The sequence below is a fragment of the Nostoc sp. LEGE 12454 genome (genome assembly GCF_056620565.1).
Genome location: NZ_JBWQXL010000002.1, coordinates 1 through 436,582, shown reverse-complemented (window position 1 = coordinate 436,582; position 436,582 = coordinate 1). Strand labels below are relative to the sequence as shown.

At 41.8% G+C, this 436,582-nt stretch carries 393 protein-coding genes, 3 tRNA genes and 3 pseudogenes; 200 read left to right on the top strand and 199 right to left on the bottom strand.

Annotated elements, in window-relative coordinates; all coding sequences use genetic code 11:
* The first annotated feature begins 259 nt into the window (after positions 1 to 259).
* The gene (locus tag AC1F2U_RS04150) at positions 260 to 1,291 is read left to right on the top strand and encodes a hypothetical protein (RefSeq protein ID WP_292776584.1); all 1,032 of its coding nucleotides are present in this window, start codon (positions 260 to 262) and stop codon (positions 1,289 to 1,291) included.
* 55 nt (positions 1,292 to 1,346) lie between these two features.
* Here the strand turns inward: AC1F2U_RS04150 and AC1F2U_RS04145 are convergent, their stop codons facing one another.
* From AC1F2U_RS04145 to AC1F2U_RS04130, 4 genes and pseudogenes are all read right to left on the bottom strand, one after another.
* Complete coding sequence (locus tag AC1F2U_RS04145) at positions 1,347 to 3,704, bottom strand: filamentous hemagglutinin N-terminal domain-containing protein (protein ID WP_480259953.1); 2,358 nt, start codon at positions 3,702 to 3,704, stop codon at positions 1,347 to 1,349.
* A 292-nt stretch (positions 3,705 to 3,996) separates the two neighbouring features.
* Positions 3,997 to 4,311 carry a hypothetical protein gene (locus AC1F2U_RS04140; RefSeq protein WP_480259952.1) on the bottom strand — a complete coding sequence of 105 codons (315 nt, stop codon included), beginning with the start codon at positions 4,309 to 4,311 and terminating at the stop codon, positions 3,997 to 3,999.
* 369 nt (positions 4,312 to 4,680) lie between these two features.
* Positions 4,681 to 4,900: pseudogene (locus tag AC1F2U_RS04135) on the bottom strand (IS982 family transposase); the annotation flags it as partial.
* 448 nt (positions 4,901 to 5,348) lie between these two features.
* Positions 5,349 to 5,507: a hypothetical protein gene (locus tag AC1F2U_RS04130; protein ID WP_480259951.1), complete on the bottom strand. Its 159-nt coding sequence runs from the start codon at positions 5,505 to 5,507 to the stop codon at positions 5,349 to 5,351.
* Positions 5,508 to 5,658: 151 nt separating this feature from the next.
* Here AC1F2U_RS04130 and AC1F2U_RS04125 point away from each other — a divergent pair, with 151 nt between their 5' ends.
* The 4 genes from AC1F2U_RS04125 (at position 5,659) to AC1F2U_RS04110 (ending at position 8,473) form a co-directional block, all read left to right on the top strand.
* Positions 5,659 to 5,796: a hypothetical protein gene (locus tag AC1F2U_RS04125; protein WP_194041036.1), complete on the top strand. Its 138-nt coding sequence runs from the start codon at positions 5,659 to 5,661 to the stop codon at positions 5,794 to 5,796.
* 176 nt (positions 5,797 to 5,972) lie between these two features.
* Positions 5,973 to 6,419, top strand: a complete 447-nt coding sequence (locus tag AC1F2U_RS04120) for a tellurite resistance TerB family protein (protein WP_334836345.1) — start codon at positions 5,973 to 5,975, stop codon at positions 6,417 to 6,419.
* Positions 6,420 to 6,566: 147 nt separating this feature from the next.
* Positions 6,567 to 7,922 (top strand): UDP-N-acetylmuramoyl-tripeptide--D-alanyl-D-alanine ligase, encoded by a 1,356-nt coding sequence (locus AC1F2U_RS04115; protein WP_480259950.1) that lies wholly within the window; start codon positions 6,567 to 6,569, stop codon positions 7,920 to 7,922.
* Positions 7,919 to 8,473 (top strand): GNAT family N-acetyltransferase, encoded by a 555-nt coding sequence (locus tag AC1F2U_RS04110; RefSeq protein WP_480259949.1) that lies wholly within the window; start codon positions 7,919 to 7,921, stop codon positions 8,471 to 8,473. Before AC1F2U_RS04115 ends, AC1F2U_RS04110 begins: the two co-directional genes overlap by 4 nt.
* A gap of 3 nt (positions 8,474 to 8,476) precedes the next feature.
* Here AC1F2U_RS04110 and AC1F2U_RS04105 read toward each other — a convergent pair whose 3' ends face one another.
* Entirely contained in the window at positions 8,477 to 8,806 is a 330-nt protein-coding gene (locus tag AC1F2U_RS04105; protein ID WP_480259948.1) for a hypothetical protein, read from the bottom strand.
* A 201-nt stretch (positions 8,807 to 9,007) separates the two neighbouring features.
* The gene (locus AC1F2U_RS04100; protein WP_480259947.1) at positions 9,008 to 9,409 is read right to left on the bottom strand and encodes a fasciclin domain-containing protein; all 402 of its coding nucleotides are present in this window, start codon (positions 9,407 to 9,409) and stop codon (positions 9,008 to 9,010) included.
* A gap of 352 nt (positions 9,410 to 9,761) precedes the next feature.
* Here AC1F2U_RS04100 and AC1F2U_RS04095 point away from each other — a divergent pair, with 352 nt between their 5' ends.
* On the top strand, positions 9,762 to 10,697 hold the full coding sequence (locus tag AC1F2U_RS04095; protein ID WP_480259969.1) for a putative 2-dehydropantoate 2-reductase: 936 nt from the start codon (positions 9,762 to 9,764) through the stop codon (positions 10,695 to 10,697).
* 60 nt (positions 10,698 to 10,757) lie between these two features.
* Here AC1F2U_RS04095 and AC1F2U_RS04090 read toward each other — a convergent pair whose 3' ends face one another.
* Both AC1F2U_RS04090 and AC1F2U_RS04085 read right to left on the bottom strand, forming a co-directional pair.
* Positions 10,758 to 10,985 carry a hypothetical protein gene (locus tag AC1F2U_RS04090; protein WP_292820417.1) on the bottom strand — a complete coding sequence of 76 codons (228 nt, stop codon included), beginning with the start codon at positions 10,983 to 10,985 and terminating at the stop codon, positions 10,758 to 10,760.
* A 102-nt stretch (positions 10,986 to 11,087) separates the two neighbouring features.
* On the bottom strand, positions 11,088 to 11,360 hold the full coding sequence (locus AC1F2U_RS04085) for a hypothetical protein (protein ID WP_480259946.1): 273 nt from the start codon (positions 11,358 to 11,360) through the stop codon (positions 11,088 to 11,090).
* 369 nt (positions 11,361 to 11,729) lie between these two features.
* On the opposite strand from AC1F2U_RS04085, the gene AC1F2U_RS04080 reads away from it, so the two are divergent.
* Entirely contained in the window at positions 11,730 to 14,087 is a 2,358-nt protein-coding gene (locus AC1F2U_RS04080; protein WP_480259945.1) for a helix-turn-helix domain-containing protein, read from the top strand.
* A 15-nt stretch (positions 14,088 to 14,102) separates the two neighbouring features.
* On the opposite strand, the gene AC1F2U_RS04075 is transcribed toward AC1F2U_RS04080, so the two are convergent.
* Positions 14,103 to 14,576, bottom strand: a complete 474-nt coding sequence (locus AC1F2U_RS04075) for a GAF domain-containing protein (protein WP_480259944.1) — start codon at positions 14,574 to 14,576, stop codon at positions 14,103 to 14,105.
* A gap of 181 nt (positions 14,577 to 14,757) precedes the next feature.
* On the opposite strand from AC1F2U_RS04075, the gene AC1F2U_RS04070 reads away from it, so the two are divergent.
* Both AC1F2U_RS04070 and AC1F2U_RS04065 read left to right on the top strand, forming a co-directional pair.
* Positions 14,758 to 15,300, top strand: a complete 543-nt coding sequence (locus AC1F2U_RS04070; protein ID WP_480259943.1) for a Uma2 family endonuclease — start codon at positions 14,758 to 14,760, stop codon at positions 15,298 to 15,300.
* Between the two features lie 202 nt (positions 15,301 to 15,502).
* Positions 15,503 to 16,249 carry a DUF561 domain-containing protein gene (locus AC1F2U_RS04065; protein ID WP_480259942.1) on the top strand — a complete coding sequence of 249 codons (747 nt, stop codon included), beginning with the start codon at positions 15,503 to 15,505 and terminating at the stop codon, positions 16,247 to 16,249.
* Positions 16,250 to 16,399: 150 nt separating this feature from the next.
* On the opposite strand, the gene AC1F2U_RS04060 is transcribed toward AC1F2U_RS04065, so the two are convergent.
* Complete coding sequence (locus AC1F2U_RS04060) at positions 16,400 to 17,548, bottom strand: DegT/DnrJ/EryC1/StrS family aminotransferase (protein ID WP_480259941.1); 1,149 nt, start codon at positions 17,546 to 17,548, stop codon at positions 16,400 to 16,402.
* A 327-nt stretch (positions 17,549 to 17,875) separates the two neighbouring features.
* On the opposite strand from AC1F2U_RS04060, the gene AC1F2U_RS04055 reads away from it, so the two are divergent.
* Together AC1F2U_RS04055 and AC1F2U_RS04050 are read left to right on the top strand one after the other, a co-directional pair.
* Positions 17,876 to 18,652 carry an ABC transporter permease gene (locus AC1F2U_RS04055; protein ID WP_480259940.1) on the top strand — a complete coding sequence of 259 codons (777 nt, stop codon included), beginning with the start codon at positions 17,876 to 17,878 and terminating at the stop codon, positions 18,650 to 18,652.
* A gap of 521 nt (positions 18,653 to 19,173) precedes the next feature.
* Positions 19,174 to 19,392 carry a hypothetical protein gene (locus AC1F2U_RS04050; RefSeq protein WP_094350008.1) on the top strand — a complete coding sequence of 73 codons (219 nt, stop codon included), beginning with the start codon at positions 19,174 to 19,176 and terminating at the stop codon, positions 19,390 to 19,392.
* Positions 19,393 to 19,945: 553 nt separating this feature from the next.
* Here the strand turns inward: AC1F2U_RS04050 and ftsH3 are convergent.
* The 4 genes from ftsH3 to AC1F2U_RS04030 form a co-directional block, all read right to left on the bottom strand.
* Positions 19,946 to 21,787 (bottom strand): ATP-dependent zinc metalloprotease FtsH3, encoded by a 1,842-nt coding sequence (gene ftsH3 / locus AC1F2U_RS04045; protein WP_292741628.1) that lies wholly within the window; start codon positions 21,785 to 21,787, stop codon positions 19,946 to 19,948.
* Between the two features lie 113 nt (positions 21,788 to 21,900).
* On the bottom strand, positions 21,901 to 22,695 hold the full coding sequence (locus AC1F2U_RS04040; protein ID WP_480259939.1) for an aminotransferase class IV: 795 nt from the start codon (positions 22,693 to 22,695) through the stop codon (positions 21,901 to 21,903).
* A gap of 17 nt (positions 22,696 to 22,712) precedes the next feature.
* On the bottom strand, positions 22,713 to 23,132 hold the full coding sequence (locus tag AC1F2U_RS04035; protein ID WP_480259938.1) for a GNAT family N-acetyltransferase: 420 nt from the start codon (positions 23,130 to 23,132) through the stop codon (positions 22,713 to 22,715).
* 97 nt (positions 23,133 to 23,229) lie between these two features.
* Positions 23,230 to 24,015, bottom strand: a complete 786-nt coding sequence (locus tag AC1F2U_RS04030) for a hypothetical protein (protein ID WP_480259937.1) — start codon at positions 24,013 to 24,015, stop codon at positions 23,230 to 23,232.
* Between the two features lie 528 nt (positions 24,016 to 24,543).
* Here AC1F2U_RS04030 and AC1F2U_RS04025 point away from each other — a divergent pair.
* The 3 genes from AC1F2U_RS04025 to AC1F2U_RS04015 all read left to right on the top strand — a co-directional run bounded on the left by AC1F2U_RS04025 (position 24,544) and on the right by AC1F2U_RS04015 (position 26,960).
* Positions 24,544 to 25,053, top strand: coding sequence for a hypothetical protein (locus AC1F2U_RS04025; RefSeq protein ID WP_480259936.1), 510 nt, complete (start codon positions 24,544 to 24,546; stop codon positions 25,051 to 25,053).
* A 108-nt stretch (positions 25,054 to 25,161) separates the two neighbouring features.
* The gene (locus AC1F2U_RS04020; RefSeq protein WP_480259935.1) at positions 25,162 to 25,992 is read left to right on the top strand and encodes a hypothetical protein; all 831 of its coding nucleotides are present in this window, start codon (positions 25,162 to 25,164) and stop codon (positions 25,990 to 25,992) included.
* Complete coding sequence (locus AC1F2U_RS04015; protein WP_480259934.1) at positions 25,926 to 26,960, top strand: hypothetical protein; 1,035 nt, start codon at positions 25,926 to 25,928, stop codon at positions 26,958 to 26,960. The genes AC1F2U_RS04020 and AC1F2U_RS04015 overlap by 67 nt, the downstream gene beginning before the upstream one ends.
* A 263-nt stretch (positions 26,961 to 27,223) precedes the next feature.
* Here AC1F2U_RS04015 and AC1F2U_RS04010 read toward each other — a convergent pair whose 3' ends face one another.
* The gene (locus AC1F2U_RS04010; RefSeq protein ID WP_480259933.1) at positions 27,224 to 28,462 is read right to left on the bottom strand and encodes an acetate kinase; all 1,239 of its coding nucleotides are present in this window, start codon (positions 28,460 to 28,462) and stop codon (positions 27,224 to 27,226) included.
* Positions 28,463 to 28,515: 53 nt separating this feature from the next.
* On the opposite strand from AC1F2U_RS04010, the gene AC1F2U_RS04005 reads away from it, so the two are divergent.
* The gene (locus tag AC1F2U_RS04005; RefSeq protein ID WP_480259932.1) at positions 28,516 to 28,803 is read left to right on the top strand and encodes a hypothetical protein; all 288 of its coding nucleotides are present in this window, start codon (positions 28,516 to 28,518) and stop codon (positions 28,801 to 28,803) included.
* A gap of 100 nt (positions 28,804 to 28,903) precedes the next feature.
* Here AC1F2U_RS04005 and AC1F2U_RS04000 read toward each other — a convergent pair whose 3' ends face one another.
* Both AC1F2U_RS04000 and AC1F2U_RS03995 read right to left on the bottom strand, forming a co-directional pair.
* Positions 28,904 to 29,404, bottom strand: a complete 501-nt coding sequence (locus AC1F2U_RS04000) for a hypothetical protein (RefSeq protein WP_480259931.1) — start codon at positions 29,402 to 29,404, stop codon at positions 28,904 to 28,906.
* Between the two features lie 137 nt (positions 29,405 to 29,541).
* The gene (locus tag AC1F2U_RS03995) at positions 29,542 to 30,642 is read right to left on the bottom strand and encodes a sensor histidine kinase (RefSeq protein ID WP_480259930.1); all 1,101 of its coding nucleotides are present in this window, start codon (positions 30,640 to 30,642) and stop codon (positions 29,542 to 29,544) included.
* A gap of 318 nt (positions 30,643 to 30,960) precedes the next feature.
* Between AC1F2U_RS03995 and AC1F2U_RS03990 the strand changes: the two genes are divergently transcribed.
* Positions 30,961 to 31,839 (top strand): M48 family metallopeptidase, encoded by an 879-nt coding sequence (locus tag AC1F2U_RS03990; protein ID WP_335196140.1) that lies wholly within the window; start codon positions 30,961 to 30,963, stop codon positions 31,837 to 31,839.
* 138 nt (positions 31,840 to 31,977) lie between these two features.
* On the opposite strand, the gene cimA is transcribed toward AC1F2U_RS03990, so the two are convergent.
* Positions 31,978 to 33,711 (bottom strand): citramalate synthase, encoded by a 1,734-nt coding sequence (gene cimA, locus AC1F2U_RS03985; RefSeq protein WP_480259929.1) that lies wholly within the window; start codon positions 33,709 to 33,711, stop codon positions 31,978 to 31,980.
* 75 nt (positions 33,712 to 33,786) lie between these two features.
* On the opposite strand from cimA, the gene AC1F2U_RS03980 reads away from it, so the two are divergent.
* The 6 genes from AC1F2U_RS03980 to AC1F2U_RS03955 all read left to right on the top strand — a co-directional run bounded on the left by AC1F2U_RS03980 (position 33,787) and on the right by AC1F2U_RS03955 (position 40,673).
* Positions 33,787 to 34,125, top strand: a complete 339-nt coding sequence (locus AC1F2U_RS03980; RefSeq protein WP_480259928.1) for a 2Fe-2S iron-sulfur cluster-binding protein — start codon at positions 33,787 to 33,789, stop codon at positions 34,123 to 34,125.
* Between the two features lie 17 nt (positions 34,126 to 34,142).
* Positions 34,143 to 34,532, top strand: a complete 390-nt coding sequence (locus AC1F2U_RS03975) for a hypothetical protein (protein ID WP_480259927.1) — start codon at positions 34,143 to 34,145, stop codon at positions 34,530 to 34,532.
* 118 nt (positions 34,533 to 34,650) lie between these two features.
* Positions 34,651 to 36,669: a glycine oxidase ThiO gene (gene thiO / locus AC1F2U_RS03970; protein ID WP_480259926.1), complete on the top strand. Its 2,019-nt coding sequence runs from the start codon at positions 34,651 to 34,653 to the stop codon at positions 36,667 to 36,669.
* Between the two features lie 180 nt (positions 36,670 to 36,849).
* Entirely contained in the window at positions 36,850 to 37,029 is a 180-nt protein-coding gene (gene psb34 / locus AC1F2U_RS03965; protein ID WP_480259925.1) for a photosystem II assembly protein Psb34, read from the top strand.
* A 266-nt stretch (positions 37,030 to 37,295) separates the two neighbouring features.
* Entirely contained in the window at positions 37,296 to 39,509 is a 2,214-nt protein-coding gene (locus AC1F2U_RS03960) for a tetratricopeptide repeat protein (RefSeq protein ID WP_480259924.1), read from the top strand.
* A gap of 444 nt (positions 39,510 to 39,953) precedes the next feature.
* Positions 39,954 to 40,673 carry a choice-of-anchor K domain-containing protein gene (locus AC1F2U_RS03955; protein WP_480259923.1) on the top strand — a complete coding sequence of 240 codons (720 nt, stop codon included), beginning with the start codon at positions 39,954 to 39,956 and terminating at the stop codon, positions 40,671 to 40,673.
* Positions 40,674 to 40,912: 239 nt separating this feature from the next.
* Here the strand turns inward: AC1F2U_RS03955 and AC1F2U_RS03950 are convergent, their stop codons facing one another.
* From AC1F2U_RS03950 to AC1F2U_RS03940, 3 genes are all read right to left on the bottom strand, one after another.
* Positions 40,913 to 42,037 carry a site-2 protease family protein gene (locus tag AC1F2U_RS03950; protein ID WP_480259922.1) on the bottom strand — a complete coding sequence of 375 codons (1,125 nt, stop codon included), beginning with the start codon at positions 42,035 to 42,037 and terminating at the stop codon, positions 40,913 to 40,915.
* 459 nt (positions 42,038 to 42,496) lie between these two features.
* Positions 42,497 to 43,330, bottom strand: a complete 834-nt coding sequence (locus AC1F2U_RS03945) for a sulfurtransferase (RefSeq protein ID WP_480259921.1) — start codon at positions 43,328 to 43,330, stop codon at positions 42,497 to 42,499.
* A 56-nt stretch (positions 43,331 to 43,386) separates the two neighbouring features.
* Positions 43,387 to 43,806: a DUF6220 domain-containing protein gene (locus AC1F2U_RS03940; protein WP_480259920.1), complete on the bottom strand. Its 420-nt coding sequence runs from the start codon at positions 43,804 to 43,806 to the stop codon at positions 43,387 to 43,389.
* Positions 43,807 to 43,917: 111 nt separating this feature from the next.
* Here AC1F2U_RS03940 and AC1F2U_RS03935 point away from each other — a divergent pair, with 111 nt between their 5' ends.
* A complete protein-coding gene (locus AC1F2U_RS03935; protein WP_480259919.1) occupies positions 43,918 to 44,580 on the top strand; it encodes a LuxR C-terminal-related transcriptional regulator in 663 nt (220 codons plus the stop codon).
* Between the two features lie 499 nt (positions 44,581 to 45,079).
* Here the strand turns inward: AC1F2U_RS03935 and AC1F2U_RS03930 are convergent, their stop codons facing one another.
* Entirely contained in the window at positions 45,080 to 46,792 is a 1,713-nt protein-coding gene (locus AC1F2U_RS03930) for a putative bifunctional diguanylate cyclase/phosphodiesterase (RefSeq protein ID WP_480259918.1), read from the bottom strand.
* A gap of 1,141 nt (positions 46,793 to 47,933) precedes the next feature.
* Between AC1F2U_RS03930 and AC1F2U_RS03925 the strand changes: the two genes are divergently transcribed.
* Positions 47,934 to 48,686, top strand: a complete 753-nt coding sequence (locus AC1F2U_RS03925; RefSeq protein ID WP_480259968.1) for an SDR family oxidoreductase — start codon at positions 47,934 to 47,936, stop codon at positions 48,684 to 48,686.
* Positions 48,687 to 48,783: 97 nt separating this feature from the next.
* Here the strand turns inward: AC1F2U_RS03925 and AC1F2U_RS03920 are convergent, their stop codons facing one another.
* A complete protein-coding gene (locus AC1F2U_RS03920; protein WP_480259917.1) occupies positions 48,784 to 49,473 on the bottom strand; it encodes a 5'-methylthioadenosine/S-adenosylhomocysteine nucleosidase family protein in 690 nt (229 codons plus the stop codon).
* A 194-nt stretch (positions 49,474 to 49,667) separates the two neighbouring features.
* Between AC1F2U_RS03920 and AC1F2U_RS03915 the strand changes: the two genes are divergently transcribed.
* The 11 genes from AC1F2U_RS03915 (at position 49,668) to AC1F2U_RS03865 (ending at position 61,774) form a co-directional block, all read left to right on the top strand.
* Positions 49,668 to 52,403, top strand: coding sequence for an efflux RND transporter permease subunit (locus tag AC1F2U_RS03915; protein WP_480259916.1), 2,736 nt, complete (start codon positions 49,668 to 49,670; stop codon positions 52,401 to 52,403).
* Positions 52,403 to 53,386 carry a hopanoid-associated sugar epimerase gene (gene hpnA / locus AC1F2U_RS03910; RefSeq protein WP_480259915.1) on the top strand — a complete coding sequence of 328 codons (984 nt, stop codon included), beginning with the start codon at positions 52,403 to 52,405 and terminating at the stop codon, positions 53,384 to 53,386. The genes AC1F2U_RS03915 and hpnA overlap by 1 nt, the downstream gene beginning before the upstream one ends.
* 113 nt (positions 53,387 to 53,499) lie before the next feature.
* The gene (gene hpnH, locus AC1F2U_RS03905; RefSeq protein ID WP_480259967.1) at positions 53,500 to 54,519 is read left to right on the top strand and encodes an adenosyl-hopene transferase HpnH; all 1,020 of its coding nucleotides are present in this window, start codon (positions 53,500 to 53,502) and stop codon (positions 54,517 to 54,519) included.
* A 329-nt stretch (positions 54,520 to 54,848) separates the two neighbouring features.
* Positions 54,849 to 55,673: an alpha/beta fold hydrolase gene (locus tag AC1F2U_RS03900; RefSeq protein ID WP_480259914.1), complete on the top strand. Its 825-nt coding sequence runs from the start codon at positions 54,849 to 54,851 to the stop codon at positions 55,671 to 55,673.
* Positions 55,674 to 56,082: 409 nt separating this feature from the next.
* Positions 56,083 to 56,604, top strand: a complete 522-nt coding sequence (locus tag AC1F2U_RS03895) for a phycocyanin subunit beta (protein WP_322673570.1) — start codon at positions 56,083 to 56,085, stop codon at positions 56,602 to 56,604.
* 96 nt (positions 56,605 to 56,700) lie between these two features.
* Entirely contained in the window at positions 56,701 to 57,192 is a 492-nt protein-coding gene (gene cpcA / locus AC1F2U_RS03890; protein WP_480259913.1) for a phycocyanin subunit alpha, read from the top strand.
* Positions 57,193 to 57,846: 654 nt separating this feature from the next.
* A complete protein-coding gene (locus AC1F2U_RS03885; RefSeq protein WP_480259912.1) occupies positions 57,847 to 58,659 on the top strand; it encodes a phycobilisome rod-core linker polypeptide in 813 nt (270 codons plus the stop codon).
* 171 nt (positions 58,660 to 58,830) lie between these two features.
* Positions 58,831 to 59,700: a phycobilisome rod-core linker polypeptide gene (locus AC1F2U_RS03880; RefSeq protein WP_480259911.1), complete on the top strand. Its 870-nt coding sequence runs from the start codon at positions 58,831 to 58,833 to the stop codon at positions 59,698 to 59,700.
* Positions 59,701 to 59,775: 75 nt separating this feature from the next.
* Positions 59,776 to 60,027, top strand: a complete 252-nt coding sequence (locus AC1F2U_RS03875) for a phycobilisome linker polypeptide (protein WP_480259910.1) — start codon at positions 59,776 to 59,778, stop codon at positions 60,025 to 60,027.
* A 2-nt stretch (positions 60,028 to 60,029) separates the two neighbouring features.
* Positions 60,030 to 60,875, top strand: coding sequence for a HEAT repeat domain-containing protein (locus AC1F2U_RS03870; protein ID WP_480259909.1), 846 nt, complete (start codon positions 60,030 to 60,032; stop codon positions 60,873 to 60,875).
* Positions 60,876 to 61,045: 170 nt separating this feature from the next.
* The gene (locus tag AC1F2U_RS03865) at positions 61,046 to 61,774 is read left to right on the top strand and encodes a HEAT repeat domain-containing protein (protein WP_480259908.1); all 729 of its coding nucleotides are present in this window, start codon (positions 61,046 to 61,048) and stop codon (positions 61,772 to 61,774) included.
* A 145-nt stretch (positions 61,775 to 61,919) separates the two neighbouring features.
* Here the strand turns inward: AC1F2U_RS03865 and AC1F2U_RS03860 are convergent, their stop codons facing one another.
* Entirely contained in the window at positions 61,920 to 62,570 is a 651-nt protein-coding gene (locus AC1F2U_RS03860) for an HD domain-containing protein (protein WP_480259907.1), read from the bottom strand.
* A gap of 200 nt (positions 62,571 to 62,770) precedes the next feature.
* On the opposite strand from AC1F2U_RS03860, the gene AC1F2U_RS03855 reads away from it, so the two are divergent.
* The 4 genes from AC1F2U_RS03855 to AC1F2U_RS03840 all read left to right on the top strand — a co-directional run bounded on the left by AC1F2U_RS03855 (position 62,771) and on the right by AC1F2U_RS03840 (position 68,378).
* On the top strand, positions 62,771 to 62,944 hold the full coding sequence (locus tag AC1F2U_RS03855) for a hypothetical protein (RefSeq protein WP_480259906.1): 174 nt from the start codon (positions 62,771 to 62,773) through the stop codon (positions 62,942 to 62,944).
* A gap of 51 nt (positions 62,945 to 62,995) precedes the next feature.
* Complete coding sequence (locus AC1F2U_RS03850) at positions 62,996 to 64,363, top strand: protein kinase domain-containing protein (protein WP_480259905.1); 1,368 nt, start codon at positions 62,996 to 62,998, stop codon at positions 64,361 to 64,363.
* 250 nt (positions 64,364 to 64,613) lie between these two features.
* Positions 64,614 to 67,586, top strand: coding sequence for an L-glutamate gamma-semialdehyde dehydrogenase (pruA, locus tag AC1F2U_RS03845; RefSeq protein ID WP_480259904.1), 2,973 nt, complete (start codon positions 64,614 to 64,616; stop codon positions 67,584 to 67,586).
* Between the two features lie 345 nt (positions 67,587 to 67,931).
* Positions 67,932 to 68,378 (top strand): GNAT family N-acetyltransferase, encoded by a 447-nt coding sequence (locus AC1F2U_RS03840; RefSeq protein ID WP_480259903.1) that lies wholly within the window; start codon positions 67,932 to 67,934, stop codon positions 68,376 to 68,378.
* Between the two features lie 55 nt (positions 68,379 to 68,433).
* Here the strand turns inward: AC1F2U_RS03840 and AC1F2U_RS03835 are convergent, their stop codons facing one another.
* Positions 68,434 to 70,656 (bottom strand): hybrid sensor histidine kinase/response regulator, encoded by a 2,223-nt coding sequence (locus tag AC1F2U_RS03835; RefSeq protein WP_480259902.1) that lies wholly within the window; start codon positions 70,654 to 70,656, stop codon positions 68,434 to 68,436.
* A gap of 446 nt (positions 70,657 to 71,102) precedes the next feature.
* On the opposite strand from AC1F2U_RS03835, the gene AC1F2U_RS03830 reads away from it, so the two are divergent.
* On the top strand, positions 71,103 to 72,029 hold the full coding sequence (locus AC1F2U_RS03830) for a cobalamin-binding protein (RefSeq protein WP_480259901.1): 927 nt from the start codon (positions 71,103 to 71,105) through the stop codon (positions 72,027 to 72,029).
* A 158-nt stretch (positions 72,030 to 72,187) separates the two neighbouring features.
* Here AC1F2U_RS03830 and AC1F2U_RS03825 read toward each other — a convergent pair whose 3' ends face one another.
* From AC1F2U_RS03825 to AC1F2U_RS03815, 3 genes are all read right to left on the bottom strand, one after another.
* On the bottom strand, positions 72,188 to 72,490 hold the full coding sequence (locus tag AC1F2U_RS03825; protein ID WP_099100177.1) for a TMEM165/GDT1 family protein: 303 nt from the start codon (positions 72,488 to 72,490) through the stop codon (positions 72,188 to 72,190).
* A gap of 38 nt (positions 72,491 to 72,528) precedes the next feature.
* Complete coding sequence (locus tag AC1F2U_RS03820) at positions 72,529 to 72,960, bottom strand: TMEM165/GDT1 family protein (protein WP_480259900.1); 432 nt, start codon at positions 72,958 to 72,960, stop codon at positions 72,529 to 72,531.
* Between the two features lie 99 nt (positions 72,961 to 73,059).
* The gene (locus AC1F2U_RS03815) at positions 73,060 to 73,410 is read right to left on the bottom strand and encodes a YkgJ family cysteine cluster protein (RefSeq protein ID WP_480259899.1); all 351 of its coding nucleotides are present in this window, start codon (positions 73,408 to 73,410) and stop codon (positions 73,060 to 73,062) included.
* A gap of 242 nt (positions 73,411 to 73,652) precedes the next feature.
* Here AC1F2U_RS03815 and psb30 point away from each other — a divergent pair, with 242 nt between their 5' ends.
* On the top strand, positions 73,653 to 73,796 hold the full coding sequence (gene psb30 / locus AC1F2U_RS03810; RefSeq protein WP_069068686.1) for a photosystem II reaction center protein Ycf12/Psb30: 144 nt from the start codon (positions 73,653 to 73,655) through the stop codon (positions 73,794 to 73,796).
* Positions 73,797 to 73,874: 78 nt separating this feature from the next.
* On the opposite strand, the gene AC1F2U_RS03805 is transcribed toward psb30, so the two are convergent.
* The 11 genes from AC1F2U_RS03805 to AC1F2U_RS03755 form a co-directional block, all read right to left on the bottom strand.
* Positions 73,875 to 76,043 carry a single-stranded-DNA-specific exonuclease RecJ gene (locus AC1F2U_RS03805; RefSeq protein WP_480259898.1) on the bottom strand — a complete coding sequence of 723 codons (2,169 nt, stop codon included), beginning with the start codon at positions 76,041 to 76,043 and terminating at the stop codon, positions 73,875 to 73,877.
* Between the two features lie 82 nt (positions 76,044 to 76,125).
* Entirely contained in the window at positions 76,126 to 76,551 is a 426-nt protein-coding gene (locus AC1F2U_RS03800) for a hypothetical protein (protein WP_480259897.1), read from the bottom strand.
* Between the two features lie 93 nt (positions 76,552 to 76,644).
* Positions 76,645 to 77,472 carry a phosphate ABC transporter ATP-binding protein PstB gene (gene pstB / locus AC1F2U_RS03795; protein WP_480259896.1) on the bottom strand — a complete coding sequence of 276 codons (828 nt, stop codon included), beginning with the start codon at positions 77,470 to 77,472 and terminating at the stop codon, positions 76,645 to 76,647.
* Between the two features lie 51 nt (positions 77,473 to 77,523).
* Entirely contained in the window at positions 77,524 to 78,423 is a 900-nt protein-coding gene (gene pstA / locus AC1F2U_RS03790) for a phosphate ABC transporter permease PstA (protein WP_480259895.1), read from the bottom strand.
* Positions 78,424 to 78,432: 9 nt separating this feature from the next.
* Positions 78,433 to 79,374 (bottom strand): phosphate ABC transporter permease subunit PstC, encoded by a 942-nt coding sequence (gene pstC / locus AC1F2U_RS03785; RefSeq protein ID WP_480259894.1) that lies wholly within the window; start codon positions 79,372 to 79,374, stop codon positions 78,433 to 78,435.
* Positions 79,375 to 79,423: 49 nt separating this feature from the next.
* Positions 79,424 to 80,425, bottom strand: a complete 1,002-nt coding sequence (locus AC1F2U_RS03780; protein ID WP_480259893.1) for a PstS family phosphate ABC transporter substrate-binding protein — start codon at positions 80,423 to 80,425, stop codon at positions 79,424 to 79,426.
* Between the two features lie 75 nt (positions 80,426 to 80,500).
* Positions 80,501 to 81,658 carry a sulfate ABC transporter substrate-binding protein gene (locus AC1F2U_RS03775; RefSeq protein WP_480259892.1) on the bottom strand — a complete coding sequence of 386 codons (1,158 nt, stop codon included), beginning with the start codon at positions 81,656 to 81,658 and terminating at the stop codon, positions 80,501 to 80,503.
* A gap of 502 nt (positions 81,659 to 82,160) precedes the next feature.
* A complete protein-coding gene (locus tag AC1F2U_RS03770) occupies positions 82,161 to 82,790 on the bottom strand; it encodes a restriction endonuclease subunit R (RefSeq protein ID WP_480259891.1) in 630 nt (209 codons plus the stop codon).
* Positions 82,791 to 82,941: 151 nt separating this feature from the next.
* On the bottom strand, positions 82,942 to 84,195 hold the full coding sequence (gene sbcD / locus AC1F2U_RS03765; protein ID WP_480259890.1) for an exonuclease subunit SbcD: 1,254 nt from the start codon (positions 84,193 to 84,195) through the stop codon (positions 82,942 to 82,944).
* A 68-nt stretch (positions 84,196 to 84,263) separates the two neighbouring features.
* The gene (cysH, locus tag AC1F2U_RS03760) at positions 84,264 to 84,989 is read right to left on the bottom strand and encodes a phosphoadenosine phosphosulfate reductase (protein ID WP_480259889.1); all 726 of its coding nucleotides are present in this window, start codon (positions 84,987 to 84,989) and stop codon (positions 84,264 to 84,266) included.
* Positions 84,990 to 85,604: 615 nt separating this feature from the next.
* Positions 85,605 to 87,194, bottom strand: a complete 1,590-nt coding sequence (locus AC1F2U_RS03755; RefSeq protein ID WP_480259888.1) for a DHA2 family efflux MFS transporter permease subunit — start codon at positions 87,192 to 87,194, stop codon at positions 85,605 to 85,607.
* 278 nt (positions 87,195 to 87,472) lie between these two features.
* Here AC1F2U_RS03755 and AC1F2U_RS03750 point away from each other — a divergent pair, with 278 nt between their 5' ends.
* A complete protein-coding gene (locus AC1F2U_RS03750) occupies positions 87,473 to 88,069 on the top strand; it encodes a TetR/AcrR family transcriptional regulator (protein ID WP_334872330.1) in 597 nt (198 codons plus the stop codon).
* Between the two features lie 200 nt (positions 88,070 to 88,269).
* On the opposite strand, the gene patD is transcribed toward AC1F2U_RS03750, so the two are convergent.
* Positions 88,270 to 88,623: a heterocyst frequency control protein PatD gene (gene patD / locus AC1F2U_RS03745; protein ID WP_480259887.1), complete on the bottom strand. Its 354-nt coding sequence runs from the start codon at positions 88,621 to 88,623 to the stop codon at positions 88,270 to 88,272.
* Positions 88,624 to 88,923: 300 nt separating this feature from the next.
* Here patD and AC1F2U_RS03740 point away from each other — a divergent pair, with 300 nt between their 5' ends.
* The gene (locus AC1F2U_RS03740; RefSeq protein WP_480259886.1) at positions 88,924 to 91,194 is read left to right on the top strand and encodes a RelA/SpoT family protein; all 2,271 of its coding nucleotides are present in this window, start codon (positions 88,924 to 88,926) and stop codon (positions 91,192 to 91,194) included.
* Between the two features lie 79 nt (positions 91,195 to 91,273).
* On the opposite strand, the gene AC1F2U_RS03735 is transcribed toward AC1F2U_RS03740, so the two are convergent.
* Positions 91,274 to 92,476, bottom strand: a complete 1,203-nt coding sequence (locus AC1F2U_RS03735) for a sensor histidine kinase (protein WP_480259966.1) — start codon at positions 92,474 to 92,476, stop codon at positions 91,274 to 91,276.
* A 396-nt stretch (positions 92,477 to 92,872) separates the two neighbouring features.
* Here AC1F2U_RS03735 and AC1F2U_RS03730 point away from each other — a divergent pair, with 396 nt between their 5' ends.
* From AC1F2U_RS03730 to AC1F2U_RS03720, 3 genes are all read left to right on the top strand, one after another.
* Entirely contained in the window at positions 92,873 to 93,589 is a 717-nt protein-coding gene (locus AC1F2U_RS03730) for a class I SAM-dependent methyltransferase (protein WP_480259885.1), read from the top strand.
* Between the two features lie 413 nt (positions 93,590 to 94,002).
* Positions 94,003 to 95,082, top strand: coding sequence for a M4 family metallopeptidase (locus AC1F2U_RS03725; protein WP_480259884.1), 1,080 nt, complete (start codon positions 94,003 to 94,005; stop codon positions 95,080 to 95,082).
* A 175-nt stretch (positions 95,083 to 95,257) separates the two neighbouring features.
* Positions 95,258 to 95,557: a protealysin inhibitor emfourin gene (locus AC1F2U_RS03720; protein ID WP_480259883.1), complete on the top strand. Its 300-nt coding sequence runs from the start codon at positions 95,258 to 95,260 to the stop codon at positions 95,555 to 95,557.
* A gap of 258 nt (positions 95,558 to 95,815) precedes the next feature.
* Here AC1F2U_RS03720 and AC1F2U_RS03715 read toward each other — a convergent pair whose 3' ends face one another.
* From AC1F2U_RS03715 to AC1F2U_RS03685, 7 genes are all read right to left on the bottom strand, one after another.
* Positions 95,816 to 96,292: a hypothetical protein gene (locus AC1F2U_RS03715; protein ID WP_335001763.1), complete on the bottom strand. Its 477-nt coding sequence runs from the start codon at positions 96,290 to 96,292 to the stop codon at positions 95,816 to 95,818.
* Between the two features lie 127 nt (positions 96,293 to 96,419).
* Positions 96,420 to 98,816: a response regulator gene (locus AC1F2U_RS03710; RefSeq protein ID WP_480259882.1), complete on the bottom strand. Its 2,397-nt coding sequence runs from the start codon at positions 98,814 to 98,816 to the stop codon at positions 96,420 to 96,422.
* The gene (locus AC1F2U_RS03705; RefSeq protein ID WP_480259881.1) at positions 98,806 to 98,940 is read right to left on the bottom strand and encodes a hypothetical protein; all 135 of its coding nucleotides are present in this window, start codon (positions 98,938 to 98,940) and stop codon (positions 98,806 to 98,808) included. Before AC1F2U_RS03705 ends, AC1F2U_RS03710 begins: the two co-directional genes overlap by 11 nt.
* Before the next feature lie 398 nt (positions 98,941 to 99,338).
* Positions 99,339 to 99,920 (bottom strand): hormogonium polysaccharide biosynthesis acetyltransferase HpsU, encoded by a 582-nt coding sequence (gene hpsU / locus AC1F2U_RS03700; RefSeq protein WP_480259880.1) that lies wholly within the window; start codon positions 99,918 to 99,920, stop codon positions 99,339 to 99,341.
* A 2-nt stretch (positions 99,921 to 99,922) separates the two neighbouring features.
* Positions 99,923 to 100,879 carry a glycosyltransferase family 2 protein gene (locus AC1F2U_RS03695; RefSeq protein ID WP_480259879.1) on the bottom strand — a complete coding sequence of 319 codons (957 nt, stop codon included), beginning with the start codon at positions 100,877 to 100,879 and terminating at the stop codon, positions 99,923 to 99,925.
* Positions 100,880 to 100,903: 24 nt separating this feature from the next.
* Positions 100,904 to 101,836 (bottom strand): glycosyltransferase family 2 protein, encoded by a 933-nt coding sequence (locus tag AC1F2U_RS03690; RefSeq protein WP_480259878.1) that lies wholly within the window; start codon positions 101,834 to 101,836, stop codon positions 100,904 to 100,906.
* Between the two features lie 227 nt (positions 101,837 to 102,063).
* Positions 102,064 to 102,891, bottom strand: a complete 828-nt coding sequence (locus AC1F2U_RS03685; RefSeq protein ID WP_480259877.1) for a hypothetical protein — start codon at positions 102,889 to 102,891, stop codon at positions 102,064 to 102,066.
* A gap of 389 nt (positions 102,892 to 103,280) precedes the next feature.
* On the opposite strand from AC1F2U_RS03685, the gene cobU reads away from it, so the two are divergent.
* The 5 genes from cobU to AC1F2U_RS03660 all read left to right on the top strand — a co-directional run bounded on the left by cobU (position 103,281) and on the right by AC1F2U_RS03660 (position 109,742).
* Positions 103,281 to 103,856: a bifunctional adenosylcobinamide kinase/adenosylcobinamide-phosphate guanylyltransferase gene (cobU, locus tag AC1F2U_RS03680; RefSeq protein WP_480259876.1), complete on the top strand. Its 576-nt coding sequence runs from the start codon at positions 103,281 to 103,283 to the stop codon at positions 103,854 to 103,856.
* A 52-nt stretch (positions 103,857 to 103,908) separates the two neighbouring features.
* A complete protein-coding gene (locus AC1F2U_RS03675; RefSeq protein WP_480259875.1) occupies positions 103,909 to 104,328 on the top strand; it encodes a hypothetical protein in 420 nt (139 codons plus the stop codon).
* 262 nt (positions 104,329 to 104,590) lie between these two features.
* Positions 104,591 to 105,550 (top strand): ribonuclease Z, encoded by a 960-nt coding sequence (locus AC1F2U_RS03670; RefSeq protein WP_322695231.1) that lies wholly within the window; start codon positions 104,591 to 104,593, stop codon positions 105,548 to 105,550.
* A 637-nt stretch (positions 105,551 to 106,187) separates the two neighbouring features.
* Complete coding sequence (locus tag AC1F2U_RS03665) at positions 106,188 to 108,380, top strand: GumC family protein (protein ID WP_480259874.1); 2,193 nt, start codon at positions 106,188 to 106,190, stop codon at positions 108,378 to 108,380.
* 216 nt (positions 108,381 to 108,596) lie between these two features.
* On the top strand, positions 108,597 to 109,742 hold the full coding sequence (locus tag AC1F2U_RS03660) for a SpoIID/LytB domain-containing protein (protein ID WP_480259873.1): 1,146 nt from the start codon (positions 108,597 to 108,599) through the stop codon (positions 109,740 to 109,742).
* Between the two features lie 212 nt (positions 109,743 to 109,954).
* On the opposite strand, the gene AC1F2U_RS03655 is transcribed toward AC1F2U_RS03660, so the two are convergent.
* The gene (locus AC1F2U_RS03655) at positions 109,955 to 111,253 is read right to left on the bottom strand and encodes a hypothetical protein (RefSeq protein WP_480259872.1); all 1,299 of its coding nucleotides are present in this window, start codon (positions 111,251 to 111,253) and stop codon (positions 109,955 to 109,957) included.
* 216 nt (positions 111,254 to 111,469) lie between these two features.
* On the opposite strand from AC1F2U_RS03655, the gene AC1F2U_RS03650 reads away from it, so the two are divergent.
* A complete protein-coding gene (locus AC1F2U_RS03650; RefSeq protein ID WP_480259871.1) occupies positions 111,470 to 111,949 on the top strand; it encodes a hypothetical protein in 480 nt (159 codons plus the stop codon).
* 89 nt (positions 111,950 to 112,038) lie between these two features.
* Here AC1F2U_RS03650 and AC1F2U_RS03645 read toward each other — a convergent pair.
* The 6 genes from AC1F2U_RS03645 to AC1F2U_RS03620 all read right to left on the bottom strand — a co-directional run bounded on the left by AC1F2U_RS03645 (position 112,039) and on the right by AC1F2U_RS03620 (position 115,919).
* Positions 112,039 to 112,110, bottom strand: a tRNA-Gln gene (locus AC1F2U_RS03645).
* 251 nt (positions 112,111 to 112,361) lie between these two features.
* Positions 112,362 to 113,159 (bottom strand): WecB/TagA/CpsF family glycosyltransferase, encoded by a 798-nt coding sequence (locus AC1F2U_RS03640; RefSeq protein WP_480259870.1) that lies wholly within the window; start codon positions 113,157 to 113,159, stop codon positions 112,362 to 112,364.
* 489 nt (positions 113,160 to 113,648) lie between these two features.
* Positions 113,649 to 113,894: a hypothetical protein gene (locus tag AC1F2U_RS03635; protein WP_480259869.1), complete on the bottom strand. Its 246-nt coding sequence runs from the start codon at positions 113,892 to 113,894 to the stop codon at positions 113,649 to 113,651.
* Positions 113,895 to 113,927: 33 nt separating this feature from the next.
* Positions 113,928 to 114,011, bottom strand: a tRNA-Leu gene (locus tag AC1F2U_RS03630).
* A 90-nt stretch (positions 114,012 to 114,101) separates the two neighbouring features.
* On the bottom strand, positions 114,102 to 115,241 hold the full coding sequence (locus tag AC1F2U_RS03625; RefSeq protein ID WP_480259868.1) for an alpha-hydroxy acid oxidase: 1,140 nt from the start codon (positions 115,239 to 115,241) through the stop codon (positions 114,102 to 114,104).
* A gap of 444 nt (positions 115,242 to 115,685) precedes the next feature.
* The gene (locus AC1F2U_RS03620) at positions 115,686 to 115,919 is read right to left on the bottom strand and encodes a hypothetical protein (protein WP_094349603.1); all 234 of its coding nucleotides are present in this window, start codon (positions 115,917 to 115,919) and stop codon (positions 115,686 to 115,688) included.
* 160 nt (positions 115,920 to 116,079) lie between these two features.
* Between AC1F2U_RS03620 and AC1F2U_RS03615 the strand changes: the two genes are divergently transcribed.
* Positions 116,080 to 118,278, top strand: a complete 2,199-nt coding sequence (locus tag AC1F2U_RS03615) for an NAD(P)/FAD-dependent oxidoreductase (RefSeq protein WP_480259867.1) — start codon at positions 116,080 to 116,082, stop codon at positions 118,276 to 118,278.
* A gap of 54 nt (positions 118,279 to 118,332) precedes the next feature.
* Here AC1F2U_RS03615 and AC1F2U_RS03610 read toward each other — a convergent pair whose 3' ends face one another.
* Positions 118,333 to 119,859, bottom strand: coding sequence for a hypothetical protein (locus tag AC1F2U_RS03610; RefSeq protein ID WP_480259866.1), 1,527 nt, complete (start codon positions 119,857 to 119,859; stop codon positions 118,333 to 118,335).
* Between the two features lie 1,015 nt (positions 119,860 to 120,874).
* Here AC1F2U_RS03610 and AC1F2U_RS03605 point away from each other — a divergent pair.
* The 3 genes from AC1F2U_RS03605 to AC1F2U_RS03595 all read left to right on the top strand — a co-directional run bounded on the left by AC1F2U_RS03605 (position 120,875) and on the right by AC1F2U_RS03595 (position 124,582).
* Entirely contained in the window at positions 120,875 to 122,329 is a 1,455-nt protein-coding gene (locus AC1F2U_RS03605; RefSeq protein WP_480259865.1) for an aminotransferase class V-fold PLP-dependent enzyme, read from the top strand.
* A gap of 139 nt (positions 122,330 to 122,468) precedes the next feature.
* Positions 122,469 to 123,755, top strand: a complete 1,287-nt coding sequence (locus tag AC1F2U_RS03600; RefSeq protein ID WP_480259864.1) for a sulfite oxidase — start codon at positions 122,469 to 122,471, stop codon at positions 123,753 to 123,755.
* Between the two features lie 35 nt (positions 123,756 to 123,790).
* Complete coding sequence (locus AC1F2U_RS03595; protein WP_480259863.1) at positions 123,791 to 124,582, top strand: sulfite exporter TauE/SafE family protein; 792 nt, start codon at positions 123,791 to 123,793, stop codon at positions 124,580 to 124,582.
* Positions 124,583 to 125,179: 597 nt separating this feature from the next.
* On the opposite strand, the gene AC1F2U_RS03590 is transcribed toward AC1F2U_RS03595, so the two are convergent.
* The 12 genes from AC1F2U_RS03590 to AC1F2U_RS03535 all read right to left on the bottom strand — a co-directional run bounded on the left by AC1F2U_RS03590 (position 125,180) and on the right by AC1F2U_RS03535 (position 138,636).
* Entirely contained in the window at positions 125,180 to 125,893 is a 714-nt protein-coding gene (locus tag AC1F2U_RS03590) for a hypothetical protein (RefSeq protein WP_480259862.1), read from the bottom strand.
* A 306-nt stretch (positions 125,894 to 126,199) separates the two neighbouring features.
* Positions 126,200 to 127,816: a formylglycine-generating enzyme family protein gene (locus AC1F2U_RS03585; RefSeq protein WP_480259861.1), complete on the bottom strand. Its 1,617-nt coding sequence runs from the start codon at positions 127,814 to 127,816 to the stop codon at positions 126,200 to 126,202.
* Between the two features lie 16 nt (positions 127,817 to 127,832).
* Positions 127,833 to 129,227 carry a hypothetical protein gene (locus AC1F2U_RS03580; RefSeq protein ID WP_480259860.1) on the bottom strand — a complete coding sequence of 465 codons (1,395 nt, stop codon included), beginning with the start codon at positions 129,225 to 129,227 and terminating at the stop codon, positions 127,833 to 127,835.
* Positions 129,220 to 130,158, bottom strand: a complete 939-nt coding sequence (locus AC1F2U_RS03575; protein ID WP_480259859.1) for an AAA family ATPase — start codon at positions 130,156 to 130,158, stop codon at positions 129,220 to 129,222. Before AC1F2U_RS03575 ends, AC1F2U_RS03580 begins: the two co-directional genes overlap by 8 nt.
* Positions 130,143 to 131,507, bottom strand: coding sequence for a trypsin-like peptidase domain-containing protein (locus AC1F2U_RS03570; protein WP_480259858.1), 1,365 nt, complete (start codon positions 131,505 to 131,507; stop codon positions 130,143 to 130,145). The genes AC1F2U_RS03575 and AC1F2U_RS03570 overlap by 16 nt, the downstream gene beginning before the upstream one ends.
* On the bottom strand, positions 131,504 to 131,824 hold the full coding sequence (locus AC1F2U_RS03565; RefSeq protein ID WP_480259857.1) for a CU044_2847 family protein: 321 nt from the start codon (positions 131,822 to 131,824) through the stop codon (positions 131,504 to 131,506). The genes AC1F2U_RS03570 and AC1F2U_RS03565 overlap by 4 nt, the downstream gene beginning before the upstream one ends.
* Before the next feature lie 689 nt (positions 131,825 to 132,513).
* Positions 132,514 to 134,010 carry a hypothetical protein gene (locus tag AC1F2U_RS03560; RefSeq protein ID WP_480259856.1) on the bottom strand — a complete coding sequence of 499 codons (1,497 nt, stop codon included), beginning with the start codon at positions 134,008 to 134,010 and terminating at the stop codon, positions 132,514 to 132,516.
* 52 nt (positions 134,011 to 134,062) lie between these two features.
* The gene (locus AC1F2U_RS03555) at positions 134,063 to 134,836 is read right to left on the bottom strand and encodes a TIGR03943 family putative permease subunit (protein WP_334935913.1); all 774 of its coding nucleotides are present in this window, start codon (positions 134,834 to 134,836) and stop codon (positions 134,063 to 134,065) included.
* 105 nt (positions 134,837 to 134,941) lie between these two features.
* Positions 134,942 to 135,994, bottom strand: a complete 1,053-nt coding sequence (locus AC1F2U_RS03550) for a permease (protein WP_480259855.1) — start codon at positions 135,992 to 135,994, stop codon at positions 134,942 to 134,944.
* A gap of 662 nt (positions 135,995 to 136,656) precedes the next feature.
* Complete coding sequence (locus AC1F2U_RS03545) at positions 136,657 to 137,727, bottom strand: WD40 repeat domain-containing protein (RefSeq protein ID WP_480259854.1); 1,071 nt, start codon at positions 137,725 to 137,727, stop codon at positions 136,657 to 136,659.
* A gap of 78 nt (positions 137,728 to 137,805) precedes the next feature.
* Complete coding sequence (locus AC1F2U_RS03540) at positions 137,806 to 138,099, bottom strand: hypothetical protein (RefSeq protein ID WP_480259853.1); 294 nt, start codon at positions 138,097 to 138,099, stop codon at positions 137,806 to 137,808.
* A 366-nt stretch (positions 138,100 to 138,465) separates the two neighbouring features.
* Positions 138,466 to 138,636: a hypothetical protein gene (locus AC1F2U_RS03535; protein WP_099099534.1), complete on the bottom strand. Its 171-nt coding sequence runs from the start codon at positions 138,634 to 138,636 to the stop codon at positions 138,466 to 138,468.
* Positions 138,637 to 139,115: 479 nt separating this feature from the next.
* On the opposite strand from AC1F2U_RS03535, the gene ald reads away from it, so the two are divergent.
* Positions 139,116 to 140,207 carry an alanine dehydrogenase gene (gene ald, locus AC1F2U_RS03530; protein WP_480259852.1) on the top strand — a complete coding sequence of 364 codons (1,092 nt, stop codon included), beginning with the start codon at positions 139,116 to 139,118 and terminating at the stop codon, positions 140,205 to 140,207.
* A gap of 101 nt (positions 140,208 to 140,308) precedes the next feature.
* On the opposite strand, the gene dusB is transcribed toward ald, so the two are convergent.
* The 3 genes from dusB to AC1F2U_RS03515 form a co-directional block, all read right to left on the bottom strand.
* Positions 140,309 to 141,364, bottom strand: a complete 1,056-nt coding sequence (gene dusB, locus AC1F2U_RS03525; RefSeq protein WP_414516625.1) for a tRNA dihydrouridine synthase DusB — start codon at positions 141,362 to 141,364, stop codon at positions 140,309 to 140,311.
* Positions 141,365 to 141,586: 222 nt separating this feature from the next.
* Entirely contained in the window at positions 141,587 to 142,420 is an 834-nt protein-coding gene (locus AC1F2U_RS03520) for an Rpn family recombination-promoting nuclease/putative transposase (protein ID WP_480259851.1), read from the bottom strand.
* A 121-nt stretch (positions 142,421 to 142,541) separates the two neighbouring features.
* Entirely contained in the window at positions 142,542 to 143,399 is an 858-nt protein-coding gene (locus AC1F2U_RS03515) for an acyl-CoA desaturase (RefSeq protein WP_480259850.1), read from the bottom strand.
* A gap of 173 nt (positions 143,400 to 143,572) precedes the next feature.
* Here AC1F2U_RS03515 and AC1F2U_RS03510 point away from each other — a divergent pair, with 173 nt between their 5' ends.
* Entirely contained in the window at positions 143,573 to 144,802 is a 1,230-nt protein-coding gene (locus AC1F2U_RS03510; RefSeq protein WP_480259847.1) for a TetR family transcriptional regulator, read from the top strand.
* Positions 144,803 to 144,978: 176 nt separating this feature from the next.
* Here AC1F2U_RS03510 and AC1F2U_RS03505 read toward each other — a convergent pair whose 3' ends face one another.
* The 4 genes from AC1F2U_RS03505 to AC1F2U_RS03490 form a co-directional block, all read right to left on the bottom strand.
* Positions 144,979 to 145,401, bottom strand: a complete 423-nt coding sequence (locus AC1F2U_RS03505; RefSeq protein WP_480259846.1) for a hypothetical protein — start codon at positions 145,399 to 145,401, stop codon at positions 144,979 to 144,981.
* 154 nt (positions 145,402 to 145,555) lie between these two features.
* The gene (locus AC1F2U_RS03500) at positions 145,556 to 145,864 is read right to left on the bottom strand and encodes a hypothetical protein (RefSeq protein WP_480259845.1); all 309 of its coding nucleotides are present in this window, start codon (positions 145,862 to 145,864) and stop codon (positions 145,556 to 145,558) included.
* A gap of 218 nt (positions 145,865 to 146,082) precedes the next feature.
* Positions 146,083 to 146,814: an SDR family NAD(P)-dependent oxidoreductase gene (locus AC1F2U_RS03495; protein WP_480259844.1), complete on the bottom strand. Its 732-nt coding sequence runs from the start codon at positions 146,812 to 146,814 to the stop codon at positions 146,083 to 146,085.
* A 492-nt stretch (positions 146,815 to 147,306) separates the two neighbouring features.
* Entirely contained in the window at positions 147,307 to 149,193 is a 1,887-nt protein-coding gene (locus AC1F2U_RS03490; protein WP_480259843.1) for a DUF1565 domain-containing protein, read from the bottom strand.
* A 502-nt stretch (positions 149,194 to 149,695) separates the two neighbouring features.
* Here AC1F2U_RS03490 and AC1F2U_RS03485 point away from each other — a divergent pair.
* Both AC1F2U_RS03485 and thiS read left to right on the top strand, forming a co-directional pair.
* Positions 149,696 to 150,811, top strand: a complete 1,116-nt coding sequence (locus tag AC1F2U_RS03485; RefSeq protein WP_480259842.1) for a thiamine phosphate synthase — start codon at positions 149,696 to 149,698, stop codon at positions 150,809 to 150,811.
* A gap of 164 nt (positions 150,812 to 150,975) precedes the next feature.
* Positions 150,976 to 151,188 (top strand): sulfur carrier protein ThiS, encoded by a 213-nt coding sequence (thiS, locus tag AC1F2U_RS03480; RefSeq protein WP_094349580.1) that lies wholly within the window; start codon positions 150,976 to 150,978, stop codon positions 151,186 to 151,188.
* Here thiS and blaOXA read toward each other — a convergent pair.
* Positions 151,185 to 152,036 (bottom strand): class D beta-lactamase, encoded by an 852-nt coding sequence (gene blaOXA, locus AC1F2U_RS03475; protein WP_480259965.1) that lies wholly within the window; start codon positions 152,034 to 152,036, stop codon positions 151,185 to 151,187. The genes thiS and blaOXA overlap by 4 nt on opposite strands.
* A gap of 218 nt (positions 152,037 to 152,254) precedes the next feature.
* The gene (locus tag AC1F2U_RS03470) at positions 152,255 to 153,487 is read right to left on the bottom strand and encodes a glycosyltransferase family 4 protein (protein ID WP_480259841.1); all 1,233 of its coding nucleotides are present in this window, start codon (positions 153,485 to 153,487) and stop codon (positions 152,255 to 152,257) included.
* Positions 153,488 to 154,391: 904 nt separating this feature from the next.
* Here AC1F2U_RS03470 and AC1F2U_RS03465 point away from each other — a divergent pair.
* On the top strand, positions 154,392 to 155,387 hold the full coding sequence (locus tag AC1F2U_RS03465; protein WP_322683578.1) for a DUF1517 domain-containing protein: 996 nt from the start codon (positions 154,392 to 154,394) through the stop codon (positions 155,385 to 155,387).
* Positions 155,388 to 155,693: 306 nt separating this feature from the next.
* Positions 155,694 to 156,074 carry a calcium-binding protein gene (locus tag AC1F2U_RS03460; protein WP_480259840.1) on the top strand — a complete coding sequence of 127 codons (381 nt, stop codon included), beginning with the start codon at positions 155,694 to 155,696 and terminating at the stop codon, positions 156,072 to 156,074.
* A 3-nt stretch (positions 156,075 to 156,077) separates the two neighbouring features.
* Here the strand turns inward: AC1F2U_RS03460 and AC1F2U_RS03455 are convergent, their stop codons facing one another.
* From AC1F2U_RS03455 to folB, 3 genes are all read right to left on the bottom strand, one after another.
* The gene (locus tag AC1F2U_RS03455) at positions 156,078 to 156,638 is read right to left on the bottom strand and encodes a sugar O-acetyltransferase (RefSeq protein WP_480259839.1); all 561 of its coding nucleotides are present in this window, start codon (positions 156,636 to 156,638) and stop codon (positions 156,078 to 156,080) included.
* Positions 156,639 to 156,707: 69 nt separating this feature from the next.
* Positions 156,708 to 157,991 (bottom strand): ATP-binding response regulator, encoded by a 1,284-nt coding sequence (locus AC1F2U_RS03450; protein ID WP_480259838.1) that lies wholly within the window; start codon positions 157,989 to 157,991, stop codon positions 156,708 to 156,710.
* Positions 157,992 to 158,978: 987 nt separating this feature from the next.
* Positions 158,979 to 159,347: a dihydroneopterin aldolase gene (gene folB / locus AC1F2U_RS03445; protein WP_480259837.1), complete on the bottom strand. Its 369-nt coding sequence runs from the start codon at positions 159,345 to 159,347 to the stop codon at positions 158,979 to 158,981.
* Between the two features lie 167 nt (positions 159,348 to 159,514).
* Here folB and menD point away from each other — a divergent pair, with 167 nt between their 5' ends.
* From menD to AC1F2U_RS03430, 3 genes are all read left to right on the top strand, one after another.
* Entirely contained in the window at positions 159,515 to 161,275 is a 1,761-nt protein-coding gene (gene menD / locus AC1F2U_RS03440; protein ID WP_480259836.1) for a 2-succinyl-5-enolpyruvyl-6-hydroxy-3-cyclohexene-1-carboxylic-acid synthase, read from the top strand.
* A gap of 166 nt (positions 161,276 to 161,441) precedes the next feature.
* Positions 161,442 to 161,669 (top strand): helix-turn-helix domain-containing protein, encoded by a 228-nt coding sequence (locus tag AC1F2U_RS03435; RefSeq protein ID WP_480259835.1) that lies wholly within the window; start codon positions 161,442 to 161,444, stop codon positions 161,667 to 161,669.
* Positions 161,670 to 161,682: 13 nt separating this feature from the next.
* The gene (locus AC1F2U_RS03430; RefSeq protein WP_480259834.1) at positions 161,683 to 162,996 is read left to right on the top strand and encodes a site-specific DNA-methyltransferase; all 1,314 of its coding nucleotides are present in this window, start codon (positions 161,683 to 161,685) and stop codon (positions 162,994 to 162,996) included.
* Here AC1F2U_RS03430 and AC1F2U_RS03425 read toward each other — a convergent pair.
* The 3 genes and pseudogenes from AC1F2U_RS03425 to AC1F2U_RS03415 all read right to left on the bottom strand — a co-directional run bounded on the left by AC1F2U_RS03425 (position 162,971) and on the right by AC1F2U_RS03415 (position 165,318).
* Positions 162,971 to 163,831: a hypothetical protein gene (locus tag AC1F2U_RS03425; protein ID WP_480259833.1), complete on the bottom strand. Its 861-nt coding sequence runs from the start codon at positions 163,829 to 163,831 to the stop codon at positions 162,971 to 162,973. The genes AC1F2U_RS03430 and AC1F2U_RS03425 overlap by 26 nt on opposite strands.
* Before the next feature lie 276 nt (positions 163,832 to 164,107).
* Positions 164,108 to 164,404: pseudogene (locus AC1F2U_RS03420) on the bottom strand (DUF4351 domain-containing protein); the annotation flags it as partial.
* Positions 164,405 to 164,445: 41 nt separating this feature from the next.
* Positions 164,446 to 165,318 carry an Rpn family recombination-promoting nuclease/putative transposase gene (locus AC1F2U_RS03415; protein WP_480259832.1) on the bottom strand — a complete coding sequence of 291 codons (873 nt, stop codon included), beginning with the start codon at positions 165,316 to 165,318 and terminating at the stop codon, positions 164,446 to 164,448.
* A 185-nt stretch (positions 165,319 to 165,503) separates the two neighbouring features.
* Between AC1F2U_RS03415 and menB the strand changes: the two genes are divergently transcribed.
* The gene (menB, locus tag AC1F2U_RS03410; RefSeq protein ID WP_480259964.1) at positions 165,504 to 166,337 is read left to right on the top strand and encodes a 1,4-dihydroxy-2-naphthoyl-CoA synthase; all 834 of its coding nucleotides are present in this window, start codon (positions 165,504 to 165,506) and stop codon (positions 166,335 to 166,337) included.
* 127 nt (positions 166,338 to 166,464) lie between these two features.
* Here the strand turns inward: menB and AC1F2U_RS03405 are convergent, their stop codons facing one another.
* Together AC1F2U_RS03405 and AC1F2U_RS03400 are read right to left on the bottom strand one after the other, a co-directional pair.
* A complete protein-coding gene (locus AC1F2U_RS03405) occupies positions 166,465 to 166,779 on the bottom strand; it encodes a hypothetical protein (protein WP_480259831.1) in 315 nt (104 codons plus the stop codon).
* Between the two features lie 428 nt (positions 166,780 to 167,207).
* The gene (locus AC1F2U_RS03400; protein WP_480259830.1) at positions 167,208 to 167,762 is read right to left on the bottom strand and encodes a DciA family protein; all 555 of its coding nucleotides are present in this window, start codon (positions 167,760 to 167,762) and stop codon (positions 167,208 to 167,210) included.
* A gap of 259 nt (positions 167,763 to 168,021) precedes the next feature.
* Between AC1F2U_RS03400 and AC1F2U_RS03395 the strand changes: the two genes are divergently transcribed.
* The 7 genes from AC1F2U_RS03395 (at position 168,022) to AC1F2U_RS03365 (ending at position 175,938) form a co-directional block, all read left to right on the top strand.
* Positions 168,022 to 169,383 carry a hypothetical protein gene (locus tag AC1F2U_RS03395; protein WP_480259829.1) on the top strand — a complete coding sequence of 454 codons (1,362 nt, stop codon included), beginning with the start codon at positions 168,022 to 168,024 and terminating at the stop codon, positions 169,381 to 169,383.
* 324 nt (positions 169,384 to 169,707) lie between these two features.
* Positions 169,708 to 170,457, top strand: a complete 750-nt coding sequence (locus AC1F2U_RS03390) for a PspA/IM30 family protein (RefSeq protein WP_480259828.1) — start codon at positions 169,708 to 169,710, stop codon at positions 170,455 to 170,457.
* A gap of 162 nt (positions 170,458 to 170,619) precedes the next feature.
* On the top strand, positions 170,620 to 171,396 hold the full coding sequence (locus AC1F2U_RS03385) for a PspA/IM30 family protein (RefSeq protein WP_480259827.1): 777 nt from the start codon (positions 170,620 to 170,622) through the stop codon (positions 171,394 to 171,396).
* A gap of 175 nt (positions 171,397 to 171,571) precedes the next feature.
* Entirely contained in the window at positions 171,572 to 171,901 is a 330-nt protein-coding gene (locus tag AC1F2U_RS03380) for a thioredoxin family protein (RefSeq protein ID WP_480259963.1), read from the top strand.
* A 141-nt stretch (positions 171,902 to 172,042) separates the two neighbouring features.
* Positions 172,043 to 173,254 carry an LL-diaminopimelate aminotransferase gene (locus tag AC1F2U_RS03375; protein WP_480259826.1) on the top strand — a complete coding sequence of 404 codons (1,212 nt, stop codon included), beginning with the start codon at positions 172,043 to 172,045 and terminating at the stop codon, positions 173,252 to 173,254.
* Positions 173,255 to 173,659: 405 nt separating this feature from the next.
* Positions 173,660 to 174,955 carry an NF038130 family PEP-CTERM protein gene (locus AC1F2U_RS03370; RefSeq protein WP_480259825.1) on the top strand — a complete coding sequence of 432 codons (1,296 nt, stop codon included), beginning with the start codon at positions 173,660 to 173,662 and terminating at the stop codon, positions 174,953 to 174,955.
* 560 nt (positions 174,956 to 175,515) lie between these two features.
* Positions 175,516 to 175,938 (top strand): response regulator, encoded by a 423-nt coding sequence (locus AC1F2U_RS03365; RefSeq protein ID WP_480259824.1) that lies wholly within the window; start codon positions 175,516 to 175,518, stop codon positions 175,936 to 175,938.
* Positions 175,939 to 175,958: 20 nt separating this feature from the next.
* On the opposite strand, the gene AC1F2U_RS03360 is transcribed toward AC1F2U_RS03365, so the two are convergent.
* A complete protein-coding gene (locus AC1F2U_RS03360) occupies positions 175,959 to 176,138 on the bottom strand; it encodes a hypothetical protein (RefSeq protein WP_480259823.1) in 180 nt (59 codons plus the stop codon).
* Between the two features lie 667 nt (positions 176,139 to 176,805).
* Here AC1F2U_RS03360 and uvrC point away from each other — a divergent pair.
* Positions 176,806 to 178,683, top strand: coding sequence for an excinuclease ABC subunit UvrC (gene uvrC, locus AC1F2U_RS03355; RefSeq protein ID WP_480259822.1), 1,878 nt, complete (start codon positions 176,806 to 176,808; stop codon positions 178,681 to 178,683).
* A gap of 836 nt (positions 178,684 to 179,519) precedes the next feature.
* The gene (locus tag AC1F2U_RS03350) at positions 179,520 to 179,699 is read left to right on the top strand and encodes a replication restart DNA helicase PriA (RefSeq protein WP_104907454.1); all 180 of its coding nucleotides are present in this window, start codon (positions 179,520 to 179,522) and stop codon (positions 179,697 to 179,699) included.
* Positions 179,700 to 180,196: 497 nt separating this feature from the next.
* On the opposite strand, the gene AC1F2U_RS03345 is transcribed toward AC1F2U_RS03350, so the two are convergent.
* From AC1F2U_RS03345 to lgt, 5 genes are all read right to left on the bottom strand, one after another.
* Positions 180,197 to 180,670, bottom strand: coding sequence for a hypothetical protein (locus tag AC1F2U_RS03345; RefSeq protein WP_480259821.1), 474 nt, complete (start codon positions 180,668 to 180,670; stop codon positions 180,197 to 180,199).
* A gap of 142 nt (positions 180,671 to 180,812) precedes the next feature.
* Positions 180,813 to 181,904 carry a dual-specificity RNA methyltransferase RlmN gene (gene rlmN / locus AC1F2U_RS03340; protein ID WP_480259820.1) on the bottom strand — a complete coding sequence of 364 codons (1,092 nt, stop codon included), beginning with the start codon at positions 181,902 to 181,904 and terminating at the stop codon, positions 180,813 to 180,815.
* A gap of 80 nt (positions 181,905 to 181,984) precedes the next feature.
* Positions 181,985 to 182,338, bottom strand: coding sequence for a phenylpyruvate tautomerase MIF-related protein (locus AC1F2U_RS03335; RefSeq protein ID WP_480259819.1), 354 nt, complete (start codon positions 182,336 to 182,338; stop codon positions 181,985 to 181,987).
* 117 nt (positions 182,339 to 182,455) lie between these two features.
* Positions 182,456 to 183,280 carry a precorrin-4 C(11)-methyltransferase gene (gene cobM / locus AC1F2U_RS03330; protein ID WP_480259818.1) on the bottom strand — a complete coding sequence of 275 codons (825 nt, stop codon included), beginning with the start codon at positions 183,278 to 183,280 and terminating at the stop codon, positions 182,456 to 182,458.
* 182 nt (positions 183,281 to 183,462) lie between these two features.
* Positions 183,463 to 184,338: a prolipoprotein diacylglyceryl transferase gene (gene lgt / locus AC1F2U_RS03325; RefSeq protein WP_480259817.1), complete on the bottom strand. Its 876-nt coding sequence runs from the start codon at positions 184,336 to 184,338 to the stop codon at positions 183,463 to 183,465.
* Between the two features lie 295 nt (positions 184,339 to 184,633).
* Here lgt and coaD point away from each other — a divergent pair, with 295 nt between their 5' ends.
* The 3 genes from coaD (at position 184,634) to AC1F2U_RS03310 (ending at position 186,235) form a co-directional block, all read left to right on the top strand.
* Positions 184,634 to 185,185, top strand: coding sequence for a pantetheine-phosphate adenylyltransferase (gene coaD, locus AC1F2U_RS03320; RefSeq protein WP_335201560.1), 552 nt, complete (start codon positions 184,634 to 184,636; stop codon positions 185,183 to 185,185).
* Positions 185,095 to 185,763, top strand: coding sequence for a DivIVA domain-containing protein (locus AC1F2U_RS03315; protein ID WP_480259816.1), 669 nt, complete (start codon positions 185,095 to 185,097; stop codon positions 185,761 to 185,763). Before coaD ends, AC1F2U_RS03315 begins: the two co-directional genes overlap by 91 nt.
* A gap of 163 nt (positions 185,764 to 185,926) precedes the next feature.
* Positions 185,927 to 186,235, top strand: coding sequence for a Ycf66 family protein (locus AC1F2U_RS03310; RefSeq protein ID WP_480259814.1), 309 nt, complete (start codon positions 185,927 to 185,929; stop codon positions 186,233 to 186,235).
* A gap of 70 nt (positions 186,236 to 186,305) precedes the next feature.
* Here the strand turns inward: AC1F2U_RS03310 and AC1F2U_RS03305 are convergent, their stop codons facing one another.
* The 3 genes from AC1F2U_RS03305 to cysS form a co-directional block, all read right to left on the bottom strand.
* Positions 186,306 to 187,652, bottom strand: coding sequence for a TldD/PmbA family protein (locus AC1F2U_RS03305; protein WP_480259813.1), 1,347 nt, complete (start codon positions 187,650 to 187,652; stop codon positions 186,306 to 186,308).
* 110 nt (positions 187,653 to 187,762) lie between these two features.
* Complete coding sequence (locus AC1F2U_RS03300; protein ID WP_480259812.1) at positions 187,763 to 189,202, bottom strand: TldD/PmbA family protein; 1,440 nt, start codon at positions 189,200 to 189,202, stop codon at positions 187,763 to 187,765.
* 83 nt (positions 189,203 to 189,285) lie between these two features.
* The gene (gene cysS / locus AC1F2U_RS03295) at positions 189,286 to 190,731 is read right to left on the bottom strand and encodes a cysteine--tRNA ligase (protein WP_480259811.1); all 1,446 of its coding nucleotides are present in this window, start codon (positions 190,729 to 190,731) and stop codon (positions 189,286 to 189,288) included.
* A gap of 137 nt (positions 190,732 to 190,868) precedes the next feature.
* Between cysS and AC1F2U_RS03290 the strand changes: the two genes are divergently transcribed.
* Positions 190,869 to 191,975, top strand: a complete 1,107-nt coding sequence (locus AC1F2U_RS03290; protein ID WP_480259810.1) for a CobW family GTP-binding protein — start codon at positions 190,869 to 190,871, stop codon at positions 191,973 to 191,975.
* A 43-nt stretch (positions 191,976 to 192,018) separates the two neighbouring features.
* On the opposite strand, the gene AC1F2U_RS03285 is transcribed toward AC1F2U_RS03290, so the two are convergent.
* Positions 192,019 to 192,171 carry a hypothetical protein gene (locus AC1F2U_RS03285; protein ID WP_334872200.1) on the bottom strand — a complete coding sequence of 51 codons (153 nt, stop codon included), beginning with the start codon at positions 192,169 to 192,171 and terminating at the stop codon, positions 192,019 to 192,021.
* Positions 192,143 to 192,925: an Rpn family recombination-promoting nuclease/putative transposase gene (locus tag AC1F2U_RS03280; protein WP_480259809.1), complete on the bottom strand. Its 783-nt coding sequence runs from the start codon at positions 192,923 to 192,925 to the stop codon at positions 192,143 to 192,145. Before AC1F2U_RS03280 ends, AC1F2U_RS03285 begins: the two co-directional genes overlap by 29 nt.
* Before the next feature lie 90 nt (positions 192,926 to 193,015).
* On the opposite strand from AC1F2U_RS03280, the gene dtd reads away from it, so the two are divergent.
* The 4 genes from dtd to AC1F2U_RS03260 all read left to right on the top strand — a co-directional run bounded on the left by dtd (position 193,016) and on the right by AC1F2U_RS03260 (position 196,377).
* On the top strand, positions 193,016 to 193,468 hold the full coding sequence (dtd, locus tag AC1F2U_RS03275) for a D-aminoacyl-tRNA deacylase (protein WP_480259808.1): 453 nt from the start codon (positions 193,016 to 193,018) through the stop codon (positions 193,466 to 193,468).
* 103 nt (positions 193,469 to 193,571) lie between these two features.
* Positions 193,572 to 193,913: a photosystem II reaction center protein Psb28 gene (gene psb28, locus AC1F2U_RS03270; protein ID WP_480259807.1), complete on the top strand. Its 342-nt coding sequence runs from the start codon at positions 193,572 to 193,574 to the stop codon at positions 193,911 to 193,913.
* A gap of 91 nt (positions 193,914 to 194,004) precedes the next feature.
* On the top strand, positions 194,005 to 194,514 hold the full coding sequence (locus tag AC1F2U_RS03265; RefSeq protein WP_480259806.1) for a MogA/MoaB family molybdenum cofactor biosynthesis protein: 510 nt from the start codon (positions 194,005 to 194,007) through the stop codon (positions 194,512 to 194,514).
* A gap of 180 nt (positions 194,515 to 194,694) precedes the next feature.
* Complete coding sequence (locus tag AC1F2U_RS03260) at positions 194,695 to 196,377, top strand: diguanylate cyclase domain-containing protein (RefSeq protein ID WP_480259805.1); 1,683 nt, start codon at positions 194,695 to 194,697, stop codon at positions 196,375 to 196,377.
* A gap of 163 nt (positions 196,378 to 196,540) precedes the next feature.
* On the opposite strand, the gene mraY is transcribed toward AC1F2U_RS03260, so the two are convergent.
* Both mraY and AC1F2U_RS03250 read right to left on the bottom strand, forming a co-directional pair.
* On the bottom strand, positions 196,541 to 197,644 hold the full coding sequence (gene mraY / locus AC1F2U_RS03255) for a phospho-N-acetylmuramoyl-pentapeptide-transferase (RefSeq protein ID WP_480259804.1): 1,104 nt from the start codon (positions 197,642 to 197,644) through the stop codon (positions 196,541 to 196,543).
* A 79-nt stretch (positions 197,645 to 197,723) separates the two neighbouring features.
* Complete coding sequence (locus tag AC1F2U_RS03250) at positions 197,724 to 197,966, bottom strand: DUF3134 domain-containing protein (protein ID WP_094349539.1); 243 nt, start codon at positions 197,964 to 197,966, stop codon at positions 197,724 to 197,726.
* Positions 197,967 to 198,210: 244 nt separating this feature from the next.
* On the opposite strand from AC1F2U_RS03250, the gene AC1F2U_RS03245 reads away from it, so the two are divergent.
* The 5 genes and pseudogenes from AC1F2U_RS03245 to mdh all read left to right on the top strand — a co-directional run bounded on the left by AC1F2U_RS03245 (position 198,211) and on the right by mdh (position 201,851).
* Positions 198,211 to 198,795 (top strand): PAP/fibrillin family protein, encoded by a 585-nt coding sequence (locus AC1F2U_RS03245; protein ID WP_480259803.1) that lies wholly within the window; start codon positions 198,211 to 198,213, stop codon positions 198,793 to 198,795.
* A 319-nt stretch (positions 198,796 to 199,114) separates the two neighbouring features.
* Positions 199,115 to 199,330, top strand: coding sequence for a photosystem I reaction center subunit IV (locus AC1F2U_RS03240; protein ID WP_094349537.1), 216 nt, complete (start codon positions 199,115 to 199,117; stop codon positions 199,328 to 199,330).
* A 252-nt stretch (positions 199,331 to 199,582) separates the two neighbouring features.
* Positions 199,583 to 200,443: a DNA-formamidopyrimidine glycosylase gene (locus AC1F2U_RS03235; RefSeq protein WP_480259802.1), complete on the top strand. Its 861-nt coding sequence runs from the start codon at positions 199,583 to 199,585 to the stop codon at positions 200,441 to 200,443.
* 86 nt (positions 200,444 to 200,529) lie between these two features.
* Positions 200,530 to 200,745 (top strand): NAD(P)H-quinone oxidoreductase subunit O, encoded by a 216-nt coding sequence (gene ndhO / locus AC1F2U_RS03230; protein WP_194042991.1) that lies wholly within the window; start codon positions 200,530 to 200,532, stop codon positions 200,743 to 200,745.
* An 86-nt stretch (positions 200,746 to 200,831) separates the two neighbouring features.
* Positions 200,832 to 201,851 (top strand): annotated as a pseudogene (gene mdh / locus AC1F2U_RS03225) (malate dehydrogenase).
* Between the two features lie 113 nt (positions 201,852 to 201,964).
* Here the strand turns inward: mdh and AC1F2U_RS03220 are convergent.
* Entirely contained in the window at positions 201,965 to 202,297 is a 333-nt protein-coding gene (locus AC1F2U_RS03220) for a translation initiation factor (protein WP_334842732.1), read from the bottom strand.
* 95 nt (positions 202,298 to 202,392) lie between these two features.
* The gene (locus AC1F2U_RS03215; protein WP_480259801.1) at positions 202,393 to 202,875 is read right to left on the bottom strand and encodes a hypothetical protein; all 483 of its coding nucleotides are present in this window, start codon (positions 202,873 to 202,875) and stop codon (positions 202,393 to 202,395) included.
* A gap of 338 nt (positions 202,876 to 203,213) precedes the next feature.
* Between AC1F2U_RS03215 and AC1F2U_RS03210 the strand changes: the two genes are divergently transcribed.
* Genes AC1F2U_RS03210 through AC1F2U_RS03200 form a run of 3 tightly spaced genes read left to right on the top strand, consistent with a single transcriptional unit; the run spans position 203,214 to position 207,366 of the window.
* On the top strand, positions 203,214 to 203,858 hold the full coding sequence (locus AC1F2U_RS03210; protein WP_480259800.1) for a hypothetical protein: 645 nt from the start codon (positions 203,214 to 203,216) through the stop codon (positions 203,856 to 203,858).
* A 56-nt stretch (positions 203,859 to 203,914) separates the two neighbouring features.
* Entirely contained in the window at positions 203,915 to 205,909 is a 1,995-nt protein-coding gene (locus tag AC1F2U_RS03205; RefSeq protein ID WP_480259799.1) for a P-loop NTPase fold protein, read from the top strand.
* 2 nt (positions 205,910 to 205,911) lie between these two features.
* Positions 205,912 to 207,366 (top strand): DUF1802 family protein, encoded by a 1,455-nt coding sequence (locus AC1F2U_RS03200; RefSeq protein ID WP_480259798.1) that lies wholly within the window; start codon positions 205,912 to 205,914, stop codon positions 207,364 to 207,366.
* A gap of 179 nt (positions 207,367 to 207,545) precedes the next feature.
* Here the strand turns inward: AC1F2U_RS03200 and AC1F2U_RS03195 are convergent, their stop codons facing one another.
* Positions 207,546 to 207,848: a type II toxin-antitoxin system RelE/ParE family toxin gene (locus AC1F2U_RS03195; protein ID WP_480259797.1), complete on the bottom strand. Its 303-nt coding sequence runs from the start codon at positions 207,846 to 207,848 to the stop codon at positions 207,546 to 207,548.
* Positions 207,845 to 208,111, bottom strand: coding sequence for a ribbon-helix-helix domain-containing protein (locus AC1F2U_RS03190; RefSeq protein ID WP_480259796.1), 267 nt, complete (start codon positions 208,109 to 208,111; stop codon positions 207,845 to 207,847). Before AC1F2U_RS03190 ends, AC1F2U_RS03195 begins: the two co-directional genes overlap by 4 nt.
* Positions 208,112 to 208,843: 732 nt before the next feature.
* Between AC1F2U_RS03190 and AC1F2U_RS03185 the strand changes: the two genes are divergently transcribed.
* Positions 208,844 to 209,503: a Nif11-like leader peptide family natural product precursor gene (locus tag AC1F2U_RS03185; RefSeq protein WP_480259795.1), complete on the top strand. Its 660-nt coding sequence runs from the start codon at positions 208,844 to 208,846 to the stop codon at positions 209,501 to 209,503.
* Positions 209,504 to 209,825: 322 nt separating this feature from the next.
* On the opposite strand, the gene AC1F2U_RS03180 is transcribed toward AC1F2U_RS03185, so the two are convergent.
* From AC1F2U_RS03180 to AC1F2U_RS03170, 3 genes are all read right to left on the bottom strand, one after another.
* Positions 209,826 to 211,412 (bottom strand): glucose-6-phosphate isomerase, encoded by a 1,587-nt coding sequence (locus AC1F2U_RS03180; protein WP_480259794.1) that lies wholly within the window; start codon positions 211,410 to 211,412, stop codon positions 209,826 to 209,828.
* A gap of 112 nt (positions 211,413 to 211,524) precedes the next feature.
* A complete protein-coding gene (locus AC1F2U_RS03175) occupies positions 211,525 to 211,782 on the bottom strand; it encodes a cytotoxic translational repressor of toxin-antitoxin stability system (protein WP_251959737.1) in 258 nt (85 codons plus the stop codon).
* 61 nt (positions 211,783 to 211,843) lie between these two features.
* Positions 211,844 to 212,041 carry a hypothetical protein gene (locus AC1F2U_RS03170; protein WP_104907481.1) on the bottom strand — a complete coding sequence of 66 codons (198 nt, stop codon included), beginning with the start codon at positions 212,039 to 212,041 and terminating at the stop codon, positions 211,844 to 211,846.
* Positions 212,042 to 212,221: 180 nt separating this feature from the next.
* On the opposite strand from AC1F2U_RS03170, the gene AC1F2U_RS03165 reads away from it, so the two are divergent.
* From AC1F2U_RS03165 to AC1F2U_RS03150, 4 genes are all read left to right on the top strand, one after another.
* A complete protein-coding gene (locus AC1F2U_RS03165) occupies positions 212,222 to 213,355 on the top strand; it encodes a branched-chain amino acid ABC transporter permease (RefSeq protein ID WP_480259793.1) in 1,134 nt (377 codons plus the stop codon).
* The gene (locus AC1F2U_RS03160) at positions 213,345 to 214,127 is read left to right on the top strand and encodes an ABC transporter ATP-binding protein (RefSeq protein WP_414519190.1); all 783 of its coding nucleotides are present in this window, start codon (positions 213,345 to 213,347) and stop codon (positions 214,125 to 214,127) included. The genes AC1F2U_RS03165 and AC1F2U_RS03160 overlap by 11 nt, the downstream gene beginning before the upstream one ends.
* Before the next feature lie 132 nt (positions 214,128 to 214,259).
* Complete coding sequence (locus AC1F2U_RS03155; RefSeq protein WP_480259792.1) at positions 214,260 to 214,823, top strand: YfbM family protein; 564 nt, start codon at positions 214,260 to 214,262, stop codon at positions 214,821 to 214,823.
* A 62-nt stretch (positions 214,824 to 214,885) separates the two neighbouring features.
* Positions 214,886 to 215,464 (top strand): Uma2 family endonuclease, encoded by a 579-nt coding sequence (locus tag AC1F2U_RS03150; RefSeq protein WP_480259791.1) that lies wholly within the window; start codon positions 214,886 to 214,888, stop codon positions 215,462 to 215,464.
* Positions 215,465 to 215,544: 80 nt separating this feature from the next.
* On the opposite strand, the gene AC1F2U_RS03145 is transcribed toward AC1F2U_RS03150, so the two are convergent.
* The 4 genes from AC1F2U_RS03145 to glpX all read right to left on the bottom strand — a co-directional run bounded on the left by AC1F2U_RS03145 (position 215,545) and on the right by glpX (position 219,406).
* Positions 215,545 to 216,135, bottom strand: a complete 591-nt coding sequence (locus tag AC1F2U_RS03145; RefSeq protein ID WP_480259790.1) for a Uma2 family endonuclease — start codon at positions 216,133 to 216,135, stop codon at positions 215,545 to 215,547.
* 46 nt (positions 216,136 to 216,181) lie between these two features.
* Positions 216,182 to 216,742 carry a DUF2087 domain-containing protein gene (locus AC1F2U_RS03140; RefSeq protein ID WP_480259789.1) on the bottom strand — a complete coding sequence of 187 codons (561 nt, stop codon included), beginning with the start codon at positions 216,740 to 216,742 and terminating at the stop codon, positions 216,182 to 216,184.
* A gap of 99 nt (positions 216,743 to 216,841) precedes the next feature.
* Positions 216,842 to 218,128 carry a glutamyl-tRNA reductase gene (locus AC1F2U_RS03135; RefSeq protein ID WP_480259788.1) on the bottom strand — a complete coding sequence of 429 codons (1,287 nt, stop codon included), beginning with the start codon at positions 218,126 to 218,128 and terminating at the stop codon, positions 216,842 to 216,844.
* 240 nt (positions 218,129 to 218,368) lie between these two features.
* Complete coding sequence (glpX, locus tag AC1F2U_RS03130) at positions 218,369 to 219,406, bottom strand: class II fructose-bisphosphatase (protein ID WP_480259787.1); 1,038 nt, start codon at positions 219,404 to 219,406, stop codon at positions 218,369 to 218,371.
* A 356-nt stretch (positions 219,407 to 219,762) separates the two neighbouring features.
* On the opposite strand from glpX, the gene AC1F2U_RS03125 reads away from it, so the two are divergent.
* From AC1F2U_RS03125 to grxD, 7 genes are all read left to right on the top strand, one after another.
* Entirely contained in the window at positions 219,763 to 220,335 is a 573-nt protein-coding gene (locus AC1F2U_RS03125) for a DUF981 family protein (RefSeq protein ID WP_480259786.1), read from the top strand.
* A gap of 48 nt (positions 220,336 to 220,383) precedes the next feature.
* Positions 220,384 to 220,698: a glutaredoxin 3 gene (grxC, locus tag AC1F2U_RS03120; protein ID WP_069070140.1), complete on the top strand. Its 315-nt coding sequence runs from the start codon at positions 220,384 to 220,386 to the stop codon at positions 220,696 to 220,698.
* A 207-nt stretch (positions 220,699 to 220,905) separates the two neighbouring features.
* Positions 220,906 to 221,391, top strand: a complete 486-nt coding sequence (tadA, locus tag AC1F2U_RS03115) for a tRNA adenosine(34) deaminase TadA (protein ID WP_480259785.1) — start codon at positions 220,906 to 220,908, stop codon at positions 221,389 to 221,391.
* Positions 221,392 to 221,503: 112 nt separating this feature from the next.
* The gene (locus tag AC1F2U_RS03110; RefSeq protein ID WP_480259784.1) at positions 221,504 to 222,259 is read left to right on the top strand and encodes a lysophospholipid acyltransferase family protein; all 756 of its coding nucleotides are present in this window, start codon (positions 221,504 to 221,506) and stop codon (positions 222,257 to 222,259) included.
* 818 nt (positions 222,260 to 223,077) lie between these two features.
* A complete protein-coding gene (locus tag AC1F2U_RS03105; RefSeq protein ID WP_480259783.1) occupies positions 223,078 to 223,686 on the top strand; it encodes a hypothetical protein in 609 nt (202 codons plus the stop codon).
* Between the two features lie 226 nt (positions 223,687 to 223,912).
* Positions 223,913 to 224,170, top strand: coding sequence for a BolA family protein (locus AC1F2U_RS03100; RefSeq protein ID WP_094349510.1), 258 nt, complete (start codon positions 223,913 to 223,915; stop codon positions 224,168 to 224,170).
* Between the two features lie 87 nt (positions 224,171 to 224,257).
* Complete coding sequence (gene grxD / locus AC1F2U_RS03095; protein ID WP_094349509.1) at positions 224,258 to 224,581, top strand: Grx4 family monothiol glutaredoxin; 324 nt, start codon at positions 224,258 to 224,260, stop codon at positions 224,579 to 224,581.
* A 345-nt stretch (positions 224,582 to 224,926) separates the two neighbouring features.
* On the opposite strand, the gene AC1F2U_RS03090 is transcribed toward grxD, so the two are convergent.
* The gene (locus tag AC1F2U_RS03090) at positions 224,927 to 225,175 is read right to left on the bottom strand and encodes a DUF6761 family protein (protein ID WP_099102685.1); all 249 of its coding nucleotides are present in this window, start codon (positions 225,173 to 225,175) and stop codon (positions 224,927 to 224,929) included.
* Positions 225,176 to 225,775: 600 nt separating this feature from the next.
* Between AC1F2U_RS03090 and AC1F2U_RS03085 the strand changes: the two genes are divergently transcribed.
* The gene (locus AC1F2U_RS03085; protein WP_094349507.1) at positions 225,776 to 226,549 is read left to right on the top strand and encodes a response regulator transcription factor; all 774 of its coding nucleotides are present in this window, start codon (positions 225,776 to 225,778) and stop codon (positions 226,547 to 226,549) included.
* A gap of 40 nt (positions 226,550 to 226,589) precedes the next feature.
* On the opposite strand, the gene AC1F2U_RS03080 is transcribed toward AC1F2U_RS03085, so the two are convergent.
* The 4 genes from AC1F2U_RS03080 to AC1F2U_RS03065 all read right to left on the bottom strand — a co-directional run bounded on the left by AC1F2U_RS03080 (position 226,590) and on the right by AC1F2U_RS03065 (position 229,027).
* The gene (locus tag AC1F2U_RS03080; protein ID WP_480259782.1) at positions 226,590 to 227,363 is read right to left on the bottom strand and encodes an ABC transporter ATP-binding protein; all 774 of its coding nucleotides are present in this window, start codon (positions 227,361 to 227,363) and stop codon (positions 226,590 to 226,592) included.
* 27 nt (positions 227,364 to 227,390) lie between these two features.
* Positions 227,391 to 227,957: a hypothetical protein gene (locus AC1F2U_RS03075; RefSeq protein ID WP_480259781.1), complete on the bottom strand. Its 567-nt coding sequence runs from the start codon at positions 227,955 to 227,957 to the stop codon at positions 227,391 to 227,393.
* 68 nt (positions 227,958 to 228,025) lie between these two features.
* Complete coding sequence (locus tag AC1F2U_RS03070) at positions 228,026 to 228,487, bottom strand: DUF4079 domain-containing protein (protein WP_334899333.1); 462 nt, start codon at positions 228,485 to 228,487, stop codon at positions 228,026 to 228,028.
* A 144-nt stretch (positions 228,488 to 228,631) separates the two neighbouring features.
* Entirely contained in the window at positions 228,632 to 229,027 is a 396-nt protein-coding gene (locus AC1F2U_RS03065; RefSeq protein WP_322663524.1) for a DUF1830 domain-containing protein, read from the bottom strand.
* Between the two features lie 589 nt (positions 229,028 to 229,616).
* Here AC1F2U_RS03065 and AC1F2U_RS03060 point away from each other — a divergent pair.
* From AC1F2U_RS03060 to AC1F2U_RS03040, 5 genes are all read left to right on the top strand, one after another.
* Entirely contained in the window at positions 229,617 to 231,209 is a 1,593-nt protein-coding gene (locus AC1F2U_RS03060) for a photosystem II high light acclimation radical SAM protein (protein WP_480259780.1), read from the top strand.
* Between the two features lie 87 nt (positions 231,210 to 231,296).
* Entirely contained in the window at positions 231,297 to 232,694 is a 1,398-nt protein-coding gene (locus tag AC1F2U_RS03055) for a DICT sensory domain-containing protein (RefSeq protein WP_480259779.1), read from the top strand.
* Positions 232,691 to 233,329, top strand: a complete 639-nt coding sequence (locus AC1F2U_RS03050; RefSeq protein WP_480259778.1) for a pentapeptide repeat-containing protein — start codon at positions 232,691 to 232,693, stop codon at positions 233,327 to 233,329. Before AC1F2U_RS03055 ends, AC1F2U_RS03050 begins: the two co-directional genes overlap by 4 nt.
* Positions 233,330 to 233,399: 70 nt before the next feature.
* Positions 233,400 to 233,633 carry a hypothetical protein gene (locus tag AC1F2U_RS03045; RefSeq protein ID WP_334899341.1) on the top strand — a complete coding sequence of 78 codons (234 nt, stop codon included), beginning with the start codon at positions 233,400 to 233,402 and terminating at the stop codon, positions 233,631 to 233,633.
* Complete coding sequence (locus tag AC1F2U_RS03040; RefSeq protein WP_334899343.1) at positions 233,633 to 234,034, top strand: type II toxin-antitoxin system VapC family toxin; 402 nt, start codon at positions 233,633 to 233,635, stop codon at positions 234,032 to 234,034. The genes AC1F2U_RS03045 and AC1F2U_RS03040 overlap by 1 nt, the downstream gene beginning before the upstream one ends.
* Before the next feature lie 34 nt (positions 234,035 to 234,068).
* On the opposite strand, the gene AC1F2U_RS03035 is transcribed toward AC1F2U_RS03040, so the two are convergent.
* The 3 genes from AC1F2U_RS03035 to clpS all read right to left on the bottom strand — a co-directional run bounded on the left by AC1F2U_RS03035 (position 234,069) and on the right by clpS (position 235,831).
* Positions 234,069 to 234,608 (bottom strand): hypothetical protein, encoded by a 540-nt coding sequence (locus tag AC1F2U_RS03035; protein WP_480259777.1) that lies wholly within the window; start codon positions 234,606 to 234,608, stop codon positions 234,069 to 234,071.
* Positions 234,605 to 235,438, bottom strand: coding sequence for a CPBP family intramembrane glutamic endopeptidase (locus tag AC1F2U_RS03030; RefSeq protein WP_480259776.1), 834 nt, complete (start codon positions 235,436 to 235,438; stop codon positions 234,605 to 234,607). The genes AC1F2U_RS03035 and AC1F2U_RS03030 overlap by 4 nt, the downstream gene beginning before the upstream one ends.
* Positions 235,439 to 235,549: 111 nt before the next feature.
* Positions 235,550 to 235,831: an ATP-dependent Clp protease adapter ClpS gene (clpS, locus tag AC1F2U_RS03025; RefSeq protein ID WP_334779447.1), complete on the bottom strand. Its 282-nt coding sequence runs from the start codon at positions 235,829 to 235,831 to the stop codon at positions 235,550 to 235,552.
* Between the two features lie 924 nt (positions 235,832 to 236,755).
* Here clpS and AC1F2U_RS03020 point away from each other — a divergent pair.
* From AC1F2U_RS03020 to AC1F2U_RS03010, 3 genes are read left to right on the top strand one after another with little or no spacing between them, the layout of a single operon-like run.
* A complete protein-coding gene (locus AC1F2U_RS03020; protein WP_480259775.1) occupies positions 236,756 to 237,388 on the top strand; it encodes a reverse transcriptase N-terminal domain-containing protein in 633 nt (210 codons plus the stop codon).
* A 43-nt stretch (positions 237,389 to 237,431) separates the two neighbouring features.
* Complete coding sequence (locus AC1F2U_RS03015) at positions 237,432 to 237,833, top strand: HNH endonuclease (RefSeq protein ID WP_480259774.1); 402 nt, start codon at positions 237,432 to 237,434, stop codon at positions 237,831 to 237,833.
* Between the two features lie 52 nt (positions 237,834 to 237,885).
* Positions 237,886 to 238,275 (top strand): hypothetical protein, encoded by a 390-nt coding sequence (locus AC1F2U_RS03010; RefSeq protein ID WP_480259962.1) that lies wholly within the window; start codon positions 237,886 to 237,888, stop codon positions 238,273 to 238,275.
* A gap of 195 nt (positions 238,276 to 238,470) precedes the next feature.
* Here the strand turns inward: AC1F2U_RS03010 and AC1F2U_RS03005 are convergent, their stop codons facing one another.
* Positions 238,471 to 238,692, bottom strand: a complete 222-nt coding sequence (locus tag AC1F2U_RS03005; RefSeq protein ID WP_480259773.1) for a hypothetical protein — start codon at positions 238,690 to 238,692, stop codon at positions 238,471 to 238,473.
* A gap of 236 nt (positions 238,693 to 238,928) precedes the next feature.
* Complete coding sequence (locus AC1F2U_RS03000) at positions 238,929 to 239,129, bottom strand: hypothetical protein (RefSeq protein WP_094349495.1); 201 nt, start codon at positions 239,127 to 239,129, stop codon at positions 238,929 to 238,931.
* Between the two features lie 471 nt (positions 239,130 to 239,600).
* On the opposite strand from AC1F2U_RS03000, the gene AC1F2U_RS02995 reads away from it, so the two are divergent.
* From AC1F2U_RS02995 to AC1F2U_RS02980, 4 genes are all read left to right on the top strand, one after another.
* Complete coding sequence (locus tag AC1F2U_RS02995; protein WP_480259772.1) at positions 239,601 to 239,930, top strand: STAS domain-containing protein; 330 nt, start codon at positions 239,601 to 239,603, stop codon at positions 239,928 to 239,930.
* Positions 239,931 to 240,078: 148 nt separating this feature from the next.
* Positions 240,079 to 242,784: a TIGR03960 family B12-binding radical SAM protein gene (locus AC1F2U_RS02990; protein WP_480259771.1), complete on the top strand. Its 2,706-nt coding sequence runs from the start codon at positions 240,079 to 240,081 to the stop codon at positions 242,782 to 242,784.
* Between the two features lie 937 nt (positions 242,785 to 243,721).
* A complete protein-coding gene (gene rne / locus AC1F2U_RS02985; RefSeq protein ID WP_480259770.1) occupies positions 243,722 to 245,863 on the top strand; it encodes a ribonuclease E in 2,142 nt (713 codons plus the stop codon).
* An 8-nt stretch (positions 245,864 to 245,871) separates the two neighbouring features.
* On the top strand, positions 245,872 to 246,528 hold the full coding sequence (locus tag AC1F2U_RS02980; protein WP_480259769.1) for a ribonuclease HII: 657 nt from the start codon (positions 245,872 to 245,874) through the stop codon (positions 246,526 to 246,528).
* Between the two features lie 134 nt (positions 246,529 to 246,662).
* Here the strand turns inward: AC1F2U_RS02980 and AC1F2U_RS02975 are convergent, their stop codons facing one another.
* Positions 246,663 to 247,250, bottom strand: coding sequence for a DUF1997 domain-containing protein (locus AC1F2U_RS02975; RefSeq protein ID WP_480259768.1), 588 nt, complete (start codon positions 247,248 to 247,250; stop codon positions 246,663 to 246,665).
* A 465-nt stretch (positions 247,251 to 247,715) separates the two neighbouring features.
* On the opposite strand from AC1F2U_RS02975, the gene pheA reads away from it, so the two are divergent.
* Entirely contained in the window at positions 247,716 to 248,591 is an 876-nt protein-coding gene (pheA, locus tag AC1F2U_RS02970) for a prephenate dehydratase (RefSeq protein WP_480259767.1), read from the top strand.
* Between the two features lie 271 nt (positions 248,592 to 248,862).
* On the opposite strand, the gene AC1F2U_RS02965 is transcribed toward pheA, so the two are convergent.
* From AC1F2U_RS02965 to AC1F2U_RS02925, 9 genes are all read right to left on the bottom strand, one after another.
* Positions 248,863 to 249,510 carry an LON peptidase substrate-binding domain-containing protein gene (locus AC1F2U_RS02965; RefSeq protein WP_094349488.1) on the bottom strand — a complete coding sequence of 216 codons (648 nt, stop codon included), beginning with the start codon at positions 249,508 to 249,510 and terminating at the stop codon, positions 248,863 to 248,865.
* Between the two features lie 212 nt (positions 249,511 to 249,722).
* On the bottom strand, positions 249,723 to 250,040 hold the full coding sequence (gene rpsJ / locus AC1F2U_RS02960) for a 30S ribosomal protein S10 (RefSeq protein WP_008232935.1): 318 nt from the start codon (positions 250,038 to 250,040) through the stop codon (positions 249,723 to 249,725).
* Between the two features lie 184 nt (positions 250,041 to 250,224).
* The gene (tuf, locus tag AC1F2U_RS02955; protein WP_118168986.1) at positions 250,225 to 251,454 is read right to left on the bottom strand and encodes an elongation factor Tu; all 1,230 of its coding nucleotides are present in this window, start codon (positions 251,452 to 251,454) and stop codon (positions 250,225 to 250,227) included.
* A gap of 23 nt (positions 251,455 to 251,477) precedes the next feature.
* Positions 251,478 to 253,556, bottom strand: a complete 2,079-nt coding sequence (gene fusA / locus AC1F2U_RS02950; RefSeq protein ID WP_480259766.1) for an elongation factor G — start codon at positions 253,554 to 253,556, stop codon at positions 251,478 to 251,480.
* 137 nt (positions 253,557 to 253,693) lie between these two features.
* Complete coding sequence (rpsG, locus tag AC1F2U_RS02945; protein ID WP_069070112.1) at positions 253,694 to 254,164, bottom strand: 30S ribosomal protein S7; 471 nt, start codon at positions 254,162 to 254,164, stop codon at positions 253,694 to 253,696.
* A 580-nt stretch (positions 254,165 to 254,744) separates the two neighbouring features.
* Positions 254,745 to 255,128 (bottom strand): 30S ribosomal protein S12, encoded by a 384-nt coding sequence (rpsL, locus tag AC1F2U_RS02940; protein ID WP_012410236.1) that lies wholly within the window; start codon positions 255,126 to 255,128, stop codon positions 254,745 to 254,747.
* A gap of 133 nt (positions 255,129 to 255,261) precedes the next feature.
* Entirely contained in the window at positions 255,262 to 255,585 is a 324-nt protein-coding gene (locus AC1F2U_RS02935; RefSeq protein WP_292776392.1) for a HesB/IscA family protein, read from the bottom strand.
* A gap of 250 nt (positions 255,586 to 255,835) precedes the next feature.
* Positions 255,836 to 256,255, bottom strand: a complete 420-nt coding sequence (locus AC1F2U_RS02930; protein WP_322684887.1) for a cupin domain-containing protein — start codon at positions 256,253 to 256,255, stop codon at positions 255,836 to 255,838.
* Positions 256,256 to 256,509: 254 nt separating this feature from the next.
* Entirely contained in the window at positions 256,510 to 258,579 is a 2,070-nt protein-coding gene (locus tag AC1F2U_RS02925; protein WP_480259765.1) for a phosphodiester glycosidase family protein, read from the bottom strand.
* Positions 258,580 to 259,590: 1,011 nt separating this feature from the next.
* On the opposite strand from AC1F2U_RS02925, the gene AC1F2U_RS02920 reads away from it, so the two are divergent.
* A complete protein-coding gene (locus AC1F2U_RS02920) occupies positions 259,591 to 264,300 on the top strand; it encodes a glutamate synthase-related protein (protein ID WP_480259764.1) in 4,710 nt (1,569 codons plus the stop codon).
* Positions 264,301 to 264,665: 365 nt separating this feature from the next.
* Positions 264,666 to 265,400 carry a methyltransferase domain-containing protein gene (locus AC1F2U_RS02915; protein ID WP_480259763.1) on the top strand — a complete coding sequence of 245 codons (735 nt, stop codon included), beginning with the start codon at positions 264,666 to 264,668 and terminating at the stop codon, positions 265,398 to 265,400.
* A gap of 175 nt (positions 265,401 to 265,575) precedes the next feature.
* Here the strand turns inward: AC1F2U_RS02915 and AC1F2U_RS02910 are convergent, their stop codons facing one another.
* A complete protein-coding gene (locus AC1F2U_RS02910; RefSeq protein WP_480259762.1) occupies positions 265,576 to 266,484 on the bottom strand; it encodes a polysaccharide deacetylase family protein in 909 nt (302 codons plus the stop codon).
* Positions 266,485 to 268,095: 1,611 nt separating this feature from the next.
* Here AC1F2U_RS02910 and lepB point away from each other — a divergent pair.
* Positions 268,096 to 268,668: a signal peptidase I gene (gene lepB / locus AC1F2U_RS02905; protein ID WP_480259761.1), complete on the top strand. Its 573-nt coding sequence runs from the start codon at positions 268,096 to 268,098 to the stop codon at positions 268,666 to 268,668.
* A 79-nt stretch (positions 268,669 to 268,747) separates the two neighbouring features.
* On the opposite strand, the gene AC1F2U_RS02900 is transcribed toward lepB, so the two are convergent.
* Both AC1F2U_RS02900 and AC1F2U_RS02895 read right to left on the bottom strand, forming a co-directional pair.
* A complete protein-coding gene (locus AC1F2U_RS02900) occupies positions 268,748 to 269,281 on the bottom strand; it encodes a ComEA family DNA-binding protein (RefSeq protein ID WP_480259760.1) in 534 nt (177 codons plus the stop codon).
* 14 nt (positions 269,282 to 269,295) lie between these two features.
* Entirely contained in the window at positions 269,296 to 269,670 is a 375-nt protein-coding gene (locus AC1F2U_RS02895; RefSeq protein WP_480259759.1) for an NINE protein, read from the bottom strand.
* Positions 269,671 to 269,897: 227 nt separating this feature from the next.
* Here AC1F2U_RS02895 and AC1F2U_RS02890 point away from each other — a divergent pair, with 227 nt between their 5' ends.
* Positions 269,898 to 270,830 carry a J domain-containing protein gene (locus tag AC1F2U_RS02890; protein WP_480259758.1) on the top strand — a complete coding sequence of 311 codons (933 nt, stop codon included), beginning with the start codon at positions 269,898 to 269,900 and terminating at the stop codon, positions 270,828 to 270,830.
* Positions 270,831 to 270,956: 126 nt separating this feature from the next.
* Positions 270,957 to 271,280: a DUF1825 family protein gene (locus AC1F2U_RS02885; protein ID WP_094349476.1), complete on the top strand. Its 324-nt coding sequence runs from the start codon at positions 270,957 to 270,959 to the stop codon at positions 271,278 to 271,280.
* A 109-nt stretch (positions 271,281 to 271,389) separates the two neighbouring features.
* Here AC1F2U_RS02885 and AC1F2U_RS02880 read toward each other — a convergent pair whose 3' ends face one another.
* Entirely contained in the window at positions 271,390 to 273,315 is a 1,926-nt protein-coding gene (locus AC1F2U_RS02880; RefSeq protein WP_480259757.1) for a transglycosylase domain-containing protein, read from the bottom strand.
* 173 nt (positions 273,316 to 273,488) lie between these two features.
* Between AC1F2U_RS02880 and tyrS the strand changes: the two genes are divergently transcribed.
* The 5 genes from tyrS to gmk all read left to right on the top strand — a co-directional run bounded on the left by tyrS (position 273,489) and on the right by gmk (position 277,761).
* Positions 273,489 to 274,679: a tyrosine--tRNA ligase gene (gene tyrS / locus AC1F2U_RS02875; protein WP_480259961.1), complete on the top strand. Its 1,191-nt coding sequence runs from the start codon at positions 273,489 to 273,491 to the stop codon at positions 274,677 to 274,679.
* Between the two features lie 14 nt (positions 274,680 to 274,693).
* Positions 274,694 to 275,425, top strand: coding sequence for an orotidine-5'-phosphate decarboxylase (gene pyrF / locus AC1F2U_RS02870; RefSeq protein ID WP_480259756.1), 732 nt, complete (start codon positions 274,694 to 274,696; stop codon positions 275,423 to 275,425).
* A complete protein-coding gene (locus AC1F2U_RS02865) occupies positions 275,422 to 276,102 on the top strand; it encodes a hypothetical protein (RefSeq protein ID WP_480259755.1) in 681 nt (226 codons plus the stop codon). The genes pyrF and AC1F2U_RS02865 overlap by 4 nt, the downstream gene beginning before the upstream one ends.
* 626 nt (positions 276,103 to 276,728) lie before the next feature.
* A complete protein-coding gene (remA, locus tag AC1F2U_RS02860; RefSeq protein ID WP_041233849.1) occupies positions 276,729 to 276,995 on the top strand; it encodes an extracellular matrix/biofilm regulator RemA in 267 nt (88 codons plus the stop codon).
* Between the two features lie 166 nt (positions 276,996 to 277,161).
* On the top strand, positions 277,162 to 277,761 hold the full coding sequence (gene gmk, locus AC1F2U_RS02855) for a guanylate kinase (protein ID WP_480259960.1): 600 nt from the start codon (positions 277,162 to 277,164) through the stop codon (positions 277,759 to 277,761).
* A gap of 66 nt (positions 277,762 to 277,827) precedes the next feature.
* On the opposite strand, the gene AC1F2U_RS02850 is transcribed toward gmk, so the two are convergent.
* The 3 genes from AC1F2U_RS02850 to AC1F2U_RS02840 all read right to left on the bottom strand — a co-directional run bounded on the left by AC1F2U_RS02850 (position 277,828) and on the right by AC1F2U_RS02840 (position 279,309).
* The gene (locus tag AC1F2U_RS02850) at positions 277,828 to 278,349 is read right to left on the bottom strand and encodes a photosystem I reaction center protein subunit XI (protein WP_334842804.1); all 522 of its coding nucleotides are present in this window, start codon (positions 278,347 to 278,349) and stop codon (positions 277,828 to 277,830) included.
* A gap of 276 nt (positions 278,350 to 278,625) precedes the next feature.
* A complete protein-coding gene (psaJ, locus tag AC1F2U_RS02845; protein ID WP_334842806.1) occupies positions 278,626 to 278,775 on the bottom strand; it encodes a photosystem I reaction center subunit IX in 150 nt (49 codons plus the stop codon).
* A gap of 39 nt (positions 278,776 to 278,814) precedes the next feature.
* Complete coding sequence (locus tag AC1F2U_RS02840) at positions 278,815 to 279,309, bottom strand: Photosystem I reaction center subunit III (protein ID WP_480259754.1); 495 nt, start codon at positions 279,307 to 279,309, stop codon at positions 278,815 to 278,817.
* 287 nt (positions 279,310 to 279,596) lie between these two features.
* Here AC1F2U_RS02840 and tsaD point away from each other — a divergent pair, with 287 nt between their 5' ends.
* Complete coding sequence (tsaD, locus tag AC1F2U_RS02835) at positions 279,597 to 280,646, top strand: tRNA (adenosine(37)-N6)-threonylcarbamoyltransferase complex transferase subunit TsaD (protein ID WP_480259753.1); 1,050 nt, start codon at positions 279,597 to 279,599, stop codon at positions 280,644 to 280,646.
* Between the two features lie 101 nt (positions 280,647 to 280,747).
* Here the strand turns inward: tsaD and AC1F2U_RS02830 are convergent, their stop codons facing one another.
* Positions 280,748 to 281,665, bottom strand: a complete 918-nt coding sequence (locus AC1F2U_RS02830) for an alpha/beta fold hydrolase (protein WP_480259752.1) — start codon at positions 281,663 to 281,665, stop codon at positions 280,748 to 280,750.
* Between the two features lie 108 nt (positions 281,666 to 281,773).
* Positions 281,774 to 282,493, bottom strand: a complete 720-nt coding sequence (locus AC1F2U_RS02825; protein ID WP_012410214.1) for a hypothetical protein — start codon at positions 282,491 to 282,493, stop codon at positions 281,774 to 281,776.
* Between the two features lie 471 nt (positions 282,494 to 282,964).
* On the opposite strand from AC1F2U_RS02825, the gene AC1F2U_RS02820 reads away from it, so the two are divergent.
* From AC1F2U_RS02820 to AC1F2U_RS02795, 6 genes are all read left to right on the top strand, one after another.
* Positions 282,965 to 283,516, top strand: a complete 552-nt coding sequence (locus AC1F2U_RS02820) for a GNAT family N-acetyltransferase (RefSeq protein WP_322671979.1) — start codon at positions 282,965 to 282,967, stop codon at positions 283,514 to 283,516.
* A gap of 309 nt (positions 283,517 to 283,825) precedes the next feature.
* A tRNA-Pro gene (locus AC1F2U_RS02815) sits at positions 283,826 to 283,899 on the top strand.
* Positions 283,900 to 284,495: 596 nt separating this feature from the next.
* Positions 284,496 to 285,323, top strand: coding sequence for a Tic22 family protein (locus AC1F2U_RS02810; RefSeq protein WP_480259751.1), 828 nt, complete (start codon positions 284,496 to 284,498; stop codon positions 285,321 to 285,323).
* Between the two features lie 25 nt (positions 285,324 to 285,348).
* The gene (prmC, locus tag AC1F2U_RS02805; RefSeq protein WP_480259750.1) at positions 285,349 to 286,239 is read left to right on the top strand and encodes a peptide chain release factor N(5)-glutamine methyltransferase; all 891 of its coding nucleotides are present in this window, start codon (positions 285,349 to 285,351) and stop codon (positions 286,237 to 286,239) included.
* A gap of 56 nt (positions 286,240 to 286,295) precedes the next feature.
* Positions 286,296 to 286,880, top strand: coding sequence for an L-threonylcarbamoyladenylate synthase (locus AC1F2U_RS02800; RefSeq protein ID WP_480259749.1), 585 nt, complete (start codon positions 286,296 to 286,298; stop codon positions 286,878 to 286,880).
* A 121-nt stretch (positions 286,881 to 287,001) separates the two neighbouring features.
* Positions 287,002 to 287,943, top strand: a complete 942-nt coding sequence (locus AC1F2U_RS02795; protein ID WP_480259748.1) for a sensor histidine kinase — start codon at positions 287,002 to 287,004, stop codon at positions 287,941 to 287,943.
* On the opposite strand, the gene AC1F2U_RS02790 is transcribed toward AC1F2U_RS02795, so the two are convergent.
* The 5 genes from AC1F2U_RS02790 to AC1F2U_RS02770 all read right to left on the bottom strand — a co-directional run bounded on the left by AC1F2U_RS02790 (position 287,906) and on the right by AC1F2U_RS02770 (position 292,569).
* The gene (locus AC1F2U_RS02790; protein ID WP_480259747.1) at positions 287,906 to 288,376 is read right to left on the bottom strand and encodes a GNAT family N-acetyltransferase; all 471 of its coding nucleotides are present in this window, start codon (positions 288,374 to 288,376) and stop codon (positions 287,906 to 287,908) included. The genes AC1F2U_RS02795 and AC1F2U_RS02790 overlap by 38 nt on opposite strands.
* A gap of 180 nt (positions 288,377 to 288,556) precedes the next feature.
* On the bottom strand, positions 288,557 to 288,970 hold the full coding sequence (locus AC1F2U_RS02785) for a hypothetical protein (RefSeq protein WP_480259746.1): 414 nt from the start codon (positions 288,968 to 288,970) through the stop codon (positions 288,557 to 288,559).
* Between the two features lie 72 nt (positions 288,971 to 289,042).
* Complete coding sequence (secF, locus tag AC1F2U_RS02780) at positions 289,043 to 290,032, bottom strand: protein translocase subunit SecF (protein WP_480259745.1); 990 nt, start codon at positions 290,030 to 290,032, stop codon at positions 289,043 to 289,045.
* Complete coding sequence (gene secD / locus AC1F2U_RS02775; RefSeq protein ID WP_480259959.1) at positions 290,029 to 291,441, bottom strand: protein translocase subunit SecD; 1,413 nt, start codon at positions 291,439 to 291,441, stop codon at positions 290,029 to 290,031. The genes secF and secD overlap by 4 nt, the downstream gene beginning before the upstream one ends.
* Before the next feature lie 144 nt (positions 291,442 to 291,585).
* Positions 291,586 to 292,569: an alpha-ketoacid dehydrogenase subunit beta gene (locus AC1F2U_RS02770; RefSeq protein ID WP_099100369.1), complete on the bottom strand. Its 984-nt coding sequence runs from the start codon at positions 292,567 to 292,569 to the stop codon at positions 291,586 to 291,588.
* 310 nt (positions 292,570 to 292,879) lie between these two features.
* Between AC1F2U_RS02770 and AC1F2U_RS02765 the strand changes: the two genes are divergently transcribed.
* The 3 genes from AC1F2U_RS02765 (at position 292,880) to AC1F2U_RS02755 (ending at position 293,841) form a co-directional block, all read left to right on the top strand.
* Complete coding sequence (locus tag AC1F2U_RS02765; protein WP_480259958.1) at positions 292,880 to 293,077, top strand: DUF6888 family protein; 198 nt, start codon at positions 292,880 to 292,882, stop codon at positions 293,075 to 293,077.
* Between the two features lie 135 nt (positions 293,078 to 293,212).
* Positions 293,213 to 293,422, top strand: coding sequence for a hypothetical protein (locus AC1F2U_RS02760; protein ID WP_480259744.1), 210 nt, complete (start codon positions 293,213 to 293,215; stop codon positions 293,420 to 293,422).
* Between the two features lie 197 nt (positions 293,423 to 293,619).
* Positions 293,620 to 293,841, top strand: coding sequence for a putative toxin-antitoxin system toxin component, PIN family (locus tag AC1F2U_RS02755; RefSeq protein ID WP_480259957.1), 222 nt, complete (start codon positions 293,620 to 293,622; stop codon positions 293,839 to 293,841).
* On the opposite strand, the gene AC1F2U_RS02750 is transcribed toward AC1F2U_RS02755, so the two are convergent.
* The 3 genes from AC1F2U_RS02750 to AC1F2U_RS02740 form a co-directional block, all read right to left on the bottom strand.
* Positions 293,780 to 293,974 (bottom strand): hypothetical protein, encoded by a 195-nt coding sequence (locus AC1F2U_RS02750; RefSeq protein ID WP_480259743.1) that lies wholly within the window; start codon positions 293,972 to 293,974, stop codon positions 293,780 to 293,782. The two genes, AC1F2U_RS02755 and AC1F2U_RS02750, sit on opposite strands and share 62 nt — an antisense overlap.
* A gap of 168 nt (positions 293,975 to 294,142) precedes the next feature.
* Positions 294,143 to 295,123, bottom strand: a complete 981-nt coding sequence (gene hemB, locus AC1F2U_RS02745; RefSeq protein WP_335158304.1) for a porphobilinogen synthase — start codon at positions 295,121 to 295,123, stop codon at positions 294,143 to 294,145.
* Positions 295,124 to 295,513: 390 nt separating this feature from the next.
* Positions 295,514 to 295,873: a DUF4870 domain-containing protein gene (locus AC1F2U_RS02740; protein ID WP_480259742.1), complete on the bottom strand. Its 360-nt coding sequence runs from the start codon at positions 295,871 to 295,873 to the stop codon at positions 295,514 to 295,516.
* Between the two features lie 124 nt (positions 295,874 to 295,997).
* Here AC1F2U_RS02740 and prfC point away from each other — a divergent pair, with 124 nt between their 5' ends.
* The 8 genes from prfC (at position 295,998) to AC1F2U_RS02700 (ending at position 305,812) form a co-directional block, all read left to right on the top strand.
* The gene (gene prfC / locus AC1F2U_RS02735) at positions 295,998 to 297,626 is read left to right on the top strand and encodes a peptide chain release factor 3 (RefSeq protein WP_480259741.1); all 1,629 of its coding nucleotides are present in this window, start codon (positions 295,998 to 296,000) and stop codon (positions 297,624 to 297,626) included.
* A gap of 186 nt (positions 297,627 to 297,812) precedes the next feature.
* Complete coding sequence (locus AC1F2U_RS02730) at positions 297,813 to 300,083, top strand: M48 family metalloprotease (RefSeq protein WP_480259740.1); 2,271 nt, start codon at positions 297,813 to 297,815, stop codon at positions 300,081 to 300,083.
* A gap of 624 nt (positions 300,084 to 300,707) precedes the next feature.
* The gene (locus tag AC1F2U_RS02725) at positions 300,708 to 301,214 is read left to right on the top strand and encodes an RNA recognition motif domain-containing protein (protein ID WP_292810698.1); all 507 of its coding nucleotides are present in this window, start codon (positions 300,708 to 300,710) and stop codon (positions 301,212 to 301,214) included.
* 460 nt (positions 301,215 to 301,674) lie between these two features.
* The gene (locus AC1F2U_RS02720) at positions 301,675 to 302,115 is read left to right on the top strand and encodes a SufE family protein (protein ID WP_480259739.1); all 441 of its coding nucleotides are present in this window, start codon (positions 301,675 to 301,677) and stop codon (positions 302,113 to 302,115) included.
* Between the two features lie 95 nt (positions 302,116 to 302,210).
* Positions 302,211 to 303,119, top strand: a complete 909-nt coding sequence (locus AC1F2U_RS02715) for an alpha/beta fold hydrolase (RefSeq protein WP_480259738.1) — start codon at positions 302,211 to 302,213, stop codon at positions 303,117 to 303,119.
* A 229-nt stretch (positions 303,120 to 303,348) separates the two neighbouring features.
* Entirely contained in the window at positions 303,349 to 304,320 is a 972-nt protein-coding gene (locus AC1F2U_RS02710; protein WP_322637243.1) for a CobW family GTP-binding protein, read from the top strand.
* Between the two features lie 79 nt (positions 304,321 to 304,399).
* Complete coding sequence (locus tag AC1F2U_RS02705; RefSeq protein WP_480259737.1) at positions 304,400 to 305,461, top strand: WD40 repeat domain-containing protein; 1,062 nt, start codon at positions 304,400 to 304,402, stop codon at positions 305,459 to 305,461.
* A 78-nt stretch (positions 305,462 to 305,539) separates the two neighbouring features.
* The gene (locus AC1F2U_RS02700) at positions 305,540 to 305,812 is read left to right on the top strand and encodes a hypothetical protein (RefSeq protein ID WP_480259736.1); all 273 of its coding nucleotides are present in this window, start codon (positions 305,540 to 305,542) and stop codon (positions 305,810 to 305,812) included.
* 101 nt (positions 305,813 to 305,913) lie between these two features.
* Here AC1F2U_RS02700 and AC1F2U_RS02695 read toward each other — a convergent pair whose 3' ends face one another.
* Positions 305,914 to 306,138: a hypothetical protein gene (locus tag AC1F2U_RS02695; RefSeq protein WP_094349445.1), complete on the bottom strand. Its 225-nt coding sequence runs from the start codon at positions 306,136 to 306,138 to the stop codon at positions 305,914 to 305,916.
* A 3-nt stretch (positions 306,139 to 306,141) separates the two neighbouring features.
* Between AC1F2U_RS02695 and AC1F2U_RS02690 the strand changes: the two genes are divergently transcribed.
* Positions 306,142 to 307,746, top strand: coding sequence for an NAD(P)H-quinone oxidoreductase subunit N (locus AC1F2U_RS02690; protein ID WP_480259735.1), 1,605 nt, complete (start codon positions 306,142 to 306,144; stop codon positions 307,744 to 307,746).
* An 85-nt stretch (positions 307,747 to 307,831) separates the two neighbouring features.
* On the opposite strand, the gene AC1F2U_RS02685 is transcribed toward AC1F2U_RS02690, so the two are convergent.
* The 6 genes from AC1F2U_RS02685 to AC1F2U_RS02660 form a co-directional block, all read right to left on the bottom strand.
* Complete coding sequence (locus AC1F2U_RS02685; RefSeq protein ID WP_480259734.1) at positions 307,832 to 309,223, bottom strand: ATP-binding protein; 1,392 nt, start codon at positions 309,221 to 309,223, stop codon at positions 307,832 to 307,834.
* 86 nt (positions 309,224 to 309,309) lie between these two features.
* On the bottom strand, positions 309,310 to 309,852 hold the full coding sequence (locus tag AC1F2U_RS02680) for a methanogen output domain 1-containing protein (protein WP_480259733.1): 543 nt from the start codon (positions 309,850 to 309,852) through the stop codon (positions 309,310 to 309,312).
* 533 nt (positions 309,853 to 310,385) lie between these two features.
* On the bottom strand, positions 310,386 to 311,429 hold the full coding sequence (locus AC1F2U_RS02675; RefSeq protein WP_480259732.1) for a sensor histidine kinase: 1,044 nt from the start codon (positions 311,427 to 311,429) through the stop codon (positions 310,386 to 310,388).
* A 6-nt stretch (positions 311,430 to 311,435) separates the two neighbouring features.
* Entirely contained in the window at positions 311,436 to 312,587 is a 1,152-nt protein-coding gene (locus AC1F2U_RS02670) for an FIST signal transduction protein (RefSeq protein ID WP_480259731.1), read from the bottom strand.
* 42 nt (positions 312,588 to 312,629) lie between these two features.
* Positions 312,630 to 313,949 carry a hybrid sensor histidine kinase/response regulator gene (locus tag AC1F2U_RS02665; RefSeq protein WP_480259730.1) on the bottom strand — a complete coding sequence of 440 codons (1,320 nt, stop codon included), beginning with the start codon at positions 313,947 to 313,949 and terminating at the stop codon, positions 312,630 to 312,632.
* A gap of 983 nt (positions 313,950 to 314,932) precedes the next feature.
* Positions 314,933 to 315,583, bottom strand: a complete 651-nt coding sequence (locus tag AC1F2U_RS02660; RefSeq protein WP_480259729.1) for a response regulator — start codon at positions 315,581 to 315,583, stop codon at positions 314,933 to 314,935.
* Positions 315,584 to 315,817: 234 nt separating this feature from the next.
* On the opposite strand from AC1F2U_RS02660, the gene lipA reads away from it, so the two are divergent.
* Positions 315,818 to 316,792, top strand: a complete 975-nt coding sequence (gene lipA / locus AC1F2U_RS02655) for a lipoyl synthase (protein ID WP_480259728.1) — start codon at positions 315,818 to 315,820, stop codon at positions 316,790 to 316,792.
* Between the two features lie 155 nt (positions 316,793 to 316,947).
* Entirely contained in the window at positions 316,948 to 317,085 is a 138-nt protein-coding gene (gene psaX / locus AC1F2U_RS02650; protein ID WP_094349435.1) for a photosystem I protein PsaX, read from the top strand.
* Between the two features lie 21 nt (positions 317,086 to 317,106).
* Here psaX and AC1F2U_RS02645 read toward each other — a convergent pair whose 3' ends face one another.
* Positions 317,107 to 317,973 carry a branched-chain amino acid ABC transporter permease gene (locus AC1F2U_RS02645; protein WP_334899445.1) on the bottom strand — a complete coding sequence of 289 codons (867 nt, stop codon included), beginning with the start codon at positions 317,971 to 317,973 and terminating at the stop codon, positions 317,107 to 317,109.
* A 208-nt stretch (positions 317,974 to 318,181) separates the two neighbouring features.
* Here AC1F2U_RS02645 and hrmK point away from each other — a divergent pair, with 208 nt between their 5' ends.
* Both hrmK and larE read left to right on the top strand, forming a co-directional pair.
* Positions 318,182 to 320,032, top strand: a complete 1,851-nt coding sequence (hrmK, locus tag AC1F2U_RS02640) for a hybrid histidine kinase/response regulator HrmK (protein WP_480259727.1) — start codon at positions 318,182 to 318,184, stop codon at positions 320,030 to 320,032.
* A 126-nt stretch (positions 320,033 to 320,158) separates the two neighbouring features.
* The gene (gene larE, locus AC1F2U_RS02635; RefSeq protein WP_480259956.1) at positions 320,159 to 320,986 is read left to right on the top strand and encodes an ATP-dependent sacrificial sulfur transferase LarE; all 828 of its coding nucleotides are present in this window, start codon (positions 320,159 to 320,161) and stop codon (positions 320,984 to 320,986) included.
* Positions 320,987 to 321,012: 26 nt separating this feature from the next.
* Here larE and AC1F2U_RS02630 read toward each other — a convergent pair whose 3' ends face one another.
* Complete coding sequence (locus AC1F2U_RS02630) at positions 321,013 to 321,369, bottom strand: DUF4864 domain-containing protein (protein WP_480259955.1); 357 nt, start codon at positions 321,367 to 321,369, stop codon at positions 321,013 to 321,015.
* A 66-nt stretch (positions 321,370 to 321,435) separates the two neighbouring features.
* Entirely contained in the window at positions 321,436 to 322,491 is a 1,056-nt protein-coding gene (locus AC1F2U_RS02625; RefSeq protein ID WP_480259726.1) for an SGNH/GDSL hydrolase family protein, read from the bottom strand.
* 957 nt (positions 322,492 to 323,448) lie between these two features.
* Here AC1F2U_RS02625 and AC1F2U_RS02620 point away from each other — a divergent pair.
* Complete coding sequence (locus AC1F2U_RS02620; RefSeq protein ID WP_480259725.1) at positions 323,449 to 323,643, top strand: hypothetical protein; 195 nt, start codon at positions 323,449 to 323,451, stop codon at positions 323,641 to 323,643.
* Positions 323,644 to 323,740: 97 nt separating this feature from the next.
* On the opposite strand, the gene AC1F2U_RS02615 is transcribed toward AC1F2U_RS02620, so the two are convergent.
* The 4 genes from AC1F2U_RS02615 to psaA all read right to left on the bottom strand — a co-directional run bounded on the left by AC1F2U_RS02615 (position 323,741) and on the right by psaA (position 330,247).
* On the bottom strand, positions 323,741 to 324,646 hold the full coding sequence (locus AC1F2U_RS02615; RefSeq protein WP_480259724.1) for a DNA-methyltransferase: 906 nt from the start codon (positions 324,644 to 324,646) through the stop codon (positions 323,741 to 323,743).
* 615 nt (positions 324,647 to 325,261) lie between these two features.
* Positions 325,262 to 325,468 carry a hypothetical protein gene (locus tag AC1F2U_RS02610; RefSeq protein ID WP_480259723.1) on the bottom strand — a complete coding sequence of 69 codons (207 nt, stop codon included), beginning with the start codon at positions 325,466 to 325,468 and terminating at the stop codon, positions 325,262 to 325,264.
* 168 nt (positions 325,469 to 325,636) lie between these two features.
* Entirely contained in the window at positions 325,637 to 327,868 is a 2,232-nt protein-coding gene (psaB, locus tag AC1F2U_RS02605) for a photosystem I core protein PsaB (protein ID WP_480259722.1), read from the bottom strand.
* Between the two features lie 120 nt (positions 327,869 to 327,988).
* Positions 327,989 to 330,247, bottom strand: a complete 2,259-nt coding sequence (gene psaA, locus AC1F2U_RS02600) for a photosystem I core protein PsaA (RefSeq protein WP_480259721.1) — start codon at positions 330,245 to 330,247, stop codon at positions 327,989 to 327,991.
* Between the two features lie 588 nt (positions 330,248 to 330,835).
* Here psaA and AC1F2U_RS02595 point away from each other — a divergent pair.
* Together AC1F2U_RS02595 and AC1F2U_RS02590 are read left to right on the top strand one after the other, a co-directional pair.
* A complete protein-coding gene (locus AC1F2U_RS02595; protein WP_480259720.1) occupies positions 330,836 to 332,440 on the top strand; it encodes a hypothetical protein in 1,605 nt (534 codons plus the stop codon).
* A gap of 97 nt (positions 332,441 to 332,537) precedes the next feature.
* A complete protein-coding gene (locus AC1F2U_RS02590) occupies positions 332,538 to 332,723 on the top strand; it encodes an ATP-binding protein (RefSeq protein WP_480259719.1) in 186 nt (61 codons plus the stop codon).
* Here AC1F2U_RS02590 and glsA read toward each other — a convergent pair.
* From glsA to AC1F2U_RS02575, 3 genes are all read right to left on the bottom strand, one after another.
* Complete coding sequence (gene glsA / locus AC1F2U_RS02585; RefSeq protein WP_480259718.1) at positions 332,688 to 333,602, bottom strand: glutaminase A; 915 nt, start codon at positions 333,600 to 333,602, stop codon at positions 332,688 to 332,690. The two genes, AC1F2U_RS02590 and glsA, sit on opposite strands and share 36 nt — an antisense overlap.
* Before the next feature lie 47 nt (positions 333,603 to 333,649).
* Positions 333,650 to 333,850 carry a hypothetical protein gene (locus AC1F2U_RS02580; protein ID WP_480259717.1) on the bottom strand — a complete coding sequence of 67 codons (201 nt, stop codon included), beginning with the start codon at positions 333,848 to 333,850 and terminating at the stop codon, positions 333,650 to 333,652.
* A 257-nt stretch (positions 333,851 to 334,107) separates the two neighbouring features.
* Positions 334,108 to 336,474: an NACHT domain-containing protein gene (locus AC1F2U_RS02575; RefSeq protein ID WP_480259716.1), complete on the bottom strand. Its 2,367-nt coding sequence runs from the start codon at positions 336,472 to 336,474 to the stop codon at positions 334,108 to 334,110.
* A gap of 203 nt (positions 336,475 to 336,677) precedes the next feature.
* Between AC1F2U_RS02575 and AC1F2U_RS02570 the strand changes: the two genes are divergently transcribed.
* The 6 genes from AC1F2U_RS02570 (at position 336,678) to AC1F2U_RS02545 (ending at position 345,143) form a co-directional block, all read left to right on the top strand.
* Positions 336,678 to 340,097 carry a WD40 domain-containing protein gene (locus AC1F2U_RS02570; protein ID WP_480259715.1) on the top strand — a complete coding sequence of 1,140 codons (3,420 nt, stop codon included), beginning with the start codon at positions 336,678 to 336,680 and terminating at the stop codon, positions 340,095 to 340,097.
* Positions 340,094 to 341,194 (top strand): toll/interleukin-1 receptor domain-containing protein, encoded by a 1,101-nt coding sequence (locus AC1F2U_RS02565; RefSeq protein ID WP_480259714.1) that lies wholly within the window; start codon positions 340,094 to 340,096, stop codon positions 341,192 to 341,194. Before AC1F2U_RS02570 ends, AC1F2U_RS02565 begins: the two co-directional genes overlap by 4 nt.
* Before the next feature lie 71 nt (positions 341,195 to 341,265).
* Positions 341,266 to 342,780: a thioredoxin-like domain-containing protein gene (locus tag AC1F2U_RS02560; RefSeq protein WP_480259713.1), complete on the top strand. Its 1,515-nt coding sequence runs from the start codon at positions 341,266 to 341,268 to the stop codon at positions 342,778 to 342,780.
* Between the two features lie 441 nt (positions 342,781 to 343,221).
* The gene (locus tag AC1F2U_RS02555; RefSeq protein ID WP_480259712.1) at positions 343,222 to 343,602 is read left to right on the top strand and encodes a KGK domain-containing protein; all 381 of its coding nucleotides are present in this window, start codon (positions 343,222 to 343,224) and stop codon (positions 343,600 to 343,602) included.
* 19 nt (positions 343,603 to 343,621) lie between these two features.
* Positions 343,622 to 343,972 carry a DUF952 domain-containing protein gene (locus AC1F2U_RS02550; protein WP_480259711.1) on the top strand — a complete coding sequence of 117 codons (351 nt, stop codon included), beginning with the start codon at positions 343,622 to 343,624 and terminating at the stop codon, positions 343,970 to 343,972.
* A gap of 253 nt (positions 343,973 to 344,225) precedes the next feature.
* Positions 344,226 to 345,143 carry an RluA family pseudouridine synthase gene (locus AC1F2U_RS02545; RefSeq protein WP_480259954.1) on the top strand — a complete coding sequence of 306 codons (918 nt, stop codon included), beginning with the start codon at positions 344,226 to 344,228 and terminating at the stop codon, positions 345,141 to 345,143.
* Between the two features lie 200 nt (positions 345,144 to 345,343).
* On the opposite strand, the gene AC1F2U_RS02540 is transcribed toward AC1F2U_RS02545, so the two are convergent.
* The 3 genes from AC1F2U_RS02540 to AC1F2U_RS02530 all read right to left on the bottom strand — a co-directional run bounded on the left by AC1F2U_RS02540 (position 345,344) and on the right by AC1F2U_RS02530 (position 347,695).
* Entirely contained in the window at positions 345,344 to 346,111 is a 768-nt protein-coding gene (locus AC1F2U_RS02540) for a phycobilisome rod-core linker polypeptide (protein WP_480259710.1), read from the bottom strand.
* A gap of 432 nt (positions 346,112 to 346,543) precedes the next feature.
* Entirely contained in the window at positions 346,544 to 347,086 is a 543-nt protein-coding gene (locus tag AC1F2U_RS02535) for a hypothetical protein (RefSeq protein WP_480259709.1), read from the bottom strand.
* Positions 347,087 to 347,695 carry a phycobiliprotein lyase gene (locus AC1F2U_RS02530; protein WP_480259708.1) on the bottom strand — a complete coding sequence of 203 codons (609 nt, stop codon included), beginning with the start codon at positions 347,693 to 347,695 and terminating at the stop codon, positions 347,087 to 347,089. It abuts the gene before it with no gap.
* Between the two features lie 302 nt (positions 347,696 to 347,997).
* On the opposite strand from AC1F2U_RS02530, the gene AC1F2U_RS02525 reads away from it, so the two are divergent.
* The 4 genes from AC1F2U_RS02525 (at position 347,998) to AC1F2U_RS02510 (ending at position 350,402) form a co-directional block, all read left to right on the top strand.
* Positions 347,998 to 348,168: an NblA/ycf18 family protein gene (locus AC1F2U_RS02525; RefSeq protein WP_242060871.1), complete on the top strand. Its 171-nt coding sequence runs from the start codon at positions 347,998 to 348,000 to the stop codon at positions 348,166 to 348,168.
* A 278-nt stretch (positions 348,169 to 348,446) separates the two neighbouring features.
* Complete coding sequence (locus AC1F2U_RS02520) at positions 348,447 to 349,004, top strand: bleomycin hydrolase (protein ID WP_480259707.1); 558 nt, start codon at positions 348,447 to 348,449, stop codon at positions 349,002 to 349,004.
* Between the two features lie 78 nt (positions 349,005 to 349,082).
* Positions 349,083 to 349,577 carry a globin family protein gene (locus AC1F2U_RS02515; RefSeq protein ID WP_194041190.1) on the top strand — a complete coding sequence of 165 codons (495 nt, stop codon included), beginning with the start codon at positions 349,083 to 349,085 and terminating at the stop codon, positions 349,575 to 349,577.
* A 219-nt stretch (positions 349,578 to 349,796) separates the two neighbouring features.
* A complete protein-coding gene (locus tag AC1F2U_RS02510; protein ID WP_480259706.1) occupies positions 349,797 to 350,402 on the top strand; it encodes a HEAT repeat domain-containing protein in 606 nt (201 codons plus the stop codon).
* A gap of 50 nt (positions 350,403 to 350,452) precedes the next feature.
* Here the strand turns inward: AC1F2U_RS02510 and AC1F2U_RS02505 are convergent, their stop codons facing one another.
* From AC1F2U_RS02505 to AC1F2U_RS02490, 4 genes are all read right to left on the bottom strand, one after another.
* Complete coding sequence (locus tag AC1F2U_RS02505) at positions 350,453 to 350,851, bottom strand: helix-turn-helix domain-containing protein (protein ID WP_480259705.1); 399 nt, start codon at positions 350,849 to 350,851, stop codon at positions 350,453 to 350,455.
* Entirely contained in the window at positions 350,835 to 351,134 is a 300-nt protein-coding gene (locus AC1F2U_RS02500; protein ID WP_480259704.1) for a type II toxin-antitoxin system HigB family toxin, read from the bottom strand. Before AC1F2U_RS02500 ends, AC1F2U_RS02505 begins: the two co-directional genes overlap by 17 nt.
* Positions 351,135 to 351,239: 105 nt before the next feature.
* A complete protein-coding gene (locus tag AC1F2U_RS02495) occupies positions 351,240 to 352,148 on the bottom strand; it encodes a HEAT repeat domain-containing protein (RefSeq protein ID WP_480259703.1) in 909 nt (302 codons plus the stop codon).
* A gap of 32 nt (positions 352,149 to 352,180) precedes the next feature.
* Entirely contained in the window at positions 352,181 to 352,420 is a 240-nt protein-coding gene (locus tag AC1F2U_RS02490) for a hypothetical protein (RefSeq protein WP_480259702.1), read from the bottom strand.
* A 391-nt stretch (positions 352,421 to 352,811) separates the two neighbouring features.
* On the opposite strand from AC1F2U_RS02490, the gene AC1F2U_RS02485 reads away from it, so the two are divergent.
* Entirely contained in the window at positions 352,812 to 352,994 is a 183-nt protein-coding gene (locus AC1F2U_RS02485; RefSeq protein ID WP_480259701.1) for a hypothetical protein, read from the top strand.
* 195 nt (positions 352,995 to 353,189) lie between these two features.
* Positions 353,190 to 354,458 carry a HEAT repeat domain-containing protein gene (locus AC1F2U_RS02480; RefSeq protein WP_480259700.1) on the top strand — a complete coding sequence of 423 codons (1,269 nt, stop codon included), beginning with the start codon at positions 353,190 to 353,192 and terminating at the stop codon, positions 354,456 to 354,458.
* A 35-nt stretch (positions 354,459 to 354,493) separates the two neighbouring features.
* Here the strand turns inward: AC1F2U_RS02480 and AC1F2U_RS02475 are convergent, their stop codons facing one another.
* From AC1F2U_RS02475 to hemC, 3 genes are all read right to left on the bottom strand, one after another.
* A complete protein-coding gene (locus tag AC1F2U_RS02475) occupies positions 354,494 to 355,054 on the bottom strand; it encodes a sugar O-acetyltransferase (RefSeq protein ID WP_480259699.1) in 561 nt (186 codons plus the stop codon).
* A gap of 208 nt (positions 355,055 to 355,262) precedes the next feature.
* Positions 355,263 to 356,702, bottom strand: a complete 1,440-nt coding sequence (gene glgA / locus AC1F2U_RS02470; protein WP_480259698.1) for a glycogen synthase GlgA — start codon at positions 356,700 to 356,702, stop codon at positions 355,263 to 355,265.
* Between the two features lie 137 nt (positions 356,703 to 356,839).
* Positions 356,840 to 357,811 carry a hydroxymethylbilane synthase gene (hemC, locus tag AC1F2U_RS02465; RefSeq protein ID WP_480259697.1) on the bottom strand — a complete coding sequence of 324 codons (972 nt, stop codon included), beginning with the start codon at positions 357,809 to 357,811 and terminating at the stop codon, positions 356,840 to 356,842.
* 888 nt (positions 357,812 to 358,699) lie between these two features.
* Between hemC and AC1F2U_RS02460 the strand changes: the two genes are divergently transcribed.
* From AC1F2U_RS02460 to AC1F2U_RS02420, 9 genes are all read left to right on the top strand, one after another.
* Positions 358,700 to 360,163, top strand: a complete 1,464-nt coding sequence (locus AC1F2U_RS02460) for an efflux RND transporter periplasmic adaptor subunit (RefSeq protein ID WP_480259696.1) — start codon at positions 358,700 to 358,702, stop codon at positions 360,161 to 360,163.
* A 112-nt stretch (positions 360,164 to 360,275) separates the two neighbouring features.
* Complete coding sequence (locus AC1F2U_RS02455; protein WP_480259695.1) at positions 360,276 to 361,451, top strand: ABC transporter permease; 1,176 nt, start codon at positions 360,276 to 360,278, stop codon at positions 361,449 to 361,451.
* Positions 361,452 to 361,517: 66 nt separating this feature from the next.
* The gene (locus AC1F2U_RS02450) at positions 361,518 to 363,449 is read left to right on the top strand and encodes a TolC family protein (RefSeq protein WP_480259694.1); all 1,932 of its coding nucleotides are present in this window, start codon (positions 361,518 to 361,520) and stop codon (positions 363,447 to 363,449) included.
* A gap of 81 nt (positions 363,450 to 363,530) precedes the next feature.
* On the top strand, positions 363,531 to 363,758 hold the full coding sequence (locus tag AC1F2U_RS02445) for a hypothetical protein (RefSeq protein ID WP_480259693.1): 228 nt from the start codon (positions 363,531 to 363,533) through the stop codon (positions 363,756 to 363,758).
* A 693-nt stretch (positions 363,759 to 364,451) separates the two neighbouring features.
* A complete protein-coding gene (locus AC1F2U_RS02440) occupies positions 364,452 to 364,973 on the top strand; it encodes a hypothetical protein (RefSeq protein WP_480259692.1) in 522 nt (173 codons plus the stop codon).
* Between the two features lie 760 nt (positions 364,974 to 365,733).
* Positions 365,734 to 366,231, top strand: coding sequence for a hypothetical protein (locus AC1F2U_RS02435; protein WP_480259691.1), 498 nt, complete (start codon positions 365,734 to 365,736; stop codon positions 366,229 to 366,231).
* Positions 366,232 to 366,991: 760 nt separating this feature from the next.
* A complete protein-coding gene (locus tag AC1F2U_RS02430; RefSeq protein WP_480259690.1) occupies positions 366,992 to 367,327 on the top strand; it encodes a hypothetical protein in 336 nt (111 codons plus the stop codon).
* A 324-nt stretch (positions 367,328 to 367,651) separates the two neighbouring features.
* A complete protein-coding gene (locus AC1F2U_RS02425; RefSeq protein WP_480259689.1) occupies positions 367,652 to 368,623 on the top strand; it encodes a YegS/Rv2252/BmrU family lipid kinase in 972 nt (323 codons plus the stop codon).
* Positions 368,624 to 368,760: 137 nt separating this feature from the next.
* The gene (locus tag AC1F2U_RS02420; protein ID WP_480259688.1) at positions 368,761 to 370,311 is read left to right on the top strand and encodes a metallophosphoesterase family protein; all 1,551 of its coding nucleotides are present in this window, start codon (positions 368,761 to 368,763) and stop codon (positions 370,309 to 370,311) included.
* A gap of 392 nt (positions 370,312 to 370,703) precedes the next feature.
* Here the strand turns inward: AC1F2U_RS02420 and AC1F2U_RS02415 are convergent, their stop codons facing one another.
* From AC1F2U_RS02415 to AC1F2U_RS02400, 4 genes are all read right to left on the bottom strand, one after another.
* Positions 370,704 to 371,111 carry a hypothetical protein gene (locus AC1F2U_RS02415; RefSeq protein WP_480259687.1) on the bottom strand — a complete coding sequence of 136 codons (408 nt, stop codon included), beginning with the start codon at positions 371,109 to 371,111 and terminating at the stop codon, positions 370,704 to 370,706.
* Positions 371,112 to 371,457: 346 nt separating this feature from the next.
* Positions 371,458 to 371,892: a CAAD domain-containing protein gene (locus AC1F2U_RS02410; protein ID WP_480259686.1), complete on the bottom strand. Its 435-nt coding sequence runs from the start codon at positions 371,890 to 371,892 to the stop codon at positions 371,458 to 371,460.
* 175 nt (positions 371,893 to 372,067) lie between these two features.
* Positions 372,068 to 372,529 carry a BON domain-containing protein gene (locus AC1F2U_RS02405; RefSeq protein ID WP_480259685.1) on the bottom strand — a complete coding sequence of 154 codons (462 nt, stop codon included), beginning with the start codon at positions 372,527 to 372,529 and terminating at the stop codon, positions 372,068 to 372,070.
* A gap of 142 nt (positions 372,530 to 372,671) precedes the next feature.
* Positions 372,672 to 373,952, bottom strand: a complete 1,281-nt coding sequence (locus AC1F2U_RS02400; RefSeq protein ID WP_480259684.1) for a histidine kinase — start codon at positions 373,950 to 373,952, stop codon at positions 372,672 to 372,674.
* A gap of 546 nt (positions 373,953 to 374,498) precedes the next feature.
* Between AC1F2U_RS02400 and AC1F2U_RS02395 the strand changes: the two genes are divergently transcribed.
* From AC1F2U_RS02395 to AC1F2U_RS02365, 7 genes are all read left to right on the top strand, one after another.
* The gene (locus tag AC1F2U_RS02395) at positions 374,499 to 377,621 is read left to right on the top strand and encodes an MFS transporter (RefSeq protein ID WP_480259683.1); all 3,123 of its coding nucleotides are present in this window, start codon (positions 374,499 to 374,501) and stop codon (positions 377,619 to 377,621) included.
* Positions 377,622 to 377,963: 342 nt separating this feature from the next.
* A complete protein-coding gene (locus AC1F2U_RS02390; protein ID WP_480259682.1) occupies positions 377,964 to 378,278 on the top strand; it encodes a hypothetical protein in 315 nt (104 codons plus the stop codon).
* Between the two features lie 876 nt (positions 378,279 to 379,154).
* A complete protein-coding gene (locus tag AC1F2U_RS02385) occupies positions 379,155 to 379,853 on the top strand; it encodes a calcium-binding protein (RefSeq protein ID WP_480259681.1) in 699 nt (232 codons plus the stop codon).
* 1,208 nt (positions 379,854 to 381,061) lie between these two features.
* Positions 381,062 to 381,730, top strand: coding sequence for a calcium-binding protein (locus AC1F2U_RS02380; protein WP_480259680.1), 669 nt, complete (start codon positions 381,062 to 381,064; stop codon positions 381,728 to 381,730).
* A gap of 622 nt (positions 381,731 to 382,352) precedes the next feature.
* Positions 382,353 to 384,038 (top strand): dihydroxy-acid dehydratase, encoded by a 1,686-nt coding sequence (gene ilvD, locus AC1F2U_RS02375; RefSeq protein ID WP_335194537.1) that lies wholly within the window; start codon positions 382,353 to 382,355, stop codon positions 384,036 to 384,038.
* A 417-nt stretch (positions 384,039 to 384,455) separates the two neighbouring features.
* On the top strand, positions 384,456 to 384,833 hold the full coding sequence (locus tag AC1F2U_RS02370; protein ID WP_480259679.1) for a hypothetical protein: 378 nt from the start codon (positions 384,456 to 384,458) through the stop codon (positions 384,831 to 384,833).
* A 30-nt stretch (positions 384,834 to 384,863) separates the two neighbouring features.
* On the top strand, positions 384,864 to 386,960 hold the full coding sequence (locus AC1F2U_RS02365; protein ID WP_480259678.1) for a caspase, EACC1-associated type: 2,097 nt from the start codon (positions 384,864 to 384,866) through the stop codon (positions 386,958 to 386,960).
* Positions 386,961 to 387,263: 303 nt separating this feature from the next.
* On the opposite strand, the gene AC1F2U_RS02360 is transcribed toward AC1F2U_RS02365, so the two are convergent.
* The 4 genes from AC1F2U_RS02360 to AC1F2U_RS02345 all read right to left on the bottom strand — a co-directional run bounded on the left by AC1F2U_RS02360 (position 387,264) and on the right by AC1F2U_RS02345 (position 396,789).
* Positions 387,264 to 388,028, bottom strand: coding sequence for a Uma2 family endonuclease (locus AC1F2U_RS02360; RefSeq protein WP_480259677.1), 765 nt, complete (start codon positions 388,026 to 388,028; stop codon positions 387,264 to 387,266).
* 36 nt (positions 388,029 to 388,064) lie between these two features.
* Positions 388,065 to 388,703, bottom strand: coding sequence for a Uma2 family endonuclease (locus tag AC1F2U_RS02355; RefSeq protein WP_480259676.1), 639 nt, complete (start codon positions 388,701 to 388,703; stop codon positions 388,065 to 388,067).
* Between the two features lie 155 nt (positions 388,704 to 388,858).
* Positions 388,859 to 390,754 carry a sensor histidine kinase gene (locus AC1F2U_RS02350; protein WP_480259675.1) on the bottom strand — a complete coding sequence of 632 codons (1,896 nt, stop codon included), beginning with the start codon at positions 390,752 to 390,754 and terminating at the stop codon, positions 388,859 to 388,861.
* An 83-nt stretch (positions 390,755 to 390,837) separates the two neighbouring features.
* Positions 390,838 to 396,789: a trifunctional serine/threonine-protein kinase/ATP-binding protein/sensor histidine kinase gene (locus AC1F2U_RS02345; RefSeq protein ID WP_480259674.1), complete on the bottom strand. Its 5,952-nt coding sequence runs from the start codon at positions 396,787 to 396,789 to the stop codon at positions 390,838 to 390,840.
* A 191-nt stretch (positions 396,790 to 396,980) separates the two neighbouring features.
* Between AC1F2U_RS02345 and AC1F2U_RS02340 the strand changes: the two genes are divergently transcribed.
* From AC1F2U_RS02340 to AC1F2U_RS02330, 3 genes are all read left to right on the top strand, one after another.
* The gene (locus AC1F2U_RS02340; RefSeq protein ID WP_480259673.1) at positions 396,981 to 397,706 is read left to right on the top strand and encodes a pyridoxine 5'-phosphate synthase; all 726 of its coding nucleotides are present in this window, start codon (positions 396,981 to 396,983) and stop codon (positions 397,704 to 397,706) included.
* Positions 397,707 to 397,839: 133 nt separating this feature from the next.
* Positions 397,840 to 398,559, top strand: coding sequence for a SnoaL-like polyketide cyclase (locus AC1F2U_RS02335; protein ID WP_480259672.1), 720 nt, complete (start codon positions 397,840 to 397,842; stop codon positions 398,557 to 398,559).
* A 62-nt stretch (positions 398,560 to 398,621) separates the two neighbouring features.
* Positions 398,622 to 398,951: an MgPME-cyclase complex family protein gene (locus AC1F2U_RS02330; RefSeq protein ID WP_480259671.1), complete on the top strand. Its 330-nt coding sequence runs from the start codon at positions 398,622 to 398,624 to the stop codon at positions 398,949 to 398,951.
* On the opposite strand, the gene AC1F2U_RS02325 is transcribed toward AC1F2U_RS02330, so the two are convergent.
* A complete protein-coding gene (locus AC1F2U_RS02325) occupies positions 398,948 to 399,148 on the bottom strand; it encodes a hypothetical protein (RefSeq protein WP_480259670.1) in 201 nt (66 codons plus the stop codon). The two genes, AC1F2U_RS02330 and AC1F2U_RS02325, sit on opposite strands and share 4 nt — an antisense overlap.
* 90 nt (positions 399,149 to 399,238) lie before the next feature.
* On the opposite strand from AC1F2U_RS02325, the gene AC1F2U_RS02320 reads away from it, so the two are divergent.
* Positions 399,239 to 399,904, top strand: coding sequence for a hypothetical protein (locus tag AC1F2U_RS02320; protein ID WP_480259669.1), 666 nt, complete (start codon positions 399,239 to 399,241; stop codon positions 399,902 to 399,904).
* A gap of 277 nt (positions 399,905 to 400,181) precedes the next feature.
* On the opposite strand, the gene AC1F2U_RS02315 is transcribed toward AC1F2U_RS02320, so the two are convergent.
* From AC1F2U_RS02315 to folD, 3 genes are all read right to left on the bottom strand, one after another.
* Complete coding sequence (locus tag AC1F2U_RS02315; protein WP_094350479.1) at positions 400,182 to 400,637, bottom strand: divergent PAP2 family protein; 456 nt, start codon at positions 400,635 to 400,637, stop codon at positions 400,182 to 400,184.
* A gap of 297 nt (positions 400,638 to 400,934) precedes the next feature.
* Positions 400,935 to 401,867: a geranylgeranyl diphosphate synthase CrtE gene (gene crtE / locus AC1F2U_RS02310; RefSeq protein WP_480259668.1), complete on the bottom strand. Its 933-nt coding sequence runs from the start codon at positions 401,865 to 401,867 to the stop codon at positions 400,935 to 400,937.
* 149 nt (positions 401,868 to 402,016) lie between these two features.
* Positions 402,017 to 402,913 (bottom strand): bifunctional methylenetetrahydrofolate dehydrogenase/methenyltetrahydrofolate cyclohydrolase FolD, encoded by an 897-nt coding sequence (folD, locus tag AC1F2U_RS02305; protein WP_480259667.1) that lies wholly within the window; start codon positions 402,911 to 402,913, stop codon positions 402,017 to 402,019.
* Between the two features lie 338 nt (positions 402,914 to 403,251).
* Here folD and AC1F2U_RS02300 point away from each other — a divergent pair, with 338 nt between their 5' ends.
* From AC1F2U_RS02300 to AC1F2U_RS02280, 5 genes are all read left to right on the top strand, one after another.
* Entirely contained in the window at positions 403,252 to 403,668 is a 417-nt protein-coding gene (locus AC1F2U_RS02300) for a hypothetical protein (protein WP_480259666.1), read from the top strand.
* Between the two features lie 21 nt (positions 403,669 to 403,689).
* Complete coding sequence (locus AC1F2U_RS02295; RefSeq protein WP_480259665.1) at positions 403,690 to 404,124, top strand: NUDIX hydrolase; 435 nt, start codon at positions 403,690 to 403,692, stop codon at positions 404,122 to 404,124.
* 124 nt (positions 404,125 to 404,248) lie between these two features.
* Positions 404,249 to 405,352 carry an AI-2E family transporter gene (locus AC1F2U_RS02290; protein ID WP_480259664.1) on the top strand — a complete coding sequence of 368 codons (1,104 nt, stop codon included), beginning with the start codon at positions 404,249 to 404,251 and terminating at the stop codon, positions 405,350 to 405,352.
* 162 nt (positions 405,353 to 405,514) lie between these two features.
* Positions 405,515 to 406,312, top strand: a complete 798-nt coding sequence (locus tag AC1F2U_RS02285) for a hypothetical protein (RefSeq protein ID WP_480259663.1) — start codon at positions 405,515 to 405,517, stop codon at positions 406,310 to 406,312.
* A gap of 100 nt (positions 406,313 to 406,412) precedes the next feature.
* Positions 406,413 to 406,607 (top strand): hypothetical protein, encoded by a 195-nt coding sequence (locus tag AC1F2U_RS02280; protein WP_480259662.1) that lies wholly within the window; start codon positions 406,413 to 406,415, stop codon positions 406,605 to 406,607.
* Positions 406,608 to 406,874: 267 nt separating this feature from the next.
* On the opposite strand, the gene AC1F2U_RS02275 is transcribed toward AC1F2U_RS02280, so the two are convergent.
* The 7 genes from AC1F2U_RS02275 to AC1F2U_RS02245 form a co-directional block, all read right to left on the bottom strand.
* Positions 406,875 to 408,005, bottom strand: coding sequence for a sensor domain-containing diguanylate cyclase (locus AC1F2U_RS02275; RefSeq protein WP_480259661.1), 1,131 nt, complete (start codon positions 408,003 to 408,005; stop codon positions 406,875 to 406,877).
* Positions 408,006 to 408,485: 480 nt separating this feature from the next.
* Entirely contained in the window at positions 408,486 to 409,220 is a 735-nt protein-coding gene (locus AC1F2U_RS02270) for an HAD family hydrolase (protein ID WP_480259660.1), read from the bottom strand.
* 131 nt (positions 409,221 to 409,351) lie between these two features.
* Positions 409,352 to 410,476 carry a 30S ribosomal protein S1 gene (locus tag AC1F2U_RS02265; protein WP_480259659.1) on the bottom strand — a complete coding sequence of 375 codons (1,125 nt, stop codon included), beginning with the start codon at positions 410,474 to 410,476 and terminating at the stop codon, positions 409,352 to 409,354.
* A 294-nt stretch (positions 410,477 to 410,770) separates the two neighbouring features.
* Entirely contained in the window at positions 410,771 to 410,878 is a 108-nt protein-coding gene (locus AC1F2U_RS02260; RefSeq protein ID WP_084227385.1) for a photosystem II reaction center protein T, read from the bottom strand.
* 110 nt (positions 410,879 to 410,988) lie between these two features.
* Positions 410,989 to 412,518: a photosystem II chlorophyll-binding protein CP47 gene (psbB, locus tag AC1F2U_RS02255; protein ID WP_480259658.1), complete on the bottom strand. Its 1,530-nt coding sequence runs from the start codon at positions 412,516 to 412,518 to the stop codon at positions 410,989 to 410,991.
* 145 nt (positions 412,519 to 412,663) lie between these two features.
* A complete protein-coding gene (locus AC1F2U_RS02250) occupies positions 412,664 to 413,008 on the bottom strand; it encodes a hypothetical protein (RefSeq protein WP_480259657.1) in 345 nt (114 codons plus the stop codon).
* Complete coding sequence (locus AC1F2U_RS02245; protein WP_289795423.1) at positions 412,972 to 413,298, bottom strand: hypothetical protein; 327 nt, start codon at positions 413,296 to 413,298, stop codon at positions 412,972 to 412,974. The genes AC1F2U_RS02250 and AC1F2U_RS02245 overlap by 37 nt, the downstream gene beginning before the upstream one ends.
* Before the next feature lie 533 nt (positions 413,299 to 413,831).
* On the opposite strand from AC1F2U_RS02245, the gene AC1F2U_RS02240 reads away from it, so the two are divergent.
* Both AC1F2U_RS02240 and AC1F2U_RS02235 read left to right on the top strand, forming a co-directional pair.
* Entirely contained in the window at positions 413,832 to 415,484 is a 1,653-nt protein-coding gene (locus tag AC1F2U_RS02240; RefSeq protein ID WP_480259656.1) for an ABC transporter substrate-binding protein, read from the top strand.
* A 149-nt stretch (positions 415,485 to 415,633) separates the two neighbouring features.
* Positions 415,634 to 416,659 carry an ABC transporter permease gene (locus AC1F2U_RS02235; RefSeq protein ID WP_480259655.1) on the top strand — a complete coding sequence of 342 codons (1,026 nt, stop codon included), beginning with the start codon at positions 415,634 to 415,636 and terminating at the stop codon, positions 416,657 to 416,659.
* A gap of 173 nt (positions 416,660 to 416,832) precedes the next feature.
* Here AC1F2U_RS02235 and AC1F2U_RS02230 read toward each other — a convergent pair whose 3' ends face one another.
* The gene (locus AC1F2U_RS02230; protein WP_480259654.1) at positions 416,833 to 417,375 is read right to left on the bottom strand and encodes a hypothetical protein; all 543 of its coding nucleotides are present in this window, start codon (positions 417,373 to 417,375) and stop codon (positions 416,833 to 416,835) included.
* A 228-nt stretch (positions 417,376 to 417,603) separates the two neighbouring features.
* On the opposite strand from AC1F2U_RS02230, the gene AC1F2U_RS02225 reads away from it, so the two are divergent.
* The gene (locus tag AC1F2U_RS02225; protein WP_480259653.1) at positions 417,604 to 418,686 is read left to right on the top strand and encodes an ATP-binding protein; all 1,083 of its coding nucleotides are present in this window, start codon (positions 417,604 to 417,606) and stop codon (positions 418,684 to 418,686) included.
* Positions 418,683 to 421,379 (top strand): AAA family ATPase, encoded by a 2,697-nt coding sequence (locus tag AC1F2U_RS02220; RefSeq protein ID WP_480259652.1) that lies wholly within the window; start codon positions 418,683 to 418,685, stop codon positions 421,377 to 421,379. The genes AC1F2U_RS02225 and AC1F2U_RS02220 overlap by 4 nt, the downstream gene beginning before the upstream one ends.
* A gap of 160 nt (positions 421,380 to 421,539) precedes the next feature.
* Here AC1F2U_RS02220 and AC1F2U_RS02215 read toward each other — a convergent pair whose 3' ends face one another.
* Positions 421,540 to 422,655 carry an ABC transporter permease gene (locus AC1F2U_RS02215; RefSeq protein ID WP_480259651.1) on the bottom strand — a complete coding sequence of 372 codons (1,116 nt, stop codon included), beginning with the start codon at positions 422,653 to 422,655 and terminating at the stop codon, positions 421,540 to 421,542.
* Between the two features lie 118 nt (positions 422,656 to 422,773).
* Positions 422,774 to 423,655: an Npun_R2479 family HD domain-containing metalloprotein gene (locus AC1F2U_RS02210; protein WP_480259650.1), complete on the bottom strand. Its 882-nt coding sequence runs from the start codon at positions 423,653 to 423,655 to the stop codon at positions 422,774 to 422,776.
* Between the two features lie 569 nt (positions 423,656 to 424,224).
* Between AC1F2U_RS02210 and AC1F2U_RS02205 the strand changes: the two genes are divergently transcribed.
* From AC1F2U_RS02205 to AC1F2U_RS02180, 6 genes are all read left to right on the top strand, one after another.
* Complete coding sequence (locus AC1F2U_RS02205; RefSeq protein WP_480259649.1) at positions 424,225 to 425,682, top strand: efflux RND transporter periplasmic adaptor subunit; 1,458 nt, start codon at positions 424,225 to 424,227, stop codon at positions 425,680 to 425,682.
* Between the two features lie 149 nt (positions 425,683 to 425,831).
* The gene (locus tag AC1F2U_RS02200; protein WP_480259648.1) at positions 425,832 to 429,023 is read left to right on the top strand and encodes an efflux RND transporter permease subunit; all 3,192 of its coding nucleotides are present in this window, start codon (positions 425,832 to 425,834) and stop codon (positions 429,021 to 429,023) included.
* 105 nt (positions 429,024 to 429,128) lie between these two features.
* Positions 429,129 to 429,605, top strand: coding sequence for a hypothetical protein (locus AC1F2U_RS02195; RefSeq protein WP_335182493.1), 477 nt, complete (start codon positions 429,129 to 429,131; stop codon positions 429,603 to 429,605).
* A gap of 263 nt (positions 429,606 to 429,868) precedes the next feature.
* Positions 429,869 to 430,255, top strand: coding sequence for an endonuclease domain-containing protein (locus tag AC1F2U_RS02190; protein ID WP_480259647.1), 387 nt, complete (start codon positions 429,869 to 429,871; stop codon positions 430,253 to 430,255).
* A 181-nt stretch (positions 430,256 to 430,436) separates the two neighbouring features.
* Positions 430,437 to 430,727 (top strand): hypothetical protein, encoded by a 291-nt coding sequence (locus AC1F2U_RS02185; protein WP_480259646.1) that lies wholly within the window; start codon positions 430,437 to 430,439, stop codon positions 430,725 to 430,727.
* Between the two features lie 81 nt (positions 430,728 to 430,808).
* The gene (locus AC1F2U_RS02180; RefSeq protein WP_480259645.1) at positions 430,809 to 434,105 is read left to right on the top strand and encodes a HEAT repeat domain-containing protein; all 3,297 of its coding nucleotides are present in this window, start codon (positions 430,809 to 430,811) and stop codon (positions 434,103 to 434,105) included.
* Between the two features lie 130 nt (positions 434,106 to 434,235).
* On the opposite strand, the gene AC1F2U_RS02175 is transcribed toward AC1F2U_RS02180, so the two are convergent.
* From AC1F2U_RS02175 to AC1F2U_RS02160, 4 genes are all read right to left on the bottom strand, one after another.
* Positions 434,236 to 434,676 (bottom strand): hypothetical protein, encoded by a 441-nt coding sequence (locus AC1F2U_RS02175; RefSeq protein WP_480259644.1) that lies wholly within the window; start codon positions 434,674 to 434,676, stop codon positions 434,236 to 434,238.
* A gap of 29 nt (positions 434,677 to 434,705) precedes the next feature.
* Positions 434,706 to 435,041 (bottom strand): hypothetical protein, encoded by a 336-nt coding sequence (locus AC1F2U_RS02170; protein ID WP_480259643.1) that lies wholly within the window; start codon positions 435,039 to 435,041, stop codon positions 434,706 to 434,708.
* 35 nt (positions 435,042 to 435,076) lie between these two features.
* Complete coding sequence (locus AC1F2U_RS02165) at positions 435,077 to 435,682, bottom strand: hypothetical protein (protein WP_480259642.1); 606 nt, start codon at positions 435,680 to 435,682, stop codon at positions 435,077 to 435,079.
* A 122-nt stretch (positions 435,683 to 435,804) separates the two neighbouring features.
* A partial coding sequence (locus AC1F2U_RS02160; protein WP_480259641.1) for a hypothetical protein occupies positions 435,805 to 436,582 on the bottom strand: 778 nt, incomplete at its 5' end.

Here is a 436,582-nt window from a genome sequence, read left to right as displayed (position 1 = left end):
ATATGATAACTATTTTTTATATAATTAGTATTACATAATACTTGCTTCTCTGTACTCATTTCTTGATGATATCTCCTGTATCACTAGTGGTTCGACCTTTTAGGAAAACTTTTTGGTTTACTGATTAAAGACTTTACAAAGATGGTTTACCTCTTCCTACTATATTTGTTGTAACTCAAAATACCTTACTCCCCCTTAAGTGAGAGTCCACAGATTGTGGCATAATAAGCCGATCGCATCCACTAGTTAGTCATCAATCGTGCAAGATACCGACTCCATCAACGACCTTGCTGCTGCTTTACTACAGCCAGCCGATATCAGCTTTGAACTGCCCGATCCAGAAGATGAACAAATTCTAGAGTCAGATTTTCAACAGCAGCTAGAAATAGCTTGGCAGGTATGCGATCGCTTTGATTTGCAAACTGAAATCTGGCGGGGGCGAATTTTACGGGCGATCCGCGACAGAGAAAAAGTGGGTGGTGACGGACGCGGTACTGGCTTTCTCCGATGGCTAAAAGAGCGGGAAATCAGTAAAAGTCAAGCATACTCCTGGATTCAACTGGCAAATAGTGCCGATACTCTGATTGAAGACGGTAAACTTGACCCCGGATCTGTGAACAACTTCAGTAAACGGGCATTTGTCGAAACCTCCAAAGCAGTCCCAGAAGTGCAACAGATGGTGAGTGAAGCTGCCCAAAAAGGCGATCGCATCACTAGGCGAGAAGTGCGCCAACTTAGCGATGAATGGACAGCCATGTCCTCGGATTTATTACCCGAAGCAGTCAAAGAAAAAGCAGCAGATAACACCCTTCCCCCACGCTACATCGCCCCACTGGTGAAGGAAATGGAAAAACTGCCAGAATCACATCAAAAGTTTATCCAAAAGGAAATAGCTGCCAATCCTGATGTGGATACCCTGAAACAGGTAACTACTGAAGCGCGTAACTTGGCGAAATATCTGAAAGGGGCGGCTCAAGTTCAGGCGCTAACGCAGGAAAATGTTGACATTGAAACAGCTTTAGAAGAAGCGCAAAGAGTCGGCTGTTTGAGCATTGCTGCTGATTTGGTAAATCAAGCATCGCAAATTGAACAAACGATCGCTAAATTGTACATGACTTGGAAACGGATCGGTAATTTAGCAGATCGATTATATGTAGATACTGGCGCAAGTACACCCAACTTGCGATCGCTCCTCACCTGCTTAGAACCTCTGGGTGGTGAAATCATGGAATTGCAACTTAGTGGTGCGACTGAACACACTGTTCGTTTGCAAATTCAGGAGACGAGTTAGGAAGTAGGCATTGCGCTTGACTGCAAAGTTACGAAATATCGCCATATCTCAAATTTTAATGAGCAGCGCAAGATGTAGCGGTGAGCGAGGAATTATGGGGCGTTTCCGTGGGTACTTGAGCAACCAGAACTACGTTCCCATTGGCATCTATAATCCAGCCTTGGGCTTCTACAATTTGAGTAGGTTCATTGACAGAATTAACTTTCTGTGATTTTTCTTCTGTGTTTCGCTGCGCCTGAACAACGCCTCTTTTCAGAATACCGCCAGCACCATTCTGATTCTCTGGAGGAAGCGCAATCCAATCTGCCAGAACTGCATCATCAGCTATCAATGGCTCTGTGGGATCGGCTACTAGTCCTCCACGTCCAGTGGTAATAAATGAATTTCGTGCTATTTTTCCACCAGAACTACAACTAGCAGCGATTTGCTGGGAAGCATCAACCAGATTTACGGGTAATTCCACTAATCCTTTACTGGGGTCAGCATCCGGTGAGTTGATTTGTACTGTACCGTTTAATGAAGGGTTTTGCTGAGAAAACGCCGTGATGTCATTTGTTAAAAGATTATTTGGGTCTTTTTCTACTGGATCAAGCCTCTCTACCTCTGCACGGGTGCGGGGCACAAAACCAAAGATGTTCTTAGCGGTGATTGTGATTTTACCACCTGAGCCAAAGTTGGCGTTAGCGGTGATATCGTTATTTCCAAAAGGAGTGGCGACGAGGAAGCCATTTGGTGCTTTGATGGTGATATTACCCCCTGTTTTATCACCCCCTGCATTAGTGGATATTTGACTGTTGCGGTGCATCAGTAATATGTCTTGCACCTGGAGTGTAATATCACCACCCTGACCTGACTCACTATTAGATGTGAGTTTTCCTTCGTCGAGTCGGATGGAGCGAGCGGTTATATTGAGTTCACCTGTTGAACCTAACTTACTTGCATCCCCCAAGTAAGTTACATTATTTTTTGGAATTTCACTGCTCAGATTGATTGCAGCCCCATCTCGAATAATCAATTTTCCTGTATCAAGTGTCACTTTACCCGCATTTCCTGAACCTTGAGTTCTAGCCCATAAACTGCTGGGAAGCTTTGTTGGTGACATTCCAACTAGCTCGACTTCAGAGGCTTTGATAGTTAAATCACCTGCGTTTCCTGTTGCTGGTTGAAGTTGGTTATATTGGGGAGGTAAACGTACTCCAGTAGATGCTGCTGAGACCTGTGCTCCAGCTTGAATATTCAACTTTTTAGTATTAATCGTTATGTCACCCGCATCTCCGGTAGCAACAGTTTCGCTAAATAAACCACTGGACACAAAATTATTTGGTATGGAATAGCCACCAATCAGTTCTACGGACTCGAGGGCGTTCACAATCAAATTTCCCCCCACGCCCTCGCCGCTTGTAGAAGTGGCTACTTGTGCGCCATCTTGAACAATTAATTTATCAGTATTAATAGTTATATCTTTACCACCTCCGTTACCTGTAGTCTGACTTATCATGCGTATACGATAACCTATTAGTTCTACGGACTTTGCTCGTACCTGGATACTACCCCCACTATTGCCGCTAGCATCTACCTGAGATGGAATTCTAGAACCGTCAGTTCGGGGGATAAGTCGGATATTTTGGAAATTCTGGACATCTTCATATCCCAAACTCCAGCCTTGGTCTATTGGTTTCAGACTTACCAGACTATTGTTAGCGACACTTCCTAGCTCAATTCGTCCCGATGCCGCTGTTAAATTTCCGCCATCCAGCGTTATTTCACCACCTATCAATGCTAAGGTTTTGCCTGGCTGGACTTGTAGACCAACAGGTCGCTTAAAGATATTAGTTGTTTTGCCATCTGGATTTATGGCTTGGGATTGATTGCTGATGGGAGCCGCAGTTGCTCCAAATTGTAAACCAGTGGGAACACTTACTGTCAACAGTGGTAAGGTTTGGGTAGTATCTGTAGCACTAAACTTTGTCCCATCAGTAAAGTTCAGACTACTCGCCGTACTCGCCACAAATGAACCGCCGATTTGTAAAGAAGCATTGGGACCAAAAATAATTCCGTTGGGATTAATTAAAAAGAGGTTAGCTGTGCCGTTAACTTTAAGGATGCCATCAATATTAGAGAAAGACTTACCCGTTACCCGACTAATAATGTTCTGAACATTGCCAAAATATTGAAAGTCAGCCGTACTATCCTTAATTACAGAGAACTCCTTAAAACTATGGAACAGATTGTGTCCATCTTGGGATAGAGTTCCACCTTCAATAATTGTGATGTTGCCTTGTGGTACAATGCGAGAATTCTCAGGTAGAGTTCCATCCGGGGTAATTTGGGCAGTAGCAGAGTTGGCAAAAAAAGTTATTAAACTTACTATTACAACTCCTAGCCCTTGACACCAGTCCCAAAAATTACTCATACTCAGATGTTAATCCCTTTAAAAAACTACCAGATACTTAAGATTATTTGCAAACAACATTTTGATAGAGACACAAGATTTTTGTGCCTCTACTAATTCGTAGTCAAGGGGACAAAGAAAGCAATAACTAACTGAAAATATTCCGATCAATTTAACTGCTCATAACACATATCAGAGATAATGAAATTATAATTTTCTACAATCAATTACGAAAAAAATGTAATTTCTGCAATCGTAGGATTATTTGGGTTTTTCATAAATTGATACAACACCAGTTAAGTTGATAATACTATTACGGTGAACTACAGAAACCTTCTGGGGGACACCAATCTAATTCCACTATCTTATTAGGCCTCTGGAACAGACTTTTTTCTGTAGAGTCTTGAGATTTATGCTTCTCAGAACTATTACTGTTTTCTTGAATTTTATTTAGGTCAATAATGCACTGAAACTTTAGTATTTTTTCTTCTGAAATACCATACTTTTCTAATATTTCCCCAAAATTAGCTTTCTTCAAGTTTTTAATAAATTCTTGCTGGATTTCCTTTTGTAAGTTTTGCAGTGATTCAGAATCAATGGCTGCTTGCTGTGAAGTTTGAGGTTCCATAATTTTTACTTTCCTTGCAGACTGGTAAATGTGTAAAATTCTTTTGCGCTGTACTAAATTAAGGCGTATTTGATTAATACAGTTTGGCAACGAAGGAATTAAGAATATAGAATCTAGAGTGCCATGAAAGCATTAGGTTTCTAACGCTCTTGCGAACTTCGATAATTATGACTTCAGGTTGGCTAGTAATAATTACGCATTGTGTTACAAAACTTCATATATTTCTGCCGGATTTCTTTAAAGGATTGATGAATTTGGCTACTGACCATTGATTGCTCAAGAGGATTGAGTAATTGATACCTCCTCAAGTCTCATACTCTGCTTACGGTTTGGATAAGCCCAGAAGCTTTATTAACGTGAGTTCGACGGTTAGAAAACGGCAGGAGGTAGTGCAGGTAAATCATTTGGGTAAATATCAATCGACGGTTTTTTGGGTAAATTAAGTGTAAGCAGCCAAACCAGCCATCAGATTGACCAAAAAGTTAAACACACTACGATGCCCTTGAGTGTTATATTTGACACATATTTTCAGATGGTGATTGACTGACTCAATTACGACCCGTTTGCGTAAAAGAATTTTATCAATCATGAAAGTACAGAATATTTGTACGATATCGAGGCGAGATACAATAGTAGACTAAGCCCTGACCCTTATTTTTCTGAGATATTTTTAGTCTCGGCGTTTTTTTGTGCCTTTTTTGCTCATTCTCGATTAATCTTAGCGTAGGCGTAGCCCGCACTTCGGCTCCTTTCGACTTCGCTACCTCGGCTCCGCTCGGCACAAGTCAAGGCAAGTCGCTCAGTGACCACCGCAGGCATCGCCTCCGGCGGGCGCTTCGCGCCATCGCGACACCTGCCCAGTTTCTCATGTTTCATATCTAGCAAGCTTTTTGCCGTTTTCTATCCGTCGAACTCACGTTAATAGGCTAAATTCTCTGCAAAGATTTGGGAACACTGAATACTGACGCGGTTATAGCTGACATACAGTTATGAAAATTTCTCACAAACTGGTTGCAAGCTTTGTTGGTGTTTCCTTATTAAGGATTGTAGTTGGTGCGGTTGCGATCGCCAACGATGGTTGTGCGATACCTGAAACAGTGCGATCGCGCATTTTTCATCCTTTTTTTACCACGAAACCCATCGGCAAAGATACTGGTATGGGCCCCATGCCCCATTCCCTTTTTTATAAACTTCATAGAATCTTCAGAAAGAAAAATTTTCAGCGGGGTTCTGAAAGAGCTAAAGTTTTGTTAAGATGCAATTGCTAGCAGTTTCTCAGCGAAATTCACCTATCGGGGTGTGGAGAAATAAAAAGCACAAGCAGCACAAATTTAAAAAGGTGAAGCAATGACCACCTATATTTTTTTCGATGAAGCCCTACGAATGCTGACCAACGCCTATTTGCTCTCAGTAGTACTGCTAATGGCAGCTTCTGGTATAGGTTTGGCGGTAATTGAGACAATAGAAAAGACAGGAGAACGCTAAGTTTACAGATGGCAATGTAGTTCCTGCCAAAAACCTTTGGATACAAGTGTTCGCCGTGAATAAATCCTGGGAACACTAAAGGATGAAAGTCTTATAGCGTTATAGTCCTACCTGTAAATCTACCAAACATACAGGTACGGTAACGCTATTGGGACTCTAACCAAGGAGCTACTACAATGGGTCTATTCGACGCTGTGTTGGGTACAGATAGCCAAACCCAAGCAGCACTCAATCCAGCGGAAGCTTTTGCTGTTATTATATTGACGGCAACTGCATCAGACGGTTATCTTTCTGTTGAGCAAGCAAATTCTATCATTTCTGTGCTGTCTCGGATGAAACTTTTCAAAAGTTATCCCAATGAAATGATGAACAGGCTGTTTGACAAAATTTTGGGCATTCTCCAAGGCGATGGCTTTAATGCTTTGTTTAATGCAGCCAAAGATTCTCTATCTCAAGAGTTGCGGGAAGCAGCCTTTGCAGTAGCCACCGATTTAGTCCTAGCTGAAGGTATTATACCTGAAGAAGAAAAAAACTTCTTAAATGATTTATATCAAGCTTTAGGGGTTTCGAGTGAGATAGCAATACAAATTGTGGAAGTAATCTTGATTAAAAATCGTGCATAGGGCGATCGAACATAACTTGTTATGCCCATTGTCCTTACTTGATTAAACTGTATAAGTAGCTTATAAATAAAGCGTGGCACGGAAGTTAAGCTTCTTTGCCACTATTTTTTGCTTTTATGATTTTGAACTTTAAATTATCAATTGCTTATGCGTTGTTCTGCCACCCTAACCCAACTGGTTGAAGTTATTTTGGCCCATTCTGTAAACTTATCTGAAACTGCTTTAACACAAGTAACTAGCGGTATCCAAACAGATAGCCGTACCTTGAAGCCGGGTGAAGTATTTGTCGCTTTCCGAGGCGATAAGTTTGATGGACATGAATTTGTGCCAACTGCGATCGCAAAGGGGGCAATAGCTGCAATCGTAGATTTTGAATACGAAAATCCGGGATTCCCTGTACTACAAGTAAAAGACACTCTCCAGGCATATCAAAAAATTGGTCGATGGTGGCGCGATCGCTTTAATATTCCTGTAATTGGTGTCACCGGTTCGGTGGGTAAAACTACAACCAAAGAATTGATCGCCGCAGTTTTAGGAACAAACGGACGAGTTCACAAAACTTATGGAAATTACAACAACGAAATCGGTGTTCCGAAAACTCTTTTAGAACTTGGTGCTGAAAATGACTACGCTGTGATTGAAATGGCGATGCGCGGTAGGGGACAAATTGCCGAACTGACGCAAATAGCGCGGCCAACAATTGGAGTAATTACCAATGTGGGGACGGCGCATATTGAGTTACTGGGTTCCGAAGAAGCGATCGCTGAGGCAAAATGTGAGTTGTTAGTCGAAATGCCTACTGATAGTGTGGCAATTCTCAACCACGACAATCCTTTATTAATGGCCACAGCAGCGAAAGTTTGGCAGGGAGAAGTTTTGACTTACGGCTTTTCTGGTGGAGATATTCAAGGGCAGTTAATTGATAACGAGACTGTGGAAGTCGCAGGAATCCAACTACCTCTACCTTTAGCTGGTCGTCATAATGCCACTAATTTCTTGGCAGCTTTAGCGGTGGCAAAGGTTTTAGGGATCGATTGGGCAACCCTCAAATCAGGTGTGGAGGTGGATATGCCCACAGGACGATCGCAGCGATTTACCTTACCCAATGATGTGGTAATCTTAGATGAAACTTATAATGCTGCACCAGAAGCTATGATTGCAGCCTTGCAATTATTGGCAGATACACCTGGAAAGCGGAAAATTGCCGTATTGGGTGCAATGAAAGAATTGGGAGAGCGATCGCAGCAGTTGCACCAACGGGTGGGAGAAACAGTACGTAAGTTGAATTTAGACGGCTTGTTGGTTTTGGTAGATGGAGAAGATGCCGAAGCGATCGCTCTTAGTGCTGAGGGTATTGCATCGGAGTGTTTTGCAACTCATGCCGAATTGGTGGCTAGGTTGAAGACATTTGTGCAAGCAGGCGATCGTTTATTGTTCAAAGCCGCCCATTCTGTAGGACTAGATCGGGTAGTTAATCAACTACGTGCAGAATTTCCCAAATGATACCACTAGAAACCAAACGTCTTAGACTGCGAGACTTTGTAGAATCAGATTGGCAAAAGGTTCATCAATATGCTGCTGATGCTGAAGTTGTGCGTTACTTGACTTTTGGCCCGAATAGCGAAGAAGATACCAAAAACTTTTTGCAAAGAGAGATTTCATTACAAGCGGAAGAACCCCGTCAGCATTTTGCTTTGGCAGTAACTTTAAAACCCCGAAACCAATTAATTGGTATCTGTCGCATATCTATTCAGGACGCTGACAACAAAATAGGCTCTATTGGATACTCTTTCACTAAGGAATTTTGGGGACAAGGATATGCAACTGAAGCTGTAAAAGCAGTTGTATCATTTGGTTTTCAGAAGTTAGGCTTACATCGCATCTTTGCCACTTGTCACCCAGAAAACATTGCCTCAGCAAGAGTTATGCAAAAAATCGGAATGCAGCAGGAAGGGTATTTGCGAGAACACCATTGGATTAAGGGAGAATGGCGAGACTCTTGGCTATATGCCATCCTTGAGCATGAATGGAGAGGTCTAAAATATCACCTATAAACTTCAGTTGGAAAGACTAGGACTGTTACTGTAGCGTCTTTGAAAAAGAATTGCTGCAAAATTAGTCACTAAGCAGGTGATTGCTAGCCACAGCAAGATATAAGTAGGAGCCATTACCACGCCAATCTGGAACCAAGTATATACATGCAGTATCATTACAGAAGCGAAAAAGCTAGCGATTCCAGCAGATTGCCACACTTGATGCGATGGGCGGCGTAACGCCACCAGACTCATCGTTAAAATTGTGACAAGCAAGTTCGCGGGTACAAGAAATGCACAAATACTTATGCAGTTGCCACGAGAGAACTCAGCTAAGGTATTAAAATCGAGCATTAATTTTGTTGGGATAGATGTTGGCTTTTTAAGAATTTAATTTATTTTAAAATAAAGAAATATATATTAAGCTATGAGTGAGTAATCACATTGCAAATATAACATAATTTAAACTATTGAGTTGCCTTTTGATACTACCAATAGTTAGTTAATTATAAAGATTTTAAATAAGTAGGGTGGATATTTTCCACCCTAGCTGAATTAACCTGGTAAAATTACCGTATCGATAACGTGTACCACACCATTATCAGCTTCGATATCTGCTGCTAAGACTGTGGCATTTTTAACTTCAAAACCATCAGAAGAATGAATTTTAATGGGTGAACCTTCCACAGAATTAACCGTACCGAGTTGTGCTAAATCAGCCTGTAGCAGCTTTCCTGAAACGACATGATACTTTAAAATCCGCGTTAGCTGGGGAATATTTTGTAACAGAGTTTGGATAGTCCCCGCTGGTAACTTGGCAAAAGCATCGTCATTTGGTGCAAAGACAGTGAACGGGCCAGGACTTTTTAATGTTTCTACTAAACCAGCAGCTTGTACAGCCGCCACCAGTGTTTTAAACGACTCAGACGTAACTGCAATATCAACAATATCAGCCATATATCTTACCTAAATCTCTGCAAAAGATTTTAAAGGATAATAAACCTATTTTAAGTTTTATTAAACAAATTAAAGGAGGCAGAAGGCAGGAGGCAGGAGGCAGAAGGTTTTTTCACTTATAGGATTCAAACCCCTCCTGAGAAAGAGCCACCAAATTGAAAATTTGGTGGGGGTCTTAAACCCAAGACCCGTTTGGTCACGGCAGGATCAGTTTTCCTCCTGTCTCCTGCCCTCTGCCTCCTGCCTTCTTTGATAAATTTAAAATCAGGTGTTGAATAAACTACACCTAGAGGCGTACCCTCGTCAGACATCACCTTATGATGTTTCTAGGAAAATTCCGTTATATAAAGAAATGTCCGATCGCACGTATGCCATTCTGGGAACTGGAGCATTAGGTGGATTCTATGGCGCCAGGCTGCAAAAAGCTGGGTTGGATGTCCACTTTTTGCTCAAGAGTGATTACGAACAGGTAAACAAATATGGTTTAGTGGTAGAGTCCAAAGACGGCGACTTTACCCTTGGTGAAGTCAATGCCTACAACGACGTAGAAAAAATGCCACAATGCGACGTGGTGGTGGTGGCACTGAAGACGACGCAAAACCATTTATTACCAAAGATGTTGCCACCTGTAGTTAAAGATAATGGGGTGGTGTTGGTATTACAGAATGGACTTGGTATAGAAGAGGAAGTCGCTGAAATTGTTGGTAATGTAACTGTTATCGGTGGATTGTGCTTTTTATGTTCTAACAAAGTGGGGCCAGGGCATATACACCATCTAGACTATGGGCAAATTAACTTCAGTGAATATACCCCTAATTATCAGCCTAGTGGGATAACTGAGAGGATGCAGCAAATTGCTGATGACTTTGAAAGCGCTGGTATCTCAATTGAATTAGCCGAAGATTTACTACTAGCACGCTGGAAAAAGTTGGTGTGGAATATCCCATACAATGGGCTTTCTGTGATTCTCAACGCTAGAACTGATGAATTAATGGCGTATGAGTACACCCGCAAGTTAGTCGAACAATTGATGTATGAAGTAGCGGCGGGGGCAAAAAGTTATGGGCGGATTATTAGCGATCGCTTCATTCAAACAATGCTCGATTATACTGTCAAAATGACGCCTTACCGCCCCAGCATGAAAATTGACTACGACGAACATCGTCCTTTGGAGATAGAAGCAATTTTCGGCAACCCATTACGAAAAGCCCAAGCAGTAGGTGTGGATTTAGTGCAGATTAGCTGCTTATACCATCAGTTAAAGTTTTTAGATGCTAGGGAAAAGTGAGGGAGATGGGGGAGAAAAGAGAGGCAGTGCCTAACTCTTAACTCCTAACTCCTCCAATTTTTAACGCAGGGATTCAAAAATGACTGCTATTGTCATCAAACACAACAGGATAATTCCCAGTGGAAGCAAAAACTGTTGTAAAAGGTACAGCAGTATGGGTATGATTTGTAAAATACCCAAACCACTGGATAAAACGTAAGCGATCGCAATGCCGAATAGCACCAACAAAAAATATTTTAAGGATTTCGAGGCAAAGCGAAATAAAAGCGTATCCTGATTTGCGTCCATAGTTTTACTCACGAAAGTAGCTAATTTTTCGAGCAATGATATTCTTTTTGATTCCCCCTTCCTCCTTAAAAAATCGGCTGTGGGGAATCAAAAGTATTAGTTTTATGATTGGATAATTGCCTTGTTCGTTGAATTATTTAAAGACTGTTGCTGCTTTTGTAGATTGTCTTGCTTTTCATAATTAACTAATAGTTGAAATGAAATAAACAAGCCCAACAACAGGAGCAAAAATGAGCCAAACCCAGAGGAATACTTATTTATTTCTCGTTCAACACCACATTTGAGGCAGACATATCTATTGGGATTACGTGTATCTTGGGCAAAAGGGCACTGATTTTGATTGCAATCATGATGACAATCTTTGTCTAACATCATTGAACCTCCTGTAAAGTAAAGACTTACATACTTAGTTGTAAATACGCTCCACAGAATCTAGTTAGTTAATACCCACTGCCTGTTTAGTAGACACCACTTTCATGAGTAATTAATATGGCACAGTAACAGCTGTGATTTACTAAGCTTGCAGTAGTAGCGCTCTCTAAATCTCTCCTCAACCACCTTTTATTGGCGCTTAACTTAACTTTGCCTGTATTACTTACAAGAGTAATACAACCCCAAAGGCTTTGCAGTCGGATAAAGTAAATTCCCTACCGAGTAGGAAAAAGTATTTTGTAGTATGCCGAGTAGGAAGAAGTAGTAAAAATATCGTTATAATGAATTACAAATGATACATCAAGTTAGCAAATGGGTGTAGAAGAGGCCTTAGAGTTTGTAGATAACTTGGTTTTTCTCAAGACGGGAGAACACTTAGATAAAACTCAAAGGATTATCTTGCGTCATTTGTGGGAGGATGAAAGGCGGACTTACCAAGATATTGCCAACAGCCTTCGTTATACAGAAGCGCATTTAAAATCAGTTGGCGCAGAACTTTGGCATTTACTATCAAAAGTGCTGGGAGTGAAAGTCTCCAAATCTACCTTCCAAGACGTGGTTCAGCGATTTAGAACAACTCAACAGTTACCAAAAATCAGCCAGATTCCCAATTTAGAGGGCAATAGCACTAAACCCCAAGATTTAGATTCTAACTTTGTAGGGCGCGATCGCCAAATAGCCGAACTCCACACCCTTGTCAGTCGGGGAGCAAAAGTTATCCTCATCCAGGGTGAAGGTGGTGTTGGTAAAACAACCTTAGCACGCAAATATTTTAAAACTCAAAAGTTTAATTTTATCCTGGAACTGTGGATGGCCACAGAAATCCAAAACCTCACGCCAGTGGAAAGTGTAGTTGAGGAATGGCTGCGGCGATACTTTAACGAAGAACCAGGATGTGACTTTGGTATCAGCTTAGAACGACTACGGCGCAAACTCCGAGAGCAAACTTCTAAAATTGGGGTGTTTATCGATAATCTAGAAACTGCTCTCGATAAAAATGGCAAGTTTCTAGAATATCGTCGCCCTTATGTTGAGCTATTGAGAGTATTAGCAGATTCGGATGTGCATTCAGTTACTTTAGTAACAAGTCGTGAGCGTTTGCGCGAGTCTAGTGTAGAGGTTAATCTCTATCCACTCGAAGGTTTAGATGATGAAGCATGGCGACAGTTTTTTAGCCGTCGCCACATCAATTGTGATTCTACTATTCTCAGTGAAATGTGCAGTGCTTATGGAGGTAATGCCAAAGCAATGCAAATTCTCCGAGGAGCAATATTGACAGATTTTTATGGTGACATACACGCCTATTGGCAGGAAAACTGTACATATTTATTAATAGAAAGAGAGTTAAAAGATTTAGTCGCCAGTCAATTTACTCGTCTCCAAGAAAATGATTTAGAAGCCTATCGTCTCTTGTGTCGCTTAGGATGCTATCGTTATCAAGATATTACTTCAGTACCTATTGAAGGAGTTTTATGTTTGCTTTGGGATGTACTAGAACCAAAACGTAGAAGTGTAATTAAGGCTCTGCAAGATTTGTCTTTGATAGAAGCTAAAAAAGGCCAATATTGGCTGCACCCAGTAATTCGTGATGAAGCGGTTATTAGGTTAAGGTTAGTCAGTGAGGAATGGGAATTAGTAAACCGAAAAGCCGCAGAATTTTGGACGCAAAAGGTTGAAGTAATCAAAAATATTACAGATGCTTTGACCGCTTTAGAAGCTTATTATCACTATGTAGAAATTAGTGATTTTGAGCAAGCCGGCGATGTAATTTTACAAGGAAGAGGTAATAAGTGGGGTACAGGACTGCCTTTGGGTTCTTGCTTTTACCAACTGGGGCTGCTCCAGAAAAATTTTTCTGTAATTAAAAGGATAATAGATGATGTAAAATCCCAAAAAAGACTAATTAAACTTTATATTATCCTTGGGTATACATATCGAATTATCGGTTGCATTAGAGAAGCTATAGAGTGCTATGAGAAATCAGGAGAAATATTAGAAGAGTTAGATGAAAAGCTAACGAAAATCTCTATTTTGTTCAATACAGGACTTTGCAAGCTGGAATTATGGGAAATAGAAGCTGCCGAAGATTGTTTTAATGCTGTTTGTAGCCTTGCTGAACAAAATAGAAATCTTGATGATTACATGGCATACTCTCAATGCTGTTTAGCTTTGATAAAATCATCCTCTGGTAGTAAACAAGATGCTTTTCATCTTGCTGAACAAGCTTTTTCGGCTATGTCATCATCAACTAGAGTAACTTTATGGGGAATCGGGCATAGTTTAGTAAGTCTCTGCTTAACTTATAAGAATTTAGGTAATATAAAAAAATCCTGTGAGTTTTGCCAACGAGCTATATTTCATGCTGAAGAAAACAATTTTACCCAAATTAAAGCTAAAGCTATAAGTTCTCTAGCTGAACTTTTTCGAGAACAAGGAGAATTTAACAGAGCAATTTTTCATCATTCAGAAGCAATAGAAATTCTTGATAAAATCGGTGCAAAATCAGACTTAGCAGAGGCTTATTATCAGTTGGCATTGACTCATAAAAAAATGAGTGAAATTGCTAAGAGTAGGGAAAGTTTTGTGCAAGCGATCGCACTTTTTAACGAAATGCAAGCACCCAGGCAAGTTGAGAAAGTACAAATAGCAATGGAGTATTTTGAAAAATAATAATAGTGTTTGATTTTAACTGACGATTTTCCGGCTAATAGCCTCTCCAATCTTCATCAGTGTCTCTTCCTCTTCGGCAGTAAATTCGTAGGAAACTGGCTTGGCAATACCCAAAGTACCATGCAATCGACCATTCAGCATCAGCGGCACTGCGATGGAACCTTCTACCTTCGTTTCTTTTGCTGAGGGTCTAGCCACTCCTGATTGGTCGGTTTGCAGATTGCAAATCTGTACGGGTCGCTTGCGTTTAGCAGCGACACCAGCCATCCCTTTGCCAATGGGAATTATCGTCATTTTAAGCAAAAGCAATTCTGGAATGCCCTTGTAAGCCTTGAGGTGCAATAACTGGCTGTCTCGATCTACTAGGGTATGGATGCTACCTGTAGAGCAGTCAAAAGCGGTCAGGATTTCGGTAAGCAGTTGGTTCCAGTCGATGGTAGACCCTTCATTAGTCAAAATAGCAAAAATGGTTTTGGTATCTGAAGTCATAGTCGCAAGAAATAAAGTTTGATCGTAAAGGCAGAAAGTAATTAGAAAAATTCACTTAGCAAAACCAATCTCCCTTTTTCACATAGCGTCAAAAGTCAGGGGAATTTATGGGGCGATCGCACCTGGAGAGGTCTGTTGTCTCCATAATATAAATACAAGGCGTGCGATCATTAGAGGTTTTATGTCCTTAACGCTTGAAGACTTGGAACAAATGCAGCAACAGCATCCCGACTTCCGCATGGAACTAGTCAAGGGTAATATTATTGTTATGAGTCCATCAGGATACGAATCAGATGAAGTCGCAGCCGCGATGATTGCCCAGTTACATAACTGGGTTAGACCGCGCAAACTTGGACGAACAGCAGCCTCTAGCGCCGGTTTCAGGTTGCCTAATTCCGATTTGCGCGCACCGGACGCTTCATTTGTTTTAGCCGAACGCTTGCGTCGTAGCCCGAAGTCTTTTGCTCAATTAGCTCCCGATTTGACTGTAGAGGTGAAGTCCCCTAGCGATAATTTAGAGGATTTGAGAGCCAAAATTCAAGAATTTCTGAGTTTGGGAACTAAGGTAGGAATTTTGCTCAATCCAGATGAGCGGATTGTTGAAGTTTACAACTTTGGACAAGAGGCAATAATACTTCGTGATGGCGATATTTTAACAGTTCCCGATCTGCTCCCAGGATGGGAAGTACCAATTGCAGATTTATGGCCTCCAGAGTTTGACTAGGATAGCGATAAAAGACCCTACAGACTTAGATGGATGGGATTAGAAGTTTATGCGATCGCTTTCAGTACAGATGGCAAAACTTTGATCGGTGGCGATAAGGATAAAATTATCAATATTTGGCAACTACCATAGTGATTTAGTCTCTCATCAACATGAGGGACGGTAGAATATACCTAATTTTCGTAGCTTCAAAAGCCAAACTATGACGATGCATTCCACACTCCAAAGTGCATTTACTAACCGCCGCGTTCTCAAAGCGATCAGCGGTTTAAATAACTTCGATGCCGCTAGCGTCGCTGCTACTGTCAAAGCTGCTGAATTTGGCGGTGCTACTTTTGTCGATATTGCCGCCGATCCCGCTTTAGTCCAACTAGCTAGAAGTTTGACTAATTTACCAATTTGTGTTTCAGCAGTAGAGCCAGATAAATTTGTGCAAGCAGTGGCAGCTGGTGCTGATTTAATTGAAATCGGGAATTTCGATTCCTTCTATGCTCAAGGACGCCGCTTTGAGGCTCCAGAAGTGCTAGCGCTGACTCAGCAAACTCGCGCTCTCCTCCCGGAAATCACCCTATCTGTCACCGTTCCCCACATCCTGGAACTAGATCGACAAGTACAGCTAGCAGAAGAACTGGTAAAAGCTGGAGCCGATATTATCCAAACCGAAGGCGGTACTAGCAGTAACCCAGTTCACCCCGGAACTCTAGGATTAATTGAAAAAGCTGCTCCCACCTTGGCAGCAGCTTTTGAGATTTCCCGTGTAGTTTCAGTGCCAGTATTATGTGCTTCCGGCATTTCTAACGTTACCGCACCATTAGCGATCGCGGCTGGTGCTGCTGGTGTTGGTGTTGGTTCCGCCATCAATCAACTCAATAGCGAAGTCGCCATGATTGCCGCAGTACGCGGCTTAGTAGAAGCCTTAGCGACTGCAAGAGTGCTGACTCAGAAGTAAAAAGTAGGGAGTGGGCATGGGGCATTAAGAAGAGGAAAAGGAGAATTGGGGACAAGAGAAAAGACTTGTTGCAAGTTCTAAGTTTTGTCCCCTTGTCTCCCCTGCCCCTCTGCCCCTTTGCCCCTCTGCTCCCCTGCTCCTCCGCTCTCCTCACCCCAAACAATCCTTCAACGCATAAATCACCTGGTCTTGCTGCTGTTGTGTCAGTTCTGGGAACATAGGCAAGGATATAACCTCATGGCAAGCTTGCTCTGCTATTGGTAAGTCCCCAGTTTCATAGCCCAGACTTTGATAAACTGGCTGCAAATGTAAAGGGTGGGGATAGTAAATCATTGAACTCACGCCCTGTTCTTGCAATTGACTACGCACCCAATCTCGATATTTGGCACTAGAACCATTGCGCCCTTCGCCGGATATGCGAATAGTGTATTGATTCCATACCCCAATACCCCCAGGTAATTCTTGGGGCGGGACAATCCCCGGAACTTGGCTAAGGTACTGATAGTAATAGTTGGCAATATCTCGGCGGCGATCGTTCCAAATATCTAAATAACGTAGCTTAATCTGCAAAATAGCTGCTTGGAGAGCATCCAAGCGGCTATTTACACCTATTTCCTCGTGTAAATATCGAATCTTACTACCATGATCTCTTAGTATTCGCAGTTTAGTAGCGATCGCTGGATCGTTAGTCGTTATTGCTCCACCATCGCCGCAACCACCAAGATTTTTGGTAGGGTAGAAACTAAAGCAACCAATATGTCCAATACTTCCTACTTTTTCATCAGCCCAAATCGCGCCTGTAGACTGAGCGCAATCCTCAATTATTGACAAATTGTGAGACTGAGCGATCGCCATTAATGATGTCATATCCACAGGTTGTCCAAAGAGGTGAACCGGGATAATCGCTTTAGTTTTAGATGTAATCGCCGCCGCGACTTGCTCCACATCTAAATTAAATGTAGTCGCGTCAATATCAACGAAAACAGGCTTTGCACCGACGGCGCTAATCACTTCAGATGTCGCAATAAAGGTAAAAGGCGTTGTAATCACTTCATCGCCTGCACCAATGTCCAAGACTCGTAACGCTAAGTAGAGCGCATCAGTACCAGAATTACAAGCCACACATTCAGTAACGGTATTATAAGCGGCAAATTGTTGTTCAAAGCCTTCGACTAAGGGGCCGCCAATATAGCGGCCAGAAGCTAAAACCTCTAAGACGGCTGCACTTACTTCTGCTTCAATGGTGGTGTATTGCTGCTTGATATCAAAGACAGGGATGGGATTTACACTTTGGATCATGAGTTCTCATTTTATCGGGAGATACAAAGGATGCACTTCGACAGTCAATTTTTGCTGATTGAATTGTTAATCAAAGAGGAGCTACGAAAAGACTATCGCCCAAGATACGCATCTATTAGGGTTTTTACTTAAATTGTGGTGCGGGAAACCACTGCACATTTAATTTACAGATAGTAGGCATACTAAATGTTTGCCATGTTAAGGTCGTACCATTTGGAATTTTGAATTGATGAAAGTGATATATATCAACCAAGATCCAACACATCGGATCAAAGTTCCTTTTGTGTGGACTGCTTGGAGAAGAAAACATTAGGAGATAGAAAACCCATGCAGGATCTGATCGAGCTGGATTTCGTGGATTTAGCTATTGGTGTGGGATTGATGGCGATTGCCATTGGTTTATCTGCCTGGGAAAAATTAGGATTAGAGCTGAACTTAGCCCTTGCTACTGGGAGAACCATCTTACAACTTCTTGTATTGGGATACATTTTAGATTTCATCTTGGCTTTAGACAATGCTTGGGCAGTTTTGGCGCTATTAGCAATAATGCTGACAATTACGGCGATTGTCGCACGAAATCGCATCAGCCAAAAAATTCCTCATCTGTTGCCTTTGGTGTGGGGTGCAATTTTAATTAGTACCGCCGTGACAGTGTTTTACATCAGCTTCTTAATCGTTCAACCAGAGAGATGGTACGAACCACAGTACATAATTCCCCTAGCAGGAATAGTCTTAGGTAATGCTACCAATGCAGCTGCGATCGCAGGCGATCGCCTTGTCAGCACCATTAATTCCAGCCATCTCGAAATAGAAACCCATTTAAGCTTAGGTGCAACTCCAGAGCAAGCAGTTAGCCAGTATCGCAAAGACGCGATCAAAGCCGGATTGATTCCTACTCTCAATCAAATGATACTCATAGGTATGGTCGCAATACCAGGAATTACCACCGGACAGTTATTAGCTGGTGTCAAACCTCTGGATGCTGTATCCTACGAAATTTTGATTATGTTTATGGTTGCTTTTGCTAACTTGTTGACAACAGTTTTAGTCACAAAGGGGTTGTGTCGTCAATTTTTTAATTCCGCCGCGCAGTTGGTGAGATGAAGAGTACTGAGTGCTGAGTGCTGAGTGCTGAGTTGAAAGACATGAGTACTTCTTAATTTACTCAGAACTCAGTGCTGAGTAGGGTGAAGGAATTAATCTACTCCAAAATAAGTATTTCATTTCCTTGTAGGGGCGCATAGCTAGCTGTGCGCCCCTACGAAGTCTCTACACAATTGACATATAAAGTATTTTGGCAGCGCATCTATCCTATGAAGTATTTTATGCAAAGCATAAATAAATATTTATATGGTTATTTAAAAATCATGTGATTTCAGTATTCAAACCTGACGCTGTAAAGCTGAGAACTCAACGTATTGCCGTCTATCGGAGGTAACACAACCAAAAGAGGAATGTCATCATTATGAGATGTACCTTGAGGTAGGGATGTCAAGTAGGTGAAATATTTATTAATATTGTTAATAGATAGTAAATGTAAATTCAGCGTCAGGAATCCGAAAAAATTCCTAATGGCAGGTATTGAGCATCAATCACCAGATTGTTCAGCAACGGAACAGAAGATTATGAAAGATCAAAAACGATCGGACTCTAAAGAATTCGTCGGAAATCTCAAGAATGGGATTTGGCTATTTGGCCTGTCATCCTGGGTATTTGGCATTACCGATCGCAGTATTGCTTCATTTGCAGATGGCTATCTATCTGCTTTGGATTTGACGCAACTATTTACGGCGGCTACATTCTTTGTGGCATGGCTATTTTTGAAACCAACATCCAGAGTTTAAGTTAACCAACTGATTAGTATCCAGTCACTTTTGGCGCTAGTACGATCGAGATTTAGAAAGTTATCCATTTGATGCCATAAGGGGTGCGCGACAGAATGTATAAATTATTTTGCATTGATCGCAATCAAGGTAATTCGTAAAATCTCCGAGTTACCCTGATTTCGAGTTCTTACGGGAGAGAATCAGCATATATACCAAGTTCGCGCAACCTGTGTGCCAGCGGGCAAATTCTGTCGGCGTTAGTAATTTGATTTTGGTGTATCTAAAAAAATTTTTCTAATTTTCCGGAACTGATTATGCTCGCGTGGTAGTCATTATCATCAGATTAGCGATTTATACTGAAACTCTATAACGAACCTCCGGGGAATATAACCCCATTACGGATTAAAAGCCCGGTCTTCATGGCTGGGCTTTTGCCAAGAAATAAAAGAATTGGGGTAACTCTGGAAAATCCCAGAATTACCCCAATTTTTAAAAGTTACGAATTGTTCTTAACTCCTAACTCTTGTAGAGACGCGATTAATCGTGTCTCTACTCCTAACTCCTCATTAAATTAGGCAAACGCTGCGGTTGTCACATCGTTATTCGATAGAATTTCTTGCAACTCTTCAGCGTCTACTGTTTCTTTATCAACCAGCATTTGCGCTATCTCATCTAGAATGTGGCGGTTACGCACCAATACTTCTTTAGCGCGTGTGTAGGCTACATCTACAAGTTTGCGGACTTCTTCATCAATGGCAGCAGCGGTTTCTTCAGAGAAATCACGCTCTGACATGATATCGCGTCCGAGGAACATGTTACCTTGTTGACGACCAAGGGCAACAGGGCCTAAGCGATCGCTCATCCCAAATCGAGTAATCATTTGACGAGCAACACGGGCTACTTGTTGTAAGTCATTAGAAGCACCAGTGGTAACTTCTTCTTCACCAAAGATTAATTCTTCAGCAATCCGACCACCCAAAGCTACAGCCATCTGATTTTCCAGATAAGCGCGGCTGTATAAACCAGTGTCCATCCGGTCTTCGCTGGGGGTAAACCAAGTTAAACCACCTGCGCGGCCGCGAGGGATGATGCTAATTTTTTGTACCGGGTCATAGTCGGGCATCAAAGCACCAACTAAAGCGTGACCAGCTTCGTGATAAGCCACCAAGGTTTTGCGCTTTTCGCTCATTACCCGGTCTTTCTTCTCTGGTCCAGCTAATACGCGATCGATCGCGTCGTTGATTTCATCCATCGAAATTTCAGTCAAATTCCGGCGTGCTGCCAGAATAGCGGCTTCATTCAACAGGTTGGATAAATCTGCGCCAGTAAATCCAGGGGTACGACGGGCGATTTTATCCAAATCCACATCTTTCGCCAAGGTTTTGCCACGGGCGTGTACCTTGAGGATTTCGCTGCGTCCGGCATAGTCGGGACGGTCTACCACAACTTGACGGTCAAAGCGACCAGGACGTAACAGGGCTGCATCTAGGACATCGGGACGGTTGGTAGCAGCAATAATGATGATGCCAGTGTTACCTTCAAAACCATCCATTTCTGTGAGCAACTGGTTGAGGGTTTGTTCCCGCTCATCGTTACCACCACCTAAACCTGCACCCCGTTGACGACCTACGGCGTCAATTTCATCGATGAAGACGATACAAGGAGCATTGGTCTTAGCTTGTTCAAATAAATCGCGGACGCGGGATGCACCCACACCGACGAACATTTCTACAAATTCCGAACCGGAGATTGAGAAGAAGGGTACACCTGCTTCACCAGCTACGGCACGAGCTAGGAGGGTTTTACCTGTACCAGGAGGGCCAACTAACAGCACACCTTTAGGAATTTTTGCACCAACGGCGGTAAAGCGATCGGCGTTTTTCAGAAAGTCTACGACTTCGTTTAATTCCAACTTGGCTTGGTCAATACCAGCAACATCGCCAAATGTCACCTGAGTTTGTGGTTCCATTTGCACTCTGGCTTTGGATTTGCCAAAGTTCATCGCTTGGCTGCCTGGGCCACTTTGAGCGCGACGTAGCAAGAAGAATAAGCCAACCAAAAGCAATACAGGGAAAAATAAGCTGCTCAGTGCCTTAAACCAAAATCCTTCGTCGGTTTGGGGCAAAACAGAAATATCAACGCCTTTAGAAGTCAGAGTATTGATTAAGTCTGGATCGTTGACTAAGGTAACAATCCGTTTCGCTGGGTCATATTTGGGTGTAACCAATGCTGTAGAGCGGTCTGCACTCAAACTGACTTTTTCTACTCTGCCTTGCTGAACTTCTTGAATAAAGCGACTGTATCGCCATGTCTCTCTGCTTTGGGGTTGTTTGTCAAAAAATGCTGTTCCCAGCGCAATTACGACAATAAACAGCAGCGCGTACAGCCCTGCATTTCTCCATCTTTTATTCACTAAGGTCTATCCTCCGGTATTTTTCGCGCAATCGCCTAGCTTCTCTGCTCGGAAAGGTGATTATTAAGATTTATGTTAACTTATCTTAAGATATAACAAATTTGGCGTGGCTGTCATGCTAAAAAAAGCTCCCTTATTAGCTGAAAACTTTGATGGTAGGGATTACATTGTAGCGACCCTGAAGGCAGATGAACTGTATGAATGGGAATAACTTCTACCACACTATTAGTGTAGGCGATCGCTTCAAATGTCTGGACTAACTCGGCACTCCAAGTTTCTTCTCGTGCTGGCTGCTGGTGGTTTTGCAACCAGTTTAAAAGTTGCGATCGCCCAATTCCCGGCAAAATTCCGGCCTTTATTGGCGGCGTGTACCAACTGCGATCGCACCATCCCCAAAGGTTGCCTGTACTGGTTTCTAGCCAATTTCCTTGAGCATCGACTAATATTGCTTCTTGAGCATCTGAGCTAGTTTTTGCCAACCAAGCACTCAAATAATTTCCAGTTTTATGAGAAGGGAGAGAGCGATAAAATTCAGGACTCGCAACTGCACACGAAACACCAGTTTTTTGTTTTTCTATCAAATTTTGTGGTAAAAATCTACCAGTTATCCATTCCCGTCCATCGGGAAAGAGGGTAATTCTGAGAACGGGAAAGTGTGCGAGGAGAATTTGGGCACCTTGACGTAGACGGTTCCAGTCTGGTTGCTGCCAGCCAAAAGTTTGGATTGAGAAAAGTAAGCGATCGCAATGTGCTTGCCAATTAGTTAAATTACTATCTAGGGAGTTCTCATAAACCCGCAATGTTGTAAAAACAGTTGCTCCATAAAGTAAACCCGGATCGTTAATGTTTAATTCTAGGGTTTGAGAGTGAATTAATTTGCCGTCATACCAAAAAATATTATTTGTCACAACCAAATTGCTTATCGTTACAATTCCATTGAAAAGTGATGACTTGTAATGTTCATACGCTGCATGAGATAAAACCTGTGGGCTGCAAATCGCTGAACACCAGAATCCAGACTCAGATGTTTACAATCATGATTTCTGGCATATTCAATTAGCCACTGAAATAACTGTTGGCCATAGCTATGTGACCGTTTCAACTCATCAACAACTAAATCATCAATGTATAAAAACTTTCCCAACGCTAAACAATTAGAAATGCGAAATCCAGCGATCGCTACAGCTTGCTTTTCTACTTCTAAGAATGCAAGTTGATATCCTTCCTTCATTTGATATCGAACTTGTTCTACAAACTTAGCCTGCTCCAGGTGAGGGCGCAACTGAGAAATAACAGTAAAACACCCTAATATTTGAAAGTCAGATTCTGCCAACTGTATTGACATCAGTATTACCTTACTCAATCATCCATGATAAATTTTTAATTTATTGTATAAATAGAATTTTCCACTGCATTTTTACCAACTTATTATGAATAATAATTTAATCTTTAGGTGGAAATATAATTTTATTAGTTCCTTCAGGAGTTGTAACTATTTTTCCTCCTAAAGCTTCGATTTCCTTAATTGCACGTTTTTGAGTTCTTTCATCAGCATGATTATTTAAAACCATTGACCATGTAGAAATTTGAGCATATTTACTATTAGGGTTTCGACTCAGAAATTCAGCAGTTTTTTGGGAAGTATTAGCTATAAGTTGACTCTCTGAATCTGAAAATTTACTCGCCCAGTTTGCCGCTGTTGCAAAAGATTGTTGGGCAGCTTGAGCGTTGCCTAAAAATAATAACTCATCAACTCCTTTAAAACGCCATATATAATAAGACTTTTCGGGAACTGAGGGAGATAGTGATTTTAAGCCTTTCTCTGATAGTGCGATCGCACGTTCTGGCATACCAGCATACAATGAAGTACTAATCGAAAGACTGCGATACGCTGCTAAAAATCGCGGATCGCGTTCTAGAATAACTTCAAAATATTCTGGACTTAAACTATAACCTGTTTTATCCCGAATTTCATCATCTCCAAAGTATTGGAGAAAATTGAGATACACCAAATCTGCGATGAAGTTATCATAACCAAAGCTAGGTGTTTTTTCCAGAAAATTCAGGCGGATATTTTCAGATTTTATTTCTTTTTTTAAAGTTTCTAAAGAGGCAGATTGTTTTCTATTTATTAGTTTTTGCAATTGGGGGAATTGAATCAAGCCAACTCCTAAAATACACATAGAAATTACAAAAGGTGTAGCAAAAGATTGACGAGATAACAACATATTTTCCTTGGCTTTACGATCGCAGTCATATCATTGTATACATAGTGGTATAAGAAAAGTCAGGTCTACTTATGCGTCTAAGCTTTGCTAAGTAAGATAAAAAAGTTGACTTCAATAAACCACTTTTATTATTTAGTGCTTTTTGATACTTTAATTTTATCTTTACTCTGAAATATATTTAGGTGTTCTATGTATAAAAGCAATATCTAATTTATACTGATTGGAACGAAACGTCCAAAAGCTAATTAAATAATTATTTCAGAATCACGCTACTTAGGACAATGGGGAAACCCTACGGTAGTGCTGGATTCACTGGAACGCAGTTCTTCCAAAATCTAAAATGGTATTATTCTTTTTCTAAGATAAATTTGGCTCTAGAAAATCATAACTTTTTTAGTAAAAATTTCTTAAAATATTAAGTTGTTTTGACTTTAATTACTTTTTTTTAGTAAAAGCCTTAAAACTTTTGACATAACCTATAGTTGTATCTTGTTTATATTTAAATCTGTCTGTAACCTCTAAAACATCATGTTGAATAATACTCTTAATGAAAACACAGAAACTAATGGTCAAGCCATAGAAATTTTGGAAAGCAATAGTCAATATATCAAACCAAGTAGTGAATTTAAAATAAAAGTTAAGAAGCTGAATAGTAAAGGAGAAGGATTCAATATTGATGAAATTATTGATGCTATTCAAACAGCAATAGTTGAAGTTATCGAGCTAGAAATTACCACTTGGGTTCCAGAATCATCTACTCACTTAGAAGAACTACAAGGGCAACAACTTGCTCAAACAGGTAATCGAATTCACACTATAATCAATCTAATTGATGGTGATATAACTAATGAAGTTGGTAGTCAATTTGTTGGCAGCGGCCCATATACGGAACTTCGCGAATTTCATCTAACTCAAATCAAAGAAAGTCGTGAAATTATGCAAAAAAATATAGAAAGCTTGCAGAAATTATATGGATTTTTTATAGAAATCATGAAATCTCGTAAAACTTCACAACAATCGCTATCTCGTCCACAGTAATTATTGATATTAATTAATAAGTTCGTAAGCCTAAAATACCTACAGATATAGGAAGTTATCCAAACCTGTAGGTTAATTTGCTTTAAATAAATCAAGGGAATTATGATTATGCCTAACAAAATTCAAGAACAAGCCAAAGATTTGCTAGAGAAAGTAGTCTCATCTGTACATGAATTAGTTGATGATATTACAGCTTTAGAAATAAATACAATGGTTGTAGAGCAAATTACTGGCGCAAAGTTTAATGCTTGGCAAGCGTATGAAGAGATTTATTCAATAAATGACAAAGACTACTTTGATGTCAAAGGAATTCCGAATCCAGACGATTTACCAGAACCAGAAAAAACTCAAGCTCAAGAATTACGCAAGCGTTATACAAGTCTCTTTTCGCAACTTGAAAGAGAATATTTTTATATTCTCCTGGAAAAAAGTAATGAAAGTAGTGAGCCAGACTCCAGAATAATCCAATATCAAGACCGTCTTAAATATCAGGTGGAACATAAAGCGAATATTCTTCCAACTGACGAGGTATACATAAAGTTAGCTCGACCAATATTGCCTGCTCCCACTCCTGTTGCAGATCGAGAAGAAAATAATCTAAAAAGTTTGCAGCAAAGGTGGAAAGAGATTGAAGAACTTTTAAATAATGATAAATTTATTCGTACTTTGCGGAAAATGTCTGAACTAAAAGCGGCACTTAATAGTGGCAATATTACCACCGTAGATATTGATATTATTTATGCTCAAACTGTTATGCAGTTAGATGGAGATATTATCAGTCGTTACCATAAAAAGCTATTTCAATTACCTGAAGGAGATAGAGATTTAATCCTAAAAATACATAATGAAGGGGTAGTTGCTGGAGAGAAACAGTGGCGTGGAACACTAGATTTTCTGATTGGTATTGTACAAAATATCGCCAAATTATCCCGACAATGAACGCTGAGAAAACACACACAGATAATGAACCTGATGTTCAACTCTCTTTCTTTGTACAAATACCTCAAGGTACTCCTATTGAACTTGAAATTAAGGTTGAACCAGGACAGTATACTTTTTATCTAAATAAGACTGTTTTAAAACAAATTGAGGAAGCACGAGAAATAGGCTGCTCTTTATACATTCCACCAAAATTACTAGCTTATCTTTGGTACTACAATTGTTTTAGCGATAATATTTGCTTTAGTATTAACACTACGCTATACACTAAATTAGTAGTTACTAAAAAAAACTTTAAAATATTTGACAATACTTTTATTGTAAATTTTATCAAATTATTCTGGAGTAAATCATTACAAAAAAAATCGAGATTACAGTATGGACTTACTTTTAATTCTTATTATAGAGAAGATACATCAACTTTATATTTTTGGAAAGAACAAGATATTATTTTACAAAGCAATATCTTATTTTATGGCGACATAATTCACAAAATTAGGAGTGATTTTATCCAAAATCCTCAGTGTTTAAATATTGTTTATGTGCATTATTGGCTTATTGAACAAATACTAAGCTGTCTTCGGAGTAAATTAAATCTGCTAGTTTGGGAGATAGCTTCTCTCTTTCCTGCTGGTTTTCTAGTTTACAATCTCCATCCAGCGAATTGGATGCTAGTAATATTTGCTTGGTTAGGGTTAACTATATTATTTGCTATTACTCGCTATATAGTTGTTAATCAACTTCAAAGTCGTACTTCCATAAACTCTAAATTTATAAATAGGTTGATATGGACGCTGATTTGTTTCATCCCTAGTGTTGTCGCTAGTACTAGCTTTAGTAACCTTACTGCCTTATTCTTACCGCTTTTTTCACTTATCACCCCAAAACTTGTAGAGTACATTTTAAGCTTTACATGGGGGCGAGTTGTTAAATTGGTTATGCGTCCCTTATTAAGAAATTTAAATTAAATAAAATCCATTTAACTCTCTTTTTTTCACTATCGCTAGAGTAAAATCTAAAATCCTTACTCAGAATTGAGCTTTGAATATTCTCTCCCGAAAGTGATTAATCAAAATTTAGGAGTCAAAATTCTGAATGGGCTACGCCCCGGTGCGCTAAAAGAATTAGAATAATCTCTGTCTAGCTTTAAGACCTAAATACTGTACTTGACTAACTTGAAATCTGCTGCAATTTAGCCAACTTCTAAAAGGGGTTGGCTTTTTGATAATTTTTACTTTGTCAATATTTGCCAACAATGTTGAGCGATCGCCCAATCTTCTTGAGTATGTATGACTAATACTCTCACTGTTGAGTCAGGTGTGGCAATATCTTTATCGACTGGCTGCTGTTGATTTTTCTCAAGGTCTATTTTCAGTCCGATAAATCCAAAGGCTTCACAGGCGGCTTGGCGAATTTCCGCAGAGTGTTCGCCTACACCTGCTGTGAATACTAAAACATCTAATCCGCCCAAACTAGCAAGCATTGCGCCGATACCAGAACGCAAGCGATGTACGTAGATATCCCACGCCAGTTGAGCGCGGGAATTACCTTGAGCGTAGGCGTAGCCCGTCGTAGACATCGCTTCTCTTACTTCACGCATATCACTAGATACACCCGAAATTCCCTTTAACCCAGAAGCTTTATTTAATAACTCATCCAACTTTTCTACAGAGTAATTGCAGTGCCGCAACAAATAAATCAGAATCCCCGGATCGACTGAACCAGAACGACTACCCATCATCAATCCTTCTACGGGTGTGAATCCCATAGTGGTATCAATACTGCGACCATTTTTAATCGCCGCTAAAGAGCAACCATTACCCAGGTGGCAAATAATTAACCGCTCAGACGCAACATCTTGACCGAGAATTTGGACAGCACGTTGAGAACAGTATTGGTGACTGATGCCATGAAACCCATAGCGGCGAATACCTTGCTCTACCCACTGATATGGGCCGGGATAGATTGCTGCTGCATCGGGTAAAGTGGCGTGAAATCCGGTATCAAACACTGCTACTTGAGTGACATCTTTTAGGATGTTTTCAATTGCTTCTATGCCTTCCACAGCAGCTGGATTATGTTCGGGAGCAAGATTAGACAGACCAGCGATCGCCTTTTTGACATCCTGCGTAATTAACACACTATCTCGATAATCCTCTCCACCATGTACTATCCGATGCCCCACCACATCGATTTCTGACAAGCGATCGATTACCTTGGTTGCACCATGACTAAGTGTATTGAGCATATAGGTGAGATGTGCCTGTGGAGAATTACCAGAGATTGATTCTTGCAGCGTTGCACCCGTAGCAGTTTTCACCTCAATTTCTGCCACACCCCGATCTTGAGTCCAGTTGATTTTCCCTTCCCAAAGGGGTTGGGGTGCTTGACTGGGCAGAGTTTCATCTGCAATTTTATACAGGCAACTCTTTTGGCTGCTCGACCCGGCATTCAGTACCAATATCTTCATAGTGACAACAGAAAAAGACGATTTCCTTTGATCGTGCCACTAATTTTAGCTTCATGCTTAGTACAGTTTTGCGTAAAAGCGTAGGGTTTTTAATGCAAGCTGACGCATTAACAAGGCCGCCCATTGCATTAACAATACAAGCTGACGTATTAACAAGGCCGCCCATTGCATTAACAATACAAGCTGACGCATTAACAAGGCCGCCCATTGCATTAACAATGCAAGCTGACGTATTAACAAGGCCGCCCATTGCATTAACAATGCAAGCTGACGCATTAACAAGGCCGCCCATTGCATTAACAATGCACGGTATTGCTTTTCATAAATTTGCTATAAATTAATGAATGAAATTCTGTACTTAGTTTTCTCACGGTAAAACAAGGCTTTGAAGCTTCTAAATTTCAGAGACTTGGAACTAGGAAGCGAGGAGAAGTGGCTTGCTCAGTCATCATTTCGTAGGTTGATTGGGCGGATGTCGCGGATCTTAAGGGTTCTTTTGCCTGCATTATCGTCGTCATCAATTGTTACCAAGGATTTCACGACCGTATGGTTTGCATTTCCACCAGTCACGGTGACAACAAATGCTGAGTAACTGTTAGTGTTTGTGCCACAACCACTTCGGTCATGGAAGGTTTGATTCCATTCACCAATATGGACACCCTCGCCTCGTGGTTCATCACCACTTTGTTTAATTTCATTGAGGAGAGCTACTTTCAGAAGAGAAAGCTTTGATTTTTTATTAGCAAGCATAAGTTTAAGAAACTTATCGCGATTTACATTGTCAAGATTGTTGCCGTTGCTGCATTTATCTTCGTAGTTGGCCTCAGCTGAATTCGGACTGGTCATCACCAGTGCTGGGATCTTGCGAGACTGAGCGGCGTACCCACTTGTTGTCGCTAGTGCGAGAACACATAAAGTTAAAGTAAAAAAATCAAAGCGCATTCAATTCTCCGAGCGTGACATTAGTGTGTCCAATCAAGATTAACTGCAACGGACACTAAAGGAGAGGGCTTGCTCAGTAGGCGTATGCAGCAAAGGGGTGAAATGAGCGCCAACAGTATCTGATGATACTTGTACTTCTAATAGGGAAGTTTAGGCAACTTAACGATAAAGCTTGTCCCCTTGCCCTGGGCACTTTCAACTTCAATCGTCCCCTGATGTGCCTCAATAATACTCTTTGCTAAAAATAATCCTAATCCCCATCCTGTTTGATCCCCAGCAGAGATGGTTCGACGAAATTGTTGAAATAAGATTGATTGAGCGTCTGAAGAGATCGGATTACCCTCATTGTGGATAGTGAGGCTGATCTGCGTTTCAATTTGCTCAAGCGTGAGTGTAATTGGCGTATCAGGAGCACCATACTTCACGGCGTTAATAGCTAAGTTTTCAATTACCCGTTGTATCTCTTTACGGCTGCAATTGCTCCTGATAGCAGTATCACAAACTACAACAAACCGCTCTCCATAAGCAAAGTTCAAATCTTCTACTACGTCCTGAACAAGGCTGTCTAAACTGCATTCTTCAAATTCAAACTTTAAGCTCTGCCCTGCCCGCAGCTGACTAGCATCGAGCAGATTTTGAATCATCGAATTCAAACGCTCGACTGCTTTTAGCATTTTCGCTGCGATATTCGCATGGGTGTCTCCTTGTTCAAGTCGACGTAGAGTCAGGTGAATACCCATTTTTATAACATTGAGTGGGCCTCTGAGATCGTGAGTCAGTGTCACCATAAATAACTCTTGAATATCTCGCAACGTCTGGGAAAATTGAGTCGCTGCATCATTAACAGCTTGCTCGATGGAATCGATAATAATATCTCGTTCCCTTACCTCTAAAGCCGCTTCTTCTTCTAAAATTTCAAATATGACCTGACGGAGAATGTGGTACTCAAAAATGAGTTGAGTCATTGAGTAGTCGGCAAAACCTGCCCGCTCATGTCCATGCTTTTTCCCAATCCGAGTGCTTTCTAGCTTATCGGTTTTTATTCTGGCTGGTGTCCTTTCAATCTTCGTTGACAATTCATCCACCAATTGGTTTAGATACTCAGGTAGGGAATTTTGTAGCAGAAGAGAGTCCTGATGCATTGATGCACCGACTTCATCACGCGCCCGCTCCTCCCACCTCTGCATAATTCTTTCAACATTTTGGTTAAGACGGTTAGACACTTGATTATTAGACATAGATTGCAAAAGCATCAAAACTAGCAAACAGTCAGCTTTAAACTGCTTGATATTGCACGCAACTGTGTTGTGATGTCAAGTGGTTCTTAGAAAAGTCAGCCTATGCTGCTGTTGCTGGGGATCATGACCATTGGCGATTACCTACAGTAAACTGCGCCAACGCGAACTTCGGGATGTAGCCCATCGCAAAGTAAGTCTACACCAAACCATTCGTAGCATAAAGGAAACCCCCAACTGAAATCGTTATACTAACTGTGGGAGGCTGTTTATCTATCCAGCCAGATTCCATAGTTGTATTTTTTTATAGCTTGTTGCACTATGTCCTTCTTCAAAACCCCGCTAATTGGTTTAAAAGCTGACTCATTTCGTCATCCATTAGACCTGGAAGCTACCAGAGCGCTCAAGCAGATACCAGGCATAGATATGTTGGTGCGAAATTGGCTTGGGCCAATGGCAGAGCAGGTTTTCTATGTGGAAAATATTGCCTCTAGCATTTTGGTGGGTGAAAAGCAACTACCCGATTTATACAAGCTGTTGTTAGATGCCTGTAAAATCCTGGATATAGATCCTCCCCAGTTGTACGTCCGGCAACATCCGGCTCCCAATGCCTATACTTTTGCTGTACGGGGTAAGCAGCCTTTTGTTGTGCTACATACTTCCCTGATTGATATTCTTACACCAGAGGAAATACAGGCAGTAATCGCCCATGAGTTGGGGCATCTCAAGTGTGACCATAGCGTTTACTTGACTCCTGTAAATTTACTAATATTAGCTGCGGCGATTGTGCCCAATGTCGGTACAATCGTTGCTCAAGCCATACAGGCGCAACTTTTGGAATGGGTACGTTGTGCTGAGTTTACCTGCGATCGCGCCGCATTACTAGCAACTCAAGACCCGAAAGTGGTCATGTCCGTGTTGATGAAGTTGGCTGGTGGTTCTCCTACCTTAGCGCCCCAACTGAATCTCGATGCCTTTGTTGCCCAAGCCCGCGCTTACGATGATATCAGCAAGACAGAACTGGGTGAAATGGTCAAAGCTGCCCGTACAGCCCAATTAACCCATCCAGTGCCAGTACTGCGGGCGCGAGAAATTGACCGTTGGGCAAGCAGCACTGAATATCAAACTCTGTTGCACAGTCACGGTCTGAAGTCTACTAATAATGAAGTTGCACCCAAAGGTGGATGGCGCAATTGGTAGAGCTACTTTTCACAACCGCTTTTTTCGCCATATAAGCGCAAAATTTTGAATAAATCGTGAGAAGCGATCGCTAAAGTGCGATCGCTTCCCCTTTTTATCCAAAAACGCAAACTTTTCCTACACTACATATCCCTTTTGTCAACTAGAAGCTTTCACCGCTGCTTCTGCTTGGGAATGTAACAACAAACCGTATTCCAAACCTTCTACCACTGCTTGATAGGAAGCCGCCAAAATATTGGTGGAAACCCCTACCGTTGTCCAGCGCTGACGACCATTGCCTGATTCTACCAACACACGGGTTTTTGCCGCAGTGCCCGTATGTCCGTTGAGAATTCGCACTTTATAATCTGTCAAATCAAAGGTTGCAATCTGAGGATAAAAGTTCACCAAAGCCTTGCGTAAAGCTGCATCCAAAGCTGCAACGGGCCCGTTACCTTCCGCCGCCTCCAAAATATTTTTCCCGTCAACAGCGACTTTGACTGTAGCTAAGGCATTGCTAGTTTCTTTCCCCTCAATCAAGTCACAGTGGACTTGAAAACCTTTGACTTCAAAAAACTTCTGGCGATCTCCTAAAGCTTCGTGCATCAACAGTACAAAACTGGCCTCTGCTGCTTCAAATTGAAATCCTTCACTCTCCAAATCTTTGAGGCGCTGGAGAATTTCCCTAGCCTCTGCTTTTTGTTGATCCAATTCAATCCCAAAACTGCGGGCTTTGGCTAAAACATTGCTCAGTCCAGACTGTTCCGAAATCACAATGCGGCGACGATTCCCGACTTGTTCCGGCTGAATGTGTTCGTAAGTCAGAGGATTACGTTCCACCGCTGATACATGAATACCGCCCTTGTGGGCAAAAGCCGAACGTCCCACAAAGGGAGCGTGTTCATCTGGCGCCAGGTTGACAACCTCACTCACAAAACGACTAGCTTCTGTAAGTTGTGTGAGCTGGTCTTCTGTGATACAACTGTAACCCGCCTTCAGTTGTAAATTGGGAATTAACGAACAGAGGTTAGCATTACCGCAACGTTCACCATAACCATTAATTGTGCCCTGTACCATCTTTGCCCCTGCCATCACGGCGGCTATTGCGTTAGCAACCGCCATTTCCGAATCGTTATGAGTATGAATTCCAATTTGCGGGATTGTCCTTTGTCCTACCCTGCGGGAAGCCGCTGGCGCGTCTATGTCCTTGGTCATTGGTTCTTGACAAATGACGCCAGTTGCTTCAACGGAGGGAACCTCCGCAACGCACTGGCTCACTAATGACAAATGACTAATGACATCTTGAACAATTTGGCTAATTTCATGAGGTAAAGTGCCACCATTGGTATCACAGAGGACTAGCCATTCAGCACCAGAGGCGATCGCAGCCTCTAATGTCTGTAAAGCATAATCTCGATTGTGCTTATAGCCATCAAACCAATGTTCGGCATCGTAGATAATGCGACGACCTTGAGAACGGAGGTACTCAATTGTGTCGCGAATCATCGCCAAATTTTCTTCTAATGTCGTCTTGAGTCCGGTTGTTACGTGTAAATCCCAAGACTTGCCAAAAATCGTTACCCAGCGAGTTCCCGCAGCCAAAATATCCTGTAGCATCGGTTCGGTGGCGGCAGTGGAATTGGGGCGTCGAGTTGAGCAAAAAGCAACAATTTCAGCTTGTTTGAGCGGATCTTCTTGAAGTTGCCAGAAAAATTGTACATCCTTGGGATTGGCACCAGGCCAACCACCTTCAATAAAGGGAATACCCAGTTGATCGAGTCTACGGGCAATGCGTAACTTATCTTCTATCGATACAGATAGCCCCTCGCGCTGAGTGCCATCCCGTAATGTAGTGTCATAGAGCCAAAGTTGAGGTGAGGAATTTGTGGTCATAAAACTGGGACCGACGAGACAACTTTCGAGGCAATGTGTCAATATACAACAAAAAGCCAGTTTGGCAATTTAAAAATGCCTAAAGTAATAGCTGAAGGTAAAACAATTGATTGCGAGCATGGAAGCAATCTGCGCAAGATTTTGCTGCAAAATGGTATTGACCTCTACAATGACGGTGCTAAGGTAATAAACTGTCGGGGCATTGGCAGTTGCGGTACCTGCGCGGTTAAGGTAGAGGGCAAAGTCTCAGCAGCGAACTGGCGCGATCGAGCGCGGCGTTCGCTTCCTCCCGATTCTCCTACAACAGACTTACGTTTAGCCTGTCAAACTCAGGTTTTAGGCGATGTGAAAGTGACAAAGTTTGATGGATTTTGGGGACAAGGTTCTCGAATAGTGTGGACACCAAAAGGTTAAAAAGGAGTTAAGACAAGATGGGTAGATGGACACCTTTAATTTTAATGGCTGGCGGTTTAGCCATTCTGCTTGGTACATTACTGGGCATCAACTTTCCGATGGGCGTACAAACTGCTAATGCTCCCAGTGACAAGAAATCAGAAGTCCTGCCAGCTAATATCAATGTTAATGGCAGTGGTGGCAGCAATAATGAAGAAACTGCAACAGAAGGAAATCAAACAACTCAAACAAACGAAAACAGGCGTGGTATTGTAGCCCCAAGACCTGACAACAGGAGTAACGTTGCCCAGAATTCTGGCGATGACTCAACTGACAGTACAACAGACGGTAATACAAATTCTTCAGAAACAAGCACACCATCTAGCGATACAAATCAAAGTAACGAACCAATTCGCGCCTTGTGGTAACGATCAGATCCGTCTTCAGACCCGTCTTTAGTTACAAGTTATAAGTTATAAGTTATGAGTTATGAGTTATTAGTTATGTACTAATGATAAATGACAGATGACTAATGACTAATGACTAATGATTAGTGAGACTGTGATTATTGGTGGCGGCGTTATTGGTTTAGCGATCGCCATTGAACTAAAATTGCGCGGGACAAACGTCACCGTGCTTTGTCGTGACTTCCAGGCTGCTGCTACCCACGCCGCCGCCGGGATGTTGGCACCAGATGCGGAAAACATCGCTAATGAGGCAATGCGTTCCTTGTGTTGGCGATCGCGTGCCTTATATCCCGACTGGACGCGCAAATTAGAAGAACTAACCGGCTTAAATACTGGCTACCGTGCCTGTGGTATCCTTGCACCCGTCTTTGAAGAGGCAGGGGGGCAGGGGGGCAGGGGAGCAGGGGAGCAGGGGAGCAGAGGGGAAAGTCTTTCCTCCTCATCTCCCTCATCCCCGGCTTATTGGTTAAACAAAGAGGCAATTCATCAATATCAGCCAGGATTGGGAGCAGAGGTAGTTGGCGGCTGGTGGTATCCTGAAGATGCACAAGTTGATAATAAAGCTCTAGCTCACGTATTGCGGACGGCGGCTGAGTCTGTTGGTGTTGAACTCAGAGACGGCATTACAGTAGAAGGATTTTTACAGCAGCAGGGACAAGTGGTTGGGGTGCAAACCAATGCTGGAATAATTCGTGCCGCGCACTATGTTTTAGCTTCAGGTGCTTGGTCGAATGAATTGTTACCGCTACCCGTGCTACCTAGAAAAGGACAAATGCTGAGTGTGCGGATACCAGAAGTTTCGCCGGAATTGCCCTTGAAGCGGGTTTTGTTTGGGCAGGATATTTATATCGTACCAAGACGCGATCGCCTGGTTATTGGCGCAACCAGTGAAGACGTTGGCTTTATGCCCAACAATACTCCAGAAGGTATTCAAAAATTACTACAAGCTGCCATCCGCCTGTATCCCCAATTAAAGCATTATCCCATCCAGGAATTTTGGTGGGGATTTCGCCCAACCACCCCTGACGAATTACCCATTTTGGGCATTAGCCACTGTCAAAATTTAACCTTAGCTACGGGTCATTACCGCAACGGAATTTTACTTGCGCCCGTAACCGCCGCTTTGATTGCCGATTTAATCTTAGAACAAAAGTCTGACCCCCTACTTGCTGATTTTCACTATTCGCGCTTCCAGTCCAAGTCATCTACCTCCACCCTAATGCTGACTCACTCTGCCAATTTCTCTAACGGACATCACTCTGCTATATCCCCACTCCCCACAGACGCGATTAATCGCGTCTCTACCGATTCCCCACTAATTATCGCTGGCAAAACCTTCCAATCCCGCTTGATGACGGGAACTGGTAAGTATCGCAGTATTGAGGAAATGCAGCAAAGCGTCGCCGCCAGCGATTGCCAGATTGTCACCGTAGCAGTACGACGGGTACAAACCAAGGCTCCGGGACATGAAGGTTTAGCTGAAGCCTTGGATTGGACGAAAATCTGGATGTTACCCAATACCGCAGGTTGTCAAACTGCTGAAGAGGCGATTCGAGTGGCGCGTTTAGGGCGAGAAATGGCGAAATTGTTGGGGCAGGAAGATAATAACTTTATAAAGTTAGAAGTAATACCCGACCTTAAGTATTTACTCCCAGATCCGATTGAGACGCTGCAAGCAGCAGAACAACTAGTTAAAGAAGGCTTTGCAGTATTGCCCTATATCAATGCTGACCCGATGTTAGCCAAGCGTTTAGAAGAAGTAGGCTGTGCTACAGTCATGCCTTTGGCATCACCAATTGGTTCTGGACAAGGACTAAAAACAACTGCCAATATCCAAATAATCATCGAAAATGCAGGTGTGCCAGTGGTGGTAGATGCTGGTATTGGTTCACCCTCAGAAGCCGCCCAGGCAATGGAATTGGGAGCAGATGCTTTGTTGATTAATAGTGCGATCGCTCTTTCTCCAAACCCAGCAGCAATGGCTCGTGCGATGAATTTAGCAGCAGTCGCCGGTCGTCTAGCATACATTGCTGGCAGAATGCCTATTAAAGATTACGCCAGTCCTAGTTCACCTCTAACTGGGACGATTACTAGTTAGAGAATGGGGACTGGGGAGCAGGGGAGCAGGGGAGCAGGGGAGCAGGGGAGAAGTAGCAGTAAGTCTTTCCCCTCTGCCTCTTGTCCCCAATCCAAAATGTAACGATTTATCTAGCAGTTTAAGACCAGATTTAGCATTTATGTAACATTAAATTAACGATAAAGATAAAGGAATTCATTCATGCCCTATACCAATGAAGAAGGCGGTCTTCTGAATAATTTTGCCCGGGAACCAAAGGTTTATCAAGCAGAACCTCCCACGGAAGGGCAAAAGCGAACTTATATCATACTAGGAATTGCCGGTACAGCTTTGGTTGCCGGCTTGATTCTAGTCGCCTTCTTTGTTTCTAAGAGCAGCTGATCGTAAAACATTTTAAGAAAACTTCATCTTTTGTATAGTTTTTCAGGTTCCAATTTTAAGAGGGGCCTGCTTTTTTATTTTTTGTTAAAATTGAACTAGGAATGAAAGTATATAATTATACTTTATTGTTCCTACTATAATTGAAGGCTCAATATATCCCGAGCAGCACAACATCTACTTATTAAAAATCATTTTTATTATGACTTTAGCCCACTTGAATGCACCCAGAAAGGTGATATGTACTACGTTTTGGCTTTTTAGCCGCTATGAGCGTGAATGATACTGCACCCAACAATAATTCTACTTGGAATCGGCAAGTATACCACCGCCTGAAACTTGCCTTAAGTCTTGGCTTACGACGACAAATTCTTTTAGCAGTATGTGATGATTTATACTTGCGAAATCAGGTAGCAACTCGTTTGCATTCTACATTGGCTTATCCTGTTGGACAGGTGCTATATCAATCATCAAATGCTCAGGAAAATAGCACTCCAGCTTATCCGCGATTAGTCACGTTGCGTTTGAATTTAAACGATCCAAACCCCATAATCCAGATTAATCAATGGTTGACTAATTACCCACCGCCAGTTGTTGGGGCATCAAAAGATACTCCTGGAAGACCTTTTCCAGTACCAGCATTTCAGATTGTCGGCGTGGAGCATCTCACTAAGCAACCAGTTGCAACACAGCGTTTATTTTTGCACTATCTGCGCTTAAGCGAACAATATTTCTCTACACAAGAATCCAGCCGATTCCTGGAATCTAACTTGCTGTTGTGGATACCACGTCCTTGGTTATCGGCTATCAAGCAATCAGCACCACAGTTTTGGCGTTGTCGTACTGGTGTATTTGTGTTTGCTGGAGAACCCACGCCAGCAACTCAGAATTTGGCCTATCCAGAACGTTTTTCACGTTCAGGAAGCTTGGATTTAGGGAATATTGAGCAGTCGATTCTAGATGAATCAGCTAACCAAGCAGAACTCAGAACCGCAGCCACTGAGTTCAAGTTTGAGAATAATTCTGATTTCCCAGTAGAGATACAAGGGAATCGCGGACAAAAAACTGAGGAAGTTTCACCATCAACACCAGATTTATTGAAGGCTACGCCACAACAACAGGAATCTACGAATCGGTCTGGTAGTGGAAGTAATAATCAATCGCTGTCATCTTTATCTTATATTAGCAGTGAGTTAACGGAGCTAGTAATAGCAACAATTAATACAAACCCTGCTCAAAATACAGAGGATTCCTTACAACCACAGCAGATTTTATTAGAGATTGAAGAATTACACGAAAAGCAAGCTTCAGAAGAGATACTGGCAGAGGCTTATCATCGCTTGGGTACTTTATACCGTCTTCGCATTGAGCAAGGAGACGCAACTTTAGAAAACCTGATGGTGGCAATTATTGCCTATCAGGAGGCAATTAGCTATGACGAAAGCTCACCCCAACTCCCAGATATCTTGAATGATTTGGGTACACTCTACTGGATGCTATACCGTACACCACCCAATTCTGAAGAGGGACAAACTTATATAGAGCAGGCAATAGAATTTTATCAGTTGGCGTTAAAGATAATTTCACCCCAGACACATTCGGAAACTTACGCTCGCGTACAAAATAATTTGGGGACAGCCTATGGTGATTTAGCTCGTTTCTCTCACCCATCGGAAAATTGGCAGCAAGCAATTTTCGCTTACAGTGAAGCACTCAGTTATCGTACAGCCGATATGGATTCATTAAAATATGCGGCTTGCCAAAATAATTTGGGTACTGCTTACTGGCATTTAGGGCAATACAACCAACCGATTGTGCATTTAAAGAAAGCGATCGCAGCTTACAATGAAGCGCTTGCACACTACAACCCGGAAGAGGAACCGCTGAAGTATGGCATGATTCAAAACAATATCGGTACTGCGTTTTGGAATCTGGCACAATACGAACAACCTGCCCAAAATCTCCAGTTAGCCATAAATGTTTATAGCGAAGCTCTCAAGTATCGCACTCCAGCTAATGTTCCCAGTGCCTGCGCCGCTACACAAAATAATCTGGGTACTGCCTACTGGCATCTAGCAAACCTATCTGAGACTACTAAAGAGGCACGGCAAAAGTATCTGCAACTATGTATCAGCGCTTACGAAGAAGCTATAGCTTTGGCTCACTCACTTAGCGGTACTTCTTTAAGTTTTGATTTGCTTGCCTCTCACAATAACCTGGGACTAGCACATTATCAGCTAGTAATAGATAAGTCTTTTAATGGCGACAAAGCGACACGCTCTCAACACTTAGAAGTAGCATTAGATAACCATTTGCAAGCCTTAAACGGATTAAGTAAACAACCAGAGGCTTATCAAACAACCTTTGCTTATGTAGTGAAAACTATTCGTACTTTTCATAATGAGTTAGGGATACAGGGACAAAATCTGGCTTTATCTAAAGTTCCTAGCCAGTTGTTGCCAGAGATTTTGTCAAAATTATGAATCCCATTGCTCTCCATAGCGCGAGGAATGTCAAAAAACTGTAACTTCATATCAGCTTGACAATTTATTGGGAAGTCAAGTAAGGTAGCGATGTTTACGACGGGCTACGCCTACGTAATTACTAGACTTATTGTATAAATCAAAAAAAGAACCCTACTCCGCCTTTGACTTACATCAAAGTCTGCACTTCTGCTGGATTTAGCGTGTTAGGGAAGTTTATGCAAGAGGTTTACCGTTTAACTAATTACAAACTAGTGAAATATATTTTAACAATTCATAATTTTAACTTAATAAATATAAATTATTCATTAAATTATTTTGAAATACACATAAATTTTTTATAAAAAAAACAATAAGACATTGGCATATTTTGCGTAAATTTACTAAGGTACACTGAAGACCTATTTGAAAGAAGCCCCAGAATGATAATTAAAACCTAGAATTATGAAACTCAATTTTGTTTTGGCTACTGCTATATCTAGTTTTTTTGTGAGTTCGACCACAGGATTTAGTTTCTCTGGTCAAGCACAAGCTCTAACTTTTTCTGGCATCTCTAGTGCGACTTGGGGAAATCCTACTCCAGGAATCAGCGATACTAATCCCATATATACAGGTGTGGGAAGTAACACATTTACTTGGGGTCAAGCTAATTTGCCGCCAGGACTTCCAAATAAACTAACCTCTAATGGAACTTCATTTTCTGCGGACATTAACTCTGTATTCAAAATAGCTGATTTAACTTACTTTAATGGAAAGATAGGCACCGATACAGGCGTTGGATTTGTACCTTTAAATCTCAATGTATCTTTCAGCCCTCCTGTGGGAACCAGCCAAGTTTTTGATTTCAACTTGCGTTTAGTAAATACACTTAACGACCCAAAAGATCCTGAGAAGAGTGCAGACTTAGTATTTTTAGACACAAATTTGAGTAATCGCAGTTTCATCTTTGGAAGTAATAAATATATTCTTGAGTTAATCGGTTTTAATCTAGACGGTCGCCAGATAAGTATTAAGGCTCTTGAAGAAGCTACAACTACAACAGCTATTTATGCCAAAATCAAAACTATACCCGAACCTGCAACAGTGCTGGGTATATCTTTGCTAGGGATATACCTGATATCTCGTAAAAATTCTTGGAAAAGAAATACAGGGAATAGGAAATAGAAAATAAATATATACTGAGTTTTGTTCAAAAATTAAATAGGAGTGCTACATAACAATCCGATTTGATTTTTGAACTTATTTACAGGGATAGATAAGAGGCAACGGTCAAGAAGGCTCTTTCAATTGTACGGAGTTTTTTCACACAATCAAAAATTTGGGTGATAAAAATGTAGAGACACGATTTGTCGCGTCTCTACAAGGGTTTACCGTATTTTTGATAGACGCGATGAATTGCGTCTTTATGCAGGGTTAGGTTGGGTTCGGTTTTGAAGTAGCTGGATAATTGCAGCTTTTTCTAAGATTCCAACTAGGACGCCATTCTCACGAATTACGGGAAGCACAGATAGCTTTTGTTGTTCGAGTAACTGCATGACTTCCAGCAGAGGCTGATCTGATTGGACTGTGGTAGATTCGGTAATTGGTCGCATGACTTCTTTAACTTGAGTTTCTGACCACAGTGCTGTAGGGATGGTTCTTAAATTATCAACTGCGATCGCACCTACTAATTGTCCATCATCATCAGTCACTAAGAACCGATGCCAGTTTTGCCCACTTATAACTCGCTCATCGGCAAACTCTCTCAGGGTAAGATTACTAGATACAATCGGGCTATCATGAGTTACAGCATCTTCAGCAGTCAAACCTGTGAGTTTTTCTTGCACTCTGGCAAATTGAGCCGAATTACCAGCATTTTGCAACAAGAAGAAGCCAACTAACAAATTCCAGAAGTTACCGGCGCTGCCAAATAATAGTAGGGGAAGTACACCTGAAAGAATTGCTACCCAACCAAAGATTTGCCCAACTCGACTAGCAAAGGTCACACCTTTATAAGGATTGCCTGTAATTTTCCAAACTATGGCTTTGAGTATATTTCCACCATCTAAGGGCAAGCCAGGAATCAGGTTAAATAGGGCTAATGCTAAGTTAACAGAAGCTAGAACACCAAGAATTGCAGCTAACGGCCCTGATGCAGCAGTAGTAACACCAATCGCTGTAACGATACCGCATAGTAGTAAGCTTACCATTGGCCCAGCGATCGCAACCCAGAATGCCTCACCTGGGGTTTTCGACTCTTTTTCTAAGCTCGCCAAACCGCCAAATATAAACAGCGTGATGGATTTGACATCAATTCCCTGACGAATAGCAACAAAACTGTGGCCTAATTCATGGGCGACGACAGAGGCAAATAACATCAGCGCTGTCATCAATCCTAGTAGCAAAGCTAATCCCGCAGACAATTGGGGAAATTGCGCCGCCAGTCCACTGCTATAGCTCCAAGTGACTAAACCCAGAACTAAAAACCATGACGGATGGATATAGAAGGGAATTCCGAAGAGATTACCAACGCGAATTGTGCCATTCATGTCGTTCACCTTTGATTTCAGCTTCGAGAGGTTTGCTTTCGTCCTTCTCGATGTCTCTAGTGTAACGAAAGGTTAAGAGATTTTAATCTTGATGGCGGTAGTGGTGTCCGTCTGTAAAAGTGCGGTTATTGGGAATATTGGAAACATCTCAATTCAGGAGGCATAAGAAACCCACGCTTACAGCTATTTTCAGGTAAATAGACCACGCGGTAGGGGCGCAAGGCCTTGCGCCGAATGGCACGCTTGTAAAGCTGAAAGCTCGTCTGGGCTATCTTGTTGGGGGTAGGGTGTTGGGTGTAGGGAAAAATCAAGAAAATTTTATATGAGTGGGGATAGAAATAAATTTTCTCCTCACTACACCCAACACCCGACACCCCACACCCAAAAGCCTGATATATAAGGGGTTTGCCGTTATCAAGCGTGCCATTCGCCTTGCGCCCCTGTGATCCTGTCTGCTCACTACCTCTCGATGGCGACATCAGGCAAGCGACTCCACTCATTCCAAGAGCCATCATAATTCCGAACATTCGGATAGCCCAATAAATACTTCAAGACAAACCAGGTATATCCAGAACGCCCACCGATGGCACAGTAGGGAAACACTTCCTTATCAGCCGTAATGCCCTTAGTGTCATAAAGATTTTTCAATTCATTGAATGATTTAAAAGTTCCATCCTCATTGAGAGTTAAGATATGCTCCAGATGCACTGCACCTGGAATATGTCCAGTGAGTTGATCTTCTTGTGGTGGCCGATCGAAAAACCATTCACCAGAGTATTCTTGCAGTGTTCGGACATCCAACAACACGCGATTGTTTCGGCCTATCGATGCCTGAACTTCATTATGTAATACTCGCAGATGAGCATCAATACCTCTGGCACGGTAATCAGTAGAAGCAAATGTAGATAATTCAGTTGCTAGTGGATGACCTTCTGATTTCCATTTTTGGTAGCCGCCATTGAGAACTCGTACATTCTCATGTCCAAAGACTTTCAACAACCAGAAAATCCAAGCTCCTGTTCCCGGATAACTGCCATAAGCAATCACTGTGGTGTCATTGGTAATGCCTGAACGTGCCATCAGCTTTTCAAAAGCGATCGCATCCAAATTCATCTTCAAATCGGGCAAGAGTAAGTCTGTAAAGATGTTCCAGAAGACAGCACCAGGTATGTGAGCATTTTTGTACGGCTCTGGACTCACATCCACTTCAATAATGCGGATGTTTGGATCGTTAAGATGATTTGCAAGCCAATGGGTATCAACGAGAACAGATGGATCGGCGTATTGAGACACTTGTATTTCTCCTGTAATAGCGCGAAAAGAATTGAAAGTTGTGTTTTCTCAACGATTTAGTCTTGGTTGTGGTTGGGAAATACGATGTGCGATGTCCGATGCACTAGGGTTGTGGAAACAGAGAATAAGGAAAAGCCGATAAGTGGATGGAACACTGCTAGAGGAAAAGAAGTGTGTAAATGAATTGTGATAAATTGCAGTCCCAGCAGCACTGGCATACCTGCTGTAAGGTTTCGGACTCTTCGAGGAAAGGGAATCAAAAACACCCATATCAACAAAATTAGTGAGAGTCCGCCATATCCTCGCACGAGCCAAATATGTAGGTTCCACCAATCAGAGTTGTAAAAGTAAGCCAATCCAACACTGAATATTTGAATTATTAAACAGAGATTGAAAAGCACTGCTGCGATCAAAAAACTTATTTGAATCCAGCGCCCGGATATCTGTGTGTCATCAATGCCAGAATTTACAGTCATGTAAAGTAATCCAAAAAACCAAACAAAGGATTTGACTTGGTGTGACTAAAGCTAAGATAGGTCTGGTTGCGATACTGCGCCTAGACCTCGAACGAGTACACTTTGCAAATCATGGTTGCCTTACAAGCTCTATTTCATGGAATTGCTCAAGCTCAAGATGAACAGACTTTGCGATCGCACATATCCGCAGAAATGAGTGAGTATTTTTCAGCTACACGATGCGGGCTGTTTTTCTTTGCCCAAATTTCTTTAGTTGACAGCAAAATTCAAAAAGCACTGCAAACTGCATTATCACCTCAACACAATCCAGTTGCACGCTACTTGCTAGAACGCCATGCCCCTGTTCATGAAGCTTTGGTAGTAGAACCTAAAACATGGAAGTTGATTTGTCCTCGTGCCGATCACTGGCACGTTATGGCAGGGCCAATTGTCAGCAATGGTGAGTTAGTGGGTGTGGTAGGTTTGACACGTCAGCAAGGAATGCCTGCATTTGATTCACAAAATCTTACAGATTTGAGTGCGGTTTGTCTGCACATTTCTACTTGGGTGGCAATGGCGCAATTGCAACAACCACTATTACAGACAAAGCGTTTGACGCCTCGTGAAATGCAAATTGCTTCCTTGGTGGCTCAAGGACAAACCAATGCAGAAATTAGTGCTGAACTTTGGATTACTGAAAACTCTGTCAAGCAAGCTTTAAAAAGGATGTTTCGCAAGCTTGAAGTTTCATCTCGCGCTCACATGGTTGCAAAGCTTTCCACAGTTTCAAAATAAATAACCTTTGATTGGCCTCATTAATCCAGGATTTCTCTTTTGATGTCACCGGAGAAAGGCAGGAGGCAGTGTTTCGACTCCTTTCGACTTCTCTACAAGACGCTACGCGAACGCTCAAGGCAAGCCGCTCAACAACCAGGCAGGTGGTCTGGTCACTAAGCGTAGTCGTTGGCGCAGCCTCTGTCTGCGACACGCTGCGCGAACATAGAGAAGTGAGGCAGGAGGTTTTAGAAAAGATTTTTCTCTTGAGGCAAAATGGTCTGAGAGCAACTAAATTTATTTATGAAAAACAAAAAAATATGTATTTTATTAAGTAGGCGCAAGAAATACAGCGTCCTTGTTAAATCTATGTTCGGCTGAGGCTCACGGCGTAAGTCTAAATTTATTTATGGGGATTCCTTCAGCATTACTGCCTCCTTAACCTGCCCCCTGATAACCATTTCTAGCAAAATTCAAATGAAACGTTATCAGGGGTGTATTTTCTGGCTTAGGCATCCACTTATGCTGAAATTTTCTCCATCTGCTGAGAAATTTTTTGCAACATCGGGGTAATTAGATCGGCGGGCACAGGACAACTGAAGTAATAACCCTGACCTTCATCACATCCCAGCATTTTCAGGTAGTCAAGCTGTTCTTGGGTTTCCACACCCTCTGCCGTGATGTTCAACCGCAGGCTTTTTGCCAAGGCAATAATCGCATTTGTGACGGCAGCACTATCAGGATTGGACGTGACATCTTGTACAAATGAGCGATCGATCTTGAGCATATTCACAGGAAAGCGCTTCAAGTAGTTAAGGGAGGAATAACCAGTACCGAAGTCATCTAGAGCCAAGCATATACCCAGTTCTCGTAATTGTTTTAAGCTTTTAACCGATCGCTCTATATCAGCCATCAAGAAGCTTTCTGTCACTTCCAATTCCAGGTAAGATACTTGAAGTCCAGTTTCCTCAAGAATTTGACTGACGATCTCAACCAGATTCGGTAGTTCAAACTGTCGGGCTGACAGATTTACAGACATCCGAATTGGGTTAAATCCTGCAAGCTGCCAAGCACGGTTTTGGGCACAAGCAGTTCGCAAAACCCATTCACCAATTGGTAGGATCAAACCATTGGCTTCAGCAATGGGAATAAACTTTACTGGAGAAACCAAACCTAATGTAGGATGCTGCCAGCGAACCAACGCTTCCATAGCTGTAATTTGTCCGCTGTGTAAATCAATCAGAGGTTGATAATAAAGCAGCATTTCATTGCGCTCAAGCGCTCCACGTAATTCATTTTCTAAAGTTATTCGCTCCTGTAACTGAGCATTAATCTCCGGCGAATAGAATTGGTATTTGCTACGCCCTTGCTGCTTCGCCTGGTATAGTGCGATATGAGCCTCTTGCAAAAGTTGATCTACGCTATTACACTCATTTATTCCATTAATTGTGATACCGATGCTGGCGGTGATATGAATCAAATTACCCTCTATAGAAAAGGGCTTGCTCAGGGTACTTAACAGCATCTGAGATAGCTTAATCACACTTTCAAAAGAAATAATGTCTATGCGGGCAATAGCAAATTCATCTCCACTCAAATGGGCAAGAATATCTGTTTGTGTCATACAGAGTGATAACCTCTGACCAACTGCTCTTAACAACAAATTTGTTGTTTCATGCTTCAAACCATGACTCATAGCAGTGAAATCATCAATAGCTAGTAAAAAGACCGCTAGAAAGCGCTGGTTATTTTCAGATTGAGATAGAGTCTGATGGAGGCGATCGCGGAATAAATCGCGATTGGGCAATCCAGTTAGATCGTCATAATTACTGATGTAGTGAATTAACTCATCTAATTTGTGAAGAGTTTGTGAGGTATCTGCCATCAATGTACCGACTTCATCAGTAAATTCTGTGGGCAATTCAGGTAAAGTTTTGGTGTTTAAATAATTTTGCAATGCCGCAGATGTCAAAATAACCGGTTTGAGGAGGTGGTGTATTGCGTAGAGAGTAGCGGCTGTACCCGCTAAGGTAGCCAACAGAGCAATAAGCATAACTCGAATCGCCATCTCCAAGGAATAGGAGTTTGAGATAACGAAACTCAAGAGTAAGCTTAGAAGTGGTATGTGAGTACCCAAAAATGCCACCAACATGATTTTAGCGGTGTAACTTTTTTTGAGTAATGGAAAACTAGCTAAGAACGAGTAGAGATTGAGCTTGTGATTGAGCTTCATAAATTCTGTTCAATAGTTGGTAAATTAGTTCCGAGCTATTCTGACAAAAAAGTATTTTGAATTCACATTCCGGTAGAATTAGCTCTGATGGAACCCAACCCTGACAAGGTTATATATTATGCTTCCCAATCTAGACTCCTACTTAATATGGATTACGATAAAGTTTCTGTAAAACTTATTTTACAAACAATTTAATAATCATAATTTCATTGATTGTTATACTGTCAGTAGTTATATAAATTTAATATGAAGCTGTAGACAAAAGGTTTACAATACAATTTTTTAAAAGATCCGCTAAATTTTATTTAAATTAACTTTATTGAGCTAATCATAAACATCATCTTTTCATTGCTTCTGGCATATAAAAATAAGAACTAATTGATTTTTTTGTTTTATGGATAGTATTTTGCATTCGATTCGCCAATGCAATTAGTGTTATAAATACAATCGAAAGATGCGAACTAGAAAGACCCTGAACCAAGGTTTTAGTAAATTAAAGAAGCAGAATAAGGTTTCCTTATTAGCAAAGGGAAGTATCTAGGCATAAATATATTTAAAGTTTGTAGTAAGGACTTTAGTCCTGATAAATCTTTGCTCTGAGCGATAAATCGCTCACTACAAACTAGGAGTTTATTTTATATTTAATTATGTCTAACTACTTAGCATAGAGACTCAGACGGGAATGGCATTAATAAAAGCCCAAAGGCTTGTGTAGTCTTGTTCCCAGCCTCCAGGTAGGGAATATATTTAAAAGAGGCTTTGCCTCTTGTCAAGCTACTGGAGGCGGAGCCTCCTAGAACGGGTTCGCCTCAGTTAGCTCCATAAGGGATGCTCCCAGATAGTCCTTGCGCCAAAACATGTGCAAAGCTTGCTCTAAGGCTTCGTCAATATCGAAAGCGCGAGGAAGTCCTTGCGACTTAATTAGATTTTTCCGCTTTCATACCTATAAGTATAAAACTTCCTTGACACCAAGACTTAATCAAGAGATACTTTTTGTATCGATTGGTAAATAAATATTGATTGGTAACTATTATGCCCAGTAAAGTACCTGATGCAAGCCATTTTATCGATGGTGGCTTTACAGCTTGAACAATATGTAATTAGACTCGCAATCACTAAACCTTATTCAAGAAAACATCTTATGTCACAAAAGCTCTTAGAAAAAGTCGCGCTCATTACAGGTGGTACCAGCGGCATCGGTCTTGCTACAGCCAAGCGATTCGTCGCCGAAGGTGCGTATGTCTTCATCACAGGTCGTCGTCAGCATGAACTTGATGCCGCCGTCAAAGAGATCGGTAAAAACGTCACTGGCGTTCAGAGCGATGTCTCTCTTCTTGCAGACCTCGATCGCCTTTACACCACGATTGAGCAAGAGAAAGGTCGCCTTGATATCATTTTCGCCAATGCTGGAGGTGGGGAACTTGCGCCGCTCGGATCGATCACTGAGGAACACTTTGACAAAACGTTCAACACCAACGTCAAAGGTCTGCTTTTCACCGTGCAGAAGGCATTGCCTTTATTGTCCGAGGGAGCTTCAATTGTCCTCAATGCTTCGATTACTTCTATCAAGGGCACCCCAGCGTTCAGCGTTTACAGCGCCACCAAAGCCGCCGTGCGCTCGTTTGCACGCAACTGGACACTCGACCTCAAAGAGCGCAAAATTCGTGTCAATGCCATCAGCCCTGGTGTCGTGCCTACTCCTGGCTACAATCTTCTGGGACTAACTGAGGAGCAGGTGCAGGAATTTATAGCAAGTCAGGCTGACAATATCCCCCTTGGGCGGGTGGGTACACCAGACGAGATTGCTAAAGCTGTTGTCTTCCTTGCATCCGATGACAGCAGCTTTGTCAACGGCATCGAACTCTTCGTCGATGGGGGCATGGCGCAGATTTGAAGCGTCCCCAAAGCGGTCAGCAACGTAAAATACAGGCTGTTTCTAGTTCGCTGAATGCTCAACTCAAATAACTGTGTGCCATCAATTCTGCAACGAATTATTCCAGCCTATTGCCAGAAAAGAGCCGATTTGTAACTTGTTCTAATACCTTTAATGCTGTTAATGAACCTCGAATCAACCGAGTAGCGGCAAAAGGTTGTCGAAGCATGGCGATCGCTAACGGAAAAGGGTTTAGAGAGCCATCAGAGTTAATTGCTGGTGTGAGATCGGGGATATTATGCTGACAATCGTCGCTAACTACTCGCAGCATTGCCACAGACACCCCAGCCGCATTGAAAAATTCTAAAGCGGTAAATCCTTCCATATCAACAACATCAGCCGCCAAAGTCTTACCCAAATGGCGTTTTTCGGCAGCCGACCAAATCACGCGATCGCTTGTCAGTGACTTGACCAAAGATACTTTTTCTGATACAGAAGAGTGCAATTGTGCTGTAAAAGTGCGATCGCATTCTTGCTGCTTCCCCTGATAAATACAATTTTGATACAGCACAAGATCGCCAACTGTATAGCGATCGCTCAAGCTGCCACATATACCCATAATTAGCACTCTGGATTTTGGAGTCAGCAATTGTGCTTGTTGCAGGTATTTGAGTAAAGGCTTCATCCCAACAGGTATGGCTACTATTGTTGGGATGGAGGCAGTAATGCCGCTTAATCCGCGACACACAGCTTTATATTCTGCTCCTTGAGGTACCAGAATTGTGTTGATGGGCAAAAAATTAGGCACTAGTCTCGATAGTTTTAAGTTTTAACGGTTAATTAATGTTTAGAGTAGATAGGCGTGGCGCGCATTAAAGATTGGGTCATATCTAAGTGACAATAAGTAATATTGTCGTTTAGTAGTAACCAAAATTAGCAAACCGAAGATGATTGCTGTAGCATGACTAAATAATTGTGTCATCCACACGATAATTTTCCAAGATGGTAAAGCTTCATAACTCCAAATCCGCACGAGAACTCTTCAATATTTCCAAATTGGCGATTCAATTTTCGTGGCTGACGGTGAGTTTTTGGATTGCCGTAACGGTAGCTGGTGTTCTAGCTTTCAGTTCCCTTAAGTATGCCTTGTTTCCAGATATTACCTTTCCAGTGGTGGTTGTAAATGCTACAGCTCCCCTGACAACAGCCCTGGATACAGAAGCGAAGCTCACCAAACCCCTAGAAGAACGCCTCCGATCCCTAGAAGGACTGGAGAATATCCGCTCATCAACCTATCCTAGTCAAACAGCTGTAGCCCTTTCTTTTGCCGTTGGGACGAATTTAGAAACATCAACCAAAAAGGTTGAAACTGCCCTGAAGCAGCTAACTTTGCCTCAAGGAGCGACTTCTAAAATTATTCCCCTGAATCTAAACGAGTCAGCCGCCATTAGTTATGCCATAGAGAGTCCTACACGAAATCTCAAAGATTTGACGAAGTTGGCGCAAGATGAGATTGTCAGTGCGATCGCTAAATTACCAGGAGTTCTCAAAGTCTCACTACTAGGCGCTGCTACGGCAACTCCTCCGGTAAATCCCGCGAATACGAGTGCAACGATCCCCCAAGGTGGGGCAACATTAGTCCGGTTTAACGGTCAAGATGCACTCGCATTTCAGGTAATCAAACGCGGTAGTGCTAATACTTTGGAAGTCGTGAGTCATGTTGAGAAAGAAGTTCAAAGGCTACGCTCAACCCTCAAGGATGTCAAACTCACCTTAGCTGCCACTCAAGCAGAATACATCCGCCAAGCCACCCAGTCAACAATTGATGCTTTGCTGGAAGCAGTCTTGTTGTCAATAGTGGTAATTTTTCCTTTTTTATGGAATTGGCGGGCAACTCTCATTTCTGCCTTGGCGATTCCTACATCTTTGCTGGCGACATTTATCGTCATGGCGATTTTCGGCTTCAACCTGGAAACGATCACCCTGCTGGCTTTAGCTTTGGTGATTGGTAGCATTGTTGATGATGCGATCGTGGATGTGGAAAACATCATGCGACACGTTGACGATGGGGAAACTCCTCGCCAAGCAGCGCTTTTAGCTACAAATGAGATTGGGTTGACAGTTACCGCTGCCACTTTAACAGCAGTAGCAGTTTTTCTACCTATAGGTTTGATGGGTGGGGTAATCGGTCAATTTTTCAAGCCTTTCGGCATCACTGTATCCGCGGCGATGCTCGCTTCTATGCTAGTTGCTCGGACTTTATCTCCAGTTCTGGCTATCTACTGGCTCAAACCTAAATCCTCACTTTCCCCGCGTCGAGAAGCAAAAATCTGGGTAGCGTTTACCCAATCTTACAGAAATTTGCTGAGTTGGTCTTTGAATCATCGGAAGATAGTTATCGGGTTAGCTGCACTCAGTTTCATCGCAGGTATAGCACTGATTCCACTAATTCCCAAAGGGTTTATTCCTAAACTCGATCGCGGCGAATTTAATATTGCTTATACGGCTCCTTTGCCGAGTATTCCTAGTGGAGCAGAGGGGCAGAGGGGCAGGGGAGCAGGGGAGCAGGGGAGAAATCCTAGTCTCCAGTCTCAAATTCCCAATCCCTTGAACGATTCTCTAGAGGTTGCGAAGAAATTAGAAAATGTAGTCAGAAAATCACCGGCAGTTGAAACGGTATTTACTACTGTTGGTTCTCGTGAAGGTGAGCCGAATAAAGGGATACTATATGTAAAGTTAAAGGGCGATCGCACAATCACAACAGGCGAACTACAGGATCAGTTGCGCTCCTCCTTACCTGTTCTTTCTGGGGTAACTACTAGTATTGAAGATATTCAATTTGTCGATTCTGGCGGTCAAAAACCCCTGCAAATAGCATTACAAGGTGATAATCTCCAAGCTTTGAGCAAAGCAGTCAAAGCCATTAAAGAAAGGATTCAAAGGCTACCGGGATTCGCTGATGTCACAGTTACAGGTGAAACGAATCCACAGGGCACAGTTTTTCAGATCGAGCGTTTGAATAATCAGCGGGTGGCCTACATCAGTGCTAATCTTGGCAAGGATCTGTCTTTGGGTGATGCCACTGACAAAGTGGTAGCTGAAGCAAACGCGGTGTTACCCTCTAATGTTTCTTTAAATTTAGGAGGAGACTCTGCTAATCAAAATAAGGTTTTTAGCAGTTTCGGCAGTACTTTAGCTCTATCTGCTTTGTGTATTGTTGTGGTACTAATTTTACTATTCAAAAGCTGGGTAGACCCTTTAGTTATTGGTGTCTCTTTGCCTTTAGCATTAGTGGGGGCGATGTTGGCGCTACTAATTACCAAGAGCGACTTTGGTATGATCTCATTGATCGGTTTCGTCTTTTTGCTGGGGCTGGCAAATAAAAATGCGATTTTGCTTGTAGATTACATCAATCAGTTACGCAACACTGGCTTAGACCGTACAGAGGCGATTCTCAACACCGGACTAGTGCGCCTCAGACCAATTATGATGACCACGGCCTCCACTATTTTAGGGATGCTGCCGATCGCTTTAGGTTTGGGTGCTGGTTCCGAATTGCGATCGCCGATGGCTGTAGCGATCGCAGGTGGACTAGTAACTTCAACTATCCTCAGTTTGATCGTTGTGCCGGTAGTTTACACCATTTTGGATGATTGGTTTCCCCGGTTTAAGAAGAGGGGGAGCAGCACTTCGGCTTCGCTCAGTGACCGGGGAGCAGGGGAGCAGGGAGGAAGTTGATGCAAGTTTTTATCACGGGCGGTACGGGTTTTATTGGCGCTCATTTGGTACGGTTGCTCCTACAAGAAGGATATGCCGTCAAAGCACTGGTACGCTCAACCAGCAATTTGGAGAATCTACGCGGTTTAGAGGTTGAAATTGTCAAAGGCGATTTGAACGATCCAAATCTCTGGCAACAGATGGAAGGTTGTCAATACCTATTTCATGTAGCAGCTCATTATTCCCTCTGGCAAACAGACCGTGAATTACTCCACCGTCACAATGTTCTGGGTACGCGCAATGTATTGGCAGCAGCTCGCAAGGCTAACATTGAACGCACTGTCTACACAAGTTCAGTGGCAGCGATTGGGGTAGGATCGTTAGGGGAAGTTGTGGATGAAACACATCAGAGTCCCTTAGAAAAGTTGGTGGGTGATTACAAAAAGTCTAAGTTTCTGGCTGAACAAGAAGCTATGCAAGCCGTTGCTACAGGTCAGGAGGTAGTTATTGTCAATCCCAGCAGTCCGATTGGCTCGTTGGATATCAAACCTACGCCGACGGGTGATATAATTTTACGGTTTTTGCGACGGCAAATGCCCTTTTACTTGGATACTGGTCTAAATTTTATCGATGTGCGGGATGTGGCATGGGGGCATTTACTGGCTTTGCAGCGGGGTAAATCTGGCGATCGCTATATCTTAGGTCATCAAAACCTCAGTCTCAAGCAACTACTCGAACAACTCGCCGATATCACAGGTCTGAGCGCACCTCAACAAACAGTACCCGCTTGGTTGCCCCTAAGTGTTGCCTGGGTTGATGAAAAGATTCTCGCACCATTAGGAAAATCGCCCTCAGTACCATTAGATGGCGTTCGGATGGCGAAACAACCTATGTATTACAATGCTTCAAAGGCTGTACGAGAATTGGATCTACCCCAATCTTCGCTGAACGCCGCACTCAAAGATGCTGTGGATTGGTTTGTTGCTCAGGGATATGTCAAATGAAAAATATAGCGATTTACGTGTGGATGCAATAGACAGTGGGGGCGCAAGGCCTTGCGCCCCTACGTATATTTTCCTGTGGTGTATTTATCTTTAAAAGAGGAGCGATCGCAACAATGGCAGTTAATCTACAACAAGCTATGGATATTGGGAAGTATCTTGTTACTCAGCGTTTGAAAGGACGCAAACGCTTCCCCTTAGTGTTGATGTTGGAACCTCTTTTTCGGTGTAATCTCGCTTGTACTGGTTGTGGTAAAATCCAACATCCAAAGGAAATATTAAAGCAAAATCTCACCCCAGAACAGTGTTTCGCCGCTGTGGAAGAGTGTGGCGCACCAGTTGTCTCAATTCCTGGTGGAGAACCTCTGCTGCACCCCCAGATTGATGAGATTGTCCAGGGATTAATTGAGCGCAAGAAATATATTTACTTGTGTACCAATGGTTTGTTATTAGAAAAGAGCCTGGATAAGTTTCAACCTTCTCCGTACCTCACTTTCAGCGTGCATTTAGATGGAATGCGGGAGTTGCACGATCAATGCGTAGATCGTAAAGGTGTTTTTGATATTGCTGTCAAAGCCATTCGCGCCGCTAAAGCTCAAGGCTTTCGTGTTACAACTAACACCACTATCTTTGAAGGTACTGAACCTAAAGATATGCAAGAGTTCTTTAACTTTCTGGAAACGCTAAATACTGACGGGATGATGATTTCTCCCGGCTACAGTTACGAGTGGGCACCCGATCAAGATCATTTTCTCCACCGCGAACAAACCCGCGCCCTCTTCCGAGAAATTCTGGCTCCTTACAAAAGTGGTGAAAAAAACTGGAACTTCAATCACAATCCCTTGTTCCTAGATTTTCTCACTGGTGATAAGGACTACGAATGCACGCCTTGGGGTAGCCCTAGTTATAGCGTTCTCGGTTGGCAAAAACCTTGCTATCTGCTGAACGAAGGTTATTACTCTACCTTTAAGGAATTACTCGCCCAGACTGACTGGAGTCAATACGGCCAGAAGAGTGGTAATCCTAAGTGTGCCGATTGTATGGTTCATTGTGGCTACGAACCTACCGCCGCAATGGATGCAATGCAGCCGCAAAATATGGCGCGTGCCCTTGGCAGTGTGTTTGGTAGGAATTAAGAAGTAATGAAGAGTGCTGAGTGCTGAGTTAAAAGACTGCTTACCCTTCGGCAAGCTTAGGGCATCGCAAGGGGTGAGGCTTTTACTAAGTACACAATTACTGAGTAATTCTTAATTTACTCAGTAATCAGCAATCAGAATTCAGCGTTGAGTAGGGTTAATACTACATATTAAAGGGTGCTATACTTGCGCACCCTTTAAGGATTCTGATTGCACTGGAATGTGTATAACAACATACGATATACGATATTTCAAGGAAAATGCTTATTTAGAGATATTGCGATCGCTCGTTGAGCCAAATTCGCCGAAATTTGTCAGGAAAAATACTTATGCCGTTTGTATCTGTTCGTGACCTGCAAATGTATTATGAGATTCATGGCACTGGTCAACGTCTGCTTAGTATCAGTGGTACTGGAGTAGATTTGCAGCGATCGCCGACTATTTTTGACTCACCGCTAGCCCCACACTTTGAAATCTTAGCTTACGATCAGCGCGGTCTGGGTCAAACCTCAAAACCTGATATTCCTTACACCATAGCAGATTACGCCGCCGATGCAGACTCTTTGTTAAATGCAGTCGGGTGGGAGAACGCTCATGTCATCGGAATTTCCTTTGGGGGTATGGTAGCCCAAGAGTTGGCACTGCGCTATCCACACCGCGTTAAACGTCTTGTTTTGGCCTGTACTAGTAGTGGCGGTGCTGGTGGGTCGTCATATCCACTACATGAACTCGCGAACCTTGCTGCTGAAGAACTAGCTCATCGGCAAATCACAATTGCTGATACCCGTTGGCAAGAGGAAGCTTGGCTCTCTAGCCGAACTACACAATTTCAGGAATTAGTGAAGCTGACACTAGCAGTTTCTCAAGCGAATATAGACGAACCAAGTCGTGAAGTTGGGCGTCGTCGCCAGCTTGAGGCTCGTGCTGCTCATGATACATATAATCGACTTTCTCAACTGCAAATTCCTGTCTATATCTGCGGCGGCGATCGCGATGGTATATCTCCTCCTGCCAATCTTGAGGCAATGCAAAAACAGATACCAGGTTCGTATTTAGAGTTCTTTAAGGGCGGTCATAGCTTTCTTTACCAAGATTCCCAAGCATTCAAGCGTGTTATTGCCTTTCTCCAAAATAAATTAAGTAATTTTACATAAGACATCTAAGACCTAACTACAAAGTGACAGTAACTACAACACCTATTGCCCTCCCACAATAGCAGCGCTCGGCTCATAAACTAAACAGAGACAAAAATATGAAGTTATGTAACTATTTTTCACAAACATAATAATAATTTGTAATAAATTATGATACGGCAGCATTGTATAAAGAGAACTTGGAAGTAAAAAACAACATCTTAATCAGGTTTTCCAGTCGTTCATAGAAGTTTGAAGTTTTTTAACAAAAGTTTTAATCTGAAAGCCTGGAGATCGTAAACTTATTTCTTGGATGTCTGTTTTAAACCTTTCGTACATTCGTCAGGCAGTGCTGACATCAAAAATCAACTGAACCATTCAGTTTTGAGTCCAGTTATTCTTAACCAAGCAAATTAGGAGATTTAACGCAATGGTTTTAGATGCATTTGCAAAAGTAGTTTCCCAAGCTGATACACGCGGCGAATATCTCTCCGATGCACAATTGGATGCTTTGAGCGAACTAGTCAAAGATGGTAACAAGCGTACAGATGCTGTTAACCGTATTACCAGCAATGCGTCAGCTCTTGTTGCTGCTGCGGCTCGTGATTTGTGGGCAGAACAACCCCAATTGATCACTCCCGGTGGTAATGCTTACACCAGCCGTCGTGCAGCTGCTTGTATCAGAGACTTGGACATCATTCTTCGCTATATCACCTACGCTATCTTTGCTGGCGATTCTAGCGTGCTAGACGATCGTGCCCTCAATGGATTGCGGGAAACCTACTTGGCATTGGGAACTCCAGGAGCTTCAGTTGCTGTTGGTATTCAAAAGCTGAAACAAGCTTCTTTGGCAATTGTCAACGATACAAACAATATCACCAGAGGCGATTGCAGTGCTTTGTCATCTGAAATAGCTAGCTATTTCGATCGTGCTGCTGCTGCTGTGGCTTAAGCCAAGTAAGCATTGCTGATGTTGACTAAATAATTGTCCTGTCTATAGGACAAAACAAAATTTCAACCATAACGTTTGTAAAAGGGAAATACCAAAATGACAAAAACACCTCTAACTGAAGCAATTGCATCGGCTGATTCTCAAGGACGCTACCTCAGCAGCACCGAAATTCAAGTTGCTTTTGGTCGCTTCCGCCAAGCACCAGCTAGCTTACAAGCAGCAAAAGCATTGAGCGCCAATGCTCAACGGTTGAGCGAAGGTGCAGCTCAAGCGGTGTATAACAAGTACCCTTACACCACTCAACAACAAGGCCCTAACTTCGCGGCTGATGCACGCGGCAAAGGCAAGTGTGTACGTGATATCGGCTACTACTTGCGGATTATCACATACGCTTTAGTTGTTGGTGGCACAGGTCCCTTGGATGATTTCTTGATTTCTGGCTTGGCTGAAATCAACCGGACTTTTGATCTGTCTCCTAGCTGGTACATTGAAGCTCTCAAGTACATCAAAGCTAACCACGGTCTCAGCGGCGATCCAGGTGTTGAAGCAAATTCATACATCGACTACGTTATCAATACTCTAAGCTAGAGTGTTTCTTTAGCCCGGAGAGGAAATCAGCTCTTATGACAAGTAAGTTTTATGAGTTGTTTACCTCTCCGGGCAGTTTTTTAAGAAAAGCTAGCTGAAAACCCTGGAGAAAGAGGAACGTAGTTCTGTATTTTTTGCTTTAGAACAGGGATGAAAGCTGCCGACGTAGCACGGTACTTGCTACAAGTTTGGGAAAGTTCGCAATCTAGTGCCTCTTTTAAGCTACCGTCAATTGGCACAATATTTTTGTCAGTACAAGATTTAAACACCTACCCTCGGACTGGGGAAAGTATACGCCCGAAATAACGTAAGGAGATATCACTACGCCCTTGTGGCAGATGTGGTGAGGCAGCGAGCGCAATCTTCTACCTTCTCTTAGGAGACGCTACGTATTCGCGGAGTGTCCCCACAGAGAAGCAAGCTACGCGCAGTGTCTGGCAGAGTAACGTCTAGAGGTTTCTCCCCGATGACAGACTGCCAAACCGATAAGGTGAGCCTGGGAACCTGTTGTAAACAGGATATTAAGGCAGCTATGTCTTAAAAATCATCTTACTTAAAGTAAGGTGAGTGTCAATTTCAAAAAGACTGTTAAAAAACTAGAAAAAATTTTCTAAAAAGTTTTCAGTTTTGCAGTTAAAACTGAGGAGGTAAAAAATGGCAGCTTCGGGACAAGCAGCAAGATTAGGGATTGGAGCGTTTGAAAATTCAGCACCAGTAGAACTACGCCCTGATAGAACAGAAGCCGATGTGGCAGTGGTTATCCGGGCGGCTTACCGTCAGGTTTTGGGTAATGCATATCTACTAGAAGGAGACCGTCTAGAGAGTGCAGAATCACTGTTGCAGCAAGGTGCAATCACCGTTAGGGGATTTGTGCTAGCCATTGCTCAATCAGAACTCTATCGGGATAAGTTTTTCTACTCCAACTCCCAAACTCGGTTTATAGAGTTGAATTATAAGCATTTATTGGGGCGTGCCCCAGAAGATGAGTCAGAGATTTCGTACCATGTTGAGCTTTACAATTCACAAGGTTACGAAGCTGAGATTAATTCCTACATTGACTCATTAGAATATCAAGAGAGTTTTGGCGAAAATATTGTGCCCTACTACAGAGGCTTTAAAAGTCAAGTAGGACAGAAAAATGTTGGCTATAGCCGACTGTTCCAACTGTATCGGGGTTATGCCAATAGCGATCGCGCTCAAGGACAAAAACAAGGACGGCTAACTTGGGAAGTGGCTAAGAATCTAGCTTCACCCATTTATCCAGTCTCTGCCGGAGCCTTAGCAGGTCTTTCTAGAGGCGATCGCGGCGAAACATACCGGATCAGAGTGCTACAAGCAGCTTCCCCAAACTCAGCTGTAGTAAGGCGCGGTACTGCGGAATTGATCGTACCTTACGAGCAACTTTCTAGTAAATTGCAGCAGTTGAATCGCAAGGGCAGTAAGGTTATTAGCATTACAGCCGTATAAATAGGGAATCGGGAATTAAGTGAGGAGTTAGGAGTGAGGAGTGAGGAGTGAGGAGTGAGGAGTTAGAAGTTATGAGTTTTAAATTCCTAACTATACCCCTACCTTAACTTCTAACTCTTAACTCCTAACTCCTAATTTTTCCAACTACTAATTACAAAAGGAAAATTACCAATGGCTATTACAACAGCAGCTTCCCGTCTGGGAACAGAACCTTTTAGCGATCAGTCTCCTGTGGAATTGCGTCCGAATGCAACCAAAGAAGACATCGAAAGAGTAATTGCTGCCGTCTATCGTCAAGTTTTGGGCAACAACTACATATTGGCATCAGACCGCCTGATAAGTGCTGAATCTATCCTCCGCGATGGCAAAATTACAGTACAAGAGTTTGTGCGTCAGCTAGCTAAATCGGAACTGTACAAAACCAAGTTTTTCTACGACAACTTCCAAACTCGCGTCATCGAACTGAACTACAAACATTTGTTGGGTCGTGCCCCTTATGATGAGTCTGATGTCGTCTATCACTTGGACTTGTATCAAACCAAGGGATATGAAGCCGATATCGATTCTTATATTGATTCGCCAGAGTATCAATCTAACTTTGGTGAAAATATAGTGCCTTACTATCGCGGCTTTGAAACCCAAACAGGACAAAAAACTGTGGGATTTACCCGGATATTTCAACTTTATCGCGGCTATGCCAGTAGCGATACCTCCCAACTCAAAGGCAAAGACACCCGTCTTGCTAGCGAACTAGGCCGGAACAGTGCATCCGTCGTTGTTCCTCCCTCCGGTGCTTCCTCCGGTTTTTCATACGTTGCTTCTGAAAAAGGCGTTACCCCCAACAGCACTTTTGGTGGTGCGGGAACCTTTGGTAAAGAAGGCAGACTTTACCGGATTGAAGTAGCAGGTGTTTTTGGAGCTGGGTATCCCAGCACACGCCGCGTCAATCAAGCGGTGGTTATACCTTATGAAGAACTATCTAGTTACTTCCAGAGAGTGGTAAAACAAGGTGGTAAAATAGCAAGTGTGAAACCCCTTTAGTGTCAATAGTCATTAGTCAATAGTCATTATTAAGGGCAAACGACTAATGACGATCTAGAATTGGGAATTAATTTTATGGTTGGAGCAATTAGTAGTACGAGTAGTCGCTACTTTCGCTATGAAGTAGTGGGTTTGCGCCAAAGCGAAGAAACTGAAAAAACCAACTATCCGATTCGTTCTAGTGCTACTGTGTTTTTCACAGTACCTGAGAACCGGATGAATCAGGAAATGCAGCGGATTACTCGCTTGGGTGGCAAAATAGTCAGCATTCAGCCATTGAACGCTGAACCTAAAACAAATAGCGAACAAAGCGATCCTCCTTCTTGATAATGAATTCTAGTCCGCAGAAATTTGAAGATTTATCACCGACAGGTAACTCTGGCGATGATGAATCTTTAACAGTAGAGCAAGCGATCGCTAATCTTGAGAGTGCAGATTTAGGTCTGCGCTTTTATGCTGCCTGGTGGTTGGGTAGGTTTCGGATCTGTGAAGCAGCTGCGGTTACAGGATTAATTAAAGCGTTAGAGGATGAAGCCGACAGAACACCAGAAGGCGGATATCCTCTGCGACGTAACGCAGCTAGGGCTTTAGGAAAACTAGGCGATCGCCAGGCAGTCTCACCTTTAATTGCGTGTTTAAACTGCTCAGATTTTTATGTCCGGGAAGCAGCGGCACAATCCTTAGAAATGCTGGGCGATCCGGTTTGTATTCCCGCCCTGATTGAGTTATTACAAGTAGGTTTGCAGGGAGAGCAGCTAATCTCAAAGCAGCCTGATTTATCTCAACCCTACGAAGCCATTTTAGAAGCCTTGGGAACATTGGGGGCGACTGAGTGCATCCCTTTGGTAAAACCATTTTTAGAGCATCCAATCGAATTGGTGCAATATGCTGCCGCACGAGCGATGTATCAATTAACCCAAGAACCAGTTTATGGAGAACGGTTAGTCAAAGCTTTGGCAGGAGATAAATTGCAATTGCGTCGAGCAGTGTTAGCAGACTTGGGAGCGATTGGCTATCTACCCGCAGCAGATGCGATCGCTGAAACTCTTGCCGAAAATAGTCTAAAGCTAATTTCTCTTAAAGGATTACTAGAACATCAAGTTAACCACACAGCAACAAGCACTTTGTCGGATGGTGCGATTAAAGTGATAAATTTGATGGACTCGCTTTTGTAGTTATAATTTCCCAGGCATTAGTTGTTATTAATACGCTTAAATTAACTGTTCATCACACATAAACCCGTAACCTAACTGCCAAATAAGGGCTAGGGGGTTTATGCCTGATGTCAACTACGGAGGACTTAAGCTACAATTGGCAGATCCCTAATGACTGATGGCAAATTATTATGAATAACAGTGACCTTGCCCAAATATTAATTCGTGCTGTGGAAGAAGCAGACTCCTCGGATCGCTTATTAGACGCAGTTCAGGAGTTAGCGGCAGCTGGTATTGAGGAATCTGTTCCCACACTGATTGCAGCTTTGGGCTACAACAATCCAGGGGCAGCAGTGGCGGCAGTAGATGGACTAATTGCGATCGGCGAAGTCGCAGTACCATCACTATTGGAACTAATTGATGACTACAACTACAGTGCGAGAGCCTGGGCTATTCGCGCCTTAGCGGGAATTGGTGATGTCCGGGCGCTGGATACCTTGTTAGAGGCAGCAAAAAACGATTTTTCCTTAAGCGTGCGGCGGGCAGCTGCTAGGGGATTAGGCACTTTGCGCTGGCAGCAACTACCTGCTGAGAAAGGGGAATCTGTTCAGACTCAGGTATTAGAGGCATTATTACTAATTTCTCAAGATCCAGAGTGGATAGTGCGCTACGCAGCAGTGACGAGTTTAGAAACACTAGCGATCGCTATAGCAGTCACTTTACCAGAGCAAGCAGCGCGGATTACAAATCAACTTCAGCAAATACTTGATACTGATGCCGATGTGGGAGTTCGCACCCGTGTAAAATTTGCACAGCAAAAAATTCAACAGCAACAACATCAAGAAATGTTTGCACCAAAAAGAAAGCTAGAAAATACTGAAGTGTCTGAAATACCTCATCGTGGTGGTGGCAGACGGTAAATCACCAGACACCATACCGCGCTTGCGGTATGGTGTTAGGTCTCCCAATTCATCGGAGATAGCCTTCAGAACTCCTTGTTTTATTGGTCTTACATTCGCTTCTCCGATGGGGAGTCCTGGTTCCCAAGACCTTGTTTTGGTAAAACTAACCAGGCGATAAAGATTGAATTTCTGCCTGGATATTGCCACGAGCAGATGGTTCGGCAAACTCTGACATTAAAGGCGTAAAATAAATACGCGATCGCTGTAAAAATCGTTCTAAAACCTGTTGACGACCTGTAATATACTCTGCCTCTTCCACCCAGCTATATTCCTGACGAATAGCATGGGCGTATTCTTCATAATCAACTTGGTTAGTAGCCAAAATCGCTAAATCTGCATCAACTAGGACTTGGCTATCATAGTCATTTACCGCAGCTTGGTGGTTTTTAGTGTTCAGAATCAGACGGGTGACAGTAGTTATGATACTTTCTGGAATACCCAAATTACTCAGCAACTCAAAAGCATAGTCTGCACTTCGTTCTTCGTTATCTTTGGCTTCAGCGTCATACACTACATCGTGAAACCAGGCAGCTAGTTGAACAGCAGCTAGGTTATTGGTGTAGCCTTGCAAAATCTCAATTGTGCTGAGAACGCGATCGATGTGTTTCAGTGTATGGTAATAGCGGCCAGGGGTAGAGTAAGCTTCAACCAAGAGATTAAAGGCTTTCTCAGCCGCTACCTGGTCAACGCCAAAGGGTTGGAGTGTGTGTTGCCAGTTATAAAATAAAATATCCATAACATTTTCTGTAGCCATAGAGGCAGTATACCCATTCTGAGTATTGGAAAAAATAAGTACATGCTGTTAAAACAGCAGTAGAAGACTTCAAGTACGAACCTCACCTTCTAACTCCGCTACGAGAAAGAGAAAAAATTTTCCTACCCTTACTTGCAGGGAAGGGTTAGGAGTGAGTTTACACGAATATATTTACAACTTATAAATCAAGTTATAAATCAATGAAACTTTGGACGGTTCATTATACAAAGTTTGGCGCTAGTATCCCCAGAGTTTCCGCAATTGGCGTCAGGATAGATAAAGAAAAATCAGAGGAAGGCATGACTGTAGTGTTGCCAAAGCAATTTAATCCTCTATCAGAAAGTTTGCGGGAGATCGGTGGTTCACCACTGTGATATCTGATACAGGTAAGTTATGATCTTGGACATTAATTTTTTATTGTTCAGATGCCAGCTAAAATCATCCTTACCGTTATTCAAGGACAATTATTAGGACAGCAATATATTTTTGATTGCCGCAGTAGCTGCATAATCGGTAGAAGTCCAGATTGCAATCCCCAGTTACCAGATGATGAAAATCATCGGGGCATCTCTCGCTATCACTGTCTACTAGATATTAATCCTCCTGATATTCGGGTGCGGGACTTTGGTAGTAAAAATGGCACTTACATTAACGGTAAAAATATTGGACAACGCCAACGAAATCAAACGGCTGAAGAAGCTGTAAAATTACAGTTTCCAGAGTATGACTTACGAACAGGCGACGAAATCAATTTAGGTCACACTGTCTTTAAAGTTAGTATAGAAATACATCCAGATCAAGTAAATCTACCAACCTTCATCCCTGACGATGTTACTGTCAAAAATAACCCAGTACAACAGGCTTATTTCTTAGACATCATCAAATACTTTCTGAATTTGGCTGAGAGTGGCGATCGCAACCTCAAAGCAATTAGCGGTTATAATCTTGTCAAACTTCTCAGCACTAGTGAATTCGGAGAAGTTTATTTAGCACAGCATAATCAGTCTGGCAAGTTCATAGCCTTAAAGGTAATGTTACCAGCAGTGGCGGCGAATGACTTCGCTGTGCAGATGTTTCTCCGGGAGACGGAAAACACTAAGGCTTTGCAACATCCTCATGTAGTGCAACTGATGGATTGTGGCTTCTCGGAAATTATCTTCTTTTTTACAATGGAATATTGTGAGAGCGGTACTGTATGGGATTTTATGCAACAACTGGGTGGGCGATTGTCTATTGATATTGCTGTACCGATTATTCTGCAAATTTTAGACGCTTTAGAATATGCCCACAATGTTGAACTTCCTTATGTCAAACTGGCTGATGGTAAGTTTGGCAAAGGTAAAGGTATAGTTCACCGCGACCTCAAACCGAGTAACATCTTCTTGACTAAAATTGACGGAAAACTGGTGGCAAAAATCGGTGATTACGGCTTATCTAAAGCCTTTGACTTGGCTGGTTTAAGCGGTCAAACTTTGACTGGTACTCAAGCAGGTACTCCCGTTTTTATGCCGCGACAGCAGGTACTTAACTTTAAATATGCCCAGCCAGAGGTAGATATTTGGGCAGTTGCGGCTTGTCTCTACAATATGCTAACAGGTTGTTTCCCCCGCAACTTCACAGGCGATCCTTTTCTAGCAGTTTTACAGAATAATCCCATACCAATTCGCCAACGAGATGCAACAATTATCCAACCCCTAGCGCAGGTGATTGATTTGGCGTTGGTTGATAAGCCAGAAATCCACTTTAAAAGTGCAGCTGAATTTAAGCGGGCCTTGTTAAGTGCGTTGTCATAGTAGAGTTTACAGCATTTTATTATCTATTTAATCTACATCTGTCGTAGGGGCGCAAGACCCAACGATGGAATATTTTTTTATTGCTAGCCCCTAGAACGCACGAGGTAAGTAAATCATTCAAAATCAATCAAATCCTTGCTGTATAGTAATTACGAATTCCGCATAATGGTGACAGCTAAATGAAAGCGTCAAAATAGAAGACACAGGCTTTGTACAAAAAGCCTTGCCTTGATTAACGGAGTTATTATCAGTGGTATTACAAGTACAAACAAGCACCTACGAAGCTAAAACCCAAGAAATTGCTAAACAACTTCTAGCCGCAACGCAGGAAAATCGTTCGTTTTTTTCTTCCCTGCGGGATCAAATGCGTTGGGATGATAAATTACTCGCTTGGGCAATGAGTAATCCTGGATTGCGGGTGCAACTATTTCGCTTTATAGATACGTTACCTGCTTTGCACAGTAAATCAGAAATTGCCTCACATTTACAAGAATATTTAGGCGATGAATCTGTAGAATTACCGACAGCTTTGAAGGGAATGCTAAACTTTGCTAATCCCGACTCGATGCCTGGACAAGTTGCTGCTACAACCGTTGGGACAGCCGTTGAGACTCTTGCCCATAAATATATTTCTGGAGAAAATATTAAACAAGTCATCAAAACAGTTGAACGACTGCGAAAAGAAAAAATGGCTTTCACCATCGACTTGCTTGGTGAAGCCGTAATTACCGAAGCGGAAGCGCAGTCTTATCTAGAACGCTATCTAGAATTAATGCAACAATTGGTGGAAGCATCGAAGAATTGGTCAGCTATTCCGGCGATTGATGAGGCTGATGGCGAACCCATCCCAAAAGTTCAGGTTTCTGTGAAATTAACGGCGTTTTATTCCCAATTTGACCCATTAGATGCTAAAGGTAGTGAGGAGCGAGTTAGCGATCGCATTCGGATTCTCTTACGTCGTGCTAAAGAATTAGGGGCAGCTGTGCATTTTGATATGGAACAGTATGCCTATAAGGACATAACTCTCAGCATTCTGAAAAAACTGTTAATAGAAGAGGAGTTTCGGCAACGCACAGATATTGGCATGACAATTCAAGCATATCTGCGTGATAGCGAACAAGATACCAAAGACGTAATTTCCTGGTTGAAAGAACGTGGTTATCCTCTGACAATCCGCTTGGTGAAAGGCGCATATTGGGATCAAGAAACGATTAAAGCAGCGCAAAAGCATTGGCCACAGCCAGTTTACAACGACAAAGCCGCAACAGATGCTAACTTTGAAACCATCACTCAATTGTTGTTAGAAAATCATCAATATGTCTATTCTGCCATTGGTAGCCATAACGTGCGATCGCACTCTCGCGCCATTGCCATAGCTGAAAGTTTAAATGTCCCGCGCCGTCGCTTTGAGTTGCAAGTCCTCTACGGTATGGGTGATAAAGTTGCCAAGGCTTTGGTTGATAAAGGTTATCGGGTGAGAGTTTACTGTCCCTACGGTGAATTATTGCCTGGGATGGCGTATTTAATTCGTCGATTGTTGGAAAATACCGCTAATAGTTCTTTTTTACGGCAAAATCTCGAAAATCGACCAATTGAAGAGTTATTAGCGCCGCCAATTGTCAAAGAAGAAAAAAACTCTTTAACTCCTAACTCTCATTTCCTCGGTGCTGCTGATACCGATTACGCTGAAGAAGAGGTGAGAAAGAAGGCGGCGCAAGCTTTCCAAAGCGTTCGTCAACAACTTGGTAAAACATATTTACCGCTGATTAATGGAGAATATGTTAATCCACCGGAATTTGTTGATTCTCTTAATCCTTCTAAGTTCAGTGAGGTAATTGGTAAAATTGGGTTGATTAGCGTTGAACAAGCAGAACAGGCAATGCAAGCTGCTAAAGCTGCCTTTCCTGGGTGGAAGAAAACGCCAGCAAAACAACGCGCTGATATTTTGCGGAAAGCGGGTGATTTGATGGAACTCCGCCGCGCTGAACTTTCAGTTTGGATAGTTTTGGAAGTTGGGAAACCAGTTAAGGAAGCTGATGGAGAGGTTTCGGAAGCGATAGACTTTTGTCGATACTACGCTGATGAGATAGAACGGTTAGATGAAGGTGTGAATTACGACATACCTGGCGAAACTAATCATTATATTTACCAACCACGGGGAATTGCTGTAGTGATTTCTCCTTGGAATTTTCCGCTAGCGATCGCTTGTGGAATGACAGTTGCAGCTTTAGTTTCGGGCAATTGTACTCTCCTCAAACCTGCGGAAACATCTTCTGTAATTGCAGCAAAACTCACAGAAATCCTGGTAGATGCTGGTTTTCCTAAAGGTGTATTTCAATACGTACCTGGTAAGGGTTCGCAAGTTGGCGCTTATTTGGTAAATCATCCAGATACTCATGTGATTGCTTTTACTGGTTCTCAAGAAGTCGGATGTCGAATTTACGCAGAAGCAGCAACGCTGAAACCCGGACAAAAACACATGAAACGGGTGATTGCTGAAATGGGCGGCAAGAATGCCATTATTGTCGATGAAAGTGCTGATTTAGACCAAGCTGTGGTGGGGGTAGTGCAGTCGGCATTTGGTTACAGCGGCCAAAAATGTTCTGCTGCTTCCAGGGTGATTGTCCTGGAACCGATTTATGATGCCTTTGTGCAGCGGTTGGTGGAAGCGACAAAATCCTTGAATATTGGGGAAGCAGAGTTACCGAGTACGCAAGTTGGGCCGGTAATTGATGCTAATGCCCGCGATCGCATCCGCGAGTATATTGAGAAGGGTAAGGCAGAAGCAGAAGTGGCGTTGGAATTACCAGCACCCGAACAAGGCTACTTTATTGGCCCAGTCATCTTTAGTGAAGTATCGCCCAATGCGGTAATTTCCCAGGAAGAAATTTTTGGCCCTGTGCTGGCGGTAATTCGGGTGAAAGATTTCCAGGAAGCCTTAGCAGTCGCCAACGGTACAAATTACGCCTTAACTGGCGGACTTTATTCTAGAACGCCTTCGCACATTCAGCAGGCACAGACAGAGTTTGAAGTTGGGAATTTGTACATCAACCGCAATATTACCGGAGCGATCGTTGGACGGCAACCTTTTGGTGGATTCAAACTTTCTGGAGTAGGTTCTAAAGCAGGCGGCCCTGATTACTTACTGCAATTTTTAGAACCACGCGCAGTGACAGAAAATATTCAACGTCAAGGTTTTGCACCAATTGAAGGAGCAGATTAAACTAACGTGAATTCCACGGTTCATATAGTGTCGGTCAATTAGCACAATCAAACCACCTCTCCCTGATTTTACTGCGTAAAACCCTCCCTCTCCGAGTCCTACGGTGTACACACATCTTGATAATCAAGCCCCAATCCTGGATTTATCCCCCTTAATCCCCCCGATGTATTGGGGGAATCCGGTTCTCCCCCTTACCAAGGGGGAGTTAGAGGGGGTCAGAAGGGCTTGTGTGTACACCGTAGCTCCGACTACGAGAGGGACAGGCTTGCACTTTCGTTCAAAGCATGGAGAGGTGCATCAAACTCACATTAAATTACAATAGGTATTAACATCAAACAGAGTTTAATGAGTAATTTAGTTATAAAAGTTGCTGAATTACCTAAAGATTTTCCGGCAATTCAAGCAATTAGAAAATCAGTTTTTCAAGAAGAACAAGGGGTAGATCCCGCTTTAGAATTTGATGGCAAAGATGAAATATCCGATCATCTAATTGCTTATTTAAATCTGGAAGTTGTAGGTACTGCTAGAATCAGATATTTAGATAATAAAACTGCCAAAATAGAAAGATTAGCTGTTTTATCGACAGTTAGAGGGCAAGGTATTGGTAAGAAAATTATGGAAAATGCCCTACAGGTGATAGCTAACCAACATATTCCAGAAGTCGTAATTCATGCTCAAGAATATGTGAAAAATCTATACAAAAAACTGGATTTTGTAGAAGAAGGAGAAATATTTGAAGAAGCTAGTATTCCCCATGTGAAAATGAGAAAAATATTTTCACAGTTAAAGTAAAATTATCTAGTATTTTTTCACTAATTGTTCAGACAAAAATGTATTTTATGAGCAATTAACTAAAATATTTCATTAAAATTGACTCTAGCTGGACTATGCCAATTGGCTTGATAAGGTAGTCATCAACACTACCTGGTAGCATGGCAATTTCCTCGTCTAAAGGTTCGCTAAAGGTCATCATCACAATTGGTAAATGTTCCCGATAAGGCTCTTTTCTAAGGATATTCAGCAAATTCCAGATATGGACATCTTTTACTAATTGCAAATCAAAAAAAACTAAATCTGGTTGGAAGCTTTGTACCTGTTTCAAAAAGTCGTTACTATTATCTATCCACTTGACTTGGTAGCCAATTGTGTGGAGATAATCTTGCAATACTGTTGCTGTGTTTTCCTCTTCTTCTACAAGCAAAATAGTTTTATTTGTGGAGATCCCTGAAGAAGAGGAGGACAAGGTAAAGTTTGCTTCCTCTTCAGTCTCATCGATCTCATTTGTCTCATCTTCCCCATTTTCCGGATGCTCTGGATTTGGTAGAAACAGAGTGAACTGACTGCCCTTTCCTAAAGTTGATGTTACGGTAACATCTCCACCATGTAAACGCGCTAATTTCCGCGTCAACGCTAAACCCAAACCAGTGCCTTCATACTGCCGATTTAAGCGACTGTCAAGCTGTTTAAACGGTTCAAATAGAAGTTGAAACTGGCTTGAGTCTATACCAATGCCAGTATCTGAAACTGTAAACGTTATCCCTTGTGGCACTTTTTTGACTACCAGCGATACTTCACCTGCTGGGGTGAATTTAATAGCATTAGTGAGCAAGTTGAGTAGCATTTGCTTGATGCGCCGCTCATCAGCAATCCAAATATCCTTTTCTAGCTCAATTTCACAGGTGAGTTGCAATCCCTTTTCTGAGGCGCGATCGCGCACTGTCCAGATGGCATAATTACATATATCTGCCACTGACAAAGATGATAGTAACAGATCCTCTTTACCCGCTTCTACCTTAGATAAGTCAAGGATATCGTTAATCACTGCCAGCAGGTGTTCACCACTACTATAGATACAACTTACATATTCGTTCTGCTTTTCATTCAGAGAGCCAACTATTTCTTGTTGCAGTAACTGTGACAAACCCATAATCGCATTGAGAGGTGTCCGCAACTCATGGCTCATGGTTGCTAAAAATTCAGTTTTTGCCCGACTGGCAGCTTCTGCTGCTTCTTGAGAGGCACGTAGTTTCAACTCTGTTTGCTTACGTTCAGTAATATCCTCAATCATCGCTAGAAAAAATTCAGGTTTACCATTGCTGCCTGGTATAACAGAAACAGAGATATGAGTCCAAAGTAAGTTACCATTTTGATGCTGGCAGCATCTTTCTATCTCAATACGATGTCTTTCGACAAGCTGTTTCTGATGTTTAAAGGGTTGTAAACCTTCTTCCCTCGAAGTTCTCTTTAAGTCTGTGCGAATTCCTGACATCAGTTGTTTGTAAAGTTTTAAATCCTCCCTTTCTATGGAAATGTAATCTGTAAAGCACTTGCCGTATAACTCTTCTTGGCTGTATCCTAAAATCTCGCATAGTGCCAGATTAGTATCGACTATCTGCCCTTTCATATCTATCAGGCCAATGCCGATAGAGGAACGCTCAAAAATCGCTCGAAATTGTGCCTCACTCTGTCGCAGTGCTTCCTGTACGACGTTTCGCTCGCTCGCTTCCATAGCCAGCGTCACAAAATCTGCAATTGAACCAGCAAAGCTCTCTTCCTCTAAAGTCCATTGGCGACCTTCGCCTATGTGTTCGTGGCACACTACGCCTACCAAATGACCCTCTAGCCAAATTGGTGCGTCTAGTATAGATGTGATGCCCAAAGCTGAAAAATAAGACTCGGATAATTCTTGGGTTCTGGGATCGTTTCTGGCATCATCCGCGGCAATAGTACGCTCCCCTTCTAAAGCTTGGAAATAAACAGGAAAATTTGTTTTTAGAAGCGAGTTACCAAAGGTATGCTTCTTAGTCCTGACATCATACAAATCAATGCATTCAATTTTTGAACGTTCTTCATTATATAACCATACCCCAACTCGCTCTACTAACAGCGTCTGAGCAGCAGTTTCTGTAATTTCCCTCAACACCGCATTGAGATTACCTTGCTGAAATGTCTTGCTTCTTGCCAGTTGCACCAGCATCTGGCTTTGTTTTCGCCGACTATTTTCTCTGATTCGTAAAGCCTCTTGGGCCTGGTTGTGCTCTGTTATATCTCTAGCTGACACCACCTGCATTAGTTGCCCTCAAGAAGAAATAATTTGGACTTGCAGTTCTACGGAAAAAGTAGAACTGTCTTTGTATAACTACAATTACTTGCTATGGTTTTTCATAACCGGAAAGTATAATTTTTCTAACTAAATTTTATATTCTGACTAATTAGTTATAAGCTAGATTTTGCTGATTACTTCTATTACTTCATACCATTAATTTTTGCCAGGGGATAATTAGCATTTCTAGTAATTTCACTATTAAGTGATTTTACTATCAACTAGTACAAGTAGTATAGTATTTTTAATTTGAAACTGGGGAGTGCTAAAGACTTTTCCCAATACCCAATCCCTAGTACAATTTTTTGCTTAGTACTGACTAGCAAAATACCCTTGATTCTCCTAGAGAAAGATACTTAATGGCTCAAATTCTGCCAAACTTAAGGTAACGGCAGCTTTTGCGGAGTGGAGCGATGACAGATAATGATGTAAGAATTGTTTCCCTGATTCCCGGTGGAACAGAGATTTTAGCGACACTAGGGTTGGTTAATGCTATTGTGGGGCGATCGCACGAATGCGATTACCCTCCAGAAATCCTCGATCGCCCCATTTGTACCCAAGCACGTTTAAATAGTGATGCCTCCAGTAGCCAAATTCACGACGAAGTGAACAATTTGTTGCAATCTGCTCTGAGTATTTATGAAATCAAAACAGATGTTTTAGAGCAATTGCAGCCTACCCATATTCTTACTCAAGACCAGTGCGATGTTTGTGCTGTTAGCTTACACGATGTTGAAAAGGCAGTTGCGGAACTCATTGACAGTAAACCTCAGATTATTTCTTTACAACCCGATATTCTTCAGGATGTTTGGGCTGACATTGAACGAGTCAGCAACACCTTTAGCGTAGACTCGGTAAAAGTCTTAGAAAATTTAGAAGCTCGCGTCAAAATTTGTCAGCAAAAAATCCAAGGACTTTCTTTAGATGAACTGCCTACTGTCGCTTGTATCGAGTGGACCGATCCTTTGATGATCGCCGCTAATTGGATTCCTGAATTAGTTAACTTAGCAGGAGGACAGTCTTTATTTTGCGCTACAGGTCAGCCTTCTCCGATCTTGCCTTGGGAAACACTATTAACAACTAATCCCGATGTAATTGTTTTTATGCTTTGTGGCTTTGATTTAAACCGCACTCGCAAAGAAGCCAATTTATTAACTCAACGTCCAGAGTGGGAAAAACTACACGCTACCGAAGCTGGTAGAGTCTACATTACTGATGGCAATTCTTACTTCAATCGTCCAGGGCCGCGATTGGTAGATTCTCTAGAAATTTTGGCAGAAATTTTGCATCCAGAAATTTTTCAATACGGCTACAAAGGAACTGCTTGGGAACTGTTGTAAATAAAAATTCAGAACTCAGGAGCGGAGCCGGAGACGCTCCGCCTCCGGTCAGAATTCAGTATGAATTCGAGTCAGGCTGAGTGAGATTGGTTTAAAACCTTGATGCGTTCCAATCGCCCACAAAGACTAATTCTGATTTCTGGATTCTGAATTCTTCTTTAAGGTGTTTGTTCAGAATCTGCCGATGGTTCATTGTTAAATAACAGTAGGCGTGCAGCAAGAATGGCAAATCCTACAGCCGCGATCGCTTTTAAAACCCGTGTAGGTAATAATTCGGCTACTGCACCCCCTGCTAACGATCCCAACAGGCTTGTCAACAGCAATGCGCCTGCTGCACCGAAAAATACTGCACGTGGAGAATTAGAACGTCCTGAAAGTGCGATCGCCGCTAGCTGACTTTTGTCACCCAATTCTGATAAAAAAACCGTAATAAAGCTCAGTCCTAATAAATGCCAATCCATATTATTTACAGGGAGTAGGGAAGACTAATGACCAATGACTAATTACCAATAAATACATCCCAAAATAGCATTAGGGAAATTACCAACAGCATCACGCCGGCTGATTTTTCTACAGTTTTCGGGCTGAGTCGATTGGCTAGCCAACTACCTAAAAGTACACCTAATAAGCTGGTGGTTATTAGCGCCGCCGCAGATCCGATAAATACCACCCACGGCGAATGAGATTGTGCGCTCATTAAGAGAGTGGATAGCTGAGTCTTATCTCCAATTTCTGCTAGAAAAATGGTTACAAAAGTCGTACCAAAAACTACTAGCGCTGATTGCTGCTTTTGAGGACTATCGGCAATTACAGGCTGAACTGACGGAGCGATCGCAGGAGTTAAGTTAAAATCATTGCTGTCTTCCAGTTCTAGCTCGATCTCAGTGTGAGATATGCCAGACATCTCCAAAGGTGCAGAATCAAGTTTCACAAGCAGTAGTTTTGGTTGCTAGGGTGTTTTCATATTTCTATCATTTTCTCAGATTTTTGTCATAAATTGCAATCTCACACAAAAAAGGAGGGTTGGATGTCAAAGGCCAACAGCTTGGTCGAAGCGTAGTATTTCTAAACTGCGATCGCCATAAACTCCTTCTATTTGCTGGCGACAGCAGTCAATAGCAAAATCGTTGACTTCTTCTGGTTCAACCCCATACATATCTTGAAACACTTCTGATTCCACACGGCAGAAGCGCGGACGATTGGCGTAGATGCGACATTCTCGCGTGGTATGGTCGAAATTAACGCACCATCCCCCTTCGCCTACCATGCTGAGGTAGAGTTCTAGTTCTGGTGGAGAGAGGTACTCTTCCAAGTCTGGACGCTCTGCTGGATCGAGATTACAGCAGGCTCCACATTGCTTTACACATTGCCAAGTTGACATTTTGAATTAGGGATTAGGGATTGTAGAAGGGAATAGGGTACAGAGAATAGGGTACAGATTATTCCCTGTCACCTGTCACCTCTGGCCTAATCCCAATGCCCCTATTTTACGTTTTTATATCTTTTCTTATAATTTTGTTAAGTAAATTAAATCTAACAGTCCATAGCCATATATGATCGATTTCGGGTTTTCTAATTTAAGTTATTGAATTTTTTAAGACTATTGGGAGGAGAAAAGGAAAAATGTTTGACGCTGTGTCTGACTTGTTTAACGCTTTTACCAGTATCAATTGGGAAGTTATTTTCCAATTGTTGTCCGTGGCGCTCATCGTGATTGCTGGCCCAGCAGTAATCTTTGTACTGGCATTTCGCAACGGCAACCTATAAGAGTGCTGAGTGCTGACTAAGGAGTTAACAGTTAAGAGTTAAGAGTGAAAAGTTAATTAAGAATTCATAACTCATAACTCATAACTCAGCACTCAGTACTGATAAAGCTTGAAGGGCAGCTTGGATAATATTGTCATACTGTGGTTGAGAAATATCAACTTCTTTAGCGTTTTGACGATTAGTGCCCAGCAAACCAATTATATGTCCTGGCTGGATGGCTAAGACTTTGCCTTCAGAATTTCTAATTCTTAATTCTGCTTTAATACCATTTTTATAGAAACCACAAGTATATTTTCGCTGGTTGTACTCAAATGTGGTGCTTGATTGGATAGGTGGCGAAGCAAAAAATTGTTGAACCTGAATTGGCAGTCTGACTCCGATTAACTCTAGCTCGATGCTAGTGTTACCGTTAAAGTAATTTTCTCGCAGTTTGTAAGCGACATCCACTCGCGGTGGTAAGCGGAAATAGTCGCCCCAACGCCAAGCGATCGCTTTAATTTTATACTCGTGATTATCAATAGTTTGGGCAACTGTCAGTTTGATGTGACCCTTACCAACAATTTTTTGCTCAACCACTTGGACATTAGGTGTCCAGAAAACTGGATCGGGGTTGTCCATACCGCAGGGATGTAGAGCATTAAGCTGTTGATAAAGCTGTTGATTGAGATGATTGAGGTTGACTTCGGCATCAATTTTCAGCAGAGGCTTGAGATGTTCGGGTTCGAGACACTGGTTAGCAAACTCAATCAAACGCGATCGCAACGCCTGTAAATTTTCTGCTGGTAGAGAGAATCCTCCGGCTGCTTTGTGTCCGCCAAATTTCCCTAGTAAATCGTGACAATATTCCAAAGCTTCAAACACATGAAACTCTGGAATTGAGCGTGCAGAACCGCGTATATGTCCCTCATCTTCATAAGTACCGATAAACACGGGAACGCCGTAGCGTTCCACCAAACGGGAGGCGACTATGCCAATAACGCCATGATGCCAATTGGGTTGAACAACAATTAATACACGGTCTTTTTGTAGAGACGTAACAAATTCTGTCTCCACATAAGCGATCGCTTCTTGTTCAATTTGCTGACACATCTCCTGGCGAGAGGCGTTGACTTGTTCGCATTGCATTGCTCTTTCCAGCGCCACTCCCATATCGTCTGTAGTCAGCAATTCAATCACAGTTTGGGGATTACCAATCCGACCAATAGCATTAATTCGCGGCCCCAAGCGAAAACCTATATCTTCAGGCTTTAGCGATTTTGGATTTTGAATTTTGGATTTTGGACTTGTACTGAGCGTTCGCGTAGCGTCTCGTAGAGAAGTCGAAGTATTAGAAATTTTCTCCTCTGCTCCCCTGCTCCCCTGCTCCCCTGCTCCCTCATCTCCCCTCGCCTGCACGCCGCCTACCTGAATCAACGCCTGCACCCCAGCTAAATTTGATTTGGGTAAATGCTGTAAACCACGTTTCACCCAACGGCGATTTACGCCAGTTAAGGGGGCTAAATCTGCGATCGTTCCCAGTGTAAATAGTGCTAGCATCGGCTGGATCAAGCCCTTAGCCTGACCTAGCTGTTGTGCTAGAGAAACTGCCAAAATGTAAGCAACACCAACACCAGCAACACCCCGATAAGGTGAGGATTCTGCTATCAGTTTGGGGTTGAGGATAGCATTAGCTGGCGGTAATTTTTGGGGGATATCATGATGATCGGTGATAATCACTGCAAGACCAAGTTCTCTAGCTCTAGCAACTGGTTCAAATGCAGAGATGCCATTATCTACAGTGAGAATTAATCCCACACCTTCGCCGTGGAATTCTTCAACTATGCGTTTATTGATACCGTAACCTTCGTGCATCCGGCTGGGGATAGCATAATCTACCTGTGCGCCTAAAGTGCGGAGACTACGCAAAAGTAGAGCAGTGCTGGTCATCCCATCAGCATCGTAATCACCACAAATAGCAATTTTTGTTTGAGATGCGATCGCATTTTCCAACAACTCTAAACTAATCGCCAAATCTGGGAAATCTTCCAAAGGCGAAGGCAAAACTAAGGACTCTGGATTTAAAAATGCTTGTACCTGTTCTGGTGTTTCCATACCCCGATTAATCAACAGCTGGCTGACAATCGGTGAAAGATTTGTCAAAACCGCCAGCTTTTGGGCAAATTCTGGTTTTTGTGGATAAATTTGCCAGCGCTGATCGGGTAAGCGTCGGTGAGACTTTGAGAGTTCAGATACAGCTCGGTCTAGCACAATAAAAGTTAGGAGTTTTTAGTTATGAGTATTGAATTGAAAGTTGTTTCTTAACTCATAACTAATAACATTAATTTGCTATCTAAAACACGTTTATCTTACCATCATCCATAATATACAACGAGCGATCGCCCGGAGAGCGCCAAGTCGGACGGAGTTCGAGCCGCAATGTGCCAAAGTTAGGTTTTGAGACGATTGCTTGTAGTGACAAACCTTTTTCACTCCAAAATATCAGAGATGTATTTGGCTCTGTACCCTCTATTTCTTCTAAATTTAATTTCTGTCCTGGACTCAAAGATATTGCATCAGTCCCAGAGGGTTTTTGGATTTTGATTAAGTTAGGTGTGCTATTTACGACTTCAACCCTGATGTGTTGCCCAGGTATAAACTGAATTGGATGCGACCCACACTTAGAGGCACAAGTTCTAGCTAAAGTAGCACTGGGATTATTGATTGATGTAACTAGAACGGTAGCTGCAACTAAAGCAAATGACAGAGGCTTAAACATAATACACAGTATAAGTACTAAACTGAAATATTACTTCAATTTAGTACTATTAAGCCTCAGCATATTTTCCAGATTTAGAACTGTGATGTATTTTTAACCGAAGCGTCCACTGATATAGTCTTCAGCTTCTTTAGTTTGAGGAGAACTGAACATTTGGGCTGTCGGATTAAACTCAACTAATTTTCCGCGACGTTTACCATGCTCATCAATTTCTGTATTGAAGAAAGCCGTGAAATCTGCGACTCTAGAAGCTTGCTGCATATTATGTGTCACCATAATGATGGTGTATTGCTCCTTGAGTTCTAAGCAGAGTTCTTCTACTTGGCGGCTAGAAATTGGGTCGAGAGCAGAACATGGTTCATCCATTAATAATACATCTGGCTTCATGGCGATCGCACGTGCAATACAAAGCCGTTGCTGTTGTCCGCCAGATAATGCAGTTCCCTTCTCTTTGAGTTTGTCTTTGACTTCATCCCAAATAGCAGCGCGTCTGAGGGAATCTTCCACTAATTCGTCGATGTTACCTTTGTAACCGTTAGCACGCGGGCCAAAGGAAATATTTTCGTATATTGACTTGGGGAAAGGATTTGGTCTTTGAAAAACCATTCCGACTTGACGGCGTAATTTTACAGAATTGATCTTAGGATCGTAAATGTTGCGATCGCGATAATTCAGCCTACCCTCAACCTTAGCACCAGGGATTAAATCATTCATCCGATTGAAGCAACGCAGCAAGGTACTTTTACCACATCCTGAAGGGCCAATAAAAGCAATAATTTGTTTTTCAGGAATCTTCAGATAGACATCTAAAAGTGCCAGAAATCCTCCATAGTAGACCTTCACACCTTCAACATTGAATACATGATTATCTTGGTCGATTGTGGCACTATCTGATTTACTTCTACTATTGCTATAAGTCATTTTGCGTATTTCCTAATATCTGTGAAAGTATCCAATTAGATATTTAATTATCTAACGTATTGAGAAGCGTTGCCGGATATAAATTGCTACACCATTTAAAACTAAAATCAAGAGTAACAACGCAATAATTGTCGCTGCGGCTGCATCAGCAAAACCCGGTTCAGGACGAGTGATGTAACTGTAAATTTGAATGGGTAATGCCATAAATCTCTGGAACAAACCAGGGTTAAAGGTAAGAAAACCCACAGCACCGACAACAATTAGAGATGCTGCATCACCGATTGCACGGGATACAGAAATAATCACCCCTGTCAAAATACCGGGAATAGCATAAGGTAAAACGTGACTTCTGATAGTTCGCCATTTGGTGACACCTAAGCCATAGGATGCATTTCTCAAGGAATCTGGGACGGCGCGAATTGCTTCTCTAGCTGTCACAATAATCACTGGTAAAGACAACAAAGATAAAGTCAATGCACCGGAAATCAAAGCGGGGCCAAACCCAAGCAGATAATTGAAAACTCCTAAACCCAGCAATCCATAAACAATAGAAGGTACACCCGCCAGATTACTGATATTAATCTCAATAATCGCTGTCCACCAAGCTTTCGGTGCATACTCTTCTAGATATAAAGCTGCTCCTACACCAATAGGAACAGTAACCAAAATTACAATAGTTCCCAAAAGAACGCTGCTGATAATTGCAGGACGGATACCACCTTGGTCAGGAAAACGAGAAGGAGTTTCTGTAAGAAAACCAGGTGTTAAAAATCTGCCTAATCCATCTTTAAAAATATCAAAAAGTAGCAATGCTAGGATAAATAAACCAATCAGTAATCCTAATAAAAAAATTACTTCAAATACTTTTCCTAATGTTTCCCTACTTTCAACATTATCGGTAAACTCTGGTGTAGAATCTAGAGAATTATCTTGTTGATAACTTGTAGCCATACTTATTAATTAATCGTATTTTTCTTTAAAGCGATTTGCAATCCAGTAACTAACAATATTCAAAGCTAGGGTGATTATAAACAGAACAGCACCTACAGCATATAATGTCTTGAAATTGAGACTACCACGCGGACTATCTCCACCAGAAATTTGTGCCATGTAAGCTGTCATTGTTTCTATTGATTCCGCAAAATTAACAGTCAGCTTTGGCTGTAGTCCGGCGGCGATGAGGACAGTCATTGTTTCACCCACAGCGCGAGAAATACCCAGTATAATCGAGGCGATGATTCCAGAAAGTGCGGCTGGTAAAACTACTTTAAAAATGGTTTCTAGTTTAGTAATACCTATAGCATAAGATCCCTCTCTCAAAGAGCCTGGAACTGCTCGAATAGCATCTAAGCTAATAGAACCAACAGTAGGAGTAATCATTACCCCCATCATTAACCCTGCACTCAAGGCATTGAATATTTCCAGAGGGATAATATGCCGTAGCAATGGTGTGACGAATAACAGCGCAAAGTAACCATATACTACTGTAGGTATTCCCGCTAAAAGTTCCACTGCTGGACGTAAAACTGCTGCTACTTGGGGTTGAGCATACTCACTTAAATAAATAGCAGAAGATAACCCCAAAGGAATAGCAACTGCCATTGCAATAGCTGTCGTTAAAAAAGTGCCATTAATTAATGGCCAAACGCCAAAATGTCTATCTGCAAATAGAGGCGTCCATTTAGTATCAAGAAAGAATTCAGCAAAGGAAACTTCTTGGAAAAAACCGAATGTCTCCTGAAAGATAATTACAACAATACCAAAGGTAGTCAAAACCGAAACTAAAGCACAAGCAAATAAAATTACTGCAACAATCTTTTCAGAAATATCTTCAGATGGATTTTTATCCAGTGACTGTCTGGATAGTAGATAAGGATCGTCTTGAGAATTGAGATTTTGCATAAATAGCTAATTTTTAACTACATTCAGGCTACAATAACTAGAACTTTTTTTAGATAAAATTTGTGATTGGTTCACCTGGTTTTGCTTTTTTAAATTTTGTCCCCGTTTCACCAGTAGCAAATTTTTGTTTGACTTTGACATAAGCTTCATCAGGTAGTGCCACATAACCAACACTATCTACCCACTTCCAAGAATTTTCTAGATAAAAATCTACAAATTCTTTCACAGCTGGCTTGGTATCTAAGGATTTTTTACTGACATAGATGAACAGAGGACGAGACAAAGGTGTGTAGATATTTTTGATCACATTATCTACAGGAACTGGCTTTTCGCACTTTCCGGTAAGACTTTCTACAGCAACTAAATTGAGTTTTTCTTGGTTTTGAATGTAGTAAGATATCCCAACATAACCCAAGGCTGATACATCACCTGATACACCTTGTACTAAGAGGTTTTGATTGTGGCTAGGAGTGTAATCTGTACGGCCATTTTTGGCTTTGCCAGTAACAGCTTGAGTCATATAATCAAAAGTTCCAGTATCAGAAGCTGGAGCATACAGCTTCAGTTTCTCGTTAGGGAATTTGGGATTAACTTGATTCCAAGTCAATATTTTACCGTCTGATTTTGCGCCCCAAATTTTGCCAAGTTCCTTAATAGTTAGACATTTGGCAAAGTTGTTTTTACGGTTAGCAATTACGGCTATACCATCTAAAGCTATAGGTAACTCGACAAATTCAATATTCTTACTTTTACATTTTTTGATTTCTTCATCTCTTATAGTACGAGAAGCACCAGCTATATCAATATCGCCATTACAAAATTTACTGAAACCACCACCAGTACCACTTGAGGCAACACTAACTTTAGCTTCAGGTTTGCTTCTGCCGTATTCTTCCGCAACTGCTAATGAAACAGGAAAACCTACAGCAGCACCATCAATACTTACTTGACTTTTCAATTCCTGTCCACTGTTACAAGCAGTGATACTGCTGGCAACAAGCATTAAAGATGTTAGGAAAAAGCTATTCTGAAATCTGCTACGAAAGCTCATAAATTATCGATTGAGTGAGATAAAGTGACTTGGTTATCTGCAAATTGTAGAGAACGCTGCATTAAAAAACAGAGATTATGCTTTGCTTGCAGCTTGAATTTTGTCAAAAATTGCCCCATCTCCAAAAAACTTCTTCTGGATAATATCCCAACCGCCTAAATCTAAAGATGTGAATAAAGTTTTAATTGGCGGATGTTGTGATGCTACTTCTTGGCTAACGGTGGGGTTAACAGGACGATATTGTAATTTTGCGAATTCCTGTTGAGCTTCTGTGGAGTAAAGAAAATCAACAAATGCTTGTGCAACTTCTCTTGTACTGTGTTTATCGACGTTTTTATCAACTACCGCTACCGGATTATCAATGGAAATATTGACTTGGGGTACAACATAAGGCAACTTTGTCCCATTTTTACCCGCCAAAATTACCTCATTTTCGTAGTTGATTAAGACATCTCCCTCACCTTTTTGAAAGAATAAATCGCTAGCCTCACGGGCATCTTTCGTTAGAGTCGGGGTATTCTTATAAACTTTGGTGACATAATCTAGCGCTGTTGCTTCATCACCACCTGTTAGAGTTACCGAACCCCAGAAAGCCAAGAATTCCCAGATAGCAATACCAGAAGTTTTTGGGTTAGCTGCAATCACTTTCACGCCATCTTTAGCCAAATCTGCCCAAGTCTGAATGCCTTTCGGGTTGCCTTCGCGAGTAACGATCGCAGCAACCGATCTACTAACGATACCACTTCTCGGAGCTTTGGTTTCCCAACCTGATTTGATCAAACCTGCCTGTTGAATTTTGTTGACATCCAGAGGAAGTGCCAAATGTACTATGTCTGCTTCTTGCGAACCGTTAATGACAGCAGCCGCTTGAGCGCCAGAACCGCCATAACTTTGCTCAAAGGTGACGTTTTGGTTATGTTCTTGCTTCCACTTTTCGATAAACTTGGGAATTATCTGGTCATGAGCGGCTTTGGTGACAGAGAAAGATACGAGTTTTAACTTAACATCATTTTTGCTAGCTGAACTGCTTCCCGAACAGGAGGCAACTGCTATACTTAAAAAAATACTTATTAAAAACAAACTCACAAAGCTTTGGATACTGCGTCCATTTAACCAACTTCTAATTGTGTGTTGATACGATAGTTGCATAGTCCGCAAGGCTCTCATGGCATAAGCCTGTATCCCCTCACTCAGGAATGTACTTAATTGTGTTGGTTGTTGCGACTTGCTCATCAGAATCACCCCTAAATCTACGGTATTTCTACATGGATACCGTGATTATGAAAATTATAGGGTATATAGAATAATATTTATCATCTGGATTAAATTTTTTTGACTAAGTAAGAATTTCTCAGCAAAAGTAGCAAATAAATCTGATTTACCAAGGCATTTCAGAAGACGGTTTTTTTTGCTGGAAAGCGAAACAATCTGATTGCATACATAATATTTGCTAAAAAATATGTGATTAGTAATACAAAACAATAGTGAAAACTCAATTTTATTTTGACACTTGGGAATTGACTCATATCTCAACTGCGACTCGTTGTATACCAACAAAGTCTAGTGAATCCTGCTTTTCTTCCTCAAATTCTAAACAAAGTTCAATCGCTTCTCTAAATACGCTCCATTAGCTCATCTAAAGTTTGGGCTTGCGTATGACAACATCGATAGTATATTATCTGATTATTGAAAGAGCGATCGCGCATCCTGTGAGAATATATAATCGCGATAAGGTTTAAGCACCCACCAACTGATTCAGGCGTTTCAATATACGTAGCACGTCGGACAATTCATTTCCAGGGTTACGCATCAAAAAACCCTTTGATAAAGCATAACGTGGTGGATTTCCTTTCACTAATTTGACGAAAATGAACTCGCTTCCCGTGGCAATCATACCAAAACTAGGTTTATCGTTATCGCCATTTCCTAACAGATAAGCAAGAATTTGTGCGAGTCCTTGTTCGACTGAAAACGAAGCTCTTTTAGACTCAATAATCATCACCCAAAATTGCTCTTTTAAAACTAAGGTATCTATTCTACCTTTGATAATTACATCTTCATCTGGCACAGCAATATCTATAGATTCTTCTGATTTTACATAAAACGGAGCTAGATAAAAATCCCCAATAAAAAGCAATGGGTCTACAACTGCCATTCTGACTACATCTTCTAGTAAAGGTGGGTAATTAAGAAGATTAAAATAACCCGTTTTTACCTTATCTAAAAGTTGTTTATCTAAATCATTTATTTCTGGTAAATTTTCTTGCCATTCAAGAAAGAATGAGCTATCCAAAACTAACTCAATACCAAAGTTATCAATTAAATAGCGTAAGTCGATGACATTTGCTTGGATTGTTTGCGTCATATATTTTGGAGAATGGAAAATAGGGCTTACACAAAATACCTCTAAAACTCTGATTTCTCCGTGCCCTTCGCGCCTCTGCGGTAGCCTGCGGCAAGCCGAAGCGTCTACGTTATTCCATAATAATTAATTTTTAATTACAAATTATTTTAACCTACTCATTAGTTGCTGCTTCCAGCCAAACTTCCACATCATCTGCTAACAACTTCTGGGCTGCATCCATCATTGAGGTTGCGATGTCTTTGAGGTCTTCGCGATTGTTCAAGTAAGTTTTTAACGCTTCCATTGGGTCGATGCTGCTACTTGCACTCAATTCAGGAATCCGGGGACGAGCTAATTGACTGACTAATTCTGCTTGAATGGTGTAGGTATGAGCGGGACTTAAAGCAGTATGTAGAGAGGAACTGTCAATTAAATCCATTTGCTCGGAGCGGAGTTTGTAAATTAGCCGCACTACAGCATCTTGAATATCATACTTGGCGATCGCTTTCATTAACACCGCTTGCGGATCGTCTGCTTTTGAGACATCCACTTCAATGGTGCGGAAAGTCCGAACTGTTAAGGGACAAAATTCCCACTCAGCGCTTCCCCGCTCCAGTTCCAGCATCACATAGCCTTTGTCTTCTTTTTCTTCACTAAAATCTACCCGTTCAATACTCCCTGGATAAATCACCGGCGGGTTGTTAGATTTATTCAGATTTTGGTGGCGGTGAACGTGTCCCAACGCTACATAATCAAAACAAGGTCGCGTCAGCAAAGATAGGGGTAGAGTAAAGCCTTTACCTACTGCCAAAAATCTTTCTGCACCCAAGCTAGCATTGTCAGCCATCAAGTGAGCCAAAAGGATAGTAGGTACATCGGGGTCAAGACGGCGAACTTCCCCTTCTAAAACAACTCGCAGGCGTTCTGTTAATAGTTGGTTGACTTCCGCCAAAGACAAACCTTCAGTTTCTTGGCGAGTCATCAAAGTCGAACGAGTCAGCCAGGGGAGGGTGATTACTTGCACTTTGCCATTACGGGTTTCGATGCAGTGAGTAGTTACTGTGTCACCAACAACAAACCCTGGCACTCCCAAAGTGCGGTAAATATTTAAACTCGCCCCTCCCTGTCCTTGGGAATGTTGGTCGTGGTTGCCAACCAACAGCACTGTCGGAATATTGGCATCCATGAGACGGCGAAACTGGCTGGCAAAAGCTTGTTGTACATAAGGCGGTGGTGTAGCATCTGGGAAAGCATCGCCACCAAATATCACCATATCGACGGCATCTGTTAGCGCTCGGTCAATACATATAGACAAGGTATTGACAAAATCCTCCAACCGTGTATTCAATCCCGTCGCAGGATTAATTCGTCCGTGGGAGAAGCCACTTCCCATGTGGATGTCAGAGAGATGGAGGATTTTAATCATATTTGTCCTTTGTTCTTAGTCATTTGCCCTTTGTCTAATACTAATGACAAATAACAAATGACCAATGACTAAATATGAATTCCGCATTCTGTTTTATCACTTCCTCGCCAGCGTCCGGCGCGTTCATCTTCGCCTTCACCTACTTTAGTGGTGATGGGTTGGTCGCCGATGCTGGGATAACCTTGGTCGTGGAGGGGGTTGTAGATGACTCCATGTTCAGCTACGTAAACCCAGCTGTCTTGGCGTGTCCAAGTAGCAATGGGATTTACTTTCAGCCGACCTTTACCGTCGAATTCAAATATGGGCATATTCGCACGGGTTACTGCTTGGTCTCGGCGGCGTCCGGTAATCCAAGCGACACTGTTTAGATCGTCTAAACCCCGTAACAGTGGTTCAATTTTTGTAATGTGGTGGAATTGGGCAATATCCGTGTCCCAAAGTTTGTCGCCGTATTTGGCTTCAAAGGCTTCGCGGGTGTCTACATCTGGAGTTTTGAAAGTTTGCAAATCCAGATTATAGATTTGTTTAGCTTTGGCAACTAATTCTAGGCTTTGAGGGAAGTGGTGCAAAGTATCGAGAAAGATTACAGGAACGGGATGCTTCAGTTCGCTGTAAAGAATATGGGTAATTATCATGTCATCCACGTTAAAGGCGCTTGTTTGCACCAGTCCCGTTGGGATATTTTCTATAGACCATGCCAATATGTCTTTGGGTGTGGCACTTTCAAATTGCTCATTTAATTTTTCTAAGTCAAAAGCGATCGCTTGGTTTCTAGATGCCGTGGAGACTGTCATGATAATCTTCTATTCAAATATTTCTACCTTGATTAAGATCGATCTTACTCCATCAAGACACGTATTCCGCTCGGAGATAAGGTAATTATTTTGTGTGGAAATTACTACATTTTGAGAATGGAGAATGAAGAGCGAGAACAAGATAAATAACCATCTTCAGTATTTAGTAATAATTAATACACTATTTAAAATGAAAAATTTATTAAGAAACGTTACGGTAATTTAAGTTTTACAGTATTTTTATAGATATTTATACTGATTTTGATATGGTTAAGGAACTATTAATAAAAGGGATTTTACTTAAATGAACAACGCAAAATTCAGCAATCCATTAGGCCAGTCTATAATTATGGGCGCTTTAATGATGTTAACCAGCGTTGGGGTTATTACAATCATGAACTTTTTCTAAGATCGAGATTTATCATTTTAGTAATAAGACTTCACATAGTCCCACTCAGTTTTGAGTGGGACTTTTACTTTTTTCATTCGGATCAATCAATGTGTATTAATTTTCTGCTATCACTTTCGGTAGAGAATAATCCAGAAGCCGTGTTATTACGTAGTTTTGCAGTCAGAGAATTTAGAATAGGGATGCGATCGCTATTTACCTTACTCCTAGTGACCGACTGGCGCTTTCACTCCTGCACCGCCTTTACCCAGAAATAGCAACAGAGGTAATGAGCAAAGAAACCCTATCCCGACCACTCGAAAGCAATCTGCGTAAGACAAAACCGCAGCTTGAGTATCTACTGTTTGACTTAATAAAGCTAGTGCTTGTTGTTGCGCTGTTGTCGCATCCATGCCTTGACCTTGGAGTGCCCCATTGAGGAAATCGAGGCGCTGACTGGTTTCTGGGTCATAAGGACTAAGTTTTGCTAATAGGATCGCTCGATGAAAAGCTTCTCGTCGGTCAAGCAAAGTGGTGAGTAGAGCAATGCCAATGCTACCACCCAATTGTCGAGTCAGGTTGTAGAAACCAGAGCCGGCAGAAATATCCTGTTTGGGTAGCGGGCCTAAAACTGCCAAACTCAAAGGCAGAAACATCAACACAGTAAAAGCCCCGCGCCATACCAATGGCCAAAATAAATCATCTATGCCAGTTTGTGGGGTAATTGCTGCGAGTTGAAACATGACTCCAGACGATCCGACAGCGCCCATTGCAATTAAAAATCGGGCATCAATTTTACTAGACAGTTTGCCTAATAAAACCATAACGATCGCAGACGCTAAAGCACCAGGCGCTAACAATAGTCCTGTCTGCGTCGCCGTAAAGTGCAGCACACTCTGAGCAAATATCGGCACAGCAAAGAGTGTGCCATAAAGCCCCATACCCACCACTGCTGAGAGAACGCTTCCCGCAGCTAAAGAACGGTGGCGCAAAACTCTTAAATCCACAGCAGGGTGATCTGTTTTCACTTCTTGCCAAATAAACAACCCCAAGCCGATAATACTGGCGATCGCTAACGTGGTAATAAAACTGGAGGAAAACCAGTCCTCTTTCTCTCCTTCCTCTAACAAAGTTTGCATACAGCCAATAGCGATAACTAAAAATCCAATCCCGAACCAATCGACGGCTTGGCTTTGTGTCTCACTCTTATCTTTGTCTTTGGGCAAAAATACCACTGACATCGCCACTGCAACGATCCCGAAAGGAATATTAACAAAGAAAATCCACCGCCAGCCCAAACCATCTACCAAAAATCCTCCTAAAGTTGGGCCGATGGCTGGGCCAGCAATTACACCTACCCCAAAAACTGCCTGTGCTAAACCCTGTTCAGCAGGTGGAAAAGTCTCGAACAAAATCGCCTGGGCTTTAGCTAGCAACCCCCCACCACACAAACCTTGAAGAATTCGAGAAAAAACTAGCATCGGTAAATTAAATGCCAAACCGCATAAAACCGAGGACAGGGTAAAGCCAATCAACGAGAAGATAAAGTAGGTTTTGCGTCCAAAGTAATCTCCCAGCCATGCAGATAAGGGAATTAAGACGACATTTGCGATCGCATATCCAGTTACCACCCAGCCGACTTCACTAACAGTTGCACCCAAACTAGCCTGTATATCTGTCAGGGCAACGTTAACAATACTAGTATCAATTACTTCTAAAATTGCACCCAGAGAAGCTGTAAAAGCGATCGCCCACTTCAATGGGCCGTGGACATAACCAAATTCGTCAAAACTAGAACTTTTAATGTTGGTAGCCATTATTTAGCACAAATAATATTTGGGAGATGTCAAGGAATGCCAAAGCTAAAATTAAGTATTGTATATATACGCTACGGTAGCGTATCATATAAAAACGGTCAAGAGAGTTTTTCCTGAAAAGCGGCAGAAATACCTATGCTAAAGATGGATGGTCATTGCTGCTGTTTTAGTGCATGAGAATTGGGTTATGAGGCTTATTTCCTTTCCCAGAAGCTATGTTCTATGCCCAAAAGTAGAAGCAAATGGCCAAGAAGATATTGCTTGGGGATGATATTTTTATGAGTAAGCAAATCAACAGCACCTCTGGACGCCCACGCAGCATCCACGCCGATCAAGCGATTTTGCAAGCAACTTTGGATCTGCTTGCAGAGGTAGGATATGAAAGCATGAGTATAGAAGCGATCGCTTCTCGTGCCGGAGTTGGTAAAACAACCATCTATCGGCGTTACACTTCCAAAGAAGAACTAGTTGCAGACGCGATAGAAAGTCTCAGAGATGATTTAGCGATCCCCGATACCGACAGCTTTTGGGGAGACATGGATATCCTGATTAAGAATGCCGCCAAAAAAATAGATAGTCCCCTTGGTCGTCAGACACTTGCGCTGATTGTTAGTACAGCGTCTAGCAATCCTCAATTTGCCGAGGTTTATTGGACAAAATATACGAAACTCAGACGTGAAGCCTTTTCTAAAATACTTGAACGTGCCAAGTCTAGAGGCGAAATTCACAAAGACGCAGACGTAGACTTAATTATCGACCTTGTAAGCGGTTCACTATATTATGCACTGATCTTCAAACCCACAACCGAGCCAGTAGAAGCATACATGCGCCGCACTATGAATCTTTTGATAAAGGGAGTAGGGAGTAGGGAGTAGGGAACAGGGGGCAGGGAGCAGGGGGCAGGGGGCAGGGAGCAGGGAGCAGGGGGCAAGGGAGAAGAGTTTTCCCCTCCGCCCCCCGCACCCCGCCCCTCTGCCTCTTTTCAATCCCCAATCCCAACTTGTTAGCAAAATAACTTTCCATCATAGGTCAGAAATGAGATGATGGAGGGATTAGAGAAAAAGGTGAACAATTGTTATTTTTCTCCTTCCGCTTCTGGTTGCAGAATGGCATGACAGTATTGAATGAGGGTTGTCAAGCGATCGCTAATCGTTTGAAGTCTCGTTTGTGCAGTCGATGCTTGCCGCGCTCCTTGGAAAAACATCACATCTATTGCCAACAAGCGCAATTGCTTGCTCATCTCCGTTTGATAAGACTGCACTCGCCAGTTTTCATCAGCCAAAGGCACAATCTGTTGCCCGAAAAATTGCTGCAACGTGGCTACACGCTGCCGCAATTCTGGCGCAACGATTTGGGTAGTTGTGGCATCGGAGCGTAATTGCTCTAATAAAGTTACGAATGCCAGATATTTCTCACGGTTTAAAGACATCCAGTGCTAGTTAAGATAGTATTAATGTCAAGTAATTTTTCTTCTACAATAAACTTTCTTAAAGACTTATCAGCACTAGAAGCCTCAAATCTTGATTTGGGGCTTTGTTTGCCATCAATGGATTTTCTTTCTTTAACGATTCTTGAAATTCAAACTGGATGACTACCACTGGCAATTGGAGAATCGTCCTTACACTGCTTTTTCCAACCCGTCTTTAGGCAACAGCATCTTTATCAGGGCGATGCTGCTAGTTTTATTTATCATTCACTTATCTACCGATCCTCTCTAAACCCAAATTGTATGAGCAGTATAGCGATAAATTCATCAGTTGACCTTGCCATTCCCGAATGGTTAAAAAAATGTTTGAAGGAGTCATCGACAACTAGCGGCGCAGGGGAAGATGACCGAAGACATAATGATGCCGTCTTAATTGGTCGGGCATTTGAATTTGCTTACCAACTGCATGAAGGTCAATACCGCAAATCTGGAGAACCATACATTGCTCATCCCATTGCTGTGGCTGAATTGTTGCGTGACTTGGGAGGCAGTGCTGCTATGATAGCAGCTGGATTTCTCCATGATGTCGTTGAAGATACAGAAGTTACAAGTCAAGAAATAGAAGAACGCTTTGGCGCAGAAGTGCGGCAATTGGTCGAAGGTGTCACCAAGCTTTCTAAAATTAATTTCACCAGTAAAACCGAAAGCCAAGCCGAAAACTTCCGGCGGATGTTTTTGGCAATGGCGCAAGATATTCGGGTAATTGTGGTGAAATTGGCAGATCGTTTGCATAATATGCGAACTTTACAATATATGTCAGAGGCCAGCCGCCGCCGCAGTGCCCAGGAAACGCGAGATATATTCGCACCCTTAGCCAATCGCTTGGGGATTTGGCGAATTAAATGGGAACTGGAAGATTTGGCTTTTAAGTATTTGGAACCAGAAGCTTACCGCCAAATGCAAGAGCATGTTTCTGAAAAACGGACGGCGCGAGAAGAGAAATTGGCTAGAGCTACGAACATGTTGCAAGAGCGTTTGCAGCAAGCCGGAATCCACTTTCAGGAGATCAGCGGTCGCCCCAAGCACCTTTATAGCATTTACCAAAAAATGCACCGCCAGCAAAAGGAATTTCATGAAATTTACGATTTGGCAGCGCTGCGAATAATTGTTCAAACCAATGAAGAATGTTATCGGGCGTTGGCGGTGGTTCATGATGCTTTTCGCCCAATTCCTGGCAGATTTAAAGACTATATTGGACTGCCAAAGCCTAACCGTTACCAGTCATTGCATACTGGGGTGATTGGATTAACTGGCCGTCCTTTAGAGGTGCAAATTCGGACAATCGAAATGCATCATATCGCCGAGTATGGGATTGCCGCCCATTGGAAGTATAAAGAAACAGGTGGTTCTAGCATTAGCCATTTGACAGGCACAGATGACAAGTTTACTTGGCTGCGGCAACTGCTGGAATGGCAAACCGATCTTAAGGATGCCCAAGAATATCTTGATAGCGTCAAAGATAATCTATTTGAAGATGATGTCTATGTCTTCACCCCTAAGGGAGATGTTGTTCCTTTAAGTCCTGGTGCTACCACTGTAGATTTTGCTTATCGCATTCATACAGAAGTCGGAAACCACTGTTCAGGGGCACGGGTAAATGGGCGAATGGTGCCATTGTCAACGCGGCTGCACAATGGCGATATTGTAGAAGTTCTCACCCAAAAGAACTGCCATCCGAGTTTAGATTGGTTGAACTTTGCCAGAACTTCGGCGGCGAAATATCGGATAAAACAATGGTACAAGCGATCGCGCCGGGAAGAAAATGTCGCCCGTGGACGGGAATTATTAGAAAAGGAACTTGGTAAAACTGGTTTTGATAGTCTGCTGAAGTCGGATGCGATGCAGATTGTCGCCGAAAAGTGTAACTACCACAGCGTGGAAGATTTGCTCGCTGGTTTGGGTTACGGAGAAATTACGTTGAACCTAGTATTAAATCGCTGGCGAGAAGTAGCGAAGGGACAACAACCAGTTTCCACTGTGCCGCTATTTGTCCCCAAAGAACCAGCGACATCAAAAGCTTTGCGAGATGCACCTCCAACTACCTCACGCTCCACTGATTCGCCAATTTTTGGGGTGGAAGGTTTGGTATATTATTTAGCTGGGTGTTGTACCCCGATTCCTGGCGAACCGATTATTGGTGTGGTGACGCGAGGTAGGGGGATTTCGATTCATCGCCAAGGATGCCATAATCTGGAGACTGTAGAGTATGAGCGCTTAGTACCAGTTAGGTGGAACCCAGCCGCCGAAAATAGTGGTCGTCCGCATACGTACCCAGTAGATGTTCAAATTGAAGCTCTGGATCGTGTAGGGGTGCTAAAGGATATTTTGTCACGCTTGAGTGACCAAGGGATCAACGTCCGTCATGCCCAGGTAAAAACCTCTACTGGTCAACCGGCATTGATCGACTTAGGAATAGATATACGCGATCGCTCTCAACTAGAGCAAGTCTTCATCCAAATTAAAAAAATGAGCGACATTTTGAATATTCGCCGCGTTGGTCAAATTGACGAGTAGACGCGCCAGTTTGGTGCGTTAACAGAGTGTAACGCACCAGTTTAAGTTGCGATTTCACTTTCAAATTTCGCTGAAATAGTCAGCCGTGGTTATAGGTGAGCGCTTCTAATGGCAAAATTACAGTAAATGTAGATCCTTTTCCTAGCTGTGAATCTACTTTAATTTCACCATCCATTAACTGAACCAATCGAGAGACTATTGCTAAACCTAATCCTGTACCATCAGAAGTTTGCACTTGGGGAGCAGTTACTTCCCGAAAATAAGGATTGAAGATTTGTGCTTGAGCATCTAAAGAAATACCAATACCAGTATCAGTAACAGAAATAGCCCACTGCTGTTGAGATACCGTCCAGCACTGCAAATGAATTGAACCAGATTCTGTGTAGCGAATTGCGTTACTCAGCAGATTTGTCAAAATTTGCTGAAGCCGAAGCGGATCTGTGATAACCTGGCTTGGGGCGCGTTCGAATTCAACAACCAAGGATAATTCTTTAGCACGCGCTAATGGTTCAATCATCTCTAAAACAAAGTTGATTAAACTACGCACATCGGTTAAAGTAGGCTGCAATTTCATCTGTCCGGCATCATAGCGCGAAATTTCTAGAGTATCGTTAATTAACCGGACAAGAAGTCTACTATTCTTGAGAACTCGCTCGATACTTTCAAGATTTGCATAAGTATCTTTGATATCTGATTGTTTACGCTGCTGGCGCAGAAATAAGTCTGCGTAACCGATGATTGAAGTCAGGGGCGTTTTCAGTTCATGAGCCAAATGAGAGATACTATCTTTATTAGCGCGAACCAAACGAGTTAGTTCTTGGTTAGTCAACCGCAATTGACTTTGGACTTGTTTAAACTCTTGTAATCGTCCTTGAGTATAACTGTTAAAACAACGCGCGATCGCTTCATCAATTACTGTATCAATCAGGCGAACAGCCCTTAGCACATCTTGTGCAGATCCTTGTAATAAATCTTCTTCTAAAAAGGAAAAAATCACAAACCGGAGTAAACGATACTCTCGCGCAATTTCGGCTGGTTCAAATCCCTGTTGGGCGCGGAGTGTGCCGTGTTCTAAACTTGCATCTACTACTGTCTGCAAATCGCTTGTTTCCGATTCAGAAAGTACTGTTGCTAATGCTTTCAAAACGCGGGGTAAGCTATCCCGTACAGCATTGAAAGTAAGTTCATTAGTCGCTTCAATTTGTTGATCCTGGTAAACCGCTTCTACCCATTGCTCAAGAATGGCATCACTTTTCGCAATTAGAGTCTGACTAAAATCCATCTTCTGCTTAACCAAACACAGCGAAGCCTGTTCCACTATAGCTAGATTAGTACGTTTAATGTCAAGTTCGCACCTGAGACAAGATAGAGGTTAGTGAAAAGACAGGTTCTTACTGAACTAATTACTTCAGCTTATTTCACCATAAATGAAATGTAAGAGCGATCGCTAAGAAGACTGTCGCAAAGAAATGAGCAATGCGGAAATGATTACAACGGCAATAATCGCGGCAATATTTTTTGATGGCCAGCAATATCGTACGTTGTTTTTGAAAAAATATATTTTAGCCCATATAGCCCATATATTTTAATAATAAAAGTTCCTCCTTTCGATGTAGCATATACCCCAGTAATAATGGATGATTAATATTGATTAATTTGTCTATTTTTTCCAAATCCTATGCAACAGGTATTTCCCGGAGAAGTATTCGCCAACACTGCGGATTTTGACACTGGTATTCGCCAACTATTACCGCGATACGATGAGATGTTGGAGGTAATTACCCGTTGTTTAACTTCTACAAGTCGGCGTATTTTAGAATTAGGTTGTGGTACAGGCGAACTTAGTCTCAAGATACTCAACCGCTTTCCAGATTCCCAAATAATTGCCCTAGATTACTCACCTAGAATGTTGCAATTTGCTCAAGATAAAATCACAGCAGATGGATATCAACAACGCTGGACTGGTATACAAGCAGATTTTGGCGACTGGGCAGATAATCCAGAGAACTTGGATATTGGTAGCGAATTTGATGCTTGTGTCTCATCTTTGGCAATTCACCATCTCCAAGATGAGATGAAGTTGAAATTATTTGAGCGAATTGCTGCTAGCCTCACTCAAGATGGCTGTTTTTGGAATGCAGACCCTACTTTACCAGAATCACCAGCCTTAGCAGAAGTTTACAAAGCGGCACGAGAGGAATGGGCAGTTGAACAGGGAATTAATTTGACAGAGATTCGCGCTAAACGTGCTACCAGCACTACTCAAGGTTACTCTAGTCAAGACCAGCTAGCTAGCTTAGAGACTCATTTCCAAATGTTGAGCAAAGCTGGATTTAAGACAGTTGCAGTACCTTGGAAATATTATGGTTTGGCGGTGTTTGGTGGCTATTTGTGAAAATTCTCGGTTTTGGATGCCTAGATTTGAGATTAGCCTGTCTCCAATAGGCATTTATCGCATTAACAGCTTGATAGTAACAAAACAGCAATAAATAATATTATTTCTCTTGATCGGAACTAATATATAAACGCATTAGGTCTGTAAAGGAGGTCTTGCTAACTCACACAAGAGTTTTAGCTGAAACTTGGGGTAATTAAGCTGGCTTGGTGTTTTTATACAATATTTCCACAACAGAGGTACCCGTGAGGATACTATCAATCCTCTACAGACCTATCCGAAAATACAGAGTAGAAAATTTACTTCAGAAAAAACCAGGGACACGCGATTTGGATTCGTTTTTCTGCTCCTTTCTCCAGTGGAGTTAAAGCCACTGTTTGCCATCACTTAGTTTCAAAAGGAGAATATCTTGGATGGCTCGAAATAAAAAGAAATCAGCCGGGTTTAAGTATGAGCATCCACTTATCTCTAGATGCCCTATTTGTTGTATTATCCCGCCCCACATGCTGGAAAATGTCGTGGTGAATGGCAATCCTCAGCAGCGGAGTTGGGCTTTTCATACATTAAATGTTTCAGCACAGCTTCGCGGACGCAGAGATGTTATAGGTACTATCTCCTTTGCACCTTCCCCGGGTGAAAAGCGTCGCACCATCTACGATGCAAAATATGGACAGCAGCTCCCTGGCACATTGGTGCGTGCTGAAGGCGATCCACCAAGCAGTGATGCAGCAGTAAATGAAGCCTACGATGCTGCTGGTGCTACTTATGACTTATTTCATGAAATATTCGATCGCAATTCCATTGATGACAAAGGACTGCGTTTAGACTCCACCGTGCATTATGGCGTTAAATATGACAACGCCTTTTGGAACGGCGACCAAATGGTTTATGGTGATGGCGACGGAGAAATGTTTCAGCGCTTTACGAAATCAATTGATGTGATTGGGCATGAGTTAGCTCATGGAATAACTCAGTATGAAGCAGGTTTGCAGTATTATGGCGAACCAGGGGCACTAAATGAATCGTTTTCTGATGTCTTTGGTTCCTTGGTGAAACAAAAGTCCAAAAATCAGACTGCACAAGAGGCAGACTGGCTGATTGGTGAAGGTCTTTTAGTCCCGACTGTCAAAGGTGTTGCCCTCCGCTCAATGAAAGCACCAGGAACAGCTTATGATGACCCAGTACTGGGTAAAGATCCCCAACCAGGTCATGTAAAAGATAAATATACTGGTGATGAAGATAATGCTGGAGTACATATAAACTCAGGAATCCCTAACCATGCCTTTTATCTAGCGGCTGTTGAGATTGGTGGCTATGCCTGGGAAAAAGCTGGCAAAATCTGGTATATAGCTTTACGCGATCGCTTGCGTGCCAAAGCAGATTTTAAAAAAGCTGCCAACGTCACCATTCAAGTTGCTGGCGAACTCTACGGTAATGACAGTAATGAGCAAAAAGCTGTGCGAAATGCTTGGCAAAAGGTAGGAGTTATTTAAAGTTACGAGTTAATAGTGAGGAGTTAAGAATAAATAGTCAATACCTTCCACTTCTTCACTCAGTACTCAGGACTGATTAATCTGTTGTTTGTTGTTGTTAAACTGGGAGTTGAGAACCGATCATCTCCCAGTCTTAGTATGTATTTCAACTAAATAACACAACGGAGAGCAAAAAATGCGGGTATCATTTGAACGCACGGGCGGCTTTGCTGGAATTAGCAAGAAGACAACCGTTGATACAGACACTCTCCCGCCACATGAAGCTGCCAAACTTCCCCAACTTGTGGAAATTGCTGATTTGTTTAGGCTACCAGAACTAATTACTTCGCCAAATCCTCAGAGCGATCGCTTTCAATATAAATTAACAGTAGAAGATAACGGCAAGCAGCATACAGTGACTGTCAGTGAGTCAGCATTGCCAGGAACCTTAAGACCCCTAATTGAATGGCTACAGACGATAGCACAGAAAAGGTAGAAAGTAAAAATAATTACTTATAAGTCTCTGAAGCTAAGTAAGTCGGTGAGAATAAATCAAACTAGATTAAGTAATGTAAAAAATATTGAAATTAATTTGTAGTGAGGACTTTAGTCCTCTTATGAGGGCTAGAGCCGCTCACTACAAACCTTAAATTATTTACACCGCTCTACTTATAGAATATCTCCTGAATAGTCAAAATTGTGGCAAAGTGATAGTAACGTAATTCGTAATAATGAATTATTTAATTCATTTTTATTAGTTACTCTCAGGGTTGAGTTCGTTGATTTCTCTGCACTTAGCCTCTGCGGCTTGATATGCTGCCAGATAGTCTTGACCACCCAACATTACATCACCGTAATATTCATAAGGTGGATCGCCATAAATTGGCAATGGATCGTCTTCTGGATAATCTTCTTTTGATTCTTCAATGATAGCTTTCAGTTTTTTAACAGTCAGACTATGTGCTGCAAAATACCAGATTTCTTGGGGATTTTTGTTTAGGTGAGGTAACGTGGGATCGATAATCCGAACATCAGAGGCGTCGTCTAGCTCAATCCAACTGTGTTCAATCGGTCTATATGGCTTCCCAGCAAAAGCTAAAAATCCCTGAATATACCTTGCTCCCTCAGTAGATAATGCTGCTTTATAAGCATTATCAAACGGAGTGCTAGCTCTGCTGTTTATCTGTTCAGCAATTTTGATTGACAGCGTTTCATCCAATAGTTTGTTCATCAATAGCAAGGATTAGAGCAGCCATAAAAACATATTACCACTGCGACTTACCATTTTGCTTAAGCAGTGGGCATTGGTTATTCACTAATGACACTAATGACAAATGACTAATGACTAATGACAAACTCTACTTTGTGCTAATCACCATCTGTAAATTTATTAACAAGTCGCTTGAGGTGTAGGGCTTGGACAAAAGGGTTTTGACACTATTACCAAGGTTTTTGATCATTTCATGATTGGAGGCTAATCCACTAACACCAATAATTTTGATATCTGGATTAATTTTTTTCAATACATTGATAGTTGTTGGCCCATCCATAGATGGCATCATCATATCAACTAACACCACACTAATTTCTGGTTGATGTTTTGTATATAGTGCGATCGCATCAATACCATCACTAGCCACTAAAACTTTATAGGCATTTTGTTCTAACCAGGTTTGAGTAACCTCTCGAATTGAATCTTCATCATCAACAACGAGAATTAATTCTCCATGCCCTGCTGGTAATTCCTGATATCTCGCTAATTTACTATCTGCTTCGATTGTCTGCGTTACGGGTAAGCAAACTTGAAACTCTGTACCTTTGCCCACTTCACTAACTACATTTACAAAACCGCTGTGGCTTTTGATAATGCCAAGGACTGTTGAAAGACCAAGCCCTGTGCCTTTACCCACTTCTTTTGTTGTGAAAAATGGCTCAAAAATTCTATCTATTATTTCTCTTTTAATTCCTATACCTGTATCGCCCACGGTAATCATCACATAAGAACCCGCCTTAGCATCAATATTCATCCGGGCATAGTGGCTATCAACCCAGAAATTCTTCGCAGAAATCTTTAAGATACCGCCATGAGGCATAGCATCACGAGCATTAATGCAGAGGTTCATCAGCACTTGGTGTATCTGAGTTGCATCACCAAAGACATCCCAGAGGTTTTGCCCAGGAACATCAATGTGGATTTCAATAGCTCTGGAAAATGTTTGCTTAACAATATTTTCGATTTCTAAAATTGAATTCCGTACCTGTAAGGTTTTAAAGTTACCTACAGATCCGCGTGAAAACCATAGCACTTGTTTAACTAAATCTGCTGCACGTTTAATATTTGTTTCCATAATTGTCAGCCATTTCTGACTTTTTTCATCCGGCAGCTTTGCCTCTAAAAGTTGTACTGTCATCATCATCGGTGTCAGTGCATTGTTGAGGTCATGGGCGATGCCACTTGCTAGAGTGCCAAGACTCTCCATCCGCTGGGCCCGGAGAAACTGGGCTTCAAGTTGCTTTTTCTCTGTGATGTCGGAGTTGACAATCAAAATGGATTTGGCTTGCCCCTCATGATCATTTACCAGTGTCCAGCGACTAGCAACGATGATTTCTTTGCCTTGTTTTGTGACTTGATATAACTCACCTTGCCACGCACCACTCTCAGCTAAAGTTTTCTGGATGTTTTTCAATTGGCAAAAACTTTGCTTTTGATAAAAAAGCTGATTGGCATTCTTGCCCACTACTTCTTCTGCCATCCAACCGTAGAGATATTCAGCCCCTTTATTCCAAAATTGAATTTGATTAATCAAATTTTGAACGATAATCGCGTCTGTGGTGATGTTAAGCAAAGCAGCTTGCTCGCGGATTTTCTGTTCTGCATCTTTGCGATCGCGTAGCGCAGCTTGCTGTTCGGTAATATCAATTACAAAGCCCGCCATCCGAGCAACTTTACCTGTAGAGTCTAAAAAGATATACCCATTGTTCTCAACTGTGATATAAGTGCCATCTTTACGAGATACGCGAAATTCAAGATGGAATCGCTCTTTTGTGGATAAAACGCGGTTAATCTCTTTGTTAAAGAAGCTGCGATCGTCAGGATGAACCAATTCTAGCCAGCGGTTCAAACCTCCGAACATCTCAGGCATAGAGTAACCTAATATTCGCTCTACATTGCCATCATATTTAATCTCATTGGTATGCAAGTGCCAGTCATAGAGAATCTGACCACTTGCTTGAATTAATGCTTGATAGCGATTGTTCCACTCATCTAATGCATCTGAATGACATCGTAGTTTTTCCTCTACCCGCAGGCGTTCTAAGATTTCGATCTCTAAACGCTTATTTTGCTCTGTGAGTTTTTTTGTAAGGTTTCGTAAACGTAAATGGGTATTTACCCTAGCTAAAACCTCTTGATATTCTAGAGGTTTGGTAATGTAATCTACTGCGCCAAGATTCAAACCTTTGACTTTATCTACCTTGTCACTCATGGCAGTTATAAATATTACGGGAATATCTTGAGTGGCTGGATTTGTTTTCAAAAGTCTACAAGTCTCAAAACCGTCGATTCCTGGCATTAATATATCTAGTAAAATCAGGTCAGGCAAAGCATAAGCTGCCATTTCAACGGCACTTTTACCATCTTCAGCTACTAAAACTTGAAAACTGTAATACTCTAAAAAATCGAATAATACTTGTAAATTAACAGGAGTATCATCGACTATTAAAATGACAGGCTTTTCATTTTTATTAAAATTCATGCTTGCCTCTTATTAAATTTTTTTTTAAATTATCGAATTTGTTTGCCTTTAAAATAAAATCTTTGGCAAGTTGATGAACATCTGTGGCAGATGGCACTTTATCGCCTACTTGTTGGAATGGCAAAAAAATTTTGCTATTTAGACTATTTCTTGACTGATTCGGTATATCATATTTTCTGCCAATTTTTTTAGATATGTACAAATTATGGACTTGAAATTAAAAAGATTTAATTAAAAGTAAACTATTTCCACAGAACGCCTATATCTCAATACGGTTGGATTAAGAGAAATTGTCAATTGGGTTAAGAAAAGCGCAACTCAACAAAGCCCCGGAAATGTTGGTTGAGACTGTGGGAAGCCCCTTCTCTACGAGAGGCTTCTCTTTCAGAGACGCTAACGGGTCTACGTTTTTCAGAGGCGATCGCACTTTTATTCTCTTCCCAAAAACAAATAAATATATATATGGAAAAGTTAAGGGCGCACAGCTAGCTGCACGCCCTTACTATGTTTATCTATAAAAATCTATGGGGTTGTGGAGGGATCGAGTTTTAGCCGAGCCGTTTTGGGGTGACAAGGGCTTCCCCAACAAACCTGCCCAGAAGGCATATTAGTAAAAACACTACTTCGAGCGCCAATTACAGCATTAGCCCCAATTTGCACTCCTGGCCCAATAAAACAATCTGCCGCTACCCATGCACCATTTTCAATGGTGATACTTGCTGTTTTCAACCCAAAGGCAGGATCTTGGAGATCGTGAGTACCAGTACATAGATAACTTTTTTGGGAAACTACGCAATGTTCGCCAATCTCGATCCGATCGAGGCTATATAAAACTACGTTATCTCCAATCCAACTGTAGTTACCAATGGTGACTTTCCAAGGGTAGGTGAATCGGGCTGTGGGTCGAATTAATACACCTTTGCCAATACGAGCGCCAAATAATCGTAGCAAAGCACAACGCAGAATATTTAACGGTTGAGGAGTTAGAGGAAAGGCGATCGCTTGTACAAACCACCATAATAAAACATACCAACTTGGACGCCCTCGGTCAAACCAAGATTGGTCATATTTGCGTAAATCTACGAAAGGTTGATCATTAGTCATTGTCAGGAATCAATGGTCAATAGCTTTGCTTCTGCTTCTCTGCTCCCCTTCTCCTCTGCTCCCTCCTTCGCCGTAGTTGCAGTATTTAAGTGACCACCACAGTTGCGTAATTCATAAAGTTTAACGCCAATTTGATATTCATATTGACTCAGTAAACGTGCATAGATATATCCTGCTTTGCCATCTAAAAAACCGCGTTGAATTATATAAAATAAAACAAACCGCAAAATGGGTTTAAATGGTAGGTGTACCCACACTTTTTTCAAAAATCTTTTGCGTTGTACGGCATCACCAAATAAATTAGCACCGATAGTACCGCTATCATCTTTACCTGTAAGAATATTAAAATAAACCCTGGCTTCCCAGTTAGAATAGCGGTTGTGCCGTTCTAACCAGTGGTAAAGGTCGCGGAAGTCTTCGTGGAGCATATCATTTTTGAGATACCCAACTTTCCCTTGCAAAATCACGTGTTCGTGAACTTCGTTATCACCAGTATTAGGAATATCTTCTGTATTTAGATTTTCGTAGCGACCTTTTTTATGTTGAAATAAACGTAGGTTCCAATCAGGATATTTCCCGCCATAACGAATCCATTTTCCTAAGAAAAATACGCGGCGGTTGAGATAATAACCTGTATATTCATCATTTTGAATTGCTTGCTCAATTTCTTCCCAAAGCTCAGGGGTGATCCGCTCATCACAATCTACAATTAGCACCCATTCATTACGAAAAGGCAAATTATCTAAAGACCAATTTTTCTTTTTAGGCCAGCGTCCATTGAAGTTGAATTGTACTACATTTACACCGTAACTTTTAGCAATCTCAATGCTGTTGTCAGTACTTTGAGAATCTACTACAAATATTTCATCTGCTCTGCTGAGGCTAGTAAGGCAAGCAGGCAAGTTAGCTTGTTCATTTTTTGCCGGAATTAGTACTGAAACTGGTATTTTAGATGACATATTGAGTAAAAATTATGTTACTGGTTATTTCTTATTTGATGTAGATAAAAGACCCTGAATAGCAGCATTTAAGTAACCAATCTGACCGTAAGCATACACCAGTTTGTCAAACCGTTCTGCTGGATCGGAGAAATACTGTAAAGCCTTATACAAGCCTCGCACAAACCGTTCGCTACCTCGCTGTAATTGAGCGATCCCAGCTTTACCAGCGAGTTGTTCTCGATAACATTCACTGATACCCTGCCACCAGCCCCGGTTTAAAAACCAGGAGCGTTGGAGGCGCTCTGGGGCTACATTGTGAGCGACGAGTGCTTCGGGAAGATAAGCAACTTGCCAACCACGCTGTAGAGCAAACTCGGTCATTTGCAGTTCTTCGTTAGATAATAAATTTTTACCCACTCGACCGAGATGGGGATCGAAACCGCCAATTTCTTCTAAGAAACTGCGGCGGATTGAGTAATTTAAGCCTCTGGGTGTTAAGCCAGGTTGCTCAATGTAGATGTTACTGTCACCTAAGTCGTATGCACCCAGATTTGCAGCTAGTCCCGGAGATAGCCACCGTGGTTGTTGAATTCCTGGGGGCCACAGGAGAGTGACTTTGCCACCTGCGATCGCTAGTTTAGGATTATTGTAATAGGCAGAATATAAAACTTCTAGCCAGCCCTTACTGGCAACGGCATCGTCATCTAGATAAGCAAGAATATCACCACTGGCTACCTTTGCACCCGTGTTGCGGGCGACAGATAAACCAATGGTGGGTTCAAAAACATACTTCAGGCGCGGATTGTGAGTTCTTTGTTCTACAACCTCACGAGTGCGATCGCTAGATCCATTATCAACTATCACAATTTCAAAATCAGCAGCAAAATCCTGCTCTAAAAGACTATCAATTGCAGCCCCTAAATAGGTATCTCGATTGTGAGTACAGATAATGGCAGAGATTTGGATGTCTGGCATAGATTGAATTTTGGATTTAAGATTTGGGACTTCGGCTCCTTTCGACTTCTCTACGAGACGCTACGCGTTAGCGGAGCTTTCGCTTTAGCGATACGCTCAAGGCAAGTCGCTCAGTCGAACGATTTTAGATAAAAATCTAAATCCAACGCTATAACTGCTGAGAGTTAATCTAAACCAAAAGTTACCGACCTACCAACCGAGTTTCTTCGGAAATAATCTTTAAAACTTTACGTTTGTTGAATATGACTGTGTAAAACTACAAGAGTTTGCGCCAGTTGACTAAGGCGGGTTTCCAAAGATTGCTTGCGCCCTAACAGTTGACGTAACTTTTGGTAACGAGCGATCGCCATACTAACATTGGGAACCTGATCCGGTGGACATGGACGCGACCAAACTTTACCAGTATCGTCTACACCACAGAGGCGATAGCCAGTAATAGATGATTGATAAGATACTTTTCCACCAGTGGCACAAATTTCTTCTACGTAGTTCATCAGACGGTCAACTTCTGCATGGCGCAGTGTCGCAGTTCCTCCTGGTTCTGGTTCGGTGGGATTGGATTCTAACCAGCCATTGACAATTGGCCCTTCTAAGTAAATATCCTGAATTTGTTTCAAAATATTTTGCAATTCTGTTTGCCAACCAGCGACAGTTTCCTGAATTTCTTGCAATAGATTCATCGCTAATGCTGGATTCGCACCGTGGCGATGGCTGCTAAAGGTCGGAGTTTTCAACTTGGGTAGGCTGGGTGTTCTGTTACCATTCTCTTCTGCTTGAAAGGTCTGCACAGATTCATGGTGAGGAAAGAAATTTTGGTCAGAAGGATAATCAACCTCAGTATTTACATTTAAGTCAACTGTTTGTCCTTGTGACTTTACTTCCCTATCCTCAGAGGATGGAATTTGTGTACTTTCTGTAGGTTCGTTAGCTCCGACGCTGATTCTAAAAGAGAAAGGCCGTTTTGTTGTCGAATCAGTTGTTTCGGCAGTAGAGTCAGTACCGCGATTCCCTAAATCGTGTAGAGTTGCTTCAATGCGTTTTAAGCCTGCGTTCATAAAGACATCCTAAAGTTTGCTGTCCCCAGTAGTATTGAATAATTAAGAATGGGGTAGTTGGGATTTTTGACTTTTGCCAGTTGTAGCATCTAATGATGTTGGTGCTAATTTTATCCCTTAAAAGTTATTTGAAACAAAAAATCTCACCAATGAAGTAAAAAAATGTGGTGATAAATTGTAACCGTGGGTATGTAGAGGAGGCAGGAGATTGGAATTTATCTGTTGCTCTCAACCCCATCTAATTCCAGACCACGAAATTGTAGATTTTGCTGGAGGACTTAAACCACAAGCTTACTTGCGATAATAACCATAGGAGGTGACGGCAATATTCCTTCTGCCTCCTGCCCTCTGCCTCCTGCCCTCTTGTTAAAATACTCAGTAAAAAAACTTTGGGTAAAATCATCTTAGTAACAGGGCCAGCACGATCTGGTAAAAGTGAATGGGCAGAAACTTTAGCTATGCAGTCAGAAAAAGCAGTTGTTTATATAGCAACAGCCACCGATAACCCAGATGACCAAGAGTGGCACCAACGCATTTTAGAACACCAACAACGTCGTCCTCAAGACTGGGTAACTTTATCTGTACCTGTGGAACTGTCTGCTACCCTCGCTGATGCCAAACCCTATACTTGCCTCTTAGTTGATTCTTTAGGGACTTGGGTTGCCAATCTCCTAGAACAGGATGAATCTAGCTGGGAAAATACCCTTGCAGAGTTTTTAGAGACGGTGGAATTGGTTGCTGCTGATATGCTGTTTGTAGCAGAAGAAGTGGGTTGGGGTGTGATACCAGCTTATCCCCTTGGAAGGGCGTTCCGCGATCGCCTCGGTTCTTTAGTACGCCAGCTAAGTACACTTAGCGAAACTGTTTATTTAGTGACTGGCGGTCATGTCCTCAATCTCAGCGTCCTTGGTTCGCCATTGCCAAATAAAGCTGATGCTGGAACATTCAGGAGTCAAGATTCTTAACTGTTGATTTAAATTAATCCAAAATCTAAAATCTAAAATCTAGAATTGTAATATGGCAACCAAACAAGAAGTTAGAAAATACCTTGCCTACTGGTTTCAGTTGGGTAAGAAAGTGATTACGGGCAACGGTGAGGCAAGCTTTTTGCCCCAATCGGTGCTAAATGGCGATCGCTATAGTCAAGAATTTGAAGAATGCTGGCAAAAAATTATTTCACCGGAATCGGGTGATTGTTACCTTGAGGGTACATACGAAACTATTGCTGAATTGTTGACGCCAGCATGGAATATGCTACCTTGCAGCCGATGCAGTATGCCAGTAGCCGCGCGAAACGTCGGGATGCCAGCGTTGTTATGTCCCTGCAATGATTTACCTAACTGGCCGAATACTGAATTGCCAGCACCGCGAGAACCAATTAAAACTCAAGACCAACTCCAAATAATTCGCGATCGGCTCGTAAAGAATATTACATAAAAAAACAACCAATTTGGAAATCTGACAACTTTTTTCTAATTTTCTAATTATTTGATTATTTTAATCTCTCCTGTAGTGCCCCTTGAGTCTCACTACAGAATTTTTGTATGCCTGTACTAGCTAGGGGAAAAATAACTATTGGTTATTAACTATGCCCAATGCCCCATGCCCAATCTCCAAAATCCTAAATATTTTACTCATTAACCATGCCACTATAGAAAATAGAGCTGCAAATTGAGCAATAGGAAGACTAAAGAACACTGTGCAGATAACATTCTTAGGGACGAGTTCCGGTGTACCCACGCGATCGCGCAATGTTTCCAGTGTCGCTCTGAGATTACCCCAAAGGGCAGAACTGTGGTTATTCGACTGTGGCGAAGGTACTCAGCATCAAATTATGCGGAGTGAACTGAAAATCAGTCAACTCTCCCGAATTTTTATCACCCACATGCACGGCGACCACATCTTTGGCTTGATGGGACTTCTTGCTACTTGCGGGTTGGCTGGCAATGTGGAACGAATTGATATCTATGGCCCACCTGGATTAAATGATTACATTCAATCCGCCTCACGTTATTCCTACACGCATTTTTCTTACCCAATCAAAGTTCACGCCATCCGTCCAGGGATAATTTATGAAGACGATGACTTCACCGTTAGCTGCGGTAATTTGCATCATCGGATTACAGCTTTTGGCTACCGCGTAGCCGAAAAAGACCGAGCCGGACGCTTTGATGTGGAAAAAGCCAAGGCGTTGCAAATTCCTCCTGGTCGGGTTTACGGTCAACTCAAGCGGGGTGAAACAGTTACCCTTACGGATGGACGGGTGATTGATGGCACTCAATTGTGCGGACCTACAGAAATTGGTCGAAAGATTGCCTATTGTACAGACACAATTTATTGTGATGGTGCAGTGGAATTAGCTCATGATGTCGATGTATTAATTCACGAAGCAACCTTTGCCCATCAAGATGCAGATATGGCCTTTCAGCGGTTGCATTCCACAACCACAATGGCAGCGCAAACAGCTTTAGCTGCTGGGGCACATCGACTGATTATGAGTCATTTCAGTCCCCGCTATGCTCCCGGAAATACTTTAGAGTTGAAGGATCTCCTCAAAGAAGCTCGTGCTATTTTTCCCCGTACTGATATGGCTTACGATTTTATGATTCATGAAGTACCCAGACGGCGGGAAGTAGAGTTAACCAAGGTAGGTGTCTAAATTTTGGACTTTCCTGCGTAACGCTACGCGTAGCTTCCCAGGAGGGGTACGGCTACGCTCAGTCTAACGATTTTAGATTTTAGATTTCCTATTGAACGCTTCTAATCTAAAATCTAAAATTAACCAGGTTCTATCTTAGATTTTAATAGTCTCAATCATAAGATCAAGCAAATAAACAGTAGCTTCGTTTTCCGAGTAAGTCAATTATTTAACCAACAATTTACGGTTAACTAGATGTATCAAGAATATACAAATAGTATGGTTTAAATATTTTTATCAATGTGTTTTTTCTATTACAAGTTATCAAAATAACTTTAATATATCTACTAATATTGTGAGTTGGATAGTTTTATACTCAAATACTTAGGAAAAATCATTAATTTTTCGTCAAGATTTTTATTCCTTAAATAAAATATTTATTAAAAATTTATCCTTCTAACACTGATTCAGAATTTATATGTATGAATTGATAAACATGAAAGCGCCAGTTGGCATAATGTTGTGCCAAATTAGCTTGTCATTGTTGGAAGAATAATTAAGTATGCGATCGCAGCTATTAGGTGTAAAAAAAATCATTTCATATTTTTCATAAATCTTCCAAATAAATATAGTGTTTCGATATTAGAGGAGTTTAATAGTGGCTAAGACTAGTCTGAATCAAGAGCAACAGGTTACTACTTCAACACAAGGCGCAGTTGACATCAGACAACTATCTACTATTTTGCTTCGCCGACGCTTTCTGATCTTTGGGGTTTCCTGTGTAGTTATGTCAGTTGCTAGCCTTTTGGCTATCAATGCCAAACCTACTTACCAGAGCAATATGCAGATATTGGTGAATTCCAATTTATCTGAAGGGTCACAGTCAAAGACTCAGGTTACTAATTCAAATTCTCAAATTATTGATTCCACTACTCAGATGAAACTCATGCTGAGTTCTAAGTTGCTTCAGAAAACTGTAGATTTACTCCATTCTGATTATCCCGATCTTACCTTACAAGATATTAATGGTCAAAAAGACCATAACAAAAAAGCACCTTTAGAAGTAACTCCAGAAGCGGGAGGCATAGGAGCAAATAAAGTTTTTAATCAAGCATTTAAAGTTTCTTTTCATGATGACGATCCAGTAAAAGCACAAAGAGTACTTCAAGCGCTACAGAAAGTCTATCAAAACTACAACAAACAGCAGCAAAAAGAACGTCTGAATCAGGGATTAGCTTTTGTAAATACTCGCCTACCTGAAATCAAAAAAGAGGTAAGTAAAGCTGAGAAAAACTTAGAACAGTTTCGCAAAAAACATAAATTACTCGATCCCGAAGTCCAAAGTAAAATTCTGCTAGAATCTCTAGCCGATATTCAACAACAACTACAAACCACTCGTGCCAACCTTCAAGATGTAAACGCTCGCTACGATAATCTAGAGCAACTAATAGCGTCTTCGTCCCAGCAGAATACACTACTTTCTTCTCGTTTAAATCAGTCAAGCCGCTATCAAGCATTATTAAGTGAAATTCAAAAGACTGAACTAGCATTGGCTAAGGAGCGGCTCCGCTATACAGATGATTACCCATCGGTACAAAAATTAAAACAGCAACGTCAAAGTCAACTTTCCCTCTTACGAGAAGAGGTGAAAACTATTAGTAATAGCAGCAAGGAAAAACCCTTATTCAAAGGACAAATGCTAGGGGTCGATCCAGCGCTTTTAGATGAGTTTGTTTTGGTACAGACAAGTGTTTTAGGACTAACTGCGAATGAAAAAAATCTAGTCGAATCAGAACAGCAACTACGGTCTGAACTAAACAAATACCCAAGCTTAATAGCAGAGTATAATCGTCTGCTGCCAAAGGTAAAAACTAGTCGCAAAAACCTTGAACAACTAATTCAGGCGCAACAGTCATTAGGACTGAAAATTGCTCAGGAAGGATATAACTGGCAAGTTTTGGCAGAACCTTCTCCCGCTATTTATATGGGTAACAACAGATTATTACTTTTGGTTGGAGGAGCAGTAATTGGGCCGATTTTAGGTATTTTAGCAGCTCTGATTTTGGAAAAGTTTAATGACGCTATTTATTCTGCCGGAGATTTAAAGAAACTGACTAACCTACGTGTATTAGGATCGGTACCAAAACTACCGTCACATGGTGTCAAAAAACGGCGGCTTGGCCTGCCTTGGAATGTTCGAGGAAGCTCAGATTCTTCTGTAATAGAAGCCAGTAATAAATTGCCCGTCCATGAAACTTTGGACATGATCTACCAAAATATTCAAATATTAAAATATCCCTTACCATTCAAGTCTCTGATGTTTACTTCAGCACTACCAGGGGAAGGAAAGACAACGTTAGTATTAGGGCTTGTAGCTAGTGCTGCCCGGATGCATAGACGGGTATTAGTAATTGATGCTAACCTACATAATCCTAGCCTGCACAAAATCTTGGAACTCTCCAATGATTGGGGACTCTCTCTGTTATTAGTTGATGAGACAACTACTCATTTTCAAGATTACATCCAGCCGATTCACCCCTCCATTGATATTTTGACTGCTGGGCCAGAACCAGAAGACACAGTGAAGTTGCTCAGTTCTCAACGGATGAAAGAACTAATAGAGCTATTTGAGCAAAGTTATGACCTAGTACTAATAGATGCTCCATCTATTTTAGGCACGGTTGATGCCAGGATTGTGGCATCTTTTTGCAGTGCTATTGTAATGGTAGAGCGTATGGGGAAAGTGACTCGAACTGAACTGACTCAAGCAACAGAAATATTGAGTAAGTTGAATTTAATTGGAATTATCGCTAATGAAGCGAACAATTCTCAAAAGGTATTGGCATCGTAAATCGAAGAATAAAACTTTCTCTTCCACAGCAGTCAGATTTGGACGATTCACTTTCCCCGCTTTCTGATTTCTACCTTTTTCTACCTTATAGTTAAAGCAAAATGCATAATTAGTAGGAGGTGGCAACCTCCCGCGTTGGAGAACTGTCTCATCTTAAAGTAGTAGACGCCATAATCCAGAGCGTCAATTAGATACTAGTGTGATTAGATGATCGGTATGAAATTCCAACTTTACTTAGGCTCTTTATTTTCTCAGATTAAAGTACGTTATTGGTGGGTTAGTATCTTTTTGTGGATAGCTTTGGTTGCCCCAGCCCAAGCGTCTGTAATTTTACGCGTGGCAATTGAGAGGGGCGTTAATCAGGTAAAAGTGGGTAGTTCCACCACTGGCATCGTTAAGGATAGTACTGGCCGGACTCTTGGACAGTTGCCAGCAATGAGTGCATATTATGCCCAAGCAGTTCCTGGCGGAGTTGCTTTAGATAAGTGGCAGTCTGGTTTATTTTGGATTGAGCCAACTGGTAAAGGATTTGTTTATATTGGCGATCGCTGGTATCGAGGCAGAACTCTGGTTGTCCCCACAGAAAAAGGCTTAACCGCTGTTAACTGGGTTGACGATCAAGAATATCTCTACAGCGTTCTTGGTGGGGAAATGGATGCTAGCTGGCCCCAAGAAGCTTTAAAAGCCCAAGCGATCGCAGCCCGCACTTATGCCCTCTACGAACGAGAAAAACAACGGAATAATCCCGTTTACGATTTAGGCAATACCCCTGATCGCTGGCAAATTTACAAAGGTGTCATCAGTGAATCTCCTGCTACTTACGCCGCAGTAGATTCTACTCTAGGGCAGGTACTAACTTACAAAAACCGGATTATTCTCTCAGTCTTCCATGCTTGTTCTGGAGGACACACTGAAAACGTAGAAGATGTTTGGGGAAATACTCTCCCTTACCTACGTGCTGTTCAAGACTACGATCAAAATATCCGCGAGTGTAATTGGGTGAAAACCTTCTCACCCAGTGAAATTAGCGCTAAATTTCCAGAGGTGGGCAGTGTGACGGCGATGATTCCAGAGACATACTCACCTTTCCGCAGTGTTAAAGTTTTAAAAATTGTCGGCAATAGGGGCACGAAGGTACTACAGGGTGAGGAAGTGCGAACAGCCCTCAAGTTAAAAAGTACCAAATTTAGCGTCACCAAGGGGGCCGATGGGAGTTTTGTACTGCAAGGGCTTGGCTACGGTCATGCTTTAGGTATGAGTCAGTGGGGGGCGTACAATCTGGCTCGCCAAGGAGTGAACCACCTGCAAATTTTGGGACATTATTATCAAGGTGTAGCTCTAACACCAATTCAGGCGAAGTAATCAGGGATTGGGCACAAAAGGCAGAGGGGCAGAGGGGCAGAGGGGCAGAGGGGCAGAGGGGAAAGACCTCTTATCTGCTGCCGTGAATCAGAGCGGAACATGGGGCTGAGTCCATCCACTTTTTAATAAGTGGTTCTTCGTACCCTACGGGAAGCTAGCGCAACAGTGAGGTTAATCCATTTTCTGTTTTATCCCCTCTGCTCCCCTGCTCCCTATTCCCCACTCCCACGTTCTAAGCGCCGTTGCCATTCAGCATCAATTTTTGCAGAACGTTCAACTTCTTGGTCGAGTAAATCAGTTTCGCTAGAATACACTAAATCTTCATTGCCAATGACTTTTTCTGTTGCAAATTGTTGAGCATAGTTGATTTTTTGTTGCAAAAGTGCATCAGGACTTGCCAATAATCTTGCTCTGGAAAGGCGATCGCAACCGCGATCGCCTATTTTGCGATTACGCCACTGAATCCAGAAATAACGCAATAACGGTATGCCTAAAAAACCTGCTCCGTAAGCCAATAGCAGCCAATAAATTCCTTGTACAAAAGCTACTAGTCCACCTAACTGGACAGCAACAGTTCCATCTCTCAATAAACTTCCCAGTACTAAAGCACCAACAAAATTTAGTATTCCTAACCCAGCACTCAGCATAATTTGCCCGGAACTTGCCGCGCTAAAACGCCAAGGAAATTCCTCTAAACGATCTGATATTGCATGACGGCGCTTTTTAACTGCACTCACCTGCAATTCTGGGAAGTAATAAACAATTTGACCTTCTGGACTTACCCCTGGTTGCCCATTAAACCGCGTCAGAACGGGCAGCATATAATCTTCGTACTCTCTTGTGTATCCCTCGCCAATGTCATCCAAATATGGGGCAATTTGTTCTGCTACAACTGCACCACGGTTACTCCGAATCACCGTAGCAATTTCTTGCCAGCGACGTTCTTCTAAGTTGGCATTAGGATTACCATCGCCAAATAAAAACGAAAACACAGCTTCAAAGAAATTCAGATTGCTTTCTTCCCGGCTTTCACGTCGCCGTTCTTGGTAGTGGGTGTCATAATTTGGGCTAAGATACCAAAATAAATTTGGAAAATAGAAGAAGCCTCCACCGCCGGAATTACTGCCCCGATTGTCGCCGTCACGGTCTGAATTGATAGAGGTAATGATAATGAAGATGGTAACAGTTATCAGAGCGATGGAAACAGTTAAGAAAATTCCAAAAGAAATGCGAATCAGGTAAAACAGAACACTCCAGACTTTTTTCCACCATTCCTGCAATCGTAGCCGGAAGTATTTATTACGCAAAATTGCTCGAAAATTTTGTGGAAAAAGGAAAACTATATCACCTGAATCCGCTACCTGTAAATGTCCGCCAGCATCAGATGCCAGGGCTAACAAGCTTTGATTAGCTTCAGCGACGTTCAATCCTGCCTGAGTTGCCACATCACCAACGGTGACACGGTAGCCCAGTTGTTCCACAGCTTGCATGATGGTGGGACTGGGAGCCATTGCTCTCCCCTCCTATTGAAAATTATTCCTTTTCTTAAGTATAAAGTTTTATTTTGAGCGACTTAGCTGGGGTAGAGGTAACAATTCAAAATTCAAAGTGTTGACGTTCGGTCTTAAACTCTTTAATTGACTAGACAATCAACAAACGATCGGACACGCAAAATGATATAATTACTTGCCTCAGCTTGGTTAAATCAGCAAATTTTCTGCTCAAATATGGTTCAATACACTCTCGCTCAAAGCCCAGAAATTATCCTTACTGTTTCTGGAAAAGATTCAGCCAAAGCCCGTGATAAAGCAATGGATCAGCTAATGGAACTGATGGATGCAGGTAAGCTACCCACGGAACTGGAAGAAGGATTTGGCCCTCAACAATTAATTGAGGTAAAAGAGTCAACTATTGATACTGCTAATGGTGAAGATACGATTACACAAGCTGTCCAGATTCTGAGTAACCTGGCCACGCTCAAACTGAAAGTTCAAGAGTCACGAGCTGAAGCGTTGGAAATTCGCAAAGCTGTTGATGTTCTGTTTACCGATGAGTCGGTGACAGAAGAGGAAATTACTCGACTCAAGGAAGGTTTTAAAGTTCTCAAAAATTTTGCCCAAGCTAATGTGCGTTACCAGGAGGCGCGAGCTAAAGCAGAACTGGCTCGGAAGACTCTAGATCAAGCTCTCAAATCTCCCGATAAATAGCATTTACAGAATTAGATGCATTGAGACACATCTTAAAAATGCAATTAAATACTCTAAAAGACAGGCTGTTATGCCTGTCTTCAGATTAACTGGGGCGCTAGGATTCGAACCCAGGGATGGCGAGACCAAAACCCGCTGCCTTACCACTTGGCGACGCCCCAACAATTTCACTATGGTTAATATAACATTTATTCCTGGGTTAATGTCAAGTACTTTAATAGTTGATTTTAGATAATCAATTTTTACAGCAGGATAGTGATTGGTGGGAATTCTTGCACTTGACTTCTTTCATCACTTTCAGGTGAACCCTTGAATCTTCGTGCTTCAGGCAGAAGATTTTTTCCTTAGCATCTAAAGTCTAGTTCTCTTGATATGAACCGCTTTGAGTCTGTCTTAACCTATTTCTTTTTCTTTAATCCCCAGTCTCGTGAAGAAAGACCCCTGCAATCCGACTTGATGATAGTAGTTGCTTAGTAGCCAACCATATAAAGAGTGGAATAGTCCTAGCATAGCGGCCGCATAGTCGGCGTGGTTCTTGAATCCATCGATACAGCCATTCAAGTCCTAAGTCTCGAACTATGCGGGGTGCGCGCTTATGAATTCCGGCATAAACTGGGAAAACTCCACCCAGTCCAATCATTACAGCTTGTATTTTGCCCTTATGTTGAGCTATCCAATTTTCTTGTTTGGGACATCCCAAAGACACTAAAACAGCGCTAGCACCACTAGAGTTAATCTTTTGAACCAAGGCTTCGTCTTCAATTTCAGTTAGGGGACGAAAGGGTAGAGGTTCCATTGCTGCAATCTTTATCTGCGGAAATTCCTTCTCTAACCTGTCTTGCATCCTAGACAGAATTTCTGTTTGGGAACCTACAAAGAAAATACTCAGATTTTGTGTTTGAGTTAGCTGACACAATGCGAGAAAAATATCCATCCCTGCCACACGGTCTTGGTAAAGCGCTCCCATTTTTCGCATCATCCACACCAGAGGCATACCATCAGGAGTAACTATATCTGCATTTCGCAATACGGTGGCAAACTCTGGATTCCAATGAGCTTCAATGAGCATGTGTACATTGGCTACATATACAGTTTTACTCTCACGCCTACTCGTCCACTTCACTATTGTTTGTATCTGCTCGTCAAACCGTAAAGCAGTAATAGGAAAATCAAGAACTTTTTTAGTAGGTAGAAGCACTCTCGCCACCATCAATAACTCCTGTATCCAAGAAAACAATTCATAGATTACCTAGACCAATCCCAATGATCTAATATTTGGATTGGATGACTCCTGACTTTTTGTAGGCTTGTGTAATTGTTGGAAGTTAACACGTGGAGGTGCAATTGCCTTTTTAGTATACTTTTGGCTTAATCGGTAATACTAGAATTATTTACTGTTGTGTCCTAGCTTACTGTTTTATGTTAAGGATTTTAGACACTGCTTGACAAAATTCATACTTCCTTCATAATTAATTTTTGGTTAGTTCATCCAAGCATTATAATTGCGATAAATTCCTAGAGAAAAGCTAGATATCAAGTAGTATATACTACTTGATTGCTTAAGTATAAATGTAAAATGCTAACCACCTAATCTGCGGGTTTTATACGTCACTATGCGCTTAATAAGTTGAATTAATTTAGTATATTTTAATGAATAATAATTTTTTATTATAATTTCCAAATTTATTACAGATTTAATCTAGTGTCTGTATTGAAAAATCTCTAAATTTTCTTTTTTCTGAAATAAAAGCCCAAAAAATAAGGGAAAGATAAATTTATCTTTCCCTGGTCTATCGTTTTTGTTAAAGTCTTGCTTGTTACTTTCTTTAAGTCTTTGGCGTAACATTTGCCTTTGTTTTTTCAGTTGACGCTTCCTAGCAGAACCGCCTCTACCTTTATCATTTCTGCCTTCTTTACGGGGAGATTCCCATCTTTTCAGGCGCATAAGTTTTTAACCTCTTTATCACTTGCTTGGTAGTGGGCAGGAGGAGAATCGAACTCCTATGACCGTAAGGCCGCCACATTTTGAGTGTGGTGCGTCTACCAATTCCGCCACCCGCCCTTGTATCTAACCTTAACTAGTATACTCTAATTAAGAGATTTTGTAACAAGTCTGAAAATTATTTCTGAAAGTTTTGCTGGAATTACATTTCTAACAGTTCTCCGACTTAAAGCGTGGCAGGGTCAATAAACTAGGGTCAATATCCTGCATTTTGGCACAGCCGCTAAGTGCCATTGCCACATTTAACTCATCTTGTAACAGTGAGATGACATGAGATACGCCGATTTGCCCTGCTATCGCTAATCCCCACAATATAGGTCGTCCGATTAGTACTGCTTTTGCTCCTAATGCCAGAGCTTTGAGAATATCTGTGCCTCTACGAATGCCGCCATCTAATACCACTTCTACCTTACCATCTACTGCGGCTACTATTTCAGCGAGGGCATCTAAAGAAGCGATCGCACCATCAAGTTGTCTGCCACCATGATTAGAAACAACAATTGCTTTGGCTCCATATTCTACAGCCCGCACAGCATCATCTGGGCGTAAAACTCCTTTGATGACTAAAGGTAATGGAGATAAAGACTGCAACCATTCCAAATCGTCCCAAGTGACTGCTGGGTTTAGCTGTTGGGCAAAGTAGGTAAATAATCCAGATTCGCCTTTTTCATGAGAAATGTCTAGTCCTGAGATACTAGCAAGATTAGCCAGATGTAAGTCTTGGGGTAAGGCAAATTCATTACGTCTATCTCTCTCGCGCTGTCCGAGAACGGGTGCATCCACAGTGAGACAAAGTGCTTTGTAGCCTGCTTTATAGGCTTTTTCTACCAAAGCACGAGTTAATCCCCGATCTTTATGGATGTAAAGCTGGAACCATCGCAGAGAATCTGGAAACTGATTACATGCAGTCGCTACTTCTTCAATGCTCTTTGTTGCCATTGTACTTAACACCATACCCACACCAGCTGATGCAGCAGCTAGGGCAGTGGCAACTTCTCCGTCTGGATGGGCTAGACATTGAAAAGCCATCGGTGCAATTAACAAAGGTAGTTGCAGGGGTTGTCCTAAAATGGAGGTACTCAGATTGCGATCGCTCACATCGACTAATATCCGAGGTCGCAGCTTGACTCGCTCAAAGGCAGCACGATTATCTCGCAATGTGATTTCGTCCCAAGCACCACTGCTATAGTAATCAAGAGTCGTTTGAGACAGATATTCTTTTGCTAGCTTTTCGTACTCAAAAAGATTGATGGGTTGAAAGCGATCGTCGGTGGATAAGTCGGTAGACATAATTAAATCTAAAATAAAACTTTTGTTCGTAGTGAGCGATTTATCGCTCTGCATAAGATTTTAAATGGCTAGAGCCGCTGACTACGATTATTCCTTGTCAAGGCTTTCAAATGTATTTATTTTTACTTACTTAGTTAGCGATCGCTCAACAAAATTATCTGCTGGGGCGTTGTTCAAACAGCATGAAGATTGCTCCCAAAAAAAGACCTCTGGCGCAAAGCAGAGGTCTTTCCGTTTCAGAACGTTGTAAAATGCATAAGCAACGTAAAACGCTGATATGGTTAATTTAGTGGCTTCTATGCCATGAACACAAAAATAGCAACCCAATTGCCAATCCCATACTGACCATTATTATTACTCCTATACCGAAAATGCAATCGCCAACATTAAGGTACAGACCTAGAAATCTAATGCTGCGACCAAAACTTCATCTTATGCAAGGTTTTAGGAGAACTTTTCCCAGGATTGGGCAACTAATTGGCTTAACCAGCGACGTTGTTGCTGATCCAGCAGTGGATCGTCTGCTAACAACTGAGCGGTTAATTCTTCCAAAGATTGACCCTGAGCGCGGACAATTTTAATGACTCCAGCGATCGCACTGGCAACTAGTTCTTCATCAATCGGCTGTTGTCGTAGGGCAATAATTTCTTGGGGACTATCTGGAATGGGATAATTCATGGCGTGGGTTTACAGAAATACAAAATGAACAATAAATTTGACAAACTCTTAAAATTTCTTCACTGAATCTTTACGAAACTAATAGGGCGGAGTTTACCCTACTTTTTGCCTTAAGAAAATCTGTCTTAGTGAGTAGATTGATGGGAGATGTCAGGAAAACATGAAAGAAATCCTTTATTTAGAAGTTCCAACTCCAGAAATAGAAACTGTGCGTAGTTGGTTACAAACAGATTTTGAACCTGGAAATGGAGAAAAAGTGCTTACTTCGGAAGGCTTCCGCCTTCAAATACCCAGTGCTACTACACCTGCTGGAGTGAGTCTTTCCGAAAACTTGCCTACAGAACTTTCCGTATTTGTCTGGTCGGTGCAACGAACTACCTATCTGAAAGTGTTTCGCTGGGCAGAACAACCTTTTCCCAGTGAAGGACAAATTCTGCAACGCTTGACCAAGGAAATCAGAAGCCGTTTTCCGCATCATTACCCAGAACCGCCAGCAATTGATTTATCCCAGCAATCAATATTTGCCGCACTAGGTTCTACTTACCCCCTTACCGTCAAGTATTTTCAGAAAATGCCCAACGGTGAATATGACCTAACTCGGGCCTATTGGTGGGAAAAACGATGGCGCGAAGGGGTGCGGAATCCGCAGCAGCCGCATCAAGTGGTGTTTTCGCCGGGGAGCAGGGGAGCAGGGAAGCAGGGGAGCAGGGGAGCAGGGGAGCAGGGGAGCAAGGGGGAAGTTGCAGGAAGTCTTTCTCCTCTGCCCCTCTGCCCCTCTGCCCCTCTGCCTCTTATGTCCCATGTTCAGTACGACATCATCTACATTGGCGGTGCATTAGGTGCAATCCATGCAGCATTGATGGCAAAACTCGGATATAAAGTCTTGCTGGTGGAACGAATGCCCTTTGGGCGGATGAACCGAGAATGGAATATTTCGCGCGACGAGATTCAAAGCTTGGTTAACTTGGGTTTAGTCACCCCCGCTGAGTTAGAAACCATCATTGCCAGGGAATACAAAGACGGATTCAATAAGTTTTTTGATGCTAATAATCCAGCCAAACTGCGATCGCCCGTCCTCCACACACCCACAGTCCTAAATTTAGGCTTGGATTCCGAAAAATGGCTCCAAATGTGTGGGCAAAAATTGCAAGCGGCAGGCGGTGAAATTTGGGATGAAACAGAATTTATCCGTGCAGATATTGATATATCACAGGTAGTTTTGCAAGTCAAGCACTTGCCCAGTCAAATTGAGAAGCAAGTAAGTGGACGACTGCTAATAGATGCAATGGGAACTGCGTCACCCATTGCTTGGCAATTAAACGGTGGTCGTGCCTTTGATAGTGTCTGTCCGACGGTGGGAGCGGCAATTGAGAGCGGATTTGAGCCGGGAGTATGGGATTCCCAATATGGGGACGTTCTTTACAGTCATGGGGATATTTCACGGGGAAGGCAGTTGATTTGGGAATTGTTTCCCGCAGCAAATGAGGAACTGACGATTTATCTATTTCATTACCACGAAGTCAATGCTGAAAATCCCGGTTCCTTGCTGGAGATGTACGAGGACTTTTTCACAATTTTGCCAGAGTATCGCAGGTGCGATATGGACAAATTAGTGTGGAAGAAGCCGACATTTGGGTATATACCAGGGCATTTTAGTGTGGGAAGTCGCGATCGCACAGTTGCCTTCGATCGATTGATTGCGATCGGCGATGCTGCATCACTCCAATCTCCCCTCGTTTTCACCGGTTTTGGTTCCCTAGTTCGCAACCTAGAGCGCTTAACAACGCTGTTGGATACTGCCCTCAAACATGACTTGTTGAGTTTCCGCCACTTGAACCAAATTCGCGCCTACCAAAGCAACGTTTCCGTGACTTGGCTATTTTCCAAAGGGATGATGGTTCCCACAGGTAAATTTTTACCACCCCAGCGGATTAACTCCATGCTCAATACCTTTTTTGGGCTGTTAGCAGACGAACCGCCAGAGGTGGCAGATAACTTTATCAAAGATCGGTGTGATTGGTTAACCTTTAACCGTTTAGCACTGAAAGCAGCTAGGAAAAATCCTGCCTTGCTTTTATGGATTTGGGAACTTGCTGGGCCTAGAGATTTAGGGCGATGGCTTGGTAGTTATTTCAACTTTGGTCGTCATGCCCTGATTAGTGCTTTACTAAGTCCGTGGTTCCCGCGCTTTTTAAACCGGGTAGGTTCTTGGCTAGAACCCCGGAATCCAGGCTTGTGGCTGTGGCTATTGGCGATTAATTATGCGATCGCCACAGGCAAACCGCGATCGCGCAGCCAGGTAGCAAAATCCAACCCAGAAGCCATAATTCCGAAGTCAGAAGCAAGAATTCTGAATTAGGAATTGGGCATGGGGCATTAATCACTTGTACAGACGCGATTAATCGCGTCTCTCCTAACTCTTGGGGCGAAAATTCGGCAGTTCTACAGATGCCAATGACTTACGCCCCTTGGGTGGACGCTGGGGATAAACTACTGGTGAAGGTGAATTGTCATCATTAGTGTTATCACCTAATGACTCTGAGGACAAATCACTTGCTGACAATTGTGAAACTTCTGACCAGTAGTCTTCAGTTTCTCCAACAGGCGTTTCGGTGTGAGATGGATTAGAGGAAAGCAGTAAATTATTGGCTGGTGAAAGCACAGAATCCGTCGTCCAAGAAGTAGAGGTAGTTGCAGGAGGATTAATTTCTGCCTCCAAATCTTCCTCCTGTGGATTTTCTAGTTCCTCATCGTCTTCTAAAATTGTTGCTAAAGTCTCCCAAATAGGAACATCACTAACATCCGTTTTCGCAGCAGGTGGTGGTGATGTAGATGCAGGCTGGGAGGTGAAAAACATTTGGATTAGACTATCTAATTGCCGATCTAAATTTGATGAACCCGAAGGTGAAACCGCTTCAGTTGTATCTGGAGAATCATCAACTTTTGAAGATGGCGCGGGTTGTGTTGGTGTTGGCGTGTCTTTCTTAACTGTCCAGTTCCAAGGAGATGATGGCGGTGTCGCAGAGGCTTCATTTCTTTGGAATGGGATTGGTGCTGAAGGTTCACCCCAAGAATTATCTAGATCGTTACTTAATGATTCTTCTTCTACTGACCAAGGTTGAATTGGCTGGGCGTTAGGAAACAAAGACCGAGCTTTTCTAGAAAATCTTCCTTGGCTACTAGTTATGTCTTTAGGATGTTTTGCAGCATCCTCTAAGGAGTCATAGCTAGGAACCGAGGTATCTAGACATTTTTCCAAAGCTGCTTTGAATTGCAGCGTCTGGCGTTGTTGTCGCATCAGTCTAGTACGTAACTCCCGACAAACATTTTCTGATTGCAATAACTGCTGAGATTGTTCGTTGTTATTAGTGTGTAGCAACGTACATTCTCGCTCTAACTGGGCAAGGCGTTGTTGGCTAATTTGTAGCTGTGCTTTATAAGTATCAGTGAAAATTTCCTGACGTTGAACAGTTTGTACAGCAGTTTCTAATTGTTGAAATAAAGATTTTATCTGTTCTTGAGCCGCAGCTAGTTCCTGAGTGTGTTGGTTGAGCATCGACTCACTAACGCTAGAACGCGTTTTCTGCCACTGCAAAACCTTTTCTGACTCAGCTAGGTTGTCTTTTAGCTGCTCCACTTGTTCATACAATTTATTGTTAGCCGCACCTAATTCTTCGTTCAATGCCAGCAGTTTCTGAAATTCCGAGTCAATAAGTGCTTGTTTGCCGCTTTCAGGCTCTGCAACCCAGTCTTGCTGGGTGGTATCTTGTAAAAATTGTGTATCTTCAGCTGGCATGAGGAGTGGCAGTTTTTTAACTGTCATATTGTCATTAGGCACAACTGAGTAAAAGGGACAATTCGCCTGCTCTGATTGTGGCGAATTAGCAGAATTTAGGGATTCCATCACAGCCCCCTTGTTTGAGGTGTCAGCTTCATTCATCACTCTTGACTCACCTGCTTAAAAATATTCAGCAGTGCTGGCATTAGCATTGCTTATCAACTGTGTCTAATCAGGGTTTGCTCTAGAAGCTAAGTTTAACTCTCTCCAAGCACCAGCAATTAATCATCAATTGGTGTTCCCCATTTTGTATCTAGACTGATGCCGTTATAACACTATGATGCTCTGCCCCGTCAAGAAGAGGTGGAAGGGGAACTCTGGCCGCCTTTGAAGATAGGCAAAAGAGAGGAGAAACCCGATACATTAAAAATTAAACTGTATTGGCTGGCTGATGAAGTTTTTTACATGAAAAAACTGCCCTAAATTATACTATATTTTTTATAATCGCATCTGTCTTAAGAAATAAATTTTGATTGTCTCCTGAAATACATTTTGTAATGCCTGATTGAGTACTTAGATATAGATGTCCGTACAAGTATCTACTCTTCAATGATAATTCTCTCATCCGAAGCGATCGCTATTTCATGTCAGCAAACAACTAAGAGCTTTCGCTATAACTGCAATCTTAAGAGATCCCGCTAAATACGAGTAAATACTTATAAAGTCTTAATAAAGACGTAACAATTCGTTTAAGTAAAATATAAAACTTTTTTAAAGAGTAATCTCAACTTAGTGAGGGCTTTTTTCTCGATAAATACATTGCCAGTAAAGAATTGCAAGTTTTATTAGTTATAAGCTTTTCGATCGACTTATCTTCAATACGTCAAGTTTCTTTAATAACTGGAACAAAATCTTTTAAAGTATACTTTACTACTTAATAACATTATTTACACTGTATACTAATTTACGATAAAAATATTTAACTTAAGTATTAATACGAATACTATTTTTAATTATTTTATTAAAGAATAATTGTAATAACCGCGGTTTCTACTAGAAATAAAGTAATTATAAAGACCATAATTACTAAAAATTAATCTGGTTGTAGCGCGAAATAAAGTGTTGCGGCAGTTAGGCTTTTTCAAAAAAATCAAAATTTAAAATTGGGGTGCTAAAGATGACTGATATACTTGCAATGGGCGCAAATATCAAGCAAGAAACTGCTAAGTTACCGCTGTTTGTAGAAAATTGTGACAGCTTTTGGGACAAAGAAATCAGACCGTTATTTACAGATGAGTCTCTATCTTTCAAGGTGAAAACTCTTAACGGAAACTATGTCAAGTACGTTAACTTGGATAATGGAGCTACAACCACACCCTTTGCAACCCTCAAGCAGTACGTGGACGAAATGCTTGACACCTATGGCAGCGTACATCGAGGTTCTGGGCAAAAATCCATCATCACTACACGAGAATATGACGCCAGCCGAAACATCATTCGGGATTTTGTTGGGTCATCTTCAGACAACTATGTAATTTTTGCGAAGAATACAACAGAAGCAATTAATGGAGCCGCCACACTTTGGGCAAAAAAACCTGGGAAAATCTTAGTTTCTGATATTGAGCATTCATCTAACCTGCTGCCTTGGGTTACTAGAGACGAAGTTGTGCAGTACAGAACCCAGCCGGATGGAAGTGTAAATGTCGCAGAAATTGAAGATATTTTCAAAGCACACCAAAATCTCCCCGAAGCCGAGCAAATTAAGTTAGTAACTATTACAGGTGCTTCGACAATTACAGGTTACAGACCCCCAATTTACGAAATTGCAGCTTTAGCACATCGGTATGGGGCGAAAATATTTGCTGACGTGTGTCAGTTAATTCAGCACGAACGAGTCGATATGCGTGCAGATGACGATCCATGTCATTTAGATTTTGTGGCTTTCTCTGGACACAAGATGTATGCCCCTTATGGAACTGGGGTTTTGCTGGGGCCAAAGGAATTTTTTGATAGCTCCTACCCTTATCAAATTGGCGGTGGAAACCTACCTTATATCACCAGAAACCTAGAGATCAAGCGTTTTTATACAGAACGGGCCCATGACCCCGGAACACCAAACGCAATGGGTGCGATCGCTATTGCCAAGGCGATTGAAATTATCGAAGCAGTGGGGCGCGATCGCATTGCTCAGTATGAACACTCTCTAGTTGAATTTACATATACACGGCTTGGGCTGATTTCTGGAGTCAAATTACATATTCCTGGAGATAATTTAGCCCATGTTATTCCCTTTGATATTGATGGATTTGACGGACGCTTAGTAGCAGAGATTCTGGCACAAGAATATGGCATTGGCGTTCGGGCTGGGGCTTTCTGCACTTATGAATATATTCGCAAACTTAAGAATGTTTCAGACGAGCAAGACTGTGAGATTGCTGGGGAAGTAGATAGAGGAATTACACGTAATATTCCTAGTATTATCCGAGCCAGCTTTGCTGTATATAATACATTAGAAGATTGCGATCGCTTTATAAATGCGATCGCTCAAATAGCTAAAAACGGATTGGCTCACTATTTGCCCAACTATACACAAGACCAGATAACTGGTGTTTGGACAGCGATAAACAGCTAGTTTTTTCAGGGCATTGGAAGAAGCAGAGGGGCAGCACTCGGCTACGCTCAGTGACCGAGGCGCAGAGGGGAAAGACTTACTTCAACTTCCTTGATTCTCTGTTTCTTAATTACGAATTACAAATTAAAAGGGGGTAAGCTTGAGCGATGAAAACCTCTTTGACCAGGAGGATTATTTACAAGCACGGGTTGAACAGTGCATCTGGCAAAAAAGTACAGATGCAGGTATTTCGCGCCAGCGCTTTCTGAAAATACTTGCCACTATGGTTGGCGCTACAGCCATCGGGGGATTAGCTAAACCTGCGCTTGCTCACAGTCAGGCAGCTATTAAAACTAAAGGCAGCAAAATACTTAAGCCATTGCCACCAGGGTATATCTCTCATAGCAAGGGCACATTAGAGATGAACTGGGAAGCGATGTATGGACGTGGTTATTTAGTACCAAATGATTGGTTCTATGTTCACAACCGTAGCGCACCACCTCCCTTTGACCCATCTACATGGCGTTTGCAAATTCATGGAACTGGCGTTTCAGCACCTTGTGAGTTTACCTACGATGAAATCATCGCCATGCCATCCATCTCAATCACTTGTGCCATTGAGTGTGCTGCTAACGGTCGGCGCTTCTTTGAAGAAGCTTACAACACACCACTCCCTGGAACGCGGTGGAGACTTGGGGCTATTGGTGTGGCTGAGTGGACTGGTGTACCACTTGGTATGTTATTAGAGCGAGCTGGATTGAAATCCACAGCACAAGATGTACTCGTTGAGGGTGCAGATGTGGATTCGCTGGACTCAAAGGAGACAAATAAATCTAAGTTCAGCAGTGTAGTTCCAATTAGCAAAGCATTAGCAGATAACTCGCTTGTCGTCTACGCCATGAACGGAGAACCATTACCTCCAGATCATGGTCAGCCATGCCGTGTGTTATTCCCTGGTTGGGGAGGAAACGCCAACGTTAAATGGATTGAGCGAATTGAGGTTTCTGAAACACCGATATATACCCAGTGGGTGACGGAGCAGATGGTGCTGGTTGGTGCAGACTACCCAGCGATCGCACCGTATAAAGGTAAGCTGATTACCTATCAAAATGTTAAGAGCGCTTTTGAGTTGGCTTGGCCAGCTACTCTTTCTGCTAAAACCCACTTACTACGTGGACGTTCTTGGTCTGGGAAAGGAAAAATTGTCCGTGTGGAAGTCAGCCTAGATGGTGGTAAAACTTGGCAATTTGCACGACTGAGAGAACCAAATTTTCCATTTGCGTGGGTACGCTGGGACATTGAATGGAACCCACTTCCTGGGGAATATTTTCTCCAGGCTCGTGCTACTGACAATTTAGGTAATACACAACCGAGTAAAGTTCCGTGGAATGACTCTGGATTGCTCTATGGAGGTGTTGTTAGCCATCCGCTGACAGTACAAGGTTAATCACACCAAGTCAGTCTCTAGAAAAAGAATTATTTATGATTGATTTTAGTTGGTTGATTTTAGTGAGTGGGGGTTTAATATCTGGAGTCATCGCTGGACTTTTAGGAATAGGTGGCGGTATTATCACAATTCCTCTTTTAGTCACACTAGGTTATACTCCCGTTCAAGCGATCGCTACTAGTAGCCTTGCTATTGTAATTACTTCAATTTCTGGAAGTTTGCAAAATTGGTTGATGGGCTACTTTGACTTTAAACGAGTAATTTATTTAGGAATTCCAGCTTTTTTAACTACTGGAATAGGAGTCTATTTCGCCAATAAAATTCCATCTTATATAATACTATTTACATTTGGCATCATACTACTTACTAACATCTATCTGATTGAGCTTCGCAAGCAACTGTCATTCCAGGAAAAAGGGGATACAGTCCCAGTATTTAACCCATTAGTTTCTAAAATTGGCACTGGGGGAGCAGCAGGAATTTTAGCAGGTTTATTCGGCTTAGGTGGCGGTACGATTATGGTGCCACTGCAAATGCTGCTACTAGGAGAGGAAATTAAAGTAGCAATTCAGACTAGTTTGGGTGTGATTGTCATCACTGCTTTAGCTGCCTGTACAGGACATACATTAGAGGGAAATATTCTGTTTGCTCAAGGTATGGTTTTGGGATGTGGAGGTCTTTTAGGCGTTCAAATGAGTACTCGCACATTGCCAAAACTACCAGATTATACTGTGAGCTTAGTACTTCGCATCTTCTTAGGAATACTATCAATTTATATTTTTTGGGAAGCTTGGATAAATTATCAACAAATAATTACTAATTCATAATTCGTAATATCTGGTTTGTTTGATTACTTAATTAAAGCCAGAGACTCCACTCCGCCAAAGGCTAAATTTTGTGCATTATGCATCCAGAAATAGGTAGAGTCGTCTTGAAGTTAATTAGCGATCGCTATCTGCTGCGTAAGGATGGAACTGAACTCCATTAGGTTCAACTCGAGTTTTGCTGTCGCTACCTTAACCGATCTTCTAAAGTCAGTAGACCGAAAACTTCTGTGCTCGCTAAAAAATAGTAGTGTATAATACAGTTTTTTGAGGAATGTAAAAAAGCTTATTGTTTTGGATAAAGCATAAGTTAAACTTACTAAATAGAACCCAAAAACCAACCAAAATCAACCAAACGGTAAACAAATTTCGCAGGCTACCCCATAGTTGCGGTCTACTGCTTGGCGTAAAAACTCTCTTCACTAGCAATTTTTTTTAGACAACAATTAGGTGTGTGGGTATCCATCATAGAGCGAACGCAAAACTTTTCGGTCTACTGAATGTTCCTACTTCACCCCTCTCTTCCGAAACCGTGCGTCCGTAGTTGCACCTATCAAAAACGCTTTATGAGTATAGAATTAAATCAATAATACCCAATAATCATTTTCGATAATCTAAGTTTAAGAAAAATATAGTACTATTAACTATGAAAAAATTGTTAATTAAACTAAATAAAAAGTTTTTTATTATTGTAGATAATAAAACAGTTGTAGGATTTATCACAATGATAATTTCACACAAAAAAACCACTAAAATAGCTAGTATAAAAGTATGAATAAACCAAATAATCCAGAAAAAAAATACCTTCCACCATCTACCTTGAACAATAGATTTACTATAGGACAATGCAGAATTACCACTATAACTTCTGAGAGCAACAACTTCCAGGACAAAGAATTGATTAACAAGAAAAATAAAACCTGGAATCAAAAATATGAAAAATAGTAAAATAGCTAGCCCCCCCAATATAGTACTTGTACCTAGGAAAGCTCCCCATCTAGAGAATGATTTTTTTAAGGCTGATAATGTTTTTATCCACAAGGAATCATAACGATCTGGTCCGTTGATTATATATTGTTCAACTATAACTGCTGTAGCTATCCATGCAGGATAGTGGAAAATCAAAAAAAATAAAGTTAATATTCCAAGTTCTTCACTACCAATAGGAACTAGATTTGCTTCTATAATATCAAAAGGGAGATCGACAATTAAAGTAATTAGTACTATAGAAAGAAAGTTATCTTTAAAAGTCTTATAACCCCTAAAGATAAGTTCAGAGATTCCAAACTCTTTGTTTCTGAATTCAGCAATCATCAGCGCCTCTAATGCCTATATCTGTTTACAATTATTTTTATTTTTACTGTATTTTTTATGCAGTAAAGAGTTCGGTGCTTTTATTCGTGTGGTAAAGATTGTTATCACACGAATAAAAGGCTAATTACACCTAGTCTTGTCAGTGGATAAAAAAACTATCAAGTAAGGGTTTCAGCCTTAACCCAGTTTCCTGTTTCATTGCTATTTACGAGCGACTTAATAAGATTCAAGTTTACACCGTAGCATTTCGGATTTTTTCATAAATTTTTCAAAAGTAAAATATTTATATGAAATTTTGTTAAATATCTAAATAAAATTTAAAAAAGCTCTCCCTAAGGAAAAAGCCACTCTAAAGCCTATTTCGTTTTCCCTAGTTTCAGGCTTGTCTCTACCACGACTTGCAGAACGGCAATCAAATGCAACGTCACGCCAAGAACCGCTCCTTACAACTCGTTCTTGATTCAAATTAGTTTCATCTTTCAAAATACTACTGTAGTTTTTTCGCCAACGATCAGCACACCATTCACCAACATTACCGTGCATATCGTATAAACCAAAGGCATTTGCTACATTAAAGAATCCTACCTCAGTAGTTTCTGTTCTAAATTTGCCCTGAGGCCCAAAAGCATACCTTTCTTCTCCGTTGTAGCAAGCTAATTTAGGGGTAATGGTTTCGCCAAAATGGAAGGGCGTAGTGGTTCCTGCTCGACAAGCATATTCCCATTCTGCTTCAGTCGTAAGACGATAATACTTTCCAGTTTTTTGCTGTAGCCGTTCGCAGAACTCAACTGCGTCGTACCAACTGATATTTTCGACAGGGCGATGGGGACCTTTGAAAATCGCTGGGTCTGGATTGAGGTCGATTTTAACTTTGGGTAGTCCTGCAACTACTCGCCACTGTGTCTGAGTTACAGGGTATTTACTCATAAAAAAGGGAGCAATTGTTACTGAGTGTTGAGGATGTTCGCTTTCGTTTCCTTCCCCATCCGGTGAACCCATCCTGAATGTGCCACCTGGGATAGATACCATCTCCAATACCACTCCCTCGCCCCAATCTTCACCAAAGCACTCAGCTTGGCTGGAACTACGAATGACTGTCCACTCCGAGTCAAACATCCATTGCTTAGGCTTGCGTCTCACCTGAGCAACATTGAACTGAAAAACTTCTAGAAGTAAAGCAGGGCTTCTCCGCCTTTGTATCTGAATCGGAATTGGCAAACTTACGCCTGCAACTTCTATTTGTTGTTTCTGTCCTGGCAGTTCATCGAAAATTAATGCAGCTGCTTCCAGTTCTCCACGTACAAAATGATACATTCCTCTGACATAAACTAATAGTGACTTGAAATTTGCTTCTTGGAGTGGTTCGCTAAAAGTTTCTATCAAAGAAGTCATGCGTGACCATTCTGCTGTATCTTCCAGTTGTAATCCAGCAAGAATTAATGCTAGTTCCCGAGCGGCTTCCCCTGTTTGGGTGTATACCAAAGCAGCCCAGCGCTGGGCTTGAGCCAAGTCACGAATGTCAATATCAGAACTATCCAATTGTGACTGTACATCAAATAGTAAAAATTCAGATAGTTCGTTTATCCGCTTAACTCCAAAACGAGGATTATCTTTTAACTGCTTGAGTAGTACATCGCGTACCGTCTTTTCCATCTCGTAAAGTTCATGCCCAACTTCTTCACAGAGATTAGAAAAAAGTAAATCAGCTATTGCTATCCAGGGAATATTTAGTACATTACCGTTAATATCACGCTGAAAATTTGCCCATAGACTATACAGTAAATCCGGTGTTAAAGCTAAGGGAAAGGCAGCATGATAAGCCAAGTATAGATGAGCATCTCCATAACGTTCCCGAAAAAAATTAATGCGCTGAATGCCTCCTTTTCTTTTTATTCTGGCTAGAGATATATTTGACTGATTCATTTTACCTACTAGCCTCCTACTGATTGGAATAGTGTCCGCGTAGCGCACCAATCGCACTATCTAAACCTTGGCGATTGATTTCAAACATGGGAACAAGGTGGGCAATTTCTTGGGCAGTGGTATTTACCCAGCGTGATTTCGGCATGGGATTAAGCCATGCAATATAACGCATTTGCCTCCTGAGACGCTCTAGGAAAATCTTAGTTAGTCGATGACGTTCATCGCTAAAGCCTCCACGGACAGCACCTGCATCGCTAAAAATCAAGGCAACTGCCTGTGATTGATTAAGTTGAGCCAAAACAGTATCTATCTGTTCATCTGACAAACGAGCCTCATCCTGATAAAAATACTCAGTTGGACAGTTATGAAAGTAGTAAATACCAGCCCTGCCCAAACGACCTCCTTGCAATGCAGTTTCCACTAAGCGACGGGAGATTGTGTGAAAAGGCATCATAGAACCATCTTGGTCAATTAATAACAGTAGTTGAGTGCGATTAATGCGACGGGGGACAAGAACTGGGTTAAGCAATATCCCCTGTCGTCCAATCTGGTTGACAGTGGCTATCAAATCCAACTCCACTGCTGGTCCCTCTCTCACTAAACAACGTAAGTAGCGCCAACTCTGCTTCATTTGCCGACGACTTACAGGAAAATACGCAGCAACTGAGTTAAAAGTATCTTCTGTGATAACAGACTGCGTTCCTGCCCTTGCAACCTGCACTTCATCATCGATCTGTTTAATTAGCTCTGATGAAAGGAAATTGCTAGGAATATTAGGCTGGGATTCAGGAGTAATAGGTCTATAACGAATATTGTGTGTAACACGTCGTCTACCCATCCATAAATCTATTCCAACTACGGTTAATACGAATAACGCATATACAAACAAGAAAATAATTACAAAAATTAAATATATTATGATGCTACTCCCTGTTAGCTGAGTCTGGGCTTGCTGTTGTTTTTCCGACTTTAAAGGATTATTTGGCAATAGCTGGGTATCAGGTGAAGAAGAGGGTTGAGAAAAAGTTATGGCGACAAAAATTCCGGCTCCTCCAAAAATAAATGTTCCTCCCAGAATCATTCCTCCTATAGTCAAGTAGGGTCTGAGTCGGGGCTGATAACTTTTAGAGGATGGCTCTATAATTTTTATGGTTCCTGAAGCGATTTCTGGAGTGAAAGTTTCAGACACAATCTCTTCAGGAATTAATCTATCAAAATAATAATTAAATATTCTTTTCTCTTCTGGAGACTTAATCCATAAAGCACAGCAAAGTTGAGCTAAAGAATCTCGGTCTGTAATCCCGAAACCTGCTTGTAAAGCTTGTAAAACTACCTGATACTCCCCTACTCCCAGTGGCAACCCAGTTTCTCGTAAACTGGTAAACAATTCCAGTAAAGGCAGTTTATCCACGACTTCTAACCCGTTTTAAATAACGAACATGGTCATCCCAATTTTTCAGTAATACACCCAGGTCTGGTAATTTGCCCTCCAGTTTGCCTAATACTTCATCCTCAGGATAGCGACGTAATGCATGAAACCAATCTAGTAACTCACTTGTAGTTACATTTTTGCTTCCTCTCCCTATTTCTGCTTGCATCTGTTGACGCAATTCTATAAATCGACTAACCGCAGCTTCAACAATTGGTTTAGAGGAATCTGGAAAACGATTGATTACAATTTTTATCAGTTGTTCAGTTTTGGGAAATTCAACATAATGAAATATACAACGACGCAAGAAAGCATCAGGCAATTCCTTCTCATCGTTGCTGGTAATAAAAACGATTGGTGTTGCTTTGGCTCGAATTTTCTGGCCAATTTCTTCCACAATAAATCGCCGTTCATCTAGCTCTAACAGTAAATCATTGGGAAAGTCAATGTCAGCTTTATCAACTTCATCAATTAACACCACCGTGCGCTGGTTATTTTGAAAAGCCCTTCCCAAGGGTCCCCAACGCACATAAGTTTCAGGGGCACTGATACGTAAAATATCTTCTTGTTTATTAATCTGACTTGCTGCTAGTTGAGCATCTCGTAAACGACCAACAGCATCATAGGTATATAAACCATCTTGCGCCCGACTGGTAGATTTTACATACCAGGCTTCAAACGGCAACTTTAATTCATAAGCTACTGCCCTAGCTAATTTAGTTTTACCGCATCCTGGTTCCCCTTTGAGTAATAAAGGTCTTTCTAAATAAATAGCTAAATTAACAACATCAATTAATTCGTCATTCGGTAAGTAAGGATAAAGAAGTTGTCCTGAATCAGAATCAATTTCTGCTTGTGGAGGCTGAATTTTTCCAGTGTATTTAGGTATTTTATTATTTAGTACCTCAACCATTTTTCCGACTCCTCATACCAATTACAGCCGCATCTAGTACAAATTTCTTCTAAGGTAAGTTCTGGGATACCTCCACGACTGTTATCTAAAATTTCCTGAACTGTGCTGTCAACTTCACTCGCAAGTTCATCTGGTAGTTCATCACTCTCATTCTCAATCCAGTTGAGTAAATCATCTTGAGAAAATTCGTTAATTTTTGGTGTTTTTACTGGTGTGTAGTTGGGCTTATTAGCATCTTTTTCAGCAATAAAAAAATCCTCTAAGCTACCCACACTACCTTCATAATCAACTAAAAACATTAATAACTTTGATTTGTTTGACATCAACTGAGAATTTTGCACTTCTGTTGCTAAATGCAACCAAAAATCTTGAATTAAATCTTGCAAACTTTCTCTGGGCATCCACTCTACATTATGGAAAATCAAAATCATATTCTGAGTTTGGCAACACTTATAAACTCCTTGAGCAATTTCTGCTAACGAGGAATTTTTAGGCAACTGAATATAACTACAGAATTCACGCCAAAGAGCTGTGGCATCAATTTGTCGAACTCTACGGGTCAACCCAACTTTCACAACTCTGCTTGTTGTTATATAGGAAAGATGTTTGACTAGCAACAAATTTAACAACCAGCGTTGACCATAATCTGGCGACCCATGAATCAATAAAGCCGCAATAGAATGTTCCTTCACTAATTGGCGAAATAACCTTACTTGTCTGGTATAACCCAACTTTAATAACGAACGATATAACTGTTCACGGTCTATAAACTTCCAAATTTTCTCCAGAGCTTCAATAGAGATCGCCAATCCACGTTTACCTTCCCCTTGGCGATGGCTGACTATCCCTAAAACACAACCACTGGATTCATCAACTACAGGAGAACCACTGTACCCAGGTTGTAACGAGTAGTCACCATCAATACGCAAATCCCAAGCTTGAATCCTTTCTCCAATATATATTGACTGTAATCCTACTGGTTCACCAAGATTACCTTGCAATGACCTGATTAAATGAGCCTTATCATACAATTGAAAACCAGCAGTTATAAAAGGACTTTCTCTCTTACCAGATACTTGTAAATTAATTTCTGACTTACCCCCTAGCCCATCCACTTGTAATACAGCTAAGTCGAGTCCATCATCTTCACCAGAAGCAATTACTGTAGCTGGCTTACTATCAGCTTTGACTTTCTCTGTTCCGCCGACATCTCTTACAACATGGGCACAAGTCAATACGTAAGCTGTTCCACTCACTTGGCGAATGATAAAGCCAGTTCCAAAACGGCTATTATTCGATTCACTACTGGTAATTAAAACAATAGAATTTTGTAAATCTTCTGGGTTCATTCCAATTTATTTTTTGGCTTAAATTTTAGTTTGATTTTTAAGTTTGCACCCGCTTTTGATTTAGTTATATAAAGATTTCCTTCGCCTTCAAAGCTTAAACCAAGTTCAACCTCAGCTTCATCAATACTGATTTCTTCATTCAGTTCTTGGCAAGCAGCAGCAATGGGACGGCAGGTTTTGACTAAAAGAGGTTTAACCCTATCAAAAGTAGCACTTACTTTATCTGCAAAACCTCCAGATATTTGTTGGACTTGTTCCCCTAGTACTTCTACCTCTACTAAAGTGCCATCTTCTAATTCAATCAGTTTAGTTGCCATCAATATTTTCTCTCTTACACTTCCCAAGTTCAAAACCAAATCTAGAGTATTGTTAATAGCTGCACATAATCTACGAAACGCTCATCTAATTCTTTTGGAATCCTGATGCAGAATTGAGGTGAAACATACTTTAGTCATCTCCAAATAGCTTTTGTATAAAAATTACTTTTGTATAACAGTGTATTATTTTGTCAGACCAAATATTTTTATATATAAATTTTTTAATAAATACCGTAATCAATTTATCTTTTTAGCAACTTTGCTCACATATCATAATCTAAGTGTTCGCCTTCTGGGGGCCGATTGCTAAAAAAGGTAGTTTACGATACAGTTTTTGGGGTAAAAAGACAAAAGCTGATTGCTTGACTCAATGATAAGATTATTTTTACTATCAGTTAGAACTGGGGTAGTTGCAGCCATAGCTCAACCAAATATTTCTCTAGTTCAATTTTCTCGCAACTCTTTGAAAAAATTCTCTGTAATCACACCATAATCATATTCTGCTGCTAGATTTGCTCTTACGCTTGGCTGATTTATTAACTTTACTTATGTCACAATATCAACTCAGCCATTCAACACTGGCATTTAAAATCACTAATTTTCAACAAAAGTACACTTGGACAGGTAATCATCACAGAGCGATCACAAAACTTTTCGGTATATTGAAAGTCGAATTACGAATTATTCTCTCAAGGTAGCCATCGGGGATGAAATCCAGCTAAGGGGAGTTGTTCTGGCCTAATTTCAACAGTCGCAGCATCAGCGATGGGCAATAAAGGCATTAACCACAGGCTACTGGTAGCGATCGTATCTCCATCATCAGTTTTCAAAGTGTTTGTGGGTAATGATGCTGGGGGATTTGTCTGCGGTACTACTTGGTCAAATAACAAGCCCAAACCGTCGGCAGATAAACTCATTTGCACATTCCGTTGAGCGGGAGGCAGTACTAATAGTGGTTTCTGTTGCCCAGTTTTCAAATCAATTGCCACCACATAGGGCTGTTCTATGTATTGTTCCTTCGATACTAGCTGTGTTAGCAAGCAGTAGAGGGTGGGTGAAGCAATGTCAAATTGGCAACTGAGAATTGAACCTGTTGTTTTTAATAGCTGTTTCTGCACACCTTGGTTTGTCACTAAAAACAAATCTCGCGTGTAATCTGTATTAAACTTTACCATTGCGGCTTGAGAGCCATCTTTGGAGAAAGCTTGTACCAAACCAAACTGCGGCAGAAAATCCAAAGGTTTACTGGCATCACCTTGCAGTGGTAAAATCGCTGCTCCCTGTCCTTGGGCAACTGCTACGGCTTTACTATCTGGTGTCACCATAAAGTCTCCCCCCGGCTGGCTTTTTAGACGTTTCGGGGTGGGTTTTTCTGCGGAACCATCACTGATTGCTGGCATAAACCATAGTCCAAAGTCACCAGGATTAGTTTTATTTCCCCGTTGGATGACAATAGTTTGCCCATCAGGTGATAGGTCAAATTTCAGGTTTTGATAATCTTTACTATCTAAAGTCAGGTCAACTTTGCCTTCCGGTTCTGCTTTTTGTCCAGATTTCGCAGAAACACCTGTTGTTACTGTATACAGTTGGGCTGAAAGTAAGTCTTGATTGTTTGCGGCGCGAGCAGAAAATAAAATTTTCTCCCCATCAGGAAATGACTCAAAGTCGATTACTATCAGGTCTTTGGGGGTAAGTACCCTTTTTTGCTCTTGGGTTAAGTTGTAAAGAACTAATCGTCCCTGTTCTTCTTTGTCGGTTCCGATATAAAGGATGACGCGATCGCGTGTACGGAAGCTACCTGTAAAGGCCTGTATCAGCCGATTTTTGCCCTCTTGCTCCGCAAACTTATCTTTAGCTCCTTGTAACTGCACTTTATAATTTGTGCCATAAGGTGCTGGTGTCACCAGTGTATAAACCATCCGCCGCCCCGCCCAACTGAATTTACCTGCTAGGGGCGGCTCGATTTTCAAGTTATCCTCGACGCTTTTTGTTTCCATTGGGCGGCTGAAGGTGAGGGTGAAGGAATTATCTTCTGCCCCAATTTGTTGATTTTGCCAAGTAAATTCCCGGACACGAGCAGTTACCACATCACCTTGCAAGATGATTAACCCAATCAGCACACTCAGCAGTAACATTAGTGCGATCGCTATACGATCCAGTGGTTGGAATGCTTTAGATTTAGTCATTGGTTATTTGTCATTTGTCATTTGTCATTTGTCATTTGTCATCAACAAATAACTAATAACTATAAGGATTCTGGGGTTGAGGAATCTTTTTCAGAGAGTTAGCGGCAATGGTAAGTTGGCGTTTACCTGCTAAATTTTCTGTCACCATTTGTCCTTCTACTTCCAGCCATGTATCAGCAGAGTAAAGCTCTTGATTATTTTGTAGCTTGACGGGCAATCCCACAGGGTAAGCATCTGCTGCACAGCAACTTAAGACAAATCGTGCTAAAAACAAATATTCTTTTCCTATATCGGGCGGGTGAATTACAAATCCCTGTACCTTGACTTTTTGTCCTGTATATGTATCTGGTTCTGGATAGACATTGACAGTACGTACCCAGTCTACAAGCGATCGCTCCTCTGGACGAACAGTAGCGCGAAAGGCTTGGGGTTTGACACGTGTGCTTCCCAATAAATCAGTCGTCACCCCCCTTTGGAGTGCTTTGTCACTAGCAAAAACTTGCGGTGTAATGATAAAACCTAAAATCGCTGTAGTCAACAACAAACCACTGCCCCAACCAGGGGGAAATAAACTAATATGCTGGGTGTTTGGCGTAACATCACGGCGACGCCTTTGCCAAAGTTCCTGCATCTTGAACAAACCAATAATGATGAAGCTGATACCAGTCACAATCACTAACCAAAAGTAATTTGGGTGAATCAGCAGGTTCAGCTTATTAGTTAGCCAATATCTCAACATCAAAATGCCCCAAGCAGTAATTGCTAGAGCATCTAGCCAAGGGAGTAACAGATTTGGGATTTTAGATTTGGGATTTTTGTTAGTCATTAGTCATTAGTCATTGGTCATTAGTCATTGGTCATTAGTCATTGGTCATTTGTAAAGGACAACTGACAAGGGACAAAGGACAACTGACAAATGACAAATATTTTCTTAAAAGACGTGCAAGTTCAGGAAAAGAGTGAAGACAAATGTCAATTGTGCTGCTAAAGCAAATAAGTAAAAAATAGTCTTGGGTTTAAAAATAGATAACATCAAACCAACACTTTTGATGTCAATCATTGGCCCAAACACCAGAAATGCTAATAATGAACCGCTGCTAAAGGTTGAGGCAAAAGATAGGGCGAAGAAAGAATCGACTGTAGAACAAATTGATACTATTACAGCTAATATCAGCATGACCACAATTGAGGTAATGGGCCCAGCACCCAAACTGAGAATTAATTCACGGGGAGCTAGGACTTGAATAGCAGCAGCGATCGCACTTCCTAAAATCATCACTCCGCCCAATTCCCGCAATTCTTGGATGCTATTATCCACAACTAGGCGCAGTTTAGCTGCCAGGGGTTTATCAGCAGTAGAGACTGAGGTAGGCAATACTAAATTAGGATCTATCCGTAGAGGTATACCTGCTTTTCCTCCTAAGATATAAGTCCCAGTTTGCAACAGATTCGGTACTGTTTCTTCCTGTTGTCCTTGGTAAGGCTTACCACGGCGTTTGGTTTGGGGCTGCGCGGCTGGATTAAACTTCATATAACGAGCGATCGCAGGTTGGACTATGGGATTTAAGTCCTTTTGAAAACTGAAAACATACCCGATAATTGTGGCAATTGTTAGGGAAAATACGACTCGTAAGACCACTATTTCTGGCTGATCTCGAAATGCTGTCCAAGTGGCCCAAATTACAACTGGGTTAATTGTTGGTGCTGCTAGCAAAAAACCAATTGCGACTGGTGTGGGTACTCCTTGAATCAGGAATCGCCGCGCTACCGGTACATTCCCGCACTCACACACCGGAAACAAAAAGCCGATCGTGCTGCCAACTAAAGCACCCAACAGCGGATTTTTGGGCATTTTTTCTACTAGTTTGCGCTCATCAACAAAAAACAGCAGCAAACTGGAGAATAAAACCCCAAGAAGCAAAAAAGGCATCGCCTCGACTAGCAGACTTAAAAATAGCGTAAAACCATTGTTCAGTTGATTCATGAGCGTCGCAGTCAAAAGCGGTTTTTAGTTTTAGGGTTCTGCCTAGTCATTCTATCGAAATGGGGATCAAAAGCAGTTCGGGAAAATTAAACATCATTTAAGTAGCAAGTTATCCTATCTTCAAAATAGCGGTTAAGCACTACAAACCTTGGCTTCACACGAGTTCGTGACTTTTAACTGAGTGCATTTACTGACGATGACCATTTCTAAGATTGTCTAAGTTCAGAAATTGTTCCGATCTAGAGGGCAAGTAACTGCACAGATAATTTGAAATTACCTATGTTTATACTTACAGTAATTTGCTGGATAAGATATTAGTTCGGGTGTATTTTCATCAAGTATTCACAGTTCTTCAAGATTTTGGGTCGCTATTGGTTGCTACCATCATTGATTTTGACTAGTTATAGCAAAATTCGATCTGAGCTTTGGTTGATTTTTTACTACAAAAACTCTAAAAAGGCAAGACCAAAGTTTAGCAGATACGGGAAATGATTGGGGGAATTTTTCGGCGTTAGCGATAGCCTGACTTTCTACACGAGGTGATAATTTGAGCTATGGCGATTCACAAAGCCTTGAAAGGAGCGTCAAAATGATATCCCCCATTTCTTAAAAGAAATCGGGGATATAGTTTACTATTTCACGATTATTTTGTCCGATCGCTGTTACTTTCGTTTTGTGGGAATCCCCCAAATCTTGATTAGTCGATCGAATCCACCACTGGCAAGAATTTTACCATTGGGACTAAAAGCGATCGCACTTACCCAGTCTGTATGTCCATTCAGTGTATTTATTAACTCCCCTGTAGTTAAATCCCACAATTTAATTCCATCTCTACCGGCACTAGCAAGGGTTTGTCCATCGGGATTAAGAGCGATCGCATTTACCCAGTTATTATGTCCTGTAAGGGTGCGGACTAATTCTCCAGTATTAATATTCCACAGTTTTATGGTGCGATCGTGGCTAGCACTAACTAATGTTTGTCCATCTGGTGTAAAGATCACATCGCTAACAGCACTAGAATGAGCTGCCAATTCACTGATTAATTTACCAGTACTCAAATTCCACAGCTTGATTACACCCTTATTATCACCACTAGCTAAGGTCTGTCCATCAGGACTAATAGCGAGAGTATAAATTAAATTATCAAAGCGTACTATAATTCCTAGAGGGCGCTGCTGTAGCAAGTCCCACATCCGAATCCCATCTAAAGCTCCACTGACAAGAACTTTACTGTCAGGAGACACGGCTAAAGATAAGACGTTACTGGTATGTCCGACAAAAGAGCGGGTAAATTTTAAATTTTTTAGGCTCCAGAGGTTAATTGTATCGTCATCACTACAGCTAGCGAGGGTTTGCCCATCTGGTGAAATCACTAAAGATTCTACGGCAGCTTTGTGTGCTTTGTTAATAGTCGCCAACTTTTTGCCGTTTGCTGAATTCCACAGGCGAATTACACCCTCATTTTCTGCACCTCCACTTACAAGTATTCTGCTATCTGGACTGAAAGCGAGGGATTTAATGGTTCCGTTATGTCCTTTGAGTGTGTAAATTAGTTGAGCATTAGCAAAGTTAGTTTTAGCTGGGAAGTTTGGCGTTACTTCTTCAATGGCAGCATGAGCTTGATGAATATAAAACCCTCCCCAGGTAATCACTGGAAGGGCAACAGCTGCCATAAATGCCAGGATAATATATGGCCGCAGAAAATTACCGCCACCTCTTCCCTCACTACTCACTCTTTTTCCTCACTTTTATAGATACAGTTAAACCCAATAAATTTTGCAGAGTTATTTTAAGTCATAACTCTGCATATCTTAAAGAGGTGGTTTTTTCTTAGAAACGCTTAACATTGGTAAAGGCGCACTAGAAGAACGAGAGGGCAAATAATGTTGCACTACAGCCTCCTCTGGTAAAGGACGACGCTGCTGGAAACGCCACAACTTAAAGCCTAGCGCTATCCCTGCCGTTCCCAAACCAAAAGCAAACAACGACCAGCTATCATTCAATCCGCCAATCAGGGCATCCATAACGCCCATCGTCATCAGTACACTGATTAGTGGCTCTTTTCGGTAGGTTGACTTCAAAAAACGAGGTAATACAGCATTCATCACAGCTTGGTTGGTTCCAGTTCACCTTTTGTGTATATTTACCAAGAATACCTCACCCATAATTTGCCTTTCTCATTTAAGGCAGACACTAAGTTATGATTTATTTAGTAGGGGGAGGAAATTTACTCATTAATCGCTTTGCACATATTAGTTGCAAGTCTATGATATTTCAATCGCTAATAGGTATTTCGCATTCCTCTTTTGCTTACATTCTAGGGCAGTTATTTATGAATTAAGTATAATTAATCTATCTAGGGCGAAGACTCCGCTATTAATTATTGAAGTCAAAACCAACTGGTTGTTCCAGCTGGTTGCAACTCTTTTAATTACTAGCTTACAACTTCAAGATTGTGCTTGTTGATGGCACTACTTCAGACCCAGCCATGATAGCACCCCTTGATTGGTGACGTATTCAATCACCAGCATCAAACCAAAGCCAATCATTGCAGCTCGACCATTCAAGCGTTCGGCATATTCGTTAAAGCCAAACTTAGGCTCTTCTAGTTTAGGTGTAATTGTTGGTTGTGTTTGTGTCATTTTTTAAGAAACCTTTTTTTGGCAAACGGGACTTGATATCAGACTTCTACTAGAAGTCGCGGAAAGTGGGGATAATCGCTACTTACTTTTCATGGTATCTGGAAAACCCCCCTCTAAATCTCTCTCCTTTTAAGAGAGAGACTTTGAATTTTTCAGATGACGTTGAAAAGTCAGGTTAACTTATAAGCTGATTGCAGTGCTGGAATGCCAAGATGACTTGAGAAATTCAGCAAAAGCTGCCTAGTAGGGAGCTATACAATCGCTCTTTTAATAAATTGTTACTATTCTTTATATATTGTATAAATACTGGGGCAATAGTCAAGGGTAAGAGTTTGGGCTACTCAGATTGAATTAAGAAAGTTAGAACAGAGATTAGGTATATCTATCCAGCTATCTCTAATACGGAACTAGCAAGACGGAAGTAGCAAGCTTGAGATTGGAAGGGTACAGTTAAACAAAAAAATTATCAGAGGCGATATATGGAAATCGGCGTTCCCAAGGAAAATAAGGATCAAGAATTTCGGGTAGGGTTAAGTCCTTCTAGCGTGCGGGTGCTGCGAGAAAATGGTCATAGCATCTTCGTCGAGACACAAGCAGGTAATGGTGCTGGATTCTCCGATGACGACTACAAAACTGCTGGAGCCGAAATTGTCCCCACATCAGAAAAAGCTTGGAATCGGGAATTGGTTGTTAAAGTTAAAGAGCCGCTGACATCTGAGTATAAATTTTTGCAGAAAGAGCAGATATTATTTACTTATTTACATTTAGCAGCCGATCGCAAGTTGACAGAGAATTTAATTGATTGTGGCACAACTGCGATCGCTTACGAAACTGTAGAACAACCTGGTGCTAACAGATTACCTTTGCTCACCCCCATGAGCGTGATTGCCGGTCGGCTAGCAGTACAATTTGGGGCCAGATTCTTAGAACGTCAACAAGGTGGTAGAGGTGTACTTTTGGGCGGTGTCCCTGGAGTTAAACCAGGTAAAGTAGTAATTTTAGGTGGCGGTGTTGTCGGCACAGAAGCAGCTAAAATTGCTGTGGGCATGGGTGCGATCGTGCAGATTTTAGATGTGAGTGTCGAGCGTTTATCTTACTTAGAAACACTCTTTGGCTCTAGAGTTGAATTGCTTTACAGCAACTCTGCTCATATTGAAGCCGCAGTCATTGAAGCCGATTTGCTCATCGGTGCAGTTTTAGTGTTAGGACGTAGAGCGCCAATACTAGTATCCCGCGAATTGGTCAAACAAATGCGTCCTGGTTCGGTAATAGTTGATGTAGCCGTTGACCAAGGCGGTTGTATAGAAACCTTACACCCAACATCTCACACAAATCCGGTATACCTTGAAGAAGGTGTGGTGCATTATGGCGTTCCCAATATGCCAGGAGCAGTACCTTGGACAGCAACTCAGGCACTTAATAATAGTACATTACCTTATGTTGTCCAGTTGGCGAATTTAGGAATTTTGGCACTGGAGATTAACCCAGCATTAGCTAAGGGTGTGAATGTGCAAAATCACCGCTTAGTGCATCCTGCTGTGCAAGAGGTGTTCCCTGATTTGGTAAATTAAAGTGTGCAAAGATTAGGCGATCGCTTATTTTAATAGAGGTAGCGATCGCCTCACTTTTAGCAACCAACAATATCACTTCAAGCTAGGTTAAAATCAAATTTTTAAAGCATTACCAAACTACCTTCTGCTTCTTCCTCTAGTTCATAACCATTAGCCAATTTTTCAATTGCTTGGTCAATCATTGCCAAACCCTGATCTACTCTTTCAACTAAACTTAACTGTCCTCGCAGTTCGGCAGCACCAACGAAACCTTTAGCATACCAAGTCATGTGCTTACGGGCTTGACGTACACCGCGATCGCCTTTATATTCCCACAAGGCTTGTAAATGATCTCTTGCACATTCCAAACGCTGAATTGGGGTTGGTGATGGTAATATCTCCCCTGTTTTTAGAAAATGATCGATTTCTCCCACTAAAAACGGATAACCCAAAGTCCCACGGGAACACATTACACCATCAGCGCCAGTTTGTTCTAAACATTTCACCGCCGCTTCAACGGAAAAAATATCTCCATTCCCAATCACTGGGATAGAAAGCACTTCTTTTACACGGGTAATCCATTCCCAACGGGCATTGCCATTGTACCCTTGGGCGCGGGTGCGTCCATGTACCGTAATCATTTGTGCCCCTGCATCTTCCATCCGCTTGGCAAAGTCGAGAATAGTAATTTCGTTATCATTCCAGCCAATACGGGTTTTTACTGTCACAGGTACATCAACAGCTTTTACCACTTCCCGAACAATTGCTTCTGCTACTTCTGGTTGCCGCAATAATGAAGAACCGCCACCATTTTTAGTGATTTTATTTACCGGACAACCCATATTAATATCAACAGTATCAGCACCTTCGGCAACTGCTTTTATTGCTGCTTCTGCTAGGAAATCTGGACGACAATCAAATAGTTGAATGCTAATTGGGCGTTCATTTGGATCTACCTCCATGATTTTGGGTAACTGCTTGACATAATGCAACCCCGTAGCATTCACCATTTCGGTATACATCATCGAATCTGGGGCATAGCGACGCACGAGACGGCGAAACACCATATCTGTCACTCCAGATAGAGGCGACTGGAGAACCCGACTTTTTACCTCAAAGGAGCCAATCTTTAAAGGTTGGGAGAGTCTAGCTTGGAGAATAGGAGAGAGCGAAATCATAGAAAAAATTAAAAATTATGGGAATGGGAAATAGTAAGAATATGTAGATAAATACGCAATAAAGGATACAGCGACTTTAAAATTAGTGAGGTAGACAAACTAAGTCTCAAAGCCAAGTAGAAAGCCTGTTTTACTTCTGTTAGCACAGCGGAGCGTAGCCCATTCTGACTCTCGACTCCCGACTCCTGAATTCTGAATTCTGAATTCTGCTGTAATTGTAGGTTACGTATTCTGACTTGGAGGCTGTTTTTGCATTTCTTGCTGAATCTCTTCTAGACTCAAATCTAGCTCTTTCGCCATTTCTTCAAAACTCAATCCCAATCTCAACAACAAAGGTATCATTCTCAACTTTTCTTCACGCGCTCCTTCTTGTTTGCCTTCTTGCTTACCTTCCTGCTTGCCTTCTTGCTTGCCTTCTTGATAAACTCGTGTTTGTTTCAAATCACTTAACCCAAACATACCTTCAATCTCCTCTCGATTCATCATCGGAAACTTATAAACTAATATTGTCTCTATCAATTCTAGTAACTGCCGCCGTTGTGGTTCGATGTTGATTTCTTGCTGGGTTCTCTCTATTAACTGCCTAGCAGCTATAATTGCTGTCTCCTCTTCATCGACGACTAATTTCATCGTAGCAATTCCAACTGGTAATGATGCAGTTTCACCTAATTCATTAAGATAAATCCGACTGATACGCTGGCTAGCGAAAAATTCACTGTAATTCTTGATATCTGCTGTATCTAAACTGCGATTGGGATAGATAACTACTCCTCGCCAAGAATTTTTCGGTTTATTTTGGCGTAAGTATAAAGAAATTTCTGAAAATAAGCGTGAATAAATTTCTGTGTCGGTTTTAAACTGGACTTCAACAAAATAAATCGGATTTTCTTCTCCTTGGGTTGGGAGAAAAACACCATCTATACGGAATGCTGTTTGCTTGATTTCAATTGAGGAGAATTGATAAGTCTCTGCGATTTGGGGTGGATTACCAATTAATTCAAAAAAGACGCCAGGAAGTTCTTGAAAAAGGCGATAAAAAATGCTGTCAGTTTTCACACTTGATGTATTGCGGTGATTTAATCCGTTAGATTTTACCGTGAAATACTACTGATAAAAATTAGTAAGCCGACTGCAAGAAGCAATCGGCATAACAAATTCACGATAATTTAGTTGCAATTTAGCCGTGAGTTGCACCTTGAGGAGGACGCGAGACAACTTTTTTTGCTAAACCCAAAGTCTGCAACACTAAGATGCTCCACCAAGTAACATCAATTTCCCACCAAGACAACCCAGACTTCGCCATGTGGGGATAAGTATGATGGTTGTTGTGCCATCCTTCTCCATAAGTGACAAGGGATACCCACCAAAGATTACGAGCGCCATCATTGGCATCAAAGGTGCGATAACCCCACAGGTGTGATGCTGAGTTCACAAACCAGGTTGAATGCCAAAGCAAGACACATCTGAGAAACACTCCGTAGAATACAAAAGACCATCCTCCTAGAGCATAAAGCAGCAGCCCGAAGGGTATTTGCAACAGTAAGAAGTAGCGATCTAGCCAACGATAAAAGGGTTGTCTGGCTAAGTCAGGGGCATATTTTTTATAGGTGTCATAGTCAAAAAATTCTGGACGTGGGTAGAAAATCCACAATATATGGCTCCACCAAAATCCTCTTTGGGCAGAATAGGGGTCTAAATTGATATCTTCTGTGTGGGCATGATGCTGGCGGTGTCCACCTACCCAAAAAATTGGCCCCCCTTGCAAAGCCAGCGCTCCGATCAGGGCGATCGCATACTCTAACCACTTGGGAACTTGGAAACTCTTATGGCTCAGTAGTCGGTGATATCCCAAGCAAATACCAATGCTCCCGAATAACCAGTGGAGAAACACTAGCAAACCTAATGCTGGCCAGGAGAAAAACCAAGGAGCCAGAAGTGCTAAGGCATGAAATACACCAAAAAATACCACATTTATCCACCTGAGTTGAGGTGAATTGCCTCTCTCAGGAGCGATCGCCCCAAAATTTGCGGTCATAAAAATTCCTGTTGATGGATGATGCAGTGATTTACTTTTTATTGGGCATAATCCCACTAAGGATTTATCCACCCTGTCACTAGTTAGTTACAGTAGAGTAAAGCAAGTATCACTTACATTTGTTATGCTAGCAGAACTCTGATACCCCCTGCAAGTGCCACTTGCATTTTTCTATGTCATCTCAACTCATTTCCACTCGTCAACGCCTGATTCAAGCTGCACTTGAGTTGTTTTCTGCTCAGGGAGTTAGCGTTACCACAACCCGTCAAATTGCTGAAAAAGCCGAAGTCAACGAAGTGACTCTATTTCGGAATTTTGGCAATAAGCATGGACTGCTTTTGGCTGTGCTGGAAGAGTCCGCAGCTTTTAAGGATTTAGGTGAGTCGCTGGTGCGACGGGCAACACCTCCCGGCAATGTTTACCAAGCTCTTAAAGATTATGCAAGTGACACTTTACATACATTAGAACGAGTGCCAGAGTTCGTTCGGTCTGTGGTAGGTGAAGCCGACCAATTCCCGGCAGAAAATCGCCGCGCACTAGGCAGGGGAGTCACAGAGGCAAACCGTTATGTAGCTCAGTATTTAGCTACTGTAATCCAGCAAGGACACCTAAATACCTACTTACCGGCAGAGAAATTAGCCAGTTTGCTAAATGGGATGATTTTGGGATATGCCGTAATTGAGTTCACCAGCGAATTTCACGAACTTTGGGAGGATCGGGACGACTTTCTGGAAAATTTGGTGGAGTTGTTTTTACATGGAGCCATGTCATCTTCAACAGAATCAGCGATCAACTCCTTACAAGGAGGGTTCACTACCACAGAAGTAGCTGATTTACCAGCTAGTTTAGTTCACGAAATTCTGCAACAAGCCAGGAAGTTTGGAGTCCGAGATTATGCCTTGGCTTACGTATTATTTGGGGCTGGGTTATCCGCTACAGAAATAACTAGCTTGGAGCGATCGCACCAAATCTACGACACTCAAGGGCACTTCCTGCAAATAACGATTCCCGGATTTGCCCGTCAAGTGCCTGTAAATCAGTGGATTTTGGGTAAACGCTACGGTTCTTTTACTAATAATCCCTTAATCAAATGGCTGAAAAGTCGTAAAGATGCTCAAACAGCCATGTTTTTGAATGATATAGGTACACCCATCTCAGAATCAGAACTTGAGACACGTTGGCAAGTATGGAGTGAAGGGCTATTAACTCCCCAAGGACAAACGCCAGCGATCGCCCAAGCACAACAAACCTGGCGCGTAGAAATGTTGATGCGAGGGATTACCTTGGAAAACCTGAGTATTTTCACAGCTTGCGATCGCACCCAATTACAACCTTATGTCCGTCGAGCCAAAGAAAAAGCCGCCCTAGAGCAAGCTACCCGTTTGGATCATAAACCAGGATAAAGAGTATCAGGTGGCGTTCTCCGATGCAGAGCCAGCGATCGAATAATTCGTAATTCGTAATACTTCGGCTACGCCCTTCTCTACGAGAGGCTGCGCCAACGACTACGCTCAGGGCAAGCTCAGTACAAGTTCGTAATTCGTAATTAAGAATTCATTAGCATGATGCAGTTAAACGATTAAGGTAAAACAACAGAGGTTTCTTTACCATTGTTGTTTGCACCATTCAAGGTTGTAGCTGTACTCTCAGATGGGGATTGGGTGTTGCTCGAACGGCGTGATAATTTCTTGCGTGGCTTGCCTCCCGCCTGGATATATTGCAAACTATCTTTGCCATAATGGGTTGCCACACTCATTAACATCTTTTCAGAGTAGCCGCGCAATTCTTCTTCAATTAGAGAGAGACGACCTGCCATTTCATCTACGGTAGAGAGTAAAGTGTTATATGTAGATAGCTGGGTTTGCAAGGTTTGGATGCGGCTGTCGTAGTCTGTCAAATTTAATCCGTTGCCAAATTCTAGCGTTGGGCTAATCGATCGCATTCCTGCAATTCGACGGAGAGCGTTTTCGAGAGTCAGTGAACTGCGTTTTAATCGTGCCATAAAATGCGCTCCTAAAGGAGGTTATAGGATTACTGCATGTACTCTAGCCAATGCAACAATAAACTTCTCTGAGAGATAATTCGGAAAAATTAAAGCAAATTCAAATCAACCTAATTATTTTTAGTTGATTGTACTGAGGTATTTATTAAACTTGTCAAAAAAGTAACATCAAATCAGCAACAGATACCTCAAAGTCGTTTTGAGGTACTTCAAAGTCGTTTTGAGGTACTTCAAAGTCGTTTTGAGGTACCTCAAAGTCGTTTTGAGGTACTTCAAAGTCGTTTTGAGGTACTCCAAAGTCGTGTTGAGGTACTCCAAAGTCGTTTTGAGGTACTTCAAAGTCGTTTTGAGGTACTTCAAAGTCGTTTTGAGGTACTTCAAAGTCATGTTGAGGTATTAAGATGATCAGTTTTCTTGCCTTAACCCGATTTACGGCGAAGGCGATCGCGCACAAAAGTATCATAAATATAATTCAACTATTTAATCCAGTCAGAACTCAAATCCCAACTTATGATCCTAAGTTGGGAAAATACTCAAGGTTAGTGACGCTGCTCACAACCACGAGAAAATAATACTTTTCGCCCCCCATTACACGTAATGGCTCTAATGTGTAATGCATTTGAACGACAAAATCTACAAGGGGTGTTGATGTGCTAACCTATACAACACCTCTATGTCATGTCATGTTGCTGACCAGCCACCATCGACCTCAATGACTTGACCTGACACATACTGGCATGTGGCTAAAAAGTAGGCAGCGTCGGCTACCTCGGCTGGGAGACCTTTCCTGCGAAGCGGAATTGCGTTGACTGTTGATTCCGCAAACTCGTGCAACTGCTCGCGGCTCATGTTCGCCTCGATGTCCGTATCATCGATTAAACCGGGAGAGATGGCATTGACGCGAATCCCTTTGGTTCCCAGTTCCACTGCTAGACTTCGAGTCATCGCATTGATAGCCCCGTCAATGGCTGTCCCTGCACTAAAGAAGGGTAGCCCCACAATGTCGGCAACGCCAGAGCAGAAAATAATTACTCCCCCAGAGGTCATTTTGGGAATCGCATAATGCGCCGCCGCGAGCTGACCAAAAAAGCGTGTGGCGAATAGGTGGCGCACTTGCACTGGTGGAATAGCTTCGACTGGACCAAAAAGTGCGCCACCGGCACATGTCACAAGCAGATCAACGTGTTCGTACTGCTCAAATAACCGTTTGACCTGTTCATCATCTGACACATCGGTAGGAATCGCAACAGCGCCGCGCCCAATGCGCTTGATCGCATCATTTAGACGCTGTGCTTTTCGACCGACCAGGACAACATTCGCCCCAGAGTCAGCGAATCGCTCGGCAATAGCATAGCCGATCCCTGAACCTCCACCAGTGACGATGGCTACTTTTCCGGCGAGTGTTTGATTCATCTCACAGTCCTTAGCCCTTTGAACCAGCCTCTACGAGTCCAACTAAAATTGGACATTGCACTCCTCTAGCGTAGCAACTTTAGCTATTCGTAGACAAAACGCATTGCACGTTAGGGCTATAAGGTGGAACACATCCCTAGAACGGTTTACATTTCGTCGGTTCGCGCAGCGAGCTTATCGAAAATAACCCGCCATCATAGATTAATGGGGGTAAGGGGCAAGTCTAATAGGGCAATCACTTTCTCAGTAATTGGTAAAACGGAAAAAACTGAGCCTGCTGTATCCAGACGCAAGTTGCCAAATCAGCGCAGATATAAGGGTGTGCGATCGCTCCTTTGATAAAACCGCAATTGCCTGCTCCACATTAGAAAAGCGATCGCTCTCTCAAGTCGATTAATTTCATTTTGACCGGCAATCGCCCATTACAATCAAGAAAAGGGGGGAAGCAAGCTACGCGTAGCGTCTCGCAGAGAAGGGATGCCCAATACCCAATTAATTTAACGGCTCCATAATGACTCTTAAACCTTTACTAGAGAGTGTTTTGAGCATTTCTTTAGCGTTATACTCACTACTAAATACTCCTGCTTGCATAACTCTTTGACCTTGCCAAACTGTGGGAAACGCACCAGGAGCAAGGAATTTTACTAAATCTCGATCCCGATCGGTTGCAAGTTGCACTACTACGCGATAACGTACACCAAATTGTGTTGCAGAGTTACCACCATAGGAAATACTTGCAGAACTTGTTTGCAGATTGCGAGTATTAACAATCGGAATATTGCGATCGGGAAGTGGTAAAAGTTCTGAAGCACCTGGGGCAGCAGTTTCTAACATTGGTAATGGCTGCTGTGTTTGATTCCTCATACTTGAAACTGGTGGCTGTGCAACTGAATTGGATGGGGATTTAGGGGCAGTAAACTCAATGGTATTAGGATCGATCCGCACGTAATTTAACTGTGGTGTATCAGGTGGCTGTGCGTTAATTGGTATTTGTCTACCTGACAAGCTGCTAGGAGTAGGAAATCCGGCGACGCCAGAAGTGGGTGGTTGTTGATTGGAGATAGGCGGGGAAAGCGGTACATTATTGGTTGGCATTAATGGCAGCAGTTGACTGTTTAATTGCCCAGAAACAGGATTATTTGCTGAAATGCTGTTGCTGGTTTGCCCATTGGTAGTTTCAGAGATTTCGGGAGCTGAGAAGGTAATTTCTCCACTTGGTGGTATTTGTTGTAATACGTTGTTGGGAACTGGTTGAGAATTTTGGGTTGCTAGTGCTGTTGTACCGTTAATATCTACCTTGCCAGTGATGCGATCGCTCACAAGGTTGTTACCAGCAGCAGAAATCACCTGTTTAGCAGCGCTGGCGTTAATGTCGTGGCGGCCATTATTTTGAAATGTATTACCCCCAGGTTCGGATGCACTACCCAAATCTGGCATTGCTTGAGCGATCGCAACTAAACCATCTTCTTTATTATCTTGAATAGAATTATTCCGCAAAATCGGACGGGCATTTGCTTGTACGATAATTCCCGATCTATTGTTCTGAATTTGATTACCTATAAGTATAGGAGCGGCATTTTGGGCAATATTAATCCCAAAACCCGTTTGGTGAAAGACATTTTCCTTTACTTGCGGATTAGAGTTACCAGCAATTGTGATGCCATTGGCTCCATTGCGATCGAAGTAATTCTTACTAATGGTAGGTGCGGCATTACCACTAACAGAAATCCCATCTTGGGTACTGCCACTAAATGTATTTTCTGCGACTACCGGATTGCTAGATTCAATCCATAAACCGTAACCACGACGATTAGGGTTCGTCACCGTTACCCCAGTCAGCAAAACTTGGTTTGCTCCAACAATTGTGACATTTTGACCGCCAAAGCTCCGGCTCAGGTAATCACCGCCTCCCTGAATGATAATGTCTTTACCTTGATTGCTGGGGTTGCCTTGAATTGAAATACCCGGTTTCAGTATTAAAGGAAATTCCTCTCCTGTCTCGGCGCTATAAGTGCCAGGGGAAAGCATAATTACAGTATTAGCGTTAGCTAATCGCAAGCCTTGGGTAATTGTTTTTACAGGAGCGGATTCGCTGCCATTGCCTGCCTTGTCATCTCCAACACCAGGATTGACAAATAGCACATTAGCCTGAGAAGGTGTTTTCTGATTTAGAGGCGCTGAATTTGGTGTCGATGGAATTTGAGCGCTTGCACTATCCAGGCTGATACCCAGAAACACTATACTTGCCGCCCCCATCCCTACAGTAAAAGATAATACTGAAAAACTAAAAAATAAAAGCTTTGCTGATTTCAGAAACTTCAGCTTTGCAAACAGAACATCTACTCTACGGTACTCAGCAAACACACGAGGGAGAATCATATTTAACACGACTCCTTATAAGTAATCATAAATTCTTATACTCTCTAGAGAGTATTATGTCGATAATATTACTCATATATTGACCGATTGGCGATATTTAATACATAGTAATAAATGATATTAGACATCTCCAGAAATTAATTGTGCGTTGCCCAAAATAATTTGTAGGCACAATTCATGAATTGTGTCTATGTCATTTATCTAATAGATATAAAAGTGAAATTAAATATGCGTTATCCAGAACCCTTGTAGAGACGTAGCACTGCTATGCCTCTACATTCTTTTTCAATTGTGAATTTTCTGGTGTATTCCCTTTTGCCAGTCTTTTGTAAGCTCGTTGTCTATCGTAAAACACTTGACTAAGCTCAGTGCGAAACTGTAGCCTCAAACTACCCTTATCACTGTCTATAGGAACATGGGATAATTTACCCTAACCCTCACTACTACGTTGTTTTGCGTAGATTCCGCAAAAATTAGTAAAAAAAAGCAAATTAATTAACTTATGGTTACTAGGACTTATGATAATTCACACTTCGATGAAAGCACTAATGGGGTTGTTGTGATGGTCGAGCCATACAGCCAAAAAGAGCAAACACAGCAAGTTGTCTACCGCATTTTAGATGCCAATTTAGACCGCGCTCGTGAGGGCTTGCGAATCATTGAGGAATGGTGTCGGTTTGGGTTAAATAATGCCCAGTTGGCTCTTGAATGCAAGCGGTTGCGACAAGAGGTAGCCAAGTGGCATACCTCAGAATTGCGGGCGGCGCGAGATACACCAGGCGATCCTGGAACTGAATTAACCCATCCTCAAGAAGAACAACGAGCTAGTATAAAATCGGTCTTGCAAGCTAACTTTTGCCGGATAGAAGAAGCATTACGGGTGTTGGAAGAATACAGCAAGCTAACCCTGCCAAATATGGCTAAAGCTTGTAAACAGATGCGCTATCAGGTTTATACCCTAGAAAGTAGTTTAATGGGTCATCAGCGCCATCAATTGTTGTGGCGATCGCATTTGTATCTGGTTACTTCCCCACATGAAAATTTGTTGAATAACGTAGAAGCTGCACTCAAAGGTGGATTAACACTTTTACAATACCGCGACAAAACCACCGATGATTCTTTGCGTTTGGAACAAGCCAGAAAACTTCGGCAGTTATGCCACATCTATGGTGCTTTGTTTATCGTTAACGATCGCGTGGATGTAGCTTTAGCTGTCGATGCAGATGGAGTGCATCTGGGACAACAAGATATGCCTATTGCTGTTGCTCGGCAATTACTCGGTTCCCAGCGTTTGATTGGTCTTTCTACCACAAATAAAGAAGAAATGCAAGGAGCAATTGCTGAAGGTGTTGATTACATTGGTGTGGGGCCAGTTTATGAAACTCCAACGAAAGTAGGTAAAGCTGCCACAGGTTTAGAATATGTCGGTTATGCAGCGAAAAATTGCTCAATTCCCTGGTTTGCTATTGGGGGAATAGATGCGAATAATATCAATGATGTCATTGATGCCGGAGCCAAACGTGTAGCAGTGGTGCGATCGCTCATGCAAGCCGAACAGCCTACCCTAGTAACGCAATATTTGCTCTCCCAACTAAATCGCATTAAACCAGAACTTTAAAGAGTCATTTGTCATTTGTCATTTGCCCAAAGTGAGTAACCAATACCCAATTTTCAATACTTCGACTTCTCTACGAGACGCTACGCGTTAGCGGAGCTTTCGCTTTAGCGATACGCTCAGTACAAGTGCTCAATTCCCGATGCCCAATGCCCCAGATACATATTATGTCTAATGAGATTACGATTCAGGTAAATGGGGAAACCCATAGCTGCTCATTTCAAACTTCTTTACCCGACTTACTCCAACAGTTGGGTTTTAATCCCCGATTAGTGGCTGTGGAGTATAACGGTGAAATTTTACACCGCCAGTTTTGGCCGCAAACAAAAGTGCAGCCAGGCGATCGCTTAGAGGTGGTAACTATTGTTGGTGGTGGTTAGTTGATTTGAGCCAGCAAGCCCAAATCTTTGAGGCTACGTCGTGTAATCTCAATGCGGGCGGGTGCATCTTCCGATTTTTGCATATCAAGGGTTGTCGCGAAAAAGTAGACGTTTTTATTTTGCTCTAAATAACCCACAAACCAACCAACATTTGGTTTAGTACTCGTTAACCATCCTGTCTTTCCTCGGAGTGTGTAGTCTGGAGTTTGTTCGCGTACCATAATGTCTTTGACAAGATTTATTGTCCGTTGCGAGAAAGGCAAATCGCCTTGATATAACCGTTGCAAAAACTTAATTTGCTCTTTGGGTGTAATTTGCAATAACTGCGGTTGTAGCCAAAAACGATCGATGTCTGCGACAGCGCCAATCTGACGGTTTCCGTAGCCTACTTTATTAATAAATTGCTGCATCCGTTCATGTCCAGCCCTACGTGCCAATACTTGATAGAACCAAACAGTTGAATCCTTAAAGGCTTGACGCAAATTTGTATCATGATTCCAGGCATCAATGTCTCGGTGAATTCCATCCCAAGTGAGAACCGCCACATCATCAGGAACTACACCTGTTTCTAATGCCACCAGGGCGTTAAAAATTTTGAAGGTTGAAGCTGGAGCGATCGCAGTTGCATTACGTTGAGGATTGTGTTCATAGATGCGGTTATTTTTTGAGTCGTAAATCAAGATAGAGCCTTCACGCCCAAATTCTTGAAAGTGTCGCCCGAAATTTGGCGCTTTAGCGGGACGTTCAGATGAGGTTGAAGCAGGTTGAGCCACAACATACATTGCCCCAAAGGTAATCACACTAAATACAGCAACACATCCAATGACTGTAAACACGAAAGATTGCATTCGCTGCTTTGTGTAACGCCGAAGGAATTGCTCTATGTTAAACCAGATATTTTTCATTGCACATTTAATCGCATCACAAGCGAGATTTTACAATGAAATCTTGCTCTTTTATGAAGCAATTTGTTAAAGGTTATGCAGAAATATGACTTATAGTAAAGTGCCCTTTTTGGTGTTTGTTGAATTTGATGATTTAATCCGGTTTAGTTAATAAAATCATTTCACAAAATTGCATTTTTCCCATCTGATTTATAAAGCGATCGATGGAGAGTTCTACGCTTGGCTAATTCTTTACCGTTACGACCGAGTTGCTCGCGTAGTTGTTGGTCTTTGCACAACCTATTGAAAGCTTGAAAAACTTCATAACCAGAATTGGGATTAACCAGTATCCCATTTTCTTCATGCTGAACTGTATCTAGAACACCGCCTAAACGAGGGGCAATTATCGGCTTACCGAAGTAACTTGCTTCTAAATAAGCCATACCAAAACCTTCCATATTATTAGGTTTAGTATCCGATAAAGTCAGCATGGCAAATATATCGCAAGCTGCATAATAACCTGCTAATTCCCGCTCTGGCACATATCCAGCAAAGTGTACGCGCTTATCTACTCGCAAACGATGCGCCAGAGATTTTAGTTCCGACTCACTTGGCCCTTGCCCGCAGAGTATATAGTGGACATCAACCCCAAAGGTTAGCAGTATTGGGATATTATCAATTACTCGGTCGAAACCTTTATGTTTTACTAGCCTGCCGATGGAGAGAATAACTATTGCTGAATCTGGAATGTTGTATGCCTGACGCACGCGAACGCGTAAATCATCCAGGCTACTGGGACTGGCTACATTATTACCAAATTTTTCCGGTCTGATTACGGGGTTAATAACGTGGGTAGGAGTATCTAATCGGAAAGCAGTTCTCAGGTAGTCTCTTGTATAAGAACTGTTACAAACAATGCCTTCGGCGCGTTTTAGTGTTAATTTAAATAGCGATCGCAGCACGGGATTGTGTAAAGTGCAAAGAAGATCGTTGCCGTGCAGATAGATAAAAAAGCGAATAGGTAACAAATAGCTCAATAGCAACAGTGAAGGAAAATCATAGCCGTGGCCCCACTCTATATAACGATAGTGATAGCGAAAATAGAGTTTAATTGCTAGGACAAATGAGCAGACGATATTCACCAAAGGCTTTAGGATATTTCCCACATAGCCACTACGCCAATATTTAGGATAATACCAGCGATACACAGGAAACTGTTGACTCTTATCAAATACTCGATCTCCTGAGCAACTAGCTGCCAGCACAATTATTCGTTCTGGATCTTGGAGACAACGATTGTAGATATATTCCCCAATTACAGCTTCTTTCGGCAGAAATATCCGGGATATGACTAGGATATCTGGGTATGCAGCTTTATCTCTGATTTCGGCTGTTAGTTGAGAAATATGTTCCATAATAAAGTTGATGACTATATTTCAAATAGTTTTTAATATCTACAATTAGAATTACTTTCAAAGCCATCATTATTATTTTATTTCTTTTAAAACGAATTTGGTAGACAAATTTAAAGCCTATTTTAAAAGATTAGCCAGAAAGATTGTTTTTTTATTGTGTTGATTTTATTTTTGTTGCAAAATTATCATTATTTGAGAGTTTCTGTGCATAACAAAAAATAAAAGCTAACACTTGTAATTAAAATGCTCAGTGAACAACTGCTGCGAAAATTCCGAAATTTAGCTCCGTTCAACAGAATATCCTAAACACTTAAACTAATGTGCCAAAATGCCAAAATTTTTATAACTACCTAGTTGCAACATTATGTCTAATGTGAATAACTTATAAGGATTACAGACACTTAATAGCTTCCTCTGTACGCGTAAGTTCTAAGCCAACAGATGTATTAATGAGTGCTGTTGGTAGTAGCGAGGCGTTTTGCCCGTGCTAAATATTGAATCATAAGTTCAGAAGTAGTACTACTTATTCAGTGAAGGATTAAAAAAATTAGTCACAATAATCACTAAAAATTAAAATCATCTGTATAATTCAAAACTGTAGTCTGAAACTAGTCCAAGGCATAGTAAACCATTGCCCGTAGGCGTAGCCCATCGTAGACATCGCAATTTCTGTGAGGAGAAACATGTCTTCAGGTACGGTTCCCCAGTCGAGAAATCCCCCCTGCGATCGCTACCTACCCAGGATAAGACGCGGTAAATTGAATATGTAGCCTCTAAAAATGAATGCTACGTGAATGCTACAAACTTGCTTGTTACGGGCTAGCGTTAGCGACATCCTGGAACATTGCTCCCAACATGGGGAGAAATCATAAATAATAATTTCCGTTTCTCAAGCAATAGTCTTATGCGTAAAAAACTACAACAAACCATCAAACCGCTGTTAAAAACGTTCTTAGCCCTAAGCCTGGTCTTAGCTTTGGCTCTTGGTCACGCTGACGGTGCATTAGCAGCCCGCAGTGGGGGTCGTATCGGTGGTGGCTCCTTTAGAGCACCTTCCAGCCGGACCTATACACCGCGCACCTATGCACCTCCTGGCGGAGGCGGATACTATCCTGGGGGTGGTTATGGTGGTGGCTTTGGTGGTGGCTTTGGCTTTCCCTTCCTACTTCCTTTCTGGGGTATTGGCGGAGGATTTGGTGGTCTGTTTAGCATCTTAATTTTCTTTGCGATCGCTAATTTCTTATTGCAAACTTTCCGCCGCGTCTCTAGCGGTGAAACACCAGAAGCAGATTACAGCAGTAACTCTCCTGTTTCTGTAACTCGTTTGCAAGTAGGTTTGTTAGCTCAAGCCCGTGAATTGCAAAATGAACTCAACCACATTGCTGAAACTGCTGATACTAACACCCCCGAAGGCAGAGCAGAAATTCTCCAAGAAGCCAGTCTAGCTTTACTCCGCCATCCAGAATACTTTGTATATGCAGGTGGTGGGACTCAACAAGCCAGTTTAAATTCAGCCGAAAGTCAGTTTAATCGGCTGTCACTGGCAGAACGCAGCAAGTTTAGCGAAGAAACTCTTTCTAACGTCAACAACCAGCTAAGAGCAGCCCTTGCCAAAGATGCTTTACCTCCGGCTGGCGAACTAGACAACCCCACCCGCTTATTTACCGAAGGCCCTGGCGAATACATTGTTGTCACCTTGCTGGCGGCGACACTAGGTAAGTTTGACATCCCCACAGCTATTAATAGTGCTGATGATTTGCGTCAAGCTTTACGGCAAATTGGTAGTATTCCTAGCGACAAGCTTCTAGCAATTGAAGTTCTTTGGACTCCTCAAGCTGAAAATGATACCCTCACATCTGATGATGTGTTAGCAAATTATCCCGATTTGAGACTTGTTTAATTTCTGAAAAATTTTGCATCTTAGTGCAACGAATAAGTTTCCCTTAAGAACAATAACTAGAAAGCCGCTTGTCATTGACAAGCGGTTTTTTGTAGAGTTTAGTTTATATCATTTCCAGATAATTAGTTATGATTCCGACAGCCATTTCACCCCACCCGGCCCTAAGAGTTTGCAAAGAGGGGATTCAGGGGTGGGGGTCTAGGAGGTTAATAAGTAATTAAGCGGACATGATAGATATATTTAAGTATGATTTTAGAAACATTTTGGTAGTATTATCAAAATGAATTATACGCAAAGTGTTATCTTATGCCTAGTGTTGAAGCCGACGAAAACCGAGAGCATCGCATTAAAACGGAGATCGTTGTAGATGCCGAAGACAAAGAAGACCGCGCTATGGGTTGGTACTACTACCTCGAAGAGGTTCTGAATTTTCCCTTTTTGGCTACATGGACTAAGAAGGGACGCAAATCAGGTGCTGTCGAGGAGAAACAAGTGGAAGTACTGGGAATGGCTCCAGATGATGAGTGCTTAAAAGATATGTTTGTCGAAGTGGCTTATATTAATGGTAAGGATGAAGATGTATATTCTGCAAAATTATCTGAAATAGCAGCCATTGATGCTGACAGTGAAACTCAAGAAGCGATCGCAGACTGGCTCTATTGGATTGCTAGAGGTTATAAATTTTAAACTCTAGGATAAATACCGAATGACGCGGCAAGGATTGCCAGCAGCGACAACATTCTCCGGTATATCTTTGACAACTACACTACCAGCACCAATCGTTGTGTTATCACCAATAGTTACACCTGGACAAATAATTGCATTGCCACCAATCCAGACATTATTACCAATGTTAATTGGGGCGGCTAATTCTCTACCAGAAAGACGAATTTCTGGATCTATAGGATGATAGGCGGTATAAATTTGCACATAAGGAGCGCACAAAACATTTTCACCAATGTGAACTGTATTACAGTCTAAAATTACACAGCCATAGTTCATATACAATTTGTCGCCAGCAAAAATATTACTGCCATAGTCACAGTGAAAGGGTGGCACAATTGCTGCTTTTTGACCGATTTTTCCAAATAATTCTTGCAGAATTTGCTGCCGTTGCTCTTGCTGTTCTTCGGTTGTAGAATTGTACCTCCGCAACAGACGACTGGCTCGCTTATTTTCCGCAGCCAATTCTGGATCTTCGGCCAGATATAATTCGCCTGCAAGCATTTTCTGTTTTTCGGTTTTTTCCATGACAGAATTATAGGGCTTCTCGGTTGTATACCATAACCTTAGTAGCGCCTAGAGTATCATATTTTATCCTTAACTAAATATGGCATAAGTAGCTTTTCCCTGGCGTTTAGCTTGGTACATCGCAATATCAGCATCCCGCAGCAAAGTTGCAGGCTCCTCATAATTACTAAAATTCCAAGTGATACCAATGCTAGCTGTAGCAGATAATTGATATCCATTCAGGTTAACTGGCAATCTTAAGGAGTCTTGAATACGTTTGGCAACATTGGTAGCGTCGGTAATGTCTTTAATATCCTCCAAAAGAACAGTAAACTCATCACCACCAAATCGTGCTACAGTATCGCCACTACGTAAGCATGACTCTAAACGTCTAGCGATCGCTACTAAAAAATCATCCCCTATTCCATGCCCGAAGCGATCGTTAATCTCTTTGAAGCCATCTAAATCTAAAAATAAAACTGCAAAATAATAGTCGCTTCTGCGTTTGCTACGTTCTATAGTTTGTCTGAGCCGATCTAAAAATAAAACACGATTCGGTAATTCTGTTAGCCCATCATAAAACGCATTGCGGATCAGTTGTGCCTCTGTCTGCTTGCGTTTAGTGATGTCTTGAAAAACTAAAACCGCGCCAGTAATATTGCCATCTCGATCGCGGATAGGTGCAACATTATCCCCAATAGCTATTTCTTTACCATCTTTGGTAATTAATGTACAGTTTTCTGGTAAATTGAAAATTTCACCTGCTTCGATTACATAAGTGGCTAAATTTTCAATTTTTTCTCCTACATCTTTATTAACTAAGTTAACGACTTCTATTAAATCTTTCCCCAACGCTTCACTTTGCTTCCAACCAGTGATTAGTTCTGCTATGGGATTCATCATTTCAATACAACCATTTGCATAGGTAACAATAACTGCACAACCCATACTATTAATAATTGTCATCAACCTCTGTTTTTCTTCGTATAATATTTTTTTGCTCTGATGTTTGTACAGTGTCATTTCAATCACAAAATGTAAATCACTTTCAAGAAATGGTTTGGCTATGTAACTAAAAGGCTCACTTAGCTGATTTTTATGTAATGTTTTATATTCCGAACACTCTGTTAGATATATTACTGGCACATGGAAGTGATTCTGGATAATATCCGCTACGTGGAGACCATCTATTTCTCCAGCTAGACAGATATCAATTAATACTAAATGTGGATGAGTTTCTGCTACCTTTTTTATTACCTCTTTACCAGATTCAGTTATTTCTGATACTAGATAACCGAATTTTTGTAAACTTTTTCTAATATTTGAGGCTAGATTTTTTTCATCCTCAACAACTAGGATTTTGCGGGCGAACATGTTACGATAACCTGTTTGCTAAGGTTCAGATTCTTGTTGTCAGTGTCAACTCAAGTCAAAAGTGCTTATCTTATCATAAACAATCTTTAACTGCCTTGTATTTCTTACTTGATATCAATACTGACTAATGAGTAAATAGCATCATGTTATTAATCTCCGGAAATTTATATGCTTATCAAAGCTAATTTTGATTAATTTACGTAGCTAATATGATGCTACTAACATCAAATTAAAATTAGAATGCAATTATCAAGCACTCAAAAACTGATTTTAAACTGTATACAATAATTTTTTTTGGGAAAGTATAAATACTAAGTATAATCTCTATATACAAATTTATCAAGAAAAAATTTTCATAAAATCACAGTATATTACTTTAATATAATTACAAAAAATCTAGAGTATCTTGTATGTAATATATTAATCTACATTCACTTAATTATTAATAATAATTAATTTTAACCCGTAATTAAAAAGTTTAATGCTGCTTTATCTAAAAATAGCTTTTATATTCGATGAGTTATAAATTACGGTCTAAAGTTATCTGAAATATTTAATGAACAGTAAACTATTATTACTTAGAAATATTCATATAACAACCATAATTAAAAAAAATCAGTATTATTGTAATAGCATGGTAAGCCTAAATATGTGCAAGATAAAATTAGTTATATTTCTCAAATATCAATACTTGAGATATTTTTAATGCACTATTTTAGCCTTGCCACGCCACTACGCGTATTTTAAAAATAAAATACTAGTCCTATAGTTTTTGGTTAATACTTAATCACAATTCCTCTCCTCTGAAAATATGTAAGTTAAATGTTCATCAGCCGCTCGCGGTATTTTTTAGTTTTTTGGTAATCTAATCAGTAGGTGCTGGTGCCAATGGCAAAAAAGATTCTGATTGTGAGACACTTCCAAGCTCCACGTAAACCCCCAGTTTTTTGCTAGCTGATAGATATTGAAAAAAACACATTTTGTGAATTAAAGGTTGGGCTTACTTTTAGTCAGTTCAATGCTAATTTTGCCACCGAAGTCTGGAATAGGTGCAGCAGGTTTGCTGAGAGTGACTTGGACTTTTGTTACACGATCGCACTCTTGGAGGATAGAATCTGCGATCGTTGTTACCAATTTCTCCACCAAAACAAATTTAGACGTTTTGATCAGATGTTGTGTCAAGCTAATGACGCTGCGATAATCTAAAGTGTCTTCGATCGCGTCAGTCTTGGCCGCTGTGGAGATATCCAACCATAACCTCACATCCACCTCAAACCATTGTCCTAGCACCTGTTCTTCTGGTAGATACCCAGTGTAGCCATAGCCGCGAATTCCCGTTAAATGAATGCAGTCCATAAAAGTTTGAGAGCAAATTGTGCATTTTGTAGAAAGTTCAGCAAGTTTGCTTGGAGATTTTCTTTCCTCCAAACTCGCGCTGCGGTGATGGAACTCAACACCGCATTGATGGATTTTAAATTGAATTTCCCTAGACAAAATCTAAAATTTAAGATTGTTTTATAGCTATGTTTGATTTAATGCCGATCGCTTATACGAATGTTAATCAACTTTGGGCTTATATTTTAACAGAGACGCTAAAGCGGTTGGGATTGACTTGTGCCATCATTTGTCCGGGATCGCGCTCTACACCCTTAGCGATCGCCTTTGCTCAACAAGCACCTGAGATTGAAGCGATTTCCATTCTCGATGAACGTTCCGCCGCCTTTTTTGCTTTGGGACAAGCTAAAGCAACCGGTCGCCCTGTGGTACTAGTTTGCACCTCTGGTACAGCAGGAGCAAATTTTTATTCAGCAGTCATTGAAGCCTCATATAGTCGCGTACCACTATTGATACTAACTACCGATAGACCGCCAGAATTGCGAGATTGTCACTCTGGGCAAACTATAGATCAGTTGAGATTATATGGAAACTACCCAAATTGGCAAACAGAGTTAGCTTTACCCTCCGCCGATCTGGGAATGCTAGCTTACCTGCGACAAACGGTAATTCATAGCTGGGAAAGAGCGCAAACTCCTACAAAGGGGCCAGTACATTTGAATATTCCCTTTCGCGATCCCTTAGCGCCTCTGCCTGATGGAACCGACTTGAGTTATTTGCGATCGCAGTTTAAACCAGAAGACTTTTTCGCAGGAATAATAAGCGATACCCCATTCCCCATTCCCCATTCCCCATTCCCCATTCCCCAAGAATGGAAAGAATGCGATCGCGGTATCATCATCGCAGGTGTTGCCCAACCGTCGCAACCAGAAGAGTATTGTAGAGCGATCGCGCACCTTTCCCAAACTCTCAAATGGCCTGTGCTAGCTGAGGGACTCTCCCCAGTCAGAAATTATGCCGAACTCAACCCGTATTTTATTTCCACATACGACCTGATTTTGCGAAATCAGCAACTAGCAAAGCAGCTAGCACCCGAAATGGTGATTCAGGTGGGAGAAATGCCTACGAGTAAAGAACTGCGTACCTGGATAGATGCAACCCAACCGCGACGCTGGGTAATTGATCCCAGTGAGCAAAACCTCGACCCTTTGCACGGGAGAACGACGCATTTACGGATATCTGTAGAAGATATAAAAGTAGAGGAGAGAAATTTATCTTTATCCTCAGACTATGGAAAGCAATGGTGTGATGCGGAAACTAAAGTCAGGTTAGTTGTTGACCAAACGATGGGGAAAATAGATGAAATCATTGAGAGTAAAGCAGCTTGGTTAATTTCTCAGATTTTACCTCCAGAAACGCCACTGTTTATTGCCAATAGTATGCCTGTGCGGGATGTGGAATATTTCTGGAAACCGAATAATTTAGGAGTGCGATCGCACTTTAACCGGGGTGCAAATGGCATCGATGGCACATTATCCACAGCTTTAGGAATTGCCCACCGCCAGCAAAGTAGTGTGATGTTAACGGGAGATTTAGCGCTATTGCATGATACCAATGGTTTTTTAATCCGCAATAAGTTTGTCGGATATCTGACGATTGTGTTAATAAATAACAATGGCGGTGGAATTTTTGAAATGTTGCCCATTGCCAAGTTTGACCCACCATTTGAAGAGTTTTTTGGTACTCCCCAGGATATTGATTTTGCTCAGTTGTGCGCTACTTATAATGTGCAGCATGAATTGATTACTTCTTGGCAGCAGTTGCAGCAAAGATTGAACCCACTTCCAAATACAGAAATTCGGGTTTTGGAGTTGCAGACAAATCGTAAAGTAGATGCCAAGTGGCGACAGGATAATTTACGGAAATTTGCCGCAGATATTGTAATTTAACTCTGCCGTTAGATATTACTAAATAGTGAGATGCAAGATATTAATTTTGCCAAATGTTTTGGTGTCAAAATTAAAAGTGATTTATATAAGCGTTTCAAGTGCTGGTGAACCTTGCAAAATATTAGAATTAGTAGTATAATAACGACTCTAGCGAATTTAGCGACAAATGCGACAAGATGCGGAACATAACAATAATAAGAGTGAAGAAGATATTTCGTTTTTAACAACTATCGAAGTAGCTCAACTTCTTCGTGTTCACCAAAGAACTGTACAAAGATGGATATCATCAAATAATCTTAAAGCTACAAAAGTGGGGCCAAGAATTTGGCGGATCAGACAAAAAGACTTAGATGAGTTTTTACAAATAAATAATAGTAGAAAACGAGCAGAATAAAATATTAACTCCAATGGCAACAGGAATACCTAGTCGAAATAGTCGTAAAAGTCAAAAACAAAATGTAATTCCTTTTCGCCTGGAATATGAAGGGAAAATTCCTATAGAGGATATATTAAAAACTCCTGTAGCCAAGTTACATCGCATAATCAGTATAGATCAACATCCAAGAAACAGACTCATCTATGGAGAGAATTTAAGAGTTCTTAGTTCATTCTTGAATGATGATGCTATCGCGGGTAAAGTTAGTTTAATTTATATTGACCCCCCCTATGCAACAGGGAGTAGTTTTGAGTCTCGTCAAAGAGACCATGCTTATCACGACCTAATGGAAGGTGCAGAATATTTAGAGTTTTTACGTCAACGACTGGTTTTACTAAGAGAACTTTTATCAGATGAAGGTTCTATTTATATACATTTAGATGACAAGATGGCTTGTGCTGTCAAAATTATAATGGATGAAATTTTTGGTTCTAAAAACTTTCGCAATTTGATTACAAGAAAAAAATGTAACCCAAAAAACTATACACGTAAACAGTACGGAAACACCGCTGACTACATTCTATTTTACACAAAAACAGATAATTATATATGGAATCAGCCTTTTAACCCTTGGACTGAAACTACTGCAAAGAAAGAGTATCAATATGTTGAAAAAGAGACTGGAAGAGTTTATAAGAAAGTTCCTGTTCATGCCCCAGGTGTAAGAAAAGGTGCAACAGGTCAACCCTGGAGAGGAATATTACCTCCTCCAGGTAAACACTGGCAATATACTCCAGAAACTTTAGACGAAATGGATGCACGCGGAGAGATTTATTGGTCACCAACAGGGAACCCAAGAAGAAAAGTTTATTTAGATAATAGCCAGGGTATTTCAGTCCAAGATATTTGGCTTGACTTCAAGGATGCTCACAATCAAAATATTAAAATTACTGGCTATCCAACAGAAAAAAATCCAGATATGATCAAACGAATAATTCTAGCTTCATCTAATGAAGGAGATATTGTGTTAGATGCATTTGCTGGAAGTGGTACTACTGCTGCTGTAGCTGAAGAGTTAGGTAGAAAATGGATAGCTATTGATAATTCCCAACTTGCTATAGCTACAATAGTTCAGCGTTTAGTTAAAGGGACAGAAGCAATGGGTGACTTCATTAACGTAAATAGTTCCGCTAAACATGAACAAAAGTGCTTAATAGGTATAAATAGAATTTTACGAAGTGGTCTAGATTTATATATTGAAGAAACACCAGAATTAGAGTTTATCTCTGATACTGTAATACATGATTGGGATAGCAAACTCAACTTTCAAGCCAATCTTGTGTAAATCTCTCATCAAGCATTTTCAGAGTGCATACCATTATTTTACCACTACCATAACTTTCTAAACGAGCGTAATCATTCCACATAGATCCTAGTAGTAATCCTGGGCCATCATTCAAAAAAAATACTTTTAAAGCCACTTTATATGTATCAGCATATCTGATAATATCAGTTGCTTTATCTCGATTTCCACCAGTCCGATCATCTTCTTGAGAACCTCCTCTATCAGAGTCATAACGAGCAAATCCAACTACTAAGGGGGTTCCATCTAATCGAGATATAAAAATATCTGCTGGAGTTTGAGCTTCCCAATTATCCAAAACCTTATCAAGCATTACATCTTTTCCAGCACGAACTGGTCCCCGAATTATATAGTTTTTACCAAATACTCTGTCAAACCATAAGAAAAACGCTTCTGTCAAGTCATAGCCTTTTTGCCCCCGTTTACTCTGTTCTAAAAGAAGAGCCATCAGAGTTTCATCGGGTACAGGACGACTTTGCAAGTTTCTTCTAACCTCTTCTAAGCTACGAAATCTATCACCAAAGTCGTTAATTATATTGGGAATATCACGTTTTTTCTTGGTCATTTCTACTGTCGTATCTGGTGATACATACCTCCGAAATACTCTCAGAAGTTGAATACGTAAAGGATCGGGCTCTTTTGTAATAATTTCGAGTAAATTTGCAGAGCTTGTTGCTTCGTATACCAATTCTATGAAACGCTCCAAAACTTTCTCGTAGAGCATTTTAGCTTCATCTAAAGAATCAGGGTAGAATGGTGAGTCAAATATGGTAATCCACTTAGATGCAGTTACTTTGTAGCTACTGAATGAAATCAAAGGACAATCTCCAATGCCATAATCGATACAATCTTTTAACTATAAAGTACATAACTCTATAAAAAACACCAAAGCTAACGCTTCCAACTGTTCCTCAGCAATTTCACCAAATAGTCGTTTTAACAGTCGCAGTAGGAGCGATCGCACTGATTCTTCCACCGCTTCTGATATACCCCCGTGTCTGCAAATGCTTCTTCACTTCGGGAAAATTTATTTGTAGCCATCATTATTTTACGGAGTGCGATCGCTCTTCTCCTCTGCGTCTGTGGGTGAAACTTACCCCCTTACTTCACCTTGTAACCACCCTTCCAAATCAGCAAGAGTAGAGAAATCCAACAAAGCATCACCTAAAGCTTCCAACTGTTCCACCGATAACCCTTGCATCTGGGACAGAAGCGCATCAGAAATATTACCCACGCGCCGATTTAATAGCCGTAAAACGATCGTTCTTTCTCCTTCTTCCTTCGCTTCCCGAATAGCCCGTGGTTCTTCCAAATTCAGTCCCAACATCGTTGCAATCTCGTCTCGACTTAGGGTAGAAAACTTGTAGACAATAATCGTCGTTACCAACAATTTTAGCGATCGCTCTCCTGCTATGCATCTTTAAGTGAAACTTACCCCCTTACTTCACCTTGTAACCATCGTTCCAAATCAGCAAGAGTAGAGAAATCCAACAAAGCATCACCTAAAGCTTCCAACTGTTCCAACGATAACCCTTGAATCTGAGACAGAAGCGTATCAGAAATATTACCCACACGCCGATTTAATAGTCGTAAAATGATCGTTCTTTCTCCTTCAACCTTTCCTTCGACTTTTCCTTCCTCTCGTCCTTCAACCTTTCCTTCTTCCTTCGCTTCCAGAATAGCCCGTGGTTCTTCCAAATTCAGTCCCAACATCGTTGCAATCTCCTCTCGACTAAGCTTAGAAAACTTGTAAACAATAATCGTCGTAATTAAATCAATTATCGCTTGCTCCGATTGTTGCTGTGCTTGCTCCAACAAAAACCGCGCCCCTTCCACTGCTTCCGTTTCAGAAGTAACATTTGTCAGCAACATCAAACCCAATCCCAAAGGTTGCTGTCGCAAATCCCCCAACTCATCCAGATAAACCTCCTTGATTTGACCACTTTCCAACAAAGCGCGGTGAATCGTTGAGTTAGAAGGTTCCAGACTGCGAGAAGCAAAAATCAGCACTCCAAACCAATCATCGTAACGAATCGAGTTGCGGTAGAGAAACAAAAACAATTCGCTGAAGAAGCGGTGATATAAGTCTTCATCCTTCTGAAACTGGACTTCAGCAAAAAATACGGTTTGGGAAACTGCATTAGCCGGAGGTAAAAATACTCCATCAATCCGAAACGCGGTTTCTTTCACTTCAACTGATTCAAACTGGTAGTTTTCCGCCTCTGCGGGAGGTTCATCTACTAATTCAAACAGCAAACCGGGAAATTGCTTAAATAATTTGTAGAAGATGGTGTCACGTCGCATTTTTATTCCTCAACACCCAGACAATTACCAGATTGTAAAGGCTTGAGACAACAATTTTAGCGTAGGCATAGCCCACACTTCTCTACGAGACGCTGCGCGAACGACTTAGCTCAGTGACCGCCGCAGGTATCGCATGTCCCTACGTCCGCGATAAAATTCTTGAAGCAACAGCGCACCCCATACCAATGCAAATTAACTGGCAAACTGCCAAAACCTACGAAGACATCCTGTATCAAAAAACCGATGGCATTGCGAAAATCACCATCAACCGTCCCCATAAACGCAATGCTTTCCGTCCTGAAACAGTCTTTGAACTGTACGACGCTTTCTGTAATGCTCGTGAAGATACTACTATTGGTGTTGTCCTATTTACTGGTTATGGCCCACACACTGATGGCAAATATGCCTTCTGTTCTGGTGGCGATCAAAGTGTGCGGGGACATGCAGGTTATGTGGATGATACTGGCATCCCTCGCTTGAATGTCCTGGACTTACAACGCCTGATTCGTTCGATGCCGAAAGTGGTGATTGCTTTAGTGGCTGGATATGCGATCGGTGGTGGACACGTTTTACACTTAATTTGCGACCTTACCATCGCTGCCGATAACGCCATTTTCGGACAGACTGGCCCGAAAGTCGGCAGTTTCGACGGTGGCTTTGGAGCCAGCTATCTCGCCCGCGTTGTGGGGCAAAAAAAAGCTAGAGAAATTTGGTTTCTCTGCCGCCAATATGGTGCACAACAAGCGCTAGAAATGGGTTTAATTAATTGTGTCGTCCCAGTGGAACAATTAGAAGCCGAAGGTATTCAATGGGCGCAAGAGATTTTACAAAAAAGTCCGATCGCAATTCGATGTCTCAAAGCTGCCTTTAACGCTGATTGTGACGGACAAGCTGGTTTACAAGAACTCGCTGGCAACGCCACCCTACTTTATTACATGACAGAAGAAGGATCTGAGGGCAAACAAGCCTTTCTCGAAAAGCGACCACCAGATTTTCGCTCTTTTCCTTGGTTGCCTTAGAATAGCAAAAATCGCATCTTATTAAAGGGTGCGATTTTTGTAAATATAAACTTTTACAGCACTAAAAATCTTAAAAACAAATCTTATTTTAAGCAGACTACAAACTCAGTCCAGTAATAATGGATGACTAAATGACCACTACTTTAGTTTTTACCTGTTCAGATATGGAGGCAGCTATTTCCTCTAGAGGGGCAAGAGCAGCATTGTCTAAATCTGAGGCTAAAGATTGACAAGATGTTAAAACTGGAGCTGCATCTGGTAAACCCCAAGCATCTTCTAAGGTTTCCCAAGAAGGTGCAAAAGGTGGAAGCGCCAAAGAACAAGCTTTCCAAGTTGCTTGAACTGGTGCGCCCAACTGCTGGCACGTTCCACCACGGCGACCTTCTGGCTGGTAATGACGGCAATATCTACAGGCAGATGCTAAAACTTTAATGGGTTTCATTCGGATTCATCTTTAGTGTTGTTTCTGGCTGAATTTCATCTTTATATTCTGCTTCTATATATAAAGACGGAGAAAAGCCAAAAAGTCATTATTTTCTATAGGTTTCAGCGATCCCAAGTAAAAAATAAACTTCAGGATATTTTTATAATCTTGTTATATATTTAAATAATTCCTATAGCAGTTACATATAGGTATCGTCTAAAACTTATTAGGGATCAAGACTAAAACTAAAGCTTTTGATTTATTCAGCCTTTTAAATTCCTCCTTAAGGATGGCTTAAGGCATAGAATTTCACATAAAATAGTCTGCTTGGCATACCACGTTTGGCAGATTTTAGCGGCAAATTATACTTTTTCTCAAGAATTAGAACGATTTGATGTAATGGCAGCAAGTTATTTCAGGATAAACTCTGCTCAACGAATAATCGCTCAATTATTTTGCTTTGAAAACTGTTTAGCAGCACAGACAGAACAGACTTCCCAGCGCTGGAGTTCACCGGGAGGGGTGGGAGATTGGCACTGGGGACAAAGGGGTAAACCATGCGATCGCGATCGCACAATCTTCGTCCAATGTCCAAAAGCCGCATTTACATCCTTGGTAGGTGTAGCATCAGGGCGGTTAATCTCATCACCAAGGTAACTGGGGTGCTCATGAGGCGAAACCATTTGTTGCTGTTTTCTCTCCACCGAGGGATTCTGCCAGCCAGCAGTAGAGAAGCGAATATCAACCAAAGGCGTTGGCAGCTTTTTATTCAAGTTTAAAAGTAGAGATGTGCGACCAAAAGTCAGGTTTTGCGCCCAAGCAGCACTAGAAGTTGCTACCGACAAAACATCACGCTGAATCGATAATGGTCGAGTATTTGCGGCAACTACTGGGCCAACAACTTCTGCCCAACACTTGAGCAGACGTTGAAATGGTTGCTCCTGCCATTTCGACTGCTTTTCCAGAATCCTTAAAACATCATTAATTGATTTCAACGACATTATTCAAAGTGGGGAGTGGAAAGTGGGAAGGGCAGGGGAGCAGGGGAAAAGTAGCAGTAAGTCTTTCCCCTCTGCTCCTCGGTCACTGAGCGTAGCCGTTGGCGCAGCCTCTTGTAGAGAAGTGCTGCCCCTCGGTACTTCTGCCTCTTGTGCCCCATACTTAATGCCCACTCTATCTATTTAAATAATTTCCGCTACTATTATCACAAAATATATCTAAAAGTTGATTCCAGTAATCTACGTTTGAGGCACAAAGGCAATGACTCAAAACCCCCTGAACGACTCCAGTACTCATCAATCGTCAAAAACACCTGGGTTGAAACCAGTACTAGCAGCAGCACTAGCAAGTTTAGAGGTGCCGCTAGATCAAGAGTTAGCTCGATACCGACGCACGCGAACTGGTTTGGTGTCATCTAAGCAGTCCCGTGTTGCAAGTTACATCAGCGGGCAACCCCAACCGTTAACTACCATTTCGACAATATTGGGCGCAACTCAGTCCTCAGCAACGGAAATTAAAACCAACGTATCGCCTGCATCTGTACCCGTGAATCCTGAGATGAATCCAGCGCCAGCTACGGCAAAAATTGATGTCTCACCCGCATCTGTAGCTGTGAATCCTGAGATGAACCCAGCACCAACTACGGCAAAAATTGAGGAACTGAATAATCTTAATGTGCCCTCAACCTCCAATGCAGCTAAAACACAAACTCAACTCCCACCACCCCCACCCAACTTTAGTAGCAGCATTGTGCCAGCGATCGTTAAAAATACTAAAAGCGAAAATCACTTGCAGACAGATGATAGCCCCAAGCACCCAGATGACTATTTAGAATCTAGTGAAGCACTGCTGCGAAGTCTGACAGAAGAACAACCAGAAACCAAGAAACCAAGCAATTCTAGCGACAGTCTGCTATCACCTTTGGGTATTGGCTCCATGTTGCTGCTATTGGTGGCTAGTCTTATCTTGGGTTATGCAGTCTTTAATCCCAAAAGCTTGCCACAATGGAATTTAGGCAATTTATTTAACGGCAACTCCTCTCCCACACCAGAAAATACTGAGGAAGTTGGGAGTAATGTCCAACCTCAAATTCAGCCACCAAGCACATCTATACCCAAATATCCCAATCTAGCTACTGAAGAGTTTCCTGAAGTCAGAGATCCCAATGATGTAGTAGGCTTAAAACCCAAAGTCCAACCAACCCCCGCAGTAGTGCCTAATCCAGTTGTTCCCCAAAACCCCGCAAATCCTCAAGGGGCATTTTATAACCCCAATACAGCCCAACCGACTAACCCGATCGCTTTAGCACCAGTACCGAAACTACAATCCTTGCCTCCCCTAAATTTACCTCCCACTTCACCGACAAAAACCTCGCCCAAGCCAATCGCAACCTCACCAAAGCCAGATGCAGAAATCAAGCCAGCAACAGATGGGTTTTATCATGTAGTAATAGATAATAAAGGCGCAGCTTTTGCCTCAGCACGGCAGGTAATTCCTGATGCTTATTTATCGCCTAACAAAGAATTGATTTATCTGGGTGCTTTTAAAACTAAAGAGCAAGTAAAACAACAGATGAAACTGTTAGAAGCGAAGGGAATCAAGGCACGAGTTCAGCAGCCATGAATTGCAAAAATCTACGATACCATGAGATAACAGTCCTGAGTCGATAAGTGCTGAGTGCCCATTTGTGTTAGCGGATAGCTAGGGTTTAGCCCGTGCTGAGTGGTAGAGACAGAATATTGTTTGTTTACGACCCCACAACAAAAAATATTATACTCAAAACTTTTATTAGGCACTCAGCATTCCATAACTACCTTATGACAAAAAATATTACTATACTCAGGACTTTAACTAGGCACTCAGCACTCTATAACTAAATTCATTACTCAGCACGGTCTAAACGCCCTGCTAACAGCACTCAGAACTGGATTTCGTTGGAGAGCCGATATGGAATTAATCAAGCGTATCCTGCGGGTGATTCGCGCTAATCTCAATAGTTTGATCGGTGGTGCAGAAGATCCAGAAAAGATTTTGGAGCAAGCTGTCCTGGAAATGCAGGAAAATCTGGTGCAGTTGCGGCAGGGTGTAGCACAAGCGATCGCTACCCAGAAACGCACTGAACGACAAGCAGCGGCTGCTCAGTCTCAAACGGAAGAATGGTATCGCCGCGCCCAATTGGCCCTGCAACAAGGTAATGAACCTCTAGCACGTGAAGCTTTGACTAAGCGCCAAGCCTATAAAGAAACTACTACAGCCCTTTTTTCCCAGATAGAGCAACAAAACGAGATAGTTGCTAGGCTAAAAAAGGATATGCGATCGCTAGAGTTAAAAATTTCCGAGGCGAAAACTAAAAAAGATATGTATATTGCCCGCGCCCGTTCTGCGGAAGCGTCTTATCGCCTTCAAGAAATGCTCGGCGGAGTTTCTGCTACTAGCAGTCTGAGTGCCTTTGAGCGCATGGAAGAAAAAGTTTCACAGATAGAAGCTCAATCAGAAGCCATAGCTCAACTTAGTAGCGACGACTTGGAAACACAATTTACTTCTTTGGAATCGAATGATGTAGATACCGAATTGGCAGCGATGAAGGTACAGGTTTTCAAGCAGTCAGAAAACGCACAGGACAAAATCCTAACTGAGGAGAGCCAAAAGACAGAGCAGCCTCCCCAACAGCAGTTACCCAAAACTCAGGATTCTTGAAGTTCGACTAATTACCCCAGTTTGGCGATATCTTAACAATTAAGAGTTGTTAGGAGGTACTGATTCAAACTGGAAAGATTACATTGAAATAGGTAACTATAAAAAAGTAAAAAAGCTAACTGTCCAACAAAAAGCGTAAATCACACAAGGAAAAACAAAGTTATGGGATTATTCGATCGTATTAAGCGAGTAGTTAGTTCTAACCTCAACGACCTGGTTAACAAAGCCGAAGACCCCGAAAAAATGCTAGAGCAAGCCATCCTGGAAATGCAGGAAGACTTGGTGCAGCTGCGTCAGGGAGTAGCCCAAGCGATCGCCGCCCAAAAACGCAGTGAAAAACAGTATAATGATGCCCAAAATGAAATCAATAAGTGGCAACGCAATGCCCAACTAGCGCTACAAAAAGGTGATGAAAACCTAGCACGACAAGCTCTAGAGCGGAAAAAAACTTATACTGACACCAGCACAGCCCTCAAAGCTAGTTTAGATACCCAAAGCACCCAAGTTGAAACCCTCAAACGCAACTTAATCCAGCTGGAAAGCAAAATTTCTGAGGCTAAGACTAAGAAAGAAATGCTCAGAGCTAGAATCACCACTGCCAAAGCCCAAGAACAACTCCAAAACATGGTGAGTGGGATGAATACCAGCAGTGCAATGTCTGCCTTCGAGCGGATGGAAGAAAAAGTCTTGATGCAAGAAGCGCGCGCCCAGTCAGCAGGAGAGTTAGCAGGTGCTGATTTAGAAAGCCAATTTGCTCGATTGGAAGGTAGTAGCGATGTTGATGATGAATTGGCAGCTTTGAAAGCCCAGATGCTACCACCCGCCGCTCCCCAAAATCAAGCCAAACTGCCACCGCAACAAGAAGCCACTGCTCCTAAATCTAATGAGGTGGTTGATGCCGAGTTAGATTCCTTACGCAAGCAATTGGATCAACTGTAAAATTGACAGAAAACTTATTTAAGCTAGTCCCACACCTGTTGGCTGTGGGATTTTACGTCATTAGTCAATAGTTAACAATCCTAATCACTATAAATTATTAACTATGGACTATTGACGACTTTGGGATAAAGTATTGTGTGTGCCAACTTTAGATCGCCACCTGATGGAGACTGCAATGAGTAAGGCTGTAATCACCATAACCGATGCTGAGTTTGAAACCGAAGTGTTAAAAGCCGAGCAGCCTGTATTAGTTTATTTTTGGGCTTCTTGGTGTGGGCCTTGTCAATTGATGTCGCCCGCGATTAACTCAGCTGCCAGCGAATATAGCGATCGCCTCAAAGTCGTTAAAATGGAAATTGACCCCAATCCACTGACTGTTAAGCAGTACCAAGTGGAAGGTGTACCCGCCCTCAGACTATTTCAAGGACAGGAAGTTTTGATATCCACCGAGGGAGTCATTGGCAAAGAGAAATTATTTGCTCTTCTAGATACCCACTTAAATTAGTCATTGGTCATTGGTCATTGGTCATTAGTCATTGGTCATTGGTCATGGGTCACTTGTACTGAGCATTACCCTTGGTGCAGCCTCTGGTAGAGAACATATTGGTCATTTGACAAAGGACAAAGGACAAAGGACAAAGGACAAATGACTAACATACAGTTTGCAAAACGTTTACAACCCCTAAAATCTAATGTATTTGCTGATATGGACAGAACCAAAGCAGTCGCTTTGTCCGCTGGCCGAGAGGTAATTGATTTGTCCTTGGGGTCTTCCGATTTACCAGCCGAGTCCCACGTTCTTGAGGCGATTGCCCAATCTCTTGGCGATCGCAGTACCCACGGTTATCTGTTGTTTAACGGTACCCTTGGATTTCGCGAAGCCGCAGCCAACTGGTACGAACAAAAATTTGGTATCAAAGTCGATCCTCAAACTGAGGTATTACCTTTAATTGGTTCTCAAGAAGGCACAGCCCATTTACCCCTAGCAATACTTAATCCAGGAGATTTTGCCCTGTTGCTCGATCCAGGTTATCCATCCCATGCGGGGGGAGTCTACCTAGCCAGCGGTCAAATCTACCCGATGCCACTACTGGCAGAAAATGGTTTTTTACCAGTTTTTGCTGATATTCCTGCCCCAGTTTTGGCGCAGTCGCGGATGATGGTATTAAGTTATCCTCATAATCCCACTGCTGCGATCGCACCTTTATCTTTCTTCCAAGAAGCTGTCGCCTTCTGTCAACAACACAATCTCGTGCTGGTTCACGATTTTCCCTACGTGGATTTGGTATTTCAGGAAAGTAGGGAGTGGGCAGATTCTTCTCCTAATTCAAAATCCTTAGTCCCTTCAATTCTGCAAGCCGATCCAGAAAAAAGCGTCTCGATTGAATTTTTCACCCTTTCCAAGTCCTACAACATGGGTGGCTTCCGCATTGGCTATGCCATCGGTAATGCCCAGTTAATTAACGCCTTACGCCAGGTAAAAGCCGCCGTTGATTTTAACCAGTATCGGGGAATTTTGAATGGTGCGATCGCTGCCCTAACTGGACCTCAAGCTGGTGTAAAATCTGCTGTCAACACCTTTCAGGGGCGGCGTGATGCTTTTATCAGTGCCTTACATCGCATTGGCTGGAATGTTCCTACTCCCCAAGCCACAATGTACATCTGGGCAAAATTGCCCTCACCTTGGAGTGAAAATTCCGTAGAATTTTGTACCCAGCTAGTCAAACAAACTGGTGTAGCAGTTTCTCCAGGTGCTGGCTTTGGCAAATCTGGAGAAGGCTATGTCCGTTTTGCTTTGGTGCATGAGCCTCCTTTGTTAGAAATTGCCGTAGAAAGAATGGCTGAGTTTCTTCATTAAATTTCTTCTCAAGCTGAATCCCAAGGATTTTTGATGGCAAAATCTATCAATAGAAGATGCAGTAGGGACACACATTTATTTGTGCGCCCCTACTAATCACCGTATTGTACTGAAACCAAAAATATTAAGTTGTACTTTTTAATCTTATAATCTTTGCGATAAATACGCAATTATACGTATATAACTATCAAAACATTCTTCATTTTTTTATTGATAATCAGCGGTAACTTTACCCAATCAGGTCTCCTCGTTTCTTAAACTGGGTTTGTACGCTCAGATACCAAAGACGGCTAACAATGCAGGTAAGCATCTGTATAGCCAAAAAACCTGTGGTCAAGAAAGCCCAAGCCTAAAAACGACAGTAGTTTAAAACTTAACTTCCAAACTGACAGAGACTTGAAAACAATGAAAATGACTTTTCAGACACTTATAATTGGTGCCTCAATGGCTATTGGTGTGAGCGCTCTTGCCACTGCCCCAGCACACGCTACATCTTTTAGCTTCGATAATAATGGAGAAATTAACACTTACACTGGTGGCTCAAATGGTACCTTCATTAAAGGGAATGCCCAAGGTGGTACTAAAGCTGCGATCAAAGCTTTGACAGATAACGACTCCAGTTCTAACGTTGAGCTTTGGTATAGTAGCGAAACCCCAGGTTCTAATGTTGGCTTCACCGCCACAAAAGGAAACTACAGTGCCACCGTTAGTAGTGTCACTGCTGATGACTGGAATAGTTTTGGTTCGCAATGGCTAGGCGATTTATTGAGTAGCTACACACCATTTCAATCAGTTTGGAACGGGTTTTCAGCCGACAGCAAATCACTAATAACTAGTTATTTTCCTTCCTTGGGAATGGGAGATCCTAACATTGGTGGTTTCCAATTCGGTCAAAATGGTGGTGTGGAACTAAAGTTAGTTGGTCACTTGGATGTAAAGACTAAACTTGCTACAACTATTTCTACTAAGGTTGATGAAAAGTGGAATGCAATTAAATCACAGTTCCCTCAACAAACAACTGCACCAACCCTTTCACAACTTGAAAGTTCAATTCCACAACTACAAACACAACTCAACGCAATTCCAGGACAAATTACCACACTACAAACACAACTCAACGCAATTCCAGGACAAATTACCACACTACAAACACAACTCAACGCAATTCCAGGACAGATTACCACGCTGCAAACACAACTCAACGCAACTCCTAACATTCCAGCCAATCAAGTAAAAAGGCAACAACTCACAAGTCAAATTTCTCAACTGAATACTCTCAAAAATCAGACACTGCCAGGTCAAATTTCTCAACTGAATACTCTTAAAAATCAGCTTCCAGGCCAAATCTCTCAACTGAATACTCTTAAAAATCAGCTTCCAGGTCAAATCTCTCAACTCACATCATTTAAAGATGTACTGACCCTGCAAGCTGCATTAAATGGATATCAAGGTGAAATTGCGGCTAGTGAAATTGCTAAGGTAGTTACTGGTGGTCAAACTTACTATGCCTATAGCTTTAACCCCACTGCATCCGGTATTACTGCTTCTGATGATGGTGTATCCTACAGTGCAATTTATACTTGGTCAACACCTAAGTATGTCTCTCCATCCTCTGTACCAGAACCCTCAGTAGTATTTGGTATTTTAGGTGTTGCTGGTATCTTTGTTACACAACGTAAGTTAAAAAAAGTATCTGGTTGAAACTCCGGTTTCCATTCCAAAAAATAAGTAAGGGAGCGAACAGCTCCCTTTTTTGATGTGATGAATAATTCCTTGCTGCTATAATAAATTTAATGTTCTAGGTTATACTATTTCTAAAAATACTTGCAACAAATGAATCGGTTGCAAAATTCTACATCTGTATGTCCCTAGCAAGTTAATTTGTTTATAATATGGATTTTGCACAATAGTATTGCTTACCCTCACGGCTTCAGGAAGGGCTATTACCATAATATTAGTACCAGTATTACTTAAGTAGTTTTACTCATAAAATTTAGGTAACTAAATTTGTAAAAACAGAAGTTAAATTAATACTCTAGCTTATAAAAAATTAGTAAAAAAAAGATTAATTTTTGATTTAACTACATTTAATAATACTATCATTTTAGTATTGTAGTGCAGCTAAATTTAATTGATTCATATTTTTGATTTAGATTACATAAGTACAATTTCTATTTGTTTCACTCTTTAAATGCACTACTGTTTTAGTTTATGGTAAGAATTACTAGCTTTTAATTAAGATAATCAGATAATAGGTAGCAATGACAGTAAAATTACTCAATATAAATCAGCCATTGCAGTCACACAAAGTTAAACGAATTTTACTAGTTGAAGACCATTACCTCAATCGGATGTTACTTAGTGATTATCTAAGTTACTGTGGTTATGAAGTCCAAAGTTTATCAGAAGGTTCTGCTTTTTTCTCAACCATAGAGAAATTCAAGCCTGATTTAATGTTATTGGACTTGAAATTGCCAGATGTTGACGGTTATTCACTCTTAAAAGAAGTCCAGCAAAAACCTGATTTGTCAAAAATACCTATCATTGTGGTTTCAGCCTTTGCTTTTAAAGCAGATCGAGAACTAGCTCTGAGTTTGGGCGCACGTAACTATTTTGTCAAACCTTTAAAACTCAAGGATCTCATCCTTGCAATTGAAGAACAGTTTACTTGTCGCAACAGATAATTTTTTTGTTATGTGTGTCTTTATTCTGCTTTTTGGTCAGCAATAAATTCTTCAACACACTCACTAAGAGTCTGTACAGAACTGCCAATTGTTGAAATTTTCTGTTGTACTTGCGCTAATAATAAAACTGCTGTTTGCAGTTCATTGAGAGTTTCAGCCATAGCTTCACGATACTGAACTTCAAAATCTTGTAAATTCATAATTTAGTTTTTGCCTGAAATCATCATAATAAATATATTTTCAATCATAATGGCAAATTTAACTGACTAAATCCGTTAATCCGCTTAATATTATAAATTCAATAAAGAAACATAAATAGTATGATTAAATAAAACTTTAATGTAATATTTATACAAGCAATATACAAGTGCTTATTTATTAATAAAAAAGTCTAATTCAATACAAAAATATTATCATCTAATCTAAAATATAAATTTTCAAATAATAAATTATAAATTTAAAAATATTAATTATAAATTCAAAAAGCAAAGTTTTTATTATCACAGTAGCAGTCAATGACTAAGGTCCCAGCTAAACAAACTCTCGTCGGCTCCAAAGTTCTAATGCTTGCAGTAACTTTTCTGGCGAACCTCTAGCTTGGAAGCCAAAGAAGTGACTACAGCAGACTTTTCTTTGTGCGGACTAAAAGCCTACTTGGATTGATGTTGTTAGGGGATAGCTAGGGCTTGCCCCATGCTGCTGCTGAGTTAGGAGTATTATTCTCCCCCAGTCTCCAGCCTCTGTTTTATCTGTTCTAGTATATGCCACTGATGACTGCTACTTTATATTTACTTGATAAATAATTTATTAAATCGGCACGAAAAAATAATTTTTCTTAAAATAGAGAAAGATTACCTAATTTTGGTTGTGACAATATCTACTCAAATATTACCGCTGGTTAAAGAGCCAGAACGACTAGAAAACCGTCTAGCCGAAATTCCACCGGAACCGGGGGTTTATTTCATGCGGGACGGGAGCGATCGCATTATCTATATAGGTAAATCGCGTAAGTTGCGATCGCGTGTTCGTTCCTATTTCCGGGATGGCTACAACAAGAGCGAACGTATCGCCACGATGGTCAAGTTGGTGACAGAAATTGAATTCATCGTTACTGATACAGAAGCCGAAGCTTTAGCGCTAGAAGCGAATTTGATCAAGCAGCACCAGCCATACTTTAACGTGCTGCTCAAAGATGATAAAAAATATCCCTATCTCTGCATTACTTGGTCAGAAGATTATCCGCGAATTTTTATTACCCGTAAACGTCAATTCGGTAAAGAAAAGGATAAATTTTACGGGCCTTATACTGATGCTGGTTTATTACGAGAAATTGTCCGCATCTGCAAGCGCATCTTCCCACAGCGACAACGACCTCAACCACTTTTTAAAGACCGTCCTTGCTTGAATTTTGATTTAGGGCGTTGTCCTGGTGTATGTCAACAAATGGTTTCACCAGAAGAATATCGCAAAATTGTCCAAAAAATAGCGATGGTTTTTCAAGGTCGAACTCAGGAACTGATTGATATTTTGACTCAACAGATGAATGCAGCAGCTGAGAACTTGAATTTTGAGTCAGCGGCGCGGATTCGCGATCAAATTTCTGGGTTAAAGTCGCTGACAGCCGACCAAAAAGTTTCCTTACCAGATGATACTGTTTCACGGGATGCGATCGCACTGGCAGCCGACGAACAGCACGCTTGCATTCAACTATTTCAGATTCGCGCTGGGCAATTGGTAGGACGTTTAGCCTTTGTGGCGGATACTCACGCCGAACCAGGAGCTATTTTACAACGAGCTTTAGAGGAACATTATCAAACTGCTGAGTCCGTGGAAATACCCATAGAAATTTTGGTACAGCATGATTTACCAGATGCGGAGATATTGGCGGATGTCTTAACTCAACGTAAAGGCAAAAAAGTGACGATTTTGACTCCTTTGCGGCAAACTAAGGCAGAATTAATTGAGATGGTAGAGCGAAATGCTCAGTATGAATTGCAAAGAATGCAGAAATTTGGTGATCGCAATCACCAAGCAATGCAAGATTTAGCTGCCATCCTCGATTTACCAGATGTACCCCACCGCATCGAAGGTTATGACATTTCCCATATTCAAGGGTCAAATGCTGTAGCTTCGCAAGTTGTGTTTATCGACGGATTACCCGCAAAACAGCACTATCGCCACTACAAAATTAAAAATCCCACGGTGACAGCAGGACACTCAGATGATTTTGCTAGTCTTGCTGAAGTCATCCAGCGGCGGTTCCGTAAATATGGGGAAGATCAGCAATTAGCGCGTTTGGGTAATCCTGACTGGCCTGATTTAATCATGATTGATGGTGGTAAAGGTCAGTTATCATCAGTTGTCGCCGTTTTGCAAGAGATGAATTTATTAGAAGACTTGCGAGTTGTAAGTTTAGCAAAGCAGCGAGAAGAGATTTTTTTACCAGGAGAATCTAAACCCTTGACAACTGATGCAGAACAACCGGGGGTACAGTTGTTGCGGCGGCTACGGGATGAAGCGCATCGGTTTGCAGTGAGTTTCCATCGTCAGCAACGCAGTGATAAATTGAAGCGATCGCGTTTAGATGAAATTCCTGGTTTAGGACATCATCGCCAAAAGCAGCTACTAGGGCATTTTCGCTCAGTTGATTATATTCGGCAAGCGACAACCACACAACTTGCTGAAGTGGCAGGAATTGGGCCGCGTTTGGCTCAAGAAATTTACGATTATTTTCATCCTGCTTGAAGTGACAACTCCCATTTTTACCTTGAACTGGGGATTGGGGACTAGTACCGCAAGGCGGAATTAAAAATTAAAAATGAATACAGCGTAAGCGTTTCATTGATTTGGAATGGATGGTTTATTTACGCTGTGTTGTACTAGGGACTGAGTAATGGGAAGGTAGTGAGCCTTTATAACGGTTCTCGTTTACGTGAGGTACACCTGTAAACGAGAATTACTTTAGTGCGTACTAAACGGATATATTCCCATAAGTACTCTCCAAGATGTCAAAACAGACCAGTTATCAAAAGGATGCTAGATTTTGCTCTACTAAGATTCGGGTTTAATTACTGGCATTGGAGAAAACTTTAAGCGGTTCCCGAAGTTTCGACCAAAGGAAGCCGCTCCTCATAAAGTTTGGTAGTTTTATTTAAATTATCTCATTAGAATTTGATCTCATAAATCTTGTCAGCAAATATTAACTAAATCTTAAGATAGATATTTTGTTACTAAATATACAGTAATTTATGTGGTTTAATTTTTGAATACAAGAACGGCTTTTTTTATATTCGTCTGAAACGACTATAAACAAGGCTCTCTCAAGGCATTAGTCATAGGGATCAGTAAATATCTAAGCGGTATTTAATTTAAAAAGAATTTATGTATCTAAAGTAGGAGGGTAAAATCACTGAAATTCTAGAATAATAGATAAAGATATGGGAAAGTTATCAAACCTGAAGTTTTGTTTAAAATAATCAGCCAATATTACAGCAGTTTGTTAAGTTAGATCGAACCAGATTTTTTCCTGGTTTAACTAGTAGCCTTATCAAATAAAAAATAATTACAACCAGGGGTTTAAAATGCAGACAGTACAAAAGATTTACTGCCCAAATTGTGGTAGTCATGCAGAGCGTTATTATATTTATGATAGTCAATTAACTCGGACACAATGCCCAAGTTGTGACTATTTGATGATTAGTTGCACTCGCACTGGCAAAGTGATTGAAGCTTATGCTCCTGGCATTCATGCACATCGGTAGCTAATAATAAAAAATTAAAAATTGGAGAAGATTTTCTCTAATTTTTAATAAAAAAATTATTTATTAAAACAGAATTCAGTGGGAATTGGAGTCTGACTGGCGCGCAGCAGTAGTGAGTTTGCGTACCTCTATGGGGAAGCAAGCTACGCGCATCATCTTGTAAAGAACTTCTGAAGAAATATGTTTAATAGACTTCTTGCATAAATCAAAAGCCCTCACCCTAAATCCCTCTCCCAAAGGAGAGGGACTTTGAAATGGACTTTAAAATTGGCTCCCCTTCTCCCACACTTGGGAGAAGGGGTTGGGGGATGAGGGCTAGTTTTACATTTGTGCAAGAGGTCTAATAAATACGCTAAGTCGTCCTTTGCACGTCTCTGAAAAAGAAGATTTAGCGGTTTACTTACCTTAGTGGCGAGTCAGTAGCAAGATGCCGCAGGGTATTCCCGACTTTCTTATTCTGGATTCTAAACTTTTCTTCAACAGAAATTTTGAACACTTCACAGGTTTTCTTTCTGTTGTCTAAGTTCTTGCTGTCGTCTCTGTTCTTGTAATCTAAATTGTTGCTGTTGTCTAATTTGTTGATCTTGTCTGAGTTGTTGATCTTGTATTCTCAACTGTTGCTGTCGTGTAAAATCTTGCTGTTGTAGTATTGTTTGTTGCTGTTGTAGTCTAAATTGTTGCTGGCGTATCAGTTCTTCCCGTTGTCGTGTAAATTCTTGCTGTTGTATTTTCTGTTGTTGTTGTAGTTGTTGGGGTTGTTGAAAGTTTAGCCGTAGCCATGTATCCTGCAATTGCTCTTGTGTTTGCTGAGTTCGCTCCTCTTGTTGTTGTCTCATTCTTTCTTGAAAAGACTCAGGTTGCTGAGGAATCGGTTGAATTAGTTGTCCATAAGCAGGAGAACTCATCGGCAAAGCTTTTGCAAGAACAATCGCTAGTGGCCAAAGTTTAAGCGTTAATGATCGATTCAACATACAGTTATTTGTTATCGGTTGGGTTGAGCGATCGCTTAACCTTAATATAACAATTTCTACCGCTACCCTATTGCACCAATTGGGACTAACGTCAAGATATCTGTAAGATTGAAAGTAATTAAATTTACTGACTGTAACAGATTTAATTCTTACTCGCTCTTAGTTGCCCACAAGCAGCATCAGCTTCTAAACCACGGGAATAACGGACGCTAACAGCAGTATTTTGCTGCTTGAGAACGTTGACAAATGCTTGAATGCGATCGCGGTTGGGGCGTTTGTAGTCTACTTCTTGGATGGGATTGTAGGGAATCAAATTCACATGACTTTGAAATCCTCGCATACATTTTGAAAGTTCCAGTGCGTGTTCTGGTAAATCGTTAACACCAGCCAGGAGAACATATTCAAAAGTAACCCGGCGGCCAGTGATTTCTACATATTCCCGACATTCAGCCAGTAAATCTTCGAGAGGATAGGCGCGGGCGCTGGGGATGAGTTTTTCGCGTAGTGCTTGGTTGGGTGCGTGGAGACTCACAGCCAGAGTGATTTGCAAATTATTTTGCGCGAACTGACGGATGCGATCGCGAATACCCACTGTAGAAACTGTAAGCGATCGCTGCCCAATACCGACATCTTGATTGAGGGATTTCAGGGCTGCTAAGACATTCTCAGTATTCAACAACGGTTCACCCAGTCCCATAAACACCACATTGCTAACCCGTTGTTGAAAATCCTCTTGCACAGTCAACACCTGATCGACAATTTCATGCCGTGCTAGGTTGCGTTTGTAGCCTCCCTTACCAGTAGCGCAGAAATCACACGCCATTGGGCAACCCACCTGAGTAGAGACGCAAACTGTCAAACGGGCTTTTGGGCCTTCTCCCCTTTCTGCGAAGGTGGGGATGCCTACAGTTTCAATAATCTGCCCGTCTGTTAATCGTAAAAGATATTTCACCGTACCATCGGGAGCCTCAGAGCGGTAATGTAAAATTGAACGCCCTACGGGAACTTCTGCTACTTCTTGCCGCCATTGCTTGGAAAAGACAGAAATATCAGCTAGCGATCGCACCCCTTTGTCATAGATCCATTCATGCAGCTGCTTTCCTCTGTAAGCAGGTTGTCCTTGTTGCTGCACCCAAGTAGTTAACTCTGCCAGAGAAGCACCTAGAAGGGGAGGGATTAATTCTGATTTTTCTGAGTTGAAGTCAACCTGAGATACAAGAGGCGTAGCAGACATAAAAAAGATCGTGAGTTGATGTTGGATCTCTATCCTACAGCTGCTAGATCGAGTTAGTCTTGACTAAAGATGACGAGAAACTAGCCAAAAGTTGTGCCGTTCCAGCCCCACATTGCACCCTTAGCGTCTGCAAACTCAATGTAAATACGATTTTTCGGCACGCCTAGAGTTTGGTTAATCTGCTGGCAAAAGTCTTGACTCATTGCTGCGGTTTGCTCTGGCTTCATCGTGCCAACGCTTTTAATTTCAATGTAGCAAACTGGGTCTGTATTCCCTGCAAAAGTCATGGGGATTCCTGGTTCAAAAGCAGTCATTACATAGGATTCTGGTTTTCCTAAATGTTTCGCTAACTTGGCTGATAGGTTTAAAAGCATTGACTCAACTTCAGCTTTTTGAAAAGCAGATGCAGAAGTTTGCACTTTAATTAAAGGCATAGTACCGAATTGGAATTTTGGATTTTCTTGACATTGTTAAGTTTATCGAAATGTAGAGGTACAGAGTACAAAGATTAGGGAGGTGGAGAGTAGTGAGATGAGGAGAATAACCAATATTTAGTTATGAGATGAGCGAAATAGGTGATTATGTTCGGGATGATATAAACGCGATCGCCCTTTTGTTGTTGAGAGTGCTGGACTGATTATATAAAGTGTAGTGCGAATTAGTTTTTCTTGATGAGTGCAGTCTGCCATTTGATTTAGAGGGACAACCCTGATTTTTTCATCAGGCCATCCGATGCGAAAGCAAATCGCAATCAGGGTTTCGGGTGGATAGTGTTCGAGTAGTTTAGCTTGGGCATTTTCGACGTGACGCGCACTTAGATATAAGCAGAGGCTAGCCTGATGTGCTGCAAGAGTGGCTAATTCTTCGGCGACGGGGACTTCTGTACGTCCGCTGATGCGTGTCAAAATGATAGTTTGAACTAAACCAGGGACAGTCAGTTCTAGTTTTAGTTTGGCAGCTGCGGCTTGAAAAGCGCTGATACCAGGTATGACTTCAAAAGAAATATTTGCCTCTGCAAGGAGGTGCATTTGCTCGTGGATGGCGCTGTAGAGACTAGGATCGCCAGAATGGAGACGGACTACAGATTTGTGTTGCGATCGCACTCTATCGATCGTAATCGCCACAATCTCTTCTAAAGTCTGATTCGCAGTTCTAATTATCTCGGCATCTTTTCGGCAAAGTTCTAAAATTTGTTCGGGTACTAAAGAATCAGCAAATAAAATTACATCAGCAACAGCCAGTAGTTTCTGCGCCTTCACCGTTAATAAATCAGGATCTCCAGGGCCAGCTCCGACAATATACACAGATGGTTCTACAGTATATAGTGTTTTTTTATAGCTTAAGCTTTCTGTATATTCACTCTTAGAAGAACACACGGCAATCCCTCAAAAAAATTTTTTGGCATTTTCTTCAGTATCTTTCCGGATTTACCCTCTTTCCCTAGTAGAGAGTAATGGTAGATGCACCCTGGTTAAGCCCTAGAGAATACTCTGGGGCATTTTTTATTTTTTAGTGATTGGGAATTGAGCATAAGGCATAGTTATTCTCCTTGTTCTTCTCATCTCCCACTCTCCCCATTTCCCTTAAGAGAAGGAACTACATCGGGTAAAGGGCGTTTGAGTAAGTAAAGCCAAGCTAATCCAACTAATCCCAATAGAATTCCTAGACTACTAACTACTTGTGCCATCCGTAATGGCCCCAGCATCAAGCTATCAGTACGAAAGCCTTCAATCCACAAGCGTCCTAAGCTGTAGGCTGGCCAGTAAATTAGAAATAGTGTGCCTACCTTCAGGCGTGGCTTACCGGATAAAGACCGGAAAAACAACGTTATTAGTAGCGTAAACACCATTAAATCCCATAGAGATTCGTAGAGGAAGGTGGGGTGAAAGTAATCGAAATTAACATAGTCTAAAGGACGATGGTCTTGTGGAATATAGAGTTTCCAGGGTAAATCAGTGGGATCGCCAAAAGCTTCAGAATTAAAGAAATTGCCCCAACGTCCGATCGCTTGCCCTAAAATCAGCGAAGGTGCTACTAAATCTGCCAATTGCCAGAAAGAAACCTGCTTGATTTTGGCAAAGATTAACGCAGCCACAACGCCACCAAGAATCGCTCCATGAATGGCAATACCTCCTTCCCAGATCGCAAAGATTTTTCCTGGAGTTGGGGCATATTTTGACCACTCAAAAAAAACGTAATATAGGCGTGCGCCAGGAATTGCCCCAATCAACAACCAAAAGAACAAATCACCTAGCAACTCAGGATTAACGTTACGGCGCTTTGCCAAATTCTGGGAAAGGATAACGCCAATTAACACTGCTGTGGCAATCAACAAGCCGTACCAACGAATACTTAGTGGCCCTATTTTCACCAGAATCGGTCCTGGAGAAGTAAATTGAAACGCCAAGGGCAAAGTGGGAAAATCCAGTGCCATGAAAAATTACCTAGAATAGTTCGTTAACTACCCGCGCACTTTGCTAAGTACGGAGTTTCTTGTGTCTTGAATACTGTAACTACATTTGAATCTTCCACAACATTGTGGGGACGTAGGTAAAAATCCAGTATTCATATTTAGGAGTCTAGTTCCTAACGCCTAGTTGAGCATAACTTGTGCCACTAAAACAATTGAGTTTACCATCCTTACCGAGAGCGCAAGATGGTAGATTTGAGTAAGTTACACAAAACGGTTTCGATATAATCACCTAAATAACTTTGATATATTTAAAATTGTGATCGCTATTTATCCTGGTAGCTTCGACCCCATCACTTTGGGACACCTCGATCTTATCCAGCGCGGTAGTCGACTGTTTGAGCGGGTGATTGTCGCTGTACTACGGAATCCTAACAAGATGCCACTTTTTAGTGTGGAGCAACGGCTAGATCAGATCCGTCTTTCTACAGAACATCTACCTAATGTAAAAGTAGACAGCTTTGATGGTCTTACCGTAAATTATGCTCAAATGCAACAAGCACAAGTTTTGATCCGGGGTCTACGAGCTGTGTCAGATTTTGAAGTGGAACTGCAAATGGCTCACACCAATAAAACTCTTTCTACCCAAATAGAAACAGTTTTTCTCGCAACCTCAAATGAGTATAGTTTTTTAAGTAGTAGTGTGGTAAAAGAGATTGCAAGGTTTGGTGGCTCTATCGATCATCTCGTTCCCCCACACATTGCCCTAGATATATACCAATGCTACAATCAGAAATCTCCAATGTTGAACCCAATCTCAACGGAAGCAATCCCCCCTCTCAAGAATATCTCGGTGGAGAGGGAAGCATAGATATTCAGCAGGAACTCAACCGCCTAGAGGAAATGGTTCTCTCTAGTCTCAGGATTCCGCTAACGGGACGCACACTCATAGATGAAGAAAAGCTGCTAGATCAGCTTGATTACATCCGGCTGGCTTTACCATCACTTTTTCAAGAAGCAGCAACAGTTCTCGAACAAAAGGACGAAATTCTGCTGGAAGCGGAAGAGTATGGGCAGCAGGTAGTTGAGGCTGCACAAGCAAAAAGAGCGCAAATTTTAGCTGAAAGCGATATTATTCACCAGGCGGAACAGGAAGCTGAACGACTGCGGCGACAAGTGCAACAAGAGTGTGAGGGGATAATGCAAGAAACCCTCGCCGAGATTGACCGCAAGCGGTATGCTTGTCAGCAAGAGTTAGAGCTGATGCGACAAAATGCGATCGCTCATGCTCAAGAAATTGAAGATGGTGCTGATGCTTATGCCGATGGCATTTTGGGAAATATCGAGCAGGATCTCAAAGATATGTTGCGAATTATCACCAACGGACGGCAACAATTGCAAATTGATAACCTCACCCAGCGTAATTCACCTCCTGGCAAAAAAAGATAGAGGTTCTAACGAAAGATGAGGAAAAATTATCGGTTGGGTTTCGCTATTGCTTAACCCAACAATTTTCATAAAGGAATAATTTTAGGGAATCTACCTACTAATAAATTTTAAATTTTAGCTTGTAATTAAGCAGGATTTTTTATAAATGCTTACTTTCGCTCAAGTGAATTTTGGATTAAATCTAGCTGGTTTAATTGGAATTATTTATTTGCTTTGGGCAATTATTTACTTGATTTTAACAGTAGCCTGGCTATCCCAACGTGGAACCAGGCTTAGAGGTTGGGCTTTAGCACTTTACATTATCCAACTTATATTTACGCCAATTATAATGTTGTTAAGTGGAGCAATCTTGTATTATCAAGGTTGGCGTTTAGATCCAGTTCTTCAATTTGAGCAATTTTTATTGTTGCTATTAATTCTTTACCTGAGCATCAAAGATATTGTAATTAATGCAGTTTACAGAGATAGGTAATTTTATAATTTTTTTGTAGAGACGTGAACTGTCCGTCTCTAGCAAAAATAAATATTTTTACATAAGAAAACTACAAAGTGTATGTAAAATCTTCTACCAGCATACCGGGAACTAAACTACCTCCAAGTTGACGACTTTCATAAGTCCCTACTTCGGGAATGAATTCTTGAAAAGTAGTCAAATCTATTAGATTTTCTCCCCAGAAGCGATAGAGACTTTCATCAAAACGTAAGTTTTCAATGGGTGCGATAATTTCTCCGTTTTCTACCCAAAAACAAGCATAACGAGTCATACCTGTGATTCTACCAGTGTGGCGATCGCTCCAATTCAAGTAATGTAAATTTGATACATATAATCCTGTATCTAAACTCGGAAGAATCTGCTCAAATCCTAAATTTCCCGGATTCACTTCTGGCGCTCGTAAAGTTTCTGAACCATTAGCGCCGTTGGCAATTTTTTGATATTCTTTAGCAGTGCGAGAATTCACTAAAGTATTTACCAAACGTCCTTTTTCTATTACAGGTAACTCCGGTGCTGCCATTTCTCCCAATTCATTAAATCGCGGCACTAATCCCCGCTGAAAGTTTTCTTTCAAACTAAATCTTAGAGAAAGTTGTTTTTCTTGACGCGATAAAGCAGCTAAAGCACTGTTCCCTTGTTGGATATCAGCTTCGCTTACTGCTCCCCAAGAAAGCATCAATAATAAATCTGCAACGGCAGCAGGTGCAAAATAAGTTTTGTACTGTCCCCGTGGCAGTTCTTTAGTTGGGTGAGCAAGCAATTCTAGTTGTTTTTTAGCTTCGCTAATTTTGGCTATATATTTAGATTCATTCCAATCACTCCCGGCAAACGTGCCTTTAACTGCTTGTCCAGATGGAGAAAATAGAGAATAATCTAAGGTAAAAGAATCAGTAGAAAACCAGTGCTTTTGACCGCTAGAATCACCATAAGCTTTAATTATTACTCCACCTGCATATATTCCTGTAAAATCCAATTCAGCAACTAGTTCTAGCACAGTTGGAACTACTGCTTCCGCCGCCAATAAATTTCCCGAATGTACTTCCCGGCTGGTATTATTTCCTGATGGCAAAACTAGATATGGATCGATGGGTAGTAGAATAAGTTCGTCACGTAGTTCTTGCAAAGCGGTATATGCTAACTGCCAGTCTACCTCCCAATTTCCAGTAAAGGGAAACTGCCGAACACTGTTGCGCTGCTCTTTCATCAAAGTCAGTTCTATCCAACCATCAGCAACACAACCAGTTTGTCGCACTTTCGCATGATTAAAACGAGTAAATTGACTTATTTCACTGCTAAGTCTCACAGTGAATTGTTCATTTTCTGCTTTTTTAATCAGCAAACTTTCAATCAGTCGATTAAAACTGACTTCTAATGCAGATAATTCCTCAAGTTTCATAGATATTAAATATCAATAGGGAATAGGGAGACGGAAAAAGCTAGGAGTTAGGAGTTAGGAGTTGAAGAAATTGTTAACTCATAACTTCTAACTCTTGTATTTGCATTTTTTCAAGTTCCTCCACCAAAAACTTCGACATTAGCAAATACACAGACAGGTGAACCATGTCCTACCGAAATAGCCTGATTTGGTTCTCCTTTGCCACAATAAGGAGTACCATACATTTGCCAGTTTGTGGCATCTCCGACTTTAATTAAACTATGCCAAAAATCTGGTGTTGTGGCGCGATAGTTAGGATTACGAAGGGTTTTGGTGAGTTTGCCATTTTCAATTAATTTAGCGTACTCGCAACCAAATTGAAATTTGTAGCGGCGATCGTCAATTGACCAAGAACGGTTAGATTCCATGTAAACGCCGTGTTCTATCCCGCCAATAATGTCTTCAAAAGTGCCGTTTAAAGGCTCTAAATTCAAGTTTGCCATGCGATCGATCGCTGGTCGATTCCATGAGCAAGCACGGGCACAGGCAACTCCTGCTACACCTGCTCTGGCTTGACTCTCCAGACTGCCTAAACCCCGTTGGAGTACACCTTCTTTAACTAAATACTCCTTTGTTGCTACAGCACCCGTATCATCAAAGCCATAACTAGCAAATTCACCAGGCACGGTAGGATCAAAGGTAATGTTCATCAACGGCGAACCATATACTAGGTTGCCAAAATCACTTTTATTAACAAAGCTGCCCCCAGCATAGTTACGCTCATCTCCCAAAATTCGGTCAATTTCTAGGGGATGCCCGACACTTTCATGGATTTGCAGCATCATTTGGTCTGGCGCTAAAACTAAATTGGTACGAGTGCTTGGGCATTCTTCTGCTGTCAAGAGTTCTACTGCTTGTTCGCCAATTTGCCGCACCCGATGCCATAAGTTTTCTTGTTTTAATAGTTCGAGTCCGCCTTGGTAACAGTTTGCTTGCGAACCGTTGTTGCTGCACTGTTGTACAACCGCTCCATCTTGGGCAGTAGCTCCGTAATTCGTGCCTATAGATAGTATTTTTTGATAGACTTCTGAGCCATTGCTGCTAATAAACCAAGATTCTCGCTCAGTTGTGCTAGCACTGGCTATGGTTTGCACAATCTTGTCGTCAACTTTGAGCGTTTGGCAAATACGAACCAGTAAATCGTTGATTTCTCCTGGACTCAAAGCATCCAATGGCTCAATAAATGGAGATTTATATTCACCAACGACTTTAGGGCGCTCACTTTCACGGAAGGGATGTATCCACCATTCACTGGCTGCTAGTGCCTGTTTATAGGCTGTTTGGGCAGCGTTTTGCAGGGAAGACGGTTCTAGAGAGTTAGTAGCTGCATAACCCAGACAGCCATTAACCAAAACTTCCAGCATGGCTCCAACAGTGAAGGATTTGCCGTTTAGTTGGGGTAAGGCGTCACGGACAAAACGGGTAGTAGAAGTTTCCTTTACGGCTCTAATACCAATCCAATCAGCAGGAATATCGAAACTAGCGATCGCTTTTTTGAGTTCAGACCACATAATTTTGGGGAATAAAGAATGGGGAATGGGGAATGGGGAATGGGGAATGGGGAATTTTCCCCCTACTACCCACTCCCTACTCCTTAATTCCGATGCCAGCGTGTACCATCACGGCTATCAATTAGCGTAATACTTTGTGCTTGGAGTTCGTCACGAATGCGATCGCTTTCAGCAAAATTCTTGGCTTTACGTGCTTCTTGCCTTTGCTGAATTTTCGCTTCAATTTCCGCATCGCTTAAACCATTACTGGTTTGAGTTTCGGCTTCCATCTCGGCTTCTAAACCCAAGACTCCAGCTAATGTGACGAGAGTTTGCCATTGACGCTGTAACTCATCTGATGATGTTTCTGTTTTCCCTTCATGCACAATAATATTTCCCTCACGGCGCAGTTCTTTGGCTAATTCAAACAGCACTGTTAATCCACCAGGAAAATTAAAGTCGTTATTTACGGTTTCTTGAAAGCGTTCAACAGTTTCAGGAAGTAGTGAGGCAGTCCCCAATCCCCATCCTAGTTTTTTACCGTATTGGTAGCCGAAGAGTAAACCTTCTTTAATGGTGTGCCAGCCGTTGGTTGCTGCGGCGATCGCTTCGTCGGTAAAATCTATGGGTGTACGATATTGAGCGGTCAGTACGAACAACCGCACTGCCATCGGGTCAACTCCTCGATCCAGCAATTCTCGAATAGTGATAAAGTTGCCCAAAGATTTGGACATTTTTTCACCATCTACTTTCACCATGCCGTTATGCAGCCAATAACGCGCTAGAGGTTTTCCTGTCACAGCCTCAGATTGGGCAATTTCGTTTTCGTGGTGGGGAAAAATTAAGTCAGCACCACCAGCATGAATATCGATGGTATCACCCAAGCGATCGCGCACCATTGCCGAGCATTCAATGTGCCAACCTGGACGACCTGCGCCCCAAGGTGATTCCCAAGCTGGTTCTCCTGGTTTTGCTGCCTTCCATAAAGCAAAATCAAAGGGGTCTTTCTTTTTCTGATATTCTGGATCTTCTACATTGACGCGATCGCTTTTCCCGGCTTGCATATCTTCTAACTTGCGTCCCGAAAGCTTGCCATACTCAGCAAACTGCCGGACTGCATAATACACATCGCCGTCAGCAGGGTAGGCAAAACCTTTATTTTCCAACTCATGAATTAACCGCTGAATGCCATTCATCGTGTGGGTAGCGCGGGGATATTCATCAGCTTCTTTGATTCCTAACCGCGCCATATCCTCAAAATATGCTTTGATAAAGCGATCGGCTACAGCTTCCATTGATGAATGTTCAAGACAGGCTCGATTGAGAATCTTGTCATCAATATCGGTAAAATTTTGGATATATCGGACTTCATAACCGATAAACTGGAGGTATCGGCGGATTACATCCCAAACGATGCAAGCTCTAGCATGACCCAAATGGCAGTAGTCGTACACCGTCACGCCGCAGTAATACATCTTAACCTTGCCTGTTTCGACTGTTTCAAACGGTTCTTGACGACGGGTGAGGGTATTGTAAAGGGTTAGGGTCATAACAGAGTAATGCTGAAATAGGGAGATACGTAATAATAGGGTAAAGCAGCTGGGATGACAGTCCAGCATCCCTATGCTAGTGTTTTCTGGACTATCTGCGCTACATTACTATTTTTTGACTATTTGATAACAGCGCTATGCAATCAGCAGTTACACCCGAATCTTCGGCAATGGATACGCCCAAACAAGGAATGCCAGTAACAATTATTACGGGTTTCCTCGGTAGTGGCAAGACGACTTTACTCAATCATATCCTCAACAACCAACAGGGTTTAAAAACCGCTGTTCTCGTAAATGAATTTGGCGAAATTGGCATCGACAACGAGCTAATTGTTTCCACTGGTGAGAACATGGTGGAACTAAATAATGGTTGTATTTGCTGCACTATTAATAATGATTTAGTAGATGCAGTTTACAAAGTTTTAGAACGCCAAGAAAATCTAGATTATCTAGTAGTGGAAACAACTGGATTAGCAGATCCGCTACCAGTAGCTCTAACATTTCTGGGCACAGAATTGCGGGATTTAACCCGCTTGGATTCGATTATTACTGTGGTAGACGCGGCAAATTACAGCCTAGATTTATTTAACTCGGAAGCAGCATACAGCCAAATTGCTTATGGTGATGTAATTGTGCTGAACAAGGCAGATTTGGTTGATGAAGCCACTTTGAACGAGTTAGAAGGAAAAATTAACGAAGTCAAGGAAGGAGCAAGAATTATCCGCGCGACGCGATCGCAAGTTCCACTTCCTTTAATTCTGAGTGTTGGTCTGTTTGAGTCGGATAAATATTTTGACACAGTGGTGGATGAACACGACCATCACGATCATCATGACCATGAACATGACCATTCAACATGCGGTCACGATCATCACGACCATGACCATGACCATCACGATCATCACCATCATTCTGACCATTTAGAAAATGATGGTTTTACTTCTATATCTTTCCAGAGTGACAAGCCTTTTTCTATTAGGAAATTTCAATATTTCTTAGATAACCAGCTACCCTCAAATATCTTCCGAGCCAAGGGGATTATGTGGTTTGATGAAAGTCCCAAGCGTCATATTTTCCACCTTTGTGGTAAACGCTTCACCTTGGATGATGATGAATGGAAAGGTCAATTGAAAAACCAACTAGTGCTGATTGGTCAAAATTTGGATCGTGAGGCTTTAATTAGTCAACTTGAAAAATGCATTTGTCTACCTTCAAGCTCTCGCGGTAAAGGGTTTGGCAAATAAAAGTTAGGAGTTAGAGACGCGATTAATCGCGTCTGTACAAGAGTTAAAAGTTTAATACTCGTTCCCAGGTTCCACCTGGGAATGCGTTCCTAATCGCTCCGCCATCAATTTTGAGCAATGAAAATGAGAGAATAGCGTAGGCGTAGCCCGTCGTAGAAATCGCTTCTTCACTCCCCTGCATTACCAACTTCTTCATTTACCAACTGCTGTACCTGCTCTACAGATAACCCCGTAACTTTCGCAACGATTTCCACTGAGATTCCCTCTTGAAGCAAATTCGTCGCTATACGCCGTACTCCTTCAGCACGACCTTCAGCAATACCTTCAGCTAGGATAGCTTGATAAGTTACTGACTCCTGCATAAGTTCCCTCGGCAGCAATTGTTGAATTATCTCTTTCTCTAATACTAGCCCAGCCAGAATGAACGCTGAGGCTGCAATATTGTTTTGGATACGTTGATCGGTAATTTCTGAAATTTCCTGAGCAACTTGTTGTAACGTAGCAGTGCGGTTATTTGTCTGACTTAACACTGCAAATGGTAATAATCCTGGATGCTCCAAAAATACACTTGTTGGTTGCTCCCAAAGACGAATTACCTCGAACCTATGAGAAGTTTCTTCCAAAGCGAATGTGGTTTGTTGCACAAGTTCTGAATTTGTCTGTTGAAGATAAATCACTACTTGACGCATTCGCTTATTTTTAAAGCGGCGATACACGCGCAACCGATAATCAATCATGCGAAAGGGAATATCAGCTTTCGGTTGGGTTTGGAACTCCAAATGCAGCACAACTTCATCGGATTGGAGCAATATCAGCGCATCGGCGCGGATTGGTTCCAGAGAAAGTTCAGAAGGGCTTAATTCAGTGAGGGTAATAGATTCTCCTAACAGCCAAGTGGCAAAGTCACTAGAGAAAGTTTCGGCAAGGAACTTACAAACGTTATCGAACATTAAGAAATTTTATCAGGTGGTAGACACTCGTTGTTTTTAGTTTTTATATCTTGCTCTAAAATCAAAACGTTGATAAATTTTCTGATTAAAATGCGCGTTGTTATCCAGCGAGTCAAATCATCTCAAGTTACAGTTAATGGTGAAATTATCGGTAAAGTTGGGCGGGGGCTAAATTTGCTTGTAGGTATAGCCAATACCGATACTGATGCTGAAATCGACTGGATGGTTCGTAAATGCTTAGAATTGCGGCTCTTTCCTGACGAAGGAGGAGACGAACGATGGCAAAAATCTATACAAGAAATTGGTGGGGAGTTATTAGTAGTCAGTCAGTTTACCCTTTACGGTGACTGTCGCAAAGGTCGCCGTCCTTCTTTTGACCGTTCAGCGCCTCCCCAATCGGCAGAAGATTTGTATAATCGTTTTGTTAGCAAGTTAAGAGTTAGCGGGTTGCAGGTGGAAACAGGTAAATTTGGTGCAATGATGCAAGTTACAATTGAAAACGACGGTCCCGTAACTTTGTTACTTGAAAAAGAAGCGATTTAAGTATATACACTAGAAAGCGAATAACAGTAGGCTCTAGACCGTGGTGTTCTAATTGATGAGAGAATATTAAATTAACCATCACCAAAGTTTAAATTCATTCATCATGGCGAAAATCCAGTTTTCTAGAGGTCTTGACGAAGAGGTAACTCCAGATGTGCGCTTGACGCGATCGCGTACTGGGGACAGTGGTACAGCGACCTTTATTTTTACGAATCCGAAAATTTTAGATCAAGGTACTACCGAAGATATTACCGGAATGTACTTGATTGACGAAGAAGGCGAAATAATTACCCGTGAAGTTAAGGCTAAATTTGTTAACGGGAAACCGGAAGAATTAGAAGCACTTTACGTCATGAAATCTGCCCAAGAATGGGATCGTTTTATGCGCTTCATGGAGCGCTATGCTGAAGAAAACGATCTGGGATTGAGCAAAAACGAGGCATAGGGCATAGGGCATCGGTAATTGTCATGTTCTAATGAATGCGCCATTTACCATGCCCAATTATCCATTATTAAAAGTTCATGAGTGACATATAATGCCACAACCCCACCCAGACTCGCCTAGAGTTTTAGTAACTTGTGCTGTGGTTACTGTCAGCGATACACGCACTTTGGAAACAGACAAAAGTGGCCAGCTAATTCAGCAGTTACTCCTTGGTGCTAACCATGCTGTAGGAGCCTACACGATTATCAAAGATGAACCAACACAAATTCAAGGGCAGATAGAAAATCTGGGCAAAAGCTCAAATTTGGATGCTGTAATTTTTAATGGTGGTACAGGTATTGCACCAAGAGATACTACCTATGATGCTATTGAGAAGTTACTAGAGAAAACTTTGCCGGGATTTGGTGAGTTATTTCGTTTTTTAAGTTATCAAGAAATTGGTTCGCGGGCGATCGCTTCTCGCGCTGTTGCTGGTGTTTATCAAGACAAATTAATCTTCTCGCTTCCTGGTTCTAGTAATGCTGTGCGACTAGCAATGGAAAAACTCATTTTACCCGAACTCCTTCACTTGGTAAGTCAGGTTTGTAAGCGGGTGAAATAAGCAGTAATTCAGACGGACGACGCACGAATCTCATCCTTTGTACACATGGATCTTGAAGCTACCCAGAGATAATTATAGTTAAACAAATAAGATGTTGATATCAGGTTAGTGATGGAGTCTATTTACTGGAATTGCATAATTGCTCACGGCATTACTGCATTTTCATACTTTGGCATCCCTATGATAATAGGGGTTTGCTTTGCCAAAACTAAGGCAACTATCCCTTCTAAGTTTTGGCTAGCCTTTTTATTATCAGGTGGATTCGTACTATTTTGCGGATTTCATCACCTTTTAGCTGTGTTTGAACCTCATCAAGCAGTGTCATTGTTGCACTTAGCCGTACTTGATCTAATGGCGTTTATTTCCTTGTCCGCGTTATTTTACTTGATACCAACCGCTTATCAAATTGTAGAGGCGATCGCCAAATATCAAGAAGATACCCGCGAACTTCAATGCAGGCAGCAGATACAACGGCTATTCCTAGATCAGGGCCCGTTTGGAGCCTATATCAAAGATGAGCAATCTAGAGTGCTTTACTACAACCAGGAGCTACAGTCTAGATTTTCGTTAGATCCACAAGAATGGATCGGGAAAAGAAATAGTGAATTCTTCCCAGATCCAGAAGAGGGGCGGCAGATAATGGAAAACGATCAAATCGTTTTGAAGACTCTACGCCCCTTGAAGCTGATTGAAGAGGTAAAGATGCCTGGTAACGATCAGCCGTGCTACTGGCTATCGTTTAAGTTTCCATTTAGCGATTACGCAACAGGCGCTTGGCGCATCGGTGGCATCAGTATCGATATTACAGAATCCATAGAAACACAGCGATCGCTCACTGACCTAAATCGGCAGCTAGAAGAAAAAACACTGAAATTAGAGGTAAAAAAACGGGAACTTATATATCTTACGGATATGGCGGATATGCTTTATTCCTGCGAGTCTGAAGATGAGGTGTATCAAGTGGTTGCTTTAACCTGTTCCAAGCTATTTCCTAATATGAGTGGTTGTATCAATATAATTGCTGATTCTAAAAATTATGTTCAGATGAATAGTAATTGGGGATGCAAAATAAGCAGTAAAGAAGTATTTTCACTATCTGATTGTTGGGCATTGCGGAGAGGGAAATTAAACCTTTCATCGTCTTGTCATCCAGGATTGATATGTAACCACTTAATACCGCCTGTTAGCGGTGTACATTTATGTGTTCCATTGTTTGGAAAAAGCGAAGTAATTGGCATTTTACACATCTATGCCCTTGAAGAAATCAGCTCAGAATCTCAGCAAATTGCTGAGATTCTTGCTAGATATTTAGCCTTTGCATTAAATAATCTATCGATAAAACAACGTCTAACCTATGAGAACTTGCGGGATGGGATGACCCAACTATTCAATCAAAACTATATGCAAACTATAACGGGACAAAGGCTAGCGGAGGCTGAACGGTCGGGACAACCTCTTAGTGTTATTTTCCTTGATATCGATGACTTCAAATCTTACAACTCGCATTATGGACATTTGACTGCCAACATTGTTATCCAGGAATTAGCAAAACTGCTGTTAAAATCTATTCGCTCCTTTGACATTGCTTGCAGATGGGGTGGTGAAGAATTTGTAATTGTGATGCCTAATATGACGCTGGAAGCGCTCAGGAAGCGAGTAGAACAACTAAGGGTAGATGTTGAACAAATGCAATTGAAGGACGGCGATCGGCTCCTCGAAAGCATCACCGCTTCTTTTGGAATAGCTGTATCAGAACCAGGGATTACGGTTAAGGATTTTCTGAATCGGGCAAATCAAGCGATGCTTGAGGCAAAGCGAACAGGAAAGAATCGGGTTATGGAGTATGTAAATACTTGTAATTAATAATTCATAACACCACAAACGGTAGAATGGGCAGCCCTTCAGTTGGCATCAAGCGTCAGACTTTCCAGCATAGAAATCAGAAACTCATAAATTTACCCTATAAAAAAACAACCCCCTGAAGATGTGGGAGTTGTTTTTTATATTCAAGCAGTTTTTAAAACATTCAGAATGGAGCGATCGCTAAACAAATAGTAGCCAAAATCGCAGCGATTATATAAAACACTCCAACCACTTGCAATTCTGACCAGCCAGTAAGTTCTAAATGATGGTGTAAAGGTGCCATTTTGAAGAGACGTTTGCCTTTGCCATCGGGGCCTTTTGTGGCTTTGTAATAACTTACCTGTGCCATTACCGAAAGGGTTTCTACAAAGAAGATACCACTGAGAATAAACAGACCTACTAAAGTGTTTGTCAATAGTGCTACAGCAGCTAAAGCACCTCCCAGTGCTAAAGAACCGGTATCTCCCATGAAAACGCGGGCTGGGTTACGATTATGGGCTAAGAAACCTAAGCACCCACCACTTAAAGCAGCACAGAAAACCATCAATCCTGGTGCTGTTGGTGCGACTAGAGCACCTAATGCCAAAAGTGCGATCGCTACTGTTCCTGCTGCCAAGCCATCAATACCATCTGTTAAATTAGTCGCATTACTTTCTGCAACTAGTACAAAACCTGCTAAAGGCCAAAATAGAAATCCTAAGGGTAGTGTGAAGCTCACCCAAGGCAAAGCAATATTTGTAATATTAGAAGGTTGATTAAACATCAGCCACAGACAAAACATAGCCGCAAAACTCACCTGCAAAGCCAGTTTTGTTTGTGGAGATATACCTTTATTTGATTTACGGCGCAGAATTTGCCAATCGTCGAGCCAGCCAATCAATCCATAGCTGATTGTCAAAGCCGAAACTGCAAGCACCTCTTTAGAAAAGTTAGACAATATACAGGCAAGCAACACAGATACAGGTATAAAAAATATACCGCCCATTGTGGGAGTGCCTGCCTTTTTGAGATGAGCTTGGGGCCCATCTTCGCGAATTATTTGTCCAGTTTTAAGTGCTTGAAGTAAAGGTATTACCCAATAGCCCACCACACCTGAACCCAACGCACACAACAGTAATGGCAGAGTTAGCGACATACTTTGCCACGGTAGCCGATTGGCCATCGAATCCAAGAAAAAAGCTGTTGTACCTAACCCTACGGCTAATAAAGAGGCTAGAGCGATTCCAGAAATGTTTAATCCTTGCTCAGGAGATAATTTAGCGTCCACAGAAGTTTCCCTTCACTCCACACTTATAAAATTGAATAGCAGTAACTAGGGATACTACCAAGTCCCTAGCCTGAAAAGGCTAATTCTCAGCGATTCCTATATCATCATCGTCATCATCATCGAGGTCGTAGCCAATTCCATCATCTACACCCATTAGGGAGTCTATTCCTTCTTCGTCAGCTTGAAAATCCGGTTCGTGAACGTCACGCGCGATAATGCGACCGTTGTTTTGTAACCAGTCCAACAATGAGGACTCCGGCTTTAGGGGGATGACATCGGCTCTTTGGTTACGAGCTGCTTCACGTAATGGAGAGTTCAACATATCGAGTCAGGACAAGAAAAGGTTTACGTAAGTTGACATTTAGAGTCTATCACTTGACACGGATTAATTTAGTTATCTTTTCAACCCTTTAATTGAGAAATCCGCATTCAGATAGAAATTTTTTTATTTAATAAGCATAAGGCTTAGGTCAAGCGATTCTTAGTAATTTTTATGGCTCTACATATATGTCATTAATATCTTGTTTATGCTGATGGAAAGTGAGTGATTTTTGAGGTTACAGGCGATGATGAGAAAAGCGGCTCTTATGGATGCGATCGCTGGTACAAATCGCGGTCTACTGGCGACCGAAGAACAGAAACAAGCTATCTTAGCAGCGATCGCCAATTTAGAAGACTTTAATCCTACACCCCGTCCGGTGGAAGCTAGTAATTTGCTAGATGGCAATTGGCGATTACTATACACCACTAGCAAGGCTCTTTTAAACTTAGATCGTTTACCTTTATGTAAACTGGGTCAAATATATCAGTATATCCGGGTAGATACTACCAGTGTTTACAACATCGCTGAGATTTATGGCTTACCTTATTTAGAAGGATTAGTCAGCGTTGCTGCTAAATTTGAGCCAGTTTCAGGTCGGCGCGTCCAAGTGAAATTTGAGCGTTCTATTATCGGCTTACAACGTTTAATAGAATACAATTCTCCGGTAACTTTTATCCAACAAATTGAAGAAGGTAGAAAATTTCCCGGAATTGATGTTGCCATAAACAGTGACAAACAGCAAGGCTGGTTAGATATCACTTATATAGATAACGACCTACGGATCGGCAGAGGTAATGAGGGAAGTGTGTTTGTCTTAACTAAAACATAAGCTTTGCACGAATAACCTTTTGCGAACGAAGGTACGCTATAACGTCTACCTTGTCAAGTAGGGTCTAATACCTTTTGCAATTTTGGATGTGGTATCTAACTGGTGAGATGAGGGAGCAGGGGAGCAGGGGAGAAGTTGCAGGAAAGGAAGTCTTTCTCCTCTGCCCCTCTGCCTCTTGTACCCCATGCCCAATGCCCCATGCCCACTCCCAAATTCAGACAAATAACTTAACAAAGACTCTTGCTGCGACCTTGAGGTTGTAGAGTGAAATCAATTAGCCCTCTAGATTGGCGATTGATAACTAAAAGGGAAAATAATCATGGTTCAACGTGGTTCTAAAGTACGTATTCTCCGTCCTGAATCCTACTGGTTTCAGGATCTAGGAACTGTGGCTTCTATCGACCAAAGCGGCATCAAATACCCTGTAATTGTCCGCTTTGAAAAGGTCAATTACTCTGGTATCAATACCAACAACTTTGCCCAGGATGAATTAGTCGAGGTTGAAGCACCAAAGGCTAAAGCTCCGAAAAAATAGCTGCAAAGCTACAAGGGGGTTGTTTGATGCGATGATGAAGGGTAGTCTTAAAGTCTGAAGTATGAAGTCTGAAAATTTCAGTTCATTCATTCTTTGTCCTAGCCTACCCTAATCTACGAGAGCCGCCCTGCGGGTATTTACGGTTTCTTTTGGGTAGTAATACGAGCCATCTACGGCTATGTAAGTTACTACCCCATCTTTTCTTCCTCCATCCCTCAAATAAATCATAATTGCCTGCTTAACTCAGCTTGAATGCCCGAACTGCCTGAAGTTGAAACAGTCCGAAGGGGTCTAAATCAATTGACCCTCAACCAAGAAATTACGGGAGGAGATGTGTTGCTCGATCGCACCATCGCCTACCCGTTTTCTGTTGGTGAGTTTGTTAATGGAATTGAAAATAATGCGATCGCTACTTGGCATCGTCGCGGTAAATATCTCCTCGCCGAACTCTCCTCGTCTTCCGGCTGGTTAGGGGTTCATCTGCGAATGACCGGTCAACTATTATGGCTGAAGAGAGACGAACCATTACACAAGCACACGCGGGTTAGATTATTCTTTGGGGATCGACAGGAATTGCGTTTTGTTGACCAGCGAACCTTCGGTAAAATATGGTGGGTTCCGCCTGGTGTTGCTGTAGAAAGTATTATCACTGGTTTAGCAAAACTGGCAGCAGATCCATTTTCACCCGAATTCACTGTTGAATATCTAGCAAGCAAACTCCAAAACCGCCGTCGTCCGATTAAGACTGCGCTACTGGATCAATCGGTGGTGGCGGGATTAGGTAACATTTATGCTGATGAAGCATTGTTTAAGAGTGGAATTTTACCTGAAACCTTGTGTATAGATTTGCAGCTAAAGCAAATTGAACTTTTGCGAACAGCCATAATTCAAGTGTTAGAAACCAGCATTGAGGCTGGTGGTACGACATTTAGTAATTTCTTAAATGTTAAAGGTACTAACGGCAACTATGGTGGTGTAGCCTGGGTTTATAACCGCGCTGGAGAACCCTGTCGAGTTTGTGGTACAGCAATTCAACGGATCAGGTTAGCTGGGCGATCTAGTCATTTTTGCTCCGAGTGTCAAACGTTACGGGGAGTTAGGAGACGCGATTAATCGCGTCTTTACAAAAGTTAGGAGTTCTAACTCGGAACTCTTTTAAAATGCAGGTGAAAGACGTTAAAAATTTGAGAGAGGAACTCATGGCAGTCAAAAAAGGAGATATGGTTCGCGCTGTGCGCGAGAAACTAGAAAACAGTCTGGAGGCTAAAGCTAGTGATGCTCGCTTTCCTTCTTATTTGTTTGAAACCAAGGGCGAAATTGTAGACATCAAAGGTGATTACGCCCTGATTAAGTTTGGGAAAGTACCAACACCTAATATTTGGTTACGTGTGGATCAACTTGAAGAGTTTAAATAAGTAAAAAGAATTCAGGAGTCAGAATTCAGAATTCAGCATTTATTCTGACTCCTGAATTTTTGCTGAGAAAAATCGTATCTTAATTTATGTCTTCTTCCCCTAACTCCTCAATTGTCTGTAATTTACCCCGTGTCACCATCGTGGGTGCGGGTAGGGTTGGCAGTACTTTAGCTCAACGTGTTGCAGAGAAAAACCTGGCAGATGTCGTTTTACTAGATATTATTGCGGGAATGCCTCAAGGTTTGGCGCTGGATTTGATGGAAGCTAGGGGAATTGAAATACATAATCGCCAGATTATCGGCACAAATAATTATGCTGATACATCTGGTTCCCAAATCGTGGTAATTACTGCCGGATTTCCCCGTAAACCAGGGATGAGTCGAGATGATTTGCTGAAAATTAATGCCAAGATTGTGGTGGAAGCGGCAAAAAATGCGTAGGCGTAGCCCGTCGTAGACATCGCTCATTCTCCCAATGCTATTTTTATTGTTGTCACCAACCCGTTGGATGTGATGACTTATTTAGCTTGGCAAGCAACTGGTTTACCACGCGATCGCATTATGGGTATGGCTGGTGTATTAGATTCCGCCCGTTTTGAAACCTTCATTGCCCTAGAATTGGGCGTTTTGCCCGCCGATGTCAAAGCGATGGTTTTGGGCAGTCACGGCGATTTAATGGTTCCCTTGTCTCGTTATGCTACCGTTAACGGCATTCCCATCACTGAATTGCTGGATGCTGCCACAATTGAACGTTTGGTAGAAAGAACTCGCAACGGTGGGGCAGAAATTGTGGAATTGATGCATACGGGAGGTGCTTTTTTTGCTCCGGCGTCGGCTACTAGTGTGATGGTAGAATCGATTTTATTAAATCAGTCGCGGTTGTTGCCTGTGGCCACGTATCTGCAAGGTGAATACGGTTTAGAAGATGTTGTAATTGGTGTTCCGTGTCGGTTGGGATGCGGTGGAATTGAGAGTATTTTGGAATTGACGCTGACTGATGAAGAAAGAGAGGGTTTGCATACTTCGGCTCGATCTGTGCGTCAAAATATTGAGCGATCGCAGGAAATAATTCGTAATACTTCGGCTACGCTCAATACAAGTTCGTAATTTGTATAAATAGCAGCCAAAATAAAAAGCAGTAGGTTCAAATCCCACTGCCTTATTTGTTATTCCAAAATTCATCACCTTATGAAAACCAGTATCACCAGATTGGTTTTGCGTTAACGGCGGGAATCCTGATCTGCGGGGTCGCCGTAGGGATCTTCGCTGGCTGGACGGACATCACCAAACTCCCCTGTGTCTGCGGGGTCGCCGTAAGGGTCTTCGCTAGCTGGGCGAACATTGCCGTAAGACGAGATATCTGCGGGGTCGCCGTAGGGGTCTTCACTAGCTGGGCGAACATCGCCGTAAGATGCCGGATCTGCGGGATCGCCGTATGGATCTTCGCTGGCTGGACGTACATTGCGATCGCGCAATTTGGCATCTTCTTCAGCTTGATCGCTGTTCGACCCCAAAAGCAAATCTTTCGCCTTTCGGAAAAATTCATCTACCATAATCTGTCTCCTGATTTAAGTTCGTGTTTCCGACGTGCGCGATCGGCGTTATCCTCCGGGAAACCCGCTTTCTTCTTTACACACGCTTCGCTGATCTAGAGTGCCGGAGCTGCGGATGAAGTTATACCAGTGAGATCGCGACCTGTGGCACTCCGGTTATAGCCTTGGAATTCCCGATACTTTTGTGCTTCAGATTCCGGTACTCGAATTCCTTCTGATGGTGGCGTTACCCAGTGAGCGCGATGTTCAGCATCACGGTAATATACACGCCCATTCTTGGAAAGATAGTATTTACCTTGCGCTCCTTCTTGGGGAGCATTTTTATGTTGGTTGTAGAGGTAATAAAGTCCAGCAGCACCCGCCAAAATAGCAACTTTCTGCCCTGTAGACAAGCCCTTCTTCGCTTCGGTTTGGCGATCGCTCACTGTTCTACCGACGGTATCATCAACAGGTGGTGGCACATTAGCTTTTTGGGAACCGCCTCCGCAGCTACTTAGCAAGGGAACCATTAACAATGCCGAAAGCAGCACTGCAAATAGACGCGAAACTATTTTACGTTCTTTATATATTGTGTTCATTGGATTTCGTTCTCACCTGTATTTGCTAAAAGCCTTGCTGTTGCAAAAACAAAGTTGGAATTCCTGTTATTTCCCTGGGAATTGAAAAAACATATACCACTTAATTTACAACTGCACAGCTAGAGCGTTTCTCTGTCATGATCGTCGATTTTCTCAAGCATTCCATCCCGCCTTTGAGAGAAATCGTATTCATCCCAAGGAAATATATTTTTGATTTTTGATGAGTTTATTTAGCTGAAACGTCGAAATTTTCAGCAATTTCTCGGTTATTTTTTCTGCATAAATAACTTAGAAAGATACAGTTACTATGATGCTTTTTGCCAAAAAGTACACTCAATATGACATCAAAAAATACTAGCACTCGTCTTCTTTTGGCTTTATGGGATTTGGGAGGAACGCAGCAGGAAATTAAGAAGGGTCAACTCACTAAGCGAATTGTAGCCAAAAGCCAGAAGGTAGCAGATTATCAGGGCATATTCGAGGAATTACAGAAGCAGGGTGCGATCGCAATTTCCAAAAAGGGATATTCTCTGACATCTGGCAAGGGTTTAGAGGTATTGGGTGAGGGTTTGAGAAGTGGCGATTTTAAGTTTGAAGGCACGATTGTCGGAACTTGGGCGGCGAATGCGCTGGTGAAGTGGATTAGTCAGATTGATGTTGCGGTAACTGGTGCAGATGTACCAGTTAATGGGAAGGGTGCGATCGCTTCTTATGACGAGTTTAAATCTGTGGCGTTGGAAGTCTACGACAAGTTGAACTATGAGTACAACTTTAATAATCTGGTGCCGATTTATCGCATTAGAAGAGGAATTGGCGATCGGGTTAGTCGTCAAGATTTCAATGAGTGGCTACTGGAAATACAAGAAAAAGATATTTTTCAACTAATTGCTGGAGAGATACCAGACTTGACTGCTGATAAACGCGAAGATTCAATCACCATACCAGGAGCAGGATTACGCTCTTACGCCAAGCGCTTGAGTTAATCACATTGTCACTAACATCTTTGTAGTTCCTCACACCATAATCAAACGGAATCAATATGACAAATATCCCTATTTCTCCAATAGAAGCCGTCAATGCCGCCATTCAAAGTCATAATCCATTTACCAACGCGGGCATTGTCCAAGAACAACATATTTGGGGAAAGAAGTTCCCTGATGTGCCTACGCTAAATGCCCATGCTTCTAATGCAGTTTTTCAGGCAATTGAACTGGTAAGAACAAGCCAATCTAGTCAAGATAAGGTGACATCAATAGCCATAACTGCACAACAGGGAGTTGGCAAAACTCACTTACTCAGTCGCATTCGCCATCGACTAGAACATGAAGGAGGTGCTTTATTTGTCTATGCAGGTGTCAATAACTATACAGATTTAAATCTAGTTAAGTACCAATTTCAGCAAACTTTGGCGGATAGTCTAAGCAAAACGGGTAGTCAAGGTGTCATGCAGTGGCAGGAAGTAGCAGCAGCAATGGCAAATGAAGGTTTTAAAGCCATCAATGCCAATGCTCCGAACCTTTCTCCACAGGAATTGCTCCAAAGATTTGACAAAGTATATGTAAGTTGGTTGGCTAAAAACAAAAATTTGATGGATAGGCTGATCAAAGAAGTTCTTAAAGTGAAACCAAATGCAGATCCCTATATTGTCCGGGCTATTCTGTGGACGCTTTCAGAAACTCAAGCATCTTTTGCTAGAGAATGGCTGTCTGGTGATGAACTAGCCCAATCTAATGCAGACGCTCTGGGATTACCAAATCCTAGTAAAACCAGTCAAGATAGAGAAGCTGAAGCTCTGAAAACTATTCAGCAAATCTTAAATTTAGTAAGTTACTATAACCCAGTTGTAATTTGTTTTGATGAAATAGATGTTAAAAACACTTTTAGTGAAGATGGGTTGCCTACAGAACTAGTAATTGCTGATTTAGTGAAGCGTCTGCATGATACTCTCGAACACTCTGAACTAAGTCGAGGGGTTGTTATTATCACAGTTATGTTGCCTGTTACATGGACGCAGAAGATAAATGAGATACAAGATGGCACACCTGATAGAATTTCAAAATATACGGGACGCAAACCAATAGATTTAAGATACATTGATAGTGAGTCTCTGGTGGAATTAGTCACACTTTGGTTGAAGGATTTTTACACAATTAGCAATTTATTACCACCTAATAAAGTCTACCCATTTGAAGAAAGTAACCTGAGAGAATATGGCAAAGGAAGACCAACCGTAAGAGAGGCTTTGAAATGGTGTGCAGAAAACTTTAAGGTGAAAGGCGATATTTTACCACAAGACCCATTTGAACGATTCGAGATTGCTTTAAAAAGAGAGAAAGAGGTAGAAATTGCAGATTATCTTGATGAGAAGAACAATTCTCTCATTGTTGATGCTTTGCGTTTTGCTTTTCAGACCCTTAAGGGTCAAATACTAGATGGTGAAACTTCCACAGGTGAGAAATTAGAAAAAGTCACAATCGAAGATGTTGTTGAAATCGAGCCTAAATCAAAGAATCAAGGTTGGATAAATTTCAAAATTATTGGCAAAGAGAAAGATAAGATTTTTAAAATTGGTGTTTCTGTTCTCCAGTACTCACATGGAAGAGCTGTTGGAGCCGGAATGTGGCGGTTGATTGAATATAAAACCTTCGATATAACGCGAGGGTGTTTAGTTCGTTCTAAAAATAAAGAAAAAATGATTTTCAAAAACTGGGATTCTTATGTGTATCTTAAGAAGCTTGTAGAAGAATTAGGTGGAGAACATGTAGATTTAAAACTTGATGAAGTTAAACCACTAATTGACCTATATTCTATTTATCAGCAACGCGATCATTATCAACTTAATGAAGAGCAATTACTGGAGTTTTCCCAGCCAATAACTCGTAATAATCCTTTGCTACTAGAAATTTTGAGTAATCCTTCTGGTCAGATTGATGGAGATACTATTGAAGGAGAAGAACTATTAAATGACTTCCTTAATCCTTCTATTATAGAAGAAACAGACGACTCAGATGATCTGACTGAGTTGTATACTTAAGCATGAGTGAATTAGTTGTGCTTCAAACAGCTCTGTTTTTACCTGCTCTAGAAGTTGAAGCGTTAATACAAGGGCGAATTATTGTAGCGATGCCTCGTAAATTTATACATCCGGGGCAAAAATTTGCTCTTTATCCAGCTAATGTTTCAATTAACTTATTACCCAATGAGCAGCATTATCGCTCAAACTTTTTGCCTGTTGTCCAAAATTTTATTGCAAACTTAAGTACTGAAACAACTTTGATTAAAGCTTGGGCTAAGTGTGAACTTTGCCGCAGGCTGAATTCTCCTGAATCATTAGAGGCTCTATTACAGTTAACAATCTGGACAACAGAGACATTACAACAAACTCTCTTACAAAAACCTTACATTTTTCTAGCTTTCTTGCGTGTCTATTTGTTACCGGAACCACAAGAGATTGCTGCACAGTTCCAAAGTCATCATTTTTTGCCTTTGCCAAATCCCCTGACTGTTACTGTTACCGAAACCCACCCAGTAATAAACGATCACACCTTCGCCCAACGCAAACACCAATTAGAAAAACTAGAACCCCCACTGCATCCTGAATTGGAAGAATTGCAGAGTGCGATCGCACCGCTAACCATTAGCCAACCAGCAGCTAAACAATTAGATGACGATATCAAAGTATTCTTAGGTTGGAGTAGTGACAAGCTAACAAATCTATTAGATTTAGACTTACCTTGGATTCAGAAAATTGCTGAAGTTGGAAACTCTAGCGATGGACATACATTTGAAAAATTAGTTCGTAAAGGATTACTAAAATTAGGCTTTACAGGTTCAAGCCTGAATCCAGACGCAACGGGTGGCGCAGGAGGCATGGATTTTTACACTGAACAACCTTATCCAATAGTAGGAGAGTGCAAAGCAACTAAAACTGAGAAAGTTCCTGATGGTACACCTGCACAGTTATTAAAAATAGGTATGAACCATCTTGGTAAATTTCAGTATGACAATTCTATTAAATTAATTGTAGCCGCCGGAGAACTAAATTTTTACGCATCAAGAACAGCTACCGAAAATCAAATGAATGTTATTAGCCCAGAAACTCTACAAAAACTAGTTGAACTGCAAGCACACTACAAAAATTCTATCAATTTATTAGAACTAAAAGAGTGTTTGCAACAAGCGCCTTTTGGTTTAGCTGAAGATAAAATTAATACTTATATTGATAAAGTTGAACAATCTATAAAGTTGCGATCGCACATTATCCAGCTTGTCAAAAATTATCTACAAAGCTCAGGTGCAGAATCTACTGGTGTTGAAGCTCTACATGGTGCATATTTTGGCTCACATCCGCCACAGCCAATAACAACAGCAGAAATGCACGAAATTCTGATAGAACTTTCCTCACCATTAACAGGCTATTTGGGGCGAATTAAAGGTATTAATTGGAATAGCGATCGCTTTTACTTTCTCCGCGATTTACTTATTAACTAAAGATAGTACAATCTATCTCTTTTCTTCTCTCTGCGTTCTCTGCATCTCAGCGGTTCGTTTAAAAATAACTGAAGTGCGTAGGCGTAGCCAGCCATAGTTATCGCTTTTATTTTCTGAGTGATTGATTAACGAATCTAAAATAAGTTAGGAGATAATTAGCAGTAAACTTAAATATCAACTTACTCATCTGATTCTGTAAATAAAGATGCCAAATTTTGATAACCACTCACTACACGGACAATTTCAATTCCACTATTTATAAGTCGATAAAGAATAATATAATTATCCAAAGGAACGCCGCGCAAATCAGATTTAATATTTCCGTAGCTACGTCCCATATTGGGAAAATTAGCTAAATATTTACACTTTTTGTCAAAGTTATTAATAAAATTCTCTCCAGCATCAATATTTATCCTGACAAAATAATCAATAATTTTTGATAAATCCTGACTGGCTTTTGGAGAGATAATATGTTGCTTCATCCTTTTAATTCTCTTGCTTTACGCAGTTTCTCTCGCAATTGTTCAACTACAACTCCTCCATCAATACCTTCTCCTCTATCCAGTTGCTCGATAGCAACCTCAACTTTTTCGCGTGTTTCTTCAACCCATTGCTGATAACCTTTTTCCCACTCTAATAGCAACTTCAATGCTTTACTAATAACTTCTTCAGGATTCGCATATCTACCTGTAGCAATTTGCGCTTGGATAATTTGCTCTAGTTCAGGTTTAATTTGGATATTCATTATTGATATTCCAGTTGATTGACAGCTTTAAGCTGATTTTAACAAAATTTAAAGTCCGATAATTTGAATAGCGATCGCTTTTACTTTCTCCGCAACTTACCTATTAATTAAAGATAATACAATATATCTCTTTTCTTCTCTCTGGGTTCTTTGCCTTTCAGTGGTTCGTTTAAAAATAACTGAAGTGCGATCGCATTTATCTTAAAGTTAAGATACAAGCCTAATAATTCACTAACCCCATTTCTTAATGCTGCTTTAATTTTAGTTTAAAGGAAGATCCAGGCGTCCATTTAAATTTTCTATGTAATTTTACTATATAAATAGCTATAAAAAATACCTTGTGTTGCATCTCGCCTTCTCTATAAGACGCTATACTTAGCTTTCTTCTCCGTAGAAATATGCGGTTCGTTTCAAAATAACTAAAGTACAGATTGCTTTACAATTAATTACTTCATGAATAATTAATACTATCTATTGACTTAATTTTATTTTATGAGAAGCAATACAAATCTTAGTTGCAGCCTACCACAAGGCATCGCAATCTTTCATCTTTTTCTCAGTAAATTTTATTTATAGTGACAAACTTTACAAAAATTTTATACTTAGCCACTGTGTAATTTCCTTTACATAAGATAAAGATTTAGTACTGTCGAAGAAACACATTATACTTACTACACTGGTGTTCATTAATCATAAACCTCTACCAAGTTTACAACTTAGGCAAGATGACCCATGTATTATCAAATTTGGAATTTCTTTCTTAAAGAAGATAAATACATTTATTGGAAAGAAAAAATAAAAGTTAACAAAAACTTTGACAAAGTGACATGGCAAAAGATTATTGATTTCTTGTCACTAGTAGAGCAAACTTTCCAGTTGAAAAGTCAACTAGCAGAAACCGATAGCCTTGAGCCGTTTCTCAAGTTAGCAACCGAAAACGGTTACAATTTGACAGCAGAAGAACTTGCCTGGTTTCTAATTACGAGAAGACAGATTTGGGATCTTTTTGATTTTGCACAAAAAACGCCATCTCTCAAAGAAGAATTGCTAATAGCTAAAGATCCGCAGCAGTTTGTTGATATCGCTGCCGAAAACGGCTATTACTTTTCTGTAGATGAGTTAGCTTGGCTGTTAATTGAAATCAAATCATCTTCAGATTTAGTATCTATTAACAACAGTGTTGGAGAGATTCTCACGGTCTCAAGCTACGGCAGAATTGAAACAGGATATTGGATTTGGCTAGCAGAACATTGGGGAATCGTGCCACCATTTTGTCATCGGGATAAACCCAGTACTTTCTTATGTCAAAATCTTAACAATCCTTTTTTACCCGATCGCTGTTTTTTACCCAAGAGTTACTTTAATCAACGCTTGATGGCAATTCATAATTAAAATAATTCGTAATTAGGCAAAGAAGAGAAGAAAGCAATACTTAACCAAACGGTATTGAGTGATAAAACTTAATTACGAATTACGAACTTGTACTGAGCTTGTCCTGAGTTTCGACTGCGCGGAAATCGAGCGAAGTCGAGATTCAACTACCGCGTAGTCGTTGGCGCAGCCTCTCATAGAGAAGGGCGTAGCCGAAGTATTACAAATCATACGGTGAAGCATCCTAGACAGAAGATATATCTTCTATTTAGGATGCTTCACAATAAAAAATTGTTGTTGAGACAACAATTATGGACAAAATCTGAGATTTAGATTAGAGCTATCAGCTAGCAGAAACGGTCAAACTACCGGGTTTCTGAAGATCGCCTTGTAAAACTACACCCCGCTGATTGGCATGGATGTGACGCAAAATCTTGTAAATTGCCTCAACTTGGTCTGATGCGCCTGCCTTCTCGGCGAGTTCGTCAAGAGAAAGGGGAGTTTTTTCTTTTTGTAGTACTGCTACCACTCGTGTTTGTAAATCGAGAATGGAGGCGGCAGCTTTTTTGCCAGCTTCTACACCTGGTTGATGGTAGGCGTTGACGTTGACCAAACTAGCATATAAACCAACAGCACGTTCATACAAAGCAATTAATGCCCCTACAGTTCGGGGATTAACTTGGGGAATCGTGACTGTAATCGAATCGCGGTGATTTTCATAAAGCGCTTGTCGGGTTCCTTGGAGAAAACCGGAAAGATAATCGCCTGATGTAACTCCAGGATCTATTTCAGTAGATGGCCCTTGACGATCTTCCAACACTTCAATAAAGGTAGCAAAGAAATTCGCTACACCCTCGCGTAACTGCTGGACATAAGCGTGTTGATCTGTTGAGCCTTTGTTGCCGTAAACGGCGATACCTTGATGGACTACATTGCCGTCTAAGTCTTTTTCCTTACCCAAGGATTCCATCACCAGCTGTTGCAAATAGCGACTGAATAAAAATAAGCTGTCCTTGTAAGGTAGGACAACCATATCTTTTTCGCCCTTTCCATTGCCTGCAAAGTACCAAGACAAAGCAAGCAAGGCTGCTGGGTTATTTTTTACATCTGGGACGCGGGTAGCGTCATCCATCTCTTTTGCGCCATCTAGGATAGCGTGGACATCAATGCCCTGTAATGCCGCTGGTACTAGCCCCACAGCAGACATTTCTGAGGTGCGTCCTCCTACCCAGTCATACATGGGAAATCTCGCTAGCCAGCCTTCATCTTTGGCTAGTTTATCGAGGTTGCTATCAACGCTGGTAATTGCTACCGCATATTGGGCAAACTCCAAATTGTGTCCGGCGTATGCTTTTTTAACTTCAATCATGCCGTTGCGAGGTTCCGGCGTTCCCCCAGATTTGGAGATCACCAATACCAAAGTGCTGGCGAGGCTATTCCGTAGATGATTGAGAACGCGATCGATACCTGCGGGATCGTTGTTATCGATAAAGTGAAGTTTCAGCGGCGGGAAATCAGGAGCGAGAGCTTCCGCAACGAATTGGGGGCCGAGAGCGGAACCACCAATGCCAATGGAGATAATATCCGTGAAGCGGCTTGCTCTAGGAGGATGAATAGCACCTGTTTGGACTTTTTCCGCAAAGGCTTCGATTTGTTCTAAGGTTTGAACTATTTCTTGCGTAAGTTCTGGAGCTGGTGCTAAATCAGGATTTCGCAGCCAGTAGTGTCCAACCATGCGGTTCTCGTCGGGATTTGCGATCGCACCCTTCTCTAGTTGAGCCATATCCGCAAACGCCTTGTCAAACTTCGGCTGCAACGATTCCACGAAGGCATCATCGAACCGTATCCGACTCACGTCTAAGTACAGTCCCAATCCCTCGTGGAAATATAACCAGTTTTGGTATCGTTGCCAAAGTGCCCTAGCATCCATAGGGAAATCTCAAATAAAGTGTTTTTCAAAAACCAGTTTAGTGTAAGGTTATAGCGATCCCTGCCTAGCCTTATACAGTTTACAGTTTTAAGTGTTCCCTTGACTCTTGACTTTAAACATCTGGCATAGGGATGACACGCAGAAATTTCACAATTTCACCCCTAATTTCTATACCAATCAGATAATTATCTAGGGTGAAGCGGTGAAAAATGCCTTCACTATCAAGCTGTCGCAGTTCTTTTAGATCGCTCAACTGCCACTTTTGGGCTAACTCAATAAAAACAAAATCATGCACCCGCTCGTAGGCGGCAGGTTCTAAATTCTTCAGGTCTAGCAAAAAAGACCTGGCATAGCGCATTTCCAGACTCACTGGGCGTTACCTTCACCAAAACTTGAGGGGCCACTGGCACTAGCTCAAAAGCGCTGCTGAATCAGAAAAACATCAACAGTCTAACCGCTTCTTCATGGGTTAAGATATCCCACGGTTGCTGCGATCGCTTGACTTTTTGTATCGCTTTGAGCATATAAAAGTCATAATGTAAAGCTTCAAGAACATTCCAAATGTCTTGCAAATCGTCATCGCCTAATTGCTCAATTAAGTGATGCATTCTAAGTCGCAGCAAATTCATACGTTAATTATTCCCTACCACCAAACTACCAACAATAAATAGTATTCCCATAAAATTAGCTACGCTCAAGCTACGCTAAAATTTATTCGCCCGGCGAGGGGGCAAGGGAGCAGGGGAGCAGGGGAGGATAATTAATGACAAATGACAAATGACCAATGACAAATGACCAAATAATTTAATATGGTTGACTATCTCATTTTCTTAGCAATTTCTACGGCACTTTTTGCTCTATTCGCACTAGGGCTGAATTTACAGTGGGGCTTTACGGGATTAATTAACTTTGGTCATATTGCTTTCATGACTCTGGGAGCGTATACAACGGTATTGTTAAGCTTAAAGGGCGTACCCCTACTTGTATCGGCACTGGCTGGGGCAATTGTCGCAGCCTTATTGGGTTTGATAATCGGTTTTGTAACTCTCCGCTTACGGGAAGATTATCTAGGAATTGTCACGATTGGTACGGGCGAATTAATTCGTTTGGTGGTAAATAATCAAGAATTACCTACGGGTGACACCTGGACTTCTGGGGCGTTTGGTGTGCAAAGTTATCCCATACCCCTATCCACAGAGCCTAATTTGTTTGTCAGATTTGTGATGATTGGGTTGTTAACGCTGCTAGCTGCCGTAACTTTTTTTACGTTGTGGCGATGGATTCGTACCACCCAAATATCTCGGACTACTGATTTAGGCAAAAGGATGACTAGCAAGCAAGAATTTGCATCGCGCTTGGCTGTGGGAATTTTGTTAGCAGTTTTGGCGGCAGCGATTTATATTTCTGGGGTAATCGGACTGTATAACTACAATCCAAAAGCGGGTTTAATGCTGGTGTTGCTGCTGGTTTTAGCATTTGTATACTGGCGCTTAGAAATTTTGGTGCGATCGCCTTGGGGTAGAATTCTCAAAGCCATCCGCGAAGATGAAGAAATTCCCAAGGCGCTGGGAAAAAATGTCTTTTGGTATAAATTACAATCTCTCATGTTAGGGGGTGCGATCGCAGGTATCGCTGGTGCTTTCTTCGCTTGGCAACTCAGCGCCATTTACCCCGATAATTTTCAACCGCAGATCACCTTTGACACTTGGATTATGGTGATTTTAGGCGGTTCTGGGAATAATGTTGGCACAATCGTAGGTGCGGTAATTTTCTTTGCTTACGATGCGTTAACGCGAGAAGTCTTACCCAGAATCGTTTCCCTTGATGAAGCACGTTTGGGTGCATTTCGCATCATGGTAATCGGACTAATTTTGATGGTACTGATGATTTGGCGTCCTCAAGGTATCTTAGGGAAAAAAGAGGAACTCACCCTTGGTAAATAACTATTCATCCCCACTTCCCCTTTTGGCAGCCACTGGACTTTCTAAAAGCTTTGGTGGTGTCAAAGCAGTTAATGAGGCGAAAATCGAAGTTGCTAAAGGCAGCATTACGGGCTTGATTGGCCCCAATGGTGCTGGTAAAACTACTTTATTTAACTTACTCTCAAACTTCATCCGCCCTGATAAAGGACGAGTGATTTTTGACGGCGAACCGATTCACAATTTACAACCATATCAAATCGCCCAGCAAGGAGTAATCCGCACCTTTCAGGTTGCACGGACTCTCTCGCGGTTGTCGGTGTTAGAAAATATGCTGCTGGCGGCGCAAAAACAAACAGGTGAAAATTTTTGGCAGGTGCAGTTGCAACCGCACATTGTCGCTAAAGAAGAAAAGCAACTGCAAGAGCGAGCAATGTACTTATTAGAATCAGTGGGCTTGGCAAAAAAAGCACACGATTACGCTGGTTGCTTATCTGGTGGACAACGCAAGCTGCTAGAAATGGGACGGGCGCTGATGACTAACCCTAAGTTAATTTTGTTGGATGAACCAGCTGCTGGGGTGAATCCAAAACTGATTGATGATATTTGCGATCGCATTATCACTTGGAACCGTCAAGACGGCATGACCTTTTTGATTATCGAACACAATATGGATGTAGTGATGTCCTTGTGCGATCGCGTTTGGGTACTTGCCGAAGGGCAGAATTTAGCCGACGGTACACCCGCAGAAATTCAAACTAATCCCAAAGTTTTAGAAGCTTATTTAGGAAAGTAGAGTGTGATTGACTTTCTGTTTATGCAATGTAGTTAGTGATTTGACTTTGAATAAATAAAAGTACATGAATACTGTTACTTGTTCAAAGTCAAAGGTAACACTATTAATAGTGTTTAGATTAGAGAAAATATTATGGGTATTACAGCTAGCTATAAACGCATTACGCCACAAAAGTTTTCAGAAGTTCAGAACGATCCTGAAGCAGCAGCATCTTTCTTTAAGCTTAATTTAGATGATTTAGTTTTTAATTTTAGTAATCCACAGGCAATGATTGCCCAACGACAAAAGCAACGAAGCGATGAACGTAACTTCAGTATTGAAAAAGATTGGCACGCACTACATTTTCTTCTCACTGGAGAGTCAAATTTGGACAATACTCAAGCATCACCGCCTCTTTGTAATGTAGTCATGGGAGGTACACCGACACAGTTTGATGCGGGTTACGGATTTGTACGCTATCTCACACTTGAAGAGGTTCGAGATGTTGCCGATGCTCTAAGTCAAATTTCTGTTGAAGAATTGAAGAGTCGATTTAATTCTACCGTGTTTAATGCAGCAGAAATATACCCAAATCCTAGCCCTGGAGGATGGGACGAAGAGGAGATAGAACCGTTGTTTGAACTATATCCAAAATTGGTAGAGTTTTTTCAGAATACTGCAAAAGAAGGTGATATTGTTTTGCTGTCATCTGATTAATTTTTTCGGAAATTTGGCTCTTGTTAAAATCGAGTTGTATATCTCAGTGGAAAAAGCTTTTTATGTCAATAATGACAGTCAGAGATTTAGAGCAAGTCCAAACTGCTTTTACCGAAGCAGGTTTAGATTACCAGCTGGAACTCGAAAATGGAAAAATTTCAATTATGGGGCCGTCAGATATTGTATCCAGCGAAATCAGTAGTCGTCTCATTGCCTTTCTCTTTGCTTGGATAAATCCTCGTCGCTGGGGAAGAGTGTTTGATTCCGCAGGCGGTTTCATTATGCCAGATACAAACCTTAAAGCACCTAATGTTTCCTTTGTTCGCGCTTCCCGACTTCTCCAAAGTCCTCGTTACTTTGGAGAACTTGTCCCTGACTTGGTGGTAGAAATTAAATCTCAGAGCGATAAAATTAAACTTATAGCAGCCAAAATTCTGAAATTTATAGAATTAGGAGCGGTTGTCGGAATTTTGATCGATCCTGATGAAGAGACAGTTACAATTTATCGCTCTACAGGCGAACCGACAGTTTTGGAAAATGGCGATATTTTAACTATACCAGAACTTTTTCCCGGTTGGAAATTGCCGATTACTGAATTGTGGCCTCCTATCTTTACCGAGGAAGAAACACAAATCTTGTGAAGAACTTTAGTCGCTACTGAACTGAATTATCACTATTATCAATTAGATTGGCGAATCCACAAACATCATTACGAATTATTTTAATCTTCGTTATTTTCTGCAAAATTGACTTGCTCATAAAGGTCGCGCAATTCAATTTGAAAATCAACTGTTTGCAGTGATAAAATTGCAGATTCATGTTCAAGTTCAGTAAATAACCATTGACTTTCCGCAGTTTTTACATATTGCATCACATGATACTGATATTGGTCAATTAAAATATATTCCTTGAATTCTGGAATAGAGCGATAATAAAGAAACTTATCGCCTTGGTCATAATTTTTAGTCGATTTAGATAAAACTTCAGCAATTAACATCGGGTTCATAATCGTTGTTGTGCTGGTTCCTGTATAAATAGGTTGTCCCTCAATCACCATCACATCGGGATAAGTATGCTGCCGATAACGGGGTATCCATAAACGTACATCACCAATATAAACATCATAATTCTTGCCTCTCAAACCAAACTTCAAATAAGCATAAAAGTTGCCTGCAATTTTATTATGATTTGTAGTGCCACCCGTCATCGGTACAATTTCTCCATCACGGTATTCGCTTTTGTATTCTGCCTTTTCTTCAATTTCTAAATACTCTTCAGGTGTGTAATATAATTTTTGTGTTTCTAATTGCATAAATATATGACCTATAATTGTGCGGTTGCTTATTCATCTTTCACATCTATGTTGTACGCCAATAAACCCCATTTTCTCGCTGCATTAACTGGCAAGCAATGAACTCCCGTCGCAGGGTGGCGCAGTCGGGATGGTAGCGTTTAAGAATGTCATTTACCATGCGTTCAGGGTAGTTGACTCCTATATCAAACTGGTTTGCTAACCACTTGAGAATTACTAGACGCTTTTTGCGACTAGCGGGGATTTCCTTAAGGCATTCGCCCTCGAAATAGTTTTTCAACACTTTGCTTTCCCAAGCTTCAGTATCCACATCCTTAACCAAGGATGCTATTTTCTCAGGTGTAAAAATTTCCTTACTAATGCTTTGCAAAGCCTCGCTATCCAATTGATATAGACGGCTATTACCTTCAGGGCGCATTGTCACCAAATTTAGCTCTTTAAGTTTCGCTAAATGATGAGATACTGTCGGTTCCTTGAGTTGCAGTAGTGCCGCTAATTCTTCAACGCTGCACTCCTGATTCGCCAAAATACCTACAATCTTCAATCGGCTATCATCCGCTAATGCCTTGAAAAAGCGGAGTAAGATGTTAAATTGCTCTGGTTGCATAACTAACTTCTAATTAGACATCTATCTAATTAGAAGTATATCTAATTGAAAGCTCAGATCCCCAACTTCTCACAGAAGCCGGGGATTTTGTTGTTAAATTTAACTAAATTGTTCCTCTGCATCCAGGTTGAAAAGCATTTGCAGAGTTTGCATACAGCGCCTTCTGGCTTCAACATCTTGCTGCGATCGCAACTGTACCATCGGGTCATGTAAAATTTTATTGACAATTCCCCGCGTTAATGCTTCAATCACCTCTTGATGTTTTTCAGCGAATTCCGAACCCAATCTCGACAAAGCTTTTTCTAACTCTTGTTCGCGGATGGTTTCGACTTTATTTCGCAGACAGCTAATAGTTGTAACAGTTTCCAGACTGCGCCACCAAATATCAAAAGCTTCTACTTCTTCCTCTAAAAGTCGCTCGGCTTCCTGTGCAATCTTCCGACGGCTTTCGTAGTTTTGCGCTACTACTGCCTTCAAATCATCCACATTAAACGCTTGCACATTTTCTAATTCATTTACATCCGCATGAACATTACGCGGCACAGAAATATCAAATAACATTAAAGAGCGCTGAACTTCTAAAACCATTTCTAATTTGGCACGGTCAAGTATTGGCTCTGTTGCCGAAGTACTTGTAAACACCAAATCGCTATCGGCAATTACGCTCATCATTTCCGATAGTGGATGAATTTTGATCGGTTGTTGAGGGAACAGCTTTGCTAATTCGTGGGCGCGATCGCGAGAGCGATTTACAATACTAATTTCTACAGCACCTTTAGAAACTAGGTGTTGCACCAGCAGGCGCGACATTTTGCCAGCACCCAAAATTACCACTCGGCAAGCTGCCAAATTTGCCACTTTTATCTGTGCTAATTCCACAGCTGCCGAACTGATAGAGACAGCCCCAGTACCAATACTAGTTTCAGTGCGAACCCGCTTACCAGCTGTCAGCGCTTGTTTAAATAATCGATTCAAAATGGTTTTTATACCACTATATTGCTGTCCCAGTTTGTGAGTAGTCTTCACCTGAGCCAGAATTTGACCTTCTCCGAGTACCAGACTATCTAAACCACCTGCTACCCGCATAACGTGCATCACCGCATCATCATGCAGCAACATAAACAAGTGTTGTCGCAGAGAAAGCACGGGTAATTTACTGTATTCTGCAAGAAACTGCGTTACTTCCCGAATACCTTGGTCTGCTTCACTGGTGACAATGTAAATTTCCAGACGGTTACAAGTACTAAGAATTGCAACTTCGTCAATATGGGGATAGCTGGCCAGTTGAGCGATCGCACTTTCAATTTGTGGTTCTGGAATGCTCAGTTTTTCCCGGACTTCTACTGGGGCTGTTTTATGGCTTAACCCCACCACTGCTATATTCATTTGCTAAATCGTAGTTACTAGTTGGTAGTTGATAATAGGGCATTGAGTGAGAATAGGGAATGGGGAATTTTTGTTTATTGGTTGGTAGTTGTCCCCAGCAATAAACAACTATTAATCACTAACTACTAACTACTAACTACTGTAAGGGTAAAGCATTTTGGTGAATATTTTTCCATTTTATAGAAAGATTTATTTCCAAATGCTTCGCCTCTACTTTTACCATTCCCCATTCCCTAAAAATTAGTTCAGTTGGAGAGTCTTGGGTTCACCAAACATGTGAATTGTATCAACAAATCGAGCAGTTTTCGACTGGTTAGAAATTACCAAGCTTTGAGTTCTGGCTCCGCCGTTGAAGAAACGTACACCATTCATCAGATTACCACTGGTAATGCCGCTAGCAGCGAACAGAACAGTTTTACCAGATGCCAATTCATGAGCATCATAGACCTTATCGGGGTCATTGATATTCATAGACTTTAAGCGATCGATGTTGGCTTCTCTGCTTTCTCCAATCAGACCTGTTTTGACTACAGCGGGATCGTAAATCAGTTGACCTTGGAAGTGTCCACCCAAAGCACGCATTGCTGCTGCTGAAATTACGCCTTCAGGAGCCGCACCAATACCCATCAGCGCGTGGATATTAGTTCCAGCAAAACCGCAGCTGATAGCTGCACCCACATCACCGTCTGAAATTAGGGCGACTCTCGCTCCAGCCTCACGGATTTCTTTAATTAAATCGTTGTGGCGTTCGCGCTTCATGACCACGACCACAAGTTCTTCAATAGAGCGCTCTAGACACTCAGAGAGAATCTTGAGGTTTTCTGTTGCTGACTTGTTGATGTCTACCTTGCCCTTAGCTGCGGGGGGTGCTGCTAACTTCTTCATGTAAAAGTCAGGAGCAGCAAATAATCCACCTTTTTCAGAAATTGCCAAGACAGCCATCGAACCAGGTTGCCCATAAGCTACCAAGTTCGTACCTTCACAGGGGTCAACAGCGATATCAATTTCGATTAATTCATCAGGGTTACAGAGAGCTTCGGCATTTGGTTGAGTACAGATACCAACTTCTTCCCCGATGTATAACATAGGCGCGTCGTCGCGTTCGCCTTCCCCGATCACAATGCGACCCCGCATATAGATTTTATTCATCCGCTCCCGCATAGCTTCCACAGCTACTTGGTCAGCGATGTTTTTTTCGCCTTTACCCATCCACTTTGCGGATGCGATCGCGGCTTGCTCTACTACTTCAATAATCTCTAACCCAAGTGTATTTTCCACAGAGTCTGCCCTCTCAACTGCTTGAATTTCCGCCGCTTTATCTGGCTATTTCAGTCTTCAAGTCTACCAAAGGGCGGATACACGTGGAAGAAAGTTAAGTTTTGCTGCTAACTGGTTACAAAAGTGCCAGTTAACACATCCTTATTTTTTACTCCTAACTACTCCAGTATAAAGTGTATTTAAAAGTCACTAAGTTAAGAACTGGCATAAATGGGTAGCAATGTATATCTAGAACATTGCTGTTCTTCAGTGTTTATCTTTAGGTATAAAATAATAAAGAAAAAAATATAGTAAGTTAACTAAAAACTAAAAAACAAGGCGCAGAGTAAATAGCTTGTCAAATTCAGAGGTTAATCGTGTTTATCGACTACATCACACTCATGTTAATCAACATGGTAGCTGGACTATTTCTACTGGCTGACTATGTGTATCGTGGTATAGATAGTTCTAATCAAAGACAGTGGATTCCAGGCTTTGGGATTACAGGTGCGATCGCACTCACAACTGGTTTACACATGAGCTTCACCTGGCCAGTAATGGGTAGCTTTAACATTGCCTTCGGTGAGACAAGTGTCTTATTTGGAATCTTGTTTATTGCAGCTGCGATCGCCCTGGCTCAAGGTTGGGATTTGTTGACAATAGCAATTTACGGTTTCTTTGCTGGTGTAGTTGCGATCGTAGTCGGTATCCGCATCATCAACTTGAATTTGACAAAGCAACCGCTTTTATCGGGAATCGGATTTATTTTAACTGGCTTAGGTGGTATTTTTGCAGCGCCAACTCTCTATTGGAAAACCAATCGAACTTGGCGGCTAATTGGCGTAGCAGTGCTGATAGTAGCTGCTCTAATTTGGGCATTGACTGGATATTTGGCTTACTGGAATCATTTGGAGGGTTTCCAAAAGTGGGTTCCAGCACCGATGCGGTAAGCAATGTTCTAGGCTAGAGACATAGTTAAAACCTTGTTTAAGATCAATATGCTGGACTTTCTTAATCCCTTATTAAATCGCCATCCAGAGCGAGTCAAAGCCAACGTCGAGCTTTATACATGGCAAACTTGTCCTTACTGCATTCGTGCCAAAATGCTGCTGTGGTGGAAAGGTGTAAATTTTACTGAATATAAAATCGACGGCGACGAAGCAGCCAGAGCTAAAATGGCAGAACGCGCCAACGGTCGCCGCACCGTACCACAAATTTTTATCAATAACCAGCACATTGGCGGCTGCGATGACCTCTATCAGTTAGACACACAAAGTCAACTCGATCCCCTTTTAGCCCAAGCCGCTATTTAGCATTGAAGGAGGCAGGAGGCAGGAGGCAGAGGGCAGGAGGTTTTACCTCAGTTTGGAATTCAGACCCCCTGCTGTTGAAAGAGCCACCAAATTTTAATTTGGTGTTCTTGTTTTAAACTCTTACTCTATAAAAGGTTACGACACAGAGAAGGAAGCAGTATTCCTTTTGCCTCCTGCCTCCTGCCCTCTGCCTTTATTGATAAGAATATGCTAACTAAGTATACAGAATATCTTATACATCAACAATGGATGAGTTATGCCTTAGAATTAGCAAAAACAGCAGGTGATGCAGGTGAAATCCCTGTAGGTGCTGTTATCATTAATTCAACAGGCAAATTGCTAGCACAAGGAGAAAACAGAAAAGAGCGCGACAAAGACCCTACTGCTCATGCGGAAATTCTCGCTATCAAGACAGCCGCAACAACTTTACAAAATTGGCATCTCAATGAATGCACTCTGTATGTAACTCTCGAACCTTGCCCGATGTGTGCAGGTGCGATCGTCCAATCACGACTAGGAACACTGGTATATGGAGTAGACGATACCAAAACTGGCGCAATTCGTACAGTTATTAACATCCCCGATAGTACTGCTTCTAATCACCGTCTCCAAGTAATCGGAGGCATTCTAGAGTCAGCTTGTCGTCAGCAATTACAGACTTGGTTTGCTGCTAGGCGGCGTAAGGTAAACTAACGGACAGAGGTAAAACTGTCCATCTAGTACGACACAAGTCACGCAAGAGAATCTACGGTGTAACTAATCAGTCCTTTCGTTAAATTTTACCCGTCAATCAGCTGCATCCGTCATGATGGAATTTTACTCTTCATCCGATACCTGCCAGCACACCTCAGCAAATCATCAGGTGGCTGGTACTACCTCAAGGGTTTCTCCTTGGTTAAGTCCTCTGGCATATTTATTAGGGCGTCACTGCCTATTACCATTATTCTTTGGACAAATTAGAATAACCGGACAAAAAAATATCCCCACAACTGGGCCTGTCATCCTTGCGCCTACCCATCGGGCGCGTTGGGATGCCTTGCTTGTACCCTACGCTACCGCTTGTCTGAGAGAACAAGACTTGCGATTTATGGTTACTATTGACGAATGCCAAGGTTTGCAAGGCTGGTTTGTCCAACGTTTGGGGGGGTTTCCTGTAAATTCTAAGCATCCGTCAATCCGCACGCTGCGACATGGGGTAGAACTACTTCAAGAGCAAAAAACCCTAGTAATTTTTCCAGAAGGTAACATTTTTCGTGATGGACAAGTTCATCAGTTGAAGCCGGGAATTGCTCGTCTTGCTTTGAGTGCTGAATCTAGTCATTCCGGGTTGGGAGTGAAAATTATACCCATAGGAATTAACTACAGCCAACCTTATCCCAATTGGGGTACAGATGTGAGTATTGACATTGGTTCCCCAATTAAAGTCGCGGATTACATGAATGGCTGTATAAAACAAGATGCAAAAAGCATCACAACTGATTTAGCAAAGGCACTGCAACAATTGAGCCATCAAGAAACAAAAGTTACTAATCACGCATTTGCAGAAATTACTAATTCTTGATGTAGTTAAACATCAAGATTACCTCTTAATCATTGACCGCGCATAATTCGGAAACTACACTTTTCAATATTTGACACTAATTGCTAACTGCTATATTCATCCTGAGTAAGTCAAAATAGATTAGTAGTATTTTGCAACCTTTGAGGATGTATATGTATAGATTACGCTCTATTAATAATATATTCAGCCAAATTGGCATTTTTTTGAGCCAATAGCTAAATTAATTGTCTGCAAACTACTGAATTGCTTGATGATAAATATTTTCACATTTAGTCAGACAGTTAAATAAAAGTTGGGAAGCGCCGACTGAAGACATCGCTATTTTGAAATAGTTTAGTGCGATGCCTACGCAAATACTTCAAGCAGTGCTTTGGGAAAATTCTTCTGCCAAATATCCCAGTTAACCTGAGAGGTTGTTTGAAAAGTGGTTGGCTGTGATTTTAGGCACTAACTGATCCCCCTTAGCCCCCCTTTTTAAGGGGGAACCGGAATCAAAGTCCCCCAATTTATCGGGGTATTTAGGCGGATCTAGAACGTTTTGTTACCGAGAAGAAAACTTTTCAAACATCCTCTGAGATAATTATTGGGTAACAAAGCTAGTAGTTAAGCAGATAGTGACGCACTCTACCGTAGGTATCACTCATCACAGCGATATAAGTTAGTTGATATACAGGGGTAATGGGAACTCTATTAAACTGATTTTTAGTCTAAATCAGAGATACTTAGGATGTAACTTTGCTTTGTCCAAGACCAAAACAGAGTTAAGATACCCGAAGTTTCCATAACTCTTTTGTATAGTTGTCGCACTAATTGATCCCATGAACACTGCTGTCGCTGTTACCTTGATGCACCGTACTGTTTTATCAGTTATAGCAGTCCTCAGCCTGCTATCACCTGTGAATGCTCAGGTATCACAGTCACCAGGCACTACCAGCCAACCACAACCCATTGACCCCAACAATCCTAATAACCTTCGCCCTATAACCGAAAGTAACAGCCTTTTGAGCATTGCAGGTGGCGATCGCTTAGTAAAAGATGCAGAACAAGCTGTTTCTGCTCAAAACTACACCTTAGCTGCCAAGAAACTCCAAGAAGCACGTCAAGTTTATAATCAGCTATCTAATTTTTATCAAGAGTTAAATTCTAGCTTTTCGGGAATTGACAACAGAGTTTCTGATTCTCAGCGTCAAAAAGCTCTATTAACAGCCCAAAAGCGGGATGAAGCCACCTTCCAGCTAGCATTGGTACATCGGGCACAAAATCAGCCAGAATTAGCTGTACCGTTGTTAGTTCAAATAATTAAAAGTCAAAACCCGACGCGGGATTTAGGCAAGAAAGCCTATAAACAGTTATTTGAGTTGGGTTTTGTTGATTCTCCCTATCCCAGAGAAGGTGGTAATTCATCCTCTTCATCCCCAAAAAAATAAATTAAATTTTTGTTGCCTCTTTTTGCAACCCATATTTCCCTAACCAGTCGCTTGGGAACGCCCCGGTGCTAGGATAGAGCTATCCGCCGTAACCAAAACCTGAGCGTTCTCAAGCAATACACCTTAGAGGCGCGTGTATCTACAGCCTTGCCAAAGCCTGAAGTTGGCACAGGCATTTGCTCTATATCTGTTAATAATAGAAAAGTAAGTTTTTTCAGGAATTGCGATGATTAGTCCGCAACAGGTTGAGGAAATGATCAAGGCGGGACTGCCAGACGCACAGGTTCAGGTGCAAGACTTGACTGGGGGCGGCGACCACTATCAGGTGACAGTAGTTTCATCGCACTTTGCAGGTAAAGGACTAGTGCAACAGCACCAGTTAGTTTATGGTGCTTTGGGTCAAGCTATGTCAACTGAAGCGATTCATGCCTTGGCGGTGAAAACATACACTCCCGAAGCTTGGCAAGCAACAGCAGCTTCGTAAATAAGAGTCAGAAGTTAGGAGTTATGAATTTTGACTCCTCACTTCTCACTCCTCACTGTTGAATCCAACATAGGAAACATAAATACCATGACACCAGAACTCAAAGACAAAATTGATAGCTTGCTACAAGAAAACAAGATTTTAGTTTTCATGAAGGGAAACAAGTTAATGCCCCAATGTGGTTTCTCCAACAACGTTGTGCAGATCCTCAATACCTTGGGAGTTCCCTTTGAGACGGTTGACGTTCTATCAGACCCTGAAATTCGTCAAGGTATTAAAGAATACTCTAGCTGGCCGACAATTCCCCAAGTATATATCAATGGTGAATTCCTTGGCGGTTCTGATATCTTGATTGAACTGTACCAAAAAGGTGAATTGCAAGAAAAGGTAGAAGTAGCATTAGCTTCGTAATCTCTCTTTACCAAAACTAAAGAGTAGGTTGCTGAATTTGCACTTCGCAATCAAGACAACATACCGTTTTTTATATCCTTGAAAGGAGAGATACTATTTATTTCCCCTTTCAAGGGTTTTTTAATCGGTTTCTGACAAAAATACTCTTTGTTGGACTTGATTTTATTGCTAGACAACAATCCCCTCAGTCTAATTGGCAAAACCAATATAGGGCTGAGGGGATGCGTTTAATCAATACAATATCTCCAAAATTCACACCACGACAACCCGTTGACCAATACAGATAATATGCTATAATCATCTGCGGTAATTAACGGTTACTATCAATGACCAGGCAAATGGTAATTAGTAGTAATCTGGCTGTGGCTGTGGTTGCGGCACTGCAAAGTTTGAACCATCGTACAAGAAGCGGCTGGCTTCCTCTTCTAGGCGATGAATCAGAAAAGGTTCAATGACGTTGCTATGTCGCAGTGCGGCTAGATATCCATCCAAATACATCCGCATATCATCCGTGCGATAACCGCGATTCCATAGCTCGATGAAGGCATCGGTGAGTCTTTGGTAATAGCGGATGGTTTGTGTGTCTTGGAGCATAACTGCTGTATTAATCTCTTTGGAATGAGAATTGTAAATGATTCACGCTAAAAAGTGAACTGTAATTTCACTTTCGCATAAACTCAAAGTCAACACATCTACTTTGGGTATTACCCTTATAGCAGCTACAAGCTACTTTAATCCTATTCCAGAAAACATCGATTCTAGTTAGCTGCTGAATTATTTTTTTGATTTTCACAATCACAGCCCAATTGTATTGATGTTATATTCCTGGATGGGATCACTAAATTTTTGCGAAAAAATTCACTTTTACCATAAGTACCATAAGCTTGAATCAGGTTGAAAAGCTGTTATTGTTGTTAGCTGGTTGGGTTATAGATATTTGCCACATTACACCCATCTAAAAGCAAAATATTAAGTTAAAAGAACTTTTCATAAAGTCTAACAACACTTTAGAGAAATTTAATAAAAATTTAATAATATTTCTAATCGCCTATTGGCAAGGCATAAATTAAAGATATTGCCACTTATTTTATTAGGAAATGTAAAGTTAATCGCAGTTGAAGTAACAAAGGCTACAAAACCTTAGAGATGGGCTTGTTACTTTGAAAGTCATCGACGCTAAGGGGTCTTGCCACCGTGGGTTCGGTTTGTATAGAAATCATTGAGGGGAATCCCCATTTGAGGTCGTTGTTGGGTTGGCACTTGCAACAACTGGAATACCGCGTGCATCAAGCTGCCAGTATTTATCAAGCAAGGGAAGTATTTTTAAGCCATCAACCAACACTGGTAGTTTTAGATGCAGACCTGCCTGATGGTGATGGCATTGAGTTTTGTCGTTGGTTGCATCGTCAGCAACAGCCTCTAATCTTAATGCTATCTGCCCGTAATAGTGAAGCTGATATAGTCGCAGGTTTAAAGGCAGGTGCAGATGATTACTTGAGCAAACCTTTTGGGATGCAAGAGTTTTTGGCACGCGTAGAGGCACTGATTCGTCGGAAGCGTACACCTACTGCACCAGCTTATTTGGATTATGGCACTTTGCAAATCGATTTAGTTCAGCGTCGTGTCCGCTTCCAAGGGGAGTTTATTGACTTAACACCCCAGGAGTTTAGTTTACTGTACGTTTTAGCACAAGCTGGAGGAGTACCTCTAAGTAGATCGGAATTGCTGCGTCGTGCTTGGCCTGACGCTATCGATAACCCTCGTACCATTGATACTCACGTTTTATCGCTGCGGAAAAAGGTTGAACTCGATCCCCGGCAACCCAATTTGATTCAAACTATCCGCAATGTTGGATACCGTTTTAACATGGAAATTTTGAATACCAATATTTCACAGTCACAGACAACAAAGCTAGCTAGAGAGAGATTTAATAATCAACGTTCAACACTTACTAGTAGTCAAGTATAAGAGTAAAAAAACGATTCCCTATTCCTGTCTCATCCAAAATTTAAAATCCAAAATCGTCTTGAGTTGCTGCTTGAATCAAGCTTTTTCGCAATTCAACCCAGTCTATCTCTGAGACTTTTTGATTTGCGAATAAATGACCTTGTTGCAGGTGTAATAATCGAGTGCAAAACATCTGGGCTATTTCCAGTTGGTGATTTACCATCAAAATCGTGGTTTGATGAGTTTGGCTCAACTGGATTAAGACTTGCATTACATGAGAAGCTGTACCAGAATCAAGGGCAGAGGTTGGCTCATCTAATAGTAATATTTTAGGCTGGATAACTAAGGCACGAGCGATCGCTACTAGTTGTCGTTGTCCCGCAGAAAGTTGCACCTCTGTTCGCCCTAACCATTCACTGGGAATGTGCAGTTGGTCTGTCCAATGATTGACTCGTTGCTGAATTGTCTGTTTGGACAAACCACGCAAAACTAAAGGATAAGCCAAGGCTTGTCCAACTGTCATCCCCAACAGTTTTGACTCTTGCAATACAAGTACAAGCATCTGCCGTAGCTGGATGACGGGAATTTGGCGATATTCTTGATTTTCTAGATAGAGTTTACCACTCGTGGGTTCAATTAGGCGGTTGATGAGGTGTAATAACGAAGTTTTCCCAGCACCTACTGGCCCTACAATGGCAATGCGATCGCCCTGAAATACTTCCAAGTCAATATCTCGCAATATGGGATACCCTTGCTGATTGCCGGGAAGTTGGGTTTTCAGCTTTGTAAACAGATTAACTTGCTCTAGCCTGAGTATGGCTTTTGCTGTATTCAACGGGACTGGGGATTGCAGAGAAATAACCTAAGTTAATTGTGTAGTAGTTAAGGCTGTAGCGATCGCCCAGCCATCGACTAATAGTAGCAGCAGTGTGAATACTAGTAAAATCAGGTACATCCAGGGCTGTGCTAAAGGGCGAACATCTGTGGTGTCAATGCTCGTCTTTGCTTGGACAATTTGCACGAAACGGGCAAATCCAGCTACACGCATCGGTAGTAAATAAGCTTTCCCATCCTGGCTGAGGAAGTAATAAACTAGCCCTCCTTGACCAGTGGTGCGGGGTTTTAACTCTTTGACTTGTGACCAAGGTAAAGACCAGCCTTTACGAAAAAAGCGAGGTACCCAAACGGGGTAAGTAACCTGAATTCCCTCGTCATCTACCATTACTTGTTCAGTTAATACCGCGTACAAGGCAATAAAACCGATGCCAATCCCTATCCACAATAATTCTGGAGGTACGGGTGCAGCTGTTACCTGCGATAAAAAGGGTAATGGGACTGTGAGTGCTATGTATAGACTCAGCAACGTTATCCGAATCAAAGGAGACAGACGAAAAACAGAAGTTGAGATATTGGCTGAGTTTGCTGTCACGGCTCAATTACAATGCTTTTCTTCATTGTAGGGTAGGTCTATGTTCCTGGTGGTTGGTGTGTGGTAGTTCACGGTAAATACTTCTGCACTACAATCCAACCAGTAAGGGATACCCAGGCAAATCCTATAAACAAAATAATATTTACGCCGATGTGTAAGGGTCTAGCCCAAGGTCGTCTGGCACTAATTTGTGTAGCACTGAAAGCAGATAGTAAAACTAGTGCTACCACTATCAATCCAGCGATTAGGTGTGACGAGTGACCTAAAGAACCAAAGTGCCCTAAAGTGCCAACAATACCGATCGCTAGCAGTAATAAGACTAAACTTACCATGCTGATGCCCATTGTATAGTGGAGCGATCGCACCCCTTTATTACCGCCCATAAATGGCGTAATAAAAGGAAATTGTTGCGAAGTTCTCGCCCGAAACATCCAAACGCCGGTGATTGCTAACATTAGATATGCCAGCAGGGACAACCCCATCGACCAGGCGGCTATTTTCCACAACCAAAGAAATGAAGGCAGATTCATAAGATTGATTGTAAATGAGAGTGGGGGCAGGGGAGCAGGAGAGCAGGGAAGGATAATTAATGACCAATGACAAATGACCAATAAATAATAAACAAAAAGGGCTGCTGAATTAGCAACCCTTAAATTTAGATAAAATTGTTTTTTTTAATCAACCGATGCTAAACCAAGAATTTGCAAGGGTTTTGTAGTATCTCCGATTTTTGTATTAATTTGCTGCACCATTAATTTGGTATTAAAAGGGTCTTTTTCATCTGATGAGTCTGTATCAAACTCATTAGTACTGGGTTCTTCGAGCATCAGGCGATCGCACGGAATCTTATCGGATAAAATTGCACTAGCCATCATCCCTGTATGAATCTCCACTTGACCTTTTAGCGGAGCTTCAAAAACTAAACGTTGTCCAGGGAAAACAACCCTTTCAAAATACCAGTTGGGAATATTGGAGATGCGAGCTACCTGTATTTTGCTCGTGGCATTAATGTAGCAGCAGAGAATTTTTCCCGATTGCTCAGGTGGTAGAGGATCTAATATTTGAGCCATAACTGCTGAGGAGCTTTACGCCACAATTTTACATTACACTAGCCAAGCCTAGCACTCACTGATCCCCAGTTGTTGTAACTGCGAATACCAACTGAGTCTTTGTAGATTATTTATGTCTAAAGATATATTTTCAGTTGTGAAAATTTTGTAATTATTCACACCTTTTTCGGAATTATACACTATAAATAAAAGTTTTTGATATTTATTACTGGTATAAAAGCTTCAATTCTCTTAAAGCAGATTGTTAGGGAATTGACATAACAACGATCCCCTTACTTTTAGCATAGCGAGGAAGTGAGTTTTGCTGCTTCATCTATCCCAGGATTAATCGGCTGGGATCATCGCTTAATGAATAAACTCGATGTTATGGTAAAGCTATATGAAAAAATGTCTTCATAAAGCTATCTATAGATTCTATGTATGTTTTATGCATAGAAATTTTAACGTTTTCCGCAGTTGCTAACGGCAGCTTCGGAACTACCAATAATCGGCTGAAATGTCAAGCGCGATTGTGATAAATAAAACCAAATAAAACAAGCACACACTTAAAGACTGGATGTTTCTCTCGCTTTCTCCACAGATTGGCAAGATGGAAGTTAAAACACAGATGATGGAAAATCGAATTCTTTACGTTCGCCTTCCTTGTAACCCCATCTTTCCTATTGGGGTTGTCTACCTGAGCGATCATGTCCACAAGCAGTTTCCTAATATTGAACAGCGCATCTTTGATTTGGGAACAGTGCCACCTTTAGATTACAGTTCAGCCCTGGATCGCTGTATTGATGAATTTAAACCGACACTACTAGTATTTTCTTGGCGGGATATTCAAATTTATGCCCCAGTTGGCGGACGTGGTGGTAATCCACTGCAAAATGCCTTTGAATTTTACTACGCGAAGAATCCTTTATTGAAACTACGTGGCGGATTGGGCGGTTTGCGAATCTTCACCGCTTACTATCTAGAGTTATGGCAAAATCAGGGTTTAATCAAACGTGGTTTGAAACGTGCCCAAAAATATAATTCTGATGCTCGTGTAGTTGTCGGTGGTGGTGCAGTCAGCGTATTTTACGAGCAATTAGGTAAAAGCTTACCCCAAGGGACAATTATTTCTGTGGGTGAAGGCGAAACCTTGCTGGAAAAACTTTTAAGTGGCAAAGATTTTCGAGATGAACGCTGTTATGTTGCTGGAGAAACTCAACCACGTCAACGGCTAATTCACGAACAACCCACCCCAATAGAAAAAACAGCTTGTAACTACGACTATATCGAAAGCATCTGGCCGGAATTTAACTTTTACCTGCAAGAGCAAGACTTTTATATAGGTGTACAAACTAAACGTGGTTGTCCTCACAACTGTTGTTATTGCGTCTATACCGTCGTCGAAGGCAAACAAGTACGCATCAACCCAGCAGATGAAGTCGTTGCGGAGATGCGCCAATTATACGATCGCGGCATTCGCAACTTCTGGTTTACTGATGCCCAATTCATCCCTGCGAAAAAATTTATCGCCGATGCTGTAGAATTATTGCAAAAAATCGTCGATTCTGGTATGACAGATATTCACTGGGCAGCATATATCAGAGCCGACAATTTGACACCCGAATTGTGTGAGTTGATGGCGAAAACCGGGATGAACTACTTTGAAATCGGGATTACCAGTGGTTCTCAAGAACTTGTACGGAAAATGCGGATGGGGTATAACTTGCGAACCGTGTTGCAAAACTGCCGTGACTTAAAAGCCGCTGGTTTCAACGACTTAGTTTCCGTCAATTACTCCTTTAACGTCATTGACGAACGTCCCGAAACCATCCGCCAAACCATCGCTTACCACCGCGAACTAGAACGGATTTTTGGTGCAGATAAAGTCGAACCTGCTATCTTCTTTATTGGACTACAACCCCATACCCATTTAGAAGAATACGCTTTCAAAGAAGGCATCCTCAAACCAGGGTACGATCCAATGAGCTTGATGCCGTGGACAGCCAAAAAACTTCTCTGGAATCCTGAACCCCTTGGTTCATTCTTCGGCGAAGTCTGCTTGCAAGCTTGGCAACAAAACCCCAACGACTTCGGGCGCGAAGTCATGAAAATCTTAGAAGAAAAGCTGGGTTGTGCTGACTTAGAAGCAGCACTGACAGCACCATTAGAGACGAAAGAAAAACAGTTAGCAGGTGTATCCTAGAAAACACTAAAATGTGAAGAAATTCAGAATTCTGAATTTCTCCCTTTATCTTCCTCAGTGCCTCTGCGGTTATTTTTACCAAATCCCATGTTAGAAGGTTCAATCCTACAACAGCTGGAAGCAGCTCATCGCCATACCACCAGGCCAATTCGATTCGGTGTTTACTACAAAAATACCTTAGTTGCCCTGTGCCACGCTTTAGAAGACCATATCTTAACCGATGACGGTACGCCCTTAGTCATCGCAGCCTTCCAACAAGGTAAATGGTATCTACAAGAAGCCGGGCGATATGCAGACATCGCCCAATGTAGTTGCCAAATTGCCATTATGGCTGCCGCTGAATCTGGCTTTGCTGAACATCCTACCAGCCAGCTACCCAATGTAGACTTAGTAGGATTAGATGCAGGCGATCCAGTCGCACAGGAGTGGCACTTAATTATTTTATCGCCTAAATACACAGCAATGGTAATTTGTCAAGAATTATCAGACGCTGATTATGGCAGTGCTGGAGTACCGACATCAGATTTAGAGCGCAAATTTTATGGCTTGTGGACATTTGAGCCAGAGTTAGTGCGAGAAACAGCAGAAATAGCGATCGCTCACATCAAAAAATACAACCCAGAACTGGCAGAAAAACTCACAGGCGATAAACAACAAATTGTACCGTCAATGGACAGATCCCAAAATTTAGGTGCAGTTGTCTCCCGTGTAGTAGATTATCTCCAGACTGGACAAGATAATTTATCCATCCCCACAGCCCTTCAGAAACAAACCCTAGATCGCAACTTGGTTTCTAACGAAATCCAAGCCTTTTTGCGAATGGCGCAACTGATGGATATGGCAGATGTCAACAATCCAATGGCCGCTGCGGAAATAGTAGTTCTTGCTGAAGCGATCGCCCAGCTTTTGGATCTTCCCGCATGGCAGATTAAGAGGTTGCGGCTAGCGGCTTTGTTACATCGCATAGATCCATTACAGAAAGCAGAAAGCGTTCTCACAGACAGTATCTCCACACGCTACCAAGAAGATGCTCCCAGTTGTCCCTTAACTTGTCCCCTAGTACCAGGGGCGCAAGTATTGCGAACCATGCCACGACTGCGAGCAGTTGCCCAAATTATCACTCACCAAAGTGAGTGGTGGAATGGCACAGGGGAACCAGCAGGTTTAGCTGGAGATGAAATTCCCCTAGAGTCGAGAATTTTGGCATTATTAGCAGATTTTCAGTGGCGACTCAATCAGCGAAAATCGTCAAATCAAAGCCGGGAACAGATATTTACTCAAGCTTTAGATGAGTGCAGACAGCAACAATCTACGCGCTTTGACCCTAAACTTGTAGATACCCTAGCTTTATTAGTTATGGGTTTACAACAGGGACTCGACTTACCCATGATGACACCCAAATTCAGCGCCGGCATCTGGATACTTGATTCCCAATGGGATAGCCACAGCAAGATCAGTGAAGAGATTGGTAGTTACTTTACATGAATATTGAAGCCATTAGATTAGGAAAACTCAAACAACTTCCAGGGGCAAATTTAGAAGACGAGGAACTCTCCCGACTGGATTTAAGCCGGATTAATCTTGCTGGCGCTACCCTTGTCGGCACTAATTTTGCTGGTTCTAAGCTCGAAGGCGGACATTTGGAGGGGGCAAATTTGATGGGAGCCAACCTCCAAGAAACTGACTTACGGGCGAATTTGATGGGAGCAAACCTGATGCAAGCAGATTTAACAGGCGCTGACTTGCGGGGTAGCAATTTGCGTGGTGCTAACTTGATGGGAGCAAGACTCAGTGATGTGTCATTGGTGGGTGCTTTCTTGAGCGGTGCCAATTTGATGAATGTGAATTTGCAAGGCGTTGATTTGCGCGGTGCTGACTTGCGCGGTGCAAACCTGACTGGGGCAAATCTCAAAGGTGCAGATTTGAGTCGCGCCGATTTGCAAGGTGCTTTATTGAGTGAAGCAAACCTTGAAGAAGCTGACTTGCGGGGAGCAAATTTGGCAGGGGCGAATTTGACGGGAGCGAATTTGCTTTGTGCAGAGTTAGAAGGTGCAAATTTGAGCGGCATTAATTTGAATAAAGCTTGTGTGGTGGGTACTGTGGTTGAGACTCTTGCGTAAAGATTGCACCAAAAAGCCGAGTATCTTTGGCTATTGTTAAAATTTTGGCAGATGAAACAGGTGAAAATTTGTGAGCCTACAAGAAGTTATCAAACTAGCAAAGCAGCTTTCAACTGTGGACAAAGTACGTTTGATCCAGCAAATTGCTCCTGATATAGAACGCGAGTTAACAGATAAACTCTCTAACTTTCCCCGCCAATCCTTGTGGGGACTATGTGCTGATTTAGGAAACGCACCTTCCACAGAGGAAATTGATGTAGCCCGTAGTGAAGAATGGGCTAACTTTCCACGGGAGGATATTTGATGCTGCGTGCTGTAGCTGACACTCATGCAGTCATTTGGTATATTTTTGGCGATTCACGATTATCAACAACTGCCCAAAATACTATAGCCCAAATAGCATCTTCTGGAGATCAAGTTGCTTTCTCCTCCATTACCCTAGCCGAAATTGTCTACTTGAGTGAGAAAGGGCGTATTTCTCCACTAACACTTGAACGCCTGCTTGCATCTGTTGACACAAGTGATGCTGTACTGCTTGAAGTTCCTTTTAATAGGCACATAGCTGAAACTTTGCGCTTAGTGAATCGCTCACAAGTACCAGATTTACCCGATCGCATTATTGCTGCTACAGCCTTATATCTGGGAGTACCAGTGATTAGTCGAGATAGCAAAATTCAACTATCTAGTGTTAATACCATTTGGTGACATTCGTATTTGGAATTTATGAGCAGTAAAATCGTTAATATACTTTCGTTGTCTTATTGGGGCATTTTACTACACCGTTTATGTATTCTGGTCGAGAGGGTGGGGCAAAACTTTCAACGCTTTTACAAACAATACTTAGCGTTTTAAGTTGTTTATCTCCAGTAATGGGAACAGCAAAGACTGCTCCAACATAGGACTTAAGCTCAAAGCCCCACTTTCCATTACAATAGTCTTGAACGGCATAGCTATAAACAGCATCAATAGTTGTCTTAGAGAGAACGTCAGCATTTATCTCAGTATAGTAACCATAACAAATTTGTGTTCCGAAAATTGGTGGAAAGTAACCAGAATTAGTTCCTCGTTCATCAGGAGGTTTAAAAAAGGTTTTGTGTTTGGAGAAGTAGCTCTGTTGCTCCTGAATCTTATATACAAGATGCTTTTCTGCTTCTTTCTCAAGTCTTGATATTTTTTCATTCATTGCCTTATTTTCGTCTTGATTATTACACCCAGCAAAAAGGGAGCTTAGTGGAATAATGAGTAATAAAGCTGATAGTATTAGTATTTTTATTTTCATATATGACGCGATCGCTCAGTTCGCCCTCGTATCCCCAAAGCTAGTACACTCATTAACAACACTCCCATCACTCCTTGCAGGGGATTATTATTCACACCAGTTACCCAATCAGGAACTTGACCGGAATATTTCACTAATTTACCTACATTAATAATGTAGTAACCCCAAACTAAACCACCATGTAGACCAATTGGAAAACCCAAGCGTCCCCTCCGCCAACGCTTTCCCCATACTTGCGTTAATCCCAGCAGTACTAAAGCTGGAAATTGCGGCAGTGTATGAATAATTGCCTCCAGGGGTTTAATAAAGTGCAATGTAGCAAAGGCAGTTGCATCTGTCCACAGTGCCACACGCAGACTGTAATCTCGTTGTAATTCATCTAGCAACCAGCCTCGGAATAACAATTCCTCAGCAAATCCGATGCCCAAAGCAACAAGTAAACCCTCTAAAACAACTTTCAACAAAAAAACTTTCGGTTGTTGCCACACCAACCAACCCAATAAACTTTCTATTCCAAAAAGTATCAGAATATTAATTATCCCTAGAGCCAAGCCACGCAGTAAATCTACACCGTTTTGCCGCGTGAATTCTAAGCCATAATGCCGCAGAATTTGGGGCTGCTGGTAGACATATTTACCCCATAGTCTCAGGAGAAAAATAAATACTGCATATAATGATACCAATGTCAATATACTTTCTAAATTTGAATCATGTACTAGTAAGTATATTGGTGTAGCCAATGGCAACCATAGCAACAATAAAGTCAAAATAAAAGCACCCAGCCTAATAGGGGCAGGGCGTTCAGCTAAACTGACAAGATTTTCTTTCATATCAATGTTAAGTCACCAGCCAATACTCTATACTTCGACTAATGACCAATATTTCTCTATGAGAGGCTGCGCCAACGACTACGCTCAGTACAAGTGACCAATGACCAATGACTATTCATCAGGTTCAATCGTGCTACTTAAACCGTGACTTATCAATGTTTCGCAATAAAACTCAGCGTGTTCCAGGGCGCAAGTAATGACTAAAGCTAGCCCGTTAGTATGGGCTTCCATCATGATGCTCACAGCTTGGGGTTGGGTAAGGCTTGGTACAGTGGTTATTAGTGACTGTACAACATGCTCCATAGAATTGTAGTCGTCGTTATGGAGCAAAACGCGATACCGAGGCGCGAGCTTGCGGGTTGTGGAAGGCTTTTCAATAGTTTCAACTGACACGGCTCTTTGCTCTTTTCTCGTTACTTCACTACAACAAAGTCTCTGTTTTGCGATCGCTCAACAGTTGTTTACCTATTCTATAGTATTTCTGCTCAGATACTATGCGAGGAAAACCCTTTGCTGGCAGGGATTGGTTGTATTAGTTTTGCGTAGCCACTTGATAAGGCACACGTCTAAGACATGGCTGCCGTAAGAGTGCTACCCTAATCTTACAGAAGCTTTTCTTAAACGTAGCGCATTTTCACTTTTAAGATTAAAGAAGTTGCAAGCAAAACAATCCTTGCCCCTGCCCAAGATGGACATGAGCCTAGATGTGTGAATCGTTGGTTAGAAACCAAAAGCCCTTAATAGGAGTTTTGGGGGATTAGCCGCAAGGTACAGTACCTTGACAACTGAATGACCATGTAGGTGAGAGTTATTATCCTAGAACCCTCAAATCCTACCCCGTAGGTGCAACGGTGAAAGCATCACCCCCAGGTTTGAGACTAGCCATCAAAGCCTGAAGCGGGGTGAAAAGGTGTTACTACTGATAGCCTAAGTCGGTAAGCATCAAGCAAAGTACCCATGAGTAAAGCCTCAGCTTGAAGATGCGATTGAATCGTCGTTATCATGAACCAGCGAAATAAGGCTTAATGCGCTGGAGCCAAAAAGGCACAGGATAAGGAGTTGGTAAGTATTTAGTTGACCAACAAGCACTTCCAATAAACCCGGCGAAAAGCATCACTCTAAAGGTACATAGTATGGTCATTCGGAACGAGATAACCTCTCGTATGCTCTCAGGTTTTTCCGAATCCCTGAGTAGGTGCTAACCGTATGCAACGAGTAGGAGAGATTAAATCAGAAGCAAATGTCTGGGGTAATGCCCAGGATATGCTGACAGATTTACGGTGATTTGGATGATATTGTCTCAAGTAGTGAGTACAAATGTCTAATACACAGTCTCAACAACTGATGGTGGAATGGCACAAAATTAACTGGCGCAAGCTAGAGCGTAATGTGTATAAGCTCCAAAAGAGAATTTATCAAGCCTCTGCCCGTGGTGATGTAAAAGCATATCGCAGACTCCAAAAGACGCTGATGAAGTCCTGGTCAGCAAGAGCTTTAGCGGTTCGTAGAGTCACCCAGGATAACCAAGGAAAAAAGACGGCAGGTGTAGATGGCGTTAAATCGCTGACTCCGAATCTTCGTCTAGAACTGACTGGAAACTTAAAACTGGGGGCAAAGGTCAGCCCAACTAGGCGCGTATGGATTCCTAAGCCTGGAACGGAAGAAAAGCGACCTTTGGGTATACCTACAATGAAAGACCGAGCCTTGCAAGCACTTGTCAAACTGGCACTAGAGCCAGAATGGGAAGCGCGATTTGAGCCTAACTCATACGGGTTTAGACCTGGACGCTCATGCCAAGACGCAGTAGAGGCAATATTTAACAGCATCAATAAAAAGGCAAAATTTGTGCTAGATGTACCAAAAGCTAAGAGCTTGGGCAAAACGCCGCCACCCCAAAAAGAGTGGGAAATGGGTGTCAAAAAGATATTGGCATTCCATAGGTGGTTATAACTGGGTATTCGCAACCCCGAAGTCAGGATCAACCCTACTTCGGATGTTTGACCATGCCGCCACTCCAATAGTGCGTCATGTCAAAGTTAAAGGCGAATCGTCACCATACGACGGAAACCTGGTTTACTGGAGTTCAAGAATGGGTAAACATCCAGAAATGCCTTCTAGAGTGACAACACTCCTGAAAAAGCAAAAAGGGAAATGCGCCCACTGCGGTTTATTTTTCCGTGAAAACGATGTGTGGGAAGTTGACCATAAAATCCCTAAATCGAAAGGTGGTAAGGATTCATACGATAACTTACAACTTCTACACAGACATTGCCACGACACAAAAACTGCCAATGATGGTAGTTATGGCACAAAATCCGGCTGCAATAGTGCCGAGCCTAAGCCCACCAGAAAAATCGAAAGAGTTAAGGATAAATGGGTAATGAGGTATGCATGACAAGCACCAAATCATTGAGGAGCCGGATGAGGCGAAAGTCTCACGTCCGGTTTTGAAGACCAACGGGGTTGGTGACAACCTCGTTGAGTTTAATTTTCTTCAACCGGGACAAATTGTGTCTCTAGAGTATGGCGACAGGAATCTGTATGCAGAAGTCATTCAATTTGTAGTTTCCCGCCAGTTGTGCTGGGTGCGTCCTTTATTAATGGTTACTTTCATAGAAGAATCACCTCTAATTACCGATTTGCGAGATGCATCTGACTTACTTTGGCCTGCCAATTTATTTCGCCCAGCATTAGACACAGAAGTAATTACCTTCTTGAGCCAACTTTTAGCCAAAGAACCAAAAACTGAACCTGATTCAGTCGCAAAGCAGCAACTCAATCAGTTTATTCACCAACTTTGGCAAGCATATCAAGAAGGGTTGGGCATTGGGGATTAGGCATTGGGAATAGGCAATATAGAGACTTCTTGAATAATTCTTCCTCCTTGTCCCTTTTGTCTTCCCAGTCCCCAGCGATGCACTGCTGGTTATTGGCGCAGCCTCTCCAAGAGTTATGTCCTAATTCCCAGTCTCTTCCTCAACTGTAGCGAATACCAGCCTTTTTCATGCGTTGAAGACTGTAAAATTCGATTGCTACATCCTTCGCACCAGAAATTTTTTCGTCCCTTCGTAAGGTGGATAATTGTGGTTAGCAGCGTCGTCAATCGCCTCATGCATCACCTGAAGGATATGACTAGAATTCAGTTTATCTGGCTCGCCAGTAGCCATATTGGTGATATCAACTCCCTTAGCAACGAGTTCATTCCGCTTGTGGACAAATTCAGCAAACAGATTGGGAGGAATTTTTTTAGGCATTTAGCGAACTGTATGAAGATTGACTACGAATGCACAATGTAGATGTTCATTAGCACAGTTTACGCCACCTTAAGTATTTAAATAATCAATCTCATAGAAAAAGACTAGCTATCATATCGCCCTTGTATCTCCCTGCTAAATTTAATTACGAATTACGTTAGGGAGTCCTCGTATCCTTGAGAAGCAAGCTACACACAACTTCTGTCTGCCACAGGTTGCGCGAACGTAGAGAGCGTCTAAAATCCCAGGCTAGGAACCAACTGGATTCGTCCAGCATCCATCTCTGCCATTAATAATTCTAAGGCTTCGTAATCGACATCAGAAATATAACCCAGTTCCGTCAGTTCTGAGTTGATTTCATTCTCTATCTCAGGAGTTAGTTTTTTAATGTCAAGAGCTTTTTCTACCAATTTACGAATAGCGTACTGAGTTCTCATAAGTAATAACCCAACTGTAATATGACACTAATCATCTCAGATCGGTCTCAGTATAAAGAGCGATCCAAATACTAACTTAGTAGTGATATATATCACAATTTAATTAGTTAGATAGATAATTAACTATGACTTTGCCGTATGCGGTCAGCAACGCTAAAGTTGTAGATTTAACCTAACGTTAAGACTTGGCTAAATTAGCTTTAGTTATAGACTAAGCAAGGTTTCTCAGCATAGTTACTGATAATTTGTCTGCTTTATGGCTGTCTATAGTTGATTGTTTTTGAAGTCACATAAAAAAAAAGTATATATAAACACATTTTAACCTGGAATTATAACAATCTTTAAACAGACATACTAAAGCAATAAAGATTCAGCAAAGAGAGCTAAGACGTATGGTCGATGCAACAGAATAGAGTTTATGTTCAAATAATCCTTAGCTTGACGCTTCAAAATTCTTAATAGGATGTAACTATGCAGGCAGTGCTTAACTATCCCAAGATTGCAGTTATTCGCCCCCAAGGGTGTTTAAATGCTGCAAACGCCTTGGAATTTGAACGAGATATGACTACAGCGTTGGCGCAAAATGGTATTTCCATCTTGGTAGTAGACCTTGCAGCAGTAGAATCGTTAGATAGCGCGGGGTTGATGGCATTGTTATCTACACACAAGCTGGCTCTTACTTTAGGAAGAAGTTGCCAACTTCGTGCTGTCGCTCCACAAATTAGAATTATTTTTGAACTGACGCAACTTGATAGGGTATTTGAAATATTAGACGCTGAAGCCGAATTGGCCCAAACATAACTTTATGTAAAAGCACAAAGGTTCAGGCAATAAGCGGACTTTATGTAAAGGAGTTGTAAGTTGCAACGATAAAATCTGTTAGAAGACCTAATTCAATGCTAATGTTGGGGTTGGGTAGCTGTAATTAAGGTAGCTAGAAGATAGCACAGTGGTTGTTGCAGTTGAAAAATTAATAACGTCGGATATTTTAAAACCAGCACGTTACTTAGGTAACGAGCTGTTAGCAGTACACAAACCTTGGGATACGGCAGCAATACGTTGGGTTTTAACCTACCCAGAAGTATATGAAGTCGGTGCATCTAATTTAGGGCACATCATCCTTTATAACATCTTGAATGCCCAACCGCGTCAATTGTGCGATCGCGCCTACCTCCCAGGAAAAGACCTAGCAGCCAAACTACGCGAAACTAATACGCCATTGTTTGCGGTAGAGTCAAAGCGATCGCTGACAGAATTCGACATTTTAGGCTTTAGCCTCAGTTACGAACTGGGTGCAACTAATATCCTCGAAATGTTGGATTTGGCTGAAATTCCCTTGACGTGGCGAGAGAGGCAGGGGAGCAGAGGAGCAGAGGAGCAGGGAGGCAGGGAATCTACCGATACCCAGTCATCCTTTCCGTTGATTTTCGCTGGTGGGCAAACAGCGACATCAAATCCTGAGCCTTATGCTGACTTCTTCGACTTTATCGCTCTTGGGGATGGAGAAGAACTGCTGCCAGAAATTGGTTTGGTGTTGGAAGAAGGCAAACAAGCAGGATTGAGTCGGGAACATTTGTTACTGGATTTGGCACAGATACCAGGCGTATATGTGCCTCAGTTTTACGACATGGCAGAGGATGGCTCAGTTCACCCTCGTTGCCCAGACGTGCCAAAACGAATTCTGCGACGGGTTGCAACTCCCATACCAGCATATTCCATTGGGTTAGTTCCTTATGTAGAAACGGTGCACGATCGCTTGACCATTGAGATTCGGCGTGGCTGCACTCGTGGCTGTCGCTTCTGTCAACCAGGAATGCTGACTCGACCAGCACGGGATGTAGAACCCGATCGGGTTGTAGAAGCAATTGAACAGGGTATGCGGGCAACTGGTTACAATGAGTTTTCCCTCCTATCTCTGAGTTGTTCTGATTATTTGTCCCTACCAGCAGTGGGGATGGAAATCAAAAATCGCTTAAAAAATGAAAATATTTCTCTGACTCTACCAAGCCAACGGGTAGACAGATTTGATGAGAATATTGCCAACATCCTGGGAGGTACGCGCCAAGGTGGACTGACTTTTGCTCCAGAAGCTGGTACTCAGCGGATGCGAGACATCGTGAATAAGGGGTTGACGAATGAAGAATTGTTGCGGGGAGTAAAAACCGCTTGGGAGCAAGGCTGGGATAAAATCAAGTTGTATTTTATGATTGGCTTGCCAGGTGAAACGGATGCTGACGTTGTGGGCATTGCTGAAATAGTAAGCTGGCTACAGCGAGAATGTCGAGGCAAGGGCAGAAAACCTCTAAACTTTAACCTGACGATTTCTAACTTTACGCCCAAGCCCCATACACCATTCCAGTGGCACTCAGTTTCTACCGCTGAATTTAAGCGCAAACAAAACCTGTTGCGGCAAGAATTCCGCCGAATAAAGGCAGTGAAGGTAAATTTTACCGATGTCCGCATTTCGGCAATGGAAGATTTTGTGGGACGAGGCGATCGCAATTTGAGCAAAGTAGTCCGCCGTGCCTGGGAATTGGGTGCAGGTATGGATTCCTGGTATGAAAATTTAGATCGAGCTTTTAGCGCTTGGGGATCTGCGATCGCCCAGGCCGATTTAGATTGGAAATACCGCCAAGTAGAAAATGGCGAATGGAATTTGTTTCACGTAGAGACGCAGAAGGGCAGAGGAGCAGAAGAGCAGAGGAGCAGAGAAGCAGAGGAGAATACCTCACTCAGCACTCAGCACTCCCTCGATATTCCCCTACCTTGGGATCATATTGATACCGGGATTGACAAAAAGTGGCTCCAAGAAGACTTGCAACGCGCTCTAGAAGCTGCAATTGTACCCGATTGCTCTTTTGAAGGTTGTTCTCATTGTGGCGTCTGTGGTACTGACTTTGGGCATAATATCGTGATTGAATCACCTGCTATCCCAAAATTTGCTGGCGAATTTGTCCCCAACACAACTAAGGCGCAAAGACTGCGAGTTTGGTTTGGCAAACAAGGTAATATGGCTTTGATGAGCCATCTAGATTTAATCCGTCTATTTGACCGAGTTGTGCGGCGATCTGGCTTACCAATTGCTTTTACTGGTGGGTTTCATCCAATGCCACGGATTTCTCTAGCAACTGCTTTAGCTCTAGGAGCTACTAGCAGCGGTGAAATTGCAGATTTTGAGTTAACTGTGCCAGTGGAAGTTGATACTTTCCGAGAAAATTTGGCTCGTGAAATGCCCACAGACATACCTATATATAATGTGGAGCAGATAGATTTAAAAGCTAGTGCCGCTACCCAACTGCTAGAGACCGCAGAGTATTTAATTACTGTAGCAGCACTTGCAGAAACAACACCCATACAATGGCAAAACTGGATTGATACAATCAAAGCAAAAGAGGAACTTTGGTACGAGCAAATAACTAAATCAGGCAAGAGCCAGTTAATAAATCTGCGCGATCGCTTATTTGAACTGGAATTACTAGAAACCCACAATAACGTTGCAGAATCTATGTCATCTGTAATCCGATATCTAGGTAGCTATCGCCAAGATGGTTTGGTGTTGCGTCCCGAACAAATCCTGTTTATGCTAGAGACAGTGGCTGGTGTAGAATTTCAACTCCTGCACATCCACCGCAATCGGCTAACTTTAGGGGTATAATCCCTGTAGGACAACTTGCTAGTAGTTGTCCTAAGATGGCAGCTCACAGGAATTGATTTTTAGCAAGGTTGCGTTAGAATAGGGTGAAGAGAAATTTTCTGGCGCTGCATTGAATTAGCTGGTTCACTACCCTGGTATTCAGGGGGCGAAAGCAAAGATATTAGAGTGCAACTTCTAGGATTTTATCCTAGACAAACAAAAAGCAGATTAAAGAATGCACACTCTCTATATAGCTACCTTGTGAATCAGTAACTAACAGCAGGCTCGGTTAGCTTCTCTAAATTCATGCTTTTTAAACAACTGCTGAATGTCTAATCCACGTAGTGCCCAAGAGCTAGTGCATTACTTTTTTAGAGTTAAAGCAACTGCTGTCGGTTATGCCTACTTGTAGACGTTCGCGAGACCCGCAAAGCGTTGCTTGTCTTAGTTTAAAGCGATCTCAAGGCAGGGTAGCAACTGTGGCTGCTGAGTATAACCCTAAGATAAATCCGGGGAATGGAAAATAGAAATAGTTTCTTTTTCTTAACGAATTCAGTAGGTTACTCTCAAATAAAGCATCCTGAGTTAAAATGCTCACTCAGGATTTAGAACTTTCAACTCAGAACTCTCTTGATTGAGAGTATTGCATCACAAATCAACCACGGACGGTTGATTTAATTGCTTAAACGATATGCAGCAGTTCTGGAATAATCAGCCGTGGAAACGCTCTTAAGAGCGCCAATAGCTATTTAACTTAGAAGCTCAGATTTGCGATTTTTATTATCAGTAGCGCCTTTTGAGGGTTGCGAGGGCAGCGAAAGTATAATATCAAACCGAAAAACACTGGTAATTAAAACTAACGCGGAGACGCAGGTAGTTTTGAATTATTAAGTAATTAACCGGACTTGATACAACAAACCTCAAACCTGTAAGTGCTGCCAATTTTTGAGGAAATTGAATGCCGAAACAAATTATCATCGCGGAGCAGCACCAAATTGCTGCGGTTTTTTCTGAAGATCAAATACAGGAACTCGTTGTTGCTACGGGTCATCATCAAATAGGTGATATCTACTTAGGAGTAGTAGAAAACGTATTACCTGGGATAGATGCAGCTTTCGTCAATATTGGCGATCCAGAGCGCAACGGTTTTATTCATGTTACCGACTTGGGACCATTGAAGCTCAAGCGCACCGCAGCGGCAATTACAGAACTACTTGCACCACAACAGAAAGTTTTGGTGCAAGTAATGAAAGAGCCAACAGGGACGAAAGGGCCCAGGCTCACGGGTAATATCACCTTACCTGGACGCTACGTAGTACTGATGCCTTATGGTCGAGGCGTAAATTTATCCCGACGGATTAAAAGTGAAAGTGAGCGCAACCGCTTACGAGCGCTGGCGATTTTGGTCAAACCGGCGGGAATGGGTTTGCTTGTGCGTACAGAAGCAGAAGGCAAACCCGAAGAAGCAATTATGGAAGACTTGGAGTTACTGCAAAAGCAATGGGAGGCCATTCAGCAGGAAGCCCATTCCACCCGTGCTCCAGCACTGCTCAACCGAGACGATGACTTTATCCAGCGCGTATTGCGGGATATGTACGGCGCGGATGTCAATCGGATTGTCGTGGATTCCAGTACTGGTTTGAAGCGCGTCAAACAGTACTTGCAGAATTGGAGTGGCGGTCAAACACCGCAGGGATTGTTGATTGACCATCATCGCGATCGCTCCCCAATTTTAGAGTACTTCCGCATCACTGCTGCGATTAGAGAAGCCCTGAAGCCAAGGGTAGACCTACCTTCTGGCGGTTACATTATCATCGAGCCGACGGAGGCATTAACCGTAATCGATGTTAACTCAGGTTCGTTTACGCGATCGGCAACAGCTAGAGAAACAGTTTTGTGGACAAACTGCGAAGCAGCAACAGAAATCGCTCGTCAGTTGCGTCTGCGAAATATCGCTGGGGTGATCGTCGTTGATTTTATCGATATGGAATCGCGACGCGATCAACTGCAAGTTCTCGAACACTTTAATAAAGCACTCAAAGCAGACAAAGCTCGTCCCCAAATTGCCCAACTTACCGAACTAGGTTTAGTAGAATTGACCCGCAAACGTCAGGGTCAAAATATTTATGAATTGTTTGGTGAAACTTGTCCCACCTGTGGCGGTTTAGGACATACTGTGCGTCTGCCTGGAGAAATCGAAAACCGATTGCCAATACCGGCAGAGACACCAGAGCGCGAACGTTTTGTATCCTTGCCTCACCGAGAACCGCGTCAGCCATCTGCCCGCATCCCAGAACCACGAGAGACATACGATGGATTTGGGGAAGCATTTGACGGCGACTCGGAATTGAGCAACCTAAATCTGATCAATCATCCTAGTTATCAAGAACTGAATGATAAGCGCCGTACCCGCACTCGCCGCAGTCGAATTGGTGTCAATGGGTTAAACGGGAAAGATGAAGCTCGGATTGTTCCCAGTCCCTTGACTTTTGTTAACGAGCCAGATTTAGACCTGGATGTAGAACCAGAACTAGGAGTTGCACCAGAAATTCCCTCACCCACCCTTGGTAAACCAGGCTGGAGTGAAAGAGTAGAGCGCACTAAAATTATCAAGGCAGAACCAGTTAAGCCAGTGGTAGAACCACCGGAGATTAGAACTGTAGAAATGAGCCTCCAAGAACAGGATATATTTGCCTTGATGGGAATATCTCCCTTGGTGAAGTTAGAGCAAGAGGTTAAAAATACCAAGTCTGTGATTATTAATGTGATTCAGCCTGGTCAACAGCCAACGACCCCAATTGAATCAACCTCAGAATCAACTATTGTCCAAAAAGCAACACCTGAAATAATCACTATTGCCCAAAAGGCAACACCTGAAATAACTGCAAGCAAAATACCGACACCAAAAGTTATTGAGCCAGAACAAAAATCTTTGATCGAAGAGACAACTGAACCACCATCGGAGTTAACTGCGAATCCTTCGGGACGCTTGTCTGCGAAAGCTGCCGCGAACGAAATTGCAGATGAAAATGAAGCTAATAGCAGCGCTACTGCCAGCCGTCGCCGCCGTCGTCGTTCCTCAGCGATCGAGGATAATTAATTTAATTTATGGTAGAAAAATCGCCAACGCCTTTGGAACAATCCACTTGGCTGGAGTTTTCTACCTTGTCAGAGATTCCAGGGTTGGTTGCAGGTGTGGATGAAGTAGGGCGAGGCGCTCTATTTGGCCCTGTGGTGGCAGCAGCAGTGATACTACCAGATCGCGCTTTGCCAATACTGATAGGAGCTAAAATTAAAGACAGTAAAAAGTTGTCTAGTTCTCGGAGAACTCAGCTAGCGCAGCAAATTTGTAAGCTAGCTATAGACTGGAAAATTGGGTTTGCTTCTACTGCCGAAATTGACAAAATAAATATTTTGCAAGCGACGTTGTTAGCAATGAAGCGGGCTGTACTGAAGTTAAAGGTACAGCCTGCACTCTGCTTGATTGACGGCAATCAGTCAATCAAAGATTTGCTATTGCCGCAACAAACAATAGTTAAAGGGGACGAGCGATCGCTCGCTATTGCCTCTGCTAGTATTGTCGCTAAGGTTTGGCGTGACGATCTGGTAATGCGTCTAGCATTAAAGTACCCTATGTACAACCTGGAAAATAACAAGGGTTATGGTAGCCAGCTGCATTTGCTGGCTTTGCAACAATACGGGCCCTCGCCCCTACATCGTCAGTCTTTTCGTCCTTGCCAAATCAAAGGTCTGAGTGTTGAGTGATTGAAGAAGAATACAGAATTCAGAATGAATTAGTCTGGGATACCCTGCGGGAAGCAAGCTACAGGCTTTCCACTAATTACAGAATTAAATTCTGAATTCTGGCTCTTTACTCCTGAATTCTGTTTGTTAAAAAATTACTCGGCATTCAGGATTGGTAATTCGGTACTATCACCGTCAAGTCCTCTATCTTTGGTTTGTGATATCACCCAGCAGCGATAATCCGTCAAAAGTTGATTCAATAACCGTTGCTTGACCGACAACAGTACGCTTTTGAGCAAACCATTGCCAGTAGCTTCTAAAATCGGCTTAGGAGTGAAGGAAAATGGCGGTGGGAAATCCACCAGCACTTCTAAATCAGCCTTTCCTTGCAAGCGAGTGCCAGTGCTAAACTCTTTGGGAGACAAATAGCCTTTTAAATTGAGAGCAAAGCGCTGGTTAATATACTCGAAACCTAAAATTTCACAGTTTAGCGATCGCAAATAAATTATTCCATTTGATTCTGCCCAGACTCTCATGTCTACAGTAGGTTGAATACTCAATGACATAAAAGTCAACGGACGCATTTTCAAGCGAAATACTTCCTCAGAAAGCTGCTGAATCCGGCTATTGTCAACCAAAGCCTTAACCAGGCGTTGAGGCTGACGCAAGTAGTGCTGAATGGGAATAGGCTGCTCTGGAACAGCGATTTCAACCGATTGGGAGGCAGTAAACCGGGTAGCCATGAGCTAATAAAAATATCTGTTTCTTAATTTTAATATTTTTTAACAACTTAGTTCTGATTATTAAAAAAGTACAAAATTTATTGACTATAAAAACGATTGTTGCTTATCACCTATACATCATTAGCAAAAAGTTGGTACGTTCATTCTATCTTTAGTTCAAGAAATAGAGATTAGAATTTAACTCTTGACACAAAATCAATAATATGCTCATTTATTTAGGTATAAACCAATATCATTGCTCTTAAATCTTCAGAGGGATTTAGCAAAAAAACTGCTAGAAAATCTATCTGCTAGAAGACTGACTTTAATAACTTGTTTTCTTGGATACATATTTCCTTCTATCCCTTTAGTGCGTAAATTTTAGAGATAAGAGTGTTTAGTAAGAGCAGGTGTTGGATATATTTGCCAAACCAAAATATCATAATCTTTGTTTAGGCATTAAACTCGCAACTCAAGGCTAAAAGTATGACTTTATCGATCGCACATTTAGGGCCTCCCGGTACTTATGCAGAACAAGCAACTATTTTTTATGTCAACTGGTTGAGCAAAAGTAGGGGAATTGAAGCTAGATTATGCCCCTATCCCAGCATTTCACAATCACTGCACGCCGTTGCGAATGGTCAAGCGCAGTTGGCTGTTGTGCCAGTGGAAAATTCTATTGAAGGGAGTGTTACTACAACACTGGATACACTTTGGCAGTTGGACAGTTTGCGAATTCAGTTGGCTTTGGTATTACCCATTGCCCACATGTTAATTTCTTGTGCGCCTAATTTAGATAGTATTAAAACTGTTTACTCTCACCCCCAAGCTTTGGCACAATGTCAGGGATGGTTAGAGCAGTTTTTGCCGACTGTACAGATTATTCCCAGCAATTCCACAACCGAAGCACTACAGCGATTGGAGCAAGAGACAACAACGGCAGCGATCGCTTCTAGTAGAGCCGCTCAACTCTACAAATTGCCGATACTTGCCAGTAACATCAACGACTATCCAGAAAACTTTACTCGTTTTTGGGTAGTAAGTCAGGGTGAAGTGGACGCTGGATACCAGGCAACAAAAGCTCCTACTAGTCATGCATCACTGGCTTTTAGTATGCCTGCCAACACACCCGGAGCATTGGTCAAACCTTTGCAAATATTTGCTCAACTAGGAATTAACCTCAGCCGGATTGAATCTCGTCCGACGAAGCGATCGCTAGGCGAATACTTGTTTTTCATGGATTTAGAAGCAGATGTCAAGGAAGCACAAATGCAATCTGCTTTAGCAGAATTAACTACCCACACAGAGATTTTAAAAATTCTTGGCGCTTACAATATTTTACCGATCGCCGCCGTTACTTAAAAAGTTAGAAGTTATTTGTTAAGAGTTACAGCAGTTTTCTTTTGCATGAGGTACAAAGTCACTGGTTTTGAGGCAGGAGGCAGAAGGCAGTTCTTGCTGGAGGGAGAAGAATAATTTGATTTGTGAATCCTTGCTTCTGTACCTCATTTAGTTGCAAAGTGCTGTATCATTTAGGATTTACCAGTTATCAGCTACGAAATATAAATTATAAGTTATCGAGCTTTTATTTTTGTTTTTTCTTCCTAACTCCTCACTCTTAATTCCTAACTCCTCACTTTTCACTAAATGTATCTTTGAGAACAGCGCGAGCTGCCAGGTGATTCCGAGTAGAAGTTAAAATTTCTGCTTCCCGCTCTAGACGAGTTACAGTATCTTGCATTTCTAACAATAATTGCTGCTCTGCGGCGACACCATAAAGATTACTGGCTACCCAATAAGATAACTCTGTTGGTAGATCGGGCAAATCTTCTGGGAGTTCGATATTTTGTTCGGTTAATTTTGCTGATAGACGCACAACATCTCGCAGTAGTTGTTCTACTTCAGTTGATAAAGGTCGCAAATCTTTAGTCGGTGGTTGGTCTTCAATCCATTCAACTAAGCCAACGCGATATGGCTTTTCACGAACATACTCTAATACACGAAATCTTTGCTGCCCTAAAGTCATCATCTTGATCCGATCGTCTGGCAGCCGTTGGTGATGAATGATTTCGGCACAGCAACCAGTGTTTGCAATTGTGCCTTTGACTGGATCGAACATCAAAACACCGAACCTGCGATCGCTTTCCAAAATCGTATTCATCATGATTCGGTAGCGAAATTCAAATATGTGCAGGGGTAATGGCCTGGTAGGAAACAGAACTACTTCGGGTAACGGGAACAGAGGTAGTTCGCGAACTGCAATTTTAGAAGATGATGTCATTGTTACTTTGGTATAAACTTAATCTTTAAAATTTCTTTTTCTCTGCTTTTCCCGCACTTTATCTACATTCTATCATTTGTTTCCTAGCTAAATAAAAGCCCTGAGATATATTTCTTCAGGGCTGTGTAAATATTCATACTAATGTAATTTGTCTTTTGTCCTTTGTCCTTTGTCATTAGTAAAGGACAAATGACCAATGACTAATGACTAAATTAAAGTTTGACTTCAATATCTACACCCGATGGTAGATCCAATTTCATCAGGGCATCAATAGTCTTAGAAGAGGGCTGGTAAATGTCAATAATCCGGCGATGAGTACGGGTTTCAAAGTGCTCCCGTGAATCTTTATCTACGTGAGGCGATCGCAGCACACAATAGATCCGGCGTTTTGTTGGTAAAGGAATTGGGCCTATAGCTGTAGCGTTGGTGCGGTTAGCCGTGTCTACAATCTTCTCGCAAGATGTATCTAATAAACGCCTGTCAAAGGCTTGTAAGCGAATTCTAATCTTCTGCTGCTGTAGAGTTGCCATCTTTAATTTTCCAGGTTCTGCGTAATTGGGGGAGTATTTACAGGTTAACGGTTACAAGTTATCGGTTACAGAAAACTATTACCTGTCCCCTGTAACCTATTGCCTTATTTATAGGGGGAAGAGAAAGGAGCAGAGAGGCAAAATAAATACCATCTCTGCTCCTTTGTTTATGAGCAAAAAGGTGCTACTTGATAATTTTAGAAACGACACCAGCACCGATGGTGCGACCACCTTCGCGGATAGCGAAGCGCATTCCTTGTTCAATTGCGATCGCGTTGATCAATTCTACTGTCATCTTGATGCGATCGCCAGGCATCACCATTTCTACTTCTTTGCCTTCATCGGAAGTGTAGGCTTTGATGGTACCAGTTACATCAGTTGTCCGCACGTAGAACTGGGGACGGTAGCCAGCGAAAAATGGAGTCTTACGACCACCTTCTTTTTCTGTTAAGACATAAACCTCACCTTCAAATTCATTGTGAGGTTTAATCGAACCAGGTTTGGCGATAACCATACCCCGTTCAATATCAGCCTTCTGGATACCCCGGAGTAGTACGCCAGCGTTATCCCCAGCCATACCTTGGTCGAGACTCTTCTTGAACATCTCAATACCAGTTACGGTTGTAGCGCGAGTATCTCTGATACCCACTAGTTCAACGTTATCGCCAACTTTGACTACACCCCGCTCAATCCGACCGGTGGCAACAGTACCACGACCTGTAATTGAGAACACGTCTTCTACAGCCATCAGGAAGGGTTTATCAACATCCCGCTCAGGAGTGGGGATGTAAGAATCTACAGCATCCATCAGTTCATAGATTTTGTCTACCCAGGGATTTTCACCGCGTTTGGTCTTGGGATTCTTGGTCATTGCTTCCAGAGCTTGCAGACCAGAGCCTTTGATAATGGGGATATCATCGCCAGGGAAATCATAGCTGCTTAACAGTTCTCTCAGTTCTAGTTCTACTAGTTCCAAGAGTTCTGGGTCATCCATCAAATCTTCTTTGTTCAAGAAGACAACCAGACTGGGAACGCCTACCTGTTTTGCCAACAGGATGTGTTCGCGGGTTTGGGGCATAGGGCCATCGGTAGCAGCAACTACGAGGATACCTCCGTCCATTTGGGCAGCACCGGTGATCATGTTCTTCACATAGTCAGCGTGTCCTGGACAGTCTACGTGAGCATAGTGCCGACTTTCGGTTTCATACTCTACGTGAGCAGTATTGATGGTAATACCCCGTGCCTTTTCTTCTGGGGCATTATCAATTTGGTCGTAGCCCTTAGCTACAGCTTGACCAAGAGCTGCCAATGTCAGGGTGATGGCTGCTGTCAAGGTAGTTTTACCGTGGTCAACGTGGCCAACTGTACCGATATTAATGTGGGGTTTATTCCTTTCAAACTTTGCGCGTGCCATGAATGCTCATTTCCTTATTTTAACTAAGCGTTCCCTTTGCTTTTTGCAATGATAGTTTCAGCTACGCTGCGAGGCACCTCTTCGTAGTGGCTGAACTCCATCGTGAAGATACCCCGACCTTGTGTCTTTGACCGGATATCAGTGGCGTAGCCAAACATGGTCGCCAGTGGAACTTTGGATGCGACCTTAGCAAGTCCCTGTTCGGTGCTTTGACTTTCAATTTGCCCTCGGCGAGCAATGAGGTCGCCAATGACGTTCCCGATATAGTCTTCAGGAACTTCAACCTCAACTTTCATCATAGGCTCTAAAAGGACAGGTGAAGCTTTCAGCACAGCCTCTTTCATCGCCATTGAACCAGCGATTTTGAAAGCCATTTCCGAAGAGTCTACATCGTGGTATGACCCATCAATTAGCGTCGCTTTAACGTCAATCAACGGATATCCAGCTAGAACACCGGATTCGCAGCTTTCTTTCATTCCTTGTTCTGCGGGGCCAACGTACTCTTTAGGTACTGAACCGCCGGCAATTTTGGAAACGAATTCAAAGCCAGTACCGGGGTCTCCAGGCTCCAAATTGATCACAACGTGACCGTATTGACCTTTACCACCACTTTGGCGGATGAATTTGCCCTCAACTTTGTTTACAGCTTTCCGAATTGTTTCTCGGTAAGCTACTTGTGGCGCACCTACATTCGCTTCCACTTTGAATTCTCGTAACATCCGGTCTACTAGAATTTCTAGGTGTAGCTCTCCCATCCCCGCGATCACGGTTTGGTTTGTTTCCGGATCGACGCGGACACGGAAGGTGGGGTCTTCTTCTGAGAGAGATTGCAGAGCTTTGGACAGTTTGTCCATGTCGTTTTTGGTTTTGGGTTCAACCGCCACCGAGATCACAGGCTCAGGAATAAATAGGGATTCCAGAATTACTGGCGATCCATCATCACAGAGCGTGTCACCTGTCAAGGTGTCTTTCAATCCCAAAGCTGCTCCCAAATCACCCGCTCGCAGTTCATCGACATCTTGGCGATCGTCTGCCTTCATCAGAACTAAGCGGGAAATCCGTTCTTTTTTATTCTTACTAGCGTTGAGAACGTAGCTGCCCTTTTTCAGGACACCAGAATAAACGCGAACAAATGTCAGGCGACCGTAAGGGTCAGCCATAATTTTGAATGCCAGAGCTGCTAGGGGTTCGTTGTCATCAGCTCGCCGCTCAACAGTATCGCCATTGGGCAGTAAGCCTTGAATTGGCGGTACTTCACTTGGCGCTGGCAGGTAATCGACAACGGCATCCAGCATTAACTGTACGCCTTTGTTTTTGAATGCCGAACCGCAAAGTACTGGTACAATTGTCCCCGCAATTGTGCCTTTACGCAGGGCAGTCCGAACTTCCTGTTCTGTAAGTTCTTCGCCCTCGAAGTACTTAGTCATCAGAGCATCATCTGTTTCTGCCGCGGCTTCTATTAGCTTGGTGCGGTGTTCTTCTACCTGCGCTTGCAATTCTTCCGGGATATCGGTTTCCTGGATATCGGTTCCTTGGTCATTGGCGTAAATATACGCACGTTGCCGTACTAGGTCAACGATACCTCGGAAGTCATTTTCACTACCGATTGGTAGTTGAATGGCGATCGCATTCGCCCGTAGGCGATCGCGGATTTGCTCGTGAACTTTATAAAAGTTCGCTCCGGTGCGATCCATTTTGTTGATAAAGGCAATCCGAGGAACTTTGTAGCGTTCTGCTTGCCGCCACACTGTCTCAGACTGCGGTTGCACGCCGCCCACAGAACAAAATACTGCGATTACACCATCCAACACGCGCATGGAACGCTCAACTTCAATTGTGAAGTCTACGTGACCCGGAGTATCGATAATGTTAATTTGATGATCTTTCCAACTGGTACTGATAGCAGCGGCAGTAATGGTAATTCCCCGTTCCCGCTCCTGCTCCATCCAGTCTGTGACGGCAGTTCCTTCATGAACTTCGCCAATTTTATGAATTATCCCAGAGTAAAATAATATTCTCTCTGTTGTTGTTGTTTTGCCCGCATCTATATGCGCCGCAATACCAATGTTGCGTACTTTCTCTAGCGGGATCGTGCGTGCCACAGCTACCTCCTATAGTTTTTGCCTCATGATATCTTGTATATTACTCTTTGTTAAGATTCTATACTTTTACGGAAAACCGTCTTTTTTTGTAAATCTACGATATACCGCTTTGGCAAGGCGATATATCGCTTTTTTACTTAGTAACGATAATGTGCGAATGCTTTGTTAGCTTCCGCCATTCGGTGTGTTTCTTCGCGTTTGCGAATGGCATTGCCAGTTTCGTTGGCAGCATCCATTAACTCATTTGCCAATTTGCTGGCCATTGTCCGGCCTGGTCTTGACCGGGAATATTGCACTAACCAACGCAGTGCTAAAGTAGTGCCCCGTTCTGTACGCACTTCCATTGGTACTTGGTAGGTTGCTCCACCAACTCGCCGAGCTTTTACTTCTACTAAAGGCGTGGCATTTCGCACTGCTCTTTCAAAGGTTTCTAAGGCACCAGCACCAGTGCGTTCTTCAATAGTTTTTAATGCATCATAAACTATGCGTGCGGCAAGTGATTTTTTACCATGACGCATGATCCGTCTGATAATCATGCTCACAAGGCGACTGTTATATACGGAGTCAGACGGAACTGGGCGCCTTTGAATAACACCACGACGAGACATACTTCACCTTTAATTCGGAATTGGCAACGAAATTATATGCTATCAGACACCGGAAACTAAAAGCGGTAGAACCCAACCCTCAGACTTCCTCTATTTTTTTCGACCGTTGCAGCAAGTCTGACTTATTTACTGCCAATTTTGGATTTTGGATTTTGGATTTTGGATTAAAAGTTTTTGGTATATATTCCGATCCCAAGGATCTGAAAAAATCAAAAGTCTGTAAGCCTAATTCCTTTCTGGGTTCGGCCAATCCAAAAGACGCTCGATAACTCGCTAACGCTACGCTATCGCAAATCTAAAATCAAGAATTGTTTAACTTACTACCTGCAACGAAATACTCAAGGCGACAAGATTATAAACTTTAATGTTCAGATAAGAAATTCGCTGTGGGTTACAGCATTTTCCTCCTCAGAACTTCTACACTTGCTCGCTTAGTGTAGATGTAGCTTGCTTGATTTTTTGAAACAGACTTTAGCAGTCTTCATCACTACTGTTAGAACAAAGACGGCGCTCCTTCTTTTGCCCTTCAGCGTTTTTAGATAGACGATTAATCGTGTTGGATGCGATTAATCGCCTAATCCTATTTTTTCGCTTCTTTAGGACGCTTGGTTCCATACTTGGAACGGCCTTGCTTGCGGTCTTTGACTCCGGCTGTATCTAGGGTGCCGCGGATAATGTGGTATCTCACGCCTGGTAGATCCTTAACCCGACCGCCACGAATCATCACAACTGAGTGTTCTTGTAAGTTGTGACCAATGCCTGGAATGTAAGCTGTGACTTCAAATCCAGAGGTAAGTCTGACTCTTGCTACTTTACGTAGGGCTGAGTTAGGCTTTTTTGGTGTGGTCGTGTATACTCTGGTACAAACTCCCCGACGTTGGGGGCATTGTTTCAGAGCAGGGGACTTGGTTTTCTGACGCGCTTGTTCGCGCTCATTTCGTATTAGCTGCTGTATTGTTGGCATGAGTTACAGCGCGTAAAGCTGCTTATGGTCTAAGTTTTAACAAATCCTGATTATATCTTTTTTTACGGCTTTATGTCAATTGTTATTTTTCCTTAGCGATCAAACATCTGTTTTTTGACTAATTGTTCAATCACTAAGGACTCAATGAGAAGGAATTACCACAGCCACAGGTAGCGATCGCTTGGGGATTGTGGAAGCGAAAACCACCACCCATTAAGTCTTCTGAATAATCAACTCTCAAACCGTTAAGGTAATTTAAGCTTGCGGCATCTATGACCACTTGAATCTCATCCAAGTCGAAAACCTGGTCGTCTACTTTTATTGCTTCATCGAAGGACATATCATAAAAGAACCCGGAACAACCACCTGGTTTTACTGCCAATCGAAACAAGACATTTGGCTGCTTGGACTTTATTCGCCCAATCTCACTTACGGCTGCTTGACTCAGATGAATCATGGAACTCGTTTTTTGCAATTGAATACCCCATCTTCCATTTTACAGATAGGTTGACCGTTGCTTGTACAAAATTCCAAATCACCAAAGGCATGAGCGCGATCGCTATTACTACATTTATAACACTAACATGATTCAGTCCCCACCTTGACTAGGTAGGGACTTCTGGGGTGTACTAGTTCGTTTACAAAAACGGTTTACACAAAAATGTATTCAGCTTTGGGGTTAGAGCTTTAATAGCGTTCTTTTGGTTTTAATCTTTGGTACGGGCATAGTCATCTTGGTAGCGGATAATATCATCTTCTCCCAAGTATTCGCCATTTTGGACTTCAATCAATACCAAGGGGATCACGCCAGGATTCTCTAAACGATGAGATGTACATTGGGGTACATAAGTTGACTCATTATTGCTTAGTAGTACTTCTCTCTCACCACAAACTACTCTAGCTGTACCAGAGACGACAATCCAATGTTCGCTGCGGTGATGGTGCATTTGTAGACTGAGGCGATGTCCGGGCTTAACTTCGATGCGCTTAATTTTGTATCCGCGTCCTTCTTCTAAAACTGTAAAAGCACCCCAAGGACGTAATTCTGTTGCAGCAACGCCCCTGGAAGTTATGTTTGGAGGGAGGTGTAGAGTTTCAGTCTGTGTAGTTTCTTGATATCGAGCCATAGTTACCTCATTTGAAGACATAACAAACCGTTGGTACTCTTAATTATTGATAAAAAAATCTGGCGCTATCTTGCAACCTTGGAAATCAGCAATTTTCTCGCACTTTGATAAACATAGCAAAATCAAACCTTATGGTGTAAACCATTACTACTAAAATTCTGATGTCTACACCAAGTCTTCATCAAGCAAAATGACAGCTTGTTCTAAGCTTTAAAAAGTGACTGGGATTGGGGATTGAGTTTTTCCCTGTTGCTTCATTTTCGTGGTTGCAAGAAAATACCAATTCCGTTGTGAACACGAGCAGCGGTACTGGGCGATCGATCGAGTAGTTGTCCTCCTAAATAAAGGCTGGTAGAACTACCACCGTCCAAATTTAGGGCATCTACACAGCCCATCTGTTGCATCAATTGAGCATGTTCTGCCAAATTAGGCCCATAACCACCGACACGATTATGTGTGGCAGTAATCATTAATGTGCCTGTTGCCGTTTTGCAAATACCACTACGAATAGCCTTTTCGGCAATAAAGGCATTGCTGAATTTTTCACCTTTGGCATCAAGGACAATTTGACGATTTTGGACTAATAGCGGTCCCGCTCCAATAATGTAGGGATAACGACTAAAATCAGCCGGGGTAGTGGCGCTGGAAATACTTACTGCGCTTCCAATAGGTAGCTGAGAGGCAGCACTAGTAGCGTTAGCGCGTAAAGTTAGCAGGTAGCCATCCTGGGGAATGGGAATCGGCGTCTCCCCAACTTTGCCGCCTGGTAGCTGATTAGTAATTTGGTCTTTTTCTACTACTAAGATAATTTCGTTATCTGTCAGGGGCGTGTAAGTCAATCCCCAAGCTGAGGTGTAACGAGCAATACCACTCTGGACGTAGCCACTGTTGAAAAACAGAATTGGTAGGCGCTGGTCAGTTGCTGTGATTAAAGTTTCTTCTAAGGTAAGACGACCGAAGTAAAATTGGCCTGAATCATTCCAAGCGATCGCACCTCGGTTAAGAATCGGGCCTGATAACCACTTATTATCCCGACGAATTGCACCCAAGGGCAATCTGTTATTGCGGTTAAAATAACCACCGTTAATTCCAGCCACTGCTAAGTAACGTTGTGCTGTTTGAATTAAGGGAGCAGTACCCGCAAGTCCATCAGGACTAGCCCACATAGGTTTCAATGTTAGCCCAAATTTGCGGGGATTAACTTCTAACCAGACGACTGGGAAACGTTCTGTGCCTAAGTTTACATAATGCTGTCGCCAGCGCAATCCTGGGGCCCAAGTAATATCCCGGTCTTCTAGGGGAGCGGGTCGAATATCGATAATCAGGCGATTGGGGTTAGCTACAGTACTAACTTGAGGTGATAAACCAAAGGGAACGCTCAGACTAATAATGGTTTGGTTTTTCACCACCTCTACTTGTTGAATCAGTGGTTCAGGGGTTGGGGCTGGTGCTGCTGGTATTGGTTGTGTTGGTGTAACTGGTAATAATTGTTTGAGCAAGTTTGGCAGCAATGTTGGTGGTGCTGGTGGTGCTGGTGGTGGCTGGGGGGTATAGCGTTCTATCAAAAGGGGATCGGCTATTCCATCCAGGGTAATTGTCCACTCTCGATTTGGCGGTACAGTGGATTTGGGAGTTGGCGTATCTGGATCGGAGGAAGGAATTTGTGGTTTGGCGATCGCTGACCCTTGTACAACTTGCCAGGGAGTGGGACGATCTAAATTGACAAGAATCCGAACCTGTTGCAAAGGGGCACTCGCTTCTGCTGGTTCCTGACTCTGAACAATATTTGTGATTTGTGTTTTTGGGGTAGAAATCAGCAAAGTGTTGCCATTAGCTTGAATTTGCCATCCAGATGTTTGAGCAAAATTAGTGATATCCAGATAGCGATATGCCCCTACTAGCCTGGTAGATAATACTAATGGCTGTGTTAAAGACGAAAACCACTGTATTGGTTGCTTCGCTGAATTACTACTGTTTAAGAAATTTACTCCAATTAATTGCCTAAATGCCCCATCACTGATATTGGTTGTCACCTGGCCAGATTTTCCAGGCCGCTGTAACCAAGTTCCTGGTACAGTACGACCATTGAGGGAAATTTGATTACCAGAGGATGCCACACCTGGTAAAGGAGGTGCGGGTGACTGTGATATTAACCTGGGTGTTGATTTGGTGGTTTTTGGGGACTCCTGGGCGTTGGTAGCATAGGTGGTAGTTAAGCACAGTGCTGTCAAAAGTATTGATGACACAGTAGCCCGAAAAAACTTGCGATCGCCCTTGGCCTTGGCTACGCCATCGCTAATCTCTGATTGGCAACAATTCGGCATTTTTACCATAATTTACTAGGTACTTTGGAAAACTATTACCCAAGGTTTAAACTAACCAATTATTTGGAAATATAAAGGAAACATGACTTTATTTTTGAATAAATATGGTAATCTATATATTGGCTAGTTATCTCTTTTAGACACAGATTAATTTATTTAGACGCTAAAGCCACTGCAATCAAGTTTTTAACTCCCATTAATTCTAACCACACTATATACGGTAGTTTTGGTTATCAAAATTGGATTAAGATATTTAATCCTAGCTGAAGGTTGCTACTGTTATTACTTCAGTAATATCTAGTTAATAGTAATACATGCGGCAAGTGGTAAGCGGCAAAATTCTAGACAACAACAAAAATATTTGGGAATTGTCAAATGGGTATATATTGTAATACGCTGATTTTATTGCTGGATCGGGATAACCAAATAATTACTAATTCGTAATTCGTAATTAAAAAGGTACACCAGATCGGACTCAATTTTTAATTCAATGGTTAACAAGACAATGGAGGGTAGAACCCCTCACTGATTGCAACCACGAATTAAGGTAGCGTAGCGTAAAGCTTTTAGCATAGCTTCTCTAAGAAACGCAACGCGACTGCTTAGAGTTAGTTCTTGATTGTCACGAGCAATTACGAATTATCTGGGCTTTGGCTTTAAAAAATAGTGCAGCGTTCAGTTTTAGTTTTGTTTCAGGTGAGCCGAAATAGGCTCCATGAGTAGCTAGCGTGCATCTGGAAAAATAAATTGAAAAAATACTTAGCTTCAAAATATAAAAAAGAAACTGTCAGGGCAAAAATAATGTCTTGGCGGAGGTAACTTGTCTAACACCGCATAAACACATAAAAAACACGCAATTATTTTAACACGGGGGAACTGATAAAGTAAAACCGAAGTTAAAATTTTTTTTCCCTAAATTTCGGTGCTTATATATTTTTCCATCGCTGAATTTAGAAATTTTTCCCACAATGTAGTGGCAAAATTGGTAACTCAATACTTCAGGAACAGGGTATGAATAATAAACCGATGAATCAAGACCAGAAAATCACAGCGAATATCAACTCAAGAGATACCTATCAGGGGCAAAAGTGGTTAGTAGAGGAACGAGATGCCTGTGGTGTAGGTTTTATTGCTCATCGCCAAAATCATACCAGCCACGAAATTGTCGAAAAAGCCTTAGCTGCTTTAGCTTGCTTAGAACACCGGGGAGGTTGTAGCGCCGATCGCGACTCTGGTGATGGTGCTGGAGTATTGACAGCAATCCCTTGGGACTTGTTCCAACAAGACTTTGCCCAAAAGGGGAAGGAATTTTCATCTAGCGATCGCATAGCTGTAGGGATGATATTTCTACCACAAGATCGGGAAGCAGCACAAAAAGCTAGGGCGGCAGTTGAGCAAGTGGCTGCTGAAGAAAAATTCACTGTACTTGGTTGGCGAGTTGTGCCCGTGCAATCTGATTTGCTGGGGGTACAAGCAAGAGAAAATCAGCCCCAGATTGAACAAGTTTTGTTAGCTTCCGTTGACAAAAGCGGTGATGAATTAGAACGGCAGTTATACATTACCCGCCGCCGAATTAGTAAAGCTGCAACTGACATCTCAGAAGAATTTTATATCTGTTCGTTGTCAAGTCGCACAATTGTCTACAAAGGCATGGTGCGTTCCGCTGTCTTGGGCAGCTTTTATGACGATTTAAAAAATCCAGCTTATAAAAGCGCCTTTGCTGTTTATCACCGCCGCTTTAGTACCAATACCATGCCCAAGTGGCCGCTAGCGCAACCGATGAGGCTTTTGGGTCACAACGGCGAAATCAATACCTTATTGGGTAACATCAACTGGATGATGGCACGAGAAGCTAGCCTGAATCATCCAGTATGGGGCGATCGCATCCAGGAACTCAAGCCATTAGTTCATATTGATAACAGCGACTCAGCCACTCTAGACAACGTAGTGGAATTACTGGTGTGCTCTGGACGCAGCCCCTTGGAAGCCTTAATGATTATGGTTCCAGAAGCTTACCAAAATCAGCCTTCTTTACGTGAATATCCAGAAATCGTTGATTTCTACGAATATTACAGTGGTTTGCAAGAAGCTTGGGACGGGCCAGCACTTTTAGTATTTAGCGATGGCAAAAAAGTTGGTGCAACTCTAGATCGTAATGGTTTAAGACCAGCTCGTTACGCGATCACCAAAGATGATTACATTGTTGTAGCTTCCGAAGCTGGTGTGGTGGACTTCCCAGAAGCCGATATTGTCGAGAAAGGTAGACTCGGTCCAGGGCAAATGATCGCCGTGGATTTAGAAAATCATGAAGTGCTGAAGAATTGGGATATTAAGGGGCGCATCGCCAAGCAGCACCCTTATGGAGAATGGCTGCAACAGCACCGTCAAGAATTAAAGTCATTGGTCATTAGTCATCCGTCATTAGCAAATGGCAATGGCAAAGGACAATTGACAAATGACCAAGAACAATTGACTATTAACAAGCAAAACTTACTTCAGCGTCAAACTGCCTTTGGCTACACCACAGAAGATGTAGAAATGGTGATTCACCCAATGGCGATCGCAGGTTCAGAACCAACTTTCTGCATGGGTGATGATATTCCCTTAGCCGTACTGTCACAAAAGCCCCACCTGCTTTATGACTATTTTAAACAGCGCTTTGCTCAGGTGACGAACCCAGCGATCGATCCCCTGCGAGAAAAGCTAGTGATGTCTCTAAAAGTTGAACTAGGCGAACGGGGTAACTTATTAGAACCCAAGGCAGAATATGCTCGGAGATTGAAACTCGAATCGCCAGTGTTAACTGATGGTGAATTAGAGGCGATTAAGCTGTCAGGATTTGCCACTGCTGAGTTGTCAACTCTATTTGCGATCGCTAATGGTCCAGAAGGATTGAAAGCTGCTGTGCAATCTTTACAAGCACAAGCAGCTGAATCAGTTCGGGCAGGTGCAAAGATTTTAATATTAAGCGATGCCTACGGCGGGCTACGCCAACGGGCTAATGACAGTATCAACACAGAATATACCTACATTCCTCCCCTATTAGCAGTGGGTGCAGTGCATCACCATCTGATTCGTGAAGGGTTGCGAATGAAAACATCCCTGATTGTAAATACTGCTCAATGTTGGAGTACCCATCACTTTGCTTGTCTGATTGGCTATGGTGCTGGCGCAGTTTGCCCATACATGGCTTTAGATACGGTGCGTGATTGGTGGTCCGATCCCAAAACTCAAAAGTTAATGGGTGTGCAAAAAATTCCTACCCTCACCCTAGAACAAGCTTTAGGAAACTATCGCAAAGCAGTAGAGTCAGGTTTACTCAAAATTCTCTCCAAAATGGGAATTTCTCTGCTCTCCAGTTATCAAGCAGCCCAAATCTTTGAAGCTATTGGCATCGGTGGAGATTTAATCGACCTGGGATTCCGTGGGACGACTTCCCGCATCGGTGGTTTGAGTGTTACCGAGCTTGCTGATGAAGTGCTTTCCTTCCACGTCAAAGCTTTCCCAGAACTAACGACCAAGAAGTTAGAAAACCTGGGCTTTGTGCAGTACCGTCCTGGCGGCGAGTACCACATGAATAGCCCCGAAATGGTTAAGGCGTTGCATAAGGCTCTAGATGACAAAAACTACGATCACTACGAAGTTTACAAAAAGCACCTCCAAGGCAGACCAGTAACAGCCTTGCGGGATTTACTAGATTTCCAAGGCGATCGCCCGTTGGTTCCTCTAGAAGAAGTGGAATCGGTATATGAAATAGTCAAGCGCTTCTGCACAGGCGGCATGTCTTTAGGCGCTTTGTCAAGAGAAGCGCATGAAACTTTAGCGATCGCCATGAATCGCATTGGTGGTAAATCAAATTCTGGAGAAGGCGGCGAAGACCCAGTGCGCTACACAGTTCTAGATGATGTAGACGAGTCTGGTTACTCGCCAACCCTACCTCATTTAAAAGGATTGCGAAATGGCGATCGAGCTTATAGTGCCATTAAGCAAGTTGCATCGGGACGCTTTGGTGTCACACCAGAGTACCTAGTTAACGCCAAACAAATTGAAATCAAAATAGCCCAAGGTGCCAAGCCTGGGGAAGGTGGACAACTACCAGGACCCAAGGTGAGCCAATACATTGCGATGTTAAGGCGCTCCAAACCAGGTGTGACGCTGATATCGCCACCACCGCACCACGATATTTATTCGATTGAAGACCTAGCACAACTGATTTTTGATCTGCATCAAATTAATCCGAAAGCACAGGTGTCGGTGAAGCTAGTTGCAGAAGTTGGCATTGGCACGATCGCGGCTGGTGTAGCTAAGGCAAACGCTGATATTATCCAGATTTCTGGACATGATGGTGGTACAGGTGCATCGCCACTAAGTTCCATTAAACACGCTGGTTCCCCTTGGGAATTAGGTTTAAGTGAAGTGCATCGCGTCTTGATGGAAAATGACCTGCGCGATCGCGTGATTTTACGCGTAGATGGCGGACTCAAGAGTGGTTGGGATGTGGTAATGGGTGCATTAATGGGTGGTGAAGAATTTGGTTTCGGCTCCATCGCCATGATTGCTGAAGGCTGTATTATGGCGAGAGTTTGCCACATGAATACCTGTCCTGTGGGTGTTGCTACTCAAAAAGAAGAACTCCGCAAGCGGTTTACGGGAATGCCGGAACAAGTTGTCAACTTCTTCTACTTCATTGCTGAAGAAGTGCGTAGTTTGTTAGCCAGACTTGGCTACCGTTCTTTGTCAGAAATCATTGGACGTGCAGATTTATTAAAACTGCGCCCAGAGGTAAATCTCACTAAAACGCGATCGCTTAATCTCGACTGTTTACTTCAGCTACCAAATAGCAGAGACAATCGTAGCTGGTTGGTGCATGAAGAAGTCCACAGCAACGGTGTGGTTTTGGATGACAAGTTCCTTGGCGATCCTGAGATTCAGGCTGCTATTAGGGATCAGTCTACTGTCACCAAGACTTACCCAATTATCAATACTGACAGAACAGTGGGCACAAGATTAGCGGGTGCGATCGCTTCTCAATACGGTGACAGTGGCTTTGAAGGACAAATTAATCTCAACTTTACAGGTAGTGTTGGGCAAAGCTTTGGTGCTTTCAACCTCCCAGGCATAATTCTCAGCCTAGAAGGAGAAGCAAATGACTATGTAGGTAAAGGGATGCATGGTGGTGAAATCATCATCAAACCTCCAACTGATGCTACCTATAACGCATCACAAAACGTGATAGTTGGCAATACCTGCCTTTATGGTGCTACTGGTGGCATATTATTTGCCAACGGTCTAGCAGGAGAACGCTTTGCTGTGAGAAACTCCAAAGGCATCGCAGTGATTGAAGGTGCTGGGGATCACTGCTGTGAATACATGACAGGTGGTGTGATTGTCGTCCTTGGCAAAGTAGGACGTAACGTAGCTGCTGGAATGACTGGTGGACTCGCATACTTCTTGGATGAAGACGACTCATTTCGTGAGTTAGTCAATCCAGAAATTGTCAAAATTCAGCGGGTGATTACCGAAGTAGGTGCAAAGCAACTGCAAGAATTAATCCAAAATCATGCAGAACGCACTGGTTCACCAAAGGCGAAGAAAATTCTGCAAAACTGGCAAGAATTTTTGCCGAAATTCTGGCAGTTGGTTCCGCCTTCTGAAGCTGATAGTCCAGAAGCTAATCCTGAAAAAAAAACAACTGAGTTCAGTTTAGTAACCAGTCATTAGTAACTATAACCGTTCTCATACTCTGCGTTAAGGCATTCTCCCGGCAAAGAAGTTGCACAAACAGGTACTCTGGGGAAACCCCTTTAGATACCTAAAGCAGTCGCTTGAATTTCCCTCTTAAAAAGAGCGTAGGAGAAAATATATTCCCCCTAAAAAAGGGGGAATATTCACTAATTGATTCACAGATGAACTTTAGACTAAGGCTACAAAAGTGACTGAGCAATTAAATCCTGTCAAAGTTTAAGTAATAAATTCGAGATCGGCACTGTCCTAAAATCTACCTAATTGAGTATAGAAGGCATTACCTAAATGCTGGTACACTGCACCATAAATGTTTACCAACAAATTAGGATTTGTCTATAAAAATGCTTATAGAAGATCAAGCTCCCGATCGCAAAACGTCTGAAGAAGAACGTTTTCAAGATGATTATTATTCATACTTTGAATCTCCTGAAAATGCTACCCGATACACACCATCAGTTTGGTATCTCGATTGGGCTTTTAAGCAACGTTCCTTCTCTTTGTTAGATTTGGGATGTGGCAATGGGGCTTTGAACAAATATCTACCTGAGCGATGTGACTACCTTGGGATAGATCACAGTGAAGGTGCGATACAATACTGTTCAAAACTATACCCCGACAAAAAGTTTACTGCTAAAGATTTATCGGTAGCACTGCCAGAATTAGCTTCAGAAAATCAAAAGTTTGATGCCGTTGTACTAGCTGGTTTGCTATTTCATAATGTTGACAAGGAAACACTAGAACAAAACAACGATCTAGAACTCGTTCAATTCTGTTTGGATAAACTAATAAGCAACAAAGGTTATTTGGTGCTTATTATACCTTTTGCTTATGGGGATCATCCATCTCATAATCTGTATATTCGCGCAGAATGGCTACAAAAGTTGGTAGAAAAATTGTTGAAAGATGTAAAAGCAAAAATTGTTTACGAGAATATTTCTCTACAAATTGGCTTGGACAAAAAAGTTCAACAGCAGAAGACGACTCCTGACTGGTTTGTTCCCGATAGCACTACTGACTATTCCAATAAGTACGCTGGAACATATATGGCAACTTGGACAGTTATAGCCTCTCCATAGCTGGGTTAAACCGCCATCTAAATAACCAAAATTATTCATCAACTTTTATAGTTGATTTTTTTATTTTTGCACTAGTAACTAGTCTAAACTCCAGTCCCAAATGCATCTTAACCACAAAATATAATTTTAGTTTTTAGCCAATTACTATTGAGCAATTGCCCATAATTAATAATTATTACTTTTTCTTAGCAAGCAACTTTTGGTCTGTATCTTCCATTTCTAAAAGTTCTGGAATAGTCACAAAGCGATAGCCTTGCTTTTTAAAGTTGCTAATAATTTCTGGTAAAGCTTGCACAGTTCTAGAACGATTACCACCACCATCATGCATTAGCACAATCCCACCAGGTTTAGAATCTTTAATCACGTTATCGATCAATTTTGGTACAGTTGGTAACTTGTAGTCTGTAGAGTCTGCTGACCACATCACCACACTATACTTTTGACCTTTAGCATAAGCTGCTAATCCATTGTGCAGGTTGCCACCAGGCGGTCGGAAAAGATTTGTTTTAGCACCTGTAACTTGATAAATTAGGTCTGTTGTGCGATCGATTTCAAAAGCAGCTGCTTGTTGATTAAAGAAGTGATACCAGTGATGCCAAGTATGATTGCCAATGACGTGACCTTGAGCGACAATCTGTTTTCCTAATTCTGGATAATTTTTTAGGTTCTGCCCGACTACAAAAAACGTCCCTTTGATATTATTTGATTTCAGAATATCTAGCACTTGCCCTGTGGTCTGAGGCCAAGGCCCATCATCAAAGGTGAGAGCAATTACTTTCTCTTCCTTAATGAGTTTTGCCTCTTTAACTATTGCCCCTTGAAAACGCGATGGTACAGCGTAGGATAGTCCTTTCGTTTGTGCTTCTTGTTGCCAACTTGTAAGCATCGCCGCCTTTAATTTCTCAATCCGCTGCTGAGTTCCTACGTTTGCAGATACATCCTTGATATTTATACTTGGTCTACTCTGAGCATCCGAAGCATTTGGCCTTAGAAGCATCATAAAAGCAAGACTAAAAACACCACCTAAAGCAAGTAGCGCAATTAATATTCCTTCTGGCCACAGAAACGACTTATTGTTTTCCACCTCAAAGCTCCTTCAAAGATCGAACCATCACCACGGTTATGACGGTACGTTATAGCACATTTTTATTAGATATTTAGATACCAGTTACTTTCTGGTAATCATGAAAATTGGAATTGGTACTAACGAAAATTCAGAATTGATTGAGAGCGACTATATTGCTTTAACTAAAATCTATATGCTCTAGATTTGGACAGCGTTGAATATACAATACTTGGTACTGTTTAATTTCAACCCAGTTATAAAAGGTAAACTCTGCGCTTCCACATTCTTACCGCTAGCTCTAAGAAGGAGAGGAACACAATCAAATAATTAACCACACCCCAAAATCCTTTTAAATAGGAGTTATGAATGAGTTGCTGTTTTTCAGTTAACCGCTAAGCCAGAGCATTATCCTTTCAAGTTTTATAGCTTTTCAAATAAGATGAACTCAGTTGTCATACCTACAATTTGCACTTTTAGCAAACTGAAGTTTTTTAGCCAGACTTTCTCACTGTAAAACTGTATAGTTTACAACTTAAGTGAATTGTTTGATTAACATACAAAATTACTTAAAAGGGTGCGGTCTCTTTAGAATAAAAGTCTGGTAAACTATTAGTTCTATCTTGATAAGATATATTTTACTGCCTGTTGCCATTGTTTCCTTTTTAAGAAAAAGTTAAATTTTCAACTGGCAGAATGTTACCTTGTACTTTCTATGAAATAAACCAGACGAAAATTGATTCAATATAGTTTCTCATTGGCAAGGGGCATTTATTGTTTCAATCTAGTCACCTTTGACTCATTCAGGAAAAATAATTCTATCAGCAGCTTACTTCTGTTTCGGATGCTGATACTTTAGCTCAAATTGCTAGTAGCTTTCTGTCTGTGAATGTTTTTTTCGATAATTAAGTATGTTTATATCTTAATTAATAGTACAGTTTAATATGCACTGTCACCGTGTAATTACGGAAATTAATTTCGTACATGTAGGCAAGTGATTAAAATCACAGTAGAATAGCATTTATCCATTGAAGCAATAAAACTTATATTTTTTCTTTCAAAGTAGTATTTTTTACTAAAAACGCTGTTTTTAACCAGATTTATGCATTTAAAAATACATTTAACTTTTGGCTAAATTTATGTAATATCACTTAAGAATACAGACCAAAATATATTTTCTTGCAACTCAACCTCCAACAAGACTGCCCTCTGCCTTTTTTCAGTAAAGTGAGGTTGATACTGTCAAACATGAGGTAGACTATTTTGCAACTCTACGACCAATTTTCTGTTTAAAGAAAAAACCTACTGATTGTATCGCTCTAGCAGTCTGTAACTAGCTGCTTTTGCAGGAAGAAACAAAACTTACAATTGTCTCATAACTTGCCTTATAATTACAGCAATTAGAATTTTTTATTTTTAATTATCTATTTAGCAGTCCTAATTATTAGCTTATATTACTTTAGACAAGTCATAGTTTATTTACAGTACTTTTGCTTATCTTTAGGAACTGGTTAAGTGTATTATTTAATGTCTGTATAGCTTGACCCCAAACCCTGTTTTCCTATTAATATAACTTTTGAGTCAAAATAATCAAGATATTTGTCTCACTTCTGAAACTGGCTAGAAACTTTTATGATTCCTCACGAAAGTGATGCAAAAAAAGAGCATGCGTCGTTAAAAGTATGGCGTAGTTGGCAAGAAAATCTGATTTTAATTGCGATCGCACTGTGTTTGGCATTCTTAATCAGGACTTTTATCGCCGAACCGCGCTATATACCTTCTGACTCGATGTTACCCACCTTACATACTGGCGATCGCTTGGTAGTTGAAAAAATCTCCTACCATTTTCACCCTCCTATAACTGGCGATATTATTGTTTTTCAGCCACCCGCAGAACTACAACGTCGAGGATATCCCAAAGACCAAGCGTTTATCAAGCGAGTTATTGGCCAGCCTGGTGAGGTAATTAGTGTTACTTCTGGCAAAGTTTACCTCAACGGTCAACCCTTGGCAGAAGACTACATCGCGGAACCTCCAAATCAGCCATATCAACCAGTGAAAGTCCCAGAAGACGAATTTTTTGTTATGGGAGATAATCGCAACGATAGTAATGACTCTCGTTATTGGGGCTTTTTACCCAGAAAAAATGTCATCGGTCGGGCAACATTTCGCTTTTGGCCTCTCGATCGCATTGGGTTCATTTAATCAGTTTTAGATTTTGGATTTTTCTTTCAATCCAAAATTGCCAGAGTTAGGAGTTATTTTAAGACTTCTAACTTTTAACTTAAAACCTCAAATAATACATTATCTGGGCGATCGCATTACCAGTTAACTCTAACCGCCGTTGGAAATCAGCCAGGTTACGGTAAGGCCCGGCTGATTGCCGATTTTGCACCACTGCTTCCGCCAAAGACAAATCTATAAATGGAATTTGTGCTAATTTTTCAACGGTTGCTGTGTTCGGGTTGAGTAAATGGGTAGGATTTTCTAAAGATTCGTGGTCATAGTAAATAAAATTCAGCAGAGGCTTTAATGGCTCTAAGCGCGGCACTGGTATACCCAAAGCCGCAGCTATATCTTCAATACAGTAAAATTTCACACCCGAATGTGAAAGTTCCACAAGCGATCGCGCTTGGTGAATTGACAAACCTGGTAGGCGTAACCAATCATCTACAGTGGCTTGGTTAGCATCAATGCGGATACCTAATTGGGCCGCTATTTGAATTTCTTCCCCAGATTGTAGGCGATAGTAGGGATCGTTGAGGAGCTTGGCGCGAAGTTTTTGCAGCCTAGAATTTAAAGGTAGCCAGTTATTCATGATTGTCGCTTACCTCAAGAAATCTGGTCTAGCAATTGGCGGCGCTTTTGTTCAAATTCATACTCTGAAATCAGTCCATCTTGGCGCAAAGCATCTAATTCCCGCATTGCATCAGCGATCGCTCCTACCTGATTAATCGCCTTTTGTGAAGTCCTCGCTACTGACTTGCCGAGATTAAAATTGCGATCGAAAGCTTCTTCGTCTTGGGCTAAATACCAAACTCCCTCAATCGCACTAGCTACCTTGGGGATAGGTGTCCAGGAAAGTAACACATACAAAACACCCCACAGCGGCTGTCCCAGGTAGAATTTATGTAATCCTGAAATTGTCAGCGTGCCAGAAAAAGCTAAAACAGCGGCAACACTTCGGCTTTTGCGCTTAGTCAACATATTTCTAATAAATATACGAATACCATAGTTCCTACAATAAGACAGCCAAAAGGCACACAGATAATTCAAAACTTACTCATTTTAGTCAACTACTTTGTTTTGCCCTGCCGACTTTTGGGTGGTAAGCCCCACAATTTAATATTTGAAGAAATTTGAGTAAGTTTCACATGACTGTGCATTGAGCTTTGATGCTAATTTTAAGTTTTTAACGGCTCTAGACTACTACAATGTCACAGACCTTCCTACCGCCAGAATGGTTTAAACAGCTTTGCGATCCTTACGCTGTGCTAGGAATTTCTGTGAGTGCTGACGATCGCCAGATTTTTAAACGCTATCACACTTTAGCGAAACTGCTACATCCCGATCGCTATGCTAAAAGCTGCAATCCAGACGAAGAATTAGCAACGGCAATACTTAGCCATTTAATCAATCCAGCTTACGAACAACTCAAAAATCGACACAAGCGTTTAATTGCTATAGCTATGCTGCGATCGGACGCAAGAGTATTACAGCAGCAAGCTTTGTGTGGGAAAAGTGCCATAGCTAAGGAAATTATAGAAATGTCTGCACCCCAAGCAGAATTGTTTTATGAAGAAGCGATCGCTTCCTATGCAGAAGCCCAATACAAATCACTCCATCAGTTTTATCAAGTTACGCAACAAATTAGTATACTGAATTTAGTTTATTTACAGTTGCATAAACCTGACCTATTTCTCCCGCAAAAAGTTGTTCCCATCATCCCTGAAGTAGAAGTCAAGCCAGTTGAATTGACATTTAATGAAGAAACTAATGTCAAACCAGTTTTAACAAACTATGCCCAACGTCACTACCAGCGAGCGATTGAGTACGTCAGGCTAGCTAATTGGGCCCTAGCCGTGCAAGAACTGCGCGATGCCATCAAGTTAGAGCCAAATAACAGCGACTATTATGCCTTATTAGGTTTAGTACATCTCAAACAGAAATTTCTCGGGATGGGCAGGGTTTACATCCGTCAAGCATTAAAACTTAACCCGCAAGATTCACTAGCTCAGAAATACGCTACCAGACTGAAAATTGAACCGGGCGAAAATACTAATCCTAAATCAATAGCTAAAGCTCTGAGTATCGCGGCTTTATTAAGTCGATTTAACAAGGGGAAACCTTCTCAAGTCAAGTGTTGAAATTTCGGTAACAAACCGTACCAAAACCGAAGCTTCGTGACTAGATTACTCCCCTAGACTAAAATAATAAATAGAAGTAAAACTATTAAGCTACTGAGTCTGGGCGCTCAGTTTAATATAAGCAATATGGGATTCTTCGATTCTGAAATAGTTCAGCAAGAAGCAAAACAGCTGTTTGAGGATTATCAAGCGCTGATCAAGCTTGGCAACAGCTACGGCAAATTTGACCGCGATGGCAAAAAGCTGTTTATTGAGCAAATGGAAACCATGATGGATCGGTACCGCATCTTTATGAAGCGCTTCGAGCTATCAGAAGATTTCATGGCACAAATGACAGTAGAACAACTGAAAACGCAATTAGGTCAGTTCGGTGTCACCCCGCAACAAATGTTTGACCAAATGCACCTGACTTTAGAACGGATGAAAGCCGAGCTAGAAAAACAGCCCTAGTCTAATTTTAGATTTTGTGGAAAGTCAGATCGCCAGAAGTCGGCGCTCCAACTTTCCAATACAGATTTTGGATTCATTGGCAATCCAAAATTCAAAATCTAAAATTAAATTATTGTGACTTGGGACGAGAAAACTGGGAAGGTGACTTGAAGTTTTCTACGGGTACGTTCTTAAGTGCCTTCTCCATAAAATCTTTCCAAATGGGAGCAACCATACCACCGCCTGTAGCACGGCTAGCTAATTGTCTATTGTCATCCCTCCCTACCCAAACCGCAGTGGTTAGCTGTGGCACAGTGCCAACATACCAGATATCCTTTTCTGAGGAAGTTGTACCCGTCTTCCCAGCGCTTTGACGAGCTATGGCAGCACCTTTACCTGTACCACTAGTAACTACCGTTCGCATCACATCGATAATAGCTGCCGATGCCCAAGGGTCTAAAACTAGCTGGGGTTTAGGGGTGTTATCTAGTAACACATTACCACTACTATCGGTGACACGGGCAATTACAGTGGGTGGAGACTGCCAGCCATAATTAGCAAAGGTAGCATAAGCACTAGCCATTTCCAGAGGAGTAACACCAATTGCACCCAGAGGCAGGGAGGTAACAGGTTCCATCGGACTCATAATACCTAAGGTACGGCAAGTTTCTATGACTCTATTCATCCCCACAGCCTTACCAATCTTGATCACAGGAATGTTACGTGACTGGGCTAAAGCTGTGCGGATTGGCATAGCTCCGCTAAAACCCCCATCATAATTTCTGGGGAAGTACCAACCGTCACCATCTCGATAGCTGACTGGGGCATCTACCACCGTTGAGTCTGGGCCATACTTCCCAGTAGCGAAAGCAGTATAATATACAAACGGTTTAAAAGAAGAACCTGGCTGGCGTTGAGCTTGAGTTGCACGATTGAATTCACTGATCTTAGGATCTACACCACCCACCAGTGCTTTGATAAAATGCGTGCGCGGATCAATTGCTACCAAGGCGATTTGATTCTTAGATAATCCTTGCCCAAGCAGTGACTTATGCCACTTACCGACAGTTTCCTCAGCCATGATTTGGAAGTTGGCGTCAACTGTAGTTTGTACCCGCATCCCACCTTTGAGTAGTGTCTCACGCCCAAACTTTTTAGCCAACTCCTGCGCTACGGTATTAGTTACATAGGGTAGGGCACTACCTTGAAAGGATTTGATTCTCCCAAGTTTGATTTCCTGCTTGAGGGCATTGTCGTATTCTGACTGGTTGATCCAGTTCAATTCCAGCATCCGTCCCAGCACTTCTTTTTGTTTCTGTTTTGCCAACTTCATGCTCACAAACGGGCTGAATTCTTCTGGTGCTTGGATCAAACCCGCCATCATTGCTGACTCACCCAAGCTTAAATATTCTGATGATTTATTAAAGTAACTGCGGGCTGCCGTTTGTACACCATAATTGTTATGACCCCAATAAACCTGATTGAGGTACATTTCTAATATTTGGTCTTTAGTGAGAATTTGTTCTAACCGGATTGCTAGCACAGCCTCTGCTAACTTACGGGTAAAGGCCCGCTTTTGAGACAAAAACAGGTTTTTTACCAACTGCATAGTAACAGTGGAGCCACCCTCTTTGACTCCACCTGCTACAGCGTTCACTACTATAGCCCGGCCAACACCAGTAGGGTTAATACCGTGGTGATCGTAGAAGTGACTATCTTCACTTGCTAATACCGCCCGTTTTAAGTTCGGAGAAATTCTATCCAAGGGTACGACTTCGCGGTTGGCTTCCCCGTGAATACTCGTTAAAAGTTTGCCTTTAACGTCATAAATGTAAGTTGTTTCTGAGGGAAAGAAGTTACGTAGCTGTCTCACATCTGGCAAATTACGGAAACTGATGGCTAAACCAACCAGTCCTCCGGCTACAATGGAACTTGCCAGCATGGTGATTGAGAGTAAAGTACCGCCAGTTACCTGACCGACTCCTTTCAAAAACTCAAAACCTGATGAAGCCCGACGCTGTGGCTGTTTATCTTCAAAAGTCCTAGACGACGACACGGCTATTTCACTTCCTCACTTGTAAATTTAACTGTAATTGATTGGGTGAAGCAAGGCGGTTAGTTTTTTGCAATTATAGTAGTTTGGCAGATGAGAAAGTGGATAAATTGCCAGTGAATATAACCAACTTAACTTCTAGTGTGCAAAACATAGCTAATAATCAGTCTCTTAGTATGACGCAAGATTTTGCTTGGTTGCGTCGTGGTGTAGTAGAAGTATTCCCACAATCAGATGATGTTAACAGCGAAAGTTTAGAAAGGCTCTTACTAACTACAGACCAACCTTTAAGAGTAAAATTAGGGATTGACCCTACTGGTACTGATATTCATCTAGGTCATAGCATACCAGTACGAAAACTGCGAGGTTTTCAAGATGCAGGTCATACAGCAGTTTTAATTATTGGCGATTTTACAGCGCGTATTGGCGATCCAACTGGTAAATCTGAAGTGCGTCGTCAGCTTACAGAAGCAGATGTAGCTAAAAATGCTCAGACTTATCTCGATCAAGTACGTCCTATCTTGGATTTTGACACACCAGGAAGGTTAGAGGTGCGTTATAACTCCGAATGGCTCTCTGGGCTTAACTTAGAGAAAATTTTGGAGTTACTCTCCACGATGACGGTGGGGCAGATGTTAGCGAAGGAAGGATTTGCCGATCGCTATAAAAAAGAGAATCCAATTTTTATCCATGAGTTCCTGTACCCGTTAATGCAAGGTTTTGATTCGGTTGCAGTTGAGGCAGATGTGGAATTAGGCGGCACCGATCAGAAATTTAATATTGCTGTAGGCAGAGATTTACAGCGCCATTTTGGTCAAAAGCCCCAATTTGGAATGCTGCTGCCAATTTTGATTGGCACGGATGGCGTGCAAAAAATGTCTAAGTCTTTAGGTAATTATATCGGATTATCAGAACACCCAGGACAAAAGTATCAAAAGTTGCAAGGAGTTCCCGATAATCTCCTAAAACAGTATTTTGAACTGTTGACGGATTTACCTTTGGATAAACTGCCAGAAAATCCTCGCGATCGCCAAACACTTTTAGCATGGGAAGTTGTCAAACAGTACCACGGCGAACAAGCAGCCCAAGAGGCAAAAGAAGCAGCCCAAAGCGGCGGCAAAGAAGGTGCAGTTCCAGAATTCTCTCTAGCTGGCGTGCAGCAGTTCCCTACTAAGTTAGCGTATATTCTCAATGTCACTGGCTTGTGCAAAAGTACAGGGGAAGGAAAGCGGAAAATTCAAGAGGGGGGAGTGCGCCTAGATGGCGATCGCATCACTGATGCTGATACCACTTTCGATGCTCCTGGTGAATTACAAGGTAAAGTTTTACAAGTCGGGAAAAATAAGTTTGTGCGCTTAGTACCTTAAATGGGGAGTGGGGAATGGGGAATAGGGAACAGGTAGAACAACGAGTTATTGTGGCTTTGGATGTCCCGGATGAACAAAGTGCGATCGCTCTTATAGATCGGCTACCGCAAGTTAGTTTCTGGAAAGTCGGTTTAGAGTTGTTTACCAGCACTGGCCCGAAAATTCTGGAAGTGTTAAAGTCTCGGCAAAAGCGCATTTTCTTGGATTTAAAGTTTGATGATATCCCCAATACCGTTGCTGGTGCTTGCCGGAGTGCAGCTAGATACGGAGTGGATTTACTGACAATTCATGCTACTGCTGGTAGAGATGCCCTGAAAGCCGCAACTGAGGCGGCACAGGAAGGGGCTGCAAAAGCAGGTGTAGAACCACCAAAGTTAATTGCGATTACCCTGCTAACGAGCATCTCTGCTCGGCAGTTGGCATTTGATTTAAAAATCCCCCTAGAATTGCCAGAATATGCTCTAGAAATGGCCCTACTCGCTCAAGAATCTGGTTTGGATGGGGTAGTTTGTTCGCCTCAAGAGGTGGCACAGCTACGACAAACTTGTGGAAATGACTTTTTGCTAGTTTGTCCGGGGGTTAGACCAACTTGGGCTGATATTGGCGATCAAAAGCGATCGCTCACTCCAGCCCAAGCAATTATTGCCGGTGCAGATTATCTAGTGATTGGGCGTCCCATCACCGCTGCTACTGAGCCTGAGTTAGCTTGGAAGAGGATTTCTGAGGAGTTAACCACGGTGGCATGAAGTTAAGAGTCAGTGAGACACTCAGAGTACAGGGTGTAGGGGAGAACAATCTTGCCTCTTCGCTCAGTCAGAAAAATTATAGTTTCCTGTTTGCTTGTGGCTTCTGGGTTGTAGTATCAAATAGCTTTGTTTACCCAGCCTTCTCGATAAACCCCACCCCTAAACCCTCGGCGCTAGCAGAAACGGAAAATGTCAACAGTGGCGCGAAGTCTTTGTGTTCTGAACAAAATTTAGAAACATTAACTATACAGCTACTGCAAAAATTACCTAGTTATACCAATCGCGCTAGTCAACGCGCCCGCCGCCTCAGTAGAAGCAGTCAGATTTACAGTTATATGTTAGTGGCAGGAAAACCTGAGTTTACTCCTCTGCCCCTTAACCTTGAAGAATATAGTGCAGATGCGTCTAAAAGTGCTGCATCAGGAGTTGAGCAAGTTTTCTTTACTACCTTGGAGCGGCAGTACATAGATAAGAAAGTTGTAGAATTGCAAGAATTTCACTGGCTGTTATTGACTAAAACTAAAAGTGGTTGGCAACTAGTGATGATGTTTTCTCAAGTTGGTTCCTATTCAGAACAGCAGCCACTATCTCCACCACGCGATAGTAGTAATGGTACTGTTGCCCAAGGAGTTAAAGCTTGGTTGCGCGATTGTGAAGCTGGAAGTTTACGTCACTAAAACCTAATTCCCAATCTTCGTAAATTAGAAGAATATTAAGTAATGTCTAAAAATACTGACTCAAATTTTCTATAAACAGGACTATCACTTCTGGTTAGAAACTATATTGAAATAATTACAAGAACGAGATTTAGAACATCTTGATTAGGATAGTTTGATTGAGAAGATTCAAAGATTGGATAATGAACAATAACACAAGTTTGAAAGTTATTTACTTCTTTTGAAATGCTCTGGCGCGGTATAGCCCCTTGTTAAGGGTAAGCTAACTTTTTACAGCACGGCGTAAATAAACTACCCATTTCAAATCAGTAAAATGCTTACGCCGTATTCATTTTGAATTTTGTTCGCGAGTCCGCAAGCCTCATTGTGAATTTTGAATTCGCCTCTTGTGGTACTAGTTATTTTCATAGAAGATACATCACCTAACTAGCTCGTATCAGTATGATTTTGCCTGTATCTTTAGGAATATTTTTAGGAAAAATAGCTAATAATAGCTAAAAGAAGCAGACATTATTTAAAAACGCAGATTGGCTTGAATTTAAGCGTTGTAACTCCCGTTTTTTGGCGATAACATGGAAAGAAGTTTATTTCAAGCTTTATCAAACCGCGTTTAGCGTCAGTTTTTTATGGACATTCAGTTAATCAACATTGGCTTTGGTAACATAGTGTCTGCTAACCGAGTCGTTGCCATTGTCAGTCCAGAGTCTGCCCCGATTAAGCGGATTATTACCGATGCACGAGACAGAGGTCAACTGATTGATGCAACTTACGGTCGTCGGACTAGGGCTGTAATTATCACCGATTCCAGCCACGTAATTCTGTCAGCGATTCAGCCAGAAACGGTAGCGAATCGCTTTGTGATTTCTCGCGAGCATCAAACTGTAGATAATTGACTAGCAGTGGGTTTTTCCTACTCCTCTTTGCACCGTATCGGTAGTACCATGTGAATTAGACAAATTTTCTGTCACTCTTGCTACAAATTCTTTAGTCACCAGTGGACTAGACCAGGAACACCAGACTAATGAATAATATGTATTGATTGATTCACAGGTTGAAGGGATGATGCCAGTTTTACCCATCCAGAGTAGTGCGACTACCGAAGAATGCTTACATTTAGGCAGGCTAATTGTTTTAACTGGCCCCAGTGGGGTCGGTAAAGGCACTTTAATGCGATCGCTCCTAAAGCGTCATCCAGAACTCTATTATTCCGTATCCGTGACAACTCGTTCTCCCCGTCCAGGGGAAATCGATGGCAAAAGTTATTACTTCATCAGTCGCAGTAAGTTTGAGCAATTAGTTACTGAAGGTGAATTTTTAGAATGGGCAGAATTTGCTGGTAACTATTACGGCACACCCCGTGAAGCAGTACTTAACCAAATTCATGCTGGTAAGTTGGTGGTGCTGGAAATTGAACTAAAAGGGGCAAGACAAATTCGTGCTTCCTTCCCCAGTGCCCTCAGCATTTTTATTTTACCGCCTTCCTTTGATGAATTAGAGAAACGAATACGCTCTCGTGCCCAAGATTCTGAAGAGGCGATCGCCCGTCGTCTGCTCCGTGCCCAAGAAGAAATTCAAGCCGCAGATGAATTTGACATTAGAATCGTTAATGACGATTTTGAAACTGCTTTAAATGATATTGAAGCTGTTTTGTTTAAATAAATTAGGAGTTAAGAATTAGAAGTTATGAATTTAAACTCCTAACTCCTAACTCCTAACTCCTAGTAATTAACCAAATAGACCTTGAATTAGTGCTAAATTACTAGTCAAAAAGTAAGCAACTACTGCACCACCAATACCACCAATCAAGAAAGAACTGCCGAAGTTGTTCCAGCTTTCTTTAGAGTTAAAAGCATCTGTTGGAGGCTTGGGTACGGTAACACTAGGAAGTGCTTTGGGTGGATTGCTATTTGCATACAGCGATAGAGCGCCTGTGAGAACTACAACCAAGCCAATGGCTGACAGTAACCCAGCTAAGTTAGCATTATCTGTGTCCCGCAGTGGCCCTAATTTGGCAAAGGGTCCAAATAGCCAGTAACCATGAGCCATACCAACTTCTAAACCGCGTCTAGCAGGAGCCAGACCTGGGCGATAAGCAGGTAAATTATTAATAAACCCCTTGACCAAGGGAGAAGAATTAACCGGGGTTTCTAGGTTGCCTATCTGTGGATCGCCAAATGCGGGAAAAACAACTTCCCGATTTCTAGGATCACTGGGAAGATTCTTTGATGCATCTACTGCTTGTGCCATATTTTATGTTCGCCTCTAAATTAAAATGGTGGCATTTTTATATTAATAATAATTGTCGCTAAAGATGTCTTTTTGCTAGGAAGTTTAGAAAAGTTAATTTAGCTTATTTTAAAACCGTGAAACTCGCGATCTGTAAACAGTATCACGAGTTTCAAAAAACTATTTTTGCCGACTATTTTAGTGATAATTCTGCTTAACTAAGCTGAATACATCAACTACACAATATTAAGCAAAAAACAAGACATTGATTCAACAGTCCTAAATCCTATTTGACACTTATGGTAGTGGGTGGAAAAGTAGATCGGGGAAAAAGCGGTTGAATTCAATCAAGATACCTGCTGTGATGGTCAGCCAAATGGTAGCTGCTACAGGCGCTGTGGTAATGAATTTAATCAAATAAGCTGATTGATCGCCTTTGTCTGCCATGAATTTAGTCTCCAAAACGAATGAATTAGTTAAGCTGATTTAGCGTGGAGAAATAGGGATTTCTGTATCCTTGGCTGCTAATTTTCCAGACAGAAGTTCTTGGACTGCTGCTACTGGCCAAGTAAAACCTGACGCTATTATGGGTAGTGCCAAACCAAGATCGATTTGGATTTCTTTTAGTTCAGTGTTCGGGTCTTTTTTGACCGCTTGCAGATAGGCACGACCTACCCAGCCAATCCAACCAGCAATATATAGAAACAAAATGCTAGGGATCAAAAAGTCACCAGCATGATTTAGACTACCATCAACAATCAAGTGGGGGTATCCTTCAGGGCCGCACAGCTCCTGAGAATAACGCTCAAACCGCTTTCTCCCAGATTCGGGATCGGCAGTGGTATTACGGGCATTAGCAGCTAGCTGTTGAAAAGCGGGATTGTCTTTGCACGGTGTCAAATTCGCCCCTAAAGCTTGTGCTGGGGGGGCAAAGTTGAACCAAAGACTAATCGCTAACATCAAAGCAAACAATCGTCGCATAGAGTTGTTTCCTTTTATTACAAAACAAGAAGTTCTTTGTACAAAACGAAGCGGCTTGTACAGTTGTTTATTTGCATAACTAGGAAGTCATCATACTCTTGGGTGGGAACCGAGTAAAGTTTAAGTAAATAAAAGTTAAAGCTTCTCAACCAAAATAGAGTGCTGAATGCCCAAAAAGAAGCGCTAAGTATAAGAATTGTTGTTGTAGGGTAGTAAAGAAGCAAGATTTTCTCTCTCTCTCTATTACTCAGGACTCCAGACTCAGCACCCAGCACTGATTACTCTCAATGACAACCGTTTTAGCAATAGAAACCAGTTGTGATGAAACAGCCGTCGCAATTGTTAACAATCGTAAAGTTTGCAGCAGTATTGTATCCTCGCAAATTCCAGTCCATCAGCAGTACGGCGGCGTAGTACCAGAAGTAGCCTCTCGCCAGCACCTGGAAACGATAAATGTTGCGATCGCACAAGCCCTAGAGCAAGCTCAACTAGACTGGGGAAAAATTGACGCAATTGCCGCCACTTGTGCCCCTGGACTTGTAGGAGCGCTATTGGTGGGATTAACTGCTGCCAAAACCCTAGCAATGGTACACAACAAGCCATTTTTGGGAGTTCATCACCTCGAAGGTCACATTTACGCAACTTACTTGAGCGAATCAACTTTAAATCCCCCTTTTCTTAGCTTACTGGTTTCAGGCGGACATACAAGCTTGATTTATGTCAAAGATTGTGGTAATTACGAAACATTAGGACAAACCCGTGATGATGCTGCGGGTGAAGCTTTTGATAAAGTGGCGCGATTGTTAAAGTTGGGTTATCCGGGCGGACCAGTGATTGACAAGTTGGCACAGCAGGGCAATCCTCAAGCCTTTGCTTTACCGGAAGGAAGAGTTTCTTTACCTGGTGGGGGGTTTCATCGTTATGATGCGAGTTTTAGTGGGTTAAAAACGGCTGTATTACGTTTAGTGCAGCAGTTAGAGAAAGATAGTGGACAAGTACCAGTGGCAGATGTAGCAGCTAGCTTTCAGGATACAGTAGCGCGATCGCTAACCAAAAGAGCGATCGCCTGTGCCCTTGACTATGGTCTAGACACAATTGCCATTGGTGGCGGTGTAGCAGCTAATAGCGGCTTGAGAAAAAATCTCCAAGCCGCCGCCGTTAAACATAACCTACGCGTCCTATTCCCACCTCTAAAATTCTGTACCGATAACGCCGCCATGATTGGCTGTGCCGCCGCTGACCATCTATTCCGTGGTCATACATCGCCCCTCACGCTAGGCGTTGAGTCTAGGTTAGGGCTTACCCAGGTGATGAAGTTGTATCAACCTATTGAGTAGTCATTCGTCATTTGTCATTTGTAACGACCAATGCCCAATGCCCAATACTTCTCTACGAGAGGCTACGCCAACGACTTCGCTCAGTACAAGTGCCCAATGCTCTATACCCTATAACTATTGACTATTGCCCGGATGTGATCTGCCACTGCATCCGGCTGTTCCAACATAGCCAGGTGTCCGCAATTAGGAATTTCCAGAACATTGTCACCACAATACTGAAAAAGCCTGTGAAAGCTGGCTAAATGGCGCACATACTTGGGTTCCATAACCTTGTCTTCTGCGCCAGCCAAAAAATAAACTGGCTGCTTCAGTTGAGATACTAGCTCAGGTAAACGATTGATTTCTTCTTCAGTTGTGGAGTCTAACAAAGTTCCCAAAGCCGCTTCTGGGTCAGCCACAACGAAATCTATTACCCGTTGACGTGCCCAATGGCGCTCTAAAGGACGAACTACACTAGCTCTGGTAAACAGCAAATCAATCAAAGGCACTTGGGACAGCCAGCGCGGACGAACTTGCAAAAATTTCTGACCCGCCGAGCGAAATTGCTCAAAGGCTTCTTTGAGGTAAATACCACCGCCAGCGTTGATACAGATAACTCCCTTAACACACTCAGGCATTTGATCTGCTCCCCAAAGAGCGATCGTTCCGCCTAATGAGTGACCAATTAGCCAAGCACTTCTAATATTCAACTGTTTCAGGAGAGCTGCTAAATCTTGAGTATACGCAGCAGGAGTATAAAGAGAATCGAAAGATGAGTCAACCGTACTACTGGAGATGGGCGTCAGACTCAAAGACGTTTGTGCTCGACTAAAATCGGTTTTTACCTGGGATTGGGATTCACCAAAACCCCGCAAATCATAGGACAGGCACTGCAAATCATTTGATAGGCGGGAAATCACAGGTTGCCAATATCCACGGCTATTGAGCCAACCGTGGATAAATACTAAAGCATGGGGGCAGGAAGTGGGAGCCGTTAGCTCGTATGCGTGTGGAACGCCCAAGATTTCGATAGTTGCCATACTTGTATCGTACCCTTAAGGACGGGTGCGACTAAATACTAAAGTGGAAAGAGTTAGAAGTTAGAAGTGAGAAATTTTTAACTCATAACTCATAACTTCTCACTTTTTTCATTTACCCAGCAACCTCTGTCGCACTCCTTCAGCAATTTTGTGACCCAGATATTCAGGAATCAGGCTTTCATTTGGCCCCAACAAGTAGAGAATTAGCCGTGTACGTCCGCGCCAAACCAGTAAATTGGCATTGACTACCAAAAGGTCTTCCTGCCAGATAGCGTACATCACTTTATAAAATAATCCTGGTTGATTATCAGCTTCAATCACTAGGGCAGGGAGATGAAAGACCGGATCGACATAGAATTCAGTTTGTACCTGCTCTAAGCCAGTGTCAAGATTAAATTCTACTGCCAACATCTCTTCTACCTCAAACCGACCTCCTAAAGCCTCGCGAATGGCGCGACAGACATTTTCTGCGGTTTTCTCGGTCAAGGCTTTACTACCACGAGATACCAACAGTTTGATAAAAACTAACATTGGCGGACGGATTTGACCGTATAGACTTAGACCGTGGATAGTCAACCCATAAGCTGCTAATACACCAAAAATATCGCTGAGGAGAAAAGACTGGTTGCGGTAAGCAAAATGCAGGGCACTTTTGCTACCTTCCGGTTTTAGCTCAATAACAGCACGTCTAGTTTTATAGAGACGGTAGGCTAGCCGCAAATTTTGCAGTTGAATTTCACTACTGACGAATTGCTCATAAAACTGGGGAAACGCTCGATTAAAGCGCTTTAGGAGTTCCAGTGTCGAAGATTTTAAACCAGAAGCCATTGTTAAGGGTAAAACTCGCTTGCTTTCGTCATCTGGGGGCTGGGTGTTGGGGGTTAGGTATTAAGGACTGTGAGGATTGAGGACTGGGAGGACAAGAAGGAGACAACAGAAGAGTGTTCTCGATACCCAATGCCCAATCCCGTGTATACAATTCACTCCTAAGCTAACGTGCATTTAAGCTCTATAGGAGCAATTGCCAGGATTAGGTTTTTCCATTATGAATTTTAAATTTTGAATTGTTTATATCGTTACCCTTTTGGTGAATTTCTCCTAGCCTTTACAACAAAATGCTAAAGTTGAAAATGATTGGTGTGAAACACGCTCTAACTGGCTGTTACCATTGCAAATCCCGAAAACAACCGAAAAACTTTGAGTGTAATAGGGTAATAAATGGGGGTAGCGATGTTAAAAGTGAATCAACACTCCTAAGAGTGGAAACCAATTCAGTTATACTACCCGAACCGCGTTGGCATGGGTTTTTGGAAAACTTGGTTTAGTACTCCTGAATCTGTAGGGACAACTAGGACAAATCTCTTTGAAGAGCATACAGCAGAAACTGCGGGCAACTCTAGCCCCAGTAGTATTAGCGAAGCTGCTTCAAAGGAGGCTCGGATCGTCTTCAGCACGGAACGAGATATTGACCTATATGAGCTAGAAGAACTCTGTGATGCAGTTGGTTGGTCGCGTCGTCCTCTAAGAAAAGTAAAAAAAGCTATTGAGCATAGTTTTCTCGTTGCCTCAATGTGGCAAGTGAGAGGAAACCAAAAGCGGCTCATTGGTTTTGCTCGTGCTACCTCAGATCACGCCTTTAATGCCACTATCTGGGATGTAGTGGTTCACCCAGACTTTCAAAGTCAAGGACTGGGCAAGGCGCTGATGAAATACGTTCTCAAAAAACTTAGGAGTGAAGAAATTAGTAATGTCACTCTCTTCGCTGACCCCCATGTTGTAGATTTCTACCGAACTATGGGGTTTATGGCCGATCCAGAAGGCATCAAAGGCATGTTCTGGTATCCTCATTAATGCTCAATCCAAATAAAACCCGATTCGTACAATAAAATCAGGTATAGTAGTACAAATCTATTATTTAAATTTGGTTTGACAAGGTTTAGCCGACGAACGCACAAGTAATATCTCTTGTAAAACTAAGTCGGCAGACAAACCTTTAACCTTTATCAGTCCAAATATCTAATCTAGCTAGTATTTGCAGAAGATATAAATATATTAGGCATCAGCAGGGTTATGTGATATGATTGCCTTAACGCTTTTGTGAAAGCGCGATCGCTTTGATGGGGAGCTAAAAACCAAACCCAAAAAAGCGGATGAGTATAACGGGATGTAGCGCAGCTTGGTAGCGCGCCTGCTTTGGGAGCAGGATGCCGCAGGTTCAAATCCTGTCATCCCGATTTAACTAATTAATATAGTTAACAGTTAGAGCAGTTAGGTAGATTTTATTTAATAACATCTGCAATTTAATTAGATATTTTTATGCAGAAGACGAATTAAGTTGTTCTGCTGTTGCGGCTTAACAGGTAAATTTTGCGATTAAGTAGTAAGGTAATTTTTAACACTGAGCTTTGTATAGATTTGAGAAGCTATTAAAGCAATCGCAGATGGAACGATTGATTAACTAATAGCGTCAACTATTTTTAGAAAAAGCCGATAAAATGGCATTCATCATCTCCAAGGTTGGAGAGATGGAGAGACTTTTTGCTGTTTGAGAAGACATATAATAAGCATCTACGGCATTTCGCGGTCAATAGCGAAGCGAAACCTAGAAAAACACAACGTTAGCACAGCCAATTTGTGAAAACGATACTATAGCAACTCTAAATAGTTAGGGAACATTGAATTTTGACCGTTGACGCTTAACACTCAACCTCAACGGGCATAATGAATTTTTCACAACTAAAATGAATTGCTATATAACTAAAGCTAGTTGGTGCTGTGCAAATCCAACCATTTGTTTAATTTAATTGGACTATTGATGCGAGGAGCAGTCATGAAATCATTTATTCGCTTAGGCGCAACATTGGGTATAGCTGGCAGTGTATTTTTAACAGGGCTTTCAGGAATAGCCAATATACCAGGAATGGGCAATCTAGAGGCGATCGCTCTGCCACAAGATCAGGTTGTGAAAAAGCTCCAAGAAGTACCAGTATTCACGCTCACCAATCCTAAAGGCGAATTCGTAGTTCTTTCGAGAAACAACGCAAACAACGCATCCAAGCCAGTGTCACAAGTGGGATTTTTTATTAGCAAGCAAGATGCTCAAAAATTCCTTGACAATCGACTCAAAAAAGAAAATCCCCAGTTAGCAGGCACTCTACAGGTTAGACCTTTGTCCTTGGCAGACTACTATAAAATAGTCCAAGAAAGCAAAAAGAAATCAGATTCTGTGATTTATACCTTAGTTCCGACGCAACAGCAAGTAGCCTCGGCAACAAGTATGCTCAATCAAAATGGTAAAAAGGTAGAGCAATTCAATGGTATTCCCCTATTTGTACCAAAATTTAAGAAAGATAATAGCTATCTGACTATTCCCCTTGCTAAAGGTAATGAGCGATACATCCCTTTCTTTTTTGAGAAAGAACAAGCAGTGGCTCTGTTAGAGGAATTCAAAAAAGCCGTACCAAAAGAAGGAGCCAATACTGAAATTCAGGTAGTGGATTTGTACGGTGTTATGGAAGCTCTCAATAGCAGCAGCGATCCTAGTATCAATAAAATTGTTCTCTATCCATCACGGGAGTCGATCAACTTTATTCGCTCCCTTGCGCCAAATCAATCACCCGCTGCCAAGCCAGCTGCTGCCCCCGCTCCGAAAAAATAACGGATATGCGCTCCAAGGTTGAGGTATGGGGGAGAAACATCTGATAGTCTCTGGTTTACAACTTTGGCAGTGGCGGAATGCAGCTCTCAAAGCAGCGATCGCCACTGATGTCCCACCAATGGAAGTAGATTGGTTGCTCCTGGAAGTTGCTGGATTAGACCGCTTGGCACTGCGTTTGGAGTCTTTTAAAAACTGGCCGCAAATTCAACTGCAATTGCCGCTAGAAGAGTTAGAACAGTTGTGGCAGAGGCGATTAAATGACCGCTTACCAGTGCAGTACATTGCCGGAGTTACACCTTGGCGTCAGTTTAAAATTGCGGTGTCGAGTGCGGTTTTGATTCCTAGACCAGAGACAGAGTGTTTAATCGATTTAGCTGAAGCATCTGCTAGTAATACTTCAGGACACTGGGCGGATTTAGGGACTGGGAGTGGTGCGATCGCCATCGGACTAGCAGATGTCTTGCCAAAAGCAACAATTTATGCAGTTGATTACAGTTTAGAAGCTCTGGCGATCGCTCGAACCAACGCTGATAATTTGGGTCTTGCTGACCGGATTCAATTTTATCAAGGTTCCTGGTGGGAGCCACTGACATTCTTAAAAGGTCAGTTCAGCGGTATGGTATCAAATCCCCCTTACATACCCACCAGTACCTTACCTACTTTGCAACCAGAAGTTTTTAACCACGAACCACATCTGGCTTTGGATGGTGGCGCTGATGGCTTAGATTGCATTCGTTATTTGATCGAAATCTCCCCCAGTTATTTGCAATCGGGTGGCGTGTGGCTAATTGAGATGATGGCTGGACAAGCGGATGCCGTGCGAGAACTTTTACAAAATCAAGGTAGCTATTGTAAGATTCAAATTCACGCTGATTTAGCTGGAATTGAACGTTTTGCCCTGGCCTACAAAAGTTAGGAGTGATGAGTGATGAAATTCCTCACTCCTAACTTGTAACTCCTAATTTTGTAAACATGACCCAAGTTTCTCTAACAAATCTAATAGCTGGCGCACGTGCTGGTCTTTTGGTGAGCTTTCCGACGGATACTGTTCCGGCACTTGCAGCAATACCAGAAAAAGCAGCATTAATTTTTGCAGCGAAGCAACGCAGTCAAGACAAACCTTTGATTTTGATGGCATCTAGTGCTGAAGATTTGTGGTCGTATGTCAAAGGTAGTGAGAATGAATATAAAGTTTGGCAAGAATTAGCAGATAAATATTGGCCAGGAGGGCTGACATTAGTTTTGCCAGCGAGTGAACGCTTACCAAAAGTTATGAATCCCATCGATCCAACGACAATTGGTATTCGAGTACCAAACAGTGCGATCGCTCAAACTATTTTGGCGCAAACAGGCCCTCTTGCCACCACTAGTGCCAATTTTTCTGGTCAGCCGCCTTTGCAAACAATGACAGAAATTGAGACTCAGTTTCCCCAGGTTCTGACTTTAGCAACGACAGAATACCAGAGTGAAATACCAGGGATGGGTATACCTTCCACCGTTGCTAAATGGACAGGGATAAATTGGCAGATTTTGCGACAAGGTGCGATCGAGTTATAGATTTCGAGTGATAACCAAGTATAGGTAGCTATAATGTTGTTTTCATGGTGTTAACAACAGAGAAATCTGAAACTTTAGTTTGCGCTGTTGTACTTAATTAACAAGTTAATAATTGCCAGATATGAATTGGAGCAACTGGATATATCTAGGAGTAGGAATAGCACTAGGTATGGTTTTCCGTCAGTTATTTGGGCGATGGCTACGCCCAAAGCAGGCATCGCCTAATGTTTTATCTAGCTCATCCCCAGTAGCGCCATCAGTTGAACAGGATATGCCACCAATATCGCAACAGCTACAGCAAACACAGCTAGCATACCTGATGGCAAGGGAAATGAGCCAGTTTAAAGCTGGTTTTCTGGCGCGGACTACCCATGAATTGCGATCGCCTTTTAATGGTTTGATTGGCTTACATCAATTAATTTTGTCAGATTTGTGTGAAAATCCAGCTGAAGAGCGAGAATTTATTGCTCAAGCTCACGAGCGAACGCTGAAGCTGTTGAAGCTAATGGATGAAATTCTCAACGTTGCTAGAACTGAACACGGCACCAATAAATTAGATATTCAGCCCAGACCCTTAGCCCAAATTTTAGATGAGGTTCATGACTTAACTTATATGCTGGCGGCAAATCGCAATTTTCCCTTACAAATATTACCCGCCGACTCAGAAATTTATGTTTTGACAGATTACCTCTGGCTCCGCCAAGTATTGATAAGTTTAATAGACACTGCCATTACTCAGATGGAGGAAGGCAGCATTTGTATTTCCACTAGCACTCTACCTACAAATAATTTTGTAAACATTTGGCTGGATTTACCAACCCATGCTATGCCTTGGAGCGAGCCGATTGATTTGCTCAAATTTGAAGATCGGTTGACCCAGATTGACCAAAAGAAGGCTGCTCTCTCCCCAGGAATGAGACTATTAATCAATCAAACTTTGGTGGAAGTTATGGGAGGAAAGTTAGAAATCTTGCCCTCGACTACTGTGAAGGAACCACTTCAACAGCTTACCAGACTACAAATCTCTATCCCCCTAGTGATTCCTGAAACTGAACTTCTGTAGCAGAAACAAAAGCACGATTAGCTTGATTGTGTAACACCATCGTAGTGGTGCTGTTGGTTTGAAAACCAATCTTTTCGTAGAAACCCTGTTGGTAAGTAGTCATCAGGTAAACTCGCTCAACTGACTTCATACGAGGATGTCTCAAAACGGTTTCTACTAAATTGCTTCCCAACCCACTATGTTGATACTCTGGATGAATCACAACATCCCAAATTGTGGCGCGATAGATGCCATCAGATGTTGCTCTTGCAAAGCCAATGAGCCGATCGCTATTCCAGACGGAAATCACTGGCTCACTATTGGCAATAGCTATACCTAAGTCTTCAATACTGCGTCCCTTTGCCCAGAAAGCGGAAACGTTTAACAGTTCTTGGAGTTGATAAAGGTCAATTTTAGACTTGCGATCGCTAAATTTAATCTGAAGATCGTTCATGTATGGCATTCACTTTTAGCAGTATCTTTGAGCAGACATTTGATGAAATTAAATATGCATTATTCAGAAGTCTTGTAGAGACTTAGCACTACTAAGTCTCTACATTCTTTTTCAGCAGATGTCTAGTTTGGTTAAGTCATATTTTGCTATAAATTGCTGTACGTGTAGAGAAAAAAAAATTTAATGACAAACCCACTTCCATAGAGGATGAGTTGCTCCCTGTTGACGTATCCGATAAACTTGTTTTTCTAAACGTTGTTTTTCCTGCGGTGGCAGTCCGAGTAGAATATTCCGACTTTGCCAAACTAAAACAGCAGCAGTCATCCCCAGACAAAAAGCGAGACCGAAGGTAGACAGTGGATGGTAGAACAATCCAAATCTCACTGCCACCCAGGTAAAATATTGTTGCCACAGAGCAATTTCTCCACGTAGACCCCACAAGGAGACAGGCGCAACAGTCAGCCATAGACAGCCCACAAATAGCCACCTGCCATATACTGTTAGCTGATGTAGCCTTTCTACTTGTTGAGCAAACGATGGGTCAGATTTCTCAAAATCTGGGACACTATTTAATCGTTCTTCCGGTTGATCCATAGGGGAATAAAATTGCAAGGCGTGGGTGAGCAATTCAAAATGCTTTTACCCAATTGTGAAATATACACAAGTTTAACTATCCTGGGAACTAGGAGATGTATCAATCGAATCAGCGTTGTCTAACACCTGGGATTCTCCTTTACGCTCTCGCCACCAAGTTAGAAGAGTACTGGCGATGAAAATACTCGAATAAGCTCCCATTGTGAAGCCAATAATCAAAGCAAGGGAAAAGTATTTCAGTGTTTCCCCGCCAAATAGGAAGATTGCAGATAATGTCAGTAATACGGTTAAGGTAGTGTTGATCGATCTTGTCAATGTTTGGTTAACCGCATCATCTACAATTTCGGCAATCGGCTGTTCGGGATGGATTTTAAGGGTTTCCCGAATGCGATCGTAAATTACCACTGTATCGTTGACTGAAAAACCTGTGATGGTAAGTAAGGCGACGATAAAAAGGCTATCTACTTCGATACCCGCCACCAAACCCAAAATTGAAAAAGACCCTACTGTAATCAAGATATCGTGGAGTAGGGCAACGATCGCAAACACAGCATAATCTAACTGGAAACGGAAAGTCATGTAGATAGTAATACCGATGAAGGAAACTATCAGAGCTAACATCCCGGATGTAAACAGTTCTTTTCCCAAGGTGGGGCCAACGGAGTCAATCTGGTTCTTTTGCGGGTCAAAAACGCCGATTTCTTCGCTCAAAGCGTTTTGTAATTTGGTACGCTGATCGACACCCAAATCTTTTGACCGAATTAGTACGCCATTTTCTGCACCATTTTCCGAGACAAGTTGGATACTGCTATCACCTAGTCCCTGCGCTTTTGCTACTTCCCGGACAGCGTTGATATCAATTGGTTTGTCGCAGTTACCGGGTTTGGTGCAATCTCGAACAAACTGCAACCGCGTACCACCGATAAAATCTAAACCGGGGCGTAAGGGTGCGCGAATATTAGGTTGTTGCCAAGAAATCACCATTGAGATGATACCAGCGATGATGATAGCGGCAGAAATACTCCACCAAAGCGATCGCGATTTATTAATACTTAGTTTCATTGAGTCACCTCTGCCTTATTTGATGCTGGCAGGTTTGGACAGAAAAGTTCTGTCTTGCGCAAGGAGTGAATTGAAATTGCCAAAAATAGCAATGTCCGACTACAGGTAATTGCAGTAAACATACTCACAGCTACCCCCAAAGCTAAGGTAAGAGCAAAGCCTTTGACTAAACCAGACCCCAGCCAAAACAGGGCAGCGCAAGCAATCCATGTAGTGACGTTGCTATCTAAAATACTAGAAAATGCCCGATAAAAACCAGATTCTACAGAACGATACAGAGATTTACCCGCCCGCAATTCTTCTCGCGTCCGTTCAAAAATTAGCACATTGGCATCAACTGCCATCCCAATACTGAGAATAAAACCAGCAATTCCTGGCAAAGTTAGGGTAACGCCCAACAAAGCAAAGGTTGCCCAAGTTAAGAGGGAGTAAATTACTAGTGATATATCCGCAATCAATCCTGGTAGTCGATAGTAAACCACCATGAATATTAATACTAAAGTCAAACCACCGACTCCAGCATAGATACTACTTTGAATGCTATCTTTACCCAAGGTTGCTCCGACTGTCCGCCTTTCTGCGATTTCTACTGGTACGGGTAATGCGCCACCGCGTAACTGCACGCCTAAGTCATTGGCTTGCTGGGCGGTAAAACGTCCTGTAATCACGGCAGAACCACCTGTAATACCAGTAGCGGCAAATTCTATACCCACGGTGGGAGCGCTGATCAGTTCATTATCCAGAAAAACACCAATGCTACGCCCAGTACCGGCGAGATTTTTCGTTAAATTGGCAAACAGTTCGCCACCCTTTTGGTCGAAGCGAATAGCAACATTCCAGTTGTTACCTTGAGTGGGTTCACCGTATGCATCCTTGAGGTATTTGCCAATTAGTGGTGGATTAGTGCTTTCAAACAATTCTGCGATCGCTTGATTATTTTTCTGTAAATCTTCTTGATTTTTGACAATTGCCGCTTTGTCGGTACTCTTTCTTAATTCTTCTTGCTTAAATTTCAATTCGGCTCTAGATGCTTGAAAAGCAAGTAGTTGAGTTTCTGTATTTGCCTTTTGGGTACGAAATTCTAACTGTGCTGTACCCCCTAGCACCCGTTCAGCTTGTTCTGGATCGTTAACTCCTGGTAGTTGCACCAATATTTTATCTGTGCCGACTGTTTGGATTACTGGCTCAGAAACACCCAAACCATTAATCCGGCCTTCGACAACTTTCTTCACACCTTCCAATTCGCGTTCGGTGATTTTGGGAATATCCGCTGATGGTTTCACCTGAATTGTGAGTTGTGAACCTCCGCGCAAGTCCAGCCCTAGAGGTATCGGAATTGTGGCAATCACCGTAATAGCGGCGATTATCAGGACTAAAATCAAAATTAATAGCGATCGCTGTCTTTGCATACCATAACTCGCAACTGACAAACGCTATAATAGCGTTCTTTTGAGGAGTTATGAGTTGGGAGTTTGGGGATGGGGCATTGGGCATTGTTATTCTTTTCTTGCCCCTCTGCCCCTCTGCCCCTCTGCCTCGTCAGTCTTTAGTGCCTAAACTCGCAGTGCTACCATTTTTTCCACAGCTTCTACGATTTGCTCTGGTTGGATGATTGTTAGTCGTTCCAGATTGCCGTTGTAAGGTGTGGGAATATCTTGGGAAGAAAGCCGCAGTACTGGCGCATCCAATTCATCGAATAAGCGATCGTTTATTGAGGCGATGACTTCTGCTCCAATACCCGCAGTTCGCATCGATTCTTCCACAACAATGACTTTATGGGTTTTACGTATTGATGCACCAATGGTATCAAAATCTAATGGTTTGAGGGATATTAAATCGATAACTTCTGGATCGTATCCTTGTTTTTCAAGAGTTTTTACGGCTTGCAGCACATGATGGCGCATTCGAGAATAGGTAATAATTGTGACATCTTTTCCCTCACGCACAATTTCTGCTTTATCTAGTGGTAGTAAATATTCTTCTTCTGGTAAATCTTCTTTCAAGTTGTAAAGTAAAACGTGTTCAAAGAACAACACTGGATTATCATCGCGGATAGCGGATTTCAGCAGTCCTTTGGCGTTTCTTGGTGTGGAACAGGCAACAATCTTTAACCCTGGCACAGCTTGGAAGTAGGTTTCTAGTCGCTGGGAATGTTCTGCGCCTAGCTGCCGTCCTACACCTCCAGGGCCGCGAATTACCATTGGAATTTTAAAGTTACCACCAGAAGTATAGCGGAGCATCCCAGCGTTGTTGGATATTTGGTTGAAGGCGAGCAGTAAAAAGCCCATGTTCATGCCTTCAATGATCGGACGTAACCCAGTCATTGCGGCTCCCACAGCCATCCCAGTAAAGCTATTTTCAGCAATGGGGGTATCTAGAATGCGGAGTTCGCCATATTTTTGGTACAGGTCTTTGGTAACTTTATAGGAACCGCCGTAATGTCCAACATCTTCACCGAGAACGAATACGCTGGAGTCACGCGCCATTTCTTCATCAATGGCTTCCCGTAAGGCGTTGAAGAATAGTGTTTCTGCCATTTAGACCTTTTAGTACGATTATGGTTTTAGAATTTTATCGTGCTGCTGTCACAAATACAGTGAGCGATCGCACTAGTTAGAGTTTAGGTTTTTTAAATAAACGGCCCCTAGCATAGAGCGAGTGATTGCCATAACTATATCAAAGCTATTTAACTTCGATTTTAGATGTTTTATGAGCGATCGCCTGACACTCTGGCAAATGCGGCTGATTTATCTATGTAATAAAACGTAGGTTTCTGTGTAAAATATACTCAAAAATTCCCGATTGAAAGATACTAACTTACTCCAGTCACACCAGAGTAAGTAAAAAATTTGTTGTAGTAATAATTTAAATATACCTACTGTAGAACAATTGAAAACGTTATTTATCTTAAGTTTTTGGGCTAATAAAATGTATTTACCTGTGTTTTTGGTGCAAATCCATGAACGAATAAAAAATCTTATAATTCTCGCTGGTGAAGAAAATGAAATTATAATTTACCTAGACGGCAAGTGGAGATATGTATGAGTAAACCAGATTTTATGACAATGCCCCGGAACCAAATAAAAGGATAAAATCGAATCAGACTCAAATATTAAAATTCTGAAGATAGCTATTGTTGCCAAAGTCACGGCTGATGGAAAGCTAGAAATTCCTCCAGAAGTGTTAGCACAGCTTCAGCCGTCTACTGAGTATGAAGTATCGGTTACAGAAGATGAAATTGTGTTGAAAAAAATTAGTAACCCGAATGTAGATTTAGATGAATTTCTGCAAGGCTTAGAAAATTTAGAACCCGATCCTAATCAACCAACGCTGGAAGAAATTAGTGAAATTGTCAAGGATGTCAGACAAGAGTTATGGTCTAATCCATGAGAGTTATCCTTGATGTAAATGTTTGGATTTCAGCTTTGTTGTAGGGAGGTATTCCTGGTAAAACCTTGCGTTTAGCAAGAAATCAACAAATTAATATATTTGCTTCTGAATTTTTATTATTGGAACTAGAAACAACTTTTAAACGTGATAAATTCCAACTACGAATACAACAAAGAAATTAGACAGTTGAGGATTTTATTTCTGTAGTCAAGGGTTTATCAAATGATTGTCCGACTATCTCTGTAGATGCTCCTCAATTACGCGGTCCAAAAGATAATTTAGTTTTGGCTGCGGCTGTTGCGGCAAATGCTGAAGCAATTGTTACTGGTGATTTAGATTTATTGGTGTTGATAGAATTTAACGGAATTCCAATTTTAACTCCGCAAGATTTTTTAAGTCGTTATTTCTCAAATTCATAATTAGAAGTTCATCAAGCCAGTAAATTGCCTCCTTAATTAAGCGTCCGATCAACTCACTGTTGTCCGTTTGCTCATGAGCCAAGATATTGGCTAACTGCCGTTCTGTTTCTTCGTCGAGTCTGACACTGAGCATAGTTTTATCATACTTGCAATACACGTATGACAAAACTATGCAGATTAGTTAAATTTTGTTTGAATTTCGCACTAGCTCAAGCCATAAACAAAGAATCTCACGCCTAAACACTAAAACACAACTCTGCGTGAGATTTTCTCAATTCTTATCATCATTCAATCGCACACCTTACTTTAACCATCTTGCCGCATCTTTGGCATGATAAGTCAAAATCAAATCTGCACCAGCGCGTTTAAACCCAGTTAAAGTTTCCATAACCACCCGCTCTTCATCAATCCAACCATTCAGAGCCGCAGCTTTCACCATCGCATACTCACCAGAAACATTGTAAGCTGCAACTGGCAAGTTACTTGCTTCCTTGACGCGCCAAATAATATCCATGTATGCCAAAGCTGGCTTAACCATGAGCATATCAGCACCTTCAGCGATATCTAATTCAATCTCTTTAATCGCTTCGCGGGCGTTACCTGGGTCCATTTGGTAAGTTCTTCTGTCCCCAAATTGTGGTGTCGAGTCTGCTGCATCTCGAAATGGGCCATAATAACCCGAAGCATACTTAGCAGCATAAGATAAAATCGGCGTATCTTGAAATCCTGCTTCATCCAAACCCTGACGAATCGCTTGCACAAACCCATCCATCATTCCTGAAGGCGCGATGATATCAGCACCGGCTTTTGCTTGAGAAACCGCTGTTTTCTTCAACAATTCCAGAGTTGGATCGTTTAAAACTCGTCCTGTTAAATCACCAGTTTGTAAATAACCACAATGACCGTGGCTAGTATACTCACACAAACAAGTATCAGCAATTACAACTAAATCTGGCACTGCTGCTTTTACCGCCGTCGCCGCTTTCTGGACGATACCGCAATCATGCCAAGCGCCAGTGGCATCCACATCTTTATCAGCTGGAATACCAAATAGAATAATAGAAGGAATCCCTAAGTCGTAAACTTCTTTTGCTTCTTCAACAATTTTATCTACCGAAAGTTGGTAGACTCCGGGCATCGATTTCACCTCATTAGCGATTCCCTCACCCGGTACAGCAAATAGTGGGTAGATTAAATCGTTTGTTGTTAAAACAGTTTCACGAACCATCCGGCGCAGTTGAGGATGAGTACGCAGACGACGGGGGCGATGTGTAGGAAACATAAAATTTTATGAAGAAAAACAACGCAAATGGACACAAAACAAAGCGTCACAAAAGCAGGCTAAAATTTTCCTGCCGTCAGACAGACTACAAACAGTGCTTAACTGTCCTTTGCCCTACTCTTAATCAAGTTGTGGGGCAATTTTGTATTCTACAGCTTGGTTGCACCTATACGACGGACTGGAAAAAAAACAACATTATGAAGCAATTCAAAATGATAAGACTGTCTGTTGGCAAAATCTTGGCGAATTGAGGGTTGAAATTTAAACGCAAAGGGGCGCGGAGGTAAACGCAGAGGCACGCAGAGAATTCGCTACAAATTAATAGAAATATTGTAATTGATAACAAATAATTTACAATGCCCAATGCCCCATGCCCAATAATAATTTGTGTTAAAAAACTCGGAAAATATAGGGATAACGGAAGGGTGTATCAGGATTGCTGAAAACTCCGATGAGCGCCCAAATTGTTAATCCCCAGTGTAATAGATATCCCAGACCGGCTAGTGGCCCCAACAATAATAGTGGTAGCACCAACCAACCGAATAGAAAAAACAGCGCTCCCAGAATTGCACCATAAAACCAGACATTAAAGTGGAAATTGATCGATTCTTTGGCGTTTTCTTTAACAACAGGATCGTTAGATATGAGCAGTATGGCGATAGGTATGCCTACAGATACCAATGTTGTGCTGAAAAAAATCGCTCCATGAGACAAGGCAGATAGAAGCTTTCGCTTGTCTGTGTCGTACATTGCTTTCTCCTATTTAGTCAGATTGTTGGTTATACTACGACCCTATCATGAGCATCGTTGTCTTAAGATTAAAAGACTTACCAGAGCCAAAAAAAATTAAGCTAGCTAACAAACAAATACATTTATGTCTACTGAACTTCAGTCTGAACTTATTCAAGCAGTTGAACTTCGCCGCAACTTTGCGATTATATCTCACCCCGATGCTGGTAAAACTACACTAACTGAAAAGCTACTTCTGTACGGGGGTGCAATTCACGAAGCTGGTGCCGTTAAGGCACGACGGGCACAGCGAAAGGCCACTTCTGACTGGATGGCGATGGAGCAACAACGGGGTATTTCCATTACCTCCACAGTGTTGCAATTTGAATACCGGAATTGTCAAATCAATTTATTAGACACTCCCGGACACCAAGATTTCAGTGAAGATACTTATCGTACCCTTGCCGCCGCAGATAATGCCGTGATGTTGATTGATGCGGCAAAAGGTTTGGAACCCCAAACGCGCAAATTGTTTGAAGTGTGTAAGTTGCGGGGTATCCCAATTTTTACATTTATCAACAAGCTCGATCGCCCCGGAAGGGAACCTCTGGAACTGTTGGATGAAATTGAGCAAGAATTGGGATTGCAAACCTATGCGGTAAACTGGCCGATTGGGATGGGCGATCGCTTTAAAGGTGTTTTTGACCGACACAAACAACAAATTCACCTGTTTGAACGCAGCGCCCACGGCAGCCGAGAAGCCCGTGATACGATAGTCGAATTAGGCGATCCGAAAATAGAAGAACAGCTAGAACAAAGCCTGTACCACCAACTAAAAAACGATCTGGAACTGTTAGATGGAGTTGGGCCAGAGCTAGATTTAGAGTTGATACACGAAGGCAAAATGACGCCTGTGTTCTTTGGTAGCGCCATGACTAACTTCGGGGTCGAGTTATTCCTCAAATATTTCCTCGACTATGCCCTCAAACCCGGTTCTCATGTCAGCAGTGTGGGCGAAGTTCCCCCTACATACCCGGAATTTTCGGGGTTTGTCTTCAAACTGCAAGCGAATATGGACCCGAAGCACCGCGATCGCGTCGCATTTATCCGGGTTTGCACTGGTAAGTTTGAAAAAGATATGATGGTGAATCACGCTCGCATTGGTAAACTCATCCGTCTATCTCGCCCGCAAAAACTTTTTGCTCAAGAGCGAGAATCAATTGATGTGGCTTATCCTGGCGATGTGATCGGTTTGAATAATCCCGGTGTTTTTGCGATCGGGGATACAATTTACACGGGACAAAAGCTCGAATATGAGGGGATTCCGTATTTCTCGCCGGAACTGTTTGCATCTCTGAGGAATCCCAACCCCTCGAAGTCTAAACAATTCCAAAAAGGCGTTGCGGAATTGCGAGAAGAAGGTGCTGTGCAAATTATGTATTCAATTGATGAAGCCAAGCGCGATCCAATTTTGGCGGCGGTGGGTCAGTTGCAATTCGAGGTAGTACAGTTTCGCTTACAAAATGAGTATGGTGTAGAAACCATATTAGATTTATTGCCCTACAGTGTCGCCCGTTGGGTTGAGGGTGGTTGGGAAGCATTAGAAAAAGTGGGACGAATATTCAATACCACTACAGTTAAAGACAGTATGGGACGACCAGTGTTGCTATTCCGTAATGAATGGAATTGTCAACAGTTATTGGGCGACCATCCAGAGTTAAAATTAAGCGCGATCGCTCCAGTATTTTCTAGTCAACAACCAGTGGAGGAATGAAGAAGAATTCAGAATCCAAAATTCAGATGAAGACTCAACTGAATTCTGACGACTGACTCCTGAATTCAATCTTTATCGTTCACTTGACAAACAAAACTTGAGCGCGGTTGATTTCCACGGCATCCGAGGTTCGCGCTTTTGCACAAACGTGGATCATTTAGAAGAGATTGGAGTGCCAGAATTTGTATGCCTTCACATGCCAAACCGTCTTTGGAGGCTGGTTTAGTTGCCCTCAAGCAGGGAAATTACCAAACAGCGATCGCCCAACTAGAACCTATTGCTAGCAGCCATAATGGGACTGCTAGCTTACAAGCTCAGGTTGGTTTAGTGATGGCTTATGCTCGCACTGGCGAAGTTCCCAAAGCGATCGCTATTTCCCAGAATCTCATTGAGAGTAACAATCCGCAAGTTCAAGAGTGGGCAACACGCGCTCTCGAACACCTGACAAAACGTAAAAAACCTGAGCAAGAATCAAAAAAAGTCGAAACTGGATTTGTTCCCTTTGAGAATTCAACGCCAGATTCAACCCCCATTACTCCCCCGGAAACTCCTACATCAGAGGAAAAACCAAACGATCGAGTCATAGAAACCAAAAGTGACGACATCCCGCCGATGGTGCCATTAGCTAGACTCAAAGCTACATTAGCGACACCGCCACCACCGCCAGCACCGGCTACACCCCTAAGCGGCTTCATGGGTTCCGTTACCCGCACTCAAGCTAAATTATTCGGTGTTATTTATTGGCGACAAGCACAACGAGCCAAAGCATGGCAACCACTACGTAAACCAAAATTAATTCCCTTACGGCTACTATCGGCAGGAACATTCATCGCCCTGTTTTGGGTAATACGAGAAATCCTCAAGTTATCACTGGGATTAATCAACCAGACTTTAGTCAAACTACCTTATCTGGAACCGATACAGCTTTTATACCAAGATCCTACTCAACTGTTGCTGATTGCATTGGTGATTTTAATCGGGGTATCACCTTGGTTGCTGGATCTGCTACTGGCGAATTTGTATGGTCAGCGAGAATTTCCGAAAGATGTATTGAATACTCATAGCCGCGAAGCCGTTCGAGTGCTACAACGTTGTTCCCAACAGCGGCACTGGCCGTTACCCAAACTGCGGATTTTACCAACGGCTGCACCAATTATTCTGACTTATGGTAGTTTACCACGTAATGCCAGAATTGTTGTGAGTCAAGGGCTATTAGAGCAGTTGGCAGATGATGAAATCGCCATTCTTTACGCTACGCAGCTCGGGCATATTGCTCACTGGGATTTTGCTGTAATGTCTTTGTTGCTGCTGGTGACACTACCAACTCATAAGCTATATCAGCAAATGTCGGAGTTGGGAGACAAAATATCAGCGAAAATTTGGCGCTGGCCGGTGACAATTCTGGCGAGTCTAATTTATGGAGTTTGGTGTTTACTGACTGGAACTGCATTGTGGTTGTCGCGGTTGCGGCTTTATTATAGCGATCGCGTCGCCGCTGAAATTACTGGTAATCCCAATGCTCTGATTCGCGCTTTACTCAAAATTGCCATTGGCATTGCCACTGATATCCAAAAACAAGAACACACCAGTTGGCAACTAGAAAGCTTAAATCTTTTAACACCAGTCAGCTACCAACAGAGTTTATCTTTGGGCACTATTGCCAGTAATCTATCTTTTGAATCCTTTTTGAAGTGGGATACCGCCAATCCCTATCGCCGATGGTTTACGATTAATAATAGCCATCCTTTAATGGGCGATCGCATCGAACGCCTCTGTCAAATAGCTCGTCACTGGCATCTAGACACCGAACTACATTGTGCTAGCGTTCCATCAAAGGTTAAGCGTCAGTCTTTTCTATTACAAGTCGCTCCCTGGTTGGGAATTCCTCTAGGGGTTCTGTTTGCAGCTTTAGTTTGGCTAACCTGGCAACTAGCATTCACACTCAAGTTTTTAAATCTAAAGTGGATATATGAAGATTGGTCTTTCATTACAGGCTGCCTTCTGATTGGCTTTAGCATCGGTACTGTGATGCGGATTAATTCTTTCTTCCCCGATATTAAACCTGCCACCGTACAAACTGACGACAGCTTACCCAACCTGTTAGCTGACCCTTCTGCCTTACCTATTGATAGCGTCAGCGTGCGTCTTGTGGGTAAATTATTAGGTCGTCAAGGTACTAGTAACACCCTAGCGCAAGATTTAATCTTGCAATCCAGCGCAGGTTTGGTGAAATTACACCACATTTCTTGGCTAGGACAGTCAGTCAATCACCAGGATCTAATCGGGCGGCAAATTATCGTCACAGGTTGGTTCCGGCGAGGGGCAACACCTTGGATCGATATCCAAACCCTAGAAACTCAAAGTGGTAAGACCATTCATAGTCCTCATCCCATTTGGTCTACTTTTTTAGCTGTTGCAGCACAGGCTTGGGGCGCATACGTCTTTCTCACTGGTTAATCATTGGGCATTGACAAGGGACAAAGGACAAATCGGAATGTAAAGAAAAGTTGCAGGTTTTTTTAACAAATGTTACATTTATTTACACAAACAAGAGCAACCGACATAACTCAGCATCACTGCTTAGTTGTGGATTTAGGTGCTTTTTCCCCGCTCTATACCTTTTTATCCTCCCAACACAGCAGCAAATTAACCAGCCAGTGGCTGGTTTTTGTTTCAAAATATGCTCACTTGCATAAAAAAATGTGTTTTATGTTACGATGCAGTAATAGTAATGCTGAAAATGTAGGCGCTAAACTAGCTACGTAGAAAATACCGTGGTAATGTAAGGAATGGTATTTGATTCTGCGAAAAAGGGCATAGAAGAAAGCGTGTACTTTAGCAGGCAATAGGCTATTAAATTTACAATTCTTAGAATTAAGGTGTTATTAGCTCACCATAGTGTGGGCCTTTGGATTAAACAAGCTTGATCCCGACGAAAAACTGTATTGTTGTATAGGTTGACAGTTTCGAGCAAAAAAATTGGTTTATGGCAGTCTTGGTCAATAGCATCTATTTAAAAGCCAAAGCTAAGTGATTGTTTTCTTGCCTTGCCATGTTCATTCAACTCTGGAGGTATAGTTCATGTCCGTTCGCCTATATATAGGTAATTTGCCTAAAGATGAAATAGATCGTCAAGATCTGCAAGCCGTTTTTGCAGCAGAAGGTGATGCTGTAACTACTAAATTAATTAAAGACCGTAAAACTGGCAAATGTCGTGGTTTCGGTTTTCTTACAGTCAACAATGACGAACAAGCTGACGAAATTATTGAAAAGTATAATGGTCAGATGTTCAAAGATACTCCCATTAAGCTAGAGAAGGCATTACCTCGGACAAAGGGTGAAGAGGGCGACGAGCAAGCTCCTAAACCAGTTACTCTTGCTAGTAATAGTACCCCGACTCCTAGCCCCACTAGAGAAGGTAGCCGTCGTGAGAAAAGCTCTAAAAAGCCCCGTCGTGGCGGCGGTGGCGGAGGTTCTCGCGAAAGCAGCACTACAACCACCGATTCAGACGCTATTCGTCCAGATCCTCGTTGGGCTTCGGAATTAGAAAAGCTGAAGCAGATGCTAGCTGCACAAACTACAAATTAATCCTCAAGGGAGAGAAATTAAAAATTAAAAATCAGAATTTTTTTTGATTTTTAATTTTTATAATTGTTGATAATTATCTAGCTGCTTAGTTTAATGAACTTGCAGCTAATTTTGTAAGTACGTAGGCGCAGTCCGCTGTAGGCATCGAATTGTCGAATCGTGGAGAATTGAGGGTTGAAATTTAAACGCAGAGGAACGCAAAGGTAAGCGCAGAGGCACGCAGAGAATATGCTACAAAGTAATATTTTTTTACTTAGAATAAAATTAAGTTTAAGTTTTTGTGATTAGACACATTAAAAAACCTGGACGATGGGGATACGATGCCTGCGGCGGGCTGCGCCTACGCAGTAATTATCTGGCTTTGATAAATTAGAGTCAGTAATGGCAAGAAAACCGGAGGCGCGATCGCTCTAAAGATAATCTACACTCAAGGAGATACCGATCGTTTTCAGCTTCTGTTATGTCCTCAACTCTAGATTCTTTGCCACCTGCGCTCGCTAAAATTGTCCAGCGCTTTCAACGCGCTTCCGAACCGAAGCGACGCTACGAACAGCTAATCTGGTACGCTCAGAAGCTCAATGAGTTCCCAGAAGCTGATAAATTACCTGAAAATAAAGTTCCTGGTTGCGTGTCTCAAGTTTATATCACCGCAGCCTTAGATGACGGTAAAGTTGTATTTCAGGGCGATTCCGATTCTCAGTTAACCAAAGGATTAGTCGGGCTTCTGGTTGAAGGATTGCATGGGCTAACGCCAACTGAGATTGTCCAACTTACTCCAGATTTTATTCAAGAAACAGGTTTAAATGTTAGTCTTACACCTTCCCGTGCTAATGGGTTTTACAACATTTTTAAAACCATGCAAAAAAAAGCATTGGAATGTAAGTTAGATTTGCCTAACTAAACTTGGTCATTTGTCATTAGTCATTGGTCATTAGCAAAAGACAAAGGACAAATGACAACTAGACAAATAAGGTACAACTACCAAAATTTAGTCTCATGTCAACCAATGTATTATCTACCTCTGCTGCTATTGGCTTTGGTGGAGTAGTTCAAGAATATCTCTGGAATTTTGAAAATCAGCAATTGCGCGTTGTTTATGAAATCCTCGGTAAAGGTTCACCGCTATTGCTGCTACCATCTTTCAGCAGTGTTTCGACGCGTTTGGAAATGGGCGAACTTGCTAAGTTACTAGCTCCCAATTTTCAAGTTGTAGCAATAGACTGGCCAGGTTTTGGTGAATCTTCTCGCCCTAGTTTGAATTACCGACCAGAAATATATCAGCAATTTCTGGAAGATTTTGTCAAAGCTGTTTTTAATACTACCGTTACTGTAGTAGCGGCTGGTCATGCTGCTAGTTACGTTTTACAATTAGCTGTCAAAAAACCTGATACTTTCTCACGAATTTTATTGTTAGCTCCTACTTGGCGTGGGCCTTTGCCAACAATGGGGGCAAGTCAGCAAATAGCTGGCATGGTGAGAGAATTGGTGCGATCGCCTATACTTGGTCAAGCTCTCTACAAACTCAACACTACTCAATCTTTCTTAAGTTTTATGTACCGCCGTCATGTCTTTACTGATGCGGCTAAAATTACACCCAGTTTCATTGAAAAGAAGTGGCACACGACTCAACAACCAGGAGCGCGATTTGCATCTGCTGCCTTTGTAACTGGTAATCTCGATGCTGTACGCGAACAATCTGATTTTCTGGGACTTGTGCAGTCTTTAACTGTACCGCTCATGGTAGTAATTGGGGAATCCAGCCCCCCCAAATCACGAGTAGAAATGAACGCTTTGGTAGCCTTACCAGGAGTGAAAAGCGTTGTTGTTCCTGGTTCTCTGGGACTGCATGAAGAATACCCAGCTGTTGTTTTAGAAGCAGTTCAAGATTTTTTATTATCTAAATAATAATTAACTATAAATGAACGTAGGGGCGCACATCTGTACGCCCCTACATTCATTCCAATGAAAATCGCCATACTATATTTACAGATGCATAAAAATAAAATGTTCTGTGATTAAATTATGTGATTATTTTGCTGAAACCAAAGAAATAGCAATTTAGCACAAAAATAGAAAAAGATTTATCATGGGCGATAATGATTATCCATAAGGTGAGATAAAGGGAATTTAGAGTATGGTGGCTGACGTAATTAACAATTCAGTTCCCGTTACTGTTCTGACAGGCTATTTGGGAGCAGGTAAAACGACTCTACTCAATCACATCCTCACCTACGAACACGGCAAAAAAGTTGCTGTGATTGTCAATGAATTTGGGGAAGTGGGTATTGATAATCAATTGATTATCGATGCAGATGAAGAAATATTTGAAATGAATAATGGCTGTATCTGTTGTACAGTACGCGGCGATTTAATTCGCATCATTGGCAACTTGATGAAGCGACGCGATAAATTTGACCATTTAGTAATTGAAACAACTGGATTAGCCGATCCTGCACCAGTGATTCAAACATTTTTTGTTGATGAAGATTTGCAAAGTCAACTGTCTTTAGATGCGGTGGTGACAGTCGTAGATGCCAAACACATCTCGCAGCACTGGGATGCAGACGAAGCACAAGAACAGATTGCCTTTGCCGATGTAATTTTACTTAATAAAACAGATTTGGTAGCCCCAGAAGAGTTAAATGAATTAGAAAAACGGATTCGGGCGATGAATGCGATCGCAAAAATCTACCGTACCCAAAATTCTGAACTCGGAATGGATGCTTTATTAGGTGTAAAAGCCTTTGATTTAGATCGTGCATTAGAAATCGATCCAGATTTCTTAGGCGAAGATGCCCACGTACACGATGAAACTGTCTTTTCTGTGGCTTTAGTAGAAGCAGGTGCAGTCGATGGAGAAAAATTAAACGCTTGGCTTTCGGAGTTACTGCGTACCCAAGGGCCAGATATTTTTCGGATGAAAGGCATTTTAAATATTGCTGGAGAAGATAATCGATTTGTATTCCAAGGGGTACACATGATATTTGATGGCAAACCCGATCGCCCCTGGAAACCAAGCGAAACCCCCAAAAACGAACTAGTCTTTATTGGCCGCAACCTTGATGCAGCCCAACTCAAGCAAGATTTTCTTGCTTGTCTAGCGTAAATAGAAAGTTAGGAGTTATGAGTGATAAGTTATAAATTCCTAACTTCTAACTTCTAACTCCTAACTTCTCCACATAACTATGAACACCACAACCAGCAAATCTAAGGAATTTGAACAACACTATTCGGGGACACTTTCAGATTATGTAACTGCGATCGCTTGGTCGCCACAAGGTCAAAGTTTAGCAGCAACTTCCGCCGCTGGGGAAGTAGTTTTGTGGAATGATGGCGAACTCACAACCTTACAAACTGGTAACGGTAAATCAGTAGACTGTCTAGCTTTTTCACCAGATGGGAAATTTTTAGCTGTTGGTGGACAAGATGGACAGGTAAAAATTTGGCGCAACACTGAATTAATCGCCACATTAGAAAATGCTCCCGCATGGGTTGACAAGCTAGCTTGGAATTACACCAGTAACCAACTGGCTTTTAGTTTGGGGCGTTATGTCCAAGTCTGGGATGCAGATACTCGTGAAATTGTCGTGACACTGAATTTCGACAACTCTTCAGTATTGGGTATAGATTGGCGCATTGATGGGCAGTATTTGGCTATCGGTGGTTACAAGGGAATGAAGATTTGGCATAGTCAAAACTGGGATGAAGAACCGTACAGCTTAGATATGACTACTGTCAGTTTAGCTATGGCTTGGTCGCCCGATGGCAAATTCCTGGCTTCTGGCAACATGGATCGTAGTGTCACCGTTTTAGAATGGAACAACCCCGATCCTTGGGTGATGCGCGGCTTCCCCGGTAAAATTCGCCAATTGGCATGGTCAGAAGCTATGACTAAAGTAGGTGCGCCAATACTGGCATCTTCTAGCGTTGAAGGTATTGTGGTTTGGGAAAAGCTAGAGGATGATTCATTAGGTTGGGAAGCACGAGTATTAACTAATCATGTGGGTACGATCAATGCGATCGCCTTTGCACCCAAAAGCTTCCTTCTCGCTTCTGCTGCTGCTGATGGCTGGTTATGTTTGTGGAACCAAGCCAAGGAAGTATCCCAAATTATCACAGGTGTCTCAGCAGGATTTTCCACTCTAGCTTGGCATCCCCAAGGTAAGTTACTGGCCGCAGGTGGTGAGCAGGGCGAATTACTTGTATGGTCAAAGGTTTTGCGGGGTCAAGGATTTGGGCGCAGTTAAGCAATACTTGGTAATTAAAATTGAAGCTCGGCAATTTATTAGCTATGCTGTATCAGCAAAGCTATCTTTGTGTGAATTATGAAAATTGTCAAACTGATTTTACTTGCCTGTCCCGCATTTCTGGTATCCATGCTGCTGGTAATCAATCCAGCAAACGCATCTAGCCTAAAATCTACATACGCTACCCAAATTATGATGGTAGTATCTACACAACAAATTTCCGATCTGGCAACACCAAACTTGATTCAAACATCTAACCCGATAATCGATCGAGTTGGTTGCAATTGTGCCAACTGTGTTCAGTCTAAATTTCAGTCGTTACAAGGCAAGCTGCCATCAGTCGGTTTTTAATAAAGTTAGGAGTTATGAATATTGTTGGGGCACAGCATTGCTGTGCCCTTATTAATTTTATCAGCTTTTTGTACGTAAATATTGCGCTGGTTGCAGCATAATTATTGATGATATTCGCTAAAAGTCACGCCTGAAAAACGAAGTAGGAAAGTTGTTAAGTGAATCCCTGGATACTGAGAAAGCTGCTGGTAAAGTAGTAAGGTTGGTGCAATCGCCATCTGCATCCAAGCTGTTAAGCTCTTGTTAAAAGAGCTAGTCCGGGGATTAGAAAACTTGCTAGAGTGAACAGAGTTAGCCTTAATGTCTAATCGCCAAAACCTATACATCTCATGGATTTTGCTAATATTGCATCCCAGCTAAATGCTGGAACGATTTTACCAGAGGGGATTGTTATTCTCACCCTCTTGGGGGTTTTGATTGTTGATTTGATTTTGGGGCGTACATCCGCGCGCTGGATTGGATATCTAGCGATCGCAGGTTTATTTGCTTCGATTATCGCCCTATATTTTCAATGGGACTCTCCTAATCCCATCGGTTTTACCGGTAGCTTTAACAGTGATGACCTGAGTATCGTCTTTCGCGGTATTATTGCCTTGTCTGCGATTGTGACTATACTAATGTCAATTCGCTACGTTGAGCAGAGCGGCACCGCTTTAGCAGAATTTCTCGCTATTTTGCTGAGTGCTACTTTAGGAGGGATGTTTTTATCCGGGGCTAGTGAGTTGGTGATGATTTTCATCTCCCTAGAAACCCTGAGTATTTCCTCTTACCTGTTGACAGGTTATACCAAGCGTGACCCCCGCTCCAACGAAGCGGCGCTGAAATACTTGTTAATTGGAGCTTCCAGTACAGCAATATTTTTGTACGGTGTATCCCTGCTGTATGGACTATCTGGAGGACAAACCGAACTCAGTGCGATCGCAAATGGCATTGCCACAGCAAAAGTGGGACAATCTTTAGGTTTAGTGATTGCCCTGGTTTTTGCGATCGCGGGTATTGGCTTCAAAATCTCCGCTGCACCCTTCCACCAGTGGACACCAGACGTTTATGAAGGCGCTCCCACCCCAGTCATCGCCTTTTTATCTGTCGGTTCCAAAGCAGCTGGGTTTGCCTTAGCTATCCGCTTGCTGACAACAGCCTTCCCCCTTGTTGCTGACGAGTGGAGGTTTGTCTTCACAGCTCTGGCCGTTCTCAGCATGATCTTGGGTAACGTAGTCGCCCTAGCCCAAACCAGCATGAAACGGATGCTAGCTTATTCATCCATTGCCCAAGCTGGGTTTGTGATGATTGGCTTGATTGCTGGTACTCAGGCAGGCTATGCCAGTATGATATTCTACTTACTGGTTTACCTGTTCATGAACCTGTGCGGCTTTACCTGCATCATCCTATTCTCACTGCGGACAGGAACCGACCAGATTGCCGAATACTCTGGCTTATATCAGAAAGACCCACTCTTGACACTAGCGTTGAGTATCTCGCTGCTTTCCTTGGGTGGTATTCCACCATTAGCTGGGTTTTTCGGCAAGATTTACTTATTCTGGGCTGGTTGGCAAGCAGGACTTTATTGGTTAGTTTTGTTGGGTTTAGTTACCACCGTCGTCTCCATCTACTATTACATTCGCGTAGTTAAGATGATGGTAGTCAAAGAACCCCATGAAATGTCCGACGCGGTGAAGAATTATCCACAAGTGCGTTGGGATTTACCTGGGTTAAGACCTTTGCAGGTTGGGTTGGTGGTAACATTTATTGCCACTTCTATAGCAGGGATTTTGTCAAATCCACTGTTTACATTGGCTAACAATTCCATTTCCCATACCCCATTTTTGCAAGCAACAATCAACACTAATGTAAAAGCAGAAAATCCACTGCTTTTACCAAAGTTAGATTCGGTTAGTCAGTCTGAATCCTCTGTTGATTCTACTGCCAAGATATAACTGAGTCTTAACCAGATTTTATACTCAAAAACACGCCTGTTTGCTAATGAGCAGACAGGCGTTGTTATATCTTTTAACTGAAATTTTATGAGGCTGATTGAATAGGTATTTTAATTAGAAATTCTGCACCTTTTCCTGGAACAGAAAAACAGTTAAGTTGCCCGTTATGTTTTTCAACTATAATTTGATAGCTTATATATAGCCCTAGTCCAGTACCTTTACCCACAGTTTTAGTGGTAAAAAATGGATCGAATAGCTTTGAGCGAACTTGTTCATTTATCCCCAAACCATTATCAGCAATACTAACCTCTATCCATTTTTCATCGATTAGCTCAGTTTTAATTTGAATTTGGGGATTATTATTTATTAGTTTTTGACTTTCAGTTTTTTGTGTATTTACTTCTGAATCCTGACTGTTGAGCGCTGATGCTTCAAGTGCATCGATTGCATTAGCAAGAATATTCATAAACACTTGATTGAGTTGACCAGGATAGCAAGTTACATTCGGTAGCTGACTATATTTTTTGATGACTTTGATTTCTGGGTACTCATGCCTAGCTTGCAGGCGATGCTCCAAAATCATCAAAGTGCTATCAATTCCTTCATGGATATTGACTTGCTTAAGTTCTGCTTCATCCAGCCTGGAAAAATTACGTAGTGATTTAACAATTTCCTGAATTCGTTCTGCTCCCACTTGCATTGACTGGAAGAGTTTGGTTATATCTTGAATCAAAAAATCTAAGTCTATTTCTTCTACTTGCTGTTGGATTTCTGGAGGAGTATTTGGAAAAGCTTGTTGGTAAACTTCGACTAATTTCAGTAAATCTTGAGTGTATTTATGAGCGTGGTGAAGGTTCCCATAAATAAAACTCACGGGGTTATTAATTTCATGAGCAATACCAGCGACCATCTGGCCTAAACTAGACATTTTCTCAGCTTGGATAAGCTGAGTTTGGGTAAGTTGTAGTTCATTTAGTGTGTTTTGTAAAGCAGTTGTACGTTCCTCGACCCGAATTTCTAGCTCTTGATTCGCTTTCTTGAGCGCTTCCTCTGCTTGTTTTCGTCTCTGAACTTCTTTGCCTAACTCATCGATTTTTTCGTTCAAGAGAACGAAATTACTGCTAGTCAAAGTTCTATTTTCCAAGCGTAAGAGAATTAAAGCTGAAGATTCAGGAGACCAAGGTTGAATAACGGCTCCTTGGCTACGACATATTAACGTTTGTCCATCATTCTTTCGTAAAGTCAAAGAGCCAATTACCATTGCCCTGCTACTTGAACAAGCTTGCAGATACTTTACAATATCGTTGGCTGGCTCAGTTACAATTTCATAAAGCATTTTTCCCCGCAATTCTTGACGGCGTAACCCCAACATATCTGCTAATGGTTGATTGGTAGCTAACAGCTGACCCTCTCCATTCACCAAAAGTAAAGGTTCTGGTAAAACTCTGGCAAATTCAAGAAATTGTTCAGGAGTCATGGGGCTTCAACTTTCACGGTTTGACTCTACTTTACATATCTGCACTCAGCTTAATCCTGGAGTTATTTTGTTTGATGGTGAAGGATTTACACAGATTCTAGTCCCCTAAAGTATTCTCGACCTTCTGCATCTTCTGCCTCTTCTGTAACTTTTAAGTAAACAATAACTTTACATCCAGAATAACCTTGTGCTATCGTCTCTTGCAATTCTACTTTTGCATATCCTAGATTATTAGCTGCGATCGTTCCAAAAACGTTTGAAGTCATCATGCACATGGCAGGGCGATTAAGTACTTTGTCGCCAAATGGGCAAACACGGTTGCCAAAAACAATTTTTTCATCATTCTGCTCAATGACATAAAAATCGCCCTGGATTCGTTTTTTTAAATCAATCAAGACATCAGCTACCTGCCTACGAGAAAGGTTAGAGATTTCCAGGGCAGATTTATAATCTTGGTTAATCTGCCTTCCCATCCTTTCACCAACAACGCTAATAAATCCCGAAGCTTCTTCTAAACCCACTACATCCTGTAAAGTACCAGATAATTCTCTGATTAGTGTACGTAAAAATATGTCGCGTTCTAAAGAAAGATTAAGCGTAGTTATTGACTGCTTGGGTACATCGATCATAAATTTTGAGAATACAATCTTGTAAGTACAGTTATAGAGTTCCCCAAAATTTCTCTAAAGTAACTACTTAAGTTTTTTATTCTGAGAATTTAATGTTTGCTTTTGGTTCTAATGAAAAAAATGTCCATAACAAATTCTGAGCCGGATTATTCAGTTTATGGTTTTGCATAGTCTCTTCTATGTTACGTCCTCATTATCCTTTCTAACCCTCCTTAAAAACTAGGGAATTAGATCGAGTCTGAAAAAGGTTAGCCAGCAAAACATTCAGTATTTTCACCATGAGAAGTAAACTTGGGCTGAGAAAATCTTTTGGGGCAAAATTTTTTTAACACTAAATATATTTTGTTATCAATCCACATAGGAATATACTTATTCGGAATCAGTATACAAGTTTTCTATTTTCTATAACTAAACTTTGTCTTTTAAAAACGTAATTAATTACAAACTAGAAAGTAAAAAATTACATTAATGTAATTTAATAACATATTGAAAAGTTGTTTTTAATAGTTAAAGTAATCTCTGCTTTTACTATTTTAACAAATAGGTATAGTGATGATAAACTCAGATCCTTTTTCTAAAACAGAATTTACTTCTAGAGTTCCTTTATGTTTTTGGACAATTATTTGATAAGCAATTGATAATCCTAATCCTGTTCCTTTTCCTACAGGTTTGGTTGTGAATAAATGATCGAATATTTTTTGCTGAACATCAGCCGATATCCCCACCCCATTATCTTGAATCCGAATTGAGACATGATTCTTATCTTCAGTGAGGGCAGTATGAATTGTAATTTGATTGGGATTTAGCTTAATATCATTAAAACTCAGTCCAGCATTAGACTCATCTAAAGCATCAATGGCATTTGCCAAAAGATTCATAAATACCTGATTCAATTGTCCTGGAAAGCATTCTACTAAGGGGAATTCTTCGTAATATTGAACTACTTGAATAGCAGGACGAATCTTATTAGCTTGTAACCGATGCTTGAGAATGAGGAGAGTACTGTTAATACCTTCATGAATATTAAACAGAGTTTTTTTTTCTGTGTCTGCTCTAGAGAAAGTTCGCAGGCTGTCACTAATATTGGAAATACGATCTGTACCTTCTCTCATTGAGGAAATGAGTTTAGGTAGATCCTCGCGTACATATTCTAGGTCAATCATTTTGATTGTTTCTTGAATTTGCTGAGATGCTTTGGGATAGGTCTGTTGATAGAGGTCAATTAGATGTAATAAATTTTCAATATACTCTTTCGCTGGAGCCAGATTACCTACAATAAATCCAACTGGGTTATTAATCTCATGAGCTACATCTGCTACCATACTTCCCAAAGTAGACATCTTATTCTCCATTATTTGAAGATTAAAAAGCATCATTTCTAGCTCATAGCTTCTTTCTTCTAATTTATTTTGATATTCCTTTAATTCATCAATTACTCTCCTGAGCAAAGATTCTTTTTTTCGATTTGTTTCTTCAAGTTTTCTCCGATCTGATTCAGAACGCTCTAATTTCTTTTGGATAATTCGATTGGCTTTTTTTAATTCTTTAATTTCTTGTTGATAATCTAATATTTCCATTAATCTTTACTGATTTCCCAAAATTAAAGTTACAAAAGTTTCATTGTGGAATTGCGTCTGGCTAATTCCATCTATAGGAGCGATTTCTCCATAAGAATAAAATCCACAGGCAGGTAAATAGTCAGTCAGACAAAGTTTTGTATTTTGATACTCTTCTTGTGCCCTAGTACCAAGTATTTGTCGACGAGCTACACATGAAAAAAATAAAACAGCACTTGGTTCTGTACCAGGATAATTATCTAAGGCATTCATAAATGATGCCTTGGAAGCTGCCAAAATATCTTCATAACCTGCTTCGGAAATTTGAATAATTGCTCGATTGGGAATATCTCCAAAAAAGGTTATACTACTAGATTCTTGATTGTAAGCAATAGGTGCTCTTATATAAAAACTGTTTTCATTATCATCAAATACTGCTAGTGGATATTCCATTGAAGGTGGAAGCAAACCTAAATAATGATGATAAAAATCTAAAGCTGGTTTACCATCTATTTCATAGACTATATTTTTATCTACCTTAGTCACTTTGCTTGTTTGACCAATGGGATGCCAACCACTTGCAACAGCGTGAGAAAACAATATTGTGCCGGAAAAAAGTAGAATTGGTACAGAATCACTTAATACTTCTGTTTGAAAAAATTGATATGTACTTTGATATCTTGATTGATCGCCTGCCAAACCACCGAATATTGGCACATATTGACCAAGAGCTAGCTTTAAGCCATTTAATATAGAGACACCACTAGTTGTGAGGCTCTCTGGATGAGTTAAGCATAGCTTTGGAGCTGCGGTACTTTTTGCTTTGGCTTGCTCTACAGCTTGTTTAGTTGCAGTAATTGGATCGTCTGAAACTTTACGTCCAACTCCTGCATGAATTTCAACTTCGTCTGAGCAAAACAACATCAAAGTGATTGAATCTTGCTGAAACTCTAAGACTGAAGAAATTTCTCCATCTGTTGTTCCCCCAATCAACTCAATTCCCGGAAAAAACCGATCGATTTGTTGCAAAATAAGAACATGATCGAAGTCAATTGCAGCAAATATAATCCCAGCTTTTGGTATATCTCCTGCAAGAGAACTGGCACATTGCTGAAGAACTTCTTCGACTGCTGCAAGAGAATCTGGATCGTTACTGTGACCTACTACTGCCTTGAACATAAATTTATTTGTTATGTTGATAAATGTAACTTACTATAATTATTAAATGGGAAGTTTAATGATAAATTCTGAACCTTGCCCTATGGATGAATTTACCTCTAGAGTTCCTCCATGTTTTTCGACAACAATCTGACGAGCAATTGATAACCCTAATCCTGTACCTTGACCCACAGGCTTGGTGGTGAATAAATAGTCAAAGATTTTTTTTTGGACATCAACCGGCATTCCCACACCATTATCTTTAATCCTAATCAAAATATAATTTTTATCTTCAGCGAGAGTAGTTTGAATCAAAATTTGATTAGGATTTGCTTCAATTTCCATATAGGTAAGTCCTACATTAGACTCCTCTAAAGCATCAATAGCATTAGCTAATAAATTCATAAATACTTGATTGAGTTGTCCGATAAAACATTCTAATTCTGGCAATATATCGTAATCTCTAATTACTTGAATATCGGGTCGAGCTTCGGATGCTTTTAAACGGTGTTTGAGAATCATAATTGTACTGTCTATGCCATCATGAATGTTGCAAGACACTTTGCGATCGCTATCTGCTCGAGAAAAGGTTCTCAAGCTAGTACTAATGTTGCGAATGCGCTGAACTCCCTCTTTCATTGAGGTAATTAAATTAGGTAGATCGGTAAGTATATACTTCAAATCTATGGCTGCAATTTCCTCTTGAATTTCTGGAACTGGATTAGGATAGTGCTGCTGATAGAGGTCAATAATGTTAATCATGTCTTGGAAATATACTGAAGCGTGTCCAAGATTGCCATGAATGAAACCAACTGGATTATTAATTTCATGAGCAACTCCTGCTACTAATTGACCAAGAGCAGACATTTTTTCTGTCTGTACAAGCTGAAGTTGAGACTCTTGTAAGTCTTTTAATGCCCTAGATAATGCTGATGTCCTTTCTAAAACTCGTTTTTCTAAAGTTTTTGTGAGATTTCGTAATTGAAGATGGGTTTTAATTCTAGCTAATAACTCTTCTTGATTAAAGGGTTTTGTGATGTAATCAACTGCTCCTATGTTTAGACCCTTTACCTTACTATGACTATCAGAATTTGCTGTCATAAAAATTACAGGGATATCACAAGTAGCTGAATTTGCTTTCAGTCTTTTACAAGTTTCAAATCCATCTATTCCTGGCATCATCACATCTAATAAAATTAAGTCAGGAAGTTGAGACTCAACCTGCTTCAGTGCTTTTTCTCCATCATTTTCTGTGATAACTTTAAAACCGACATTAGTTAATGTATCAAAGACAATTTCTAAATTAGTAGTAGTATCATCTACCACTAAGATTAAACTATCTTCTGGGGCATAAAGCATTTTCATATCTGGTATTTCATTCATATATTTAAATTAATTTTATTCATTGTTAGTTATTCCCTATTTGCCCTGCGATCGCAGCTAATTCCCCTCTATTTTCTTGGTAGACAGGCTGCAAATTTATCTTCTGACAACCCTATAGTTCCCAAAAACTCTGATAACAGCAACATTTTCATACTAAATTGCCTATAGCATTGCGTTGGGGCGATCGCTAATGGACATCAATCACCAAAGTTGAAAATCCTTTTTTATAAAGCGATCGCTTTGAAATTAGTTATTTTCACTCTTGTTTTATGAGAAAATTAGCGCTAACTAACAACAATATTCTTGATACCTTAAGTTCAATACAGTTCAGTTTGTGCTGGTAGCGGTAAGCAAAGCCATGCCGCAGGCTTATCGCCTGCGTTCCTCTTCGGTTTTGGTATTAACGTAGACGCGGCTTGCCGAAGGCATCACCTGTTCAATGGCAAAAGCTGGAATCGCTATCTCGATTGCTTTCAGTACGTCACTACTTTATATATCTGGAGACACCAATGAGAAATCTTTGAGATGCACCACACGCTCATTTTCATTCTTGAGCCAATGCTTAATTTACATGACTTTCAGCCTTAGCTGAATCGTATTGGACTATGCTCATAATTATTGTTTCTATGGCTTATTATTCCTGCGCAAAGACTATCCTCATCATGAAATAGGATTTTTTTGATTAATTTGTATTATAAAATATGACTGTTAATATATTTTTTTAATAAATATCTGAATCTTAAACTGTAGTGTTTTATCATCAAGTGAAGTACATATCAAAATCTCAACACAACCCTTCTTTGAACTTACTAAGAGGGAAGATAAAGTACAGCTTTACCGGGCTTAGGTCAAGCTGTACCTCACTAAATAATGATGATTTATCAACATAAGTGTTTTTGAACTAACTATTTTTATCCGCTTTTAATCGGACACCAGTATAGATGGTGTATTTTTGGCTGCGATAATAATAACGAGCACAAATACTACTTGATTTTTTGTTTAATAAAGGTCACAACCTGAGTAAGCTGTTTCTTCAAACCATCAATTTCTGCTTGCATTTTGACAATTTTCTCATTCAATGCATTAATTTCTGCCTCGGAGACTCCTCCAGTACTGGGGGTTGTGATGCTGGGGGCTGTGACGCTAGAGTTTGCAACGCTAGGAGCTACTACCGTACCATTGGCGACACCAGAGGTTGCTACTGTGCCATTTTTTACAGCAACCGCTGCTCCTACTGTAACTAGTTCTGGGCGTGGCTGTTTTGCCTTGGCCATAGCTAGCTTAATCGCACCAATTAGTTGTTTCTGATCGAAAGGTTTGCCCAGAAATTCAAAATATTCAAATGGTTCTGTGATTTTCTCAGTCACCTCTTCCTTGCGACCAGACATGATCACTAAAGGAATTTTCCTTAACTCTGGATCGGCTTGAACTTTCTGGAAAACCTCCCAGCCACTCATTTTAGGCAACAGGAAATCCAGCATAATCAGGCTGAGTTTTTCCTGAAGGATGAAATTTAGTCCTTCCACACCGTCTTTTGCTTCCAGTACCTCAAAATTGCCCGGAGGCAACATTTCTCGTACTTTTACCCTGACAACTGTAGTGTCATCGATAACTAAAATCTTGTTGCTTGCCACGACTGTTTGCTCTAACAGAAACTATAAGTGTAAATAGCGGCTTTGCCGATTGTCCTTGAGAATCCTCCCACTATATACATAATTTCTAGCAATTGGGGGATAGTATATTTCGGTATAAATGACATTGTTAGAGGTGTTTTGCAAAACTTTTGCTTGCGCTCTTTTAAATTTGTGTCATTGTGATATTTAATCAACAGACCACTACATCTATATCCGCATCTTGCTTGGATGTTTATGATTTCGTCACAACAAGCCGAACTAAAGTCTGAAATTAAGGCAATGCCTAGCTGGTTACGTCGCCCGATTGGTAAAGCCAGTGAAATCTCTACCGTACAACGCATTATTAAGCAGCGCCAAATTCACACGATTTGTGAAGAAGGGCGCTGCCCTAACCGCGGAGAGTGCTATGCCCAAAAAACTGCAACTTTTTTGCTAATGGGGCCTACATGCACGCGCTCTTGTGCTTTCTGTCAAGTAGATAAAGGTCATGCACCAATGCCTCTTGATTTAGAGGAACCTGAAAAGGTTGCCCAAGCGGTGCAGCTTTTGGGGTTGCGTTATGTGGTGCTGACTTCTGTAGCCCGTGATGACTTGCCCGATCGAGGTGCAGGCCATTTTGTAAAGACGATGGCAACTATCCGCCAATTGAATCCAGAGGTTCAAATAGAAGTGCTGACCCCAGATTTTTGGGGTGGTGCTGGTGTTGGAGAGTCAGGTCAACGCCAGCGGATAGCGATGATTGTCAAAGCCCAACCAGCTTGTTTCAATCACAATATTGAGACAGTGCAACGCTTAACTGGGCCAGTGCGCCGGGGAGCCAAGTACGATCGCTCGCTCTCGGTACTAGCTATGGTCAAAGAAATCGATTCGACAATTCCCACCAAATCAGGTTTGATGCTGGGACACGGAGAAACACTTGATGAAGTCGTTGAAGCAATGGCTGATTTAAGGGCTGTGGAATGCGATCGCTTGACTATCGGGCAGTATATGCGTCCTTCTCTAGAACATTTGCCAGTCCAAAAATATTGGACTCCAGAGGAATTCGATCGGCTTGGCAGATTAGCATGGGAAATGGGATTCAACCATGTTCGTTCTGGGCCTCTGGTTCGCAGTTCCTATCATGCTGGAGAGGAGGGAGCAGGGCAGGCAGGGGAGCAGGGGAGCAGGGGAGCAGGGGAGGCAGAGGAGGCAGGGGAGAAGTTGCAGTAAGTTTTTCCCCTCTGTCCCTCTGCCTCTTGTGCCCCTCCGCCTCTTGTGCCCAATGCCCAATTCTTAACTTCACACAAATATTCTTGAAGAATTTGAGTATTTGGTACACCAGTTTGGTATTTCTTAAAAAGTCCTGACATTAGGAGAATCGCATTATGACTGCTAAAAGCAAAGATTTACCAGTTGCCGACAGTGGAGCTAAACCTCCCTATGCCTTTCGCACAGGCTGGGCACTGTTCTTGTTAGCTATCAATTTTTTGGTAGCAGCCTACTATTTCCACATTATTGAGTAGTTAGAAGTGGATAGGTGCTGCTCAAATCGTTCCTTTGAATAAACCTTTGGGACGAATGAGCAGCACCAAAATCATGATTAACAGTGCGACACCTTGTTTATACTGTGACCCCAGCCAAGGAGTACTGACTTCCTGGACGATGCCAATGATAAAAGCTGCTGCGATCGCGCCGTAGGGGTTGCCAATCCCCCCAAGTATTACTGAGGCAAACAATGGTAAGATTAAAAACCAACCCATATTCGGGCGCACGGCTGTAATCAACCCATACATACTGCCACCCAGTGACGTAAGAGTGCCAGCAATTACCCAAGTCCAGAAAATTACTCGATCGACATTAATACCTGAAACCCTGGCTAAGTCCAGATCGTCCGCAACTGCTCGCATCGCCTTACCAATTTTGGTATTTTGCAGCAGGTAATGCAGTGCCAAAATTGCTAGCACCGCCAATCCCAATACCAATAATTGATTTTGCGGTATCTTTAAACCCAAAATATCTAAAGCCGGAGTAACAGGTAAATTATAATTTTGGTTCCTACCACCCCAGATAAAAATAATCCCATTGCGAAGAAATAAGGCAAGTCCAATAGAAATAATAATTAGCGTAGTCGAAGTAGCACGGATAGAGCGCATCTTTGACCACAGTAACTTTTCCGATAACAGCATTGCTGCTACCGTTCCCGCCGCCGCCAAAATCATCGACAGCCAAATATTGACTCCAATGGTGTTTATCAGCCAAGTTAAATAGGCTCCTAAAGTGAGAAAGTCACCATGAGCAAAGTTCGATAGCCGTAAAATTCCATAAGTAAGAGTCAGTCCGACTGCGGCTAGAGCAATAATGCTCCCCACCGCAATCCCATTCACGATTAGTTGGGCGAATTGTGCATCCATAAGTTTTCAGCTGCGTTGAAAAAATTTTAGGTTAGTGGTTCATACAATAATTTTTTTTTGGACTAGCTGCTAAACTCGACATCATAAGTTATGGTTTATAACAACATAAGTTATCGTTTATAAATAAAAAAGAATTGTCCGCTAATATACATAAAATCCTGTTGGGATTTTTATGCGTAGCTAAACTTGTTCAGCGGTCTAGTTGACCATGCAGCAGTATTCAAGCTTACCAGACCAGAAATCACTGATAGATGCAACGCCAAAACTTTTGACAACAATTGAGCAACTTCGCGCGCAGCTGTGGCTGGAGAGCAGCTTAAACCAGTTGCAAAGTCGCCTTAATGATTGCTTGCTTTCTGCTTGTAATACTGTCCCACAGTCAGAAGCAGCACAAGCGGAAATTTTCCAAACCGTGGTTAACGAGATTAACAGTGCTATTCACAGCAGTAATCTGGCACTTACAGAATGTGCCGTAGGCATCGCTATGTGTCAACCACAAGAAGCTGTTGCCACAGTTTGCTATGTTTCTCGTTCTTCATCGCCAAATTCATCACCTTTATTTTTAGAAGTGCCGACAGCAGAAAAAAAGCTGCTGTTGAGATTGCAAGAAGTTATAAAAATTGAAGATTTACAACAGCTTGAGAATCAGCAACTACCGAGCGCTTGGCGGTTGGCGGATGATTCTGGCATTATCGGCTGGCTAATTCTTGCCACAGCGCCCCTAAGTTCTCATCATGAGTCGTTCATAGAATCGCAAGCTCAACTCAGATCGCAATTGATAACAAGGTCTGCCAAATGCTGTGCTACAGCCTTGCTACAACTTAGAAACATCCTGTCTTGGCCGCAACGGTGTCAACAGTTAAGTAACTCTAATCAAGAATTGGAGCGCACTAATCAACTAAAAAATCAGTTTCTGGCAAACACCAGCCACGAAATTCGCACACCGCTTAGTTCCATTATTGGGTTTACCCATCTGCTTTTAGCTCCAGGGTACGAACCAACTAAAGAACGGCAGCAAGAGTATTTAAATATCATTCAGTCTAGCGGTAAACACTTACTAGCTCTGATTAATGATATTTTGGATCTCTCTAAAATTGAAGCAAATCAGCTAGAAGTACAGTGGGAAACAGTAGATGTGCCAATACTGTGTAGCAATGTTTTGGCATTGGTGAAAGAGAAAGCTGCTAATAAAGGTTTGAAACTGTGTCTAGAACTTGAACCCGATATTACAACCTTAGTAGCTGACCCCTTACGACTCAAGCAAATGTTGTTGAATTTACTCTTCAACGCCCTAAAGTTTACCAGTAAAGGAAGTGTTGGCTTACAGATTGCTTCCAAAGGTGCATTTGTGCATTTTACAGTTTGGGATACTGGCACTGGCATTTCCCAAGAAGACCAAGCTCAACTGTTTCAACCCTATTTCCAAATTGCTAAGGTTGTAGCTGATGGTGTTGAAGGTACTGGTTTAGGTTTAACAGTGACTCGGAAACTCGCCGAAATTCACGGTGGTTCTGTGAAAGTGGAATCTGAAGAAGATCGCGGTTCCCGTTTTACCCTCGTACTTCCCCTTAAACAAGAGGTAGGAGTGAGGGTAGATGAGGAAGCAGGGGAAGATGAAGGAACAGGGGGAGAAAATTTTTCCTCATTTCCTCTGCCTTTGACACCTAGTTCTTCTGTAAACATTTTGCTGGTAGAAAATGATTTACCCAATGCTGATTTGATGCAAATTTATCTACGTAAATTTGGATATCAAGTGACTTGGGTTAAGAATGCTGACGAGATGTGGGAAGCCCTAACACAGTTAGATGCAGCGGTAATTTTAATGGATGTTTGTTTGGCAGATGGAAATGGTCTTAACTTGGTACAACAACTGCGAGAACATCAGCAATATCGGACGATTCCGGTAATTGTTCAAACAGCAATGGCGATGAAAGGCGATCGCGAAACTTGTCTAGCTGCTGGAGTAAATGACTATATTTCTAAACCAATTGATTTACCACTTTTAGCCAGTCTGGTGGCTAAGTACTGTCAAGCACCAACGTTGCTTGATGGGGAGTAGGGAGTAGGGGAGATGAGGGAGACAACGAGAATAACCATGCCCAATGCCCCATGCCCCATGCCCCAAAAGTAATGACTACAATATAAAAGATTGGGTGCTATAAGGTTTTGGCAGGATTGGGAAATGATGCTGACAGAAAAATTTGAGCAATTAAAAGCCTTATTTAGAGAAATGGAGCAGGCGTTGATTGCCTACTCTGGGGGCGTTGATAGCACTTTGGTTGCCAAAATTGCTTATGATGTGTTGGGCGATCGCGCTTTGGCTGTCACGGCTGTTTCTCCTTCACTGTTACCAGAAGAATTGGAAGACGCCAAAATTCAAGCTGCAACAATTGGGATTCCTCATAAAATCGTCCAGACTCACGAGATGGAAAATCCCAATTACACTTCTAACCCGGTTAATCGCTGTTATTTTTGCAAAAGTGAGTTGCACGACACTCTCAAACCTTTAGCTTTAGAACTGGGTTATCCTTATGTGGTGGATGGGGTGAATGCTGATGATTTGCATGATTATCGCCCAGGAATTCAGGCGGCTAAAGAAAGAGGGGCGCGATCGCCTTTAGCAGAAGTGAGTGTCACCAAAGTTGAAGTTCGCCAACTTTCGCAACAACTCGGTTTACCTTGGTGGGATAAACCTGCTCAACCTTGTCTCAGTTCCCGGTTTCCTTACGGTGAAGAGATTACTGTCGCTAAGTTGCAACGAGTCGGCAGAGGAGAAATTTATCTGCGAAAGTTAGGTTGGCAGAATTTGCGCGTGCGATCGGAAGGGGATACAGCACGTATTGAATTACCACCAGAACAAATCAAAGAGTTTGTATTAACTAACGATTTACAAACGTTAGTTTCGGCATTTCAAGATTTTGGATTTATCTACGTAACCTTAGATTTAGAAGGTTATCGTAGCGGGAAGTTGAATCAGGTTTTAAATAGGGAAGCCTTGGGCGTTAAAGTATAGGATTTTTGTTGTATAAAGATACGAGTTTATTTAGCCTCTAGAGAAACTAGAAAGCAACCGTTAATCCTCCAGATATTATTAGGCTGTTTTTCCATAAAATATAAAGCCCTTAAGGGAACTCCATCAGGAGCAAGCAGCAGCACTGGTTGAGTTATATTTCCCTGGATGGTTGTTATCTTCTCAAAAAAGACAGAACGAGGACGATATACTGCTGGATAGCTTGTCTCTACCATCTGCATAAAATTTTCTGGGGTTCCGAATTGCGCCTGAATCGCTGGACTAGCAAATGCAAAAGCGCTTTGGGCATCATCTTTTTTAAAAGCTGCCAATTGATATTCAATTACAGAACGTATGTTGATGGCATCAGTATCACTAACTTCCATATATTTAAAAATTGCGTAGGCGCAGCCCGTCGTAGACATCGCTCTAAGTATCGGCAAAGCGATCGCTCAATTCTCTCGCTGAGTGAGTGTGTATTCTATCTGCTGTAGTGCCGTTCGCCACACATCATATCCCTCTTGAGACAGGTGCAACCCATCTGTGGTTAACTCTGGGCGCAAATTACCTTCTATATCCGTAAACCAGCTATAAATATTGAGGTAATTAGCGCCTTCTTGTTTGGCAATTACGGTTAGTTGGATATTAAGGTGACGAATACGGCTATTGGAAATTTTTGCTAAACGAGTAGGCAAAATTGATTGGACAATGATTTGAGCTTTGGGGTGAGTATCCCGTAAACGACGGACAATGCGGCGATAATTATGCAAAATTGTTTCATCACTAGCGCCTTTTCGTAGGTCGTTAATCCCAGCCATGATGTAAATAACATCTGGCCGCGTTGCCGAAAATGCCCCCAATCTTTTTAAAACGCCACTAGAAGTATCTCCAGATATGCCTTGATTCAGCCACAATTTACCAGCAGGCAGTTTTTCTCTGGGAAACCACATACTCAAAGAATCACCAACTAAAATACTTAGATGATTGGCACCTTGACCTTGAGCGATCGCTCTTGCTTCTAAAGCTAATAAACTTTTCCAGTCATCATAAGTTAGTTGACGTTTCTTGATCGACTCCCACAATGATTGCAAATTATCACTATTTACGCGTGTATAAATCTGACCTGTTTTCAGAGCCGCCAATCTTTGGTAGTAAAGTTGATTGCCAGATGTCAGTGATAGACCAGCTCCTTGGGTACTGGGGTTAAGTGATGACTCTATTGTGGCTGGTAATCCCTGACTGCTGAATTCTGGTACGCTAGGGACGTTTTTCTCACTTACTATTGGCTGCGAACTTTTTAGGGGTTGGAACGCTTGGCCGCTGAGTTCGGGTAAGGAGAGATCAACGCTGGGGATAATTTTTGTACTGACTATTGTCTGCGAACCTTGTTTTAAATCCCACAGGAATCTAGAACTTTCTGGTATAACAATTGACAGATGTGGAAGAGCCGATGCTGGTATTGCTAATCCTGTTAACAAGCCTGCTGCCAACAGATAAGGGTCCCTCATCGCTTTCTCTCTCCTCTACTCACTGCTTTTCCTTATGACGGCATTAATTGGCTGTATTCAGGAAAATTTTACTTTGGTTAAGTTATTATTCTTATTTACGCTGTATAGTTCTGTAAAGCGTGTTCATGAGATTATATTTGATAATTTACGATCTCTTTAAAGTAGGGTTTTCCCGGTGGTATAGAAGTCTTATTTGTGCGAACACTTCTACTGAAAGCACTGTTTTCATCAGCCGCTCGCTTTTTCTAACTCAGTTATCACAAATATAACTAGGTTTGCAAACTGGGGATTAGTGAGTGATTTTTGAGGATCTCAGGACAGAGGTTTTTGCTTTTGGTGTTGCTAATATGTGAAATAAACATCAGATTTTAGGTTTCTAGATTTCAGTCAATTGTCGCAATCGCATAAAAGTTAGCTCTACAAGTCGTTTCTCTACAAGACGCAATATATGTCTACAATTTTCGTTTTGTCATGTGAAATCAAGCAGTGCAAATGCACCAGTTATTAAATATGTGATTAGTTCAGATTAAAGCTTCGAGAAGTAGCACAAGTGAAAGTGTGGTCACTAAAAGAAATTTCTGACCATTATAGGGTAATTTGCAGCACAGTTAAAATTTATGCGCGCCGTCACAACATGACAAAAGTTGACTTTCCTGCTATATCCAAATTAGCTCATATTTTTAATATGCCGATTGAGGACTTAGTGGAAATTTTGTAAAAAATAAGCAAAATTTTAACTGTTGAGATTATTGATATCATACGATAACGTGTCCTCAATGAACAAGTATCAGGTTTGCCATACTGAGAATTTGATAACTCACTAGACGTAATTTAAAATTTATGTTTACTCATTGAAGTATGAGTTGAAACACATTTAAATTAAGTTTTAACTCTAGAGAATAACCTCATTGAAAGTGCTAAGATTTAGGCTGAATCATTAGTGTTTCCTTTTCTTCTGTGGCTAGAGCTAGTACAGCGATTGGTGTCAGTCCCATTATTAAAGAGATTGTGCAAAAACAGGCACATTCCACACGTTTGACCCTGAAAGAAGTTATTCTGATGGGGATGTTAGCTATTGATAAACTAGATGATCGAGGTCGTCAAGAGCTAGCAGATAAAGTTCATCAAATGCAGGTGAATGGAGAAATTTAATTAAGTAGCTATGAGTTAAGAGTTATAAGCGATGCCCTGAGCCTGCCGAAGGGTTATCAATTTTAAGTTCTCACTCCTGACTCTTTACTTAATTTGGTTATTGGCTAAATCGATAACGACTTCCCATTACATAATTTTCATTAATTTCAAAAGATATCCATCGGCGTTGCAGAGTTTCAGCAACAAACCCAGTTGTATTAGAACCTGCAAAAGGGTCTAGTACTATATCACCTTCATCAGTTAAGAATTTGATGAAGAACTCAGCGAACCCTTGAGGAAACCGTGCTGGATGGGGTCTAATTTCTGCTGTTTTGCAGCGTCGTAAATAAGCACTATTCGATTCAGTATTAGCAATTTCTAGCAAATTCGGCGGAATTGCCCCCTGATTATCCTTTTGGAATTTATCAGAAATATCATGTCCGCTAGGACGTATTTTTGCTTTATACCCATTTTTGAGTAACTGTTTCATACTTTGGCTATAGGGCTTTAAAACTTTTCTGTTATCTGCTTTAGGATTTGGTATTTTAGACAACCACCAAACTGTATTTACAGAATCTTTCACACGAATTCGCCTGATTGTCACCCACTCAGCAGGGCTTGGCAGTCGAGCCGGATTATAGTGGTAGAATTCTTGGGCGAGAAAGAAACCTACTTCTTTGCATAATCTGACTAACAGTTCGTATTGGTAGATACTCCGCACGGGATTACCAGGTAAGTAAGCGCCGCCTAAATCTAATACGAATGAGCCATTATCTGCCAGGACTCTTTTAAATTCATAAGCAAAAGGTAGAAACCACTCAATATATTTTTCAGCAGTTTCGTTACCGTATTCTTTTTTTCGTGTCAGAGCAAATGGAGGTGATGTAATAATTAAATTAATACTATTATCATCAATGAATTTAATAAGTTTAAGGCTATCACCCAAATATGCTGCTCCGTTCTGCTGGGTATAAAAAGGATTAAAATTTATTTCTTTTGGTGGTGTTATTGGTTCTTCTTGCAAAATATATAAAATTAACTTGTTTTGGTATAGTTCAAGGATTTAATTTTAACAGTTATTTTTTTACCGCAAAGGGACACAGAGGAAAGCGCAAAGTAACGCAGAGGAGTATATTAACTTTGAATGCCTTGATGGACGGTTTCCCGTGACATATATATTTCGGGTTTCCATAATGCGTTCTTGTCACTTTCTCATCGTTAGATGATGCATACGGCGGGAAACTACGCAATTTTCACGCTTCTTCATAACACACTCATAACACACTTAGAGATTATGTCAATTTCAGAGCTTGAAGAATTACTGTATTCAACTACTGAACTTAACTTGCTCCTAATTTACCTATTCTTCTCGTGATTAGTCTACGCTCTATGGTAGTTATTCGAGTCACCCTAACTTTAGAAGCACCCGTAATCCAGTACTCGTAAAATCTGAATCTGAAGGTTCTAAAATGAACTTTTCTGAACTCAAACTACTTATATTTTGAGATGAAATAAAACATAAAGTGACATCATCGCCTATAGTATCTATCCATAAAACTAAACTAGGGCGTAGCTTTAGTTCTACTCAAGTCTGTAAATGGAAATGGAACCAAGACGATATCACCTTTTTGGAGAGACATTAGATAGGTTCTCCATCGTCAAGTGAGTATATATCTGGTTCATTTTCAAGAAAGTTAACGGCTCCTCCAGTCTGGGCAAGTTGCATTAAGTCACTGGTTAAAGGCTTTGATAAATCGAAAAATAGTTTTTCTTCCAAAAGCGATCGCTCATCATTAGAGAGAGATAATATAACTTGCAACAGTGATTCAACAAGCTTAGTGTTCATTTCGTATTTCGGTTTGTTTTACATACATTTTTTCTATTAACTTCCTTTCGTTTTTTCCTTTTGGGACTTCAACTTCCATTACTGTAATTTTATTAACTAATTCTACAAAAAATCCCCCACCTTGCGGCAGGGGATTTTCATTACTTATCTACAAAACTAGCAGCTGAATTAACCGAACTTACCAGCAGTAGAAGCAATCAAGAATGCTGCGTAAGTTACGACGTAGCCAACAGTGAAGTGAGCTAGACCAACTACACGACCTTGAACAATGGACAGAGCAACGGGCTTGTCTTTCCAGCGAACTAGGTTAGCTAGAGGAGTGCGTTCGTGTGCCCAAACAAGGGTTTCAATCAACTCTTGCCAGTAACCTCTCCAGGAGATTAAGAACATGAAGCCAGTTGCCCAAACGAGGTGTCCAAACAGGAACATCCAAGCCCAGACAGACAGGTTATTCACGCCGTAAGGGTTGTAACCGTTAATCAACTGAGCAGAGTTAGCCCAGAGGTAATCGCGGAACCAGCCCATGAGATATGTAGAGTTCTCATTGAACTGAGCTACGTTGCCTTGCCAAATACCTAGATGTTTCCAATGCCAGTAGAACGTAACCCAACCAAGGGTGTTGAGCATCCAGAATGTAGCAAGGTAGAAGGAATCCCAACCTGAGATATCGCAAGTACCGCCACGACCGGGACCGTCACAAGGGAAGGCATAGCCGAAGTCCTTTTTATCGGGCATCAGCTTAGAACCACGGGCATCCAAAGCACCTTTGACCAAAATCAAGGTGGTGGTGTGCAGACCCAAAGCGATCGCATGGTGTACCAAGAAGTCGCCAGGGCCAATTGTCAAGAAGAGGGAGTTAGTACCAGCATTGATGGCATCTAACCAGCCTGGCAACCAAACGTTAGCGTAGTTGGGCCATGCTGTGTAAGCAATACTATCTGGGTTAGATAGCAAGGTGTCTAAACCGTACAGTACTTTCCCATTAGCAGCTTGGACGAATTGAGCAAATACTGGCTCAATCAAGATTTGCTTTTCAGGAGTACCGAAAGCAACTACTACGTCGTTGTGGACGTACAGACCAAGGGTGTGGAAGCCCAAGAAAAGGGATACCCAGCTAAGGTGGGAAATAATCGCTTCTTTGTGCTTCAGCACGCGCTCAAGAACGTTACCCTTATTTTGCTCTGGATCGTAATCACGAACCCAGAAGATTGCTCCGTGAGCAAAAGCACCAAGTATCAGGAAACCAGCAATGTATTGATGGTGCGTGTACAGCGCTGCCTGAGTTGTGTAGTCCTTAGCAATAAATGCATAAGGAGGCATGGCGTACATGTGCTGTGCCACCAAAGAGGTGATGGTTCCTAAAGCAGCTAGGTGAATACCTAACTGGAAGTGCAGTGAATTGTTATAGGTGTCGTACAACCCTTGGTGAGGCAGGTTGAACTGACCTTCACTTTTGGTATTAGGTACTAAACCGGATTTGGAGTTCAGCATTTCTTTGATGCTGTGACCAATTCCGAAGTTAGTCCGGTACTGGTGACCGGCAACGATAAAGATAACTGCGATCGCCAAGTGGTGATGAGCCATGTCAGTCAGCCACAAAGCTTCTGTCTGGGGATGGAAACCACCCAAGAAAGTCAGAATTGCAGTACCTGCACCTTGAGATGTGCTGAATAGATGCCCAGGAGTGTCAGGATTCTGAGCATAAACACCCCAGTTACCTGTAAAGAAAGGTGTCAAACCTGCTGGATGGGGTGGGGTATTCAGGAAGTTATCCCAACCTACGTGCTGTCCGCGAGATTCGGGGATAGCAACGTGAATTAAGTGACCAGCCCAAGCCAAAGAACTAACACCAAACAAACCTGCTAAGTGGTGGTTTAGGCGATGTTCAGCGCTCTTAAACCATGCCAAGCTAGGACGGTACTTGGGTTGCAAGTGCAGCCAACCAGCAAACAATAATACAGCAGCGAATAATAGCAAGAACACTGAACCGTTGTACAGTTCGCCGTTATTCCGCATACCGATGGTATACCACCAATGGTAGAGACCAGAGTAGGTAATGTTTACCGGATTGCTAGCGCCCGCTTGGGTAAAAGCTTCGATCGCTGGTTTACCAAAGTGGGGGTCCCAAATCGCATGGGCGATGGGACGGATGTGAAGGGGATCTTTAATCCACTGTTCAAAGTTACCTTGCCAGGCTACGTGGAACAGGAGGCTGGATGCCCACAGGAAGATGATTGCCAAGTGACCGAAGTGAGTTGCGAAAATCTTTTGGTAAAGATTTTCTTCCGTCATGCCATCATGGGTTTCAAAATCGTTGCCTGTAGCGATCGCATACCATATCCGACGAGTCGTCGGGTCCTGTGCGAGATCCTGGCTAAATTTCGGAAATTTTGTCGCCATAGGTTTAATAAATCCTCTGACCTTTAGCCATCAAATATCAGCGTCTAGAGTCCTGAGTTCTGAGTCCTGAGTTCTGAGTTTTGCCTCAGCACTCAGTACTCAGCACTCAATAACTGATTGCTACCCTACTGAAAGGATGTGTGCATGGAAGAATGCCCAAGTTGTGGCAATTCCTCCCAAGAGGTAGTGAGCTACCCCTACAGCCCGACCCTGAATAATGCTCAGAGCGCGAGGCTGAATTGCTGGTGCTACCTTCAGTTTGTTATGCGCCCAAACAATGGACTCAATCAGTTCTTGCCAGTAGCCGCGACCACTGAACAGAAACATCAAGCTGAATGCCCAGACAAAGTGAGCGCCTAAGAAGAGTAGACCATAAGCAGATAGCGCGCTGCCATAGGAATTGATGACTTGTGTAGCTTGTGCCCACAAGAAGTCTCGCAACCAACCGTTGATGGTAATGGCACTTTGGGCAAAGTTACCACCAGTGATGTGAGTTACAGCACCATCTGCATCTACGGTTCCCCACACATCTGATTGCATCTTCCAGCTGAAGTGGAAAATTGCAATGGATATTGTGTTGTACATCCAGAATAGTCCGAGGAACACATGATCCCAACCAGACACTTGACAGGTACCGCCACGACCAGGGCCGTCGCAGGGGAAGCGGAAACCCAGATTTGCCTTGTCTGGAATCAGACGAGAGCTACGGGCAAACAGTACACCTTTGAGCAGAATTAGGACAGTAACGTGGATTTGGAATGCGTGAATATGGTGGATTAAGAAGTCCGCCGTACCCAAAGCAATGGGCATCATCGCTACCTTACCGCCTACAGCCAAAATCCCACCGCCGAAAGCATAGCTAACGGGTTCTAGCGCATTGGGAGCAGTACCACCAGGAGCTAGGGTGTGGATGTTTTGTACCCACTGGGCAAACACTGGCTGCAATTGAATTGCAGTATCAGAGAACATGTCTTGGGGACGTCCCAAGGCACGCATTGTATCGTTGTGGATGTAAAGTCCAAAGCTATGGAAGCCGAGGAAGATACATACCCAGTTAAGGTGAGAAATAATCGCATCTCGGTGACGAAGCACCCGATCCAGTAAGTTGTTTTGGTTCACAACTGGATCGTAATCCCGCACCATGAATATGGCAGCGTGAGCCGCACCCCCTACTATACAGAATGCACCAATCCACATGTGGTGGGTGAAAATGCACAACTGCGTAGCATAGTCAGTTGACAAATATGGGTATGGGGGCATCGCGTACATGTGATGCGCGATGATGATGGTCAGCGAACCCAAGAAGGCCAGGTTAGTAGCCAACTGAGCGTGCCAGGATGAGGTCAGGTTTTCGTAGAGACCTTTGTGACCTTCACCGGTGAAAGGACCTTTGTGGTTTTCGAGGATCTCTTTAATGCTGTGACCAATACCCCAGTTGGTACGGTACTGATGTCCAGCAACGATAAAGAGAACTGCGATCGCTAAGTGGTGATGAGAAATATCAGTCATCCACAAGCTACCTGTTACCGGGTTCAGACCGCCCTTGAAGGTAAGGAAGTCAGCATACTGACCCCAGTTCAAGGTGAAGAAAGGTGCTAAACCAGCAGCAAAGCTAGGATACAGCTCGGTCAACAAGTCTTTGTTCAAGATGAACTCGTGGGGCAAGGGTATGTCTTTGAGAGCAACGCCTGCATCCAAAAGCTTGTTGGTCGGTGCGGACACGTGGATTAAGTGACCTGCCCATCCCAAGGAACCACAACCTAGCAATACTTGCAAGTGGTGATTCAGCATTGACTCCACATTCTGGAACCATTCCAGTTTGGGAGCGCGTTTGTGGTAGTGGAACCAGCCAGCAAATAGTAATAAGCCTGCTAATACCAAGCCACCGATCGCAGTTACGTAAAGCTGGAAGGAGTTTGTGATCCCCCAGCCACGCCATATATAGAACAAACCAGAGGTGATTTGAATACCGTGGAAACCACCGCCAACATCACCGTTTAAAATGTCTTGTCCCACAATGGGCCAAACGACTTGAGCGCTAGGCTTAACGTTCAACGGATCGCTTAACCAAGCTTCGTAGTTAGAAAACTTCGCGCCGTGGAAAATCATCCCGCTCAACCAAACCATTATTACGGCTAAGTGGCCGAAGTGGGCTGAGAATATCTTGCGGGATATATCTTCTAAATCGCTTGTATGTGTATCAAAATCATGGGCGAGTGCGTGCAGGTTCCAAATCCATGTGGTGGTTTTGGGACCTCTGGCCAAGGATCTGTCAAAGTGTCCAGGTTGCGCCCATCTCTCGAATGAGGTTGGAACTGGATCGTTATCGACGATTACTCTTGCCTTTTTTTCCTCTCGCTCCGGAGGACTTATTGTCATTCGACCTCCTCTCTTGATAAGGAATGAGGAATCATGAATACCACAAAGTTAACCATTACCGCAAATTCCATTTTGCTGAAGCCGCGATGAAGACCGATGTGGATTGTTGTTTCTCGTTGAATTATAGAGTCTTAACTTGTACTTTGTTGGAGATAGTTGGAGATATTTTAACAATAATTCAAACTTGCTGAAATATTGCTGGAATTCCTGCCTTAACTGCCTTTTAACTTGAAACTCTTTGTCCAAAAGTCAATAGATTATCCATTTAATTTACAAAGAATAACAATTTGCAAATTTTATAGTTTGGCTGTATGAGCCGATGTTCCAGCTTTTACTGCTATTACTTATGAACATTTATGTCATATTTCCATTGTTGTAAGTAAAAAGCTGTAAGAAATATGACTTATTTTAAAATTATGGGATGTGAAGCAAATTTCACCTTTTGGGCTATAGTTCCCTATGGACAGTTTGAGCCAAAATAATCTGTCAATTTTCAAAGACTATCACTGGGTGCAACGCATGAACTCGTGGCAGAAAAGGGTGTTAGAGAAGCTCCTCCCTCAGAGGTTCCCGATTCTCAGGTGGGTAATGACATTGGTGCTGGTATTAAGCTTGACTAGTTGCGGTGAGAAAGCCGACAGCCAGGAAGTATCTACTGCCTATAAAGAAAACTCCCCAAAGATTTCTCAAATTTCAAAGCAATTTTCGGAAGTTTCCCCTCCATCTGTTATTCAAGAACTGCGTCCAATTTTGGAAGTTTATCAGCCACAAGTAACAATTGTTACTCCAAAATTTGATGAAATTCTTCAAGACAACGAAGTTACAGCCAGTTTTCAGGTTAAGGATCTACCAATATTTAAAGACCCGCAATTACAACTCGGGCCACATTTACACGTAATTCTGGATAATCAACCTTATATACCTGTTTACGACCTGAATCAGTCCTTAGTTTTGCCAGACTTGTCTCCAGGTAGTCATACCCTGCGTGTATTTGCCTCTCGTCCTTGGCATGAAAGCTTTAAGAATGAAGGTGCTTATGCCCAAACAACGTTTCACGTCTTCACCAAAACCGACGACAACACCCCAGATCCTAAATTACCCCTGCTAACTTACAGCCGTCCTCAAAGTAGCTACGGAGCAGAACCAATCTTACTGGACTTTTACCTAACCAACGCTCCTTTGCACCTTGTTGGTAAGGAAAACCCCAACGACGAGTTCAGTGATTGGCGCATTCGCTCCACTATTAATGGTGAAAGCTTTATTTTCGATCGCTGGCAGGTAGTTTATCTTAAAGGCTTCCGTCCAGGGAAAAATTGGGTAAAGCTAGAATTTCTCGATAATCAGGGAAATGCGGTCAAAAATGCTTTTAATACTACAGTTAGATTGATTGACTACCAGCCAAAGGGTAAAGACACTCTGTCGAGAATTGTCAGAGGAGAACTCACAGCAGCTGAGGTGCGCCCTATTGTAGACCCGAATTATAAACTTGCACCTAAACCTACACCCACACCTTCTGTTGAAAAAACACCCCCAACACAGCCCAAAGTAGAAAAACAGCCGATTCCTGAAACTGAAATTCCAGAACAATCCAAAACACAGCTAGAAAAACCAAAATTAGAAGTTCCAACGGCTGTACCATCTCCCAGCTTGTCCCCAACGCCACCAGAAATTATTGAGTCTCCAGCATCAGAACCACAGCCGGAGGTAATACCAACTCCCGAATCAACACCGTTACCTGAAAAAGTAACGCCTCAGCCAACAAAACCTAGATTTGGTGGATTTTTTAACCGTGGGGCTGGTAAAGTTCCTACCCCAGAAGCACCAGTTGCACCATCTCCTAGTTTGCCACCCACACTGCCAGAGATTATTGAGTCTCCGACACCAGAAATTATTACGCCAACATCAGAACCACAGCCAACGGTAACGCCAACTCCTGAATCAACGCCGTTACCCGAAAAAGTTGCGCCTCAGCCAGCAAAATCTAGATTCGGTGGATTTTTTAACCGTCGAACGATCAAGACACCTACTCCCCAAGTAACAGTTGCCCCATCTCCTAGTTTGCCATCCACGCTGCCAGAGATTATTGAATCTCCAGCACCCGAAATTATTACGCCAACACTAGAACCACAGGCAGAGGTAACGCCAACACCTCCTTCTGCTGAATTACCCGAAAAACAAGTGCAACAGCCATAAAAAACAGGATTTAGTTATACCTTGAAGGCTGGTAGAGGCAGCAGAGAAGTGAAATAAATCACTTTTCTTCTGCGTCATCGGACTTCAAAGTGAGAAAATGTCTAGTTTAGGACGAATGGTAGCTGGTATGGGACTTTCGATTAGTCATCAGATTGTTATCGAAAAACATGGAGGGCGACTAACTTGTAAATCTGAGGTGGGTAGTGGTACAGAATTTATCATTTCTCTCCCCGTTCAAAAGCAGGATTTAGCCAAAAATACTCAACTGCAACTCTTGTGCTAAAGCCTCAACAAAAACAAGTCCTGCGACCGGATTTCCTACACCATCCAAAGCTGGACTATAACAAGCGATCGCTCCCTCTCCTGGTACTATTGCTACAAGCCCACCACCAATCCCTGATTTCATCGGTAAACCAATTCTGACTGCAAACTCGGCAGAAGCTTCATAAAGTCCACAAGTTAACATCACAGCATTGACAATTCGACGGTTTTGTGGAGATAAATAACTATTTTCATCAGCTAGCAGTTTTCCTAACAGGGCTAAATCTTCAACTTGCCCAGCAATACAACATATTTGCTCATAAGTATCAAGTGCTGTTTCAATATTTTCTAAATGACCGGCTTGGGCGAGATAATTAGCGATCGCTTCATTGGCTGTTGAACGGGTTAATCGCACTGAAGCCAGCATTTCTTCATGTAAACTTAGTTGGCAACCTGCTAATTGGTTGAGCCATTGACAAAATAAAAGAGTGCGTTGATTAGCGTTCTTTCCTGGTAACTTATCAGACAGGGTAATTGCCCCACTATTAATCATCGGGTTACGGGGATAGCCGCGATCGCTAATTAATTGTTCTAAAGAATTGAAGGGTGCATCTGATGGTTCCACCCCAACCCAGCCGAAAATCGTTTCTGCTCCTAAATGTTCTAGCAGATAAAGTAGAGAAAATGTCTTAATCACGCTCATTAGCGGGAAGACACAAGCGGTATCCCCAAAGCTGATATTTTTCCCCGATTCACAGCAGATGTGAACTGCAAACCAACCAGGATCGGCTAAAGCTAATTGCGGAATGCGATCGCTTACTTTCCCTTGGTCAGCTTGGGATGTGGCTTGCTGTATGCAAGCTAATAATTCAGTATTAGTTAATCTTGTAAGTCTTTTCAACAGCGATCAACACACAGAGGTTTTTTTAGCAAGATAAAACGACTACCTTACTTAATTATTATCTGATTAAAATTATCTTCTTCGGCTTGCTGGGTTATTTCTCCAGTTTCTTCATTAATTATCTGATTTGCTTTAAGCTGATTATCCGCTTCCAACTGTCCACAACAACCTTCTTCTTCCCAGGGATCGCCAGGTTTATGATTGCAGAATTTGACAGATTGTTTAATATTATTGTCTGTGTTAAACATAACTAAGCCTTACTTAACTTGCTTGCAGATGCCTATCAAAATGCTTGCTTAAGTATAAACTTTTATGGCAATAGGCGGCAACAAACAGTAATAAGCGGCATTATACTCAAAAATAGTTGACTTGTGTTGAATTATCTAAATAAAATCTACTGAGAGGTTATTTATAAAGTTATCACGATTTTTGTATAGTGGACACTGCTTGAGAATGGTGCAAGATATTCAGGTACGGTTCTGTCTAAAATATGCTTAATAAAAGCTCAAATACTTAATAAATGAGTTGGAATTTCATCTTGAGGTAGTAGCAAATTATCAATAATTGCATCTCTCAGGCTTCTCGAGGAATTATTCTCTCCAGAAATACACTCTAATAGTAAATAATTTGCATAAATATATTCCTCTAAAGCTTTAACATCATCTGCTGGCAGATCAATGCTGTAACCAACATCAAGATGAGTAACCATAAGTTGTTGCAGATATTCTGCCCATGTTTTCCATTCTGAGCTAGAAGCATCAATAGCAGGATAACGATCTTGTAAATCTATCAATTCGCTAACTAAATCAGTTATCTTTGCTTCTTTTGCTTTCTCAATTGCGAAACTTAGTTTTTTATTAATATCTATATCCAAATCGTCACTAAATTCTAAGCGTTGACGGGTAAAATCAGTTTTTTGAACATGTTTACCATTAGCGCGATCTATAGCTAAAGCATGAATAGCTACTAATCGAGAAATGAGTAAAGCCTTTGGTTGCGGACGAGTTAATTTTTTATTTTTTTTATTATGATTTCTCAATTCTGTTGCCAATTTCCCAAAAATAGAGCGTTCAATTTGAATGTCTGGACTAATATAAAGTTCTACGTCTAAATCAATAGCTAAGTAATAAGCTCTCCACCCACTAGATGAAATATCAGCATCAGCAGTCATCTTATGTAGCCACTTGAGCATAGATTGTAATTCTTGACTATTTTTTACAATGTCATTGATACATCTAAACATCACTTTTAAAAATTCATCCGCATTTCTCAATCTTTCAGTAATTAAAATGAATACTTCTCGCCATTGTTGTTCTAAGAGGTTTTGTTCAACAAAAGCTTTAAAAAATTCCGGTTGGCGATTCTCTACTATATATTCAGCAGCAAAATATTCTTGAAAAGTTAAATGAGAAAAAGAATAAATACCTTTAGCTTGCTGAATTAGTAATCCATAGTTAGCTTCAATGAGCTTGATAATTTGCTGAGTGTCTATCTCGAAATTAACATTTTTCAAAAATTTAGCAATTTGGTCTTGTAATTCCCACTGTGTCCATAAAAATTTGGGAGGTTTATGACTTAATCCTTCATAAGCTATTTCACTAAACATATTAATTTTTCGCTGCCGTGATAGATGAAAATTAGGTTGACGTTCTATGCGACGACTAGCATCCCATCTTCTCAAAAGAGTATCTACTGCATCTGCATATAATCCATAGCGATTGCTGGAAAAATTGTAGTTATCTTCAAAGGTCAAACATAAAATTGTCAACAATAAAGGATTTGTTGCTAATTCTTTAACTTGTTGATTTTCTTCTAATTTTTCTAGAAAGCGATCGCAAATATTTTGCTCTCCACGAGCTTGAAACCAATTTCTTACAAATATCTCGATCTCTTCATGTTCAAAATCTGCAATTTCTACTTCTGTAAAATTATTAAAAACATAATCACAAGCTGCACTTCGACAGGTAATTATGAAGTGATTATCTGGAAATTGTTCCGTAAGTTGATCGATTTGGCGATAAATGCTAGTATCGTCTCCTTTGATTTCATCTAAGCCATCTAATAAAATTAAGCACTGTCCACGTTCTAATAACTTCCTAACAGTATTTTCTGAGTTAGGAATATAATTAGTAAATTCCTGAATTACTGCATCTACTAAACTAATCTTTCTTTCATTATCTGATATATCTCGCAAAGCAATAAAAACTGGTATAATATTCTCCTTGGATTTTTCGGTTGGAAAATGATTAGCTAAATATTTTAAGAATGTTGTTTTACCTGCTCCTGGTTTTCCTAATATCATAAGTTTCCGGTGTTGAATTGCAGCTTCTAATGCTGGCACATGCTCTTCATTCCCCGAAAAAGGGAAGCGTTTAACAGTTTTATTACTGGGCTCATTTTCTAAACTACTATTTAGTAAATACTGAATAGTTTGCTGCCTACGTCCTTGAATATTTTTAATAATATTAAATCTCACATAAATGTTACCTATAAGTATTGGTTCATTCATATCCAATACCCGCATTGTTTTGCACTTTCTATCGAGATGCTTCCAGTAAGGATCTAGCCAATCTCCTTCCAGATGGGACTTAATATTAATATGTTGCTTTAACGCTTCTCTATAGCTTGTTTGGTCTAAAAGTACACTACATAAGTAATTAAGATTTTTCTCTTGCATTTTTGGAGGCACAAAAGAATTAAAAAAAGCACGAATTGTTCGATCTGCGATTAAACTATCGCTTTCATCAACTAATTCTTCTCTAAAGAGATGGTTTAACCTCTTAATTAAAGAACTCGGTGAATTTCCAAATTTTTCAGAGTATGCTTGTCTCAATAACTGAAAAACATCTTGATCGACTTGAATTCCTGCCATCTCTTCCTCCTTTTGGCTAACCACATAATACACACCATTGTCATATGCTAAAAATTATTTAATTATATAAAATATAAATATTCTCTACATAGTTCTGTTTCTTTGCGCCTTTCTACTTAGATGTGCGGATGTGCGATTAGCACACTTTGGATGTGTTTTGGAATGCAAATTCAACTACTTAGTTGAAGGTATAATAAATTAAAATGATAAATCAAGGCAACGACAGCGAAATACCCTTTGGTTGGAAACTGAAACATACGCTTCGGGGGCACAATGGGTTAATTAGTCGAGTGGAATGGTCTTTAGATGGTACGATGCTGGCCTCACCATCATTTGACAGCACAATCAAACTTTGGTCTGTATATACTGGCGAATGTATACGCACCCTTGAGGGTCATAAAGGACGGGTTTGGACAGTTGCTTGGTCGCCAGATGGCAAATCAATTGCTTCTGGATCTGCTGATAACACCATCCGCTTTTGGAAAACAGAGACTGGCGAACTCGAAAAAACAATTCCCATGCCTACTGGTGTATGTCTGAGTATGGCATGGTTTCCCGATAGTCGGATACTCGCCGTCGGTGGGATGGGAGATGATTGGTCGATTAGATTGGAGTATATCAACACAGAACGATACAAAACCATCGAAGGACATTCGGGACAAGTGAATAGCTTGGCATGGTCGCCAGATGGAAAAATGCTGGCATCTGCTTCTCACGACAGCACAATCAAACTTTGGGATAAAGAAACAACGAAACTAAAAAAAACCCTGGTTGGACATTCGGCAGATGTTTACAGCATTGCATGGTCTCCAGATGGGCAGATAGTAGCATCAGCTTCACGTGACAATATAATCCGCTTATGGAACCCCCAAACAGGACAAACATTATTTGTTTTAGAAGGACATACAGGATCGGTAAATTGTTTAGAATTTTCTAATGATGCTAAATTACTTGCTTCTAAATCTTCTGATGGTACTGTTCGTCTCTGGCGCTGCGACACTTGGGAAACGGTAACAGTCTTAGAGGAAGAAACTTTTAAATCATTGCCTTTTGGGTTAGCTTTCCACCCCAAAGAACCTATTTTGGCTACTTTGGGAGAAGCAGACACCGCCATCCGCATTTGGCAAATAGACTCAGAAATTTTGCTCAATGCACCTCCTGCGAATCCTTCTGATCTATATAGAAACGCTAAAGTGGTGCTGGTGGGTGAAAGTGGTGTAGGCAAGTCTGGATTGAGTTTGGTGCTAACTGATAGAGAGTTTCGCCCCACAGAATCAACCCACGGTCGTAGTGTTTGGACTTTTGACAAACAGGAGTTGGAGTTAAGCGCAGATCGCCAAGAATTGCGGGAAATACTTTTGTGGGACTTAGCAGGACAGCCGGGTTATCGGCTGATTCACCAGTTGTATTTGAACGAATTGGCAGTAGCCCTAATTGTATTTGATGCTCGGAGTGAAACCGAACCCTTTGCGGGAGTATATTATTGGAACCGTGCTTTACAACAAGCACAAAACTTGCCAGGTAATTCTGCGATCGCTTTGAAAAAATTTTTAGTATCCGCCCGTGCAGACCGGGGTAGCATCGGTGTTACTAAAGCACGCATCAATGCTTTAGTTAGCGAACTTGGTTTTGATGGTTACTTTGAGACTAGTGCCAAAGAAGGATTGCAAATCAAGGAACTAGCTACAGCCATTCGCAACGCTATTGACTGGGAGCATTTGCCAAAGATAATTTCTACAGACCTATTTCAGAAAATCAAACTTTTCTTAATTCAAGAAAAAAAGTCAAAAAGGCTTTTATGTCAAGTGGATGACCTGTACCGCGCCTTCTTACAAAGCAACAATGCTCTTGCTGATTCTAAAGAAGTGCAAGACAAGTTTGAAACTTGTATTCGGTTAGTAGAGTCACGGGATTTAATCCGTAGACTCAGCTTTGGCGATCTGATTCTTTTGCAACCAGAAGTATTGGATGCTTACGCTTCAGCAATTGTAAACGCCGCCAAAGATGAACCAGAGGGTATGGGTTGTATTGTCGAAGAAGACGTACTCATGGGGCGGTTTCGGATGTCAGAAGATGAACGTATGGCAGATAGAGAAAAGGAGAGATTGCTGCTAATTTCCACAGTAGAAGAATTATTGACTCGTGAAATTGCTTTGCGAGTGCAAACTGAGGCTGCACCATTGCTGGTTTTCCCCTCTCAGTTCACCCGCGAATGGCCAGAAGCTCCCGATCCAGAAGGCAAAGCGGTGATTTTTGAGTTTGAAGGAGCTGTATTAAATGTATACACAACCTTGGCTGTACGTTTGTCTCGCAGCGAAATTTTTAGACGCAAAGAAATGTGGAAAAATGCTGCTATGTTCACAGCCCAGGTTGGTGAGTGTGGTATCTGGCTGCGCCATACTGATGAAGGAAAAGCGGAGTTAACTCTGTTCTTTAAACCGGAAGCGAGTGAGGAGACAAGGCTGCATTTCGAAGAGTACGTATATACCCACCTGAAGCGGCGAGCTTTGCCAGAAAGTATTCGTCGTCGCCGCATTTTTGTTTGTCCAGACTGCAAGACACCAATTACTGAATTACAGGCGATACGCAGGCGAGAGCGCGATTTTAACTGGATTGCTTGTAGTGTCTGCGGCACTCATATCTCTCTACTAGATGGTGAAGAACGCCTGACAGCAGATCGTACCATTATTCCCCAAATGGATAAGGCTGCTGATGTTCAGCGCGAAATAGATACAGTTACTTCTATAATCAGAGGCAAGATTGCAGTCAATGATTTTGATGTATTTTTGTCTTACAATATCAAAGATAAACCTCTAATAAATAAAATTGCTAACCTACTGCGACAACGAGGCTTAAATCCTTGGTTAGATAACAAAGAAATTCACGCAAGACAGAGATTTCAAAATTCACTACAAGAAGGTATTAAGCAAGTTAAATCAGCTGCTATATTTCTTAGTATTCATGGTTTGGGAGATTGTCAAAAAGAAGAATTGATATTACTGAATAATCTACAGATTAGAAAAGGTCTGCCTTTAATTCCAGTTTTGTTACCAGGTATCAATCATATTCCACAAGAGCCAATGCTACTTTTTTTAAGGGAGTTTATGTGGGTGCGTTTTTCTCAAAGTATTGATGAGAAGGAACCTTTAGAAAAACTCATAGAAGCTATCATAAGTATTGCGAATCCTCTAATTATCTCCCATCAAAATCAAGATCAGGCTGTCTTATTTGTTCATCAAATAAAAGACGAACAATTAGTTAAAAAAATAGCTGAACAATTAGAAAAAAATCAAATTCAAACATATTTTAATAAAGATATTCTTCAGCCAGGACGGGGATTCAGAGAATTAGCTAATATCTCAGCAGTAGCAATATGTTTTGGTGAAAAAACAGCGAATGCAAAGGAAGAAAAGGAATTTCGATATCTAATCGCTGAGTCACTACGTCAAGGGCGTACAGTTATACCAGTAATTCTATCTAATTTTCAAGAAGGTACAAAGCTACCTAATTCGCTGCAATCGCTAAAATCAGTAGACTTTCGCAATGGTGAATCTGATGCCTTGGATTCATTAATCTGGGCTATTACTGGTGTTCGTCCTAAAAAGTCAAAACTAAATAAATGAATGAATATATTTCTTTTCCTGAACCTGACCAAAATCATACTGTTTTTATTCATTGTCCTCTTGAACCAGGACATCGCGAACATTTGTGTGCATTAACACTAGCAGTAATTGCTAGCGGTCATGGAGTAAAAGGTGATTTTCAACCTCACGATCAATATAATCCTCGTCTTCATGTTCTAGCACAATACATATCTGAATCCAAGTATTCCATACATGACTGTAGTTTTTGTCAGATTACAAATACTAAGGCAAGTCAATATGGTAGATATAATTTACCAATTGAATTAGGAATGGCACTTGCTGAAAGACATAGAATACAAAGAATATACAATCGAGATAGTGAAAAATATTTTCATGAAATGTTTGTTTGTATACGGAAAAATCATGCTTATCACAAAATTCTTTCTGGACTTATTAAATTAGATGACATTTCTTTATATGATTCAACAGATGAACTTCTGCGAAAAGCTTTCCAGTGGCTATGTAATAAAGACACTTCTTTAAAGAACAACCTTCGATTTGAACAAGTTCAACAAGTATGGGAAATTTTTAAGGATAAGTATCAAGTAAAATATTGTCAAAATGATGGGCATGGAGTAAATATAGAGGAATTATCCAACGATATTTTAAATATATGCAAAGAAACAGATTGGTGGCAATATCCTGAATGGATGACAAATAAGTATCAATATGATGTATTTTTAGCTCATAATAGTAAAGATAAAGAAGCAGTAGAACAAATTCAAGCAAGAATTGAAAATGATTTTAAATTAAAGGCTTGGATTGATATTAAAGAAATTTCACCCGGCTCTTCTATTACTCAGCAAATTGAATATGCAATAACACGGTGTAAAACAATTGCTATATTTTTCAGTCAGCATGACGTAGGCAATTGGCAATTTGGAGAAATAGCAATAGCAATGGCACGTTGTTTTGAAAAAGAAACTACTGTTATTCCAGTACTGTTACCAAATTTTGGAGATAAGAATCAATTGCCTTTATTCATCCGTATATTTCGTTGGGTAGAGTTTTCCACTGTTGAAGATCCTCTCGCTATTAAAGACTTAATTTGGGGTATTACCGGAAAAAGAAGCTAAACAAGCATTATTTAAATTATTAAAAATAATAACCATTCGTCTCGGCAAATACTAAAAGTCAGGAATATTTTATGATTCCCCGTGTCAGAGCGCCAGAATTACCAACAAATTACTCTTGGCTCAATACCGAGAAACCCTTATTTCTTAAACAACTCAAGGGTAGAGTCGTAATTTTAGACTTTTGGACATACTGCTGCATCAATTGTCTGCATATTCTGCCAAATCTAAAATATTTAGAACAAAAATATAAAGATAGCCTTACTGTTATCGGCGTTCACTCTGCTAAATTCGACAACGAAAAGGAAACAGAAAATATTCGCCAAGCTATCCTGCGCTACGATATTGAACATCCAGTTGTAGTTGACAGGGGCTTTCGGATTTGGGAAGAGTATGCTGTGCGTGCTTGGCCTACATTAATAATTATCGATCCAGAAGGTTACGCAATCGGCCAGATTTCTGGTGAAGGAAACCGTGACACTTTAGATGAGTTGATTCAAAAATTAATTCAGCAACACCAAGAGAAAGGCACAATTAATTTCCAAGAAATCAGCTTGACTTTAGAAAAACAGCGTCAACCATTAATCACACCTTTAGCTTTTCCTGGTAAAGTTTTAGCTACCCAAGCAGGTTTATTTATCGCTGACTCTGGACATCACCGCCTGGTTGTGAGTAGCTTTGATGGAGAAATTCTGCACTTAATTGGTACCGGAAAATCTGGCTTAACTGATGGTGCTTTTAATGAAGCGCAATTTTTTGCACCGCAAGGAATGGCTTATGATGCCGAAAATCAGATTCTTTATGCTGCTGATACAGAAAATCATGCGCTGCGGCGAGTTGATTTAAAGCACCAGGTAGTTGAAACTATTGCGGGGACTGGCGAACAAAGTCGCAATATCCATCCTCATGGCGGTGCTGGTTTAGAAACCGCGCTAAATTCCCTTTGGGATTTAGTGAAAGTGGGAAATACCCTATTTATTGCAATGGCTGGGCCGCATCAAATTTGGCAAATGGATTTAGAAACTGGCATCATCAAAACTTATGCTGGTACTGGTGCAGAAGCGTGTATTGATGGTTCACTTACTGAATCTGCTTTTGCTCAACCTAGTGGTATTACTAATAATGGGCCAGAATTATATATTGCTGACAGTGAAGTTAGTTCAATTCGTGGTGTGGGAATTGTCGAACCGTATCAAGTAAGAACTGTTTGCGGTAGTGGCGGTTTATTTGGGTTTGGCGATGTAGATGGACAAAGTGAAGATGTCCGTTTACAACACTGTTTAGGAGTGGAATACGCGCAGAATTTTTTGTGGGTCGCAGATACTTATAACCATAAAATTAAATTAGTTAGCCCCAGTGGGAATTGTCAAACAGTTTTGGGAGATGGTTCTGCGGGTTTACAAGATGGTCAAGGTAAAAATACTCGTTTTTTTGAACCTTCAGGATTGAGTACTAGAAATTCATATCTATATATTGCTGATACTAATAACCACGCTATCCGCCGCGTAGATTTGGATACTTTTGAGGTGACAACGCTAGAATTTATTGGGTTATGTGCGCCGGATATTTGTATTCCACATAATTTATAAAATGATACTCTCATATATATCTGTATAGCTTTTATAAGGGGTGCATCCGAGTTTTTATTTTTTAATGATGAAATAATTGTCATTGCGTTCGTATAGGTCTCGTAGAGAGGAGGAACGACGTTCGCAATGACATACAAAAAAGTGGGATGCTCCCTTTTATAAGTACCTTTGTATGGTATTTTCAATAATACTCTTTTAGAGTGATAACTTAATATTTTTAATAGCTTTTTATTCAGTATTTTTACTAGAGTTACACTAAAAGTTTTAAATTATAATCTGATGTTGAGGTAAACAAAAAAGCAACTAATACAAATCTTAGTTTACAGTATAGGCATTGATATAGGAATCCAACTTTAATTTTAAAAACATACTAAGATTTAAATGTATGTCCAGCAAGGATTTCTCTGTAAAATTTGTTCAAAAATCAAATATTATTCCTATATGGAAAATAAATTTATTCTTTTAGAGTGTGGAGATGATGTCATTTGTTTTGAGAAAAATACTTTTAAAGTAAGTAAACTGAGAGAGCTAGTTATACGAGAAATTGTAAATAAATGGCGGCGGGAAATTTGCACATATAAAACTAAAATTAATAATGATTCCGTTGATAGTTTATTTGGTAGTATCTCTGCTGGAGACGAGTCCATACCCTTTAGTGAAATTAAACTAAATGCTGTCAAAGATTGTCAGTTTCTTAAAATCGACGGTAAAGGTTGGCAGAAAGGAAAATTAGAAATTCAGATATTTATATATCCTAATAGCCATAAGCCAAATAATGTATGTCTTGAATTTTATCCCGATGAATCTATTAATATAGAATAATAATATTAATACAAATAACATGAACACTATTCTCCACATTACCAAACGCCAGCAATGGGAACAAGCAAAAAATCTCGGTAGATATCGCGCTGATTCTTTAGATAGTGAAGGTTTTATACATTGTTCAAAATCTACGCAAATACTCAAGGTTGCAAAGAGGTTTTTTGATAATCAAAAAGAATTAGTACTACTTTTTATTGATTCTGAAAAAGTCCAAGCTGAAATTCGCTATGAACCTGCTGAAATAGGAGAATTATTTCCTCACATTTATGGTGAGTTAAATATTGATGCTGTGTATCAAGTGATTGACTTTGAAGTAGGGGAAGATGGTTTATTTGAGTTACCGCAAGAAGTTATAGATTTAGAATAACGAACCACTTCTCTGCGAGAGGCTTGTCTGCGACACGCGGCGCGAACGCCAAGAATGCTGAAGAGGAAAGACGAGAAGCCATTTAAAGCATTCCGCGCTTTACTTAAAGAACGGGAATTAATCTAGAGCAATTGTGACCGAATTTAATTTACAAATCCAAGAAAATAGCGATCGCTTTGCCAACGCCAAGGGCGAACGCTTGTCAACTCTACTTGAAGATGCTAAACCTAGCTTGCTTCCCCTTAAGAGTACGATACACTGCGTCAACACCAAAGGCGATCGCCTCGACCGTTACCTTTCCCAAGAATTACCAGACTTATCCCGTTCCCGCATCCAACAGTTAATTGAACAGGGTAATGTCCAACTTAACGACAAAGTTTGTACATCCAAGAAGATCAATGTCAAGCTAGGCGATCGCATCACTCTCGAAATACCAGAAGTTCAACCTTTAGAACTACAAGCCGAAGACATCCCCTTAGATATCCTTTACGAAGACGACCAGTTACTTATTCTCAACAAACCCGCAGGCTTGGTTGTCCATCCTGCGCCCGGTCATCCAAATGGCACTTTAGTAAATGCCTTATTGGCTCACTGCCCCAATTTACCAGGAATTGGCGGAGTTCAACGTCCAGGAATTGTCCATCGATTGGATAAGGATACTACGGGTGCGATCGCGATCGCTAAAACAGATATTGCCCATCATCATCTACAAGCACAACTGAAAGCAAAAACTGCACGACGAGAATACTTGGGCATAGTTTACGGTGCGCCAAAAACGGAAAGTGGCACTATCGACTTGCCTATTGGTCGCCATCCCCAAGACCGCAAAAAAATGGCTGTTATGCCTGTCGAACAAGGCGGACGAGTCGCCGTTACTCACTGGAAAGTATTAGAACGTCTTGGTAACTTCACCTTAATTCACTTTCAATTAGAAACTGGACGCACCCATCAAATTCGTGTCCACAGCAGCAAAATTGGTCATCCGATTGTCGGCGACCCAGTTTATAGTTCTGGCCATTCAGTGGGAGTAAATTTACCTGGTCAAGCATTACACGCTTGGCGACTCAAATTGCAGCATCCCCTATCTGAGGAGTTGATTGAGGTGACAGCTACTCCTCCCGCTCACTTTATAAAACTTTTGGAGATGCTAAAAAGACGAACTACACTTTAAGCTCATCCACGCTTGAATCTAACCCCGTTTTAAATACATCAAGCATTGATAAAAAACCATTAACAACTAGCGTGCATTAGACATGGGATAGAGTCTGTTTCACTTAGTTATATCTAAATAAAACTCCTACATAACCCAAGACTTATGCACGCTATAAAACCATCAAATGGATGTACTAGCCAGCCACCGACCAAAAATCGTTATTTAATTCCTGCCAGTTGCCGATAAGGTACAGACTTTTCGATATCGATGTTGTATGGCGAGATCCGTTGTGGAGCATTGCCAGTTGCATTGATATTTTGTGCCATACCCAAGAATAGAGATGGATCTCCAGCCTTTGCTTTTTGCTCTTGTGGAAGGAATCTGCGTACTTCGACCTGCCAAATGATTTGGGGGAAACCCAATTTGGCACGGTGATAATCTTCGTATCGCGGAGATTTGATGTTGAATGGCAACTCACCCTGAGATTGAGATGGGAGTATCCGACGGCGCTGATAAGGCACTGTGGAGTATCCAAAATTGCTCAGGTACTCTTCAGTGTTGAGCACTTCATCAATAAACCCTACAATACCCTTGGTAGCGACTACAATTGACCAGGCGATTTTTTCCCGCTCGTTGTATGGATCGCGTCCTAGAACCCGCTGAATTACTTGCTCAACAAAGCGATAATTATTGTTGAGGTCGTAGAAGCTTTTCTTAAAGGTATTGGAAAGCACCAATCCACGAATAAAGTCCCGTACTGTAATTTGTCCATTACGGAGTTGAGACTCTAAATATGTTTCGCGATCGGCAGCAAAGGCATAGAAGAAAATTTGACGATATGCTGCTTCGATCAGATCGCCTAAATCTGATGGAGACAGGATATTGTCTGTAGTAAAAATCCTGGGCTGTTCATCACCCGGTACTTCATATCCAGCTACACGCTGGTTTTGACTTGAAGGTTCATATTCTAACAGAGGAAGTGGCACTCTAAAGCCTCCATGTTCTTAATTAAAGTTAACAACTTTTAATCACATATTAAGGGAGCAATTGTATCAGAATTTCAGATTCTGATAAAATTTCACGAAACTTAACTAAGGGGATTTTAAGTATTCGTAGGATAAATGATTAGGCTGTTGGATTCAACCCATAGCTAATCAATAAACAGGGAGTTGATCTTGCCAGCTTAATAACTACGTAAATGACTAAAAATTTTATTCACATATTTTAGATTAGGAGATTCAGTTTCACCTTTTTGAACTGAAGCAATAATTTTTAACATTTAGCAAAAGAAATTAATTGGGCATTGGGCATAAGAGGCAGAGAGGAAAATTTACTGCAACTTTCTCTGCTCCCCTGCTCCTCTGCTCCTCTGCTCCTCTGCTCCCCTGCTCCCCTGCTCCCCTGCCTCCCTCGGCGACTCAGCGACCTATCCAAAACTCCAGGGGATCTATGGTTGATTTACAGTAAGGCCAGCTACGCAAAGTTACTTCCATTCCTGCCTCCCAGTAGGGTGGTTCCAATCCCAGCCCTAAGCATAGATGAGATAGGATGGTAGCAAACTGCTCATTGTGACCAAACTCTCCTAGATGGGCATGGGCGTATTCATGGACAACTACACCAAACCAGTCTTTAGGTGCAACTCGACCAACATCTACCAGAATAGTGATTGGGTTTGTGAGAATGTTGCACAGCCCATCTATGCCAAAAGATTGAGCTATGGGGACTGCAAAAATTTGGATATGGCGACGCTCTTGGGGATGAAAACACTGATGACAAACTTCTAAATAGGTGTTGATCTGAGCGTTCACAGCGTTAATATTCTCACCGATCCAAGTGCAAATGGGAATGCGATCGCGCAGGTTATCAAACACATCCACCATACCCGGTTCTAGGGCAAGTCCCTGTACCAGACGCAGATAATCTTGCCCACGAGTAAAAGCATCGCTCTGCTTGAGAATCATTCACCAGCCCAAAACTGAATAAAACTGTCTTTTTTCTAAAATATCCGCTCCTTGTCTTTGTGTTACTTCTTCTGAGCTAGAAGCCTCAACAGAAGTTTCAATGCGGCTTTCGCTACAAAACGATGCGGTGCTAAAGCCGCCAAACCTTTTAACTGTACTGGTTCTTAGTCGCATATTTGGGCTGGCGAACCAGAATCGCTCAATGGAACTCATTGTTTCATATTCGGTTGTCAACACTAGTCCATCTTCATCATCCATGTGAAAAAGACCAACTACAGGCACTATTTCGGCATAACCTCTTTCGCGGAGTAATTTGCCTTGCCTTGGGTTATCGCCATCAGGCACGATCGCAAATATGGTTTTCCCCTGATGATTCTCCTCATCCTCTCGATCCCAAGCCATTGTCCCTAGCCAACGCACACGCGAGCCACCGACTGAAAGGCTGGGGTCAATCTCATGATAGCGGCACAATTCAATGATTTCGGGATGATCGGCATCGAGAGTTTCTACCTGTATATCCGATTCTCCTATCTCTGAGCGCTTGAACGCCAGATGATGAGTTGCACGTTGCGATCGCCACTTACCAGCACTTAGCTGAAAAAATTCCATTGCGTCTATCAATCTTCTGACTCCTACTTATTACTCCTGCGGATGATGTTTTACGAGTTCTTTCTTTTTAGAGTAGTTGGTATATAAACATTCTAAACATTACAGCGATTAGTGGTCAGGTTCAATAAATACCCTAGAAAGGGAGAGATAGACATGTTGTCATCTAATTGTAAATTTTTATGAGCACAGTTTTATATGGCTTGACAATGTAGACATTTTAATATCCGAATGCTACACTAGTAAAAAGCGATCGTCTTCCACTAACAACAAATACCTTTCGATTCAGTCAATCACAGGAGTGAATGATGGACTTTCCAGTCGAATTAACTTTAGAACAACAGTTTCGCTTACAAAATTTGAAAGACCAGGTAAAAAATTTGAGTCAACAAGAGGCTCAAGAATTTTTACTAGAAGTTTTACGGCAGATGATGGTGAAAGATAATTTGGTCAAACATCTCCTAAAACAAGCTTGATCGACTAAAAAACAAAATTTTTTCCTTAAGACTTACGCAATGGGAGGTTCCATCAAAATGCGTAAGTCTTAATTTTTTTTGCTCAATTTCGGCTAAATCTTGATTTTTTGATCGGGAAAGCCAAATATAGGTAAATATTACAGATTATTACTTTGTCTCTCATAGTAAAGACTAGGGTACTATCGATCCCCTATGTTTTTGTTTGGCTACTCGCAGTTAATCTGATCGAGAACACGCCAAAAATAATATCCGCCATTTGTGAATATTAAGGAGAACTCATGGTTCTTGATGCTTTTTCCAGAGCTGTAATTGCGGCTGATGCCAAAACCGCTCCTATCGGTGGTGCTGACTTGGCAGCCCTGAAGTCTTTCATCGCTGAAGGCAACAAGCGCCTTGATGCAGTGAATGCGATCGCCAGCAACGCTAGCTGTGCGGTTTCTGATGCCATTGCTGGGATTGCTTGTGAAAACTCAGGTTTGATTCAATCTGGTGGTAACTTGTATCCTACTCGTCGGATGGCTGCTTGCTTGCGTGATGCTGAAATCGTTCTGCGTTATGTAACTTATGCGTTATTAGCTGGTGATTCTTCCGTATTAGACGATCGTGCTTTGAACGGTTTGAAAGAAACCTACACAGCTTTGGGCGTACCCACTGGCTCTTCTGTACGGGCTTTCCAAATCCTGAAGGCTATCAGTGTCGCTCACATCACCAATACCAACACTGAAGCTAACGCTGGTAAAAAATTCCGCAAACAAGAAGTTGTTCAAGGCGACTGCTCTGCTCTAGCTGCTGAAGCTGCTAGTTACTTCGATCGCGTTATTTCTGCTTTGAGCTAATCGCTCATGGCTAAAGGCTATTAGCCAAGCAAACTGAAATTAAAACTCGATCAAATCAAATCTGGAGTATAAAAAGCAATGAAATCAGTTATCACTACAGTTATTGGATCTGCTGATGCAGCAGGTCGTTTTCCAACCACCTCCGATCTAGAATCAGTTCAAGGTAGCATTCAGCGTGCTACAGCCCGTCTAGAAGCTGCTGAAAAGCTAGCTTCTGGTATCGATGCCGTAGCTAAGGAAGCTTATGATGCTGCCTTCAAGAAATATCCTTACTTGAGCCAAGAAGGTGAAGCTGGCGACACTCAAGTTAAAAAAGACAAGTGCTTGCGCGACATCAAGCACTACTTACGCTTGATCAACTACAGCTTGGTTGTGGGCGGTACTGGCCCTCTCGATGAGTGGGGTATTGCAGGTGCTCGCGAAGTTTATCGCTCTTTGAATCTGCCCACCGCTCCTTACGTTACCGCGATGACTTATACTCGCGATCGCGCTTGCGCTCCTCGCGACTTCTCTCCTCAAGCGTTGGTTGAGTTCCGCAATCTCCTCGACTACGTAATCAACTCCCTTTCATAGTCATCAGGATTGACTAGACGTAGACGAGCGATCGTCATACTCTAAAACTTAGGGACTCTCAGTCTGTTGCTTTGCCTGTATCAGGTTGGGTGATTGACCAAGAGTCCCTCTGTTGTTAATAATTCGTAATGACGCTCCTACGTCGCTAACGCTGCGCTAACGTAATTCGTAATTCGTAATTATTGAACTTGGGGGATTTAAACAGGGAAATTTTCTTTTATGACAATAGATTCTCTATTTGCACAGTTAAAACACCCCAATCCCAATTTGCGGGAACGAGCCATGTGGGAACTGGCTAATGTCCATGATGAAAATACCATTCCTCGGCTGATGGGTATTTTAGATGAAGAAGATGTCACTTATCGTCGAGCTGCGGTAAAAGCACTGGGTGCTATTGGGACAGATGCTGTTCCGCTACTGGTAGAGTCATTAGTAAATAGTGATAATGCAACCATTCGGGGTAGTTGTGCTAAAGCTCTAGCACAGGTTGCTGCTAATCATCCTGACGTTCCCTTCCCGAATGAGGGTTTACAGGGATTGCAAACAGCGCTCAATGACCCAAATCCCGTTGTTTATATTGCATCAGTAATGGCACTGGGTGAGATTGGATCTCCTGCCTTTGAGATTTTGGCTGAAGCTTTGAAAACAATAGATAATGTGGCGGTAGCTGTGGCGATCGTCAATGCACTCGGTTCGATGGGCGATATCCGCGGGGTGGAAGTGCTGACGGCATTGACAAATGATGAATCTGTCGATCCATATATTCGAGAGTCAGCGGTAAGCGCTTTGCCCCGATTAGATCAAGTGATTAAATATAACCGATAGTAGCGATCGCTCTTACAACTACTTTTATCAATCTCAATAGGGCAGATACATTAGATGAACAGACTGGGTTTCACCTTGAAGTACTCTCCAAGTGCTTTAGCTTGTGCCTTACTAATCGACCGCTTACCGTTCACAACCTCAGATATCACGCCGCTCGACCCGATGATGCCCACCAAGTCCGCTTGACGGGTGCAACTGACTTCCATAATGTGTTGGAGAATTTCATGCGGTGCAGATTCATCCATTGGATAGTTCTGTGCCTCATACGCTTCAACCAGGGTTACTATCAACTTATGCAGAGCTTGCTCTTCTGGAGTCCGGTTTTTGCAAAATGTTAGGCGCTCTGCTATTGCTAGGGCGCGATCGTACTCTTCTTCCGTCTCAATCACCTTGGGAGCGACTTCAGCTAGTAAATTACTATAAGCAGTTTGGTCAAAAGTAAGGGTCATTTTTCCATTTACCTTTGTTATATTCGGCATGAGTTAGAAAGTATTTGTAATAAACCGTTTGGTTTTCGTAGTCAATACCAACAATCAGACGATATTCATTCCCTTTGATGTTAAAGACAGTAAAATTTCCAACCGCTTCAGCATCCCGATAAATCTGACGAACGTCCTCCAAATTCTGCCATTCCACTTTGTTGACGGTTGCGTACCAGTTGTCAACTTGCTTTTTAACATCAGGGTACTGGGCAGCATCAATGCGGAGGTTACGAATCGCAATCAGATGCATTTGTCTCTACGTTGTTTGTCTATATTCATCAATCAACGAAAAACTAATTCCTGCTTAAATACTCTCAAAAAGAGAGGATAATGTCAAGTTGGAAATTTCATCGCCTTACTCCCAAGTTTCTTCCTCTAACTGCCTCTCAATTTGAGAAATCGCCAACTTAATCACTGCTTGAACCCCCGCTTCTTTTTCCTCAGTTAATGCAGCTTGCAGGGGTTCTAAAGCAGCACCGTCGCCAATCTTCATCAATGCCAGAGCCGCTGCTTTTCGGGTTTCCCAATCGGGATGATGTAGTAATTCAACAAGGCTAGGAATTGCCGAACGATAGGTCAGGCTACCCAAAGCTGCTGCGGCTTCACACCTGACAATTTCAGATGGGTCGTTGAGGGCATTAATTAAAATATTAAATGCTCCATCTTGAGTGCCTTCTTGAGCAATTTTAGCGATCGCACCCACTACCGCAGCCCGAACTTCAGCCGAGTCGGAGTTAATCTCTCGATATAAATGCTCTTTCGCCTCTGCCCCAATAAATCCTAACGCCCATACAGCATGACCTTTGGCACTTTCTGGATACTCGGTTGACGCTAAGATTTTCAGCAATGCTGGTACAGCTGCCTCACCTATTTTGGCAAGCCCCCCCACCGACGAGGTTTTGACCACCATATCCTCATCATTTAAGAGGGCATTGACCAAAGTCGGAACTGCGATCGGGTCAGCGATTAGTGTCAAGGTTTTAGCACTGGCTCTCCGCACAACTGGGTTGGGATGATTTGCCACAGCTTCCATCAATAAAGGGGTCGCTGGTTTGCCGATTTTGCCCAAAGCCTCTGCAAAACTCAACCTAACCATGCCTCGTGAGTCTCCCATACTCTCAACCATCCGCTTTAGTAGCTCTTGGTCATCCGAGTTGAAGGTGTTTAAGCTTAATTGCTCACTCACCGCTTTAAATAAAGCGTCAGTTTCTGCATGGGACAGATTTAACGAATCTGCCCCGGATTGAGTTTCGGAGTTGAGCATATAATCTCTAGCTAAATTATCAAGATAAATGACTAGTTGCTGCCACTCAGGGCAGCCTGTTGATTGCGGAGTTCTTGGAGGGCAGAATCAATCTTGGCAAGCTCAGGCTCTAGTTTTGCCATAACGCTTACTCTCATCAACTTAGCCCGTTTTGCCGTTTCCGTAGTTTCTTGAACTAGACGTTCCCGATATTGCTCAAGTTCTGCAATCACTTCTGCTACATCTTGAGCAGTGACGTTATCGGTTGTTGTGAGTTCTGAGGTTTCATCCATAAGTTTTGTTTCCTAAATATGTGTTTATATGAATGATGTGCGATCGGTGCTCCAAAAAATGTTTGTATTTGGTTACTCGCTAAAGAGCAACATTTAGCTATTACATAAAACTGAACAATTAGCAAGAGGCAACTGAACTAATAGCTGATAAATGCACATATTATGATCTTCTCAGATCGCGTTACCACTGGTAAAGCTTTTTGATGTAAATCTTCAAAAGTTTAACCCAACTACATTTCTGATAAGTCTTTTAAGCTTTCTTAGATTGCAAGTGTGTAGGCGTAGCATAGTTTAGCAGTTTGCAAAAACTACTTAAGATGTTTGCTCCAGTGGTAAAACGCCTCCCCACAAGTATAAGCAGTTGCTATCTTAAACATTCAGGAAAAAGATCGTGGAAACGACAAGAAACAACCCACTAGATATACGCCATATTAGCCCTAACGTAAGAGAGCTAATTAAGCAATACGCTGCTGTAAATCACTGTACGCAGGCGGAAATGCTAGAGCGTATTGTTTTAGAATGGAACACCCAACAAAGTGACAGCGAACGACCATCAGGAGATGAGGATGAATAGCTCTTTTTGTATAGTTTTTTGAGGGCGATGATGCGGTTTTTTGGTTTGTTTGGCTCTACCTCGGCCAAACGTTGTTATTTTGTACTCGCCTCGTCTGGGCTTCATCTTCCCAGTCCTTAATCACTAGTAGCCAGTCCCTAGTACGATAGTAAAAGTGACTTCAAAGCAATTATCCAAGAGCCATTTTATAGATCAATGGATAAACGTTTTTTTAAAATGTTTGGGCTAACAGAAGAAGAAGCGATCGCAATTATTGATACCCCATTAGAACAACTCGAAGACGCTTCTGATAAGTATATTGCTGTTTCCCATTTAATTAACTTCCCGACTGAGCAATCGATTGCGGCTTTGGTGCGGGCGATTGAAACTAGTAACCCTGATGAGTTAGACCACCGCATTGTCCGACGCAAAGCTGTGGAAAGTCTGGGGCGATTGCAGGCACAATCAGCTTTACCTGTAATTCGGCAATGTCTTAAAGATGATGATATTTATACTGTTGAAAATACCGTGTGGACGATCGGAGAAATCGGGACTAAAGATCCAGAAATTCTCGAAGAGGTGGCGCAACTCCTTGATAAACCAGGCCAAATTTATCGAGTCATTATCCACACTCTAGCTAACGCTGATTACCGTCCGTCTCTTGAACGTATTCGGAAATTTACCCAAGTTGAGGATGAACCTACTCGTAGTGCGGCGCTCGCTACAGTTTGTCGATTCACGGGTGACTACTCCCAAATTACTGAGGTAATGGCACTACTGCAAAGTTCCAGCGTCAATGCACGACGCGGTTGCATTCAAGATTTGATTGATTCCCGCTACTACAAAGCCATCCCAGAAATCGCCCGTTGTCCTGTATCTTTGGTGTTCCGGTTACGAGCATTGCGGATGCTTTTGGATGCAGGGGTTCCCAATGGTGAAATTACCTTTACAGAAATTCAACCTTACTTAGAGCAAGTACTCTACGATCGTCCCAACGACCTCGATCTAGTACATGAGTATGATGCTACCCCTGTTCTAGATTTTGTGATTAACGAACTCTACGAAACCGATTTTGGACGTTGCTATTTAGCAACAAAAACCTTACTAGATATCTATCCACAGGAAGCACCCCAAGCACTTGAAGTAACTTATGGCGACAAAGCATATAACGACTATGGCGCTCATTATCATGTGATGAAACTTTTCGGCTGGCTAAAATATGCTCCCGCCTACGATTTATTAATAGAAAACCTGCACAACCGCGAACCCCAGTTTCAAAAATCTCGTGCTGCGTGTGCGATCGCTCTTGGTGAATTGGGCGATTCACGAGCGATTCCTGAACTCAAAATTTGCCTGAATACACCGATTTGGGATTTGAAATACGCTTGTTTATTAGCAATAGACTGCTTAGGAGACTCGTCTGGTCGAGAAATTTGTGCTGGCGATCGTGATTGGTTAATTAGGGCGAAAGCAACAAGTACTTAATAGTTAGAAGTTAGAATTCAGGAGTTATATTAAGCCTAGATATCCGTTAGTTCCCGGATAACACGGCAGGGGTTGCCGGCAGCTAACACCCCGGCGGGAATATCGTGAATGACTACGCTGCCCGCGCCGATGACGCACCCCGAACCGATTGTCACGCCCGGACAAATGACAGCCGCGCCGCCAACCCACACGTCAGAGCCGATCTCGACCGACTTGCCGAACTCCTGCTGGCGGCGCAACTTTGCGTTAAGCGGATGGGTGGCAGTATAGATCTGCACCCCTGGACCGAACAATGTGTAATCTCCGATTTTCACCTGGCAGACATCGAGCACGAGGCAGTTGAAGTTGAAGAAGCACTTCTTCCCGATCAGTATGTTGAACCCGTAGTCGCAGAAGAATGGCGACTGTATCCATACGTCCTCGCCTCCTGCGCCCAATAGTTCTTGGAGGATGCGCTGACGCTCCTGCTGTTGGGAAAAGCGCATGGCATTGAGGTCTTGACACAAGTCCCGCGCCCGGTCGCGAGCGCGGACTAGTTCGGGGTCAAGCTTGTTATACAGCTCTCCCGCCAACATCTTCTCGCGTTCACTAAGCACAATAACGCCTCTTTACAGCAGATTGCAGGTTCATGAAGTAAAATACTAAATCGGATTTCAATTTCAGTAGACCGAAAAGTTTTGCGTTAGCGGAGCTCGCGTTCGCGTAGCGTCTCGCAATAAAGGTATCGCCCGAATCCATAACTAGCAACTTGAGTCATTCAAAGTTAGGAGTAGAAACGCACATCTGTACGCCTCTACTGGCTGTTTAGGACTTGCTATTGGTGACTGCTTCGTTTAAAACTAACTTTGGTTCTGGTGTCTCCTCTTCTTCTGGCAAACCGAAAATTGACCTGTACAACTTCACGTACTCTTTAGCAGATTGATACCAACTAAAATCTTCACTCATACCCCGTTTTTGTAGTTCTTGCCATTGCGGTTTGAAACGGAAGCCTTCCCAAGCTCTGATCATACAAGTGAAAAGGTCTAGCGGTTCATAGCGATCGAAGCAATAACCAGTACCGGCAGCATTTTCAGGATCGTGATGGGTTACGGTGTCCACTAATCCACCTGTGCGGCGGACAATGGGTACAGAACCGTAGCGCAAAGCCATCATTTGGCTAATACCGCATGGTTCAAAACGGCTGGGCATCAAAAAGGCATCAGTACCAGCGTAGATCCGGCGAGACAAGGCATCGTTATACAGTAAGTAAGTTGCCATGCGTCCGGGGAAACGGGATGCTAATTGCCACATCTGAGTTTCATAGTAGCGATCGCCTGTCCCCAACAGCACAAACTGGGCATCTGTATAAGATAGGAAGCGATCGAGGATTTGCAATATCAAATCAATCCCTTTTTGTTCCACTAATCGGGTAACAATCCCAATAAAAAAGGCTTTGGAATTAACTTCTAATCCTAATTCTTGTTGCAAAGCAATTTTATTAGCTTTGCGTTTTTCTAAAGTATCAGCAGTAAAGGTTTGCTCAATATATTTGTCATTTTCTGGGTTATATACCTCAGTATCAATACCGTTGATAATCCCAGATAATTTACCGCTAATAAAGGACAGCAAACCTTCTAATGTTTCACCGTAAGTAGCTGTCTTGATTTGCTCGGCGTATGTAGGCGAAACTGTATTTACCTTATTGGCAAATTGTACTGCCGCCGCCATGACGTTGTGTCCTTGCATATACCAAGGACACCAAGTAATTTTCTCTAAATACCAACGCCACGGCCCTTGATAAGCCAGGTTATGGATGGTAAACACTGTGGTGATATCAGGATCTTGGTGCATCCATACGGGAATCATTCCTGTATGCCAATCGTGACAATGGATAACATCTGGTTTCCAGTAATTCCAAGCAAACTCGGCTGCACCATTAGCAAACAATGTGAACCGCCAATCTTCATCATCTCCAGAATAAATGCGGCGCGGCATGAAGGACGGATGTCCAAATAAATACAAGGGAACATCAGTACCAGGCAGAACACTTTCGTATACTGCAAAGTGCTGGAACATGGCATCTCCCCACCAGATCGGTTCTTGGGGAATTTCCATTTTGTCTGGCAGGAAGCCGTAGTAAGGCAAGAATATCCGCACATCATGCCCCATTTCTCTCAGGACTTTGGGTAATGCCCCGACAACATCACCCATTCCTCCTACTTTCGCAACTGGTGCTGCCTCTGCTGCAACAAATAGAATCCGCATGGTAATTTTTGTTTCCCTGAGTCTATATTGTCAAATTAACTTTCTGAAATTCCGCTCAACGCGAATTGTCGCGTCTGGCACATATTTAGTGCAACGGCGATCAATTCTTATCTAATCACATTGGCTTGCCCAATTGCTTAGGAACCGCGCTGAATCACCGCAAAAATTTCTGATAAAATTTCTTGCGCTCCCTGTTGCCGCAATAGTTCTGCTAGTTCTGTGCCTAGTGCTTCGGCGTTGTTGGCAAGTCCGGTGACGGTATCTTTGACGAACTTTTGACCATCTACACTGGCGACAATCCCGGTTAAAGTTAAATTTTCACCAGATATTTCTGTATTTACACCGATAGGTACTTGACATCCACCCTCTAGAGAACGGAGAAAAGATCGTTCAGCGAGACAGCGATCGCGTGTTTCGGTATGTTCAATTGCTTTGAGTAAAGATAACACTTCACTATCATCAGCACGACATTCTATCCCTAAAGCACCTTGTCCAACGGCGTGGAGGGAGATTTCTTTGGGTAAGATTTGATGAACGCGATCGCCCATTCCCAATCTCTCTAATCCTGCTGCTGCCAAAATCAAAGCATCGTATTCGCCTGCATCCAGTTTTGCTAACCGTGTAATCAAGTTTCCCCGCACATCCTTAAAGGTAAAGTGAGGAAAATGATGGCGCAACTGTGCTAAACGTCTCAGAGAAGATGTACCAATTACCGCACCTTCTGGCAACGTATCGATTTGTTTATCTTTGTGCTTTTCATGCACCACTAATGCATCTGCTGGGTTTTCTCGCTCAGTAATTGCTGCTAACGTCAACCCTTCTGGTAAGTGAGTCGGCAGATCCTTAAGAGAATGAACTGCAAAGTCAATCTCTTGATCGATCATTCCGAGTTCAAGTTCTTTAGTAAAAAGTCCTTTATCGCCAATCTTAGCTAATGCTACATCCAAGATTTTATCGCCTTGGGTAGACATGGTGTGGACTTCAAAAGTGATATCAGGAAAGGATTTCTGGAGCTGCTCTTGTACCCAGTAGGTCTGAACCAGAGCAAGTTGGCTTTTGCGCGAACCAATCCGAATAGTGCGTGGGGGACTAGAAACAACTGAAGTCATAAAACAATATATCAAAGGAGGCGATAAATTCACTCTCATCTAGACTACCGTAGTCAGGGACTCATGCGAATTTTGGGTTTTGGATTTTGGATTTTGGATTACAATTCTTTACCAAAAGCTTGTTTGTGAAATCTCAAATAATACTAAGAAAGGTGGATTTAATAGAGTGCAAAACTTTGAATCTCGTAGGATACGTTAGATACGTAACGTACCACTCCTAACTAACAGTATTTTATAATACTGCCAACCTACACTATGCTACTTAGTAAAATTAGGGGTGTAGGGGAAAGAAAAGTTCATGCCCGGAGTGAGTTTAAAGCCCATGAAAAGAAAAAGATGTATTAAAAGACACGTAGTGTCCAGTGGGGTGTGGGGTAAGAAAAAAGCAAGAAAACTAGACTGCTTGAGTGCGAATATTAAGGAAACTCCAAAAAATAAATTATCCAATTTCACTTCTATCAAAACGCTCAAACTGCAACAGACGCGTAGGTTAAGAAGCTATATTGCGATCGCTTGCATTCAATCGCCATAATAAGAAGAAAGTTGGGAACATTTGTTTATTGCACTAAAATATGTCTGCTTAAATAGCCCATCACCTTGCGGGCATTGAGGTTGGTAGCACTAGCGATCGCTCTTTTTTACCAGCTAATTAAGGGCGATCGCTATCAGCATATAAAGAAAGTACCAATAGTCTTATGGTATACTTTTGCAAAGGTAATAATTATTATTTTTAATTCTTCGTTCTGGTGTTAGAGCAACTTGGGCAATGTTATTGTTATTACTCTGTTTAGTACCCCAACGGCGACGTTCTTAATACAGATCGACATTACCCAAAAGATTATTGACAAAAAGCAGATTATATAATCGCGCTCAAACTTATAACTCATAATGTATTTTCCCGGTAAAAGTAAAAAGAAATTTCAAACCGGAGTTAAATGGTTAGTTTGGTCTGCAATTCTAACTTTGGTAGGTATTGGTGGTTGGTTTATGTATATCAAAAGTTTCAATAAATCAACTCAAGCCGTAGTAGTACCTACGATAAGCGTAGACTCTGATGACGTAAAAATTACAATTAATGAGAGTGGCATCTTAGAATTGGGAAATCAAAAAGCCCTGAAGTCTCCTGGAGAAGTGACGATAGAAAGGGTGTTAATCAAACTGGGCGATCGTGTTAAGTCTGGTCAGCAATTAGTGATTTTTCGCAACCCAGAAGGACAAAAAAATCTTACTGATTCTGATTTAAGAATTCGCAAACAGGAACTCATCGTGGTACGCAGTCGGGAGAAAGTTGTGGAAGCGCAGAACAAGCTTGCCACAGAGCAAAAGGATCTGCAAGAGCCTGTAACACAAAAACAGCTAGAAATCCAAGAACAGGAGCTAAACTTAACACGTAGCCGCGATCAACTTGTTGATGCAAAAGAAAAACAAGTTGCGGCGATCAAGGAACTTCAGGATGTGGAAGTTTTGGCAGCAAAAGGCTTTATTTCGAGCAATGAACTCGAACAGCAACAAGAAAAAGTCCGTGAAACAAAATCTACTGTCAAACAGGCTGAATTAACAATCACTAGCGAAACGCTTAAACTCCAGCGTCTAAATTTGGAGTTGAAGCACCAAACAGAAGAGCAACAGAAGGTTGTGGATGCACACTCACAGTTGCGAGAAACTCTCTCAACACTTAATACTGAAAGTGAGGAACTCCGACGCCTACAAATAGAGAGACAAAATCTTCAGAAGGAACTACAAAAAAACATACTCACCGCACCCTTCGCTGGTAAAGTCCTTGATTTAAAAATTCAGGATGGGGACGGTGTAAAATCTGGTGATACGTTACTTACCTTAGGCGATCCGACGCAAGAAATTGTGAAACTAGAGCTAGTGACTCTAGATGCTGCCAAAGTCAAAATCAACCAACCAGTGCAGATCAAAGTTCTTGGTCCCAATGCTCAGGAATTTAGCGGACGAGTCACCAGCTTGTATCCCCAGGCGATTGGTTCTGGGGGCAGCGGATTAAGTTTTGGTTTATCAGGTTCAGCTAAAGTCCCCGCCACTATCAAGTTAGACAAACCTAGTGGTACTTTAATCCCTGGTAGCCAAGTCAGTGTTGAAATTATCGTACAGCAACGGCAGAAGGTAGTAGCTGTAAACATAGAAGCAATTCAACGCTCCGAACCAGAGCCTTTTGTCTGGGTACAGGACAACCAAGGCTTGGTTCAAAAGCGGAAAGTCACCCTTGGACTAGAAGGACCAACCAAGGTAGAAATAAAATCCGGCTTAAAACTAGGTGAAAAAATCATTCTTCCCCCACCTGAAATTGAACTTCAACCAGGAATGCCAGTTACAAAAATCCCATGAGTCCCCAATCACGGGGGCTTAGAGGTTTCCTGTGAGGTTGGAAAAAAAAGATGGCTTGAGATCGGGATCTCCCCCTCTTTTTATCTCATCTCCCCATCTCCCCATTCTGCTTATGAGCCTTTCTCCCCTAGACCTGATCAGACTCACCAGTAACTCACTACGTAGTAATCTACTGCGTTCTTTCCTTACCACCCTCGGCGTATTCATGGGTGTGGCGGCGGTGAATGCAACGCTACAAGTGGGTAGCATAAGTCGGGCGATGATTGCCAAGCAGTTGTCAGAAACAGAAGCGCCTCAAATCCTTGTTATTGTGCTGGGAGAACAAATCAGGGGGCCAAACTTAGAAGACATGGAATTCTTGCGCCAACGACTTAAAGGTTTGCAAGGAGTTAGTGCTTCTAGTTATGTGCCTTCTCAACAAGTTTCATTTTACGGTCGACAAGCCCAGCCTAATATACAGGCTGTTACCAAAGATTATTTGTTGACTTCAGGCCGAAAACTCAAAACAGGTCGCGCCTTTTCAACTGCTGATTTTGCCAACTACCGCTCCGTAGCGGTGATTGATGAATTTTTATCACAGCAACTTTTTCAAGGTCAAAATCCTATAGGTAAACTGATTTTTACTACAGCAAGACCCTGTTTGGTTGTGGGAGTCATGGAGAGCAAATCACAGATGAGTGGCGAGAAACCTACAGGTGCTTTACTGATGCCTATATCAACTTACAGCGCTATGACGGGCAAGCAAACTATTAACTCAATCTCAATACGTCCGCGAAACCTCGAAGACATGAAAAACATCAAAGAGCAGGCAGAAAAAATATTAAAGCAACGCTTTCCAGGTGGAGAAGTCTACGCTACAAGCAATGTGGAGGCAATCTTTAAGCAAAAAGAAACTTTAGATTTGGCAACGCAGGCACTAACTGTTGTGGGGGTAATCGCACTACTAATTGGCGGTGTGGGTATTGCCAATATTACCATAGCCGCCATCATTGAGCGGACTTCAGAAATTGGTTTAAGACGAGCGCTCGGTGCAACTAAAACTAACATTTTGTCGCAATTTATTTTGGAAGCAGCAATTTTAAGCCTGGTGGGGGGAATCGCCGCTATCATCACAGTATATAGTTTGACATTGATGGTTGTTAATGCGTTTGAGTTGCCTTACCAATTTGAGAGCGAAACCGCTGCATTATCATTGGGTGCAGCTTTAGTAGTAGGCGTAGGTGCTTGTTTTCTTCCCGCTTTACGCGCTAGTCAACTCGATCCAGTTAAAGCATTACGTGAGGCGTAAAAAATGAGCAAAAAGACAAGAAAAGCAATTCACAATTAGTAATTAGCAATCCGAAATGGTATTAATATGCATCGGCATTCTCAAGAAAATTCCAAATCCTCAAACCGTTGGTCTTTTATTTATATTTTGTTTTGCAGTCTTAATTGGGTAGGTATTCTTGCTACAACTTTAGGCATTGCAGTAGTGTTTATTCCTGCTGTTCGGACACAATTAATTATCAAATCTAACCAAATTGAAACAAAAAAAAATCAAATTCAACTTCAGCAGCAATTAATAGTGCCGCCTATTATTGAAAAAAATAATATTAGCCAAATTCAGCAACCTAAAACCTCTGAAATAAAGGCCATCCCCTTTGCTGAAAAAGTTATACCATTTAATCAAATATTTGCCCTTGCTGATTCCTCGAACAACCAAAGAGAGCTATCCAAAATACCTCCAGCAAAAACGTCTTTACTACCACTTACCAATTCCCAACCTCTGATTTTGAATCCCCACAGCCAACCACAAGTAACGCCAGCTTTTTCAGAACCAGTTTCACTATTAGCTCAGAAGAATTCTTTCAAGCTAGCTCAACAGCGGTCAGCACCCCAAAATCAAATAGAAAATCAAATAATTAATGAAACTAATCCTCAATCAAATTTACCTATTAATCAACCACCAAATCTACAAGAAATTAAACTGAAACTTGCAGATGTAGTTGTCCTGGTTTTAGCAAATAACAGAACAATTAAAAATGCCTATCTCGATAGAATTATTCAAAGAAAAGACTTGGAGGTTGCAGAAAATAAATTTGCACCTAACTTCACACCAAGTTTGTCATTTACAGTGGATGAACTTGGTAATAATGGAATCACATCAGGTAATCCGGGAGTCGATCTAGATACACAAATTTCTGTAAAAATTCCCACAGGTGGAGAGGTTAGTTTTGGATGGACAAACAATAATCAATTTTCAAATTTTAATGAGAATAACTTACTACAGAGTTTAAATCTAGGTTTTAGCCAACCTTTATTAAGGGGAGCCGGGACTGAAATCAACAAAGCCGATATTAAAGCTGCTCGACTAAATGAACAAAACAATATTCTCGCTTTAAAATCTATATTAAGTGAAACAATTACGAATGCTATCCTGGCGTACCGTGAGTTACTTCAGGCACAGGAAATACTGAAAATTCAGCAACTGGCGCTAAAAAATGCCGAAGATTCATTACAAATCACGCAAGCTTTAATCAACGCAGGTAGAGAAGCACCGATCGCTATTATCCAAAATCAGGCATCTGTAGCTAATCAGGAAGTAAGTGTATTAGCCGCTCAGAATCAGCTTGAGGGGAGAAAGTTAGCTCTTTTGCAAATTCTTGATATCGATCAAAATACCAAGATATTTGCGGCTGAACTTCCGACGATCAAACCGACGATTCTGGAATTTAACAACCTGAAGGAAATAGCATTAAAAAATCAACCCACTTATTTGCAATCACAGCTAAACCTGGAAAGAAGTAAAATTGAAGTGTTGCTGGCAGACAATGATAAACGCTGGGATTTAAATTTTAATGTTAGTTTAAATAATACTACTAATACATCAACTGATGTTAGAACTGGAATAAGTTTAAGCCGATCATTTGGTGATTTAAGTCGAGAACAAAGGCCGGAGCGATCGCGCATTGAATTACGCAAAGCACAAATCTCTTTGGAGGATTCACGGTCAACTTTAGAAATTCAATTAGCAGATATAATTAGAAATGTTAATCTGAGTTTTTCTCAAGTAAAACTTGCTCAACAAGCTACGGAATTATCTGAAAAACAACTTGATGTTGAGCAACAAAAACAGAAATTGGGCAGGGGTTCAGGAATATTCCAGACTATTCAACAGCAAACTGCTTTAGTAGAAGCAAGAAATGCTGAACTCGATGCAACTATTAACTATCTCAATACTTTGACAAACCTTGACTTATTACTTGGCACTACATTAAACACTTGGCAAGTAACCATCGAAAATTAATCATAAAAAATCTAAAATCTGTATCCCCTTAAAAATTTGGGGTCAGCAATTACAGCAGATTTTATCTGAATAGCCAAAACTTTGCTAGGGAATGCTGTTGCTACTGCTGATTCAACTGCTGTAAGTGACATAAAGGCAACTGCTTTTTCGCTAGCTCAAGCAGAAACAATCCTTGGTGATGCGGTGGCTATAGCGAGTTCAACCGCTATCAGTGGGCCTGGTAAAGGTAAACCACGTCTTGTTCAATTACTAGCCAGTGCAAGAAGCGCTCTGGGCGGTGGGTGGGTTACAAGCTTTTCTCCTGAATAATATCACTAGAGGGGGGATTATTCCAGTCTCACAAATGCCTACGCCGGGCTGCGCCTACGTGCACATACTCAAAAAGGTGTTTAACGCTCTTTTTTAATCTGGTGAGATAAAAATCTTAGACAAAATTTCAAACCCAAATATCGTTGGAAATTTAGACTTAAAATTCTCATCGGAAACTCGAAATATCGATTCTTTTATAAAACCTTTATCTGCAAGTGTTTCAGTATATTCTCTGAAGAGAGTGACAAAAGAGCATTAAGTAAGTTGGCACAATCAAACCAAACTGTGTGAAGAAAGATGTACTAGGCTAAAATCCTCTTCCCTTTTGCCTCTTGCCTCCTAGATTATCCTAACTAAAATTTTTACGCAGGCTTATTTATTAATCTTATACATATATTTAAAGGTAGCGAAGTACACAATTTAGGTTTTAAAGCTAGGTAGTAGAAAGCCTATTTTTCTCTGAAAAAAGTAATTACGACTCCGGAATTATGCTGTATTACATTAAATTAAGTTAATTTTTTTATGTACATCTACTGATGAAAATATGGTACTATCCTGCTAGCGCACTGCCGATTGAGAGCAAATAACTGCTGTTAATTGGGATAAAACTCCAGTTGGCATCAAAAAACTAGTGGAGTCGATAGCGCAAGTAGTTTTACATAGACTCAAGTTCAACCCTTAAGAGCTAAAAACATGATTAACGCACATTTCAAAAAAGTAGCCGCTTTAACTCTCGGATCTCTGCTTACTTTCTCTAGTTCGACATTTGCAAGTACATCTAATGTTAAAGTAATAAACCATGCAACACGTTTGGGTAACTCCGAGCTCCTTGCTGCTACCCTACCACCTCTAAGTAATAATACAGCGTTCGCAAAATCGATAGCCGCTGCGGAAACTGCATTGGGTCCGGCTCAAGCTGCTGCTCTTTCAGGAGCTATTGGTGGACCTAAGAAACAGGCTTTAGCTGAGTCTATTGCTAAAGCCACATCATTGATAGGGACTGCTGTTGCTAGTTCTGATTCAACTGCTGTAAGTGACATAAAGGCAACTGCTCTTTCGCTAGCCAAAGCAGAAACAACCCTTGGTGATGCGCTGGCTATAGCGAATTCAACCGCTATTAGTGGTCCTGGCAAACCAGCTCTTGCTAAATCACTAGCCAGTGCAAAAACAGCTGTGGGCGCTGCGACTGCTGTTGCTCAGAGCTTTGCCTCATAAAACTAAGAGGATGTTTTAAAAATCATTGGCGAATATAATTCGCTACTATACAAGCTCTTGTCAACCTCTGTCGAATGTATACAAAATCAAGAATTTACTAACCTTCGGCAGATTTTGTTTTTTGTAACCAAGCCGCTGCGTTGAGCAAGTATCCCCCACTTGTTCGCGTAGTGTCTGTGACAGGAGAAGCGAGTGATATGCAATTTATAATTGCTAAGATAGATAAAATCAACTTTTAAAACATCCTCTAATCTCGACTTTATCCAAATCCAAGAATGTAAGCCTTAAAATTTTACAAAAGTTATAGCTTTGTGGCAAAAATTTTTACCTACATAACTAGTTTTGATAAAATCGAAAAAGTCAAAACCTAAGTTTCATAAAAATTTTAGGCTCTGCAAACTTATCTTGTGAAAATAGATAAAGTTGAGTTAATGAGTGACCTAGTTGAAGATGAAGAGACAGTTGAATTGAAGAGTAACTTTTGTCAGCACAATTCAACCTAGTACCGCAAGGCAGAATTCAAAATTCTTGCATTCGTCTTAAAAAGTTCTGAGCAGGGGTTTCCTTTGCTCAGACTTGACGCAAAATTTAAAATGAATACAACATAAGCGTTTCATTAATTTTGAATGAGTGATTTATTTACGCCGTGCTGTACTAGAAAGCGTTCTCTTGACAGGAGGGTTTCCCCTGGCGCTCGGAACCCTTGAGTTCAGCGAGGATGAACCCATCCTCTAGTTTTTTAAATCAGGAGATGAGCAGGATGAAAAACAATTGCTTTAGTAAAGTACCTCTTCTAGCGATCGGCTTGCTGGTAATTTCCTCAGGTCAGGCATTATCATTGTCATCTAACAACAAAGACTTAAGTCATGGGGATGGACTAGGTAAGGCCAACTTAGCGATCGCTCAAGACAATATATCGCTAGGTTTTGCCGTTGGCGTTGCGGTGAAAGCATTAGATACAGTAATAGTTAGATCTCAAACGGTGGCACAGACCATACCAGTAAACGTCCCATCAGAGTATAGAGATATTGTCTTACCGAAGCTTCAACAAGCCGTACAATCTCTAGCTAGAGCTCAAAGTTCAGCTCAGAAGGGAGATAACACTCAAGTGGCTAGGGCGTTATCTATAGCAGTAACGGTTCTGGGTGAGGCTCGAGCGGACGCTGTAGCGGATGCTGGTACTGTGCAAGCAATAACTCAAGTTATTGCTAAAACAAATCAAGCTCTAGCTATAGCAACAGGTAAGTCTTCAACTTAGAGTTAAACTTCATCTAGATTAAAACCTGTAGTTTTTAGAGTGTTGGCTGAAAAGCTAATATAGACTTCATCGCACCAATCCGGGGTTTTTGTACGCTAAGAAATTTTTAAGTGCCTGAAACGACGATTTTTGGTTCAAACTAGATCAAAACTAGCACCATAACATAGTTATCTTACCAATTTTATGGTAGAAAGCACTTGCTGAAAAGCTTACCCTATCTTAGTTTCAGCCTTAACGTACAAGAGTGCTGTTTCAAAAGCCTAACCCGCCATTTGATGAAGTCGATATAATAATGCTTTTGTTGTCGAACATGGGCTGCTTGTAGCTTTTGAGTTGTCGTTGTGCAAGACAATAACTCTACTACATCAGCCCTATTTTTCATCCTCTTTTTTTAGCAAAGGTATTGTTCATCAATTCAATTTATCAAGATTTCCATATACGGATGCGATCGCACTGATCGGCAATCAATAATCCCTAAAGATAAGGGGTAGAAGCAGGTGTTTTACTATCTCATTGTTTATCCGCTTGTCGATTCTCTTGTAGAATTGGCATTACCAACTTTGCTTTGATACCGAACTGTTTCACGAAGTCTGCACGACATGGTTCTATATCTGCTTGTTCAAGATTAGCGAACCGCGGGTTTTACCCAATGAATTTGCTTGATGGTATTCTCTAGGAAACACTTCTTCTGGAAACGTTTCTCCTAAAATTTTTGTGTATTCAGGTAAAACTGTTAACAAATTAATCTATAGCTCCAGTAATGTACTACATAGCGCGTTTATTCTTTGATAAACAGCTTACAGTTATCAACAGCGGTAATTTTACATTCCAATCAGAGCAAATTTTACAGACAGGTGATAAGGCATTTATTGTAAGTTCGTATTCTAAAAACTATTCAATACCTGGAGCTATGCCTGTTTGGCAAGGAGTCAGATTTAAAATTTGCGATCCTCACTTTCAAATAGCTGTTCCAAAGGTCAATGGCGATATAAGTTACGCTTTGGCTTGGTCAGTTGATTCACTTAGAATGCAGCAGAAGCTTAGAGAAGCTACTCTTACTGTCTCAAATAATCAAGCGAAAATTTTAAATTTTTGATGAAGGACGACTCGATAAATTAAATGTAGCCGGTGAAATCATGTATAAATAATCGTATTAATCAACTTTCTGGCTTTTTTGTAACTTGAAGATGTTGCGATATCTCACAATGGCGATCGTAACATCTCAAGTTTCAGCTAGTAGCCACCAAATTTTGGGAAATAACCAAATCTAGTTAGCAGTGTATGATGCGATCGCACACCGCGCTGAACTTGGTCGATATATCTAAAAAACTCAGCCCGAAAAGAGAAGTTGAAAATTTCCAGGAATGCTAAGAATAATTTGTTATCTTCATTAGTTATCCAAGCTTAGTTATTATACCTTATGAATCGTTCCGCCTGTCTGATCTTCAATCCTGTTGCGGGTCAGGGCGACCCAGATACAGAGCTAGCAGAAATTCGGGCAATATTAGAGCCAGAGATCGATCTAGATATTTATTTTACAACTGAAGAAATCGATGCTGACCAACTGGCATATCAAGCTGTAGAGCGAGGAGTAGATGCAATCATTGCTTCTGGGGGAGATGGTACTCTCTCAATAGCGGCGGCGGCTCTTGTGGGAACTGATATCCCATTTGGGATCATTTCCAGAGGGACAGCGAACGCTTTTGCCACAGCTTTAGGAATTCCTGACACGATCGCAGGTGCGTGTCAAACAATTTTGCAGGGAGCAACCACCCATGTAGACGTAGCCTATTGCAACGAGCGCCCAATGGTACTCTTGGCAGGTATTGGCTTTGAAGCTGAAACTGTAGAATTGGCAGACCGAGACGCCAAGAATCGCTTTGGGATGATGGCCTATGTTTTGGCAGGAATCCAGCAATTAAGAAATTTAAAAAACTTTGATGTTGAAATTGAAACTGAAGATAGGATAATTAAAACTAGTGCCAGTGCAGTAACGGTAGCAAATGCCGCGCCTCCCACTTCAGTTTTGGCTCAAGGCCCAGCAGGTCTGGTTTATGATGATGGGTTACTAGATTTAACAATTGTCGCTCCAACTAACAAGGCAGGAGCGATCGCTGCTACGTTTCATCTATTTCAAACGGCTTCCACAGGTAACGCCGTTGAACGAGATGATATTGGTTTCCTGCGAGCCAAACAATTTAAAATTACCACTGAGCCACCACAAAAAGTTGTTCTAGATGGTGAAATAGTAGGCACAACACCTGTAGAAATTAAGTGTGTACCAGCAGGCTTAAGAATTTTCGTGCCATTAGTAGAAGAAGTTGAGCCGACCGAAAAACTAGAGGGACTCCCTAATCTGATTATTGAGATGAAAGATACGGCGGAAGAATAAGGGCAGAGGTGCGGAGGGGCAGAGGGGCAGAGGGGAAAAATTTACTGCAACTTCCCCTTGATCGCTGAGTGCAGCCTCTTGTAGAGAAGTGCTGCTCCCTTGCTCACCTTCAATTGAAAACTCAGGAGTAGGTTGCATTGAAACTTGTATCTGATCCAACGATCGCTAAGAAAATTCGGAAAATGAATCAGCGGGTACGGTGGCAAGATCCGTTAATTGTTGAACGCGATATCGACCAAACTCGACTGGTTTTGGAAGATGGTCAAACAGACAATTCTGAGTTCTCATTTTTAGTTGTCGGTGATAGTGGTTCCGGTAGACACAGAGGACACAATCCCCAGCGACAAGTAGCTGAACTTATGCTGCCCCATCACAACGAATCCCGTTTTATGCTGCATACGGGAGATGTGATTTATTTAGTGGGATCGAGTGAATATTACCAGCAAAACTTCATCCAGCCTTACCGAGAGTTTCTCTCCGGCATAGAGCATCGCAAACGGATTGCTTACGACCAGATGGTTTTTAAGCTGCCCATTTTACCAGTGCCGGGAAATCACGATTACTATAACTTGCCGATTTTATTGAGCTTGGCATCCTTAACAACATTACCCATTCGCCGCCTGTTGCGATCGCGGTTAGACTTAGATGTCGGTTTACATGGCTCAGGATGCGGTGACGCTTACGCAAAGGCGTTTCTCGACTATCTAAAAGCGTTTCAGCTTCCAGGAGAGTTAGCCAGCCACTTAGATCGCTACTACACAGCCAAGACAGATACAGGTCGTTGTCTTTCCTATCAACCTGGGCACTTCACCCGCCTTCCCAATCGCTATTACACGTTTTGTTATGGCGGTATTGATTTCTTTGCTTTGGATTCTAATACCTTTAACGATCCACCACCGCTACCGAAAACAAAAAAAGGTAACGCCGATCGCAAACTCCTAGAAAAACGCCGTGAAGATTTCGAGCAAGAAAAGCTAGAAATCATTGAAACCTCAGCCAAACTTCGCCCCGAAAATCCGAATGAAGCCGATCAATTAGATGATTTTCATGCCAAGATGTCACAAATTGAAGAACTGATTGTTGATATCGATAAGCAACTAGCCACGAATAAAACAACGCTGACGGATATCGAACAACTGGATTGGCTCAAGCAAAGATTAATTGAATCTTGGAATAATCCTGAAGTTCGGGGAAGGATAATTTATTTCCATCATCCTCCTTATGTAACTGAGGCGACGAAGTGGCAACAAGCACAAACTCTAATTGTTCGCGATCGCCTGCGTGGGGTATTGGATGCGGTAGCTAAAGAAATCGGTTCCTTAAATCAGGGTCGTCCTTTGGTAGATTTAGTAATAAATGGTCACGCACACTGCTTGGAACACCTGGAAACAATGGATACGGGACACGCTGATTCTCATATCCACTGGATTGTTTGTGGCGGTAGCGGGTTTAGTTTGCGACGCCAGCGAATTGAGGGAGCAGATTTGATGGAGGAGAATAGATTAGTGGCGCGATCGCATCTCTTCATCGGTCGCAACGGTCAAGGTTTTCAGAAGCGACGGCCTTATTCAGGTTTACGTATTGACGTTAAAGGCGATGGACAGCCTAAGTTTATTGTCCGTCCTTTGGTTGCCGAATGGTATCAGCGGCAATGGCATAATCGCGAACTTGAGCCACTTATTATCTAGTAATACTGCTGTATTAAACCCGTAGAACCCCAAAGCGCTTTGTCTTTTATTTGTTGTAAGTCCCCAATGGGATTGTTTCGACTCGTACCAATTGGAAAAAAGAATCAACAAATAGACCATTTGTAGAGACGCGATTCATCACGTCTTTACCCAAGGATGTGTTGCAATCTATTAATTGAATTGGTATCAAAATAAATGTAGAGACGTAATATGTAATATTATGTCCGACTAATTAGTTATAATTCTCAAATCTATGCAGAAAGCGTAAAAACCCTGCCGCTCTGCGGTCTTAAAGACACAATATAAAAAATTAGAGACGCAGTTATTGCGTCTCTAGAAAACACCTATTTAGCCTTCTTACGTGTAATTGCACCCAGCAAAAGAGTAGTTAATTAAATGATTCCTGGGCCTCTACCGCGGCTGTCGCCCTTATCTGTCAACTTGCCTTCCTCGTCCTGATTCACTTCTCCAAGTTCTTCGATGCGTTGTTCCCTATCTTCTGCCGCTTGCTGGCGTGCATCACCCGGTTCTTCGTAATACATTTCCGGTTCAATTGCATAGTTATTAGACAAACCTTCATTATCTACGGTATAGCCGTCAGTGGTACGTATACTTTCTGAATCGGTTTGATCGTCAGTAGGTGCATCTGCTTCCCGTTCTTCCGTGGGACGAGTTTTGAACTTATCTCCTTCTCTTTCCATTCGAGCGGCGGTTTCAGCAGGGATAATGCCGCGATCGTAATTATTGACTTCCGCTCTATCGGATGAATCTGTATCTCTCTTAACTGCTTCATTAGCCATAATTTATGTCCTCGTTAAAGAATCTATTAAATAACTTCAGAAACTAGATTAGGCTGTTTCTGATCTCCAAGCTACTATCTTGAGAAGTGACTTAAATTTAAAAATAATGTTATATTCTCTATCTTTTGATGTATCTAAAAGACTAAGATAGAGTCCGGTTAAATACCGTGAATTGATATTTATTGGTAGAACAAGGGTTTTGGTTGAAGTAAACTTATACATCAAAAGGGCAATTAGAAACTGCAACTATTAAGAAACTCTACCCAATTCCGCAGACGCGGACAAGAGTTTGTATAGTTGCGAATTCTATTTGCCCGTGTAAATCCTAGTTTAATAGTCAGTAAATTTACTCGCCCACGAATTGGTTTTTCAGTAATTGAATTTCATCGGCTAATTCTTGGCGAGTTGAAGCCTTCAGTAGATAACGGAAAACAAACCAACTGGTGTAACTAATTCCAATTAACTCAAAAAGTGGTGATAGTAGGGGAATATCATTGATTGCAGCTAGTATCGTCAGTACTATCCTAGCTGTAACAATCGCTGCCAAAATTAAAGCAACGGTTATTAGAGGCTGCTTGTAGTTCCGAAAAAAGTCACTTAAATATTGGGGCAGTTGCTCTAAAAATTGAGAAATTTGTCTGTTAATTTGCTGCCATTGAGATTCAGGTTCAGGTGCTGGCGGTAACTTTGGCAAGTTTTCAGTATCAGTCCCTTCCAGTGCTAGCGTACCTTGTGATAAGGAAGCATTGATAGATTCACGTTGCTGTTGTTCGGTTTCCATAGTTTTTATGTTTGATAACTACAAGACTTTGTATAACTGAACTAAGCATCAACAAATATAGTTTCAGTTTTCAATTATTAGTGGTCAGTTAAATTTATTACTGACCACTGAGAGTTAACAGGAGCAGTTAAATCTGTTTATGCCTACTGCTCACTTGGATTTTTTGTTAGTTGCTTTAGTTAGTTACTGTGGCAACAGTTGCTTTCACAACTACACTATTCACACCTTTAATTTCCTTAGCTAATTTTTCAATTTTAGCCAACTCCTGCTGATTGGTGACAGTTCCGGCGACAGTAACAACACCACCGTCTGCGGCATTAACTGTTAGTTGACTCTTGGGGATATTAGCCTCCAATTTCGAGCGAACTTGACTAGCTAAGTCACTTGGATCTCTTTTTGTATCGCCACCAGTGACATTATTACGCTGTTCGCGGGCGCGAATGTCCTCATTGAGTTGTCTTCTACGAACTTCACTTTGTGCATCTTTTTGAGAAGCTTCTGTTGTTTTTGCACTCGGTGTTTGGGGAGCCTCATTAGGATTGTTGGGTGCAGATTCACTTGTTTTAGAAGCGTTATCACAAGCAGCAACACCAAACACTAAAAGGCAACTAATTACAAAGGGGGTTAGCTTTTTCATTGGTTTAATTTTGAATCCGAAAGTGAAATCTGTTGATATTTACGGCAAAAGTGAGGAGCAAGTTTTTTTAGCCAGGAGCAAAGTTTTCAAATTGTTGCTCCTGCAATTTTGTCTAATTAGTGTGAGTCAAAACTACTTTAGGTTAAAGTACTTCATCACGACGATCGACAATAACTACAGCAGGATCGTTTCTATGAGGCTCTGTTGAGTAATTGGGGCGAATCGGATCGACTACTGCTGCGTCATTATGCGTTACTCGGTCGGAACCTGGACGATATTCACTAATTTCAGTTGCATCATAGATTGCAAATTCTTCAATACCTCGACGTTTAAGAATCGCTTCAGCTTGGTGGATTTCAGCTTCTGTACCATCGAGAATTACTAAGTAGTCACCTTTTTGGAAGCGATCGCTATATACTCGTGCCCTGTCTTCAGGAATTCCCAAACCAACGAGTGCGCCTACAATACTCCCAGCGGCTGCACCGATCGCACCACCAGCTAATGTTGTCGCCAAAGTGGTTGCAACTGCGCCACCTGCAATCACGGGCCCAATTCCTGGAATTGCTAAACTCCCAAGTCCAACTAATAAGCCAGTCAAGCCTCCTAGAACACCGCCTGTAGCAGCTCCAGCTTTTGCACCATCATCTGCTTTATTACCAGTACCAACATTTCTGTCTACATCTACACCACCGATCCCATGACCGTCTGTATCTTTGGCAATAATGGAGACTTGATTCAACGAAAAACCTGCATCTCGTAATTCTGTAATTGCGACTTCAGCATCTCGACGATGAGAAAATACCCCGATCGCCCGTTTCGTAACACCACTATGACCCGCAGCCGGAGTTGGAGTCACATAACCAGTGGTTGCATTTGTTGCATCTGGGTGGTCGTAAATGCCAAACTCTTCTACACCCTGATGATTTAAAATTGCTTCTGCTCTATGGATTTCTGCATCTGTACCATCGATAATGACTAAATAGTGTCCTCGTCTAACACGTTCGTCATAAACTTTAGCTCGTTCTTCAGGAATTCCTAAACCAATTAATGCACCAAGCAAACTACCAGCTACTGCACCAATACCAGCGCCAGCAAGAGTTGTAGCTAGGGTAGTTGCTGCGGCTCCAGCCAACATAATTGGCCCGATTCCAGGAATTGCTAAAGTGCCAAGACCAACTAATAAGCCAGCCAATCCGCCCAAAGCACCGCCTGTAGCTGCTCCAACTTTAGCACCTTCGTCAGATTGATCGCCAACGCGATCGCTCACATCTGCACCAGCAATATCGTCTCTGTCACCATCTTGGGTAATGACAGAAACTCTGTTCATGTCAAAACCAACTTTTTTTAATTCATGTAGAGCATGTTCAACATCTCGACGATGAGAAAATACACCTACAGCACGTTTATGTACGCCGACTACCATTATTCTTTCTCCTCAGCAAAAATCAATTATTTACTAATTCATAGCTCGTAGTAACCCTTATTAATACATGTTTCTATTTTATTTTCATCAATCGCTTGGGAGAATTTTTACCTCTATCATTAGATATAGGTGTTTTTATCTAAAGGTAGTAACTAAATCTCAAATAGAAAATATATTTTATTTTCTAAAGTTTTATAACAATTATTCTTTTTTCCAATTTTTTCAATAAACAATTTCTTCAATAAAATTGATACCAAAATATTATTTTTTAGCGTTTGCTAGTGTAACTCAACCGCTCCGAACTTGCTATATCGGTAGATACAGTTTTACAAGATTCATTTTGCCTAATAAATTTTATTTAAAAAATATTAACTAAATCATAAATTTTAGTTGATTTATACAAGATAAATATTTATTTTTTAAATCCAACTTTTGGACAACTAACCTATTACTTAAGAAAGTGTCAGTTTATATAAATGATAATTAAACTGATAAATAAGCCATTTTATAAATGGGTATTTAATTGAGTAAAAGTGAGCAAATCCTATGTTTCAAGGTGTTTTAACTATTTTAGGATGGAATCAGCTATCTTTTGGATTAGCGCCCATAACTTTAGCTCAGGAAGTACTAACTCCAGAAGAAGCGTCAGTTGTTTTTTCTGGGCCTAAATTATTGGTGGCGCTGCTAGCTGGTGTTTTGATGGCATTTGCCTTTCAATTATTATTGACAAACTTTTCAGTTGCTGTCGGAATTTCATCTTGGGAAATTGATGCAGATTCTGATGATGAGTCTGAAAGTTTGGGCAAGACAATTCGTAAAGGTCAAGCTAAAGTTGGTACTTGGGCGTTAATAACCGTTAGCATCGCATTATTTATTGCTTGTTTTTTAGCAGTAAAACTGAGTCTAATTGAAAGTGCATTTTTAGGAGCAATTATTGGTGTAGTCATTTGGTCTACCTATTTTTCACTAGTAATTTGGTTGGGTTCATCAGCGGTAGGTTCTTTAATTGGTTCTATATCTAATACTGTCACTTCTGGTTTTCAAACTCTGATGGGCACGGCAACTGCTGGTATCGGTGCTAATAGTGCGAAAAAACAGTTAGTTTCTACTGCTGAAGATATTACAGCCGCAGTCCGGCGGGAATTAACTTCAGGTTTTGATTCTGAAGGGATTAAAAATACCCTTCAAAGTTCTTTAGGTTCTCTGCAATTACCAAAGCTGGATATTAAAGAAATTCGCAATCAATTTGACCAGCTTCTTAAAGATACAGATTTTCAATCTATTGATAACAGCGACCTTTTACAAAATATCGATCGCCAACAAATTGTTGATTTAATCAGTAGCCGTAGCGATTTATCTCAAGAAGATATCAATAGCATCGCTGACCAATTTGAAGGTGCATGGCAACAAGCTTTAAATCGCAAAAATCCCACAGAACAAGTAATTAATTTACTCAAGTCTGCTACTCCTGAAGAACTTAATTCTGATCAATTGGGTGAACGGCTGCAAGAACTGGTTACAATCGGAGGCGGTAATGGCAATGGTGTAATCAAGCAAGCTATTACGTATGGCTTAAGTGCAGCTGCGCCAGCAGTTCTAGAACGGTTAAACCTTTCTAATATCGATGTGAACAAAATTACAACTCAGTTGCAAAAACTGAAAGAAAAAGTTCAAGATGTCGATGTTGAGGAAATCACAGAACAACTTCAAAAGTTTAGAGAGGAAGCAACTGAGCAAGTATCTACAAAATTACCAATATCGCTAGAAAACGCGATTAAGGCAGATGTAAAAGACTATATATTGCATTCGTTCCCTTGGCACTTCAACCGAATTACCCTAATAGATGAATTTAAAGAAGTCATCTACGACGTAAATGCAGATCCAACAACTGTGAGACGGGAGTTGGAAGAAATCAATCAAGAATATTTCACCAACTTACTAAAGCAACGTGGTGATATTAGTGAAGCTAGGGTGAAAGAGATTTCCGAACAAATGGAAAGCGATCGCCTGGAAGTTTTAGAAACTGTCAAACAGGCTCAAGCACGAGAAAAAGGGCAAGATTTCCGCAGCCGCATCGAAGATTATCTACGTTCGACGGGTAAAGACGAACTTAATCCCGAAGGTATTGAACGGGACTTTGGTAACTTGCTGGACGATCCACAAGCTGGCTTTGAAGATTTAAATAGCCGCTTCGGACAATTTGACCGCGATACTTTTGTACAATTGCTCCAACAGCGTCAAGATATTAATGAAGAGGAAGCTAATAATATTGTTAGTCAACTCGAACGCAACCGCGATAATCTCTTGAATCGTGCTAGAGAATTGCAAGAACAAGCAAAAGCAAAAGCCGATGAACTGCGCCAAAGAGTTGAAGACTATCTGCGGAATACTAACAAAGACGAACTCAATCCCGAAGCGATCAAACGCGAGTTTAGAGTTTTACTAGACGATCCGCAAGCCGGAATTAGTCTCTTGCGATCGCGCCTATCGCAATTTGACCGCGATACACTAGTACAATTGCTCAGTCAGCGTCAAGATTTGAGCGAAGAACAGGTAAACGAAACTCTCGATCAACTTGAAGCAGTCCGAGATAGTATTTTGCAAGTACCGCAACAAGCGAAAGAACAGTACGAAAAAACTACAAAAGCGATCGCTGAATATCTCCGCAATACCAACTTGGAAGAACTCAATCCAGAAGGTATCAGAGCCGATTTGGAAAAATTACTCGACGATCCTCAAGCTGGAGCCTTAGCACTGCGCGATCGCTTGTCTAATGTCGATCGAGAAACCTTGGTTAAACTCGTGAGTCAACGCGGCGACTTGAGCCAAGAGCAGGTTAATCAGATCATCGATCGCGCTCAAGATGCCATTGGTGATATCCTGAGAGCGCCACGACGTTTAGCAAAGCGCACCACTCAACAAGCTTTAGATTTTGAAGCCAATCTCGAAGAATATCTGCGTAATACCAACAAAGAAGAACTCAATCCCGAAGGAATCAAACGCGATTTACAATTGCTACTGTCTTCTCCCCGCGCTGGAATTGGAAGTTTAAGCGATCGCGCCTCAAAATTTGACCGTTCGACAATTGTGGCGCTATTATCCCAACGTGAGGATATCTCAGAAGAGGAAGCTAACCGAATTGTGGATCAAATTGATTCTGTTCGCAGCTCGATTGTCGAACAATTCCAACAGATTCAGCAGAGAGTGCAATCATTGCTAGATGGAGTTTTTGCTAAAGTTCGTAACTATCTCAACTCCCTGGATCGTTCCGAACTCAACTATGAAGGCATTAAGCAAGATTTTGCGAAAGTCTTCGACGATCCCCAAGCCGGATTTGAAGCATTGCGCGATCGCCTCAGTGAATTCGATCGTGACACCTTAGTTGCTGTATTGAGTTCTCGTGAAGATATTTCCGAGGCAGATGCTAACCGCATAATTGACCAAATAGAATCGGCGCGGGATGGCGTATTACAACGAGCCGAACGCATCCAGAAAGAAACTCAAAAACGCTTGAAAGCGATTCAAGAGCAAGCTAAAAAGCAAGCCGAAGAAACCAAAAAAACCGTGGCTAATGCTGCGTGGTGGATATTTGGGACAGCGATTACTTCTCTTGCTGCCAGTGCGATCGCAGGTGCGATCGCTGTAACTGGCATAACTCTACCTGGATAAATAAAATATCTGCATCATCAGGAATTTTGAGAAATCCAAAGTGGCATTCAGTCTTTATAAATGAATGCCACTTTTTTATTTATAAAAAAAGTATCGCGATCTCAAGTCCCGTTAATTATTATTTCTTAAACTGGAGTTTAGACTAAATAGCCTGTGCCTCAAGAAAAAATAAGGGGTGTGCTTGAACACAGGCCCCCTATTAGCAGAATCACCAGAGTTGAACCACCAACTCTCGTCTGCCAATATGAAAAGTGACAAATTAAAAGAATTTCGTCAAGCAGCGTACAAGTATTTAGGTCGAGCGCATGACGCGACTTTTGAACTGATGTTCTCACTGGAGGATTGGGTAACGATGTTTTCGATTTCAACTTCGTTTTTGAGAGTCAACCTGGTTTGTTACAGGATGCGATCGCTGATTTTGTTGGAAACGGCATCCTTGCAGGGGATCAAATCGATCTATCTACCATCGACGCCAACTCCACTAAAGAGGGCAACCAAGCCTTCACTTTCATCGGAAGTCGTGCATTCTCTGGAATCGGTCAAATCCGTTATTCAGGAAGTATTCTCCAAGGTAGTAATGATGGCGATCTGTCGGCTGAGTTTGAAATTCGGCTTACAAGAGCGCCACAACTAGTGGAAAGCGACATTATCCTTTAATTTAATATTATCTGCCTTGAAAATAAGGCAAAATGCAGAATTTTGATAATTGAATAGTCACAAAAAGAGATAAGTTTAGCTTGCCTTTCTGATAGTTTATAGTTATTAAATTGCGCCGCCTCTACATCAGAAAATCAGGTAATACAATCGCAACTGTTGCAATGATGCCACTTAATGAAAAAACGTCAGAGATTTGAGAAGGCACATTGTAACGCAAGGGATGTGCGATGTCTACGAGGGGCTACGCCTACGCGCTGGTTAACAAGGCTTTTAAGTTATTGGGAATTACTTCCTTATACATAACTAAATAAATCACCGAATAAATCTCAAAAAGCAAAACCAACCCTATCTGAACAAAGGTTTCAGATTTTGTTTTAGCGAGAGGAATAAAAAAGCGCTAATTACTCTTTCTTATAGATAGGAAAAACTAGGTTTGAAAGTAATACTATAGTTTGTGTAATGATAAATAAAATCAAAACTTCAAAAAGCTATGCGCTTCTGTAGGAGGAAATCTACTTGTTTCATACCATCCTACTACTGCAACCAGTAAAGATATAAGGACATGACATTACTCTTGGCATAATTTTGATGCCAACATCATCAATACATCTAGTGCTTGTCAAATCTTCAAACTTAACAGCAAAGACCTGTTCCGATCGGGTGTGGTTCAGTTGTGTCTTTCCACTCGTTATTTCTTTGCCTTGTTTTCTCGGCTTTGCTGAATGAAAGTGTGAAATTTAAAAATTCAATATTTGAAACTGTTTCCTTTACACCTTTGGGTGAAACCAAATTCATACTTTTAATCAGCAACACCGTTTTCTGATGGGAAAGTGACGAGGTTATTTTTTACCCTCTAAGTTCAGGAGAAACTTACTAATGGCAATTATCAACGGTACCATTTTTAATGACAACAATACCATCAATGGTTTCCCACTAATCTTTCGTCCTGCCCTAAATGGGGGTGCTGGCAGCGATATCCTTAACGGCAATGTCGGCGACGATATCTTAAATGGGGGTGCTGGCAGCGATATTCTTAACGGCAATGCCGGCGACGATAGTCTAGATGGGGGTGCTGGCAGCGATATCCTTAATGGTAATGCTGGCAGCGATACCCTTACTGGCGGTGCTGGCAGTGATATTCTTAACGGTAATGCTGGGAGCGATCTCCTCACTGGCGGTGCTGGCAACGATACCCTAAATGGCGATGCTGGTGGCGATATCCTCACTGGCGGTGCTGGGACTGATTCTCTTACTGGCGGTGCTGGCAACGATATTTTCGATTTCAATTCAGTTTCAGATAGTCCTACTGGTTTGTCACGAGATGCGATCGCTGACTTTGTTGGAAACGGTATCTTTGCAGGCGATCAAATCGATCTATCTACTATTGACGCTAACTCCAGTGTAGCGGGCAACCAAGCCTTTATTTTCATCGGTGCTGGCGCATTCTCAGCAGCCCGTCAGGTTCGTTATTCAGGAGGTATTCTTCAAGCTAACACTGATGGGGATCTGTCAGCTGAGTTTGAGATTGGACTGACAGGAGCACCATCACTAGTGGCAAGCGACATCATCCTCTAATCTAATAGACCTTTTGCAAAAGCGCTGAACACCCTACTTCTAAGAGCAAGCGTTTAGGAGTAGGGTTCTTATTTATGATTTATGCAAACAGTCTATCTAATATTGAAGAATAATTTAGGTACAAAGCCAAACATACTCCAACTGTGAGAAAATGCAGTAGCCTTTAACCTGTTAAGAATGATATCGCTATAATCAAGCGCAGTTAAATACTAACAAAGTTGCTCATATTAACTGCACCTAACAGAAGCATATCTAAAAGATAGAAAATTACCAATGCTGCGTATGCACGAGAAAATCTGTTAATACAATCAATCGCAAAAGTTGTGATGGTGTCACAATAGCCAAATTGTAACGTTAGGGGTGCAGCGATGTCTACGACGGGCTACGCCTACGCACTGATCTAACAAAAGAATGGGACTAAGTTAAAATACAGCCCCAATCGATCCTGGGAGGCTCCGCCTCCAATGGCTTTAGCAGAGGCAGCAGCCCTCTCGAAATACATTTCCAGTTTTAAGACTGGAAGCAAATTCAAGTTATACAAATCTTTAGGCTTTTCTTCGTGTCATACGTATAACAAAGCTTTTAACTTATTGGCAATTATTTGTTATATATAACTACAGAAACCACTAAACAAATATCAATATGCAAAACCAACTCATCTGCACAAAGGTTTTCGATTTTATTCTGGACAGAGAATAAAAGAAAGTTAATTATTCTTTTTTATCATAAAAAAGTTTGCTGGAGGGTAATACTATAGTATTGTTATTATGAATACAGTATCAATATCCTCAAATCTATATAATTACGTAGAAAAATTCTACGATTCCTTAGTATTTTCTCACTGAAACAAGTGAAAACATAAGGTACAAGGGCATCAGATGATTTTTGGTACAGTTTTGATATAAATATCATCAAATACATCTAGTACTTCTTAAATATTCTCAAATATTCTCAAATATTCAAACTTAATAGTAAAGACCTGTTTCAATCAGGTTTATTCAAGAATATATTCCCATTCTTGATATTTTGACCTGGATTTGTCGGCGTTACTGAATGAAAGTATGGAATTCCCAAATTCCATGTTTTAAATTGCTTGCTTTATGCATTTGAAGGAAATCAAATTCATACTCTTAATCAGCAATGCCGTTTTATAATGGAGAAGTAAAGACGTAATTTTTTTTTCCTCTAAGTTTAGGAGAAACTCATCAATGGCAACTTCAATATCAATCTCCTACGGTAGCGGCAGTGTTAGTGCCAGCTCTAGTAGTCATAGCAGTAGCACTAGTAGCAATAATGGTCAGAGCGATGTCGGTAACACTAGTGGTGGCAACAGTACCCTTGTAGGTGGTAGTGGCAACAGTCTCCTTAACGCTGGTGGCGGCAATGATAGCCTGTTTGGTAATGCTGGCAACGATACTCTTAACGGTGGCGCTGGCAACGATAGCCTGAATGGCGGTACTGGCAAAGATATTCTCACTGGAGGATTGGGTAATGATACTCTCATCGGCGGTGATGGGGATGATGTCCTGACTGGCAGTAGTGGAAAAGATATTCTCACTGGAGGATCGGGTAATGATATTTTCAAGTACAACTCAATTTCTGATAGTCCACTTTCGTCACGCGACTTAATCACTGACTTTCGTGGAAATGGGAGCTTGGCAGGCGATCGAATCGATCTATTTAATATCGATGCCAACTCCACTGTTGGGGGTAATCAAGCTTTCAGTTTCATTGGGAGTGGCCAATTCTCCGCACCCGGCCAAATCCGTTATTCAGGAGGTATTCTCGAAGGTAGCACTGATGGGGATCGGTCGGCTGAGTTTCAAATTCGGCTTATAGGAGCACCACAAGTAGTGTCAAGTGACCTCATTCTTTAATTTAATATTCCTGCCTTGAAAATAAGGCAGGAGGCAGAAGGCAGAAGGCATTAGAGAATGAAAATATTTCTTTCCCAGTCCTCAGTCCCTAGTCACTATTTTCAAGGCAGATATAATTTTGAAGAAGAACTCTAGTGCAAAGTTATAGTGTTTCCAACTATGCACCGGAATCAATATCAATATACTAAGCTATAAACGTAGAAAGTCAGAGCCTCAACTTGCGGCAATGGCTTTTTTTCATATTTAAATTCGTCTTGCTATCCCTAGTACCGCAAAGCGGAAGTCAAAAGTCAAGGCTTCGGCTTCGCTCAACCTTGACCCTAAGCACAGTCGAAGTGTCAAAAGTCAAAAGAATTATATTCCAAGCTCTTGCGCTATTTGAAATGGTATGTTTTTTTACGCGATTATATACTAGTATTTCCGGCACTCTAGATGCCTCAGACACAAGAATGATCCCTATTTTATACAAGTGTTTAGATGAAGATTTATTCTAATTAGGGCTGACCAAAAAACACAGTGAAACATAGAGAATTACTCATATTCGATCGCACCGCCCAGGCATGAGAAAATCATCAGGTAATACAATCGCAACTGTTGCGATGATGGCACGGAAGGAAAAAAGATGTCGGAGAATTTGAGAAGCCAAATTGTGACGCAAGGGGTGCAGCGATCGCCTAATCGAGCTATGCTGCGTGCAGTTGGTTTTAAAGATGAAGATTTCAATAAAGCTATTGTGGGCATTGCCAATGGCTACAGTACAATCACTCCCTGTAATATGGGGATAAATCAACTGGCGCAAAGAGCAGAGGTTGGGATAAAAACTGCTGGGGCGATGCCGCAAGTGTTCGGTACGATTACCATTAGCGATGGGATTTCGATGGGAACTGAAGGGATGAAATATTCCCTAGTGTCGCGGGAAGTGATTGCCGATTCCATTGAAACCGCCTGTACCGGACAAAGTATGGATGGTGTGCTGGCTATTGGCGGTTGTGATAAAAATATGCCAGGGGCAATGATTGCAATGGCTCGGATGAATATCCCGGCAATATTCGTTTACGGTGGCACAATTAAACCTGGTCACTACAACGGACGCGATTTAACTGTTGTCAGTTCTTTTGAAGCTGTTGGTCAATACAGTGCTGGAAAAATTGACGAAAAGGAATTATTAGAAGTTGAAGGTCGAGCTTGTCCGGGTGCTGGTTCCTGTGGGGGAATGTTCACGGCTAACACCATGTCTTCAGCATTTGAAGCGCTGGGGATGAGTTTACCCTATTCTTCGACAATGGCGGCAGAAGATGCCGAAAAAGCCGACAGCACGGAAAAATCAGCATTTGTGTTAGTCGAAGCCATTCGCAAACAAATATTACCCCGCCAAATTATCACCCGCAAATCAATAGAGAATGCCATCTCTGTGATTATGGCAGTCGGTGGTTCGACCAATGCAGTACTGCACTTTTTAGCGATCGCCCGCGCCGCTGATGTAGAGTTAACCATAGACGACTTTGAAACTATCCGCGCCCGCGTTCCCGTTTTGTGCGATCTGAAACCAAGTGGTAAATATGTTGCTACAGATTTGCACAAAGCTGGCGGCATTCCGCAAGTAATGAAGATGTTACTTGTGCATGATTTATTACACGGTGATAGCCTCACAATCAGCGGTCAAACCATTGCAGAGATATTAGCAGACATACCAGAAGAACCATCTGCCAATCAAGATGTGATTCGGACTTGGAATAATCCGATGTATCCTCAAGGACATTTAGCCATCCTCAGAGGTAATTTAGCAACGGAAGGGGCTGTCGCCAAAATTACTGGCGTGAAAAAACCAGTAATTACCGGGCCAGCAAGAGTATTTGAATCAGAAGAAGCCTCTTTAGATGCAATTTTGGCTGGTAAGATTCAAGCTGGTGATATTCTCATAATCCGCTACGAAGGGCCTAAAGGCGGCCCTGGAATGCGGGAAATGTTGGCTCCCACCTCAGCAATTATCGGTGCAGGTTTGGGTGATGCGGTAGGATTAATTACCGACGGACGTTTTTCTGGTGGTACTTACGGCATGGTGGTTGGTCATGTTGCACCAGAAGCGGCAGTTGGTGGGGCGATCGCGCTTGTAGAAGAAGGCGATAGTATTACTATTGATGCACCCGCTCGTTTATTGCAGTTGAATATATCTGAAGAAGAATTGGCTCGTCGTCGTGCCAACTGGCAACCTCCGGCTCCGCGTTACACTAAAGGCGTGTTGGCGAAATATGCCAAATTGGTATCTTCTAGCAGTATTGGTGCTGTGACAGATTTAGATTTGTTTTAGTTAACCTGACAACTGTGGCGCAAGTTTGCCTACCTTTAACAAGGGGCTTCAGCCCCTTGTCTAATTATTTGAGATGGTCGCTGGATTTACGTCATCCTGTAATAGTTCGATCTAGCGATCGCTTCTAAAGAAGTTGCAAGGGCAAACTCGTAACTTACTTTGCGATCGCAAGCGTGGTATAACAAACTGCTGTACCGAACCAACTTATCAGATGAAATACTGTCGATCGCCTCTAAGTTTTGAAGCTATTGAAGAGGGATATTCTGTGTTTATACCAGATTTTTACCTAAATTTTATAAGTTTTTGTAAAAATATTGAAGAAGTTTCAGGAAATTTACATAGAAGATGTGATGTCAATCGATATACTACAGAAATACTATTGACCATCAACTGCTGAAAAACTTAAAAGGGCACAAAATGAGTTCTGAATCTAACGTCAAACTGACGATCGCTCTTTCTAATCCAGATTTAGATGCAGAGGAGCAAGAACGAGAAGCACGGAATCTGCTGCGAGAAATCAAAGACTTAGATGTTGAAAGTGCTGAACTAGTAGCAGTTACAGAAATACCTCAAGGAGCCAAATCTGTTAGTGGTTTTCTAGTGGGGGTGTTGCAGGCAGAGGTGAGCCTTGCCAATTTTAAGAAATTACTGGGATTTTTAGGCGATCGCTTGGGTAACAAAACTATTGAATTGGAAGTTGAGGCTAACGGTAAGAAGCTCAAGGTGAAAGCTAGCAGTAGGGAAGAATTAAGCGCTGCCATTGAACAAGCTCAAAAGTTTATCACAGGTAACTAAGAAATTCCAGCAGTAAAGAAGAATAACAAGATGGTGAAAGTAGCACTTCTAATAGGAGTTGGTGAGTATGAGCCTGGCCTTACTCCATTGCCAGCAGCGACAAAAGATGTCGAGGAAATGCAACGAGTTTTGCTGCACCCAGAGATTGGCAGTTTTGATGATGTGAAAGTGCTGGTAAATCCTCAACAACATGAGATGGCGGTTGCGATCGAGGCTTTGTTTGCCGATCGTCAAAAAGATGACCTTGTGCTGCTATTTTTCTCCGGTCATGGAATCAAAGATGAGAATGGCAAGCTTTACTTTGCATCTCGCAACACTAAAAAAAGTGACAAAGGAGAACTAGTTAAGGCCACAACAGTACCAGCTAACTCTGTACATGACGTCATGAGTTACAGCCGCTCCAAACGCGAGGTAGTAATTCTTGATTGTTGTTTTAGTGGCGCGTTTGCTGAAGGGATGTCAGCAAAAGATGACGGTTTTGTGGATGTCAAGAACCAATTGGGTGGTGAAGGACGAGCGGTTCTCACGTCTTCGACCTCTACTCAATATTCTTTTGCACAGCCAGGAGCAGATATTTCAACTTACACCCGCTATATAGTTGAGGGGCTTGAGACTGGAGCAGCAGACCGGGATCAAGATAGCTTCATCTCTGTTGATGAATTACATGAGTACGCTAAAAGGAAAGTACAAGAAGCTGCTCCAGCAATGAAACCGGAAATATATGCCATCAAAGAAGGTTATAAAATCAAGCTTGCCAAAGCACCTATTGATGAGCCAAAGCTCCAATATGGTAGAGAAGTTGAATATTGGGTAAGGGACGGTGAGATTTCTGATATTGGTCATACTGCTTTAACTAAGCTACAAAAAAAGTTAGGACTTACACCTGATGAAGCCGCTGCTAAGGAGGCTGAGGTTTTAAAACCTTATCAAGACTACAAAGAAAATTTACAGGAATATCAAAAGGTATTCTTCCAAGTAACTAAAGGTAAATTTCCTGTTAATGAAAATACTCGTGCCGACTTAAAACGTCTTCAGCAAAATTTAGGACTTAGGGATGAAGATACAGCCCTAATTGAAGCTTCTCAAAAAAGAAGGTTAAATGTAACTTCTAAATCTTTAGTAGTGTTGACTATGGGAGTTATGATTGGCGCTGGAATAGTAAAATTTATTATACCGGATATAAAACAACCTGAAGATCGAGTTATCCCACCCACGCCAATAGAAGTTACCAATCAGTTTGCAGACGTTCGTAATGTACCTGAAGGAACATTTAAATACGGCGGTAGTACTTCTTGGGCTTTTATCCATCCAAAACTGGAATCAGAAATTAAAAATACTTATCCTAAATTTGACATAAAAATAAGAAAGGACTTGGTACAAGGTTCTGGAATAGGTATTGAGAAGTTAATAGATGGTGGACAAGATGGACTGGATTTTGCTTTATCATCCCGTGATGTTTCCTCTGAAGAGGAATACAAAGCTAAAAGAAAGCAGTTTACTCTTAAAGCAATTCCAGTTCTTAAAAGCGGTTTAGCAGTAGCCGTTAACCGCAACTTAGCGATCAATGCTTTGACCAAAGAACAATTAAGTAAAATCTACAGTGGTAAGATTGACAACTGGAGACAGGCTGGCGCTCTCGTTGATATCCCAATTAAGTTTTATACACGTAGTGGTAATTCACAAAGCATTAACGAGTTTAGAACAAGTTTAGAAATTATAAATTTTGGTAGCAATATTAACTATGTTAATACGACTAGTGAAGGAATCCAAAAAATCGCTACAGAACCCGGAGGAATCTTTGTAGGCCCAATCTCAGATGTAGTACCACAGTGTGGAGTTAAGACTTTACCTATTGTTAACACGGATGGTAAAACTTTCTATCCATATCAACAACAAAACTTCGTCTCACCTGCTCAATGTCGCCCTGGCAAGCGTAATCGAGTTAATATCGAAGCGATTTACAGTGGTGAATATCCATTACCTGCTATTTTCTACGTAGTGGTTAAGCAAAATGGTCAAAGAGAAGAGCAAGCTGGTCAAGCCTATGCCAATCTACTTTTAACAAAACAAGGAAAAAAGATGATAAAAAGTCTTCAAGAAACTGGAAGTCTTGACGAAAATAATTAGGTGCTAATGCTTCTCTTTGCTGAATTTTTGTACAAAAGCTCTATTGCATAGTTACAATTTTCTAGTTAGTGGTACAACAGAAAAATCAGTTAGAATCTGGCGATCGCAAAACTGATTTTATATTAATCAAAGTTAAGTAAAATACTGATAATAATAAATATCAATTTATGTCGATTCCACCTTAATTTAGCAGTTGTATTTAATAGCGATCGCACTTACCCATTCTGACATTTCAAAATAGCGATCGCACTCAGTTTTTTATTTATAACAACTCGATAAATTCATCAAAAAAGCCAAAATCTCTCACAACATATCTGGATTTTCCCCCAATTCTCTCAATCTAGCCGCTAAACGAGCCACCTGTGCAGCAGCCGCTTCTTCTCGTATAGCAGCAACTTCTGCTTGTGCAACTGCGGCTTGTGCTTGTGCAACAGCAGCCTCCTCTGGTAACAAAACCAAATTGCCAGCTACATCGTAAAACCGCAACCATATCGCGGTTTCTCTGTCTATTGTTCCTTCATACGTTCCCAACCATAAACCTAACTTTTGACACCACAACCAACCACGCTCATTTGGTGTCAAAGATTGATATTGCTGATTATGATCTAAATGCCACCCTTGCAAAGAAGTCGGGTCAAAGGGGTCATAGACAAAATAATCTGAAGTATGAAAAGTTTGTTCGTAAAGGTCTTTCTTAGCAGTCTGATCTATTTTGGCTGTAGATGGTGACATTAATTCTACAATCACATCAGGATAACGACCGTTTTCTTCCCACACTACCCAACCTTGACGAGAATTAGTCCCATCCACATTCAGGACAGCAAAGAAATCGGGGCCACGGAAATCCTGGTTACGTACTTGGGCGCTGCTGTAATAAATAAACATATTGCCACCAGTAAAAAAATCATTCCGGTCAGCCCAAGCTTGCTGCAATGACCGAATCAACACATTCATGGCAATACGGTGGCGATTTGATTCCAAGGGTTCTCCGTCATCAAAAATTAAATCTGTGGGCGGTGTAGGGTGTTCCCAGTCTAGAATTGCTCTTGGGTTGTTTTCGGTAGTCATGAGCGATCGCCTTTCTCAGAAAGCCTTAGATTTCTATCATAAATTATTCTTCACCCAACCTCGAAAATTACGCATAGCTTGACTTCTTCCAATTGTTAAACACTGCTGAACATATTCATTAACTAATTTAACAATTGGGATATTAGGAAAATTAGGACTAGATTGAGATTTAATATACTTTCCCTCTTGTAGAATCGAAATTTCTAAACCTTGTTGTGTATGTCGCCAAAGTTCAGGAACTCCCAAAATTTCATAATTATCAAATCTAGTGCGAGAAGTAATATCAATTTCGATTGCTAAATCTGGTGGTGGATCTATATTTAAATCGATGCGATTTTTACCAATGGTAGCAGCTTGATTTTGAATATAAAAACTGGTATCTGGTTCTACTGCTTGCCGCATTTGCTCATTTTTAAGAGTTGTAGAACCAAAAGGCTCAAAATCAATTTGGAGTTTGTCTAATAAAACTCTTACTAACTCACCAATATATTCTTTATCTTTTTCGTGTTCTGGTAGGGGAACCATAATTTCTAACCAACCATGACTATAAGAAATACGTGCAGCACGTCTTTCTCCCATTTCTGCTAAAATATTTTCTAACTGCTGCCAACTAATATCTTTGAGCAACATTTGTTGCCCAGGTTTAACAATAATTTGTTGCAGTTTTAAAAGCATATCACCTCAGAGAGTTGATGTATTAATGATTGTATGTAGCAGATTAAATTTAAAATCAACTTTCTTAAAGTATATCGCCTCTAATCATGAGTGTATAAATTAGATAAAACAATCTTTGATATAATTCTTGGCTGTTTCAATTTTGTCAGTAATTTTTAATTTTTACTTGTTAAAGGAATACAGATGGTAAACTCTGTACCATATCCTGGAGTAGAATCAACTTCAATAGTTCCTCGATGTTTATCTACAACAATTTGATAGGCGATCGCCATTCCTAACCCAATTCCTTTACCCACAGGTTTAGTAGTGAACATATAGTCAAATACTCGTTGTTTTACCTCTTCTGACATCCCAATACCATTATCGTAAATTTGAATGATCGCTTGTTTTTGATCGGTGAGTTCAGTCTGAATGCGAATTTGTCCTTCATTCTTTACTAAGAATGACTCTTCTACAGCATCAATTGCATTCACTAGAACATTCATAAACACCTGATTGAGTTGCCCCGCATAGCATTCTACTAGAGGTAAATCACCGTACTTCTTAACGATCTGAATTTCTGGTTGATTAGGCGTGGCTGTCAGGCGATGATTCAGAATCATCAGAGTGTTGTCTAATCCTTCATTAATGTCTACAAATTTCATTTCTGCTTCATCAAGACGCGAAAAATTACGCAGCGACAATACAATTTGACGAATGCGCTTGGTTCCTACTTGCATTGATGCCATTAACTTAGGTAAATCTTCTGCCAGAAACTCAATATCAAGTTCTTGGACGCGATCGCTAATTTCGGGGGTAGGATTTGGGTAGGTTTGTTGATAAAGCTTGAGCAAATCGAGGATATCTTGGCTGTAAACGCTTGCATGGTTGAGATTGGCATGGATAAAATTGGCAGGATTATTGATTTCATGTGCCACTCCAGCCACTAATTGTCCCAAGCTAGACATTTTTTCGGTGTGGATGAGTTGAGCTTGGGTATTTTGCAATTCTTTCAGGGTTTTGCTGAGTTGTTGCGCCTGCTGGCTAGAAATCAAGGCGCGATCGCGAATCTGTTCGTATAGCTGCACCTGTCGCCATGCACTAATCAACCCAATCAATAGCAATCCTCCCAAAACTGTAGCCAACAGGTTCAACGCCTGTAATGGCGATTCAATATTTTCTTTTGGCACAATTAACGCTACTGACCAATTTGCTTCTCTCAGAGGAGTGTAAGCAACATAGCTCCATTTACCATCCAGTTGAACCAATTCAATATTTGTGCGTTTAGCTACCATTTTTTGGCTAATTTCAACTAATCTGGGATTGCGCGAGTTCAGAAAACTCTTGGCAGCTTTTTCGGGTGTACCAATAAATTCCGTGTTGGGATGGGCGATGGGAATTCCTTGAGAATTAAGGGCAAAAGCATAGCTGCCTTTACCTTGATGTAAATTGCTGATGACCTCAACGACCCGGTTAATTGGAATTCCTCCCATTAAAACACCTGCTGGCTTTGTACCTCTTTCGGCAGGAATCGGCGAACTAATCTGAATCTGTAACTGTTTGGTTGTGCGTCCAATAATTGGATCGGCTGCTATCGTTTCACCCGTCATACTCCGCTGAAAAAATTCTCGGTCTTTAACATTGAGATGATCTCCGTGAGTATTGATTAATGTGCTATCTGATGTAGCCAATGCCATGAGCAAAAACGTTTGCAGCCGCTTCAATTCAGATTGCAAGTAAGGTTCCATCACAGGCCAATCTAGCGATCGCACCACAACCGAATTTGCCAAAGTCTTAATTTCCGTCTTACGAATGGCTAACCAGTTATCGATATCATCCTGACCTTGGCATGTTTTTAATAGTACTTGTTCTTTAAGACTAGCGAGCAGCAATCCCTTAACAATCTTGTAACTAGTGATAGCTATGGCGCTAATGCTAATGGACAGAAATATCACAATTAATAATAATATAAAGTTCCGCGATCGCCATTTAAATGAGTAGGAAATTTTGTTGTTTAGGGCATACCACAGGGGTTTTATTTTTAAGCTAAGTTTACATAATCTAAATATCATTATTACTTTATTCTCAACTAAAATTTAAATAGCGAAAATGAAAAGTGCTGAGTAATTTATACTTTCCTCAGCACCAGCACTCATTATTGTTGTTGAGTAGAGATTTGAATGACAAACTCTGTGCCTTTTCCCAGTTCGGAAGTACAAGAGAGCGAACCGCCATGTGCTTCTACCACAATTTGACGAGCGATCGCTAATCCTAATCCAGTGCCTTTTCCGACAGGCTTAGTAGTAAATAAATGGTCAAATACTTTTTGTTTAACCTCTGGTGACATCCCCACGCCATTATCAGCAATCTTAATCAAAACATTCTGACCTGAATCTACTACACGAGTTTGAATAGTGATGCAATTGGGGTTGGCAAGAATCGCTTCCAAACTACGTTCTGAATTGTATTGTTCAAGTGCATCAATGGCATTTGCTAACAAGTTCATAAACACCTGATTAAGTTGTCCCGCAAAGCATTCCACTAGGGGTAGTTTGCCATAATTCTTCACTACTTCAATTGCTGGACGGTTTTCATTAGCTTTTAAACGGTGTCTGAGAATCAGAATAGTGCTATCAATCCCTTCGTGAATATCAAAAGGAACTTTATAATCCTTATCTGCTCTGGAGAAGGTTCGTAAACTGGTACTGATACTGCGAATACGGTTAACACCCAACTTCATCGAGTCCAGCAATTTAGGTAAATCTTCGCGTAAATAATTCAGGTCGATGGCATCAATTTCATCTTGAATATCTAAACCGGGATTGGGAAACTTTTGTTGATAAAGATTAATTAGTCCAAACAAATCTTTAACATAATCTTTGGCAGGTTCAATATTCCCAGCAATGAAGCCTACAGGATTGTTGATTTCATGGGCAACACCTGCTACTAGATTGCCAAGAGCAGACATTTTTTCACTTTGCACCACTTGCAATTGCATCATTTGGAGTTCTTGCAACGCTTGTTCCAATTGTTGCTTTTGCTGCTGTAAGAATTGTTGTGCTTGTTGGCGTTCAGTGATGTCTTCAGATGTGCTAAGGATGCCAAAAACGTTTCCTTCTCTATCTTTTAGAGGAATTTTATTTGTATTAGACCACTTTTGTTTTCCGTCTGCTTGCTGCACTGTTTCGATAATGTTGAGTTCAGGTTGCCCAGATTCCATAATGCGGCGATCGCGCGCTACAAAAAAATCTGATTGCTCGCTAGTCCAGTGAAAGTCGTAATCTGTTTTACCAATAACATTTTCTGGCATTCCTAGACCCCAAGTTTGAGTAAAATTATGGTTACAGCCTAAAAAAACACTATTGCAGTCTTTCCAGAAAACCGATTGGGGAATATTTTCGATAATTAATCGCAAAAATTGTTCAGTCTGTCCCAGGTTTTCTAGAGTATTTTGTGCTTGCTGATAAAGTCGGGCGTTTTCTAAGGAAATTGCAGCTTGAGTACATAATAAATTGAGAATTTCGACGCGATCGCTAGTAAACGCCCCAGTCATCAGATTATTTTCTAAATATAAAATTCCTAAGAGTTTCCCTTGATAGAGAATCGGCGTACATAGCAAGCTTTTGGGTTGCTGACGAATAATATAGGGATCGGCTATTAGCGCCGGATGCAATGTTGTATCAAGGATAACGGTAGGTTGTAGGCTGCGTTTGACGGCGTAAATTAGGCTATGGGGAACCTCTGCACTATCTTCCACAAATATGGACTGTAACACCGTTGATCGTTGCCCAACTTGAGCAGTCCCTTCAACTACCAATCTATTTTCTTTAAGCAGTAGTAACGCACACTTATCTGCTCCAGCATTTTCAATCACTACTTGCAGCAGCTTCGTAAGTAATTTATCTAGTTCAATTTCACTCGAAAGAGTCTGAGAAGCTTTTAAAACTGTTGCCAAATCTAGCATTATTGATGTGTTGCTGCTAGAGGTTACTGATTTATTAATGCTGGGATGGAAGGTAGTAATGCTATCAATATTTGCGATTGTTTCATTGGGTGTAAGTAGTGAACGCCTCTGTTGTAAAATTGGAGCTAGCAGTTGTGGATAATGCTGTTCTAAATCATCGACTTTGGCTTTAGCACCCCAGCGCGTGTAGCAATAGTAAGCATTAATCAAATATTCTTGAGCAATGCGTTCTTTGCCCCATTCTAAATAGAACTTGGCTGCAAGTTCGTTCGCGAGAGCCTCTTCGTTGACATATTCGTTTTCTTTAGCTTTAGCAATGGCGCGATCGTATGATTCGATTGCATCCATATACTTGCCAGAAATTCTTGCTATTTCCGCAGATAATAAGAGATATCGATGTAAAAAGTTGTCTGGGCAACTATTCGCCCAGGTTTTCTGAATTTGTTGATGCTCGCGAATAATATCCCAATACTGCTTTTTCTTCTCTAATGTCACATTGGGATAGAGAGCTATTAAACTGAGGGGATAATAGAAATGATACTGAATAATAGGGAAGAAACCAGAGTTACAACCAAGCGTTTTCTCAGCTTCTTCTGCTGCTTGCACAGCATCTGCATAGCGACCATAAAGGTACGACAATTGGATTTTGAGAAAGCAATACCAATTAATTCCATGTTCAAAGTTATTCTTCTGTCTCCAAACTTCGATATAGGGAATATCTTCGTCATTGCGATCGTTTAATAAATCGGTATTTTTAGATATATCTTGCAAATTCAATAAGAACTGCCGCTGTAAAGTAAATGCATACAGCATATTGGCATCATTAACCTGTTGGACATAGCTCAAATATTTTTCAGTTTCCGCGTAAACATCCGAGAGGCGATCGCCTTTAATTAACATCGCCCAAATCAAAAAGGAAACCGCCCAAACACCAAACACCAAATTTCCAGTTTCTTGACATATTTGGAATGATTGTTGAGAAAGTGGCAAATTCGTTTTTAAATGCTGATTGTAGGGATTTGTGGTATGTGCAAAGATATTATTGGTCTTAAAAATAAATTGCGTACTATTGAAATGACGATCGAGTTTTAGTGCTAATGTACCAAACTCATAAGCCGTTTGATAATTTCCTTGATTTGCCAGACTCATCCCATATAAACAGTAAGCAAAACCAGAGCTTTCTCCATTACCATATTGCAATGATAAACCGATCATTAATAGAGGAGCCAAACAACTGAGATATTGATTTCCTCCCATATAAGCTGCTGCCCAAAGGTCAGCTAAAATACCCATACAAACCTTCTTATCTCGATCTGTCATCTCAGGCAGATCGAATAAATCTGGTATAGGAACCGTTTGCAGTTTAGCTTTTAATTCTTGAAGTTCAGTTTCGATAGCAGATTGCTGTTCTTCAGAAGTGACTGGTAGATGCATTCCTATGATGCTCAAACCCTTTACTCCAGCTTCAATACTAGCTGCTATATTTTCACCTTGAGTCATTTTCAGATACATCTGAATTTTATAAATATCTACTTTTTCAAACCTGTCTTGGCTTTGAGCTAGCGCTATCTCAAATAATATTTCTGCTTGCTCAAAATTGCCAGTTGAATATTCACATTCTGCGGATTCCTGATATAATTGAAACGTAATATTATAGTGAGATAGCCAACTATCTGCTATTAGCAAGCTTCTACCCAATGTGAAATATTTCAGAGCTGCTTTATAAGCAGTAGAAGCTTTTGCTTTCTTACCAGCAATTAGATTCAGTTGAGCTAGCTCATATCTTTGAGATTGTCCATCAATTATGTCAATTCCCTCATTTAACTGATTAACAATGTCAAAAATGCTGCCTTCAAGAGCTTCAGGTAATGTATTGTTTAACAGTAATTGTCCAATTTTTAAATGAGTAGCTTTTCGTTGAGATTCGGGAATTAGAGAATAGGCAGCTTGCTGAACACGATCGTGAAGAAATTTATAAGAACAAGAATCAGGGGAATTGTATTGCTTAAATTCTGAATTCTGAATTAGAAAGTCCGACTCATCATGGTAGAATTTGTAAACCTCATTTGTAGGAATAATCACCCCATCTTGCACAGCTTTCCAAAAGTCTATGGCTGTTTCTAACTGGGATTTTTCATGGACGATCGCTAATGCCGCTAAATCAAATTGATTTCCTACACAAGCTGCTAACTTTAAAACTTCTTGAGTTTCTCTTGACAATTTCTGAAGCTGAATTGCCATGAACTCTACGACATCATCGGTAAGGGCGAGAGATCGCACCTGAGCAATATCACATTCCCAATAACCACCATCAAAATTAAATGTAATTAATCGATCTTGATGTAGCGCTTTGAGAAACTGGGTGCTGAAGAAAGGATTCCCTTTAGTTTTGCTCAATACTAATTCTGTTAAGGGTGCAGCTAAAGCTAAAGAGCAACTCAATGTATCTGCAACCAAATGATTAACGGAGATTCGATCGAGGGGAGTTAAGGTAATTGTATTTACTGTGGCACCTAACTTCTGAATCTCTTCCACAGTCAGCATCAGCGGATGTACTGGGTTGACTTCGTTTTCTCGATAAGCACCAATTAACAGTAGATAGCCGATGTCAGCTTCACTCATTAACAGGTGCATTAACTTTAAAGAAGCAGAATCTGCCCATTGCAGATCGTCAATAAAGATCGCTAATGGATGTTCTGATGCAGTGAAGACTTTAGTGAATTTCAAAAAGAGCGAATTGAAGCGATTTTGTGCCGCACTTCCAGAGAGTTCTGTTACGGGTGGCTGTTTACCAATTATAATTTCCAGTTCTGGAATCACCTCAATCATCACTTGTCCGTTGTCACCCAAAGCAGAGAGAATTTTGCACTTCCATTGCTCAAATTGGGCATCAGTTTCACTCAGCAGTTGCCTGATTAAGTCTCGATAGATTTGTACAAAGGCAGAGAAAGGGATGTTGCGCTGGAACTGGTCAAATTTACCTTTAATGAAATAACCCCGTTGTCGCACAATTGGCTTGTGGACTTCGTTTACCACAGCAGTTTTGCCAATGCCAGAGAAGCCTGCTACCAACATCATTTCAGTACTTCCCTGACTGACTCTCTCAAAGGCATCCAGTAAGTTTTCAACTTCAGTTTGGCGACCGTAAAGTTTTTCTGGGATGATAAAGCGATCGCAAATATCCCACTCACCTAATTCAAAAGATTGAATCGAGCCAATTTCCTGCAATTGAGACAAACATTTTTCTAAATCAAATTTCAGCCCTAATGCACTCTGATAGCGATCTTCAGCATTTTTCGCCATCAACTTGATCACAATCTCACAAAGAACTTCGGGAATCGCTTCTTCCCTCCTACTCCCTGCCTCCTGCCCCCTGCCTCCTGCCTCCTGCCCCCTGCCCCCTGCTCCCTGCCCCCTGCTCCCTAATTCTTCTGGTTGCTTGGCAATATGACAGTGAACCAACTCCATCGGATCGTTAGACTGGAAGGGTAGATGTCCAGCCAACAATTCATAGAAGGTAACGCCGAGGGAATAGTAATCACTGCGATAGTCGATTCCGCGATTCATCCGTCCGGTTTGTTCTGGGGAAAGGTAGGCGAGAGTACCTTCTAAAATATTGGGACTGTAAATTTCTTGGGTTTCTCTGGGTAAAAGAGAGGCAATACTAAAGTCAATCAACTTGACTTGCTTAGTTTCCGGGTTGATAAGAATGTTGGCTGGCTTGATATCTTTATGGATAATTCGATGGCGATAAAGTCCGTCAAGAGTATTACTCAGAGCGATCGCAATATCCAAGAACTCTGTCAAAGTATATTGGTTACTCGCCATTTTTTGATTGAGCCAATCTCTGAGGGAAATGCCGCCAAAATCCTCCATCACCAAAGCATAGCTGTTGCGGTAAGGTTCCAGGCTGTAGGGACGAACAATACCGGGTAGGTCAAGATTTTTAGCAATAGTGTACTGATTACGGAACAGCAGCAGTTCATTGAAGGTAGGATACTCTTGCTGGAGCAGTTTAATTACAACCGGAAGTCGATCCGCCTCTCGAATAGCACGGTAAACTAAGGTTCTAGAGCCTGCATAAAGTTGTTCGCTAATTTGATAGTTAAAAAGCTTATCCATCGGCTCAACTGCTGTATTCATACTTCATCAACTCTTGTGAAATCAGCTACTTATTTAAAGTAGTTTGCCCAACAATAAGCTTTTGCTAACTCAGTTTTCTTTTAAACAATCGTATTGTACGCGTGTAATCTATCTGTAGCTTCTTCAGCAAAACTACCGCTATTTCCGGTAAAATCAAGTTCTAAGGACTGTGGATTTGGGAGAAACTTGGGGTGCCTACACTTGGCGTTAACATTGACCACATCGCCACTATCCGGCAAGCGCGGCGGACGGTGGAACCAGACCCGGTAGCGGCGGCGGTACTGGCAGAATTAGCAGGTGCAGATGGAATTACGGTGCATCTGCGTGAAGATCGGCGACATATCCAAGATCGGGATGTGCGGATATTGCGGCAAACAGTGCGATCGCATCTTAATTTAGAAATGGCCGCAACAGATGAAATGCTAGCGATCGCTCTCGATATCAAACCAGATTACGTGACTTTAGTCCCCGAAAAGCGCGAAGAAGTGACAACAGAAGGCGGACTAGATATTGTCGGGCAAATTGCTAGAATAGGTGAAATAGTCGATAAATTGCAAAGCGCTAGCATTCCAGTTAGTTTATTTATCGATGCCGAACCAGCACAAATTGAAGCCTCTGTCAAGATACAGGCGCAGTTTATTGAATTGCACACCGGACAATATGCCGAAGCTAAAGATGAAACAAATCGCCACCGAGAATTAGCCATATTAGCTAAAGGTTGTGAACAAGCGATTCAAGCTGGATTGCGAGTTAACGCTGGTCATGGACTCACCTACTGGAACGTCTATCCGGTAGCTGCGCTTCCAGGCATGGAAGAACTGAACATTGGTCATACCATCATCAGTCGGGCAGCATTAGTAGGTATGGAAAGGGCAGTCCGCGAGATGAAGCAAGCTATAAGAGGGGATAGGGGATAGGGGATAGGGGATAGGGGATAGGGAATAGGGGAAGAAACTGATAACCTATAACCTATAACCTGTAACCTATAACCTAGAGGGGTTGTCACTGCGAAATCTAGAAATTGGGATCAAATCTTCAGCAAAAACTTCTATGAGCGCAACACAATCTAACAACCTACCACTTTGGGTACAGGATCGGGATAAGGTGATAGCAGAAAGTACTGGTGTCGAGTGGCGCTATCAGACACCGCCTGATTATTCCCGTTCAAAAGAGAATCTTGCTAAAGAAAGTATCTATAATCATCTTGAAGGAACACTGGAAGCGATCGTGCAAAATTTGGTGAGAACCTTCGAGATGGAGGTATCTTTCAAAGCTAACCCGCAAGAGTGGTTATCTATTGTGAATGACAACTTTCGCGTAAGTACCAATGGCGGAGTAGAGTATACCGCAGCAGATTTATCAGCCCAAGGTACTTACAATCTATTTATGGCTGATTCAGAGCATTATAAGGCTTCAGAAGAAAGCTTTGAATCATCCGCAAAAGTCTTCCACACAACATTTCCCCAAGGATTTCCTTGGGAAGTGCTGGAAGTTTTCTCAGGGCCACCGAATGTAACATTTAAATGGCGGCATTGGGGACATTTTAACGGAGAATACAAAGACCATGCACCTACTGGAGAGACGCTAGAAATTATCGGCATGACTATTGCAAAAGTTACCGATGACTTGAAGATTATTTCCTTAGAACACTACTTCGACAATAATCTGTTCTTGGAAAAGCTAACATCTGGTGGCAAACAGGCAAAATCTGAAAACCAAAAAAGTGCTTGTCCGTTCAGCTCTTGGTTCAAGAAATCTCAGAAAAGTTAGTTTTGTCAGGGTACAGAGTCACTGTGCCCTGAAATTATTCATATAGCAACCAAAGGATGAAAATGCAAACATACCATTACGTTTTGGCAAGTCACCGCTTTCTTCTCGAAGAAGAACCGATACACGAAGTTCTCAAAGAACGCACTCGTAACTACCACGAACAAGAAAAACAAATAGATTTTTGGTTAGTTGAGCAACCAGCTTTCTTGGAAACACCGCAGTTTAAAGAGCTAAAAGCGAAGTGTCCCCAACCAGCAGTAGCAATTATTTCTACAAATCCTCAATTTATTACCTGGTTAAAACTGCGTTTAGAGTACGTCATTACTGGCGAATTCCAGGCCCCTTCTGAGGCAATACCAGATGCTTTAGCATCGCTTACTACCGTATCTTAGGCATAGCGCATTGGACATTGGGCATGGAGAAAAGACAAGGTAGACAAGGGAGAGACTTGTTCAATAATTCCTCCTTGTCCCCTTGTCCCCTTGTCTCCCCTGCTCCCCTGCTCCCCTGCTCCCCTGCTCCCCTGCTCCCCTGCCCCTTCCCCACTCCCTAATTTTATTTTTGAGTAACAAAATATATTTTTTGACACATATTTCATCACCATACTGAAGTAGCTAGGTTTTCAGCTTTTTTCTTATAAAATCTTCTAAGACACCTTAATTTACATAATCTAACTTTTGTGCATAGATTTCAGAATTTACCAAGTGTTTTAGGATTAGCGATTGTAGGGTTGATTGGTGGCATGAGTTCTGTACTTGCTCAAAAAACCATTCCCTCTTGTCAACCACCAAATGCGGGTGAGTATCTTTTATTAGTAGTCAGTCCCACAGCAAATAATCAAAAGCAGTTACGTAGCGCCTTACCACCTGAACTGAAAACTATCACCTGCAAATATCTCAACGAAACCGTGACGCGAGTCGGGGGCTTTAACAAAATTGACGATGCTAATCGTTGGGCAAGATATGTCAGCAATATTGTTGGCTTGTCTGCCATAATTACCACTCGACCAACGACAACGGCAAATGTGCAGCCACAGTCACAGCCACAGTCACAGCCTAAACCACCTCAGCAGACAGTCAGCTATAATCCTCAAGCATTAGGAGAAGGTTATGCAGTACTGGTAGATTATTACAACCGTCCAGAATTAGTAAATAGTGTGCAGCAAGTGGTCGGAGGTAATGTTGGTTTTGTTTCTTATGGACAACGCCCTTACTTGCTGGCAGTTTATACCACTAACCAAACTGAAGCCTATAATACATTGCAAAAGCTAAACAATGGTGGTTTCGTTGCCAGCCTAGTAGATAGTCGTAAAGTGATTCTGCTGCGTTCGACTGTGCGGTTTTAGCTATCTTAAGTTCGCTGGTATCCTGATGCGAGCTACCAGAGTGGTAATTTGTCAATTGACCTAATTTGTGATTTTAAATTCAAAATTTAAAAGGGTTTTCAGCGAATATATTTATACTTGCTTTGCGTGAAGCAAGTTATTTGGAACAAATCCTTTCATCCTTAATTCCCTAAATTTATTCACGGGGTAAATCTAAAATCCAAAATCCGAAATTGATTGACAAATTACCGGTTACTAATTATCAATAGCCCCTCAAACAAAGATTTATTGCCCTAGTTTAATAAGCAGACCTAGCTAACCAATAGATGGTTATACCCAAAGCCGATCCAGCGATTACCTGAACTGGTGTATGTCCGAGTAATTCTTTCAGACGGTCTTGGCTAAAGTCTGGTTTTTCATGGAATAATTCATCAATCATTTGATTGAGAATACGAGCTTGCTTACCAGCCGCTTGGCGAACTCCGGCTGCATCATACATGACAATGATGGCAAAAACGATCGCGACGGCAAAATCAGGAGATGCCCAACCCAGTGTTTGCCCTACACCAGCGGCTAGAGCCGTAACCAGAGCCGAATGGGCACTGGGCATACCTCCGGTTGTCACCAAAACACGCACATTCAATTTGCGATGTTTGACGATCTCAACTACGAGCTTTAATGCTTGAGCAATTAAACAAGCTACCAGAGCAACCAGCAGCACCCGGTTGTCTAAAATGTTGCCTATGTCCTGCATGTTATTTTGGTTAGGTTAGTAAATATTAGCAGCAGTTGTTGGTTGAGGAAACATTTAGATTCAACCCAAAATCCAAAATTAATCTAGTAGATCGCGACGGAAACAGACCAACTCTTCAAAATAGCCCAAAAGCTTACTTGATAAACTTTTTGAATTTTGAATGAGTGAATTTTGAATTCCGCTGGGCGGTGTAGTAGAGCATGGCGTTAATAAACCACCCATTCCAAATCAATAAAACGCTTGCGGTACAGGAATTACGAATTACGAATTACGAATTACGAATTACCCAAAGCGTTACTAGTTATTACGGCTGGTAATATAATGAGCGATCGCTTGGAGTGGTTTAGCTCTGTCTCCAAATGGTTCTAATTCCACACAAGCTTCTTTTACTAGCTCTTGGGCTTTTGAGCGCGATTCCTCAAGTCCCCAAAGGCTGGGATAGGTAACTTTCTTTGCTCTTTGGTCTTTGCCAGCTGTTTTACCTAATTGCTCTTGGGTAGAAGTGATATCCAGAATATCATCGATGATTTGGAATGCTAGCCCAATATTTTGAGCATAACGAGTTAGCCGCTGCACATCTTCAGGTGATGCATTAGCAATCAGCCCGCCACAAACTACGCAAGCTTCCAACAGGGCGGCTGTTTTGTGTTTATGAATAAAATTTAGGGTTTCTAAGGAAATATCTGATTTACCTTCCGACTCTAAATCGACAACTTGACCGCCGACCAAACCACCTGCCCCCAAGGCTCGGCCAAGACGGGCAATAACCTGCAAGACCACCTCTCTCTTAACACTTTGAGGGGTTTCAATGGCAACAGACTCAAAAGCAAGAGCCAACAAGCCATCGCCAGCCAAAATAGCTACATCTTCCCCATAGACTTTATGATTCGTCAGCTTTCCCCGACGGTAATCGTCATTATCCATCGCTGGCAGGTCGTCATGTATCAACGACATTGTGTGGATCATCTCCACAGCACAAGCTGTTGGCATGGCCATGTCAATGGTTCCACCCATCATTTCACAGGTGGCAAGACAAAGAATGGGACGTACACGCTTACCTCCAGCTAATAACGAGTAGCGCATCGCCTCATAAATCGTTTCTGGATAAATGACCGAGATAGACCGATCCAAAGCAGTATCACAAAGCTTTTGTCGCTCTTTTAAATAAGCTGCTAAGTTAAATGTGGCTTCTTCTGGTGGTGTCTTTTGGACGTTATCAGTTGCTACCATTCTTTAATTCCTGACATTTTGCGATTTTTGCCTTATACGTCACAATTTTAAGGTGCTGGGGGACTGAAAAAAATGAAGAGTTAGGAGCAGAGACGCGATTAATCGCGTCTGTACGGGATTTATAAGTTAAGAGTTATTAAGAATAACTTTTAACTTTTCACTACTCTTTCTTCTTTTGCCGCTCTAGAATAGCTAGCAAATGTATTTTCCAACAATATGGCAACAGTCATCGGGCCAACACCACCAGGAACTGGGGTGATAAACCCTGCGACATCAGCGGTTGATTCAAAATGGACATCGCCAATGAGACGACTTTTGCCATTAGCATCGGTGACGCGATTCATCCCCACATCTACCACAACAGCGCCCGATTTCACCATATCAGCAGAGATCAATCCGGGACGACCTACTGCTGCAATTAGAATATCAGCATTTTGGGTGATGGTTTTGAGGTCATGCGATCGCGAGTGAGCGATCGTGACTGTAGCATCAGCTTCTAATAGCATCAGCGCCATCGGTTTACCCACCAAAATACTGCGCCCCACCACTACTGCCTGTTTTCCCTGTAAAGGAATCTCATATTCTTGTAAAAGCCGCATCACACCAGCCGGGGTGCAGCTACGTAAACCGCTTTCTCCCCGTACTAGTCGCCCCAAGTTAACTGGGTGCAGTCCATCAGCATCTTTATCGGGATCAATTTGATGTAGCAGAGTTACAGCATCCAGGTGGTTAGGTAAGGGCAATTGCACAAGAATACCATCCACTCTTTCATCGTGGTTGAGTGCAGCAATTACCTCTTCTAACTCTCCAAGGCTAGTTTCGGCAGGGAAATGCTTACCAAAAGAAGCGATCCCAACTTTAGCGCAGGCTTTTTCTTTATTGCGTACATAAGCAGCTGACGCTGGGTTATCACCAACCATCAACACTGCTAAACCAGGAGGTCGTCCAATTTTTGGTTGTAATTGTGTAATCGCAACAGAAAGTTCTTGCTGAATTTTTGCTGCTAGAGCTTTCCCATCAAGGAGTTTGGCAGTTTTTGTTTCCATGAAAATTCCCAGCTATGTTCGCTTTTTGTCCAAAGTCCAAAATGAAAATATTGATTCTTAACTCTTGACTTTCGACTATTATTGTGTTGCTGTTTGATGTCGTAGCGTTTCTCTCACAGTAAATTCATAATGTTTATTTTCTCAGATCAACGGCATCATCTGAAGAATAAAGAATTGGGAGTGAGGGAGCAGAGGAGCAGAGGGGCAGGGGAGCAGAGCAGCAGAGGAGCAGAGGGGCAGGGGAGCAGGGGAGAAATAAGTTGCAGTAAGTTTTTCGCCTCTGTACCTCTGCCTCTTGTGCCAACCAAATGCCCAAAATAAATAAATCGGTGGCTTTTATGCGACAAATAAGAAATTTATCTCTTTCGTTCTTGTACGGGCACAGTATTGTTCCTTACCGTTTGGGGTTGACTTTTTTCCTGATAACAGGACTTTGTAGTTGTGGTAACTTGATATCGCCTGGTTTGCGTGGTGCTGGCTTAAAAATTGGTACAAATGTCACTCCAATTGGAGAAATTAAACCAAAACAAGACAATCAGGCTATAGTTTACATCCAAGGTCAGGTAGAAAAGCAAGCTCCCCTGCTCGAACAGTGGGCTTATAAAATTAAGGACTCAACAGGCAAAATTTGGGTTGTCACCAATCAAAAAAATCTGGGTGAAGGTTCAGAAGTTGTAATTAAGGGTAAAATTCGCTACCGAAGTATTCCTTTAGCTGGCAAAGAATTGGGGGAAGTTTATTTAGAAGAAGAATAATAACAATTAAAAATAAAGAGTATGAACAATCAACAGGTGCACGTAGCGATCGCAATTCTCTACCAGAAAAACAAGTTTCTCATGCAACTGCGTGACAACATCCCCGGTATTCTCTACCCTGGTTACTGGGCGCTGTTTGGCGGTCACATCGAACCTGGTGAAACGCCAGATGTAGCGGTAAAACGAGAAATTTTAGAAGAAATCGGCTACGATCTACCACCCTTTCTTGAATTTGGCTGTTATCCCAACGAAAGAGTTGTCCGTCATATCTTTCATGCACCACTCTTAGTGGAATTAAATCAACTAGTTCTGAATGAGGGCTGGGATATGGCCTTATTTACGCCAGAAGATATTCGCCAAGGTAACTGTTATTCACAAAATGCTGGCGAAGTGCGACCTTTGGGGGCAATGCATCAAAAAATTATGTTGGATTTTATTGAGAAAAATCCAACATAATTTGGGGATTAGTCATTTGTCATTTGTCATTTGTCATTGGGTACGAGAGGCAGAAGTGCTGCTCCCCACTCTCCACATCCCTAGAAGTCAAAATAAAGTTAGAACTCTTATGAGGTGATCGCTAATGCAATCAGCAAACAAACTGCCGCGATGGTTAACTATAGGATTAGCATTTCCCATTGCCATTCTCAACGGCTGGCTATTGCTCCAACTTATACAGTATTTTCAACCCTTAGTTAGCATTATCGCCGCCGCCATCCTGCTGGCTTTTGTCTTGAACTATCCAATCCAGTTTCTCCAGGAACAAGGGGTGAAACCCAACTTAGCGATCGGAGGAGTGTTGCTTTTGACTCTAGTGGTTTTAGTAGCTTTAGGCATTACCTTGGTTCCCCTGATTATTCAACAGCTCGTTGAACTGGCTAATATTTTGCCCAGTTGGATTGATTCTGGTACTGTGCAGCTGCAAGCTTTTCAGGATTGGGCGTTAAGTCAACAGCAACTTCCGATTAATTTAAGTGGTTTATTTACCCAAGTTCTGGAACGATTATCTAACCAACTTCAGTCCTTCACTGGTAGAATTCTTGGTTTTGCTGTCGATACTATTGGTATTGTCCTGAATGTGCTGCTGGCAGTAGTGTTGACTATCTACCTAATATTGAATGGTGAACGTCTTTGGGACGGAATTTTTCAGTGGTTTCCCCCTAATATTGGGTCAAGAGTACGAGAATTACTGCGAGAGGATTTCCACAATTACTTTATCGGTCAAGCAACATTGGGAGCTGTGTTAGGGGTGACAATTACTCTGGTGTTTTTGGCGCTGCAAGTTCCCCTAGCTTTACTTTTTGGTATTGGTATTGGCTTATTTTCACTCTTCCCCTTTGGTACGGGGGTAGGTATCGCCATAGTAAGTTTGTTGGTAGCGCTGCAAAATTTTTGGTTAGGGGTGGAAGTCTTAGGTGTAGCTGTTGCAATCGACCAAGTTAATTCTAATATTATTGCACCTCGAATTCTCAGCAATTTGACTGGCTTAAATCCTGTGTGGGTGGTGATTTCTTTATTGCTGGGCGCAAAGTTGGGAGGAGTACTGGGTTTGTTAATTGCGATCCCGATTGCCAGCTTTATCAAGGATACAACAGATAGCTGGCAAGCTGGAGAGTTTAATAAGATAGAGGATATAGAGTCAGAACCTGTGACGGTAAAAAGTGAGAGAGCAGGAACTTATAGCTAAAGTTTCATCATTCTGATTAACTGAAAAACTGGTGCGATGGTTCATAAATAAACTGCAAAATCCTAGTTTAAAATGTCAACAAACAAGAAGCTATTATTTTGCGATCGATAGTTTTCTAGAAAGCTTCGTCAAGATCATAACGGAATACAACGCTTGCAGAACATGACTGCGAAGCCTACCTCAGAAAACCTAAGCAGTCAGTATTTTGAAAAAATGAAAAGTTGTTTAAGACTTACCTTTGAGAATGGGAAAACAGCACTAGCGACTCAAGTTGAGCAATCAGAAGAATTGCCTTATGCTCTTGAGGAAATAGGGCTTGGTGGCTCGCGTCCTGTTTTAGTAGTAGTGGGGGGTGCAAGTAACATCAGTGAAGCTGATTTTCTTCGTATTCAACAGTTGTTTGTGGAAGTTTTAGCCCCCATCGCCGAAACTTTGGGGGCTTATGTCGTGGATGGTGGTACGGATGTAGGAATTATGCGAATGATGGGTGCGGCTCGTACCCAAATAGGTGCTAAGTTTGCTTTAGTTGGTGTGACAACTGGAAGCAAAGTGGCTTTACCTAATCATTCGGAAACTGTTGCTGATTTAACACCCTTAGAGCCAAACCATACTCATTTTGTACTAGTTCCTGGGAAGAATTGGGGCGACGAGTCTTCTTGGATCTCTTGTGTTGCGGCTATGCTGGCGAATGATGCACCTTCAATGACAATACTCTTGAACGGTGGTGAAATTACCTTTAAGGATGCCTTTTATAGCGTTAATAGCGGCAGAGTAGTTCTTGTGATTGCTGGTAGTGGTAGAACCGCAGATATACTTGTAGATGCTTTGCATGGAAAGGCTACTGATGAACGAGCCAAAAAGCTAGCTAAATCTGGTACGTTACAATACGTCGACTTAATCGACATAGAGAAAGGAGTTGATAAATTAGGCAAAGTAATTAAAGGGTTACTTTCTAATTAGGAGTAAAAATGGCAAAAAAAGATAGTTATCACGAATTTTTAAAATAAGATTTTAATAAATTATTTGCAGGTATTAACTTAGGTGATGTGCAAAACATTTTTTGCGATCGCGCTGGTTAGAACAAGTACTCTGGATGGAAATTAAGGCAAATTCATCGCGCGATCGCCCTTATTTTTTATGGATAAAAACTATTATTAGTGGTGTAATTCTTACAGCATTGGTAAATCTAAATCTTAACACTAATTTAAAGCCTAACAATAGCAATAGGAATGTCATCGATCAACTTTTGGTTTAAGTCAAATAGTTGCTATTAGTGCTGCCATTGAAGAGTTTTTTCACTATGGAGAATGCTAGCGACATTATCGCCGAACAGCTATGCAAGAAATTAACGTAATTTCAAAGAATAAAAAAACTGAAAAGTAGAACTTGTAAAGATTACAAACATCACAGATTCAGAGAAGTGCCAGTGTTTATTGATAATCAAGTCCAGACAATGGACGATCGGGAATGAAAAAAGAGATAAAAAAGCTGAATATTAACATTAGATTTGGTTCCTAAAGGATTAAAAGCTACTGTTGTTATTGCTAGAACTTCGCTTGGCACGTTTTTGCTGGTACATCGACTCATCTGCCTGTAATATGAGTTTTTCCAATGAAACATCTTCATTGATAACGCACTCTTGAACTCCAATACTCATTGATAGACGATAATTTCTACCTTGATTCTGATTAAATAAATCAATGTTAGTTTGGAGACGAACACTAATTGCATTTGTACGATCTGAACATTTCGGAATAAATACAACAAACTCATCACCCCCTAATCGGGCAACGATGTCAGAATCTCGATAGGTTTTACTTAGTAGGTCTGCGGCATCTACTATTACCCGATCTCCAACTTCATGCCCAAAGGTATCATTGATTTGCTTCAATCCATCTATATCTATAAATAAGAGACAACAGGGCTTTTGTAGCTGATGGGCTAGTTTTAATTGTTGATCTGCAAATAGAAAAAAACCTCGTCGATTGTACAGTCCGGTTAATTCATCCGTTAGAGATAAGCGCCTAACTTCTGCCTCAACTTTTTGATGCCCCTCTATTTCTTTTTCTAGTGCAGCAGTTCGATTGTGGACTCTTTGTTCTAATTCATTATAAATTTGCACGTTTTCCATTGCGACAGCCGTTGTGTCTGCCAATGCCTGTAATAGTTTTACTTTTTCTTCCGTTGGCTGATGTAACGTTGCCCAATATGTTCCAATTGCACCGATGGGGTTACACGCTCGGATCGGCACCATTGCCAAGCTTTTGACAAAAGTCGGTTGATAAGCTGCAAATGGAATCCGTTCATCTCCATAAATATCGCTAATCACAACGGGCTGACGGTTTCGCATTGTATGCCCACCAATGCAAATACTCATCGGGAAGCGTTGCCCTTTCCATAAGGGAGCGATCGCATCTTCATCTGCGTAATAACATTGATCTCCATCTCGTAGCACAAAACTAGCCCCATCTGCCCCAGTCAACTCACGCGCAGATTTTCGCACAATCTCCATAATTTGCTCTAGCGTTCGTGCTAGTGACAATGCTTGAACAACCTCAATTAAATGCTCTATCCCATGAACATAAGACATTTCAGCTTTGACATCATTAGAATCAGAAATGATGACAGGTGAAGCAGAGCTTTGAAAATTCATGCGCTTCCACCAATAAAAAAGGATCAAAAATTAATTGAAACTGCGATCGGATCGCAATGTCTTTATTCTCAAAAACAAGGCAAACGCATCTTATTTTTATAATGCTTACTTGGCAAAAGTTTCAAGCATTATTTATTTTTAGGACTAAATTTTTAACCCTTGCTGGGCATGGATTACAGAATTTAAATGCCTTTACCCTGATTCTAAAAAATTTTCCATTTTATTCTATTAGAGATATTACGGATTTCTTTAATGATCTATCTAAAGAAAGGTTGCAAAACTATCTCGATATGTTAAATTAATATGATTTTTGCGAATAAAATAGAAAAGGTCTTGTCAGGTATAGATAGATACTATGGTATCTTGACTTGATTGGACACAGAAATTCTGTGACATAGATGATTTCTATGCCATCTGAAAACTAATGTGTCAGAAAAAGCCTCAACTGCCGTTTTTTGAGTTCATCGAACTCACATTAAATTAATCCTCTAAAATCTTAATTTCATCAAGTTGATTAATCACCACATCCGCACCTCGGACGTTATCTGACTTACCTACCCAAGTGATACCAATACAACCTGCGGCTTTAGCATTACGCGCCATTTGCATATCACCAACTGCATCACCCACCATCAAGGTAGCGCTCGGTTCAACTCCTAAAGCTTGGCAAGCTTGCAAAAATAGCACTGGATCTGGTTTACTTGGCCCTTCATCTACGCCCATTTCCAACTGGATATAATCGCTTAACTGGTGATTGGCTACAAAATTGCGTACTTCTTCAGTTGTCGCAGCCGAGAGGATACCAAGTTTTAGACCACCCTCCCGCAGGTATTTCAAAATTTCTAGGCTACCTACAAACAGTGGTGAAGGAGTTTCTCCAATGTATTTTTCCGCTTCATTCAAAGCTTGACGGGCTATTTTTAAGCACTCAAACCATCCTCTTCCAGTTTCGGCAATATATGCCGCAGCCGCAACTTCTGTTTCGCGGCGGCTTGCTACTGATATTAAACCTGCGGGATCTAGAAAATTGCCATTGATGCCAAATGCCATTAATAGGGGTTCCCCAGTTCCAGGGATTTGAGCATCTATTAACCTCGTTGCCTTTTGTGCTAGCGATCGCAAATAAGTTTCTGAATCTTCTAGAGTACCGTTTTTGTCAAACAAAATTGCCTGAATATTATCAAAAGTGATATTTCTACATTTTATGGTTGCCATAATATTTAACTTCTAATTACTCCCAACTCTTCACTTTCACCAATTCTCTACATAAAAAAAGAGGGAAAAACCCTCTTTATAAAATGATTTAATACTCTTACTTCAAGACAAGTAAAATTATAAAAAATCTATTATTCTTCAATAGCTGCTGGAATTTCCTCTTCAGTTTCCGTTGCTGCTGGAATCTCTGTTTCAATTTCCGCAACTACTGGAACTTCTTCTTCAAGTTCTGCTGCTGGTGGAATATCTTCTTCAAGTTCTGCTGCTGGTGGAATATCTTCGTCAAGTTCCGTTGCTGGTGGAATATCTTCGTCTGCAAGAACTTCCGCAGGTGCAGCCGCAGCAGTAGCACCTTGCTGCTTGGCTAATAGCTGTTCGCGATACTTAGCAGCCATTTCTTCTGCTTTATCGTAGACCAAATCCCGGTTTTTAATCATGTCACCGGGTTCGGGTTCTAGCTGCTTGGTAGATAGGGAAATGCGACCCCTTTCTGCATCCAAGTCAATGATCATAACTTTCACTTCATCATTGACATTGAACACGCTATGAGGTGTATCAATATGTTCGTGAGAAATCTCAGAAATGTGCAGTAGACCACTGACGCCGCCAATGTCGATGAAAGCACCGTAGGGTTTGATCCCACGAACAGTACCAATTACTACTTCGCCGACTTCTAGGCGGTTCATCTTGCGCTCAACCAGCGCCCGACGATGAGATAGAACGAGGCGATTGCGTTCTTCGTCTACCTCTAGGAATTTCAACGGCAGATCCTCGCCAACCAATTCTTCTTTAGGTTTGCGGGTACTGATGTGGGAACCTGGGATAAAGCCACGTAATCCCTCAATCCGTACCAATGCTCCACCGCGATTGGTTGCAAATACGCCAGAACGTACAGTAGCATCTTCTGCTTGCAACTGGCGCACGCGCTCCCAAGCCCGCATATATTCAATACGGCGAATGGAAAGGGTTAATTGACCATCTTCGTTTTCATCGGTAAGGATGAAAAATTCGCGCGTTTCGTTTGACTGTAATACTTCTTCCGGGCTATCCACCCGGTTAATAGACATTTCTTGTATAGGAATATATGCTGCGGTTTTAGCACCAATGTCAATCAGAGCGCCGCGCGGCTCTATACTGAAAACTGTTCCTGGCACAACATCGCCAGGGCTAAAATGATAATCGTATTTGTCAAGTAGAGCAGCGAAATCTTCGTGAGTGAATCCAATTTCTGTAGCGGTTAAATTCTGATTGACCATGCTGATTTGTTCCTGGTTCTAGTCTCCGTAAAGGTGGTGCGACAAGCGCGATGCGTTATGTAAGCAGTACTATGGCAGCTTACACAAAACATCCTTTTTCATCCTAGCGCAGAAAAGCTAGCATTAACACATATCTACTCCCAAGATTGGAAATTATATCACAATATAAAAATGATTTGTCATTTACTTAGTAGTGAAAACCAACAAAGGACGAACATAATAATATCCGTTGCCACCATACTTAGTAGCAACGGATATTAAGATTAAATCCGCTTAAAAGTCTGTGGATAGGATCTACTTATCTTTTGGTTTCTCAAAGCGAGGGGGTTCGCGAAATGCGATCGCAAAGAAGAGAGTACCTATACACAGAGTAAAAATCAAGATGTACGCAACGCTTTCCATATTACGATTTCCTCTTTATCCAGCCAGTAATTAAAGTTTTGAGTGCTGAGTGCTAAGTGCTGAGTCAGAGCTTAACTCGGAACTCAGCACTTCTTTACTCAGCACTGAAATTAAAGGGCTTCTTTCCGGCGGGTTGACTTGTCACCCACTTTCTGGAATAGACCCCACTCAACTTGCTCTTCTAGATCGGCGTCAACACCAGCAAATACGTCTCGGTAAATTGTCCGAGCGCCATGCCAGAGATGACCAAAGAAGAACAGCAGAGCAAATACGGCGTGTCCAAAGGTAAACCAACCTCTAGGACTGGTGCGGAATACACCATCAGAGTTCAAGGTTTCCCGGTCAAATTCAAAGATTTCACCGCCTTGAGCCTTACGGGCATACTTCTTCACATCAGCTGGTTCTGTAAAAGTCTTACCATTCAGATCGCCACCGTAGAAACTAACGGTGACACCAGATTGCTCGAAGCTATACTTAGATTCTGCCCGACGGAAGGGAATGTCAGCGCGGACAATTCCATCTTCATCAGTCAAAATCACTGGGAAGGTTTCAAAGAAGTTGGGGAGACGACGCACGGTCAATTCCCGTCCTTCAGAATCTTTGAATACGGCGTGACCTTGCCAAGATTGGGCAATGCCATCACCCTTCACCATTGGCCCTGTACGGAATAGACCACCTTTAGCGGGGCTATTACCGACGTAATCGTAGAAAGCCAATTTTTCAGGAATCTGCGACCAAGCTTGATCGAGGGTTTCACCTTGAGCAACGCCTGTTTGGACGCGGCGCTGAATTTCTTGACGGAAGTAGCCTTGATCCCATTGATAGCGGGTAGGACCAAACAATTCGATGGGTGTGGCGGCGTTACCGTACCACATAGTACCAGCAACAACGAAAGCAGCGAAGAAAACCGCTGCAATACTGCTAGAAAGTACTGTTTCAATGTTCCCCATCCGCAGGGCTTTGTAGAGCCGTTCGGGGGGTCTAACTGTGAGGTGGAATAAGCCTGCAATAATACCAACAACACCAGCAGCAATGTGGTGAGCCGCAATGCCACCAGGGTTATAGGGGTTAAAACCATCTGGGCCCCATTCTGGTGCTACTGCTTGGGCTGCACCAGTTACACCATAAGCGTCAGAAACCCATATCCCCGGCCCAAATAGTCCGGTGACATGAAAAGCACCAAATCCAAAACAAAGTAGACCAGATAAGAACAGGTGAATGCCAAACATTTTTGGCAAGTCGAGAGCCGGTTCACCAGTGCGGGGATCTCTAAAAAGTTCCAAATCCCAGTAAACCCAGTGCCATACGGCGGCTAAAAATAGCAGACCGGAAAGAACAATATGAGCTGCTGCAACGCCTTCGAATGACCAAAAGCCAGGATCGGTTGATGGCCCACCAGTAACGTTCCAACCACCCCAAGATTGAGTAACACCCAAACGTGACATGAACGGCAAGACGAACATTCCTTGACGCCACATTGGGTTGAGAACTGGATCGCTAGGATCAAAAACAGCTAGTTCGTAGAGTGCCATCGAACCAGCCCAGCCTGCTACTAAGGCTGTGTGCATTAGGTGTACAGAAATCAGTCGCCCTGGATCATTCAGAACGACTGTATGTACTCGGTACCAGGGTAGTCCCATCGACTACGCTCCTCCTCGATGAGTTAGTTTACAAAGCAATTTTCTTACTGAGGTTATGAGAGACGAAAATCGCCACTCATAAAACTCTCTCTTGTTTTTTGTTATTGCCAGAGCCAGAGTATCACCACAGCGTAGTCTTAATAAGTCAGACAGCGTGGGTGCTTCGGCAATGCTTACTCGCTTCGGGAGGTTTACCTATGTTAGGGTAGCCATCGCCAAGCAAAAATGAGAATGTTTTAAAAAGTGTAACTATTGATGGAATTGTTTGCAAGCGTGTAAATTGATGCGATCGCGTAGCATCTCCAAGTTTTTTCGCTACCAATACCCGTTGGGGATGAAATTTGCTTATCTTTTCTTTACGTGGGGAGCAGGGGAGCAGGGGAGCAGAGAAGTTGTTATCCCCTCTGCCCCTCTGCCCCTCTGCCTCTTGTGCCCCATACCTATACCTACTATCTACTGAACCACCAAGTGGATATTTTGCAGTTGACACTTCGCCTCAGCTGTACCCAGGCGTTCGATAACCTGTTCGGCACTCATCAGACGCTTGAGTACTACTTGACCGATGGTCTGGCTACCAATTACTGGTGTTGTTGGCTTCACTTCCACGGTTAAAACGGCTTCTTCAACTCGATAAAGCCAGAGCAATTCATTTTCTTCGACTAAACAAATATTCATTCGCTGAATATCTGGTTGGCGTCGCCATGCAGTTATTTGCCAGAGTCCATCAGATGCCCAAACTCTTGCAACTGCCCATCCCTCAGATAGAAAGAAATACTTCACGGTCTTAGTCTCACTATTTCGACTTTCAATCTGCTGTTAACGATATCGCGATCGCTTTAGTCGCTGATGTTCAAACACACTTCTTTTTGAGAATACAGCCAATCTTGACGATAAAACGCTTTATCGATGTCTGTTCTCAAGCAGTAACAGGTAAAATCTCAACGTACATTACTTGGGCTAAGTGTCAAAGCTTTACAAGACCTATTTTTCTAGTAACTATGAATTTACGACAAATTTAACCAATGTTGAAAATTTTAATTACATAAAAACTTTTCAATACTTAATAAATCTTAAATATCAAATTCTGTATTTTATCAATGATTTTTTGTAACCAAATAGTGAATAGGTGTAGCCCGTCGTAGGCATCACAGCAATAAACTTGATTATGAAGTTGAATATCCGCCACAAATTTTTGATTTAGATGGCTACAGAGGTTCTATTGCAACAAGAATCACTATAAATTGTGAAGATTCAGCATAAGAGTCACAAATGTAGTAAAATTGCTGACCGCTGATATCAAATATATTATTGCTATGACCTGGTTTTCCTTGTTCGTGAAACGATGGGGTCGGATTAGACAATTCCTATCTTTGTTCTGTCTATGTTTATTTTTAATTGTTAGTTGCGCTCCTCGTCCGCAGTCAACTACGCCGCCATCTGGTTCTGTAAATACCCCTACAGGTGATGGTCGTATTACTATCGGTACAACAGCCAAGCCAAGAACCCTCGATCCGGCTGATGCTTATGAGTTAGCAGCTTTAGGTTTGGTGTTTAATATGAGCGATCGCCTCTACACCTACGAACCAGGAAGCACCGAAATTAAACCTCAATTAGCTACAGCATTACCCAAAGTCAGTCAAGACGGCTTAACTTATACCATCCCCTTACGTCAGGGAGTACTTTTTCACGATGGAACTTCCTTCAATGCTCAAGCAATGTCCTTTACCATCCAGCGCTTTATTGAAAACAAAGGAAAACCCTCATTCTTACTAGCTGATGTAGTAGATTCGATAAAATCGACAAGCGAGTATGAGTTGACAATCAAGCTGAAAAAGTCCTTTGCAGCTTTTCCTTCACTGCTGGCATTTCCTGGAGTGTGTGCCGTTTCGCCAAAAGCTTACGAAGTCGGTGCTGGTAAATTCAAGCCGAATATTTTTGTAGGAACTGGCCCTTACAAATTAGGACAGTATGGTACTGATTCCATCCGATTTGATGTGTTTGATAAATATTGGGGAGAAAAACCAGTTAACAAGGGTGTTAATCTCCAAATTCAAACTAGTCCAGTTAATTTGTTTAATGCTTTTCGTACAGGTGCAATCGATGTAGCTTATCTGTCGCTGCAACCAGATCAAAATCGAAGCTTGGAAGAAGGTGGTAAAAAAGGGGATTGGCAAGCGATCGCAGCTGAAGGTAGTGTAGTAAGTTATCTGGTATTAAACCGGAATCAAAAGCCTTTAGATAAATTAGAGGTAAGACAAGCGATCGCATCCATAATTGACCGTCCACTTTTAAATGAACGAGTGTTACTTGGTCAAGCAGATCCGCTATATAGCATGATTCCCACAACGTTTAAAGTTTCTGTGCCATTATTCAAAGATAAATATGGTGATGCTAACTTCGATCAAGCTAAAAAATTATTAACTACTGCTGGCTTTTCCAAAGAAAATCCTGCAAAAGTACAAGTTTGGTATCCTTCTAGTTCACCTACTCGGAGTTTGGCAGCACAGACACTCAAATCTCTTGTGGATGTCAAAATGGATGGAATACTGCAATTTGAAGTTACCCAAGCGGAAGGGCCTGCCTTCTTTAAAGACATTGCCAAGGGTTTGTATCCGGCAGCTTTACTTGATTGGTATCCAGACTTTTTAGATCCAGATAATTACGTCCAGCCATTTTTGTCTTGTGACAAAGGTTCCGTGGCTAAAGGATGCGAAGATGGAGGCAGTCAAACTCAAGGTTCGTTCTACTATAACGAAGCCATAAATAAATTGATTGATGGGCAACGCAAAGAACAAAACCTCGAAGCGCGTCAGAAAATTTTTAACGAAATTCAAACGCAAGTTACTACTGATGTACCTTACGTTCCTTTATGGCAAAACAAAGACTATGTATTTGCCCGAAATGGTGTTAATGGCGTAAAACTTAACCCTACCCAAATTTTGGTTTACCAGACACTTAAAAAGTAGTCATTGGTCATTAGTCATTGGTCATTAGTAATAACTGTTGACCATTGACTTTTGACTATTCAATAAAAATTTCATGTTTAATATATATTTAGTTGATAGCTAAAATAGTTCCCAAAATTGCATTTTGAATCTTAAACTTTAAATTCCTTATGTCTCGTTCTAAAGCTTTACAGTATTACATTGTTTCTCGGTTGCTTCTTGCGCCACTTCAACTATTAACCATCATCACTATTGTATTTCTCTTACTAAGAGCAACACCAGGAGATCCAGCAGATGCAATTCTTGGTGGACGTGCGCCAGAAGCAGCTAAAGAAGAATTGCGAAAACAACTCGGTTTAAACCTTCCGTTGTGGCTACAGTATCTAACTTATTTGGGAAGCATACTGCGCTTTGACTTGGGAACTTCTTTAATGAGTCGCGGACAAAATGTTTGGGACATAATTGGGCAATATTTCCCGGCGACAGTGGAGTTAGCAGTATGTAGTATGGCGGTTGCACTCATCGTCGGCATTGCGGTTGGGACTCTTTCGGCTTCACGTCCTGGGACATATTTTGATGTCGGCGGGCGCTTGTTTGGTATCATCACCTACGCACTTCCGATGTTTTGGGCGGGAATGCTTTTGCAGTTGATTTTCTCAGTCCAACTGGGTTGGTTTCCTAATTCCAACCGCTTTCCGCCCAATCTGCCGGCTCCGACTACTGTCACTGGATTGTATACAATTGATAGCTTACTCGGTGGAAATTTCGCTCAGTTTTTCACATCCTTACACCATCTTGCGCTACCGAGTCTCACACTAGGAATTTTGCTCAGTGGAATTTTTGAGCGAATTGTGCGAGTGAATTTAAAGCAAACCTTGCAAGCCGATTATGTAGAAGCCGCTAGAGCCAGAGGTATTGGTGAAAATAAGATTTTAGCCTCCCACGCTTTAAAGAATGCTTTAATTCCAGTGATTACAGTCTTGGGATTAACCTTTGCTTCTCTGTTAGGTGGAGCGATTTTGACAGAGGTAACATTTTCTTGGCCTGGTTTGGCCAATCGACTTTATCAAGCGATCGCCGATCGCGATTATCCCACAGTCCAAGGAGTGCTAGTATTTTTTGGTGCGATCGTTGTCAGTGCCAGCATTTTAATTGATATTTTAAATGCTTATGTAGATCCACGAATTCGCTACTAGCAAAAAGTTCTTAATTCTTGCTTATTTTCTTGTAAGGTGGGCAGCATTGGAAGCGCTCACGTCAAAGTCTTGCCCGCCCTTTTTGGTTGGTAATACCCCACAAGAGATGCAGTTTCACTCTAGAGTTTTCTGATGATTACAGAAACTTTTTGCTTTCAAACGGGCAACTTAAATTACTGCCCGACATCCAAAATAAAGTAGAAACTATCTTCAGCAATTCTGTTGCTGCCAACTTGCTTAACGATAGGTATGATGACTCGGTGCTGTCCTGGTTCCAGCTTCCAGGTTTTTTGGAAGTTACCAATATTATGACAACCAGCATTTATCGGGAAGGTACTAGGAGTGAAAAGACCATTTTTATAATTCTCAACTCCACTTGGAAACAGATAACTTTTTACTTCTACTCGATTGACTGGAGCTTTAGATGGTATGCAATAGCTGAGGTTTGATAGTCTTAGAATATCTCCAGCTTTTAAAGGTATGCGATCGCGATTTTTAACTTGCTGAGGTTCGTTGCTATTAAATTGTACAGTGAGGTGAGAAATGCATACTTTAGTTGCAGAAGTTTGATTGCATTCTGAATCAGAAGTAGGAGAAATATGAGCTTCAGTATTAGTCTTTCCGTTTACCGCAATCCAAGCAGCACCCAAAACGCCAATCAAGCCTATGATAGCCACTGTCAATGGCACAATTACGTTGTCAGTTGAGACTCTCATAGTAATTTACCTCTTCAAAATCAGTTTTATTAATAAATAACCATTGACAACAGCATATATTTTGCTTGGAATAAAGTCCCAGAAAAGCCTTTCCGGTTAACAAAAAAATTATCGGAAAAATTATTCCGCATTTTTAGATATCCGGAAAATGGTATATTTAAATTCTGTTTGGTTAAAATCTAGAAGTGCAGATTAGGTTGCCAAGGTGTTGAGGATAATGGCAAAAATATGAGTTCTTGGCAAACCTTTCTCGTAATGGATGTATTTCGTCAGTATGGTTTAAGCCCTACAGAACAAGAGATTTTTCTGGCAAAATTTCCTGATGAGAACACTGTTAACAACAATAATCAGGTTGCAGACCAATCATTAGAAAATAAGCAACTTCCCGACACAGCAGAGACTGTGACGAGGCAGATGTGGACGATATATAACCGAAGATTTTCTCCCCAGCAAGACCGCGAAGGATTTCTGGAATTTAATCATAAAAGTAGTAGAAGCAAAGATATAAAATTTCTAGCTTGGTTAAAAAATAAGTATTCACAATGGCTGGAAACACAAAATTATAAGATTGTTGATTCTGTCCCTACTTACACAGAGAACCCATTTACTCCCCTGAATGACATCATCACTGACCAGCATCTACTGTACGGTCGGGAAAGAGACATTACAAGGATATTTGAAACCCTAAACAGCGGCAGTAGTGTAGCACTGATTGGAGAGAAAAAAATCGGTAAGTCTTCTCTACTCCAAGCTATTTACCAACAAGCACAACATCGATTGCTCAAACCCCGCAAAGCAATTTATCTTAACTTAAGCCTAATTTTTAACGATGATGACTTTTATGATGAACTCTGCGAACAAGTTCAGATGCCTGTCGAGAGGGGTCGGCAATTAATTCGTAATTTACAACAACAGCAACTATTGCTGTTATTAGATGAAGTAGAACAAATGACTTGGAAGGGTTTTACCAGAGACTTGCGCCAACAACTGCGTGGTTTAGCTGACGGACAAGCTAACCCACCTCTGCGCTTGGTGATTACAGCCAGCGAACACCTAGACATTTTATTTCCTGATAGTCGAGATAATCCTTCACCCTTCCAAGGCGTTTGCATTGAAGAAATTATCCAGCCTTGGGACGAAAATATAGTCCGTGGATTTATTCGCAGTCGTTTAATGAATACTCAGGTTAGTTTTACAGAAGAGGAAATTATTCAACTAATCAAAGAAAGTTGCGGACACCCCCAGCGACTTATGTATTCGTGTCATCGAATCTATTCACGGTACATACAGACGATGAAAACTCAATTATGACCCAACAACCTCCTGTACCGCGTTTAAACTTAGCGCCCAAGTTGAGGCGTCCCCTCTCGCTGTGGAAGCCCTTGGATTATCTACGCCTGCTGTATTGGGTGTTTTTCTTTCCCCAGGCTTTGCGGTGGTATGTGAATGAATTCGGGGGTAGGTATATTCCTCAAGGGGAAATGAATTGGCGCAAGGGATGGGAGTTATTGCGTCAAAATGCTATTCAACGTCAATTACTTCTCCAAGGATTAGTTTTAACAGTAGTTACACCTCTAGCTGTAGGTCTAATTTTTCAGGCAGTAAACATTCCCGTTAACTGGTTAGGCGTGGCGGGAGCCGTGGCGTTAGGCGTGGTGGGAGCCGTGGCGTTAGGTGTGGCAGTAGGCGTGGCGAGAGGTGTGGCGGGAGCCGTGGCGGGAGCCGTGGCGTTAAGTGTGGCGGTAGGTGTGGCGGTAGGCGTGGCTGGAGCCGTGGCGTTAGGTGTGGCGTTAGGTGTGGCGGTAGGCGTAGTGGGAGGCGTAGCGTTCGGCGTGGCGGGAGCCGTAGCGGGAGCCGTGGCGGTAGGTGTGGGGGGAGCCGTGGCGGGAGGCGTGGTGTTTGGCGTCACAAGAGGCGTAGCGGTAGGTATGGCGGTAGGTGTGGCGGGAGCCGTGGCGATAGGCGTAGCGGTAGGCGTAGCGGTTGGCGTGGCGTTAGGCGTAGCGGTTGGCGTGGCAGTACTGCGTCCAGAAACCTGGCTTATTGGCTTACTTTTAAACTTGCGAATCATGCAAAACAGGAATTGGCTAGTCCCCCATATCACTCCGCTTCCCCTTCCTAATTTTGTCTGGCACTTGCAAGATTGGTTGCAAAATGATTGGGAAATAGGTTTACATAATACTAATGAACTGCTGGCATATACCCTACAATTCATTCCTGTTGTCCAAGCAGTTAATAAAGTACTTACTACAACTCCATCGGAACACATTATTTGGCGTGTTTCTTTACTAGCAGCAGATCCTTTTGATTGGAAATTAGTAGGTTTTGCTTCGGGTTCTTTGAGGGAACAAATCAAGTTACAACTTGTTAACGGCTTTGTATTCTTTCGTTATTTAAAAGAACCAAGCTCCCCTCCTTTAACAGTAGACATTCGCTTAGATACTCCTGCTCGTGCTGCTGCGGCTGGTTTCTGGCATCTGCATGAAAAAGAACTGGTGAAAGCAGTAAAGGCTTTTACAGTAGTGCGTTCTCTTCTCTATGGTGAGGAAATGTATACCCTTGCCCAAACTTTAACAGCGTTTCAGAAAGCTCAAACATCAGCGTCTATTGCAGCTATCCAAGTTCCTCCTTTTCCACAGGAACCGCTTTTACGTCCAATTACCTGGAAAGTCCTTGTTAATCTGCGACGAGTTATTGAGGATGTCAAGTTTGTTAATCGCAGTGTCTCACGTTCAGCCAGGTCTTTAGCTCTCAATCGAGCATTAGGCGAACTCACAAGCATCCTAAATCAAGCCAACACCTTGCCGCAAGCAGAGCAAGGGTTAATCATAGATATCGCTCAAACTTGGAAAGAAAGCCTTTTACAAATCACTGGTGAAGTGGGAGAAATTTCTATCACCAAGTCTGTGGTTAATCCTTATGTTGTAGGCGACCCCGTTCAAGGTCATCTCTTTGTTGGGCGAAAAGATGCCATCAGACAGTTAGAAGAACTCTGGGTGATGGGTAATCAACTCCAGTCTGTAGTTCTCTACGGCCACAGGCGTATGGGCAAAACTTCTATTCTGCTTAACGCTACTAACTGTCTAGGCTCACAAATACAGCTAGCTTATGTCAACTTGCTACGTTTGGGAGATAGTCCCCAAGGTGTCGGTGAGGTGCTAATGGCAATTTGTGATGAAATTTCTCAAACTGCAAAACTTCCATCACCAGCTGACGCTGATTTACTAAATCTTCCCTACCGGAGTTTTGAACGCTATTTAAAACAGGTTGAAGCAAACCTAGACGGTGGGTTAATCATCGCCTTAGACGAATTCGAGAAAATTGAAGATTTAATTGAAGCGAACAAAATACCTATCGACTTTATGGGTTTTTTGCGGGGATTGGTGCAAATGAGTTCTAAAATCGCCTTTGCCTTTGCTGGTTTACACACCTTAGAGGAAATGACAGCAGATTATTTTCAACCCTTCTTTGCCAGCGTCATTCCTATTCATGTAGGCTTTCAAGAACGTGCAGCTACCCGCCAAATTCTCGCTAACCCAGGTAATGAAGACTTCCCCCTCGACTACATCCCGGAAGCTTTAGATGAAATTTATGCTTTGACACATGGTCAACCATATTTAGTACAACTGCTGGGTTTTCAGCTAGTGCGCGGCTACAATGACTTTGTTTTTGAGCAAGGGCGATCGCGTGACCCAGTTTTCACAGTAGAAGATGTAGAAGCAGTCATCAATGACTCTGAGTTTTTTAAGCGGGGACGCTACTACTTTGATGGGGTTTGGGGTCAGGCGGCGCGGGGTGTTAAGGGTCAACAAGCAATTGTACAAGTGCTTGCACCTCATCCAGAAGGGCTAAGTCTGGATGCCTTAGCTCAATCTACAGGTATGAACGATGCCGATTTACAGGAAGCGCTGAATACTCTGAAGCGTCATGATGTCGTTGAGGAAATTCAGGGAAGCTGGCGGATTGTGGTAGAACTTTTTCGCCATTGGGTTTTGCAACATTAGAGTAGAGCGATCGCATTTGTTACTTTGGCGATCGCATTTGTTACTTCGGAGTTCGCATTTGTTATTTCGGGGTTCGCATTTGTTATTTCGGAGTTCGCATTTGTTATTTCGGAGTTCGCATTTGCTACTTCAGCGACACCATTTACTATTTATTGGAGGCTTATCTTCTTAAACTGCGCGGGTCTAGTGCATCTCTCAGCCCATCACCGAGTAAGTTGAATGCCAGCACTGTAAGAATAATCAGCACAGCCGGCGGCCAAATTAACCAAGGTTGCAACACCAAGATTGAAGCATTACTAGCCAGAGAAAGCATATTTCCCCAAGAAGGGTCTGGTTGTTGAATGCCCAAGCCGATGAGACTCAGTATCGCTTCTGAACCAATAAAACCGGGAATTGCAAGAGTTGCAGAGATAACTACATAACTAGCCGTTTGCGGTAAAACGTGGCGGACAATGATATAAATTGGGTTCCCACCCATTGCACGCGCTGCTTGGACAAATTCTCGCTCTTTAAGTGATAGTACCTGTCCCCGAATGACCCGTGCTAAACCAGCCCAGCTAATAACCGAAGTAATCACCACAATTAGCAAAAAGCGCTGGGTACTACTTAAACCCGCTGGTAAAACTGCGCCCAAAGTCACCAAAAGATAAATACTAGGGAAAGTCATTAGCACTTCTGCCAAGCGCATAATGATGCTATCAGTCACACCGCCGAAATAGCCAGAAATTCCCCCAACGAGCAAACCGAGGGGATAGGTAATGATAATACCAAAAATCCCGATAAACATACTGATGCGACCGCCATGCAACAGGCGGCTGAATTGGTCGCGGCCTTGGTCATCAGTGCCCAAAATATTGACTTTTGCGCCGGTTGTTGTGCCAAATAAATGCCAATTTAAGGGGATACCACCAAAGATTGTGACTTCATCCCACTTCGGTGGTAGTGGCAAACTCATCTGCAACAATCGGTATTCTGGCCCGGAGACAAATAGACGCAGGGGTGAAGGCTTTGTTGAGTCTACAATGATTTGGCGATCGCCTGTATCTAAATTCGTATTTCCCTGAGTCGTCGGATAAACATAAGGCCCAATAAACTGCCCTGATTGAGAAACCCAGTGTATCTTCGTTGGTGGCAGCAGCGAACCATTAGGCTGTGAAGCATAGGGGTCATAAGGAGCTACAAAATCAGCTGCAATTACTCCTATATAGAAAATTAACAGTAAAATTGCCCCAAATCGTGCCAAAGGGTTTTTCTTAAGTCGTCGCCACCAATCCATAGTAGTTAGGAGTTATAAGTTAGGAGTTATGAGTTATTAAGTTTTTATCTTAATTCATAACTCATAATTAATAATTTTTAACTCCTAAACTCCTGTACAGACGCGATTAATCGCGTTCCTAACTCTTAACTGCTAACTTCTCTAAATATCGCTGCTGTTCTTCCTGTTGTTTTTCATGTTCCACAACAAACACGTTTGAGTAGAGATTAGCAAGAATTTGTTTTCCCTGTTGTGTCAATGATAGGTAATGCAGTCCTTCTTGGATATAGGGATAAACGCCATTCCAGTAAAACTTAGCGTAGTTATTACGTAAATCCGCAGGGGTATTATAGCCCAAAACTTTATTTACACCAGTTTCTTCAAATTCGTAAAATAAAGAAGTAATTTTCTTCAGGTAACGCGGATCGCTTAGTTGACCAATCAAATCAGCAGCACGGACTAATCCTGCAAAGCATTTTGTATCTTGATGATCTTCCGCCGCCGGCACGGGAAATCGAGTCAATTCAATATTGCTCTTGATTGCGTCAGCATCTATTAATTTGTGACCTCCAAAACGCTCATCAATAAAAAGCTTGGCTCTATCAACATGATACGGCGTCAAACTGGCATCAGAAGCGCCAGCAGCCACAGAAATCATTCTGCCATTTTTACCTGTGGCATATAAGTTTGCTGTTTCTCGGTCTTGTCGGCAAACCCCTTTAACGTAGCCAATATCGTGACACACTAAGGAAATAATACAATGCAACCAGTCTTCACTGGAAACACCGCCTTCTCTGATATGTTTGCCACGTAAAATTTCTTGCCCCACTAGAGCGACTAGGACTGTGTGTTCAACATTGTGATAAAGAGCGTCGCTATTGGCAATGTTTTCCAAAGCCATGTTACCTGCCCAGGCGATAATGTCCTGATAATCATTTTTAAAGCAGCCATAAGTGCGGCGGTAGCCGTCTCGAATTTCATTTACGAAGGCATCAATTAAAATTTCAGTGGCATTGAACATATCTGGTTACTCTGGTAAATACTAATTTTTTATTGATTTTGATTGATTTCAAAATTCCATAATCAAGGCCACCCTTGCTGGAATTTTAGGCAATGGAGTTTGCTCCTTTGTAACTCACGTGTACCTGTAGCCGCTAGCTTTATCTATGTCTCGATACATGGCTTCCTGGCAACACAAAGGCTTTAAGAAATGATTGATTACGTGTAAAACATAATTTCCTGGTGTACCAAGGTACATAAATACTTTCGATTCTAATTAGATAAATCTAAATGAGCTATATTAGTTTTTCATATCTAAGCATTAGTTGACAGTGATCTCAATACAGATGGTGTGTGACATAGAGTAGCTTTATGAGATGAGAAAATTTTTTGTATCATAATCTACATAAAATTTATTACCATTTTTAGATAGTAATTTCTCTTAGTTGTGAGGTTGTATTATATACTGTTGCAGATAAAAGACATTCACTATGAAATGCGTCATAGTTAATATCGAAGTAAATAAACTTCAAGTTTTCTTAAGAAAATACCAAGATTTGGTATGCATAAACAGCAAGTAGAGGTGAAACTGTGAGCGATGAAAGTCTTTCAGAAGTTGAGGTGGAAGAAGCTATAACCTCTGAAGATAGGAATTTTTTAAGCAAATCAGATCGAAAGCAGACCAGGGCATGGTTGAAGCCATTATTCTTGGGTACTGGTTTAGGAATTGCGATCGCCTTGGTTGGGATGAGTGTATTAAATCGTTCTCCATCGCGTCAACAAAGTGGGGTAGCGGATAAAAAAGTTAACCCGGCGATGACAGTTACTACCGCCACAGTAGAAACCGCCCGTGTTGTCCGTACTCTTAAAACGACTGGGACTGTAGCCGCGAGTGATTTAATTCCGGTGCTACCGCAAACAAACGGTTTACAAATTCAAAGCATCCCCGCAAATGTCAAAGAAGGAGTTTTTGTCAAACAAGGGCAAGTGTTGGCGGTGTTAGATGGTTCCATACTGCAAAACCAAATTAGCCAAGCAAAAGCAGATGTGGAATCGAAACAAGCAGATGTGGCATCCAAACAAGCTGATTTGGCATCCAAGCAGGCAGATTTGGCATCAAATAAAGCAATAGTGCAGCAAAAACAAGCCGATTTAGCTCAAGCTAAAGCGAGGTTGGAGGAAGCAGGCAAAAATTATCAGCGCTATCAACAACTCGCTGACTCTGGGACGATTAGCAAACAAGAACTTGATACTCGTTCTTACGCTGTGAAAACTGCCATAGAAGTTGTGAACCTATCCCAAGAAAATGTGCGTAGCGCCCAGGCTAATATTGGCAGTGCCCAAGCCAATATTAATAACGCCCAAGCGATTATCAACAAAGCCAAAGCCGATGTCAAAAGCAGTGCTGCTAAAGTGCAACAACTGCAAACTCAGTTGGGACAAACTGTAGTACGTGCGCCGGTTTCGGGAGTAATTGCCGAGAAATTAGCTAGAGTCGGGGATGTCACTGGTGTACCGCCGCAAACCCAGGTGGGAATTGTTATTGGTGGCACACAAAAGCTATTTTCGATTATCCGAGATGAAAAGCTAGAACTTCAGGCGAAGGTGCCCGAAACTCAACTAACTCAGGTGAAAATTGGCGCATCCGTCCAAATTACTTCTGATGTCGATCGGCGGGTGCGATCGCAGGGACGAGTCAGAGACATACAACCACAGCTGAACGATCAAAGACGGGAAGCGACAGTGAAAATTGACTTGCCACCAACAACTTTACTTAAACCAGGAATGTTTGCTAGTGCTGCAATTACTACTGACTCAGGGATGAAAATGGTAGTGCCACAAAAAGCAGTGCAGTCCCAAGCTGACGCAAGTGTAATTGTATTCATCTTATCGAGTGAAAATACAGTCAGCAGCCAGAAAGTAGAGTTAGGAGATCCTGGCAATAATGAGACAGTGGAAATTAAGAGTGGGTTACAGTTAGGCGATCGCGTTGTCGTTGATGGTGCAGGCTATCTCAAAGATGGCGATCGGGTTCGAGTTGCAAATTGAAGGAAATAGGGAAAAATAACCGATGACAAATGACCAATACTTCTCTTCGAGAGGCTGCGCCAACGGCTTCGCTCAGTACAAGTAACAAATGACAAATGACAAATGACTAATCCAAAATCTAAAATCTAAAATCTAAAATTAATTTCCCAATGTCTTTTAATATCTCAGCCTGGTCGATTAATAAGCCTGTTCCCACGATAGTTTTATTTTTAATTTTGACGGTTGTCGGTTGGTTCTCATTCATATCCTTGGGGATTGATATTAACCCAAATATTGATGTACCAACAGTTTCGATCAAAGTCACCCAACCAGGTGCAGGCCCAGCAGAACTAGAATCCCAAGTGACGAAAAAAATTGAAGATGCTGTGGCGGGGTTGGGCAATATCGATTACATGATTTCCACCGTCAGCGATGGAAATTCTAAGACGACAATCAATTTTGTTTTGGGTACAGATAGCGATCGCGCCACCAATGATGTTCGGAATGCGATCGCTCAAATTCGCCAAGATTTACCCCAAGACATTAACGATCCAATTGTGGAACGCCTAGAATTTTCCGGCGGCCCAGTGATTACTTACGCAGTTAAATCAGATCGGCGTTCTGTAGAAGAATTAAGCAATCTCGTAGACCAAACTATTAGCCGTGCCTTGTTGGGAGTTCGTGGTGTAGCACAAATTCAGCGCGTGGGTGGTGTTGATAGAGAAATTCGCATTAATCTTAATCCAGACCGCTTACAATCTTTAGCGATTACCGCCACTCAGGTAAACGACCAAATCCGTGCTTTGAACATTAACTTACCTGGTGGACGTGCCGAAGTCGGTGGTAGCGAACAAAGTATTCGCACACTTGGAAGTGCCGCCAGTGTGGATATTTTGAAAACCTACGAAATCGTTTTACCACAAGGTGGTTCCGTACCTTTATCTAGCCTGGGAACTGTAGAAGATAAATTTGGTGACGTGCGCCAAGCTGCCCGTTTGAATAATCAACCTGTGGTAGCTTTTCAAGTCTTGCGTAGTACTGGCAGCGTTCTGGTGACTGTGGAAGAAGGAGTGAAAGCAGCAGTCAAAGAATTGGAAAAAACCCTTCCTCCAGATGTCAAACTGGATTTAATTTTTACTAGAGCCGATATTGTCCGCCAATCTTACCAAAGCACCATTGATGAATTGATTCAAGCTTCGGTGCTGGCGGTCATCGTTATTTTAGTGTTTTTGCGGGACTGGCGAGCAACATTAATTACGGCTGTTGCCTTACCTTTGTCAATAATTCCCACCTTCGCAGTGCAGCAAGCCCTTGGTTACACCCTCAACAACATGACTTTGTTGGCATTAGCCCTGGCAGTGGGCAACTTGGTTGATGATGCCGTTGTGGAAATTGAAAATATGGAACGCCACATGGCTATGGGGAAGTCAGCTTGGGAAGCTGCTTTTGACTCTTCCGACGAAGTAGGATTAGCGGTAATCGCAAGTTCAGCGACCATTATTGCAGTGTTTCTGCCTGTTGCCTTTATGGGTGGGATTCCGGGGCAATTTTTCCAACCATTTGGCGTTACCGTTGCCGTTTCCACAATTTTCTCAACTCTTGTCGCGCGGATGGTTACGCCGATGATGGGGGCGTATCTTTTAAAGGAGGCGGAGGGGCAGGGGGGCAGCACTTCGGCTACGCTCAGTGACCGAGGGGCAGGGGGGCAGAGGGGCAGAGGGGCAGAGGGGCAGAGGGGAGTAATAAAAATTTTGAATTTTAAATTTACACTTCCAGGTGGCGGGAACGGAAGTAGAAAACTTGGAGATGAAAAGGGTCAAGGCTTTCAACCTTATAGATCGCTTTTACAGTGGGCGTTACGCCATAGATTGACAACAATGGCGATCGCTTTAGCTTTTTTTATTGCCAGTTTGACGCTGGTTCCTTTAATTCCCAAGGGTTTTGTTGATGATGGCGATTTTGGAATTTCTAATGTATCTATAGAACTTCCTCCTGGTTCCACATTAGAAGATGTTAACAAGGTAGTCACACAAGCGACTGATATTATCCGCCAGAATCCAGTAGTTGAACGCGTACTAGCAACAGAAGAGATCAATTCTGCCAGTCTTGCGATTAATCTCAAACCCAGAGAGAAACGAAATATTTCCCAAAAACAGTTTGAGGAACAAGTACGTCCTAACTTTGAACAAATACCAGGAGCGAGAATTAGTTTTCAAAGTCAGTCGCCGGGTGACAGCCGCAAAGGTTTATCAATTGTCCTCAGAAGTGAAAATCCCGAAGCTTTGAATCAAGCTGCTGATGCCTTAGAAAAGCAGATGCGATCGCTAGCTGGATTGGTAGAAGTGGCTTCGACTGCAAGTTTGGTAAAACCAGAGATTTTGGTAATTCCCAACCCGCAACGGGCAGCAGATTTGGGGGTGACAGTGCAAGCGATCGCTCGGACTGCTTCCCTTGCCACCATCGGCGATAATGATGCCAACTTAGCGAAATTTAATTTAAGCGATCGCCAAATCCCCATTCGCGTCCAAATCGATCCGCAAGCGCGGGCTGACATTAACACAATCACAAATCTGCAAGTCCCCAGTCAAAATGGTAGATTGGTTCCCCTCATCGCAGTGGCAGATATCCGCTTTGGTAGCGGCCCTGCTACCATCAACCGTTACGATCGCGCCCGTCAAGTAGCTGTAGAAGCCAATTTGCAAGGGCTTTCTTTAGGAGAGGCAGTCCAGACAATCAACCAACTACCTGCGATGCAAAACTTACCGCCAGGAGTAGTACAGCAACCATCAGGCAGCGCCAAAATTATGCAAGATATTTTCGGTCGCTTTGGCGGTGCCTTGGGGCTGGCATTAATGTGTATCTATGCAATTCTGGTACTGCTGTATAACAACTTTCTTCATCCATTATCGATTATGGCAGCCTTACCCTTTTGTTTAGGTGGCGCATTAGTAGCGTTGATGGTTGCTCAAAAACCCTTGGGAATATATGCCTTGATTGGGATTGTGTTGTTGTTGGGGATTGTCACCAAAAACTCGATTTTGTTGGTTGACTATACGATTATCAATATGCAAGAAGGCAAAACCCAACGTCAGGCACTCATAGAATCGGGCGTATCACGTCTGCGACCGATTTTAATGACTTCTTTCGCAACGATCGCCGGTATTCTCCCTTTAGCATTGGGAATTGGCGCCGGTTCTGAAGTTCGCCAACCAATGGGAATTGCTATTATGGGCGGTTTTACAACTTCTACTCTGTTGACACTGGTGGTAGTGCCAGTGATATTTAGCTACATTGACAACTTCCAAACTTGGATTATGGATACAATGCGCTATGGCTTTGGTAAGAAACCATCGCGCCCATAATTGTAGAGACGGCGATTTATCGCGTCTTCCGCCTCGTGCCCAATTTGTGCGATCGCATTTACCAGTGGGAATCATAACAAACAGATTTACCACAGTAAATATCCAATGTCTTACCAAAACATTACCGCTTCCCTTTCCCCAGAAGATATCCAAGAAATTAAAGCAGCCTTTGCGACTATCCAAGCAAAGATGCCTTTTCTCGTTACCCTGAGTGCAGAAGAACGACGCAACTTATTTAAGATGGGCGATAAAAGACTAGCTTTTGTCAACAATAGCCTGATTGCTGCCCAATCTAACCGAGATATTTTACCAGCCAGTTTTGATTTAGATGAATTTGTGCGGGATTATCAACTAGCTGCTAACCTCACCGAAGTTTTGATTGGACTGCGACAACTGACAGAACAGGTAGATGATACCCTAATGGCAGTCGGTAGCGAAGCAATGGGTAGTAGTTTGACAGTTTATGATTACGTGAAGACTGCTGCTAAGAAAACTCCAGGGTTAAAAACTATTGCTGAACAATTAGGCGAACGGTTTAAAGCTATTAAAAGTAAACCTGCTAAAGCTGCTGTCGATTCTTAAAGGCTTTTAAAAAGCTTTTAGTGATGTAGCCAATACTTTGAGATCCCCCTAAATCCCCCTTAAAAAGGGGGACTTTGACTCCGGTTCCCCCTTTTTTGAAGGGGGGTTAGGGGGGATCAAAACGTTAACTGAACCCTATTGCCTTAAAAAGCGTGACTTTGACTCCGGTTCCCCCCTTTTTTAAGGGGGGTTAGGGGGGATCTCGAATGACTATGCACCAAAACCTACGCAGTATTGGGTAGGGGGCATAAACACTAGAAAATATGACAAACAAACTCAATAGCAGCAATCTCTATCTACCTTACAATCCAAAGCTTGTAGAAAGAGCGAAAGAACTTCGTAAAAATATGACCCCAGCAGAAAAAAAGCTGTGGTATGAATATTTGAGAAATTTTCAATATCGGGTTTTAAGACAACGACCGATTAATCATTTCATAGTTGATTTCTACTGCCCTACTTTACAAACAGTGATTGAAATTGATGGGGATAGCCATTTTACAAATGAAGGTCAAGATTACGATCTGGAGAGAACAAACATTTTGGAAGGCTATGGTTTAAAGATTATTAGGTTTACAAATAGTCAAGTTTTAAATCACTTTGATAGTGTGTGTGAGCAGATACAGCATACGATCCCCCCTAACCCCCCTTAAAAAAGGGGGGAACCGGAATTAAAGTCCCTCTTCTTAAGGGGTATTTAGGCGAACCTCAAAAAACGGGGAAAACTTCTTAAAGTCCCCCTTCTTAAGGGGGATTTAGGGGGATCTCCAATGACTATGCACATTAACCGAATCGTATTGAGAGTCTCCTGATTTGTAAAACGAGATATATCTTTTGATCGATGAACCTCAAAGCTTCGCCGATGAACCTCAAAGCTTCGCCGATGAACCTCAGAGCATCGTCGCTGAACCTCAGAGCATCGTCGCTGAACCTCAGAGCATCGTCGCTGAACCTCAGAGCATCGCCGATGAACCTCAGAGCATCGTCGATGAACCTCAAAGCATCGTCAATAAACCTCAAAGCATCGTCAATAAACCTCAAAGCATCGTCAATAAACCTCAAAGCATCGTCGATGAACCTCAGAGCTTCGTTAATGAGTCTTTGATACTCGTGAGCAAGTATTAAAGGCTCTCAATCAGGAATTAGGAATTGCAAGCTTGGTATTATACCGATAGCCGCGTGTAATCTGCCGCCTTGCCCTGATTTATGCTCATAACTCCCCGCCACACTAACAAGCTCTCCATCTTTTTCCTTTTCTGTTTCACCCTACTCCTAACTCTCTTCCTCTCTCTACCTTGGGTAAACGCCAAAGAAACCCCCAAACCCAAACCCCAAGATTGGCAGATTAACGGTATATCAGCAGCCCTTGATGACGGACACGACGAAGTTAAAAGATATGCTCTGGATAAATTAGTTGAGTATAATCTCAAAGATTTAAAATCCGTGGTCAAGAAACCAGAGGATATTGCCGAGAAAACTGCCAAAATCCTTAAGGATAAAACCGTTGATAAAGATGTTCGTTCCAGTGCAGCACAGGCATTGGGAAATCTGGGGGAGGTAGCCAAACCCTACGTCAAAGACATCCTCGACTTCCTCAAGAATAAATCTGTTGACTTAAATGTTCGTAGAAGTGCAGCAGACGCATTGGGAAATCTGGGGGAGGTAGCCAAACCCTACGTCAAAGACATCCTCGACTTCCTCAAGAATAAATCTGTTGACTCAATTGTTCGTTACGATGCAGCAGTAGCATTAGGCAAATTTGGGGAGGCAGCTAAATCCTACGTCAAAGACATCGCTGACATCCTCAAGGATAAATCCGTTGACTCAATTGTTCGTTCCGGTGCAGCAAAGGCATTGGGAAATCTGGGGGAGGCAGCTAAACCCTACGTCAAAGACATCGCTGACATCCTCAAGGATAAATCCGGTGACGACTTTGTTCGTTCCAGTGCAGCAGAGGCATTAGGAAATTTAGGGAAGGCTGCCAAACCCTACGTCAAAGACATCGCTGACATCCTCAAGGATAAATCCGTTAACACTTCTGTTCGTTCCAGTGCAGCAAAGGCATTAGGAAATCTGGGGGAGGCTGCCAAACCCTACGTCAAAGACATCGCTGACATCCTCAAGGATAAATCCGGTGACGACTTTGTTCGTTCCAGTGCAGCAGAGGCATTGGGAAATTTAGGGGAGGCTGCCAAACCCTATGTCAAAGACATCCTCGACTTCCTCAAGGATAAATCCGTTGATAAAGATGTTCGTTCCAGTGCAGCAGAGGCATTGGGAAATCTGGGGGAGGCAGCTAAACCCTACTTCAAAGACATCCTCGACTTCCTCAAGAATAAATCTGTTGACGGTGATGTTCGTAAAAGTGCAGCAAAGGCATTGGGAAATCTGGGGGAAGTTGCCAAACCCTACATCAAAGACATCGCTGACATCCTCAAGGATAAAACTGTTAACACTTCTGTTCGTTACGGTGTGGCTTCCGCATTAGGCAAATTGGGGGAGGCTGCCAAACCCTACGTCAAAGACATCCTCAATATACACAAGGATAATGTTGTTGAAAGCAGGTCTATTGATGATACAGATTCTGCATTCAGTAACTTGGGGGAAGCTGCCAAACCCTACGTCAAAGACATTCTCGACATCCTCAAGGATAAATCCGTTTACCCCCCCTTTGTTCGTTCCGGTGCAGCAGTGGCATTGGGAAATCTGGGGGAGGCTGCCAAACCCTACGTCAAAGACATTCTCAACATCCTCAAGGATAAATCCGTTGACCATTATACTCGTTCCCTTGCAGAGGCATTGGGGAAGATAGAACAACTGAACCTAAATAATATAGTTGTAATTATGGATAGTGTCTATTACGCAGGTCAATTAGAGTTTGAATTTTGGCGGTTTTGGTCTTATTTCCTAAGTGGCGGCACAGATGAAGTAAAAACGCTACTGACATGGCTGGGCAGACCTGAGAGAAAAACAATTCCTGAGCAACTTACCCATGATGAAGGCAAAAAAACGCTGGAGGTTTTTCTCAAAGCCTGGGAACCGAGTAAAGACCTGGATAAATTAAGAGAAGATTTAGCAGAACAGATTTCTATAGTTGCCAATAACAAAAAAGTTCATTGGCAATGGCAAGATATTGGTTTGCTACAATCCCACTACAATAACCTCAAAACTTCCTACCCTACTAAAGCTTATGCAGTACAGTCACAGATAAATAACCTTGAGGGTTGGCAGTGGTTTTTCAAAGCCGGAAACACCATCATCGCTCATATTGCCTTTTGGCTAGCCCTCATCTTTGCCTACCCCAAATTTCCCCAAGTCCAAGCCATCTTCTTCTGGAACCCTTGGGTACGTCGTATTCTCGGCGTGGGCTATGTAGGCTTTCTCCTCACCTGGTTTCCCCCCTTCCGCCGCAAATTATTTGAACCCTTCAAACCTTCCCTATTAGCCGATGCCGGCTTAGATAATTTTCACGATCAATCATACTTCCCAGAGTCTCAAGTCAAAGTTCCCACTTCAGGAGACATCCTCTCAATTACCGCAGCCTTACCCAGCATTCAAGGACAAATTATCTTAGAAGGTGATTCCGGCTTAGGCAAGTCGATGTTTCTCCGTCATCTGTTGCAAAACTCCCAGCGCATAGTCGTTTATCTCCCCGCCCAAAAATGTCATAAGGGCGTAATTGAAGCCATCCAAGACAAGCTACACGGACAAGCCCAAGATGCCAGCTTCCTGAAAAACCTGATTTACAGTGGCGCGATAGATATCTGCATCGACGGACTCAACGAAGTCACCGCCGAAACCCGCGCCAAAATCTGCCAGTTTGTCGAAAGCTATTTCCGGGGCAACATTATCATGACAACCCAGCCCCTAGAGTGGACACCCCCCTCAACAGCCAAAACCTACTACTTGCAGCCCCTTGAACAACAACAAATTCAAGAGTTTTTGCTCTCCCGTCAGCCGCGACTCCCCAAAGATGCCAAAATTCAAGGTGCTGATTACGCCCAAGCTTGTACCAATTATTTAGCAGAAGTCCTCAACAACCAGCAAGCTCAAGAAGAGTTAGATGCGGTCCGCCGAATTCTTTCTAATCCAATGGATCTGACAGTGGTTGCGCTGATGCTATCACAAGGTAAACAGCCAAACTTATTTCGCCTGCAAGAACAGCAATACAATCTAATGGCGGCAGAATACCTGAAAGAATGGAATCAAGAATTTCCCTTAAAGAAATTCTCAGCCGCCGTCTACCAAATGCGACTCGAAGACAAACAAGCCTTACCCGCCGATGAATTTCACCAAGTCGCCATGTCCTTGTCAGACGAGAAATACAAAATGGTAGTCAGCCGTCAGTGGCAAGATGAAAAAGGCGAAGCCAAGAAAGAATGGTACTTCCGCCACGATAAAATCATGGATTTCTTCTTGGTGCAAAACTTTCTCGGCGAAAGTGATGCCGCCGAAGGAATATTAGTTGATAGAATCCCCGCACGACATGAAAGCAAAAATTAAAGTTGGAACAATTCACCTAGAAGGCACTTGCTTCAAGTGCGGCAAGTACTCCGACCTCAAACTTTTAGGTAAAGACCTACTTTGTCCAGACTGCTGCAAAAAGTTTCAGTTACCCTGAATCCCCAGATGATTACTCATCAGGCTGGGTGTGTTCTTCATACTCACGAATCTGAAAATTTGTATCGCGTTGCAAAAAACGCTGTATATCCCTTGTGTAAAACAATATCCTTCTGAACTTGTGGTCAATCTTCTCATTCAGTTGCCCTAAAAGCATTTGAATGACATCCTTCCGATTTACATATTCTTGAATATGCAAAGCTAGTGTCCTGTCAATCTCACGAATTTTTTCAGTATTTCTTGTTTGTTCTTCAAGAGCTTTTTCAATTTGAGTAATCGAATTTGAAATTCGATTGATTTTGCTGATGACAGTAAAAGTTACACCACCAAGAACAGAAGCACTAACGAGAATCCCTAAAAATATACCAGTGCTTTCTAGAGTTAGTGTTATTCCTGGGGAGTTACTAGAAGAGTTGGTATTGGTAATAGCTATTATGAGCTGTGTAGTAGTCATTGGTCAAAGGAAATGAATTTTCATCGCCGTTAGTTATCTACAAATTCCCATATCTTCAAAGTGCAGTCTTGAAAGTATTTTGGGACTTCAAACGAAACTTTATAATCAGTCGGAAAACGTAAAAATTTAATGATTACTGGTGTGTAAAGAGAAACAAAGCGCGATTCTCCAAGTGCCAACCCTAACGAAAATGGTACAGGAACAGCTTGATTTAAATAACCAGCTTTGTACCAACTTGATTTAGCCGTAGCGCTAGATACTTGAACTGCTACGACTGCTGATGAAAAAAGGTGGGAAGGTTTAAAAGCTGCTATGGGTTCGATGATTATCCCACCTGATATTGTTGCGTTTTTAGTGGAATCCATAATTAGACTCCATTTTGTTGAGTCAGCAAACATTTCTAAGCCTTAATTCTGCTCAGAGTAACCCACTGACTACCGTATCCCTGCTTAAGGTAAATCCTGCCAGTCTCACCTAAAAGTGCTGTTACTTCTTCGGGTGTATTAAAAAGGTTTTGAAATGCATCAATTAGGGCTTCTAAGGTATAGGCAGTAGCACCTTCCGCGTTCTTCATGGCATAGAAAGGCAGCCGATGATAATAAAGTCCTGTTAAAGGATTTTTATCTGCAAACCGTAACCATCGTCCGTGTGTACTGGACTCAGCAATAGTAACGGGTGTCGCGTTTCCCTTGAACCATTCGACTCGAAAATAAGGGATACGACTGCCAGTATCTATTACTACATTTGCACCTGCTGCTGGTTTAGCAGTTAACAAACCAGCTTTAGCTGCACCACCAAAAACTTGCAATACTTTAGAATTCACCCTTAATTCTAAATTTCTTCCAACATCAATCAGGTCTTTTGCCCAAACTATTTGATAGTCAGCGTTAGGACGGGGCTTGTAAGGCTTTGGATTTTCTAGTCTTTCTGCTTTTCTCGCTGTCTCTCTTTTAACTTTCTCTTGAGCTAATTCAAGCGCCTTTGCTCCACTAATACGTCTTGCCATATTTCTCGATTTTGTTTTGAAAAACTATTAATTGCAATTTAGCCTTAAAATAACCGTATTTTTCTAGCGGAGATATATTATATTTCCTACTTCGATTTCCCAGAATCAAAAATTCATCTCAACTAAAGTTTAACTAAAGGGTCATATCTGTACGTAGTATCTATCAAGAATACTGGGTTAACTTCTCCGGGAATTAATGCGTAAGCATACCTAAATATTAAGTTAACTATTCTTCTGTACGATTTCTTTTTACGCTTTTTACCCATAATTATCTGAGTTTCGGTAACTTCACCGACAGTACTCGGTTTTTTGGGATTACCTACATTTATTTTTAATTCATCAAAAGGAACATCAATTACGTTGCAAATTTTCTTGTAGAGATTTATTCCATCAGCCTCATTGTTAGAAAGTATCTTTGAACCATTGGGGAACCCGTGTTTTGTATCTTTGTAGCTAATGCAAAGATTGCCCTTGGCATGAATAATTCCTTGTTTATTGTGAGTAAACTGAACTTTAATTTCATTTGCTATTTCTATTAATTTTTGACGCAAATCAATAGAAGTATTTTCTAAATTCATTAATCTAACGCTGTATTCTGCATCAGATTTATAGTTTTGCGTAGCTGGCACAGACTGAGAATCTTGTGAAAAGTAAAAGACTATTTTGGGATGACCTTCAACAGGTGGCTCCATATTTTCTCTAGAGCCATAGTATACAGCTAAATTCTTCCTTCCATATCCCAAGACATCAAACAATAAATGATGACGCAAGCTCATCATTGATTGATTGTCGTTATCTAACATTGTGCAAGCAACCCTTAAAGCACTTCTAGGGGAAGCAATGTTAGGTTTCCAATCATCCCCTAAATCACTAAAGTATTGTTTTACTAATGCATTGTGT

What these genes read in the sequence shown, in the direction of transcription:
- AC1F2U_RS04145 (WP_480259953.1), bottom strand. Translation starts at nt 3,704, where the DNA reads ATGAGTAATTTTTGGGACTGGTGTCAAGGGCTAGGAGTTGTAATAGTA.
- AC1F2U_RS04140 (WP_480259952.1), bottom strand. Translation starts at nt 4,311, where the DNA reads ATGGAACCTCAAACTTCACAGCAAGCAGCCATTGATTCTGAATCACTG.
- AC1F2U_RS04130 (WP_480259951.1), bottom strand. Translation starts at nt 5,507, where the DNA reads ATGAAGTTTATAAAAAAGGGAATGGGGCATGGGGCCCATACCAGTATC.
- AC1F2U_RS04125 (WP_194041036.1), top strand. Translation starts at nt 5,659, where the DNA reads ATGACCACCTATATTTTTTTCGATGAAGCCCTACGAATGCTGACCAAC.
- AC1F2U_RS04120 (WP_334836345.1), top strand. Translation starts at nt 5,973, where the DNA reads ATGGGTCTATTCGACGCTGTGTTGGGTACAGATAGCCAAACCCAAGCA.
- AC1F2U_RS04115 (WP_480259950.1), top strand. Translation starts at nt 6,567, where the DNA reads ATGCGTTGTTCTGCCACCCTAACCCAACTGGTTGAAGTTATTTTGGCC.
- AC1F2U_RS04110 (WP_480259949.1), top strand. Translation starts at nt 7,919, where the DNA reads ATGATACCACTAGAAACCAAACGTCTTAGACTGCGAGACTTTGTAGAA.
- AC1F2U_RS04105 (WP_480259948.1), bottom strand. Translation starts at nt 8,806, where the DNA reads ATGCTCGATTTTAATACCTTAGCTGAGTTCTCTCGTGGCAACTGCATA.
- AC1F2U_RS04100 (WP_480259947.1), bottom strand. Translation starts at nt 9,409, where the DNA reads ATGGCTGATATTGTTGATATTGCAGTTACGTCTGAGTCGTTTAAAACA.
- AC1F2U_RS04095 (WP_480259969.1), top strand. Translation starts at nt 9,762, where the DNA reads ATGTCCGATCGCACGTATGCCATTCTGGGAACTGGAGCATTAGGTGGA.
- AC1F2U_RS04090 (WP_292820417.1), bottom strand. Translation starts at nt 10,985, where the DNA reads ATGGACGCAAATCAGGATACGCTTTTATTTCGCTTTGCCTCGAAATCC.
- AC1F2U_RS04085 (WP_480259946.1), bottom strand. Translation starts at nt 11,360, where the DNA reads ATGATGTTAGACAAAGATTGTCATCATGATTGCAATCAAAATCAGTGC.
- AC1F2U_RS04080 (WP_480259945.1), top strand. Translation starts at nt 11,730, where the DNA reads ATGGGTGTAGAAGAGGCCTTAGAGTTTGTAGATAACTTGGTTTTTCTC.
- AC1F2U_RS04075 (WP_480259944.1), bottom strand. Translation starts at nt 14,576, where the DNA reads ATGACTTCAGATACCAAAACCATTTTTGCTATTTTGACTAATGAAGGG.
- AC1F2U_RS04070 (WP_480259943.1), top strand. Translation starts at nt 14,758, where the DNA reads ATGTCCTTAACGCTTGAAGACTTGGAACAAATGCAGCAACAGCATCCC.
- AC1F2U_RS04065 (WP_480259942.1), top strand. Translation starts at nt 15,503, where the DNA reads ATGACGATGCATTCCACACTCCAAAGTGCATTTACTAACCGCCGCGTT.
- AC1F2U_RS04060 (WP_480259941.1), bottom strand. Translation starts at nt 17,548, where the DNA reads ATGATCCAAAGTGTAAATCCCATCCCTGTCTTTGATATCAAGCAGCAA.
- AC1F2U_RS04055 (WP_480259940.1), top strand. Translation starts at nt 17,876, where the DNA reads ATGCAGGATCTGATCGAGCTGGATTTCGTGGATTTAGCTATTGGTGTG.
- AC1F2U_RS04050 (WP_094350008.1), top strand. Translation starts at nt 19,174, where the DNA reads ATGAAAGATCAAAAACGATCGGACTCTAAAGAATTCGTCGGAAATCTC.
- AC1F2U_RS04035 (WP_480259938.1), bottom strand. Translation starts at nt 23,132, where the DNA reads ATGTCAATACAGTTGGCAGAATCTGACTTTCAAATATTAGGGTGTTTT.
- AC1F2U_RS04030 (WP_480259937.1), bottom strand. Translation starts at nt 24,015, where the DNA reads ATGTTGTTATCTCGTCAATCTTTTGCTACACCTTTTGTAATTTCTATG.
- AC1F2U_RS04025 (WP_480259936.1), top strand. Translation starts at nt 24,544, where the DNA reads ATGTTGAATAATACTCTTAATGAAAACACAGAAACTAATGGTCAAGCC.
- AC1F2U_RS04020 (WP_480259935.1), top strand. Translation starts at nt 25,162, where the DNA reads ATGCCTAACAAAATTCAAGAACAAGCCAAAGATTTGCTAGAGAAAGTA.
- AC1F2U_RS04010 (WP_480259933.1), bottom strand. Translation starts at nt 28,462, where the DNA reads ATGAAGATATTGGTACTGAATGCCGGGTCGAGCAGCCAAAAGAGTTGC.
- AC1F2U_RS04005 (WP_480259932.1), top strand. Translation starts at nt 28,516, where the DNA reads ATGCTTAGTACAGTTTTGCGTAAAAGCGTAGGGTTTTTAATGCAAGCT.
- AC1F2U_RS04000 (WP_480259931.1), bottom strand. Translation starts at nt 29,404, where the DNA reads ATGCGCTTTGATTTTTTTACTTTAACTTTATGTGTTCTCGCACTAGCG.
- AC1F2U_RS03995 (WP_480259930.1), bottom strand. Translation starts at nt 30,642, where the DNA reads ATGTCTAATAATCAAGTGTCTAACCGTCTTAACCAAAATGTTGAAAGA.
- AC1F2U_RS03990 (WP_335196140.1), top strand. Translation starts at nt 30,961, where the DNA reads ATGTCCTTCTTCAAAACCCCGCTAATTGGTTTAAAAGCTGACTCATTT.
- cimA (WP_480259929.1), bottom strand. Translation starts at nt 33,711, where the DNA reads ATGACCACAAATTCCTCACCTCAACTTTGGCTCTATGACACTACATTA.
- AC1F2U_RS03980 (WP_480259928.1), top strand. Translation starts at nt 33,787, where the DNA reads ATGCCTAAAGTAATAGCTGAAGGTAAAACAATTGATTGCGAGCATGGA.
- AC1F2U_RS03975 (WP_480259927.1), top strand. Translation starts at nt 34,143, where the DNA reads ATGGGTAGATGGACACCTTTAATTTTAATGGCTGGCGGTTTAGCCATT.
- thiO (WP_480259926.1), top strand. Translation starts at nt 34,651, where the DNA reads ATGATTAGTGAGACTGTGATTATTGGTGGCGGCGTTATTGGTTTAGCG.
- psb34 (WP_480259925.1), top strand. Translation starts at nt 36,850, where the DNA reads ATGCCCTATACCAATGAAGAAGGCGGTCTTCTGAATAATTTTGCCCGG.
- AC1F2U_RS03960 (WP_480259924.1), top strand. Translation starts at nt 37,296, where the DNA reads ATGAGCGTGAATGATACTGCACCCAACAATAATTCTACTTGGAATCGG.
- AC1F2U_RS03955 (WP_480259923.1), top strand. Translation starts at nt 39,954, where the DNA reads ATGAAACTCAATTTTGTTTTGGCTACTGCTATATCTAGTTTTTTTGTG.
- AC1F2U_RS03950 (WP_480259922.1), bottom strand. Translation starts at nt 42,037, where the DNA reads ATGAATGGCACAATTCGCGTTGGTAATCTCTTCGGAATTCCCTTCTAT.
- AC1F2U_RS03940 (WP_480259920.1), bottom strand. Translation starts at nt 43,806, where the DNA reads ATGACTGTAAATTCTGGCATTGATGACACACAGATATCCGGGCGCTGG.
- AC1F2U_RS03935 (WP_480259919.1), top strand. Translation starts at nt 43,918, where the DNA reads ATGGTTGCCTTACAAGCTCTATTTCATGGAATTGCTCAAGCTCAAGAT.
- AC1F2U_RS03930 (WP_480259918.1), bottom strand. Translation starts at nt 46,792, where the DNA reads ATGAAGCTCAATCACAAGCTCAATCTCTACTCGTTCTTAGCTAGTTTT.
- AC1F2U_RS03925 (WP_480259968.1), top strand. Translation starts at nt 47,934, where the DNA reads ATGTCACAAAAGCTCTTAGAAAAAGTCGCGCTCATTACAGGTGGTACC.
- AC1F2U_RS03915 (WP_480259916.1), top strand. Translation starts at nt 49,668, where the DNA reads ATGGTAAAGCTTCATAACTCCAAATCCGCACGAGAACTCTTCAATATT.
- hpnA (WP_480259915.1), top strand. Translation starts at nt 52,403, where the DNA reads ATGCAAGTTTTTATCACGGGCGGTACGGGTTTTATTGGCGCTCATTTG.
- hpnH (WP_480259967.1), top strand. Translation starts at nt 53,500, where the DNA reads ATGGCAGTTAATCTACAACAAGCTATGGATATTGGGAAGTATCTTGTT.
- AC1F2U_RS03900 (WP_480259914.1), top strand. Translation starts at nt 54,849, where the DNA reads ATGCCGTTTGTATCTGTTCGTGACCTGCAAATGTATTATGAGATTCAT.
- AC1F2U_RS03895 (WP_322673570.1), top strand. Translation starts at nt 56,083, where the DNA reads ATGGTTTTAGATGCATTTGCAAAAGTAGTTTCCCAAGCTGATACACGC.
- cpcA (WP_480259913.1), top strand. Translation starts at nt 56,701, where the DNA reads ATGACAAAAACACCTCTAACTGAAGCAATTGCATCGGCTGATTCTCAA.
- AC1F2U_RS03885 (WP_480259912.1), top strand. Translation starts at nt 57,847, where the DNA reads ATGGCAGCTTCGGGACAAGCAGCAAGATTAGGGATTGGAGCGTTTGAA.
- AC1F2U_RS03880 (WP_480259911.1), top strand. Translation starts at nt 58,831, where the DNA reads ATGGCTATTACAACAGCAGCTTCCCGTCTGGGAACAGAACCTTTTAGC.
- AC1F2U_RS03875 (WP_480259910.1), top strand. Translation starts at nt 59,776, where the DNA reads ATGGTTGGAGCAATTAGTAGTACGAGTAGTCGCTACTTTCGCTATGAA.
- AC1F2U_RS03870 (WP_480259909.1), top strand. Translation starts at nt 60,030, where the DNA reads ATGAATTCTAGTCCGCAGAAATTTGAAGATTTATCACCGACAGGTAAC.
- AC1F2U_RS03865 (WP_480259908.1), top strand. Translation starts at nt 61,046, where the DNA reads ATGAATAACAGTGACCTTGCCCAAATATTAATTCGTGCTGTGGAAGAA.
- AC1F2U_RS03860 (WP_480259907.1), bottom strand. Translation starts at nt 62,570, where the DNA reads ATGGCTACAGAAAATGTTATGGATATTTTATTTTATAACTGGCAACAC.
- AC1F2U_RS03855 (WP_480259906.1), top strand. Translation starts at nt 62,771, where the DNA reads ATGAAACTTTGGACGGTTCATTATACAAAGTTTGGCGCTAGTATCCCC.
- AC1F2U_RS03850 (WP_480259905.1), top strand. Translation starts at nt 62,996, where the DNA reads ATGCCAGCTAAAATCATCCTTACCGTTATTCAAGGACAATTATTAGGA.
- AC1F2U_RS03840 (WP_480259903.1), top strand. Translation starts at nt 67,932, where the DNA reads ATGAGTAATTTAGTTATAAAAGTTGCTGAATTACCTAAAGATTTTCCG.
- AC1F2U_RS03835 (WP_480259902.1), bottom strand. Translation starts at nt 70,656, where the DNA reads ATGCAGGTGGTGTCAGCTAGAGATATAACAGAGCACAACCAGGCCCAA.
- AC1F2U_RS03830 (WP_480259901.1), top strand. Translation starts at nt 71,103, where the DNA reads ATGACAGATAATGATGTAAGAATTGTTTCCCTGATTCCCGGTGGAACA.
- AC1F2U_RS03825 (WP_099100177.1), bottom strand. Translation starts at nt 72,490, where the DNA reads ATGGATTGGCATTTATTAGGACTGAGCTTTATTACGGTTTTTTTATCA.
- AC1F2U_RS03815 (WP_480259899.1), bottom strand. Translation starts at nt 73,410, where the DNA reads ATGTCAACTTGGCAATGTGTAAAGCAATGTGGAGCCTGCTGTAATCTC.
- psb30 (WP_069068686.1), top strand. Translation starts at nt 73,653, where the DNA reads ATGTTTGACGCTGTGTCTGACTTGTTTAACGCTTTTACCAGTATCAAT.
- AC1F2U_RS03800 (WP_480259897.1), bottom strand. Translation starts at nt 76,551, where the DNA reads ATGTTTAAGCCTCTGTCATTTGCTTTAGTTGCAGCTACCGTTCTAGTT.
- pstB (WP_480259896.1), bottom strand. Translation starts at nt 77,472, where the DNA reads ATGACTTATAGCAATAGTAGAAGTAAATCAGATAGTGCCACAATCGAC.
- pstA (WP_480259895.1), bottom strand. Translation starts at nt 78,423, where the DNA reads ATGGCTACAAGTTATCAACAAGATAATTCTCTAGATTCTACACCAGAG.
- pstC (WP_480259894.1), bottom strand. Translation starts at nt 79,374, where the DNA reads ATGCAAAATCTCAATTCTCAAGACGATCCTTATCTACTATCCAGACAG.
- AC1F2U_RS03780 (WP_480259893.1), bottom strand. Translation starts at nt 80,425, where the DNA reads ATGAGCTTTCGTAGCAGATTTCAGAATAGCTTTTTCCTAACATCTTTA.
- AC1F2U_RS03775 (WP_480259892.1), bottom strand. Translation starts at nt 81,658, where the DNA reads ATGAGCAAGTCGCAACAACCAACACAATTAAGTACATTCCTGAGTGAG.
- AC1F2U_RS03770 (WP_480259891.1), bottom strand. Translation starts at nt 82,790, where the DNA reads ATGACGCAAACAATCCAAGCAAATGTCATCGACTTACGCTATTTAATT.
- sbcD (WP_480259890.1), bottom strand. Translation starts at nt 84,195, where the DNA reads ATGATTAAAATCCTCCATCTCTCTGACATCCACATGGGAAGTGGCTTC.
- cysH (WP_480259889.1), bottom strand. Translation starts at nt 84,989, where the DNA reads ATGACAGTCTCCACGGCATCTAGAAACCAAGCGATCGCTTTTGACTTA.
- AC1F2U_RS03755 (WP_480259888.1), bottom strand. Translation starts at nt 87,194, where the DNA reads ATGGCTACCAACATTAAAAGTTCTAGTTTTGACGAATTTGGTTATGTC.
- AC1F2U_RS03750 (WP_334872330.1), top strand. Translation starts at nt 87,473, where the DNA reads ATGAGTAAGCAAATCAACAGCACCTCTGGACGCCCACGCAGCATCCAC.
- patD (WP_480259887.1), bottom strand. Translation starts at nt 88,623, where the DNA reads ATGTCTTTAAACCGTGAGAAATATCTGGCATTCGTAACTTTATTAGAG.
- AC1F2U_RS03740 (WP_480259886.1), top strand. Translation starts at nt 88,924, where the DNA reads ATGAGCAGTATAGCGATAAATTCATCAGTTGACCTTGCCATTCCCGAA.
- AC1F2U_RS03735 (WP_480259966.1), bottom strand. Translation starts at nt 92,476, where the DNA reads ATGGATTTTAGTCAGACTCTAATTGCGAAAAGTGATGCCATTCTTGAG.
- AC1F2U_RS03730 (WP_480259885.1), top strand. Translation starts at nt 92,873, where the DNA reads ATGCAACAGGTATTTCCCGGAGAAGTATTCGCCAACACTGCGGATTTT.
- AC1F2U_RS03725 (WP_480259884.1), top strand. Translation starts at nt 94,003, where the DNA reads ATGGCTCGAAATAAAAAGAAATCAGCCGGGTTTAAGTATGAGCATCCA.
- AC1F2U_RS03720 (WP_480259883.1), top strand. Translation starts at nt 95,258, where the DNA reads ATGCGGGTATCATTTGAACGCACGGGCGGCTTTGCTGGAATTAGCAAG.
- AC1F2U_RS03715 (WP_335001763.1), bottom strand. Translation starts at nt 96,292, where the DNA reads ATGAACAAACTATTGGATGAAACGCTGTCAATCAAAATTGCTGAACAG.
- AC1F2U_RS03710 (WP_480259882.1), bottom strand. Translation starts at nt 98,816, where the DNA reads ATGAATTTTAATAAAAATGAAAAGCCTGTCATTTTAATAGTCGATGAT.
- hpsU (WP_480259880.1), bottom strand. Translation starts at nt 99,920, where the DNA reads ATGACTAATGATCAACCTTTCGTAGATTTACGCAAATATGACCAATCT.
- AC1F2U_RS03695 (WP_480259879.1), bottom strand. Translation starts at nt 100,879, where the DNA reads ATGTCATCTAAAATACCAGTTTCAGTACTAATTCCGGCAAAAAATGAA.
- AC1F2U_RS03690 (WP_480259878.1), bottom strand. Translation starts at nt 101,836, where the DNA reads ATGCCAGACATCCAAATCTCTGCCATTATCTGTACTCACAATCGAGAT.
- AC1F2U_RS03685 (WP_480259877.1), bottom strand. Translation starts at nt 102,891, where the DNA reads ATGAACGCAGGCTTAAAACGCATTGAAGCAACTCTACACGATTTAGGG.
- AC1F2U_RS03675 (WP_480259875.1), top strand. Translation starts at nt 103,909, where the DNA reads ATGGCAACCAAACAAGAAGTTAGAAAATACCTTGCCTACTGGTTTCAG.
- AC1F2U_RS03660 (WP_480259873.1), top strand. Translation starts at nt 108,597, where the DNA reads ATGAAATTCCAACTTTACTTAGGCTCTTTATTTTCTCAGATTAAAGTA.
- AC1F2U_RS03655 (WP_480259872.1), bottom strand. Translation starts at nt 111,253, where the DNA reads ATGGCTCCCAGTCCCACCATCATGCAAGCTGTGGAACAACTGGGCTAC.
- AC1F2U_RS03650 (WP_480259871.1), top strand. Translation starts at nt 111,470, where the DNA reads ATGGTTCAATACACTCTCGCTCAAAGCCCAGAAATTATCCTTACTGTT.
- AC1F2U_RS03640 (WP_480259870.1), bottom strand. Translation starts at nt 113,159, where the DNA reads ATGGTGGCGAGAGTGCTTCTACCTACTAAAAAAGTTCTTGATTTTCCT.
- AC1F2U_RS03635 (WP_480259869.1), bottom strand. Translation starts at nt 113,894, where the DNA reads ATGCGCCTGAAAAGATGGGAATCTCCCCGTAAAGAAGGCAGAAATGAT.
- AC1F2U_RS03625 (WP_480259868.1), bottom strand. Translation starts at nt 115,241, where the DNA reads ATGTCTACCGACTTATCCACCGACGATCGCTTTCAACCCATCAATCTT.
- AC1F2U_RS03620 (WP_094349603.1), bottom strand. Translation starts at nt 115,919, where the DNA reads ATGAATTATCCCATTCCAGATAGTCCCCAAGAAATTATTGCCCTACGA.
- AC1F2U_RS03615 (WP_480259867.1), top strand. Translation starts at nt 116,080, where the DNA reads ATGAAAGAAATCCTTTATTTAGAAGTTCCAACTCCAGAAATAGAAACT.
- AC1F2U_RS03610 (WP_480259866.1), bottom strand. Translation starts at nt 119,859, where the DNA reads ATGAATGAAGCTGACACCTCAAACAAGGGGGCTGTGATGGAATCCCTA.
- AC1F2U_RS03605 (WP_480259865.1), top strand. Translation starts at nt 120,875, where the DNA reads ATGACTGATATACTTGCAATGGGCGCAAATATCAAGCAAGAAACTGCT.
- AC1F2U_RS03595 (WP_480259863.1), top strand. Translation starts at nt 123,791, where the DNA reads ATGATTGATTTTAGTTGGTTGATTTTAGTGAGTGGGGGTTTAATATCT.
- AC1F2U_RS03590 (WP_480259862.1), bottom strand. Translation starts at nt 125,893, where the DNA reads ATGATTGCTGAATTCAGAAACAAAGAGTTTGGAATCTCTGAACTTATC.
- AC1F2U_RS03585 (WP_480259861.1), bottom strand. Translation starts at nt 127,816, where the DNA reads ATGAATCAGTCAAATATATCTCTAGCCAGAATAAAAAGAAAAGGAGGC.
- AC1F2U_RS03575 (WP_480259859.1), bottom strand. Translation starts at nt 130,158, where the DNA reads ATGGTTGAGGTACTAAATAATAAAATACCTAAATACACTGGAAAAATT.
- AC1F2U_RS03570 (WP_480259858.1), bottom strand. Translation starts at nt 131,507, where the DNA reads ATGAACCCAGAAGATTTACAAAATTCTATTGTTTTAATTACCAGTAGT.
- AC1F2U_RS03565 (WP_480259857.1), bottom strand. Translation starts at nt 131,824, where the DNA reads ATGGCAACTAAACTGATTGAATTAGAAGATGGCACTTTAGTAGAGGTA.
- AC1F2U_RS03560 (WP_480259856.1), bottom strand. Translation starts at nt 134,010, where the DNA reads ATGACTAAATCTAAAGCATTCCAACCACTGGATCGTATAGCGATCGCA.
- AC1F2U_RS03555 (WP_334935913.1), bottom strand. Translation starts at nt 134,836, where the DNA reads ATGACTAACAAAAATCCCAAATCTAAAATCCCAAATCTGTTACTCCCT.
- AC1F2U_RS03550 (WP_480259855.1), bottom strand. Translation starts at nt 135,994, where the DNA reads ATGAATCAACTGAACAATGGTTTTACGCTATTTTTAAGTCTGCTAGTC.
- AC1F2U_RS03540 (WP_480259853.1), bottom strand. Translation starts at nt 138,099, where the DNA reads ATGAATGCTGTATTACCTCGTTTTTTGAAGTCAACCTACCGAAAAGAG.
- AC1F2U_RS03535 (WP_099099534.1), bottom strand. Translation starts at nt 138,636, where the DNA reads ATGACACAAACACAACCAACAATTACACCTAAACTAGAAGAGCCTAAG.
- ald (WP_480259852.1), top strand. Translation starts at nt 139,116, where the DNA reads ATGGAAATCGGCGTTCCCAAGGAAAATAAGGATCAAGAATTTCGGGTA.
- dusB (WP_414516625.1), bottom strand. Translation starts at nt 141,364, where the DNA reads ATGATTTCGCTCTCTCCTATTCTCCAAGCTAGACTCTCCCAACCTTTA.
- AC1F2U_RS03515 (WP_480259850.1), bottom strand. Translation starts at nt 143,399, where the DNA reads ATGACCGCAAATTTTGGGGCGATCGCTCCTGAGAGAGGCAATTCACCT.
- AC1F2U_RS03510 (WP_480259847.1), top strand. Translation starts at nt 143,573, where the DNA reads ATGTCATCTCAACTCATTTCCACTCGTCAACGCCTGATTCAAGCTGCA.
- AC1F2U_RS03505 (WP_480259846.1), bottom strand. Translation starts at nt 145,401, where the DNA reads ATGGCACGATTAAAACGCAGTTCACTGACTCTCGAAAACGCTCTCCGT.
- AC1F2U_RS03500 (WP_480259845.1), bottom strand. Translation starts at nt 145,864, where the DNA reads ATGATACTTTTGTGCGCGATCGCCTTCGCCGTAAATCGGGTTAAGGCA.
- AC1F2U_RS03495 (WP_480259844.1), bottom strand. Translation starts at nt 146,814, where the DNA reads ATGAATCAAACACTCGCCGGAAAAGTAGCCATCGTCACTGGTGGAGGT.
- AC1F2U_RS03490 (WP_480259843.1), bottom strand. Translation starts at nt 149,193, where the DNA reads ATGATTCTCCCTCGTGTGTTTGCTGAGTACCGTAGAGTAGATGTTCTG.
- AC1F2U_RS03485 (WP_480259842.1), top strand. Translation starts at nt 149,696, where the DNA reads ATGGTTACTAGGACTTATGATAATTCACACTTCGATGAAAGCACTAAT.
- thiS (WP_094349580.1), top strand. Translation starts at nt 150,976, where the DNA reads ATGTCTAATGAGATTACGATTCAGGTAAATGGGGAAACCCATAGCTGC.
- blaOXA (WP_480259965.1), bottom strand. Translation starts at nt 152,036, where the DNA reads ATGCAATCTTTCGTGTTTACAGTCATTGGATGTGTTGCTGTATTTAGT.
- AC1F2U_RS03470 (WP_480259841.1), bottom strand. Translation starts at nt 153,487, where the DNA reads ATGGAACATATTTCTCAACTAACAGCCGAAATCAGAGATAAAGCTGCA.
- AC1F2U_RS03465 (WP_322683578.1), top strand. Translation starts at nt 154,392, where the DNA reads ATGCGTAAAAAACTACAACAAACCATCAAACCGCTGTTAAAAACGTTC.
- AC1F2U_RS03460 (WP_480259840.1), top strand. Translation starts at nt 155,694, where the DNA reads ATGCCTAGTGTTGAAGCCGACGAAAACCGAGAGCATCGCATTAAAACG.
- AC1F2U_RS03455 (WP_480259839.1), bottom strand. Translation starts at nt 156,638, where the DNA reads ATGGAAAAAACCGAAAAACAGAAAATGCTTGCAGGCGAATTATATCTG.
- AC1F2U_RS03450 (WP_480259838.1), bottom strand. Translation starts at nt 157,991, where the DNA reads ATGTTCGCCCGCAAAATCCTAGTTGTTGAGGATGAAAAAAATCTAGCC.
- folB (WP_480259837.1), bottom strand. Translation starts at nt 159,347, where the DNA reads ATGGACTGCATTCATTTAACGGGAATTCGCGGCTATGGCTACACTGGG.
- menD (WP_480259836.1), top strand. Translation starts at nt 159,515, where the DNA reads ATGTTTGATTTAATGCCGATCGCTTATACGAATGTTAATCAACTTTGG.
- AC1F2U_RS03435 (WP_480259835.1), top strand. Translation starts at nt 161,442, where the DNA reads ATGCGACAAGATGCGGAACATAACAATAATAAGAGTGAAGAAGATATT.
- AC1F2U_RS03430 (WP_480259834.1), top strand. Translation starts at nt 161,683, where the DNA reads ATGGCAACAGGAATACCTAGTCGAAATAGTCGTAAAAGTCAAAAACAA.
- AC1F2U_RS03415 (WP_480259832.1), bottom strand. Translation starts at nt 165,318, where the DNA reads ATGCGACGTGACACCATCTTCTACAAATTATTTAAGCAATTTCCCGGT.
- menB (WP_480259964.1), top strand. Translation starts at nt 165,504, where the DNA reads ATGCAAATTAACTGGCAAACTGCCAAAACCTACGAAGACATCCTGTAT.
- AC1F2U_RS03405 (WP_480259831.1), bottom strand. Translation starts at nt 166,779, where the DNA reads ATGAAACCCATTAAAGTTTTAGCATCTGCCTGTAGATATTGCCGTCAT.
- AC1F2U_RS03400 (WP_480259830.1), bottom strand. Translation starts at nt 167,762, where the DNA reads ATGTCGTTGAAATCAATTAATGATGTTTTAAGGATTCTGGAAAAGCAG.
- AC1F2U_RS03395 (WP_480259829.1), top strand. Translation starts at nt 168,022, where the DNA reads ATGACTCAAAACCCCCTGAACGACTCCAGTACTCATCAATCGTCAAAA.
- AC1F2U_RS03390 (WP_480259828.1), top strand. Translation starts at nt 169,708, where the DNA reads ATGGAATTAATCAAGCGTATCCTGCGGGTGATTCGCGCTAATCTCAAT.
- AC1F2U_RS03385 (WP_480259827.1), top strand. Translation starts at nt 170,620, where the DNA reads ATGGGATTATTCGATCGTATTAAGCGAGTAGTTAGTTCTAACCTCAAC.
- AC1F2U_RS03380 (WP_480259963.1), top strand. Translation starts at nt 171,572, where the DNA reads ATGAGTAAGGCTGTAATCACCATAACCGATGCTGAGTTTGAAACCGAA.
- AC1F2U_RS03375 (WP_480259826.1), top strand. Translation starts at nt 172,043, where the DNA reads ATGACTAACATACAGTTTGCAAAACGTTTACAACCCCTAAAATCTAAT.
- AC1F2U_RS03370 (WP_480259825.1), top strand. Translation starts at nt 173,660, where the DNA reads ATGAAAATGACTTTTCAGACACTTATAATTGGTGCCTCAATGGCTATT.
- AC1F2U_RS03365 (WP_480259824.1), top strand. Translation starts at nt 175,516, where the DNA reads ATGACAGTAAAATTACTCAATATAAATCAGCCATTGCAGTCACACAAA.
- AC1F2U_RS03360 (WP_480259823.1), bottom strand. Translation starts at nt 176,138, where the DNA reads ATGAATTTACAAGATTTTGAAGTTCAGTATCGTGAAGCTATGGCTGAA.
- AC1F2U_RS03350 (WP_104907454.1), top strand. Translation starts at nt 179,520, where the DNA reads ATGCAGACAGTACAAAAGATTTACTGCCCAAATTGTGGTAGTCATGCA.
- AC1F2U_RS03345 (WP_480259821.1), bottom strand. Translation starts at nt 180,670, where the DNA reads ATGTTGAATCGATCATTAACGCTTAAACTTTGGCCACTAGCGATTGTT.
- rlmN (WP_480259820.1), bottom strand. Translation starts at nt 181,904, where the DNA reads ATGTCTGCTACGCCTCTTGTATCTCAGGTTGACTTCAACTCAGAAAAA.
- AC1F2U_RS03335 (WP_480259819.1), bottom strand. Translation starts at nt 182,338, where the DNA reads ATGCCTTTAATTAAAGTGCAAACTTCTGCATCTGCTTTTCAAAAAGCT.
- lgt (WP_480259817.1), bottom strand. Translation starts at nt 184,338, where the DNA reads ATGGCACTGGATTTTCCCACTTTGCCCTTGGCGTTTCAATTTACTTCT.
- AC1F2U_RS03315 (WP_480259816.1), top strand. Translation starts at nt 185,095, where the DNA reads ATGCTACAATCAGAAATCTCCAATGTTGAACCCAATCTCAACGGAAGC.
- AC1F2U_RS03305 (WP_480259813.1), bottom strand. Translation starts at nt 187,652, where the DNA reads ATGAAACTTGAGGAATTATCTGCATTAGAAGTCAGTTTTAATCGACTG.
- AC1F2U_RS03300 (WP_480259812.1), bottom strand. Translation starts at nt 189,202, where the DNA reads ATGTGGTCTGAACTCAAAAAAGCGATCGCTAGTTTCGATATTCCTGCT.
- cysS (WP_480259811.1), bottom strand. Translation starts at nt 190,731, where the DNA reads ATGACCCTAACCCTTTACAATACCCTCACCCGTCGTCAAGAACCGTTT.
- AC1F2U_RS03290 (WP_480259810.1), top strand. Translation starts at nt 190,869, where the DNA reads ATGCAATCAGCAGTTACACCCGAATCTTCGGCAATGGATACGCCCAAA.
- AC1F2U_RS03285 (WP_334872200.1), bottom strand. Translation starts at nt 192,171, where the DNA reads ATGAAGAAGTTGGTAATGCAGGGGAGTGAAGAAGCGATTTCTACGACG.
- AC1F2U_RS03280 (WP_480259809.1), bottom strand. Translation starts at nt 192,925, where the DNA reads ATGTTCGATAACGTTTGTAAGTTCCTTGCCGAAACTTTCTCTAGTGAC.
- dtd (WP_480259808.1), top strand. Translation starts at nt 193,016, where the DNA reads ATGCGCGTTGTTATCCAGCGAGTCAAATCATCTCAAGTTACAGTTAAT.
- psb28 (WP_480259807.1), top strand. Translation starts at nt 193,572, where the DNA reads ATGGCGAAAATCCAGTTTTCTAGAGGTCTTGACGAAGAGGTAACTCCA.
- AC1F2U_RS03265 (WP_480259806.1), top strand. Translation starts at nt 194,005, where the DNA reads ATGCCACAACCCCACCCAGACTCGCCTAGAGTTTTAGTAACTTGTGCT.
- AC1F2U_RS03260 (WP_480259805.1), top strand. Translation starts at nt 194,695, where the DNA reads ATGATAATAGGGGTTTGCTTTGCCAAAACTAAGGCAACTATCCCTTCT.
- AC1F2U_RS03250 (WP_094349539.1), bottom strand. Translation starts at nt 197,966, where the DNA reads ATGTTGAACTCTCCATTACGTGAAGCAGCTCGTAACCAAAGAGCCGAT.
- AC1F2U_RS03245 (WP_480259803.1), top strand. Translation starts at nt 198,211, where the DNA reads ATGATGAGAAAAGCGGCTCTTATGGATGCGATCGCTGGTACAAATCGC.
- AC1F2U_RS03240 (WP_094349537.1), top strand. Translation starts at nt 199,115, where the DNA reads ATGGTTCAACGTGGTTCTAAAGTACGTATTCTCCGTCCTGAATCCTAC.
- AC1F2U_RS03235 (WP_480259802.1), top strand. Translation starts at nt 199,583, where the DNA reads ATGCCCGAACTGCCTGAAGTTGAAACAGTCCGAAGGGGTCTAAATCAA.
- ndhO (WP_194042991.1), top strand. Translation starts at nt 200,530, where the DNA reads ATGGCAGTCAAAAAAGGAGATATGGTTCGCGCTGTGCGCGAGAAACTA.
- AC1F2U_RS03220 (WP_334842732.1), bottom strand. Translation starts at nt 202,297, where the DNA reads ATGGTAGATGAATTTTTCCGAAAGGCGAAAGATTTGCTTTTGGGGTCG.
- AC1F2U_RS03215 (WP_480259801.1), bottom strand. Translation starts at nt 202,875, where the DNA reads ATGAACACAATATATAAAGAACGTAAAATAGTTTCGCGTCTATTTGCA.
- AC1F2U_RS03210 (WP_480259800.1), top strand. Translation starts at nt 203,214, where the DNA reads ATGACATCAAAAAATACTAGCACTCGTCTTCTTTTGGCTTTATGGGAT.
- AC1F2U_RS03205 (WP_480259799.1), top strand. Translation starts at nt 203,915, where the DNA reads ATGACAAATATCCCTATTTCTCCAATAGAAGCCGTCAATGCCGCCATT.
- AC1F2U_RS03200 (WP_480259798.1), top strand. Translation starts at nt 205,912, where the DNA reads ATGAGTGAATTAGTTGTGCTTCAAACAGCTCTGTTTTTACCTGCTCTA.
- AC1F2U_RS03195 (WP_480259797.1), bottom strand. Translation starts at nt 207,848, where the DNA reads ATGAAGCAACATATTATCTCTCCAAAAGCCAGTCAGGATTTATCAAAA.
- AC1F2U_RS03190 (WP_480259796.1), bottom strand. Translation starts at nt 208,111, where the DNA reads ATGAATATCCAAATTAAACCTGAACTAGAGCAAATTATCCAAGCGCAA.
- AC1F2U_RS03185 (WP_480259795.1), top strand. Translation starts at nt 208,844, where the DNA reads ATGTATTATCAAATTTGGAATTTCTTTCTTAAAGAAGATAAATACATT.
- AC1F2U_RS03180 (WP_480259794.1), bottom strand. Translation starts at nt 211,412, where the DNA reads ATGGATGCTAGGGCACTTTGGCAACGATACCAAAACTGGTTATATTTC.
- AC1F2U_RS03170 (WP_104907481.1), bottom strand. Translation starts at nt 212,041, where the DNA reads ATGAATTTGCTGCGACTTAGAATGCATCACTTAATTGAGCAATTAGGC.
- AC1F2U_RS03165 (WP_480259793.1), top strand. Translation starts at nt 212,222, where the DNA reads ATGGTTGACTATCTCATTTTCTTAGCAATTTCTACGGCACTTTTTGCT.
- AC1F2U_RS03155 (WP_480259792.1), top strand. Translation starts at nt 214,260, where the DNA reads ATGGGTATTACAGCTAGCTATAAACGCATTACGCCACAAAAGTTTTCA.
- AC1F2U_RS03150 (WP_480259791.1), top strand. Translation starts at nt 214,886, where the DNA reads ATGTCAATAATGACAGTCAGAGATTTAGAGCAAGTCCAAACTGCTTTT.
- AC1F2U_RS03145 (WP_480259790.1), bottom strand. Translation starts at nt 216,135, where the DNA reads ATGCAATTAGAAACACAAAAATTATATTACACACCTGAAGAGTATTTA.
- AC1F2U_RS03140 (WP_480259789.1), bottom strand. Translation starts at nt 216,742, where the DNA reads ATGCAACCAGAGCAATTTAACATCTTACTCCGCTTTTTCAAGGCATTA.
- AC1F2U_RS03135 (WP_480259788.1), bottom strand. Translation starts at nt 218,128, where the DNA reads ATGAATATAGCAGTGGTGGGGTTAAGCCATAAAACAGCCCCAGTAGAA.
- grxC (WP_069070140.1), top strand. Translation starts at nt 220,384, where the DNA reads ATGCTGGACTTTCTTAATCCCTTATTAAATCGCCATCCAGAGCGAGTC.
- tadA (WP_480259785.1), top strand. Translation starts at nt 220,906, where the DNA reads ATGCTAACTAAGTATACAGAATATCTTATACATCAACAATGGATGAGT.
- AC1F2U_RS03110 (WP_480259784.1), top strand. Translation starts at nt 221,504, where the DNA reads ATGATGGAATTTTACTCTTCATCCGATACCTGCCAGCACACCTCAGCA.
- AC1F2U_RS03105 (WP_480259783.1), top strand. Translation starts at nt 223,078, where the DNA reads ATGAACACTGCTGTCGCTGTTACCTTGATGCACCGTACTGTTTTATCA.
- AC1F2U_RS03100 (WP_094349510.1), top strand. Translation starts at nt 223,913, where the DNA reads ATGATTAGTCCGCAACAGGTTGAGGAAATGATCAAGGCGGGACTGCCA.
- grxD (WP_094349509.1), top strand. Translation starts at nt 224,258, where the DNA reads ATGACACCAGAACTCAAAGACAAAATTGATAGCTTGCTACAAGAAAAC.
- AC1F2U_RS03090 (WP_099102685.1), bottom strand. Translation starts at nt 225,175, where the DNA reads ATGCTCCAAGACACACAAACCATCCGCTATTACCAAAGACTCACCGAT.
- AC1F2U_RS03070 (WP_334899333.1), bottom strand. Translation starts at nt 228,487, where the DNA reads ATGAATCTGCCTTCATTTCTTTGGTTGTGGAAAATAGCCGCCTGGTCG.
- AC1F2U_RS03065 (WP_322663524.1), bottom strand. Translation starts at nt 229,027, where the DNA reads ATGGCTCAAATATTAGATCCTCTACCACCTGAGCAATCGGGAAAAATT.
- AC1F2U_RS03060 (WP_480259780.1), top strand. Translation starts at nt 229,617, where the DNA reads ATGGAAGTTAAAACACAGATGATGGAAAATCGAATTCTTTACGTTCGC.
- AC1F2U_RS03055 (WP_480259779.1), top strand. Translation starts at nt 231,297, where the DNA reads ATGTTAGAAGGTTCAATCCTACAACAGCTGGAAGCAGCTCATCGCCAT.
- AC1F2U_RS03050 (WP_480259778.1), top strand. Translation starts at nt 232,691, where the DNA reads ATGAATATTGAAGCCATTAGATTAGGAAAACTCAAACAACTTCCAGGG.
- AC1F2U_RS03040 (WP_334899343.1), top strand. Translation starts at nt 233,633, where the DNA reads ATGCTGCGTGCTGTAGCTGACACTCATGCAGTCATTTGGTATATTTTT.
- AC1F2U_RS03035 (WP_480259777.1), bottom strand. Translation starts at nt 234,608, where the DNA reads ATGAAAATAAAAATACTAATACTATCAGCTTTATTACTCATTATTCCA.
- AC1F2U_RS03030 (WP_480259776.1), bottom strand. Translation starts at nt 235,438, where the DNA reads ATGAAAGAAAATCTTGTCAGTTTAGCTGAACGCCCTGCCCCTATTAGG.
- AC1F2U_RS03020 (WP_480259775.1), top strand. Translation starts at nt 236,756, where the DNA reads ATGTCTAATACACAGTCTCAACAACTGATGGTGGAATGGCACAAAATT.
- AC1F2U_RS03015 (WP_480259774.1), top strand. Translation starts at nt 237,432, where the DNA reads ATGTTTGACCATGCCGCCACTCCAATAGTGCGTCATGTCAAAGTTAAA.
- AC1F2U_RS03005 (WP_480259773.1), bottom strand. Translation starts at nt 238,692, where the DNA reads ATGCCTAAAAAAATTCCTCCCAATCTGTTTGCTGAATTTGTCCACAAG.
- AC1F2U_RS03000 (WP_094349495.1), bottom strand. Translation starts at nt 239,129, where the DNA reads ATGAGAACTCAGTACGCTATTCGTAAATTGGTAGAAAAAGCTCTTGAC.
- AC1F2U_RS02995 (WP_480259772.1), top strand. Translation starts at nt 239,601, where the DNA reads ATGCAGGCAGTGCTTAACTATCCCAAGATTGCAGTTATTCGCCCCCAA.
- rne (WP_480259770.1), top strand. Translation starts at nt 243,722, where the DNA reads ATGCCGAAACAAATTATCATCGCGGAGCAGCACCAAATTGCTGCGGTT.
- AC1F2U_RS02980 (WP_480259769.1), top strand. Translation starts at nt 245,872, where the DNA reads ATGGTAGAAAAATCGCCAACGCCTTTGGAACAATCCACTTGGCTGGAG.
- AC1F2U_RS02975 (WP_480259768.1), bottom strand. Translation starts at nt 247,250, where the DNA reads ATGGCTACCCGGTTTACTGCCTCCCAATCGGTTGAAATCGCTGTTCCA.
- pheA (WP_480259767.1), top strand. Translation starts at nt 247,716, where the DNA reads ATGACTTTATCGATCGCACATTTAGGGCCTCCCGGTACTTATGCAGAA.
- AC1F2U_RS02965 (WP_094349488.1), bottom strand. Translation starts at nt 249,510, where the DNA reads ATGACATCATCTTCTAAAATTGCAGTTCGCGAACTACCTCTGTTCCCG.
- rpsJ (WP_008232935.1), bottom strand. Translation starts at nt 250,040, where the DNA reads ATGGCAACTCTACAGCAGCAGAAGATTAGAATTCGCTTACAAGCCTTT.
- tuf (WP_118168986.1), bottom strand. Translation starts at nt 251,454, where the DNA reads ATGGCACGCGCAAAGTTTGAAAGGAATAAACCCCACATTAATATCGGT.
- rpsG (WP_069070112.1), bottom strand. Translation starts at nt 254,164, where the DNA reads ATGTCTCGTCGTGGTGTTATTCAAAGGCGCCCAGTTCCGTCTGACTCC.
- rpsL (WP_012410236.1), bottom strand. Translation starts at nt 255,128, where the DNA reads ATGCCAACAATACAGCAGCTAATACGAAATGAGCGCGAACAAGCGCGT.
- AC1F2U_RS02935 (WP_292776392.1), bottom strand. Translation starts at nt 255,585, where the DNA reads ATGATTCATCTGAGTCAAGCAGCCGTAAGTGAGATTGGGCGAATAAAG.
- AC1F2U_RS02930 (WP_322684887.1), bottom strand. Translation starts at nt 256,255, where the DNA reads ATGGCTCGATATCAAGAAACTACACAGACTGAAACTCTACACCTCCCT.
- AC1F2U_RS02925 (WP_480259765.1), bottom strand. Translation starts at nt 258,579, where the DNA reads ATGCCGAATTGTTGCCAATCAGAGATTAGCGATGGCGTAGCCAAGGCC.
- AC1F2U_RS02920 (WP_480259764.1), top strand. Translation starts at nt 259,591, where the DNA reads ATGAATAATAAACCGATGAATCAAGACCAGAAAATCACAGCGAATATC.
- AC1F2U_RS02915 (WP_480259763.1), top strand. Translation starts at nt 264,666, where the DNA reads ATGCTTATAGAAGATCAAGCTCCCGATCGCAAAACGTCTGAAGAAGAA.
- lepB (WP_480259761.1), top strand. Translation starts at nt 268,096, where the DNA reads ATGATTCCTCACGAAAGTGATGCAAAAAAAGAGCATGCGTCGTTAAAA.
- AC1F2U_RS02900 (WP_480259760.1), bottom strand. Translation starts at nt 269,281, where the DNA reads ATGAATAACTGGCTACCTTTAAATTCTAGGCTGCAAAAACTTCGCGCC.
- AC1F2U_RS02895 (WP_480259759.1), bottom strand. Translation starts at nt 269,670, where the DNA reads ATGTTGACTAAGCGCAAAAGCCGAAGTGTTGCCGCTGTTTTAGCTTTT.
- AC1F2U_RS02890 (WP_480259758.1), top strand. Translation starts at nt 269,898, where the DNA reads ATGTCACAGACCTTCCTACCGCCAGAATGGTTTAAACAGCTTTGCGAT.
- AC1F2U_RS02885 (WP_094349476.1), top strand. Translation starts at nt 270,957, where the DNA reads ATGGGATTCTTCGATTCTGAAATAGTTCAGCAAGAAGCAAAACAGCTG.
- tyrS (WP_480259961.1), top strand. Translation starts at nt 273,489, where the DNA reads ATGACGCAAGATTTTGCTTGGTTGCGTCGTGGTGTAGTAGAAGTATTC.
- pyrF (WP_480259756.1), top strand. Translation starts at nt 274,694, where the DNA reads ATGGGGAATAGGGAACAGGTAGAACAACGAGTTATTGTGGCTTTGGAT.
- AC1F2U_RS02865 (WP_480259755.1), top strand. Translation starts at nt 275,422, where the DNA reads ATGAAGTTAAGAGTCAGTGAGACACTCAGAGTACAGGGTGTAGGGGAG.
- remA (WP_041233849.1), top strand. Translation starts at nt 276,729, where the DNA reads ATGGACATTCAGTTAATCAACATTGGCTTTGGTAACATAGTGTCTGCT.
- gmk (WP_480259960.1), top strand. Translation starts at nt 277,162, where the DNA reads ATGATGCCAGTTTTACCCATCCAGAGTAGTGCGACTACCGAAGAATGC.
- AC1F2U_RS02850 (WP_334842804.1), bottom strand. Translation starts at nt 278,349, where the DNA reads ATGGCACAAGCAGTAGATGCATCAAAGAATCTTCCCAGTGATCCTAGA.
- psaJ (WP_334842806.1), bottom strand. Translation starts at nt 278,775, where the DNA reads ATGGCAGACAAAGGCGATCAATCAGCTTATTTGATTAAATTCATTACC.
- AC1F2U_RS02840 (WP_480259754.1), bottom strand. Translation starts at nt 279,309, where the DNA reads ATGCGACGATTGTTTGCTTTGATGTTAGCGATTAGTCTTTGGTTCAAC.
- tsaD (WP_480259753.1), top strand. Translation starts at nt 279,597, where the DNA reads ATGACAACCGTTTTAGCAATAGAAACCAGTTGTGATGAAACAGCCGTC.
- AC1F2U_RS02830 (WP_480259752.1), bottom strand. Translation starts at nt 281,665, where the DNA reads ATGGCAACTATCGAAATCTTGGGCGTTCCACACGCATACGAGCTAACG.
- AC1F2U_RS02825 (WP_012410214.1), bottom strand. Translation starts at nt 282,493, where the DNA reads ATGGCTTCTGGTTTAAAATCTTCGACACTGGAACTCCTAAAGCGCTTT.
- AC1F2U_RS02820 (WP_322671979.1), top strand. Translation starts at nt 282,965, where the DNA reads ATGGGTTTTTGGAAAACTTGGTTTAGTACTCCTGAATCTGTAGGGACA.
- AC1F2U_RS02810 (WP_480259751.1), top strand. Translation starts at nt 284,496, where the DNA reads ATGAAATCATTTATTCGCTTAGGCGCAACATTGGGTATAGCTGGCAGT.
- prmC (WP_480259750.1), top strand. Translation starts at nt 285,349, where the DNA reads ATGGGGGAGAAACATCTGATAGTCTCTGGTTTACAACTTTGGCAGTGG.
- AC1F2U_RS02800 (WP_480259749.1), top strand. Translation starts at nt 286,296, where the DNA reads ATGACCCAAGTTTCTCTAACAAATCTAATAGCTGGCGCACGTGCTGGT.
- AC1F2U_RS02795 (WP_480259748.1), top strand. Translation starts at nt 287,002, where the DNA reads ATGAATTGGAGCAACTGGATATATCTAGGAGTAGGAATAGCACTAGGT.
- AC1F2U_RS02790 (WP_480259747.1), bottom strand. Translation starts at nt 288,376, where the DNA reads ATGAACGATCTTCAGATTAAATTTAGCGATCGCAAGTCTAAAATTGAC.
- AC1F2U_RS02785 (WP_480259746.1), bottom strand. Translation starts at nt 288,970, where the DNA reads ATGGATCAACCGGAAGAACGATTAAATAGTGTCCCAGATTTTGAGAAA.
- secF (WP_480259745.1), bottom strand. Translation starts at nt 290,032, where the DNA reads ATGAAACTAAGTATTAATAAATCGCGATCGCTTTGGTGGAGTATTTCT.
- secD (WP_480259959.1), bottom strand. Translation starts at nt 291,441, where the DNA reads ATGCAAAGACAGCGATCGCTATTAATTTTGATTTTAGTCCTGATAATC.
- AC1F2U_RS02770 (WP_099100369.1), bottom strand. Translation starts at nt 292,569, where the DNA reads ATGGCAGAAACACTATTCTTCAACGCCTTACGGGAAGCCATTGATGAA.
- AC1F2U_RS02750 (WP_480259743.1), bottom strand. Translation starts at nt 293,974, where the DNA reads ATGCTCAGTGTCAGACTCGACGAAGAAACAGAACGGCAGTTAGCCAAT.
- hemB (WP_335158304.1), bottom strand. Translation starts at nt 295,123, where the DNA reads ATGTTTCCTACACATCGCCCCCGTCGTCTGCGTACTCATCCTCAACTG.
- AC1F2U_RS02740 (WP_480259742.1), bottom strand. Translation starts at nt 295,873, where the DNA reads ATGTACGACACAGACAAGCGAAAGCTTCTATCTGCCTTGTCTCATGGA.
- prfC (WP_480259741.1), top strand. Translation starts at nt 295,998, where the DNA reads ATGTCTACTGAACTTCAGTCTGAACTTATTCAAGCAGTTGAACTTCGC.
- AC1F2U_RS02730 (WP_480259740.1), top strand. Translation starts at nt 297,813, where the DNA reads ATGCCTTCACATGCCAAACCGTCTTTGGAGGCTGGTTTAGTTGCCCTC.
- AC1F2U_RS02725 (WP_292810698.1), top strand. Translation starts at nt 300,708, where the DNA reads ATGTCCGTTCGCCTATATATAGGTAATTTGCCTAAAGATGAAATAGAT.
- AC1F2U_RS02720 (WP_480259739.1), top strand. Translation starts at nt 301,675, where the DNA reads ATGTCCTCAACTCTAGATTCTTTGCCACCTGCGCTCGCTAAAATTGTC.
- AC1F2U_RS02715 (WP_480259738.1), top strand. Translation starts at nt 302,211, where the DNA reads ATGTCAACCAATGTATTATCTACCTCTGCTGCTATTGGCTTTGGTGGA.
- AC1F2U_RS02710 (WP_322637243.1), top strand. Translation starts at nt 303,349, where the DNA reads ATGGTGGCTGACGTAATTAACAATTCAGTTCCCGTTACTGTTCTGACA.
- AC1F2U_RS02705 (WP_480259737.1), top strand. Translation starts at nt 304,400, where the DNA reads ATGAACACCACAACCAGCAAATCTAAGGAATTTGAACAACACTATTCG.
- AC1F2U_RS02700 (WP_480259736.1), top strand. Translation starts at nt 305,540, where the DNA reads ATGAAAATTGTCAAACTGATTTTACTTGCCTGTCCCGCATTTCTGGTA.
- AC1F2U_RS02695 (WP_094349445.1), bottom strand. Translation starts at nt 306,138, where the DNA reads ATGTATAGGTTTTGGCGATTAGACATTAAGGCTAACTCTGTTCACTCT.
- AC1F2U_RS02690 (WP_480259735.1), top strand. Translation starts at nt 306,142, where the DNA reads ATGGATTTTGCTAATATTGCATCCCAGCTAAATGCTGGAACGATTTTA.
- AC1F2U_RS02685 (WP_480259734.1), bottom strand. Translation starts at nt 309,223, where the DNA reads ATGACTCCTGAACAATTTCTTGAATTTGCCAGAGTTTTACCAGAACCT.
- AC1F2U_RS02680 (WP_480259733.1), bottom strand. Translation starts at nt 309,852, where the DNA reads ATGATCGATGTACCCAAGCAGTCAATAACTACGCTTAATCTTTCTTTA.
- AC1F2U_RS02675 (WP_480259732.1), bottom strand. Translation starts at nt 311,429, where the DNA reads ATGGAAATATTAGATTATCAACAAGAAATTAAAGAATTAAAAAAAGCC.
- AC1F2U_RS02670 (WP_480259731.1), bottom strand. Translation starts at nt 312,587, where the DNA reads ATGTTCAAGGCAGTAGTAGGTCACAGTAACGATCCAGATTCTCTTGCA.
- AC1F2U_RS02665 (WP_480259730.1), bottom strand. Translation starts at nt 313,949, where the DNA reads ATGAATGAAATACCAGATATGAAAATGCTTTATGCCCCAGAAGATAGT.
- lipA (WP_480259728.1), top strand. Translation starts at nt 315,818, where the DNA reads ATGATTTCGTCACAACAAGCCGAACTAAAGTCTGAAATTAAGGCAATG.
- psaX (WP_094349435.1), top strand. Translation starts at nt 316,948, where the DNA reads ATGACTGCTAAAAGCAAAGATTTACCAGTTGCCGACAGTGGAGCTAAA.
- AC1F2U_RS02645 (WP_334899445.1), bottom strand. Translation starts at nt 317,973, where the DNA reads ATGGATGCACAATTCGCCCAACTAATCGTGAATGGGATTGCGGTGGGG.
- hrmK (WP_480259727.1), top strand. Translation starts at nt 318,182, where the DNA reads ATGCAGCAGTATTCAAGCTTACCAGACCAGAAATCACTGATAGATGCA.
- larE (WP_480259956.1), top strand. Translation starts at nt 320,159, where the DNA reads ATGCTGACAGAAAAATTTGAGCAATTAAAAGCCTTATTTAGAGAAATG.
- AC1F2U_RS02630 (WP_480259955.1), bottom strand. Translation starts at nt 321,369, where the DNA reads ATGGAAGTTAGTGATACTGATGCCATCAACATACGTTCTGTAATTGAA.
- AC1F2U_RS02625 (WP_480259726.1), bottom strand. Translation starts at nt 322,491, where the DNA reads ATGAGGGACCCTTATCTGTTGGCAGCAGGCTTGTTAACAGGATTAGCA.
- AC1F2U_RS02610 (WP_480259723.1), bottom strand. Translation starts at nt 325,468, where the DNA reads ATGAACACTAAGCTTGTTGAATCACTGTTGCAAGTTATATTATCTCTC.
- psaB (WP_480259722.1), bottom strand. Translation starts at nt 327,868, where the DNA reads ATGGCGACAAAATTTCCGAAATTTAGCCAGGATCTCGCACAGGACCCG.
- psaA (WP_480259721.1), bottom strand. Translation starts at nt 330,247, where the DNA reads ATGACAATAAGTCCTCCGGAGCGAGAGGAAAAAAAGGCAAGAGTAATC.
- AC1F2U_RS02595 (WP_480259720.1), top strand. Translation starts at nt 330,836, where the DNA reads ATGACATTGGTGCTGGTATTAAGCTTGACTAGTTGCGGTGAGAAAGCC.
- AC1F2U_RS02590 (WP_480259719.1), top strand. Translation starts at nt 332,538, where the DNA reads ATGTCTAGTTTAGGACGAATGGTAGCTGGTATGGGACTTTCGATTAGT.
- AC1F2U_RS02580 (WP_480259717.1), bottom strand. Translation starts at nt 333,850, where the DNA reads ATGTTTAACACAGACAATAATATTAAACAATCTGTCAAATTCTGCAAT.
- AC1F2U_RS02575 (WP_480259716.1), bottom strand. Translation starts at nt 336,474, where the DNA reads ATGGCAGGAATTCAAGTCGATCAAGATGTTTTTCAGTTATTGAGACAA.
- AC1F2U_RS02570 (WP_480259715.1), top strand. Translation starts at nt 336,678, where the DNA reads ATGATAAATCAAGGCAACGACAGCGAAATACCCTTTGGTTGGAAACTG.
- AC1F2U_RS02565 (WP_480259714.1), top strand. Translation starts at nt 340,094, where the DNA reads ATGAATGAATATATTTCTTTTCCTGAACCTGACCAAAATCATACTGTT.
- AC1F2U_RS02560 (WP_480259713.1), top strand. Translation starts at nt 341,266, where the DNA reads ATGATTCCCCGTGTCAGAGCGCCAGAATTACCAACAAATTACTCTTGG.
- AC1F2U_RS02555 (WP_480259712.1), top strand. Translation starts at nt 343,222, where the DNA reads ATGGAAAATAAATTTATTCTTTTAGAGTGTGGAGATGATGTCATTTGT.
- AC1F2U_RS02550 (WP_480259711.1), top strand. Translation starts at nt 343,622, where the DNA reads ATGAACACTATTCTCCACATTACCAAACGCCAGCAATGGGAACAAGCA.
- AC1F2U_RS02535 (WP_480259709.1), bottom strand. Translation starts at nt 347,086, where the DNA reads ATGATTCTCAAGCAGAGCGATGCTTTTACTCGTGGGCAAGATTATCTG.
- AC1F2U_RS02530 (WP_480259708.1), bottom strand. Translation starts at nt 347,695, where the DNA reads ATGGAATTTTTTCAGCTAAGTGCTGGTAAGTGGCGATCGCAACGTGCA.
- AC1F2U_RS02525 (WP_242060871.1), top strand. Translation starts at nt 347,998, where the DNA reads ATGATGGACTTTCCAGTCGAATTAACTTTAGAACAACAGTTTCGCTTA.
- AC1F2U_RS02520 (WP_480259707.1), top strand. Translation starts at nt 348,447, where the DNA reads ATGGTTCTTGATGCTTTTTCCAGAGCTGTAATTGCGGCTGATGCCAAA.
- AC1F2U_RS02515 (WP_194041190.1), top strand. Translation starts at nt 349,083, where the DNA reads ATGAAATCAGTTATCACTACAGTTATTGGATCTGCTGATGCAGCAGGT.
- AC1F2U_RS02510 (WP_480259706.1), top strand. Translation starts at nt 349,797, where the DNA reads ATGACAATAGATTCTCTATTTGCACAGTTAAAACACCCCAATCCCAAT.
- AC1F2U_RS02505 (WP_480259705.1), bottom strand. Translation starts at nt 350,851, where the DNA reads ATGACCCTTACTTTTGACCAAACTGCTTATAGTAATTTACTAGCTGAA.
- AC1F2U_RS02500 (WP_480259704.1), bottom strand. Translation starts at nt 351,134, where the DNA reads ATGCATCTGATTGCGATTCGTAACCTCCGCATTGATGCTGCCCAGTAC.
- AC1F2U_RS02495 (WP_480259703.1), bottom strand. Translation starts at nt 352,148, where the DNA reads ATGCTCAACTCCGAAACTCAATCCGGGGCAGATTCGTTAAATCTGTCC.
- AC1F2U_RS02490 (WP_480259702.1), bottom strand. Translation starts at nt 352,420, where the DNA reads ATGGATGAAACCTCAGAACTCACAACAACCGATAACGTCACTGCTCAA.
- AC1F2U_RS02480 (WP_480259700.1), top strand. Translation starts at nt 353,190, where the DNA reads ATGGATAAACGTTTTTTTAAAATGTTTGGGCTAACAGAAGAAGAAGCG.
- glgA (WP_480259698.1), bottom strand. Translation starts at nt 356,702, where the DNA reads ATGCGGATTCTATTTGTTGCAGCAGAGGCAGCACCAGTTGCGAAAGTA.
- hemC (WP_480259697.1), bottom strand. Translation starts at nt 357,811, where the DNA reads ATGACTTCAGTTGTTTCTAGTCCCCCACGCACTATTCGGATTGGTTCG.
- AC1F2U_RS02460 (WP_480259696.1), top strand. Translation starts at nt 358,700, where the DNA reads ATGTATTTTCCCGGTAAAAGTAAAAAGAAATTTCAAACCGGAGTTAAA.
- AC1F2U_RS02455 (WP_480259695.1), top strand. Translation starts at nt 360,276, where the DNA reads ATGAGCCTTTCTCCCCTAGACCTGATCAGACTCACCAGTAACTCACTA.
- AC1F2U_RS02450 (WP_480259694.1), top strand. Translation starts at nt 361,518, where the DNA reads ATGCATCGGCATTCTCAAGAAAATTCCAAATCCTCAAACCGTTGGTCT.
- AC1F2U_RS02440 (WP_480259692.1), top strand. Translation starts at nt 364,452, where the DNA reads ATGATTAACGCACATTTCAAAAAAGTAGCCGCTTTAACTCTCGGATCT.
- AC1F2U_RS02435 (WP_480259691.1), top strand. Translation starts at nt 365,734, where the DNA reads ATGAAAAACAATTGCTTTAGTAAAGTACCTCTTCTAGCGATCGGCTTG.
- AC1F2U_RS02430 (WP_480259690.1), top strand. Translation starts at nt 366,992, where the DNA reads ATGTACTACATAGCGCGTTTATTCTTTGATAAACAGCTTACAGTTATC.
- AC1F2U_RS02425 (WP_480259689.1), top strand. Translation starts at nt 367,652, where the DNA reads ATGAATCGTTCCGCCTGTCTGATCTTCAATCCTGTTGCGGGTCAGGGC.
- AC1F2U_RS02415 (WP_480259687.1), bottom strand. Translation starts at nt 371,111, where the DNA reads ATGGCTAATGAAGCAGTTAAGAGAGATACAGATTCATCCGATAGAGCG.
- AC1F2U_RS02410 (WP_480259686.1), bottom strand. Translation starts at nt 371,892, where the DNA reads ATGGAAACCGAACAACAGCAACGTGAATCTATCAATGCTTCCTTATCA.
- AC1F2U_RS02405 (WP_480259685.1), bottom strand. Translation starts at nt 372,529, where the DNA reads ATGAAAAAGCTAACCCCCTTTGTAATTAGTTGCCTTTTAGTGTTTGGT.
- AC1F2U_RS02400 (WP_480259684.1), bottom strand. Translation starts at nt 373,952, where the DNA reads ATGGTAGTCGGCGTACATAAACGTGCTGTAGGTGTATTTTCTCATCGT.
- AC1F2U_RS02395 (WP_480259683.1), top strand. Translation starts at nt 374,499, where the DNA reads ATGTTTCAAGGTGTTTTAACTATTTTAGGATGGAATCAGCTATCTTTT.
- AC1F2U_RS02385 (WP_480259681.1), top strand. Translation starts at nt 379,155, where the DNA reads ATGGCAATTATCAACGGTACCATTTTTAATGACAACAATACCATCAAT.
- AC1F2U_RS02380 (WP_480259680.1), top strand. Translation starts at nt 381,062, where the DNA reads ATGGCAACTTCAATATCAATCTCCTACGGTAGCGGCAGTGTTAGTGCC.
- ilvD (WP_335194537.1), top strand. Translation starts at nt 382,353, where the DNA reads ATGTCGGAGAATTTGAGAAGCCAAATTGTGACGCAAGGGGTGCAGCGA.
- AC1F2U_RS02370 (WP_480259679.1), top strand. Translation starts at nt 384,456, where the DNA reads ATGAGTTCTGAATCTAACGTCAAACTGACGATCGCTCTTTCTAATCCA.
- AC1F2U_RS02365 (WP_480259678.1), top strand. Translation starts at nt 384,864, where the DNA reads ATGGTGAAAGTAGCACTTCTAATAGGAGTTGGTGAGTATGAGCCTGGC.
- AC1F2U_RS02360 (WP_480259677.1), bottom strand. Translation starts at nt 388,028, where the DNA reads ATGACTACCGAAAACAACCCAAGAGCAATTCTAGACTGGGAACACCCT.
- AC1F2U_RS02355 (WP_480259676.1), bottom strand. Translation starts at nt 388,703, where the DNA reads ATGCTTTTAAAACTGCAACAAATTATTGTTAAACCTGGGCAACAAATG.
- AC1F2U_RS02350 (WP_480259675.1), bottom strand. Translation starts at nt 390,754, where the DNA reads ATGATATTTAGATTATGTAAACTTAGCTTAAAAATAAAACCCCTGTGG.
- AC1F2U_RS02345 (WP_480259674.1), bottom strand. Translation starts at nt 396,789, where the DNA reads ATGAATACAGCAGTTGAGCCGATGGATAAGCTTTTTAACTATCAAATT.
- AC1F2U_RS02335 (WP_480259672.1), top strand. Translation starts at nt 397,840, where the DNA reads ATGAGCGCAACACAATCTAACAACCTACCACTTTGGGTACAGGATCGG.
- AC1F2U_RS02330 (WP_480259671.1), top strand. Translation starts at nt 398,622, where the DNA reads ATGCAAACATACCATTACGTTTTGGCAAGTCACCGCTTTCTTCTCGAA.
- AC1F2U_RS02315 (WP_094350479.1), bottom strand. Translation starts at nt 400,637, where the DNA reads ATGCAGGACATAGGCAACATTTTAGACAACCGGGTGCTGCTGGTTGCT.
- crtE (WP_480259668.1), bottom strand. Translation starts at nt 401,867, where the DNA reads ATGGTAGCAACTGATAACGTCCAAAAGACACCACCAGAAGAAGCCACA.
- folD (WP_480259667.1), bottom strand. Translation starts at nt 402,913, where the DNA reads ATGGAAACAAAAACTGCCAAACTCCTTGATGGGAAAGCTCTAGCAGCA.
- AC1F2U_RS02300 (WP_480259666.1), top strand. Translation starts at nt 403,252, where the DNA reads ATGCGACAAATAAGAAATTTATCTCTTTCGTTCTTGTACGGGCACAGT.
- AC1F2U_RS02295 (WP_480259665.1), top strand. Translation starts at nt 403,690, where the DNA reads ATGAACAATCAACAGGTGCACGTAGCGATCGCAATTCTCTACCAGAAA.
- AC1F2U_RS02290 (WP_480259664.1), top strand. Translation starts at nt 404,249, where the DNA reads ATGCAATCAGCAAACAAACTGCCGCGATGGTTAACTATAGGATTAGCA.
- AC1F2U_RS02285 (WP_480259663.1), top strand. Translation starts at nt 405,515, where the DNA reads ATGACTGCGAAGCCTACCTCAGAAAACCTAAGCAGTCAGTATTTTGAA.
- AC1F2U_RS02275 (WP_480259661.1), bottom strand. Translation starts at nt 408,005, where the DNA reads ATGAATTTTCAAAGCTCTGCTTCACCTGTCATCATTTCTGATTCTAAT.
- AC1F2U_RS02270 (WP_480259660.1), bottom strand. Translation starts at nt 409,220, where the DNA reads ATGGCAACCATAAAATGTAGAAATATCACTTTTGATAATATTCAGGCA.
- AC1F2U_RS02265 (WP_480259659.1), bottom strand. Translation starts at nt 410,476, where the DNA reads ATGGTCAATCAGAATTTAACCGCTACAGAAATTGGATTCACTCACGAA.
- AC1F2U_RS02260 (WP_084227385.1), bottom strand. Translation starts at nt 410,878, where the DNA reads ATGGAAAGCGTTGCGTACATCTTGATTTTTACTCTGTGTATAGGTACT.
- psbB (WP_480259658.1), bottom strand. Translation starts at nt 412,518, where the DNA reads ATGGGACTACCCTGGTACCGAGTACATACAGTCGTTCTGAATGATCCA.
- AC1F2U_RS02240 (WP_480259656.1), top strand. Translation starts at nt 413,832, where the DNA reads ATGACCTGGTTTTCCTTGTTCGTGAAACGATGGGGTCGGATTAGACAA.
- AC1F2U_RS02235 (WP_480259655.1), top strand. Translation starts at nt 415,634, where the DNA reads ATGTCTCGTTCTAAAGCTTTACAGTATTACATTGTTTCTCGGTTGCTT.
- AC1F2U_RS02230 (WP_480259654.1), bottom strand. Translation starts at nt 417,375, where the DNA reads ATGAGAGTCTCAACTGACAACGTAATTGTGCCATTGACAGTGGCTATC.
- AC1F2U_RS02225 (WP_480259653.1), top strand. Translation starts at nt 417,604, where the DNA reads ATGAGTTCTTGGCAAACCTTTCTCGTAATGGATGTATTTCGTCAGTAT.
- AC1F2U_RS02220 (WP_480259652.1), top strand. Translation starts at nt 418,683, where the DNA reads ATGACCCAACAACCTCCTGTACCGCGTTTAAACTTAGCGCCCAAGTTG.
- AC1F2U_RS02215 (WP_480259651.1), bottom strand. Translation starts at nt 422,655, where the DNA reads ATGGATTGGTGGCGACGACTTAAGAAAAACCCTTTGGCACGATTTGGG.
- AC1F2U_RS02210 (WP_480259650.1), bottom strand. Translation starts at nt 423,655, where the DNA reads ATGTTCAATGCCACTGAAATTTTAATTGATGCCTTCGTAAATGAAATT.
- AC1F2U_RS02200 (WP_480259648.1), top strand. Translation starts at nt 425,832, where the DNA reads ATGTCTTTTAATATCTCAGCCTGGTCGATTAATAAGCCTGTTCCCACG.
- AC1F2U_RS02195 (WP_335182493.1), top strand. Translation starts at nt 429,129, where the DNA reads ATGTCTTACCAAAACATTACCGCTTCCCTTTCCCCAGAAGATATCCAA.
- AC1F2U_RS02190 (WP_480259647.1), top strand. Translation starts at nt 429,869, where the DNA reads ATGACAAACAAACTCAATAGCAGCAATCTCTATCTACCTTACAATCCA.
- AC1F2U_RS02180 (WP_480259645.1), top strand. Translation starts at nt 430,809, where the DNA reads ATGCTCATAACTCCCCGCCACACTAACAAGCTCTCCATCTTTTTCCTT.
- AC1F2U_RS02175 (WP_480259644.1), bottom strand. Translation starts at nt 434,676, where the DNA reads ATGACTACTACACAGCTCATAATAGCTATTACCAATACCAACTCTTCT.
- AC1F2U_RS02170 (WP_480259643.1), bottom strand. Translation starts at nt 435,041, where the DNA reads ATGGATTCCACTAAAAACGCAACAATATCAGGTGGGATAATCATCGAA.
- AC1F2U_RS02165 (WP_480259642.1), bottom strand. Translation starts at nt 435,682, where the DNA reads ATGGCAAGACGTATTAGTGGAGCAAAGGCGCTTGAATTAGCTCAAGAG.